This window comes from Marinoscillum pacificum, assembly GCF_024714495.1.
In the GTDB taxonomy this organism is placed as follows: domain Bacteria; phylum Bacteroidota; class Bacteroidia; order Cytophagales; family Cyclobacteriaceae; genus Marinoscillum; species Marinoscillum pacificum.
Genome location: NZ_JAMZMJ010000001.1, coordinates 749,729 through 1,211,101, shown reverse-complemented (window position 1 = coordinate 1,211,101; position 461,373 = coordinate 749,729). Strand labels below are relative to the sequence as shown.

The 461,373-nt window shown below is 38.9% G+C and carries 396 protein-coding genes, 6 tRNA genes, 1 other RNA gene and 1 pseudogene (2 of these 404 only partly in view); 204 read left to right on the top strand and 200 right to left on the bottom strand.

The annotated features are described in order from the left end of the window. The 11 genes from NXS00_RS05255 to NXS00_RS05205 all read left to right on the top strand — a co-directional run. A protein-coding gene (locus NXS00_RS05255) for a glycoside hydrolase family 97 protein (protein WP_258098067.1) crosses the window boundary here: on the top strand, positions 1 to 671 show its final stretch. It extends 1,180 nt beyond the left edge of the window; 671 of the gene's 1,851 nt are visible here — the last part of the coding sequence; its start codon lies off the left edge, out of view; the stop codon is at positions 669 to 671. Further along, positions 668 to 2,995 carry a glycoside hydrolase family 127 protein gene (locus NXS00_RS05250; RefSeq protein WP_258098066.1) on the top strand — a complete coding sequence of 776 codons (2,328 nt, stop codon included), beginning with the start codon at positions 668 to 670 and terminating at the stop codon, positions 2,993 to 2,995. Before NXS00_RS05255 ends, NXS00_RS05250 begins: the two co-directional genes overlap by 4 nt. A 45-nt stretch (positions 2,996 to 3,040) precedes the next feature. Next, positions 3,041 to 7,384, top strand: coding sequence for a hybrid sensor histidine kinase/response regulator transcription factor (locus NXS00_RS05245; RefSeq protein WP_258098065.1), 4,344 nt, complete (start codon positions 3,041 to 3,043; stop codon positions 7,382 to 7,384). Positions 7,385 to 7,783: 399 nt separating this feature from the next. Next, positions 7,784 to 9,481: a hypothetical protein gene (locus tag NXS00_RS05240; protein ID WP_258098064.1), complete on the top strand. Its 1,698-nt coding sequence runs from the start codon at positions 7,784 to 7,786 to the stop codon at positions 9,479 to 9,481. 24 nt (positions 9,482 to 9,505) lie between these two features. Then, the gene (locus tag NXS00_RS05235; RefSeq protein ID WP_258098063.1) at positions 9,506 to 12,718 is read left to right on the top strand and encodes a SusC/RagA family TonB-linked outer membrane protein; all 3,213 of its coding nucleotides are present in this window, start codon (positions 9,506 to 9,508) and stop codon (positions 12,716 to 12,718) included. Between the two features lie 13 nt (positions 12,719 to 12,731). Continuing rightward, the gene (locus NXS00_RS05230; protein WP_258098062.1) at positions 12,732 to 14,483 is read left to right on the top strand and encodes a RagB/SusD family nutrient uptake outer membrane protein; all 1,752 of its coding nucleotides are present in this window, start codon (positions 12,732 to 12,734) and stop codon (positions 14,481 to 14,483) included. Positions 14,484 to 14,627: 144 nt separating this feature from the next. Further along, positions 14,628 to 16,247 (top strand): arabinan endo-1,5-alpha-L-arabinosidase, encoded by a 1,620-nt coding sequence (locus NXS00_RS05225; protein WP_258098061.1) that lies wholly within the window; start codon positions 14,628 to 14,630, stop codon positions 16,245 to 16,247. Positions 16,248 to 16,298: 51 nt separating this feature from the next. Further along, entirely contained in the window at positions 16,299 to 18,332 is a 2,034-nt protein-coding gene (locus tag NXS00_RS05220) for an alpha-L-arabinofuranosidase family protein (protein WP_258098060.1), read from the top strand. A 101-nt stretch (positions 18,333 to 18,433) separates the two neighbouring features. Beyond that, entirely contained in the window at positions 18,434 to 19,963 is a 1,530-nt protein-coding gene (locus tag NXS00_RS05215) for an alpha-N-arabinofuranosidase (RefSeq protein WP_258098059.1), read from the top strand. Positions 19,964 to 20,093: 130 nt separating this feature from the next. Then, positions 20,094 to 21,086: an arabinan endo-1,5-alpha-L-arabinosidase gene (locus NXS00_RS05210; RefSeq protein WP_258098058.1), complete on the top strand. Its 993-nt coding sequence runs from the start codon at positions 20,094 to 20,096 to the stop codon at positions 21,084 to 21,086. Next, positions 21,083 to 22,087 (top strand): glycoside hydrolase family 43 protein, encoded by a 1,005-nt coding sequence (locus NXS00_RS05205; RefSeq protein ID WP_258098057.1) that lies wholly within the window; start codon positions 21,083 to 21,085, stop codon positions 22,085 to 22,087. The genes NXS00_RS05210 and NXS00_RS05205 overlap by 4 nt, the downstream gene beginning before the upstream one ends. A 4-nt stretch (positions 22,088 to 22,091) precedes the next feature. On the opposite strand, the gene NXS00_RS05200 is transcribed toward NXS00_RS05205, so the two are convergent. Continuing rightward, positions 22,092 to 24,284 (bottom strand): T9SS type A sorting domain-containing protein, encoded by a 2,193-nt coding sequence (locus NXS00_RS05200; protein WP_258098056.1) that lies wholly within the window; start codon positions 24,282 to 24,284, stop codon positions 22,092 to 22,094. 371 nt (positions 24,285 to 24,655) lie between these two features. Here NXS00_RS05200 and NXS00_RS05195 point away from each other — a divergent pair, with 371 nt between their 5' ends. Together NXS00_RS05195 and NXS00_RS05190 are read left to right on the top strand one after the other, a co-directional pair. Further along, positions 24,656 to 26,245, top strand: coding sequence for a family 43 glycosylhydrolase (locus NXS00_RS05195; protein WP_258098055.1), 1,590 nt, complete (start codon positions 24,656 to 24,658; stop codon positions 26,243 to 26,245). Positions 26,246 to 26,304: 59 nt separating this feature from the next. Continuing rightward, positions 26,305 to 27,984 carry a family 43 glycosylhydrolase gene (locus NXS00_RS05190; protein ID WP_258098054.1) on the top strand — a complete coding sequence of 560 codons (1,680 nt, stop codon included), beginning with the start codon at positions 26,305 to 26,307 and terminating at the stop codon, positions 27,982 to 27,984. A 74-nt stretch (positions 27,985 to 28,058) separates the two neighbouring features. Here the strand turns inward: NXS00_RS05190 and NXS00_RS05185 are convergent, their stop codons facing one another. Then, entirely contained in the window at positions 28,059 to 28,907 is an 849-nt protein-coding gene (locus NXS00_RS05185) for an ABC transporter substrate-binding protein (RefSeq protein ID WP_258098053.1), read from the bottom strand. Positions 28,908 to 29,118: 211 nt separating this feature from the next. Between NXS00_RS05185 and NXS00_RS05180 the strand changes: the two genes are divergently transcribed. The 7 genes from NXS00_RS05180 (at position 29,119) to NXS00_RS05150 (ending at position 38,869) form a co-directional block, all read left to right on the top strand. Further along, entirely contained in the window at positions 29,119 to 30,780 is a 1,662-nt protein-coding gene (locus NXS00_RS05180; RefSeq protein ID WP_258098052.1) for a ribulokinase, read from the top strand. Between the two features lie 3 nt (positions 30,781 to 30,783). Next, complete coding sequence (locus NXS00_RS05175) at positions 30,784 to 31,485, top strand: L-ribulose-5-phosphate 4-epimerase (protein WP_258098051.1); 702 nt, start codon at positions 30,784 to 30,786, stop codon at positions 31,483 to 31,485. Positions 31,486 to 31,492: 7 nt separating this feature from the next. Next, entirely contained in the window at positions 31,493 to 32,977 is a 1,485-nt protein-coding gene (araA, locus tag NXS00_RS05170) for an L-arabinose isomerase (protein WP_258098050.1), read from the top strand. 18 nt (positions 32,978 to 32,995) lie between these two features. Continuing rightward, on the top strand, positions 32,996 to 34,165 hold the full coding sequence (locus NXS00_RS05165; RefSeq protein ID WP_373418654.1) for an aldose epimerase family protein: 1,170 nt from the start codon (positions 32,996 to 32,998) through the stop codon (positions 34,163 to 34,165). Positions 34,166 to 34,226: 61 nt separating this feature from the next. Next, positions 34,227 to 36,251, top strand: coding sequence for a transketolase family protein (locus NXS00_RS05160; protein WP_258098048.1), 2,025 nt, complete (start codon positions 34,227 to 34,229; stop codon positions 36,249 to 36,251). Between the two features lie 15 nt (positions 36,252 to 36,266). After that, positions 36,267 to 36,923 carry a fructose-6-phosphate aldolase gene (gene fsa, locus NXS00_RS05155; RefSeq protein ID WP_258098047.1) on the top strand — a complete coding sequence of 219 codons (657 nt, stop codon included), beginning with the start codon at positions 36,267 to 36,269 and terminating at the stop codon, positions 36,921 to 36,923. Positions 36,924 to 36,988: 65 nt separating this feature from the next. Further along, positions 36,989 to 38,869 carry a sodium:solute symporter family transporter gene (locus NXS00_RS05150; RefSeq protein WP_258098046.1) on the top strand — a complete coding sequence of 627 codons (1,881 nt, stop codon included), beginning with the start codon at positions 36,989 to 36,991 and terminating at the stop codon, positions 38,867 to 38,869. A 72-nt stretch (positions 38,870 to 38,941) separates the two neighbouring features. Here NXS00_RS05150 and NXS00_RS05145 read toward each other — a convergent pair whose 3' ends face one another. After that, positions 38,942 to 41,782 (bottom strand): M16 family metallopeptidase, encoded by a 2,841-nt coding sequence (locus tag NXS00_RS05145; protein ID WP_258098045.1) that lies wholly within the window; start codon positions 41,780 to 41,782, stop codon positions 38,942 to 38,944. A 181-nt stretch (positions 41,783 to 41,963) separates the two neighbouring features. On the opposite strand from NXS00_RS05145, the pseudogene NXS00_RS27000 reads away from it, so the two are divergent. Together NXS00_RS27000 and NXS00_RS26995 are read left to right on the top strand one after the other, a co-directional pair. Then, positions 41,964 to 42,482 (top strand): annotated as a pseudogene (locus NXS00_RS27000) (4-hydroxybutyrate CoA-transferase); the annotation flags it as partial. After that, positions 42,456 to 43,244 (top strand): acetyl-CoA hydrolase/transferase family protein, encoded by a 789-nt coding sequence (locus NXS00_RS26995; protein ID WP_506530934.1) that lies wholly within the window; start codon positions 42,456 to 42,458, stop codon positions 43,242 to 43,244. The pseudogene NXS00_RS27000 and the gene NXS00_RS26995, both read left to right, overlap by 27 nt. Before the next feature lie 104 nt (positions 43,245 to 43,348). Here NXS00_RS26995 and NXS00_RS05135 read toward each other — a convergent pair whose 3' ends face one another. From NXS00_RS05135 to NXS00_RS05125, 3 genes are read right to left on the bottom strand one after another with little or no spacing between them, the layout of a single operon-like run. Next, the gene (locus tag NXS00_RS05135) at positions 43,349 to 43,801 is read right to left on the bottom strand and encodes a VOC family protein (RefSeq protein ID WP_258098043.1); all 453 of its coding nucleotides are present in this window, start codon (positions 43,799 to 43,801) and stop codon (positions 43,349 to 43,351) included. A 30-nt stretch (positions 43,802 to 43,831) separates the two neighbouring features. Continuing rightward, complete coding sequence (locus NXS00_RS05130) at positions 43,832 to 44,335, bottom strand: GyrI-like domain-containing protein (protein WP_258098042.1); 504 nt, start codon at positions 44,333 to 44,335, stop codon at positions 43,832 to 43,834. Position 44,336: 1 nt separating this feature from the next. After that, positions 44,337 to 44,729 carry a DUF3859 domain-containing protein gene (locus NXS00_RS05125; protein WP_258098041.1) on the bottom strand — a complete coding sequence of 131 codons (393 nt, stop codon included), beginning with the start codon at positions 44,727 to 44,729 and terminating at the stop codon, positions 44,337 to 44,339. A 33-nt stretch (positions 44,730 to 44,762) separates the two neighbouring features. Between NXS00_RS05125 and NXS00_RS05120 the strand changes: the two genes are divergently transcribed. Then, positions 44,763 to 46,655, top strand: coding sequence for an ATP-binding protein (locus NXS00_RS05120; protein WP_258098040.1), 1,893 nt, complete (start codon positions 44,763 to 44,765; stop codon positions 46,653 to 46,655). On the opposite strand, the gene NXS00_RS05115 is transcribed toward NXS00_RS05120, so the two are convergent. From NXS00_RS05115 to NXS00_RS05100, 4 genes are read right to left on the bottom strand one after another with little or no spacing between them, the layout of a single operon-like run. Then, on the bottom strand, positions 46,645 to 47,559 hold the full coding sequence (locus NXS00_RS05115; protein ID WP_258098039.1) for an EamA family transporter: 915 nt from the start codon (positions 47,557 to 47,559) through the stop codon (positions 46,645 to 46,647). The two genes, NXS00_RS05120 and NXS00_RS05115, sit on opposite strands and share 11 nt — an antisense overlap. Further along, positions 47,556 to 47,777, bottom strand: coding sequence for a YgjV family protein (locus tag NXS00_RS05110; protein WP_258098038.1), 222 nt, complete (start codon positions 47,775 to 47,777; stop codon positions 47,556 to 47,558). The genes NXS00_RS05115 and NXS00_RS05110 overlap by 4 nt, the downstream gene beginning before the upstream one ends. Beyond that, positions 47,774 to 48,256, bottom strand: coding sequence for a GNAT family N-acetyltransferase (locus tag NXS00_RS05105; protein WP_258098037.1), 483 nt, complete (start codon positions 48,254 to 48,256; stop codon positions 47,774 to 47,776). The genes NXS00_RS05110 and NXS00_RS05105 overlap by 4 nt, the downstream gene beginning before the upstream one ends. Further along, positions 48,253 to 48,735 carry a MarR family winged helix-turn-helix transcriptional regulator gene (locus tag NXS00_RS05100; protein WP_258098036.1) on the bottom strand — a complete coding sequence of 161 codons (483 nt, stop codon included), beginning with the start codon at positions 48,733 to 48,735 and terminating at the stop codon, positions 48,253 to 48,255. Before NXS00_RS05100 ends, NXS00_RS05105 begins: the two co-directional genes overlap by 4 nt. A gap of 137 nt (positions 48,736 to 48,872) precedes the next feature. Between NXS00_RS05100 and NXS00_RS05095 the strand changes: the two genes are divergently transcribed. Further along, a complete protein-coding gene (locus tag NXS00_RS05095) occupies positions 48,873 to 50,972 on the top strand; it encodes an OmpA family protein (protein ID WP_258098035.1) in 2,100 nt (699 codons plus the stop codon). 63 nt (positions 50,973 to 51,035) lie between these two features. Here NXS00_RS05095 and NXS00_RS05090 read toward each other — a convergent pair whose 3' ends face one another. Next, positions 51,036 to 51,815 carry a DUF1206 domain-containing protein gene (locus tag NXS00_RS05090; protein ID WP_258098034.1) on the bottom strand — a complete coding sequence of 260 codons (780 nt, stop codon included), beginning with the start codon at positions 51,813 to 51,815 and terminating at the stop codon, positions 51,036 to 51,038. Positions 51,816 to 51,818: 3 nt separating this feature from the next. Next, positions 51,819 to 51,977, bottom strand: a complete 159-nt coding sequence (locus NXS00_RS05085) for a YqaE/Pmp3 family membrane protein (protein ID WP_258098033.1) — start codon at positions 51,975 to 51,977, stop codon at positions 51,819 to 51,821. Between the two features lie 128 nt (positions 51,978 to 52,105). Here NXS00_RS05085 and NXS00_RS05080 point away from each other — a divergent pair, with 128 nt between their 5' ends. Further along, positions 52,106 to 52,300 (top strand): hypothetical protein, encoded by a 195-nt coding sequence (locus tag NXS00_RS05080; protein WP_258098032.1) that lies wholly within the window; start codon positions 52,106 to 52,108, stop codon positions 52,298 to 52,300. Between the two features lie 55 nt (positions 52,301 to 52,355). Here NXS00_RS05080 and NXS00_RS05075 read toward each other — a convergent pair whose 3' ends face one another. The 7 genes from NXS00_RS05075 to NXS00_RS05045 form a co-directional block, all read right to left on the bottom strand. After that, a complete protein-coding gene (locus tag NXS00_RS05075) occupies positions 52,356 to 53,174 on the bottom strand; it encodes a DUF2490 domain-containing protein (protein ID WP_258098031.1) in 819 nt (272 codons plus the stop codon). A gap of 166 nt (positions 53,175 to 53,340) precedes the next feature. Then, the gene (locus NXS00_RS05070; protein ID WP_258098030.1) at positions 53,341 to 53,784 is read right to left on the bottom strand and encodes a hypothetical protein; all 444 of its coding nucleotides are present in this window, start codon (positions 53,782 to 53,784) and stop codon (positions 53,341 to 53,343) included. Between the two features lie 48 nt (positions 53,785 to 53,832). Beyond that, positions 53,833 to 54,759, bottom strand: a complete 927-nt coding sequence (locus NXS00_RS05065; RefSeq protein WP_258098029.1) for an alpha/beta hydrolase — start codon at positions 54,757 to 54,759, stop codon at positions 53,833 to 53,835. A gap of 35 nt (positions 54,760 to 54,794) precedes the next feature. Next, a complete protein-coding gene (locus NXS00_RS05060) occupies positions 54,795 to 55,385 on the bottom strand; it encodes a TetR/AcrR family transcriptional regulator (protein WP_258098028.1) in 591 nt (196 codons plus the stop codon). A gap of 30 nt (positions 55,386 to 55,415) precedes the next feature. Next, positions 55,416 to 56,474 carry a DNA polymerase IV gene (gene dinB, locus NXS00_RS05055; RefSeq protein WP_308708708.1) on the bottom strand — a complete coding sequence of 353 codons (1,059 nt, stop codon included), beginning with the start codon at positions 56,472 to 56,474 and terminating at the stop codon, positions 55,416 to 55,418. A gap of 42 nt (positions 56,475 to 56,516) precedes the next feature. Further along, the gene (locus tag NXS00_RS05050) at positions 56,517 to 57,767 is read right to left on the bottom strand and encodes an MFS transporter (protein WP_258098027.1); all 1,251 of its coding nucleotides are present in this window, start codon (positions 57,765 to 57,767) and stop codon (positions 56,517 to 56,519) included. After that, a complete protein-coding gene (locus NXS00_RS05045; protein WP_258098026.1) occupies positions 57,767 to 58,357 on the bottom strand; it encodes a TetR/AcrR family transcriptional regulator in 591 nt (196 codons plus the stop codon). Before NXS00_RS05045 ends, NXS00_RS05050 begins: the two co-directional genes overlap by 1 nt. A gap of 115 nt (positions 58,358 to 58,472) precedes the next feature. Between NXS00_RS05045 and tpx the strand changes: the two genes are divergently transcribed. Continuing rightward, positions 58,473 to 58,970, top strand: coding sequence for a thiol peroxidase (gene tpx / locus NXS00_RS05040; protein WP_258098024.1), 498 nt, complete (start codon positions 58,473 to 58,475; stop codon positions 58,968 to 58,970). A 35-nt stretch (positions 58,971 to 59,005) separates the two neighbouring features. Here tpx and NXS00_RS05035 read toward each other — a convergent pair whose 3' ends face one another. From NXS00_RS05035 to NXS00_RS05020, 4 genes are read right to left on the bottom strand one after another with little or no spacing between them, the layout of a single operon-like run. Further along, positions 59,006 to 59,860 (bottom strand): HAD-IIA family hydrolase, encoded by an 855-nt coding sequence (locus tag NXS00_RS05035; protein WP_258098023.1) that lies wholly within the window; start codon positions 59,858 to 59,860, stop codon positions 59,006 to 59,008. A 2-nt stretch (positions 59,861 to 59,862) separates the two neighbouring features. Next, complete coding sequence (locus NXS00_RS05030; protein WP_258098022.1) at positions 59,863 to 60,909, bottom strand: aminoglycoside phosphotransferase/kinase family protein; 1,047 nt, start codon at positions 60,907 to 60,909, stop codon at positions 59,863 to 59,865. Positions 60,910 to 60,919: 10 nt separating this feature from the next. Further along, complete coding sequence (locus NXS00_RS05025) at positions 60,920 to 62,263, bottom strand: glutamine synthetase family protein (protein ID WP_258098021.1); 1,344 nt, start codon at positions 62,261 to 62,263, stop codon at positions 60,920 to 60,922. A 35-nt stretch (positions 62,264 to 62,298) separates the two neighbouring features. Next, positions 62,299 to 62,922, bottom strand: a complete 624-nt coding sequence (locus NXS00_RS05020) for a hypothetical protein (RefSeq protein WP_258098020.1) — start codon at positions 62,920 to 62,922, stop codon at positions 62,299 to 62,301. Positions 62,923 to 63,016: 94 nt separating this feature from the next. Here NXS00_RS05020 and NXS00_RS05015 point away from each other — a divergent pair, with 94 nt between their 5' ends. Together NXS00_RS05015 and NXS00_RS05010 are read left to right on the top strand one after the other, a co-directional pair. Next, positions 63,017 to 63,604 carry a methyltransferase domain-containing protein gene (locus NXS00_RS05015; RefSeq protein ID WP_258098019.1) on the top strand — a complete coding sequence of 196 codons (588 nt, stop codon included), beginning with the start codon at positions 63,017 to 63,019 and terminating at the stop codon, positions 63,602 to 63,604. Beyond that, positions 63,597 to 64,037, top strand: a complete 441-nt coding sequence (locus NXS00_RS05010) for a DUF2214 family protein (RefSeq protein ID WP_258098018.1) — start codon at positions 63,597 to 63,599, stop codon at positions 64,035 to 64,037. The genes NXS00_RS05015 and NXS00_RS05010 overlap by 8 nt, the downstream gene beginning before the upstream one ends. Here NXS00_RS05010 and NXS00_RS05005 read toward each other — a convergent pair. The 8 genes from NXS00_RS05005 to NXS00_RS04970 all read right to left on the bottom strand — a co-directional run bounded on the left by NXS00_RS05005 (position 64,015) and on the right by NXS00_RS04970 (position 71,331). Beyond that, entirely contained in the window at positions 64,015 to 64,554 is a 540-nt protein-coding gene (locus NXS00_RS05005; protein ID WP_258098017.1) for a 4'-phosphopantetheinyl transferase family protein, read from the bottom strand. The genes NXS00_RS05010 and NXS00_RS05005 overlap by 23 nt on opposite strands. A 3-nt stretch (positions 64,555 to 64,557) precedes the next feature. Beyond that, complete coding sequence (locus NXS00_RS05000) at positions 64,558 to 65,010, bottom strand: hypothetical protein (protein ID WP_258098016.1); 453 nt, start codon at positions 65,008 to 65,010, stop codon at positions 64,558 to 64,560. 43 nt (positions 65,011 to 65,053) lie between these two features. Then, entirely contained in the window at positions 65,054 to 65,305 is a 252-nt protein-coding gene (locus NXS00_RS04995) for an acyl carrier protein (protein ID WP_258098015.1), read from the bottom strand. Continuing rightward, entirely contained in the window at positions 65,306 to 66,586 is a 1,281-nt protein-coding gene (locus NXS00_RS04990; protein ID WP_258098014.1) for a beta-ketoacyl-[acyl-carrier-protein] synthase family protein, read from the bottom strand. Between the two features lie 139 nt (positions 66,587 to 66,725). Continuing rightward, positions 66,726 to 67,859: a GNAT family protein gene (locus NXS00_RS04985; protein WP_258098013.1), complete on the bottom strand. Its 1,134-nt coding sequence runs from the start codon at positions 67,857 to 67,859 to the stop codon at positions 66,726 to 66,728. A gap of 5 nt (positions 67,860 to 67,864) precedes the next feature. Then, positions 67,865 to 68,821 carry an NAD-dependent epimerase/dehydratase family protein gene (locus NXS00_RS04980; RefSeq protein ID WP_258098012.1) on the bottom strand — a complete coding sequence of 319 codons (957 nt, stop codon included), beginning with the start codon at positions 68,819 to 68,821 and terminating at the stop codon, positions 67,865 to 67,867. A gap of 3 nt (positions 68,822 to 68,824) precedes the next feature. Continuing rightward, positions 68,825 to 70,021, bottom strand: a complete 1,197-nt coding sequence (locus tag NXS00_RS04975; protein WP_258098011.1) for an aminotransferase class I/II-fold pyridoxal phosphate-dependent enzyme — start codon at positions 70,019 to 70,021, stop codon at positions 68,825 to 68,827. A gap of 182 nt (positions 70,022 to 70,203) precedes the next feature. Next, complete coding sequence (locus tag NXS00_RS04970; RefSeq protein WP_258098010.1) at positions 70,204 to 71,331, bottom strand: glycosyltransferase family 4 protein; 1,128 nt, start codon at positions 71,329 to 71,331, stop codon at positions 70,204 to 70,206. A gap of 129 nt (positions 71,332 to 71,460) precedes the next feature. Between NXS00_RS04970 and NXS00_RS04965 the strand changes: the two genes are divergently transcribed. Then, complete coding sequence (locus tag NXS00_RS04965) at positions 71,461 to 72,597, top strand: glycosyltransferase family 4 protein (protein ID WP_258098009.1); 1,137 nt, start codon at positions 71,461 to 71,463, stop codon at positions 72,595 to 72,597. Here the strand turns inward: NXS00_RS04965 and NXS00_RS04960 are convergent, their stop codons facing one another. Both NXS00_RS04960 and NXS00_RS04955 read right to left on the bottom strand, forming a co-directional pair. Beyond that, a complete protein-coding gene (locus NXS00_RS04960; RefSeq protein WP_258098008.1) occupies positions 72,598 to 74,208 on the bottom strand; it encodes a cyclic peptide export ABC transporter in 1,611 nt (536 codons plus the stop codon). Positions 74,209 to 74,213: 5 nt separating this feature from the next. After that, positions 74,214 to 74,921 (bottom strand): glycosyltransferase family protein, encoded by a 708-nt coding sequence (locus NXS00_RS04955; RefSeq protein WP_258098007.1) that lies wholly within the window; start codon positions 74,919 to 74,921, stop codon positions 74,214 to 74,216. A gap of 221 nt (positions 74,922 to 75,142) precedes the next feature. Here NXS00_RS04955 and NXS00_RS04950 point away from each other — a divergent pair, with 221 nt between their 5' ends. Then, positions 75,143 to 75,928 (top strand): glycosyltransferase family 25 protein, encoded by a 786-nt coding sequence (locus tag NXS00_RS04950; protein ID WP_258098006.1) that lies wholly within the window; start codon positions 75,143 to 75,145, stop codon positions 75,926 to 75,928. Positions 75,929 to 75,946: 18 nt separating this feature from the next. Further along, positions 75,947 to 76,954, top strand: coding sequence for a glycosyltransferase (locus tag NXS00_RS04945; RefSeq protein WP_258098005.1), 1,008 nt, complete (start codon positions 75,947 to 75,949; stop codon positions 76,952 to 76,954). On the opposite strand, the gene NXS00_RS04940 is transcribed toward NXS00_RS04945, so the two are convergent. Both NXS00_RS04940 and NXS00_RS04935 read right to left on the bottom strand, forming a co-directional pair. After that, positions 76,923 to 77,750, bottom strand: coding sequence for a glycosyltransferase family 32 protein (locus NXS00_RS04940; RefSeq protein ID WP_258098004.1), 828 nt, complete (start codon positions 77,748 to 77,750; stop codon positions 76,923 to 76,925). The genes NXS00_RS04945 and NXS00_RS04940 overlap by 32 nt on opposite strands. A gap of 197 nt (positions 77,751 to 77,947) precedes the next feature. Continuing rightward, positions 77,948 to 78,946: a glycosyl transferase family 90 gene (locus NXS00_RS04935; protein WP_258098003.1), complete on the bottom strand. Its 999-nt coding sequence runs from the start codon at positions 78,944 to 78,946 to the stop codon at positions 77,948 to 77,950. A gap of 122 nt (positions 78,947 to 79,068) precedes the next feature. Here NXS00_RS04935 and NXS00_RS04930 point away from each other — a divergent pair, with 122 nt between their 5' ends. Continuing rightward, positions 79,069 to 79,941 carry a glycosyltransferase family A protein gene (locus NXS00_RS04930; protein ID WP_258098001.1) on the top strand — a complete coding sequence of 291 codons (873 nt, stop codon included), beginning with the start codon at positions 79,069 to 79,071 and terminating at the stop codon, positions 79,939 to 79,941. A gap of 17 nt (positions 79,942 to 79,958) precedes the next feature. After that, positions 79,959 to 80,987, top strand: coding sequence for an NAD-dependent epimerase/dehydratase family protein (locus tag NXS00_RS04925; protein ID WP_258098000.1), 1,029 nt, complete (start codon positions 79,959 to 79,961; stop codon positions 80,985 to 80,987). 2 nt (positions 80,988 to 80,989) lie between these two features. Here the strand turns inward: NXS00_RS04925 and NXS00_RS04920 are convergent, their stop codons facing one another. The 3 genes from NXS00_RS04920 to NXS00_RS04910 all read right to left on the bottom strand — a co-directional run bounded on the left by NXS00_RS04920 (position 80,990) and on the right by NXS00_RS04910 (position 83,714). Next, positions 80,990 to 81,652, bottom strand: coding sequence for a hypothetical protein (locus NXS00_RS04920; protein ID WP_258097999.1), 663 nt, complete (start codon positions 81,650 to 81,652; stop codon positions 80,990 to 80,992). A gap of 421 nt (positions 81,653 to 82,073) precedes the next feature. Continuing rightward, positions 82,074 to 82,147, bottom strand: a tRNA-Pro gene (locus NXS00_RS04915). Positions 82,148 to 82,835: 688 nt separating this feature from the next. Next, on the bottom strand, positions 82,836 to 83,714 hold the full coding sequence (locus tag NXS00_RS04910) for a diacylglycerol/lipid kinase family protein (protein WP_258097998.1): 879 nt from the start codon (positions 83,712 to 83,714) through the stop codon (positions 82,836 to 82,838). A 17-nt stretch (positions 83,715 to 83,731) separates the two neighbouring features. Here NXS00_RS04910 and NXS00_RS04905 point away from each other — a divergent pair, with 17 nt between their 5' ends. From NXS00_RS04905 to NXS00_RS04895, 3 genes are read left to right on the top strand one after another with little or no spacing between them, the layout of a single operon-like run. After that, entirely contained in the window at positions 83,732 to 84,622 is an 891-nt protein-coding gene (locus NXS00_RS04905) for a phosphatase domain-containing protein (RefSeq protein WP_258097997.1), read from the top strand. Positions 84,623 to 84,625: 3 nt separating this feature from the next. Next, positions 84,626 to 84,904 carry a GNAT family N-acetyltransferase gene (locus tag NXS00_RS04900; protein ID WP_258097996.1) on the top strand — a complete coding sequence of 93 codons (279 nt, stop codon included), beginning with the start codon at positions 84,626 to 84,628 and terminating at the stop codon, positions 84,902 to 84,904. Next, positions 84,901 to 85,305, top strand: coding sequence for a (4Fe-4S)-binding protein (locus tag NXS00_RS04895; RefSeq protein ID WP_258097995.1), 405 nt, complete (start codon positions 84,901 to 84,903; stop codon positions 85,303 to 85,305). The genes NXS00_RS04900 and NXS00_RS04895 overlap by 4 nt, the downstream gene beginning before the upstream one ends. Before the next feature lie 26 nt (positions 85,306 to 85,331). Here the strand turns inward: NXS00_RS04895 and NXS00_RS04890 are convergent, their stop codons facing one another. Then, positions 85,332 to 86,183, bottom strand: a complete 852-nt coding sequence (locus NXS00_RS04890) for a TraB/GumN family protein (RefSeq protein ID WP_258097994.1) — start codon at positions 86,181 to 86,183, stop codon at positions 85,332 to 85,334. A 38-nt stretch (positions 86,184 to 86,221) separates the two neighbouring features. Further along, on the bottom strand, positions 86,222 to 90,277 hold the full coding sequence (locus NXS00_RS04885) for an AsmA family protein (protein WP_258097993.1): 4,056 nt from the start codon (positions 90,275 to 90,277) through the stop codon (positions 86,222 to 86,224). A 357-nt stretch (positions 90,278 to 90,634) separates the two neighbouring features. On the opposite strand from NXS00_RS04885, the gene NXS00_RS04880 reads away from it, so the two are divergent. Then, positions 90,635 to 91,090, top strand: a complete 456-nt coding sequence (locus NXS00_RS04880; protein ID WP_258097992.1) for a hypothetical protein — start codon at positions 90,635 to 90,637, stop codon at positions 91,088 to 91,090. A gap of 46 nt (positions 91,091 to 91,136) precedes the next feature. Here the strand turns inward: NXS00_RS04880 and NXS00_RS04875 are convergent, their stop codons facing one another. Both NXS00_RS04875 and NXS00_RS04870 read right to left on the bottom strand, forming a co-directional pair. Continuing rightward, a complete protein-coding gene (locus NXS00_RS04875; RefSeq protein ID WP_258097991.1) occupies positions 91,137 to 92,453 on the bottom strand; it encodes a tetratricopeptide repeat protein in 1,317 nt (438 codons plus the stop codon). Positions 92,454 to 92,495: 42 nt separating this feature from the next. Then, positions 92,496 to 92,696, bottom strand: coding sequence for a hypothetical protein (locus NXS00_RS04870; RefSeq protein ID WP_258097990.1), 201 nt, complete (start codon positions 92,694 to 92,696; stop codon positions 92,496 to 92,498). Positions 92,697 to 92,827: 131 nt separating this feature from the next. Between NXS00_RS04870 and NXS00_RS04865 the strand changes: the two genes are divergently transcribed. Beyond that, positions 92,828 to 93,313, top strand: a complete 486-nt coding sequence (locus NXS00_RS04865) for a DUF4920 domain-containing protein (RefSeq protein ID WP_258097988.1) — start codon at positions 92,828 to 92,830, stop codon at positions 93,311 to 93,313. Here the strand turns inward: NXS00_RS04865 and NXS00_RS04860 are convergent. Together NXS00_RS04860 and NXS00_RS04855 are read right to left on the bottom strand one after the other, a co-directional pair. Beyond that, positions 93,304 to 93,675 (bottom strand): hypothetical protein, encoded by a 372-nt coding sequence (locus tag NXS00_RS04860; protein WP_258097987.1) that lies wholly within the window; start codon positions 93,673 to 93,675, stop codon positions 93,304 to 93,306. The genes NXS00_RS04865 and NXS00_RS04860 overlap by 10 nt on opposite strands. A gap of 5 nt (positions 93,676 to 93,680) precedes the next feature. Then, complete coding sequence (locus NXS00_RS04855) at positions 93,681 to 96,101, bottom strand: penicillin acylase family protein (protein WP_258097986.1); 2,421 nt, start codon at positions 96,099 to 96,101, stop codon at positions 93,681 to 93,683. 130 nt (positions 96,102 to 96,231) lie between these two features. On the opposite strand from NXS00_RS04855, the gene NXS00_RS04850 reads away from it, so the two are divergent. Both NXS00_RS04850 and NXS00_RS04845 read left to right on the top strand, forming a co-directional pair. Beyond that, a complete protein-coding gene (locus NXS00_RS04850) occupies positions 96,232 to 96,798 on the top strand; it encodes a sugar transferase (protein WP_258097985.1) in 567 nt (188 codons plus the stop codon). Continuing rightward, complete coding sequence (locus NXS00_RS04845; RefSeq protein ID WP_258097984.1) at positions 96,798 to 97,895, top strand: aminotransferase class V-fold PLP-dependent enzyme; 1,098 nt, start codon at positions 96,798 to 96,800, stop codon at positions 97,893 to 97,895. Before NXS00_RS04850 ends, NXS00_RS04845 begins: the two co-directional genes overlap by 1 nt. On the opposite strand, the gene NXS00_RS04840 is transcribed toward NXS00_RS04845, so the two are convergent. Then, positions 97,881 to 98,732 (bottom strand): DUF6089 family protein, encoded by an 852-nt coding sequence (locus tag NXS00_RS04840; RefSeq protein WP_258097983.1) that lies wholly within the window; start codon positions 98,730 to 98,732, stop codon positions 97,881 to 97,883. The two genes, NXS00_RS04845 and NXS00_RS04840, sit on opposite strands and share 15 nt — an antisense overlap. Before the next feature lie 108 nt (positions 98,733 to 98,840). Here NXS00_RS04840 and NXS00_RS04835 point away from each other — a divergent pair, with 108 nt between their 5' ends. Then, positions 98,841 to 99,353, top strand: coding sequence for a hypothetical protein (locus NXS00_RS04835; protein WP_258097982.1), 513 nt, complete (start codon positions 98,841 to 98,843; stop codon positions 99,351 to 99,353). A 236-nt stretch (positions 99,354 to 99,589) separates the two neighbouring features. On the opposite strand, the gene NXS00_RS04830 is transcribed toward NXS00_RS04835, so the two are convergent. After that, positions 99,590 to 99,660: transfer RNA gene (locus NXS00_RS04830), tRNA-Cys, on the bottom strand. A gap of 121 nt (positions 99,661 to 99,781) precedes the next feature. Beyond that, the gene (gene rpsA, locus NXS00_RS04825) at positions 99,782 to 101,794 is read right to left on the bottom strand and encodes a 30S ribosomal protein S1 (RefSeq protein WP_258097981.1); all 2,013 of its coding nucleotides are present in this window, start codon (positions 101,792 to 101,794) and stop codon (positions 99,782 to 99,784) included. Between the two features lie 183 nt (positions 101,795 to 101,977). On the opposite strand from rpsA, the gene NXS00_RS04820 reads away from it, so the two are divergent. Beyond that, on the top strand, positions 101,978 to 103,672 hold the full coding sequence (locus NXS00_RS04820; protein WP_258097980.1) for an amidohydrolase: 1,695 nt from the start codon (positions 101,978 to 101,980) through the stop codon (positions 103,670 to 103,672). A gap of 50 nt (positions 103,673 to 103,722) precedes the next feature. Continuing rightward, entirely contained in the window at positions 103,723 to 104,742 is a 1,020-nt protein-coding gene (gene murB, locus NXS00_RS04815) for a UDP-N-acetylmuramate dehydrogenase (RefSeq protein ID WP_258097979.1), read from the top strand. Here the strand turns inward: murB and NXS00_RS04810 are convergent. Further along, positions 104,739 to 105,344 (bottom strand): hypothetical protein, encoded by a 606-nt coding sequence (locus NXS00_RS04810; RefSeq protein ID WP_258097978.1) that lies wholly within the window; start codon positions 105,342 to 105,344, stop codon positions 104,739 to 104,741. The two genes, murB and NXS00_RS04810, sit on opposite strands and share 4 nt — an antisense overlap. A gap of 260 nt (positions 105,345 to 105,604) precedes the next feature. Between NXS00_RS04810 and NXS00_RS04805 the strand changes: the two genes are divergently transcribed. The 8 genes from NXS00_RS04805 (at position 105,605) to NXS00_RS04770 (ending at position 112,882) form a co-directional block, all read left to right on the top strand. Next, positions 105,605 to 106,528, top strand: coding sequence for an ATP-binding cassette domain-containing protein (locus NXS00_RS04805; RefSeq protein WP_258097977.1), 924 nt, complete (start codon positions 105,605 to 105,607; stop codon positions 106,526 to 106,528). Positions 106,529 to 106,531: 3 nt separating this feature from the next. Next, positions 106,532 to 107,257 carry an ABC transporter permease gene (locus NXS00_RS04800; RefSeq protein ID WP_258097976.1) on the top strand — a complete coding sequence of 242 codons (726 nt, stop codon included), beginning with the start codon at positions 106,532 to 106,534 and terminating at the stop codon, positions 107,255 to 107,257. Positions 107,258 to 107,269: 12 nt separating this feature from the next. After that, positions 107,270 to 108,775, top strand: a complete 1,506-nt coding sequence (locus NXS00_RS04795) for a GldG family protein (RefSeq protein WP_258097975.1) — start codon at positions 107,270 to 107,272, stop codon at positions 108,773 to 108,775. A gap of 15 nt (positions 108,776 to 108,790) precedes the next feature. Continuing rightward, a complete protein-coding gene (locus tag NXS00_RS04790) occupies positions 108,791 to 109,672 on the top strand; it encodes a DUF4340 domain-containing protein (RefSeq protein ID WP_258097974.1) in 882 nt (293 codons plus the stop codon). 107 nt (positions 109,673 to 109,779) lie between these two features. After that, the gene (locus NXS00_RS04785) at positions 109,780 to 110,304 is read left to right on the top strand and encodes a thioredoxin family protein (protein ID WP_258097973.1); all 525 of its coding nucleotides are present in this window, start codon (positions 109,780 to 109,782) and stop codon (positions 110,302 to 110,304) included. Between the two features lie 51 nt (positions 110,305 to 110,355). After that, a complete protein-coding gene (locus NXS00_RS04780; protein WP_258097972.1) occupies positions 110,356 to 111,093 on the top strand; it encodes a head GIN domain-containing protein in 738 nt (245 codons plus the stop codon). Positions 111,094 to 111,253: 160 nt separating this feature from the next. Beyond that, complete coding sequence (locus NXS00_RS04775) at positions 111,254 to 111,817, top strand: C40 family peptidase (RefSeq protein WP_258097971.1); 564 nt, start codon at positions 111,254 to 111,256, stop codon at positions 111,815 to 111,817. Between the two features lie 51 nt (positions 111,818 to 111,868). Further along, positions 111,869 to 112,882 (top strand): tetratricopeptide repeat protein, encoded by a 1,014-nt coding sequence (locus tag NXS00_RS04770; protein WP_258097970.1) that lies wholly within the window; start codon positions 111,869 to 111,871, stop codon positions 112,880 to 112,882. Here NXS00_RS04770 and NXS00_RS04765 read toward each other — a convergent pair. After that, positions 112,876 to 113,601 carry a DUF8737 domain-containing protein gene (locus NXS00_RS04765; protein WP_258097969.1) on the bottom strand — a complete coding sequence of 242 codons (726 nt, stop codon included), beginning with the start codon at positions 113,599 to 113,601 and terminating at the stop codon, positions 112,876 to 112,878. The two genes, NXS00_RS04770 and NXS00_RS04765, sit on opposite strands and share 7 nt — an antisense overlap. Positions 113,602 to 113,704: 103 nt before the next feature. On the opposite strand from NXS00_RS04765, the gene NXS00_RS04760 reads away from it, so the two are divergent. From NXS00_RS04760 to NXS00_RS04735, 6 genes are all read left to right on the top strand, one after another. Further along, positions 113,705 to 114,331, top strand: coding sequence for an NUDIX hydrolase (locus tag NXS00_RS04760; RefSeq protein WP_258097968.1), 627 nt, complete (start codon positions 113,705 to 113,707; stop codon positions 114,329 to 114,331). Further along, positions 114,328 to 115,572, top strand: coding sequence for a DUF819 family protein (locus NXS00_RS04755; protein ID WP_258097967.1), 1,245 nt, complete (start codon positions 114,328 to 114,330; stop codon positions 115,570 to 115,572). The genes NXS00_RS04760 and NXS00_RS04755 overlap by 4 nt, the downstream gene beginning before the upstream one ends. Beyond that, a complete protein-coding gene (locus tag NXS00_RS04750) occupies positions 115,572 to 116,207 on the top strand; it encodes an alpha/beta hydrolase (RefSeq protein WP_258097966.1) in 636 nt (211 codons plus the stop codon). Before NXS00_RS04755 ends, NXS00_RS04750 begins: the two co-directional genes overlap by 1 nt. Positions 116,208 to 116,339: 132 nt before the next feature. Continuing rightward, the gene (locus NXS00_RS04745) at positions 116,340 to 117,005 is read left to right on the top strand and encodes an ABC transporter ATP-binding protein (protein WP_258097965.1); all 666 of its coding nucleotides are present in this window, start codon (positions 116,340 to 116,342) and stop codon (positions 117,003 to 117,005) included. Next, the gene (locus tag NXS00_RS04740; protein WP_258097964.1) at positions 116,983 to 117,519 is read left to right on the top strand and encodes a DinB family protein; all 537 of its coding nucleotides are present in this window, start codon (positions 116,983 to 116,985) and stop codon (positions 117,517 to 117,519) included. The genes NXS00_RS04745 and NXS00_RS04740 overlap by 23 nt, the downstream gene beginning before the upstream one ends. Before the next feature lie 40 nt (positions 117,520 to 117,559). Further along, positions 117,560 to 118,804: a carbohydrate porin gene (locus NXS00_RS04735; protein WP_258097963.1), complete on the top strand. Its 1,245-nt coding sequence runs from the start codon at positions 117,560 to 117,562 to the stop codon at positions 118,802 to 118,804. Between the two features lie 524 nt (positions 118,805 to 119,328). Here the strand turns inward: NXS00_RS04735 and NXS00_RS04730 are convergent. The 9 genes from NXS00_RS04730 to NXS00_RS04690 form a co-directional block, all read right to left on the bottom strand. Next, complete coding sequence (locus NXS00_RS04730) at positions 119,329 to 120,318, bottom strand: helix-turn-helix domain-containing protein (RefSeq protein WP_258097962.1); 990 nt, start codon at positions 120,316 to 120,318, stop codon at positions 119,329 to 119,331. 49 nt (positions 120,319 to 120,367) lie between these two features. Further along, on the bottom strand, positions 120,368 to 121,162 hold the full coding sequence (locus tag NXS00_RS04725; protein WP_258097961.1) for a queuosine precursor transporter: 795 nt from the start codon (positions 121,160 to 121,162) through the stop codon (positions 120,368 to 120,370). 3 nt (positions 121,163 to 121,165) lie between these two features. Next, a complete protein-coding gene (locus NXS00_RS04720; protein WP_258097960.1) occupies positions 121,166 to 122,083 on the bottom strand; it encodes a ribonuclease Z in 918 nt (305 codons plus the stop codon). Between the two features lie 9 nt (positions 122,084 to 122,092). Next, the gene (locus tag NXS00_RS04715) at positions 122,093 to 122,473 is read right to left on the bottom strand and encodes an STAS domain-containing protein (protein WP_258097959.1); all 381 of its coding nucleotides are present in this window, start codon (positions 122,471 to 122,473) and stop codon (positions 122,093 to 122,095) included. Next, entirely contained in the window at positions 122,470 to 123,414 is a 945-nt protein-coding gene (locus NXS00_RS04710; RefSeq protein WP_258097958.1) for a phosphoribosylaminoimidazolesuccinocarboxamide synthase, read from the bottom strand. Before NXS00_RS04710 ends, NXS00_RS04715 begins: the two co-directional genes overlap by 4 nt. 83 nt (positions 123,415 to 123,497) lie before the next feature. After that, positions 123,498 to 124,817, bottom strand: coding sequence for a toxin-antitoxin system YwqK family antitoxin (locus tag NXS00_RS04705; protein ID WP_258097957.1), 1,320 nt, complete (start codon positions 124,815 to 124,817; stop codon positions 123,498 to 123,500). A gap of 337 nt (positions 124,818 to 125,154) precedes the next feature. Further along, complete coding sequence (locus tag NXS00_RS04700; RefSeq protein ID WP_258097956.1) at positions 125,155 to 126,333, bottom strand: acetyl-CoA C-acyltransferase; 1,179 nt, start codon at positions 126,331 to 126,333, stop codon at positions 125,155 to 125,157. A 123-nt stretch (positions 126,334 to 126,456) separates the two neighbouring features. Beyond that, positions 126,457 to 127,329: a tetratricopeptide repeat protein gene (locus NXS00_RS04695; protein ID WP_258097955.1), complete on the bottom strand. Its 873-nt coding sequence runs from the start codon at positions 127,327 to 127,329 to the stop codon at positions 126,457 to 126,459. Further along, complete coding sequence (locus tag NXS00_RS04690; RefSeq protein ID WP_258097954.1) at positions 127,326 to 128,294, bottom strand: vWA domain-containing protein; 969 nt, start codon at positions 128,292 to 128,294, stop codon at positions 127,326 to 127,328. The genes NXS00_RS04695 and NXS00_RS04690 overlap by 4 nt, the downstream gene beginning before the upstream one ends. Positions 128,295 to 128,615: 321 nt before the next feature. On the opposite strand from NXS00_RS04690, the gene NXS00_RS04685 reads away from it, so the two are divergent. Together NXS00_RS04685 and NXS00_RS04680 are read left to right on the top strand one after the other, a co-directional pair. After that, positions 128,616 to 128,702 (top strand) — tRNA-Ser (locus NXS00_RS04685). Positions 128,703 to 128,742: 40 nt separating this feature from the next. Further along, a tRNA-Arg gene (locus NXS00_RS04680) sits at positions 128,743 to 128,816 on the top strand. Positions 128,817 to 128,904: 88 nt separating this feature from the next. Here NXS00_RS04680 and NXS00_RS04675 read toward each other — a convergent pair. Both NXS00_RS04675 and NXS00_RS04670 read right to left on the bottom strand, forming a co-directional pair. Further along, on the bottom strand, positions 128,905 to 129,675 hold the full coding sequence (locus tag NXS00_RS04675) for a DNA/RNA non-specific endonuclease (RefSeq protein ID WP_258097953.1): 771 nt from the start codon (positions 129,673 to 129,675) through the stop codon (positions 128,905 to 128,907). 85 nt (positions 129,676 to 129,760) lie between these two features. Continuing rightward, a complete protein-coding gene (locus tag NXS00_RS04670; RefSeq protein ID WP_258097952.1) occupies positions 129,761 to 131,542 on the bottom strand; it encodes a sodium:solute symporter family protein in 1,782 nt (593 codons plus the stop codon). A 342-nt stretch (positions 131,543 to 131,884) separates the two neighbouring features. Here NXS00_RS04670 and NXS00_RS04665 point away from each other — a divergent pair, with 342 nt between their 5' ends. Next, the gene (locus tag NXS00_RS04665; protein ID WP_258097951.1) at positions 131,885 to 132,361 is read left to right on the top strand and encodes a hypothetical protein; all 477 of its coding nucleotides are present in this window, start codon (positions 131,885 to 131,887) and stop codon (positions 132,359 to 132,361) included. Between the two features lie 30 nt (positions 132,362 to 132,391). Continuing rightward, positions 132,392 to 132,805, top strand: a complete 414-nt coding sequence (locus tag NXS00_RS04660) for a SiaC family regulatory phosphoprotein (protein WP_258097950.1) — start codon at positions 132,392 to 132,394, stop codon at positions 132,803 to 132,805. A 65-nt stretch (positions 132,806 to 132,870) separates the two neighbouring features. Here NXS00_RS04660 and NXS00_RS04655 read toward each other — a convergent pair whose 3' ends face one another. The 3 genes from NXS00_RS04655 to NXS00_RS04645 all read right to left on the bottom strand — a co-directional run bounded on the left by NXS00_RS04655 (position 132,871) and on the right by NXS00_RS04645 (position 135,423). Next, positions 132,871 to 134,352 carry a hypothetical protein gene (locus NXS00_RS04655; RefSeq protein ID WP_258097949.1) on the bottom strand — a complete coding sequence of 494 codons (1,482 nt, stop codon included), beginning with the start codon at positions 134,350 to 134,352 and terminating at the stop codon, positions 132,871 to 132,873. 229 nt (positions 134,353 to 134,581) lie between these two features. Beyond that, positions 134,582 to 134,818 (bottom strand): hypothetical protein, encoded by a 237-nt coding sequence (locus tag NXS00_RS04650; RefSeq protein WP_258097948.1) that lies wholly within the window; start codon positions 134,816 to 134,818, stop codon positions 134,582 to 134,584. A gap of 146 nt (positions 134,819 to 134,964) precedes the next feature. Continuing rightward, complete coding sequence (locus NXS00_RS04645) at positions 134,965 to 135,423, bottom strand: hypothetical protein (RefSeq protein ID WP_258097947.1); 459 nt, start codon at positions 135,421 to 135,423, stop codon at positions 134,965 to 134,967. A gap of 255 nt (positions 135,424 to 135,678) precedes the next feature. Here NXS00_RS04645 and NXS00_RS04640 point away from each other — a divergent pair, with 255 nt between their 5' ends. The 3 genes from NXS00_RS04640 (at position 135,679) to NXS00_RS04630 (ending at position 137,889) form a co-directional block, all read left to right on the top strand. Then, positions 135,679 to 136,731 (top strand): formylglycine-generating enzyme family protein, encoded by a 1,053-nt coding sequence (locus tag NXS00_RS04640; RefSeq protein ID WP_258097946.1) that lies wholly within the window; start codon positions 135,679 to 135,681, stop codon positions 136,729 to 136,731. 62 nt (positions 136,732 to 136,793) lie between these two features. Next, on the top strand, positions 136,794 to 137,606 hold the full coding sequence (locus NXS00_RS04635) for a hypothetical protein (RefSeq protein ID WP_258097945.1): 813 nt from the start codon (positions 136,794 to 136,796) through the stop codon (positions 137,604 to 137,606). 31 nt (positions 137,607 to 137,637) lie between these two features. Further along, positions 137,638 to 137,889, top strand: a complete 252-nt coding sequence (locus tag NXS00_RS04630; RefSeq protein ID WP_258097944.1) for a hypothetical protein — start codon at positions 137,638 to 137,640, stop codon at positions 137,887 to 137,889. On the opposite strand, the gene NXS00_RS04625 is transcribed toward NXS00_RS04630, so the two are convergent. After that, entirely contained in the window at positions 137,878 to 138,384 is a 507-nt protein-coding gene (locus NXS00_RS04625; protein ID WP_258097943.1) for a DUF4494 domain-containing protein, read from the bottom strand. The genes NXS00_RS04630 and NXS00_RS04625 overlap by 12 nt on opposite strands. Before the next feature lie 154 nt (positions 138,385 to 138,538). On the opposite strand from NXS00_RS04625, the gene NXS00_RS04620 reads away from it, so the two are divergent. Both NXS00_RS04620 and NXS00_RS04615 read left to right on the top strand, forming a co-directional pair. Then, positions 138,539 to 140,497, top strand: a complete 1,959-nt coding sequence (locus NXS00_RS04620) for an acetoacetate--CoA ligase (protein ID WP_258097942.1) — start codon at positions 138,539 to 138,541, stop codon at positions 140,495 to 140,497. A 101-nt stretch (positions 140,498 to 140,598) separates the two neighbouring features. Further along, positions 140,599 to 143,424, top strand: coding sequence for an ATP-binding protein (locus NXS00_RS04615; protein WP_258097941.1), 2,826 nt, complete (start codon positions 140,599 to 140,601; stop codon positions 143,422 to 143,424). Between the two features lie 2 nt (positions 143,425 to 143,426). On the opposite strand, the gene NXS00_RS04610 is transcribed toward NXS00_RS04615, so the two are convergent. The 7 genes from NXS00_RS04610 to NXS00_RS04580 form a co-directional block, all read right to left on the bottom strand. Then, positions 143,427 to 143,642, bottom strand: coding sequence for a hypothetical protein (locus NXS00_RS04610; protein WP_258097940.1), 216 nt, complete (start codon positions 143,640 to 143,642; stop codon positions 143,427 to 143,429). Positions 143,643 to 143,782: 140 nt separating this feature from the next. After that, the gene (locus NXS00_RS04605) at positions 143,783 to 144,601 is read right to left on the bottom strand and encodes a DUF4249 domain-containing protein (protein WP_258097939.1); all 819 of its coding nucleotides are present in this window, start codon (positions 144,599 to 144,601) and stop codon (positions 143,783 to 143,785) included. Positions 144,602 to 144,621: 20 nt separating this feature from the next. Further along, positions 144,622 to 147,207, bottom strand: coding sequence for a TonB-dependent receptor (locus NXS00_RS04600; protein WP_258097938.1), 2,586 nt, complete (start codon positions 147,205 to 147,207; stop codon positions 144,622 to 144,624). 60 nt (positions 147,208 to 147,267) lie between these two features. Then, a complete protein-coding gene (locus NXS00_RS04595) occupies positions 147,268 to 148,152 on the bottom strand; it encodes a FecR family protein (protein WP_258097937.1) in 885 nt (294 codons plus the stop codon). A 51-nt stretch (positions 148,153 to 148,203) separates the two neighbouring features. Continuing rightward, positions 148,204 to 148,764, bottom strand: coding sequence for an RNA polymerase sigma-70 factor (locus NXS00_RS04590; RefSeq protein WP_258097936.1), 561 nt, complete (start codon positions 148,762 to 148,764; stop codon positions 148,204 to 148,206). Beyond that, a complete protein-coding gene (locus tag NXS00_RS04585; protein WP_258097935.1) occupies positions 148,761 to 149,873 on the bottom strand; it encodes a serine hydrolase domain-containing protein in 1,113 nt (370 codons plus the stop codon). The genes NXS00_RS04590 and NXS00_RS04585 overlap by 4 nt, the downstream gene beginning before the upstream one ends. Beyond that, on the bottom strand, positions 149,852 to 150,481 hold the full coding sequence (locus NXS00_RS04580) for a hypothetical protein (RefSeq protein WP_258097934.1): 630 nt from the start codon (positions 150,479 to 150,481) through the stop codon (positions 149,852 to 149,854). Before NXS00_RS04580 ends, NXS00_RS04585 begins: the two co-directional genes overlap by 22 nt. Positions 150,482 to 150,572: 91 nt before the next feature. Between NXS00_RS04580 and NXS00_RS04575 the strand changes: the two genes are divergently transcribed. The 3 genes from NXS00_RS04575 to NXS00_RS04565 are packed head-to-tail and all read left to right on the top strand — an operon-like array spanning position 150,573 to position 152,662. Then, positions 150,573 to 151,127, top strand: a complete 555-nt coding sequence (locus NXS00_RS04575) for an RNA polymerase sigma factor (RefSeq protein WP_258097933.1) — start codon at positions 150,573 to 150,575, stop codon at positions 151,125 to 151,127. Further along, the gene (locus NXS00_RS04570) at positions 151,120 to 151,638 is read left to right on the top strand and encodes a hypothetical protein (protein ID WP_258097932.1); all 519 of its coding nucleotides are present in this window, start codon (positions 151,120 to 151,122) and stop codon (positions 151,636 to 151,638) included. The genes NXS00_RS04575 and NXS00_RS04570 overlap by 8 nt, the downstream gene beginning before the upstream one ends. Continuing rightward, positions 151,610 to 152,662, top strand: a complete 1,053-nt coding sequence (locus tag NXS00_RS04565; RefSeq protein WP_258097931.1) for a hypothetical protein — start codon at positions 151,610 to 151,612, stop codon at positions 152,660 to 152,662. The genes NXS00_RS04570 and NXS00_RS04565 overlap by 29 nt, the downstream gene beginning before the upstream one ends. Positions 152,663 to 152,689: 27 nt before the next feature. Here the strand turns inward: NXS00_RS04565 and NXS00_RS04560 are convergent, their stop codons facing one another. The 5 genes from NXS00_RS04560 to NXS00_RS04540 all read right to left on the bottom strand — a co-directional run bounded on the left by NXS00_RS04560 (position 152,690) and on the right by NXS00_RS04540 (position 154,648). Next, positions 152,690 to 153,400 carry a cell division ATP-binding protein FtsE gene (locus NXS00_RS04560; RefSeq protein ID WP_258097930.1) on the bottom strand — a complete coding sequence of 237 codons (711 nt, stop codon included), beginning with the start codon at positions 153,398 to 153,400 and terminating at the stop codon, positions 152,690 to 152,692. Between the two features lies 1 nt (position 153,401). Further along, positions 153,402 to 153,605, bottom strand: a complete 204-nt coding sequence (locus NXS00_RS04555; RefSeq protein ID WP_258097929.1) for a fructose-6-phosphate aldolase — start codon at positions 153,603 to 153,605, stop codon at positions 153,402 to 153,404. A 40-nt stretch (positions 153,606 to 153,645) separates the two neighbouring features. Beyond that, the gene (gene fsa / locus NXS00_RS04550; protein WP_258097928.1) at positions 153,646 to 154,302 is read right to left on the bottom strand and encodes a fructose-6-phosphate aldolase; all 657 of its coding nucleotides are present in this window, start codon (positions 154,300 to 154,302) and stop codon (positions 153,646 to 153,648) included. A gap of 49 nt (positions 154,303 to 154,351) precedes the next feature. Then, positions 154,352 to 154,445, bottom strand: an RNA gene (ffs, locus tag NXS00_RS04545) — signal recognition particle sRNA small type. A 38-nt stretch (positions 154,446 to 154,483) separates the two neighbouring features. Next, positions 154,484 to 154,648: a hypothetical protein gene (locus NXS00_RS04540; protein WP_258097927.1), complete on the bottom strand. Its 165-nt coding sequence runs from the start codon at positions 154,646 to 154,648 to the stop codon at positions 154,484 to 154,486. A gap of 250 nt (positions 154,649 to 154,898) precedes the next feature. Here NXS00_RS04540 and NXS00_RS04535 point away from each other — a divergent pair, with 250 nt between their 5' ends. The 4 genes from NXS00_RS04535 (at position 154,899) to NXS00_RS04520 (ending at position 157,148) form a co-directional block, all read left to right on the top strand. Beyond that, complete coding sequence (locus NXS00_RS04535) at positions 154,899 to 155,009, top strand: 30S ribosomal protein THX (protein WP_258097926.1); 111 nt, start codon at positions 154,899 to 154,901, stop codon at positions 155,007 to 155,009. A gap of 18 nt (positions 155,010 to 155,027) precedes the next feature. Next, positions 155,028 to 155,723, top strand: a complete 696-nt coding sequence (locus NXS00_RS04530) for an outer membrane beta-barrel protein (RefSeq protein WP_258097925.1) — start codon at positions 155,028 to 155,030, stop codon at positions 155,721 to 155,723. A 26-nt stretch (positions 155,724 to 155,749) separates the two neighbouring features. Beyond that, a complete protein-coding gene (locus NXS00_RS04525) occupies positions 155,750 to 156,802 on the top strand; it encodes an alkane 1-monooxygenase (RefSeq protein ID WP_258097924.1) in 1,053 nt (350 codons plus the stop codon). Between the two features lie 109 nt (positions 156,803 to 156,911). Continuing rightward, complete coding sequence (locus tag NXS00_RS04520; RefSeq protein WP_258097923.1) at positions 156,912 to 157,148, top strand: hypothetical protein; 237 nt, start codon at positions 156,912 to 156,914, stop codon at positions 157,146 to 157,148. 54 nt (positions 157,149 to 157,202) lie between these two features. Here the strand turns inward: NXS00_RS04520 and NXS00_RS04515 are convergent, their stop codons facing one another. Continuing rightward, positions 157,203 to 157,610 (bottom strand): tellurite resistance TerB family protein, encoded by a 408-nt coding sequence (locus NXS00_RS04515; protein WP_258097922.1) that lies wholly within the window; start codon positions 157,608 to 157,610, stop codon positions 157,203 to 157,205. 338 nt (positions 157,611 to 157,948) lie between these two features. Here NXS00_RS04515 and NXS00_RS04510 point away from each other — a divergent pair, with 338 nt between their 5' ends. The 9 genes from NXS00_RS04510 to aroF all read left to right on the top strand — a co-directional run bounded on the left by NXS00_RS04510 (position 157,949) and on the right by aroF (position 165,917). Next, the gene (locus tag NXS00_RS04510) at positions 157,949 to 159,364 is read left to right on the top strand and encodes an anthranilate synthase component I family protein (RefSeq protein ID WP_258097921.1); all 1,416 of its coding nucleotides are present in this window, start codon (positions 157,949 to 157,951) and stop codon (positions 159,362 to 159,364) included. Further along, positions 159,364 to 159,945 (top strand): anthranilate synthase component II, encoded by a 582-nt coding sequence (locus NXS00_RS04505; RefSeq protein WP_258097920.1) that lies wholly within the window; start codon positions 159,364 to 159,366, stop codon positions 159,943 to 159,945. Before NXS00_RS04510 ends, NXS00_RS04505 begins: the two co-directional genes overlap by 1 nt. Positions 159,946 to 159,958: 13 nt before the next feature. Next, entirely contained in the window at positions 159,959 to 160,951 is a 993-nt protein-coding gene (gene trpD / locus NXS00_RS04500) for an anthranilate phosphoribosyltransferase (RefSeq protein ID WP_258097919.1), read from the top strand. Next, complete coding sequence (gene trpC / locus NXS00_RS04495; RefSeq protein WP_258097918.1) at positions 160,951 to 161,754, top strand: indole-3-glycerol phosphate synthase TrpC; 804 nt, start codon at positions 160,951 to 160,953, stop codon at positions 161,752 to 161,754. The genes trpD and trpC overlap by 1 nt, the downstream gene beginning before the upstream one ends. A 56-nt stretch (positions 161,755 to 161,810) precedes the next feature. Next, entirely contained in the window at positions 161,811 to 162,200 is a 390-nt protein-coding gene (locus tag NXS00_RS04490; protein WP_258097917.1) for a GxxExxY protein, read from the top strand. Positions 162,201 to 162,261: 61 nt separating this feature from the next. After that, complete coding sequence (locus NXS00_RS04485) at positions 162,262 to 162,861, top strand: phosphoribosylanthranilate isomerase (protein WP_258097916.1); 600 nt, start codon at positions 162,262 to 162,264, stop codon at positions 162,859 to 162,861. After that, positions 162,858 to 164,054 (top strand): tryptophan synthase subunit beta, encoded by a 1,197-nt coding sequence (gene trpB / locus NXS00_RS04480; RefSeq protein WP_258097915.1) that lies wholly within the window; start codon positions 162,858 to 162,860, stop codon positions 164,052 to 164,054. Before NXS00_RS04485 ends, trpB begins: the two co-directional genes overlap by 4 nt. Before the next feature lie 85 nt (positions 164,055 to 164,139). Then, positions 164,140 to 164,919, top strand: coding sequence for a tryptophan synthase subunit alpha (trpA, locus tag NXS00_RS04475; protein WP_258097914.1), 780 nt, complete (start codon positions 164,140 to 164,142; stop codon positions 164,917 to 164,919). Further along, entirely contained in the window at positions 164,916 to 165,917 is a 1,002-nt protein-coding gene (gene aroF / locus NXS00_RS04470) for a 3-deoxy-7-phosphoheptulonate synthase (RefSeq protein WP_258097913.1), read from the top strand. The genes trpA and aroF overlap by 4 nt, the downstream gene beginning before the upstream one ends. Here the strand turns inward: aroF and NXS00_RS04465 are convergent. After that, complete coding sequence (locus tag NXS00_RS04465) at positions 165,914 to 168,280, bottom strand: PAS domain-containing protein (protein WP_258097912.1); 2,367 nt, start codon at positions 168,278 to 168,280, stop codon at positions 165,914 to 165,916. The genes aroF and NXS00_RS04465 overlap by 4 nt on opposite strands. Positions 168,281 to 168,596: 316 nt before the next feature. Between NXS00_RS04465 and NXS00_RS04460 the strand changes: the two genes are divergently transcribed. Genes NXS00_RS04460 through hisIE form a run of 5 tightly spaced genes read left to right on the top strand, consistent with a single transcriptional unit; the run spans position 168,597 to position 172,032 of the window. After that, positions 168,597 to 169,340, top strand: a complete 744-nt coding sequence (locus NXS00_RS04460; RefSeq protein ID WP_258097911.1) for a phenylalanine 4-monooxygenase — start codon at positions 168,597 to 168,599, stop codon at positions 169,338 to 169,340. Continuing rightward, positions 169,340 to 169,924, top strand: coding sequence for an imidazole glycerol phosphate synthase subunit HisH (gene hisH, locus NXS00_RS04455; RefSeq protein ID WP_258097910.1), 585 nt, complete (start codon positions 169,340 to 169,342; stop codon positions 169,922 to 169,924). The genes NXS00_RS04460 and hisH overlap by 1 nt, the downstream gene beginning before the upstream one ends. Position 169,925: 1 nt before the next feature. After that, a complete protein-coding gene (gene hisA / locus NXS00_RS04450; protein ID WP_258097909.1) occupies positions 169,926 to 170,639 on the top strand; it encodes a 1-(5-phosphoribosyl)-5-[(5-phosphoribosylamino)methylideneamino]imidazole-4-carboxamide isomerase in 714 nt (237 codons plus the stop codon). Positions 170,640 to 170,680: 41 nt separating this feature from the next. Beyond that, positions 170,681 to 171,436, top strand: coding sequence for an imidazole glycerol phosphate synthase subunit HisF (gene hisF, locus NXS00_RS04445; RefSeq protein WP_258097908.1), 756 nt, complete (start codon positions 170,681 to 170,683; stop codon positions 171,434 to 171,436). Further along, positions 171,436 to 172,032, top strand: coding sequence for a bifunctional phosphoribosyl-AMP cyclohydrolase/phosphoribosyl-ATP diphosphatase HisIE (gene hisIE / locus NXS00_RS04440; protein ID WP_258097907.1), 597 nt, complete (start codon positions 171,436 to 171,438; stop codon positions 172,030 to 172,032). Before hisF ends, hisIE begins: the two co-directional genes overlap by 1 nt. Before the next feature lie 90 nt (positions 172,033 to 172,122). On the opposite strand, the gene NXS00_RS04435 is transcribed toward hisIE, so the two are convergent. Further along, complete coding sequence (locus NXS00_RS04435; protein ID WP_258097906.1) at positions 172,123 to 173,010, bottom strand: META domain-containing protein; 888 nt, start codon at positions 173,008 to 173,010, stop codon at positions 172,123 to 172,125. A gap of 86 nt (positions 173,011 to 173,096) precedes the next feature. On the opposite strand from NXS00_RS04435, the gene NXS00_RS04430 reads away from it, so the two are divergent. Further along, a complete protein-coding gene (locus NXS00_RS04430) occupies positions 173,097 to 173,681 on the top strand; it encodes a BPTI/Kunitz domain-containing protein (RefSeq protein ID WP_258097905.1) in 585 nt (194 codons plus the stop codon). A gap of 13 nt (positions 173,682 to 173,694) precedes the next feature. Here NXS00_RS04430 and NXS00_RS04425 read toward each other — a convergent pair whose 3' ends face one another. Continuing rightward, complete coding sequence (locus NXS00_RS04425; protein ID WP_258097904.1) at positions 173,695 to 174,981, bottom strand: carboxypeptidase-like regulatory domain-containing protein; 1,287 nt, start codon at positions 174,979 to 174,981, stop codon at positions 173,695 to 173,697. 245 nt (positions 174,982 to 175,226) lie between these two features. Between NXS00_RS04425 and NXS00_RS04420 the strand changes: the two genes are divergently transcribed. The 3 genes from NXS00_RS04420 to NXS00_RS04410 all read left to right on the top strand — a co-directional run bounded on the left by NXS00_RS04420 (position 175,227) and on the right by NXS00_RS04410 (position 177,257). Further along, positions 175,227 to 176,009 (top strand): glucose 1-dehydrogenase, encoded by a 783-nt coding sequence (locus NXS00_RS04420; protein ID WP_258097903.1) that lies wholly within the window; start codon positions 175,227 to 175,229, stop codon positions 176,007 to 176,009. Between the two features lie 161 nt (positions 176,010 to 176,170). Then, positions 176,171 to 176,632, top strand: a complete 462-nt coding sequence (locus tag NXS00_RS04415) for a response regulator transcription factor (RefSeq protein ID WP_258097902.1) — start codon at positions 176,171 to 176,173, stop codon at positions 176,630 to 176,632. Between the two features lie 103 nt (positions 176,633 to 176,735). After that, positions 176,736 to 177,257: a DUF4199 domain-containing protein gene (locus NXS00_RS04410; protein WP_258097901.1), complete on the top strand. Its 522-nt coding sequence runs from the start codon at positions 176,736 to 176,738 to the stop codon at positions 177,255 to 177,257. A gap of 145 nt (positions 177,258 to 177,402) precedes the next feature. Here NXS00_RS04410 and NXS00_RS04405 read toward each other — a convergent pair whose 3' ends face one another. Further along, positions 177,403 to 179,322 (bottom strand): S9 family peptidase, encoded by a 1,920-nt coding sequence (locus tag NXS00_RS04405; protein WP_258097900.1) that lies wholly within the window; start codon positions 179,320 to 179,322, stop codon positions 177,403 to 177,405. Between the two features lie 145 nt (positions 179,323 to 179,467). Between NXS00_RS04405 and NXS00_RS04400 the strand changes: the two genes are divergently transcribed. The 10 genes from NXS00_RS04400 (at position 179,468) to NXS00_RS04355 (ending at position 187,563) form a co-directional block, all read left to right on the top strand. Continuing rightward, positions 179,468 to 180,655, top strand: a complete 1,188-nt coding sequence (locus NXS00_RS04400; protein ID WP_258097899.1) for a TlpA family protein disulfide reductase — start codon at positions 179,468 to 179,470, stop codon at positions 180,653 to 180,655. A gap of 60 nt (positions 180,656 to 180,715) precedes the next feature. Then, positions 180,716 to 181,537: an AraC family transcriptional regulator gene (locus NXS00_RS04395; protein WP_258097898.1), complete on the top strand. Its 822-nt coding sequence runs from the start codon at positions 180,716 to 180,718 to the stop codon at positions 181,535 to 181,537. A 70-nt stretch (positions 181,538 to 181,607) separates the two neighbouring features. Beyond that, the gene (locus tag NXS00_RS04390; protein WP_258097897.1) at positions 181,608 to 182,084 is read left to right on the top strand and encodes a VOC family protein; all 477 of its coding nucleotides are present in this window, start codon (positions 181,608 to 181,610) and stop codon (positions 182,082 to 182,084) included. Positions 182,085 to 182,220: 136 nt separating this feature from the next. Beyond that, the gene (locus tag NXS00_RS04385) at positions 182,221 to 182,691 is read left to right on the top strand and encodes a DUF3291 domain-containing protein (RefSeq protein WP_258097896.1); all 471 of its coding nucleotides are present in this window, start codon (positions 182,221 to 182,223) and stop codon (positions 182,689 to 182,691) included. 338 nt (positions 182,692 to 183,029) lie between these two features. Beyond that, positions 183,030 to 183,812: an arylamine N-acetyltransferase family protein gene (locus NXS00_RS04380; RefSeq protein ID WP_258097895.1), complete on the top strand. Its 783-nt coding sequence runs from the start codon at positions 183,030 to 183,032 to the stop codon at positions 183,810 to 183,812. Between the two features lie 177 nt (positions 183,813 to 183,989). Further along, positions 183,990 to 184,490 (top strand): DUF4348 domain-containing protein, encoded by a 501-nt coding sequence (locus tag NXS00_RS04375; protein WP_258097894.1) that lies wholly within the window; start codon positions 183,990 to 183,992, stop codon positions 184,488 to 184,490. A gap of 539 nt (positions 184,491 to 185,029) precedes the next feature. Beyond that, the gene (locus NXS00_RS04370; protein WP_258097893.1) at positions 185,030 to 185,428 is read left to right on the top strand and encodes a hypothetical protein; all 399 of its coding nucleotides are present in this window, start codon (positions 185,030 to 185,032) and stop codon (positions 185,426 to 185,428) included. Between the two features lie 267 nt (positions 185,429 to 185,695). Beyond that, positions 185,696 to 185,962 carry a hypothetical protein gene (locus tag NXS00_RS04365; RefSeq protein WP_258097892.1) on the top strand — a complete coding sequence of 89 codons (267 nt, stop codon included), beginning with the start codon at positions 185,696 to 185,698 and terminating at the stop codon, positions 185,960 to 185,962. A gap of 26 nt (positions 185,963 to 185,988) precedes the next feature. After that, a complete protein-coding gene (locus NXS00_RS04360) occupies positions 185,989 to 186,657 on the top strand; it encodes a hypothetical protein (protein ID WP_258097891.1) in 669 nt (222 codons plus the stop codon). Between the two features lie 147 nt (positions 186,658 to 186,804). After that, on the top strand, positions 186,805 to 187,563 hold the full coding sequence (locus NXS00_RS04355) for an NADase-type glycan-binding domain-containing protein (protein WP_258097890.1): 759 nt from the start codon (positions 186,805 to 186,807) through the stop codon (positions 187,561 to 187,563). 106 nt (positions 187,564 to 187,669) lie between these two features. On the opposite strand, the gene NXS00_RS04350 is transcribed toward NXS00_RS04355, so the two are convergent. Together NXS00_RS04350 and NXS00_RS04345 are read right to left on the bottom strand one after the other, a co-directional pair. After that, positions 187,670 to 188,707 carry a bestrophin family protein gene (locus NXS00_RS04350; RefSeq protein ID WP_258097889.1) on the bottom strand — a complete coding sequence of 346 codons (1,038 nt, stop codon included), beginning with the start codon at positions 188,705 to 188,707 and terminating at the stop codon, positions 187,670 to 187,672. Positions 188,708 to 188,798: 91 nt separating this feature from the next. Next, positions 188,799 to 192,245, bottom strand: a complete 3,447-nt coding sequence (locus NXS00_RS04345) for a pyruvate carboxylase (RefSeq protein ID WP_258097888.1) — start codon at positions 192,243 to 192,245, stop codon at positions 188,799 to 188,801. Between the two features lie 235 nt (positions 192,246 to 192,480). Between NXS00_RS04345 and NXS00_RS04340 the strand changes: the two genes are divergently transcribed. Next, complete coding sequence (locus NXS00_RS04340) at positions 192,481 to 193,965, top strand: dihydrolipoyl dehydrogenase family protein (RefSeq protein WP_258097887.1); 1,485 nt, start codon at positions 192,481 to 192,483, stop codon at positions 193,963 to 193,965. Here NXS00_RS04340 and NXS00_RS04335 read toward each other — a convergent pair. The 3 genes from NXS00_RS04335 to NXS00_RS04325 form a co-directional block, all read right to left on the bottom strand. After that, positions 193,962 to 194,582: a hypothetical protein gene (locus tag NXS00_RS04335; protein ID WP_258097886.1), complete on the bottom strand. Its 621-nt coding sequence runs from the start codon at positions 194,580 to 194,582 to the stop codon at positions 193,962 to 193,964. The two genes, NXS00_RS04340 and NXS00_RS04335, sit on opposite strands and share 4 nt — an antisense overlap. Positions 194,583 to 194,829: 247 nt before the next feature. After that, entirely contained in the window at positions 194,830 to 195,510 is a 681-nt protein-coding gene (locus NXS00_RS04330) for a nitroreductase family protein (RefSeq protein WP_258097885.1), read from the bottom strand. Then, positions 195,511 to 196,323: a purine-nucleoside phosphorylase gene (locus NXS00_RS04325; protein ID WP_258097884.1), complete on the bottom strand. Its 813-nt coding sequence runs from the start codon at positions 196,321 to 196,323 to the stop codon at positions 195,511 to 195,513. A 106-nt stretch (positions 196,324 to 196,429) separates the two neighbouring features. Between NXS00_RS04325 and NXS00_RS04320 the strand changes: the two genes are divergently transcribed. Next, positions 196,430 to 197,605 (top strand): aspartyl protease family protein, encoded by a 1,176-nt coding sequence (locus NXS00_RS04320; protein ID WP_258097883.1) that lies wholly within the window; start codon positions 196,430 to 196,432, stop codon positions 197,603 to 197,605. 8 nt (positions 197,606 to 197,613) lie between these two features. Here the strand turns inward: NXS00_RS04320 and NXS00_RS04315 are convergent, their stop codons facing one another. Then, positions 197,614 to 198,798, bottom strand: coding sequence for an aspartate aminotransferase family protein (locus tag NXS00_RS04315; RefSeq protein WP_258098447.1), 1,185 nt, complete (start codon positions 198,796 to 198,798; stop codon positions 197,614 to 197,616). Positions 198,799 to 198,950: 152 nt separating this feature from the next. Here NXS00_RS04315 and NXS00_RS04310 point away from each other — a divergent pair, with 152 nt between their 5' ends. The 3 genes from NXS00_RS04310 to NXS00_RS04300 all read left to right on the top strand — a co-directional run bounded on the left by NXS00_RS04310 (position 198,951) and on the right by NXS00_RS04300 (position 203,354). Further along, complete coding sequence (locus tag NXS00_RS04310) at positions 198,951 to 200,309, top strand: M28 family metallopeptidase (protein ID WP_258097882.1); 1,359 nt, start codon at positions 198,951 to 198,953, stop codon at positions 200,307 to 200,309. Between the two features lie 104 nt (positions 200,310 to 200,413). Then, a complete protein-coding gene (locus tag NXS00_RS04305) occupies positions 200,414 to 202,045 on the top strand; it encodes a hypothetical protein (RefSeq protein ID WP_258097881.1) in 1,632 nt (543 codons plus the stop codon). A gap of 1 nt (position 202,046) precedes the next feature. After that, complete coding sequence (locus NXS00_RS04300) at positions 202,047 to 203,354, top strand: DUF5723 family protein (RefSeq protein ID WP_258097880.1); 1,308 nt, start codon at positions 202,047 to 202,049, stop codon at positions 203,352 to 203,354. Between the two features lie 71 nt (positions 203,355 to 203,425). Here the strand turns inward: NXS00_RS04300 and bcp are convergent, their stop codons facing one another. From bcp to NXS00_RS04275, 5 genes are all read right to left on the bottom strand, one after another. Beyond that, positions 203,426 to 203,872, bottom strand: coding sequence for a thioredoxin-dependent thiol peroxidase (gene bcp / locus NXS00_RS04295; RefSeq protein WP_258097879.1), 447 nt, complete (start codon positions 203,870 to 203,872; stop codon positions 203,426 to 203,428). A gap of 1 nt (position 203,873) precedes the next feature. Continuing rightward, positions 203,874 to 205,739 carry a M23 family metallopeptidase gene (locus tag NXS00_RS04290; protein WP_258097878.1) on the bottom strand — a complete coding sequence of 622 codons (1,866 nt, stop codon included), beginning with the start codon at positions 205,737 to 205,739 and terminating at the stop codon, positions 203,874 to 203,876. Positions 205,740 to 205,802: 63 nt separating this feature from the next. Then, positions 205,803 to 206,411, bottom strand: coding sequence for a fumarylacetoacetate hydrolase family protein (locus tag NXS00_RS04285; protein ID WP_258097877.1), 609 nt, complete (start codon positions 206,409 to 206,411; stop codon positions 205,803 to 205,805). Between the two features lie 2 nt (positions 206,412 to 206,413). Further along, positions 206,414 to 207,730, bottom strand: a complete 1,317-nt coding sequence (gene mtaB, locus NXS00_RS04280) for a tRNA (N(6)-L-threonylcarbamoyladenosine(37)-C(2))-methylthiotransferase MtaB (RefSeq protein WP_258097876.1) — start codon at positions 207,728 to 207,730, stop codon at positions 206,414 to 206,416. A gap of 84 nt (positions 207,731 to 207,814) precedes the next feature. Continuing rightward, a complete protein-coding gene (locus tag NXS00_RS04275; RefSeq protein ID WP_258097875.1) occupies positions 207,815 to 209,251 on the bottom strand; it encodes a DUF1593 domain-containing protein in 1,437 nt (478 codons plus the stop codon). 249 nt (positions 209,252 to 209,500) lie between these two features. Between NXS00_RS04275 and NXS00_RS04270 the strand changes: the two genes are divergently transcribed. Continuing rightward, on the top strand, positions 209,501 to 210,187 hold the full coding sequence (locus NXS00_RS04270) for a helix-turn-helix domain-containing protein (RefSeq protein WP_258097874.1): 687 nt from the start codon (positions 209,501 to 209,503) through the stop codon (positions 210,185 to 210,187). Between the two features lie 59 nt (positions 210,188 to 210,246). Here NXS00_RS04270 and NXS00_RS04265 read toward each other — a convergent pair whose 3' ends face one another. Beyond that, entirely contained in the window at positions 210,247 to 212,916 is a 2,670-nt protein-coding gene (locus NXS00_RS04265; RefSeq protein ID WP_258097873.1) for a CHAT domain-containing protein, read from the bottom strand. A gap of 3 nt (positions 212,917 to 212,919) precedes the next feature. Further along, complete coding sequence (locus NXS00_RS04260) at positions 212,920 to 213,867, bottom strand: hypothetical protein (protein ID WP_258097872.1); 948 nt, start codon at positions 213,865 to 213,867, stop codon at positions 212,920 to 212,922. A 146-nt stretch (positions 213,868 to 214,013) separates the two neighbouring features. Here NXS00_RS04260 and NXS00_RS04255 point away from each other — a divergent pair, with 146 nt between their 5' ends. Beyond that, on the top strand, positions 214,014 to 214,889 hold the full coding sequence (locus NXS00_RS04255; protein ID WP_258097871.1) for a hypothetical protein: 876 nt from the start codon (positions 214,014 to 214,016) through the stop codon (positions 214,887 to 214,889). A gap of 60 nt (positions 214,890 to 214,949) precedes the next feature. On the opposite strand, the gene NXS00_RS04250 is transcribed toward NXS00_RS04255, so the two are convergent. From NXS00_RS04250 to NXS00_RS04230, 5 genes are all read right to left on the bottom strand, one after another. Next, complete coding sequence (locus tag NXS00_RS04250) at positions 214,950 to 215,399, bottom strand: hypothetical protein (protein ID WP_258097870.1); 450 nt, start codon at positions 215,397 to 215,399, stop codon at positions 214,950 to 214,952. A 1-nt stretch (position 215,400) separates the two neighbouring features. Beyond that, positions 215,401 to 216,057, bottom strand: a complete 657-nt coding sequence (locus NXS00_RS04245) for a DUF4159 domain-containing protein (RefSeq protein ID WP_258097869.1) — start codon at positions 216,055 to 216,057, stop codon at positions 215,401 to 215,403. Between the two features lie 5 nt (positions 216,058 to 216,062). Continuing rightward, positions 216,063 to 216,716 carry an HAD family hydrolase gene (locus tag NXS00_RS04240; RefSeq protein WP_258097868.1) on the bottom strand — a complete coding sequence of 218 codons (654 nt, stop codon included), beginning with the start codon at positions 216,714 to 216,716 and terminating at the stop codon, positions 216,063 to 216,065. 36 nt (positions 216,717 to 216,752) lie between these two features. Continuing rightward, the gene (pafA, locus tag NXS00_RS04235; protein WP_258097867.1) at positions 216,753 to 218,375 is read right to left on the bottom strand and encodes an alkaline phosphatase PafA; all 1,623 of its coding nucleotides are present in this window, start codon (positions 218,373 to 218,375) and stop codon (positions 216,753 to 216,755) included. 65 nt (positions 218,376 to 218,440) lie between these two features. Then, the gene (locus tag NXS00_RS04230) at positions 218,441 to 221,068 is read right to left on the bottom strand and encodes an MGH1-like glycoside hydrolase domain-containing protein (protein ID WP_258097866.1); all 2,628 of its coding nucleotides are present in this window, start codon (positions 221,066 to 221,068) and stop codon (positions 218,441 to 218,443) included. A gap of 100 nt (positions 221,069 to 221,168) precedes the next feature. Here NXS00_RS04230 and guaA point away from each other — a divergent pair, with 100 nt between their 5' ends. The 5 genes from guaA to NXS00_RS04205 all read left to right on the top strand — a co-directional run bounded on the left by guaA (position 221,169) and on the right by NXS00_RS04205 (position 230,764). After that, positions 221,169 to 222,695, top strand: a complete 1,527-nt coding sequence (gene guaA, locus NXS00_RS04225; protein ID WP_258097865.1) for a glutamine-hydrolyzing GMP synthase — start codon at positions 221,169 to 221,171, stop codon at positions 222,693 to 222,695. 31 nt (positions 222,696 to 222,726) lie between these two features. Further along, complete coding sequence (locus NXS00_RS04220) at positions 222,727 to 224,598, top strand: hypothetical protein (protein WP_258097864.1); 1,872 nt, start codon at positions 222,727 to 222,729, stop codon at positions 224,596 to 224,598. Beyond that, a complete protein-coding gene (gene hemL, locus NXS00_RS04215) occupies positions 224,579 to 225,874 on the top strand; it encodes a glutamate-1-semialdehyde 2,1-aminomutase (protein WP_258097863.1) in 1,296 nt (431 codons plus the stop codon). Before NXS00_RS04220 ends, hemL begins: the two co-directional genes overlap by 20 nt. Before the next feature lie 396 nt (positions 225,875 to 226,270). Next, positions 226,271 to 229,402: a SusC/RagA family TonB-linked outer membrane protein gene (locus NXS00_RS04210; protein ID WP_258097862.1), complete on the top strand. Its 3,132-nt coding sequence runs from the start codon at positions 226,271 to 226,273 to the stop codon at positions 229,400 to 229,402. Between the two features lie 18 nt (positions 229,403 to 229,420). Then, positions 229,421 to 230,764, top strand: coding sequence for a RagB/SusD family nutrient uptake outer membrane protein (locus tag NXS00_RS04205; RefSeq protein ID WP_258097861.1), 1,344 nt, complete (start codon positions 229,421 to 229,423; stop codon positions 230,762 to 230,764). 118 nt (positions 230,765 to 230,882) lie between these two features. Here the strand turns inward: NXS00_RS04205 and NXS00_RS04200 are convergent, their stop codons facing one another. Continuing rightward, positions 230,883 to 231,119, bottom strand: coding sequence for a hypothetical protein (locus NXS00_RS04200; RefSeq protein WP_258097860.1), 237 nt, complete (start codon positions 231,117 to 231,119; stop codon positions 230,883 to 230,885). 135 nt (positions 231,120 to 231,254) lie between these two features. On the opposite strand from NXS00_RS04200, the gene NXS00_RS04195 reads away from it, so the two are divergent. Then, positions 231,255 to 232,856 carry an LruC domain-containing protein gene (locus NXS00_RS04195; RefSeq protein ID WP_258097859.1) on the top strand — a complete coding sequence of 534 codons (1,602 nt, stop codon included), beginning with the start codon at positions 231,255 to 231,257 and terminating at the stop codon, positions 232,854 to 232,856. A 130-nt stretch (positions 232,857 to 232,986) separates the two neighbouring features. Next, a complete protein-coding gene (locus NXS00_RS04190; protein WP_258097858.1) occupies positions 232,987 to 233,793 on the top strand; it encodes an NIPSNAP family protein in 807 nt (268 codons plus the stop codon). On the opposite strand, the gene NXS00_RS04185 is transcribed toward NXS00_RS04190, so the two are convergent. The 6 genes from NXS00_RS04185 to NXS00_RS04160 are packed head-to-tail and all read right to left on the bottom strand — an operon-like array spanning position 233,794 to position 239,813. Next, positions 233,794 to 234,753 (bottom strand): glycosyltransferase family 2 protein, encoded by a 960-nt coding sequence (locus NXS00_RS04185; protein WP_258097857.1) that lies wholly within the window; start codon positions 234,751 to 234,753, stop codon positions 233,794 to 233,796. Positions 234,754 to 234,756: 3 nt separating this feature from the next. Next, positions 234,757 to 236,544, bottom strand: coding sequence for a MutS-related protein (locus tag NXS00_RS04180; protein ID WP_258097856.1), 1,788 nt, complete (start codon positions 236,542 to 236,544; stop codon positions 234,757 to 234,759). Between the two features lie 6 nt (positions 236,545 to 236,550). Then, positions 236,551 to 237,579: a DUF3667 domain-containing protein gene (locus NXS00_RS04175; protein WP_258097855.1), complete on the bottom strand. Its 1,029-nt coding sequence runs from the start codon at positions 237,577 to 237,579 to the stop codon at positions 236,551 to 236,553. Then, positions 237,557 to 237,739: a hypothetical protein gene (locus NXS00_RS04170; protein WP_258097854.1), complete on the bottom strand. Its 183-nt coding sequence runs from the start codon at positions 237,737 to 237,739 to the stop codon at positions 237,557 to 237,559. Before NXS00_RS04170 ends, NXS00_RS04175 begins: the two co-directional genes overlap by 23 nt. Then, a complete protein-coding gene (gene kdsB, locus NXS00_RS04165) occupies positions 237,736 to 238,473 on the bottom strand; it encodes a 3-deoxy-manno-octulosonate cytidylyltransferase (protein WP_258097853.1) in 738 nt (245 codons plus the stop codon). Before kdsB ends, NXS00_RS04170 begins: the two co-directional genes overlap by 4 nt. Continuing rightward, the gene (locus tag NXS00_RS04160; protein ID WP_258097852.1) at positions 238,470 to 239,813 is read right to left on the bottom strand and encodes an NfeD family protein; all 1,344 of its coding nucleotides are present in this window, start codon (positions 239,811 to 239,813) and stop codon (positions 238,470 to 238,472) included. Before NXS00_RS04160 ends, kdsB begins: the two co-directional genes overlap by 4 nt. A 57-nt stretch (positions 239,814 to 239,870) precedes the next feature. Between NXS00_RS04160 and NXS00_RS04155 the strand changes: the two genes are divergently transcribed. The 3 genes from NXS00_RS04155 to NXS00_RS04145 are packed head-to-tail and all read left to right on the top strand — an operon-like array spanning position 239,871 to position 242,443. Beyond that, positions 239,871 to 240,611 (top strand): hypothetical protein, encoded by a 741-nt coding sequence (locus tag NXS00_RS04155; protein WP_258097851.1) that lies wholly within the window; start codon positions 239,871 to 239,873, stop codon positions 240,609 to 240,611. Continuing rightward, positions 240,595 to 241,665, top strand: coding sequence for a LysM peptidoglycan-binding domain-containing protein (locus tag NXS00_RS04150; RefSeq protein WP_258097850.1), 1,071 nt, complete (start codon positions 240,595 to 240,597; stop codon positions 241,663 to 241,665). The genes NXS00_RS04155 and NXS00_RS04150 overlap by 17 nt, the downstream gene beginning before the upstream one ends. A gap of 1 nt (position 241,666) precedes the next feature. Then, positions 241,667 to 242,443 (top strand): TIGR02757 family protein, encoded by a 777-nt coding sequence (locus NXS00_RS04145; protein WP_258097849.1) that lies wholly within the window; start codon positions 241,667 to 241,669, stop codon positions 242,441 to 242,443. On the opposite strand, the gene pyrE is transcribed toward NXS00_RS04145, so the two are convergent. After that, positions 242,440 to 243,090 carry an orotate phosphoribosyltransferase gene (gene pyrE / locus NXS00_RS04140; protein ID WP_308708514.1) on the bottom strand — a complete coding sequence of 217 codons (651 nt, stop codon included), beginning with the start codon at positions 243,088 to 243,090 and terminating at the stop codon, positions 242,440 to 242,442. The two genes, NXS00_RS04145 and pyrE, sit on opposite strands and share 4 nt — an antisense overlap. An 85-nt stretch (positions 243,091 to 243,175) precedes the next feature. Between pyrE and NXS00_RS04135 the strand changes: the two genes are divergently transcribed. After that, complete coding sequence (locus tag NXS00_RS04135) at positions 243,176 to 243,865, top strand: NUDIX domain-containing protein (RefSeq protein WP_258097848.1); 690 nt, start codon at positions 243,176 to 243,178, stop codon at positions 243,863 to 243,865. Here the strand turns inward: NXS00_RS04135 and coaD are convergent. Genes coaD through NXS00_RS04115 form a run of 4 tightly spaced genes read right to left on the bottom strand, consistent with a single transcriptional unit; the run spans position 243,853 to position 246,347 of the window. Then, positions 243,853 to 244,305: a pantetheine-phosphate adenylyltransferase gene (gene coaD / locus NXS00_RS04130; RefSeq protein ID WP_258097847.1), complete on the bottom strand. Its 453-nt coding sequence runs from the start codon at positions 244,303 to 244,305 to the stop codon at positions 243,853 to 243,855. The two genes, NXS00_RS04135 and coaD, sit on opposite strands and share 13 nt — an antisense overlap. Continuing rightward, positions 244,305 to 245,198, bottom strand: a complete 894-nt coding sequence (locus tag NXS00_RS04125; protein WP_258097846.1) for a DUF3822 family protein — start codon at positions 245,196 to 245,198, stop codon at positions 244,305 to 244,307. The genes coaD and NXS00_RS04125 overlap by 1 nt, the downstream gene beginning before the upstream one ends. Positions 245,199 to 245,200: 2 nt before the next feature. Further along, positions 245,201 to 245,794, bottom strand: coding sequence for a hypothetical protein (locus NXS00_RS04120; protein WP_258097845.1), 594 nt, complete (start codon positions 245,792 to 245,794; stop codon positions 245,201 to 245,203). A 52-nt stretch (positions 245,795 to 245,846) separates the two neighbouring features. Next, on the bottom strand, positions 245,847 to 246,347 hold the full coding sequence (locus tag NXS00_RS04115) for an NUDIX domain-containing protein (protein WP_258097844.1): 501 nt from the start codon (positions 246,345 to 246,347) through the stop codon (positions 245,847 to 245,849). A 62-nt stretch (positions 246,348 to 246,409) separates the two neighbouring features. Here NXS00_RS04115 and NXS00_RS04110 point away from each other — a divergent pair, with 62 nt between their 5' ends. Then, entirely contained in the window at positions 246,410 to 246,832 is a 423-nt protein-coding gene (locus NXS00_RS04110) for a DUF1573 domain-containing protein (RefSeq protein WP_258097843.1), read from the top strand. 3 nt (positions 246,833 to 246,835) lie between these two features. On the opposite strand, the gene NXS00_RS04105 is transcribed toward NXS00_RS04110, so the two are convergent. Together NXS00_RS04105 and NXS00_RS04100 are read right to left on the bottom strand one after the other, a co-directional pair. Next, positions 246,836 to 247,207, bottom strand: coding sequence for a DUF423 domain-containing protein (locus NXS00_RS04105; protein WP_258097842.1), 372 nt, complete (start codon positions 247,205 to 247,207; stop codon positions 246,836 to 246,838). Continuing rightward, the gene (locus tag NXS00_RS04100) at positions 247,200 to 247,877 is read right to left on the bottom strand and encodes a YggS family pyridoxal phosphate-dependent enzyme (RefSeq protein WP_258097841.1); all 678 of its coding nucleotides are present in this window, start codon (positions 247,875 to 247,877) and stop codon (positions 247,200 to 247,202) included. The genes NXS00_RS04105 and NXS00_RS04100 overlap by 8 nt, the downstream gene beginning before the upstream one ends. A 100-nt stretch (positions 247,878 to 247,977) precedes the next feature. Between NXS00_RS04100 and NXS00_RS04095 the strand changes: the two genes are divergently transcribed. Both NXS00_RS04095 and NXS00_RS04090 read left to right on the top strand, forming a co-directional pair. Beyond that, on the top strand, positions 247,978 to 249,534 hold the full coding sequence (locus NXS00_RS04095; RefSeq protein ID WP_258097840.1) for a GH3 family acyl-acid amido synthetase: 1,557 nt from the start codon (positions 247,978 to 247,980) through the stop codon (positions 249,532 to 249,534). After that, positions 249,534 to 250,163, top strand: coding sequence for a LysE family translocator (locus NXS00_RS04090; RefSeq protein ID WP_258097839.1), 630 nt, complete (start codon positions 249,534 to 249,536; stop codon positions 250,161 to 250,163). The genes NXS00_RS04095 and NXS00_RS04090 overlap by 1 nt, the downstream gene beginning before the upstream one ends. A gap of 71 nt (positions 250,164 to 250,234) precedes the next feature. Here the strand turns inward: NXS00_RS04090 and NXS00_RS04085 are convergent, their stop codons facing one another. Both NXS00_RS04085 and NXS00_RS04080 read right to left on the bottom strand, forming a co-directional pair. Further along, on the bottom strand, positions 250,235 to 250,816 hold the full coding sequence (locus NXS00_RS04085; protein ID WP_258097838.1) for a T9SS type A sorting domain-containing protein: 582 nt from the start codon (positions 250,814 to 250,816) through the stop codon (positions 250,235 to 250,237). 131 nt (positions 250,817 to 250,947) lie between these two features. Further along, positions 250,948 to 251,520: a pentapeptide repeat-containing protein gene (locus NXS00_RS04080; protein ID WP_258097837.1), complete on the bottom strand. Its 573-nt coding sequence runs from the start codon at positions 251,518 to 251,520 to the stop codon at positions 250,948 to 250,950. Positions 251,521 to 251,582: 62 nt separating this feature from the next. Here NXS00_RS04080 and NXS00_RS04075 point away from each other — a divergent pair, with 62 nt between their 5' ends. Continuing rightward, positions 251,583 to 253,292: a DUF885 domain-containing protein gene (locus NXS00_RS04075; protein WP_258097836.1), complete on the top strand. Its 1,710-nt coding sequence runs from the start codon at positions 251,583 to 251,585 to the stop codon at positions 253,290 to 253,292. Positions 253,293 to 253,414: 122 nt separating this feature from the next. Continuing rightward, complete coding sequence (locus NXS00_RS04070) at positions 253,415 to 253,972, top strand: DUF4136 domain-containing protein (protein WP_258097835.1); 558 nt, start codon at positions 253,415 to 253,417, stop codon at positions 253,970 to 253,972. Here the strand turns inward: NXS00_RS04070 and NXS00_RS04065 are convergent. From NXS00_RS04065 to NXS00_RS04050, 4 genes are read right to left on the bottom strand one after another with little or no spacing between them, the layout of a single operon-like run. After that, the gene (locus NXS00_RS04065) at positions 253,969 to 254,868 is read right to left on the bottom strand and encodes an aldo/keto reductase (protein ID WP_258097834.1); all 900 of its coding nucleotides are present in this window, start codon (positions 254,866 to 254,868) and stop codon (positions 253,969 to 253,971) included. The two genes, NXS00_RS04070 and NXS00_RS04065, sit on opposite strands and share 4 nt — an antisense overlap. 42 nt (positions 254,869 to 254,910) lie before the next feature. Next, positions 254,911 to 255,951, bottom strand: coding sequence for a vWA domain-containing protein (locus NXS00_RS04060; RefSeq protein ID WP_258097833.1), 1,041 nt, complete (start codon positions 255,949 to 255,951; stop codon positions 254,911 to 254,913). 2 nt (positions 255,952 to 255,953) lie between these two features. Next, positions 255,954 to 256,856: a hypothetical protein gene (locus tag NXS00_RS04055; RefSeq protein ID WP_258097832.1), complete on the bottom strand. Its 903-nt coding sequence runs from the start codon at positions 256,854 to 256,856 to the stop codon at positions 255,954 to 255,956. After that, on the bottom strand, positions 256,837 to 257,721 hold the full coding sequence (locus NXS00_RS04050) for a DUF58 domain-containing protein (protein WP_258097831.1): 885 nt from the start codon (positions 257,719 to 257,721) through the stop codon (positions 256,837 to 256,839). Before NXS00_RS04050 ends, NXS00_RS04055 begins: the two co-directional genes overlap by 20 nt. A 71-nt stretch (positions 257,722 to 257,792) precedes the next feature. On the opposite strand from NXS00_RS04050, the gene NXS00_RS04045 reads away from it, so the two are divergent. The 9 genes from NXS00_RS04045 to NXS00_RS04005 all read left to right on the top strand — a co-directional run bounded on the left by NXS00_RS04045 (position 257,793) and on the right by NXS00_RS04005 (position 268,926). Then, positions 257,793 to 258,140 carry a DUF4296 domain-containing protein gene (locus NXS00_RS04045; RefSeq protein ID WP_258097830.1) on the top strand — a complete coding sequence of 116 codons (348 nt, stop codon included), beginning with the start codon at positions 257,793 to 257,795 and terminating at the stop codon, positions 258,138 to 258,140. Then, complete coding sequence (locus NXS00_RS04040; RefSeq protein WP_258097829.1) at positions 258,140 to 260,518, top strand: endonuclease MutS2; 2,379 nt, start codon at positions 258,140 to 258,142, stop codon at positions 260,516 to 260,518. Before NXS00_RS04045 ends, NXS00_RS04040 begins: the two co-directional genes overlap by 1 nt. Further along, positions 260,518 to 260,745 (top strand): cytochrome b5 domain-containing protein, encoded by a 228-nt coding sequence (locus tag NXS00_RS04035; RefSeq protein WP_258097828.1) that lies wholly within the window; start codon positions 260,518 to 260,520, stop codon positions 260,743 to 260,745. The genes NXS00_RS04040 and NXS00_RS04035 overlap by 1 nt, the downstream gene beginning before the upstream one ends. Then, positions 260,742 to 261,566, top strand: a complete 825-nt coding sequence (locus NXS00_RS04030) for a hypothetical protein (RefSeq protein WP_258097827.1) — start codon at positions 260,742 to 260,744, stop codon at positions 261,564 to 261,566. The genes NXS00_RS04035 and NXS00_RS04030 overlap by 4 nt, the downstream gene beginning before the upstream one ends. After that, positions 261,559 to 262,377 (top strand): N-acetylmuramic acid 6-phosphate etherase, encoded by an 819-nt coding sequence (murQ, locus tag NXS00_RS04025; RefSeq protein WP_258097826.1) that lies wholly within the window; start codon positions 261,559 to 261,561, stop codon positions 262,375 to 262,377. The genes NXS00_RS04030 and murQ overlap by 8 nt, the downstream gene beginning before the upstream one ends. A gap of 261 nt (positions 262,378 to 262,638) precedes the next feature. After that, complete coding sequence (locus tag NXS00_RS04020) at positions 262,639 to 265,197, top strand: TonB-dependent receptor (protein ID WP_258097825.1); 2,559 nt, start codon at positions 262,639 to 262,641, stop codon at positions 265,195 to 265,197. A 12-nt stretch (positions 265,198 to 265,209) separates the two neighbouring features. After that, positions 265,210 to 266,319: a hypothetical protein gene (locus tag NXS00_RS04015; RefSeq protein WP_258097824.1), complete on the top strand. Its 1,110-nt coding sequence runs from the start codon at positions 265,210 to 265,212 to the stop codon at positions 266,317 to 266,319. An 87-nt stretch (positions 266,320 to 266,406) separates the two neighbouring features. Beyond that, positions 266,407 to 268,356 carry an endonuclease gene (locus tag NXS00_RS04010; protein ID WP_258097823.1) on the top strand — a complete coding sequence of 650 codons (1,950 nt, stop codon included), beginning with the start codon at positions 266,407 to 266,409 and terminating at the stop codon, positions 268,354 to 268,356. Further along, positions 268,357 to 268,926 (top strand): hypothetical protein, encoded by a 570-nt coding sequence (locus NXS00_RS04005; RefSeq protein WP_258097822.1) that lies wholly within the window; start codon positions 268,357 to 268,359, stop codon positions 268,924 to 268,926. Here NXS00_RS04005 and NXS00_RS04000 read toward each other — a convergent pair. The 3 genes from NXS00_RS04000 to der form a co-directional block, all read right to left on the bottom strand. Then, positions 268,923 to 269,732: a ParA family protein gene (locus tag NXS00_RS04000; RefSeq protein ID WP_258097821.1), complete on the bottom strand. Its 810-nt coding sequence runs from the start codon at positions 269,730 to 269,732 to the stop codon at positions 268,923 to 268,925. The two genes, NXS00_RS04005 and NXS00_RS04000, sit on opposite strands and share 4 nt — an antisense overlap. Before the next feature lie 102 nt (positions 269,733 to 269,834). Beyond that, complete coding sequence (locus tag NXS00_RS03995; protein ID WP_258097820.1) at positions 269,835 to 270,452, bottom strand: SprT-like domain-containing protein; 618 nt, start codon at positions 270,450 to 270,452, stop codon at positions 269,835 to 269,837. After that, a complete protein-coding gene (gene der, locus NXS00_RS03990) occupies positions 270,453 to 271,766 on the bottom strand; it encodes a ribosome biogenesis GTPase Der (RefSeq protein ID WP_258097819.1) in 1,314 nt (437 codons plus the stop codon). A 430-nt stretch (positions 271,767 to 272,196) separates the two neighbouring features. Here der and NXS00_RS03985 point away from each other — a divergent pair, with 430 nt between their 5' ends. From NXS00_RS03985 to NXS00_RS03975, 3 genes are all read left to right on the top strand, one after another. Next, a complete protein-coding gene (locus tag NXS00_RS03985) occupies positions 272,197 to 272,934 on the top strand; it encodes a response regulator transcription factor (protein ID WP_258097818.1) in 738 nt (245 codons plus the stop codon). 63 nt (positions 272,935 to 272,997) lie between these two features. Next, entirely contained in the window at positions 272,998 to 276,327 is a 3,330-nt protein-coding gene (locus NXS00_RS03980) for a PAS domain-containing sensor histidine kinase (RefSeq protein WP_258097817.1), read from the top strand. Further along, positions 276,308 to 277,300, top strand: a complete 993-nt coding sequence (locus NXS00_RS03975; protein WP_258097816.1) for an ATP-binding response regulator — start codon at positions 276,308 to 276,310, stop codon at positions 277,298 to 277,300. The genes NXS00_RS03980 and NXS00_RS03975 overlap by 20 nt, the downstream gene beginning before the upstream one ends. A gap of 103 nt (positions 277,301 to 277,403) precedes the next feature. Here the strand turns inward: NXS00_RS03975 and NXS00_RS03970 are convergent, their stop codons facing one another. Beyond that, positions 277,404 to 277,808: a SiaC family regulatory phosphoprotein gene (locus tag NXS00_RS03970; protein WP_258097815.1), complete on the bottom strand. Its 405-nt coding sequence runs from the start codon at positions 277,806 to 277,808 to the stop codon at positions 277,404 to 277,406. A 285-nt stretch (positions 277,809 to 278,093) separates the two neighbouring features. Between NXS00_RS03970 and NXS00_RS03965 the strand changes: the two genes are divergently transcribed. The 5 genes from NXS00_RS03965 (at position 278,094) to NXS00_RS03945 (ending at position 286,980) form a co-directional block, all read left to right on the top strand. Next, a complete protein-coding gene (locus tag NXS00_RS03965) occupies positions 278,094 to 278,819 on the top strand; it encodes a response regulator transcription factor (RefSeq protein ID WP_258097814.1) in 726 nt (241 codons plus the stop codon). Positions 278,820 to 278,953: 134 nt separating this feature from the next. Continuing rightward, on the top strand, positions 278,954 to 279,325 hold the full coding sequence (locus NXS00_RS03960) for a response regulator (RefSeq protein ID WP_258097813.1): 372 nt from the start codon (positions 278,954 to 278,956) through the stop codon (positions 279,323 to 279,325). Between the two features lie 115 nt (positions 279,326 to 279,440). After that, the gene (locus NXS00_RS03955) at positions 279,441 to 283,127 is read left to right on the top strand and encodes a PAS domain-containing protein (RefSeq protein WP_258097812.1); all 3,687 of its coding nucleotides are present in this window, start codon (positions 279,441 to 279,443) and stop codon (positions 283,125 to 283,127) included. Between the two features lie 13 nt (positions 283,128 to 283,140). Beyond that, positions 283,141 to 284,151, top strand: a complete 1,011-nt coding sequence (locus NXS00_RS03950) for a response regulator (protein ID WP_258097811.1) — start codon at positions 283,141 to 283,143, stop codon at positions 284,149 to 284,151. 204 nt (positions 284,152 to 284,355) lie between these two features. After that, positions 284,356 to 286,980 (top strand): PAS domain-containing sensor histidine kinase, encoded by a 2,625-nt coding sequence (locus tag NXS00_RS03945; RefSeq protein WP_258097810.1) that lies wholly within the window; start codon positions 284,356 to 284,358, stop codon positions 286,978 to 286,980. Between the two features lie 8 nt (positions 286,981 to 286,988). On the opposite strand, the gene NXS00_RS03940 is transcribed toward NXS00_RS03945, so the two are convergent. From NXS00_RS03940 to NXS00_RS03920, 5 genes are all read right to left on the bottom strand, one after another. Beyond that, positions 286,989 to 287,669, bottom strand: a complete 681-nt coding sequence (locus tag NXS00_RS03940; RefSeq protein WP_258097809.1) for a response regulator transcription factor — start codon at positions 287,667 to 287,669, stop codon at positions 286,989 to 286,991. Between the two features lie 324 nt (positions 287,670 to 287,993). Continuing rightward, positions 287,994 to 288,875 (bottom strand): GTPase Era, encoded by an 882-nt coding sequence (gene era, locus NXS00_RS03935; RefSeq protein WP_258097808.1) that lies wholly within the window; start codon positions 288,873 to 288,875, stop codon positions 287,994 to 287,996. Positions 288,876 to 288,926: 51 nt separating this feature from the next. Next, the gene (locus NXS00_RS03930; protein WP_258097807.1) at positions 288,927 to 289,622 is read right to left on the bottom strand and encodes a class I SAM-dependent methyltransferase; all 696 of its coding nucleotides are present in this window, start codon (positions 289,620 to 289,622) and stop codon (positions 288,927 to 288,929) included. A gap of 162 nt (positions 289,623 to 289,784) precedes the next feature. Next, positions 289,785 to 290,819 carry a T9SS type A sorting domain-containing protein gene (locus NXS00_RS03925; protein ID WP_258097806.1) on the bottom strand — a complete coding sequence of 345 codons (1,035 nt, stop codon included), beginning with the start codon at positions 290,817 to 290,819 and terminating at the stop codon, positions 289,785 to 289,787. A 425-nt stretch (positions 290,820 to 291,244) separates the two neighbouring features. Further along, positions 291,245 to 291,317, bottom strand: a tRNA-Met gene (locus NXS00_RS03920). 203 nt (positions 291,318 to 291,520) lie between these two features. Between NXS00_RS03920 and NXS00_RS03915 the strand changes: the two genes are divergently transcribed. Next, positions 291,521 to 291,646, top strand: a complete 126-nt coding sequence (locus tag NXS00_RS03915; protein WP_258097805.1) for a hypothetical protein — start codon at positions 291,521 to 291,523, stop codon at positions 291,644 to 291,646. On the opposite strand, the gene NXS00_RS03910 is transcribed toward NXS00_RS03915, so the two are convergent. The 5 genes from NXS00_RS03910 to NXS00_RS03890 all read right to left on the bottom strand — a co-directional run bounded on the left by NXS00_RS03910 (position 291,647) and on the right by NXS00_RS03890 (position 298,757). After that, on the bottom strand, positions 291,647 to 292,951 hold the full coding sequence (locus NXS00_RS03910) for a TolC family protein (RefSeq protein WP_258097804.1): 1,305 nt from the start codon (positions 292,949 to 292,951) through the stop codon (positions 291,647 to 291,649). After that, a complete protein-coding gene (locus tag NXS00_RS03905; protein WP_258097803.1) occupies positions 292,948 to 296,007 on the bottom strand; it encodes an efflux RND transporter permease subunit in 3,060 nt (1,019 codons plus the stop codon). Before NXS00_RS03905 ends, NXS00_RS03910 begins: the two co-directional genes overlap by 4 nt. 2 nt (positions 296,008 to 296,009) lie before the next feature. Then, positions 296,010 to 297,071: an efflux RND transporter periplasmic adaptor subunit gene (locus tag NXS00_RS03900; RefSeq protein WP_258097802.1), complete on the bottom strand. Its 1,062-nt coding sequence runs from the start codon at positions 297,069 to 297,071 to the stop codon at positions 296,010 to 296,012. A gap of 260 nt (positions 297,072 to 297,331) precedes the next feature. Beyond that, a complete protein-coding gene (locus NXS00_RS03895; protein WP_258097801.1) occupies positions 297,332 to 297,742 on the bottom strand; it encodes a hypothetical protein in 411 nt (136 codons plus the stop codon). Positions 297,743 to 297,779: 37 nt separating this feature from the next. Then, on the bottom strand, positions 297,780 to 298,757 hold the full coding sequence (locus NXS00_RS03890) for a hypothetical protein (RefSeq protein WP_258097800.1): 978 nt from the start codon (positions 298,755 to 298,757) through the stop codon (positions 297,780 to 297,782). Positions 298,758 to 298,853: 96 nt separating this feature from the next. Between NXS00_RS03890 and NXS00_RS03885 the strand changes: the two genes are divergently transcribed. Next, entirely contained in the window at positions 298,854 to 299,435 is a 582-nt protein-coding gene (locus tag NXS00_RS03885) for a hypothetical protein (RefSeq protein WP_258097799.1), read from the top strand. A gap of 104 nt (positions 299,436 to 299,539) precedes the next feature. Beyond that, a complete protein-coding gene (locus tag NXS00_RS03880; RefSeq protein WP_258097798.1) occupies positions 299,540 to 300,046 on the top strand; it encodes a Panacea domain-containing protein in 507 nt (168 codons plus the stop codon). 2 nt (positions 300,047 to 300,048) lie between these two features. On the opposite strand, the gene NXS00_RS03875 is transcribed toward NXS00_RS03880, so the two are convergent. Continuing rightward, a complete protein-coding gene (locus tag NXS00_RS03875; protein WP_258097797.1) occupies positions 300,049 to 301,536 on the bottom strand; it encodes a carboxypeptidase-like regulatory domain-containing protein in 1,488 nt (495 codons plus the stop codon). 107 nt (positions 301,537 to 301,643) lie between these two features. Further along, positions 301,644 to 304,532, bottom strand: a complete 2,889-nt coding sequence (locus NXS00_RS03870; RefSeq protein ID WP_258097796.1) for a triple tyrosine motif-containing protein — start codon at positions 304,530 to 304,532, stop codon at positions 301,644 to 301,646. 301 nt (positions 304,533 to 304,833) lie between these two features. Between NXS00_RS03870 and NXS00_RS03865 the strand changes: the two genes are divergently transcribed. From NXS00_RS03865 to bglX (NXS00_RS03840), 6 genes are all read left to right on the top strand, one after another. Further along, positions 304,834 to 307,890, top strand: a complete 3,057-nt coding sequence (locus tag NXS00_RS03865) for a SusC/RagA family TonB-linked outer membrane protein (protein ID WP_258097795.1) — start codon at positions 304,834 to 304,836, stop codon at positions 307,888 to 307,890. Positions 307,891 to 307,923: 33 nt separating this feature from the next. After that, positions 307,924 to 309,531, top strand: a complete 1,608-nt coding sequence (locus NXS00_RS03860; RefSeq protein WP_258097794.1) for a RagB/SusD family nutrient uptake outer membrane protein — start codon at positions 307,924 to 307,926, stop codon at positions 309,529 to 309,531. A gap of 39 nt (positions 309,532 to 309,570) precedes the next feature. Continuing rightward, a complete protein-coding gene (locus NXS00_RS03855; RefSeq protein ID WP_308708482.1) occupies positions 309,571 to 311,091 on the top strand; it encodes a PKD domain-containing protein in 1,521 nt (506 codons plus the stop codon). A 95-nt stretch (positions 311,092 to 311,186) separates the two neighbouring features. Then, positions 311,187 to 312,380 carry a family 16 glycosylhydrolase gene (locus tag NXS00_RS03850; RefSeq protein ID WP_258097793.1) on the top strand — a complete coding sequence of 398 codons (1,194 nt, stop codon included), beginning with the start codon at positions 311,187 to 311,189 and terminating at the stop codon, positions 312,378 to 312,380. Positions 312,381 to 312,393: 13 nt separating this feature from the next. Continuing rightward, positions 312,394 to 313,218: a glycoside hydrolase family 16 protein gene (locus tag NXS00_RS03845; protein WP_258097792.1), complete on the top strand. Its 825-nt coding sequence runs from the start codon at positions 312,394 to 312,396 to the stop codon at positions 313,216 to 313,218. Next, the gene (bglX, locus tag NXS00_RS03840) at positions 313,215 to 315,485 is read left to right on the top strand and encodes a beta-glucosidase BglX (RefSeq protein WP_258097791.1); all 2,271 of its coding nucleotides are present in this window, start codon (positions 313,215 to 313,217) and stop codon (positions 315,483 to 315,485) included. The genes NXS00_RS03845 and bglX (NXS00_RS03840) overlap by 4 nt, the downstream gene beginning before the upstream one ends. A 6-nt stretch (positions 315,486 to 315,491) precedes the next feature. Here the strand turns inward: bglX (NXS00_RS03840) and NXS00_RS03835 are convergent, their stop codons facing one another. Beyond that, positions 315,492 to 316,130, bottom strand: coding sequence for an alpha/beta hydrolase family protein (locus NXS00_RS03835; protein ID WP_258097790.1), 639 nt, complete (start codon positions 316,128 to 316,130; stop codon positions 315,492 to 315,494). Positions 316,131 to 316,422: 292 nt separating this feature from the next. Here NXS00_RS03835 and NXS00_RS03830 point away from each other — a divergent pair, with 292 nt between their 5' ends. Together NXS00_RS03830 and NXS00_RS03825 are read left to right on the top strand one after the other, a co-directional pair. Further along, the gene (locus tag NXS00_RS03830) at positions 316,423 to 318,897 is read left to right on the top strand and encodes a tail fiber domain-containing protein (RefSeq protein ID WP_258097789.1); all 2,475 of its coding nucleotides are present in this window, start codon (positions 316,423 to 316,425) and stop codon (positions 318,895 to 318,897) included. Between the two features lie 17 nt (positions 318,898 to 318,914). Beyond that, positions 318,915 to 320,777: a T9SS type A sorting domain-containing protein gene (locus NXS00_RS03825; protein WP_258097788.1), complete on the top strand. Its 1,863-nt coding sequence runs from the start codon at positions 318,915 to 318,917 to the stop codon at positions 320,775 to 320,777. A 145-nt stretch (positions 320,778 to 320,922) separates the two neighbouring features. On the opposite strand, the gene NXS00_RS03820 is transcribed toward NXS00_RS03825, so the two are convergent. Beyond that, positions 320,923 to 321,567 (bottom strand): DUF6503 family protein, encoded by a 645-nt coding sequence (locus NXS00_RS03820; RefSeq protein ID WP_258097787.1) that lies wholly within the window; start codon positions 321,565 to 321,567, stop codon positions 320,923 to 320,925. A gap of 53 nt (positions 321,568 to 321,620) precedes the next feature. Between NXS00_RS03820 and NXS00_RS03815 the strand changes: the two genes are divergently transcribed. Beyond that, a complete protein-coding gene (locus tag NXS00_RS03815; RefSeq protein WP_258097786.1) occupies positions 321,621 to 322,280 on the top strand; it encodes a TetR/AcrR family transcriptional regulator in 660 nt (219 codons plus the stop codon). Here the strand turns inward: NXS00_RS03815 and NXS00_RS03810 are convergent. Further along, complete coding sequence (locus tag NXS00_RS03810) at positions 322,277 to 324,397, bottom strand: prolyl oligopeptidase family serine peptidase (protein ID WP_258097785.1); 2,121 nt, start codon at positions 324,395 to 324,397, stop codon at positions 322,277 to 322,279. The genes NXS00_RS03815 and NXS00_RS03810 overlap by 4 nt on opposite strands. A gap of 65 nt (positions 324,398 to 324,462) precedes the next feature. Here NXS00_RS03810 and NXS00_RS03805 point away from each other — a divergent pair, with 65 nt between their 5' ends. From NXS00_RS03805 to NXS00_RS03775, 7 genes are all read left to right on the top strand, one after another. Next, positions 324,463 to 325,770, top strand: a complete 1,308-nt coding sequence (locus tag NXS00_RS03805; protein WP_258097784.1) for an ABC1 kinase family protein — start codon at positions 324,463 to 324,465, stop codon at positions 325,768 to 325,770. Between the two features lie 571 nt (positions 325,771 to 326,341). After that, on the top strand, positions 326,342 to 327,574 hold the full coding sequence (locus tag NXS00_RS03800) for a parallel beta-helix domain-containing protein (protein WP_258097783.1): 1,233 nt from the start codon (positions 326,342 to 326,344) through the stop codon (positions 327,572 to 327,574). After that, positions 327,571 to 328,656, top strand: a complete 1,086-nt coding sequence (locus NXS00_RS03795) for an SO2930 family diheme c-type cytochrome (RefSeq protein WP_258097782.1) — start codon at positions 327,571 to 327,573, stop codon at positions 328,654 to 328,656. The genes NXS00_RS03800 and NXS00_RS03795 overlap by 4 nt, the downstream gene beginning before the upstream one ends. A 94-nt stretch (positions 328,657 to 328,750) precedes the next feature. Further along, positions 328,751 to 329,308: a YeeE/YedE family protein gene (locus tag NXS00_RS03790; protein WP_258097781.1), complete on the top strand. Its 558-nt coding sequence runs from the start codon at positions 328,751 to 328,753 to the stop codon at positions 329,306 to 329,308. After that, a complete protein-coding gene (locus NXS00_RS03785) occupies positions 329,305 to 329,721 on the top strand; it encodes a DUF6691 family protein (protein WP_258097780.1) in 417 nt (138 codons plus the stop codon). Before NXS00_RS03790 ends, NXS00_RS03785 begins: the two co-directional genes overlap by 4 nt. A 51-nt stretch (positions 329,722 to 329,772) precedes the next feature. After that, positions 329,773 to 330,702 (top strand): SDR family oxidoreductase, encoded by a 930-nt coding sequence (locus NXS00_RS03780; protein WP_258097779.1) that lies wholly within the window; start codon positions 329,773 to 329,775, stop codon positions 330,700 to 330,702. Positions 330,703 to 330,762: 60 nt separating this feature from the next. Next, the gene (locus NXS00_RS03775) at positions 330,763 to 331,518 is read left to right on the top strand and encodes a hypothetical protein (RefSeq protein ID WP_258097778.1); all 756 of its coding nucleotides are present in this window, start codon (positions 330,763 to 330,765) and stop codon (positions 331,516 to 331,518) included. A gap of 18 nt (positions 331,519 to 331,536) precedes the next feature. On the opposite strand, the gene NXS00_RS03770 is transcribed toward NXS00_RS03775, so the two are convergent. Further along, positions 331,537 to 335,196 (bottom strand): chemotaxis protein CheB, encoded by a 3,660-nt coding sequence (locus tag NXS00_RS03770; protein ID WP_258097777.1) that lies wholly within the window; start codon positions 335,194 to 335,196, stop codon positions 331,537 to 331,539. 425 nt (positions 335,197 to 335,621) lie between these two features. On the opposite strand from NXS00_RS03770, the gene NXS00_RS03765 reads away from it, so the two are divergent. Next, the gene (locus NXS00_RS03765; RefSeq protein WP_258097776.1) at positions 335,622 to 337,157 is read left to right on the top strand and encodes a sensor histidine kinase; all 1,536 of its coding nucleotides are present in this window, start codon (positions 335,622 to 335,624) and stop codon (positions 337,155 to 337,157) included. 33 nt (positions 337,158 to 337,190) lie between these two features. On the opposite strand, the gene NXS00_RS03760 is transcribed toward NXS00_RS03765, so the two are convergent. From NXS00_RS03760 to fbaA, 5 genes are all read right to left on the bottom strand, one after another. Beyond that, positions 337,191 to 338,081 (bottom strand): 3-hydroxybutyryl-CoA dehydrogenase, encoded by an 891-nt coding sequence (locus NXS00_RS03760; RefSeq protein WP_258097775.1) that lies wholly within the window; start codon positions 338,079 to 338,081, stop codon positions 337,191 to 337,193. Between the two features lie 106 nt (positions 338,082 to 338,187). Next, on the bottom strand, positions 338,188 to 338,907 hold the full coding sequence (locus tag NXS00_RS03755) for a class I SAM-dependent methyltransferase (protein WP_258097774.1): 720 nt from the start codon (positions 338,905 to 338,907) through the stop codon (positions 338,188 to 338,190). Then, positions 338,904 to 340,514: an alpha-amylase family glycosyl hydrolase gene (locus tag NXS00_RS03750; RefSeq protein ID WP_258097773.1), complete on the bottom strand. Its 1,611-nt coding sequence runs from the start codon at positions 340,512 to 340,514 to the stop codon at positions 338,904 to 338,906. Before NXS00_RS03750 ends, NXS00_RS03755 begins: the two co-directional genes overlap by 4 nt. 14 nt (positions 340,515 to 340,528) lie before the next feature. Further along, the gene (locus NXS00_RS03745; RefSeq protein WP_258097772.1) at positions 340,529 to 342,331 is read right to left on the bottom strand and encodes an alpha-amylase family glycosyl hydrolase; all 1,803 of its coding nucleotides are present in this window, start codon (positions 342,329 to 342,331) and stop codon (positions 340,529 to 340,531) included. Between the two features lie 132 nt (positions 342,332 to 342,463). Then, positions 342,464 to 343,528 carry a class II fructose-bisphosphate aldolase gene (fbaA, locus tag NXS00_RS03740; protein WP_258097771.1) on the bottom strand — a complete coding sequence of 355 codons (1,065 nt, stop codon included), beginning with the start codon at positions 343,526 to 343,528 and terminating at the stop codon, positions 342,464 to 342,466. Positions 343,529 to 343,837: 309 nt separating this feature from the next. Here fbaA and NXS00_RS03735 point away from each other — a divergent pair, with 309 nt between their 5' ends. From NXS00_RS03735 to NXS00_RS03725, 3 genes are all read left to right on the top strand, one after another. Then, positions 343,838 to 346,561 carry a 4-alpha-glucanotransferase gene (locus tag NXS00_RS03735; RefSeq protein WP_258097770.1) on the top strand — a complete coding sequence of 908 codons (2,724 nt, stop codon included), beginning with the start codon at positions 343,838 to 343,840 and terminating at the stop codon, positions 346,559 to 346,561. A 68-nt stretch (positions 346,562 to 346,629) separates the two neighbouring features. Then, positions 346,630 to 347,163: a hypothetical protein gene (locus tag NXS00_RS03730; RefSeq protein ID WP_258097769.1), complete on the top strand. Its 534-nt coding sequence runs from the start codon at positions 346,630 to 346,632 to the stop codon at positions 347,161 to 347,163. Further along, positions 347,160 to 347,906, top strand: coding sequence for an LVIVD repeat-containing protein (locus NXS00_RS03725; RefSeq protein ID WP_258097768.1), 747 nt, complete (start codon positions 347,160 to 347,162; stop codon positions 347,904 to 347,906). The genes NXS00_RS03730 and NXS00_RS03725 overlap by 4 nt, the downstream gene beginning before the upstream one ends. A 3-nt stretch (positions 347,907 to 347,909) precedes the next feature. On the opposite strand, the gene NXS00_RS03720 is transcribed toward NXS00_RS03725, so the two are convergent. After that, positions 347,910 to 348,671 carry a carboxypeptidase-like regulatory domain-containing protein gene (locus tag NXS00_RS03720; RefSeq protein ID WP_258097767.1) on the bottom strand — a complete coding sequence of 254 codons (762 nt, stop codon included), beginning with the start codon at positions 348,669 to 348,671 and terminating at the stop codon, positions 347,910 to 347,912. A gap of 129 nt (positions 348,672 to 348,800) precedes the next feature. On the opposite strand from NXS00_RS03720, the gene NXS00_RS03715 reads away from it, so the two are divergent. Together NXS00_RS03715 and NXS00_RS03710 are read left to right on the top strand one after the other, a co-directional pair. Next, entirely contained in the window at positions 348,801 to 351,116 is a 2,316-nt protein-coding gene (locus NXS00_RS03715; protein ID WP_258097766.1) for an acyl-CoA dehydrogenase family protein, read from the top strand. Positions 351,117 to 351,125: 9 nt separating this feature from the next. Further along, positions 351,126 to 352,265, top strand: coding sequence for a serine hydrolase domain-containing protein (locus NXS00_RS03710; protein WP_258097765.1), 1,140 nt, complete (start codon positions 351,126 to 351,128; stop codon positions 352,263 to 352,265). Here the strand turns inward: NXS00_RS03710 and NXS00_RS03705 are convergent. Further along, complete coding sequence (locus NXS00_RS03705; RefSeq protein WP_258097764.1) at positions 352,260 to 352,631, bottom strand: DUF7793 family protein; 372 nt, start codon at positions 352,629 to 352,631, stop codon at positions 352,260 to 352,262. The two genes, NXS00_RS03710 and NXS00_RS03705, sit on opposite strands and share 6 nt — an antisense overlap. 150 nt (positions 352,632 to 352,781) lie before the next feature. Here NXS00_RS03705 and NXS00_RS03700 point away from each other — a divergent pair, with 150 nt between their 5' ends. Continuing rightward, positions 352,782 to 355,202, top strand: a complete 2,421-nt coding sequence (locus tag NXS00_RS03700) for an aminotransferase class I/II-fold pyridoxal phosphate-dependent enzyme (RefSeq protein WP_258097763.1) — start codon at positions 352,782 to 352,784, stop codon at positions 355,200 to 355,202. Here the strand turns inward: NXS00_RS03700 and NXS00_RS03695 are convergent. The 3 genes from NXS00_RS03695 to NXS00_RS03685 form a co-directional block, all read right to left on the bottom strand. Next, a complete protein-coding gene (locus NXS00_RS03695; RefSeq protein WP_258097762.1) occupies positions 355,199 to 356,911 on the bottom strand; it encodes a PAS domain-containing hybrid sensor histidine kinase/response regulator in 1,713 nt (570 codons plus the stop codon). The genes NXS00_RS03700 and NXS00_RS03695 overlap by 4 nt on opposite strands. Before the next feature lie 454 nt (positions 356,912 to 357,365). Beyond that, a complete protein-coding gene (locus NXS00_RS03690; RefSeq protein ID WP_258097761.1) occupies positions 357,366 to 357,899 on the bottom strand; it encodes an inorganic diphosphatase in 534 nt (177 codons plus the stop codon). Between the two features lie 61 nt (positions 357,900 to 357,960). Further along, complete coding sequence (locus tag NXS00_RS03685) at positions 357,961 to 358,728, bottom strand: patatin-like phospholipase family protein (protein ID WP_258097760.1); 768 nt, start codon at positions 358,726 to 358,728, stop codon at positions 357,961 to 357,963. 23 nt (positions 358,729 to 358,751) lie between these two features. Here NXS00_RS03685 and NXS00_RS03680 point away from each other — a divergent pair, with 23 nt between their 5' ends. Then, complete coding sequence (locus NXS00_RS03680) at positions 358,752 to 360,812, top strand: penicillin acylase family protein (RefSeq protein WP_258097759.1); 2,061 nt, start codon at positions 358,752 to 358,754, stop codon at positions 360,810 to 360,812. On the opposite strand, the gene trxA is transcribed toward NXS00_RS03680, so the two are convergent. From trxA to NXS00_RS03650, 6 genes are read right to left on the bottom strand one after another with little or no spacing between them, the layout of a single operon-like run. Next, positions 360,813 to 361,109, bottom strand: a complete 297-nt coding sequence (gene trxA / locus NXS00_RS03675) for a thioredoxin (protein ID WP_258097758.1) — start codon at positions 361,107 to 361,109, stop codon at positions 360,813 to 360,815. Between the two features lie 40 nt (positions 361,110 to 361,149). After that, the gene (locus NXS00_RS03670; RefSeq protein ID WP_258097757.1) at positions 361,150 to 361,497 is read right to left on the bottom strand and encodes a C2 domain-containing protein; all 348 of its coding nucleotides are present in this window, start codon (positions 361,495 to 361,497) and stop codon (positions 361,150 to 361,152) included. Positions 361,498 to 361,554: 57 nt separating this feature from the next. After that, positions 361,555 to 361,983, bottom strand: coding sequence for a VOC family protein (locus NXS00_RS03665; protein WP_258097756.1), 429 nt, complete (start codon positions 361,981 to 361,983; stop codon positions 361,555 to 361,557). A gap of 12 nt (positions 361,984 to 361,995) precedes the next feature. Next, the gene (locus tag NXS00_RS03660; protein ID WP_258097755.1) at positions 361,996 to 362,394 is read right to left on the bottom strand and encodes a gamma-glutamylcyclotransferase family protein; all 399 of its coding nucleotides are present in this window, start codon (positions 362,392 to 362,394) and stop codon (positions 361,996 to 361,998) included. Continuing rightward, the gene (locus tag NXS00_RS03655) at positions 362,379 to 362,630 is read right to left on the bottom strand and encodes a hypothetical protein (protein WP_258097754.1); all 252 of its coding nucleotides are present in this window, start codon (positions 362,628 to 362,630) and stop codon (positions 362,379 to 362,381) included. The genes NXS00_RS03660 and NXS00_RS03655 overlap by 16 nt, the downstream gene beginning before the upstream one ends. Next, positions 362,627 to 362,878 (bottom strand): hypothetical protein, encoded by a 252-nt coding sequence (locus NXS00_RS03650; protein ID WP_258097753.1) that lies wholly within the window; start codon positions 362,876 to 362,878, stop codon positions 362,627 to 362,629. Before NXS00_RS03650 ends, NXS00_RS03655 begins: the two co-directional genes overlap by 4 nt. A 319-nt stretch (positions 362,879 to 363,197) precedes the next feature. On the opposite strand from NXS00_RS03650, the gene NXS00_RS03645 reads away from it, so the two are divergent. The 9 genes from NXS00_RS03645 to NXS00_RS03605 all read left to right on the top strand — a co-directional run bounded on the left by NXS00_RS03645 (position 363,198) and on the right by NXS00_RS03605 (position 372,736). Further along, a complete protein-coding gene (locus NXS00_RS03645; RefSeq protein WP_258097752.1) occupies positions 363,198 to 363,704 on the top strand; it encodes an RNA polymerase sigma factor in 507 nt (168 codons plus the stop codon). Then, positions 363,691 to 364,275, top strand: a complete 585-nt coding sequence (locus NXS00_RS03640) for a hypothetical protein (protein WP_258097751.1) — start codon at positions 363,691 to 363,693, stop codon at positions 364,273 to 364,275. Before NXS00_RS03645 ends, NXS00_RS03640 begins: the two co-directional genes overlap by 14 nt. Before the next feature lie 116 nt (positions 364,276 to 364,391). Next, entirely contained in the window at positions 364,392 to 365,354 is a 963-nt protein-coding gene (locus NXS00_RS03635; protein ID WP_258097750.1) for an ROK family protein, read from the top strand. 128 nt (positions 365,355 to 365,482) lie between these two features. Then, on the top strand, positions 365,483 to 367,564 hold the full coding sequence (locus NXS00_RS03630; protein WP_258097749.1) for a carboxy terminal-processing peptidase: 2,082 nt from the start codon (positions 365,483 to 365,485) through the stop codon (positions 367,562 to 367,564). Positions 367,565 to 367,613: 49 nt separating this feature from the next. Continuing rightward, positions 367,614 to 368,537: a DUF4097 family beta strand repeat-containing protein gene (locus NXS00_RS03625; RefSeq protein WP_258097748.1), complete on the top strand. Its 924-nt coding sequence runs from the start codon at positions 367,614 to 367,616 to the stop codon at positions 368,535 to 368,537. A 143-nt stretch (positions 368,538 to 368,680) separates the two neighbouring features. Beyond that, positions 368,681 to 370,654 carry an OPT family oligopeptide transporter gene (locus NXS00_RS03620; protein ID WP_258097747.1) on the top strand — a complete coding sequence of 658 codons (1,974 nt, stop codon included), beginning with the start codon at positions 368,681 to 368,683 and terminating at the stop codon, positions 370,652 to 370,654. 1 nt (position 370,655) lies between these two features. After that, on the top strand, positions 370,656 to 372,164 hold the full coding sequence (locus NXS00_RS03615) for a sodium-dependent transporter (protein WP_258097746.1): 1,509 nt from the start codon (positions 370,656 to 370,658) through the stop codon (positions 372,162 to 372,164). 1 nt (position 372,165) lies between these two features. Further along, entirely contained in the window at positions 372,166 to 372,276 is a 111-nt protein-coding gene (locus NXS00_RS03610; RefSeq protein WP_308708447.1) for a MetS family NSS transporter small subunit, read from the top strand. Beyond that, a complete protein-coding gene (locus NXS00_RS03605; protein WP_258097745.1) occupies positions 372,269 to 372,736 on the top strand; it encodes a pyrophosphohydrolase domain-containing protein in 468 nt (155 codons plus the stop codon). The genes NXS00_RS03610 and NXS00_RS03605 overlap by 8 nt, the downstream gene beginning before the upstream one ends. Before the next feature lie 256 nt (positions 372,737 to 372,992). Here the strand turns inward: NXS00_RS03605 and NXS00_RS03600 are convergent, their stop codons facing one another. Beyond that, positions 372,993 to 373,460, bottom strand: coding sequence for a hypothetical protein (locus tag NXS00_RS03600; protein WP_258097744.1), 468 nt, complete (start codon positions 373,458 to 373,460; stop codon positions 372,993 to 372,995). Positions 373,461 to 373,637: 177 nt separating this feature from the next. Here NXS00_RS03600 and ffh point away from each other — a divergent pair, with 177 nt between their 5' ends. Next, positions 373,638 to 374,957 carry a signal recognition particle protein gene (gene ffh, locus NXS00_RS03595; protein WP_258097743.1) on the top strand — a complete coding sequence of 440 codons (1,320 nt, stop codon included), beginning with the start codon at positions 373,638 to 373,640 and terminating at the stop codon, positions 374,955 to 374,957. Positions 374,958 to 374,989: 32 nt separating this feature from the next. Here ffh and NXS00_RS03590 read toward each other — a convergent pair whose 3' ends face one another. The 4 genes from NXS00_RS03590 to NXS00_RS03575 all read right to left on the bottom strand — a co-directional run bounded on the left by NXS00_RS03590 (position 374,990) and on the right by NXS00_RS03575 (position 379,131). Further along, positions 374,990 to 375,562, bottom strand: coding sequence for an NAD(P)H-dependent oxidoreductase (locus NXS00_RS03590; RefSeq protein WP_258097742.1), 573 nt, complete (start codon positions 375,560 to 375,562; stop codon positions 374,990 to 374,992). An 82-nt stretch (positions 375,563 to 375,644) separates the two neighbouring features. Beyond that, a complete protein-coding gene (locus NXS00_RS03585; protein WP_258097741.1) occupies positions 375,645 to 376,187 on the bottom strand; it encodes a Crp/Fnr family transcriptional regulator in 543 nt (180 codons plus the stop codon). A 66-nt stretch (positions 376,188 to 376,253) separates the two neighbouring features. Continuing rightward, entirely contained in the window at positions 376,254 to 377,231 is a 978-nt protein-coding gene (locus NXS00_RS03580) for a pyruvate dehydrogenase complex E1 component subunit beta (RefSeq protein ID WP_258097740.1), read from the bottom strand. A 109-nt stretch (positions 377,232 to 377,340) separates the two neighbouring features. Beyond that, positions 377,341 to 379,131 carry an OmpA family protein gene (locus NXS00_RS03575; protein WP_258097739.1) on the bottom strand — a complete coding sequence of 597 codons (1,791 nt, stop codon included), beginning with the start codon at positions 379,129 to 379,131 and terminating at the stop codon, positions 377,341 to 377,343. A 149-nt stretch (positions 379,132 to 379,280) separates the two neighbouring features. Between NXS00_RS03575 and NXS00_RS26915 the strand changes: the two genes are divergently transcribed. Then, positions 379,281 to 379,490 carry a PspC domain-containing protein gene (locus NXS00_RS26915; protein WP_258097738.1) on the top strand — a complete coding sequence of 70 codons (210 nt, stop codon included), beginning with the start codon at positions 379,281 to 379,283 and terminating at the stop codon, positions 379,488 to 379,490. On the opposite strand, the gene NXS00_RS03565 is transcribed toward NXS00_RS26915, so the two are convergent. The 4 genes from NXS00_RS03565 to hisS are packed head-to-tail and all read right to left on the bottom strand — an operon-like array spanning position 379,474 to position 383,825. Beyond that, a complete protein-coding gene (locus NXS00_RS03565) occupies positions 379,474 to 380,472 on the bottom strand; it encodes a glycosyltransferase family 2 protein (protein ID WP_258097737.1) in 999 nt (332 codons plus the stop codon). The genes NXS00_RS26915 and NXS00_RS03565 overlap by 17 nt on opposite strands. Continuing rightward, on the bottom strand, positions 380,472 to 380,804 hold the full coding sequence (locus tag NXS00_RS03560) for a YbaB/EbfC family nucleoid-associated protein (protein ID WP_258097736.1): 333 nt from the start codon (positions 380,802 to 380,804) through the stop codon (positions 380,472 to 380,474). Before NXS00_RS03560 ends, NXS00_RS03565 begins: the two co-directional genes overlap by 1 nt. An 11-nt stretch (positions 380,805 to 380,815) precedes the next feature. Continuing rightward, entirely contained in the window at positions 380,816 to 382,426 is a 1,611-nt protein-coding gene (locus NXS00_RS03555; protein WP_258097735.1) for a T9SS type B sorting domain-containing protein, read from the bottom strand. Between the two features lie 34 nt (positions 382,427 to 382,460). Beyond that, the gene (gene hisS / locus NXS00_RS03550; protein ID WP_258097734.1) at positions 382,461 to 383,825 is read right to left on the bottom strand and encodes a histidine--tRNA ligase; all 1,365 of its coding nucleotides are present in this window, start codon (positions 383,823 to 383,825) and stop codon (positions 382,461 to 382,463) included. A gap of 68 nt (positions 383,826 to 383,893) precedes the next feature. Here hisS and NXS00_RS03545 point away from each other — a divergent pair, with 68 nt between their 5' ends. Beyond that, positions 383,894 to 384,184 carry a hypothetical protein gene (locus tag NXS00_RS03545; RefSeq protein ID WP_258098454.1) on the top strand — a complete coding sequence of 97 codons (291 nt, stop codon included), beginning with the start codon at positions 383,894 to 383,896 and terminating at the stop codon, positions 384,182 to 384,184. A gap of 56 nt (positions 384,185 to 384,240) precedes the next feature. Here NXS00_RS03545 and NXS00_RS03540 read toward each other — a convergent pair whose 3' ends face one another. The 3 genes from NXS00_RS03540 to NXS00_RS03530 all read right to left on the bottom strand — a co-directional run bounded on the left by NXS00_RS03540 (position 384,241) and on the right by NXS00_RS03530 (position 388,996). Then, the gene (locus NXS00_RS03540; protein ID WP_258097733.1) at positions 384,241 to 384,828 is read right to left on the bottom strand and encodes a YdcF family protein; all 588 of its coding nucleotides are present in this window, start codon (positions 384,826 to 384,828) and stop codon (positions 384,241 to 384,243) included. A 173-nt stretch (positions 384,829 to 385,001) separates the two neighbouring features. Beyond that, positions 385,002 to 387,995 carry an ATP-binding cassette domain-containing protein gene (locus tag NXS00_RS03535; protein WP_258097732.1) on the bottom strand — a complete coding sequence of 998 codons (2,994 nt, stop codon included), beginning with the start codon at positions 387,993 to 387,995 and terminating at the stop codon, positions 385,002 to 385,004. A 92-nt stretch (positions 387,996 to 388,087) separates the two neighbouring features. After that, on the bottom strand, positions 388,088 to 388,996 hold the full coding sequence (locus NXS00_RS03530; protein ID WP_258097731.1) for a hypothetical protein: 909 nt from the start codon (positions 388,994 to 388,996) through the stop codon (positions 388,088 to 388,090). Between the two features lie 45 nt (positions 388,997 to 389,041). Between NXS00_RS03530 and NXS00_RS03525 the strand changes: the two genes are divergently transcribed. Continuing rightward, complete coding sequence (locus NXS00_RS03525) at positions 389,042 to 389,314, top strand: hypothetical protein (RefSeq protein ID WP_258097730.1); 273 nt, start codon at positions 389,042 to 389,044, stop codon at positions 389,312 to 389,314. Here the strand turns inward: NXS00_RS03525 and NXS00_RS03520 are convergent. Next, positions 389,306 to 390,778: a glutamate synthase subunit beta gene (locus NXS00_RS03520; RefSeq protein ID WP_258097729.1), complete on the bottom strand. Its 1,473-nt coding sequence runs from the start codon at positions 390,776 to 390,778 to the stop codon at positions 389,306 to 389,308. The two genes, NXS00_RS03525 and NXS00_RS03520, sit on opposite strands and share 9 nt — an antisense overlap. Beyond that, the gene (gltB, locus tag NXS00_RS03515; protein ID WP_258097728.1) at positions 390,778 to 395,256 is read right to left on the bottom strand and encodes a glutamate synthase large subunit; all 4,479 of its coding nucleotides are present in this window, start codon (positions 395,254 to 395,256) and stop codon (positions 390,778 to 390,780) included. Before gltB ends, NXS00_RS03520 begins: the two co-directional genes overlap by 1 nt. A 293-nt stretch (positions 395,257 to 395,549) precedes the next feature. Between gltB and NXS00_RS03510 the strand changes: the two genes are divergently transcribed. Together NXS00_RS03510 and NXS00_RS03505 are read left to right on the top strand one after the other, a co-directional pair. Beyond that, on the top strand, positions 395,550 to 396,941 hold the full coding sequence (locus tag NXS00_RS03510) for a DUF5106 domain-containing protein (protein WP_258097727.1): 1,392 nt from the start codon (positions 395,550 to 395,552) through the stop codon (positions 396,939 to 396,941). A 221-nt stretch (positions 396,942 to 397,162) separates the two neighbouring features. Continuing rightward, on the top strand, positions 397,163 to 397,417 hold the full coding sequence (locus NXS00_RS03505; RefSeq protein WP_258097726.1) for a hypothetical protein: 255 nt from the start codon (positions 397,163 to 397,165) through the stop codon (positions 397,415 to 397,417). Between the two features lie 156 nt (positions 397,418 to 397,573). On the opposite strand, the gene NXS00_RS03500 is transcribed toward NXS00_RS03505, so the two are convergent. The 3 genes from NXS00_RS03500 to NXS00_RS03495 all read right to left on the bottom strand — a co-directional run bounded on the left by NXS00_RS03500 (position 397,574) and on the right by NXS00_RS03495 (position 398,370). Next, positions 397,574 to 397,867 carry a GIY-YIG nuclease family protein gene (locus NXS00_RS03500; protein ID WP_258097725.1) on the bottom strand — a complete coding sequence of 98 codons (294 nt, stop codon included), beginning with the start codon at positions 397,865 to 397,867 and terminating at the stop codon, positions 397,574 to 397,576. An 84-nt stretch (positions 397,868 to 397,951) separates the two neighbouring features. Beyond that, a complete protein-coding gene (locus NXS00_RS26910; protein WP_373418657.1) occupies positions 397,952 to 398,203 on the bottom strand; it encodes a GIY-YIG nuclease family protein in 252 nt (83 codons plus the stop codon). Between the two features lie 93 nt (positions 398,204 to 398,296). Further along, positions 398,297 to 398,370: transfer RNA gene (locus NXS00_RS03495), tRNA-Ile, on the bottom strand. Positions 398,371 to 398,654: 284 nt separating this feature from the next. On the opposite strand from NXS00_RS03495, the gene NXS00_RS03490 reads away from it, so the two are divergent. Continuing rightward, positions 398,655 to 399,284, top strand: coding sequence for an HAD-IA family hydrolase (locus tag NXS00_RS03490; RefSeq protein WP_258097724.1), 630 nt, complete (start codon positions 398,655 to 398,657; stop codon positions 399,282 to 399,284). After that, complete coding sequence (locus tag NXS00_RS03485) at positions 399,277 to 400,560, top strand: site-2 protease family protein (protein ID WP_258097723.1); 1,284 nt, start codon at positions 399,277 to 399,279, stop codon at positions 400,558 to 400,560. Before NXS00_RS03490 ends, NXS00_RS03485 begins: the two co-directional genes overlap by 8 nt. A 2-nt stretch (positions 400,561 to 400,562) precedes the next feature. Here NXS00_RS03485 and NXS00_RS26860 read toward each other — a convergent pair whose 3' ends face one another. Genes NXS00_RS26860 through NXS00_RS03435 form a run of 8 tightly spaced genes read right to left on the bottom strand, consistent with a single transcriptional unit; the run spans position 400,563 to position 412,674 of the window. Next, positions 400,563 to 402,554, bottom strand: a complete 1,992-nt coding sequence (locus NXS00_RS26860; RefSeq protein ID WP_308708425.1) for a choice-of-anchor B family protein — start codon at positions 402,552 to 402,554, stop codon at positions 400,563 to 400,565. 29 nt (positions 402,555 to 402,583) lie between these two features. Then, positions 402,584 to 402,880, bottom strand: coding sequence for a rhodanese-like domain-containing protein (locus NXS00_RS03465; RefSeq protein WP_258097722.1), 297 nt, complete (start codon positions 402,878 to 402,880; stop codon positions 402,584 to 402,586). Beyond that, entirely contained in the window at positions 402,873 to 404,729 is a 1,857-nt protein-coding gene (locus tag NXS00_RS03460) for a T9SS type A sorting domain-containing protein (protein ID WP_258097721.1), read from the bottom strand. The genes NXS00_RS03465 and NXS00_RS03460 overlap by 8 nt, the downstream gene beginning before the upstream one ends. Next, positions 404,726 to 405,574 (bottom strand): PASTA domain-containing protein, encoded by an 849-nt coding sequence (locus NXS00_RS03455; protein WP_258097720.1) that lies wholly within the window; start codon positions 405,572 to 405,574, stop codon positions 404,726 to 404,728. Before NXS00_RS03455 ends, NXS00_RS03460 begins: the two co-directional genes overlap by 4 nt. Before the next feature lie 56 nt (positions 405,575 to 405,630). Beyond that, positions 405,631 to 408,285 (bottom strand): D-alanine--D-alanine ligase family protein, encoded by a 2,655-nt coding sequence (locus tag NXS00_RS03450; RefSeq protein WP_258097719.1) that lies wholly within the window; start codon positions 408,283 to 408,285, stop codon positions 405,631 to 405,633. A gap of 29 nt (positions 408,286 to 408,314) precedes the next feature. Further along, positions 408,315 to 411,296 carry a T9SS-dependent choice-of-anchor J family protein gene (locus NXS00_RS03445; protein ID WP_258097718.1) on the bottom strand — a complete coding sequence of 994 codons (2,982 nt, stop codon included), beginning with the start codon at positions 411,294 to 411,296 and terminating at the stop codon, positions 408,315 to 408,317. Between the two features lie 3 nt (positions 411,297 to 411,299). Then, complete coding sequence (locus tag NXS00_RS03440; protein WP_258097717.1) at positions 411,300 to 411,581, bottom strand: NifU family protein; 282 nt, start codon at positions 411,579 to 411,581, stop codon at positions 411,300 to 411,302. Position 411,582: 1 nt separating this feature from the next. After that, complete coding sequence (locus tag NXS00_RS03435; protein ID WP_258097716.1) at positions 411,583 to 412,674, bottom strand: Mrp/NBP35 family ATP-binding protein; 1,092 nt, start codon at positions 412,672 to 412,674, stop codon at positions 411,583 to 411,585. A gap of 161 nt (positions 412,675 to 412,835) precedes the next feature. Between NXS00_RS03435 and NXS00_RS03430 the strand changes: the two genes are divergently transcribed. From NXS00_RS03430 to surE, 17 genes are all read left to right on the top strand, one after another. Further along, complete coding sequence (locus NXS00_RS03430; protein ID WP_258097715.1) at positions 412,836 to 414,635, top strand: 7TM diverse intracellular signaling domain-containing protein; 1,800 nt, start codon at positions 412,836 to 412,838, stop codon at positions 414,633 to 414,635. A gap of 267 nt (positions 414,636 to 414,902) precedes the next feature. Next, on the top strand, positions 414,903 to 417,935 hold the full coding sequence (locus NXS00_RS03425) for a SusC/RagA family TonB-linked outer membrane protein (RefSeq protein WP_258097714.1): 3,033 nt from the start codon (positions 414,903 to 414,905) through the stop codon (positions 417,933 to 417,935). Positions 417,936 to 417,955: 20 nt separating this feature from the next. Beyond that, positions 417,956 to 419,485 carry a RagB/SusD family nutrient uptake outer membrane protein gene (locus tag NXS00_RS03420; protein WP_258097713.1) on the top strand — a complete coding sequence of 510 codons (1,530 nt, stop codon included), beginning with the start codon at positions 417,956 to 417,958 and terminating at the stop codon, positions 419,483 to 419,485. Between the two features lie 49 nt (positions 419,486 to 419,534). Beyond that, entirely contained in the window at positions 419,535 to 421,346 is a 1,812-nt protein-coding gene (locus NXS00_RS03415) for a LamG-like jellyroll fold domain-containing protein (RefSeq protein WP_258097712.1), read from the top strand. A 66-nt stretch (positions 421,347 to 421,412) separates the two neighbouring features. Then, positions 421,413 to 423,395 (top strand): glucoamylase family protein, encoded by a 1,983-nt coding sequence (locus NXS00_RS03410; RefSeq protein ID WP_258097711.1) that lies wholly within the window; start codon positions 421,413 to 421,415, stop codon positions 423,393 to 423,395. Continuing rightward, positions 423,388 to 424,740, top strand: a complete 1,353-nt coding sequence (locus tag NXS00_RS03405) for a glucoamylase family protein (RefSeq protein ID WP_258097710.1) — start codon at positions 423,388 to 423,390, stop codon at positions 424,738 to 424,740. The genes NXS00_RS03410 and NXS00_RS03405 overlap by 8 nt, the downstream gene beginning before the upstream one ends. Continuing rightward, positions 424,733 to 426,079: a glucoamylase family protein gene (locus NXS00_RS03400; protein ID WP_258097709.1), complete on the top strand. Its 1,347-nt coding sequence runs from the start codon at positions 424,733 to 424,735 to the stop codon at positions 426,077 to 426,079. The genes NXS00_RS03405 and NXS00_RS03400 overlap by 8 nt, the downstream gene beginning before the upstream one ends. Further along, positions 426,072 to 426,854 carry a carboxylesterase family protein gene (locus tag NXS00_RS03395; protein WP_258097708.1) on the top strand — a complete coding sequence of 261 codons (783 nt, stop codon included), beginning with the start codon at positions 426,072 to 426,074 and terminating at the stop codon, positions 426,852 to 426,854. Before NXS00_RS03400 ends, NXS00_RS03395 begins: the two co-directional genes overlap by 8 nt. Then, positions 426,851 to 428,635 (top strand): family 43 glycosylhydrolase, encoded by a 1,785-nt coding sequence (locus NXS00_RS03390; RefSeq protein WP_258097707.1) that lies wholly within the window; start codon positions 426,851 to 426,853, stop codon positions 428,633 to 428,635. Before NXS00_RS03395 ends, NXS00_RS03390 begins: the two co-directional genes overlap by 4 nt. A gap of 7 nt (positions 428,636 to 428,642) precedes the next feature. Further along, entirely contained in the window at positions 428,643 to 430,940 is a 2,298-nt protein-coding gene (bglX, locus tag NXS00_RS03385; RefSeq protein WP_258097706.1) for a beta-glucosidase BglX, read from the top strand. A 129-nt stretch (positions 430,941 to 431,069) separates the two neighbouring features. Continuing rightward, entirely contained in the window at positions 431,070 to 432,569 is a 1,500-nt protein-coding gene (locus NXS00_RS03380) for a sulfatase family protein (protein ID WP_258097705.1), read from the top strand. A gap of 90 nt (positions 432,570 to 432,659) precedes the next feature. Then, entirely contained in the window at positions 432,660 to 434,972 is a 2,313-nt protein-coding gene (locus tag NXS00_RS03375; protein WP_258097704.1) for a response regulator, read from the top strand. Further along, positions 434,969 to 435,907, top strand: coding sequence for an alpha/beta hydrolase (locus NXS00_RS03370; protein ID WP_258097703.1), 939 nt, complete (start codon positions 434,969 to 434,971; stop codon positions 435,905 to 435,907). Before NXS00_RS03375 ends, NXS00_RS03370 begins: the two co-directional genes overlap by 4 nt. An 80-nt stretch (positions 435,908 to 435,987) precedes the next feature. Further along, complete coding sequence (gene dnaG / locus NXS00_RS03365) at positions 435,988 to 437,928, top strand: DNA primase (RefSeq protein WP_258097702.1); 1,941 nt, start codon at positions 435,988 to 435,990, stop codon at positions 437,926 to 437,928. Positions 437,929 to 437,961: 33 nt separating this feature from the next. Beyond that, complete coding sequence (locus tag NXS00_RS03360) at positions 437,962 to 439,185, top strand: bifunctional 3,4-dihydroxy-2-butanone-4-phosphate synthase/GTP cyclohydrolase II (protein WP_308708406.1); 1,224 nt, start codon at positions 437,962 to 437,964, stop codon at positions 439,183 to 439,185. Next, positions 439,186 to 439,788 (top strand): hypothetical protein, encoded by a 603-nt coding sequence (locus NXS00_RS03355; RefSeq protein ID WP_258097701.1) that lies wholly within the window; start codon positions 439,186 to 439,188, stop codon positions 439,786 to 439,788. It abuts the gene before it with no gap. A gap of 12 nt (positions 439,789 to 439,800) precedes the next feature. Next, a complete protein-coding gene (gene surE / locus NXS00_RS03350) occupies positions 439,801 to 440,574 on the top strand; it encodes a 5'/3'-nucleotidase SurE (protein ID WP_258097700.1) in 774 nt (257 codons plus the stop codon). On the opposite strand, the gene NXS00_RS03345 is transcribed toward surE, so the two are convergent. The 12 genes from NXS00_RS03345 to apaG form a co-directional block, all read right to left on the bottom strand. Then, entirely contained in the window at positions 440,571 to 441,356 is a 786-nt protein-coding gene (locus NXS00_RS03345) for a DUF6048 family protein (RefSeq protein ID WP_258097699.1), read from the bottom strand. The two genes, surE and NXS00_RS03345, sit on opposite strands and share 4 nt — an antisense overlap. Next, a complete protein-coding gene (locus tag NXS00_RS03340; RefSeq protein WP_258097698.1) occupies positions 441,328 to 442,056 on the bottom strand; it encodes a hypothetical protein in 729 nt (242 codons plus the stop codon). Before NXS00_RS03340 ends, NXS00_RS03345 begins: the two co-directional genes overlap by 29 nt. Continuing rightward, a complete protein-coding gene (gene priA, locus NXS00_RS03335) occupies positions 442,056 to 444,521 on the bottom strand; it encodes a replication restart helicase PriA (protein WP_258097697.1) in 2,466 nt (821 codons plus the stop codon). Before priA ends, NXS00_RS03340 begins: the two co-directional genes overlap by 1 nt. 43 nt (positions 444,522 to 444,564) lie before the next feature. Beyond that, positions 444,565 to 444,789 carry a hypothetical protein gene (locus NXS00_RS03330; RefSeq protein WP_258097696.1) on the bottom strand — a complete coding sequence of 75 codons (225 nt, stop codon included), beginning with the start codon at positions 444,787 to 444,789 and terminating at the stop codon, positions 444,565 to 444,567. A gap of 103 nt (positions 444,790 to 444,892) precedes the next feature. Then, entirely contained in the window at positions 444,893 to 446,929 is a 2,037-nt protein-coding gene (locus NXS00_RS03325) for a thioredoxin domain-containing protein (protein WP_258097695.1), read from the bottom strand. Positions 446,930 to 446,982: 53 nt separating this feature from the next. Continuing rightward, positions 446,983 to 447,951, bottom strand: coding sequence for a GSCFA domain-containing protein (locus NXS00_RS03320; RefSeq protein ID WP_258097694.1), 969 nt, complete (start codon positions 447,949 to 447,951; stop codon positions 446,983 to 446,985). 84 nt (positions 447,952 to 448,035) lie between these two features. After that, complete coding sequence (gene rplI, locus NXS00_RS03315) at positions 448,036 to 448,479, bottom strand: 50S ribosomal protein L9 (protein ID WP_258097693.1); 444 nt, start codon at positions 448,477 to 448,479, stop codon at positions 448,036 to 448,038. A gap of 7 nt (positions 448,480 to 448,486) precedes the next feature. Then, positions 448,487 to 448,738: a 30S ribosomal protein S18 gene (gene rpsR, locus NXS00_RS03310; RefSeq protein ID WP_258097692.1), complete on the bottom strand. Its 252-nt coding sequence runs from the start codon at positions 448,736 to 448,738 to the stop codon at positions 448,487 to 448,489. Then, positions 448,735 to 449,091: a 30S ribosomal protein S6 gene (gene rpsF, locus NXS00_RS03305; protein ID WP_258097691.1), complete on the bottom strand. Its 357-nt coding sequence runs from the start codon at positions 449,089 to 449,091 to the stop codon at positions 448,735 to 448,737. Before rpsF ends, rpsR begins: the two co-directional genes overlap by 4 nt. Before the next feature lie 77 nt (positions 449,092 to 449,168). Beyond that, on the bottom strand, positions 449,169 to 450,098 hold the full coding sequence (locus NXS00_RS03300; RefSeq protein ID WP_258097690.1) for a DUF8428 domain-containing protein: 930 nt from the start codon (positions 450,096 to 450,098) through the stop codon (positions 449,169 to 449,171). 65 nt (positions 450,099 to 450,163) lie between these two features. Further along, a complete protein-coding gene (locus NXS00_RS03295) occupies positions 450,164 to 450,841 on the bottom strand; it encodes an O-methyltransferase (RefSeq protein WP_258097689.1) in 678 nt (225 codons plus the stop codon). 174 nt (positions 450,842 to 451,015) lie between these two features. Then, positions 451,016 to 451,402, bottom strand: coding sequence for a Co2+/Mg2+ efflux facilitator ApaG/CorD (apaG, locus tag NXS00_RS03290; RefSeq protein WP_258098441.1), 387 nt, complete (start codon positions 451,400 to 451,402; stop codon positions 451,016 to 451,018). Between the two features lie 78 nt (positions 451,403 to 451,480). Here apaG and ung point away from each other — a divergent pair, with 78 nt between their 5' ends. After that, positions 451,481 to 452,143: a uracil-DNA glycosylase gene (ung, locus tag NXS00_RS03285; RefSeq protein WP_258097688.1), complete on the top strand. Its 663-nt coding sequence runs from the start codon at positions 451,481 to 451,483 to the stop codon at positions 452,141 to 452,143. A 1-nt stretch (position 452,144) separates the two neighbouring features. Next, on the top strand, positions 452,145 to 452,291 hold the full coding sequence (locus NXS00_RS03280; protein WP_258097687.1) for a hypothetical protein: 147 nt from the start codon (positions 452,145 to 452,147) through the stop codon (positions 452,289 to 452,291). Between the two features lie 170 nt (positions 452,292 to 452,461). Here NXS00_RS03280 and NXS00_RS03275 read toward each other — a convergent pair whose 3' ends face one another. From NXS00_RS03275 to yidC, 8 genes are all read right to left on the bottom strand, one after another. Further along, entirely contained in the window at positions 452,462 to 454,315 is a 1,854-nt protein-coding gene (locus tag NXS00_RS03275; RefSeq protein ID WP_258097686.1) for a cation:proton antiporter, read from the bottom strand. Positions 454,316 to 454,402: 87 nt separating this feature from the next. Beyond that, positions 454,403 to 455,848: a signal peptidase I gene (gene lepB / locus NXS00_RS03270; protein ID WP_308708395.1), complete on the bottom strand. Its 1,446-nt coding sequence runs from the start codon at positions 455,846 to 455,848 to the stop codon at positions 454,403 to 454,405. Between the two features lie 3 nt (positions 455,849 to 455,851). Further along, positions 455,852 to 456,571 carry a 4-hydroxy-tetrahydrodipicolinate reductase gene (gene dapB, locus NXS00_RS03260; protein ID WP_258097685.1) on the bottom strand — a complete coding sequence of 240 codons (720 nt, stop codon included), beginning with the start codon at positions 456,569 to 456,571 and terminating at the stop codon, positions 455,852 to 455,854. Beyond that, entirely contained in the window at positions 456,571 to 457,134 is a 564-nt protein-coding gene (locus NXS00_RS03255; RefSeq protein WP_258097684.1) for a DUF5683 domain-containing protein, read from the bottom strand. Before NXS00_RS03255 ends, dapB begins: the two co-directional genes overlap by 1 nt. A gap of 16 nt (positions 457,135 to 457,150) precedes the next feature. Beyond that, positions 457,151 to 458,041 carry a ParB/RepB/Spo0J family partition protein gene (locus NXS00_RS03250; protein ID WP_258097683.1) on the bottom strand — a complete coding sequence of 297 codons (891 nt, stop codon included), beginning with the start codon at positions 458,039 to 458,041 and terminating at the stop codon, positions 457,151 to 457,153. A 16-nt stretch (positions 458,042 to 458,057) separates the two neighbouring features. Next, the gene (locus NXS00_RS03245) at positions 458,058 to 458,831 is read right to left on the bottom strand and encodes a ParA family protein (protein ID WP_258097682.1); all 774 of its coding nucleotides are present in this window, start codon (positions 458,829 to 458,831) and stop codon (positions 458,058 to 458,060) included. A gap of 198 nt (positions 458,832 to 459,029) precedes the next feature. Next, positions 459,030 to 460,070: a sensor histidine kinase gene (locus NXS00_RS03240; protein WP_258097681.1), complete on the bottom strand. Its 1,041-nt coding sequence runs from the start codon at positions 460,068 to 460,070 to the stop codon at positions 459,030 to 459,032. A 131-nt stretch (positions 460,071 to 460,201) separates the two neighbouring features. Beyond that, on the bottom strand, positions 460,202 to 461,373 hold the 3' portion of the coding sequence (gene yidC / locus NXS00_RS03235) for a membrane protein insertase YidC (protein ID WP_258097680.1). The gene runs 655 nt beyond the window's last position; only the last 1,172 of its 1,827 coding nucleotides appear in the window; its start codon lies off the right edge, out of view — the gene reads right to left on this strand; it ends in the stop codon at positions 460,202 to 460,204.

Genomic DNA, 461,373 nt, shown 5'->3' with positions numbered 1-461,373 from the left:
CTTATTATCATGACATGCTTTGTGATGCTGGTAAACATGAATTATTGGTGAATTTTCATGGAGCTACTTTGCCTCGAGGATGGCAAAGAACCTATCCTCACTTAATGACTGTAGAGGCAATTAAAGGATTTGAGTTCATCACTTTCTTTCAGGAAACAGCAGATGATGAACCAGCACATGCGGCTACCTTGCCTTATACGAGAAACGCTTTCGATCCAATGGATTTCACTCCAATGGCCTTTTCTAATATTCCTAATATCAAGCGTAAGACAACCAATGCTTTTGAATTGGCATTACCAACATTGTTCTTGTCGGGAATTCAGCATCTGGCAGAAGTTCCAGAAGGCATGAATGCGGTTCCTGACTATGTGAGAACGTATTTATCTGATATTCCAACGGCATGGGATGAAACTCAGTTTATTGATGGCTTTCCAGGAAAGTTGGCCGTTATTGCAAGAAGATCAGGAAAAACCTGGTTTATCACAGGTATCAACGGTGAGGGAATTGCAAAGGAAATAGAACTTGATTTAGCCTTTCTAAACGGCAAGTCAGGTTATTTAATTACAGATGGCAATGTTCATCCAGAGTTTAGAAAAGAAGAAATTAACATAGAAAATACGTATTCCATTGCTTTAAAAGCGAATGGTGGGTTTGTAATGAAGGTACAATGATGAAAAAGGTATTCTACACTCTGGCAACAATTGTACTTATTAGTGCATGTCAACCAAAACAAGATGTAAATGCTAAAATGGAAGCATTTCATTTGAATCAAGTGCGCTTGTTAGATGGTCCATTTAAAAGAGCTCAAGAGGCTGATCTCAAATACATACTTGAAATGGATGTAGATCGATTGATAGCCCCTTATCTAGTCGAGGCAGGTTTAACTCCTGTAAAAGAAGGATATGGAAACTGGGAAGGCAGTGGTTTGAATGGTCACATTGGTGGTCACTATTTGTCCGCTCTGAGTATGATGTATGCAGCAAATGGAAGTCCTGAGCTTAATAAGAAAATTGATTACATGCTAGCTGAGTTGAAAAAAGCTCAAGATGCAAACGGAAATGGTTATTTGTCTGGGGTACCTGATGGAAAAGTTATTTGGGAAGAGATCGCTGCAGGTAACATTCGTTCCGATTATTTTTCATTAAATGATCGCTGGGTTCCACTTTACAACATTCATAAAATCTTCGCAGGATTACGAGATGCATATTTGTATGCCAGTAAACCAGAAGCTTTAGAGATGTGGAAGTCTTTATCTGACTGGTGGTTGACAATGACCAACAATCTGTCCGACGATCAAATTCAGCTAATGCTCAAGAGCGAGCATGGAGGACTCAATGAAGTATTTGCTGACCTGTACAAGGAAACAGGAGAGGTTAAGTATCTTGAGATGGCAGAAAAGTTATCCCACAAAGTTTTATTGGATCCACTCTTGCTTGGAGAGGATCATTTAACAGGAATGCATGCGAATACTCAAATTCCAAAAGTAATTGGTTATGAGCGAGTTGCTGAGGAGTCTGGCAAACAGGATTGGCATCAGGCTTCTGTGTTTTTCTGGGATGAGGTGGTGAATAATCGCTCCATTGCTATTGGTGGTAATAGTGTAAGGGAGCACTTTCATAGCAAAGACAATTTCCGTCCTATGGTGACTTCAGAGCAGGGACCTGAGACATGTAATACTTACAACATGATGCGTTTGTCAAAGGAGTTATTCCTAGCTGATGAAGAGGTGAAATACCTGGATTACTACGAAAAAGCTCAGATCAATCACATTCTGTCTTCCCAGCATCCGGATGGAGGTTTTGTATACTTTACTCCGGCTAGACCAAGACATTACAGAGTGTATTCTCAACCGGATCAAGCCATGTGGTGTTGTGTCGGATCTGGTATCGAAAATCATACCAAATATGGCGAGTTGATTTACTCTCACAAGCGAGAAGATTTATTTGTGAATTTGTTCATCGCTTCTGAATTGGATTGGAATGACAAGGGAGTTCAACTCACACAAACAACTTCTTTTCCAGAAGCAGAATCAAGTGAATTGAAGCTTTCACTGGAGGAATCTAAATCGTTCAAGATCAATCTAAGAATCCCTTCATGGATCAACGGTGAAATGGATGTACAAGTGAATGGAAGCGAAGTTTCTACTCATAAATTGAATGGTTATTTGGTTTTGGATCGTGAATGGAATGATGGGGATGTGATTGAATTCTCTCTTCCAATGAGTCTTGATTTTGAACAACTTCCTGACGGTTCTAATTGGGTGGCATTTACTTCCGGTCCGGTGGTAATGGCGGCGGTAACTGATAGTACAGATTTGGATGGTCTTTGGGCAGATGATAGTCGCATGGGACATGTGGCCAATGGTCAGTTTTATCCAGTTGATAAAGCTCCATTGATTGTTTCCTCAAAAGAAAATCTTTTAGAAAAAGTAAATCGGGAGTCACCGGTTCAGCTAAAAATCAATCAACTATATGGTGATGATAAGGAATTGTCATTAGTACCCTTTTTTCAAATACACGAAGCACGTTACATGATGTACTGGCCATATGTAGACAGTGCGGGACTGGAGTCACTGGTAGCTGAAACAGCAGCAAAAGAAGCCGAAAGAATGGTGCTCAGAAAAATTACGGTAGATGTTGTTAGTCCTGGAGAACAGCAGCCAGAATCGGAGCATGGGTTCAAAGGTGAAAATACCTGGATGGGATATAGTAATGAGCGTTATTGGAGGTCTGGCTGGGGTTGGTTCTCATACACCATGACCAATAGGAATAAACAAGCGAAGTATTTGAGAGTCCAATTCGAATCTGACAATGAGAATGGTCTTGCTGTTTTGATAAATGGTACACAACTTTCTGAAATGGTTACTGAAGCTGGTTTGGGTGAAATCTATGTTGATCTGCCTTCCTCAGAATTATTAGAAGTTCGAATTCAAGGAATCCCAGATAAACACATGCCTCGTATATATGATGTGCGTTTGCTTTCTGAAAAGCTATAGTATGCGTATATTATTCTTGCTTGACTAGCTATTTTATTATCGTTCATGACGTTCAAATCTTCCATATTCACAGCAGTGATGCTTTTGCTGCAGGTAGCTGGTATCTGTCAGTCTTCTAATTCCAGGTTTAAGCACCTGACAATAGAAGATGGTTTGCCGCAGAATATGGTGGATTGTATGCTTCAAGATAGTCAAGGTTTTCTATGGATGGGTACCTGGAATGGGCTCTGTAGATACAACGGCTATGATTTTGAGGTTTTCGATTCTCCGAACAGCGGAATTGATGATACGTTCATTTATGCATTATCAGAAGATGCCTTTGGTAATGTGTGGATTGGTAATCGTGTCGGATTAAGTATCTACATCACAGAGCAGAGCAGGTTCAAAAACGTTGCTATTCCAACTTTAAATGGTCCGGTAGAAGTACGTGATTTCGCAAATTATGGAGATTCTACCATTATCATGGCGAGTGACAAAGGGCTTACTTTTTTGTCTCCTGATAGGAGCGGAAACGTTTCAACTACACGTCATTTGACAATGGGAAGCGAATTGCAAGGATCCATTGTTAATACAGTAACTGTTGATTCGTGGCAAAACGTTTGGATTGGGACAGATGAAGGATTGTATCTGCTTACCAGTAAAGGCGATCTTAAATATTTCAATGTAGGCGATGAGTCAGGACTTGCTTCTAACAAGGTTTTGGCTGTATACGAGTCGAAGAATAAAGATATCTGGATAGGGACTGAATTTGGGTTTTACCAGTATTTGAGTGATAGTCATACCTTTTTACCCTATTTCAACGATCCCAATGAAACTATGTCATTGGTACATAGTACGGTAATGGATATTCTCGAATTAGAGAATGGACATTTATTGCTCGCCACATTAGGTGGGTTGAGTGTGTTTGATCCAGAGAAACAGAACTTTACGAATCATTCACATGATCCAAACATCGATCATAGTTTGAGCAATGACTTTGTGAATTGTTTGTTGAAAGATCGATCTGGTAATATCTGGATAGGAACAGAGCGTGGTGGTGTTGATTATTACAATACAAGTCAAAATCAGATAGAGCATTTTGAACACTTACCAGATAATGCAAATAGCCTTTCGGTAAGTACCATTAATAGTATTTATGAAGATGATAAATACCTGTGGATTGGAACTGCGGGTGGAGGGTTGAATCGCTACAATGCGTCAACAGGCAAGTACAAGCAATATCGTTTTAACCCAGGGTCAGCACTGGGATTGTCAAGTGATTTTGTGACATCAATAGTTAGAGATAAGAAGGGTGAACTTTGGGTTGGTACCTGGGGTTCAGGGTTAAATAAGCTTAATGATCAAACTGGGACGTTTGAATTTTATCAGGCGCCCCCTGGGTTAGTTAGTAGCTATATATCATCGGTTATTGAAGACAAAAAAGGGGACTTATGGCTAGGTACCTTAGGTGGAATATCAAGGTATAACCTCATGTCTCAGCAATTTGAGACCATCTTTTCAGATCAGACTTCTTATAAAATTACCAACGTTGGCTGTTTGCTGTTTGATAATGAAAACAGTCTTTGGGTAGGGTCACGATTTGGGTTGTACCATTTACAATCTCCGGATGGTTTTCAATCGAATATAAGTGTGAAACACTATAGACATTCTGATGAAGATGTGGCCAGTCTGAGTGGAAATTATGTCATTTCTTTAAAACAAGCATCTGACGGCACTATTTGGGTTGGTACTTATGGTCAAGGCATCAACAAGTTAATTCAGCAAGGTGATTCTGTTTGGTTTGAGTCTTACGGGCTTTCAAGTGGACTGAGCAATACAGTCATTTACACGATAGAGGAGGATCGGCAGAAAAATCTTTGGTTATCTACAGATTACGGGCTTTCACGTTTCAACCCAGCAAATGGTACCATTCGGAATTACTTTCAAGCTGATGGATTCTTAAACAATCAATATTACTGGTCAGCAAGTTTTAAGAATAAGGAAGGGAAGTTGTACTTCGGAGGAATGAATGGTTTGGATGCTTTTTTTCCTGAGTGGATACAACAAGATGTGAATGGTTCTGAAGTAACCATAACGAGCATTCAATTATTAAATGAACCTGTAAAGCCAGGTGAAGAATATAACGGAGTAGAGGTACTTGATAAAAGCATCTATTCTGCAGAGTCGATCAATCTTTCTTATAAAGAGAAAGTGCTTGGTTTTGAATTTTCCGCATTGAATTACCAGGAACCTGGGATGGTTCGCTATGCTTACATTCTGGAGAATTTTGAGAAAGATTGGAATTATGTAGGATCTAATCGTCGCTATGCAACTTATACCAACTTAAAGCCAGGAGACTATATTTTCAAGGTGAAGACATCTGTTGGTAATGGTGATTTTAATGGTCCTGTTAGACAAATTGCAATTCATATAGATCCGCCTTTTTGGGATACAATTTGGTTTCGAGCCTTTAGCTTGATTGGACTCATTTTATTGTTCTTTGGATATGTAAGGTATCGTACCTATAACTTGAATAAGCAAAAGAGATTGCTTGAAAATCAAGTGAAGGAACGCACTGAACGCATCAATCAACAGAATGAGGCATTATCCTATCAAGCCGTCCAACTTCAGAGGAATAATGATGATTTAGAAACCAAGCAAAAGTTAATTGAAGGTCAAAATCAACAATTAGAAAATCAGAATAAGGAAATCCTCACTCAGCGAGATGAAGTGATCAAACTGAACGATAAACTCAAGTTAGTGAGTCAATTGAAGTTGAGCTTCTTCACCAATATCAGTCACGAATTTAGAACTCCATTGACGTTAATTATCGGTCCAATTGAAAAACTCTTGCGTGATAGAGGGTTGACGAATGAATCTCGTTCTACCCTGGAAATCATGAATCGAAATGCACAGCGCTTGTTGCATTTGATTAATCAGATCATGGATTTCCGTAAGATTGAAAAGGGTAGGATGGAGCTTAAAGTGGCTAAAGGAAATATCAAATCATTTTCTAAGAACGTATTTACAGCTTTTGAACCCTTAGCTCAAACTAAATCCATTGAATTTACTTTCGAAGAACATGAGGTACCATCTGAGGTTTGGTTTGACGCACAAAAGATTGAAAATGTGTTGTACAATTTGCTGTCTAATGCTTTCAAATACACGCCAAATAATGGGAAAGTCAAGCTAATGGTCAGTGGTCTTTCAGCAAAGGAGGCACGGTTGTCCATACCTTCTGATTCCGAAGGAGGTAAAGGCCCAATCTTGAGTATCAAAGTAATAGATACTGGAATGGGTATCAGTGAGGAGAATTTGCCTCTTGTCTTCAAACGATTTTATCGTATTGAGTCCGAAGAAGCTTTTAAAATTAGTGGATCAGGAATAGGCCTTGCACTGACAGAGGAATTAATTAAAACACATCATGGCGAAATTTATGTAGAAAGTGTGCTGAAGGAAGGTTCCACCTTCGAAGTACAATTCCCTTGTTTGGAAAATGCCTACAGTTCTTCTGAGTTAACCGAATTCCATGAAGAAGGAATCAATATCCATGAACAAGTTGCTCTATTGAATAACGAGTTTTTGGTTACTGATGATGGAGATTTTGAATTTGCTGAGGAGCAGGCAGCGATCGATGAAGCGGATAAATCAACGTTATTGGTGGTAGAGGACAATAAGGACCTGCGTAAGTTTATGGCGCATCGATTAAGGGAGAAGTTCAATGTGGTAGAGGCTGAAGATGGTGCTGTAGGAATAAAAGCAGCTGAACAATACAATCCAGATTTGATCATTAGTGATGTAATGATGCCGAATGTTGATGGGTTGGAATTGTGTGCCTCCCTCAAAAACAGTCTGAGCACAAGTCATATTCCCATCATTTTATTAACTGCGAAAAGCGCTATAGAAAATCAAATTGAAGGTTTACAGATTGGTGCAGATGATTATTTAGCCAAGCCATTCAACTTTGATTTATTGGAAGCAAGAGTGACTAATCTGATTGAGTCCAGGAAAAAGTTAAGAGAGAAATTTGCAGGTGAATATCCTATCCAACCAACAGAGGTGACTACTAATCCTAAGGATCAGAAGTTTATAGAACGTGCATTGGAAGTAGTGACCGATAACATGGCTGACTCTGGCTTCGGTGTTAAGGAATTTGTGGAAATGATGGGAATCAGCCGAAGCTTGCTTCATAAAAAACTGACTGGGCTTACAGAGCTGTCAGCAGCAGAGTTCATTAACAGTCAGCGAATGAATAAAGCTCGGGTTTTGCTAGCTAAGAATGAGTTGAATGTTTCGGAAGTGGCCTATTCAGTAGGATATAATGATCCTAAGTATTTTTCCCGCCTATTTAGTAAGACTTTTGGTCAGGCACCGAAAGAATATGCTAATAATCATATGATGGAGGGTTAATAATTTCACATCAATATCTTCATTTTAGTGTGACGATGACAAACGTTTGCATGAAACATTGCGAATGCTTCACCAAAGTAGAAGTGTGCACGTTTGTCCACCTTTTAAAGACATAAATCCACCCTCAAGATTAACCTTCACATCATATTTGAGTACGGATATGTTAAAAACTGCTATCCAAAATCATCAATTTGCTAACCCTGAATGATTTTATATGAGGAAAATTACAAATATTAAAAAGAAGAGCTTGAAGCCGAATCTTGTTTCAGTTCCGCTGGAATAAGTAACACTAAAATTCCCCGGATCATGCGATCAACGTCGCTGGAAATTCGGATCGAGATTTATAGGAATCTCAATACTTACCCCAATTTAAAAATGAACTCAATCAAATTTAATTACATGAAAACAACTAAACTGATATGGTACGCTCTGTACGCGACAGTTTTGATCGCATTTAGCTTAGTTGGGTGCGAAGAAGTTGATATATATAAGATAGACGCTCCTTCGGATCTACAAGCAAAGATTGACTCGATCGCTGCTGCTAAAGCGAGTGTTGATACTGGTGACACTACGTTTTTAAATATTGCCACTGCTATAGTAGGTGCAGAAGACAATAGTGCTGCATGGTGGACTGCTTTCTCTGATTATTTCGCAGTTCCTACCAACCAACTTTTACACCTTGAATTTATCAATAATGGAACAGGTGTTAATAACTGGAATAACTGGAACCTTGCAGTTGCCAATGAGGTGGCTGATAGAGACGGTGAAGGTTATGCCGAATATTTCGTTTTGAGAGCTGATGCATTCGGCTGGGGAAACGAAGACTTTGATTTAGGTCTTGTTTCTCAGAATTACCCAGACACGGATGGTGATGATGATATTTGGAATGACTTCCGTACCACCATGCAAGGTGCACATGTCACTTTAGAAATTGATCATTCTGCTACAGGTTTTGTTTTTGTTACAGCTACAGCTGTTGGTACGAATGGAACTGAGCTTGTGATGACTTACAATCACCCTGTTTCTGCTACAGATGACATCAATGCTTTCTTGATTTGTGATGGTAGCCATTTCTTAATGAAAGAAGCTTATTTACTACCATCAAAAGTAACTGCTATTGAGGATTATGATCCTGTGACATTGACTGTAACTGGAGCTCCTGAATCTGTTGAGATTGGAAACGAAAACTTCTGGGGCAGTGCGGTAGCATCTGTGACATTTGCTGATGGGGCAACTGTAGAGGTTGATTCTGCAGATTTATCATTCACAGTAGTGCCTGATATGACGACTGTCGGTGAGAAAACAGTATTGGTTGCATATAGCAAGACTAAACTAGGAGCCTATACTCAGGCAGTTTCCGCTTACTATACCTTGGATGTTAACAATGTTGCATCCAGTCTGGAAATTACTTCAATGCCTGATATCACGGAATATTTCTTCTTTACTAGTGATCCTATAGTGTTCAATACAAAAGGTATGGAAGTAACCGCAACCTATGTAGATGGTTCCACTGGTGTTCTTCCAATTGGTAATTTGGAAATTAGTACAATTAGCGCAACAGAAGGCACGCAGAATGTGGAGGTATCCTATGTTGGGGCAAGTGGTACGGTGACAACTACAGTTCCTATTACATTGACTAAAGGTACTGCTCAGGTTGGTGCAACAGATTTCTCCACAGCCTGGTGGACAGCATTCTCTGAAGATTTTAATGTGGCTTCTGGAGCTACCAGAACACTTACAATGTACACCTATTCCAATGGTTTGAATAACTGGCACAGTCCAAGTACGATTCTTCGTAAGGCTGACTTAACCGAATATGCAGTTGTTAGAATGGATAATTTTGGATGGGGTGATGGATATGGTACTGCCACTCTAGCTAATGATTGGAACTTTGACATTTTTGGAGCGAACATCAGCGGATCTAAAGTGGTGATAACTGTGACGAACCATGGTGATAACACTGCGGACATTCGATATGATGTGACATATGCTACTGGCGAAACTCACTTCCAGGAATATGCAGGAATAACAGTGGATAGTTCAGATCTAAACTGTGCACTTGTGATAGAAGGGGCTTACCTCGTACTTGTTGATTAATCACTCAGCTAAAAACATTAAAAAATGAAATATTCATATATCATACTGTTGGGATTGTTGGCGATAGCGCCAGCAACATTCGCAGAAAGCATGGGTGTTGAAAGCCTGATGACTTTTGAGCAACAACAAGAAATTACAGTAAAAGGTCAAATTGTTGACGATTCAGGTGAGCCTCTTCCAGGAGCCACTGTTCAGCAAAAAGATTCGAATAATGGTACCATTTCGGATATAGATGGGAACTTCACCATGTCTGTTCCAGAAGATGCCACATTAGTTGTTTCCTTCATTGGATTTCAAAGTACTGAAATTGCTGTTGGAGGGAGGACTAACCTGGGAAGCGTTACCATGTTGCTAGATATTTCGGAGCTTGGAGAGGTAGTAGTTATTGGATATGGAGCTCAGCGCAAAGTTGACCTTACAGGATCTGTTGCTATCGTTGATACGGATGAAATGAAAAAAGTATCGAACTCCAACATTTCATCAATGCTTCAAGGCCGAGTTGCGGGTGTTTCTATTACATCCGATGGACAACCGGGTGCCGATCCAGTAGTGCGTGTTCGTGGTATTGGCTCATTTGGAAATACAAATCCATTGTATATTGTTGATGGAGTGATCATGGGTACTACTATTCGTGATTTCTCGCCTAATGACATTGCTTCATTACAAGTACTAAAAGATGCGTCGGCTGCTGCTATTTACGGTTCTCGTGCAGCGAATGGTGTCGTGATTATCACGACTAAGTCTGGTAGAAAAAACCAGCCAATGAAAATCGATTACAGTGGTTATGTTGGTTTCGATAGAGTGCAGGATGGTATATATGAAGTAATGGATGCTTCTCAGTATGGCGAGTATTTAACCATGGCGTATAACAACAGTGGAATTGACGTTCCATCTGGTTATGACCCAACTAGTGAAAATTATCTGTACAATGAGGATGGATCTGCTAAAGTCGATACCGATTGGCAAGATGAGGTTTTCAAAACAGGAGTTCGCCAAAACCATAACATCAACTTGTCTGGTGGTGGAGAGAACAATACTTATAACATTGCACTTGATTACTTCACCCAACAAGGTACCATGGAAGGTGCAGGTCCTAATTTTGACCGATACACTGCGCGTTTCAAAAACACAATGGATGTTAAATTCATTAAGGTAAATACCAATGTAGTTTACAGCCATAGTGATCAGGATAATATGGCATTGAGTAATGCGAACGAATTTGTTCAGGGTTTGTATGGTGCTCAATACCCGGTAATGGCTTCAGCGCTGATTACACCTCCAACGATCAAAGCATATGACGAATCAACCTGGGTGTTGGACGGTTTACTTTCACCAGCTTCTGAGTACACCTATGACTCTTATGGATATGGAACCTATTATGATGATATTCATGGTGATTTGCGTGTTACTAACGTGTTGTTGACCAACAACTTGTTAGAGAGAAATTCAAAGGTTAATCGTTTGGTTGCTTCAGGTGGTGTAGACCTTGATTTCATGGATATGTTGGGGCTGGACAATAGCAACAACAAGTTGAATTACAAATTGAACTTGTCTTACAATACCACAAGTGTTAACAACTATACATTCGTTCCTGCTTTCATTCAGAGTACTACCAATTACCTGACTAAAAGCAACGAAGTGTTGACCAGACAAAATCAGCAGTATACCAATTCTTTAGTGGAAAACACGTTGACTTATGATACCAGACTTGGTAAGAGTCATTTAAATGTACTTATTGGGCAAACTTTCCAGCACGATACGTATCAAAACTTAAGAGGAACAGGAAATACCTTGTCTGAGCCTTATTATTTGCACTTAAACACTGCAGACGAGACAGCTTCCTTTAGCGACGAAAATGAGGGTTATATCCTTTCTTACTTAAGTCGAATTCTATATGACTTTGATGAAAAATACTTGTTCACAGCAACAGTAAGGCGTGATGCTTCTAGTAGACTTTCTCCAGACGATAACGTTGGGATTTACCCTTCAGCATCTGTTGGTTGGAGGTTAGATCAAGAAGATTTCTTCCCAGTATCAGATGCAACTATCAACCTTTTGAAATTACGTGGTAGCTACGGAGAGCTCGGTAATACATCTACCTTAGGTCCATATGATTATATGGCAACGATGCAGCGTAATGATTACTCTTACAGTTTTAATAATGAGAAAGTTACCGGTTCTGCGATATCAAACTTTGTCAATGAAAGCATTGGTTGGGAAAGAAAGAAAACCATTGACGTAGGACTTGATTTAGGTTTGTTCTCTAACATGATTGAGGTTACAGTTGACTGGTATCAATCAACCACCGAAGGACTTCACTATGGTGTACAAGTACCATCTCAGGCAGGTTTTACCAATGATGTGGTAAACATGAATGCAGCTACTATGGTCAATTCAGGACTAGAGTTTTTAGTAACCTACCACTACGAGCAGAATGATTTCAGATTTGACGTAACCGCGAATGCTGCTACTTTAAATAATGAAGTTCAAAAACTAGGAGTTTTGAACGCACAGCAAGTAGATGGAAATTCCGCTTCTGAAGTGGGACGTGAAATCGGATCTTTCTATGGTTATGTGTATGAAGGAATATTCCAGTCACAAGATGAGATAGACACTCGTGTGAATTCAGAAAATGAGCTGGTAGATCAGCCAGGTGCACAACCTGGGGATGTAGCTTATGCAGATATCAACAATGATGGTACGATCAATAATCTGGATCAAACATATCTGGGGAGTGGATTACCTGACGTGACTTTCGGTTTGAACTTCCGTGGAGAGTATAAAGGATTTGATTTAAGTATCATGACAGCCGGTGCCGCTGGTTTTAAAGCGGTAGATTTTGTAGATGTGACCTTAAGAAGTTCTTACGGAACATTAAATAAAAGTGTAGATCTTTTGGATGCCTGGACTCCAGAAAATATGGATACTGATGTGCCTAGAGTAGCTTACAGAACATCAGGATCTATTACCAATGACATGTTCAGTAGTCGATTTATCCAGAATGCCAACTATCTGAAAATTGCGAGTGTGCAATTAGGTTATAACCTGCCAGATAAGTGGTTCGGAGGAGTTGTGACGAATGCTCGTGTTTACGCTACAGCTCAGAATTTGGCCGTGTTCTCAAAATACAGAGGTTATAACGTAGACTTTGCTGGAGGGACATTCACTCCAGGATACAACTACGCTTCATACCCAACACCAAGAACCTTGATGCTTGGCGCTCAATTCTCATTCTAAAAAGGATACAGACATGAAAAAATTAAATAAAATTCTTACAATGTTGGCGCTTATCACTGGTTTTACAGCTTGTGATGATGTGCTGGAAGTTCAGAATCCTAATAGTCAGACAACCTTTGACTTTGGAGATACCGAAGCAGAGTTGCAAGAAGCGGTAATCGCTTGTTACAATCGAGTTCGTTTGGAAGGAACATTTGCTCGTGTAGGTTATACTTTAGATGCTGTTCGTGGTGATGAAGTTTGGAATTCGTCTCAGCAGTGGTACTTAGAGTATGATAACCTTAACTCTCCAGGAACAATAGGAATCGGAGATGAGTGGCCATGGAGAGACAACTATCATGTTGTCAACCGAACCAATTTCGTTCTATCCAAAGTAGATGAGATAGACTTGTCAGAAGAGGCCTACAATGAGATTAGAGGTCAGGCATTGTTCCTTAGATCATTGGCTTATTATCACTTGGCTACTTACTATCAAACAGTGCCTTTGATCACAGATTACGACTCTTATTCTGATATCAATTCATTGTATGCTGCTAATAATACACAGGATGAAGTATTTGATCAGATTGAAGCTGACTTTAGAACAGCAATGGAGATCTTACCGTCTCGCGATAAAGGCGGTGAATGGGCAGGAGGACGAGCTACAAGTGGTGCTGCAGCTGGTTACCTGGCAAGAGTATTGATGTTCCGTCAGAAATATGATGAAGCCTACCCTATTTTAAGAGCTATTATTAATGGTGAGCATGGTCAGTATCAGCTGATGGCTGATTACGGAGATAACTTTAGAGAGTCAACTGAAAACAATGCTGAGAGCCTTTTTGAGGTGCAATTTTTGGATTTCGGAACAGGTGGAACAGATGAAGAGTGGACTCCGGTAAACATCAGTAGAGATGCTACACAAGGACATGCTGTAGAAAGTAACTTCGCTTCACAAGAATTAGGTAGCTGGGGTGACTTGGCTGGTTCTCCATGGTTATACAACTTGTTCAAAGCAGAGAATTCTACTGATGGTCGTTTGGATCCAAGATTGTACTGGACACTGGTAACTTATGAAGATGAGTACAATAATTACACAGATATTCCAACCGCTGCTTATCCAAACGGAGACCCGCGTAGCAACATTGTGTATCAAGCAGAAATCACACAAACTCCATTGTCAAACAATGCTCAGGGAGGTATATCCATTGCAAAATTCACCAATGCAAGGAACAATATCTATGCGTCGATCACGAATGGATTGCAGTGTGGTGTAAACCTTAGATTGATGAGATATAGTGATGTACTATTGCGTGCTGCTGAATGCGAAAATGAAATCAACGGACCAACTCAAGTAGCTATTGATTACATCAATCAAGTACGTAGCAGAGTAGCACTTCCTGATCTTCAATTATCAGATTTTCCGTCGGCAGATCACTTGTTTGAGCAGATTGCTAACGTGGAAAGACCAAAAGAATTTGGTTGTGAAAATGGTAGAGGAATTGATTTGTTAAGATGGGGATTCTTCTACGATGCGGGGCGTTTGAATCAAATCACAGAGCATGCGTACTACAAGTTGGACGGTACTGCATCTACGGAAGCATTAACAGCAGCAACAGCCGCTGCATCTTCTTATGATTCGTACAATCCTGGACACGAGTATTTTCCAATCTTCCAATCAACGCTGAATGAAAACCCTAACCTGGTTGGAAATTCAGCCAATTTGAATGCGGATAATTCAGGTGATTTCTTCGCAAAAGGATATACAGTTCACCCAGTGGTGAATTAAGATCGTAAACTACTTACCGGCCAGTGTTCAGCTCGCCGGTAAGTTTGTTTTTTAAGTAGATGTGTTAATTCAAGGTATTGATTAACAGTTTTTTGTCTTTCAATAAAGTGATATCATAAAGTTGGATAATAAGTGATAAGGGAAATGAGAAGAGGGATTTTACTGGTTTTATCAATTGTAACTATTGGTTTGATGGTTGGCTGTAATGACGATCTGGGACCGACTGGTATTAAAACGAAAGAGCCTGAGGAGGATACAGTAACTAATACGGAATATACTATTCCGACATATGCGGATGATTATTCATCAATATCAGCATGGTCTGATCGTGAGGAATGGAATTTGGCCAATGTTCATGATCCTAGTGTGGTATTTGATGGTGATTATTACTACATGTATGCGACAAACGCATCATATGGGAACGCGCATGTAGGGCATGGCCACTTTCATGGAAGACGATCAAGAGATTTAGTTAATTGGTCATATATAGGTGCTTCCATGCCGGAAACACCTTCATGGGTGAAGGATTCCCTTAATAACATTAGAGCTGGTTTAGGTTTAGACCCAATAGCGAATCCACAGTATGGACATTGGGCTCCAGTAGTTCGAAAAGTCGGTAATGTTTACCGCATGTACTATTGCATCATTATTGATAATTTTATCGGAAATGGCCAGCCTAATAGTGAAGCGAATTTTGACAATACCTGGACCGAACGTGCTTTTATAGGAATGATGGAAACTTCAGACCTCTCTTCCAATGATTGGGAAGACAAAGGCATGGTAGTTTGTTCGGTTTCTGATCTTGGTAAAGATTGGAGTAGATCTTCATACTGCTGTGATTGGAGCGGGTATTTTAAATACAATGCCATCGATCCTTCCTATGTGGTTACTCCAGAAGGGGAGCATTGGATGTTCTATGGCTCCTGGCATAGTGGAATTGCAGCTATTCAGATCAACCCAGAAACAGGTTTACCTCTTAATGATTTTGACATTAACGATGAGGAATCATGGGGTACACCAATATACACTCGAACCGATGGCTCAAGATGGCAAGCATCTGAAGGACCTGAAATTATGTACAATGCAGAAACGGGTTACTATTACCTTTTCATGGCTTATGACGAACTATCTGTAGCCTACAACACCAGAGTTGCTAGATCTGAAAACGTAACTGGTCCTTATAAAAGCTTTAATGGCTCAACAGTGACTGACGGAGGGGATATTTACCCAATTGTAACACATCCATACAAGTTCAATAATCATTCTGGATGGGTTGGTTTTTCTCATAACGCCTTATTTCAGCAAGAAGAAACGGGAGATTGGTTTTATGCATCTCAAGCAAGATTACCAGCAAATACTGGCGCTAATGCCTTTAGTAATGCCATTATGATGGGGCATGTAAGGAAAATGCGCTGGACAGAAGATGGATGGCCTTTGGTCATGCCTGAGAGATATACTGGAGCACCAGAAGAGACACTTGAAGATGATGATTTTGTAGGAGAATGGGAGATGATCACCCTTCGCTATCAGTATCAGACACAGCAAATTTCCGTCGCTCTTACACTTGGAGGAGATAATCAAGCTTCTGGAGCACTTACCGGTGAATGGTCATTTGATTCTTCAAATAATGTACTGACCATCGGAGATACGAAATTATATGTAGAACGTGAGGTAGACTGGGAGGCAGAGCCCCGAGTGTTAACCCTCATTTTTGCTGGATTGAATTCGACAGGAGAATCCATCTGGGGTAAAAAATCGAACTAATCAAATGTACAATCAGGCCTTCATGGTCATATCTATAGAATAAAATAACTCATGAATAAATTAGTAAATCAACTTTTAGCAGTTGGAAGTCTAGCGATGGCATTTGGTTGTAGTGCACCAAAGGCGGAGACACCAAAAACGCCCACCAATCCTGTAGGTACTGTGAACTGGCAAATTGATGCTTCTAAAGTAATAGCGCCTATTCAGCCGACTATGTATGGGATCTTTTTTGAGGATATTAATTTTGCTATTGATGGAGGTCTTTATGCAGAATTGGTTAAAAACAGATCTTTTGAGTTTGATAAACCCTTGCGAGGATGGACTGTCCTGAAAGATGAAGGCGTAGGAGTTAGAACTCTCCCAATGAATACTGGAAATCCGAGAAACCCAAGATTTCTGAGAGTTCAAATTGACGAAACAGGCTCAGGTGCTGGCCTTAGTAATGAAGGTTTTAAAGGAATGGGTATTAAAGCCAATGTTCCTCATGACTTCAGTATTCAGGTGAAAGCAGTAGAAGGCAATGTGTCAGCCATTCGAATTGAGTTGATTGGTACACAAAACAAAGTAATTGGAGAAGGAAAAGTTGAAGGGATTTCCAATAAATGGCAAACGTTAGAAACTTCATTTACTCCAACTAAAACGGAATCAAATGCTTCCATGAACATTTGGTTTGAAGGAGAGGGTGTGGTTGATATAGATATGGTTTCTCTTTTCCCAACAGACACCTGGAAAGGTCGCAAGAAAGGTTTAAGAGCGGATCTTGTACAGTTATTGGCAGATATGGATCCAGGATTCCTACGTTTCCCTGGTGGGTGTATTGTTGAAGGATTTGATCTGTCTCAGCGCTACCAATGGAAAAATACAGTTGGAGATATCGATGAGCGTGTTACAACAATTAACAGATGGAATTTTGAATTTGACCACAGACCAGCTCCAGATTACTATCAGAGTTTCGGTGTTGGTTTTTATGAGTACTTCTTATTAGCGGAGGACCTTGGAGCAGAGCCAATGCCAATCATCAACTGTGGTATGGCGTGTCAGTTCAATACAGGAGAATTGGTGCCATTGGATGATTTAGAACCCTATATTCAGGATGCAATTGACTTAATTGAATTTGCAAATGGACCTGTGACCTCCAAGTGGGGTGGATTACGTGCAGAAATGGGACATCCTGAGCCTTTCAATATGAAAATGATAGGTGTAGGAAATGAGCAGTGGGGACCACAGTATGTAGAAAGATATGTGCCGATGGTTCAAGCTATAAAAAGTAAGTACCCAGACATGCAGATTATTGCTGCTACAGGATCGGACGGATCTATCTTCCCTAATGGTGAAAAAGAAATTGAATACCTATGGGAGCAATGGCGTAAGCTTCAACCAGAAATCGTAGATGAGCATTTTTATCGCAATCCAGACTGGTTTAGAGAGAATGCTAATTGGTACGATAAATACGATCGAAATGGTCCTAAGTTGTTCGTTGGTGAGTACGCTTCACAGAGTGTAGGTGTAGCTAGCCCTGACAATAAAAACAACTGGGAGACTGCACTTTCGGAGGCTGCATTTATTACTGGCCTGGAGCGAAATGCTAAAGTGGTTACGATGACTTCTTATGCTCCATTGTTTGCGCATGCAGAGGGCTGGCAGTGGACTCCAGATTTGATTTGGTTCAACAATCTGGAAGCTTATACTACTCCTAATTATCATGTTCAAAAACTATTCTCGACTAATACAGGCACACATTTGGTAAGCATGCAGGAGAATGGTCAGGAAATTAAAGGTCAGAAAGGACTTTATGCAACGGCTAGCAAAGACCAGAAAACCGGTGATTTGATTGTCAAATATGTCAATACAACTGCTGCGGATCAAGATGTGAGTTTCAGCGTAGATGGTGTGGATCAATTGGCTAAGAGCGGTACGCTGATCACGTTGAAGGGAGATAATTTCGATGTTGAAAACTCTTTCGAATCTCAGAATATTCAACCAAAAGAAACTAGTGTGGAGGTTTCTGGAAAAGAGTTTAGTTTAAGTGCTCCAGCTTATTCAATGTCCGTTTTGCGTATAAATGCAGGACAATTTGTTAATTGATAATTATTTAGTGTAGTAAATACACTTAATCATATTAAATTCATGGTTTCTTAGAAGTGACTTACTTCTAAGAAATACCTGAACCTTAAATGATGAATAAAATGAAGAAACTTGTAGCGGTAGCAGCCATAATTTTATCTGGTACCTCACTTTTTGCTCAGACCACTGTGAAGATCAGTGCTGATAAGGGGGAGCATATTATCAACAGAAACATCTATGGACATTTTGCAGAGCACTTAGGCAGATGTGTTTATGGCGGTTTTTATGTTGGTGAAGACAATCAGGCCATTCCCAATGTTGCTGGGGTTAGAACTGACGTAATTGAAGCTTTAAAAGATCTGAAAGTTCCTGTGCTTAGATGGCCTGGAGGTTGTTTTGCAGATACTTATCATTGGATGGATGGAATTGGTCCAAAAAGTGAACGACCTTCTATAGTAAACCAATGGTGGGGTGGATACATCGAAGATAACAGCTTTGGTACACACGATTTCTTGAACATGTGTGAGGCACTTGGAGCTGAACCATATCTGGCAGGTAATGTAGGTAGTGGTTTAGTAAAAGAGCTAGCTGACTGGGTACAGTACGTAAACCATGCTGAAGGTAGCCCAATGGCTGATCTTAGAATCAAGAACGGGAGAAAAGAACCTTGGAACGTGAAATACTGGGGTGTTGGTAATGAAATGTGGGGCTGTGGAGGTAATATGACTCCTGAGTTTTATGCTAACTTGTACAGACAGTACGCGACATTCCTAACTGACTGGAACAATAGTGGAGGAATGTTCAGAATTGCTTCTGGTGCAAACGAATGGGATTTCAATTGGACTGAAGTATTGATGAGAGACATTCCAAACAATATGATCGAAGGAGTGGCTTTGCATAACTACGCGGTGATTGAGTGGAATGATAAAGGGTCTGACATTGACTTCAATAGAAACCAATATTTCGAGACCATGAAAGATGCTATTGACATGGAAGAGTTAGTAACAAAGCATAGCGCTATCATGGACAAGTATGATCCTGAGAAAAAAATCGATTTGATTGTTGATGAGTGGGGTGGATGGTACGATACTCCAGAAGGACAAACGGCTCTTTATCAACAAAATACCATGCGTGATGCAATGATTGCCGGGATCACTTTAAACATCTTCCATAACCATGCGGACAGAGTAAGAATGGCCAATTTAGCACAGACCATCAATGTGTTGCAAGCGGTGATTCTTACTGATGAAGAGCAAATGATTTTGACTCCTACGTATCATGTGATGAAAATGTACAATGTACATCAGGATGCGACAATGTTACCTGTTGAGATTTCAGACATGCTCTATTTTGAAGAAGGCGAAAACAAATTACCGGCAATTTCTGCATCGGCCTCTACTACTAAAGCAGGTGAAACAAATATTTCGTTGGTGAATATTCACCCAGAGAAAGCTCATGAGATCACTTTGGAAATTGCAGCAGATGGCAAACTGACTGGTCAGATTTTAGCTTCTGACAAATTGCAAGATTACAATTCATTCGAAAATCCTGACAACATTGTTCCAACAGAGTTCAAAGGATTTAAGAAAAAAGGAAATACCATTACTGTGAAGCTTCCAGCGTTCTCAGTAGTTGTTTTGAATATCAAATAATACGCATTGCCTAAAAAATAGGTAACTGTAAATAACATAAGAGATGGTGCTGGTCACCATCTCTCAATTTTTAGCATGGCATCTTCCTGGATGTCAATCAATCATTTTGGGTGATTTGACCATTCGTACTATGAAAAATGTATTGTTGATTCTATTGATGTTTCTAGTTGGGACATCTTTCGCACAAGAAACAGATATTAGTGTTCATGATCCTGTAATGATAAAAGAGGGAGATACCTATTATCTTTTTTGTACCGGCTGGGGAATTTCAGTTTGGTCTTCCAAGGATATGAAATCCTGGAAAAAAGAAGAATCAATTTTCGGTCGAAAGCCACCTGAGTGGACTCAGGGAGTAGTGGCAGGATTCGCTGGGCACATGTGGGCTCCAGACATATCTTTCTATGACGGTCAATATTATCTGTACTATAGCGTTTCAGCATTTGCGAAGAATACTTCTGCAATTGGGTTGGTAACAAACAAAACTTTAGATTCTAAGAGTCCAGATTACAAATGGGTGGATCATGGCCAAGTCATTCAGTCTGTTCCTTATCGAGATTTTTGGAATGCGATTGATCCTAATTTGATTGTAGATGAGGATGGCTATCCATGGCTGAACTTTGGATCGTTCTGGGGAGGGATCAAAATGGTCAAACTAGTACCCGATAGAGATAAGGTTGCAGAGCCTCAAGAGTGGCTAACATTGGCTAAACGAAATAGATCGGATTCATTGCTGGATAATAATCCTGGAGATGGTGCGATTGAAGCTCCATTCATTTTCAAAAAGGATACCATGTACTATCTGTTTGTCTCGTGGGATTATTGTTGTCGTGGAGAGAACAGTACGTATAAAGTAGTCGTTGGTCGATCCGCAGATATCAAAGGTCCATACTATGATAAAGAAGGAGTGAGAATGGATCTGGGAGGAGGTTCTTTAGTGATAGAAGGAGATAAAAATTGGGCAGGAATAGGTCACAACAGTGCTTATACATTTGATGACAAGGACTATCTGGTAGTGCATGCCTATGATGTGAAAGATGGAGGTCATTCCAAACTAAAAATCCTGAATATGAATTGGGATGAAAATGGTTGGCCAGTTGTTGATAAAAATGAAATCAATCCATGATAAATTCAATTCTAAAAAGTAGTTCGGTGTTAGTGATTGCTTTGGTGATTTTCACCAATTGCCAACAGACTTCTAAATCAGAGGAAACTCAAAACGAGGTGATAGCGGATGTTTATGCTGGCAATCCAATAATTACTGATAAGTATACTGCGGATCCTGCTGCGTGGGTGCATAATGACACATTATTTGTCTTCATGGGACATGACGAGCAAGAGGCTGGTAAGGAAGGTTTTGTGATGAATGATTGGTTGGTCTATTCCACCACAGACATGCTGAATTGGAGTAGTCACGGTCCTCGATTAACTGTGGATGTCTTTAAATGGGCTAAATCTGATGCCTGGGCTGCTCATGTAGTGGAAAAGGGTGGAAAGTTTTACTGGTTTGTCACAGTAGAACATGCCACTATTCCGGGTAAAGCCATTGGAGTAGCTGTAGCTGATCATATTTTGGGTCCATATACTGATGCTATTGGCTCTGCTTTGATTACTAATGACATGACGAAGCAGTCTGATATTTTTTGGGATGACATTGATCCTGCAGTATTAATAGACGATGATGGTAGCGCGCATTTGTACTGGGGTAATACCGTGTTGAAATATGCAAAACTGAAGCCCAATATGATTGAGCTTGATGGTGATATCGAAGTAATTGACGTGCCATCTTTCACAGAAGGGCCTTATGTATATAAAAGAAATGATTCCTATTACCTTTCATTTTCAGCGAAATTCCCTGAAGTAATTGATTATGCAATGTCAGATAGCCCTGCTGGTCCATGGGAATACAAAGGAAGATTGTTTGATGAAGTCCCTAATTCACCAACAAATCACCAGGCTGTGGTAGAGTTTAAAGGTGACTGGTATTTTATCTATCACAATGCAGCTCTCGAAGGAGGAGGAGAATTCCGAAGATCAGTATGTGTAGATTATGCTTACTTCAATGAAGATGGAACGATGAAAGAAATCGTTCCAACCACAAAGGGAGTAAAGCAAATCAAAGACTAAAAACTCAATCTTGAACGATAATGCGTTGAGATTGAGCATTCTCATTAGATCTTAAAAGATAAACTCCAGGTTTTATGTCTAGTGACTTTAGGTCCAAAGACTTTATTGATTCATTAGATCTATAAATCAATTGACCAACTGAGTTATAAAGTTCTAAGCCGTGATGTTGATTGTCAGTTTCAATAGTAATTATTCCATCTTTTGAGACTGGATTTGGATAAGCTAACCAATCAGATGATTTGAATTTGGTAGTAGTCACTAGTGTATTTGCGAAATAGAGTTGAGCCAAATTAAACGATTGAGCGCCGAGTTTTCTTCCTAAAATTCGTCCTCTGATATCATCCATTGGAGGATGTATTCCTCCCCAAATTCGAGATAAACTACACTGATCAGCTGCATCGTAATAGGTTGCCCACTGAAGATGAACATCTACACTTGGTCCTTTCTCAAAAACTAGAAAATCGTTCTTTTTGGCTACAAATTCTCCCATTCCACCAGGAAAAAATGGATCACCAGTTAATTGGGTAAGAACAGTTGCTGCTGCACTTGAGAAGGTAGAATGACCAGAAATATAACCCGCGAATGGAGGTGTTACAAAGCTTGGTCTTTGATATGGCCACCAATTTTCTGCTAAAATCCATCCAACTCCAGCTTCGTCTGTAGTTGCATCAGAAATTAGATCATGTCCACGCCAAGCCTTTACCTTAATTTTCCCAGCATGTTCCCCATTTGCCCCAGCTAATGGATCTACTTCATTTACTTCTTCTATTAAACCTGGGATTAATTGAATGCCATGCGGATGGAAGTTGTTTTTATCCGAATCGGTTGACTGCCCTAATGTAGCCATGTAGCGGATAGCAGTGATTGGTCGTACATAATCATAAAAGCCTTTTATACTCCAAACGCTCACTGCTACGTCATGCATAGCTCCTCCGAGTAAGAAGTAGGATTTGATATCCCATTCCAGTTTGGATAATTCTTCACCTTCTCCTTCAAATTTCCTAATCAGATCTGGATGATCATTGACGGTATTTAATATGGTAAACCAGTGACCAGGTGGTGTTTCTGAATCTGGTCCATCAGCCCAAAATTCTGCTAACACTCTTGTGTAATCTCCTCTTGGTACAATTTGCTCGTCATAGGGTTGATTTGTTTTTGGGTTCAAATCATGACCATCAGCGATTCCTGGTAGTTCTCCACCATTGTTTACATCATAAAACGTTGCGTAATCTTCTGGTTTGGTGGGGTAGGATGTGATATTCCCAATTCCTCCTGGTGAAATATCCCAACTAACACCATCGTATGGATCCAAATGTGAAGACCAAACGCTTACCAATTGAAAGCACCATTTATAAAGAGCCGTTTCTTTTGAGTCGCTTCCTAAATAAGCAGGTTTTCCCGGATCATTGAATACAAGTACATTACCTCCATTCATACTGAAGGATTTACTATCCGAATCCTTCAAGGCAAATCCTTTCACATTTCCCCACTCAGCTCCAACAAAGGCAGGAGTTGCTCCAGGTATCGGGTTTCCTGACTGATCAATAAATGTTTCAAATGAAAGAGGTTGCCAATGATTTGGATCCTGAACACTTGATATATCGAAAGGTTGATCTAATGCTAAGGGATCATTAACTGAACTGTAAAAGAAATTGGTGTAATTGAAATTTTCATGAGAACCATCTTCTTTTCCAAAAGCTATAATTTGCTCGGCTATATAATTTCCTAGTGCTGCTGGATCTCCACTTGTATAATCGGTACTTGTGAATGCAGTATCATATTGATGTCTGTTCATGATATCTACAATCATTGGCATGATTTCTTGATATCCTGGAGCAAATCTAAATCGGTGTGCGATCAAACGAAAACAAGCATAACTGATCGTTTTGCTAAGATTTTCCTCTACATCTCCTTCAAACGTGGTTGGCTGATAAGCTATTGGAAATCCATGAACAGTTTGCCCTAAAAAGTAGGGGCTTCCTGTGTCGTAATGTATGGCCCATGCATCATACATCGCCGCTGAAACATGGAATAAATTGCGTGCGTGAACTACTGGTCTGGCAAAATCATTTCTGATTGATTCTAATAATGCTTCATTCCAAACCCTGGCAACTGAATTCTCTTGTGCGTAAGAATAACCTGATAGGCAAAAGGTGATAAAAAAGAGTAAGTTTTTAAGTCTGAATTTGATCTGCATTATAGGAGGTTAGGAAGTTGTATGTAATAAGACCTTTTTTTTCAGTTAAAGGTTGTCTGATGGATGAATAAAATATTAAATGTTATTGTTACACTTAATGCATATTTTCATTATATTAGCTATTAAATGAAAAGGCTCTAAAAAGCTCACTTATACTTCAATAGTAATTATTAAAATAGTAAAAATTGTTTCTTATTCAAAATGAGGAATAGTGAGGGGATTATGGCTGAATTTTTAATTTAAAGTTCATTAACGTATTCATTCCATCGTATATGTTCTACTCAAAACAAACTTAATGTATGTTGCACTTTTCCAAAGCTAATGCCTTAGTTTTTGGAATTCTTAAAACCCCACAAGCCCCCAATAAATTAATGAAATGGTCAGTAGTTCTGCTGCTGACATTAGCTGCTCATTTGGTTCAAGCCCAATATCCTCCGAGTCATGACCCCTCTACAATGATTCGAAACACGGATGGCAGGTATTGGATATTTACCACAGGTGATGGCGTTTGGGCCATGTCATCCAGTAATCGTGATTTTACCAATTGGCGAGTAGAACCTACGCCTTTTGCGCCGGGTACTTATCCTTCCTGGATCAACAATTATGTGGATGGGTTTAATGGCTTCTTCTGGGCGCCGGATGTAATCAAGGTTGGCAGTACATATTTTCTCTACTATTCCTGTGCCGGAAACGGAGCTCCGGCCGCTATTGGAGTAGCTACCGCCACTAATTTGGCAGGTCCTTGGACAGATCGTGGGAGAGTTGTATCTGGTAACAATGCTATTGATCCTGCGCTGCTCTATGACAATGGAAGGTTGTGGATGTCCTGGGGTAATTGGCAAACTGGTATTGATATCATCGAACTCAGTACGTCCACTGGAAAACCAATATCCGGAACCACTCATCTGGTTTCAGGAAATGTGGAAGGACCAGGTCTCTTCAAATCAGGAAGCTATTATTATTTGTTTTACCAAAGAGGACTTTGCTGTAATGGGGTGAATTCTTCCTATTACATGGTGGTAGCTCGTTCTGCCAATATCACGGGTCCTTATACAGGGGAACGGGTATTTTTGCCTAATCAGAATGGCAATATCATAGGTCCTGGACATTTTGGTTTTGGTGAAGGTCGATTGACTTATCATTTCTATGATGGTAATGATAATGGAAATGCTAAACTCATGGTTCGTTCTGATTTTGGAGTTGCTAACGGCTGGCCTTACGTCGGAAGTCCACCGTCTAGTGGGCCAGTTACTTCAGGCGGAACTTACCGGATTACCCCAAGGCATAGTGATAAGGCACTTGATGTAGTTAATTGTGGAACAGGTAATGGTACCAACGTCAATCAGTGGAGCTGGTTGAATAACAATTGTCAAAAGTGGATATTCACTGATGCAGGAGATGGTTATTACCGTTTATCTCCATCCAATGCGCCAAATATGGCATTAGATCTCAATGCGTGTAGTGGAAGTAATTTGGCCAATGTTCAACTATGGTCCTGGCTCAATAATGATTGCCAGAAGTGGCAATTGGTAGACCGTGGAGGAGGTTATTACTCCTTAAGGTCACGTGCAAGCGGAAAATGTGTGGATATTGAAGGTATTTCATCTTCTGATGGAGCCAATGTCGTCCAGTACGATTGCATCTCAGGTAACTACAATCAGCAGTTTAGTTTCCAGTCAGTTTCCTCAGGCCGACTGGCGGATGTGAGTGATCTCATAGATGATAGCAGATTAAGCGTATTCCCAAATCCGGTAGTAAATCATCTCAATATTCGGGTTGGAGACCAGTTCGAAGGCTCAACTATTGTTGAACTGTTCGATACTTCTGGTAAAAAAGTCCTGTCATCGGTATTTGAAGGGCCTGAAGGAATGGTGGATGTAGTCGGTTTACCAAAAGGGCTTTATGTCGTGAAGTACAATAATGTACAAGGAAGCCATACTGCCAGAGTTCGAAAACAATAACGCCAATTGATTTTACTGATACCCAGTGATTAGTATTTAGAACCTAACAAAACTTAAAAATGATGTTACAACAAGCGCAAACCAAAAGATTGGTTTTGACAACCCCTCGATTGTGCATGAGTGTGTTTACACTGCTGCTACTCATTGCCATGAATACTGCAACAGCACAGTATCCACCAAGCCATGACCCAACTAAAGTCATCAGAAATACCGATGGCCGGTATTGGATATTTACTACAGGAAATGGTATTTGGGCTATGTCCTCAAGCAATTCAAGTTTTAGTAATTGGCAGCCAGAGTCAACTCCTTTTACTCCGGGTACCTGGCCATCTTGGATCAATAGTTACGTTCCAGGATTTCAGGGAGACTTTTGGGCACCGGGTGTGATCCAGATGAATGGATATTATTATCTGTATTACTCGTGTTCCACATTTGGATCTTCCCGTTCTGCAATAGGTGTGACTAGAGCGTCTAACCTCAACGGACCCTGGACAGACCTGGGCTTAGTGGTTTCTTCCAATGGAAGTAGTAATGCAATTAATGCAATAGATCCAGCATTGTTTCAGGATACCAATGGTTCCGTTTGGATGACTTACGGTTCTTGGTTTGGTGGAATGGGTGTCGTTCAGATCAATCCATCTACAGGTAAAACTACTGGAGGGGTCACTCAAGTAGCCGGAGGGAATCATCAGGATCGGGAAGCACCATTTATTATGAAAAATGGAAGTTATTACTATTTATTTACCAATAGAGGTACATGCTGCAATGGGTTGAATAGTTCCTATATTATAGTGGTAGCAAGATCAACCAGTGTTACAGGACCATATACCGGAGAGCGTACGTTGATTAGTAATCAAAATGGTAATGTGGTAGGGCCTGGTCATTTTGGGTATAACGAAGGTCGGCTAACTTATCATTTCTATGATGCCAATGATAATGGCAATGCAAAACTGATGAACCGTAGTGATTTTGGGTTTGCTAATGGATGGCCATATGTAGGTAGTCCGCCATCCACAAGTGGTCCAGTTACATCAGGAGGAGCCTATAGAATTACTCCTCGTCATAGTGGTAAAGCGTTGGATGTAGTGATGTGTGGATCAGGAAACGGAACCAACGTCAATCAGTGGAGTTGGTTGAATAATAATTGTCAGAAATGGATTTTCACTGATGTTGGAGATGGTTATTACCGAATATCACCTGTCAATGCTCCGTCAATGGCCCTTGATCTGGATGGATGTAGCGGGAGCAATTCTGCCAATATTCAGCTATGGACGTGGCTAAACAATGATTGCCAGAAGTGGCGATTGGTAGATCGTGGAGGAGGATATTATTCCTTGCAGTCTAGAGCTAGTGGCAAATGTGTGGACATAAGTGGTGTTTCTACTGCCGATGGTGCTAATGTATTGCAATACACCTGCTATAGTTCCAGTTCCAATCAGCAGTTTAGTTTCCAATCGGTGTCTGGTAGTCGTGTGGCTGATGTGTCTGAGCTGGCGAATGAATCAAAACTTGGCGTGTATCCAAACCCTGTGGCAGATCAATTGAATATTCGTTTAGCTCATGGATTGCAGGGCATCACTTCAGTCAAATTATTTGATACTTCAGGTAAAATGGTTTTGTCAACACAATTTGAAGGTAGCCAGGGAAAAGTGAGCTTGATCGATCTTCCAAAAGGATTGTACATCATCAAGTATGACAATGAGGAAGGAAGCTATACTTCTAAAATCAGTAAAAAGTAATCAAGAATAAACTAAGGCAGGTTCACCAAGGTGTGAATCAAACTTGAGAGTGGCTCTGGGGGGAGCCACTTTTTTTATACTAATGCAATAAGGGATTTAGTGTCCTGTGTTGATTTAATCACTTTTAATTCCCTATAAGTGTCCATTACTTTCTGAATAGCCGTTTCATCCACTTCAGTTGCTGTAGACCACTTTACCTCCTGAGTAATCAGTTTGGAGTCATCGGAGGTAAGTCCATAATCTTTTGAAATTAGTTCGGAAAGTGATTTATCTGACATAAGAACTGACGCTTGATGATTGATCAATTGACAGATTTTCTTCACTTCTTTGGAGTAAGCAGCCATGGTGCGTGCATTTGCAGCAAGTACGAAACAAGGCCATGGAGTAGCTACTGTATCAATGCGATTCATCTGTCCGGCATCCACAAACGGTTTGGTGGTAAACTTTTCCCATAAGAAAATGTCAATTTCCTGCTTTGCGAAAGCATCTATAGCACCATCAAGGTTATTGATCACCACAAATTCCAGACTTTCTTTTGGCCAACCGTATTGCTCAGCCATTAAAAAAGCCATCATGTGAGATCCAGAGCCATAGCGGCTAATGCCTACTCTTCTGGCGTATAGCTCATCTACTGAATTCACGAAAGGAGAGGTGTGAACACCCCAGGTCAATGGAGAGGAAACGTAATCCTTGATGATTTTAATTCGTTGTCCGTCTAAAATGCTTTTAGTTGCACCTTCCAACAATATCATAGCGATATCCAGATCACCATCATGTAGCATTTTGGACATAGCACCAGTTCCTTCCTTTACAGTTTCCCATCTTAGCTTGATGTCAGCTTTCTCCAAATCACCAGTTGCAATGGCATTCAGTATGGGTAAATTAAAATATTCTGGTACGCCTCCAATGGTGAACTTGTGCATGGAACTATGATTTTGTTAAGAAGTGCAAAGTTTAATTAAGAATCTGTAAAGATTTTGTATCTCAAGGATTAAATCTTATAACATATCAAATTGTTTTTTGATGTCTAAAAAGTGCGAACGAATATTTTATAATTTTTATAAGTGTAAAATATACACTTGTTGAAATAATTTTAGTACTTTAGCTACAGACTAAAAATATTGCAGTTTCGATATGGAAAATAAGTACGTTATTGGATTGGACTTTGGATCGGACTCTGTCCGTTCTGTGTTGGTGGATGCCAGTAATGGAGCCACTTTAGGTAGTAAAGTACATTGGTACAAGCGTTGGAAAGAAGGTAAGTATTGCGATCCGGCAGCTAATCGATTTCGTCAACATCCACTCGATCATATCGAAGGGATGGAGTATACCATTAGTGAAGTAGTTAAAGAGGCGGGAGTACCTGCTGATGCTGTAAAAGGTATTTGTATCGATACGACTGGATCATCACCAATTCCAGTCAATGAAGCTGGAACTGCATTGAGTCTATTGCCTGAATTTGCAGAGAATCCTAATGGGATGATGGTTCTTTGGAAAGACCATACGGCAATTAAAGAAGCTGATGAAATCAACGAACTGGCTAGAAGTTGGGGAGGTGAGGACTTTACCAAGTTTGAAGGAGGAATCTACTCATCTGAATGGTTCTGGGCTAAAATCCTCCATATTGCTCGTGAAGATGAAGCAGTAAAGAATGCAGCTCACTCATGGGTGGAGCATTGTGATCTGATGACTTATATGTTGATTGGAGAACCAGAATTGAGCACTTTCAAAAGATCGAGATGTGCTGCTGGTCACAAAGCAATGTGGCATGAGAGCTGGGGAGGTCTTCCAGCAGATGAGTTCTTATCGAAATTAGATCCATATCTAACAGAGCTTAAATCAAACCTATATTCTGAGACTTACACTTCTGATGAGGTGGCAGGTAATTTGTCTCAGGAATGGGCAGATAAATTGGGGTTAACTACAGACTGTGTAGTTGCTGTAGGAACGTTTGATGCGCACTCGGGTGCTGTGGGAGCAGAAGTTGAGGAGAATACTCTGGTAAGAGTAATGGGTACTTCTACATGTGATATCATCGTTTCATCCAATGATGTAATCGGAACCAATTGTGTTGCTGGTATTTGTGGTCAGGTTGATGGTTCGGTTATTCCTGGAATGGTAGGATTAGAAGCTGGTCAGTCTGCATTTGGTGACGTGCTTGCCTGGTTCAAGAATTTGATTTCATGGCCATTGGATAATCTGTTGACGTTCAACTTGTCTGCAGAGCAAATAGAAGAAATTAAAAATGACATCATTGCTGAGCTTTCTAAGCAAGCAGAATCTACGCCTGTTTCAGAAAGTGCTCCAATAGCTTTGGATTGGGTAAATGGAAGAAGAACTCCAGATGCCAATCAAAACCTGAAAGCTGCGATTGTGAACCTAAGCTTAGGAACTACCGCTCCACATATTTTCAGAGCGCTTGTAGAGGCTATCTGTTTTGGATCTAAAAAGATTGTTGATCGATTCCAGTCAGAAGGAGTGACCATTAATTCTGTTGTCGGAATTGGTGGAGTGGCTAAGAAGTCTGGTTTTATCATGCAGACTTTGGCTAACGTCCTAAATATGCCAATCAAAGTTGCTGTATCGGAACAAGCTCCAGCACTAGGAGCGGCGATGTATGCGGCTGTAGCAGCAGGAATTCATCCAGATACTTTATCAGCTGTAAAAGCAATGGGTAATGGTTTTGAGAAAACCTATGAGCCTCAACCAGAATTGGTAGAGACTTATGCAGGAATCTATAAGAAATATGAACTGCTTGGTGAGTTTGTAGAAAACAACATCAATAACAAAGGATAAGAAATGTCTAGTTATAAATCATTGAAAGAAGAGTGTTATGAAGCTAACATGGAGCTGCCAAAGCTTGATTTAGTAATCTACACTTTTGGAAACGTAAGTGCCGTGGATCGTGAAAAAGGTGTTTTTGCGATCAAACCAAGCGGTGTTCCTTACGAAGTATTGAAACCTGAGGATATTGTGATCCTTGATTTTGATAACAAGGTAATAGAAGGAAATATGCGTCCTTCTTCTGATACTAAAACACACGCGTTCTTGTACAAAGAATGGACTGAGATAGGAGGGATTGCGCATACACACGCTACCTACTCAGTATCGTGGGCGCAAGCTCAGCGTGATATTCCAATTTTTGGAACGACACATGCTGATCACCTGACTGCTGATATTCCTTGTGCCCCACCAATGAGTGATGAGTTGATTCAAGGAGATTATGAGCACGTGACAGGTCAGCAGATCCTGGATTGCTTCAGCGATAAAGGAATCAATTACAAAGAAGTGGAAATGGTCCTTTTAGGAAATCACGGTCCTTTTACCTGGGGTAAGAATGCTGCGAAAGCGGTATACAACAGCAAGGTTTTGGAAGAGCTGGCTAGAATGGCTTATCTGACTTTGCAGATTAATCCAAATGCACCAAGACTAAAAGATGCTTTGATCAACAAGCATTACGAAAGAAAACATGGTAAAAACGCCTACTACGGGCAAAATTAATTCATAAATGACTGATTTAAAGAACTTTGAAATCTGGTTTGTAACCGGAAGTCAGCACCTTTATGGTGAAGAGACACTTAGAAATGTTGCCCGTCACTCAGAAGAAATTGCCAAAGCATTGGATGCTTCAGCGCATCTTCCAGTTCAGGTAAAATATAAAGGAGTGGTCACTACTCCAGACGAAATATTTAAGGTATGCGAGGAGGTAAACAATGCGCCACAGTGTATCGGTATGGTGGCTTGGATGCACACGTTTTCTCCAGCGAAAATGTGGATCTCAGGTCTTCAGATCTTGAGAAAACCGATGGCTCACTTCCATACTCAATACAATGACGAAATTCCATGGTCAGATATTGACATGGACTTCATGAACGAAAACCAGTCCGCACACGGTGGTAGAGAGTTTGGTTTCATGGTAAGTCGTTTGAGAAAAAATAGAAAGGTGATCGTGGGTCACTGGAAAACAGAGGCTGCTCAAAAGCAACTAGGTAACTGGAGTAGAGTAGCTGCAGGATGGCATGCTTTTCAAAACCTGAAGTTGGCTAGAATTGGTGACAACATGCGTCAGGTTGCTGTCACAGAAGGAGATAAAGTAGAAGCTCAAATGAAGTTTGGCTTCCAGGTGAATACTTACGGTATTGGTGATGTAGTAGCTTATGTAAACCAAATCACGGATGCTGAAGTTGAGGACTTGATCAAAGTTTATTCAGATCAATACCAAATCGCTAGCGAGGTATTGAGTGGATCTTCTTTAAGAGACTCTGCAAGAATCGAACTAGGTTTAAGAGCATTTTTAACTGAAGGTGGATTTGGAGCATACACGGATACATTCGAAGATCTTCATGGCATGAAGCAGCTTCCGGGTATTGCTACTCAGCGTTTGATGGCTGATGGTTACGGTTTTGGAGGTGAAGGTGACTGGAAGACCAGTGCATTGGTATACGCTTCTAAAGTAATGGCTCAAGGTTTGGAAGGTGGTACTTCTTTCATGGAGGATTACACCTACGACTTTAGAAGTAGCCGTTCAAGAGTTCTTGGTTCACACATGTTGGAGATATGTCCAACGATAGCAGAAGGACCAGTAAGATGTGAAGTTCATCCATTGGGAATTGGAGGTAAAGAAGATCCAGCAAGATTGGTATTTGATTCTGGTGCTGGCGCTGCAATCAACGTAGCAATGATGGATATGGGCAACCGCTTCAGATTGTTGCTTAACGAAGTAGATGCTGTGAAGCCTGAGCATGACCTGCCAAAACTTCCTGTAGCTAGAGTACTTTGGGATCCGAAACCAAACCTTGAAGTAGCTGCACAAACATGGATATTAGGAGGAGGAGCTCACCATACAGTGTACAGTAGAGCGCTGAATACACAGTTCTTCGAGGATTTTGCAGACATGGCAGATATCGAATTATTGGTAATCGATGGAGATACGAAAGTGAGAAGCTTCAAAGATAACCTACGATGGAATGAGGTATATTACCACCTGTTCTAAACCCTAAAAATGAAAGCAATGAAAAATTCGATTTTCAACTCTTTGCTCGTGGCTGGAATCGTCGCTATGACGGTAGGTTGTAGTGCTCCCAAGTCACAAGAAAAAGAAGAAACTACTGAAGAAATGGCGAAAGCAACGATTGCCAGCGAGCCTTTTGGTGAATTGCCAACAGGTGAGAAAGTAACATTGTTCACAATGACTAATGCTAATGGAGTAGAAGCCAAAGTAATGTCTTACGGTGGGATTATCACATCGTTCAAAACGCCAGATAAAAATGGTAATATGGACGATATCGTGCTTGGATATGACAACTTACAAGGTTATCTGGAGACTACTCCGTACTTTGGTGCGATAATCGGTAGATATGGAAATCGAATTGCTAAAGGTAAGTTCACCATTGATGGTGTGGAGTATGACTTAGCCGTAAATAACATCGGTAATCATCTTCATGGTGGACTTGCTGGATTTGATAAAGTAAACTGGAATGTGAAGGAAGTTCCTTCAGAAAAGGGAGTTGCATTGGAATTCAAGAGAACCAGTCCAGACATGGAAGAAGGCTATCCTGGCAATCTTGATGTAACAGTAGTGTACACTTTGGGTGATGACAATACGCTCGAGTTTGACTACACAGCGACTACCGACAAAAATACGGTGGTGAACCTAACTCAGCATTCCTACTTTAACCTGAATGGGTCAAAATCTGATATTTTGGATCATGAAATCATGCTGAATGCAGATCAATTCATTCCAGTAGATGAGACTTTAATCCCAACTGGCGAGTTGAGACCAGTTGCTGGAACACCATTCGATTTTACACAAAGCAAAAAGATAGGAGTAGAGATTTCAGCGGAAAATCAACAATTAGCGTACGGTGGTGGTTATGATCACTGTTGGGTGTTGAATGATGATCCAAAAGAGATGATGCTGGCAGCCACTGCTTACGAACCCAATAGTGGAAGAGCTATGGATGTATATACCACAGAGCCTGGCATTCAGTTTTACTCAGGTAACTTCCTGGATGGTACTATTACTGGAAAAAATGGTGTGGTTTACAACCATCGCTACGGTTTTTGCCTTGAAACTCAACATTTCCCGGATTCTCCTAACCAAGAGTCGTTTCCAACAACTAATTTGGCACCTGGGGAGACGTATCATACAACAACCCTCATGAAGTTTTACATAAAATAGAAATTGAAGTAAGCTTATAGTTAAAATGACTATAAGTATTATCTTAGAAAAAAAATTGATCATGAGTAATCAGAAAATTGACAATCAGGCAGCAGATAACATCCGTGCGTTATCTATCTCGATGGTAGAAAAGGCGAATTCCGGACATCCGGGAGGACCAATGGGAGGAGCGGATTTTATTCATGTGTTATACAGTGAATTCCTTCGTTTTGATCCAAATAATCCAGAATGGATGTGGAGAGACCGTTTCTTTTTGGATCCAGGTCACTTGTCTGCGATGCTTTATGCTCAATTGCATTTAGTAGGAAATTATTCAAAAGAAGATATTAGCAACTTCAGACAGTGGGGTTCTGTGACTCCAGGTCACCCGGAAGTTGATCACAAAAGAGGTGTTGAAAACACTTCAGGTCCACTAGGTCAGGGACATGCGATGGGAGCAGGTGCTGCTCTTGCAGGGAAGTTCCTTCAGGCGAAATTCGGTGACTGGACAGATCACACCATTTATGCGTTCATCTCTGATGGAGGTATTCAGGAAGAAATATCTCAAGGTATCGGTCGTATAGCTGGTTATCTTGGATTGAGCAATCTGGTGATGTTCTTTGATTCTAACGATGTACAGTTAAGTACTTACACCAAAGAAGTAACTGCTGAAGATACCGGTAAGAAATACGAAGCATGGGGTTGGAATGTGGTTGAGATCGACGGTCACGAACACGACGCCATCAGAAAAGCATTGACTGATGCAAAAGCACAAACCGAAAGACCTACATTGATCATTGGTAAAACGATCATGGGTAAAGGATGTGTGGATGCTGACGGTAATCCATATGAAGGTTATTCTGAGCTTCACGGTAAGCCAATTGGTGGAACTGGTGCAGACTATAACAAAACCTTGGAAGCACTTGGAGCAGACGTAAATGATCCATTTGCAGTTTATCCAGAAGTAGCTGATTTCTATAAGACTATCCTTGAGAAAAAATCAAAAGAAGCTGCTGAGCACAATGAATTGGAGAAAAGCTGGAGAGCATCTAATGCTGAGCTTGCTGCGAAGCTAGACTTGTTCTTGAGTGGAGATATTCCTGCAATTGACTTCTCTACTATTCCACAGAAATCGAATGTAGCGTCAAGAGATGCTTCTGCTTCTGTGTTGGCATACCTTGCTGAGAACGTTGAAAACATCATTGTTTCTTCAGCGGATTTGGCTAACTCTGATAAGACAGACGGTTTCTTGAAGAAATCTAAAGCTTTCGGTCCTCACTCATTTGATGCAAACTTCTTGCATGCAGGTGTGGCTGAATTCAGTATGGCTGCTATGGCTAATGGAATGGCGCTACATGGTGGTGTAATTCCAGTAGTAGGAACATTCTTTATCTTCTCGGATTACCAGAAGCCTGCATACAGATTGTCTGCTTTGATGGAACTTCCAGTAATCTACTTGTGGACGCATGATGCATTTAGAGTAGGAGAGGATGGACCAACTCACCAGCCAATCGAACAAGAAGCTCAATTGAGATTATTAGAAAAATTGAAGAACCACACAGGCGAGCGTTCATTGTTAGCTCTTCGTCCTGCTGATGCAGCTGAAACGACTGTAGCATGGGAGATGGCTCTTAAGAATAAGAAAACACCAACAGGTTTGATCTTCTCTCGTCAGGGAATCAAAGACTTGCCTAGTGCAGGTTCAAGATTTGATGATGCATTGCAAGCGAAAAAAGGAGCTTACCTGGTAAAATCAAGTGCTGATGCGAAAGTAACATTAGTAGCGAACGGTAGTGAAGTTGCTACGCTAGTTGAGGCAGCAGAATTGCTTGAGAAAGATGGTGTTTCAGTGAACATCGTATCTGTTATTTCAGAAGGTCTGTTCAGAGATCAGGATGCGGCTTACCAAGCAGAAATTCTGGGTGACTTGCCTAAGTTCGGTTTGACAGCTGGTCTTCCGGTGACTCTAGAAGGTCTTGTAGGAGCAGGAGGTAAAGTATTTGGTTTAGAGCACTTTGGTTATTCAGCACCTGCTGGGGTATTGGATGAGCAATTCGGTTACACAGGACCAAAAGTTTACGAACAAGTAAAAGCATTTATCAAATAAGAAAATACGAACACAATGAAATTTTTTATTGATACAGCCAATTTAGATGACATCCAGGAAGCTTATGATCTTGGAGTATTGGATGGTGTAACAACCAATCCGTCACTAATGGCAAAAGAAGGAATCACTGGAGAGGAAAACATCCTGAAGCATTACAAAGACATCTGCAACATTGTAGATGACAATGTAAGTGCTGAGGTGATCTCAACAACTTATGATGAAATGGTAGCTGAAGGTAGAAAACTAGCTGCTATCGACGATAAGATTGTGGTGAAAGTGCCAATGATCAAAGATGGTGTGAAAGCGATCAAAACCTTTACAGAAGAAGGTATCAGAACCAATTGTACATTGATCTTCAGTGCTGGACAAGCATTGTTGGCTGCTAAGGCTGGAGCTACATATGTGTCTCCATTCATCGGTAGATTGGATGATATCGGATCTGATGGTTTGGACTTGATTGAGCAAATCGTTTTGATCTTTTCTAACTACGGTTACGAAACGGAAGTATTGGCAGCATCGGTACGTCACAACATGCACTTGTTGAAATGTGCTGAAATTGGAGCAGATGTGGCTACATGTCCTCTATCGGTGATCACTGGATTGTTAAAACACCCACTTACAGACAGTGGATTAGAGAAATTCCTCGCTGATTACGCGAAGGGAAATAAGTAATTGAATATTAGTCAATAGCACCAGCGATTCTCGTTGGTGCTTTTTTTACACATAACTTAAAAACGATGGGATTTTTAACGCTTGATTACGTTGTATTCGGAGCCTACTGCGTTGTGATCATGGCCATTGGTCTCTACTTGTCTAGAGACGAAAAGGGACATGAAAAAACGGCTAACGACTACTTCCTGGCAGGTAACTCGCTATCATGGTGGGCCATTGGTGCATCTTTGATCGCTGCCAACATTTCAGCAGAACACTTTATCGGGATGTCCGGTTCTGGATTTGCTGTAGGGATCGGTATTGCGGCCTATGAGTGGCTTGCAGCTGTGACCTTGATTTTGGTTGCCAAGTTCTTACTACCGCAAATGATCAACAACAAAATCTATACAATTCCACAGTTTGCAAAGGAACGGTATGGAAAAGGCGTGAGTTTTTTTTTCTCATTCTTCTGGTTGTTGGTTTACATATTTGTGAATCTAACTTCAGTGGCCTGGCTTGGAGCTTTGGCAATGGAAGAAATTTTGGGGTGGCCAATGGTTTATGGCGTTCCAGGGTTGTTGATTTTCGCAGGTATTTACTCCATCTATGGTGGTTTGAAAGCGGTAGCATGGACCGATGTTATTCAAGTAGTATTCCTCGTTGGTGGTGGTTTGATCACCGCTTTCTTCGCACTTTCAGCAGTTGCTGGAGATGATGGTGGAGCTATTGAAGGCTTCATGATAGTCTTGAACAAAGTGAGAGAAGTGCCTTCAGACCTACACTTTAGTATGATTTTAGAAGAAGGTGTAGCCTCTATTCCTGATGGAAGTGGAGGAACTAAAGATCCTTACATTGATCTTCCTGGATTGGCTGTAATTTTTGGAGCGATGTGGTTGATCAATATCGGCTATTGGGGATTCAATCAGTACATCATTCAGAAAGGTTTAGCTGCTAAGAGTTTACAAGAGGCTAAACGAGGATTGATTTTCGCTGGGTTCTTAAAGATTTTGATTCCAATCATTGTGATTGTACCGGGTATTACTGCTTATGTAATGTTCAACCATCCAGATTTGAGCCACTCGATTGAAGGACTGTCTGGTACTATTGACAAGGCCGATCAGGCTTATCCTTGGTTGTTGAGAAACTTTGCTCCGACAGGTATAAGAGGTTTAGCGTTTGCAGCATTGATTGCAGCTGTAGTGTCTTCATTGGCATCTATGTTGAACTCTACATCAACCATCTTTACCTTAGATATTTACAAAGACATTATTAATCCTGAAGCGAGTCAAACTCAATTGGTAAAAATAGGACGTATCGCTGCATTTGTGGCCTTGGTTATTGCTGTCTTTGCTGCTAAGCCATTGCTTGGTGGTTTGGATCAGGCATTCCAATACATTCAGGAATATACAGGGTTTATATATCCAGGTGTGGTTGTTGTGTTTGGTATGGGTATCCTGTGGAAACGTGCTACAAATAGAGCTGCACTTTGGACAACTATCGCTACACTACCAGTAGGTATCGCATTTAAGTTGTTACTTCCTGATCTTCCTTTCATCATCCGTATGGGATATGTATGTATGGTGTTGATCTCTCTTGCGTTGATTTTAACATTGACTGATTCTAATCAAGTGGCAACAAAGGAAGCAAGCGAAGACAAAAAGAAGAAATTCCGTCAGGCTGGATTAATATTTGGTGCAGCAGGTGCTTTAACACTTGTTTTGGGACTTTTGTTTGGTACAGAATGGTTTGGTATGAGTATGAGAAATTTAGGATTCCATTCCATCTTCATGCTAACCTTTATGATGGCATTCTTGTCAATCATAATGTATACCAATGCCAATTCATCAAAACAGGACGCAAAAGCTTATACCATTGAGCCTGAGTTGTTCAAAACGGATAAAACGTTCTTCCTTGGTGCAATGGGAATTGTAGTAATAATCGTGGCATTGTACGCGGTATTCTGGTAATAAGAAACTTCTTTATACTTACATGAAAAAGCCCGGCTCTGTGTGGAGACGGGCTTCTTTTTTGGCTTCCTCTTATTGCTCTGGAGGAGTCATGTCATTGATAAGAACTGCCTTGCCAAATCCTAATTCTTCCATTCTATCTAATTGTGTTTTGGCATCTCCGACAACCAACCAAATCATTTGATCCTGATTAAGGTATTGTTTCGCTAGGCCTTGAATCTCTTCGACAGTTATGACTTCTACTGTTGCAATTCGGTCTTGAAGGTAGCTGGCTTTCCAGCCATATTTACTCATATCCTGAAGCATGCTAAGTTTGGCGCGTGATGTTTCAAAAGCTCTTGCATTGCTTTTAATCATGGAACTCTTAGTGGTTTCCAGATCAGATTCATTGAACTCTTGACCATAGTTTTCAAGAATTTGCTTAATCAGTAGGGTGGATTCAAGCGTTACATTGGTTCGAACACCACTACTAATCATAAATGGACCCGGTTCTGTGCTTCCCTGAAATCTAGAACGTACTCCATAAGTGTATCCTTTTCCTTCACGTAGTTCTTGCGTCAACTGAGAAGCAAATCCACCGCCACCTAATCTGTAATTCAGAATGGTAGCAGGGTAGAAGTCTGGATCCGTTTCTGCCAAAGCTAAGTAGCCAATATTGAGTACAGATTGCTTTGCATTTGGTACATCGTAGAAATAGACTTGTGAACTTTCAATCGGTTTTGGTTGGTCGAGTTCAGGAATGGTTACTTCTGTTGATTTCCAATTGTTTTTGAGTCCTTCTAAGCTTTCAACTACGGTTGATTGCTCAATATCACCAACAATGTGTAAAGTAGCCACAGATGGACTGACATTACTTTGATAGTATGTTTTTAGATCTTCCAGGTTAATAAGCTCAATTGAAGCAAGCGTTCCTAATGAATTCATCGTTCTGATATCTTCATTTCCATAAACCAATACATTGAAGGCATTTTGAGCAATTGCATTCGGGTTAGCTTCTTGTTGTTTGATTTGACTGGCTATACTTTGTTTTAACAAGTCAAACTCCTCGCTATCCCATCTTGGTTCCAAGATCATTTCTGACACCAAATCCATTGTCTGTTGATAGTTTCTAGAAAGTGTATTGCCAGAGATTTCAATAGCGTCATTTGTTGCACTAACCCTGATGTTGGCACCCAGTTTATCTATTGCGCTTTCTAATTCTGCTGTGGTCTTATTTTGGGTTCCTTTGGTCGTCATTTGGGCCACCAGATTAGCTACACCTGGTTTGTTAATTTTTTCCAACAATTGACCTCCCTTGATAACTAGGTTGAATTCTACCAATGGTACTTCATCAGACTGAATGCCAAATATTTTAAGACCATTGTCGATAGTAGCTTGCCAAACATCTGGAGTGGCTATAACTGGCGTTGTACCATAAGGAGGTTCAATTGACCGATCGAAAGATGAAGGTGTTTTTTCATATTCTGCTTGTTGTGATGCATCGAACGTTTCTTCTGCACCAGGCACGATTTCTTCTTCTACTATTTCAGCTTTAGATGAACCAGTAAGAATTAAGTTAGTACTTCCGGTTGGTACAAAACTCGTTGCTACGCAAGGTTTGTTCTTGATGTAAGTTTCATATACTCTCGAAACATCATCAGTTGTGACATCAAGTATGTTTTGAATGTCTTGTTGGATAAAACCAGGGTCCCCAGCAAAAATGTTGTATTGAGCTAATTGGAATCCCTTTCCTAAAACACTAGATAATCCATTGTAAAACATGGTTTCTTGTCCTGCTTTGATCCGATCGAGATCTTCCTGAGAAATGCCTTCTGACTCAAATTTTGCAAAGCCTTTTTCAACAGCACTCAATACTGAATCGAGATAAATACCATCATACGCTCTAATTCTTAGCTGAAGTTGGCCGGCCAATTCTGAACTCCTTTGAAACATACTGACATTGTTGGTCAATTGTTTGTCTTCAATAAGTATTTGATTCAGAGGTGCTTCTTTTCCCTGTGAAAAGTAGGAGGAAAGCACATCGAGTGCGTAAGAATCAGGATGGTATTGCTCCACTGAAGGCCAGGTAAGTGTCAGTTCAGGAAGTCTAGCAAAGTTGTCTTCATGAAACTTTTTAATTGTTTCTGTAAGAACTCCTGGTCTTACAGTCATTGGTTGCACTTCTTCTCCACTAGGAATTTCATCAAAGTATTTGTGGACCCATTCTTTAGCTTCATTCACGTCAAAATCTCCTGAAATTGTCAAAGTGACGTTATTTGGAGTATACCATCTATTGAAGAAATCTTTTACATCTTGCAGTGTTGCGTTCTGAAGGTCTTCCAGGGAACCAATCACTTGCCAGTTGTAAGGATGATCTTCTGGATAAAGATTTTTATCAATTACATAGCTAGTGTGTCCGTATGGGCGGTTGTCATAGCTCTGTCGTTTTTCGTTTTTTACTACTTGCTTTTCTTTGGCAAGTACTGGTTCGGTTACGGTGTTGATGAACCACCCTAACTTGTCCGATTCTGCCCAAATCATTTTTTCCAAGGCGTCATTGGGTACTGTTTGAAAGTAGTTAGTTCTATCTCTGGAAGTAGATCCATTAGCTCCCGACCCTCCAATTCGAGCACTCATTTTGTCCAATCCCCCTTTACCAAGGTTTTCAGATTCCAGGAACAATAAGTGTTCAAATAAATGAGCAAAACCTGTTCTGCCAGGTAATTCTCTAGCTGATCCTACATGAGCAGTAAGAGCAACTGCTACCACAGGGTCTGATCGATCTATGTGAAATACTACTTCAAGTCCATTGTCAAGCTTGATCTTTTCAAAAGGTACGTTAAAGATTGTTTCAACTTCTTTTTGGGGAGTTTTCTGACAACTAATGGTCAATATTCCAAGAAGGATGATAAGGGGGTAAAGAATGTTTCTCATAAGGTAATATTAGCTAAAGACCTATTTAGTTGTTCTTAGTTTTTTACCGTCGGATAAATGCTCATTGGGTCGGTATTAGATATCAATGAATGTTTAAGTGTCTTATTTTGAGTTTGTTTTGACATAAATCATTTATTGAAATGACGAGCGCGGTTTACCATTATACTCAAATCAAGAACTTTGTTACATGAAGAAAGCAACGACACCTACCAGTGCTGTACGACACATCAAATCAGGCGATCATGTGTACATTCATACAGCAGGAGCCACCCCAAACTCCCTGGTTCAAGCGATGACCGATCGCGCCGATGAACTCAAAGGAGTGGAGATTTATCACATGCACACTGAAGGTACTGCCCCATATACTGATCCTGCACTTAAGGATTCTTTTCATGTGAATTCCTTCTTTTTAGGAGCGAATTGTAGATCTGCTACAGCCAATGGATATGCGGATTTTATTCCAAGTTTCTTAAGTGAGATTCCAATCATGTTTCGAAATGGTGTAGTGCCAATTGATGTAGCGCTTATCATGGTATCACCTCCAGATAAGCACGGTTTCTGTTCTATGGGAATTTCAGTTGATGCTTCTAAAGCTGCTGTGGATGTGGCCAAAATTGTGATCGCTCAGATCAACCCTAGAATGCCTCGAACTCATGGAGATGGGATTATACATATGAATCGCTTCACAGACTATATAGAGTTAGAAGAAGAGATTCACGAATTAACTCCACATCCGTTAACTCCTGAGGAAGAGCAAATCGGGCAGCATATTGCTGGAATGATAGAAGATCGATCAACGCTACAATTGGGAATAGGAGCCATTCCAGATGCTGTTTTGAGTTGTTTGGGCAATCATAAAGATCTTGGCATTCATACAGAGATGTTGTCAGATGGCATAATTCCATTGGTTGAACAAGGTGTAGTGACCAATAAGTATAAAACAAGGCATAAAGATGTGATTGTTTCTGGTTTCTTATTAGGAACCAGGAAGTTGTATGACTTTGTGGATGACAATCCCATGGTGCGAATATTGGATATTCAGTATGTGAATGATACAGCAGTCATTAGAAAGCTTCCAAAAATGATAAGCATCAACAGTGCTATTGAAGTGGACATTACTGGGCAGGTCAATGCTGACTCCATTGGCACTAAAATGTATTCAGGCGTAGGAGGGCAAATGGACTTTATTCGAGGAGCATCACTTTCACCTGGAGGTAAACCAATCATTGCTTTAACATCCACGACGAAGAAGGGTGAGTCTAAAATAAGTTCAATACTGAAGCCAGGAGCGGGAGTCGTAACTACAAGGGCACACGTACATTATATCGTTACAGAATATGGTGTGGCTGACTTGTATGGCAAGAATCTTAGAGAAAGAGCTCATGCATTAATCAATATTGCCCACCCTGGTCATAGAGAGCAACTTGAACGTGATGCGTTTGATCGTTTCAAACAGTTTTAAAATATTAAATAGCTCAAAAGTTTTAATTGAGATTCTGAAGCAAGTTAAGGATGATCAATAAAACCTTTGAGATACACTAAAGGTGTATTAGCCCGCATTTTACTTTAAAACCTATTGGCGTCGTTGACTTCTATCCAGTAGCCATCAGGATCCTGAATATACACTTGATTAACTCCATCTGGACGAGAATTAGACTTGCCAGATTCTCCTTGCCAGCTTTCGAAAGGAACCTTTTTCTCTTCTAGCATTTTGATGAAATCAGGTAAACTATTCACCGCAACGGCCAAATGAAAGTCTTTCTTGGTTTCTATGCCTTCTTTACTGGTTTGGATTAAGTGTAATTCCACACCATCGGCGAAAGCAAACCATCGGATATTTGATTTTTTGGTTTGGTTGGTGATCTCTCCTAAGCCAAGAATTTCGGAGTAAAATTGTGCACTTGCCGAAAGATCGGTTACCACTACTGCAAAGTGATCTGTTTTAACTACTGGCTTAAAGTTTTGTGCTGATAATTGTATGCTTATTGCAAGAATGCAAGTGAATAGAAAGTGTCTCATTTTAAGGTGTTTATGTGAAAGTTGGGGGTGTTAATAATTTGCTTTTCTTTTAATTGGAATCCAGACCTCTTCCTGTGCATCTTCATGTTCAGGACCAAGGTAATCAGGTGCCATTACTTCAAACTGTGGTCTGTTGTCAAATTCATAAATGGAGTTAGGAAGCCACATCCCAAAAATGTACTGAGCTGTTTTAGGAAAGCTTCTTGCTGGACCATGGTGGATGAATATGGCATATTCTCCTTTGGGGATATTTAATGATTTCATTCCTTTCGGAACAGTATTAGAACTTTTTACTTCTACAGCAGTCCATTTTTGAAAGGGCGTCTGGGGGTTGAATTTACCAAAATCAATACCACTAGGGTAAATTTGAATGGAATAAAGATTGTGATCCAAAAGATCAACTATTTCCTTTTTACGAGGCATGAAAGAGCTCCATAATACCTGAGAGTGTTCAACTTGAGATTGGCTTGTTGTAATAGACATGCCAATCATGGTTTTAGCCTCAAGTTTGATGATTTTTGGATCGATTAGCATCTTAATACAAGTCTATTGTTTTGGTAATCAGAAGGTCACCATCCAAAAATATAGAAAGTTTCCAATAACCACGCTTATCTTCAATTGGATGCCAAACAGTGTCTCCTAAGAAGAACTTAAAAGGGTTGTGTTTGACTCTGAATGTACCAGTGAACGGTGGAGCAATTTCTCCGGATTCGTCTGGAAAAGGAGGGTGATCAATCTCAAAGTCTAAATACCTTCCTCTTGCTTTGCGTATTTCTACGATCATTCCAAACTCCACTCCAATTTTGGCTTCTACTTTGTCGGTCAATTCAATGAATTTAGGCAGGTTGCTGTTCTCGCCATCCCATTCACTGTATAGGCCATAATTGATTAGGTCTATTTCTATAGGTCGGTTGTTTTTCTTCTTCATCCGGCACAAAATTAATCTTCCCAAATTGAAAATGTGATAAAACCAGATGGCTCAGGGAATATTCATTATCAGTTTATCCCCATTCACTCCAATCCTGTTGCTTGTTTTGTAATTATTGAGCATTTTAACCACATGGTCCGCCTAGCCTTATTTCTACCATTAACTATGCTGTTTTCTGCCGTGGGCGCTCAATCCTGGGAAGAAGCACAAAAGACTCATGCCGCGAGTCTTGATCTTGCATGGTATACCTCAAGGCCTTTCATTGAAGAAGTTAATGGCGAAATGAAGGGAATCGAAGCTGACATGATGCTTGAATTTCAAGAATTTCTGAAGGAAAGGTACCAAGTTCAGTTAACAATAAATTGGATTGAAGATGTCAATTTTCCAGGCATCATGAATCGGGTTAAAACTTCAAATCAACCTAACGTCTTTGGTATTTCAGCATTCTCCATAACCGAAGAGAGAGCACGGGAAATGAAATTTACAAAACCCTATTTACCAGACATTACCGTGCTTGTTTCCAGTGAAGGAACACCCATAGTCAGCACATTGGAGGATATAGAGGATTTTATGATCGATAAGGTGGCTGTCACCATTAAGAGCACCACGTATGAGCACATGTTATTCGATTTGAAAAATCAACTTGGAGCTACTTTCAAGATGGAATACATACCAAGTGGTGATAATATTTTGGAAGCCATCGCAAAAGCTGATAATAGATTTGGGTTTATAGACTTGCCTATCTACTTGAAGCTAATTCAGAATGGAGGAAGTTTAACCAGGCAGAACTTTTTTACTATCAGAGGAGATGGATATGGAATCATCATGCCTCTGCATAGCGACTGGGATGTTCCATTTAATGAGTTTTTGAAAGATCTGAAATATGGGCCTCGAGTGGAGGAAAGTATCTCCAAGTATTTAGGAGAGGAATTGTATCGAGCAATTGATGAAATTTATAATTCGGAGAGTTTATCTACTTCAATTCTCACCAAGGAAAAAGAACTTCAAAACCAGCTTATTCGTAATGCCAACCAAGAATTAGAGCAAGAACAATCGGTTAAAAAATACCTGATCATAGGAATGATCATCATATTGTTCTTTCTTATTGTGGTAATAGTTTTATACCTAAAAAACCGTAAGTCCAAAAGGGAATTAAGTTATCAGAAAAGACAAATTGAGAAACAGCAGAAAGCCATTGCTATTAAAAATGAGCAATTAACAAATAGAAATAATCAGCTCATTTCCATCAATGAGGAAAAGAATAATTTGGTAAGCATTTTGGCGCATGATATGCGTTCGCCTTTGGGGCAAATTATAGGATTAGCTGGGGCGTTAAAATCTCAACTCGAGAATGTGGATGATGATCATATGGAGATGGTTGGTCAGATTGGTAAAAGTGCCTATCGCTTAAACCAGATGATTACCAAAATGCTGGATGAGAACTCTCTAGATAAGCACGAAATACTTCATGAGCCAGTTTATGTAAGTCAATTGCTTGAGGATATAGTCAAACGTTACGGGCTTGTTTCTAACAAAAAGAATATTGAAATAGAGCTTAATCCTTGCAGTCATCAATACATCATCTCCACAGACCACTTGTTATTGTTGCAAGTATTGGAAAACTTGATGTCCAATGCTGTCAAATTCTCGCCAGTCAATTCAAAAATTGTCATTTCAGCGGAATGTAAAGAGGAGGAAGTGGTCTTCCAAATACAAGATCAAGGTCCGGGATTTACGGAATCAGATAAACAAATGATGTTTGCCAGGTATCAAAAGTTAAGCGCTAAACCAACAGCAGGCGAATCTTCAACTGGCCTTGGGTTGTCAATTGTGAAGAAATATGTTGAACAATTGAAGGGTAACTTGAAGTTGGAGTCGGAGCCTAATCGAGGATCCTGCTTTTTTGTGACTATTCCTAAGTCTTAATTGTTCTATTTCTGTTCAAATTGATCAAAACGGCACTGATTAATACGATTACCATTCCTATGGTCTGTTGCTGGGTAATTTCCTCATTGGCCAATAACCAACCTAAAAAGACAGCAACCAACGGGTTAACATAGGCATAAGTTCCCACTATCGCTGACGGTAAGATGTTTAAAAGCCATGTGTAAGCGATATAAGCAATAATTGATCCGGCTATAGCAAGATAGAGTGTTGCATACAGTGAATCCGATGATGCATTTTCAAAAAGGCTTTCAATGGGTTCTCCAGATACTAATGAGATGATGCTACAACTTACAAATCCAAAGAATAATTGTAATCCAAGATTTCTATGCATACTTCCTTTTGCGGGGTGAGACCGATTATAGAGCGTTCCGGCAACCCAACAAATAGCTCCAATTATGACCAGGGTAGAGGCGATGATTTGCATGGAAGTGTCGTTGGTTGATGATTGCATTATTTTTTCTCCGAACAAAATGCCAATACCGATTAACCCCAAGGCGATGCCAGTTAAAATGTAAGCATTTCTGAAATAGAATGACCAGTTTGCTCTGTCAAGTATAACAAACCAGACAGGTAACGTAGCTACCAAAACGCTTGCATATCCAGAAGCAATATGTTGTTCACTCCAAATGAGCAATCCCTGACCTCCGGCTAAAACAGTGATACCTATCACAGCATTCTTAACTAAAGCCTTAAATGAAGGAAACGCCTCTTTCTGTATAAAGCTATATCCAAGTAATAGAATACTAGCCGTTATGAAACGCAGGGCGGCCATGGCAAAAGGAGGGATGGTCTCCAAACCTATCACTATGGCCAGATAGGTAGTGCCCCATATGAAATATATAGCGCCAAAAGCGAGTATGATGAGTATGGTTTGTCTGTTCATCCGTTATTTGAAAAAGTCAATTTATATAAATGCCAGATATGTATGATTAAAAAAGTGATTGCACCAAGTACAATAGGATACGCTGCCAGGTGCAGTCCATAAACGATGTACAGAATGGCTGAGAGCAAATGAAATACTCTCAGCTTAATCATATCCTTTTGCGCCATAGCCAGCAAACTGAAAGCGATAGCTACGTAGCCTGTTATCTCGATGATCATAAATCAAGTTCCATTCGGATATTGCAGCGAGCATATGGTGAGCATCCGGTCATTGGGATTTTTTTGAATCCCGTTTGATAATATAGGTTTATGGCCGGTTCAAGCTTGGTGTTGGATTCTAGTACCACCTGTCTTTTTCCATCTTTACGAGCAAATTCTATCGCATGTAAAATCAGTTTCTTGCCGATTTTCAATCCTCTGTATTTTGTGGATACACCCATTTTTGCCAATTCATAAGAGTCCGGTGTTTCTACTATAAGAGCTGCCGTCCCAACTATTTCATCGTTGAATTTAGCGAAGAATATCTGGCCTCCTTTATTGATAATATAGCCTTCGGGATCATCCAGCATTTCACGATCATGCTCCTCGATTGCGAAGTATTGATTTAACCATTCATAATTCAGCCTTGCAAAATCTTTGACATAATCTGAGTGATAGTCCAGAATGGTGACGTTTAAATCTTGGTTGGTAGTATTCATTGGTTATTCAGTTTTTCAATTGTTCTTTCTCTAAATCCTTTTTCGCCAAAACGCTCTTCTATTAAGCTAAGTGCTTTCATAATTTCAGTACCGCGAACAGCCTCAATAACACCAGCCTCGCCTGCAGCCCATACTCTTTCAAATTCCGGCATCATTTCTTGAGCCTTATCTGAGAGTGTGAGGAGCCTTTTTCGACTGTCTTGATCGCATTGATTCGAGATTAGATAGCCTGCCTTCACCATTTTATTAGTTAAAGTGATCACTGAGGGGTGAGCCAATCCAATTCGATCAGAAATCTCCGTTACAGAAAGTTCGTTTTGTTGCTTAAGCAATCTGAATACGACATACCAGTTAGGTTCTATATCTAATCCTAATTGTTTGTACATCTTCTTGCCATCGTGCATCAAGGCGTCTGCTATGCGCTTAAGTCGCATTGTAAATCCCAGACAACCAAGTTCTTGTGCAAAATCTTTCATCATTTATGTAGTTGACTACATAAATATAGGAAAATATGTAGTTAACTACATAATATTGGATGAAAAAAATAATATACCGTCCTTACGGTATGGTGAGATGTTTTTCAACATTCTAATTTTAGCACATAAACCCAACGCATATGAAGTATACTTTACTATTTACGTTTTTTATTATCACCGTCTCAGTCACTCAGGGTCAGAAAGTCTTATTCAGAGATGATTTTAGGGACAACCGCAATGATTGGACCATCGCTGCAAAAGAGGAGTACTCATCTTATATTCAAGGAGGTAACTATGTCATTTCTAAAAAGACTGAGAGTGGGTCCTGGTTCTTTTATAAGTCTATTTACACAGAATATGACAAGGATTATAGCATAGAAGTAGAGGCTACACAAACCAGTGGAGTCGAAAACAATGGTTATGGTTTGGTTTTCGCCGCGAAAGATGTTGATAACTCACATTATTTCATGGTCACGTCCAATGGATACTATAGAATTTCTGGCTATGAAAATGGTAAGTATACACCTACTACAGATTGGACAAAAACTGATAAAGTCAGTGGAATGGATGAGATCAACTCATTGAAGGTTGAGCGAAAAGGGGATAAGCTTTATTTCTCTATTAATAATAATGTTGTTCATACATTGACCTCAAAGGAGATAGAAATTTATGGCAATCGAATCGGTTTTGTTCTTAATGATGAGATGAGAGTTGAGTTTGATTTCCTTGAAGTAAAGCAAGATTATGAGGATATCAAAATGGTGCCAGGAATTGATACAATGAGTCTGGTTCGTGAGCCTTTATCATCTTTGGTTAATTCACCATATACTGAGAAGTCTCCAGTTATTTCTGCTGACGGACTAACCTTGTATTTTGCTAGAAATGATCATCCTGCCAATCTCGAGAATCGAGAATATTCTGATATATGGTATTCCCAATTTCAAAATGGGAAATGGCAAAAAGCAATTCAACTTCCTAAGCCAGTTAATAATGGTGGTCATAATTTTGTGATTAGTGTGACTCCAGATAACAACGCGTTGATGGTTGGTAATACCTATGAAGCGGATGGTTCCATAAAAGGAAGTGGTTTTTCTTATACCCGTAAGACAGATACTGGATGGGAAGTCCCTAAGGAAGTCGTTGTGCAGAATTACTACAATGACAATAAGTACACAGAAAGCTGTCTGTCTAGTTCACGTAAAGTCTTAATCTCATCTGTTGAGAGAAATGACACTCGAGGAGGAAAGGATGTCTATGTCAGCTTTCTCGAAGGAGATAGTACCTGGTCTGAACCAAAGAACATTGGAGATGTAATTAATACATCAGAAGATGAGGATTCACCATTTTTGGCAGCCGATGATATTACCATGTATTTTTCTACTGCTGGTCATAAGGGGTTTGGAAGTAATGATATTTTTATGACTAGAAGATTAGATGATACCTGGTTAAACTGGTCTGAGCCGTTGAATCTTGGGCCACAGATAAATTCACCAGGCTGGGATGCTTACTATACGATTCCTGCTTCTGGTGCTTACGCTTATGTGGTTTCTAATTCACCATATGAGGGTGACCTTGACATCTATAGAATCAAACTCCCTGAAGCGGCAAAGCCAAAAGCAGTAACACTTGTCTATGGTAAAGTAATCAATCAAAAGACAGGAGAGCCACTAAGTGCGGAAATTCGCTACAGTGATTTGGAAACAGATAAAGAAATTGGAAGAGCTACTTCTCTGGGTTCAGATGGCTCTTACAAATTGGTGTTGACTTCAGGTAAGTCTTATAGTTTCTTAGCAAGCAAAGAGAATTTCATTACAGTCAGTGATAACTTGACAATACCTGAAACAAGTGAATATGGTGAAATAGAAAGAAATCTCTATCTAGCACCAATAGAGGTAGGACAAACTGTTTTGATCAAAAACATTTTCTTTGATTTTGGTAAAGCAACATTAAGAGAAGCGTCTTTTGCCGATTTGAATCGATTAGTTGACTTGCTCGACAAATATCCAAAAATGACCATTGAAATTTCTGGACACACTGATAACGTAGGTTCTGATGCCGCAAATCAAGCTTTGTCTCAAAATAGAGCAAAATCTGTATTGGATTATTTGGCTTCTAAAGGAGTTGCTGGAGACCGGTTGGTAGCTAAAGGAATGGGAGAGGCAAAGCCAGTTGCCGCAAATGATACAGAAGAAGGTCGTCAAAAAAATCGTCGTGTTGAGTTTACCATTATCTCTATGTAAGTAAAATATAAAGTGAGGTAGTCTTAAAATGTTCTTGCTAACTTTTATGACTACCTCTTTTTTCTAAATAACCATTTTTCTGTATCTGGCTTTGATAAGCATAAAAATCCCATAGGAAAGTAATCCAGTTGCTATCAGAAATAGTATGATAGTTCCGAATTCATTCTGCACAAAATGGAAGGCTTCTTCGGTTCCCCCAGCTTTGTTAGAGTCATAATGCAAGGCAGCTGAGAAAGTTAAATAGGCAATTATTGAAATAACTATACCTCTAGCTGTATAGCCTATTCTTCCTGTATATAGGATGAATTTTCTGGTGGCTATTTTATGTCCGGTAGCTTTTACTTTGTCTTTGAATTTCCCGGAAAAAGCTCTCCAGAATTGATATATGGCTTTGCCTAAAAATATGAGTGAGACGGCAATGACCATGATTTGACCATAAGTTTCGTCTAGTAGTTTCGCAACGAGTGTTTCTTTAGAGTTGCCAGATCCAGAATTGGAGTTCAGTAATATTTCTACTCCACTTACTATCAAAAAGCAATAGAAGAAGCCGCTAGAGAAGTAACCTATTCTATTTGCGATTCCTTTAAAGTCATTTCCTTTGTCTTCAGGATCTTTAAATGCTTGATAAAATCGCCAGAAGACAAGTCCACAAAGTCCTAAAACAGTGATTCCGATTAATACAAGTCCAAGTGGCTGATTAGATAGAAATTCAAGTGCTCCTGAACTATCTGTTTTTTGGCCACGACCAAAAGCTGCAGCTGCAGTTAATCCTCCAATAAGGATGTAGACAAAGCCTTTCGTTCCAATGCCAAACCTGGCAAATCGTTCTTTATTGGTGCTCATGGCTTATTTTTTTGATAAAACGTAAAACGCATGAATGATGCCTGGTAGCATGCCAAGAATGGTCAATAACAGGTTAAGCCAAAACTTTCCGCTTAGGCCAAATTTTAATAGGACAGCTATCGGTGGAAGAAAAAGAGCTAAAAGGATTTCAATGATTCCCATTGTTAGTAAGTGTTTAAGTTTTCAAATAGAGAGTTATATTTAATAAAACAGGAATGAAAGGTGATTGTTCAGTCGGGCAATTTGACAAATCCATTTTTCCTACTGCATTGGAAGGTTATATTTGTTAGATGATGAAGAAAATTGGATTATCATTTGTTGCAGTATTAGCAATGTTTCTATCTATGGCTCAAGAAGCGACTGATAGTGTAGTTCAAACGCAACCGTCAGGTCAGCAAAAAATGATATTGTATGGAATGACTGCCTTAGGAGTAGTTTTAATCGGCTTGGGTCTTAAAAATTCTAAGTTATTCAAGAAGAAATAAGAAAGGCCAGCCCCTTGGGCTGACCTCTACTGACCTAACCTAATGATTCGAAAACTTATATTTTAACGGATCCTGTAACCTGAACACCATGATGCCTTTCATACCTCTCAGGGTTGTTTTGGGCATATTGATGTAAGTATGCTAGCTGTATCGAATAATTGCTTGACAAGTTGGCTCCTAGACCAACATATAACCAGTTGCGATCATATTGTAAAGATTGATTGCTGCCTCTAATCCAGAGTTCGTCAAAAACGTTTACGAAATAGGTATCAGATAATAGTTGAGTCATTGTCAATCTATATCTGAACCTGCCACTAAAGGATGTGCCATCTAACTCATATTGGTTTTGAGCATCATTGTAACTGATATCCCGTTGCCACCTTTGTTCTAACCGGTATCTATGCTGAATTTTTAATTGATTTACCTGATGTTTGAGAGTAATTTGCTCCCAAACGTTATTTTCTGGTTTGCCTATAGGTAAAGGATAATCTCCGTATGGGTAAGTTTTGACGTAAGTGTATCCAAATGTATAAACCACATTTGGGTTTGACTTGGTATTAAAGTCAATATATGGTCTAAATAAAAACTGTGCTTCGGAGTTCATCCAATCATCATATCGCATGTGAATCTCGGATCCAAGATTCCATTGATCATTCAGTTTGTGATTTATTAAGAGGAGGTACCAAACATTGGCTTTACCATGAACCTCCTGTCCAAAAGTTTGCTGATATGTGCCTAATAAACCCAATCCAATTAACACAATAGATAGTTTCGTTTTGGTGAACATAATGTTCGGTATTTTAAAATAGTATAAAGTGATAAGGTGTGTTTCAATCCACTGCATTGATACTCCAACGGCTTGAATTTGTTGCATCAATAGAATGAAAATCTATTAGAAGTTAAGTGCAGTATATTCTACCAATAGTCACTTGTATATTTTAAAAGTATGGAGCAAATATGGCGTGGCATTCTGGAGAGAATCTGTAAAAAATAAAAAAGCCGGAAAAAATCCGGCTTTCATGTGTTTTGGCTAAAATATCTTATAAGCGGTCCCATGGAATGCCCACAAGCATCGCTGCTAGTGAGATGCCATAAAAGATTAATTGGAACTTGAATTTCTTATTGCTATCAGTAGCTTTTTTAGATTTGGATCTACCAATATGTGCCACTGCTATTGCCACGATCATCACGAAAATGTGCTCTACAGCCCAAAAGCGAATCGCTGAATTGCTCATTGCTGCTCCAAAATCACTAAAAGCTGTTTTCGTTATAGGGCTTAGAAATACATACAAGATTAAACCAAGTAAGAACATTAGGTCCATCATGCCTACAAAGGAAGCAGATAGAATGTTGTCCAATTTGCCATAGTTTCCTTTGATGACAGATTTAATGATTAGCACCAGGGCTAAAATCAACACAATCCACCTGATCACTGAATGTAAGTGCAAAAACAAGGTGTACATGTCTATGTCTAATAGTAGCATCTTTTAATAGTATTTTTTTCAAAGATAGCACCGCCAATTCAAGTGATGCTATGATGTTACTAATTCTTTCCCCATTTGTTTTAGGATAATGTTGAAGACTCCATCAAATGCAATGATTTTGTAATGTCCTAATCCTTTTGTTTGGACGAAATGTGCTTCCGGATAGTGATTGTATAGTTCTTCGCCGCGTTCAAATGGAACAGTTTTGTCAATCTCATCATAGATCAGCGTCATATCAATGCCCTTGAGTTGTTCTTGCTTATCTCTTAAATCAAAGTAGTCAATGTCTTCATGATAATTCACTTTGACGAGTTTTGACATTTCTTCATAAACATTGTGATTAAAACCTAGATCATCAATAATGTCCTTAAAGAAGTATCGAACATATGGTGGCGACGAAATAATGAACAGGTGTTTAGGTTGCAAAGCTGGAGCAACTTCAGATAGTACCATGCTCGCTGCTAAGCCACCAATGGAATAGCCAATTACTGCATGATACGGACCTTCTTTCACGTAATGATCTTTGATGACATCACGCATTTCTGGAAGGGCAGTGTGTTTCCCTTCTGATCGTCCATGGGCTTTCATATCTAAGCCTTCTACCACGTATCCTGCATCTACCAATGCATAGATCATTCGTCTGAAATCAGAGATCTTAGATCTCCATCCATGAGCCAAAAGTATTTTTGGTCCAGTTGTTCCCCATCGATAGCCTTGGATGGCGTAACCATTATAGGAGTTGGTAAAAGTTTCAGCCTGTTCAAGAAGTTCTAAATGTGATTCTTTGAACCGAACTGCTCCTGGTTTGGTAAAATAATGCCAGACCACTTCAGCTGTTTTGGTAGGAGAGATGTGTTGAAGTGTTGCTAGTCCTTTCTGGATCATTTTTGTTCTCCAGTTAGATTTAGGAGGACGTTCAGAAGGTCGGCTGGTATCCTGAATTCCTGCGTCAATTGTGGTAATTTTTTTGCTCATAAATACCGATTGGTATATTGTTGATTAAAATTTTTTTAAATGGTTATCGCATCTATTTGATTAGATAAGCCCAGACTTATAGAATCAAATGTTCTGCTATTGCCTTCAACTCTGGAAATCAGAATTGCACCTTTGATTGTGGAGTAAAACATGTTTGCATATAAGTCCACATCCACTTCTTTTCGTATCTGTCCTTCCATAATGCCCCGATGAATAATTTGCTTCAGAGAGTCTTTGATCATGGTGATCATTGCCACTACTTTCATACGAAGTAGGGGATGCTCATCATCTGCTTCTACCGAGGTGTTGATTACAGGACATCCCCCTTCGATAGGTGGATTATCAATATATTGATCGTAATAGGAGAGGATTGCTTTAAGTTTTAATGGCGCTGTTGGAGCATTTTTAATTTGTTCTCTTAGCTCACCCAACACTTTCTCTGTGGCATATTGAAATGACGCGACAGCTACTGCATCTTTATTGTCAAAGTTTCCATATATCGCGCCTTTAGTCATCCCTGTGGCCTTGGTAATATCTGACAAGGATGTAGCACGATAACCCTTCTTGTTAAAGATGCTTATCGCTTTAGAGATAATGAGATTTCTAGTCTGTTCGGGATTTCTCATATTGCAAATATACCGATCGGTATATAAATATCAAAATGAGATGGTAAGTTGTTCGTTTTGAGTGGTTTGTTGATCTTCTTTGAAGTTGCTTATACCTACTCCAAGTAATCTGATTCCTTCGTCACGGATGATTTCTTTGGTAGCCAATTGAAGTGATTCATTAATTAAAGTAGCCACATCATCCACTACAGAGTTGAGTGAATGGCTTTTGGTGACTTGTTTGAAGTCACCATATTTGATTTTTATGGTTATTGTCTTTCCTCGTGCTTCGGTTTTCTCATATCGGCCAAACGTGATTTCAGCGATCCGCTTTATTTCTTCATGGATTTCATCCAGCTTCATGATATTGTGATCAAATGTCCTCTCTGCACTGATGGATTTTCGTTCACGATCTGGAATAACTGGTCGGTTATCTATGCCGCGACATATATTGTAGTAGTAGGCACCCGCTTTACCATATCGGATCGCGAGATCTTCCAGTGATTTTTTGCGAAGATCCCCACCAGTAAATATGCCTGCGCGCTTCATCTTCTCTGCGGTAGCTTTCCCTATGCCGTGAAAACGATGAATTGGCATCGTTCTAAGATATACATCTGCTTCATCAGGGAGAATCACAAAAAGGCCATCGGGCTTGTTGACGTCTGATGCAGTTTTTGCCAGGAATTTACAATAGGAGATGCCTGCTGAAGCGGTTAAGTTGGTGCGTTCCAGGATCTTCTTGCGTATTTCTTTCGCTATTAAAGTGGCTGAAGGCCTGCCTATTTTTGTTGTCGTTACATCCAGGTATGCTTCATCCAAACTCAGCGGTTCTACCAGATCTGTGTATTCATGAAACACTTCGTGGATTTGTTTTGATACTTCTCGGTATCTTTCAAACCTTGGTTTCACAAAGATGAGGTTGGGGCAACGCCTTGCTGCTATTGCAGAAGGCATCGCTGACTTCACACCATATTGTCGTGCTTCATAGCTGGCAGCAGCAACTACACCTCTTTCTTTGTTTCCTCCAACAGCTATAGGTTTCCCTTTCAGCTCCGGGTTGTCGCGCTGTTCTACAGATGCATAAAACGCATCCATATCGATGTGTATAATTTTACGGGTGCTGATAGATTACGTGCTTAGTTGCATGTAAATCTATCGAGCATTGGCCATTTGAGGTTGCGTAGTTTCGTTCTTTTGCATGACAATTTTGTTGATAATGGACATCATGATCATAGTGACGACAATTGATCCTGCAACTACAAATCCAAGTAATGGATAGTTTTCCAATTGGCCACCTTCAGATTGAACTACAATAAGTCCAGCTACTGATGATGCGATACCACCGGCTATTTGCATCACAGAAGAGTTAATACCCATAAACGTGCCTCTGTCAGCCGGTTCTGGAACAGCCGTCATCAATGCTTGTGAGGCTACCATTCTAGATGTAATTCCGATAAACATAATGACACTCAAAACAATGACCCAGGTAATTGGAGTAATTCCCAGATTACAATAAATAAGTATGGTAATTATAGCGAGTATGCAGCCAAAAAGGAAAACTTTGTATTTGCCTACTGAGTCACTGATTTTGCCAGCAATCGGGCCAGACATCATAGAAAAAGCACCTGTTACCATATAAACTAGTGGAAGATTATCCAGGCTAATTCCAAGATTGTTGACGCTATATGCAGCTCCGAAAGGCATCAACATAAATCCGCCTGTGGCTAATAGAGTAGTGGCCATGAAACCTTTCAAGTAAGTCTTATTCGTAATGGTTTTAGCCATTTTCTTAAATGCATTTTGTTTAACCTGTAAAGCTAGATGTTCATTGATTGGTTTGAGATAAACTATTAATGCAACAATCACTATGACACTCAATATCACAATCAGGATAAATGGTGAATGCCATCCATAGTGATTAGCTAAATAAATACCGAATGGCATTCCGAGAATTTGACTAGTCGCAAATGCCATTTGAACAAAACCCATTACTCTTCCTCGAGCTGAGAAATCAAACAAATCTGTAATGATGGCATAGATAATTGATCCGATAACTCCTCCGAATAAACCAGTTACAATGCGGGCCATCAATAGGAATTCATAGTTCGGCGCTATTCCGCAAAGGAGTGTACCAATGATAAATCCTGTGTAAAAGAATATAAGTAGTTTTTTACGGTCAAACTTGTCCGCAAAACCTGCTGCCAGGAGACCGGACGCTCCTGCACTAAAGGCATAGGCCGAAACCACTAAACCGAATTGGGAAGTGGTGAGACTTAGCTCATCTAGAAGGATGGCACTAAGTGGTGACAACACCATAAAGTCTAAAACTATGGTGAATTGAAGGATCGCCAGCACCGCAATAACAAATATTTGGTACTGACTGAATTTATTGGTGTTTTTCATTATTCTGGTTTTAATCCTTGCAGTACTGAACTTAATGCAGCCTCAAGGTCTTCATCTGTCAATTGATATTTTCTTCCATTCATGCCTTTTTTATTGACATGAAACTCTACGAGTTTGTATAGTGGTGCGAAAGCAAGTGACCAATACACTTCTAGAGGAAGGGGTTTCAACTCTCTATTAGCTATCGCTTTTTTTATGAACTCACTCATTATTTTGACAAATGAGGACTTCTCCAGTGATGGTTCTTTATGATAAGGAGAGTATCTTATTTGTTCCATAAACTTCATTTGCAATGGATGCTCCATGAAATACCTGGATCTGTTCTTCCATTGAATCTTCAAACCTTCCGAAAAACTTATTTGAGGATCGAAGTTTTTTAATGATGCTTCTAGTAAGTTGTCAATTTCCTTAGCTGCCATCTGCTTAATGAGATCTTCTCGGTCCTTATAGTAGATATAGATGGTAGCAGGAGATACGCCAGCAGCTTTAGCAAGCTTGTGCATGCTTAGCCCATCAAAGCCTTGCGTGACAATGAGTTTGAGTGCCTCATCATGTATTGCTTTTTCTTTGCTCTCGTCTCTAGTTCGCATTTCGTTACAAATATAAATGAACGTTCATTCATTTATAAGGTTTTATTTGTTAAGAAATACTTAAATTCATTCAACTTTAAATGATCAGTCTAGTTAATAGACCAAAACACTTATTATGGGACAAGTAACTTTAAAAGGCAATCCAGTGTCCACATCTGGTGAATTGCCAGGTTCAGGAGCAGCTGCTCCTGCATTTACATTGGTTAAAAATGATTTATCAGAAGTTTCACTAGCCGATTACAAAGGCAAAAAGGTGGTACTTAATATCTTCCCAAGTATCGATACAGGTACTTGTGCTGCATCAGTTCGACATTTTAATGAGGATGCATCCAAATTAGACAATACTGTGGTATTGTGCATTTCTAAAGATTTACCATTCGCTCAGGCAAGATTCTGCGGTGCAGAAGGTATTGATAAAGTAGAAACGTTATCGGCGTTCAGAAGCGATGCTTTCGCTAAAGATTATGGTATCGAAATGACTGACGGCCCTTTGAAAAGCTTAACCGCTCGATCAGTAGTCGTAATAGATGAAGAAGGTAAAGTGGCTTACACTCAGCTGGTCAATGAAATTGTGGATGAACCAGATTATGATTCAGCTCTAAAGGCATTGTAAAAAATTAAAGGCTTCCGTCCGGAAGCCTTTAATTTTTATTCAATTACTGCGTTTTCACACAGATAAGTTGGGACAATTCCAGAGGTCTCTATCATCATAGAGGCATGTTTAGGGAGTGTATTTCCAGTTAATACCAACATGGTGTCTAATCCGAATTTATTGCCTCCAATGATATCTGTCGTTAAGGTATCACCAACCATTAATACTTTATTTTTATCAGCTGTACCTCCTTTGGCAATAGAGTGTTCGTGAGCAAATATGAACATTTGTGCGTCAGGCTTTCCAAATCGTATGAATTTCTTGCCAACCACAGATTCCACCATATTGGCAATTCCTCCTACAGCAATATTCACTTCTTTTTTATCCAAAGGATAGGAGAGGTCTGTATTGGAAACGATGGCTGGAACATTGGTCAATCTAAGTAGATTAACAGCTTTGTTTAAATCTTTGGACCAATCAAAACCTTCATCATCTAAAAACACTAAGGCACTCACTTCATCTGCTTGGGTTGCCAAATCCATATGAGCGATCGATAGTGTTTCCAGACCGAGCGTTTCAATATAGTGGGCAGATCTAAATGTTCCTAAATAGGCAACAGTACCAGATTTTACTTTGTTTTTTAAATACTCCCTTGCCAGCATCCCAGAGGATACAATTTTGTCTATGGTTATGTGGTTTAAGCCTTTTTCCTGGTAGGATTGCGCCAGGTCTCTAGGTCCGCGAGAAGCATCGTTCGTTAAAATGTAATAGTTTATGCCTTTTTCATCCAAGTAATTGAATGTTTTTTCAATGCCAGGGATTAAACCTTTGTGATTTTTAAGGACACCAAAGGCGTCAAAGAATATGGTTTCGTACTGATCTACTATTGATTTAAATGAAGTAAGATCCATGTTTAAATGTCTAGAGCTTTCAAAATTTTATCCGCATCGAAGGACTTATCGATATTTGGAAAATAGGTTTCATAGGCTTCGTACTGAAGTTTGCCAGAGTAAAATTCATGGAAGAAGTATCTTCCATCTTTAATGACGTAGTTAAGTATGAAGAAGCGATAGGTTTCTTTAAGAATTCTAATCTCTTGTTCAGTGAGAGGATATACTTTATGGTATGCTTTAAGGAAAATTAAGAATCGATCTTCCATTAATGGATCAATCAAGTAACTAAATACCGTTTTGTCTCCAATTTCTGAGCAGACCCTACTGAAAAAGTAAAAGTCCATCATTCGGGTGCTCATTCTAAACCAGTCATAATCCCACCGACTAAAAAATGAGTAGTCATTCTTAACAGAGAAGTTTCCAATGTTCCAATCCACAAATACCGGGATGGAAGTCATGTTTTGCACTCCGATTTTATCACAATTTTCCATGAACAGATCACATTGTTGGCGTATGACATCTTCATGTCCTCTATGTTCAAACTTTCCTTGATCTGTTTCCAGAATATCAAGTAAATGCTTGATATCATCATTGGTTTGCTTGTAGTTTGGTGGTAAGGTATTGACCACTTTATGACAAGCTTTATGAAATTTTGCCAACTCCCTTCCGAGAATTGATATCTGTTCTTTAGATTGTTTTCTGTCAGGTTTTTGATCGATTTTTATTGGGTTGTAAAAGACCACCCAGGCATCCATCATACTGTCTGTATGTCTGTAGACAAAAAGTTTACCATGCTTGGTTAAAGACTTTGCAAGAAAGTTCTCAAAAGGCGCTGGTAAGTTGTTTGCTAAAGCATTGATGATGCTGTGATCTTCTACAAAGTGATCGTATTTTCCAAAATAAGAAAGCTTAGCAATGACTACATCATCATCTTCGCATCGAATACGATAAACGTGATTGGTAGAAACCTTAGCACTGATATCCTCAACAGCTTTTATTTTTCTTGAGCTGTCATAGTCGATCCATGCATTCTCAATTATTTTAATGAAATTAATATTCTGATACATATCTGGGTTATTAGATAATTTCGAAATACCGTTTGATTTCCCAATCGGTAACGCTTGCAGCGAATTGGCGGTGTTCCCATTCCCTGGTTCTGCAAAAGTGGTCAACAAAATCATCACCAAAAAGTGATTTGGCAAGGGATGATGATTTCATTTTATCAGTGGCTGATTTGAGGTCTGGAGGTAAGGTGCCATTAGACTTGTCTTCATAACCATTTCCAATGGTTGGCTTTATGGATAATTTCAGATTATTTTCTATTCCGTACAGTCCCGCTGCCAATGCGGCTGCCATGGCTAAGTAGGGGTTTACATCAGATCCAGGCACTCGGGTCTCTAGTCTTGTGGAGCCTCCACCACTGGCTAGTACACGTAATGCTGTTGTTCGATTATCAAGTCCCCATGTTAAGGTTGTTGGTGCCCAGGCGCCTTCTACTAGTCTTTTAAAGCTATTGATAGTCGGAGCAAACATTGGAAGAATCTCAGGTAAGGCATCTAACTGCCCTGCAATATAAGATTTGAATATTGGAGACATTTTATATTCATCCTTGTTATCCGCGAAAAGGTTTTGCCCATTTTTCCATAAGCTTTGATGAATATGTCCGCTACATCCCGGTAGTTCTGCATTCCATTTGGCCATAAAACTCGCCATAACACCATGTTTGGATGCAATTTCTTTAACAGCTGCTTTGAAGAGTACAGCTCTATCTGCCGCTTCTAAAATATCAGTGTATTGAATGGCTGCTTCATAAACTCCAGGTCCTGTTTCGGTATGTAGACCTTCCAGGGGGATTCTGTACTCTTCAAGTAAAGTGAACAAATCATTGAAGTAATCACTTTTTTGAGAAGACCTTAGTACCGAATAACCAAACATTCCTGGAGTCAGAGGCTTAGGATTGACGCCACCTTTATCATGTAATGAATCAGGAGTTTCATCAAAATTGAACCACTCAAACTCTTCAGAGAAAATTGGAGTGAGGTCCATTTTTTTGGCTTTGTTAATCACTTTTTTTAGAAGCGATCTCGGACAAGCTGGGTGGTTGGTTTGACTAAAATCTCCCAGGAAAAACGGAATGTTTTCATCCCATGGAATTTTCCGGAAAGTATTGATGTCGATCGTGTAATTAGTATCGGGATAACCCGTGTGCCAACCAGTCACTTTAGCATTGTCATAAGCTACGTCCACAACATCCCACCCGAAGATAACATCGCAGAATCCCGAAGAACTTTCCAGAACATTAAGGAACTTGTCCTTTCGAAGGATTTTTCCTCTTAACACTCCATCAATGTCTACTACTGCGATTTTTATTCGTTGATCGTCAGATTGCTTTAAGATGCTTAATAGCTCATTTCTATCCATGATAACTTCAAGTTACAACGAACATGGTAAATAGGTTAGTGTTCTGACTCGATTAATCGATCTTCATCAAGTTCTGTTATCATGTGCTCCAGCTTTTCAATCAATTCCTTATCAGAAAGGTGTTTGTTTTCGACTATTGAATCAATTTCAGCATAGAGTTTTACTTCATATTCTTTCTTGTATCCCTCCGCAAACAAAAGCGCATTCTTAATATGAAGCATTCCATACCCTAATGCAACACGAGCCTTATTGAGTTCATGAGACTCAGCATAATGTTCTGACACTTTAAGTTCTGCATAAGTCAAAGCGTTGAGAGCTTTGACACTTGCCTCGTTCAATTTGGTAATATTGAAGGTGTCATGACTCATTTCAGCATAAATTTTTTTCAATTCCACAACAGCTTTATCTACCTTAAGTTTACTGTCATCATCAATTTCCTGTTCTATTTTTTCGATTGCCTCAATGGCATGAATTAAATGGTTCATGCTTCGTTCGTGGGCATCATCCTCGAAATACCTCTTGGTATTGGATAGTAGAATGTCGGGCTCAACTACTTCTGAGGTTAGTGTGGTAGGAACAAGGTGATGTATCACAGATCCTGCAATGTATAATACGATAAAGCCTAGAAATAGTAATCCGATATACGAAAATAACTTCACGTTGAATTAATTTAGTTGAACTTAAACGGTTTATGAAAAGGCTCATCTACCGTTGCAATTGTTTATCTCAAATATACCATTTTGATATTTAGCGATGATTCTTTTGAATAAAGCTTATTGGAATAAAAGATATGCTAACAATAAAATAGGTTGGGATATAGGATCTATATCAACTCCCTTAAAAGAATATTTTGACCAACTAACTGACAGGTCATTAAAAATACTTATTCCTGGAGCTGGAAATGCCTATGAAGCTGAATATTTAATGAGTCTAGGTTTTTCTAATGTCCATTTACTGGATATTTCGGATGGAGCAATCACTTCCTTCAGTAATAGAGTAGTTGGTTTCCCAAAGAGTCAGTTGCATAATGAAGATTTTTTTGAGCATTCGAATACCTATGATCTCATCATTGAGCAGACATTCTTTTGTGCGATTAGTCGAGCATTGAGAAGGTCTTATGTAGATAAATGCTATGGTTTGCTCAAAGGAGATGGTAAATTGGTAGGACTGCTATGGAATCACGAATTTGATATGGAGGAACCTCCATATGGTGGTAGTAAATCAGAATATAGAAGTTTGTTTCAACCTCCTTTTAACATAGAGATAATGGAAGAAGCTTATAATTCAATTAAGCCACGGGCCGGAAGGGAGCTATTTGTAAAACTGACGAAGCATGATTGATTTTGTAATTGTAAAATATATTCACTTTCTGGGTGTATTCACTGTCGTTGGCGCTCTAACAGCTGAACTTGTACTTGTCAGGCATGAAATGACTAGAAAAGAAATCCAGCTTCTATCGCGAATAGATATGTTTTATGGGATTGGGACAGTTGTGGTGATGTCTGCAGGTTTCGCACTATGGTTTGCTATTGGTAAACCGGCTTCATTCTATACCAATAACTGGATATTTATCGCAAAGCTAATTTTATTCAGTATAGTCGGGATATTGTCGATCCTTCCAACTGTGTTTTTTCTTAAAAATAGAAAGGGCCAAGAAGAAGATGTTGTGGTTATCCCTTCTAAGATCCGAATTCTAATTGTATTGGAATGTATTTTACTGGTATTTATTCCGCTTTGTGCGGTTCTAATGGCTAATGGGATTGGGGCTTTTTAGATATGCTAGATTTATCAAACACAAAACCCATGTGATGGTAATGATGTGTGAAAGAAATAGCTTGTCCAGTGGCTTTGATTATCGGTAAACCATCACCATCAGAAACGACTTCTGTCTTTAAATCGTACTTTTCGGATAAATGTTCCTGAAGTTTTAGCCTGATTTTTTGTGATTGATGAAAGTCTTCACATTTCATCGTTTCAAACTCTATTTCTTCCTCAGGAGTATGACAAATAGCAACTATGACATCATCAGTTATTATATAAAATCCCTGTATGTCATTGCTTTCGAAGGTGATTTTATCATCCTTCTTGATGATTTTGATTGGGATTTCCTTTGGGTCGAAATTGGTTAATTCTCGGAATTGCTTGAAAACGGCCTCCTTTGCCGTCCATAAGTACCAGAAACCATGGTCATCGTCAAAGATGTCTTGCTCATTAGTTATGAGTCTCAAGGCATTATTTTCTCGCTTTCTTAGGAGTGGATCCTTCAAATCGATCAAGTCAATTCCTGGCATCGTCTATTCAATTTCCAATATATGTTCTCTCTCCCAGACTAATCCATTTCGCCCGGTTTTGTTTACTTCATAGCTAAAGTCAATTGGCTCATCGTAATTGAATATTTCATAATCGATTTCCCAATATTTGTCAAATCCGACAGAGTCATCATATGGAGGCCCATTAAGAAGGTCTATTTCAAGAGTGTTCTTTCCTTCTTTGATGAGTTTACTTAGACTCAGGGTATATGGCTTTGTAATTTCTTCAAATACACCAGAGTCGTGAATCTCTTCACCATTTAGGTGTACAATGACTCTACTGTTTATTTTATAGAATTTGATCCAGTAAGCTTCTATTTCACTATCAGCAATTGGTCTTGCTGTTGAACTTTCAGGGCCATTTTTGGTACTGCAAGATGAAATTAGAATTATAGCAAGTACTATAAATATTGGTAATTTGGGTTGTTTCCAAAGCATATTTTAACCGTAAAGGTTGTTTGTTGATCTAAGAGAAAAATGATTAACCATTCAATTTTTCCTCGATAATATCTAATGCATTACCAACCGTATCCATTTTTCCAATAAAGTCATCTTCGATCATGATATCGAACTTTTCTTCAATATCAAGCACTATGTCTACTAAATGTGCTGAGTTAATGTTCAAGTCATTGATTAAGTCAGATTGCTCCGAAATGCTTGTGGTAACTTCTTTTTCGTCTATGTAAGGATCTATGATCTTTAATAGCTCTACTTTTATTTCTTCTCTGTTCATTTATTTCTTGTATTTTCTTAAGACTACACAACAGTTCAAATCACCAAACCCAAAGTTTGATTTGATAATCGTGTTTATTTCTTTCTCTTCAGTATCTGTTGGGAATTTACCCTCATCTAAAATGCTCAGTATGTCTGGATGAATTTCTTCCAGATTGATATTTTTATGAACGAATCCATTGGAGATTTGTAGAGCACAAGCAACTAATTCGATGGAGCCAGCGCCAGCTACACAATGTCCAATCATTGATTTTGGAGTATTCACTAATGGAAACTCATCTTTTGGTAGGTCTAACGCGTCAAACCAGTTTTTGATTTCGTATGGATCTCCTTTAGTAGATGTGAGGTGACCGGAAATTAAATCAATCTCTGAGCTCTTGATGCCAGAGTTACTTATAGCTGTTTGAATACAATCTACTACGGCTTCAGGATTTTGTGCAGTCATAGATCCACCTCCTTGTTGACCTCCTGAGTTTACATCTCCACCTAGAATTTCAGCATAGATATGAGCGCCTCTGGCTTCTGCAGCTTCCAGTGTTTCTAAAACCATAGCTCCTGATCCCCCGCTTGGAACAAACCCACTACTTGTAGCACTCATTGGTCTGGAGCCTTTTTCTGGAGTGTCATTAGAGTCACTACAAAGAATTCTCATTGCATCAAATCCGCCCCAAATGTATCTGCCATCACCTTCAGTGCTTCCGCAGAGCATTCTTTCCATCTTGCCAGATTGGATCATTTCAAATGCTTGAAGAATAGCCTCTGATCCAGTGATACATGCTGAACTGTTCGAGAAAATTCGTCCTTTTAGACCCAGGATGCTGTTTAAATAGGCACCTGCTCCACTGCTCATGGATTCCGGCACAGAGCGAGATCCTAATTTTCTGTGATCACCGTTATCTATAGGGTAAATTTTATGCTCTATAAAACTATCCAGACCTAGTGCACCTGAACCGATCAATAATCCGGTTTTACGATCATATTGACCAGGAGCAATATCAAGACCTGCATTCTTCCATGCCTCAAGTCCTGATAGACAGGCGTAAATCACAGCATGATTTTGAAGTTTCTTAGCTATGAAACCTGGTAAGTGTTCTTCTTTATATTCTTGAGAAATGTCCGGTTTACCACCGATTTGTCCCTTGAAATTTATTTTTTCAAGATTATCCCATCTTTTAATGCCAGATTTTCCAGCTCTCAAAGCTGATTCGAATTCCTCAACATTGTTTCCATTAGGAGAAACAACTCCGAGGCCTGTAATGACAACTCTATGTTTATTAGACAATGTGCTATTCCTTAATTACAACTTTAGACTGCAAACGATCACTATGGCTAAAGTGTTCGCAAAATTAATCGATTAGTCATCAAGAAGGGCAACCGAAATCATTTAAACCCCTAATGAACAGTGTGATATTTAAAGAAATTTAAGAGATGGCTTTAGTGTAACATCTTCGTCTAATTTCTTCGTCTTTGGCTGATGGATATTTGGCCCAGAGATTGTTCACATTGTCATTAGTTTCGAGCATTTGTCCGGACCAAATTTCTTGGATATTGTGTTTGTTACAAGCCCAATACAGTCTTTTCCAGAGCAATGCATTGAATCCCTTTTTCTGATATTCTGGTTTTGCTGCAATTAAAAAGAAATCTAGGACATCATTTTTGTAGAAAGATTTCAGGACATGAATGAATCCAAAAGGGAACATTTTTCCTTTGGCTTTCTTAAAGGCCTTGGATAGTGAAGGGAAGGTGATTGCAGCTCCAATCAGTTGATCATTGTCGTCCACAATCATTAGAATGAAGTCTTTCTTGACAAAACCAAAATAGGAGTCAATGAAATATTTTACCTGATCATCTGTTAGCTTGTGAAATGCATATAGATGTCCATAGGTGTTATTTAAAAGTTCAAAGAATTCGTCAGCATATTTGAGAATCTCTTTACCAGACTTGAATTCTTTAATGTGCATTCCATACCTATCTCCGATGATCTTTGCTTTTCTGTCCAGATCAGCTTCTAATTCTGAATCATTCAATGGAACTATTATTCTTGCTTCTGTCCAATCTACAGCTTTGGAGAAACCAAGTTTTTCAAAATGTTCTGGATAATAAGGGTAATTGTAAATGGTGGCTTGAGTGGCCATTTGATTAAATCCACTTACCAGACATCCTTCAAAATCAAGGTCTGTAAAACCTAGAGGACCATGTATTTTGTCTAACCCTTCTGATTTACCCCAATCTTCAACTGTTTTTATTAGTGCAGAACTTACCTCTATGTCATCAATGAAATCTACCCATCCAAAACGGATATGTTTTGTTTCTTGAGCTTCCTCTCCATGAATGATCCCACAGATTCTCCCAACAGGCTTGTTGTCCTTAAACGCCATCCAGAATCTTCCCTGACTGGTTTTAAATGCCGGGTTTTTCTCCTTTGAAAAAGTGCTGGTTTCAAAATCCATCATAGGAGGTACAAATTGCTCTACACCTTTGTACAAATCCCATTGATAAGAAATGAATTTTTTAATATCTGCCTTGGTGGTGATTTCTCTAATTTCAACACTCATTTGGTTCAAATTAATTGGTTAGCTTGGTAATAGTTAATGGCTTCTTCGAATCCTTTCTTTAATGGGTAGTCAATTGTTAGTGGAATGGATTTACGTTCTTCAGAAAAGTCATAATCCCAATCCTGTGATATTTCTGAATAATGTTCTCTGGATAGTTTTGGAGTTCTATTTAAAGATCTATCAATAATATCGGAAAAATATAAAACAGTTTTTACTATAGGTCTCGAAACTCTTAGATTGAAAGACTTTTTGTTCAATATTCCTTCCAATATAGACTTCATATCTGAATGCTCATAAATCTGCCCATCTTCCAGATGTACGATTACGTTTGCATGGGCAATAGAACATTCAATAATGTTTTCAGCTACATCTTTCGCATTGATCAAAGTCATTTTATGATGCTTTGGAGTCATGGCTGGATATAGACCCAATTTTACTGCTTTTATTAATGGTACAAATTGTACATCACGTTCACCATAAATGCCTGTAGGTCGGAAGATTAAATAGGAGAGCCCTGAATCTTGAATGGCTTTTTCTGCTAATAACTTACTTCTTCCGTAGTTTGAAGCTGGGCCATTATGTCCTTTTGGTCCGATAGCAGCAAGTGACGATACATAGGCGAATTTTATTCCAGATTTAAAGTGTTTTGATCGTTTGAGAGCTTCTGTTAACTTTTTCGTCAGATCAACATTTACTTTTAAATACCTGTCAAATGTGTAACTCTTAGTTAAGCCAGCATTGTGGATGAAAATATCCTGATTTGGTAGCTCATCTAAACAGCCAACAATGGAATCAACACTTGAATAATCTATGAATTTTACTTCATAACCTGAGAGATGATCCAGATTGGAAGTATCAGACCCTTTTCGAACAAGTGCGGTAACCTGATGTCCTTTTTTTAGTGCTTTCTCTACTATATGACTTCCTAAAAAACCATTTGCACCAGTTACCAGAATGTTCATCGTTTATGCTGTTTCGAAAAGTCCTACTTCTTTAGCTGCTTTGTGCAATATTTCAGCTGCTCTATCGATCTGCTCGTGGGTATGTGAAGACATGATAGAGAATCTGATCAGAGAATCTTCAGGAGACACTCCAGGAGACACTACAGGGTTTACAAAGACACCTCTATCAAATAACATTTTTGTTAGTTTGAATGCCTTCAAATCATCTCTAACAAAAATAGGAATGATTGGAGTTTCTGAAGCTCCGGTATCAAACCCAAGTTCGTTCATTACTTTAAGCGTGTAGTGAGTATTGTCCCAAAGCTTCAGGCGATATGAGTCATCTGTTTCCATGATATCCAAGGCTGCCAAAGCAGATGCAATGGATGCAGGAGTGATACTCGCAGCAAAAATCATTGATTTGGAAGAGTGCTTCAAGTAATTAATCGTATCAGCATCAGATGCACAGAAACCACCCAAAGAAGCGAATGATTTACTTAGCGTTCCGCCAATAATATCTACATCATCAGTTAAGCCAAAGTGATTAGAAGTGCCTCGTCCATGATCTCCAATAACTCCAATGCCATGAGCACAGTCTGACATGACCGCCGCATTGTATTTCTTAGCTAATTTGACAATTTCTGGAAGTTTCACAATGTTACCTTCCATGCTGAAAACTCCATCCACAACAATGAATTTGAAAGCGTCAGCAGGTGTTTTACTTAGCTTTTGCTCAAGAGATTCCATGTTATTGTGTCTAAACACAACAGACTGAGCTGCAGAAAGCTTTGCACCTTCAAAAATAGATGCATGGTTGAGTCTATCTAAAAAGATATAGTCACCCTTTCCTGCTACCGTTGGTAATACGCCAATGTTTACTTGAAATCCAGTGCTATATAAAGCAACAGCTTCTTTGCCCAGAAATTTAGCTAATCTATCTTCTAGTTCTACGTGCTTATCACTTGTGCCATTCATATAGCGTGATCCACTTAAACTAGAACCGTATTTCTTAACTGCTTCGATTGCAGCTTCTTTAATTTTCGGGTGAGTTGTTAAACCTAAATAACTATTAGATCCAAACATCAGGACTTTATGACCTTCTACCATTACTTCGGCATCTTGTCCTGACTGAATATTTCTGAAAAAAGGGTAGAGGTTTAATTCTTTAACTTTTTGTGGCTCCCGGTAATTGCTGTATTTGTTCTGTAATATGGTGCTCATTAAAATCTTTCTTCAGAAATGATGATTTCAAAATAATCGGTAAAATTATCACGAATTCATTAAAAAGCTGTCATGCTATTGAATTAATGAATGTGTGAAGCAATGATCAAAGCAGTATGCGCTTTGATATTGTTAAGTCATTTAAGGTTAGATGACTATTTTAGATCGCAAAATTACAATATTTAATCTGACACTTTCTTAAAGACATCAAGATAGTTTGATGACATGCTTTCCCAACTGCGACCCTTTGTAAGGGTGTTTATTTTGAATTGGCCTGCTTTTTCTTTGAGTATCTGTGGGTTACTTATTAGAAATTGAATGGTATCTGCCCAATGTTTGGCATCTCCTGGATTTATTAATAATCCATTCTCTTCATTTTTAACTGCGGAGGGGATACCGTCTACGTTGGCAGCTAAGGTAAGTGTGCCTTGTGAGGCTGCTTCAAGAGCTACTAGTCCAAAACCTTCATAGTCACCAGGAATGGCAATGTTTGGCATGATGAAAAGGTCACTGTGCTTAATGATTTGAAAAATTTTTGATCTCGAATCTGAAAATTGACTCAGCAAATAAACTTTCCCTTGTAAATTCTGATCTATGATCGTTTGTTGAAGCGCTTTCCCGTCAATTTCAGCACCTACCAGCAATCGTATTTTTTCAAAGAGGGATTTTGAAGTAAGTTTTTCAATTAAGTTGAATAGTTTCTCTTGTGGATTTTTTCTCGCTAATACCAGATACACAACCTTATCTGGCAGTTTTGGTACAACATTTTTGGCGAACCAATTAAATCCTTTTCTTGGTATTCCTCTACCCAATGAAACCAGGATGAATTTATCACTTAAATCAACTTTAATTTCCTTACCCAACTTTTTGCGAAAGTCCGGATCTTCCGGTTCTTCGGTGAAATTGATATCTACAGCATTTTCTACTAATGTCACCTTTTCAGGAAGTATACCTTTTTTGATGCACAAGTTTCTTGTTGGTTCACTTACAGCGATAATCTGACTAAATCGATTTAGGTATTTTTTAGCCCAATTTTGATAGAATTTGGACGGGAAATTAATATCTAAACCATGTATAGTCGCAACGATTGGTACCTTGGTAAACCACAATAAAGGAGTGCAAACAAGCGACATTAGGCCATCATTAACATATATAACTTTAATGTCAGGATTCCGTCTAATTTTTAACAATGCCCTGAAAACAACTGTAAGGAAAAAGATAATTCTAGGGTAATTTGATTTCCAAATCAAATCATGAATTTTGTTGTGCTTTTCAAGCTCCTGAACAAGTTTATAGCAATGGGTTTGCATTCCACCTATTGAGGGTGGGTATTTATGAGAAATGATCAGTATTTCCATCAGATGGCAAAAAAAGGTTTTTTAATTCAGAAATGAGAGTAGAGTGAGGAAATACTACTTTTGTCAGTCAAATAAATTCGAATGAGTAAGATTAAAATCGCATTTTTTTTAGATGTAATGGAAGAGAACTTTGATGGTGTAGCTATCACTATGCATCAAGTTATAAACAGGATTCCTAAGGAAGAATTTGATGTGATTTTTATAACTCCGCACCCACCTAAAAACGATATCGGATTTCCTGTTTTCGAGGTGCCATATTTCAGAGTCCCAGAAAAGAATAAGGATTATCGATTTGGACTTCCGAAAAAAAGGAAAGACTTGAATGAAATTTTAGATGCTTTTAATCCGGATATTCTTCATTACAGCAGCCCAACAGCAATGGGGAAATTTGCAGTAAGATATGCGAAGGCAAAGGGTAAAATCGTAACTAGTATTTACCATACACACTATCCAAGCTTCCTAAAGTATTATTTTGGACCATTTTCTAGTTTGATTGAGCCAATTTTTCATTGGCTATATGCAATGTACCCTAAGACTGATAAGATATTGGCGCCTACAAAATCTATGTCGAATTACTTGAAATCGATAGGAATAAAACAAGAGTCATTAACAATTTGGGGTAGAGGTGTTGATACAGACAGGTTTAATCCTTCGAAGAAAGAGCAAGATCTTTGGGAAAAGGCCCCCAAAGGAAATGTTAAGCTTTTATTCGTTAGTCGATTAACACGAGAGAAAGAACCTCAGACACTCATTAGGCTCTACAAACTGATTCAGAAGAAAAACGCTCCGATCAGTATGATATTGGTAGGAGATGGGCCAATGCGGCAAATGCTTCAGGAAAAAATGCCTGAGGCTATTTTTATGGGACCACAATATGGCGAAGAACTTAGTAAAGCCTATGCTTCAGCTGATGTATTTGTATTCCCTTCAACAACGGAGACATTTGGCAATGTTGTATTAGAAGCCTTGGCATCAGGTCTTCCAGTAGTTGCAGCAAACGCAGGCGGGCCATCTGATATCGTTTCAGATGGGCAAAATGGATTCCTGGTTGAACCGGCCAATGAACAAGCCTTCTTTGATAAGATCATGAAATTGGTGCAGTCTGAGGAGCTGAGTCGTGAAATGAGTTCTGCAGCGAGAGAATATGCTAAATCTCAGAGCTGGGAAAAACTATCAGAACAGTTGTTTGATCAATATAGAAGTTTGGTAAAACGCTGATTATTCGGTCTTCATTCCTTCTTGTAATTCTATAATTTCATCAGCGACATCAAAATACTTTTCATCATGTGAAATCACGACAATTGTCTTTCCATGGGATTTCAAAAGTGGGAGGATTTCATGATAGAATATGTTTTTGAAGTACGGATCTTGATTAGCTGCCCATTCATCAAATAAGTAGATTTCTTTATCCTCTAAAATCTTGGTAATGAGCGAAAGTCTGCTGATTTGACCAAAAGATAAACTGGTTGTTGAGAAGTTGTATTTATCATCCAGTTTCACTTTTGACTCCATTTCCAGAAGTTTGATGATGGATGAAGAATGCTTCTCCAGGTGCTTATGATCAATATATCCCAATTGCTCAAAAGTGTAAGAGTCTGCAAAGTAAGCCGAAAACTTATTGCGGTAATCAATTAAATGTTGATCATCGATTGGATGACCATTATACAGGATTTTGCCCTCTCTTGGCTCGTAAAGACCAGTCAGAATTTTAGCAAATGTGGTTTTCCCACTACCATTTCCCCCAATGATAAAGGTGATATTTCCTTTTTTGAGGCTGAGATTTAGTGGGCCAAAGAATAACTGATTGTCATGACGTGATTCCAGGTATTGGTATTTAATGTTCTCAAGCGTAATGAGATTTTCATTTTGGTCATTCCACTCAATTGCCTGTTGATTAGTTATTGAGTATTGCTCAATCTCCTCTGAAATGGAATTGATTTGCTCGAACGCTACTTCAACTCCTTTGAAATCTTGAAAGAATCCACTGATTTTAGCAAAATAAGGTACGATGAAGAGGATAGTGGGAAGGAAGATTTTAAATCTCTCAAAATCTATATCCAGGAATGTCATGCTTGAATACATCAGCATACCTACAAATAAGAAGATTAGTAGGTCATTGATCCTTTGAGTCGTTCCATTTGTTACTCTTCCCTTTAAAAATGCTTTATTCATTTCACCCAAGTCCTGTGATATGACATCAGACAAATAGTAATCTCGTTTTTCTTTATTTAAGGTAAGTTCTTTCAATCCTTTGATCATGTTGCCAAGGTTTCGAAAGTGATAATTCCGATATTGGACGGCTATTCTTCCATATTTTTTTAAAAGCGGAATTAAGATCATAACCAATATGATCTGTAAGGCGAAAATGATGAAAAAGTATGCGGTAAGTTCTGTGTCTATGATGAATAACTCTACCAAATTGATGAGCACAGCGCTACATGCGATGATGAATGTGGGAATTCTGTCCACATAATTGGCTATATCTGAGATGTCCTTGGTAATAATAGGCAATACTTTGTCTGAGACTGTTTCGATGTACTCAAACTTGGTCATCAGTGTTTTATTGACCAGCTTTTTCGTTAAGTCTCTCACAATGATAATGTTCAGTCGTGAGATAAAGTATGAAGCAGCAACGCCAACAGAGGCGGCGATTAGGCTATATATGATGATTTTGGTGAACCATTCCGAAGTGATTTCTGATTCATATTCTAATCCATGCCTGATCATGGTGATCACTTTGGCTGAAAATGTTCCTGCGATTAAAGCCGCGATACATCCTGTTGCAAAAAGACCAGATCTATGTTTTACCTGCTGAAGAAGTTGCCACATGAAGCTTAAAAGGTTTTGTCGTATTCTTTTTTAATGGCAGCTGCAATTTGTGCCTTGCTCATAGCTGATAGGTGCTGTACAAATTTTGTATTGCGCTTACTCACGAGTTTGGAAGGTAGATAAGCTACCAAGTCGTCCATTTCAGGTTCTTGTAGTACTCCTCTAATAAGGACGTTTTGCGTGCGAGGATGAATATCTGCAAGGTGTTTTAATCTTCCGCGTCCTAGTTCAACCCACATCTCCAGAAACTTCTTAGTTTCAGCAGTGTTCGCCATGATGTTAAAGCCTGCATTTGGTAGAGTCCATCTGCGCAGCTCATAACTCAATTTGAAATTGTGTGAGAAGTATAGTCCAGCTCTATCAGATCCATCTTTTTGGAAGAGTATTTGTTTGCCATTTGGCATGTAATCCTCAATAATCTGCTCTACAGATAAATCATACATGTCATGATAGATTAGGGTATCTGCATCTACCATCATAATGTAATCGGCGTCTGATTGAGCTTGATGCTCTATCAACATTTGAATTCTACTCCATGTAAAGGCCATGTCAGGTAGAAATTCTCTTTCATAATGGAAGAATTTGTAATTGTGCTTCTCAGCATATTTCTCCCACATAGGTATGGAGTATTTGGTGTAAATTTCGATGTGGTTGGTTGCCAACATCAGAATGTCTACCTTTTTCTTATTTGCAGAGTTTATTTTCCTGATCACGTTGCTTCGCTGTTTTTTAAAATCAATGTTGTTGAGATTTTCACTTACTTCCAGATAGCTCGAAAATCTAACTTGCAATCTTAAATTCCTGCAAATCTATGCTTACTGATTTTAGTAGAAGTATAATATCTCTTCTTAATTGAATGAATGCAAATATAATTTATACGAATAAGCCATAAGTTTGCATCAGAATTACATTTCCAATTGACGAATTCATAAGGATGATTAAAGCTATTTTTTGTAATAACCTGGATCGATCGACCGACAGAAGAGAACATATGTCCAATTTGTTTGAATCTCTAGGAGTAAAAGATAATGTGTATCGGTTTCAGGCATTTCATGGAGCTACCATTGATAATCCAAATAACTTTCAGAAAGGAAAGATTGGAAATTTAACTTCTCAAATGGCTATCTGGAAATACATTTCGATGCAGGAGGATGGTTGGTACATGATCATGGAGGATGATATTAAACTAAGAGATGAATTTGATCCTTCAATATTTATGAATCAATTGGAAACAGCTATCAGCCAGTTTCCATCTGGAATACATGCCGTACATCTTACTCGAAACCAGAATAAGTTATTTGATAAGAAATTTGATGGTAAACCTGGGCCATATAAACTTCTAGGGCATTTAGGTCATCAGGAGATTCGTAAATGCTCATTGATATTTCCATGGTCTACACTCACAGGGGCTTATTTGTTTAGACCTAAGGCTGCTTACAGGGTGTTTAGATATGCTTATTATTCCATCAAGTATGCTAAAGTGTTGCCATTCAAGAAATTCAATACAGATGTGTTGATGGTGAGAGGCTTGTACACGACACGTCATGGAGCAATGGTTCAAGCGTTCATTCAAAACGATTTCCATGATGAAAGTACTAATAGTGTATCTGTATTGCATGATATAACTACCAATTCCAAAGATGTTAAAGTAGAGATTTATCCTACTCTGGATTACTTTAAAAATGATGCCCACAAGAGACTAAGTCCCTGGTTTGAGTAAGATGTGCTATTTGAAAAGATGAATCCTATCTCTAGCCCTCAGATATCGGTAATCGTTCCTGTGTATAAGGCTTCTCAGTTTCTTGAGCAATGCATAGAAAGTATTCTTAATCAATCCCAGGATGGTATTGAATTAATTCTAGTGAATGATATGTCTCCTGATTCAAGTGATGAGGAAATATGTCTTCAATATGCATCTAAGTATGCGTCGGTGAACTACATAAAGCATGATGAGAATAAGAAGGCAGGTGGAGCAAGAAATACAGGGATTTTAGCAGCTAAAGGTAAATATGTAGGTTTTGTAGATAGTGATGATTGGATAGATTCTGGCATGTATGCAGAGCTATTCACAGTAGCAGAGCGAACGAATGCTGATTTTGTGCAATGTTTCTTTTATCGCGAAGATGGAGAGCGTAAGAGGCTACAGAAGTTAAAGTCCTTCAGATTTCAAGCTGATAAAATGCATGCTGTTAATGCACTGATATGGAATAAGCTATTCAGAAGAGATCTATTTATTAAAAATGATATCTTTTTTCCAGAAGGTATTTCTTCGGAGGATATTGCATTAATGTCTAAGCTGAGCTACGTTATAGAAAAAGCTCCATTAGTAAGAAGGGCATTTTATCATTACAGGGTCAATAGGGAAGAGGCTACCACTTCCGATTTCTCAAAGTTGATGGAGGATTTACCTGTTGTATTTCAGGATATTTGTGATTTTTTGAAAAAACATAATAGGCTTGATGATGATCGTTTGTTTTACGAAAGGAGAGTCTTGAAAAGTATCAATCATCATTTAGACCGCTTTCTGAAAAGTAGTGATGCTTTTTCTGAAAGTAATGATGCTAAAATTCAACAGCAACTTTCTCGTTGTTTAGCTTTCTTGAGTGTAAAGAATATTCCAGCTAATATTAGCTTACGAGAAACCTTTAGTATGCTCAAATCATACAAGCGGACGATAGATCGGAAAGTGTTCTTTATTGAGTTGAAATATGCCTTTAGGTCAAAAAGAAATACAATAAAGCAATAACGAGTAGTCCAATTGCCAGGAAGAAGGCGATTTTCACATTGCTTTCATAGCCTCTGTTCCAGGGAACAATATTTTCAGAATCATACAAGTCCTTCTTGCTATCGAGATATTGCTCACTTTGATTGTCTTTTTCAGCAGAATAGATGATTGAATTATTTGGTAGCTCTTCATAGTAGGTCTGAAAGTCTTTTGATTGATCAAGAAGATTTCTGAATTCATCCATTTTCTCCTTTCCAGGCTTTCTTTCACTAGGATCACCAAACACAGTTTCTGTTACTGCGCGCATATAAATAGGTGGCCCTAACTGAAATACGCTTCTAGTGCTTATAAGATTTCTTTTTTTAAGATTTAATTCAATTGCTTTCAGGAAAATTGGGTTTTCCTTGCAGCTTATCATGATGTCTTGAGAGAAATCTGCATCCCTGTGTGTAGGTAAAATGCACTTTGTCCCCTCTTTGATGATTTCATCGAAACTAATGTTGCAAAACCTATCAATATCTACGTAGACTCCTCCTTCTTCATACATTTTAAGTAGTCTCCATAGATCTACTTTCTCCACGATCTTTTTGTTCCTAATTTTAAAGTAATCCCATTTAGAAAGTCTTTCTATTATGTACTCTTCTACGTCTTGATCATCACTAATTTCCAGTTTATAGCCTGGATTGATTTTTTGCATGTTAGCAATGCCTCTGGTAATTAATGGCGAAGGGTTAGAAAGGATATCCTTGTTTTTCCAGGAACAATGAATGACTTTGGGTATTTGATGGTGATTAGCTAAATCAAGAATAATTGGCATTGGCTAGTTTTTAATTAATAGAGGTATTTGTAATAAAAAAGTAAAGAAGGATTAATTATCGCTAGTGCAAGTTAAGAACTTACTGAAATCTACGCGCGATTAATTTATTAAGAGATGTTCAGACGTCTTAAATGCACTTCTTTAAATGAAGGTAATTGATAGCATTAAGTTGAATTTTAATAAGTGTAGAGACTCAATTAGTTGATGATTTTTAGTCTGTTGGCATACTGGTCAAGTAACCTGAATCTTATTTGGTCATCATATTCACTATCCAATACCTGTGAAATAAAGTTTTTTCCATTTTGTGCGATCTGTTGGCATAAGCTGTCATTGGATTGAGCCCATTCCAATAAATCCTCAAGGTTGGATAAATCGTCATTCAGTTCAAGGTAATGTTCCTGAGGGTTTAATTTTTCATCCATAGCCCAGGAAGTCCATTTGGGTTTAGGCATAATTAATACCGAATTGGAAAATAAAGTCCATCGAATATTGCTCGCTATGTCATTGCCTTGAAGGCTTACAATGAATTTAGATTTCAGTTGTTCAGCAATGGATATTGTGTTTTTCTTAAATGGCTCAAGGTGAGGTTTTTGTTTTACATTGGAGAAACCAATGTCATAGTTATCAAAATACTTCTTTACGAAGCTTTCTCGCGTTTTAGAACCAGTAGTAGCTCCACGCCAGATTACGTTGTTGTTCTTTTTATTCCATGGAATGTCCGAGCTAGATACTTCCACGCAAGGAGTGTTAAATCTTAATGATCTCAGATCATATAGAGTGCTTGTTTTATCGGTAGTTTGTCTGGCTTTCCTGATGATAGGAAGTGTTCCTGTTTCACCATGTTCCCCATAGAAAATAGGAAATTTAACATTTTCAATGTTTGTTTCGAACTGATCGAATGGTCTAAAGAAATCAATTAGTGAGTGTAGGTCTCGGTACTTGTTGTAAAATGGTAGAGTTCTGATGTCTCTGATCAGTGGTAAATGCATTAAATTCTTACAATACCAATGAAGAAAACTGTTTTTAAAATCTTTGTAAGAGATGTATTTGACTTCCTTTTTAGTCCAGGAGTTTAGATTTTGAACAGATTCTAGAAGGTTTAAGTCCAATTCAATTGTAGACTTATTATTTAGGTAGTATTCTATTCTTTCCTCTGGGTCAATCCATTGAGATTTGTCTATCTTCTTCTCTTGCATGCTGCATTAAAATAGCTCACAAATTTAGGTAAACTTTTGGTGCTCGAATCAAGTAATTGGTTGGAATAGCTATTGAATCCCAATAAGGTCTATTTTTGCATTCCAAAACAAAATTCATCGAAGTGCGAATACTTAAAGAATTGCTTAGACTTACCAGAGTCCGGCATACTCAGCCCCAAACATGGATAAACAAAATAGGGCAGAAACCTTCCTCGAAAGCAGTCATCTCGCTTTCCATACTTCCTGCTCGTTTTAAGCACTTTGAGCCTACGTTGAATTCAATTACTGATCAGTCAGTATTGCCGGAAGAAATCATTATTAATTTACCAAGGCATTTTAAACGGGATAAAACCAATTATGAAATTCCCGATTATGTGACGAATCATCCGTTAATTCGAATTAACTGGATTGAAGAGGATATGGGGCCAGCCACGAAAGTCTTGCCGACACTAGACTTGTTTAAAGATGATCCAGACAAGTTGATCATTGTATTGGATGATGATCAGATTTATTCGAAAGGTATGGTAGAGAATTATGTGAAAAATTCTGAATTACTTCCTGATGCAGCGCTTACATTGTCTGGTTGGACAGTGCCAAAATCATTTGATCATGGTGATAAGGTACAATTGTATGGAGCCATAGTTCGGGCCTATCGTCTAGACAATTCCGTTAAGGAGCCGGTTAGAGTTGATTGTTTGCAAGGTGCTGCAAGCTTTGCCGTGAAGCCAAAGTTGTTTGATCAAAGAGTTTTTGATTTTGAAACTGCTCCAAAGGAGGCATTTTTCGTAGATGATATTTGGTTGAGCGGAAATTTGGCTTGGTGTAAGAGTCCCGTTTATGTTGTTCCAGCGCCATTTAGATTTGGGAGGTTCGTGTCCTTAAGGCAATCAACAAAAGTTAGTCTCTCACGTACTGTAAATTCGGACAATTCGAATAATAACACCCTGTATCGCTATTTTGAAAAAGAGTGGTGGTCGTTGAATAAAGATAAGTAAACATTAACCTGTTTGTAATGAGTAAGAAAGTATTGGTAACTGGAGCTGCTGGATTTATTGGTTTTCATACTGTTAAAAAACTTTTATCAACTACAGATTATCAAATCATTGGTTTAGATAATATCAATGATTATTACCCTATGACTTTGAAGTTTGAACGTTTAAAGGCTTTAGGTATACATCCAGATTTTATTCGTTACCGGCAGAAAACTGCTAGTCGTCAGCATGATCGTTTTGAGTTTATCAGAATGGACTTAACGGACGAGAAGTCGCTTCAAGACCTATTTCATAGTTCCAACTTTGACTATGTCATTCATTTGGCAGCTCAAGCAGGTGTTAGATATAGTATAGATAACCCTAATGCCTACATTCAGTCCAATGTAGTTGGTTTTAATCATATTCTGGAAGCGTGTAGGACTTATCCAGTTGAGCATCTCGTGTATGCAAGTAGCTCAAGTGTGTATGGTTTGAATGAGGAACAACCTTTCTCTATCCATCATAAAGTGGATCAGCCAGCGAGTTTATATGCCGCTACAAAGAAAAGTAACGAGCTGATGGCTCATACCTATAGTCATTTGTTCAAGATTCCAACAACGGGCTTAAGGTTCTTTACGGTATATGGGCCATGGGGAAGGCCAGATATGGCTCCAATGCTATTTGCTAAAGCCATTATGAATAATGATCCGATCAATGTTTACAATAATGGTAAAATGGCTAGAGACTTTACCTATGTGGATGATATAGTGGATGGTGTTTGTAAGGTTGTGGAAGCGGTAGCACCCGTAAATGAGAAGGGTTTGCCATACCGTTTATTCAATATTGGAAATAGCAAACCTGTTCAACTTATGGATTTCATTGATGTACTTGGTTCAGAACTTGGGAGAGAAGTTAAGATGAACTTCATGCCTATGCAAGATGGTGACGTAGTTAGCACATTTGCAGATACTTCTGAGTTAAAAGAAGCTGTGGGCTATCAACCTAAAACTTCTATCCAAGAAGGGGTGAAGGAGTTTGTAAGTTGGTATAAGGAATTCTACAAAGGTTAGAGTTAATTAATTGACAAATTGGTTAATTGATTTCTTTCTAATTGAAGGAGGCTATCCATTTCGTCAATCATCAAATCTATTTTTTCGGTAATGAATACTGGTGCATCTTCAAAGTTAGCTAAGAGGGAGTCAATTTGTTCATAAACATGTTTTTCATAGTGCGAAGCACTGTCGTTGAAGGAATACTCAAGAGCATGTTTCAAATGCAATTTTGAGTATTTAAGAGCAATTCTTGATAGCTCTAGTTTATTCGATTCAGCATAGCGTTCGGAAACACGAAGTTCAGCTAATGACAAGCTGGTAAGTGCGAACTCAAATGCATGATTTAGGTCTTCATTTACAAGTGTGTCATTTTTTATTTCTTCATAGATATATTTTAACTTTTCAATTGCCTCATCTACTATTTGACTAGTATTTAGATCAACATCAGTTTCAAGGTATTTGATGCTTTGTATCGCTTGATCTAGGTGATACATGCTGCGATTGTGATCAGCTTCTTTAGTATAGTAGTGTCTGACATTATTAAGATGGATGTCAGGCTCTGTAGAGTATTCATTAAGGCTTGGATGTTCTGATTCGTAACTGAAATCAAATAGTCTTATTATGTGGAAAGTACTCATCAGGAAAATAAGCATTCCAAAGTTGGTGATAAACTTAAGTTTCATGGCTCACTGTGTTAAATGGATGAGCTAATCTAGGGGTACATTATGTAGTAATTCTGTATTTTAATTAGTACAGATAATGATTTTTGGCAGGCTCGAAATGTGGTGAGTCTAATCAATTAGAGGTAGTGGTGGATATTTGGTCTAGATCGTGTAATCAATGATATGCTTGTATGCAGAAACTACCTCGAAGTAATCCAGCATCCCTTCTGGTAGTAGTAATTCCCATGCTGTTAAATCCAAAGCTCTTTTTTAAAGGCTAAATTAGATTATTCTGACATTCCCCACAGATTCTCGGATTGATCCTTGATCCAATTGATCCCAGAAATACAGATTGATCCTTGATCCCAGAACTGTACTTAAATACTGTACTCCACTAACAAAAAAAAGCCCTGATTTCTCAGAGCTTTTTTGTTTTTGTTCGTCGGGGCAGCAGGATTCGAACCTACGACCCCCTGGTCCCAAACCAGGTACACTACCGGACTGTGCTATGCCCCGAACAATGCGTTTTTACAGCTTTTCTTCCCTTCTGGCTATCCCTTCGTTGTAAACGCGGATGCAAATATAGAACATTTTTGAAGTGAAAAAAGAGTTGGTGAAAAAAAATGCAAAATTCTTTTCAACCAATTTGAAAATATAATTTCAGATAAAACGTAATATTGGAATAAGTATAAAAAATATTTATATATTTACATTTACAACAACCAAGCAATGTTATGTTTCAGCTACAATTAAAGCCTGCCAGAGTGAAACTCTTGGCAGCTGTGCTATTTTTATTTCTTCTGAGTTTATTTAGTTCTTGCAGTGCTTCTCGCAATCCAAGAAATTACTCATGGAATGATCTTAAACACTCTAGAGAACTTGATGCTAAAAAAGGGAAACAGCTCAAGAAACTTCAGAAGCCATATGCCAAAAGGTATAATCACTAAATAGTAAATTCATATTCCGCATTGATTAATATAAGGTAGTTACGCTTTTATGGTGATTAGAGCTCCTTCTCTTCTCAAGTGTCTTCTTATCAGAGATAGATAAGAAAATGGATTTTCCTGGGTCTATTGTTCGTAAAATATAACCCAAACATTTAAAAGTCAGGAAGATCTTGTAAAGCCTTGTGCCTAAATCAAGTTTTAATTTCAGTCCGATTTTAACTACACACTGCAACCGGTTATAATGAAACTTACTTGGGTTATGGGTGAGGAATCGTATTTGGAAGGATAAGTCTTGCTGATTTAGGGTGCGGTTTAATTTTCAGATAATCAAAGGTGCCGATGTACTCCCCATCTACCTGAAAGTTAACCTTTTCTTTTAATTCAATTTCACATTGATCTGTGCTCAAAACTTCGAACATCATTTTATCTGAATTCTCCTGGGTGTCTTGAAACAGGTGTCCAAATATTGATTCTATCGAGAGTTCATTCATTAAGCACAATTCGAACTTTCCATCATTCACTTTTCCTTTTGGATTGATTTCAAAACCAGTTCCATAGCGTTGACTGTTGGCAATGACTAAAAAGCTGGTTTCAAACTCTTGAGCTGATCCATCAATGATTATTTTGGCCTTAAAAGGTTGATTGATTGCAGGTAGTTCTTTAATTGCGCTTATAGCATATCCAATGAATCCACGACGGTTCTCTTCTTCGTATCGTTTGACAAGCGTGGCATTCAAGCCCAAATCAGCCATATGTATCATAGGATTGTCATTGATCATAATAATGTCAAGCTCGGTCCTATGGCTGTTATCTAGAATATCTAAGCAATTTTCAATGCTTATTCCCAGGTCCGTAGCCAAGCCATTTGCAGAACCTGAAGGTATAATGGAGAATTCTATGTTTCGATCCACTATGGGCATCAGGAGTTGATTGATGGTGCCATCACCACCAGCAAGAAAGACCATGTCAGGTTGATATGCTTCTAATTCTGACTCGAGATTTTCTTTATCTTTCTTACCAGTGGTCTTCCAAATTTTGTAAGAAAGATTGCTGAATTTTTGGTGAATGTCATCGATTAATCCTTGCTTATCTGTACCTCCAGATACCGGGTTTATAACAAAAAGGTGTTTTTTCATCTTATCATTAAAGACTTATGCGTGAAATCAAACCAACACTTAAGGTATATAAACCTGTCGCTGGTACTAACATAACATACGTTATGGGGCATGTGTTACGATCACCAGTAAAGAAACGTGATAAAATCACTACCAACCCCTTCAAAAATGCTCTTGAAATGATACGTAGGTATCGGGTGAAGGGGATGAAGAATGAAGAAGTACAGATTGAATTGCCGGATAAAATTGAGGTGATTCAGACTGACAAGAATGGGTATTTTGAAACGGAGATTAGAGGGGTGACCAATCAACAAATAAGAATCTCAATTCCGCAATTTGCCATTTCAGAGCAACTTGACATTACTGTTGCTAATAAAATTGAAAAGATAATTGTATCGGATATTGATGATACGATTCTTGTTTCTCACTCTACCAGTTTATGGAGAAAACTGTATTTGTTGTTGACCAAAAATCATCAGCGAAGAAAAGCATTTAGAGGTACCGAAAAATTTTATCACCAGTTAATGGGTGAAGGCGGACAGCTGTTTTACGTGAGTAGCAGTGAATGGAATCTCTACGATTTTTTAAATGATTTTATGAATTACAATGAATTGCCAGAGGGGGTTCTGTTATTACAGGATATAAAGAGTGGTATTCGTGATTTGGTGAAAAGTGGAGGTGGAAGTCATTCTCATAAAAAGGATAAGATAGAACGTCTTTTAAGAGTATTTCCTGATGTTAAATTTGTTCTGATTGGTGATAGTGGACAAAAGGATCCATACATTTATCAATCGATCGTGCGGGAGTATCCAGGAAGAGTAGAAGAGGTATATATTCGGGATGTTCGAAAATCAAAAAGAGACGAATTAGAGATCTTATATCACAGCCTTAAAGATCATGGCGTTACCTTACAGGTACTAACCAAATAGCACATGAATATTGAACATCAAGAAGTCGATTCTAAAGGTAGCTTTTATGTAAAAGTTGATGGAATCAAAAAAGCTGAAATGACCTACACCTGGGCAGGGGAGGATCGAATAATTATTGATCATACGGAGGTTCATGACAATTTAAGAGGACAGGGGGTAGGGTTTCAAATGGTTGAAGCTGCAGTGGGCTTTGCTCGAGAGAAGCAGATTTCAATCGTGCCATTATGTCCATATGCCAGGTCGGTTTTTAAAAAGCATTCAGAACTTAATGATGTGTTGTGAAGATTAAAGAATATTCTAAAGGTGAAACCACAGTGGTTTGGAAGCCTGATATATGTATCCATTCAGAAAAGTGTTTTCATGGATTACCCAAAGTCTTTAACCCTAACCAACGACCCTGGGTAGATATGGATGGAGCAGAAGACGAGGCTATTCGTAATCAGGTAGCTAAGTGTCCTTCGGGAGCACTGAGCATTAATAATGCCGAAGAGGAACTTCGTACTACAACAACCATAGAGGTGGCTGAAAATGGTCCTTTGCTAGTAAATGGAATTGTGAAAATAAAAACAGCCTCAGGGGAAGAGCATAGGACATCAAAGTCAATAGCGCTTTGTCGCTGTGGTGCTTCATCCAACAAGCCATTTTGTGACGGTTCGCACAAGAAAATAGAGTTTAAGGGTTAGTGAAGGACTAACCCTTTTGAATTGTTTTAGAGTACTGGATTGACAGTATATCCCTCTTTTTTTAGTAGTGAGATTATTCCTTTCTGGCCTGTTAAATGCGCTGCTCCAACTCCATAAAAAGTGCTTTTGTTTTTAGATATCTCGCTAATCAAAGGAACCCAGTTCTGATTTCGCTGATAAAGAAGCATGTCCAGGTAATTAGCCATTCCAGGGCTTTCTGCCATCAATAGTTCTAATTTGTCAAGGTCTTCCTCTTGATAGGCTTCCATCATTTGACTGTATTCTTCTGGATAGTCATCTTCTAGTAAATCCATGATCCAAACCATTTGATCTTCAAGAGGCACATTGTCAAATAGTCCCATTTGGAATTCTACGGTTTCTAGCCCTTTTATTTCTTTTTTGGATCTTATTGCTTCAGTTTTTATTAACTCTTCTACGCCGTTTGGGGCATCGCACGATATGCGTTTAATCAGAATCATTCCCATCAATGCAAAAGGTTTTAAAATGCCTAACTGCTCTAGACCAGCATTGTAGTTTGCAACTAAGAATTCGTTAAGTTTCTTTTTGTCCTCATCTGTCAGTTCTGATGAGAAGTTCTTCATGTCTTTATTTACTGCGAGTTGTTGCATTTTGGTAGTCATGGCAGGATCATCCATGTCCAGCTCCAGATAAACCTGATCTGAGTTTGCAAGCGCTGACTGTACCTTGTCTTCCAGTTCATAATCTGAGCACATAATATGAATAGTGCCAAAAATGTAAGATGGTTTGTCTAATCCATTGCCAGAAATCTTCCAGAGCAATGATTGATCCTGAGCTTCTGCCGTAAAAGATACTGCGGCGATAAAGATGCCTATTAGTGTAGTTATTGACTTTTTCATAGAGTTTTAACTATTAGTTAGTCAAAGGAACCTAAATATTACAGTTTGCCTGATTTTTTTAGCTCTTCATATTCCTGACGGATTTCATCATTTTGGCTTTTGATCTCTTTCTTGTTGTTTTTAGCGCCAATACTGCTAACCACACCGCTGAGTAGCGCCTTTCCCCAGTAGTTGAAAATTGATTTTGTCTTATCCCGTTCATGGAATATGTTCCCGTCTCTCACAAATATGAAGTGTGGATTTTTGGTATTGACCACAAAGGTGTTGGCAAAGAAGGTTTTCAATGAAGCACCAAAGCCCTTCGTGTCATAGCTTTCCTGATTCAGAACGCTAATTTTTAGGTCATCATAGTAAAAGGTCATTTCACCCAGAGCATATTCTTCATTTGCATCGAAATAGAAATTTATACTTTTAGAGGCGCCACTTCGTACAGATACAAATGCGGTATTCTGTAGGAAATCATTAAGCTCTGTCAAATCCATGTCTCCAACAGAACCACGAAGCGTATATTGATCATCTGCAGAGGTTAAGTCAAAATCTACACTTAAGTCAAAATTTCCAGTTTCTAATAAAATGCCATTCGCGTCAAAATTCATATGGTGATTAACTAAAAGTTGAAGACTATCATTGGTGAAATTGGAGATTCGTGCATCAATCTTTTGGAAATAGAGAGTTCCTGGTAAAGTTCCAGTTTCGGAGAATTCAGAATGAGAGACAAATGCATTGTATACTTTAATTGAGTCGACAATTATTCGCATTGGAGCTTTAGCCATCAATGTTTGAGGAAGTGCCTTGTATTCTCCTTCTTTTCTGGGAATTCGTTTATCTCGATGTGTATCTAATGTGAAGTCGGTTACTGAAAGGGACTCCAATAATATTAGGTCATTAGAAATGAGTGAATCAATTTCGAATCCGGAAATGTTGATGTTTTGAATTGAGCCATCAAACCAATCTTGCTGATAATCTATTTTGCTCTGAAATTCACCTTTATTATATATCGGGATCAGTTTGATATTTGAAAGATCAATAGTTTTGTTCACATGATTGTATGAGTATTCAGACAGATGCAGCTTGTAAAGACTGTCAGGTAATGTATACTCAAATTCACTACCACTGATATCCAGTGATTTGAAGAGATGATGAGAAAACTCTACTCGGATCAATGAATCGTAAATAAACCCTTCTACTTGCAGGTTAAGTTTATTGAGGAATATCGAGTCTCCGAAGTTGAGATCACTTTTATGCAATCCAATATTTCCATCTAAAACAGATAGATTGTTGATTTTGATGTTCGGTGGATTGCTGGGCTTAGTTCTATCTGATTGATTCTTGATACCATATTTTACGATGGGTTCATGCAGTATCAACGAGTCCATATTGAACCATCCATTGTCTAGAAGATGCTCAGTAATCAGGCCTTTGACTTTCATGTTTGGAATATGCAAATCGAAAATATCAGAGTGCTTAAATGCTACATCATGTAAGCTAAAATTACCGGCATGCGTATCTATGATGGAATAACCAATTTTGATACTGTCATCCAATTTTTTTACTCCAATTACAGTTTGTTTTGCATCAAATAAATAGTTCTTCGCATAGAATAGGTTGGAATCATTCAGCATGTCAAAATCATGAATTAAGACATCAAAATCACGTGAGGTTAATGAGAAGCCTGTTAGGTTGTTTTGGAAATTTAGATTACCACCTCCGATATTGAATGATTCGAAGCTTATCAAATCTTTAGGCTTCTTGTTTTTTCCTTCTTTTTTAGGAGTTTCTATAGTGATCTTAATATCAGGTTTGGTTAGGAACCCAGAACTGAAAGAAATCTCCTGATCATTGATCAGTTTGTGGAAGTTTAGTTGTCGTAATTTGAGTTCACTCGAATGGATCTTATAATGATTAAATGCACTGTCCAGCGAATAAGGCATGAAGCTTAAGTCATGAATATCTAGTGTAGAATCATTCTGAGAGATGGAGATCCTACTGCCTGATAACCCATGATGCAATTCCGTGAATGATATATGGATGGTATCTGCTTGAAAGTCAATTCCGGTAAAATATTCGTCGATAATCGTGTCATAGTGGAAGGTGCTCAGTGTAGTACTGATACTGTCCATATGAGAAATGATGCGATTATTCTTGATTACATTCACCTTACCTCGATCCAGACGGACTTGTTTAAAGAAAGTCTTATGAATCAGGTTGTTTAGTTTATCCGTATTAAGGTCGCTTTTTTGGTCCAGGTTGATCGTGAAATGAGGGCCATGAACAACAAGTGAATCAAAAATAATGAAGCCAGAATGTAGTAGACTGTCAACCTTTAATCCGTTAATAACTAATGTATCTATATCAATAGGAGTAGAGGATCCCTTTATTTGACGTATTCGATAAAGCTTGTTGTGGTAGAAATTAGAGTCAATCTTTACAAGACCCACTTGAATGTTGTTTTCTAATGTCCCTAAAAATAAATCTGAAGATTCTATGTAGTTAGTTTTCCAGTATTTTGTGAAATCATCGTTTTGCAAACTGTCATTAGGTATGCTGATCTTGCTGAGTTCTGTACTGAAATCGTTTAATGAGACCTTCTGATTTTTGAGATTTAAATCAATCTGGCTCTTGTCAATGTTGAGTTGATCTATGGATATGGAGTTAAGAAATCCTCTTTTATTCGAATTTTGAGCTAAAGCTAAATATCCAGAAAGGTCCGGGGAGGAAAGTTGAATTTGATTGGCTCTAATTTCGTGTTGCAACCAAAGTGATCGAAAATCTAATCCGGCGACACGTATTTCAGGAGCTTTAATAGAAAGATGACTCTTGACTGTGTCGATATTTAGTAAATCCATTTTTAGATCTGAAAAAACTAAAATGGAATCTATTGAAGAAGCTTCAAAATGTGTTATGCTAAAAACTTTAATAGAATCTTTAGTGAACAAATTTGTGTGTTCGGCGACCATACGAAATTGTTCAAAGTATTGATAGTCAAATGGCTTTTGTAAAAAAGATGAATCTAGATGGAACTCATGAATTTCTACATTTAGCTTTTTTGAATTAAAGTATTTATCGTCCTCTAAATGGTGCTGATAATGAATGCTGCCTTGATCGATCATCATTTTCCCAACATCCACTCTATTAAATAGGGTGAATAAAAAGGGGAGTAGGTCTTTGTTGGAGTTTTTTCGTTTACTTCTGGCAATTTTGATTTTTGGATTTAAGATTCTAATGGAATCCAGTTTCAATTTATTTTCGCGATAAGCAGACTTAAAATCAATCCCTCTAAAATTCAGTTCTGGAATATCCAAAATATATGTGTTGTTCGCATCAAGTGCATTTGGTCTTGGATGAAGTTGAATATTCCTGAAAAGGATATTTTCCGATCGAGTGGATATGTCAAGAGAGCCTACATTTATTTCATGAATGCTATCAGCTAAAAGAAAATGTTGATTGGTAAGTCGTAAGGTGATATTGTCAGTAAATAAAAATTTGCTGCTGTTGCCCAGGCTGTCCAGGTGAAATTGACTCACACCAAGATCAATTTCTTTCAATAATATTTCAAATTCTTTGTCTCTTAGGCTCTTATACTTAACTGTCGCATTAGAGATGCCTAAGCTATCTATCTCCAGACTAAACAGGCTTTTCTCAATTAACTTAATCAAATCACCAGACTCAATTGAAAGTGATGTTTTCGTGGTGTCTGAGGCATTTCTGAGAATATTGATTTTGGGATCTGAGATTACGATGTGCTCAAACGAAATGGTTTTGTTCCAGTAGATGTCAAAGATCGATTTGAAAGCTACTTCCAATTTGGGAACCTCTATCTCATAAGATCTTTTTAAGGTGTCAGCATTAATCGGAAGAAACGCGAGATTTTCTAAAGCGATATTTTTTTTGAGAATGGAGATATCAATTTTTTCATAAGAAACCTCATACCGATTATTTGTTTGCTTACGTACAGCTTCTTGAACCAGCGTATCTGCGATTTCAGGTCCATAAACATAAACTAGGTAATAAACTGTGCTTGAGGCAATTGTAATAAACAGCAGAAGGCTGATGCGGAATATGATAATTCTAAGGCGTTTATTACTAGCGGACATCGGGGTGAAAATAGTTCAATTCTGGGGAATTTGAATATTTTCTGAAATGATATTTGTTTAATTATTGTTGGTAGGAATTGGTAATTACGTTATATTTCAGGTAATGATCATTCTGATCAGCGGTGGAAAATAGGGCTACACTTTCTCAGGTGTGGCCTTTTTTTATCAATTGATATAAAAAATCTTCTCAAATCCCGTTTATTTATTTGGAATACTATCAAATGATAGTATATTTGAGTCATATAGATAGTGAGTATCTATTTTCCATAGCTGGTTCTTAATGAGGGAGGGTTACAATTAGTAACCCTTCTTTTTTATAGGTAAATTTCTTATTTTTATATCCAGTTACATTTTTCAATGGCAATAAACGATCGTATATCAGATTTAATCAGTGATTTGCAAACGAATCCAAATTCCTTTGCAGATCAAATTGGTGTGAAAAGTCCTGTGATTTACAACATCATAAAAGGACGTAGAAGTAAGCCTAGTTACGATCTATTGCAAAAAATCCTCATTACATACAGTGCTATTAATGCTAATTGGCTCCTAAAAGGTGAAGGTCCTATCTGGAAAGAAAACAAGGATAGTATCGCTCTTGATCAGGGATATGAGAGCATTGAAAATAGAATTGTCAGTCTGGTAGAGAATCTTCGTGGAGATTTGGGACTTAACCCGTCATTGGAAGAACTTTCAGAATTAATCAAGACTCTTCTGAAAGAAAACATGCATCAGAGAAATAAAATCCAGGCGTTGTATACCAAGCAGGATAAAATTCTTGAGTTACTTAGAAACAAACTTTCTTTAGATCTATAAGAAAGATCTTTCTTTTCTATTCTTTAAAAATGTATTGATTATTGAATTATACCTCAGAGGTGAGGTGGAGTTCATTGATTTCTCTTGCAAGAAGTACTTTGGTTCTTCTCTGCCGATACACCATGATGGACAAGATGATCAGGAAGAATGAAGCAGTTCCACCAATTCCGAATTTGGCTAAACGCTCTGTTTCTTTTTGCTCCATGTCCGCAGCTAGAAGGTCGTAGTATCTATCGGTTAAGAGTTGGATGTTGTATTTTTTATCTAATTCTGTGATTTCTTTCTGTTGAGCAATGTATTCTTCAAGCTTTTCGCTGTACTTTTCTTTGTATTCTAATGCTAACGCAATGTTGCCTTGTTGTTCATAGGTAGTACTGATCCATTGATAAATACTATAGGTTTCTGCATTATTTGTATAAGATGTTTCAATTATTTCAGCAGCATTTAGAAATTGATATAGTGCTAGATTCAATTGATTATTGCTCAAATAAAGTTCTCCTAATTGTTGTCTCCCTCTGAAAACTCTGAAATTCAGTTTTTTTTCTAAGCTATAAGTGATAGCCTGATTCAAATAGTTGATTGCTAAATTAGTTTTTTCTTTTTTTAGTTCTATTAAAGCTAAATTGTGCAACGCGAATGCGTACATTTTACTATCAGAACTGGGGTCATTATCCAATATGAATTGATAGCAGGCTTCTGCATCTTTGAGGTTGTTAAGATTCATGTGAGCTATCCCTTCTTTATTCTTAAGTTGAATTTGAGTGTTATAATCAAGTTCAAAATTTGAACGTAATGAATCAATTGTAACTAAAACTTCGTCATATTTTTCTTCCTGGATCAATATATAAATAAGATTGCTTGTCAGGCTAATGACTTGTTCTTCACTTTTGTAGGTTATGCTTAATTCAATTCCGTCTTTTATAAATTGTTTCGCTAAATCAAAATGTTTGTAATCTGCAAGTATGGTCTCCAGGTTTTTATGCATAGATATGACAGAGGGCTTTATAGAAAGATCCTCACATAATAAGCCCATACGACATCCTTCAAGGTAATAGATAATTGCATTACCAAAATCATCAGTCATTTCTGAAACATACCCAAGAATGTAATACAATTTAGTTAAATGGTAATAGTCTTGCTGCTCCTTGGCTTTATCTAAAACCTCATTGCCAATTATTTTTGTTTGTTCATAGTCATTATTCTTATATGCATCAATAACCAAGGAATAGTCAGAGGCTAAATCTGAACCATACCCAGTTAATAATGAAAAGAAAAACAAAGCAATCGGTGTTAAATACCTCTTCAAATCTAAATTTATTTGTACTTTATGCCGAAGATAAAAAAAAGTCGTGATTAACATCACGACTTTTTCGATGAATTCCTTAAATCAAAACGTTTTATGGAATTATCCATTTGTTCCATCTACTGGTGGTGGATCCTTCTTTTGTCCAGCTTCACCATTTGGATCAGTTTCATTAGCATTTACTGGTGCACCTATTTCGGTATTTTCTAGTAGTTCATCCATTGTTTCATCCTGTGAGCAAGCGCCAAAGAAGATAGTAGCTGTAAATAATACTAGTGTTGAGAATCTTTTAAATCTGTTCATCGCGTTAAAATGTTTTGTTGATAATTGGTTTAAATTTACAATGTACGAAATTGTTGAATACCGTTAGTATTGAACAATTTAGCCACACTTAAAAACCTTAAAATCAGATTTTTATAAACACAATTAATGTCATGTTAAGACGCTTATCCACAAAATCCATTGTTAACGGGCTGATGCTTGTTGCATTTACTGTTTTAGTAGTATCCTGTTCATCCAAAACTGATAGTTGGGAGTCATTCGGTGCTGAAGTAGTAGTTGAAGAAGTGCCGGCTACAGCTGAAGTATTACCTACTATTTCTACAAGTGATACTGTAGATGTAAAATTCGTAGCAACTATAGATGAAGTTTGCCAGATGAAGGGCTGTTGGATGACTCTAAAGTCAGATAACGGAGAGCGAATCAGAGTTACCTTTAAAGATTATGGATTCTTTGTGCCTAAGGATGCTGCCGGTAGAGAGGTCATTATTGACGGTATCGCTTCTTTAAAGGAATTGGATGAAGAAACGGCAAAACACTTTGCTGACGACTCAGGAAGAGAATTCAATCCGGAAACAGACATGAAAGAAGTATCTATCGTTGCTTCCGGTGTTTTGATCAAAAAGCCAAATCAGCTGTAAAAGCTTTTTTGTTTCTTTTTCATAAATAATTGTCTAAAGCTATTTCCAGACAATGCACCCAAAGCACCAGCGATGGCACCTAAGAGGCCAGTCAACACAAGTAGGAAAATCGGGTCATCTAAAGGGAATAGCTTTACTATTTTTTCAGAAAGAATAGATTCTGTCTGTACATCAATCAACCATGCATAGGTCATCCATAGAAGACCGCCTCCGAGAAACCCAGCAATAAATTGATTGATCCCGTTCCCAGGTATCCCGAAACCTACTAAAAAGGCCACCACAATCAAACTCCACCATGGAAGGTAAAGTGCTGATAGATATGAAACGGATAAAATAAGAATGATTCTAGCGATTAATTTCATATCTATTAGTTGCCTTTGATAGTTTGAGTGAAGATGACTTTGTCACTGGAAGAAACATCGCTTCCAAACAGTAATTCATAATAATTGGCTGTTGCCCAATTTTCGATCATATGACCATATAAAGGACTTCCAGGGTTTCCTGTCTGACTTCCAGGATAGACACCCCAGGCTTTTGTGCCATTCGGATCCATTTCTACAACCATTCTCCAGGACGGGCCATGTCCTTTGCTTGCTGCATTTACAATACTGGAGTATCCTCCAACAGGAACTTCAGAGACTGAGAAAGGATCTAGTCTTGCAAGGTGTTTAACTGTAGTGTTCTTGAATTTATACCAGCTATTATCTTCACCATTTTGATCTACCCAGTGATCCATTGAGTCTAGAGCAGCATTAAATGTGAGTTTCATTAAATCACTGGTTGATTCTCTTTTCGAAGTGCTTAAAATGTCAGCAAATAGGAATGTTGAATCTTTTTTGAACTCATGAATGGTTACGTACTTATTCGGTCGATCCACTTGTATACTTACTGTATCAAATTCGTCCCAGGTATTTTCATACAAAATGTCCCACCACAATTGATATGCGCTCGGTGCTTTTAAATTCGGAGCATTGAAGTAGTCCCAATCACTCAATGTTTTGTAGTAATTCCACTCGCGAGTTGTAAATCGACTAGTATCCAAATGGGATAACATCATTGGTAAACTTTCAGAAGCCATATAATTAAAGTTGTCATTCTGAAGTTTCATCATGTCCTTAGGAAGTATGTTGTCCAGAATTCTCAGGCGGTCATTGATTCGTCTACCTCTATAGTATTCATAATTATGATCATATACATAGTATGGGTATAGTGAATCCACTGGATGCTGGTTGGCTGAAGTCAGATAGCCTTGCTCGGGATTTTTATCATATAGGTATTGATCAAAAGGGATATAGTTCTTCCATTCATGGTCAATACTTGATCCATCCATAAGGAATTTCCCTTGTTCTTTCCATTTAACTGGGAATTTTCCTGGTAGCCAAAGGGCAATATCTCCATTTGATGCGCCAAAAATGAAGTTTTGAGGTGGCCCCTGAAATTTCTTCATCGCTTTTACAAATTCATTGTAATTAGAAGCCTTGTTGATATCGTACATGGCATCAAAAGTGGTGCTCGGGAAATGAGCGATCCACTTCATGGCATAATTACGCTTCTGATTATCTCCTTTGAAGTTTCTGTCATAAACTACAGGGCCATGATGAGTATAGATGATTGTGTCATAGACAGTTTTTCCATTCGCTAGTTTGAACTCCTCAATTTTCTTTTCAGTCTTGAACCATTGATTATTATAGAGGTATTCATCTCTACTTTCATCACGGAATTCAATAGAATACCAATCTACCTGGTCTCTTGGTGAGTTGGTTACACCCCAACTTATGGAATCATTAAATCCGATTAACATAATAGGAGTTCCTGGAACGGTAACACCCATTACATTTTTGTTTCCATCATTCAGGTGGTAAGCGTACCAGATTGATGGTAAAGTCAACTCCAAATCGGGCTCATTGGCCAGTAATACATTGCCATTTTTTGTTTTAGATGGAGCAACAGCAAAATTGTTACTACCATTAAGTGGATGCGGTTTGTCAATTGTTGCATCTGTCGTAATCAATGGAAATTCAATATCTGGCTTTACTGCTGGGATAGGTTTGAAGTCCCATTTGCGGGATTTTCTGATCACTGGATCTAAATTTCCTAATTGTTCTGGATAAAGCACGTTAAACAAATCTTCACCGAAAAGTTTTAACGCATTAGTGTTTTCCAGGTCGGATTCGCCTTTTGATAAGGTGTTGCTGAGCATGGCATATGCTAAGCATGTTTTTAATGGTGTCCATTCTTCAGGTTCATAATCCATCAGTTTAAACTCTACTGGATAATCACCATATCCCATTTTGTTGATATAGGCATTCACTCCATCACTATAGGCATTGATCACTGCATGTAGTTCAGGGGAAGATTTGGTTTTTTCATAGAACTCAATGGTCATTCTCTTTAGACCAATGCGCCTGTTCATTTTATCAAAATCCAGAATAGCAGGGTTGTCAATTACTTCTGAAAGTCGTCCTAAAACCAATCTTGCGAAGAAGTCCATTTGCCACAGCCTGTCTCTTGCAGTTAGATATCCCTGAACCATGTGTAAATCATGTTCATTGGCTGCGTAGATGTGAGGAATTCTCATCTCATCATAATATACTTTAACAGTGCTCTGAAGACCTTTGATGGACAACTCTTCCAGATAGTTGATACCTGGCTCTTCAGCATTTTGCCAAAAACCTTCGAAAGGGCTCAGTAATTTTCCCAAGGGAGGAGTGGAGCCGAACTTGGTGTTCAAAGAAACTCCAAATGCTATGGTTAGCGAGACAAAAAATAAGAATCGAAAAGTCTTCATTCAGCAGGGTTAAATCTAAATCTATACAAAGGTAGTGTGGCGGTGGAGTTTGAACCTTTGCTCCCAAAAAGGAATTATATCGGAAAAATATTAAGAAAAGATCAGATTGCATACTTTTGAGACAATTGCCATGCAGGATAATTCAAAATATCTCAAAATTTGGAAACCTTTGATAGATCGGATGACAGCTATGATGCTTTTTGTAGTGCTGTTTCCAGTAATGATCTGCATTGCGGTGCTATTGAAAATCACTGGCTCGCCGGTAATCTTTAAGCATTCTCGCCCAGGTTATAACGAGCAAATTTTTGAGTTGTATAAGTTCACAAGCATGAAGAATGGAGAAATCACAAGAGTTGGTTCTATTCTTCGAAAGTCTTCGCTGGATGAAATACCTCAGTTGATCAATATCATTAAAGGAGAGATGAGTTTTGTTGGACCCAGGCCACTTTTGCAAGATTATTTGAGTGATTACAGTGATGAAGGGCGCAAAAGACACCTTGTGAAGCCCGGAGTAACTGGTCTTGCACAGGTTAATGGTAGAAATGCGCTTACTTTGGAAGAAAAGGTTGAATTAGATTTAGAGTATGTTCAAAATGTAAGTTTCCTATTTGATCTGAAAATTCTATTTAAAACTGCTGTAAGAATCTTTTATTTCCATCAGGCAGATTACCATTCATTTGAATTACACCAACATTAGTGAGTAAATCAAGAATCTATTTATCTCCACCGTACACTGATTTTTCGGATTTGGATGCGATATCGGATGCCATCAAAAGTGGTTGGATTGCACCAATAGGGCCACAGCTCAATCAATTTGAGGAGCAGCTTTCTTCACAGTTTGGTTTTTCCAATGTTTTAGGTGTTACATCAGGAACTTCAGCACTTCATTTATCCATTCGGCTAGCTGGAATTCAGCAGGGTGATAAGGTGTTGGTTGGGACTTTTACCTTCATCGCAGTAGCGAATGCGCTTTTGTATGAAAGAGCTGTGCCGGTTTTTATCGATAGTGATGAGGATAACTGGAATATGAGTCCTGAGTTATTTAGAGACTATTTATCAAAACATGAAAAGCCAAAAGCTGTTATTGCAACTCATATATTCGGAATACCCGCAAGAATAACTGAAATCAAGTCTATCTGTGACGAATACGATATTATTCTGATAGAGGACGCAGCTGAAGCATTGGGTAGTAAGTACCAGGATAGGTCAGTTGGTAGCTTCGGAAAATATGCAGCTCTTTCATTCAATGGTAATAAGATCATTACTACCAGTGGTGGTGGAGCTTTGCTGTGTCAGGAGTCGGGTTGTCGTGAGCGTGCCTTGTTTGTAGCTACTCAATCTAAGGATGATGCGGATCACTTCTCGCATTCTGAAATGGGCTTTAATTATCGCATGAGTAACCTCTTGGCAGGATTAGGACTTGGTCAGTTGTCTAAGTTTGATTGGATACTGCAGCGTAAATTCGATATTCACCATGCCTATCGTCAAAAGCTTGAAAAATCAGGAGTGAAGTTCTATGAGGAAACTCCAGACCAATACTTTAACCATTGGATTACTCCCGCCATCATTGATGGTGTTCATCCTTCGGATGTATTAAAGAAATTCCAAGAACAGAATATTGAAGTTAGAAGATTTTGGAAGCCGTTGCACTTACAACCTCTTTGCGCTAAATATGATTCGATAGGAGGAGAGGTAGCAAGTAATCTCTTTGAAACGGGAATCTGTTTGCCTGGAGGAGTTGGAATGACCGAAGAGGATGTTGAGCGCGTATGCTCGGTACTACTGTCTCTTTGATGGTTTGGGTTTTGGCTTGAACATGTCTTTAGAAAGGAAGATTTCTAGTTTCAAGTTCAAGAACAAGTAAGCATCTTTGTTGTTGGACTCCCCGCGTGCATTACCCGCGGTTAATTGTGCGTAAGCTTCTTCATTTATTACTCCTATTTCATCTTTTCGATTACTGAGAATTTCTGTGGTTGCATCAGGATAAGACTCCGGGAAATTTCCAGAAACATCGTCCAGATAGTCTGAGAAAGTATATCGGTAAGCTATTTCAGTGATGAAGTTTACATTACTGTTCAGTTTCCATTTAAGACCAGCGGCAGCAGGAATGATCAGTGTTAAGCGACTATATTCCTTGTCTTCAGTTTTGAGTTCATAGAGGTTGAAATACGTTTCTCCCAACTTTGCTTGAGGGCTGATAAAAGTTGTTCCAATACCTATAGCTAAATATGGATCCAATCCCCAGCGCTTGTGATATACGCCTCGATACTTTCTTAAATAAAACACACCTTGTACGGTAGCTTCATAATTGGTTGACTCAAAAGAAAGGTTACGCTGTTTCGCGAACGAGCTATCTGGAGCATGCTTGTCATGTCCTCGGATACTGTATCTACTCAGTTCTACTCTGGCTGATAGCTTACTAAGAAGTCTTACCTCAGTACCAACAGTATAATTGGAGACTTCATTTTGAAAACTACCATTGTGTTTGAGCTCTCCTCTATATGACGCAAATCCTACTCCAGCGTATGCAGAATAGTAACGATCATTTAAAGTAGCGGATAAGAAGTTTTGTGCCAGAACTGAAGTTGCTAGCATTAAAAAGCATACACCAAGAAGTACCTGTTTCATCATCCTTCTCCAAAATAAAGAAATTTTAGCCAATAGTACATGGTTTGTGATGTTTTGAATTGTTGATTTCCACTTCTGAATTCTGTATATTTAGGTAATTAAGCCAACGTAATGAAACTAATTTTATTTCTATTTGGGACATCCTTTGGATTGATGTTGCTCAAATTCAATCAATCCTTATCTATTATGTATCCGGGTGCTGGATACCTGGAATTCTTACAGCTTTTTGGAGTGATCCTGATGTGTGTCGCTTTGCTGTCGTGGGTATTATGGAGTAAGTATGGCCAGATAAAACTTGTAACACTTTTTAGTAGGGGAACACTCATTTTTGCCAGTATCACAGTCACTGTTGTTGGTTTGATCGTTTCTTTTGATGTAAAAACAGAAGAGTTCGTTTACTATTTTCTTCTTTCTTCCATAGCGGTGGGGGTGTATGCTGTGGAGCTTGTCAAACACTTACTTGTGCGTAAGACCTACATGTTGATTTTTTCAGTCGGGTTATTTGGCGGAGGAGTTGTTGGTTCATTTGTGCCATCAATAGCTGCATGGATTATTATTGATCTGTGTGCTTTAGCATATTGCTATTTGAATCATCGATATAATGTGCAATTGGCAAAAGGATAAAGCCAAATGAAGCATGAGTGCTGATAAAATATTGAGCTAGATTAGATGAATTAGGTTATTACTTAGCCATTTTCAATCTCATCAAATTAACGAACAAGAAAGACTTACAGAAGGCATTCTTTTCATTTTAATGTCCCGTCCATACGCTATCAAAAGAATCAAACCGCTGTGTTTCTTAATGGAATCAAAACCGTATAAAACAAGAAAAGCCACCTATTAAGGTAGCTTCTCTTCTGAGGTCCCGAGCGGATTCGAACCGCTGTACAAGGTTTTGCAGACCTTTGCCTAGCCACTCGGCCACAGGACCTGATATTGTCAGGTCTTTGCCTATCCGCTAGCTAGCGGACAAAGTACCTGTTGTTTTTGCGAGTGCAAATTAAAGAAATAATAAGGTAAACCGGAAGCATTTTGCTTCCGGTTTTTTGATATTATTCAGAATCTTTTGATTCTTCAGTTTCAGCTGAATCAGCTTCTTCTGCTTTTGGCTCTTCAGCTTTCTTTGCTGGAGCTTTTTTAGCAGGTTTAGCTGCTGCTTCTTCCATCTTCTCTTTAAGAGCAGATAGTGCATCCAAATCACCTAGAGTTGATTTCTCAGACTCATTGTTGATTTTGTTCAAAGTGTTTCCTTTGCCTTTACCACCAGTAGCTGCTTTCTTAGCTGGAGCCGGAGCCGGTTGCTCAGCGCCCTCTTTCCAAGTAGCTGTGTGAGAAAGAAGGATTCTCTTCTCATCTTTAGCGAATTCCATTACTTTGAAGTCTAAAGTTTCGCCTTCTGATGCGTTAGCACCGTCTTCTTTCTGAAGGTTTTTAGTAGAAACTTGTCCTTCAATACCGTAAGGAAGCTCAAGGATAGCACCTCTATCATTTGTAGAGATTACAGTACACTTATGAACAGATCCTCTTGTGAATACTGTTTCGAAAGTATCCCATGGGTTCTCTTCAAGGTGCTTATGGCTAAGAGCCAATCTTCTGTTATCTACATCAAGTTCCATTACCACAACTTCTAGGTTTTCACCTACTTTCACGAATTCAGATGGATGCTTGATTTTCTTAGTCCAGCTAAGATCAGATACGTGTACCAAACCGTCGATACCTTCTTCAAGCTCGATGAACAATCCGAAGTTTGTCAAGTTTCTTACGATACCTGAATGCTTGGTTCCAACAGCGTATTTAGTCAATACGTCTTGTTTAGTCCAAGGATCTTCAGTCAATTGCTTGATACCTAGAGACATTTTTCTTTCATCTCTATCAATAGTCAATACAACTGCCTCAAGCTCGTCTCCAACGCTGATGAAATCTTGTGGATTTCTCAAGTGCTGAGACCAAGACATTTCAGAAACGTGGATCAAACCTTCAACGCCAGGGATGATTTCAAGGAATGCACCGTAATCTGCTACGTTTACGATCTTACCTTTAACTTTCGATCCTACATCTAGGTCTTTATCCAACGAATCCCAAGGATGAGCAGTCAATTGCTTCATACCCAAAGAGATTCTTCTCTTATCATCATCAAAGTCAAGAACTACCACGTTAACTTTCTCGTCAAGTGAAAGAACTTCTTCCGGATGATTGATACGTCCCCAAGAAATATCTGTAATGTGTAGTAGACCATCCACACCACCAAGGTCGATGAATACACCGAAGTTGGTCATGTTCTTGATCACACCTTCTAGTACCTGACCTTTTTCAAGGTTCTCAAGGATTTGAGCTTTTTGTTTCTCGATATCCTTCTCGATCAATACTTTGTGTGATACTACTACGTTATCGTTAGTGTAGTTGATTTTTACAACTTTCACTTCCATTTTCTTACCAACAAACACATCAAAGTCTCTGATTGGCTTCACATCAATTTGTGAACCTGGAAGGAACGCCTCTACACCGTAAATATCTACGATAAGACCACCTTTTGTTCTTCTCTTAACCATACCGTCGATAACAAGGTCCTCATCCAATGCTTTTTGGATGTTTTCCCAAGCCTTAACGATTTTAGCTTTTCTTCTAGATAGAACTAGTTGGCCGTTAGCATTTTCTTGCTCTTCAACGTATACGTCAACTGTATCTCCAGTCTTAAGACCTTCGATATCTCTGAATTCAGAAAGAGAAACCAATCCGTCAGATTTGAAACCGATGTTAACGATAACATCTCTGTCAGTGATACCTACTACAGTACCAGACATTACTTCTTTCTCTGTGATTTGGTTCAATGTAGCCTCATATAGAGCCTCCATTTTCTTACGGTCTGCCTCAGAGTACTCTTCTCCAAAACCATCATCCTGTGCAGTATCCCAAACGTCAGTTACAGGTTGTGCGATAGGAGCAGCTACTTCTGGAGTTTTTGCTTCCTCAGTGAAAGGAACTTCTTTTTCAGCTTTCACTTCAGGAGCTTGAGCTTCAGCATTTTCAGCTTGGTTTTGAAGCTCTTCTTTGTTTTCTTCTGCCATAATAAAAATTGACTCTAATTACACTTTTATCACTCGAGTCGGGGTGATAAAGGTTTGGTTTAAAAATCATTTCAGCTCTGCAGCTAAAAAGCCATTCACTCGAATGGAGGCGCAAAGTTAAAGCATTTAACTAAAAAAGAGTAATTTCGATCTATTATCTTCGACCGAAACAAGTAAACAACTATGAATAGCAAACTTATCCTTCCATTACTACTTATCCTTCTGATTTTCAGCTGTCAACCAAAACAAGATCCTGTAGATACTATATTGGTTAATGCAAAGGTATACACCGCAAATGACGCTCAACCTACGGCAGAAGCAGTGGCAGTGAAAGATGGTAAAATTATTAAGGTTGGAAAATTGGATGACATATTAGCTTTTCGAGGTGATAGTACGCAAGTACTGAACTTGAATGGTCACTTTGTTTATCCCGGATTTATAGAGGGACATGCTCATATAATGGGAGTAGGAGCAAATCTGGTAAATGTGGATCTGATGGGTGCTCAGAGTTATTCAGAAGTAGTGGACATGGTGAAGAAAAGGGCGGAAGAGACACCAGAAGGAACTTGGATAATTGGTCGAGGATGGCATCAGGATAAATGGTCTGAGACTCCGGAAACTATTTTTAAGGGATTTCCCACACATCATGAGCTGAGTGAAGCAGTTCCTAATCATCCGGTTTATTTGAGTCATGCCAGTGGTCATGCCAGCCTGGTTAATGCCAAAGCATTAGAATTAGCAGGAATAAATAAAGATACTCCTGATCCTAATGGAGGAGAAGTGTTTAAAGATGTAACTGGTCAACCTACAGGCTTGCTTAATGAAACTGCGAGCAGGTTAGTAGCTGAAAAAATTCCTGAAGAGACTAAAGAATTGAAAGCTCGCAAATTACAGTTGGCAATTGATGAGTGTTTAAAAAATGGGATTGTTGGACTGCACCAGGCAGGATCAAGAGCAGATGATATAGAGGTGTTCGAAGAGTTTGCTGCTGAGGAAGAATTGAAGATCAGATTGCACGTAATGCTTTCTGGAATGGATACTTCGCTATTAAAAGCCTATTATGAAAAAGGACCGCAGATTGGTTTGTATGACAATCACTTGAACATCCGTTCCATAAAGTTATATGCCGATGGTGCTTTAGGTTCTAGGGGTGCATGGTTACTAGAAGAATACAGTGATGCTCACGGCGTGCATGGGCATAATGTCACTCCTATGGAAGATATAGAAGAGGTAGTTTTTGATGGTTTAGCGAACGGATTCCAAATGTGTACTCATGCCATTGGAGATCGAGCCAACAGAGAGGTACTGGATATTTATGAAAGAGCATTTGGGGAGTTTCCTGAGCAAGCAAATGATTCTAGATTCAGAATAGAGCATGCTCAGCATATCCATCCGGAAGATATTCCAAGATTTGCTGAATTAGGAGTTATTCCAGCTATGCAAGCTATTCATATGTCATCAGATCGACCGTGGGCAATAGATCGATTGGGTAAAGAGCGAATCGAAAACGGTGCTTATATGTGGAGTGAACTAATAGATAATGGTTCTAAAATTGTCAATGGAACAGATGCACCAGTGGAGCCTGTAAGCGCATTGGCAAGTTTCTATGCTTCTGTAAGTAGAAAAACACTGAAAGGAAATCCTGAAGGTGGTTACGAGCCTGGACAAAAGATGACTCGTGAAGAAGCTTTGAAATCATATACTATCTGGCCTGCATATGGCGCCTTTATGGAAGATATCACCGGTACAATTGAAGAAGGGAAAATTGCTGATTTTACGGTGTTAGATAAAGATATCATGACCGTTCCTGATGAGGAAATTTTAACTGCACAAGTGAAAATGACCATTATTGATGGTAAAGTGGTCTTTGAAAAGTAATTAACTGATAAATTGGTACGTTTGCAGCTCACCCATTTGACCAGAAGAAGTTGTTAGTAGAAGAGAACTTTTCACTTAAGCCACATAATACATTCGGACTTGATGTAATTGCTGATTTAAAGGCTTCCATCGAGCGGATTGATGATTTATCTGAATTATTTCAAGCAGATAAATATAGATCAATCAAGAAGATGATTCTTGGAGGTGGATCTAATGTGCTTTTTACGAGAAATTTCCTTGGGATGGTCTTGAAAATGGAAATCAAGGGAATAGAGATTCTGGAAGAAGGTGATGATTCGGTATTGATCAGCTTTGGAGCTGGTGAAAACTGGCATCAATGTGTGATGTGGGCTGTGGAGCAAGGATATGGTGGAGTTGAAAACTTATCTTTAATTCCAGGGACAATCGGAGCGGCACCAATGCAAAATATTGGAGCATATGGTGTTGAGCTCAAGGAGATATTTCATTCTTTAGAAGCCTACGAAATCAAAACTGGTCGAATTGTTCGCTTTTTTAATGAAGACTGTAAGTTTGGTTATCGCTACTCAGTTTTCAAAGGGCCACAACGAGATAAGTATATTATCACCAAGGTAAACCTAAGGCTGTCCAAGAAACCAAGTTTCAATATCTCATATGGAGCGATCAACGAAACATTGGAGGAAATGGGAGTTGAGAGGCTATCACTGAAATCCATCAGTCAGGCGGTGATCAATATTAGGCAATCCAAATTACCTGATCCTGCTCAGGTAGGTAATGCCGGATCCTTCTTCAAAAACCCTGTAGTAGAGAATACCTACTTTGATTCATTAAGAGCTGCTTTTGATGATATACCCGGATATCGACTGGATGAAGAGTTTACTAAAGTACCTGCAGCGTGGTTAATAGACCAATGCGGGTGGAAAGGAAAACGCTTTGGCAATGTAGGTGTCCATGACAAACAGGCACTTGTTTTAGTTAATCATGGCGGTGGTAAAGGCAAAGAAATCGTTACTTTATCTCAAGATATTCAAAAGTCCGTGCAGAATACATTCGGTATTCATCTCGAGACTGAGGTGAATATTATTGATTAATGGAGTTGATAAGTAAGACCCACCTTTAAACCTCCTTCTGTAATTCTCTCAGGGTAGTTTTCTTTGGTTAAGCTAATGGCAGAGTGCATGGCCATGAAAGGATTTACATATACACCTACTCCTGACTGAAAGTCATATTTAAGACCAAGTCCTAAGTTGAAACCTATTCCGTTTTGATCAGCAATTTCTTCTTGATGAGATAACGAAGTGGTGACAAGAGCTCCTGTGCTGATAAAGGCATATTTTAGAAAATTGACTCTCAAGCCAACCGGAATGACCAATAAACTAGTATTGAATTCTCTACCAGTGTCATCTACATGGGGGCCAGTGTTTGGGTGAACAGTGAATTCATGATTTCTAAGACCAACCCCCGTTTCAAGTGTCAATACCTTATTTAACGATCGGAAATAATCTATTTGAATGCCATAGTAACCTCTTCCAGAATAGGATGCAGCTCCATCTAATGAGGTAAGGTGTATGGCGTCGTTATCTCCTAAGCCCAAGTAAGAAACTCCAATTTGACTGGAAGGAAATGTGGAGTCTTGGCTAAATGAATTCAAAGAGGCGAAATTTGCTACTAGGATGAAGGCGAGTTTTTTCATTTGAGGTTTTTTGTTAGGTTGTGTTCATTCTTTTGACCCGAAGTAGACATGAAAAGTTGGAAAGGTGATGGTAGCCTTTCGTCAGTGGTTCATTTTTGAGTTTAGGCATATTGGTTGAGTTGTCTTCTTTCTAATTAACACTTTTTAACACAGCGGTTGTCTTGAAAAATATTCCCTTGAATACTATAATTGCGATCTATTTTTTCTAATAGAATTTCTCATTTAAATAGTTGATTGTCAGATTAATCTAATTTGAACCAATGTCAATAGTTGTAGAGAACCTCACTAAGAAATACGGTGAGCAAAAGGCAGTTAACGACATATCATTTGAGATTAAAACCGGTGAGGTAGTCGGTTTTCTAGGACCTAATGGTGCAGGGAAAAGTACTACAATGAAGATCATCACATGCTTCATGGCTCCCAGCTCAGGTGATGTACGTCTTGACAATGTCTCCATTCATTCAGACCCTGAAGCCATCAAAAAGAAAATTGGCTACTTACCAGAAAACAACCCACTCTATCTGGATATGCCTGTGGTAGAGTACTTACGTTTTTCTGCTGAAATTCAGGGAGTACCTAAGTCAAAAATTCCATCGCGCATTGCCGAAATGATAGACCGGTGTGGCCTGGATAGGGAAAAGCACAAGAACATCAATGAACTCTCCAAAGGGTATCGTCAGCGTGTTGGCTTAGCTCAGGCAATGATCCATGACCCTGAGATCTTGATTCTCGATGAGCCTACTACAGGTCTAGATCCTAACCAGATCGTGGAGATTCGTAAGTTGATTAAGGATTTGGGTAAAGAAAAGACCGTGATTCTGAGTAGTCATATTTTATCAGAAGTGGAGGCTACTTGTGATCGTATCCTGATAATCAATCGTGGTAGGATTGCCGCAGATGGTACTTCGGATACGCTGAGAAGTCAGTCGCAAGGGCAAGAGCTGCTCAAAGTAAGCATAGAAGCATCTCCTGAAGAGGTAGAGAAAGCTGTTCGTAGCTTGGCTAACGTGGAGAAGGTCACACCAATAGATGGTAAAGTTGGCTGGTTCAATGTACAGAGCAAGCCTGATGCTTCTTCTCGCAAAGAGATTTTTGATCTCTGCGTCAATAATAAATGGTATTTGATGGAAATGACTGGTCTGGAAACCAGACTGGAGGATGTATTCCAAAAATTAACGAAATAGATTATGAGCAAAGTTTGGATTATCACAAAACGCGAACTTGCATCATTCTTCGATTCCCTGATTGCCTACGTTATGATTGTATTGTTTCTGGGCCTCAGCGGAGCTTTTACCTGGTTGTTTGGAAGTGATGTGTTTTTCATCAATCAGGCCAATATGCAAGTTTTCTTTAGCATAGCTTTTTGGTCTTTGTTTTTCTTTATTCCAGCCATCACCATGCGGATGATCGCTGAGGAAAACAAGGCTGGTACTATAGAATTACTCATTACCAAAGCGGTAACGGACTCTCAGATAGTTTGGGGGAAGTTTTTGGCTTGTTTGCTGCTAGTGTTGATTGCGTTGGCTTGTACATTTCCGTATTATATTACTATTTCTCAGCTAGGTAATATCGATGATGGAGCAGTAATTGGTGGCTATTTAGGCCTGATTTTACTATCGGCATCTTACATCAGCATTGGACTGTTTGCCAGTAGTATTACTCAAAACCAGATCGTTGCGTTTCTTGCAGCTATATTCATTGGTGTGTTTTTTCATTTCGTGTTTGGGGTTGTCTCCAGTTCCGTTCGTGGTTTTTTCGGAGAGCTGTTCAACTACCTGAGCATGAGTACTCACTTTGAGTCTATGAGCAGGGGAGTAGTAGATAGTCGTGATTTGATTTACTTCTTTTCTATCATAGCCATCGGTGTTTTACTGTCGCAGGTGGCACTTTCAAAAAGAAATTGGCAATCCTAAAATAATCGCAAAATGAACAAGAAGAATATATTGATTCAGTTGGTCATTGTTATTGCCATTATTTTGGTGGCCAACCTATTGTCAAATGAATTGTATTTCCGACTGGACTTTACGGAAGATAATCGCTACACATTTAGTGAAGCTACTGAGGAGGTGATTGAAGAATTGAATGGAGTGGTGACTATCACGGCCTATTTCTCTGAAGATCTCCCTCCACAGCTGATGAAGACCCGTCAGGACTTTATGGATCAGTTGGTAGAGTATGAAAATTTGTCAGAAGGTAACATCGTTTTCGAGTTTGTGAATCCAAATGAAAGCGAGGAGACCGAACAGACAGCTCAGCAAAATGGTATCAGTCCTGTGATGATCAATGTACGGGAACGTGATCAGGTACAGCAAATGAGAGCTTATCTGGGAGCAGTATTAAAAATGGATGATCGTACGGAGATTATTCCAATCATCCAGCCTGGTGCCGCAATGGAGTATTCATTGACTACTGCTTTGAAGAAGGTTTCGATAGCGGACAAGCCAAAGCTTGGTTTCATTCAAGGATATGGAGAGCCAAGCTTGCAAGCCATGCCTCAACTGATGGAACAACTTTCTGTCCTGTACAGTGTGGAGCCATTTAGGCTAAGGGATTCAGCGAGTATACCGAGTTATTATAAAGCGCTGGTTTGGGTAGCACCTAAAGACACCATCCAGTTTGCTGAGTTTGCCAAGCTAGATCAATATTTGAATCAGGGAGGAGGTCTGTTCCTGGCACACGAACATGTACAGGGAGACTTGCAGCAAGGCTTGCTGTCTACTGTTGGTGATATTGGGATCAAAAACTGGTTAGCGCAAAAAGGAGTACAGTTTCAAGATCAGATGGTTGTCGATGCGCAATGTGCTACAGTGAACGTACAGCAGCGTAACGGATTTATGATCATGAACACGCAAAAGGAGTTTCCTTACTTCCCACAGCTCAATAACTTCCCTGAAAGTCCTATTACTGAGGGCATAGAGACGGTGATGTTGCCGTTCACAGCGCCACTTGCTTTTACTGATGCAGATTCGGCATGGTCTCAGGTACCACTGATGTACTCCTCTGAAAATTCAGGAACAGTTGGACTGCCAGGTTATGTGGATATACAGAAGCGCTGGACACAAGCAGACTTTCCTGCGGGACAGCAGATGCTAGCAGCAGGATTGGATAAAGGGTTGTCCAAAATCGTGGTAGTTTCCAATGCACAGTTTATTGTGAATGGTGAAGGTCAGCGACCACAGCAGCTCAATGCTGATAATGTCAACTTCGCCTCGAACTCTATCGACTGGATAGCAGATGATACTGGTTTGATCAATCTGAGAACCAAAGGAATCACAGCTCGTCCACTGGATGAGGTAGAGGACAGCACTAAGGCGATGATTAAGTATGGGAATGTGTTGGCGCCAATATTACTGTTGCTCGTCTATGCTTTCGTGAGAAAGCAACAACGCAATAGAAAGCGTCAGAAGTGGATGCAGGGTAATTACGAATAAGAAACTAAGATCAATATGATGAAAGGAAATAAACCAATGTTGCTTCTAGGAGTACTGGTGGTGCTCGTAGGTATCTATTTGGTAGTCAAATTTACAGACAGTAGTGGTCGTAGTAAGTCGTTTAGAAGTGAACTGGTTTCAGTCAATGATGAAGCCGTGACCAAACTTGAAATCATGTCACCAAGCGATACCACAGTGTTGGAAAAGAATGGTGAGAGCTGGAAGGTGAATGGCAAATATGTAGCTGATCCAGCCACCGTCTCTACCGCTTTGAAAACACTCCAGTTGATCAAACCTAGCAGGCTGGCATCCAGGTCTGAAGACTCCTGGAAGGATTTTCAGGTGGATAATACCGGTACTAGAGTAGTAGCTTATGAAGGAGGTGATAAGACACTAGATATTATTCTTGGGAGGTTTGATATGGAAGGCCAGCGTTCGTTCTATTCTTATGTTCGTTTGTCCAAAGAGTCTGATGTATATGTAGCTAAAGACTTTATGAAAATGTCCATTAGCACAGGCAGCAAGGCTTATCGCAATGATGATATTCTGAAAGTGAACAAAGATTCTCTAATGGCTATCCAGTTCAATTATCCTGATTCTGCATTTTCATTGACCAAAACCGAAAATCAATGGTTGGTGGATGACATGCCAGCCGACAGTGCAGCTGTTGCGGGGTATCTCAATGGTCTTCGGTTTGTGACCAGCCGAAACTTTGTGGATAATCCTGATGCACCGGCTGTCTATAATGTGGTTTATGAAACAGCGAGTGGAGAGCAGCAGCTCACAGCTCATAGTGGAGGAGGTTTGAGCTCATCTTCCAACAAGAATGAATACTGGGTAGATCCATCAACTGGTGAGAAAATTTTTAAAAGCAAAGCTCATTTCCTCGGTCAATAGCTAAACTTTGCTTTACATAAGGAGAGCCCGGCCCATAGTGTCGGGCTCTTTTCATTTAGAGAACTTTTGATGATCCCTTTCAGTTTAATTGAATAGATTTGAATGTTATGAAAGCAGTACTAAGACTTACTTTTTTAATTGGATTTATAGGATTGGCCTCTATTACACAAGCTCAAGAGGTGAAGTGGATGAGCTTTGAAGAGGCGGTGGAAGCGTCCAAAAAAGAGCCTAAAAAGCTTCTAATCGATGTATATACTGATTGGTGTGGTTGGTGTAAAAAGATGGATAAGGAAGCTTATGCAAATGAATCCATTGCTGCTTACATTAATGAAACTTTCTATCCTGTAAAGTTTGATGCAGAGCAAAAGGAAGATATTGAATTTGATGGACATACCTTCAAGTTTGTAGCTTCTGGTAGACGAGGAGTGCACCAATTGGCAGCTGCTCTTACCAATAACAAACTAAGCTACCCAACGACTGTATTTATGGATGAAGAATTCAGGATCATTCAACCTATCCCAGGTTATATGACAGCACAATCTATGGACCCAATTCTTCAATACATCGGTGGAGATAAGTTCAAGTCAGTGAAATGGGAAGAATTTCAGAAAAATTTCAAGTCTTCTCTCTAGAGTTTGCAACCCTTTGATTTGAGCTGCGTCTTTGGAGAAAAACTTATACATATGAAGACTATTCTCACTTTCGCCATAGCTGCTCTCGTTAGCTTTTCAGTATTCGCTCAGTCCGGAGCCAATAGATCTCTTTCCCCATTTACCGAAGTGTCCGTTCAGGAGGGAATTGACGCTATTCTGACTAAAGGATCTAAAGAGTCTGCTCGTATAGAAGCAGATGGTATTGATATAGAAGATGTAATCACTGAAGTATCTGGTGGAGTTTTGAAACTGGAACTAGAAGGTGATAATCATAGAAATGTTGATGTAACCATCTATGTAACCTATGTAGAGTTGGAAGCATTAAAAGCATCTTCAGCAGGTTCAATTAAAGTAAAAGATAAAGTAATCGCTAAAGGTGATTTTGATATCAGATGTAGCAGTGCTGGTGATATTGAGGCCAATATTGAGGCTGATGAAATGGATATAGATGTATCCAGTGCAGGAGATGTTGATTTGGTTATTTCAGTAAATCAACTAGATATCGAAGTGTCTAGTGCTGGAGATGTAGAAATAGAAGGTACGGCCAAATTTGTTGACGCCAATGCAAGTAGCTCAGGTGATATAGATGCTTATGATCTAAGTTGTGATGAGGCTGATTTAAGAGCTAGTAGTGGTGGGTCTATCAAACTGACCGTGAAGGAAAAATTAGACGGAAGAGCGAGTAGTGGTGGAAGTATCCGATACGAAGGGAATCCTAAATATGTAGATGCTGATAGCTCAAGCGGCGGTTCTGTCAAAAGATCATAATTTACGTTATTCATTGATTTAGCTCTGATAATCTGTTTCACGGTCGATTTCAGAGCTTTTTTTATGCACTTTGCTGAAAAGTTGATTTCTAGCACAATTTATGCATGATTGTTTGCGTTGGAGAAATCCTCAGGGGTAATAGGTTTAAAATCAAACTGTTGTGAAGTTGATAAGAGAAAAAGTGCAGGAGGTTATCATTCAGATACTCAAGAAAAAATCGTTCTATGCGGTATTGTTGGCGATCTACGCTGTGAGTAGTGCTAGAAGCATCAATAGGGATCATCATACAGAACTACTTTCGGAGTTTTATGGAGTTGACTACAATGATAGTTTGACTCGGATAGATTCTTTAATTGCTTATGCTAAAGAACAGTTAGAGAAACCTTATGCATATGGTGCTAAAGGTCCTGATCGATTTGATTGTAGTGGTTACACCGGATATGTGTTCAGAAATTTTGATATCAGACTTTCTGCATCTGCTCATTATCAGTCCAAGCAAGGCGTTGAAGTTGGTAAGGATGAACTGAAGCCAGGAGATTTGGTCTTTTTTAGAGGTCCAGGATCTACGACTGACCGGGTTGGTCATGTGGGAATTGTGTTGGAAGTGTCTGACGGTAGCGTTACATTCATACACAGTAGCACCAATAGAGGAGTGGTGATCAATGATCTGATCAAAAGCGACCATTATCGCAATAGATATTTGGTTGCTCGAAGAATACTTTAATTATCCATTTTATAGACCACATCCGTGATAAAACTTCATTTTATTTGCGGTATGAAAAGGATATGGATCATAGGATTGCTGTTTTTAGCAGCATGTGCGAGTGATGAAATTAAACGTGATCGTTTCTTTCTTCAGGGAAATGAAGCGTTGAATAATCGTGATTACCGATCAGCGATCAACTACTACACCAAAGCAATAAGTATTGATAAGGACTTTGCCAGAGCTTATAACAATAGAGGAGTAGCTCAAATTGAGACTGGTCACGCCTATGAAGCCATTCAGGACTACAATATTGCTTTAGGCATAGATCCAAATTACCAGGATGCCCTTTTCAACAGAGCTTATGCTTATGAAGAAGTCGGTAGACTCGATGATGCCTTAGATGATGTTGCTAAAGTAAAACTACAATATCCAGACTCAGCGTATGTTTATTTCTATGAAGGATTACTTCAATCTAAGCTACGCCTGTACGATGAGTCACAAGCTAGTTTTCTAAAAGCTGCAGCCCTTGATCCTGCCAACGAGGAAATAGATATTAACCTGGCTACCCTTTACTATTTCAAAGATCAGTTGGATAGCGCTAAGCAATTGCTGATGAAGGTTTTGAAAGTAAATCCACAACAATTAAATGCATTGAATACGCTCAGTCAAGTTTATTTGAAGGAAGGCGATATTCAGAATTCTTTAATTACTATCAATAGAGCGATCGATTTGCAGCCTGCAGATCCATATCTCTTGAATAATAGAGGACAGATTTACCTGGAGATGGGTGAATTAGATAAGGGGCTTGAGGATATCAATAAAAGTATTTTGCAGGATCCTGAGAATCTTTGGGCTTATCGAAATAAGGGAATTTACCATTTAATGAATGGCAATACCACTGATGCAATTCGTTTATTGGAAAAGGCTATTAGCAAGAGGGAATTGGTGGATGAAGTGCATTCGTATCTTGGGCAGGCGTATCAGCTTCAAGAGGATATGACCAAAGCATGTGAGCAATGGCTGATAGGAGTGGAAAAGAAAGAAAGTCGTTCTGTAAAGCTCTATGAGGAGCATTGTCAATAGTCTTCTTCAGGTTCTTTGATGAAGATGAGTTGGTAAAAGCTGGCTATGTGACAGAAGAATACTACTGGCACTACGAATAAAGGAAGCAATACGTAAGGAAAATAAAATACAGCTACATTTGGCTGGTCATAAATGGCAGGATCAAAGAAATATGGTGTTGCCTGAATTGCTCTTGCTACAATGTTAACTAGCAGTCCAAGTGTCATTAGATTCCAGATGATGGCAGCTAGTTTACTTTTACTTTTCATTCCGACTAGGAATAGCCCAGCAAAAGGTGCTGAAATTCCTGATAAGATATCAAAATTCACTCCTTGAAAGGTCATTGATTCAGCCACAGCCCCATTGATAAATAACCACCAGAGCACAATTTCAACAGGTACACGCACAATGTGTAGGTAAGTCAGTGTTGTGATGGGCATTTGTCCGATGAACTCTCGTGTTTTTGGATAGATAAAAAGTCCAGCAATACAGATGATCATGATGCCTAGAAACAAGAATAATTTCGGAGGCATGAAGTCATAGTCCTGATAAAATCCATTAAGGGAAAGTATCGTGACAATGAAAATCCAGAGTGCTATGAAAGTGGTCATAATCACCGCACCATTTCCTTTTTCACCGCCAGCTCTGGTGGCAGCATAATATAGAAAACCAAAGCATGTGATGACACAAGCTAGAAAGGTTAGGCTTACATAGGTTGGTATGTTATCTAGCGGTTCCAAGGGATATAGCAATATATGAATTCTTTCAAAAAAAAGGAATGGAATTTTACAAATGCCGATAGGGTTAATGGAGAAGTGTGCAAAATGAATATTTTTACATTTCATGGAAGACCTCATCGGTAGACTTAAACAACGACTCCAAAGCCCCTTGCCTGGGAACGTAGCTCATGTGAAAATGCTACCCAAAATCCCTGGTGGAAATAAGTTGAGGTTCAAATATTCTGACGAGCCTAGAAAAGGTGCGGTCCTGATCTTACTTTATGAGGCAGCAGACGAGATTTACTTTCCTTTGATACAGCGACCACAGTATGAAGGAGTTCATAGTGGTCAGATAGCCTTGCCAGGAGGTAGGTATGAGGAGGCGGATAAAGATCTCATTGCGACGGCAATTCGAGAGACGCAGGAGGAGGTAGGTGCTGATCCGAGTACCATTGAGGTGATTGGTCATCTCAGTGAGTTTATGGTGTCAGCGAGCAATCATTTGGTGCTGCCAGTCATCGGATACACTCGTACGAAGCCCAGTTTTGTTCCCGATCCTTATGAAGTAGATGAAGTGATTGAAGCTAGATTGGGGGAAATCATGGATGAAAGCTTGATCAGAGAAACGGAAATTGTTACAAGTGGAGGTTATCGTCTCAAGTCCCCTTATTTTGATGTGCAGGGAAAAGTGGTTTGGGGAGCAACCGCCATGATGCTAAGTGAATTTGTTCAAATAATCAAAGAATTATGAGTGATGTACTAATCACCAATGATGCCGTCATTTTTGGCATCATCATGTTGATTTTAGGATTTGTATTTTACACTTCTTCCAGTGAGAACCCTGGATGGAAGAAATTTTATGGTGTAGTGCCAGCACTTTTGATGTGCTACTTCTTACCATCTCTCTTAGGAACTTTCGGCATCATTGACCCATCACAATCCAAACTGTATTTTGTTGCCAGCAGGTATTTGCTTCCAGCCTCATTGGTATTGCTGACAATAAGTGTTGACTTGAAAGAAATAGTCAAACTAGGTCCCAAAGCCTTAATTATGTTCTTTACGGCGACAGTTGGTATTGTGTTTGGAGGGCCATTGGCAATTCTGGTATTTTCATATGTTGCTCCCGATTTGGTTTCTGCACCGCCTCCCAATGAAGTATGGCGAGGAATGACGACCATTGCTGGTTCGTGGATTGGAGGAGGAGCCAATCAAGCAGCTATGAAAGAGGTCTTTGAAGTGAATGGTGAGCTCTTTTCCAAAATGGTGGCAGTCGATATCATCATCGGTAATACCTGGCTTGGTTTGCTCCTGGCAGGTATTGGTTACACCAAATTGATCGATAAAAAATTGAAAGCAGATTCATCTGCGATAGAATCATTGAAGCAGAAAATGGATGCTTATCAATCGAGTATTGCTAAGATGCCAACACTGAACGATTACATGATCATCCTAATGGTGGCGTTTATCAGTACAGGTTTGGCGCATATGCTGAGTGATATGATTGCTCCGTTTATCGCTGAGAATTTCCCAGCATTAGAAAAGTACAGTTTGACTTCTGGATTTTTCTGGATTGTGGTACTTGCTACAACTTTCGGTGTAGGATTGTCATTTACAAAAGCAAAGGATTTAGAAGGTGCAGGAGCTTCTAAGATTGGAAGTGTTTTTATCTATATTCTTGTTGCTACGATTGGTATGCACATGGATATTATGGCTGTATTTGATGATCCTGGGCTATTTTTAGTGGGGATTACCTGGATGTTGTTTCATGTAGGATTACTGTTATTGGTGGCTAAGTTGATTAAGGCACCTTACTTCTTTGTAGCAGTAGGCAGTACGGCCAATGTAGGTGGAGCAGCTTCGGCACCCGTTGTAGCGGCTGGTTTTCATCCGGCACTTGCTCCAGTAGGAGTGCTATTAGCTGTTTTAGGTTATGTTTTGGGTACTTACGGTGCCTGGCTTTGTGGAATTTTAATGGGAATGGTCTCGCCATAATGGAAGAACAACATATTACATATCAACATTCGGCTCCTTATTACAAGCTCAACTCTTACACGAAGAAAACAAAACGTGTTTGGATAGTCTTTCATGGATATGGTCAATTAGCAAAGTTCTTTATTCGAAAATTTGAGCATTTGGATAAGGACGAGAACTACTTTATTGTGCCGCAAGGATTGCATAAGTATTATCTGGAAGGATTTTATGGCAGAGTAGGAGCCAGCTGGATGACCAAGGAAGATCGCCTTAATGATATTCAGAATCAATATGCATACATAGATGCTGTTCTTGAGAACGAACCCATTGATTGGGAGAATGTTGAACTTATTTATTTCGGGTTTTCACAAGGAGTAGCAACTATGACTCGCTATGCGGCCCATGCAAAACGAGTATTTAATCAAATGATCATTTGGGCTGGTACTTTTCCGCCTGAGTTGCAATTTGAAGATTTTAAGTATCTGACTGGAAGCGAAAAGGTTAAATATTTTACCGGAACTCAAGATCCGTTTTTGGAGGAAGGGATGGAAGAGAAGCAACGCATTCGAGTGATGGAAGCCATGGATATCGAGCCGGAAGTCATATGGTTTGAAGGGAAGCACGAAGTTATTCCAGACTTATTGCTAACTATTTAGTGTTCAAATTCGTACAATGGTTGTCTTGTTTTGGTGCATATTAAAACAACGATTATTTTTAACTAATACATTATCAGTACATTACAAAGTTGGTATCCGATTTGATACCAATTAGAAAACTAAAGCATTTTTATGATCCATCTTAAGGACGTTGATAAATTCATCGAGTCGAAGTATCAGCGTGTATTCATCTTAAAAGGCATAGACCTTACAATTGAACAGGGAGAGTTTGTGAGTATCATGGGACCAAGTGGTTCTGGCAAGTCCACACTCATGAACATCATTGGAATGTTAGATAAGCCTTCTCAGGGTGAGTATCATTTCATGGATGAGCCAGTTCATCTGTTTTCTGAGCGTAAGACTTCCAAAATTCACAAGGAACATATTGGTTTCATTTTCCAGGCATATCATTTGATTGATGAATTGAATGTTTATGAAAACATTGAAACTCCGTTGTTATATCGAGGTGTAGGGCGTAAAGAACGTGCTTCTATGGTTGCGGAGATGTTGGATCGATTCAATATGGTTGCCAAGAAAGATTTGTTCCCAGAGCAGCTATCAGGCGGTCAGCAGCAGCTTGTCGGAGTAGCAAGAGCTATAGTTGGTAAACCAAAATTATTGTTGGCTGATGAGCCTACAGGAAATTTGCACTCCTCTCAAGGTGAGGAGGTAATGGAGTTGCTTCAGCAGTTGAATAAAGAAGGAATGACCATTATACAGGTAACGCATAATGAGAAGTTTGCAGAGTATGGTTCAAGAGTGATTGAACTAGAAGATGGAGCTCTCAAAAAATCATAATATTGCTGTATTTGATTCTTTTTTAAAGACTAACAAACAGTGGCTCGATTGGCTGACCGAACTTAATCTAACCAAACTAACAGATGTGCCTTTATCTGGAGGTTGGTCAATTGGGCAACTTTATCTTCACCTCATCAACGAAACAAGTTGGTACCTAGAGCAGTCAGCACTGTGTCTCGGGAATGAAGAACATATCAATGATTCGATGACAGAATCGGCCAAGAGTATGTTCGAAAACAATTCATTTCCTCAGATCAAAATCAAAGGAGATCCTTTGATCAACGATTCTATCCCGCAACCTTCCTCTAAAGAATCATTGATTGAATCATTTAATTCTTTATCTGCTAAGGCTAAAGAAATCTGGTCAGAATACTTGTTGTCTGAGGTTTATGGTAAAACTCAGCATCCAGGTCTGAATTATTTCAATCCAGAGGAATGGATTCAATATGCTGACATGCACATGCGGCATCATATCAAACAAAAGGAGTTTATTTTAAAAGCGCTCAGATATTGACCGAGTTAAACAACTTGATCAGTCAAGTAGTTGCTCTTACATGCCTAAACCAAACTGGACAGTTGTCTTACTGACATTGCTATGCCTTTACGTGAATACAAACAACGTATTTGCTCAAGAAGACCCCTTTTTAGAATATGGAATAGTTTACTCCTCTTTACCCTGGTATAACCTTCGAGGAGGTTTGGATAAAGGTTTTGTATACATGGATAATGCGGATGTAACTGCAAAGCTTAACTTCAATGAGCTGTTTCATTGGGAACAGGATTTTTCGATTTTTTTATACGGGCTTGGGAATCATGGTGGTCGAGCTACTGATTTGATGGGTGATTTTCAGGTAGCTAGTAATATTCAAGCACCTAAAGCCTGGAGGCTGTTCGAAGCATGGGCACAGCAAAATTTTTTTGAAGATAAAGTGTCTGTGTTAGTTGGTTTGTATGACTTGAATTCAGAGTTTGATGTATTGCGACCAGGGACCATTTTTGTTAATAGTTCATTTGGTATCGGTGCAGAATATGCTCAATCTGGGCTCAATGGACCGTCTATTTTTCCAATATCTTCTGTAGGTACTCGATTATCAATTGCTTTAAATGATCAGATCAAGTTAAAAGTGGCAGTACTGGATGGTGTGCCTGGAAATGTCAATCATCCTAAATCCAATCGGATTAAAATTAGTGCCGATGAAGGGGCATTGATCGCTTTTGAATCCAGTTTTTATACAAGTACCGCCGGTAAATATAAAATGCAGCGTGGTTATGTGACCAGAAGGAAGAAAGTAGGGAGAGAACATAGCATTCCTACCAATGATAAAGTCAACCTTGGTGGATGGTACTATACATCACCTTTCGAATTTCAGGATGGTAGTGGCCGTTCTGGTCAAAACTTTGGTGTATATCTAGGAGGTCAGAAATATTGGTTTTATTCCAGTTATGATGACCGATATATTGCATTTTTTGCTCGATATGGGATTTCGGCACAGCATTATAATCAGTTGAGTTCAGCATTGTCTGCTGGGCTGGTTTTGGCAGGTTCTACCAGTGAAGCCACAGACTATTTTGGAGTTGCAATCAGTTCAGGATTTAATGGAGATTGCTATTTATCAGTTAATCCAGAGAGATTGAAAAGGGAGACTGCCATAGAAGTGACCTATTCTTTTCCTTTTAGAAAGTGGTTGACTTTGCAGCCTGATTTGCAATATGTGATAAATCCGTCCACAGCACCCGAAATCAATAACCCCTTGGCGGTGGGATTATTAATTCAGGTTTCTGTTGGTAGAGGAATCTAGGTTAGGATTTTGATTCCTTCCAGTTTATTAGAGTAGTCAGGGTACTTAATTTTTTAAATGATAGATGCAGTTGCTGTTCTGGCTAGACACAACAATTAGTTGAATTAAGTGCTTCTGATGGTACTCAGTGGTAGTAAGCAATTGGTCGGGAGTTCTAGTTAGGAACTGCTGCTTACCAATGATCATCCTGATCAGCTCCACAAAATTGTGGTTCTTAATCAAGTCGTTAATCATCACCTTGCTGATCGATAGTGATTGTTTTGATATCCATAAAAAAAGCCAGTGCATGGCACAATGCACTGGCTGAATAACATTTTGAAAGCAAAAAGCTTGCAGAACAGAAGGACTGTATACTTCTGAATTAGATGCAAACGCTGGATTTACAATGTTGCGATAATAGGTGTAATTCATCAAATCCATTGAGACAAAAAAAGCCAACTTTGATTGTACATCATAATTGACTTATCATACTAAGTGGATATGGAGTTGCAATATTTGCAACTTTTCATACTAAGGAATCAGAATTATCCTGTAACTCTCTCAAATTCATTGAGTTTGCTATGCATAGTGTTAAAGAAACGCATGCGCTCTTTCTCAGAAGAATTGCTGATTGGAATGGATTTTTGCAAAATGGTAGTGATGTAGCGCTCAATATTTTCGCAAAACTCATTGTCTGTTGTACTTAACAGGTTTAGCATATTGTAGGTTTTATGGACCATTCGCTGTTCGTCCATAGAGAAGAAAATGGTGTTATCACCGATTTCTATTTCGTTGTAGTACAGTTCATACCTACCATTAGGCACAGGCTTGTTGCATGGACTTTTTTTGACACCAGCCTCTGCTTCTTCTGCTAGAAGGTTTAGGAGCTGACGTAGTTCATTAATGAGAGTTTCAAGTTGTACTTTAGTAAGTGCTCCTACTTCATAGCTGTACTCCATCTGTCTTAGCGTGACATTGAATGTTTCATCACTCCAGATTTCCAGTGAAGGAACTTGCTGATAGGCATCCCAGATTTCTTCGCATAGCCTGGTCATTTCTGGGCTAATCACATTTCTATTAAAGACTTTGTTGGAAAGCGTTGGCTCTTTCAAGATGGATTTCATCCAGAAATACGATTTGAACGCACTGAGCTCAGGAAATCTAAAATAATGGAAAGGAGGGATGTCCTTCGCAATAAAAGTCATGTGATAAGACTCCTTTCGCTGAATCAATTGAATGGATTGAAGGACAGCATTCAAGAACTCATTGTATCCGAAGTTGACATTGAGCATGCGCTTGTGAAAAAGCACTGTGTCTTTCGAAAGGTTGAAAAACGTATCAAGTGAAGCATTGAAATGCTGACTTATTTTGCGTATTTCATTGAATGTCAGCAGGGTGTCGCCTCTCATTCGGCGGTAAGCACTGTCTTTGCTGATATCGAGTAGAGTGACTAGTTCGTCCGCAAATCGAAGTTGTGGGTTCTTGATTTTTACCCACTCAAGAAAGGAAATTTGAATGTCTCGGTCTGTATTCATAGATGGCTACAGACCAAATTAAGACATTTTGCTTAAGTATAGCCATGACTTAGAAAAAACCTTCGCTTCCCTCGGCTGCTTCTTTCTGAAGTTCTTCAGACAGTTCTTTGCCGAGGTATTTATCAATGGCATTGTGTGCTACATAGATCAAAGGAGTAAGCACTATGGCAATGACGAATTTATAGATGTAATTGATCGTGCCTACAGACATTAATTGAGCTAGAGGCCATGATTTGCCTTCTGGAGCTAAAATGTAAAAAGCAATGCCTAGAACAACGAAACTATCCACTAACTGAGAAACCAATGTTGAGCCTGTTGCGCGTAACCAGATCATCTTGCTGCCTGTCACTTTTCTTAGCTTTTGAAAGATAAATACATCTAACAGTTGCCCAATAAGGAACGCCACCAGAGATCCAACGATGATTCCCATTCCCTGTCTAAAGATCACGTTGAAAGCATAGTTTACATTAAAGTCACTGCCATTAGGGCCAGTAGCATTGACATCCAGCCAGAATTGCGCAGGCATTAGTAAAGTGATAATGTAGATGGCTAGAAATGAATAGGAGATACATCCAACAGCGATATAGCTGATTTTACGAACTCCTTTTTTACCAAAGTATTCATTGATAATGTCTGTAGTTATGAATACTACAGGCCAAATAACTACACCACCAGTCAGATTAAAATCCAATACCCAGTTTCCAAACAAAGGAATATTGGCGGGCTCTAATCCGAGAGAGTTCTCAAGGGAAAATATTTTAACACCAATAATCTCAGCCAATATGGCATTGGTCAGGAATATTGCTGAAAGTATAATGAAGAGGGTCTGACGTTTGTCTTTCATGGTCTAGTGATTGATAACAAACTTCTTGCCTTCTTCAGCTAAGTAAGATTCTTTGAACACGGTTCTTGCTTCTGCCAGAAGTGGATTTAAGTCTTTATAACGTGTGCTAAAGTGGCCTAGTAGTAAGCGCTTGACATTGGCATCTTTTGCTAGCTGAGCGGCTTGTTTGGCTGTAGTGTGATAAGTGCTCTCAGCACGCTCTTTCATGTCGTCCATAAATGTGGATTCGTGATACACCAGATCAACATCTTTCAGTCTGTCCACCAACGCTGGAATAAGCTTGGTGTCAGAGCAGTATGCATAGCTATAAGGTTCCTTAGGAGGAAAAGTAACCTCCGAATTTTTAATGTATAAATCACCAGATTCTGTATACAAGTCTTCTCCATTTCTAAGCATTGTCGCCTGGACAGGAGTTAACTTCTGCGGTAACTTGTTTTTATTAATCCCACGCTTTTTGGTTTTCTCCTGGAATAGGAAGCCTGAGCATGGAATGCGATGTTCCAACGGAATCGTTGTGATGGTCAGCTTACTGTCTTCATAAATTACCTCAGGTACTTCAGGAGTCCATTCTTTGAACTTAATGTCGTAACTCAGTCTGGTTTGAGAGTATTTAAGCTGCAGTGTGATGATTTCTCTCAGCCCTGGAGGTCCATAGATAAATAAATCACTTTGACGGCCATATAGATGCAAAGTGGAAATCAATCCCATCAGACCGTAATAGTGGTCGCCATGAAGGTGTGAAATTAGGATCTCATTGATCCTGGAGAGTTTGATTTTATATTTTTTGATCAATAACTGCGTACCTTCCCCACAATCGATTAGGAAGTATTTATCCTGTACTCTTAGTAACTGAGAGGTATGGTGGCGATTGTGGGCAAAGGCTGCAGAATTGGATCCGAGTATTTGTAGTTCTATTGCCAAAATAGCTATTTACTCTTCTCCGCCTTCTTCTCTTAATCCTTTTTCGATTTCGTTGAACATTACTGCGTCAACAGCTTCTTCAACAGTTGGTAGGATATCCAATACTTTATCAAGCATACTGATCTTCACCAACTTCATAACATGGTCATTTACATTACAAAGAATGAATGAGCCATTCTCTTTGAAAAGACGGTTTCCTACAAGAATTGCGCTCAATCCTGATGAGTCAGAATATTTTACTTCTTCCATGTTTAAAATCACGTTCTCTACACCTTCAGCCTGAAGGGTAACGAATTCTGATTTCACTTCTGGAGCTACCGTAGAGTCTAATTTCTCCTCGTCTATTTTTAGGATGGTATATTGATCCTGTCTGTCTATTGAAAATTTCATATCTTATCTATCGTCTTTTCTACGTTCTTCTTGATTCTTTCTAGAATGTTGTCTGCACTGTCTTTAATGAACATCATGCCTGTGATTTGCTCGAATAATTCAATGTATCGTTCAGACACTGAATCAACGAATTCTTCAGTCATTTCCGGAATTTGCTGTCCATCCTTGCCCTGGAACCCATTCGCAATCAACCACTGTCTAACAAACTCTTTGGAAAGTTGTTTTTGTTGCTCTCCTGAAGCCTGACGTTTTTCATATCCTTCTGCATAGAAGTATCTGGATGAATCAGGAGTGTGTACTTCATCAATCAAATTGATTACTCCGTTGTATTTTCCAAATTCATATTTGGTATCTACCAGAATAAGTCCTTGCTCAGCAGCTAGTTTTGTTCCTCGCTCAAATAATTTGAACGTGTATTCTTCTAATTTACTGTAGTCTTCTTCTGTGACTAACCCTTGTTTGATGATTTCTTCACGAGAGATGTCCTCATCATGACCTTCATGCGCCTTCGTGGTAGGAGTGATGATTGGGTTAGGAAGCTTGTCATGTTCCTTAAGCCCATCTGGTAAAGCCACACCGCAAAGTGTTCTCTTACCGTCTCGGTATTCTCTCCAGGCATGACCTGTTAAGTATCCTCTGATCACCATTTCTACTGGGAATGGCTCGCATTTCTTACCTAAAGTCACATTTGGATCTGGAACGGAAATTACCCAGTTTGGAACTATATCTTTGGTTTTTTCCAACATGATCGCAGCGATCTGATTAAGCACCTGACCTTTGAAAGGGATAGGCTCTGGAAGGACCACATCGAATGCAGAGATTCGGTCGGTAGCAACCATCAATAGTTTGTCTCCAAAAGAGTATACGTCTCTTACCTTACCAACATATCTGTCGGTCTGCTTTGGAAGATTGAAGTCTGTGTATTTGATGCCTTTTGACATGGTGGGCAAAGATAGTGATCTAGATTGAAAAATATAGATCACTAAATTACATCAAATGCCCAATGTGCAAACACTTCTTGTTATCAATTCAACTCCAGGTTTTCAGAATTGGTTAATTCTCCTGATTGATAAGTGTCTCTGCGAATTAAATTACCCTTTTTGTCGTAGTACAACCATTCTCCAGAGCGTTTATTTCTAGTGTAGCTGCCTTCGTATTCCTTTTCACCATTTTTATAGTATTTGGTGAAGGCTCCTTGCAGTCGATCTAACTTATAATTGGAGAAGGTCTCTAGTTGTCCATTGTTATAATATGTTTTGGCTTCACCGTTCTTGCTGCCAAATGCATAGTTGGTTTCACTGATCAAGTCACCTTTTTCATATTGCTTGCTGGTACCATGAAGTTTGCCATTTTGATAGGTAAGGTCTGAAAGTAGTTTTCCCTTATCATCGTAAGTGATCCATTGCCCATGAGGGAGTTCATTGAGTAATTCCTTGCGAGCAATTACGTGTTCTTTTTCATTATATTCTGTGATTTTGGCATTTAAGCCTTTGTTGGAAAATACACCTTCATACTTGAGTTTTCCGTTTGGATGGAATTCTATATTCTTTCCAACACGGTAGCCATCTGTATATTTCAGTTCTTTGTGAACATCTCCATTGTCATAATATGCCAGATAGGAACCTTGAAGGGCTCCATCTTCATACTTACCGGTGGACTTCAACTGTCCATTTTCATGATAGTATTTGACAGTTCCTGCTCTTTTTCCTCGATTGTTAAAGACTTCCATTTCCAACTGGCCGGAAGGGTAGAAGGTCTTGTAAAAGCCATTGAGTAAACCGTTGGTGTATTCTGCTTCTAATTCCACATTGCCATTAGCATAGAATTGACGGGTTAGGCCATTTGGTTTACCAGCAGTATATAATGTTTCTTCTTTTACCGATCCGGTTTCATAATACTCTTTGACCATGCCATCTGGCTTTCCCTTTTTGAAGGTTGTTACTGCTTTAAGGCTTCCTGAAGCATCATATAGTTTTAAATCACCTTCTAATGTATCATTGACGAAAGTCGCCTCTTGTGCTTTTTGACCATTAGAGTCAAATACAATTGTCAGTCCCTGGCGTAAGTCATTTTCATACAAAGTTTCGCGCTGTACTGAACCGTCTTCGTAGTAGTTGGTGAAGGTTCCTTGTTTTAATCCATTTTCGAAGGTTCCGGTGGTGATTACTTTACCATTCGGGCTGTACATTTTATAAGCTCCATCAACTAAGCTCGAGTCACCATTCAATACATGGTATTCTTCTTTTAAGATAGATGGAAACTCCTCATAGTACGTTCGAATGAGGGTTTGCCCGGAGGCAAACGTAGAGAGGCCAATTAGGCCAGTGAATAATAGTTTTTGCATAACATAAATTTTTACCTATCTAAAGATAATGAATTTGTTAATAACGTTTTGGGGAGGAGTTTATGATGTTTAGATTAGACGAATGAACCGTCTCTTGTTTTTTCTAACTTTTTCGATTGTATTGATTGGAGGCTATGTGATGTTGGAATATCGCGTCTCTGGCAATATCATATATTTCTTTATTAGTATTAGGTTATTAATTGCTGCAAGACGTCACTATTTAGGTTTGAGACCTACGTGGCATACACCATTGCCAGACACACCTAAATATTTTAAAAAGCCATAAAAAAGCCTTCACACAACGTGCGAAGGCTTTCAATTATTGATATTTTTTTCTTTACATTTTCTCAATCACGATTGCCGAAGCACCACCGCCACCATTACAGATACCCGCAACACCAATTTTTGCATTGTTTTGGTGAAGTACTGAATTCAGAGTTGTAATGATTCTTGCTCCGGAAGCTCCAAGCGGATGTCCCAATGCTACAGCACCTCCATTGACATTTACTTTACTAGCATCTAGTCCTAGTTTTTCAATGTTCGCCAGAGCTACCACAGAGAATGCTTCATTTACTTCATAATAGTCTACTTCTGATGCATCTACGCCTGCGTGTTTCAATGCTCTTGGAATTGCTTCTGAAGGAGCAGTAGTAAACCAAATTGGCTCTTGAGCCGCATCTCCAAAACCTCTGATCTTAGCCACAGGCTTTAATCCAAGCTCATCCATTTTCTTTTTACTAACCAGAATCAAAGCAGAGGCTCCGTCATTGATAGTAGAAGCGTTTGCAGCTGTCACTGATCCATCTTTGTTAAATACTGGTCTCAACCCAGGGATCTTGTCGAAATTCACATTTTTGAATTCTTCATCAGTATCCATAATGATTGGATCACCTTTTCTTTGAGGGATTTTAACTGGGATGATTTCATCTTTGAATTTGCCAGTCTCTGTAGAAGCAGCAGTTCTCTTGTAAGAGGTGATAGCGTATTCGTCTTGGGCTTCTCTGGAAATGTTCATTTCCTTAGCAGTGTTGTCTGCACAGCTACCCATCGGGAATTGATTATATACTTCCCATAAGCCGTCGTGCATTAGCCCATCAAGCATTTGTCCGTGACCATATTTGTAGCCAAAACGAGCTTTTGGGACATAGTAGGGGATATTAGACATGCTTTCCATGCCTCCAGCTACTACTACATCATTGATTCCTAGCATGATGGACTGAGCTCCAAGCATTACGGTCTTCATCCCTGAAGAACACACTTTATTTACTGTAGTGCAGGGTACATTGTGACCGATGCCAGCTGCAATAGCTGCTTGTCTGGCAGGGGCTTGTCCAAGACCAGCAGAAACTACATTGCCCATTAATACTTCATTGACTTCAGAGGCTGCTACTCCCGCCTTTTCTAACGCGCCTTTGATGGCCTTGCTTCCTAGCTCAACTGCAGTAAATCCTGATAAACTGCCGCCGAAACTTCCGATTGGGGTACGTACCGCTGAAACGATGTATACTTCTTCCATTTCTTATTTTTGGGTGTGTTAAGGTTAAATGTTTTGTGGTATTAGTTCAAAGTTAAAGAGATCAATTAAAGTTGGACTTATAAAACCCAAGAACAAAAATCTACAACCTTGAATTATATAGTATCACCAGTCCGGCTTGCCACTTTCAGGAGCTTTGGTAGGCTTGCGACGTTGCTGCTGGATGTACTGGATTTCATTGTTTTTCATGGCCTCAAGGATCATCTTCGCTTTCTCTTCGCTGATATTCATTTGCTCCAGCTTTTCTTTGGTGCTCATCTCCTGATTGTCATTCTTTTTCTCTTCATCAGACTGCTCGCCATCTTGCTGTTGCTCTTGTTGTTTTTCCTGATCGCCTTCTTTTTGCTCACCGTCTTTCTTTTCCTGATCCTGCTGATCCTGGTTTTCTTGTTCCTGATCTTGCTGGTCCTGGTTTTCTTTATTCTCTTCGTTTTGCTTATCCTGATCGCCCTTTTGTTGATCCTGCTGATCTTGATTCTTTTCTTGATCTTCGTTTTTCTTTTCCTGATCGTCTTTGTTTTGCTGGTTTTGATCTTGTTGTTGTTGCTTTTGTTTTTCCAGCTTTTTCTTCACCAATTCATAATTGAATCGAGCTTCCTCATTGGTTGGATCAGCTTTAAGTGAGGACTTTAAATAGTTTAACGACTCATTTAAGGTTTGAGGCTTGTCGGCCATAACACCTAATTGCTGATAAGCGATAGACTTAAGCTTTTGATTATTGGAGGATGCTGCCGCCTGGTATTTGAGTGTAGCGTTTGAGCTATCTCCTAGTGCATAATAGCTGTGAGCCATATTTAATGCAATAGCGGGATCATCCGCACCAAGGGTATCATAAAGCATGCTATAGTTTTGAATAGCCACATCGTATTGACCATGTTCAAAAGCTACTTCTGCGTTGTTTTTCAACTTGTTGTATCGTGAGATCTCAGAAGGATCTGTGGTATTGATTAGAAGTAATAGAAATAATAGCTGCTTCATAGCTTAATTACTTTTACAGTTATCAATGCATCAATCAACATCAATGCCAATGCCGCAATGAGGAAATAAAAATACTTGTTTGCCTTCGCATCGAGCTGTTTGGCGTCTCTCAATTCGCCTTCAATGTCATTAATCGAATTAATTAAACGCTCAACATCGTTTTGACGTTCGTTAATTTCGAAAAATTTACCACCAGTGTCTGCTGCGAGTTTTCGAAGTGACTTGGTGTTGATTTTACTAACCACTTCTTCGCCCTGGTTGTTGCGTTTATAGCCACGGTTGGTCATGATTTTACTACCTCGTTCGGTACCAATGCCCAGTGTAAAAAGTTTGATACCAGATGATTCAATTTCTTCTGCTATTTGATCAGTTTCTTCTCCAAAGTCTTCTCCATCACTAATCAAAATGATGATTTTCGATTTTTGTTGTGTGACCGAGGTTGCTTCATCTGTTAGTTTTTTCAAGGCCATCTTTAATGGAGGACCAAAATCAGTACCGCTACTAGGTACTAGAGAAGTATTTAAGGCCTGTATAAAAAGATTCAATGCATTGTTGTCGTAGGTGAGGGGACATTGCATGAATGCTTCATTAGAAAACATGATTAATCCTATACGATCAGAACTGAATGCCTCTACAACATTTTTAAGTTCAAATTTCAGCTTTTCCAATCGAGAAGGTTGCACATCAAATGCATTCATGGACTCACTGAGGTCTACGCACACGAAAATGTCCTTACCTACTGATTTGATTTCGCGAGTGGTATCTCCAAAAGATGGGCCCAACAATGCTCCAAGTATCATGAGGAAGTAGAGCGTGCGAATGGTGAATTTGATCAACCATTTGCTGATAGGAACATTAAGTCTTGATTTGATGCGCGTAAGACGCACAACATACAAGATGTACAGAGCGGCAAAAACCGCAATGATTACTAATTCGAATGTGTCTAAAGAATATGCCCAAGTCATAAGCGGCCCAAAAATACATATACCGTTAATACTACCCAATTAGAAGCTGCTCCTTTTAACGAATTTTAAGGATAAGTGGTATGTGGATAATTTTAATTGGCAAGAGTTATGATTTTTAAAAAGGCTGTTTATATTTGCACTCCTTTTCAGAGAGGCTCGCGCTTTTAGCGAAGGCGAGAAGGCCCAAAAGAGGGTCTTAAAGATTCAGAATATAACCCGAAGTGATGGGTGAGTTCCCGATAGTTATCGGGAGAAACCACATGATTCGGGTTCTAAATTGAAAAGCTTAGTTAATAAGTTTTTGAATTCAGAAAATTACCCGGAGAGATGGGTGAGTGGCTGAAACCACATGTTTGCTAAACATGCGTGCGGGAAACCGTACCGGGGGTTCGAATCCCCCTCTCTCCGCTGAGTACAGTCTCTGAAAATTGCTAGATTTCTAGTTGATGGTTCCATAGCTCAACTGGATAGAGCAACTGCCTTCTAAGCAGTAGGTTCCAGGTTCGAGTCCTGGTGGAATCACACAATAACCCTGACAAGTTCGCTTGGTCAGGGTTTTTTGTTTTTAGGTCTTTAATTGTTTTTTACTATACCTCAGATGAGAAATTAACTATCTCTCCTCAGCTCCAATCTGAGCTGCATTTTGCCAATAGGATAAATTATATTGGCTTTCTAAACTTTTTTCGTCTTTGTTGTCAAGTCTTCCGAAGAAGTTCATTCCAGTTAAAACCTCCAATTCATTAATGGTGACTACAGCCTCCCAAAGAGAGTTGTCATCGATATTGTCATGACGTAGTACAAAAGCAATTGCTTCTTTTTTGTCAGGGGAGAGGAAGGCTTTATAAAAATATCCAGGTACCACAATAGCAACTTCATCACCAATCACGTCCAGATTGTCTTTGAATATTGGGCCGGTAACGGAATAGAGTCCATCTAATCCATAAGCAATATCCATTTCTAATTCTTCTAGATTATACCAGTCTCCACCAGTTCGGTTAAAATTGGCTCCAATCTGCGGGCTTATATTGGACATATGGAAAGATTCTTCATAAGACTGTTCGGTTTGTTTATTGAATTCAGCACGAGATAAATGTCCTCTATCATACCCGGTGTTGGTATAGTCATCGTGGGTAGCCGAACCTGTGCTGATATTAGTGTCCGTAATAAATCTGGAGGCACGATCTCTGCCTGGCAACCCTAATTCGGTTTGAGTCAGGTAATAAGCTACCCAGAGTGGTTGTTCATGTGTCTCAGAGTAATTGAGTTTGAATTGGGCATAGGATTCAATTTCTCCTTCTAACCCAACAGGGCTATGATCAAAATCTTGAGCATATGTGATTATTGAAATACAAAAGCAGATTAGGAGGACTGATTTTTTCATTTTTATTTTAAAAATCTGAAAAATACCGTTTTATGTCAAGTGATTTATTAAATCAAAGTATCAATGTAAGTTATTGACTGATAGATTATTTGACTTTTTGCCATAGCTTCGTTAGTACGATTACAGAAACTATTGCTAATGCCATTAAAAGACAGGCGTTTAGAGTTTCTCCATAGATGAACAAGCCCGTACCCATAAGGAACGAGTAAATGCCCACAGTACCTGCTATCATGCAAAGAATACCAACTGGTACTTTCCATGACTCAGTTTTTGCAGTTAGTTCGTACCCTTCCGACTTAGCTTTGGCGACAATAGATTTCCAACCTGGTCCACCTGGATTTACTTGATTAATAAATTTGACCATGGTCTCCATGCTGGTCTGAGTAGTTACGAAACTTACTAGAACCCATGCTACAGTGGTGATTGCAACGCCAATTACTAATTGCTCCCAGTCAGCTAGTGGGGCAAAACCAAGTTTTTGATGAATCAGTCCAAAATAAATGGCAATTGCAAAGCTTACTATCATTGCGGTTAGTTCACTGGCAGCATTTACACGCCACCAGAACCATCTCAGTATGAAAATTAATCCTGTTCCAGCACCTATTTGCAATAAGATTTGGAAGGCACCTAGTGCATTGTCTAAAAGCAGCGCGAAGATCATGGTGAGAATCATCAGGATAACCGTAACGATTCTTCCTACATTAAGCATCTCTTTCTGAGTCGCATCTGGCTTGGCAAATCGCTTATAAAAGTCATTGACAATATATGATGCTCCCCAATTGAGGTGAGTTGAAATAGTAGACATATAGGCGGCTATAAGGGAAGTAACTACGATGCCTAATAAACCTGAAGGTATAAAAGTTAGCATGGCTGGATAGCCCAGGTCATGATTAATAATACTTTCTGAGTCTGGGAATGCTGTTCTAAAGCTGTCCAGATCTGGGAATACAACCAATGAGCACAAGGCTACAATGATCCATGGCCATGGTCTTAAGGCGTAATGTGCTGCATTAAAGAATAGAACCGATTTAATGGAATGATCTTCGTTTTTGGCGGCAAACATGCGTTGAGCAATGTATCCACCACCACCAGGTTCTGCTCCAGGATACCAAACAGACCACCATTGAACTAATAATGGGATCAAAAAGATCATGAGGAAGATTTCTGGATCAGATGGAGATGGGAATAGATCTAACTTGTCAACTACATTCTCATGTTTTAGCAAATTGCTCAATCCTCCAACTTTTGGGTGTTGCAAGGCCACGTATGCCGCAATGAATGCTCCTGTTATAGACAAGAAGAATTGGATGAAGTCTGTAATCAGAACGCCCTTCAGTCCTCCAAGTGAGCTGTAAACCACTGTTATTGTTCCCGCGATAAGAACAGTTTGAATTGGTGTGAGTCCTAAAAGTACACCTCCGATTTTAATGGCAGCCAAAGAAACGGTAGCCATTATCATCACATTGAATAGTAAGCCCAAATAGATCGCTCTAAAACCACGTAAGAATCGAGCGATTTTACCGCTATATCTTAGTTCGTAGAATTCTACATCGGTGACTACACCGGATTTCTTCCATAGTCTGGCATATACAAATACTGTCAACATGCCTGTTAATAGGAAAGCCCACCATGCCCAGTTTCCAGAAACACCATTTTGGCGAATGATATCGGTAACGAGATTGGGAGTATCGGTAGAGAAGGTAGTTGCTACCATGGACACACCTAGTAGCCACCAGGGCATTTTGCCACTTGCAGTGAAATAATCGTCAGCGTCCTTGTTGCCTGACTTGGCTGTCCAAATTCCGATACCTAATGAAATGATGAAAAATCCGATCACAAAGGACCAATCGAGGGCGTTCAATACCATGTTTTGCTGTTTTGCGAGAATAATGAAGCCTAAAATAATGTAAAGAATAACAGTGTTGACCTGTCTATTAAGAAAATTCTGTTGTTAATAGATAATTAATTCAGTCAGCTGTAAAACTAAATAAGCTTGTCAAAAAGTTGATTTGGAGGATGTTTGAAGGGGATATGCGCGTAAATCTCGTGTCTCTACGAGAAGTACTTAGTGTGATAGATGCGTAATGTCCCTGGCCGTATCCCTCATTTGTTTTGAGGCTGTCTCGCGTTTTTTGAATTCAGTGTTTCGCTCTCGTTTTCAGGTAGTTAAAGTGGCAGCTTTGATTTGTAATTAAAACACAAAGAGACCATGAAAACTATATTCACAACATTCGCACTAGTAGTAATAACAACAATCGCATTCGGACAGGGCTTATCTCTTAAAAGCTACATTGAGCAAACAGAAGTTGGTCCAAAAGTAGGATCAGCTCTAGGTTTCAATACCAAATCAGGAATTGAAATTGGAGGCTTTTTCCAAAAGGCAGTAGACGGTATGTTAACAGAAGAATCCACTCCCTGGAACTGCGAAAAAGAATTTTACGGAGCCTATTTTACCTATCCGGTCGTTTCAGGACAATTCTTTGATTTAGGCTTCAATGTAAGAACAGGAGTAAGCAACGGAGAGAACTTCACCATTACTCCAAGTTTGCTGACGAGCGTATCACCAATCAAACAGGTAAAAGTAGGTGCAGGACTTGGCGTACGTGCCATGAGACCTACAGTGCAAGGTGTGATTACCATCCGATTGAATGCTGGAAGCAAAGGCGGAGTGTTAGCTTCTAATTAATCAGTAGTAAAAATTAAAATTGATAAGACGATGATAAGCGCAATAAACTATTCCTTGAGTCCAGCGATTTTCGCAAGTACAATTGAAGCGATCATCGAGCTAACGTTGACTACTCCCTATGTGAAGTATGACCGAAGCAGCAACTACCTAATGATAAAAGGAACCTCAACAAGAGATATCATAGAGTTATTCTATGGCAAAGTGTTGAAGGATTTCAAACAAAAAATCAAACAAATGAATACGGGTGTATTGCACTTGAACTTCAAGACGTTCAATACCTCGACAGCCAAAGTATTGTTTGACCTGTTCAGAAGTTTGCTAGATGCACAGAATGCAGGTCACCTTGTAGCCATCCAATGGGATGTGTATAATTCGGAAGAAGATATGATAGACACAGCAAGGGACTTTGCTGAGCTATTTGATCTGAAGATCAAAATAAAGTAAGTGTTTTAGTATATAGTTTCATGGTGATATGGCCGGCCACGTAAGTGGTCGGCTGTTTTTTTATTTCAATATTTGATTTTTATAGAGCCTGTTTCTCCTTGAATGTCATGAGCTATAAGACGAATAATGATCCTGTCCTCTTCTTGAAACCAGCCTTTGATCTTAATGCCGGGATTGTTGGATTCTATTTCTATTGGTTCTTTAGTTGTTAACATGGTTAGTTGTTGATCGCCATACCAGCAGATATCAACCTTGGTTTCTTCCTCTTTATGAGTTACTTCTAAAATGTTAGAAGTCGTATCATGCCAAATGGTTTCTTTAATAAGTTGACTTCCAAGTTCAATTTTTAGAATATACTTCTTCTGTAGCAAAGGTGGTAAATATAGAAATCCATATCCTTGATCTTCAAAGTAGGCTGAAATGGGTTCTTCATTTAAAGAAGCTGAAGATATGTGTTGGTTGGAAGCTAGTTTGATTTTAAGAACAAGATTGACCAAAGCATATCCTTGATAAACACGATCAATCATCGCGGTATTGTCAATAATATAACCATCCTGAGCTTTGGTAACTTTTGTGTATTTATTGTACAGCCATTGAGAGTGTAATTGAGCGGTATTTTTGGCGCAGTATCTACTCTCGCTTGATTGAACGGTTCTGAAATAGTTAGTCCATTTTCTAGAGACCTCTTCCTGACCTTCTTTGTCGTTAAAAAGAAGATTTGGCCAGTGTGTCTCTATAAAGTCAGTAGTTTGCTCTTCTAGTGGGGTAGTAGGTAGCTCTCCAGCAGCATGCCAGGCATTTCCATAATTGAATCTATTCAAAACATGAACACCATGATCAAAGTCTCCTCCATTTGCATCTGACGGAGGATTCCATTCTGGAATTTTTGTAAAGTCAGTGTTTGCAAAACGAACTCCATATTCGCTAAGAACGGTTCCGAGGCTATAATCACCTTTTGGGTTCCAATAATAGCTATAGGCACATGGCACGAAACTTTCAGGAAAAGAGTGACTCATGTCTTCTGATATTCCATACTGAGCAAGTATTTGCTTAAAGCATGTTAGGTGAGTTCTAATAATTTCTTCAGGCCAAGGTTGTTTGTCTTCTCTGTTATACCATTCTGCTCGTTTTCGTTTGCCTTCATTGGTCCAATGTTCATGACCAATGCCATGCAGGCCCAGTTCGAGGTGACTGCTGTTGTTTTTAACAAAGTCCATAATTCTGAGTTGGAGATCTGAAATATTTTCAGAGTTGTCCCAATTTTTTTGGAGCTGAGTTGTGGAAGGGTGGTTTTTGAGGAAGTTATCTCTGTCTAATTCACCAAGAATGAACAACCCTTGTAAGCGTACACCAACTTGTTGAGCAATATCGACAACAGCCTTATAGTCATTTAGAGTCATATTCCTATTTAAACCAGTTCTGTATGGTCCAAATCCATCATGCCCTTCATTGTGTCCTTTCATCCAGCCAAGATCATCTATAGCAATTGCGAATGGATTAGGAATTATTAACTTATTCAGGTTCTCAGAAGTGATTTTGGATGACAAAGAGCTATTGTTTTATTGAAATGAATTTACCAGTCACAAATAAACAGGAAGTTGCTGTCAATCGAATTGACGAGACAGAAAACAATAAGATTGTAGTGGGGATTTTTTTAGAAAAATTGAGTAATGTATTGTAATAGATAGTGTCCGGGCCAGTACTGAGTTAGCAAATGAGATGAAAAAAAACGGAGCTATGAATCCACAGCTCCGTTTCATTCTGTTTGGTTAGAGTTTAATAAGCATAGGCCTTGTGAATGAGGTTTTTTACTCGATTATTCAAAATGTTATTGATTTCGTCCTGGGATTTACTTGCCTGGGTTAAACCCAATCGATCGGCACATGTTTCACAGTGGATGGTGACAGTTTCGAGATTGGCGATATAGGTCATCCCTGTGGTTATTTCTTCAGTACATGTGTCACAAGATACGTTAATTGGGGTGGTTTCTTTCAGGAGGTGTGTGCTGTTCATGATGTGGTAATATTATTTCTACCATGAATTTCATGAAAAATCATTGATAGACTACTGATATTTGTCAGCCTCTACATTGATAAAAATCATTGCAACAAAAAAGCCTCCACGATGGGAGGCTTCGGAATATCTTTTATATTCAGGTTTTAGCTTGCTTTGTTAAATACAAGTTTGAAATCACCTAGACCATCAATTCTTCCGTCTGCAAGTTTCGTTGAAAATTCAACTGTGATTACATCATTTGTAGAATTGATAGAAACATCTGCAGTACCGTCCAATGCTAAATCAGTTGGTTTCACAGTTACCTCTACAGAGCTGATTGCTCCAGCATCAGAGATAGTATAAGTTCCATTTTCTACATAAGAAGTGATAGCACCTGATAAAGTGAATCCAGTTTCAGTAAAAGTTGCACCAATTCCATCTGTGTTGATGTCAAGGTTGGCTAGTAATGAAGCACCTGCATCAAGAGACCATGATCCTTGTAAATCTTCCAATAAGATCTCTTTTGCGGTTTGTGGGTCATCTCCACCTTTATCTCCACATGATACTAGAACAACAGCAAATGATACAAGAAACGCTAGGGCTAAATTTTTTAAAATCTTCATTGTTAGTTAATAGTTTTAGTAGTCTTTCAGTTTTTATTAACCTGATCACTTATCTAACTACTAAGGCGAATGCTGAATAACAGCGTGAGAATAGATTAAGTATCCTGTTGAGTGCAAAGTAATACTATTCTGAGATATCTGAAAGAATAAATAATTGAATTCTATCTGAAAAAGTGAAAATACCTATTTTGATGTACGGAATCATCTGGTTTTATACCTTGAATTAAGTATGTCTGGAATATGTAAGTTTGAGGCATGCGAAATAATTGGATATTTTCAGCTTCTATTCTTACTAGCTTATTAATTGCTTCCTGTTCGTCAAAAAATGATAATTACCAGGAAAAAGTCAATTCTTCTTCAATTATAAAGGGGATGGTATTCATACCTTCAGGAGAGTTTGTGATGGGTGGTAAAACAGATCAAGCTTATCAGGATGAATTACCAAGACATACTGTAAAAGTTTCTTCGTTTTACATGGACGAAACGGAAGTTACCAATGCGCAATTCGCCGACTTTGTGAATGCTACTGGGTATATAACAGTTGCTGAACGAGATATTGACTGGGAGGAAATTAAGAAACAGGTTCCGCCAGAAACTCCAAAACCAAACGATTCTCTGTTAAAAGCTGGTTCGCTGGTATTTACTCAAACAAATGAGCCTGTGGACTTAAATAACTACAGTCAATGGTGGACTTGGACCATAGGTGCTGATTGGAAACATCCAGATGGGCCTGAATCTAGTATAGAGTCGAAAATGAGTCATCCGGTGGTACATGTAGCGTGGGAGGATGCTCAGGCATATGCTAAATGGGCCGGAAAGAGACTGCCTACAGAAGCTGAATGGGAATGGGCTTCTATGGGTGGAAGAGAAGATGTGAAGTATCCCTGGGGCAATGAAGCTATTGAAAGTGCTTCTGATAAAGCGAACTTCTGGCAAGGTAAGTTTCCATATCAGAACTATGCTTTGGACGGGTACGAATCTACTGCTCCTGTCAAGTCATATCCTAAAAATGGGTATGGACTGTATGATATGGCTGGAAATGTCTGGGAATGGTGTCAGGATAAGTATGATTTTAATGCTTATGAACAGTATGCTTCTTCTGGTGAGATAGCTGAGAATCCTACTGGTTCTGGGCAGTACTACGATCCTCGTGAACCTTACACGCCAAAGCACGTCATCCGTGGTGGTTCTTTTCTATGTAACGACAGCTATTGTAGTGGATATAGAGTAGCTCGCAGAATGAGTTCTTCTAAAGATTCAGGGTTTAATCACACGGGGTTTAGATGTGTTCGTGATGTTGAAAAATAGAATATTTTGAGTTGTTCGAAATAAAACTATTTTTGTGATTGCACTAGACTTTGCAGGCTTTCATGTTATTCCGCACCGCAATAATTTATGTCCTACTTCTTATAGGGTTGCATGTCCTTTGTGCCCAGCAGCGTTTTGGGACAACTCAGGATGTAATTGAAGTAGGAGAGTCTATGGAAGCCTATATCATCGAAAATCATCTTGAAGAGATTGAGAGTATCGTTCATAAATTTTCCGAGTCGAAGGTTTTCTTGAATTACTTATTAGAGAAAGGCCATGATATTCCTCACGATTCAATCCAGTTAAAAAGAAAGGATGTTAGTATAGGTCGTGATATTGATGTTTTTGTGAAGCATTTTACAGAACATCAAAATTATACGATGCTCCTGGTTCCTGTGGATATATATCCATTGATGATTTATGATACCTTATTGTTTTCAGTAGTTGAAGTGAGTGATGAGTTTCTCAATGAAAAGTACTACTATCACGATCTCAAAGACGATTCTGTTAAGTCAGCTGTTTTGTCTGACCTGAATCATAATATGATCACTAAACATATGTTTGATCAGGTGATGGCAGAGCAAAAGCAAAAAACCGCCGAGGTGGAAGTGAAGCTTCATGAAAGTTATATTTCTACCAATAGTATTTCGCTCAACACCCACTTGATGAGCAAGGAAGAAAAGAGAGAAATCATGAAGTCATGGGGGATGATGAAGAAGTTATTTACTCATGACCTGGAAATGAACGTAGAAATGAATATCTACATTTTTGGCTTTGATGACATGCGTATTGTTCATTACACAGAGCAAGGCGAGATAGATTACCGAATTACTCCTGGGAACATTTTTACAAGGCATCATTTTTTGCAAGAGTGAACATTCTGATAAATCAGCTGGTTTAAAAAACATGAAGTGCGTAACTGGTAAGAGATCTTATGATACTGAGTCCATGGCGGTAGATGCGCTGGTGGATATTCGAGGACGCAATAACTATAGATCAGAGTCAGGTCCAATCAATGTATATCAATGTGAAGACTGTGGTCAGTGGCATTTCACCTCCAAAGGAACGACTCATCCTTTACTTAAGGATGAAGACGTTCAACAAAGGATTTCTTCTCAGAATGAAGCAGAATATTGGGAGCGTAAATTAAGATTCTGATTCGTCGATATCAGAGTCATCGTGCTTTACTTCATTCAATGGCTTTAGATTTGAAGGGATCTGCCCTTCAGGGTCGTATGGGAATACTTCGAGGATGTTGGTTAACGAAATAGCAGGAATATCATACGGTACCAACATGCTGTTTAAATGCTCTTCTATTCGTTCATACGCTTGTTTTGCTGTTTCCGCACTCACAAGTATGTAAGTGTTGATTTTCACTTCCTTATCGCTATCACCGTCTACCGTAGCATAAACTACCTTGCTCTTAAACCACTTTTCAGAATCTTCGTGGTTGATTACCTCAGCGATATTCGTTTTTGTGATTTGAGTAACAGTGAATTCTCCGCGTATGTCTCGCTCACATATTTCGTAAACTCTAGACTCAGCATCAGTATAAGATACGGCATCAAGCAAAAATGTGTCTGTCACCTGCTTAACCATTCCATCTTCTAATTCCTTGTTGTGTTTTATTTTACAGGTATACCAGATTTTCATTTTTGTTCTTTTTTTATGATCCAAAAAAGTTGAAGGCTGCAAAGATAGATGTCCTGTTTTGATGTGAAAATTTATCGAGAAAATCTTGCTACAATTTTTTTATGGGAACAAATTGTAAGAGACTTGTTTCTAAATAAATTAACCCCATACCCCAATGACCCAAGCAATTCCCAGAGTATTGTGGCAGCCAGACCAACAATTCATAGACAACAGCAACCTGACGGCTTATAGCAACTGGTTGAAAACCAATTATGGCCTTTCTTTTGATGATTACGATGCGTTGTGGAAATGGTCATGCGATGATACGAAAGCATTTTGGAAAAGTATTTATGAATACTTCCAGGTAATTGATTATGGTGACCCAGAAATTATTCATGACGATTTACCAATGCCACATACCAATTGGTTTAGTGGAAGTAAGTTGAATTATGCTGAGCACTCGTTCAGGTTTGCAAATTCTGAAGATCCAGCGATCATTTTCCAACACGAAAGTGGAGGGGCCAAAGAAATTAGTTGGAAAGCGCTTCGTCAGCAGGTAGCTTCATTTCAAGCTTACTTGCTCAGCCAGGGAGTACAAAAAGGAGATCGTGTAGTTGCTTACATTCCTAACATCCCAGAAGCTGTAGTTGGTTTTTTGGCTACTTGTTCTATCGGGGCTGTTTGGTCAAGTTGCTCTCCAGATTTTGGGGCAAGCAGTGTCGTAGATCGCTTTAAACAAATTGCTCCAAAAGTTCTTATCACCGTAGATGGCTATCATTATCAGGGCAAAGCTCATGATAGAGTGGAGGAAGTGCATCAAATTCTGGCTGAATTGGATTCCGTTACTGCCGTGGTGCAAATTCCTGTATTGCATAGAGTCTCATTTGTCGATTATGCTTCTGTATGGGAGGAAATAATGCAGATTGAAGGGGATTTACATTTTACACCGGTAGATTTTTCTGATCCTATTTGGGTTTTGTATTCTTCTGGAACCACAGGTCAACCAAAAGCCATTACCCATTCACAAGGAGGGGTATTGTTGGAGCATTTGAAATATGTGACTTTTCACAATGATGTCAAGCAAGGTGAGCGCTACTTCTGGTATACCACTACAGGGTGGATGATGTGGAATTTTGTTCAGGCCACCTTATTGGCGGGAGCTACGATAGTTTTATATGACGGTAGTCCCTCATATCCAGATATCAATACCCTATGGCATTTGACCGAAACATTCAAAATCAACCATTTTGGCACAAGTGCTCCATTTATTGTGGCTTGTATGAATAAGGGGCTTACTCCTGGAAAGGATTTTGACTTGTCGAGTTTGCGTTCAATTAGTAGCACAGGATCACCCTTGCCTTCAGAAGGATATGACTGGGTGTATAAATTTGTAAAAGGCGATATTTGGTTGTGCTCCATGAGTGGAGGTACCGATGTGTGTTCTGCTTTTGTGGGCGGATGTCCAACAGAACCATTATATGAAGGAGAGATACAGCGACGAGCATTGGGCTGTGCGATGGCTTCTTATGACGATGAAGGAAATGAATTGATAGGTGACGTTGGCGAAATGGTGGTGACTATACCGATGCCTTCTATGCCGATATATTTTTGGGGAGATGTAAACAAAGAACGATATACGGAATCATATTTTGAGATGTTCCCAACTGTTTGGAGACATGGAGATTGGCTGGAGATTACCGAGCGAAATACGTTGATTATAAAAGGAAGGTCTGATGCCACATTGAATCGTCACGGAATTCGAATTGGTACTGCGGAAATTTATCAGTCTGTAGATAAAGTAAATGGAATCAAAGACAGTTTGATCGTTAACCTGGAACTGGATGGTGGACGGCACTATATGCCATTGTTTGTGGTGATGGAGGAGGGTTTTGAGTTGTCTGATGAAATTAAAAAGCGAATACAGGAGCAATTGACCAATGATTTTTCCAAAAGACATGTGCCAGATGAAGTGGTTGAAATTCAGGACATTCCTTACACAATAAGCGGTAAGAAAATGGAAGCGCCAGTCAAACGAATACTTCTTGGGAGGCCTAAAAATCTTGCTGCTAACCTTGGAGCAATGAGAAACCCTGAGTCACTTGATTTCTTTGAGTCCTTTCAAATAGCTACATAGAATAATCGACAGTGGTGACAGAAAAATTAGGAACCAAAGGTTCTAATCAAGGCTATTTCATTACTTTTAAAAAGTAAATTCCCAACCTTAGCACGCTATCTATGTACATACGCATTTTTGCACTTGTCTTTTCCATATTTGCCATAAGTTCAGCTTATGCAGAAGAAAATCAAGTAGTCGACAGTCTGCATCTGGAGCTGAGACGTTTGTCTGAAAGTGATTTAAAACAACGAGTAGCAATCAATAATGCTCTGGCATGGGAATATAGAGATGTGAGACCCGACTCTTCACTATTTTTTGCGAATAGAGCCTTGAGAATTTCCAGGGAAAATGGCTTTTTAGATGATGAAATTCAGTCTATCAATTACATCGGAGTAGCGTATAGAAATTTAAGCAATTTTTCGAAAGCCTTCGAGAAGTATCTGGAGGCATTGAAGTTAGCTGAAGAACGTGAAAACGGTGAACAGCGTGGATATTCATTAATTAATCTCGGTAACCTTTATTTATACCAAACGAATTTTCAAGGTGCAATTAAGTACTTTATACAGGCATTGGATCAAGCGCAATCTTTAGCTGATAATCGAATGGTAGGCTATTGTTTTCTGAATCTTGGACGATCATACAAAGGAATTTCAGAATACGGTCAGGCAGAACTCTACTACAAGCAGGCTATTGATATAAGAGGGGAGCTAGGGGATGAGTATGGCACCTTGGCTGCGGAAATTGATCTAGCAGAGACCTACATGTTGCAAGGTAACTTGAAACAATCAGAGCGATATCATTTAAGCCTGGCGGAGCGAATTAACCCAGATACAAATCCCAGAATGCTTTCAGTGGTTTACAAGAATATGTCGGAATTGTATCTAGCTAAAAATGAATTAAATAAGGCGAAACAATACGCATTCAAGGCAATTGATATTACAAGAAACGTAAATAGTCGATATGAAGAAAAGAATGTTCTTGAAAATCTGAGCAAAATATATGCTAATGGTAGCGAGTTCGAAGAGGCTTATAATACAAACGTTAGGTATGGTGAATTAAATCAGCAGCTCTTTAGTGAAGAGAATATTCGTCGAATTGAACGTATGAAGAGCCAGTATGAGATGGAGCAACAAGAAGCGGAAAATGAGTTTCTACGCAAACAGGCTGAGCTAAATCAAGAAATTATCAATCGACAAAAGATCATCATCACTTTGACAGTACTAGGAATTGTACTGTTCATCATCGGTATTGGGGTAACTGTTCGAGCGTATTTGTTAAAAAAGAATTTGTCCAATAAGATCTCCAGACAAAAAGATAAAATTCAACGTGACAAGGAAGTTATTGAGAAACAATCCAACAAGTTGAAGGAACTGGATGCTGCTAAATCACGATTTTTTGCCAATGTATCGCATGACCTTAGATCACCATTAAGTCTGATAATTGGCAACCTGGAAATGCTACGTGAGGATGAAGACGTGGTATTGACTCCTGGCGCGATGAAGAACCTCGATACCGGCTATAAGAACTGCAAGCACTTACTATACTTAACGGATGAAATCAACGACTTAACCAAGCTGGAAGAAGGAAAAATTAACCTTAAGCAAGAGGTCGTACGATTTGGGAAATATTTGGAAATGCTCACTGAGATGTTCGTAGGTACTGCCGAATATAAAGGCGTTAAGCTTAGTTGTAAGAACTATATTAAAGAGCATATTGCTGTATTTATTGACCCTAGACAGTTCGAAAAGATCTTCTATAACCTGGTATCAAATGCTATCAGGCATACATCTAAAGGTGATAAAATCACCATTGAAACCCATGATGATGGAGACTCTGTATTGCTCAATGTCATTGACTCTGGAGAAGGGATTCCTAAAGAGAGTTTGGAGTATGTGTTTGATCGTTTCTATCAATCAAAAGATAATCAGTACCGAACGAAGGAAGGTTTAGGAATTGGTTTGGCACTAGTTAAGGAATTGGTAGAACTTCATGGAGGAACCATCGCTGTAGAAAGCACACTTGGTTTAGGGACAAGTTTTAAGATGTCCTTCCCGAAGGTGAATGCCATGGGTGAAGATGCTAACATCGGTTCTACATTCAGTTATGTGTCTGAGCGAAAGCATTTGTATGACGAGATCGATCGTGAAGAAAGTGCGGGCATTAGTCTTCCAAAGCAAGAAGAGGACAAGGAGAGTATATTGATTGTGGACGATCATCCTGAAATTAGGTATCATATACGTCAGATCCTGGAAGATGACTATCATATAGTGGAAGCTGCCCATGGTATCGAAGCATTGGAATTATTGAAGCACAATGACATTTCCTTAATCATCTCAGATTTGATGATGCCATGGATGGACGGATTCGAGCTTATCGAGGCGCTAAAAGCTAATGATGACTATAATAAGATTCCAGTTTTGGTTGTTTCAGCTCGTATCTCAGAACAAGATCAAGAGAAAGTACTTTATCAAGGAATCAATGATTACTTACAGAAGCCATTCCAGAAGAAGGAGCTCAAGCTTAGGATTAATAATTTATTGGCTTCCAGAAGGAATTATAGTGGGTCAGAGTTAAATGAAACCTTCTCTAAATTGTTTGATAAATCGAGTCTGGATGCCGTAGAAAAGGATATTTTATCAAAATTAGATCAAGTCATCATGGACCGAATTGATGATGAAAATTTATCTGTATTTGATTTGGCGAGTGCTATGGCAGCAAGTGAGCGTCAGGTTTATCGATTAGTTAAGAAATTAACTGGAATGACGCCATTCGAGTATGTTGCGGAGATCAGAATGAAATACGCTGACTATCTCATCAGAAAGAATAAGGTGAAAAATGCTACAGAGGCCGCCAAGAGCATAGGATTGAAAAATGTGACAGCCTTTAGTAAGCAGTATGAGAAGAAGTTTGGCATGAAGCCAACGGATGTGCTTAAAGAGGCTTAGTTTTAGAACTTTGCCTCTGAATAAGCGATTTCGGTTAGCTGAGCCTGGTAGAAAGCATCAAAATAATTTGATCTAACTGCAGGGTCACCTACGAAAATGTCCTGACTATTCGGGAAATGGTTGCTTCTCTTGCTTTTGATTAGCTTGTCTAAACCTTTAGATATTTTGTTTTCTCTATTCACCATCATCTCAATTTCAGTAATAAATGAATTCTTCATTAGAGCCTGTTTTGGCTCTTTTTGCAGCTTTCATGCCTACCGTGGCAAAAAGCATTGTGATCATTAAAACGGCTAATTTTTTGAACATATCACCAGTAAGGCAACTAATCGCTGATGTACCCCCAAAAGAAATTGAAATTTTATTGAATAATTTTTATACCGTTAGTCTGGATGGAGCAGGTGCCCCAATAACCAAGGACCTTTTCATCTGAATTTAGATAAAACATATTGCCATTGATTGGCCCAGGTGTGATGAATGAGGTGGACCCTAAGGATGTGGTTTGATTTTTTAAATTCCGTAAGTAATTATAGCCAGTAGAGGTTATTTCCTGGAGTTCGAGTCCTATAGAATCGCTTTCAAAAAATTCAAAACTTGTGAATTCGTTTTCAATGAAAGGGGAGTTTCCATTGAAAAATTTGTCATTGATCAATAGGATATTTTCACTCTCTTTGAATAAAGTATCGTTTTTATACACTTTGAACCGGTAATAATTCTCTTCTTCACCATTGTCGTTTATCTGGGTGATTGGGTAGAATACTTGCTCTATGATGTTTTCATTGGTTGCAGATTCTCGCTCATAGTATTCGAAGTTAATCGTGTCCAGTGAGGGAGCACTAGCCATTTTCTGGGTGCTAGATTGAATGATTCTACCATCGGACAGTCTTACTTCAAGAAAGTAGTTTATTCCTTCCTGTCCAGAGTAAGTGGATTGAGTGCTATAAAGCCCATTAGAGGAATGAATTAGGTCAATTGTGACTCCATTACTACTTCGGATTTTTACCCCTGCATCTTCGATATAGGATTTTCCAGAGTTGTCAAGGAAATTTTGAGACAAACTAATTTTAATAAATTGAATGGTATCCAGATCAGATAACCAACCTTCAATAACCACTTGTTGTTCCTGGTCATCAAGTTCAAGGTTGTTGTCTTGACAAGACCATAACAGTAATACAAGCACGATATAGCAATAAAGATTCCTCAAAACTTGAAATGATAGCTTAATGATGGAATAATGGTATCTATTACAGTGTAAGGGGTTACTTGTGTTTCACCATCTTCATTTTCCTCAAATACATACGAATAGACATTCTTTTTACCGTAAACGTTGTAAATGTTTACAGTCCAATAGTCATTGAATCTTTTTGGGGTACCATCTGGTTTTATGTTTTTTGTGTGCCATTTGATGGATAAATCCATTCGATGGTAAGCGGGTAAACGGCCTTGATTTCGATTTTCAAATCTTGGTACCTGAATGTCTTCATAAGTATATTTTCCAACAGGCCGGGTATATGGTCGTCCTGAATTGTAATTGAAGGAAACGGAAGTAAAGAGCCTTTTAGTAAGTTCATAAACTCCAACAACTGAAATATCATGTTTACGGTCAAAATTGGATGGGAAAAACTGTCCATTATTGATGGATTCGAATGGGTCATCTACCCGCAACTCACTGCGAGAGAGTGTATAACTGGTCCAACCTGTCAGTTTTCCTTTATTCTTTTTTAAGAAAAATTCGATACCATAGTTTCTGCCGTCTCCACTGACCAATTCTGTTTCGGGGTTTTCATTAAACAGTAAGTCAGCTCCATTTTTATATTCTACAAGATTGCTGAGTGTTTTATAATAACCGTCTACAAAAGCTTCATAATTATTATCATCAAAATTGTAAAACAAGCCTAATGAGTAATGATTGGACTCTGTAGGCTTAATGTGTTGATCACTCAGTTTCCATATATCCGTAGGAGTAGGAGTTACCGTGTTGGATATCAGATGCAAATACTGATAAGTCCTGGTAAAACTCAATTTAGTGCTAACGTTTTTGGCCCACTGATAGACAAAGGATGCTCGTGGCTCAAAACCATAATAGGAGTGGGCCAACTTGTAGGGTTCGTAGGTTATCGTATCAACAATATTTTCATCTGCTCGCGGGTTTCCATCCTCATAGATGTATACATCTGCTGGTCCAACATTAAATAGAGAGGAGACTCTTAACCCATATTCAATCTTTACTTTATCATAATTAGCCTTATGAGATAGGTATATTGCTTGTTCTAAACCGTATTCTTTGTTTAAAATGACCGTATCAGCAGATGAGTTTTCATCATAGGGCACTCGCGATCCAGGGATTAGTCGGTGCAGAGAAGTGCTGCCTCCGAAGTTAAACTCATTATGATTATTGAGTACAAACCCCCAGTCTGTTTTGATGGTGTAGTCAATGATGTTGGATTGTCCGATGAAACTCGCCGCCTCTCTGGGTTGAGTGATTCGATAATCATACTGACTATAAATGGCAGAAAAATTGGCAAATACTCGTTGGCCAAATAGGTGATTCCATCTCATTGATAAATTTCGATTACCCCATATCCGGTCCGTCTCAAAAACATTGGTGCTACGGTCATTTCCAAGATATCCTGATAAATAGAAGGTGTTTTTCGGGTTGATCTTCCAATTGGTTTTAGCATTGAAATCCTGAAAATAATTCGTGGAATTAGCATCAAGTGTCAGGTCAAATAAGGATTGTCTGGAAGATATAATAAATGAGCTGACGTCTTTTTTGATTGGTCCTTCAGCAATTAATCTAGCCGAAACTATTCCAATACCACCAGTGATGTGATAGGAATCATAATCTCCTTCCTTTTGGTGGATGGTCATCACAGAAGAGGATCTACCTCCATAAGATGCTGGGATGAATCCCTTCATGATTTCGATTTTATTAACTGCCTCTGGATTGAAAATAGAAATCAAACCATATAAGTGGTTTGGGTTATAAATAGTGGATTCATCCAGAAGTATAAGGTTTTGATCTACATTGCCTCCACGCACGCTCAGACCATTTGCATCTTCTCCTAGTGTGTTGATTCCTGGTAGCAGAGTTGCTCCTTGTAATACATCGACTTCTCCTAGGAAATAAGGAATTTGACCTCTGGTATTCAGGTTAATCGTGTTGACACCAGGGATGGTGCTCTCTATATTTAAGTCCGGCTCATAAGCAGATACAATTACCTCATTTAATACTTCAGTCTTCGGTATTAAAGATATATTTCGTACCTGGTTTCTATCGGTGATATCAATCGTATCTATTCGGGTTTCATAACCAATGTAGTTTGTTCGCAGAACATGTTTTCCTTTTGGTAACTGAAGTGAGTAATATCCATAATTATTACTAGTGACACCCGATTCAAGGTTCATTGCATATACTGCAGCTCCAATAAGCACCTCCCCTGAGGTGGCATCTGATATGGCTCCTCTAATAGATAGGTTTTCGCCAGTTGGATAGGTAATTAAGTATTGACTCCCTCTGAAAGTAATACGTAGATCACTTTCTTTGCTCAATTGCTCAAATAGCTTGTGGACCTCATTGTATTCCTGACGCAGGGAAAATGTAAGGTCGGGGAGACGATCACTACTATAGGCTAGCTGAATGCCTTCTTTTTTTAATATTTTGAGTATTTGGTTCAGGGAATATGTGCCTGGTTCCACATGTATAGATGTGGATTGTGCATGTCCAATGGTGCTTGAGATAACCATTAGAATTACTAAAAGTATCCTTCTTAGTTTAGCCGGCATCAATCACTTCACGAATTTAGTGGAAATTCGTTTGGTTCTTGAAGTAAAAATATGGTGTTATTAGCAACCTTTCCCTGAAAGGGAAATCTTATTGCCTGATTTCTTAGACTTGATGTTAAGGACAGAAGTCAGTGTTTTGATAACTTCAGCTAGTGAGTCCCCATCAAACTCTGCAGTTACTCTACATTCTCTAATAGCTTTGGAAGTCTTAATATCTACATTGTAGAATTCTTCTAGTTGAGGAATGATTTCTTTTAGGGGTTGGTTGTCAAACTTAAAATCACCCGTCCTCCACGACTGACTGTTTACATTTGTATTATTCGAGACTGTTAATTCTGTGTTGTCAATAATGCCAATTTCACCTTTATGAAGTTTTGTGGAATTGTCACCTTTTGAGATTTGGACTATACCTGAATATACTTTAACGATTAATTGACCATCTCGAGCATCCACATCAAAACTTGTACCTAACACTTTTACATCACCATTTTTAGTGGAGATAGTAAATGGACTCCCTTTAGTTACATTAAAATAAGCCTTTCCTTCTAATTGTAGATTTCTTTCACCTAAAAAGTCCTCTTCTGTGAGAGCGACAGATGAATTTCTGCTTAGTGTCAATCTTGTTCCATCAGGAAGCTCATATTTGGAGATAGCATCCTTAGAAGCCAGCTCTCTTTGAGCAATATCTGTTGGTGAATATTTTAAATATCCAATGACACTTAATGAAGATATGAGAATTATTGCGGCAGCCACTTTCCAAAGACTCCAGAAGGAGTTTTTTGTTGGCTGTATTTTATTACAAACCTTGGCCCATGCAGCAATTGTGTCAACCGGAGCATCATACTCACTTAGCTCATAGAATAGCTCAAACTCCTCATCATCTGAGGTTTTTTTACTCTCTGAGTAGTGTTTTTGGCAATATTTGTCAAACCATTTTGAGGTCATGTCGTTTAAAAGGCAATCATTATTTTGGATACCCCTAATATCGTTATAAAATTATTTTATTCGATACTCTTTTAGTTCTTCACTCAGACTTTCTTTTAGTTTTTTCAGAGCAATACTTACCTGGTTTTCTACTGTTTTAACGGAGATTTCAAGCTCTTCGGCAATTTCATTGTAGGTCAATCCTCCGTATCGACTAAGGATGAAAATATTTTTGCATTTTTCTGGAAGTTGGTCAATTGCGAATTGGATTTTCTTCTTCATTAATTCGGTATCATCAATTGTCATCCCAGTAGATGAATAAGCTCTTACCTGATCCAGATCTGTTGTGGACTGGAGCTTGGGTAATTCAAGTTTGATGTAATTAATGCATTTGTTTTTGACAGATGAAAAAAGGTAAGATTTTAAGGACCCAGTCAAATTGATTTGAGCTCTTTTCTCCCAAATGTACATGAGTACTTCCTGAGCTATTTCTTCACCAATCGTCTGATCTCTGACAATGCTCATCGCATATCTGGACATAGCGCCATAATGCGTCTTGAATATTTTCTCATAGGAGGATAGGTCACCCTCACGCACCTTCAAGAAAAGAGCATTGTCATCATCTTGTTTCATGAATCTTGTTCACTGAAGTTAAGGGCGTCAATTATTTTTAAGTATACATTCATGGATTGATTGTACACGATATTGCTGTAGGGATTATTAGCCATTACCGTAATAACCAATTTTTCCTCTGGCACAACATAAATACTTTCTCCTCTATAACCCGTAATCCAGAATGCTTCATTGTTATTCGTATATATCGAGTTGAATTGATCAGAAAATACCCACCAGAAATACCCAAAATCCAAATCTTCAAGAAATGGAGTTTGTGCTATTGTGCAATCAAGAATCCAATCTCTATTAATAACTCTTCTCTTGTCGGTCCATCTGCCTTCGTTTAGCATCAAATATCCTAATCTGGTAAAATCAAGGGTTGAGATAGATAATCCTGTACAGAGGTCTAAAGTTCCAGATGGGTCATAGCTCCATTCATAATTAACGATATTTAGAGGCTTGAAAACTTCCTGATCTATAAATTCCTCTAATGTGATATCAATCAGAATGCTTTCGAAAATTTTAGAAAGCAGCATGCTGGATCCGCTGTTAAGAACGAGTCTTAATCCTGGAGGAGCTTCTTGGTTTTGTGATAATACATATGCTGCCCAGTCACTTTGTAACTTCATTTGATAAAAGTCACTTTCAGCGCGCTCCGTATTTACTGTATACTCGTTCCATGAAACCCCCATTTGGTTGCTAAGCAGGTGTCTAAAGGTGATATTTTTCTTAGACGGATTAGTGTCAAAAATATTTTGATATTCAGGTAAATAGTTTGAAATCGGGATGTCAAGGTTGGCAATAAGACCTTGTTCAATCATAAGTCCAAGCACCAAAGCAGCAACTCCTGTGGTCGCACGACCAACTGGGTGTAAGGAAGAGCGAGTATGGCCATTGTAATAGTTCTCAAAAACTAGTTTGTCATCTTTGATGATGATTAATCCATTAATCTCAGCGTAATTTCTGCTGTCGATTTGATTGTCCAAAGTGTATAATGCAGAATTGTTCAAACCTACATTTGATGGGAAGTCATATTCCCAGGCTCTTTGATCGGCTGGAAGTTCTTCACTTACATAGCATGAAGTGCAAAGTGTAATGAGTAAAATTACTGCTGATAAATACCGCATCTGATTCCAAATCCAAAGGTGATACCACTAAAATCTTTATTGCTGAGATGCACAATGTCTAAATTTTGCATGCTCTTATAGCCTAACGTTGTAAATAGCTTTACTTGTTCAATTGGGGTGTATAAAACCATTACTTGAGGTTCAATAATGTCAAATTTGCTGCGTATGAATTTTTCATCGTTTGATTCTCTGATCCAAACAGCGTCTCCTTTACCATATTGAATTTGAGCATTGATTTCAAAATACTTAGAATCGTAGGCTCTCAATCCTAGTCTAGCGGCACCATATTTATATGCCAGGTTGAAATTGTTGGGGAAAATGACTGTGGTTTGATAGTCACCCTGATAATTGTAAACTCCAAAGCCACCAAAAAGATTTTTGTATTGCAATCCAATAAACAACTGAGAGGTTGGGCCGTAATTGGTTTTGATAGGAATCATTTGAAATCCTGTCTCGAGAAAAACACCGGATTCAAATTTGATTAAAGGATCTTTCTCTACTAATAATGAATCATGTGGTTGGATTGTAACTGAGTCCAAAGCAACCTCCTGGCCATATGCAAGTGTAAAGGCAGTGCTCAAGAAAAGCCACAAAATGAGTTTTTTCATAAAGTAAACTTAGTGTATAAGAAATTTTTCATGGCACATGCAACCTTATTAATTTGCTTGAGTCATTGATGTGAATTTTGACTTTTAAGCCTTGAATAGCCAAACGATAAATATACATGCTGGGTTAATCGAAAGATGCCGAAATGGGGATCAGGTGGCACAGTATGAGATCTATCAATTGTACAGCAAAGCGATGTATAATACGGCTTTGAGAATATGTGCAGTGCAAGAGGAAGCTGAGGATGTCTTACAGGAGGCATTTCTGAGTGCGTTTCGAAACATTGCTTCCTATCGCGAAGACTCCACTTTTGGAGCCTGGCTTAAGCGAATAGTAATTAACAAGGCGATTACTAGTTTGAGGAGAAGTGAAAAGGAGGCGCTGATGATGGAGGAAGTAGAGGATGTGGAAAAGTATGATGACGGCTTTGAATCAGTATCAGGATTGACAGTTGAGCGCGTGAAAGCGGCCGTCTTAGAACTACCGAAAGGGTTTAGAAGTGTGGTTTCCCTTTATTTGTTTGAAGGATATGATCATAAAGAGATTTCAGACATTTTGGGAATTACGGAATCCACTTCTAAAAGTCAGTTTAAACGTGGTAAAGACAAGCTTCGACAATTATTAGAGAAGGAGGTTAAATATGGGTGATCAACTAGAAAAATTTATTCTCGACAACAGACAGGAGTTTGATAGTGAGGTGCCTTCTGAGAAGGTTTGGCAACATATTCAGCAACAGCAGACTAAGTCAGATAAATGGCTGGGTGTATGGAAAGTAGCCGCAGTAATACTATTAATCTCTACTGTTTATCTCATTGTGGATAAACAATTGGCTGAGCAAAAAGACTCAACAACAGCCATGGAGTCAGAATTTTATCAGGTAGAGCAGTATTATACGCAATTGATAGCTCAGAGAAAACAAGAAATAGCTACTTCCGGACAGTCAAGCTTAAGTCGTGAATTTTTGGTGGAAATAGAGCGGTTAGATCAAATGTATGCTCAACTTAAGCAGACCTATAAAAGTCAAAATTCAAGTGAATTGATCTCTGATATGATGATCAAAAACCTGCAGCTGAGAATTGAAATCCTCAATAAACAGGTGAAAATATTAAATGACTTAAAAAATCAAGAAAATGAAGCCAATAAGCATATTGAAATTTAATCTTGTTTTTGTGATGATTCTGGGGTTGCATGTAGCCCTGGCTGGAACACTTGAAGAGAAGAAAAAATTAATCAACAAGTCTTACCCAATTAATGCATCAACTGTGTTAAAAGTTTCCAATCAGTTTGGTGAGGTGCATTTGGAGAAGTGGGACAAACAAGAGCTCAAAGTGAAGATTGAGATCATTGTGAATGGAAAAACGGAAGACAGAGCTCGACAGATGCTGGATAAAATTAACGTAGCTATTAGTGAGGGAAGTACCATGTCCTTCATTACGGAGATGAACGGAAATATGAATTCGAAAAATGATGAGAGCTTCAAAATCAATTATTGGATCAATATGCCTTCAACTAACAAAATAGACATAGAAAACAAGTTTGGAGATACCTATATCGATGATTGGAAAGGTGATGCTGAGATTGAGGTAGGATATGGCAATTTGAAGACCATGAATTTTGAAGGTTTTTTGGATTTGGAATTGTCTTTTGGCAAAGGAACTGTGGGTGCACTCACGAATGCTGAAATGGAGGTGAAATACAGTGATTTGGATGTCCAAAAAGTAGTTAATCTGGAAATGGAGCAGCAATTTTCAAATGTGACCATTGGTTCTGTAGGTACAATTGAAGTTGAGAGTAAATATGGGGAATTGGTAATAGGAGAGGTAGATGTGGTGGAAGCTGATGCGCAGTTCTCAGGATTCTCCATTGAGAAACTCAACAAGCAGATGTATCTCGAAGCAAGTTATATCTCAGATTTTGAGATAGAGGAGCTGAATAAGGACTTCTCCAAAATTGAAATCTACGGTAAGTTTAGTAACTACACTCTTCGTTTGCAGGATGGTACCAATGCGGAGTTGGAAGGGGAGTTTTCATTTTCCAATATGAGTGTTAGCAATGATCAGGTGGATATTTACCGCAAAGTGAAAGATGCTAACAAGAGTGAGTACAAAGCTCGAATTGGGAAAGGTGATTCAGGTAAAAGAATCATTGTGAAATCGAGTTACGGTGATTTGAAAGTAAAATAGAAGAGGCCTCAATTGAGACCTCTTTATTTAATACATTCCAGTAAGTTCGAATTCTTCATTCTTCGAATCAAGAATCTTTCCTTTATCACATTTCAGTACTCTTGCAGGAAACTGCTTGATGAAATGATGATTGTGAGTAGCCATGATAACGGCCGTTCCACTTTTGTTGATTTCTAAGAATAGTTTCATGATTCCTTCAGAAACTTCCGGGTCGAGATTACCGGTAGGCTCATCTGCAAAGAGAATTTGTGGTTCGTTGAGCAAAGCACGCGCTATTACTACACGCTGTTGCTCACCACCACTTAGTTGATGTGGCATTTTGCTGCTCACAGCTCCTAATCCCACACGCATTAATACCTCAGCTAATCGACTCTTCATTTTCGCTTTGTCTTTCCAGCCAGTAGCTTTCATGACGAAGTGAAGGTTCTCAGATACATTGCGATCGTAAAACAGTTCAAAGTCCTGAAATACGATGCCAATTTTTCTTCGCAAGAAAGGAATATCTCCTGATTTAAGACCCCTTATATTATATCCAGCAACTTTAATGTCTCCAAGTCTCAATGGCAAATCACCATAAAGCGTTTTGAGGAGTGATGATTTTCCACTTCCAGTTCTACCAACCAGGTACACAAATTCACCTTTTTCAATATCGACATCCAACTCACTAAGTACAGTGGTGTTGTCTTGAAAAATAGTGGCATTGGTAATCTTAACTACTGGTTCCTCTGAAAATGACATCTTAAAGCTCTAGTTTTTGAAGTTTACCGAAAGGTAATGAATCGATCAGTTTTTTAAGCTCTGTCTCTTTACCTTCCAGTCCAAACTTTTCAAGTTTTTGTAAGGGTCTGTCTGCTCTAAAATAAGCGATCAGTACAAACTTCTCGTCTCGAAGCTGAATATAATCAGGAATTTTAGCCTTTCCTTTTACCTTGATGATATACATATCAGATATTGCCGTTTGTATCATCAACTGTTATGCAGGCTTATTGGTTACCTTTTTTATAATCTGCGAGGAATTTCTCCAATCCACTATCGGTTAATGGATGTTTCAAAAGTCCTGTAATTACGGATAGAGGACAAGTAACTACATCCGCACCAATTTCTGCACACTGAATCAAATGCATGTTGTGACGAACGGAAGCAGCTAAAATTTCAGTTTCGAAATCGTAGTTGTCAAATATCTGAACGATTTGCTCGATTAATGTAAGGCCATCAGATCCGATATCATCTAGTCTGCCAATGAAAGGAGAGATGTAAGTTGCTCCTGCTTTAGCGGCTAAAATCGCTTGACCGGCACTGAAAATCAGTGTACAGTTTGTTCTAATACCTTCGTCTGTCAAAGCCTTGATGGTTTTTACACCGTCTTTGATCATCGGTACCTTCACTACAATCTTGTCATCCAGAGCTGCTAATTTTCTACCTTCAGCAAGCATGGCTTCAAATTCGGTAGAGATTACTTCTGCACTCACATTGTCATCTACAATGTCACAGATTGCCTTGTAGTGTTTTAAAATATTTTCTTCACCAGTGATGCCTTCTTTAGCCATCAATGAAGGGTTGGTAGTAACACCGTCTAATACACCTAGGTCGTAAGCCTCTCTAATTTCGTCTAGATTAGCTGTATCTATAAAGAATTTCATATTAATAAGATTTTGAGAAGTAAAAGTGGAGTAAAAAAGGGATAATAAAAAAGGCAAACGAAATGTCGCACCGCTACAACCGCTTACCCTTGCTACCTTCCGGTCCTGGGGGATTCAGCAGGAGCTGGTCGCATCCGTTTGCCGAGGTGCAAAGGTAGTAAAGATTGCGACTTTCCTAATATTATAATTCAGAAATTAGTCGGAAATCGTCACTTTCAGTGTCGTAGTTGTCCTCATCTTCTTCAAGATCAACTAGTTCCTCAGAATTATTAAAAAATGATCGATCGAGAACATCGTCTAATTCAGAGAATTCATCACTTTGAAAATCACGTTCTATTTTTTCCATGATCTTAAATTTTTATAGGTGCTAAGATATTGGCAATCAATAAACTGAAGTTCATTACTGAGTTAAATTGATATTATGGAGGGATTAAATAATTCATCATGTTGTATGTAAGGTTAGACTGTGAGTAAATGTTTTGATTTATGAATTTCTATTTGCTGAATCATTTTTATTTTTGTGAAAAGGCAAGGTTGGATCTTGACTTTCGTTGGTAATTAGCCTTGCTATTGTTTCATTTTAATCAGATAAAACCATGGGAAAAGGAGACAAGAAGACTAAAAAGGGTAAAATTGCAAGTGGATCGTATGGGGTGAAAAGACCTAAAAAGGCGACCACAAAGAAAGCGACAGCTAAAAAGAAATAGCCCTTTGAGGGTGTTTGAATGAGAATAATTGTAGGGATAGTATTGTTGGTGATTTCAAGTGCCCTCAATGCACAAGTAAAAGGTTATATAGGTATTAGTGGTGGCGGACATTTTCAGTCGGCTTACATCGAGCATACGCTGTATAATACATTTATGTCAACAGGATTTGATCCTGGATATCATGGTGGAGTGATGTTCAAGCTTTTCACCAATCAATCTCATACATCTTTTCTGAATGCGGGTTTGCAGAGTGGATTGCAGTATGAGACCAAAGGTTGGAGGCAGACTTTCGATACTGATGAGCCTACCTACCATGTTAAAATGGATTACATTACGTTTCCCTTGGATGCTATTATTTATGGAGGAAAGCGCAAAACGAAAATTTTTGCTACTCTAGGGATATTTTTAGAGCAGTTGATCAGTGTAGATAAGGACACTACTCCCAATCTCGACAATCTAGGGGGGCAGGAGTTTTATACTTACGAAGAAGATCGAGATCGTAAATTGGGTTATGGAGTGAAAGTCTCAGTAGGAATACATCGTGATTTTCCATTTGGAGCATTGCATTTAGATGGCTTTTTATCATATAGTGCAAGTAGTTTTATCAAAACCGACGATTTCTCCGATCGACTTCCTGATCTTACCAATCATTATTTGGGAGGGTTTACGGTTGCTTACCTCATTCCATTCGGGAAAATGGAATTTTCAAGGTAATTTTATTGGGAACATAACCCAATAAAATGAAACGTTTAGGAATTCTTAAATACCTGAGTGTTTTCACTCTGCCCATTTTAGCCTACATTTCTTTTAACAGTACTGGTTTCTTGACCTTCCTTCCGGTTATTGAGGCATTCTTTTTTATTCCTTTATTAGAGTTGTTTTTCAAGCCGAATAACGCCAACCATAAGGAAGAGGAGGAAAGTGAATTACTCCAAAATCGGTTATTCGATTGGTTGGTCTACCTAGTCGTCCCGATTCAGTTTGTAAGTCTTTGGTTGTTTTTGAATTCCCTACAACATCCAGACTTGGATGCAGTATCCATTATTGGACGAACAGCCTCCATGGGATTGCTGTGCGGAGTAATGGGGATCAATGTTGCTCATGAGCTCGGACACCGAAAGCATAAATATGAGCAGCTGATGGCCAAAATGCTTTTGATGACCTCATTGTATATGCACTTTTTTATAGAGCATAATCGAGGACACCATAAAAACGTTTCTACAGATGAGGATCCGTCATCAGCACGCCTAGGCGAGTCTTTGTATGCTTTTTGGTTTAGGTCAATTATCAATGCATATCTGTCTGCATGGAGATTAGAATATGATCGACTAAAAAAGAAAGGTTATGGGAAACTTTCTTGGCGCAATGAAATGTTGCTATTTCAGATAACGCAATTGATGTTTGTTGCGTTAATATACTGGTACTTTGGTTGGGTGATCGCAATTTACTTTGTTTTAGCTGCGATCATCGGATTCGTGTTGCTTGAGACGGTTAATTATATCGAGCATTATGGATTATCCAGAGATAAGAAGGGAGATCGCTATGAGCGTGTCATGCCGGCACATTCGTGGAACTCCGATCATGTGATTGGGAGAATGATGTTGTTTGAGTTGTCCAGGCACTCAGATCATCATTATAAGGCAAGTAGGAAGTATCAAATATTGAGGCATATGGATGAGAGTCCTCAAATGCCTACCGGATATCCTGGTATGATGATATTAGCGACGATACCTCCAATATGGTTCAGAATTATGAATGAAAGGATTGCGAATTTTAAGAAATCGTTGTGTTAATTACGTATTTGTTAAAAAAGATAACAATCCTTTGAAAATCAGATGATTATTTACTTTACTTTGTATAAATATTCACAATCGTTACCGTTTAAAAATGTCTGCAGAAAAAATGGAAAAAGTATTAATCGAAGCTAAAGACAAGTTGACACAACTTGGTATTGAAGAACAACTGGTTTCAGAAATCGAGTGGTGTCTTGGAAGTTACGCGCATGACCACAATCCTGCTGGTCTATTTGAAAAAGGAGCGGAAGCTCAAACTGCTCTAGAGAGTTTTAAGAAGGATAATCCAAGAAAAGTGTCAAAGAAATTGTTGGATGATCTTAGTAAGGCCATTAGTGCTCAGTAAATAAGACATGATATTCAATAAAAAAGGCCCGAATTTCGGGCCTTTTTTCATTTCTTATTTTCTCGGAACCAGATGTTTATCTGCAATTGATCGTAAATAACTCCTTTTAGTCATAATAGCTGGATCAGAATAAATATAGGCCGATAGGTCACCTACCACACCAGGTTTGTATCCCAGGGCAATAGCGAGCCTTTCACAGAATTCAATTTCACTTTGGTAGATTTTTCCATCTACTTTCATTAGTTGAATCACATTGAATAAATAATCAAATTTTTCATCAGGCGGTAAATCTTTCAAATTTGGAATTGGCTTGGGATTATCCATTATCAATTCCACATCTTCCGTGCTGAGGCCATTTCCCTCACCTATTTTATGAATAAGCTTGCTTTCTTCTTCAGCAAGAAATTTATCAGCCATTGAAAGATGAACCAGTATACTTAATTGTTCTTCTACAGGTAACATGGTTGTGAAGATAGTTCAAAAATTGAAATTCAATTCCTACTTAGTCTCCAAAATAGAAACTGATTAAATCTACGAATAAAAATCATGGTAAGAAGTCTTTTGGATTGCTTTATTTGATCTAATAATCGGGCAATTCCATTTTTTTCAGAATAATTTATTGAAAGGCTTGGATTTACAACAGATACGATGCTACATTAGCGGCATGAAAACAATGAACACATACTACTGGTGGCACATAGATCTTAGCAGACTGTGAACAGTAGAGGTATGTGAATAATAATATTAACATCAAGAAACCCGCTGATCACAGCGGGTTTTTTTTTGATCTATACTTTACTATGGAAAACCAATTTAAGTTGAAAATACGGAAGAAAAAGCTGCTGGCGGATACCATTACGCCAGTTGGCCTATATCTGAAAATCCGTGACAAGTACGCGAAATCCTTCCTTTTGGAGAGTTCTGACTATCATGGAGGGGAAAATGCATTTAGTTATATCTGCTGTGATCCTCTGGCTAATTTTAAGTTGGAAAATCTTCAGTTGGAAATGTCATTTCCAGATGGAAGTACCGAAAAGAAAGAGCTTCAATCTGCTACAGTTCTACCTGCTTTGAGATCTTTTCTGGAGCATTTCAGTGTAGAAGATGAAGAGGTTAAGCACATACAGACAGGATTGTTTGGTTATATGGCGTATGATGCTGTTCAGTTCTATGAAGACATTACGTTCAGTAATGTAAAAACTGAATCAGCGCAAATACCTCAGATTCAGTACTGCGTATTCAAATACATTATTGCTTTAGATCACTTCAAAAATGAGTGTCATTTAATAGAGTGCTACACTGAGGAGCCAGATGATGCTTCATTTAATGATCTATTGAATGTTTTGTCTCAGCGAAATATTCCATCATTTAGCTTTAATAAATCAACCGAAACCTCATCAAACTTTACGGATGAAGAGTTTTTGGAAAGAGTAAAGCAAGGAATCAAGCATTGTGACATAGGAGACGTGTTCCAGGTAGTATTTTCCAGACAGTTTAGTACCGGATTTAAAGGCGATGAATTCCAGGTTTACAGAGCCTTGAGATCTATAAATCCATCACCATACTTATTTTATTTCGATTATGGTAGCTACAAGATCTTTGGTTCTTCACCAGAGGCACAGATTGTGGTAAAAGATCGAGAAGCAGTTATCTACCCCATTGCTGGAACCTTCAAACGAACTGGCGATGACGCAGCAGACGCGGAATTGGCTAAAAAGCTTCTTGAAGATCCGAAAGAAAACTCTGAACACATCATGTTAGTCGATCTGGCTAGAAATGATCTGAGCAAGAGTTCTGATCAGGTGAAAGTTGAGACTTATAAAGAAGTGCAATACTATTCCCATGTAATTCACTTGGTTTCAAAGGTGACTGGTAAACTACGTCCTGAGTCAGATCCATTAGAAATTGTTGCGAGCACCTTCCCTGCAGGAACATTGTCGGGCGCACCAAAATACCGAGCTATGGAGTTGATTGATGAAAATGAAAACATCGCTCGTGGATTTTATGGTGGAGCAATTGGTTTCATGGACTTCAAAGGTAATTTCAATCATGCCATTATGATCAGAACATTCTTGAGTAAGGCAAATAAATTGTTCTTCCAGGCAGGGGCAGGAATCGTGTCCAAGTCCGACCCAAAGAGTGAAGTGCAGGAAGTATATAATAAGTTGGCAGCCCTTGAGTCTGCTATGAAAATGGCTGAAAACATCAACGATTAATGAAGAAGGTATTAGTTATCGATAATTACGATTCGTTCACGTACAACCTCGTGCATATACTTCGAGAGTTAGGTCTGGAGAATGAATTGGAAGTACACCGCAACGATAAAATTACGGTGGATTATGTGGCTGACTTTGAAAGAATACTATTGTCTCCAGGCCCTGGATTGCCAAAAGATGCAGGCATCATGCCGGAGGTAATCAAGCGCTATAGCGATTCTAAGAGCATTTTGGGAGTATGCTTAGGACATCAAGGTATATCTGAGTCCTTTGGAGCAGAGTTATTCAACTTACCAACTGTATTTCATGGAGTAGCTACCAAAACGGTTTTGACGGATGAGTCTGATGTTCTTTTTGAAGGACTTCCTGGCGAATTCAATGTATGTCGATATCACAGCTGGGCAGTAACTCCTGCAGGATTACCAGATTGCCTGAAAGTAACGGCAACAGACGAGTCTGGAAATATTATGGCTATCAAACATGCTGAATATAAAGTGCGAGGTGTGCAGTTTCACCCTGAATCCATCATGACTGAGCACGGTATTCAAATGATTGATAACTGGTTAAAAGAACAACTCTAATCAACAGCTATAGATGAAAGAAGTACTCAATAAATTATTTAAGTATCAATCTCTGAGTAAGGACGAGGCATTTACCATTTTGTCAAATCTGGCTACAGGTCAATATAACAATAGTCAAATGGCTGCCTTTATGACGGTCTATTTGATGAGATCCATTACTGTGGAGGAGTTGGAAGGTTTCCGTGATGCGATGTTGGAGCTTTGCGTGAAGGTGCCAGGTGAAAATTATGATGCCATTGACCTTTGTGGTACTGGTGGGGATGGTAAAAACACCTTCAACATCTCTACGCTATCATCATTTGTGGTGGCAGGAGCTGGTCAAAACGTGGTAAAACATGGAAACTACGGTGTGTCTTCAGTTAGTGGATCATCCAACGTACTGGAAAGCATGGGAGCCAAGTTCTCCAATGATGTGGATCAGATAAAGAAGAGCATAGAGCAATCAGGAATTTGTTTCTTACATGCTCCTTTATTCCACCCTGCCATGAAAAATGTAGGGCCAGTTCGAAGAGAGCTTGGTATCAAGACCTTCTTTAATATGCTTGGGCCAATGGTAAATCCAGCATTCCCCAAGAATCAATTGGTAGGAGTATTTAGTCTGGAGTTGGCAAGACTTTATGGATATCTCTATCAAAATACGGATAAGAACTTCATGATTGTGCATTCTTTGGACGGATACGATGAAGTTTCATTAACTGGTGGATTTAAGATCATCTCTCGAAATGAAGAGGCGGTATATGAGCCAGAGGATATAGGTCTAAAGCGTCTGACTCAGGAGCAGCTTCACGGTGGAGATACTGTTGAGGATTCTGCGAAGATCTTCCGGCAGGTACTTAATAATGAAGGAACAGAAGCCCAAGAGCAGGCGATATTGGCTAACGCTGGTTTGGCAATAGCAACAGGAAAACAAATTTCAATTCAACAAGGAATTGAGCAGGCGAGAGAGTCTCTGAACTCAGGAAAAGCCTTAGAATCATTCAAAAACTTTTTAGCAGTGAATCAATAATGAGTATTCTAGATCAAATTATTGCAGATAAGAAAGTAGAAGTAGAGCAACGCAAAAGTCTCTACCCAGTGAAGTTATTGGAGCAAAGTACCTATTTCTCCAGTAAAGCAGTTTCACTGAAAAAATATATCAGAAGAGAAGATAAGGTTGGAATTATTGCGGAGTTCAAGCGTCAATCGCCTTCTAAAGGAATCATCAATTCAAGTGCAAAAGTTGAGAAGACGACTATTGGGTACATGCAGGCTGGAGCTTCAGGGTTGTCCGTTCTTACTGATTCGAAATACTTCGGTGGTAAAAATGAAGATTTGATTACAGCACGTAGTTTCAACTTCTGCCCAATTCTTAGAAAAGACTTCATTGTAGATGAGTATCAAATCATTGAAGCTAAATCAATAGGAGCAGATGTGATTTTATTAATTGCAGCAGCGCTAACACCAGAGCAAGTGAAGTCACTTGGTGCTTTTGCTCAGTCTTTAGGGCTGGAAGTGCTGTTGGAAGTACACAATAAAGAAGAGTTGGAAAGTACTCTTAATCCACACATTGATTTATTAGGAGTAAATAACAGAAATCTGTCCACGTTTGAAACAACTATTCAAACATCTAAGGATCTGGCAGAACTCATTCCGAATGACTTTGTGAAAGTTTCTGAAAGTGGAATTAATGATCCTGCGGTAGTTGTGGATCTGATGAGCCATGGATTCGAAGGTTTCTTAATAGGAGAGTACTTCATGCAAAAAGGTAGTCCTGAAAAAGCGTGTAGAGACTTTGTAAAACAGATCAAACTGCAAAGTTCTAAGGTTTAATTTAACCGCAGAGAAGCATAGAAATCGGAGTTCTGACTGGCCAAATTGAATAGTTTATGGAAATCAATGATATCACCAACATTATTATAGGATCTGCAATCAAGGTGCATTCAGAATTAGGTCCGGGTCTTCTTGAATCTGCATATAGTGAATGTCTTGCGTTCGAGTTAGGTGAGGTTGGATTGAAAGTAGAAAGAGAGAAAGCGATGCCAGTGGTATATAAAGGAATTCAGTTGGAATGTGGTTATCGAATTGATTTATTACTTGAGGACAAGGTTGTTGTGGAATTGAAGGCGGTTAAAGGTATTGAAGATGTTCATTTAGCTCAAATTCTCACTTATTTGAAACTAGCAAATTGTAAAATCGGTTTGCTGATAAATTTTAATGAATACAGAGTTAAAGATGGTATCAGAAGGTTGATCAATAAATACTATCAAGATAAATAGAATTTAAACATGTAGAACATTCCTCTCTGAGGACTCAGGGGCTCAGCGGTTAAGAAAAAAAATGAAACTGAAAGTTTGTGGCATGCGGGAGTCGGATAATATCCGGGAGTTGATGGAGGTGAAGCCAGATTTTATGGGAATGATCTTCTATCCAAAAAGTGCGAGATATGTGGAAGAGTCACCACAGACAGATCTGGATGTTGCGACAGTTGGGGTTTTTGTCAATGAATCGACTGAAGTCATTAAGGAGAAATCAAAAAAGTTTGGTTTTGAAATGGTTCAATTGCATGGTAGTGAGTCAGTTGAACAGGCAAAGGAATTGAAGCAATTAGGTTTTACAGTGATCAAAGTATTTGGGGTAATGGATCAGCTTCCACTCGAAGATATGAAACCTTATGAATCAACAGTGGATTACTTCTTGTTTGATACCAAAACACCACAGCATGGAGGTAGCGGACAAAAATTTGATTGGAGTATTCTGGAATCGTATGATTTGGAAAAGCCTTTCTTTCTAAGTGGAGGCATAGATTTAGAAGATCTGGAATCCATCAAAGCATTAAACATTCCTCAGCTTTATGCAGTGGATATCAACAGCCGATTTGAAATAGCACCGGCTGTGAAAGACATACAAAAGATTAAATCATTTAAGCATCAATTATGAGCGAAGTGAAATCAAAATATTTAGTAGACGAAAGGGGCTACTTTGGAAAATTTGGAGGAGCATACATTCCTGAAATGTTGTATCCAAACGTGGAGGAATTGAAGAATGCGTATTTGGAAATCATGAATTCTGATGCGTTTCAAAAGGACTTTCAAAAATTGCTTAAGGATTATGTTGGTAGACCTACACCACTATATTTCGCTGGCAGATTGTCTGAGCAATATGGGGCTAAAATCTATTTGAAGAGGGAAGACTTGTGCCACACTGGAGCGCATAAAGTGAACAATACCATTGGTCAGATACTTTTAGCACAAGCACTTGGTAAAAAACGAATAATTGCTGAGACTGGTGCTGGTCAGCATGGTGTGGCTACAGCTACTGTTTGTGCGCTGATGGGACTTGAGTGTACGGTATACATGGGTGAAATTGATATGGCTCGTCAGAAGCCAAACGTTGAGCGCATGAAGATTTTGGGTGCTGAGGTGAGACCAGCTACTAGTGGAAGTAAGACACTTAAGGATGCGACCAATGAGGCAATGCGGCATTGGATCAATCATCCTCAAGACACGCATTACATTATCGGTTCTGTGGTTGGACCACATCCATATCCCGATTTGGTAGCACGCTTTCAGTCGGTAATCAGCGAAGAGATTAAATGGCAATTGAAAGAGCATGAAGGACAAGAAAACCCAGATTATGTGATTGCTTGTGTTGGCGGTGGAAGTAATGCTGCGGGTGCTTTCTATCATTATTTAGATGATGAAGCGGTGAAGTTAGTGGCAGTGGAAGCAGCTGGTCTAGGAAACGAAACTGGTAAATCTGCAGCTACAACTGCTCTAGGTCGTGAGGGCGTATTGCATGGAAGTAGAAGTATTTTGATGCAAACGGATGATGGTCAGGTTGTTGAGCCATATAGTATTTCTGCAGGGTTGGATTACCCGGGGATAGGGCCTTTTCACGCGCACTTGTTTGATACCGGAAGAGCCAAATTCGTTGGGGCAACCGACGAGGAGGCAATGATCTCAGGAGTACAACTCAGCAAATTGGAAGGAATTATACCAGCAGTAGAAAGTGCACATGCTCTGGCTGCTTTGGATAAAGTGGAGTTGAAAGAAACTGACATTGTTGTTGTGAACTTGTCGGGTCGAGGTGATAAAGACTTGGAGACCTATATCAAATGGGGGAAATATTAATATAGACCATAGAAATTAGTTTATAGTCCAAAGTAAGTGAATCATGGGCTATCGACTATGGACTATTAACTAAAAGACTAAAATAATGAATCGAATAGATCAGGCATTTATAGATAAAAAAGATCGGTTACTCAATGTGTATTTCACAGCTGGTTACCCAAATCTGGAAGACACACTTTCTATTGCTAAAGCATTAGACGAGGGCGGGGCAGATTTGATTGAAATTGGCTTGCCTTTCTCTGATCCTGTAGCAGATGGGCCGACCATTCAAGCGAGCTCTACTGTAGCACTGGAAAATGGAATGACACTTAATAGGTTATTTGACCAGTTAGCAACTTTACGTGAGCATGTCAAAGTGCCTGTATTGCTAATGGGATACATCAACCCCGTCTTGCAATATGGTTTTGAGGCTTTCTGTGCCAAATGTGCAGAGGTAGGAATAGATGGGTTGATTCTTCCAGACTTACCCATGTATGAGTATGAAGTGATGTATCAATCGGTGTTGGAGAAGTATGGATTGTATAATGTTTTTCTAATTACTCCACAAACTTCAGAAGAACGTATCCAAAAGATTGACTCTTTGAGTAAAGGGTTTATTTACATGGTTTCTTCGGCAAGTACAACAGGAGCAAAATCAGGCATCTCTACCGAGCAAATCAGCTACTTCCAAAAAATAAAGTCAATGGGCTTGAAAAATAAGCGATTGATTGGTTTTGGTATCTCTGACAATGAGTCATTTAGCAAAGCCTGTGAGTATGCAGATGGAGCCATTATCGGAAGTGCATTTATTAAACTAATGGAGGAGAATTCCTCATCAGAAAATATTAAAAACTACATTCAACAAGTTAAATCACCTGTATCATGATTATTCAGCTTGAACCCACTATTACTGCTGAGCAGCGCGAAGCATTAAAAGCACAAGTCTCGGCACTTAAATACAAAACCAATGACGTAAAAACTCAAAAAGGAGAGTACATCATCGGTATTGGTAAGGAAAAATTTGATGTTCGAAACATCGGTCATCTGGAAGGAATCAAAGACATTCATATTGTGTCAGATGACTTCAAACTGGTTTCTAGAAAGTGGAAGGTTAACAGAACCGTAATCGACCTTGGTGATGGCGTATTGATCGGAGATGGAAATTTTGCGATGATGGCTGGGCCATGTAGCATCGAAGGTGAAGAGAATATTGAAAAGACTATTAATCACCTGAAAGAGAATGGGTTGAGGATTATGCGAGGAGGCGTTTATAAGCCTAGAAGTTCTCCTTACTCTTTCCGTGGAATGGGAATAGACGGCCTGAAGATGTGGTACAAAGCCGCAAAAGAAGCTGGGATCAAAATCGTAACAGAAGTGATGCAGGTTTCTCAGATAGAGGAGATGTACGACTATGTGGATGTATACCAGGTTGGTGCTCGAAATACGCAGAATTTCAATTTATTGGATGAGCTGGGAAGAGTTGATAAGCCAGTGATGATCAAACGTGGTATTTCTGGTACAATTGATGAATTGTTATATAGTGCAGAATACGTGTTTGCAGGAGGTAACGAGCGTTTGTTATTGTGTGAACGAGGTATCAGAACGTATGAAAAAGCATCAAGAAATACCTTCGACATCAATGCCATTCCTATCTTAAAAGAGAAGACGCATTTACCTGTAATCGCTGATCCTAGTCATGGAATTGGTATCAGGGATCATGTGGAGCCAGTAGCTTTGGCAGCAACAGTAGCAGGAGCAGATGGCGTAATTTTCGAGATACATGATAAACCTGAAAAGGCGTTTTCTGACGGTCAGCAAACGTTAGATTACGAAGAGTCAGCAAGACTCATACGAAAAATGAGAGCGCTGCAAGAGCTTTACTAAAAGTCCATACTTTCAAGCGGAATTTGAATAACGATTTCACATCCATTTTTGGGGGAGCTTTTGATTTCAATATCTCCCTCAAACATTTTTACTCTTCGCTCCATATTGCTAATCCCAATTCCTTTGAGACTGGAGTTGAGGTCAAACCCAATTCCATTGTCGCTTGTTTTAAGAAGTAAGGATAATCGCTTTACAGTCAGTTCAATATCGATTTTGGAGGCTTTAGAGTGTTTGTGAATATTGCTAAGCTGTTCCTGAACTATGCGGTACAGGTTCATTTTCACCTCATTGGGAATGAACGCTTCAGGATCAATTTCAATGTCAAGATTCGTTTCGAACTCATCATTATAGTTCATCTCCTTCAGTAAATCTTTTATTGATTCTTCGATAGCGAGATATCCCAAATCAGAAGGAGCGAGCTGATGTGACAATCTTCGAATTTCGTTTATGGCTCGTTTGGTCAGTTCGATGCTTGTTTCTGCTGCAGTAGGGTCAGATGATCTTTCTTTGACGTAATTCAGGTTCATTAATGCTGCAATTAACACCTGAATGGCATTGTCATGCAATTCTCGGCCAATTTCGAATCGCTCGGTTTCCTGGGTGCTTATGATTGCTCTATTAATAGATTGCTCAGCCAATACTTTTTCAGAAATATCTCTACAGACGCCAATGACGGAATACACATTCCGATCTTTGTCTGGCAAGATGATAGCATGAATCTCAATGTATCGGATTTCTTCCGAGAAAGGAACAACCCGAACATGCGTATGAAGAAGGCGCTTCTTGAGAAGATCCTGGTTATTGATGAAATCGAAATTGTGAACATCTCGTGGGTGTAAACAGTCCAGCCATGACTGAAATTTCTTGTCGAAATCGGAAGGGTCTACATCAAAAATTTCATACATGTATTCATTCCAATCAAGCTGATCAGACTCCAGGTTCCAGTCAAATATGCCCAGTTTAGCCGATGTAGTGGCCAGGGATAACCTATTGGTTATATCTTGAAGTTCATCCTCAGCATTTTTCTGAAGGGTAATGTCTTGCATGGCTCCAACCATTCTAATTGGCATTCTCTTTTCATCATAAATGATCTGAGACCTATCCAATATCACACGATACTCTTCTTCATGATTTAAAAAACGATATTCTTCTGTCACCGTGCTCTTATTGTCAAATAAAGCTTCAGCCATATTTGATCGTACACGTTCTCTATCTTCTGGATGAATTCTCGTAAAGAACATTTCGTCTGTTAATTCAACTTCATTGTTTTTGATGTTGAATAATTTGAGATAGTTTTTGTTTCCTGTGATCGTATTGCCACGTATATCCCAGTCCCAAACGGCATCATTGGTGGCTTTAGAAATCAATTCATATCGATCATTAGAATTACGAACATCTTCCTCGTGCTTCTTACGCTCAGTGATGTTTTGAATAGTACCTTCCAAACTGCAGAAGCGGCCGTTTTCATCAATTATTGGACTAGTGTGAACGGTGAAATACCGCATTTCATCATTAGGAGTAAAAAATCGAAATTCAGCCTCACCGGGTTCAAGTGTTTTGACAATACGCTTTCGCTCTTTTTCGAGTACTTCCAAATCTTTTCGATGTATCCTTGAGGCAAATTCAAGATGTGGCATTGGTCCATCATTCTTGTTTCTACCACATAGCTCATACATTTCGTCAGACCAATAGTATTTTTCATCATACCAGTTCCATTCCCAATAACCGATTTGAGCAATTTCTTGAGCTGTCTTTAAAAGCTTAGTTGATGATTTAAGTGTGTCTTGCATGTCCACTAAATCTGAAATATCAGTAGACAGTCCTACTATGCACGTTTGGCCTTTGTATTTAATTCTTTTACCGGAAACTTTTTGGGGAATCTTTTTGCCAGACTTTGTTAACAAATGTGCCTGTACTTGCGCCTCACCAAGTGCATAAACCTCCTGGATTTTTGATAGCACCAGTTCACGTTCTTCTTCTGGGAAAAATGATAATGCACCCATCGCTTTAATTTCATCATCAGTATACTCAGACATAGAGGACATTTGATGATTCCATAACAGCATTTCACCTTTTTCATTGAAGAGGTAAAATTGGCCAGGCATGCTGTTGATCACTGTAATTGCAAAATCTTCTTCTCTTAATTGATGTTCTGGTGTTTCAGTTACCAGAATGTAGCTTCTATAACTATGATGATCAGAACTGATTTGGGTATAATCAATGGAAATGAACTTTCCATTCAGGTTGGTGCCTTGATGTCTTCCTTCCGCTAATGCAGGATTCTTGGAATCACTTTTGATGTTGATAAGGTCTGCTAGTGGTAATTTTTGATTTTTGGAAAGGGCAAAAATTTCTTCTGCCATTGAGTTGAAATCTATGACTTCATCTTGCTGGCCGATGATTAAAACACCGAAGGAATTACTTTGAAAAATTGCAGGAAAACCCTCCACCAAATAACTCATACTAACCCAACTATATCAATCTTTAATTTACAGGATACATTTCAAAAATGCTTAGAGATAACCAATGACTTTGATGAATTTAGTTGGATAACGACAATTGCCAGTTAAATGAAGTTTAATAAACGTTTTGCTGAAGCAGAATAATTGATTTTTAGGCCATGCTAGAGTCGATAGTGGTTATCTTTGCGGCTTTCTAAATTTGATTAGATAACCCTTTATGAAACAGATTTACGGCAATTACACGAAGGAGGATTTTGAAGTATGGCAGATCCTCTACAAGCGTCAGATGGGGAACCTTCCAACTGCTGCCAGTACTGCCTATCTGGAGGGGTTGAATAAAGTGAATTTTGTAGAAGATGCTATTCCAAAATTCGATGAAACGAACGAAGTACTTCAGCAGTTGACAGGTTGGAAATTGGCTGTTGTTCCAGGTATTGTACCGGATTATACATTCTTCGAGTTGATGTCCAATAAACGTTTTCCAGCGACCACCTGGTTAAGGAAAATGAAAGAACTGGATTACCTGGAAGAGCCTGACATGTTTCATGATGTTTTTGCTCATGTACCATTATTGAGTAATCAGTCTTTCGTGGATTTTTTGGAAGCATTGAGCAATATCGGTTTGCAATATGTCGGCAATGATTATGCGATTGAAATACTTTCTCGAGTGTACTGGTTTACGGTGGAGTTTGGATTGATTCAGGAAGAAGCTGGTCTGAGAATCTACGGAGCTGGTATTTTATCAAGTGCCGGTGAAACCAAGTTTTCGCTGAGTGAAGAGCCTCCAAAATATTCGTTTGATGTGCAGGTAATTGCCAATACGCCATACAAAAAGAATGTTTTTCAGGATCGTTACTTTGTGATTGAATCCTATGAACAGCTGTATAACAGCATCCCGGAAGTAAAGAGAATTTTGGCTGAGATGGTAGCCGAGCACGAAGGAAAAGTGGTAACTGTCTAATGAAAGTAGCAATAGTTAAATACAATGCTGGGAATGTTCAGTCATTGACATTTGCATTGAATAGACTGGGTGTTGAACCCATTTTGTCAGATGATCCTGAATTTCTTCAGTCTGCAGATAAAGTGATATTTCCTGGACAAGGAGAGGCTAGCTCTGCAATGAAAAGCCTGAAAGAAAAAGGGTTGGATCAGGTATTGAAATCTCTAAATCAGCCTTTCTTAGGTGTATGCCTGGGCATGCAGCTGATGTGTGAGTCATCTGAAGAAAATGATACGGAATGTCTTGGAATCATACCTCAAAAAGTACTTCGATTTGATTCTTCTGAAGTAAAAGTTCCTCACATGGGTTGGAATGATATTCATCAATTGAAGTCTCCAATCATGAACGGAATCAGTGAAGGAGATTATTTGTATTTCGTTCATAGCTACTATGTGCCCGTTTGTGAAGAGACCGTCGCGGTAGCTGAATATCCAATGGCATTCAGTGCAGCATTGAACAAGAATAATTACTATGCCATACAGCCACACCCCGAAAAGAGTGCTGAGGCAGGAATGAAACTTTTAGACAATTTCTTAAAGCTTTAACATGCATATCATACCTGCAATAGACATCATAGGGGGTAAATGTGTTCGCCTAACCAAAGGCGATTACAACCAAAAGAAAGAGTATTCTGACAATCCGGCTGCAGTAGCTAAAGCATTTGAAGATGCAGGCATTCAACGATTGCATGTAGTTGATTTGGATGGAGCTAAAGCAAAGAATGTCGTTAATTTAGAAACCTTACAATCGATCACTTCTTCAACCAATTTGACTGTTGATTTTGGAGGAGGTGTGAAGACTAGAAAGGATCTGGAGAAGGTTTTAGAAGCAGGTGCTAAGCAAGTTACCGCTGGGAGCATTGCTGCGAACAACCGTGAAGAAGTCAAAAGCTGGATCGAAGAGTACGGAGCTGAAAAAATCATTTTAGGCGCAGATGTGCTGGATGAAAAAGTGATGGTTTCAGGATGGCAGGAGTCTTCAGATCTTGATTTGATGGAGTATCTGGAGTATTACCTTCAGCTTGGAATTGAATACGTGATTTGTACCGATATCAGCAAAGATGGAGTGCTTCAGGGGCCATCTTTTGAGCTGTATCAGAAAATATTGGGTGAGTTTCCTGAACTGAAATTGATAGCTAGTGGAGGAGTGTCTGGAAAATCGGATCTGATCCAATTGAAAGAACAGGGACTTTACGGAGCTATAGTCGGTAAAGCTTTTTATGAAGGACATATAACTTTGGAAGAGCTGGCATCAATATGATTGAATGTCGATAAACCAGAGCCTATTAAACGATAGAAAAAGTGTTAACAAAAAGAATCATACCTTGTCTGGATATCAAAGATGGTCGCACCGTGAAGGGCGTCAACTTTGTGGAGCTTCGTGATGCTGGAGATCCAGTGGAGCTTGCGGAACGTTATACACTAGAAGGAGCAGATGAATTAGTCTTTTTGGATATTTCAGCAACTCTTGAGAAGCGTAAAACTTTGATTGATCTGGTAAAAAAAGTGGCATCAGCTATTCATATACCTTTTACTGTTGGAGGAGGCATAAGTTCTGTAGAAGATGTTCGTGCTCTGCTTAGTGCAGGTACAGACAAAGTGTCTATTAATTCTTCTGCGGTGAAAAACCCTGGTTTGATCAACGAACTAGCGAAGGAGTTTGGATCTCAATGTATCGTAGTAGCCATAGATAGCCGAAATGTAGATGGAGTGGATTTCGTTCATACACATGGTGGTACCAAACCAACAGAGCTAGAAACGATTGCCTGGGCTAAGGAGGTGGCAGAAAGAGGTGCAGGAGAGATCTTGTTGACTTCTATGGATCATGATGGAACCAAATCCGGATTTGCACTGGACTTAACCAAGCGAGTTGGAGAGGCTGTGAGCATTCCTGTGATTGCTTCTGGTGGAGGAGGAAATGAAGCCCACTTCGCTGATATCTTCCACAATGGCAAGGCAGACGCGGCTTTAGCTGCCAGTATATTTCACTATAAGGAAGTAGAGATCAAACACTTGAAAAACGAATTAGCAAAACAAAATTTACCAATACGATTATAATGTCACCGGATTTCGAAAAAGGAGGAGGACTGCTGCCAGCAGTCATACAAGATAGCTTAACTGGAAAAGTATTGATGCTCGGCTACATGAATGCTGAGGCATTGAAACAAACGGAAGAAACAGGTAAAGTGACATTCTTTAGTCGCTCCAAGGATCGTCTTTGGGTGAAAGGTGAAACATCTGGTAACTTCTTGATGGTTAAAAGTATAGCTGAAGATTGTGATAAGGATACCATTTTAGTAAAAGCAGAACCTCAGGGCCCAACTTGTCATACTGGCGCAGACACCTGCTTTGATGAAGCGAATAGTAATCCGATCACTTTTCTGAATCACCTGAGAGACATTATAGAGGACCGTAAGAACAATCCATCAGATGAGTCTTACACGGCTAGTTTATTCAAAAAAGGAATCAATAAAGTAGCTCAGAAAGTAGGAGAGGAAGCTGTAGAGGTGGTGATCGAAGCAAAAGATGACAATGAAGACTTGTTCCTCAATGAATCAGCTGATTTGCTTTATCACCTGATGGTACTATTGGCTCACAAAGGCTACTCACTAGACGATGTGGTGAAGGTACTGGAGGGAAGACATAAGAAGTAAGTTCTCTATCAAAGTAGATATTTTAAGACCCGTCTAAGTATACACTGGACGGGTTTTTTCATTCTAATAATAAATGTGAAGGTTAGTGATTTACTCCACCGGCACAAACACCAATTCCATTTCGGAGTTCTCCTTAGATATTATAAGTTCTGTATCTGAGAATTGATAATGAACAGTCGCGTCATTCAAAATTTCCATGAATTTGCGGCTGTAATCAACATTCCAAATGTTGGCAAATGCGAGCGTACTGACTAATTCTCCAACTGTTATCGTTTGATTTTCTTCATCAATAGACGCTTTGCCGATGAACCCATTACTCGAGTCAGATCCTTGGAAGTTTTCAGAGTCCTCGTTTTTAGATTGTGGGGTAATAGTGATAAAAGGAGAACTGTCGCAGGGCGGGTAGTCCATGTTTCCATCTTCATCTCTTATACCGACAATTCCCCATTTATTGTATATGGAAGTGGAATCATGAGTAAAGACCGGCCAATTCGGTTGACAGAAGAGTTCAGCAAATGGAAGATCTTGAAGTTTGCCTTCTTTGATTTCGATCTTTCTGGTGTGTTCATCATTTTCAAGAGTCATTTCAAATTCACCTGAGACGGAATTGTTAATTGAGTCAAACTCTGTGATTATGAAGTGGCCATCTGTAGGTGTGAAGTTTGTAAAACGAACATTGGTGTAGTCTATTTCTATAAAAGTTAAGCTTAACTCATTAATTAGATTTACGTTGAGCGTGCCATCATACATGCCATTAAATTCAAACGAGTATTGTAAGAAGTTGTCTCTAAATCCGGTGATACCAAATGAATTGATGCTGAGGTATTGGTTGTAATAGATCACACTTGAGCCAGAGTCTTGAGCTGCATATTTTCCATCAAACTTCATGGAGATTTGTTCATTTCCCGAAAGTGGATTGGGGGTTTCTGTTTCTTCTTTGCAGCCGCTAAATGTCAGGATTAATAATCCAATTAGCATGATCAGGGGTGAATAATGAGACTTCATTTGTTTAAGTAACAAAAAACGGATTTAATTTCAAATGTTATAAACCTGGATTCTTCACTATGAAAAAAATAACTGGATTTCTTTTTTTAATTGTCTGTACACAATTGGTTACTGCTCAAAATGATAACTGGAGATTAGAGTATTTTCTTGCTAATGAGTCGACAGATACCTTATTCATTTCAGCTGATAAAGTATTTGAACTGGCTTTTTTTGATGAAAAATATTTAAACTTTTGGGATGAGACTGGAGAAGTAAGAACCTGGTATTCTACAGAAACTTTGGGAAGATCTGATTTAGAAAATGATCTTGTTGTGATAATGGGAAAGGATACGCCTCCAATGGATTTGACATCCTATAAGTCACAAATGTTGGATTACTTTTTATTAGACTCTAAGAGTGAAACTTCATTGGTGATAACTATAAGAAATGGTCGATTGAAGTTCACAAAGACAACTTCTGACAGATCTTTAGAACCAGTAGATCGTTGTATGTTAATCCCAAAAGGAGGTCCTTGCAGAGCGATGAATACTTATTTTTATTTCAATCAGGAAACAAGAAAATGTGAATCGTTCAATTGGGGTGGATGTGGAGGTAATATACCATTTGAAACGTTAGAAGAATGTCAGGCATGTTGCGTTAAGTAGGTTGCTTCAATGGTTATTCATTCACAGTTTTATTCTTCAATGTCAAGTCTCTAATAATTGATGTATTATCAATATTACTTTTAATACCTGTTGGTTGATTCCAATGTGATGAATCATAGCTTTCGGCATTATTCTTCAGATGCACCTGGAAATAATACATCTCTGTTGGTACTTCGGGAACATCAGGAGAGGAAGCGGATGGGGATATGTTCGTGACAACTTGCTCAAGGTGAAGGTGTAATGGCTTACTCTCAGCAATGGATTTGACGGGTAGCTTTACTTCAGCTATGAATTTAATATCATGAATAATGGAACTCAGAAACCATTTTTCACCAAATGGGCGGTATTTTAGGGTGCGCTTTTCATCTTTTATAAAGACTTTTTTAACTGCAGGAGCGGTAGATAGGTCATTGCCTTTCCAGTTTTTGTTAGTCTTTAGAAAGGTCTTCTGTCGATCCGCAATGTGGTAATTCATCTCCACTAGTGCGTTTGTGGCTATATCGATGTATAGGGTTCCAGTAACCAATGGTTTCTTGACTTGTTCAAATGGTTGAAATGATATTTGATGGGCATTTCCTATGGCTAGGTCGGTAGTTCCATCATATGACAATTGGTAATATTTCTCAATCTTTTTAATAGGTACTCCTAAGAAAGATTCTTCCTCAGGTAGATTGGATGCACCCAGCGAAGTAATACCCAAAGCGTAAAATCCTCCGCGTTTGTCGTTCCACAAATTGTCCTTGATTCTGTAGGGCTTGTTTTCAGCAAATCGTCCGTCTATTAGATAACTATTGGATCCACCATCATCAAGAATGGTTGAGTATTCTGCTTCTAGCAATTGTACATATTCATCAGTAATGGTTATGACTTCTCGTTGAAAACCATTGAGCGTATAACCATCTGTGGGATAGTTTTCCTTTATTGATTGGATGCATTGTTCCACTAGCTGGTAAGGGTCTTTGGGGGAGACCACTATTTCATTTAATAATTCGGTTTGAGGAATTAATGTCAGTTCCAAAAAATCAGAATTAGAATAGAGTAACATGTCTGTTGAAACATACCCAATGTGAGAAATTCTTAGGCTAATGCTCTCGAGAGATTCGGGGTAATCAAGTATAAACTCTCCAAGTAAATTGGTTGTAGTACCCAAGCCGTTCTCAGGATCATACATGTGAGCGAAAGGAATTGGCTCAGAGGTTTCCTTATCAATTATTCTGCCCTCTATTATTTTCTGAGAATTGGCGAAATGAAAGCTAACGACTGTCGCTATTAAGGTTAATCTTTTCAGTTTGAACATCATTATGGAGTTATGCTGAAAGTAATTTATTCGCTTCCTTTCAATGTGTAATACCGATGTATCTTAATAATTGTTAAAGCATTCTAAATCTAATATTGTAGGTCAATTGATTGGTAATCTGTAGGTTATGAGATTGGTCTTTAGTGCTAAAATTTTAGAGGTTAAAATAAATGTGTTAAAATGACGCATTAAAGGAACTTTGCATAATGGTTAAGGTTGTATGTATATACATACTAATAAAAAAGATCATGAAAGATAAAGTAGTAATAATCACAGGAGGAGCCATGGGACTTGGCTATGCTGCAGCACAGAGTTTGGCTGCAAAAGGTGCGAAATTAGTACTAGTTGATTACAATGAGGAGAAACTAAAAGAAGCAGAAGCTTCACTTACGAAGGATTTTGATGGATTGGAAACATTAACAGTGGTAGCTGATGTATCCAATGAAGAAGCTGTAAAGAATTATGTGAATAAGACCATCGAAAAATTTGGACGAATTGATGGGTTCTACAACAATGCAGGAATCGAAGGGCGCCAGGCTCCGATGACTGAATACGATTTGGATGTATTTAAAAAGGTAATAGACATCAACCTCATGGGAGTTTATTATGGCTTGCGATACGTAATTCCACATATGCAAAAGCAAGGATTCGGTAGAATTGTCAATGTAGCTTCAGTGGGTGGTATCAGAGGAGTCGTCAATCAAACTGCCTATGTAGCTAGTAAGCATGCTGTGTCAGGTATGACCAAAAATGCAGCGATTGAATATGGAAAAGATGGTATTTTGACCAATGCAATTGCTCCAGGCGCTATTCTAACACCAATGGTAGCGGAAGCATTTAAACAAGTGAATCCAGATGACCCTAAAGCCGCAGAAGCGGAATATGCACAGCACAACCCTACAAGACATTTGGGAGATCCAAAAGATGTTGGAAATTTCGTTTCTTACTTATTAAGTGAAGAGAATGGCTATGTAAGTGGACAAACTATCGCAATAGACGGAGGGGAATCTAACCTTTACGGAAACTCTTAATTTTTTTTAAATATACCGTTTTCGCGGTATGTTCTTGTGTTGATTTTATATCAACCTTTGTCTCGTGCATCGTGAGATGCTATAGCTGGTTGGGAGAAATGGCTGGGTGCGAACTCAGCCATTTCCATTTATAAGCGACTCCCATTATTTTAGCTGAAAATATGACTGCTCAGATCAAACAGCTAAAACATACCGCTCTCTATGCCTTACTCATGGCGCTTCTGATCTTTGCCTTAAAGTGGATTCAGTGGAAATACCTGATTGAAGATCACTCAACTGAAATCTATACTGGTCTCATTGCCTTACTTTTTACAGCGCTTGGTGTTTGGATTGCCATGCAATTGGCAAAAGGCAAGGTGAAGACAATTGTGGTAGAGAAAGAAGTTTTTACAACTGAATTTGTGCAGGATGAACAGGCCCTCGCTCAATTAGAGCTGACGAATAGAGAGTATGAGGTGCTTGAACTACTTGTTAAAGGTGCGAGTAATGCGGAGATAGCGGATCGCCTGTGTTTATCCATCAGCACCATCAAGACGCATGTGTCCAACTTGTTGGTAAAGATGCATGTGAAAAGCAGAACGCAGGCCATTGAGAAAGCCCGACGCTTGAAAATCCTTCCCTAAGCCGTAGTACTAAAGTAGGGTTTTAAGCTATTTTAGGCTTTTGGTACTTTAGTATGAACTCCAGAATTATGCTGTAGAATACGTTTGCCAAAAACAAAACGCTATGAAAAAGAACATCTTCATTTTTGGATCTATTCTCGCAGTACTGCTGTCAGGTAACATGATTTATATGATTTACCTGATGTATACCAAAGAGAATCTACAAACTAATGATCTTCTTGGCTATGCAGCAATGGTCATTGTCTTTTCACTTACTTTTTTTGGCATTCGTAACTATCGAAACAAAGAATTGGAGGGATACATTTCTTTTGGGAAAGCCTTCAAAACAGGAGCTCTCATTGCATTACTGGGCTCAACTTTCTATGTGATCGTTTGGCTGTTTGTCTACTACCTATTCGTACCGGATTTTATAGATCAATACAGTACTTGTGTGATGAATCAATGCGTGAGTAATGGATCTACTCCTGATGAAATAGAAGCTAAAAGAGAACAAATCACTCAGCTGGCTAAGATGTATCAAAACCCAGCTTTTGTGGTACTGATTACTTACAGTGAAGTGCTACCGGTTGGATTAGTAGTCGCGCTGATCGGCTCGTTGATTCTAAAGAAAAAAGTTAAGAGTTAAACTCATTAAATCCATAAAAGAGTCATTCTGAATTTATTTCAGAATCTTTAATCTGGCTAAAAAATGATTGGAGATCCTGAAACAAGTTCAGGATGACCAATCATTTTTCGAGTTTAACTCTTAACCAAAGAAATTAAAAGGGTACTTACTCGGTAGGCATTTCAGTTTCACCTTTTAAATACTGATCCAAAAACTCCTTGATCTGGCCATACCCTTTGATCTCGTTTTCTTTTTTGCGGAATCCATGGCCTTCATCATCAAAGACCACATATTCTACAGGAACTCCGTTGGATTTAACTCCTTCTACAATCTCATCAGATTCTACCTGAAGCACACGCACATCATTGGCACCTTGAAGTACCATGAGTGGCTTGGTGACGTTCTCCGTATGGAATAGAGGAGAGATCTCATATAGTCTTACAGAATCAGCTGTAGTTGGATCACCCATTTCGTCATACAATGCTTTTCGGAAGCTTTCCCAGTAAGGAGGAATAGATTTCAAGGTGCGTAGCCAGTTGGTCACACCAAATATGTTGACACCCACTTCAAAAGCCTCCGGCTCAAAAGTCAAAGCTGCCATGGTCATATATCCACCATAAGATCCACCAATGATCCCAACTTTCTCCATGTCAATAACTCCTGTAGACGCCAGGAAATCTTTTCCTGCCACACAATCCTTCAAATCTTTGTCTCCATGGTTTTGATCATCCAGGTGATTGAATTCTTTTCCATATCCACCACTTCCACGATTGTTCACGGCAAGGATCGCATAGCCATGATTAACCAGGTATTGTATTAATGCAAAGTAGTTGAGTCTGGACTGTCCGCCAGGTCCACCATGAACCCAAACCAAAGCAGGGACTTTGTTGGCAGCAGATGCTTGGTGTGGTTGATAGTAGACAGCTGGTATTTCCAAACCATCAAACGATTGGTAGCGAACTACCTGACCTTCCACTAGATCCTCTTTGCTGATGGCTTCATTGAGCGTGTTGGTTAATTGCTTCAGTTCCTTCGTTTCGAAGTTGTAGATATAAATATTGCTTGGAGAAGCAGAAGTACTCACAATCAATCGAGCTTTAGTTTCACTTTTAGAAATATTCACTGATGCAATACTTCCACCTTCTAACGCCGGTAATGCTACTTCATTTCCACTGGCCTGATCAAAGATTTTGACCACAGTTTGCGCATCCTGATTGATACCAATTACGCGATATTTTTCATTCCACGAGTCGTACGCATACCACACATCCCAATCTGTTTCGTATTCTTTAGTCACTTCTCCAGACTCAAGATCTCTTTTGGCCAGGTACACAAAGTCAGAACCTTCATCTGTCAGATAGTATAGAAATTGATTATCCAAACTAAAGAACTGTGGAGAATATGTAGCATCTCCTTCATGCTCGGAAATATCTGTTTTCTCACCTGTTTCACTGTTGTAGAGGTACATCTTGCCATCTGCACTAGTAAGCGCTTGAGTCAATGCATAGTACTGCTCATTAGATGAAATAGCGCCTACATCCATACCATCATTGTTCTGATAGATCATTTCCTTTATCGGCATTTCTTCATCCATCGATGAAATGGTCATCTTATACACATCCATGAAGCGAGGATCACGTTTGTTGGAAGCCATGTACATTGCCTCCTGATCTCTGGACCATCCGTAGAAACCATTGCGAACGCTATCTCCGGGTGTTAAATCCTTTGATTGTCCTTCAGTGGTCATCAATTCTACCTTATAGTTTTCATTGCCCCCATCGTCATAGGAGAAAATGAAACGCTCGTCATTCGGGAAATAGCCTTGGCCAAAATAAGAGTCCTTAGTGGAAAAGGTCAATTGTGTTTTCTCACCAGTAGCTATGTCAATTTCGAAGACATTGTAAATGCCTGTCTCATTACTGTTGACCAATAATTTCGATTCGTCAGGGGAGAAGCTGCCTCCACCAATATTGATGTTTTCATAAAACTGCTCAATACTGTATTGCTTGGAGGGGAGTGTTTTTTCTGGTTGCTGTTGGCAGCCGAGAATGCCAATCATTAAAAAAATGGGGATGATTTGTTTCATACTGTTAGGATTAGATTGAAATAGACTTAGAAACTACGAAGGATTCCGTTGCATTGCAAACGAATAGGTTTAAGGTTTCTAGTTATTGCGTTTGAAGTATGAAAATCGAATAATGTTTCGTTCGATTTCTACTAACTTTCACCTTATGAAGATTTCATCCATTCAGCAATTATTTCTAGTACTGATTCCCGTTTTTATCTTTTTCTCCTGTGAATCGCCATCAGGTATTTCAGGCCATTTGGACGGAGTGGATGGGAATGAATATATAGTTTACGTTATCAAGCCCCAATCGCTTCAGGAAGTAGGAGCATCCTATTTTGGAGAGGTGATTGATTCCGTTGTGGTGCAAACTGATGGATCTTTTCAGTTCAATAATATTCCTGAAACTGTATCTTCAGCATTACTTGAAATCGTACTGCAACCCAACGGTAAACCAGCAACCTTTTTAGAAATAGAAGACCCCTCAAAATCGAACTACATGCCAATTGTTTGGACAATAGGTGAACGTATCAAAATTTCAGCAACAATTAGTGGGTTCCAGAAGTCTTATGCTATTCAAGATCCTTCAGAGGTGAATGAGTCATTAATCAAACTAAGAGATATTCATCAAGAGGCTTTTCAAACGAATATTGCTGGGCAAGAATGGGATCTTGATGACGGAACGGAATTGCTGGACATGGAGCAAGCAAATCTGGAATTTCAACAAGAGTTAATACAATTCGCTCAGCAAACGGAGTACTTTCTCCCTGCGATGGTGGCATTGCGCTGGGTGAGTCCTGAGGGTGTTTATGAGCGCGTCCCTGAGTTTTTGGTTAATCAATGTAGCAAATGGAAAGAAGAGGATCATAATTGGGTAACATCGCTTTGTCAGATGGCATCTCCCGAATCCCTGCCGGTTTTAATAGGTGATCAGTTTCCAAAAGAGCGTTTACCCATGGTTGATCGGGATACCTTATCCATCTATGACATCATGGGAGAGCAATTGACCATTGTCGATTTATGGGCATCGTGGTGCGCTCCATGTCGAAAAGAAAATCGCAAGGTGTTGACTCCTTTGTGGGATCAGTATCATGAAAATGGATTCCAGATAGTAGGCTATGGATTGGAAAGCGATCGCAATGCCTGGATTGCAGCAATTGCAACTGATGGAGCTGACCGATGGTACCATGCCTCAGAGCTTCAAGGGGATGATTCGGAATTTTTAAGAAAGCTGCGCGTTCAAACCATCCCCGCAAACTTTATTCTCGATGCTCAAGGTACGGTCATTGCTAAAAATCTTCATGGTGAGGAGTTAATCGCTTTTGTGAAGGGACAGTTGGGTCAAGAATACTAGTTTGTGAATTGGATTTAATTAGTTGATAATCTGTATTTTAGACTCTCTTAATAACCAGCTATGCACTACGATACTTTTGAGCCGCACCCAAATCTGAATGCTGTAGTCAAATGTCATTGGATTTTGGAGGTGCCTGCTGATTTAGAAGCACCAAAGCAGCGAATTGTTCCGGACGGATGTATAGAGATGTGCTTTATTCTTGGTGATGATGTGCGGCGATATACTTCAGAGGAAGAATTCATCATCCAACCAAGAGCCATGGTGATTGGTCAGATCACCAAACCTTATTTTATTCAGCCGGTCGGGTATGTCAATACTTTTGCAGTTCGCTTTTATCCTTTTGGGTTTGCCAATTTCATTTCCAAACCCATCTCAGATCTGGCAGATAAAGAAACACCGCTGGAAGATTTGTTTGATCCAAAAGACGTCAAGCAGCTAGTGGATCAAATTATCAAAGCTGCTACCACTGAAGCCAGAATAGAGGCAGCGGAATCCTTTTTGCTGAACAAACTCCATGAAACCACGGTCATCGAAAACATTGTTTCACGAACCGTAGACGCTATTTCTAAAGCCGGAGGCAATGTGTCTATCAATGAGTTGCTTCAGGAAAACCCATCTCAACGACGCAGCCTGGAACGTAAGTTTGCCAAAGAAGTAGGGATTAGCCCCAAACATCTAGGTAGGATTATTCGTTTGCAGGCAGCGCTGCAACTAATGCTTCATAAAAAAGGAGAGAAGCTGACACAGATCGCCTACGAGAGCAATTATTACGATCAGGCACACTTTATCAAGGACTTCAAAGACTTTACAGGAATTAACCCGAAGGAGTACTTGACGAATGATCAAATGATGCTGTCTTCATTAATCAACTCCAAAGAGTAGGTTGTCGCACTTTTACAATTAATGGTATGCGAACTGTCGTAACTATGCAGAAGACTGAACTACCATTATCATGTACAAACTCACTTTTCTACTGTTGATCCTACTCATTTTAGGGACCTACTCATATGATGCAAGCGCACAATCCTCGAATTCTTCCAATGAAATAACCAATACCCCCATGAAAAGCTTTGTAGCCATCTTCGAAATACCTGCAACCGATCTTGATCGTGCAGTAACCTTCTATCAGGAATTGTTAAACATCGACATAGAACGAATGGAGTTTCCCGGCATGGCTATGGGGTTGTTCCCGTATGCAGATCAGCTGGTTACGGGAGTGATAATGCAGGGTGAGGGATATAAGCCTTCCGCCGATGGGATAACGATCTATTTCCATGCTGGCGACAATTTGCAACCTGTATTGGATCAGGTAGAAAGCAATGGTGGGAAGATTTTGGTTCCGAAAACATCTCATGCCGATGAGAGCGGTTTCTTTGCTTTGATTCTGGACTCAGAAGGAAATAAAATTGGTCTTCACTCATTGAATTGATCGACCAATTCACATGTAGAGTGATAAGACTTAGTTGACTTTTACTGGTCAGTTGATTTTTCATTCCGTCAAATGCAACCATCATTTCCTTAATTGCGTGTGAAGATTCATTGATCATCAACTCAAGCAATTATTCATGCCGACTAAACACCTTGCTCAGTTCAACATCATCAAACTCAAGGATGAACTTGACTCGCCTATCATTAAAGAATTTCGAGACTTCTTAGCTCCAGTCAATTTGCTGGCTGAAGAAAGTCCAGGCTTTGTCTGGAGACTAAAAGATGAAGGTGGTGCAAGCGCTACCGATATCGAAACGCCCTATGAGGATAAATTGGTCTTTGTGAACATGTCTGTTTGGGAGGATTTCGAATCCTTGAAGGAGTTTACCTACAAAACGGTGCATAGCTACTTTCTCAAAAGCCGAAAAAAGTGGTCGGATGAAATTGCTGGCCAAAAAGCAGTAATGTGGTATGTGGACCCGGGATATGTACCAACTGTGGAGGAGGCTAAGGCCAAACTGGATTTACTCAATGAAAAAGGTTCTACAGCGGAAGCTTTTAGCATGTCGGAGCTTTACGATGAGTCTGGAAATCGCTTAGGTAAGTGATTTTGAAATGAACTCTTCATCCCAACCGATTCTGGGTGAAGTGTGTCTGATAAAAAACTCAACACTATAAAACTCATTGAATTAATGCAACTCCTATCTTTAGGTACTACACGCGCTATTGGCTCATCAATAGAAAAAGATCCAAAATGTTAATCAAATTGGGAACAAGATGAGCAGAGTTCCAGTTTAAGTACTCATATGATCGAATGCTGGAGTACAGATTTTTTTAACTGCCTCATACCCACAGCACACCCATCGATCATCTGATAACACTGTAGCACGGCAGCGTTACTCCTCAATGATGATTTACTAAGAACCAGCAAAACCAAAAAGAACTATTGGATATAAACGTATACTTACAACGCATCAATTATGCAGGTCATGTATCTGTAACCTTAGAATCCCTTAAAGAACTCCACCGATGCCACGTGATGGCCATTCCGTTTGAAGCACTGGATGTGCAATGGAAGAGACCAATTAGAGTTGATTTGGAGGATATCTTCGATAAAGTCATTGTCAACAATAGAGGAGGCTTGTGTTATGAGCTTAATTACTTGTTTGCTCATTTTTTAAGAACCGTAGGATTTGATGTCACGATGGTCTCTGCCAGAATCTTCGAACGAGGTGAGTTTGGTCCTGAGTTTGATCATATGGCCCTGATTGTTCGACTAGAGGAGGAAGAGTGGTTGCTTGATGTCGGTTATGGTGACTTGTTTATAGAGCCTTTAAAGCTTCGAAGCACTGAGGTTCAGCTTGATCAATTCAAAGATTATCGAGTAGAACAGCAGCCAGATGGACGTTTTTTACTGGTAGAAGCACTCAAAAACTCAGAACGCTTTCGAAATAAATATTCCTTTGACCTGGTGCCCAGAGAAGTATCAGAATTTGTGGAGCAGTGTCTGATCAAGCAAACCTCTCCTGAGTCTCATTTTGTAAAGAACATCATTTGTACGATCCCAACTGAGACAGGGCGCAAGACCATTCTCAACAATACCCTCAAGGTCAAATCCAACAATCAAACGGAGCAACTGAAGATAGAAAGTGAAGAACAGATGCTGGAAATCTTACGAGACGAATTTGCCATTGATGTGATGCATACGAAAGAGCGAGTGATGGTGTAGAGTTTTCTTGACCTTGGTGAAGGCGCTGATCTTGTGAATTCTATGATATTCCGTTATTTTGGAGGAATGAATATCAGTAGACTGTTTTATCCGTTTTCAAATACGGATATAGTGTAGCTGATATAGGTTATGTGTATCAGGTTGCATAATGACAATTGTTAGGCTCTAAACCGCAAAATGAAGCAGATTCTCTTACTTTTTAGTGTGTTATTCCTTCTGAACTGTTCAACTCAGAATCGAGAAAACGAATCTTCCACTTTTTCTGGGCCAACTAATGAACATTCGAACGAACAAACGGAACTTTACCTGGATGCTATTCCAACATCTGAACCTCAACTAGCCGATAGTAATTTCAACTCATTTTTGGTGGAATTCAGTACGAACAAAGAATTCCAGCTAACGAGAGTAGATTTTCCTCTGAACGTTAAACTTCTTGATATAGAAGATAACGAAGAGAATATCACAATCGCCAAAGATGACTGGGATCATGAGTATTTGCTCGACACCGCAAACATTGAAACTCGTAACATTGACGCATACTCCCAACAAACAGAATTGTCTGACTCATCAGCAACAATCAAGTTAAGGGGTATTGATAACGGAATCCGAATTGACTACAACTTCGAGCTCCGAAACGGACGTTGGTATCTAACAGACATTTTTAACGCTTCAACTTGAAAAACGAGAGCCCAAAAAACGATACAGCGCAAGGCCTTACCTAGCCATCTGAAAAGTACCTGCTAAATATCCCGCTTATCTGCCACTTAGATTCTGTAGTGCTTTCTGCTTGTCGCATCTCGCAGTATTTTTTCATCTTTTGAACTTGCCTGCAAACAGGTAGTAATTTTCTCTTGTCGGAAACAACAAATTTCACTAGTTTGCTCCGGGAGAGTTAGATGCCATCAGGTTGATGATGCATTGGAGTAAAATTCGAAATCAACATTCTGGTTGAGTGACTTTCCTAAATTGGCTACTAGCCAACAATGATTAATTAATAACTTAAAATTACTAAAGTGATAGTTTTTGGAACAAGAGCGGCACATATTAAAAGCGTACATCTAGCCAATACGGAATGCCCACACTGTAAAACGAAAGGCAGTTTGACACTTTCAGCTTTTCGTAAGCATTTTCACATTTTTTGGATCCCCATGTTCCCAATTGGTAGGTTTGGGGTAACTGAGTGCAACCATTGCCAGAGAGTAGTCAAATCTGACGCCATGTTTGGTGAAGTAAAACAGGAATATATTCATTTAACGGAAGTTGCAAAAGGACCAATATGGCAGTTTGCAGGTTTAGTGTTGATTGCTATTCTAATTATTAAAAGTTACTTCAGCATCAGTCAGAACAATCAAGATAATTTGAATCGCATCAACTCTCCTTCGGTAGGAGACATCTATGAGTATAAAATAGATCGTGGGGAGTATAGCACATTAAAAGTAGCAAATACATCTAAAGACAGTGTTTTTGTAATACCTAATAACTACGTGGTTGATAAAATTACGGGGATTTACAAAATCAACAAACCTGAGAATTACGCTGAATATCAATATGCTATTTCTAAAACTAAATTGAAGGAAATGTTTGAATCAGGAGAGATTTTCGAAGTTTCTAGATAGTATTTAGAGCACTCACTAGTATGAATCTGCTTCATCGTTCTCTTTAGTGGTTATTTTAGAATGTATAAAAGAACGATTCTAATACTTTTAGCTATTGGTTGGACAATCATCGGATTTCTATTTCAACTTGATTTAACACAACGTTCGGGGTGTATAATATTTCCTGAAACATTTCTAACACCTTACAGAATATCATTTTTAGTTATTTCAATTACTTTTTTAGGAATATGTCTTTTATCTAGGAATGAAAATGTAAGACAAAAGCTTGTGGTATCTGAATTTGGGATTTGGTTAGCTATTCTAATTCTTTTAAAGGGAGGATATGCAGTAGGATACGGAGGAATTCCAGATGTGAAGGTAATGGGGTATGATTATGCTGCGCTATTTATTAGAGTATTGAACGCAGGATCATATTACAGACATCTATACTTCTTCAACACTACAAGAAAACAAATCATTGTAACATCCCTGCTGTCATTAGCTCTAATTGTCATTAAGGCCAATGTTTTCGCTTTGCCAATCGTTAACTTGTAATAAACAAAAACAAATTTCATTTCTTCATGAAACATTACCTTTCAGTATTTGTATCAGTCTTTCTCCTTTCTTGTAGTACTGGTACTAAGAACGAACAAATATCTGGTGCAGCAACTTCTAATAAGAAGTCTATCTATGTTGTTGATCCTGAACTGGTGGATGAATTATTCATTGTCGAAAGTCATAATCAACAAGAGTATCCATTTAAGGAAGTAGAAACCCAAATTGTAGATCTAAACGAGGATGGAAAAGATGATAAAATCACCTTATTCATCATTGAGAATTGGGGAGATCCGGGGAACTTTCAGAAAATTAGAGTTGAACTGTCTGGTGAAGAGCCATATGAGTTTTCCAATTACGGTGGGTGGGTGACATTCAATGATAATTATTCAATCTCTGAGGAAATTGTCGCTAAAAACCAATTGGAGTCTCAAAACATCCTTCTTCTTAATGCCACACCAAATTCTAAGTTAATCGTATTGTTTGGTTGGGTGTATGCGAGTGAACCAGGTCTAGTAACGATTATTGATCCGTTGGAAAGAAGGATCCTTTTCAATAAGCAATGGGATTTGCAACAAGTTACAGATATTGACTCTGATGGTTTTCTCGAGCTTCATGGAAAGTCTGTTTTTGGTGGAACTACAGAAGTCCTTGATTTCGGTAATTCGAATCTTAAACTTCAGAAAATCAATTAGATATATGTATAATTCTCGACGTATTATACTTAGCTCAAAAGTATCCTAAATTCAATCGGCCATTTGTATATTTTAAAGTGCCTATTTGTCCAACGAAACAGATTTATTTACTTTTCATTTCAAGAGCTGATTAAATGTTCTGCGCCTATGAAGATTCTAATATCAATTTGTGTTCTTTTCTGTCTGAGCCCAATTAGTGCTCAAGAAGTGCCAACCCTTAAACCAACACTTGGAAAAGTTATGGAATTTAATGCTAAAGTTCAGCAAGAATGGGTTTTAAGGGATAATTTGCTTAATGACCTTGGTCAGGGAAATAAAAATTGGGATGATCTAACTAAGGAAGAACAGTCCATCATTGAAGAGCATGGTGAAATTTACGAGAACATGTGGGATATTGTTGGTGGTGGGTGTAGTTGGTATTGTGGAGGTGGACAAGACACACAAACGGCTTCTTCTGAACTCACTTCTCAAGGTTCTAATACCTACGGTGCTGAAAATGCTCACGATTTGAGTTATGAAACTGCTTGGGTAGAAGGTGTTTCAGGATATGGAATAGGTGAATATATCGAGTACCATGTGAAACCAGAAAACCCACGAATCACGAAAATAATTATTGTGAATGGGTACGTAAAGAGTGATAATGCTTGGAAGAATAATTCTAGAGTCAAAAGACTGAAAATGTATCTCGACGATAAGCCATATGCTGATCTTGAGCTTGAGGACTCGAAGGCTGAACAACATTTTAAAGTGGAAGCGATCGGTTATTCAGATCGAGAAAACTTCACAATACTAAAACAGAAACCAGGCTTTACCTTGAAGTTTGAAATTACAGAAGTTTATCCAGGTTTAAAATGGGATGATACAGCAATAACTGAAATATATTTTGATGGAATGGACGTTCACTAACATAAAGTTGTTAATGAATTTGTGAAAGATTAATCATGGATGTTCTCTAAAATTGATTTAATCACGCCACTTATCTATCGCCAATAGTCAAATACCTCTTCTAACCCTACATCAATATTCCATTCTTGGACTGAATAGCAGGAGGGATGTTCTCTTCGCCAAGCATTTCCTTTAGGTCGATCTCAATGGTTCGGCAGATAGAGAGCATTGGAATGTCGTTCTGAAGGCCTTCAAAAGGATTTTCCGAATAATCCCCCACTATTTCCATCATCACGAAGATCCAGCCCACGATCACGTTGAAAGGAATAGACATCCAGATACCCCATTGACCAAGTTTGGAAAACTCTGAGACCATGCCAAATGGCAGTAAGAAGATAAATATCGCAATGAAGATAAAGCTCATGTTGGCATACTGACGGGGCATTGGAAACTTCTTGATTCGCTCACATTTGCCCTGATGATCATAAAACTCCATCAAGATGCGCTGCAGCTCCATGTGGCGAAAGTCTTCGATTAAGTCTTGTTCTCTTAGCTGTTTGAGATCCTGAGCTTGCTGATCAATGATTTGGGTAGCTGTGTTTTTATAGTTGATCAGTCTCTCGTATTCATCCGACGGAAGATACTCCTTGAGTTCATTTTTGGTGACATCATCATCTATTAGCCCAACGCCAAAGCGCTTACGATAGAATGCCGCATACGTACCAACCATGCCTTTTTGCGAAATGTGTTCCCATTCGGTTGGAACCAAAAGTTGGCTCCTCAGTGCATACAGCCAACCAATATGACGATAAATCAGCTTTTTTTGGATTTGTTTAAGATCATGATCGCTTAGCTTTTGATCCGTGAATTGATTGGTCACAAAAGACTTGATGTACATTCCCCAGGATCGACTGGTGTTGATGATGGCTCCCCAAATTTTTCGAGACTCCCACATACGATCATAGGAGCTGTTGTTTTTAAAACCCACATAAAAGGCTACTGCCGTACCAATCAGTGAAATGGGCAACCACGGAATATAAAACCACTGAAAATTAGCGTACTCATGAAGCAAAACAGGTACGAACATCCAGGGCACCAACCAACTAAAATGGTGTCCTGAGAACTGCATGACTCTGCGTATTGAGTAGCTTTTGGTAGTGATCATTAGTTTATAGTTTCTCTAAAACTACAAACTTTATATTCAAAACAACAAGTAATAAGCAATGCCCCATCTCTATAAGATGGGGCCATTAAGTTTATTCCAATTCCACCACTAAATCATCCTGCTCTACCATATCACCACCCTGTAGATAGACTCTTTTGACGATTCCATCATGGGTAGAAGTGACGGTAGATTCCATTTTCATAGCCTCAATAATAAAAAGTGGCTGTTTGGCTTTTACCTGATCTCCAGCTTTTACTTTCACTTCGGCTAATCGGCCTTGTAATGGCGAGCCTACATGATTTGGTTCGGTAGCTTTCTGGTGCTGTACCTTGGTTACCTGGACATTATTATCCTTGATTTCGATAACTCTAGCTTGTCCGTTCAACTCAAAATGGACCTTGCGAACTCCACTCTCATTCGGTTTGGAGATGTACTGTAGCTTGACAATGATGTGTTTCCCTTTACCAATTTCTACATACACCTCTTCATCAGGTTCTATGGCGTAGAAGAATGCTTTAGTTGGAAGAATAGACACATTTCCATACTTCTTCCAGTAGTTGTAGAAGTCTGTGAATACCTTCGGATAGAGCTTATACGACAAGAAGTCTAGTTCGTCACAGTATTCATCAAATTCAGTCTGGAAAGCTTTGAATTCTTTGTCAAAATCAACTTCTGGCAAATGAGCGTTTGGTCGATCGGTAAATGGTTTTTCACCTTTTAGAATGACTTTAGAAACATCTTGCGGGAATCCTCCAGGAGCTTGACCCAATTCACCTCTGAAAAGACTGATAACCGAATCAGGGAAAGAGAGGGACTCTCCACGGTCCAATACATCCTGAACAGTCAGTTTATTAGCTGTCATGAAGATCGCCATGTCCCCAACTACTTTACTGGATGGAGTTACTTTCACGATATCTCCAAACAAGTCATTGACGATCGCATAGTTTTTCTTTACTTCCTCAAACTGATCTTCCAGTCCTAGCGCAGCGGCTTGCGGTCTCAGGTTGGAATATTGCCCACCTGGAATCTCGTGATCATAAACTTCTGCCGTTCCGGCCTTCAGTCCACTTTCGAATGGGTAGTAATACTGACGAACATCTTCCCAATAGTTTGAGTACTCGTTCAGGGACTTGATATTCATTTTGGGATCACGCTCATGACCTTCCAATACATTTGCCAGAGCATTGAAATTCGGCTGAGAAGTCAGGCCTGACATGGAAGCAATGGCAACATCTACTATATCCACTCCAGCTTCAATGGCCTTCAAATAAGTAGTTGCCTGCATGGATGACGTGTCGTGCGTATGCAGGTGAATAGGAATGTTGATGTGGTCCTTTAGCGCTCCAATCAATTCAGTGGCTGCATAGGGTTTCAACAAGCCAGCCATGTCTTTAATGGCTAAAATGTGAGCACCTTCATCTTCCAAAGCTTTAGCCATGTCCAGATAGTACTGCAGGTTGTATTTGGAGTTTTTGTGCATCACATCCCCAGTGTAGCAAATACAAGCTTCTGCTACAGAGTTTGTGCGTTCTCTAACCGTTTTGATGCTGACTTTCATCGCTTCCACCCAGTTCAGTGAGTCAAAGATTCTGAAGATGTCCATGCCATTTTCAGCAGACTTCTCGATGAACTTCTGAATCAAGTTATCTGGATAGGCTTTGTAACCGACGCCATTAGAACCTCTGAAAAGCATCTGCAACAGGATGTTTGGTGCAGCTTCACGAATGCTGTTTAGTCGATCCCATGGGTTTTCATGTAAGAAGCGCATGCTTACGTCAAACGTCGCGCCACCCCACATTTCCAGAGAGAATACATTCGGGTTGTTTTTGGCAAAACCCTCTGCCACATTGAGCATATCCAGAGATCGCATCCTTGTTGCTAAAAGCGACTGATGGGCATCTCTCAAGGTAGTGTCTGTGAACAGAATCTGTTTCTGGTCTTTGATCCAGTTGGCTAGGCCTTCTGGGCCATTTTCTTCCAGTATTTGTTTGGTGCCGGATGGATAAGAGCCTCTGCGCTCAAAATCCGGGATTTTTGGTGTTCTGAATTTGACCGCAGGATCAATTCTTTTGACACTTGGATTGCCATTGACCGCTACTTCTCCCAGGTAATTGAGCAACTTGGTCGCTCGGTTCATGTAACGACGCATTTGGAACAGCTCTGGATGATCTTCTATGAACTTAACCGTTGCCTTGCCACGATAGAACACTTCGTGATTCAATACGTTTTCCAGGAAACCTTTATTGGTAACTACACCTCTGATTCGGAATTCAGACAGAGCCCGTTGCAATCTTTGAGATGCTCCGATCAACGTTCTACCAGATGCGGTAATTTTCACCAACATAGAGTCGAAGAAAGGGGAGATGGTCACCCCAGCATAGCAGTTTCCTGCATCCAGACGAATGCCAAATCCTCCTGGAGATCGGTAAGCGATTACACGACCATAATCAGGTTTAAAATTGTTCTCTGGATCTTCAGTAGTGATTCTACATTGGATCGCATAGCCATTGATTTGAATGTCCTCCTGACTCTTGATGAATATGCGCTTATCATCCAATGGATATCCACGTGCGATCTCTATTTGAGAACGTACGATATCGATACCTGTAATTTCTTCAGTAATCGTGTGCTCTACCTGCACACGAGGATTCACTTCGATGAAGTAAATGTTCTCATCAGCATCTACCAAAAACTCTACTGTTCCAACGTTGTTGTAGTTAACTTCTCTGGTAATTCGAAGCGCATATTCATAGAGTTTGTTACGGGTCTCTTCCTTCAATCCGATGGATGGAGCCACTTCTACTACTTTTTGATAACGTCTCTGTACGGAGCAATCTCGTTCATACAAGTGAACCAAATTGCCGTAGTTATCACCCATGATTTGCACCTCAATGTGCTTCGGGCTATCTATGAATTTCTCAATGAAAATAGTGTCGTCTCCGAATGCCTTTTTGGCTTCATTTTTAGCTTCATTAAAGGAGCTTTCCAGCTGATCTGCTTCTCTTACAACCCGCATTCCACGACCACCACCTCCTGCGGCAGCTTTTACCATAACTGGGAACCCAATTCGGTTAGCTTCTTCTTTGGCAATTTCAAATGAAGTCAGTTCGCGCTCGCTATCCTGAATCAGTGGCACATTGGCTTTTAAGGCCACTTGTTTGGCTTTCACTTTATCACCTAGCTGATCCATTACTTCAGGCTCTGGACCAACGAAAATGATTCCTTCTTCTTTACATCGTCTTACAAAATGTACGTTCTCCGAGAGGAAACCGTACCCGGGATGTATGGCATCAACATCTTCTTTTTTTGCCAACGCGATGATTTCCTCAATATCCAAATAGGGCTTGAGAGGATCGTCATCTTTCCCGATTTGATAGGCTTCATCGGCTTTGTAACGATGTAGCGAATAGCGGTCCTCATAGGTGTACATGGCCACTGTTCTGATTTTTAGTTCAGATGCAGCGCGTAGTACTCGAATCGCAATTTCGCCTCGGTTGGCAACAAGAAGTTTGTTAATTGTTTTAATTGTAGGAGTCATAAAGTGAGTTTCAAAAATTAGGTTGTGCTGTATCAATTAATGAGCAACACGTAAGTTATTGACTAAACAACAAAGCAAATTGTTCAACAGAATATTTATTTTGAATGTGATTTTTTCTTCATATTTCTATCGGTTTTTACTGAATTTCAGGTCGTTGTATTCCATTAAAGATTGTTAGAATTTGCATTGACTAGTACAATTGGCTAGATTAATGAATATTTCACCACCTATCAGCATGAAGAAATACGACGTTATCGTAATAGGTGCGGGTCCTGCTGGCTATGCTGCCGCTATGCGCGCCGTTGATTTCAAGAAGAAAGTAGCATTAATTGAAAAGAAACAATTAGGAGGAGCTGGAATCCATCATGGAGCTCTATGGAGTAAAACCTGGTGGGAGTTGAGCAGAGAAGCGTATATGTTGAGAAAACATGGTGACGCATTCAATACTGATGGGATTGTATTCAGCTATAACAAGATTCAATCTGAAGTTAGACGGGCAGTGCAGGAACGAGTGGAGCAATTGGAGCATCACATGCATAATATCAACGTATCCATAGAGGATGGATTGTTTGATTATATTCAGGGTAATGCGCGCGTAACTGGAAAACATGAGGTTGAAGTAAAAGGACTTAATGAGACATTAACTATAGAAGGGCAGTACATCATTCTGGCAACAGGTAGTACCCCTCGTAAATTGGCTGAGATTCCAATTGATGAAGAGCATATTTTCACAAGTGATGGCTTAGATAAGTTGGAGGCGTTTCCCAAAAGCATGGTGATCGTTGGAGCAGGGGTTATTGGTTGTGAGTTTGCTACTATCTTTTCCAATTTTGGACATACCAAAGTTCATTTAATTGATAAAGGAGATCGTATTCTTCCTTTCGAAGACGAGGATGTAGTCAAGGTCATAGAACGCAACCTTGAGGCCAAAAATGTCTTGATTCATCGCAACTCACGTCTTACCGAAATGAAGATTGAAGGCGGAATGGTGGTTTATACCTTGGAATATACTGATGGTTCTAAGGAAGTGTTTAGAGTAGAAAAGGCATTAGTCTCTGTAGGTCGGGTGCCTAATTATCAAAATCTCTGCGATGAGTCACTAAACTTGAAAGTGGATGGAAGAGGAATTATAGATGATCATACGCAGACCAGCATCGACAATATCTATGCAGTAGGTGATATCACAGCAGATATATCATTGGTAAATGTAGGAGAATTGGAAGGACGATTTGCGGTAGAGCGCATTTTTGGTAAGCCTGAACGACCATTGATTTATGAAAACATTTCCACCATCATGTTCTTGTCTCCAGAAGTGGCTGGAGTTGGAATGAATGAAATACAGGCCAGGGCTAAGGATCTTGAATATAAAGTTGTCAGCATCGATTATTCGTGCATTCCACGAGCTATTGCCATGCGAAATACTCAAGGGTTCATTAAGATTCTGGTAACCAATGATGATGAGCAAAAAATATTAGGAATGCGTGTAGTAGGAGAGCATGCTTCTAGTGCTATTCAGGCTGTAGCTTTATTGATTTCTATGGATAAAGGCATCAAGGAACTAGCTGAGCTCATTCACCCGCATCCTTCAATTATTGAAGGTATTCAGGAATGTGGTCGTATGCTTTTAGGTAAATCCATGCTGAAACCTGCTGTGCTGCGTAATGCGATGGTTTGTAAGACTTACGCTAAAGGCAAGTATGCCGATCTTATTGAAGTCTAATTAGACCAGACGATATCGTTTAACTTTAGCAGCTCATCATCTGGAAAGACGGTGTTTTCTTTAATTTCCGTTGCGGTGAGTTCATAGTGTATTCCTGGAATTTCCTTTTTGATTTTTAAAGGAATACCTTCCCATTCCCAGATTTCTTTAATGGGACCCTTCTCAAAAATCCATACATGACATATTTTATCTATAACCACTTCGGTTCCTTTTAATTGGCCTCCCTTAGTAGTCATGATAGCTTCAATGGTCTCATCTTTTGATTTATAGCTAAGTAAACCACTCCAGCTCTTGTCAAATCCCTTTTTGCCAGTTCCTGCATCTAAATTGGCCTTGTATTGATAATCTCCATCCACCAGTTCTATGACCTTTTCACTACTGGTGATTCCGTACCGTTTCATAATTAACTCTCTGTGCTCGATGGTACGCCAACCATTTCTATCAAAGTATAGAATGGAGCTACCACTACCATCGCCAGAGATAGCGTAAGTCACACTTCCAGATGTTATGGGGAACTTGGGGTTGGAATCAGAATTGATCTTTTCTGAGTTGCCTTCAATTTGACCAGATGGCCAAAGACTGATGAACATCATCATCAGAGGGGTGAATAATTTCATTTTAGTTTAGCGGTTTGATGTAGGTATGAAATTAGTTCGTTTTTGGGAATAAAAAAACCCTGAAAATTATCTTTTCAGGGTTCCAACCAGCTATAGACAAGAATCCCGATTACGGGATGTTGTTTCTCTTTAAAAACTTGAGGCTAATTTGAAAAAATAAAATGACTCCTGACTGCCAAATGACTTTACCTGACTGCCAAAATGAAAAAACCTTCATTTTTTAGCTTTAATGAAGGTTTTTGAAGAGCTATTTATAGAAGACTGCCATCTCTTTTAATGACTTTCTTTCCAGGTCTGGCACGTAAACTTCATCTATTGCATGTCCAACAGGTAGTAAAAGGAAGGGTCTTTCATTGCTCGGGCGATTCAAAACTTCAGTTAAAAAATTCATTGGACTTGGTGTGTGAGTTAATGTAACTAGTCCCGCATTATGAATGGCACTAATCAACATGCCACAAGCAATTCCTACAGATTCATTTACGTAATAATTGTTTGCCTTTTCGCCTTCATTCATTTCATAGACCTTTTTGAATACAATGATCAAATAAGGTGCATTTTCTAAGAACGGTTTATGCCAATCGGTACCAATAGGCTCAAGGTCTTTGAGCCATCGCTCACTCATTCTGCCATTGTAACTGTCATACTCTTCCTTTTCTGCGGCTTCTCTAATCTGCTTTTTCACTTCAGGATTAGAAACGACACAAAAAGTCCAGGGCTGTTTATGTGCACCAGAAGGAGCGGTAGAGGCAGTTTGAATGATATGATGAATGACCTGCTCATCAACAGGACGATCACTTATCTCACGAACAGATCTTCTCTTATTCAGAAGTTCATAATAAGACTTTGAACGTTCGAGCATTTCCTTTTCAGAGAATTGAAGAGGGGAGTATTTAACGTGGGTGTAGCCGTTTATTATTTTGGTTTCCATTTATAGTGCTTTGATTACTTCTTTAAATAGGGTGACAAGATGTTTCTCCGCAGCGCCGGCAGTGGCTATGATATCTGCAATATCTACGGCCTGTAGGTTATCTGGATCACATTCATCAGTCAATACTGATACAGCACTTACTGGAAGTCCCAATTGATTGGCAGCAATTACTTCCGGTACGGTAGACATGCCCACCACATCAGCACCAATTTGTCTTAAAAAACGGTATTCAGCTCTTGTCTCCAGGTTGGGTCCGGATACCGCTACATAGATACCTTTATTCAATGGAACTTGATGAGTAGAAGCTACTTTTTCCATAACCTCATTCATGTGTTTGTCATAAGGCTGACTCATATCAGTAAAGATTGGACCGAAAGCTCCGGCGTTCTTTCCTCTTAAAGGGTTGTCTGGCTGGAGGTTGATATGATCATCTATTAACATCAATTCACCTTTTTTCCAGTCCAGGTTCATTGCTCCTGCAGCATTACTTATTAATAGCTTCTGAATGCCTAAGAATTTCAATACCCTTACAGGAAATACCACCTCTTCCATTGAATAACCCTCGTAGTAATGAAACCGACCACTCATAGCAACTACTTTTTTGTTCTCGAGTAGGCCGTAGATCAATTTTCCTTTGTGAAATTCTACTGTAGCAATAGGGAAGTTGGGGATGTCTTCATACGGAATTACTTTGATCACTTCGATTTGGTTAGCTAGAGCGCCTAGACCTGTTCCAAGAATGATTCCAAATTCAGGAATGTCAAAACCTTCCGATTTTAAGAATTCTACTGTTTTTTCAACGTTTTTGATCATTTTGAGAGTTTTTGTGAATGTCTACAAGATGGGAAAATTAAAGACTTTTTATAGTAAAGAATAAAATCTGTTTTTAAATTGAAAACTTAAAATTCTGACCTTACACATGAAAAAAATCTTATCATTAGCCTCAATAGTGATGGTACTTCAAGTATCAGCACAGAAGTTAATTACTGAAACGGAGTTTGAATTGTTTGGAGATCACATCTTCATATCTGTTTCCGTTGATGATTCTGATCCCGTTGATTTCATTTTTGATACAGGAGATGGTTTGTCAGTATTGGATACTGACATAGCTAAAAAACTCAATTTAAAACCAGATCATCAATCCACTAAGACAAGTGCTCAGGGAAGTATCAGTGGTTCGTTAATAGCGCATAATAAAATAGAAATTAACGATGTGAAACTGGATGATATTGAGCTTTACACAACTGAGTTGAGCCATTTAGAGCAAACTATAGGAAGAAATATTGATGGCATAATCGGTTATGACCTACTGAAGAATTATGTAGTGAAAATCGATTATGAAGACATGAAGATCAAATTGTACAATCAGGATGGCTATCAAAATACTGGCAATGGTGAGAAATTTAGCTTTAAGTTGATTCATTACATTCCTACTATTCAGGCCTCTGTGACACTAAACAATGGAGAATCCTATACTGAAGATTTCTTTTTAAATACTGGAGCAGGGACTACTCTTGATTTTAACACTCCATTTGCTCAAAAGCATGATGTGATTGCAAAAACTGGAGATCATTATTCATATCCTGTTGCTGGACTAGAAGATAATGAGACCATGCATTATGAAGGTCGAATTCAAAACTTTAGCATCGGAACATTTAATATTGATCAACTACCGATAGGTATTAGCCAGGCTGAGCACGGTATTCAGCATAATAAGAAAGTTGCAGGAATTGTTGGAAACGGCGTATTGAAGCATTTTAATATCACATTCGATTATTCAAAAAACGAAGTTTATTTGGAGTCTAATAAGAATTTTGAGAAGCCATATTTGGTTAATGCAAGTGGTATCAATTTGCAATTCAACAAAGAGCGAACAAAACTTCTTATTCACAGAGTATTCGAAGGAAGTCCTGCAGAGATTGCTGGAATAAAAGTGGATGCTCAGTTGTTGGCTGTGGATGGTCAAGTTGTAGAGTCCATGAAACTTCCAGAAATACGTGCTGCTCTTAAGCAAGCTAACAAATCTGTGACGGTTAAGTATTTGCAAGATGGAATCGAGAAGGAGTCTACATTAGATTTGGATCCTTTGATTTAAAGTTCAGTCTATAAAACATCATCAATGGCCTGTAGGATAATCTTGCAGGCCATTTTTATTTCGTCTTCTGTGATGATTAAAGGAGGAGCTATTCGCATGGCATTGTCACAGAACAGGAACCAGTCTGTTACCACGCCGAGTTCAATAGCTCTGTCAATCACTGGTTTCAAAATATCAAACGAATCAAATGCCACCGCCATCATCAAGCCTTTATTTCTGATCTCTTTAATGGCTGGATGTTGTAGTTCTGATTTGAATAATGCTGCTTTAGATGCTACGCCAGCAATCAGGTTTTGATTCTTGATGATATTGATGGTCGCTAAAGAAGCTGCTGCACTTACCGGATGTCCTCCAAAGGTGGTAATATGACCCAGTATTGGGTTCTCCTTAAGCGAGTCCATTATTTCCTTGGAGCTAATGAATGCACCAATCGGCATTCCACCACCCATACCTTTGGCACTTACAAGAATGTCTGGAACGATTTCATAGTGCTCGAATGCCCAGAACTTTCCTGTTCTACCAAATCCAGCTTGAATTTCATCCAGGATGAGCAAGGCCCCAACAGATTCACAATGCTGTTTCAGCGACTTGAAATAGTTTTGATCTGCGACTTTCACACCAGCTTCACCTTGTACTGTTTCCACAATGACTGCAGCTGTTTTGTTGTTAATGTGAGCAAATGCTTTTTGGTCGTTGAATGAAATGTGAAAATGGCCCGGCAGGAGCGGTCTGTAATTCTGTTTGAAGATTTCATTACCTCCCGCAGACAACGCACCATGAGAGGATCCGTGATATGCATTGATACACGAAACTACGTGAGGTCTTCCAGTATATCTCTTTGCCAATTTAATCGCTCCTTCAACAGCCTCACTTCCGGAGTTGACCAAGTAAACAGAGCTCAATTCGTCTGGAAGCGTATCTGTTAGAGCTTTGGCTAGCTGAGATTGGGGAGACTGAACGTACTCACCATAGACCATCAAGTGCATGTATTTATCAAGTTGATCCTTACATGCAGTTACAACCTGAGGATGTCTGTGTCCGACGTTGCTGACGCCTATTCCTGAAATTAAATCGATGTATTTCTTTCCTCCGGGCTCATACATGTAAATTCCTTCTGCATGATCAATTTCAATCATCAGTGGGAAGTCTGTAGTTTGGGCAAGATGGTCTAGAAATAACTGTCGATTTGTAATCATGCCGCAAAGGTAATAAACAGCATTGCTACCTCTAAGTCTTGTTTCAAAGGATCTCAAAGTTTGACCTACTTAGAATTATATGAGCGGTTAGACAAAATCAGTCATTTTATGATTACTTAGACGAATCAAATAAAAAACCTTGACTTATTATGTTGAAATCAATTCTTACTACTTCTGTTTTAGCTGTTTTCTTCGTGATTTCCTTTAATTCCTATTCGCAAGAAATGCCCGATGATCTAAAAATGTATGAAATCATCGATGAGGTAAGTGCGGAGCGTTTAGAGACTGACATTAGAAAATTAGCAGGTTTTGGAACGAGACATACCATGTCAGATACAGTTTCCAAAACACGTGGGATCGGAGCTGCAAGAAGATGGATAAAGGCTGAATTCGAGAAGATTTCTAAAGAATGTGGTAACTGTTTGGAAGTTTATGAGCAACGTACACTGGTCAAGGCTGATCCAGAAACTCGAATTTATGAAGATACCTATGTTGTAAATATTTATGCTATTCAAAAAGGAACGGATTATCCCAATAGGTATGCAATAATGAGTGGTGACATTGATAGTAGAGCTTCTGATGTCAAAAATTACAAAATTGATGCTCCTGGAGCTAATGATAATGCGACTGGTATGGCCGGAGCAATTGAAGCTGCCCGAGTTTTATCTAAACACAAGTTTAAGAGTTCGATAATTTATGCTGGTTTGTCAGGAGAAGAACAAGGTTTGTATGGTGGTAAGTTTCTAGCTGAAAAAGCCAAAGAAGAGGGCTGGGAAATTATAGGTATTCTCAATAACGACATGATTGGTAATATTGAAGGTGTGGATGGGGTAATTGATAACCGTAGCTTCAGAATCTTCTCAGAGCCTTACTCCAGCACCTCTACAGAAAGAAGCTTATTGATGAAACGCTTCTATGGCGGTGAAAACGATGGTGATTCCCGTCAATTGGCTCGATTCGTTTATGAAACAACCAAAGCATATATGCCTGAGATGAATCCGATCATGATCTATAGATTGGATCGTTTTGGAAGAGGAGGTCATCATAGACCATTTAATGAGTTAGGATTTTCAGGTGTAAGAATTATGGAAGCACATGAAAATTACAATCGTCAGCACCAGGATATCCGGATAGAAGATGGAATAGCATACGGAGATGTAATAGAAGGAGTGAATTTTGCATACTGCGCCAAGATGACGGCTGTAAATGCTATTGTACTTGCAGCTATGGCAAGCGGACCTGCCAGCCCAACTGATGTAAAAGTAGGAGGTATCGTGCAGCCAAGCGCCAAACTATCCTGGGGAAAGGTGGATGGTGCAAAAGGGTATAAAGTTTATTGGAGAGAAACTACATCTGCGGTGTGGCAGTATAGTCGCTATGTGGGTGATGTCTCATCTTTTACCTTAGAAGGTATTGTATTGGATAATTTCTTATTTGGTGTTGGCTCGGTAGGTGAAAACGGGTATGAAAGTGTCATCGCCTACCCAACTGGTGTCCTTCGCAATTAACAAAGTGGTTTTATGTGATAATTTCAGAGATTGACCGAAAATAGTTTGATTGTTAAGGTCAAACAGACATTTTTGCCGAATGTTTTATATTTAATTCGGCTAATGTGCTCAGAAAAAATCTAACCAACCTGGTGTTAATTTTGATCGGATCAATCTGCACCATAGGTTTAGGATCTTGTAATCTGGATCAATTTCCAAACCTTGACAATACCTATTTCCCAAACTATGAAGGTAACGTAGCATTACTTCTGGTTAATGACACTATCTCATTCAGTGAGTTTTTGACAGATAATGTTACAGATACTACCAATTATGAAATTACAGATAATCAGCAAGTCATATTTACCTATGATTTAAATACCAATTTTCAATTGGGTGATGAATTTGTTGAGCTTCAAAATTTTAATAGTAGTAAGATCATCAATTCTCCTATAAATGTACCGTTTGTAGCTTTTACTGACACAACCTTAGTTATTGAAAGACAGTTTTCAATTGACTTTCCGGCCGTAGATGGAGAAGATCTTGATTCTATTTATTTTGATGGTGGTGATTTTAAAATAGAGATTCTATCAACATTTGGTAAACCAATAAACTACTCGGTCGTTGCCAATTCGTTTACCAGTCTTTCAGACAATAGCTCAATCGAAATTGTTTCCAATTTGGCGGCAGCAGATCGTTCTGAAATTCAGCGAGTTGGACTGGATGGGTACAAAGTCGTATTGTTCAATGAATCGGATTCCAACAAGTTTTATGTAAATCTTAGAGCTGAGATTTTGGTTCAGTCTGGTGAGCAGTTGACAGGTGAAGAATATTTGTATCTGGATATCGCTGTTGATGAACCTAATCATGATGCCATCTTCGGGACATTTGGAACTGATACATTCAATTTAAGTGCTACTAGAAAGAGAATTAAGTTTTTTGATGATTTAGGAGGTACTGGAATTCTATTTGAAGACCCTGTTATTCAATTTACTATTGACAATGGTTTCGGACTACCTGCAGGAATTGATTTGACTGATATGCGATTTGGCTATACAGAATCAAGTGAAAAGTATCTGACAGGTAGCATTGCGAATACACTGCAGTATATGGATGCGAGTCCTGTCGAAGATTTTGGTACGTCCATTAGAACTGTGTTTCAAATAGATGTCAATAATTCAAATATTAGAGATCTATTGGCAGATTCTCCTAATGAAATCATTATCCAACCAACAGGATATAGCAATTTGGATAATACATCGTCCAATTGGCTTACAGATAATTCTGAAATCGCAATTAATGCTAAGGTTTCGATACCATTTAGCGTGAATTTGTCAGGCTTTGAGTTTGAACAGGATACAGAGTTGGATGACTTGTCAGATCTAGAGGGAACTCAAGAGCTATCACTTGTGATAAATACGATCAATGAATTGCCTTTTGAAGGCCATTTATCTTTGTACATGCTCGATGAAAACGAGGTGGTTTTAGATTCTATTGTTGATCAAATTCTTTTCGCATCACCTACGAGTTTCGACTCTAATGGAAAGGTTTCTAGTCCAGAAGCTAATCGTGCAGAAGTGCTATTGGATCAGACAAAAGTGAACAACTTAATCCAATCAGATATATTGAGGACTGTCATTAAAGTTGATAGCTATGATGCGAGCGCTGATAACTATGTAGAGGTATTCGCAGACTATGACTTGCAAGTGAAAGTTGGAGTAAGAGGTAAGGTATCAGTAGACATAAACGGTAATTAATATGAAATCTATTTTAACAATACTTTTTGTAGGAATTGCCAGCATGTCGTTTGGGCAATTCAATTTGAATTTTTATCAAATGCAGGGTGCTACACCGCAAAATATGAACTACAATCCTGCGATTTTTCCTAAGGCACAAACTTTTGTGAGTTTACCTGTGATGTCAGGTATTGATCTTACTGTGAATAATAGCTTTGGAGTATCGGATGTATTAGTGACTACTGGTGATTCTACTTTGATTGATGTCAACCGTTTTCTTCTGAATGAAAAAGAAGGAGCTTATTTGAACACCACTGGCAATATTACGGATATGATGATTGGTGTTCGGTTGAATGAAAAATCCTATTTTACCCTGTTCATGAACGAGCGAATCGATGCTACTTTCTTTTATCCATTGAAGTTGGTTGATTTTATTTGGAAAGGTAATGCGGAGTATTTGGGAGAGGATTATTTGATAGATGATCTATCTTATGATTTTACTCACTATAGAGAAATAGGTGCTGGTTATGGCCGTACATTGAACTTGTTTGGTTATAAGTTTGATGTAGGAGGCCGATTAAAGCTACTCAATGGAACCATTCATGGAAGTCTGAAAGATAACCTGGCTATGTCGATTTATACGGATCCTGACGATTATTCTGTGACAGTAACCATGCAGGATGGCTTGTCAAGAAGTGCAGGTATGAATGCCGCAGAAGATGGGGATGCTGATTATTTCATTTTTAATGAAAATACAGGTTTCGGTATCGATTTGGGTGCGCAGATGGAGTTGACAGAAAAGATTACAGTGGGTATGTCAGTTGTTGATTTAGGATTCATCAATTGGAAGGAAGATTCAGAAACCGCATCATTTACTGGAACTAGTTTTGATATTAGTGGAAGCAGTTTCGATGACATAGATCAACTAGCGGATGCTATTTCGGATTCTATAGAGTCCTTATCGGTAGACACCGTGGCAGCTAGTTTTACCACTTCACTTAATTCCAGGTTGTTCTTAAACGGGAGCTATAGGGTGACAAGAAATGGATATGCGACCGCTATTATGTCCAATTACTTTACCCAGGGAAAAATGAAGAGCGCGTTTGGTATAGGTTATACCCAAGAACTGGGGAAATGGCTATGTGCATCAGGTACTATTTCTGCAGCTTCACAACATGGTGCAGATCTTGGTCTTGGCCTAATGCTAAGAGGAGGATTTTTCCAAACGTATGTATCCGTAGATCATATTTTCGGAACGATGAATTTGCCAGAAGCCTCTGGTTTGAATATGAAATTTGGAGTTAATTTCTTGTTTGGAAGTCCAGACTAAAGGAATTTAATTGATGTTAAAACAGGTAAATGAAGAAGCCCTGATCGTAAGTCAGGGCTTTTCTATTGTTCTTATTTTAATATCTGTGAAGTGTGATCTTTGGTTTTTACTTTTTCGATCACTTCTTCGATTACTCCATCTTCATCGATGATAAAAGTCGTGCGAAGTGTACCCATGTAGGTTTTTCCATACATTTTCTTTTCTCCCCAGGTGCCAAAGGCTTCATGTACAGATTTGTCTTCGTCAGCTATAAGTGGAAAAGGTAGCTCATGCTTGTCAATAAACTTTTTGTGAGACTTTGCACTATCACCACTTACTCCAAGCACTACATATCCCTGATTTTGTAATGCTTCATAATTGTCTCTTAAGTTACATGATTCCGCGGTGCAGCCCGGTGTATTATCTTTAGGGTAGAAGTACAAAACGATCTTTTTGCCCTTGAAATCAGATAATTTAATCGGGTTTCCATCCTGATCAATGCTCTCAATATCAGGAGCTTTATCTCCAGCTTTTAACATGTTATTTTAGGTTATTATGATATACTGATTTATTACCTGTGTTGTCAGTTACTTCCAGTATAAACTCACCAACTAATGAGTTGTTTTGATTTCTGGGAGTTGCCCAGATAAGATCGTCTTTATATTCATAACTCATCAGAAGAAACTCACCGTTTAACGTGGCTCTATAGTGTCTGATTCCCGATAAGTCATCTGTAATTTTAAAATAGAGCGACTTGCTGTTAACAATTCTTGGAGTAATGACCGGAGGTGTAAGATCTTCTGCTATGGTATAAGTTCCGAATGAGCTGCCATCAAAAGTGATCATTCCATCTTCCCATTCACCACCTACAAATGATAACCGCTTGCCATACTTTGCATAGACTCTGGCAGTGCTATCTGCATATGTTTTGGTAGGTTTCAAGGTAAGCGTGAAACTGCTTTTGAATGGAACATTTTGTAATGGAAAGTCGAACAGTTCCTGACCAGTTGATTCATCTATACTTTTGGAATACCTTAAGTATAGCGTGTCAAATAAGGTCTTTTTACGCAATGCTAATTCAAAGTCGTGATTGTAAAAAGTGATGTCGCTGCCAGGAGTAAGCATGGAGTATAGATCAGGGTAGATATGCCTTCCGTTTATTGCAATGGAGTCAGGAATGCCTTTTCGCAGATCATATAGGGCATAATTGGCTTTATGTGTTTCTCTGTAGGGTACAATGGTTTCAGTAGATCCACCATGGAATACCTTAATAGGTTCTGTGCCTTTGCTATTTATGTTTTTAAGATGAAGGTGATTGCGATAGATTTCATAGTCAGAGATAGCAGGATCTGGTTTGTTGACCACATTTCTTTTGTTGACAGACGCTTCAACTACTGAGATGTTTCCGTAACTGTCCTCTAGTAATATTTTGATGTCATGAGGTAATTCATCATTAAAAATGAATCCGTTGGAAGCTACATCATAGAAGTCATTGTCATTTCCATCATCGATGAATAGTTTGTTGAATTTCGGTCCGCCTTCCTTGTAGCGTTCGTAATCCATGTGAACCAGAATTGACTTTTGATGAGCAAAGCTCAAAGAGTTTTTAACTTCTCTGAATATGGTGTCACCATCAATTATAAGTGTTGTTTCGGGTATTCCATTTCTATTGTAAACTCCATTAAGCAGATCATAGGCATAGATTTCTATGCCAATGTTACCAGAGAGTTCAATAGGAATTCTTGGCTCATAGGAAGAACCTGTTTTCAGCACATCAAACTCGTACCTACCATACATGCCATTTACTCTGGATTGTCCATCGAGCGTTACGAATGCCAAACTTTTCACCTGTGGGGCGATTTGATCTTTAATTTCTGGAAAGTTGAAGCTTAAGGGATCTAATATTCGTTGATTTTTATCTCGAATTTCAAAGTGTAAATGTGGTCCTGTAGAGGAACCAGTATTTCCAGAATAAGCAATGATATCACCTTTTTTTACTTTGAATTGTTCTTTGTTAGGGAAGAGTTGCAATGTAAAAGATTGCTGTTCATATTGCTCATCTAGCACATATGCTGCAATGTCATCATTGAATTTGCTTAAATGGCCATAGACTGTTGATGTGCCGTTGGTATGAGCAATGTAGAGTGCATGTCCATACCCTCCATTACTGATTCTTATTCGATTGATATACCCATCTGCTGCTGCATATACGGGCCACCCACTTTGCCCTCCAGTTTTGATGTCTATACCTGCATGAAAGTGAGAAGATCTCAATTCACCCATCGTTCCTGCTAGATAGTTTTGCTCTCCGGGTCTAATCGGGAAAAGGTAATAGTTATCTGATGACTGTGCGTTTAAAAAGCTGGTGAATGAAAAAATATAAACTGTTAAAAAGAGATATCTCATGAATGATTCCAGTACTATTTGTTGTTACGGTTAATCACTAAATAGGTGGGGTGCATTCTTTGTTTATTTTATTTCGAAATTAAACATTTCTTTTCCTTCAAGTCTACCAACAAGTTTGTCTCCAATCTTTACAGGACCTACACCTTTTGGAGTGCCAGTGAATAAAATATCACCTGTTTTCAATGTGAAGTATTGAGATACATACGCAATCAGCTCATTGACAGGCCAAAGCATCAAGGAGCTATCTCCTTCCTGGGCGATTTCACCATTTAATTCCAACTCAAAAGTTGTCTTGTTGATATCGAAATCCTCTTTTGAAATGAAATTGGATATAGGAGCAGAGCCATTAAAAGCTTTCGCTCTTTCCCATGGAAGTCCTTTTTCCTTAGCATGAGATTGAATGTCACGTGCTGTGAAGTCTATTCCAAGTCCAATCTCGTCATAATATTTGTGAGCAAACTTAGGATCGATGGATTTGCCTTCTTTTTTGATTTTCACCAACAACTCACACTCGTAATGAATGTCTTTTGAAAACTCTGGATAATAGAACGGATCATTGTTTCTCAACAACGCAGTATCCGGTTTCATGAAAATTACTGGATTGTCCGGTCTTTCATTTCCTAGTTCAGTGATGTGGTCGACATAGTTACGACCAATGCAGATAATTTTCATAATTAATGAACGAGTACTTCTTCTAATTCTTCTACTTCCATGAGACAATTTTCATCTACACGAACCATTTGCACAGTTTTGGTTTCGTTGATGAGCACAGGATCATATTTAGCTTTGATTCTGATGTAGTTTTCTGTGAATCCATGCATCATCCCATCTTCAATATCATCTTCAAACAGTACCGTCTGAGAATTGCCTGTATGCTGTTCGTAAAAGTATCTTTTCTTTTTCTCTGAAAGCGTCCGAAGCATGTTTGATCGCCTCTGACGTTCTTTTATTGGGACAATGCCATCCATTTCTAAAGCTTGCGTATTAGCCCTTTCAGAGTAGGTGAACACATGCAGGTAGGATACATCCAATTCATTTAAGAATTGATAGGTGTCAAGGAAGTCTTCCTCTGTTTCTCCAGGGAATCCGGTGATTACATCTACCCCAATACAGCAGTGGGGCATCAATTGTTTGATGTTGCTAACTCTATCACGATACAAATCACTCAAATAGCGGCGATTCATACGCTTTAAGATTTTATCACTTCCAGACTGAAGCGGAACATGGAAGTGGGGAACAAATCGCTGTGATTGGCTTACAAACTCAATGACTTCATTGCTCAATAGGTTGGGTTCTATAGAAGAAATACGGAAACGGTCAATTCCTTCAATTTCGTCCAGAGCCTTAATCAAATCAATGAATTTCTCTTTTCTACGTCCGTCTTGAATCCCAAAGTCGCCAATATTCACTCCAGTCAAAACGACTTCCTTGACTTCAGAAGCTGCTATTTCTTTAGCTTGCTCTACGATTTCAGCAATGCTGGCACTTCTACTTTTACCTCTGGCTAAAGGGATAGTACAGAATGCACAGCCATAGTTACACCCGTCCTGAACTTTCAGGAAAGTTCTTGTTCTATCTCCATAAGAGTAGGATGAGTTGTATGCCTTAGCTTCCTGAATTTCAGATGCGAATACCTGTGGCTTATTGTTTGAGGTGAAGTCATCCAGAAATTCGAACATTCTGAACTTCTCAGCGGCTCCCAATACAGCGTCAACTCCTTTAATCTCAGAAATTTCTTTTGGTTTTAGCTGAGCATAGCACCCAACAATAGTTACGTAACTATTCGGTGATATCTTTTTTGCTTCCTTAACAATTTTCTTACACTTCTTATCTGCATTCTCCGTAACAGAACAAGTGTTAATGACAAAAATGTCCGGTTTATCAGTGAAATCAACCTTCTGATATCCCTTATCTTCAAACATTCTGGAGATGGTAGAAGTCTCCGAGAAGTTTAGCTTACATCCCAACGTATAAAAGGCCACTCGTTTCATAAGACTGCAAAGTTAAGGCCTTTTGTTTGAATGCCTTAAGGCACCAGATTAAAGTTTTGGTAGGTTATGAAAAAGGTATTGACGTCAATGTGGAGTTACCTCGATAATGACTCTTTTGTAGGCACTCAGTTTTGGTGTACCTCTATCGGTTACTTTTAGTATTATATGAATGATCTCGTTTTGTTTTACTTCAGGCGCCTTGAATGCGATCTTATGGGTGTTTTCAGCACCTAGATTAAGTAGGTTATTACCGCTACTTGCTTCCTGATAGTGAAACCATAAAAAACTGAAACTGTCTCCATCGGGATCATAAGAATTAACGGCATCTAAACTTATCCATTCTCCTGATTTGACTTTTAGAATTTCTGAATTAGATAATATTGGGACAGGAGCGTGATTGGCATTATCATAATCGTGAATGGTCCAATCCATTCTTGCTGCAAAGTCATTTTGAAAATCATTTCGCCATCGCCAAATGGTAGCTTTGTCACTTTTAAATATTTGGTTACTCTTAACGACAGTTCGGCCATACGGATTATCTATGTATGGTGTATATGTATCTATTGAATTGGTCCAAATCGATCTTGTTTCTGGTCCAATTTCAACGATTGAGGAACCTTCTTTAAGTGTTGAGAAGTCCGGTAGATACAACTCATATCTGCCTCCCCATCCGCCCCAGTTTGGTTTGTTTGGATTACTTAGGCCATTTTGAATAAGAGATAGAAAAGCCGGGGTGTCACCTTCCATGCCCCACGCTACATCTGGATAACTAGCTCCAAGTGGACCATGATTTTGTTGGATGTTATTAGCCAGCCAATCATTGCTAATGCTAGAATTATCGATTCCTTCTACCACCATATTAATACCCGTCCAGGTAGCCTGACCATAATTATCTCCGGGACTCACAATGTAAAACAGTTCTGGAAAGTTGTTGCGAATCCAAAGTCCACTATCATCTTGATCTGATATAGTGTATACGCGAAGTTTGGATAGGAGGTGTTTGAGTATTTGTTCATCCTTAGTTTTTTTTAGTTTAAAAAGTGCTTGAGCTAAAGTATTCGCTCCACCCCAAGTGGAAATCCATAAGGGTCTATCATCTTTTTCTTCCAGTGCTTTAATAATCCATTCAGACCCTTCGGAATCTTTACCATCTCCAACGCTATTCATTCCATATGAAGGCTGACCTTTTTTGATCATTTCGTAGAGTTTACTTGCTTTAGGGTAATCAGATTTATGTAGAGTCAAGTTAGGTTGTACTTTTTCATATGCTTCAATGACTTTCTTGATGGATTCAGGATGTAGTTCATGTTTCATCCAGCATGAGGTAGTGGCAATTAGCCCATGGATATCTATTTCATTGGAATAAAGGAGTAGCCTTACTAATGATTGCGTGTCATCTGGGTCTGCTTCAATGTCTGTTAATACAATGACACGGTGTTTGGTAGTTTGCTGAGCCTTTAACGTAAATACCGCAGATATGGCACAAAGTAGAATAATCGGGAGTTTAATTCTTAACATCATTTGTAATCGAAGTTGTTTTAGCTTTTGGTTATGAAAGCAAACTTAGTCTCGTATATTTATTAAAAACAGTTGAATAAACATCAAAACATATCGTTTTCCGAGATTTCTGGTTCATTTGATAACAGTAGAGAGCTTTTTCGGCCTTATGGACTAACATGTGAGTTATGGACACCCTCACTTATGAAAAGACCTGACAGACATAATGAAGTCGAACTTAATTATTGCCTGGAAGGAGGAATAACCTAATTATTGAGGAATAAACGAATAGATATTCCACCAAGGAAATTGACTGTTTTTTGGGGGTTAAGTCCGCATCAAATAGTCGGGTATGTCAATCAAAAACCATATTATGTTTGTACTGTTCCGTTTTCACAGTTTCTTAAATGGAATTTGCCAGGAGATTTTGTGGAAAGAATAATAAAAGGAGAGTTGATAATAGATTCAGGTCAGGTATCTGAATCTATAGATATTAATTCTTTTAATAATTGGGAAAAGGAAGTCAAGTTACCTGAATCTCACCAGTTATTGGAATTAGAAATACATGCTCGTCTCAGAAGAATGGCCTGTACATGTAGCGTTCCTAAAGAGTCTAACACTCATGTCTTTTATGATGACTTGATTAAGCCTGTTGAAGAAATTGCTCTATTCATTGCCCAAAATTATACCAGACCAATAAGAGTTTCAGATATTGGTGGTGCAGTGGGTTTACACCCGGATTACGCAAATTCAATTTTTAAAAAGTCTTTCGGAAAAACACTTAGTGATTATATAACTGAAGAGCGAATTGCTCATGCACAAAGGCTACTAGTTTCCAGTAATGAAAGAATTACAAAAATTGCATATGCATCCGGTTTTAATTCTATCAGTAGGTTCAATGCATCATTCTTCAAAATCAATGGCTGCACACCACGAGTATTCAGGCAACAAAATAAATGAAGTTTGATATATTTCCGTACTACTTCTGAAGGTTGCAAATAAAGCTGGACTAATCACTTTTACTTCCCAATCAATATGAATGGCGCCCAATAATAGGGTTCTGAATAGTCTTCAGAAGCAATTAGTTTGAGCTTTGCTTTTCTCAAGTCATCAGCAAAAATCATGTTGGTTGAATGATTCAAATGTTGCGTATAGAAATCAATCATCAGTTCTGATGTAGAGGCATCAGATACTTGCCAAAGTGATACAATAAGATTTTTAGCTCCGGCATACATCAATGATCTACTCAACCCGATAATTCCTTCTCCTTTGGCAATTTTACCAAGACCTGTTTCGCATGCAGAAAGTGTAACCAAATCAGCATTGATGTCTAAAGAATAGATTTCACTTGAGAAAAGGTTTCCGTCTTCGGAATTATCTGGTGTTAAGAAGATTCTGGATAAATCGGGCTTTGATTCATGTACCATGCCGTGTGTGGCAAAATGCAGGTATTTGAATGAAGCGAGATCTATTGATTTTACTTTTGACTCAGATGCATCTTCTTTAAACAAAACTTCAGGTTTGTCGGTGGAAGACATAAACAAATACTTGATCTCTTTTACTTCAGCTTCCGAGCCAGGAAGGGTAGACATTCTCGTATCATTTTTATCAAATGAAACTGGTGCAGTAAGTAAAATTCCCTTTGCTTCACTGGCTGTCATAGATAATCGATCATTGATCAAAGAGGCAGAATAGTCATATGATACACCAAACTTTTCTACTAGATAAACTGCGTCGGAATCATCTCCCCATTTCAAAGCTTCATAAGGAATAGTCCCTGTAATTCCATCTGGGATGATAACCAATTGCTGTATTCCAGATTCAATTTTAGGTATCAATAACTCTGATAATGTTTTACTAGAGCTTTCATACATGGATTGTATGCGATACTTAATGCTATTCCTAAGACCATTAACACTTTGAAGAAAATTTTCTGGTTTCGGTTTGCTATAGGTTTGAATTCCTGATTTGGTAATCTCAAAAATGTAGACCGATTGTTCTCCGATAAAATAGGAGAGTACCGCAGTAGTCGCTGGTAGATGAGATTGTAAGTCTTCTACAGAAAGAATGTCCTTCTGATATTTCAGGTTGTAATAATTAGGGTAAGTCTGCTCTAGTTTCTTGATGAAATCAATATATGATTGCTTTACATCAAAAACCATCGCACGTATATTGGCATCATTCGGATTGTCTTCAAGCTGCTGCTCCAAATAATTGAGATAGGTTTGATAACCAGATTCTTCTTCGATTAATTCATCAGGAATACCTGCGAATGTTTTTGCTTTGGTATCATTAATGGCTGCTTGCAATACTGCAGATTTTGAACGTTCACAGAAGTTGAAGGCAATTTTTTGGTAGTCTTTTTTATGGAATGTTTTATCTGCCAGGTATAGAGCTATTCTTATCCCATTATCATAAATCTGCGTGCTGATTTCACCTATTTTGATCTTGTCAGCTTCACTCAATCTTATTTGACGTATATCCGATATCAGATCATCACATAAACGATAAGTATCTAATGATGCCTTGATATCCCTTGGTTTCAAAGTCTTATTGAAGTGAAGCGTTTCCAGTATTTGAGCCTTACGCTGTAAAGATGATAGCAGAATATCCGCATTGAAGTAGTTCTCCAGTTTTGGAAGGGCGTACAGATCATAATAGGTTTGATCATACAAGTTTGCATAAATAGACTGCTGGATGCTTTCCATCGCTAAATTGTATTGACCTTTTTGAGCTTGTGATGAAGCCATTAGGGCATAGGTATTAGCAACCTCTGGATGTTTAGGACCGAATAGCTTCAAATACATCTGTAATGCTTCCTGTTCTGCTACAAGCGCTTCGTCATATTTGCCTTGCTCTTCCAAAATGTTGCCCTTATTCGTCAAGGTGAAAGCCTTGTTTGGATGGTCTCCCTTGTAGTTCTGATTCCAGATATCCATAGTAAGATCCAAATAGCGCAGAGCAGCTCCGTAGTTGTTTTGGGCACTATTGGCAAATGCCAAATTGCTGTAACATAAAGCTACTTGTGGATGCCTTTCACCCAGTTGGGACTTGTAGATTTCAAGGGCATCAGTAAAAGCTATAACGGCATCCAGATAGTCTTCTTTTAAATAAACCAAGCCAAGATTTAAATAGGAGTTGGCTACTTGAACGGCCGTATCACCCAGTGTCTCCCGGCGTATTTTTAATGCTTTTTCATGGTAGCCTAGTGCTAATTCTTTGTTTCCATTGTTCCAATATCCTACACCTAAATCATTGTAACATTCTGCAGCATCCAAAGGATCCTGACTAGGAGCTAAAGCCTCTGCCTGATTAAGAATCTCGAGAGATTCATCATTACGACCAATTTTCAGAAGCGCTTCACCTTCCAGTAATAAAGCGTCAAACAATAAGCTTTTTTGATCTGGTAATTCTGAGGAAATGAAGCCAACTGTATTTTTAGTTTGCTCTAGAGCAGCTTCAATGTTGCCTAGTTCGAGATAACATTGGCCAATATTCAAATGACATGTTGCGTATGAGTCAAGTTGATTGGATTTAAGTAATTGTTCCCCAGCTTCCCGATAAGATATAATCGCATCGTCATAGGCTCCTTTCAGGAAAAGCTGTTCGGATTTGTCTAGTAAATTTTCTTGCGCTATTACCGAAACTGAAAGTAACAACCCAATGAAAGTGACGGATAGTTGTTTCATATATTAGAATCGATAAACGTAGCTGGAACTGATTACATGTTTTCTGGTCAACCCATCTGGGTTCATTTCTCGGTGTGTTGTTTTGAGACCACCAATCAATTTGATACTGTGATTGACATTGAAGTTATAACCAAAATTCACCAATACATTGGAGGCCAGTCCTGTTGTGCCTTCAAGTTTGACTCTTTGGTCTGTATTGAAATCATAAATTTCATCTTTATTCAATCGATAGATTGCGAGGAACCCAATGCCGAAGTTGAAGTTGATATATCGAAAATTACGCTCTGCACGCAGCATTACATCTGTTCCTCTTCTTAAATCATTCGCAAGGTTATATTTTTCTAAATATTCTTGATTAGGATATCCTGCCCATTGCGCCCATCTAAAGTCATTTTCATTTTGGTAGATGACTGGAAGTTGAAGCCCAGTTGCGAAAAGCCATTTTTCATTAATGAGTGATCCACCAAGAACCAGATCGTGGCTTCCCAGGCTCAACTGATAATACATAGGGAGATCACCACCAACACCAAATTCTGTATCATTATTTTCAATGTTACTCTTTCCGGTGGCTATTTTGGCACCCAGAGTTATTCCTGCACTATATCCGTTGGATAAACTGAATGCTCTGGAGGTACTCAATGAGAGGTCACCTATACCAGATGTTTGTCCTAGGTTACCATTGACCGTTTGATAAGGAACCTTCACCTGCAGTGTATAATCACTGTTGATGCTAAAGTTCATATCTGCTGTATAAACTGTAATTACGGGAGTAAGCAAACTTTTACCATGATAGTAGTTAAACTCAAGAGACCTCAGTTTGAAATCTATTCGTTTGCTATACGGTTGGTCAGGTTTCATTGCACCCATGGTACAAAAACCTGCATCGCTGCAGCCTTGTCCGCTTCCCTTCAGACCGGCGAAGATTAGAGTTACTAATAAAAAGTATCGCATTGTTTAGTTAGACTTTAAAGCTGGTGAATCTGTTACGGTCGTTATTCAAAGGTAAGGTTTTTCATGATTTTTTTATGTCTCCATTAAACCTTCTGATTTTTTTACTGTCAAAGGGGCAAATCAATAAGAAACAAAAAATAATAGTCATGAAGAAGAAATCAATATTGGCTGCAGTAATAGTTGCATTCGGACTTTACAGCTGTGAACCTGGAGATGCTGGTTTGGAAAACTTGATTGAGAGTGAAATAGATGTGGCAGGTGAAGCTGCGGTAACTTCTAGTTTTGAAGAGGTTGATCAAATAGTGGAAGATGGAATTGAAAGTTGCATATCTGGTGTTAATTCTTCGGCTAGACATAAGTATGGAAAATATCGTTTTGGTCGGTTGTCTGATTGTGCGACGATAGATAGAGATACTTTAAATCAGGTAATTACCATAGATTTTGGTGAAGGATGCGAAGACCATCATGGTGTAGAAAGAAGTGGTATTGTTCGAATCGCTTACAATCAACTTAGAAGCGTTCCTGGAGCCTATAGAATAGTGACTTTTGAGGATTTTTATGTGGATAGTGTAGGTGTGGAAGGCACACGAACACTTACCAATACCTCAGACGAGGCTGATTCACTCAGCAGAACGTTCACGATTGAACTGGTGGGTGGTAAGTTGACTTTCCCTGATGAATCCTCAATTACCAGAGATTCAGAGTTTGAAAGAACTACCTACATCTCTGATGATTGGTCATCTGTTCACACGACACTTAATGGAGAAGCATCAGGTACTTTGATTGACGGAACTTCATACACAATGACTATAGTAGAAGAGATTGTTTTTGCTCGAGAATGTAGAGATGAACGTGTTGTGATTCCAGTGTCTGGGGTTAAAGAAATAATTGCGGGTGAAAATGTAGTGACGATAGATTATGGTGACGGCACTTGCGATAATCTAGTGAACATCACAATCAATGGCGAAACAACCACGAAGGAAATTGAGCCAAAGGGCAGACGTCATCATCGGGGAAAATAATTTAGGTAGTTTTTTAATCAGGTAGTAGGGTCATGCCATAGTGGTGTGGCCTTTTACTTTTTATGGAACTAAGACATACGTTTCAATGATGATTTGATCTACGTTGAGCTCTTCTATTCTTTCTATGCCTTTTTGAACAAGTGTGTCTCCAGCGAGGGATAATTCAAATTCAAAATCATGGCCTTCCCATGGTCGATAACTGCAGAATTCAAGATGCTCTTTATAGACGTTTCCTTCTAATTGATAAGATCCTGCTCCAGCCACAAAGACGCTCTTAGTAGAGTCTTCACCCTTAGTCAGATCATGCCTAATAAACGAAAAATGTGTGTCATTGATGATTTTTAAGACCTTCTGGTCTTTGGTGTAGTCGGTGAAAGTGGTGTCTGAGCCTTCAATTTTCTCGCCGGATACTAATAGCCAGGTATGTTGAATGTCAAGACTATTTTCTGTAGGTGAAGTAGTGGTAGTGCAGCCAATTAAGATTGCAGACAGCCATAAAAAATGCTTCATGTTAAAGGTTTGATGTAAAAGCGAAACTAATGATGTTGGCTCCCATTTTAAGAGCTTTCTGACGAACTTCTTCGGGATCATTGTAAATCACTTGATCTTCCCATCCATTACCCAGGTCTGACTCATATGAATAGAAGCAAACAAGTCGTCCTTCGTAAATTATACCATATCCCTGTGCTGGTTTGCTATCATGTTCATGAATCTTGGGTAGTCCATCAGCAAAATCATATTTCTGATGATAAATAGGATGGTCAAAAGGCAATTCCACAAACTCAAGGTTTGGGAATACCTTCTTCATTTCAAGTCTTATATACGTATCAAGTCCATAGTTGTCATCGATATGTAAGAAGCCTCCAGATGTCAGGTAATTTCTAAGGTTTTCTGCTTGTTGACTATTAAAAACAACGTTTCCATGACCGGTCATGTAAACATAAGGGTATAAAAACAAGTCAGGATTGCCAACTTCTACAATATCATCTTCACGAGCAATGTCTGTGTTTAGGTTTCTATTGCAGAACTCAATTAGGTTGGGAAGGGACGTTTTATTCGCATACCAGTCACCACCTCCATCATACTTTAATTTGGCAATACGTAGCGATTGTCCATGGGCGCTTATGGATAAAATGGAAATGGTGAGTAGTATGAATAGTCTATGCATATGTATTATTTACCTAGCAAGTCTGTGATTTGTTGCCATGATAGATCTGAAAAGTTATCAATTATCAAATCAGCATCCAATTCTTCACGAGAGTGGGAGGTAGCCAATCCGATTACTTTGGATCCCGCATCTTTACCTGCTTGAATTCCTGAAACAGCATCTTCAAACACTATACAGTCTTCAGGTTTTCTGTTAACCAGCTCAGCTCCTTTTAAATATACTTCTGGATCGGGCTTGCCATGAACTACCATGCTATCGTCCACCACACCAACGAAATACTTTCTCAGATCGAGATCATCCAGTGTAAACTCAACGTTCTCTTTTGGTGCTGATGTTCCAACAGCCATTGGAATTCCTTTTTCTTTAGCCTCTTCAAGAAACTTGATCAAGCCGGTTGTAGGCTTGCGATGATCTTTGTACAAGTCTCTGTAGATCGCCTCTTTTTCTAATCCAATGCTTTTTGCCTCTTCATCACTCATCTCACGCTCAAAAACCACTTTCATTAATTTCTTCAGCGTTCGGCCATTCATTTTTTCTCTGTAGAACACTTCATCAATGGTAATGCCATGTTTAGCTGCAATTTTTTGCCATGCTAAGTAGTGGTACTGATGGTTTTCTACGATGACACCATCCATGTCAAATATTAATCCTATTTGCATTGTTGATTTTTTTGGTTGCACTAATAATCGTGATGATTACTCAAATATTTCTTCTATCGGCTCACCAGTAATGGCACCATTTGGTAACGAAATATTCATGAGCATGGCTAATGTTGGCACAATATCCGTGATGTAGGTCTTTTCTACAGTTGATCCTTTCTTCACTCCAGCGCCAAAGAAAAGTAATGGAACATGAGTGTCATAGGTATATCCTGAGCCATGTGTTGTTCCTGTGCTGCCATATCCACCAGATAAGTATCCAGCTTTTTTGAGCAATATGACATCACCAGAAAGTTTGCGATTAAAACCATTTTGCAAGCTCTTTCTCATTGGATCTGAATAGTCAAATCTAGAAAGGTCAGTCGCCGTAAATGTTTCGGTGATAAACTCTAAATCCATCGCTTTCTCAGCAAATAGTTTCTGTATGTCTTCCAGGTTTTCTCCTTTTGATTGGATGAATTCTCTGTTTAAGAATATTTGATCATTAGAGATGTTTGAAACATAGTCTTCCGATCCCAATTCTTTTAAAAACTCTCCAAAAGATGCTTTGGCTTCGTCATTGCTATAATATCCGCCAGGTAAATTATGATCTACCAGGAACTGAGGATTAGCAACCACTCCATGATCAGCCGTTAGGAATACCATATACTCACCTTCACCTACTTCTTTATCCAAATATTTTAAGAATTCACCTAAATCTTTGTCCAGGCGGATATAAGTATCTTCTAACTCCACTGAGTTTGGTCCGAAATTGTGACCTACATAGTCAGTTGAAGAAAGGCTTACTGCTAGAAAATCCATGACATTATCTGTACCCAGATTTTCACCTTTTAAAGCTGCCTTCGCCATGTCTAGAACCAATGTATTTCCGAATGGTGTGGAACGGATTAATCCATATGGACCGTTTTCTTTTCTTAGTTTGGATAAATCGTATGGAAAGGTTGGAGAATCTTTTCCTTTGAATCCGCCCTCGTAGGGCACATTATCGGCAGTAGATTGTTTGTATGACTCAATTGGTTTAATTGTATTCCAAACTTGATCAGAGTATTTATTAGCAAGTCTTTTGTTGTTGAAATCCTGAACCCATTTTGGTAACTCTTTGAAATAGAAGTCTGATGTCATGAATTCGCCTGTTCGCGAATCATACCAATAAGCGCCATTTGGAGTATGACCTGCAGGCAAAACGGCACCTCTATCTTTAATAGATACTCCAACCACCTTAGATTGAAAATTGGTCGAAAGCTTTAACTCATCCGTAATGGTATTGACTTGAAGGTTTCTTGGTGAGATTTTACCATTCATCGCGCTACCGCCAGTAGCGTTATATAATGTGTCTCCAACACAATAAACCGATCTACCTAAAACTTTACTGTACCAGTCATTGGCAATGATGCCGTGATATCTAGGTGTGGTTCCTGTGTATATAGATGCGTGACCTGGAGCAGTATAGGTAGGGATATAATTGTAATGATTGTTTTTTGCTTCAAATCCCTGACTCATCATTCGTTTAAAACCATCTTCTCCAAATTGGTATTCGAAACGCTGAAGGTAGTCATGACGCATTTGGTCAATAACGATTCCTACTACGAGTTTGGGTTGTTTCTGGGCAAAAGAAAATAATGTACTAACGAATAGTAATAGTGCAAGCGTGGCTCTCATAAATGTATTTTTGCGCAAGGTAATTCAAGAATGTTAACCTTATTTTAAATTGAAATTACTTTGAGTTAATTGTGGTAACGATGAATAAGTTCCGCAACGAGTCCTGTCCAGCCAGTTTGGTGAGACGCACCAAGGCCTAAACCTGTGTCTCCGTTGAAGTACTCATAGAATAAAATGTAGTCTTTAAAGTGTGGATCAGTTTGCTGTTTTAAAGAATCTCCATAAACCGGTCGATAACCTTTTTCGTCTTTCTTAAAAATACCAATCAATCGATCACAAATTCCCTGTGTTACTTCTAGTAGTGTGTGTTCATCGCCACTACCTATTGGAAATTCTACTTTGTAGTCTTCTCCATAGTAATAGGAGAATTTCAGCAATGACTCTAAAATCAAGTAATTAACAGGGAACCATATTGGTCCTCTCCAGTTGGAGTTACCACCAAAGAATGAACTATCGGACTCACCAGGGATATAGGAAACTTCGAATTTCTGTCCTTCAATGTTCATCTTATATGGGTTCTTCTCATGGTCTTTCGACATTGCTCTAATTCCATAAGGAGACAAGAATTCATCTTCATCCAGCATTCTTTCGAGAATTTTTTTCATTCTAAATCCTCTTAGAATACTTAGCAATCTTCTTTCGCCTTGTCCAGGTTCTTCCCATCTCGACACTAGAGAGGCTAATTTTGGACGCTCTTTTAAAAAGAAATCCAAACGCTCACGGAATTCTGGGAGTTTGTCATAAACTTCTGCTCTTAAGATCTCTATGGCAAAAAGTGGAATCAAGCCAACCATTGATTTTACTTTCATACGCTGGTTAGGTTTGGTTGGCGTATGCATGACGTCATAGTAGAAGTTGTCTTCGTCATCCCAAAGATCTACATCCGTGTCACCGATGCTGTTCATGGCTCCAGAGATATATAGGAAGTGTTCAAAGAACTTAATCGCCATATCCTGATAAACAGGATTTTCCATGGATAGATCTAAAGAGATTCTAAGCATGTTCAAAGAGAACATGGCCATCCAGCTGGTACTGTCTGCCTGTTCTAATCGAGCATCCTCTACGATCTGGTGGTTTCTGTCAAAAACTCCGATATTGTCTAATCCTAAGAATCCACCTTCGAATACGTTATTTCCATTAGTATCTTTTCTGTTGACCCACCAGGTGAAATTGATGAGTAGTTTATGAAAGGCTTTTTGTAAGAATTCAAAGTCAGGTTTACCTGTTTTCTGCTGGTCAATTTGGAATACGCGTCGAACGGCCCATGCATGTACAGGAGGGTTTACATCCGTAAAGTTCCACTCATAAGCTGGAATTTGTCCATTGGGGTGCATGTAGCGCTCCTTAAGCAAAAGTAAAAGTTGACCTTTAGCAAAATCTGCATCTATTCTGGCTAATGGAATACAATGGAATGCCAAATCCCAGGCCGCATACCATGGATATTCCCATTTGTCAGGCATCGACAGGATGTCGTAATTGTAGAGGTGTTGCCAATCGGAGTTTCTACCTTTTGCTCGTGAGGCAGATGGTTTCATCCTTCCAGGGTCACCGTACAGCCAGTTTCTTACATTATAATAATAGAACTGTTTACTCCACATCATGCCGGCAAATGCTTGACGTTGGATGTTTTTTAAGTCCTTATCTGCGACTTTTCCATGTACATTTCTGTAGAAACTATCTGCTTCTGCAACTCTCAATTCAAAATTGGAATCAAAATCCTGCATTGGATTTTCTAAAGCTACAGGAGACATTCTTACTCGAACTGTTTTTGAACCTTGTGCAGGTACGTTGATCCGATATACAGCTGAAGCTTTGGTGCCTTCTTTGTTCGGATTAACCGTATTTTTACCATCCACGATGTAGTCGTTGATGGCATCTTTTGGATAGTCTGATTGTTTATTGGGTACACCGTACAAACGAACCCTGTTAGTGGCATTGTCACAATAAAGTTGCTCTGAGAGACCGTCGGAATCTAGATAAACATGAAAGTCCCCAAGTAAATGATGCTTGATGATCATTTCATTGGCCGATACTTCCTTGATTTCAGGAATACGTTTGTCACGTCCAGAAGACCAGGTGTTTCTAAACCACAATGTAGGTAAGACTGTAAGATCAGCTGCTTTGTTACTGCGATTATGGATTACCGCTTTAAACTGAAAGTCATCCTGTGAAACTTTCGCATATTCCAAAAAGATATCAAAATATTCATCCTTGTCGAATATGCCAGTATCCAACAATTCATACTCTCTTTCCTTTTTGCTAAGTTTTTGATTTTTAAGAACCAGGTCAGAATAAGGGAACTCATTGATCGGATACTTATAAAGCATCTTCATGTAAGAATGAGTGGGTGTACTGTCCAGGTAATAGTACAGTTCCTTTACATCTTCACCATGATTTCCTTCATGACCTGTAAGGCCAAACAGACGTTCTTTTAGGATTTTATCTTTTCCATTCCAGAATGCCCATGAGAAGCAAATTCGTTGATCAGAGTTGCTAAAACCACCGATTCCATCTTCTCCCCAACGATACGACTTGCTCCTTGCCTGATCATGCACAATGCTTTCCCAGGCGTTTCCCCCTTCAGAATAATCTTCCCTTACGGTTGCCCATTGACGTTCTGAAAGATAAGGGCCCCATTCTTTCCATGGAGAACCTTCTCTACATGCCTCTAAACGTTTTTCCTCCTGCGTCATATATGGTAGTTTCAGCGAGCTAAAGAAATAAAAAACAACATACTTTCAAATCCAATTCAAAAATCAATTCGGGTTTGATCGATTCTGCTAATTTTGCGGGATGACAGACAAGATACTTATTCTGGACTTTGGTTCTCAATACACTCAGTTAATCGCACGAAGAGTAAGAGAACTGGATGTATATTGTGAAATCCACCCGTTTAATCATTTTCCTGACCCGGATGAATATACCAAAGGTATAATACTTTCAGGAAGTCCGTGCAGTGTACTAGATGAAGGTGCACCAGATGTTGATATCAAATCTCTAGAGCATTTGCCAATTTTAGGGGTGTGTTATGGAGCGCAGCTTTTAGCTTCTAAACATGGCGGTAAAGTGTCTAAGTCTCAGCATAGAGAGTATGGTAGAGCAAAATTGGCTCATATCAATGCACACTATGATTTATTGAAAGAAATCGAAATTGGAAGTCAAGTATGGATGTCGCATGGAGATACCATTACAGAATTGCCTGAAGATTTTCAAATAATAGCCAATACTGAAAGTATCCCAGTTGCAGCTTTCAAAGTGGAAGAGAAGCCGATTTACGGAATTCAATTCCACCCAGAGGTAACTCACAGCACAGATGGTAAAGCATTGCTAAGAAACTTCGTGGTACATATTTGTGGAGCAGCTCAGGACTGGACAGCAGATATTTTTGTTGAGAATACCGTAAGAGAGCTCCAAGCAAAACTTGGAAATGACAAGGTAGTTATGGGATTATCAGGTGGAGTTGACTCGTCTGTCGCAGCTACACTTATTCACCAGGCTATTGGAAAGAACCTTTACTGTATTTTCGTTGACAATGGGTTATTGAGAAAAAATGAATTCGAGGAAGTGCTAGCGTCATACGAAGGCATGGGCTTGAATGTAAAAGGCGTTGATGCGAAAGCTGATTTTTACAGTGCCTTAGAAGGCTTAACCGACCCAGAAGATAAGCGTAAAGCAATTGGTAGAGTCTTTATTGAAGTGTTTGATAGAGAAGCTCATCAAATAAAAGACGTAAAGTGGTTAGGTCAAGGTACTATTTACCCTGATGTGATTGAGTCTGTATCTGTAAATGGTCCTTCAGTAACCATTAAATCTCACCACAACGTTGGTGGATTACCTGAGAAGATGAATTTGAAGGTTGTAGAGCCTTTGAACTTACTTTTTAAAGATGAAGTGAGAAACGTAGGTAAGGCGTTAGAAATTTCTAATAATATTCTAGGAAGACACCCATTCCCAGGTCCTGGTTTAGGAATTAGAATTCTTGGTGATATCACAGCAGAGAAAGTTAGAATCCTACAGGAGGTAGATCATATCTTCATCCAGGGATTGAAGGATGATGGCTTGTATGATGAAGTTTGGCAAGCAGGCGCAATGTTATTGCCTGTTCAGTCTGTAGGAGTGATGGGAGATGAGCGTACTTACGAACAAGTGGTTGCCCTGAGAGCAGTTGCAAGTTTGGATGGTATGACGGCTGATTGGGTGCACTTGCCTTATGAGTTCCTGGCGAACACTTCAAACAAAATAATTAATCAAGTAAAAGGCGTTAATAGAGTAGTTTACGATATTAGTAGTAAGCCTCCTGCAACAATTGAGTGGGAATAATCATTACGTATAAAGATAAACTCATACCAGTTTGAATAAATTATTCTTATCAATCGTAGTACTTCTATGTTCGTTTGCCGGTTTTAGTCAGTCTGAGCAAGCTGAATTCTTAGAAGCTAAAAGACTTTTTTCGGAAGGTAAGTACAGTAGTTCGAAGGCATCCTTTGCAGCCTTAAGTCAAAGTGAGACTTTTGGTAATTATGCTCAGTTCTATTTTGCAATTTCAGCCTACAAACAAGGTGATGAAAAAGCCGCAACGGATGCATGGAAGCAATTACTAGTTCAGGCTCCGAACTGGGATCAGAAGAAAGAAGTGCTTTATTGGTTGGCATTCTCAGGTTATGAGTCTGGGGATTATGCTCAAGGACTAACTTATGGAAAGCAATATGCCGACGCAATCAATAATAAAGAAGCCGAATCGCTATTTATAAAAGCCTACTTATCAGAGCTTCCTGCGATAGATTTGAATTTGCTGGTAGATTCTTATCCTGAGAATAAATTATTGGCTTCTTTGCTTTTGGAGAAGTTAAATGCTGTTCCTTATCAAGAAAGAAACTTTTTGAGAATCAATCAATTGGTGGAAAAATGGCAGTTTGATATTGCCAATTTTGAATCTGTTGATTTGCCTGTCATTCGTAAGGACGTATACAACATTGCTGTTGTGCTTCCTTTCTTGTTCGAATCACTTGATAATACAGGCCTGATCAGTCAAAATCGTTTGGTTATGGATATGTATCAGGGGATGTTATTAGCTGCTGAAGATTTAGCAGCTATTGATCGTCCGGTGAATATCTACCCATATGATACCAAAAGGAAGAAAGGTGCAACAGAAGCTATAACCAGACAGTCTGGTTTCAAAGACCAAGATTTGATCATTGGACCACTGTATCCAGAGCCAAGAGAGGTAATATCTGCTTTTTCAAAAGAAAATGCGATTAATACGATCAATCCAATTTCTAGCAATGCAGATGTGGTTGATGAAAACCCATATTCTTTTTTGCTGAAGCCAAGTTACAACACGATGGCCATCAAAGCTGCTGAATTAGCTATTGCTGAAAATGTCAATCCTTACGCGATGATTTTCTATGAAGAGAATGAACGTGATTCGTCATATGCGGCAGTATATAAGCAATTGATAGAAGCAGCTGGTATGGAAGTGGTGTTATATCAGTCAATAAATAAGGGAAATGCCAAAGCTCTACTAGACACCTTAGCAGCAACTTATTACAGCTATTTAACAAAGGAAGAGGCTGACTCAATCAGCATTTTGCCGGGTAGGTTTGTGCGTAGTAGAAGAATACGTAGCGATGAGCTTAGAAGAATGGCTAGGGACACCTCTTTTGTTTTGCCAGTGAGCATGGATGAGAAGGAAGAGTTCAAAATTGTCTATTACGAGGAGCCTTTCTATATGGCCCCAGATAGTGTAGGACACATTTTGGCAGCTACCCGCAGCAATCTGTATGCAAGTAATATGATTAGCGCCATCGAAAGTAGAAGGGATAGTACCAGGCTTTATGGTTATGGTGATTGGTTGGATTTTACCATGCTTTCCTTTGCTCAATTGGATAGACTAGGTGTGGGATTGACCAATCCAGAATACATGGATTTTGGAGGGTCTGATTATCAAAACCTGAAGGAGCGAATCATTACTAAATATAAAACCAACCCATCTATCAATCACTATCGAGGATATGAAGCTGTTTGGTTTGCTGGGCGCATGATGCATCGTCATGGAAAGTATTTCCAAAGAGGTCTTCGTGACGGTAGTTTTGTAGATGGAAAAGTATTTGAAGGTTACAGTTATGGAGTAGCCAATGACAATCAGGTAGTACCAGTTGTTAGATTTAAAAACTCTAAACTAGAAGTTGTTAATAGGGATTTGTATGAAGATCGAAAAGAGTAAATCACTTTTTAGTAGAGCTAAGAATTTTATACCTGGTGGAGTCAATTCACCAGTTCGAGCATTTAAAGCAGTAGGAGGAGATCCAATATTTTTCAAATCAGCCAAGGGATCTAAGATGGTTGATGAGGATGGTAATTCCTACATAGATATGATCAACTCGTGGGGCCCAATGATACTTGGTCATGCCAATGAGATGGTGGAAGAGGCAGTTATTCAAGCAATTCAGCACTCTCCATCTTTTGGTGCACCTGGAGAGCGAGAAGTTTTGATTGCTGAGTTGATTTGTGAAATGGTACCATCCATTGATCGTGTAAGAATGGTTAATTCGGGTACCGAAGCGACCATGTCAGCTATTCGTGTTGCTCGAGGATATACAGGTAGAGATAAGTTTATCAAGTTTGAAGGATGTTATCATGGACATGGTGATTCATTTTTAATCGCAGCAGGTAGTGGTGCGATGACCATGGGAACGCCTGACAGTCCAGGAGTCACATCTGGAACTGCACAAGATACTTTACTTGCTCCTTTCAATGATTTAGAAGCAGTTCAGAAAATTGTTGAAGAAAATAAAGGGGAAGTTGCAGCTATAATCATAGAGCCAGTTGCTGGGAATATGGGGTGTGTATTGCCAAAAGCTGGATTTTTGGAAGGCTTAAGAGCACTTTGTGATGCTGAGGGTATTGTACTCATATTTGATGAAGTGATGACTGGTTTCCGTCTTGCAAAAGGTGGAGCACAAGAACGTTTGGGAGTTATTCCTGACATGACAACATTAGGTAAGATCATTGGAGGTGGTTTGCCTGTAGGGGCTTATGGTGGTAAGAAGGAGATAATGGATTTTGTTTCTCCGGAAGGTCCTGTTTATCAGGCAGGTACGCTTTCAGGGAACCCAGTAGCAATGGCTGCTGGATATACCATGTTGAAGTATTTATTCGATCATCCAGAGACTTACGGCAAACTTGAATCTAACACTAAAAAGATCGTAGCGGGTTATAAGGAATCATGCGAAGTGTTGGGGTTGAACTATACTATCAATCAAATAGGAAGCATGTATAGCATGTTCTTTACAGATAAAGAGGTATTCGACTTGAACACAGCAAAACATGCGGATACGCAGTTATTTGGTAAATACTTCAATTTGATGTTGAATAGAGGTATTTACCTTGCTCCATCTCAGTTTGAAACGCTATTTGTGTCCTCTGTACTTTCTGATCAGGACATTGAAGATATCATCAGAGCAAATGATGATAGTCTTAGAGATATTATCGCATCTTAATTTTTTTAATATTTGGCTCGAAATAACATGTGCTTCGAGCCAAATATTTAAGCTGTGTAACATTAGAATTTTGCTATTTTGTTAATGAAATAGTGAAAAATCAATCTATTCTTTTGCTCATCCGTTTGCCGTTCCTAAGGCTATTAGTTCGTTCATATAATTCAGAATCTCACATTTGAAATTGCTTTGAATTAACAATTCTTCAGAAAAACTCATAGGGGGTTGTATTTTTTAATTGTTAAGGATGTATTAAGGGTGAGTAATTAGCATTTCGGTGGAAAAATCAAGAATTAGTATGATGCTTCATATTAAATGGGTATAAATCTACTGTTATCACTAATTTAAGCCTTTTATTATTGAGTAATTAATAATTCAGTTTAACTAAAAATGTAGACTATGAAGAAAGCTTTACTTATGAGTATGGCTGTACTCTTCACGAGCTTTGCTGCTCTGGCGCAGCGGGTCGTGACTGGTACTATTAGCGATGAGGCAGGCTCCACATTACCCGGAGTTAATGTCTTGGTAAAAGGTTCAACCAACGGTACTACTACGGATTTGGATGGTAATTTCCGTTTATCAGTACCGGAAAATGGAGGAACACTTGTATTCAGGTTTATTGGATTTGAATCACAAGAAGTGGAAATTGGAGCTCAGTCAGTAATTAATGTGACTTTGTCAGAGGATGTTACTGAGTTATCTGAGGTAGTCGTTGTAGGTTATGGAACTCAGATAAAGCAGGACTTAACCGGTAATGTAGCTCAGGTTTCAGGTGAAGACATTGAAAATATTCCAGTTCCATCGTTCGAACAAGCCATTCAAGGGAGAACAGCTGGTGTACAAATCACCTCTCAAAATGGTAAAGTTGGTGGAGGAATCAATATTCGCGTGCGAGGGGCATCGTCCATTTCAGCAAGTAACGAACCACTGTATGTGGTGGATGGTATACCGATTACTACAGATAATCAATCTTTGACATCAGCAGCGACTAATCCGCTTTCGGATATTAACTTCAATGATATCGCTTCTATAGAGATATTGAAGGATGCATCTTCTGCTGCTATTTATGGTTCTAGAGGATCCAATGGTGTAGTGTTAATCACAACCAAACAAGGAAAAGCTGGAAAGACTCAGTTTAACTTCAACGCACAATTCGGTTTTAGTAAACCAACCAGAAAACGTGATTTTATCAATGCAGGTCAATACATAGAGTTGTTTAGGGAAGCTGCCTATAATAACGATTTGGCGGATGGCTTTGATCCAATTAATAATCCTGATGATTATGCTGGTTCATGGTTGGAATATATGGAAGGTACATTTGATTATTTGTCAGGTCATGTAGATTGGAGAGAAGAGATTGCGAATAATCCTAATTGGGAAGGAACAGACTGGCAAGAAGAAGCATTTCAAGATGCGTCAGTCCAGAGTTATGACTTATCCGCTAGAGGTGGAAGTGATAATACTAGATTTTTCTTTAGTGGTTCAGTAACTGATCAAGATGGAATATTAATTGGTAACAGCTTTCAAAGAATCTCTGGTAGATTAAACCTTGATCATGATATCTCTGAAAAACTTACTGTAGGTGTGAATGTAGGTATTAGCAGGTCATTAAACAATCGAGTAACCGATGATAATGCATTCTCGACTCCTCTTCAGTTGATAGCTCAGGCACCTATTACACCGGTTAGAGATGAAGAAGGTAATCTTTATGACAATACAGTAAACCCAGCGATGTTCTATTATCCAGCTACAATGGAGGAAGAGAATTCAGATTTTACGACCACTGTCTTTAGAAATTTGGTCAATACTAGTGCTACATACGATGTAGTGGATGGTTTGAGTATTACTGGGGAGTATGGATTTGATTTATTGACTCAGTTAGAGCAGAGATATCAAAACAGTGTTACAGAAGCAGGACTGTCTGTTGGTGGTTATGGACAGGATAGATGGGTGAGAATATTCAATTATACCTCTAGACTTTATGCTAATTACAGTAAGGTATTCGATGTTCACTCTATTGACTTTACATTAGGTACAGAGTTTCAGAAATCAACGAGACATCAGACTCTGACTGCTGGTCAGGGTTACCCATTGGATGAGTTGAAAACATTGAGTTCTGCGGCTGAAGTTGCAGATTGGTCAGGTACTCTAAACGAATATTCGTTCTTATCCTACTTTGGAAGATTGAATTATAAGCTTCAAGACAAATACCTATTAGGTGTTAGTGGAAGAATGGATGCATCTTCAAGGTTTGGTGAGAACAATAGATATGGTTTCTTCCCTGCAGCTTCTGTTGGGTGGATCATAAGTAATGAAGGTTTTTTGGGTAGCTCAGATGTTTTGAGTTTCTTAAAGTTAAGGGCCAGTTATGGCTTGACTGGTAACGCCGGTATTGGTAATTATGACCATTTTGGAACTTACGTAGCTGCGGGTTACAACGGTCAGTCAGCACTTATCCCTTCTCAAATCCCTAATCCAGACTTGGAGTGGGAGAAAACAGCACAAGTAGATATAGGAGTTGACTTTGGACTATTTGGAGATAGATTGTCAGGAGAGTTGGACTACTACAAAAAGAATACAACAGACTTGTTATTGAATGTACCAGTTTTGGGAACATCTGGTTTTAGTACTCAAACACAAAACATTGGAGAGTTACAAAACTCTGGTGTTGAAGTAGTTTTAAATTATGACCTGATCAAAGGAAGTGCATTTTCCTGGAGTACCAGTTTGAACTATGCTGCTAACCAAAATAAGGTAACCAAACTTTACGGTGATACAGAGCAAATTGGTCCAACTAGTTCAAGATACATGAATGCCATAATCGTAGGTGAGGCAATAGGTGTTCATTATGGTGTTGAATTCGCTGGAGCTAATCCAGAAAATGGAGATGCAATATTCTATCTCAACAGAGATCCTTCAGAGGAAGAACTAAATGATGGTAGTGCTTTTACTGTAGACCATTTAGGAGATAGATATGTTACTGATAATTATAACCTTGCTGAATCAAAAGTACTTGGAAATCCAAACCCTGATTTTATTTATGGATGGACTAACAACTTCAAATTTAAAGGATTTGACTTGAGCATCTTGATTCAAGGTCAGGAAGGAAATAAAGTATTCCTGGGTGGAGGTACTTTCATGACTGCCAATGCGCGTTATGAGGATAACCAAACTGCTGATCAATTGGATAGATGGCAACAGCCAGGTGATATTACTGATGTGCCTCAGGCCAGACTTTATGCCAACAATGGAGCTCAGACTTCAAGCAGATACTTGTCGGACGCGTCATACGTAAGATTGAAGACTTTGACATTTGGTTACAATTTCCCAAGAAGCATTCTAGGTAATTCATTTATTTCTTCTGCAAGGGTTTATTTCAGTGGACAGAATTTAATCACCATTACTGACTATGACGGTTGGGACCCTGAAGTGAATACGGATTACCTAGCTAGTAACATTTTCCTTGGAAACGATTTCTATTCTGCTCCTCAGGCAAAGACGTTTACTTTCGGTGTTAAGCTAGGTTTTTAATCTAAAATGAACAGACATATGAAAAATATTAAAATATATTCTATTCTATTTCTGAGCCTGTTGATTTTGGGCTCATGTACAGATGAGTTGGATCTAAATCCACCTCAGGATATTGATAATTCAATTGCTCTGAACACCGATGCCAATGTAAAAACGGTATTGGTAGGAGCTTATGATGCATTGAGCGATACAGACCTTTTTGGAGGAAATACGCAAAGAAATTCCGAATTGCTGGGTGCGGATGACGAGCTTCAGTTTTCAGGTACTTTCGGTGATCCTTCTGATATATGGAGAAAGGAAATCACTGTTATCAATGGAGATGTAGCTGACTTATGGTTAGATGGTTACAGAACTATTAACATTACCAACAACATTCTAGCTGCTTTAGATGTGGTAAATGAAGAAGATAGATCAACAGTGGAAGCGGAAGCTAGGTTTATTCGCGGGATGATGTACTTTGAATTGGTGTTGTTCTTTGGTCCATCATACTCTGATGGCGATCCAGCTACAAACTTGGGTGTGCCATTGGTAACAGAGCCAAATGATGTAAATCCAGTTGATAGAGCAACAGTGTCGGCGGTTTATGATTTTGTTATTGACGACCTAAGTTTTGCAGCTGCTAATTTGCCGGCTGATAATGGTGTATATGCCAATAGTGTAGCTGCTGGAGCATTGTTGTCACGAGTATACCTGCAACAAGGTGATTATGCGTCAGCTCGTGATGCGTCAGATGCTGCTCTGACCGCTGCAGATGGAATATATGACTTAGAAGGTTCATTTGATGCAGCTTTCAATAATCAGTCTAATGGAATAGAAGATGTATTCTCAATCCAGGTTACAACTCAGGATGGTGCAAATAACATGCAGTTATTCTTCGCTTCTTCATCTTTAGGAGGAAGAGGAGATATTGAAATATTTGCGAAACACTTGAACTTATATGAAGCTGGTGATGATAGAGGATCGTTCTTCTACACAGATGCTGCAACTGGAGATACCAGAACATCTAAATGGACTGACCAGTTTGCAAATGTTACTTTTATCCGTCTAGCGGAGCTTTATTTGACTAGAGCCGAATCAAACTTCAGAGAAGGGACAGCTGTTGGAGCTACTCCTGCAAGTGACTTGAATATGATCAGAAACAGGGCAGGTTTAGGTGATATAACAACGCCTACTTTGGCTGATATTTTAAATGAAAGAAAGCTTGAATTAGCATTTGAAGGGCACAGTATCCATGAAATTAAAAGACTTCAAGGATCATCTGATGGCTTCTCTTATAGTGCTCCTGAATTGGTTTTCCCAATTCCAGATAGAGAGCGCAATATCAATCCAGGTCTTCAGCAGAACGACGGTTATGGTAATTAATCGATTTTAATCTTGTTCTAAAAAGAGGCCGTTCAAACATAATTTGAACGGCCTCTAGTTTTTTAATTCAAGAATTTTCTCAGTTTTTTAATTGATTTCGGTTTCCTTTTAGAGATGGTTATGATAACGAATCATAAATATGACGCCATTCTTCATCTAATGAGCCAGTAAATACAGATTGACCTGCTCTTTTATACCAATACTCGGCATTCCATTGATCTCCTTCTTTTCGGTGGAGGTATGCATGAATCCATGCCGCATTTTTATCAGGTAGATCTTGAATGAGTTCATGGGCAGCATCCCATTGTCCTCTTTTTTCCAAATCCAGTGCTTTTAAATAGATAGCATTTTCCATACTACGAATCTACGAATCAAGGTGGTATACATGAAGCATATTGCAGGTTAACTGTGAGATAAGTCCATTAATCGAATGAGTAGGGATTTCATAACTGAAGCTTTATATGCTTGCATTACCTAAATGTGAGGAGATATGAAGAAGATTGAAATGTTGTTGGTTATAGCGATTTATCTAACATATGGATGTGTACAAAGAACCAACGTGGAATTGTTAGATATTGATGGGGCAGATATGTCGAAATGGAAAGTGCCTGATGGATTTAATTATGAAATGTCTCCTGATCAAAGCGTTCATATTGACTTTACCAATGGTTCTTCCAGGATGTCTATGGTCGAAACTATTCAATTTGCAATAGTTGGAACCGATTATCGTGATAGTGTCTATGCTCTTCGAGTTGGTTATACGAGTTTGAACGATGGTATTGATGTTCAAATTGACCGACCTCTACATATTGAGAAATTATTCCTTTATACCAAGTACCAGGGTAATTCGAAATATTTTGATGTATCTGAAGGGAATTTAACTATTTCGATGACAGACTTGGAAGTTGCAGATTCATTCTTTGATGAGACAGGTGCTCGTACTGGAGGTACTCCAGCTTGTACTTCCTTTTTAGGCAACGCAACTCAAATTCGGTGTAGAGAAGATGGAGTTTTCATAAAGTCTAGCGCATCTATATCCTATATTGATGTTAACAAATTGGATGGAAGTGTTGAGAGAACAACACCGGATCAACAAAGTGTTAATTCCAATAATAATCAATGGTTCTTTTCTTATGAAGATTTTGATATGAGTTTGATTAGAGGTTTCTCTGTTGTTGCTGACTGTAAAACATCACCGCATACGATCAGTACAGAATTAGTAACATTTATTAATCCATGCATGACTTCATCATTAGATTCTGACAATGATGGAGTAGATGATCATGCAGATATTGTGCCTAATGATACTGATATTGCTTCCGTAACTTACATTCCTGCGCAGAATGCGTATTCTACCTTTGCATTCGAAGATATGTGGCCATATTTAGGTGATTTTGACTTCAATGATTTAGTAATTTCTCATAATGCAGAGCTTTACGCTAATGCTAATGATAAAGTGACTCAAATTATTTATGACATCAATGTTGAAGCAATAGGAGCAATATTCGAAAATGACCTGTGCATAAGTTTTTCAGATCCTGGAGCATCAATAGGTATATCCATTGAGCAAATTGTTGATGGAGGACTAAATTATGAACTGCATAAATTGGAAAATAAGACCGAAATAAGGTTTAAACATATCAAACAAGGGTTTAATACTGGTGGTTTTATAAATACTGATAGTGCAAGATCATACCAAGATCCTATTGAGATTTCATTGGTAGTGTTACTAAATGGGCAGGTTAGTGTGGATGATTTTGAAGTTGATGAATACATTCGAATCGATCAAGAGGAAGGACGTGAAGTGCATAAGCCAGGAAGAGCCTACACAAGTTTATTTGATGAATCCTGGATTGGACAAGCCGCTGATGATACCAGGCCAGGTGAAGGTAAATTTTTCTTGACAGAAAATAATTTACCATGGGTAATAGAGATTCCTGTTTCTTGGGAATACCCGAAGGAAAAAGTGCAAATTTCACAAGCTTATCCACGTTTTGTAGATTTTGTACAAGGGAAGTCCAAAAGTCCCTGGTATACCGATGAAAGCGGAAATAAAGTCCATAAGCACCTATATAAGAAATCAAACCGGTAGGCAGCTATTGGTTGGATAATGAAGAGGAGAAGAGGAGGCTTAAGCCTCCTTTTTTTGATTGATAGCAATTATCAATTTGAGTTGAAGACCAAGATTATTCGTAATTTGTTCGGTGTAACAATCCAACTTGATGATGAGAACTTTGATCTTTTTCTTTATTGCAGCTATAGGAACCTTCAGCTGTGAGTCACCCACTCAATCAGCCGATACCGATCAGGAACCATCAGATCAAAAAGAATACTATCAATTAAAGGTTTATACGTTTGATTCAGAACTGCAGCAAAGCCTAACAGATGAATACCTGGCGGAGGCGTTTCTTCCTGGCTTGAAGAAGTTAGGCATTCAAAACATTGGTGTTTTTAAAAAGAGATTGTCCGAATCAGATTCAGTTCCTCAAACCTACGTTCTCATTCCATTTAACAGATTAGAGACCTTTTTAAGCTTAGATACGGCATTGCTTGGTGATCACGATTATCTGTCTAAGGGTGCTGGTTATTTGAATGCGCCACACAATAATCCACCTTACAAGCGAATCGAATCTATTCTTTTAAGCGCCTTCAGAGATTTTCCTGTCATGAAACCAACTTCTGTAGAAGGATCAAGGAAAGATAGAATCTATGAGTTGAGAAGTTATGAATCACCTACAGAGTCTTACTATCTGAACAAAGTAGAAATGTTCAATGAAGGCGGTGAAGTAGCGCTGTTTGATCGACTAGGTTTCAATGCGGTTTTCTATGCGGATGTGATTTCAGGTCCTAAAATGCCAAATCTGATGTACATGACGACCTTTTCAAATCAAGAAAGCAGAGACGAACATTGGAAATCATTTGGTGATGCACCTGAGTGGAAAGAATTAATTGGTAATTCGTATTATGATAATAACGTTTCTCACGCGGACATTTTTCTACTTTATCCAACTGAGTACTCAGATTATTGATTACAACCACCACCAGTCAAAGCCTTGATGTAAGTTGCTTGACTTGAGGAAGTTTTCTATTTGATCGCGTTGCTTTTCATCTGGCCAGACAGCAATCAATAGCTGTGGAGATTGAAGGTGTTTTATTTCTTGATAATTGTTGAGGTTTTGAACTATTGGAGTTATTCCATGCTTCATTAAAATGGTTTCAGCTAGTTTGGACTTAACATTATCTCCCCAGATAACCAAAGGTTCACCTTTGTAGTCAAGTTCAATGAACCGTTTAAGTTTTAGCTCAAAGAATGCTTGCTGCTGGTAGTGATCAGAGTTTCTGGAAGTTCTATCAGGATGTTCTCTCCAAAACAAGGTAACTTCTTCGATGCATTCGACTTGAAATTGATGTTGGTACCATTTGAATACCAAATCATAGTCTTCTGGATAAACTAAATCAGCAAACCCTCCAATAGATAGGAGATCATTTCTGCGTAGCATCCAGTTGGGTGACGCTATGACACATTCACGATATACATTCTTCCACTGAGTTGATGAGGCATTAACCTCATTGATCCATTTTTCATAAGACTGATATCCTTCACTAACTTCTGAGTCACTAAAGTATGAGACCAAACCTGTTACCACCGTTTTAACAGGGCTTGTTTGAAGACGACTAACCATCTTTTCTATTCGCTGTGAAGGCATTAGGTCATCAGCATCCATTCTTGTGATAAACGAGCCTATTGAGCTTTGTAATCCTTTGTTTAGTGCAGCGATAATACCTTGATCAGGATTCTTGAAAACCTTGACTTTGTTATCTGATTTAGCAAGGCGTTTAAGAATATTATAAGAGCCATCCGTTGATGAGTCATCAATGACGATCCATTCCCAATTTGTATAGGACTGATTCTTAATGGACTCAAAACAAGCTTCCAACCAGCGCTCTGCATTTTTACAGGGAGTAATGATGGAAACCAGTTCGTTCATTGGTTAATCAATTATTCCCATATTTCGCATGAGCTGAGAGGCATTGAAGCTTTTACAAGGGCCAGGAGTTAGTGTGTAGTCGAAACTGATTTTACTTCCATCTATTTGGCTATTGAAACTGTAATTTCTAACATGTTTATTGGTCTTCTCCAATTCGCTTAAGGCTAAATCATGTGTGCTAATAAGTCCAAATGCTTCTTTTGTTGATAACTTTTCAGCTAAGGCAATTGCTCCGAGATGTCTGTCTTCTGAGTTCGTTCCTTTTAGGATTTCATCTAGTAGGAAGAAAGTGGGTTTGTCTTCAACAGTCTTCAAAAGTTGCGTAATTCGTTTTAACTCAGCATAAAATGAGCTGGTGTTTTCACTCAGATTGTCCTTGGTACGCATGCTAGTGAATACTTCCACATTGCTAAACTCAAACGTAGAGGCACATACTGGCGCGCCTATTCGAGCGAGAATTAGATTGATCCCTAGTGTTCTCTGGAAGGTTGATTTCCCAGACATGTTTGATCCTGTGATAATGTCTACGGAGCCTTTTCCGTCTACAAAATAATCATTGTTTACTCTGTCGCTTTTACCAATCAAAGGATGACCTATTTCCTTTCCGTCTAACTTGAAGATGCTTGATGCGAGTTTTGGATATTGATAGGTTGGGTGTTGCTCAGCAAAACTAGCAATACTCATCAACGCCTCAAATTCATGAATTGCCTGAAGCCATTCTTCAATGTGCTCGCTGTTGGTTTTCTTCCATTGATAGATACTCATTAGTAGAAAGAAGTCAATTAAAAACAAGAGGTCTACCACCAGATAAAGCATATTTGCTCGAGAACTAATTCTATGGCTGATTTTACTAAGTTGGCTTATTGCTTTCTCAGCATCATGCGGGTTAGTCAAGGCTTGCTTCAATCGCTTTGGGAGAGCACTTTGATAGTCTTTTGAGTTGATCACTTTTAGGACCTCCAGATAGGAGGTAACCAAGTATTGGGCTTTATCTGCTCCAACTATTTCAACACTTAGTTTTCTAGCAACTATTCCCAATGCGATGGCATTGACTAAAATATTACCATAGATGTACTGATATGGTATGGCATCTATAGCAATGAAGACGCCTGTAGTGATGATCCCAATTAACAGGACACCTATCAAAGTAAACCATACTGTACGATTTCCAGTATTCGTTTTTATTGTTGACCAATCGATCAAATTGGCGGCTCTTAATGTAGGCTCGTTTTTTTTCTTTTTTCGAACGCTAATTCTCGAATTGGCTTGCAGTTTCTGTAACCAATCTAAGTCCTTGCTTAGTTCTTTCACAGCCTCCTGCTTCTCGATCACCTCTTCACTTGTAGGTTGATTTGAAAGCCATTGACCGATTAGTTTTTGACCATCCTGAGTAGATGATCTATTGATAAGCTGATAGAGAGAATGAGATCCAAATACATCCAAATCATGCTGATTGGGATGATTTTCTTCCAGGAATTGATCGCCAGTTTCAAAATCATGAAGCACGAGATTGGTTCTTTTTAGCTCTTCCAGGTTGATATCAACTAGTGTTTGATAATAGAGCTTTTGATCTTCATGAAACCGATGCCTTCCTACAAGAGAGCTAAACAATCCAATGCTTACAAATCCCGAAATCAACCAGATCACTTGATCATTGTTGAAATACAGTATCATGAAAATGATAAACGCAATGAATGAAGCTCCTCTTAAAAGTGAGAAGGTAAAGGCTTGTTTTGAATGTGAATTAGATGTTTTGTTGAACTGTTCTGCTCTGGCAGTATAATTAGTCATACAGAATTAAAAGAATGAAAGGCTTACTAATATTTCTAGGAACATTCCTAATATCAATAACATCCAGTAAATGAACCCAGTGCCCAATGTTTTGAAAATAGCTTTACGAGTGCTAATGTGATAGGTGTTTCTAAATGACAACACGATATATACACATACGAGCAGGAATAAATAGAAGTCAATAAATTCTGCACTTCCTTCCGAAAACATCCTCACTATCCAATAAAGAGTCAGTAAAATGAATACCAATGAATGGATGTGCAGGCTGTGTACAACGTGATTAATATACAATTTCTTACTAAAGAAGACCTTGAGTATAAGCGCATAGAGAGGTAATAAAAAGAATATCAGAATAGGTATATTCTTAGCAATAAACATCTTGATCTCATGAGAGTCTGAGGTCATGATTTTAATGATCTGTCGATTCAGTTTTTGTCTTATGTAAGGGTTCTGTTCATTGTGGATGGAATCTTCTATTTCCTGAACAGTGAATCGATTATTAGACATTTTAAATGCTGTTGACATATCATCAGAAAAGGAAGATGATGTGTCTGTTTTAGATGTAAACTCCAATGAATCGAGATTGCCAAAAGGCAAGAAGTTCTTGATCGGTTTGATATCTTTCTGAAAAGAACTGTCGGCTTGTATAGCTGCTTGTAAAGAATCCAATTGAACAGGCTTGGCATTTTCAGGGATAATTTTTCCATGTGTTGCGCTCATATCCAGGTAAGTGTTCATCACAAAGAAGTGAATCAAACTTACTACCAGATACAGTCGGATTGGATTGGCATACTTCACACGCTTACCATCCATGAACTCTGACGTAAGCGTACCTGGTTTGAAAAAGAATGGAGCTATACTTCTGCCAAATCGAGAATCTAAGGAGAAATAATTGGAGAAAAACTCCACAATCAATCTGCCAAAAGAGATCTGGTTATCACTATTTTCCTGACCACACTTTGGGCAATAGTCAAAGGATGGATCTAATTCATAGCCACAATTGAGGCACTTGTCAGTCTTCCTTCTCTTTTTCATACTTTTTCAAAAAATAATTGGAAATCCAGCCAAGTGTGACTGCTCCAAGTGCATACAAAGTGTATTCGAAATTACCTTCGGTAGATCTTAGTGACAACCAAAATAATACTAGCGCAACGACCATCAGTACCCAGGTGAGTATTTTTAGCGCTTTTCTCATGAATGTATTTCGTTTAAAAGTTTAGCCAGATCGGCTGGGGTGTCAATCATTCTGCTCTCTAAATTAGTGAAACCTAACTGGATCTTATAACCATTCTCAATCCATCGTAATTGCTCCAGCGATTCCGCCATTTCTAAAGTGCTCTGTGGAAGTTTGACGATCTGCTGTAAGATATCATCCCGGTAAGCATAAATCCCGATGTGCTTGTAGTAATTGTGAGCCTTTAAACGATCAACCTTTTGAATGTCACGTAAATAGGGTATACATGTCCTGCTGAAATAAATCGCCTCATTCTGCTGATTAAAGATGACTTTCATTTCTCCTGGATCATCCAATTCTTCATAGTCTGTAATGGGCTTCACTAGAGTTGCAAGCTCGACATCTCCATTTAGCATATTAGCTAATATGGTGATCTGATCCGGATGTATTTGAGGTTCGTCTCCTTGGATATTGATGATATAATCAAAACCGTCTTTTATTCTAGCAACTTCCGCACTTCGTTCGGTTCCATTGTTGTGATCTGGACTGGTCATCATTGCTTTCCCTCCAAAGCGCATTACTTCATCAAATATTCGCTGATCATCAGTAGCAACAACTAATTCATCTAGTGAGGAGCTTTGAAGCGCTTGTTCATAGACCCGCTGAATCATCGTTTTTCCATGGATATCCACCAAAGGTTTTCCTGGAAATCTAGATGATGCATATCGTGAAGGAATTACACCTAAAATCTTCATTCAGCTTCTTTCACCTTTAATGAAGTGCCTTCATCCGATATTACTACAATCTCGGTACCAGCTTCGATGTAGTTACCACGAGTAAATGCATCATAGATTTCACCTTCTATCTCTACTCGTCCACTTGGTCTTAGAATGGTATAGGCTTTCCCAGATTTACCAACCATCGATTTGCCTTTATAGAAGCTTGAAGTAAATCCTTGTTCATGATCTTGTACGTCTTGTAGCGAGATTCTTTTGAATGCTTTGCTATTGGCTAGCCGGACGCCACCTAGGAACATAATAATTATGGCTCCCAACATACCTAAAAGAGTAGTGGCTACTGCTATGAATAGATCGTCACCTTTTACGAATGAAAAGTCAAAGCTGTCATTATTCAGCATGACTAAAACCAGAGAACCTACGGTTAGAATTAAGCCAGATATTCCAGCCACCCCAAATCCAGGAATGACGAATATCTCCAAAGCTATCAGTACAATTCCGATAAAGAAAGCGATGATTTCCCAGTTCTCAGCAAGCCCATTCAAGTAATAAGGAGTGAAATATAATATGGTGGCAACTATAGACGCAACGATCGGGAAACCTACTCCTGGAGTCTGCAGCTCAAAATATATTCCACCGATGATAATTAGTATTAATATTCCACTAATGAACGGATTCAAGAATAACTCAATAATCTTATCTGAAGTATCCAATTCGAATGAAACCAACTCGTAATTGGTGATTTCAGAACGCTCGAGTATTTCTTCAATAGAATTAACCTTGGCTTCACAAAAGCCATATTTCATCGCCTCAGTAACTGAAAAAGTAATTACCTTTCCTTCCTGAGCGATGCTGTCCAAATCAATGTCTTCGTCCACCATTCCTTCAGCTATTATTGGGTTTCTACCAGTAGCTTCGGCTGTTGATCGCATGATCGACCGCATGTAAGACTGGTATTTATCAGGAGCAGCCTCACCGTCTTGAGTAACTACGGTTGCTGCTCCTATACTGGAGCCTGGAGCCATGTAAATGCTGTCACAAGCTATAGAAATCAATGCACCTGCTGATGCTGCATCTTTATTGATATAAGCATAAATAGGCTTTTCGAAATTTAAGACCCTCGTTCTGATTTCATCGGCATCGTTAAGTGCGCCACCGTACGTATCTAGCTCCAGAATGATCAAGTCAGCTCCAATTTCTTCTGCTTGCTCCAAACCTAGTTCCGTATATCGATTCGTTCGTGGGTCTATATTAGCCTGAACTTTTAAGTGCATTACTTTGGTTGTAGTGCTGTCCTGAGCCATTACGAGATGGCTAAAAAAGATCAGGAAGAATATGGGTAGATGTTTTTTTAGCATAGCAGCTGGTCTAACTTTGCAACCATTAATTTTTCATAAAAATACTTGATTCTACGCGTGACAGAAGCAACTTTTCGGTTTTCTTTAGACTTAGCAAATAAAATCTGGCAGGTAGTGCTTTGTCAACGAACTGGTAACATGATTTTGGAGGTGCGTGATGAAGCTAATCAGTCCATTCACTATCATTTAGTTAACCTGGATGGATCGGTTGAAGAGGATGGATTTGATATACAAAAGAGTGATTTGTGGACCAATTCACTGATTTACAGACATCCTTATTTTCTATTAGAGAAATACGAGGATCCCAATGACCCATCTGCTAAATCAATTTTAATATATCATGTTGTAAATAGGTCTTTGGAGGCTGAAATTCCACAATTTCAATATGACAGCATCACTGGAAAGGAATTGGTCGGTGTTGATCCGAAAGATACATCTGTTCGAAAAAGTTATTTATTGGAACAGCTCGACTCAAGTGAAAACATAATTCTTAGAAGTCCGGTATATTACAAGGCGGGGTCCGAGAGTTGTGAATTAGTGGAACAGTTTTTGGAAACGGAACCTAGCGGATTAGGATGTGAATATTATGAGGAAGAGGATTTCATCATAATTTGCCATTATGTTCGTTTAGGTACAAAGTTTGATAGATGGATAACTGTGATTAAAGAAGGAGAGATCTACTATGCTTCTAAAATAGATGAGCAGTTGGAAGGGTTTGCTTCTGGAGGTTTCTTCATTCTTAACAATGTATTGGTGTTTATTGAAAACAGTAAAAAGATAAATGGGATTGAATTATAGAGTTGTGTGTTTCGTGTGTTTTGCTTTAGCGTCATTAGGTCTTCAAGCAACTTCGTTGGATTCACTGAGAACCGAAAACCAAGATGGAAAATACTTCATTATTCATAAAGTAGAACAAGGGGAAACATTATATAGTCTAGCTAGACGATATGGTTGTGAATTGCCTGTGGTGAAGTCTGTGAATGGTCTTGCGGACAACAACATTTCACTGGGTCAGGAGCTTCGTTTTCCTACTACAAACAAACCATCCACAGAGCCAGAAAAGACCATTTTAGCTAGTTCTGTTTCTAGTCAGTTGCATACAGTAGAGCCTGGTCAAACGCTTTATGCTATCAGCAAGCTTTATAATGTAAAGGTTGATCAGATTAAAGAATGGAATGGCTTGTCCACCAATGAGATTTCTGTTGGTCAGGTATTGAACATTGCTTCTTCAGGAAATGCAACTTTTGCAGATTCGAATAAATCTTCATCAAAAGAAAAGTCAAAAGACAAGGATAAAAGTCGTAATGACCGTAAATCGGAGAGTAGAGAACCAGAAGCTCCAGCAGGTTTCAATATCTACTATGTACAAACTGGTGATTTGCTCGAAACTATTGCAGCTAAATATAAGGTGAGACCAGATAGCTTGGTTATTTGGAATAAACTGCCAAATACTTATCTGACAATTGGTCAAAAGCTACTTGTTAAGGGAGAACCTGATCAGGACGAATTGAATAAAAGAAAGAACGTAGAGAAGCTTTCTTATGGAACCAGAAGAAAGGTGACTGATGGAGGTGGATTTACGAAGATTATCGAAGAAGGAACAGCTAGAAAGATTGAAGATGTGGTGGATACCAAGAAGTATTTGGCACTACATAGGTCATTACCTATAGGAGCGATGATAGAGGTTCGTAACTTGATGAATAATCAAAAGATCTTTGTGAAAGTGGTAGGTAAATTGCCAGAGACAGGCATAAATAAGAATGTACTGGTACGATTGACTCCAATTTGCTTTGATCGATTGGGCGTAATAGATCCAATGACAAGGGTGGAAGTTTCCTATTTCGAAGATTGATTTGGAAGATTTCGAAAGACTCAGGGATTTCTTAGATCTTAAGGTAAAGGAATACAACCAGCCAGGTTTTATTCCTAACGACCCTATTTCCATTCCGCATTTATTTAATAAAAAGCAGGATATTGAAATTGCTGGGTTCGTGGCAGCGGTTTTGGCCTGGGGTCAACGTAAAACGATCATCAATAAGTGCAAGGAGTTTTTCCAAATGATGGATAATGCTCCATATGACTTTATCTTAAATCATGAGGAAGATGATTTGAAACCATTCCTCAACTTCAAGCATAGGACTTTCAACTCGACCGATGCACTGTATTTCATTGAGTTTTTTAAGTTTCATTATGAGCAGCATGAGTCTCTTGAATCAGCGTTTACAATAAAGGCTGATTCCAGTGCGACTACTGTAGAAACTCATTTGAAGGGCTTCTTTGAATACTTTTTTGCATTACCTGATCACCCAAGAAGGACGTATAAACACATTCCCAGTCCAGCTAGAAAATCAGCGTGTAAGCGATTGAATATGTACTTAAGGTGGATGGTACGCAATGATGACAAAGGTGTCGATTTTGGACTCTGGAACAATATCCAAATGAGTCAATTAGTATGTCCATGTGATCTGCACGTGGATCGGGTAGGAAGGAAGCTTGGTTTAATTCAGCGAAAGCAAACAGATTGGACCACCGCTATTCAGCTGACCGAAAATTTAAAGAGACTGGACCCAAAGGATCCAGTCAAGTATGATTTTGCTTTATTTGGCTTAGGAGTAGAGGAGAAATTTTAATTCTCCCATTGAGCTGGATTGTCTCTCCATGCCTTTAAAGTTTCCAATTGCTCTTCTTTCAAACGACCATCCTTTACCATCAGATCGATCAGTGTTTCATAATCACTTAGGTATGCGAGATCCACATTGTGTTGTTTGAAATTATCTTCAGATATTGGGAATCCATACGTGAAGATGGCAGCCATTCCTAATACATCCATTCCTGCTGCACGTACAGCTTCTGCTGCTTGAAGTGAGCTTCCTCCTGTAGAGATCAAATCTTCTATTAAAACGACTTTAGCTCCTTTTTTAGCTTCCCCTTCAATCATGTTTTCCATTCCGTGACTTTTCGACTTAGAGCGAATGTAGATGAAAGGAATATCCAAGGCATCTGCAACGAGCGCTCCTTGTGGGATACCTGCAGTAGCCACACCTGCGATACATTCTACCTCAGGATATTGTTTCTTGATAAGCGCTACTAACGCATCTTTTACCTTGGTTCTTATCGCTGGATAAGATAGACTCAGTCGATTATCACAATAAATAGGAGACTTCCATCCAGAAGCCCAGGTGAAAGGCTTATCTGGTTGAATTTTAATCGCTTGGATACTAGCCAGAGCATTTGCAATTTCTACGGCCAGGTTATCTTCAAATTTTTGAATGGACATGAAGTATTATTTTTTGAAAATTCTTACGGTGTGATTTTTACACCCCAGTAATTTTATGTTTTATTTGTGCAAAGCTAACCCTCTCGTGAAAATATTTATAAACGATATTCCTGTTAGTATTATCAGTAACGAAGAATTGGACTCTTCCAAAGAGTTCGACCTGGTGATAGACGGTGCTTCAAGCAAAATAAAGCCTAAAAAGTTGATTGATGATGTGCTCATCAATGATGCTTCTCCTGAAAAGGTTGATGAGTTGCTTCATGTAATGACCGATAATAAGCTGAAAGGGGTTGATTCTATAACGTTTACAAGTGGTGACAAGGAAACAATCATTCAATATATAAAGAGGAAGTTTAAAGTGATTGAGGCTGCGGGTGGAGTAGTTGATAAAGAAGGCAAAATTTTACTCATCTTCAGAAAGGGCCGATGGGATATTCCTAAAGGTAAAATGGAAAAAGGGGAGAAGAAGCGCGAGTGTGCTGAGCGAGAGGTAGAGGAAGAAACTGGAGTAAAGGTTAGGATTGAGAAAAAGATCAATGCCACCTGGCATACCTATGTCAATAAGAAGAAGTACGTTCTTAAAAAGACTCACTGGTATGTAATGAAATGCGTGGATGATACCAATATGGGGCCTCAAGTAGAGGAGGATATTGATGAAGTGAGGTGGATGAACTTGAGTGAATTGCGTGCGGCTTTGTACAATTCTTACCGCTCAATCAGGGTAGTTGTTCAGGAGTATCATAAACTCCTAAAAATACATGATCAGAGTTTATAAGGGATAAACGGTTCTACGTCCCCTCCATATTTGTGCACTTCACGGATAATACTGCTGCTAATCGGAGCTAATTCAGGTGAAGTGATCAAAAATACCGTCTCCAAAGTGGTGTTCAGATACTTGTTAATTTGAGAAATGCTATTCTCATATTCAAAGTCGGTCGTATTTCTAAGACCTCTGATAAGGAATTGAGCATTGTATTTTTCAGCGATCATGGCTGTCAGTTCATCATAAACCGTCACCTTGACATTGTCATAATCCTTGAAGGCTTCTTCAATCTTATTAACCATATAATCTAGATCGAAGTATCTGGTTTTCTTGCTGTTATGACCTATGCCGATGATCACTTCATCAAACAGGTTTAAACTGCGAAGTACTATATCTTCATGACCTTTAGTAAAAGGGTCAAATGATCCAGGAAAGATGGCTACTTTTTTCATTATTCGCAGAGGAATATGCTGTAGATGTCGAAGTATCTGTGATCTTCAACTTCTTCAAACTCAGGCCCGAATTTTAGGAAATTCGGTTTACTTCCGAGTGAGATGTTTCGGATGTATTTTTTCAATAATTCGATGTGAGGTGCGTCTGTTTTAATGGCACCCCAAATAATAAGGTTGCTTGTTTTTGGCGACATGCGCAGCTCTTTGAAAACAAGCATGATGTATTTTAGAAAGTCTTCACTCTTTCTAACCGCAAATTGGTTGTAGAATTGAAGCTTTTGATTTTGGCTTACTGCCACGTGTAAAAGGCCTTTGTCTACAAAGCAGAACATGGCTTTTTCATGTGAGTGATCATCGTATTTAAGGATACCTTCTATTAAGGCACTACCTTGATGAATCACCTGAATACTTTTGATCTTGTACTGATCCTTAGCCCATGAAATCACTTTTTTATCACTAGCGAAGATGTTTACAGCACTACTTGCAATATGCTTGTAGTAGTATACTTCTTCGATTTTGGTTTTGATTTCAGCGTTAAGAGCTAGATAGTCGCTAGATGCTTCTGGAAGGAAATAAGAAGCAGGTACTAGTGAAAATTTGTGAGTCTTGAAGCTTAGCTTGATGCTATCCCAAAGATCAGAACCAAGAAATGGATGTTTAGCCACAATTTCCTGAATGGCTTCAAGTCTGGTGTTGATCGTCTTGATGTTATCTAGACGATAATCTTCAATGTATAAACAGCTATTAGTCTGTTTGTTAACCACACTAAATGAAAAATCTCTGGTACCTATCTGAAGACACAGAGAGTAAGATGGGAGCTTCTCTTTGTCGAAGCCCCCAGCTTTAATTCTTTTGACTAATTTATAAGTCTTTAATGTGGTTGATGCACTCAAAATTATTCCCAGTTACCTGATGTTGTTACACTTGTTCTAGAACCGAATCTAAGTGGTTTTCTTGTTTGATACTCACTTTCTTCATCTCTAGCAGGATTTACAGGAGAAGGGTTAAATACTTCAATAGCGTTTACTTTAACACCACTCTTGTCAATTTTATCTGCCCAGATGTTGAACTTAGTAGCAGGCTCAACTCCAGGTACATAAGGTAACTGTTTTAAGTTAAATCTTGGCCATTTGTCTTTAGTAAATAGTGAATCAATTACAGGAACAGTACCTAATGTGTCAGTTACCGTCCAAATACTATCAGCACCATAAGCCAAAGTTTTAATGAATTCTTTGCTTTCAGTAATGTAGAAACTTCCAGTATCAACAAAATTTATAAGCTTATCCCAATCACTTGTGTATTGTCCATTAACACTTAGGTAGGCGATTTCGGCTTCTCTGATCATTTTCAACTGCTCGATAATTCGTGCTTCCATTTTAGCGATACGCTCAGACTCAACAATACTAGAATTGATTGAGTTGTATAAGTACCATGCTAAGAACAATGCTAAAAGTCCGAAAACTATACTGAAGATTTTTGTCTTGCTCATTTACTGTTAGGTTTTTTGCAATAATAAGGATAATTAGGTTGTTAGTAAAACCCTATTTTTTTGAAATACTTCCAAATTTATAAAAGCCTGACGATTCCACAATCATGCTGGGATGATCTAATTCACTAAAAATGTTGTGTAAGTTGGCTTTTGGCATCTTTTTTAGCTCCTCAAAGTCAATCCATCGCATTTCTGTGAGTATTTGCTCGTTTTTTGGAACTTCCGGATCAAAACCAAGTTTTTCGTCACCTTCAATTTTTTTCACTAAAAAAAACAATTCTATTGCATGAAAACGGTCATCCTTATATTCATTGACAAACAAGAAGTCGCCAACTTCTATGGTCAGATCGGTTTCTTCTTTGAATTCTTTAACCAGAGTGGAATGCGCATTTTGGTCAAACTCAAGTCCTCCACCTGGGGGTGACCAAATAAATCCTGCAGATCCTACACCTTCATGTTTAAGCAATAGCATTTTCGAACCCTCAACTAAAATGCCACATACCCTCACACGTACTTTGTGCTCGTATAACTCTTTACTTACTGTTTCCATCATATTTATCAACAAATTCACATAGTCTTCGTTACCTTTACTGGAAATTTTTAAGAATAGAAACTATGAGAGTATTAGCAAGTTTATTCATTTTATTCGTAGGGTTTGGTGTGGTTGCACAAAGTGCTGATGAGCAAACAGACTTAAACGGACCTAAAATTGCATTCGTGGAATCTTCTTACAACTTCGGAGAAATCAAGCAAGGAGAGGTGGTGACCCACGTATTCAAATATGAAAATACTGGAAACGAAGCATTGGTAATTTCTAATGTTAGAACATCATGTGGATGTACAGCTCCGGATTGGAATAGAGAACCATTAGCTCCAGGTGAGACTACCGAGATGACTATTAGATTCAATAGTAGAGGTAAAATGGGTGTACAAAACAAAATCATCACTATCAGCTCAAATGCTGTGAATGCAACTGAACGAATTTCAATTAAAGGAAATGTAGTTCCTGCAACAACTGAACCTGAAGATGGTGAATAAGTCTTATGACTTATACAAGTAGATAATTAACAAAATCCATCCACCAATAAATGCAACACCTCCTAATGGAGTAATCGCCCCAAGAATGGTAATGTTGGTAATGGAAAGCACATAAAGTGATCCTGAGAAGATCAGGATTCCAAAAAAGAATAGATAACCCACCCACTGTAAAAGTTGGTGGGTTTTTTCTTTTGACAGGATTCCGACAAGCAGGAGTGCCAGTGTGTGGAACATGTGATACTGTACGGCAGTTTCAAATGTAGCTACTCTTCCATTTTCTGTTAAAATAGGGTTGAGCGCATGAGCGCCAAACGCACCTATTGCCACAACCAATCCACCCAAAATGGCTCCTGTAATTAGAATGTTTTTAGACATAGTTTCTTTCTCCGAATATTGTGCTACCTATTCGTACCATGTTACTGCCACAATCCAGAGCAATCTGGTAGTCACCACTCATTCCCATGGATAGGTATTTTAAATTGAAGTTGTCAAGTTGGTAGGCTTCCTGCAGTTCGTCAAAAAGCATTTTCAATCCTGTGAATTCACGAATGATCTGGGCTTCATTTTCGGTGTTGGTGGCCATTCCCATCAGGCCTACCACTCTCACATTGGGCGTTTCTTTTAAGATATTGTTATCTAAAAGTTGCTTCAGCTCCTTTTCATCAAATCCAAATTTGGACTCTTCTTCAGCAATATGAACTTGCAACAAACAGTTGATAATTCGATCACTCTTGACAGCTTCCTTGTCCACTGCTTTTAACAGTCTTTCGCTATCTATAGAATGAATGAGGTAGACATATGGAGCAATATATTTTACCTTATTTCGCTGTAAATGACCAATCATATGCCATCTAATGTCAGATGGCAGCTGCTCATGTTTTTCGGTCATTTCCTGAACTTTGTTCTCACCAAAATCCCTGTGGCCATGATCATAAGCTTCTTGGATAGCATCACCAGGTTTGGTTTTACTAACTGCGATTAAGCGAGCTTCATAAGGTTCTATCTCAATGTTAATTTTTGAAATGTTATCGGCTATTTTACTCATTGCGGATATAGATTGACGACTACTTGGTTAACTTTAGCGTATAGATAATAGACGAGTTACCAAATTAAGGTAAAATTACGCTCTTGAAAAGCAACTAGCTATGGCAATTTTAGGTACACTGCTCAAAAAAGGCATCACTTTGAGAGAAAGTTTGGAGCAACAATTTTCTTCTCCGAGCGAATTACAAAAGCAAGAACTGAGAAAACTCCTAATTCATTCAAAGCAAACTCAATTTGGAGAACATTACGATTTCGACGGAGTTTTAAAGTCTTTCAAAAGTGATGATTCGGATGAATTCTATGATGCATATAGAAGTTCAGTGCCAACTTTTGACTACAATGCCATATATGATCAATGGTGGCATCTGGCTAAAGATGGAAAGAAAAATGTTTGCTATCCTGGTAAAATAAAGTACTTCGCTTTGAGTAGCGGAACTTCAGGTGCTGCCTCTAAATATATTCCGATTACTCGTGATATGGTCAAATCTATTCGCAAAACGAGTATTCGTCAAATACTTTCATTATCGAGATATGACCTGCCTACTGACCTGTTTACCAAAGGCATCTTAATGCTTGGAGGAAGTACCAATTTGAGAAAAAGTGGGACTTATTTTGAGGGGGATTTGAGTGGAATTACGGCCGCACAAATACCGTTCTGGTTTCAGCATTTTTATAAGCCTGGTAAGCGTATCGCAAAAACATCAGAGTGGGGCGCTAAGCTTGATGATATCACTAAGAATGCTAAGAACTGGGATATCGGCATTATTGTTGGCGTGCCGGCTTGGTTGCAAATCTTAATGGAAAAAATCATCAAATACTATGAGGTGGAGACCATCCATGATATTTGGCCCAACCTAAAAATATTTGTCCATGGAGGAGTATCCTTTGAACCTTATAAAAAAGGGTTTGAAAAGCTGCTGAAATCTCCGTTGCTCTATTTAGAGACCTACCTGGCAAGTGAAGGATTTATTGCCTTTCAGGCTTTTCCAGATCGCAAATCCATGCGTTTGGTGATGAATAATGGAATTTTTTACGAGTTTGTTCCGTTCAATGATCAAAACTTTACAGAAGACGGAGAGTTAAAAGAGGGAGCTGAAACCCTACACATAGGTCAGGTTGAGGAGAATAAGGAGTATGCTTTGTTATTGACTACAAACGCTGGCACCTGGAGGTATCTTATCGGAGATGTTGTTAAATTTGCCTCTGTAAAAGAAGCGGAGATTTATATCATAGGTCGTACCAAGCATTTCTTAAGCTTGTGCGGTGAACACCTTTCTCTTGATAATATGAACAAGGCGATTGAGCTGGTAAGCGAAGAGCTCAATTTTGATGTTAGGGAGTTTACCGTAATTGGGGAGCCCAGTGATAGTTTATTTGGGCATCGATGGTACATTGGTACTGATGATCAAGTAGATGAGGCTTTGTTGGCTCAAAAACTTGATGAGCGACTAAAAGACCTCAACGACGACTATAAAGTGGAACGTGGACATGCATTGAAGAATTTTTCAGTACATGTGATGCCAACTTCTATTTTCTATGAATGGTTAAAGCTTCAAGGTAAGGAAGGGGGACAAAATAAATTCCCTAGAGTGCTTAAAAACGAAAAAGCTGTAGATTGGAAGAGTTTCCTGTCTGGGCTAAACGAAAACGTTCATTAATGCATCCATATTTAACCGGATTAATATCAGGATTAGTATTCATCTTTTCTATTGGGCCAGGGTTCTTTGCCTTGATCCAAACAAGCGTGCAGAAAGGATTCAAGAAAGCTATATTGTTAGCTATAGGTATTAGTTTGAGCGATATTATATACGTGGTATTATCCATTATGGGAGTGGCTTCTTTGCTTGATAACCCTCGGATTCGTTTATGGCTAGGAGTTATCGGGACTATTGTTCTGATCTTATATGGAGTTTACTCCTGGTTCAAAAAACCAAAGCTTTACAAAAACGAAATAGAAAATAAAAAAGACCTCTCGTATCTCAAATATCTTGTTAAAGGGTTTGTATTGAATGGGTTTAATCCATTGATTTTAATCGGATGGATTAGCATCATTGGTGTAATGGCTACCAAGTATGAGTTCACTTTTAATGCTCAGCTATCGTTTTTTGCAGGAATGCTTACCACCATATTTACTACAGATATCATCAAAGCGTTTATAGCTCATCGCTTGCGATCTTCAGTGACTCCTAAGAAGATATTGATCCTAAACAGATCTGTTGGAGTGATTTTAATTCTCTTTGGATTTCAAATGATCTATTTCCTGGTTGACAATTACATGATCAATTAAAAAATAAAGGTGCAGATGAGCACAGCCCAAAAGCACCTTGATATGAAGAGGATTTTCTTTATTTAGTCCGATTAGATTGATTTATAAATAGTTGATTTTTTACCAGAAATGATCATTTCTAAATCTACAGATTCGCTAATCTGAGATAGGTCAAAATTCTGAATAAAATTGATTTCACTCGTAATGGTTTTATCATAATAGACATGGCCTGCGGCGTCTATAATTTTGATTGAAACTGGGATATTTTCGTGATATACCTTTAAGCGAAAATTTCTATTACCTTCATTTCTTAAAAAGGCTGCTACATCTTCTTCATGAAGCGTGCTTACAAACACACTTTGTTCCAACGAAGAAATACTTGATTCTGCTTTTACCGTGTAATTGCCTTCACTCATGTTAGACATGTCTATTGGGAGGCTAAAGGATTTGTTAAAAGAAACCTTCTCAGCCACTAATAATTTTCCTTTTTCGTCGATGATTTTGAGTCTCACCACGCCCTTTTCATTAGTGACCATATCCAGCGAAAATTTGCTGTTGTCTGTCTTTGTAAGACTGATTTTGTTACTAGACGCTTTGTCGGAAGGATCCGTTTTTGACATGGCGGTTGAGCATACCAATGCCACTACAGCCATTGTTAGAATTGCCTTTTTCATTATTGTTTGAGTTTAGTTTTGATCTGCTTAAATGAACGGCAATCGATGATTTGAGGTCAATTCATGATATGAATGGTAGACCTAAAGTGATCTGCGGATGGAATGTTACATGTGTGGTAATATTGAAACGCTTATTTCAGATTAATGTTTAAGTGATTTATTAATCCAATTATATTATATCTTGAGAAATACGCCTTTTTTAAAATATTATTTTCCGGATTGATGCTGAAGTTGTTGGCGGTGGAGAAATTTGCGAGCGTAAGGTTGGAATTATTAAATATGGCTCCTTGTAAATCGGTCTCTTCAAAAACGGATTTCATCAGGTTGCAGTTTTCAAAATCAACCTCTTTGCATTCACAATGATCAAAAACAGTTTGCGAGATATTCAATCCATGAAAGGTAGAATAGCTAAGGCTACAACTCTTAAAGGACATCTGTAATAAAAATTCACGACAGTCATTAAAGTGAAGCCCGAGCATTTTGCAGTCTTTGAATTTGACATTTCTGAATGATGTGTCAGATAACTTCGCATTGCTCAAATCACATTCAATGAATACGCAATCAGCAAATACTTGGCTGGATAAGTTGACATGTTCAAAAGAGCACTGAACGAATTGGCAATCTGTGTATTCACCATTCTCTAACTCGTTTAATCGATAGTCAATGTTTTTAAAAATCTGGTCGTCGATGTATTCTTTGCTCATAGTTGATTGCCTCTTGATCGGTCAAAGATGCTTAGATTTAGAAAGACTAATTAATGGATTTCATGAAAAAGGTTATACTAATTTCTTTATTGTTGATAGCCAATAGTTTATCGGCTCAGGAAAATTTAGCGTTGCAACAAGTCATCTATCAAGTTGAAGAAATTAATCGAAAGTACTATTCTTTTGAGGACTACAAGGCGGGTTATCACTTTTTGACCGAAGATATGCTTCTTGCAAGATCAAAGGAGCTTCAAAAGCAATTTGATAAGCTCAATCAAATTCCAAAAGAACAACTTGGTCGTCAGGATCAGATTACTCATTCCACTTTACTGCTAAAATTGACTGACGAGATAAGCGAGGTAAAGTATAAGTCTTATTTAATGCCATTCAATGCAGAAGGAGGATTTTACAACGCAACCTCTTTTGCCATTGCCAGTTGGAAATTCAATTCTCCAGAGGATTTTTCTAACTACCAAAAGTGGGTGCTGTCTTATTTGGACTTTTTGGATTACAACAAAACACTTCTTATTAAAGGAATGAAAAAGGGGATTATGCGTCCTAAAGTCATTGTTGGGAACGCATTAAAGCTGATAAAGCCTTATCTAGTGAATGATTATCAATTAAATCCGTTTTTCGCCCCGTACCTGAAATTGAATTCGGAAAATTCTGAAGAGCTAAAGGAAGCAGGTAGACAGTTGATTGAGCAACACGTACGTCCAAAATATGAAGAGCTAGAGGTGTTTTTGAGGGATCAATACTTAGTTGCAGCTCCTCTAGAAGTCGGAATCTCCAAAATTCACAATGGAAAAGCTTACTATGAAGACAGGATAGCTTTCTATACCACACAGTCTATGTCACCTGATTTTGTGTATCAATTGGGTCTGCAAGAAGTTGCAAGAATCAGACAGTCAATGGATGCTATTATCTCTGACTTGGAGTTTGAAGGGAGTTTTAAAGAGTTTATAGGTTTTTTGCGAATAGATGCTCAATTCTATGCAAAGACACCTCAGGAATTGTTGAGTAGAGCCGCCTGGTTAAGTAAAAAGGCTGAAGGTCAACTTCCAAAGCTGTTTAAGCAGCTTTATCAATTGCCATTTACCGTGGAGCCTGTTCCTGCTTCAATAGCGCCTACATATACAGGAGGTCGTTATGTCCCTGGAAGTCGAAGTGATGATAGAGCAGGAATCTACTGGGTCAATACTTACGACTTGCCAAGCAGGCCTTTTTATACACTACCTGCATTAACCCTTCACGAGGCAGTTCCTGGTCATCATTTGGGTATGATGGTAGCTGCGGAACTGGCAGCCGATATTCCAGAGTTCCGAAAGAACTATTACATCAGTGCCTATGGAGAAGGTTGGGGATTGTATGCTGAATATCTTGGTGAAGAAATGGGGATGTATGAGACTCCTTATGAGTTATTTGGAAGGTACACTTATGAGATGTGGAGAGCGTGCCGTTTAGTCGTTGATGTAGGTATCCATTATAAAGGGTGGAGCAGGCAGCAAGCGTTAGACTATCTGGCAAATAATACAGCGCTCTCTCTGCATGAAGTAACCACTGAAATAGATCGGTACATTGGATGGCCAGGGCAGGCTGTAAGTTATAAAGTGGGAGAGCTAACCATTAAAAAGTTAAGAGAAACAGCATCTCTGGAATTGGGAGATAAATTCGATATTCAAGACTTTCATCAAATTATTCTCTCTAACGGGTCCGTTCCTTTATTTGAATTACAGAAGGAAGTGAGGTATTACATTGAGAAAAATCGATGAAATCAACGCGGAATAAGGGAATTGTAAAATGTTGTCATTTTCATTGAAAAAGCTATTAAGTTGTTAAATATATAATGAAATGATATTTAACTTATGGATATGTTAATATTAAAGACATATCTATGAAAATTAAGAAATTTACTTTTTCGCTTTTATTCACTACAACGGCGATGTTGTTGGTGGGCTGTTCTTCAAGTCAGTATGTCATGGACTCAGACTATGATGTTCACGGTAAATTCAAGGAATATAGATCATTTGCTTTCATGTCCAATAGCTATTCTGGGAATGGAGATTATGAAGAGCAGATAGTCAAAAACACATTGTTCAAGCGGCTGGTAAGTATGGGGTATAGGTACGATGAAGTCAGCCCTGACTTATTGGTTTCATGCAAATTCTTTTACCAGGAAACGAGAATGGTGGGATTTGAACAAAGCAATTTAAGTCATTGGTTGAAATATGAAGCTGGCGGCCAGGAACAGCAAAACCCAAAACATAAGAACTATTACAAACAGAAAGTGAACTTACCAGCAGACTCATATACCATATTCTTAGTAGACGCTAAAACCAATAGAATGATTTGGAAAGGATATTCTGGACAGCCTGAGCCATGGTCTCATGAACAGCAGTTAGTGGCTAGTATCACACGAGTAATGGATGATTATGCAGTAGTTGCGTATTAAATTCTATGCTGCTCGTAGATAGCTGGTTGTAGACAGTTTTGAAGTTCTTGGTATTCCTGTGTTGATAAACTTGGATTGAGGTTATCATTGACCAGGTTATCGAGTTGCTCCAATGTCCTAAAGCCAATTACTGCGGTTGTTACTGCTTGATGGTGTAAAACATACTGGATAGCACTTTGACCTTTGTTTCTTTGAGCTGAGCTAAGTTTCTCAAGGGTAGAGTTGATTTTCCTCACATCATCTGTAGAATGGTTAAGGAAGCCTGTTGCTGGTTTTCCAGCCAGTAATCCTTTGGCGAGTGCGCCTCTTACCATGAGCCCAATTTGATGCTCTTTTGCTAATTCCAGTACGTTTTCTTCTGGTCTTCTATCCAAAAGACTGTATTGCAGCATGTCACTGACGATGTCTGTTTCTGTTGCATAGGCATTGATTACATTCGGTCGGATGGATGATATACCATAATAGCGAATCTTGCCTTGTTCTTTTAGTAATTCAAAAGCTTCAATGATTTCATCTCTGTTATCATCAATAGTGCCTCCATGGAGCTGATAGATGTCGATGTAATCTGTTTGAAGGCGTTTTAAGCTTTTGTCAGCAGCATTGAGAATGTAATCTTTGCTAGTATTCCACCTCCAGGAAGAACCATCTGGAAGCCATTCATTGCCAACTTTTGTTGCTAGAATTACGTCAGTACGTATGGGTTTCAGACTATCACCAACAAGTAATTCATTAGCACCTTTATTATACAGGTCTGCTGTGTCGAAATAGTTGATTCCTCTCTCGTGTGCTGTCCGAAGAATGGATTCATTATTTACGGAATTAAGATCCAGAGACATGCATCCAAAACTAATCTCAGAAATGTTGAGGTCTGTTTTTGGAAGTTTACGGTAATTCATAATTGATGGCTTTCAGAATTAACCCATACAAAATGGAAAGGTTTAATCTGTCATTGCATTCGTAATGAAAGTAGACTTGGTAAGCATCCACAAAGCAAGAAATACTAATGCCCATCTTAAATAAATGGCATAGTAGTCTGTGGTGTCTTTGTATCGAGTCTCTTTGATCTCTGCTTTTTCCAACGCATCAATTTCGTCAAATACCTGCACCAACGCTTCTTTATCAGAAACGCGGTAGAAATTTCCATTTCCAATTTTGGCTATTTCTCTTAAGTTGGTTTCATCCAGGGTGTTTTCGACATATCTAGGTCTACCGAAAAAGTCTGTTCCAAAAGGCACTTTTCCTTCTTTCCCAATAGCAATGGTGTAAATCTTGATATCGTATGCTTGCGCTAACTGAGCAGCGGTAATTGGGTCAATATTTCCTGCAGTATTATCTCCATCACTTAAGAGAATCATTACTTTAGATTTACTGTCAGACTCTCTCAGACGATTAGTGGATACGGCTAAAGCACTACCAATAGCTGTTCCTCTGTTTTCAATCAAGTCGAAGGAAATATCATCGATGTAGCTATTAAGAAGCTCGTAATCCGTGGTTAATGGAGAGCGAGAGAAGGCATCTCCTGAAAATACTACCAATCCAATTCTATCCTGAAAACGACCCGCCACGAAGTTTCTAGCTACATCTTTTGCCGCTTCTAGTCGGTTAGGTTTAAAATCCTCGATTTGCATCGACTCAGAGATATCTATGGTCAGCATAATGTCGATTCCTTCACTCCATTGCTCTACTTGCTCATTGGTGGACTGAGGTCTTGCTAAGGCTACAATAACTAAAGCCAATACCAAATAGAAAAGAATGGGAGGTATGAACCTCAATATGCTAATTGGATCATTCTTAATGTCATTTTTAGTAAGAGCTATAGGTAGTCGATCTCTAAATTTGACCAGAATAACCCATCTCAAAATCAAAATAAGAGGAATGACAGCCAGTGCGTAAAACCACATAGGTTGCTCCCAATCAAATGATTTTAGTTTCGTCCATGAAAACCAGCTTAGCGAAAACCAATTGTCTAAAAACTCCATCCTTAGCTGTTTTTTATTTGATCGGTAATGACTGAGTAACGATGTTGAGTAAAGTCCTCAATGGCTTGGAAATCCTTATATAGGTTATCGTCAAGTTTGCCACCATACACACATCGGTCAATATTTTTCAAAGTGCCGTTCAGCTCATTGGTATACTCTAGAGCCATAATCTCCTTAGTTGTCAATTTGGTAAACGGACGTTGCTCCATTGTTTCAAGGAATGCTTTCCATTGGGTAATGGAAGCTTCAGCAATCTTTTGATTTGGACTTGATTTGAGTGACTTAATGTTATGAGAAAGCAATTCAGAGAATTTAAGGTATTCTTTTTTGAGCCTTCTAAGTTTGAATTCTTTTCTGATGCGTTTTCCGAAGACTAAGAATCCGATAATAATCAGAATTAAGAGCACACCTAAGACAATCCATATCAATGGATAATTGACCATGGTATCTACATCCTGATAATCCAGATTTGTTTTGAGGCTTAGAGTGTCCGCAGCTACAGGTAACATGGTGCTGAAGAAGATGGAGTCAAGATTTCCATCAATTACCACTGTATCTTCTTCACCTTCCACGATGAAAGCCGGAAGACTCAAATATTGAACTGCGTCTATTTCATAGCTTTCTAAAGAATAAACTGCAGAATCATAGACTATCCCATTATTTAACTGACTTGGGAAATATTTCTTGCCGTAAAACTCCCATGGAGTGAATGAATACAAGGTGTCCGGAAGAAGCAGGTCTATTGATTCTGGATATTGTGCTGTTAACCAGTAATCAATTTTTTCCCCGATTCTGACACTATCCTGAATAAAACCACCACGTACAGTGATTTGCTGTGAGAAGCCACTCAGAGATAATGTAATAGCTAATATGTAGAGTAAGAGTTTATCTTGGACGTTGCGCATTTGACTTGTTCCTGTGTCTAAACAATCGAACCAATTTAGGGACATAATCATCCCCAGTTTCAATAGATAGGTAGTTTACATCATTTCTTCTGCAGAAAGTCTCCAAATCTGAAGTATTCTTTCCATATGTTTTATTTAACACATTTCTGAAATGACTAGAAGAAGAATTGACCCATAACGTACGGCCACTTTCTTTTTCATACAATGGCACTATACCCAGGTTTGGCATTTGTGATTCTCGTTTGTCAAACAATTGAACCACCACGAGATCATGTTTTCTCGCCATGCCTTTTAGGCTGTGCATGTAATTTTCATCTATAAAGTCGGAGATTAAAAAGATGACCGCTCTTCGCTTCAATATGCCGAGAGTGGTTTTAATCGCCTGATCTAGATTCGTTTTTTTGGAAGCGGGCTTTAATTTGAAAATGCTTGAAAGCAATTCATAGGAATGCTTCATTCCCTTTCCTGGTTTAATATATTTCTCCTTTTGGTCAGAAAAACATAGTAAACCCACGGCACTACTTTCTTTCACTGCTGATAGTGCCAATAGTGCTGCAATTTCTTTTCCTGTATCTATTTTTTGACGTTTTGCAGACCCAATTTCTTGAGATGCAGAAACATCCAATAGGAACATTACCGTTTGTTCTTTTTCTTCAATAAAGGTTTTAACAAACGTTCCGTGCCCTTTTGCCGTTACATTCCAGTCGATGGTTCTTACATCATCGCCGTATTGGTAGGCTCTGACGTCATCAAACTCAAGACCGGAGCCTTTGAAGATGCTGTGAAAATCACCTTGCATCTGAGAGTTGATGGCTTTACGCACGCGTATTTCATATTTTCTCAGCTTTTTAAGGATTTCCTTCATGCAAAGTATTTTTGGCTTCTTACGATCCGATACATTTGTACAAAATTATACGAACACATAGACTTAAACTTGTGAGAAATTCTTTTTTTATAGTATTGGCTCTGTTAATATTCGTTAATTGCTCCAAAAAGCAAGCTCAGAGACCGCCAAATGTACTTACACGTGATCAAATGGTTCGGGTTCTGATTGATGTGCATATTTTGGAAGCTAAAATTAAGAAACTCTATTTACCTAGAGATAGCAGCCAGTTAATCTATAACCATTATGAGGGAATGCTGTTTGACGATTTGGGCATAACCAAGGAACAGTATGCCGAATCAACCGCTTATTACATAGACGAAATTGATGAGATGAAAGATATCTACAATCAGGTAGTAGATAGTTTGCTCGCTCGTCAGAAATTGAATAACGCTTATTAATGTTAGAATACCCTAAAGATATCCAGGAAAAGTTGGGAATGGATCAGGTGATAGATTTGGTGAGAGCCAAATGTAAATCTGATCATGGAGTTGAATTTCTGGAAAAAGTAAAGCCATCATCCAGAGTGGATGATATCTCCAAATGGCTAGATCAAACCAATGAGATGGTTCGAATTCTTTCATCAGGAGATAATTTGCCATCAAGAGACTTTCAGGATCTTAGAGTCTTTTTGAAGAAAATTAAAGTAAAAGGTACATTCCTGCAAGGTGAAGATTTTAGTCAGTTAAAATCGCTTTTAACCTTATTGTATCAGTGGACGCAGTATGTCAAGAAGCATCAGGACGATTATCCTCAGTTATGTTCCTTGACATATGGATTTATTGCGGATCAGGATCTAATTAAGGAAATTGAGCAAATAGTGGATGAGCGTGGTATTGTGCGCGATACAGCGAGTCCAGAATTAGCAGCAATCAGATCTTTACTCATTCAGAAAGAAAAAGCTGTAAGAACTGCTATTAACAAGGTACTTCGCAAAGCTATTCAGGATAAGTTGACTGATGAAGATAGTTCTGTAACCGTTCGCGATGGTCGATTAGTAATTCCACTAAAAGCTGAACACAAACGTAGAATTCAAGGCTTTGTTCATGATGAATCAGCTACCGGTCAAACGGTCTATTTAGAGCCAACCGAAGCACTTCAATTGAATAATGAAGTAAGAGAACTTCAGTATCAAGAGAAGCGTGAAATTGCTCGAATTCTAACTAGACTTACAGATTTGGTTCGTGAGTCGATGGAGGATTTGGAGAAAGGATCTTTCTTCATTGGGTTAATGGATTTCATCCATGCAAAAGCTGTTTTTGCTTTGGAGATAGAAGGTGTGAAGCCTGAGGTCACTAAAAATCCGGAAGTTAAGTGGTATCAAGCCAAGCATCCGCTGTTGTGGTTATCACATAAAGGTTCCGGTAAGCCAACTATTCCGCTTTCTTTGGAGCTCAACAGACAGTCAAATCGTATTTTGGTTATTTCTGGACCCAATGCTGGAGGTAAATCGGTTGCGTTGAAATCCGTTGGTTTACTCCAATACATGTTTCAATGTGGTTTTCTAGTGCCAGTTAGTGAAGCGTCTACTTTTGGAGTGTTCCGAAGTATTTTTCTAGACATTGGAGATACTCAGTCTTTGGAGAATGATTTGAGTACATATAGTTCTCACTTGACGGCCATGAAGTATTTCCAGGAGATGTCCGATCGAAATACGATGTTTCTGATAGATGAATTTGGTACTGGTACAGAACCTCAATTTGGTGGAGCCATTGCTGAGTCTATCTTGGGGCAGTTGAATGAGCGCAAGTCATTTGGGGTAGTAACCACACACTATCAAAATCTGAAAAAGTTTGCTGAAAACAAACCTGGTGTAGTGAATGGTGCAATGAAATACGATGTAGGGGCTTTAGAGCCACTTTTTGAACTGGAAGTAGGTAAGCCAGGAAGTTCCTTTGCATTTGAGATTGCTAAAAAGATAGGATTGCCAAAGCATATTATTGAAGATGCAAAAGGTATGGTCGGAACCAGTCAGGTGGATTATGAGCATCTATTGAACGCTCTAGAAAAGGAACGTGGTAAATATGAAAAGCTGACCAAAAAACTCGAAAGGGAAGAGAAGGAAGTTGCTTCTATTAAGACAGACTATGAAAGTCTGAAAGAGATGCTTCAGGATGAACAAAAGCGTCTGATTAAGGAGGCTAAGCACGAGGCTAAACGAATCGTAGAGGATGCCAATAAGCGCATTGAAAATACGATTAGAACTATTCAAGAAACGAAGGCTGATAAAGCCAAGACCAAGGCTCTTAGGGAGGACTTGGATAAATACAAGCAGGCTCAAGATAAGGCCATTGAAAAGGCTGCCACTAAGAAGAAAGATCTAGAGTTCAAAGTTGGCGATAGCGTCACTATCGATGGTCAGGATACCTCTGGAGAGGTGATGAATGTGAAGGGGAAGCAAGCTCAGGTGCGGTTTGGAAACATTATTTCGTTTATAGATGTGAAGAAATTGGCCAAAGCGAATGTTTCTCATCAGCAACAAGAGAAAAGGTCACGTCGCATTGGTGGGATGAACATGGTGGAGAAAATGACCCAGTTCAATGGTGAAGTTGATGTTCGTGGTATGCGAGCAGATGAAGCTTTATCGAAGGTAGATGAATACATTGATTCTGCTTTGTTACTCGGGACGGATCAGGTTCGGATTATACATGGAAAAGGACATGGTATACTTCGGGATGTGATCAGAACTCACCTCAAAGGGCATAGCAGTGTGGAGAGAGCAGTTGACGAGCATATTGAAATGGGTGGTAGTGGAATAACACTGGTTACATTCAGGTAATGACAGAATATACCAGGTCACAACTAGCACTTCGTAACGGTCAGGATCGGGACGAAATTTGGGTGGCTTATCAGGGAAAGATCTTTGATGTGACTCAATCCCGTCTATGGCGAAATGGCAAGCACTATGAGCATTGGGCAGGTCAGGATCTCACTGACGAATTAGTGGATGCGCCACATACAGAAAAAGTTTTTGAGAGAATGACTCAAATCGGGATTTTAGTATGATGGTAGCAATAGCTGATGCAGGCGGGACAAAGACTGATTGGAGAATCATCAACAATGGTGTGATCAGGCAGTTTGTAAGTGCAGGTTTCAATGCCTCTACAGATGCGTTGGAAGTACTCAAACAGTCTATTCCACAACAAATTCAGGAATTGGAATTCGATGAAGTTCATTTTTATGTTGCTGGAGGTAATGAGCAGAATAAAGAACGTTTAGTTAATCAAATTTCGAATATAATTACCTCCAAATTGGTGAATGTATATCCGGATACTTTAGCCGTAGCAAGATCGCTTCTTAATCATTCTCCAGGTTGGGTTGGAATATTGGGAACAGGCAGTGCTGCTATTCACTATAATGGAGCTACTTTGGATGATCGTAAAGCTTCTTTAGGTTATATATTGGGAGACGAGGGCAGTGGGATTGATATTGGTAGAAGGTTTGTTTCAGCTTATTTAAGAGGTCAATTTGATGTTTATTTAACAAAGCAGATAAGCGAAAATTTCCCTGAGTTTACCGAGGCGCAAGTACTTACTGAGGTATATCAGAATGGAGTTGCTAAGTCTTATTTAGGGCAGTTCGCTGAATTTATCGGCCAAAATCAAAGTCAGCCAGCCCTTTATCAATTAGTGGAGAATGCGTTTCATAATTATTTTGAAGGCTATTTTGGAAACAATTTGCCTGAAGAAATAAGTTTCTCAGGTTCTATTGCATTCAACTTCGGAAATATTTTGAATGCAGTAGCTAAAGCAAAATCAATTAGAATAAAAAGAATCATACAAAGTCCAATTGCAGGCTTAACTCTTTATCATCAAAATCATGTCTAGACTTCCAGATACCGAGAAGACCTCTCGATACGATCAAATAGAAGAAATGTCCACACTAGATGTGGTCACCAATATTAATCAGGAAGACCAAACTGTAGCTAAAGCTGTAGAAGTCGTATTGCCTAATGTTGCAGCTTTAATTGATCAAATAGCTGAGCGAATGAAAAGAGGTGGTAGGCTGTTTTACATCGGTTCTGGTACAAGTGGTCGTTTAGGAATTGTAGATGCATCGGAGTGTCCCCCGACTTTTGGCGTACCGCATGATTTGGTCATTGGAATCATTGCTGGAGGTGATGGTGCGATCCGAAAAGCTGTAGAATTTGCTGAAGATGATGAAAAACAAGCCTGGAAAGATATTTTACCATTTGAACCTGATGAAAATGATAGTGTGGTGGGTATTGCTGCTTCCGGGACTACACCTTATGTGATAGGTGGGGTAGAAGAAGCTAAAAAGCGAGGCTTATTAACCGGCGGTGTTGCATGTAGTAGTGGTTCTCCTTTGGGTGAGGCTGTAGACTTTCCAGTGGAAGTGGTTGTTGGTCCAGAGTTTATTACTGGTAGTACGAGAATGAAATCTGGTACCGCACAGAAGATGATTCTGAATATGATAACTACCGGTGTTATGATTCGTCTTGGTAGGATTAAAGGGAACAAGATGGTCGATATGCAGTTGACTAATAAGAAATTAGAGCAGAGAGGTGTGCGGATGTTGATGCATGAGCTTAGTATAGAGGAAGATACAGCTACAGAATTGTTGGAAAAACATGGAAGTGTTCGTGCTGCAATCGAAGCTTATGCTAATTTAATGTGAACAAAACAACATCAATGTTACGTAATTGTTAAGTATAAAATTTTGATTTTGAATCATTTTTCCTCTATTGATTTTGTTCATATTTCACTGAGACCGATAACTTTCTGAATATTTCAAAAATCTCGTTTGACTCTACTGTTTCATCCAACGAATGTTAAGTTAAGTTTATAAATTCGTATCAAAACTTAACTATTCTGAAAACTTCTTAGCAATCAATAATCATACTTTTGCGGGAGTTAATTAAAACAAACAGTAAACGCAATGAGGAAAACTTTACGCAATTACGCACTGATCGCTGCGATGCTTTTAGCATCAGTAGTGACTTTCGCTCAGAGCAAGGTTACAGGTACTGTAATCGACTCAGAGACAGGCGAAGGATTACCAGGTGCTAGTGTTGTTGAAAAAGGAACAACAAATGGTACTATCACAGACTACAACGGAGAATTTAGTCTTGATGTTAGTGCTAAAGGAACAACAACAATTACTATTTCATTTGTTGGGTTCCAGTCAGTGGACAAAACCATCAACTTAAGCGAAACACAATCTTTAGGCGAGATTACATTATCTCCAGGAGCTAACGAATTGACTCCATTGGAAGTAATCGCATCTGTTGCTGTAGATCGTGAAACTCCTGTTGCGGTTTCCACTATCAAGAGAACTTACATCGAAGAGAATGCATCAAACCAGGAATTTCCTGAGCTTTTGAAAACAACTCCAGGTGTATACGCTACCAAGCAAGGTGGTGGATACGGTGATTCAAGAATCAACGTTAGAGGTTTTAACTCTGTAAACGTTGCGGTTTTGATCAACGGTGTTCCTGTTAACGACATGGAGAATGGTCGAGTTTACTGGTCTAACTGGGCAGGTTTGACTGATGTTACTACTACAATGCAGGTACAAAGAGGTCTAGGTGCTTCTAAAGTAGCTGTTCCTTCTATTGGTGGTACAATTAACATCATTACTCAAACTACAGACACTGAAAAAGGTGGATCTGTATACTCAGGTATTGGTAACAATGGTTACAAGAAAACAGCAGTTTCTCTTTCTACAGGTTTAACTGAAAAAGGATGGGCTGTTTCTGTTCAAGGTGCTAAAATCGAAGGAGATGGTTGGGTAGATGGTACTCAATTCCTTGGTTATAACTACTTCTTCAACGTTTCTAAAATGCTTGGAGATGCTCATACACTTTCATTGACTGGTTTCGGTGCTCCTCAGAGACACGGACAAAGACAAAACATGCAGTCAATTGCTACATTCAGAAATGCTCCACAAGGATTGAAATACAACTCTGACTGGGGTTATTTGAATGGAGAGGTTGTAAATGTAGAAGATAACTTCTACCACAAACCACAAATTTCTTTGAACCACTACTGGACAATCAATGATAAATCTGAGCTTTCTACAGCGGTTTACATGGGTATCGGTACTGGTGGAGGTGGCGGATACGCTACTGAAGAAGATGTAGATGGTTTCGAGCCTTCATTCAGAGACTACAGAACTGCGGGTGCTTACAGCCCATATGATTTGGATGCAATTGTAGAATTGAACCAAACATCATCAGATGGAAGAGCATTAGGTTACTTGAGAGCATCAAGAAACGATCACCAGTGGTACGGAATGTTGAGTACATTCACTACAGAATTCTCTAAGAAATTTAACTTCTTAGGTGGTCTTGACTTAAGATATTACAAAGGTATCCACTTCTCAGAAGTGACAGATCTATTAGGTGCGGAGTACGTACTTGATAACAATGATATCAATAATCCTAACAGAGCAATCGGTGTTGGAGATAAGAGAGATTACTACAACGACGGTATCGTTCTTTGGGAAGGTGCTTTCATGCAAGGTGAGTACTCTGATGGACCACTTTCTGCATTCGTTTCATTGTCTGGATCAAACACTTCTTATCAAAGAATTGATTATTTCCAGTATGTTCCTGGCGAGCAAGAAACAGATTTCCAAAACTTCTTAGGATATCAAGTTAAAGGTGGTGCAAACTACAACTTAACTAGAAATCACAATGTGTTCGCGAACATTGGTTACTTCGAGAAAGCTCCTGACTTTGATGCAGTATTCCAAAACTTTGGAAACAATATCAATGAAGATGCTGAGAACCAAAAGATTCTTTCATATGAGTTAGGTTACGGATACAGAAGCTCTAAATTCAGCGCTAATGTAAACTTGTATAGAACTGCATGGAAAGATAGAACGTTCACTAGATCATATTCTAACCAAAATGGTGACCTACTTTACGCTAACATCTTAGGTGTAAACGCTATTCACCAGGGTATTGAATTTGATGCATCCTACCAGCCAACTCAGGCTCTTAGATTTGCAGGTATGTTATCACTTGGTGATTGGACATGGCAAAACAACGTGGATGGTGTAACTGTCTTCGATGAAGCTCAAAACCCACTTACTACAATTCCTACATTGTATATTTCAGGTCTTAAAGTAGGTGATGCTGCTCAAACAACTGCTTCACTTTCTATGGACTATGATATCGTTGAAGACTTTGCTGTAGGATTTGTTTATAACTATTATGCAAACCTTTATGCTAACTACGATCCACTTTCTAGAACTACTGAAAGTGTTCAAGGTGTAGATGCATATGAAGTACCTTCTTATAACCTTGTTGATGTGAAAGCTAACTATAGCTTCAAAATCGGAGATCTTGACGCAACAGTTTACGGTAACGTACAAAACTTGTTTGATGTAGAGTACATCTCTGATGCTCAGGACGGTGATCCTGCAACTTCTCTTGCTGTATACTACGGTGTAGGAAGAACTTGGACTTCAGGTATTAAGGTTAAATTCTAAACTGAACAAGAAATGAAATTCACTAAATATTTAACAATTGTATCTCTTGCTGCTACTACCTTGTTTGGTTGTGAGCCATTAGGAGATCTTTATGACGAGATCGACGCAGACGAAACGGGTGTTTCTGCTGATGTTCAGTACACGCTTACTGAAGATGATTATGACGATCTAGGAAAGTCATTCGCAAACTTTGATGACGAAGATGAAGCAAAGGAATTAATTCCTGAGTTGCTTTCTGATATCTACTCTCACTTAGGAGCTGGAAGTATCGCTACAATAGGTTACGCAATCTACGATCCAATCAGAGTTGATGATGATGTAGAATATACATTGACTGATGATGATTATGATGCAATAGGAGAGAGCTATCCTAACTTGAATTCAAGAGGTGATATCTTCAAAGCTGCTAGATACGTAAATGATGATCCTTCTGAAGGAGATATAGTTACGATTAACTATGACTACTATGAGGGTGGTGTTTCTTCTAGAACTTCTGTATTGGCATACTATGCAGGTCAGTGGTACATTGCTTATGTGCCTTCTAACGAAGATTACTATGCAATGGGACAGAGCTATACCAACTTTGAAAGTAGATCAACTGCGAGAGCTAGAATTGAAAAATTACTTAATACATCTGCATATGCATATGGTGAAGAAGGTGATTATAGAACTGCAGTATTCGAATATACTTATGTAAATAGCGATGATGAGCGTCAATATGAAAACTTCCTTGTAGTTTATCAGCATGACGGTACTGAGTGGGTTTCTATTGAAGATACTCAGTATTTCTCATTGAACTTCGGTAACGATGGTTCTACTTGGGTTCCTGACAACACTATTAAGTATACTTTAGCTGCTGGGGATTACTCTGCAATTGCTGCAAATGAATCACTTGGAAATGCTGATGCTAGAGCTAACTTGGCTAGCTATGGTAACTTCAATACAAACGGTGGTTACTGGACTACTGAGTTGATCATTGAAGCTATCGATTTCGTTCTTCAAGGTATGCACCCAGATGCAGAGGAAGGTCAAAAGTATGTTGTAACTTATGATTCTTACCCTGGTGGGTTGCAAGAAGTATCTCTAATCCTTGAAGGTGGAGTATACGTTGTAAATGAATAATCTATCCTTCATAGGATTATTATAAAAACTTATCAGAAAGCTACCTTTGCGGGTAGCTTTCTTTATTTAAAACCAATTAGCTCATTAATGAAAGTATTTTCTACTTTATTCCTATCTACAGTTCTTTTGAACCTTTGTGTCGCTCAGTCTATACCAGATGGATATTATGATGGCACGGAAAGTTTGACAGGGGAAGAACTGAAAACGAAACTTCATGTGATTAACAGCAATCATAAGGTGTATGAATATGGAGATTTCAGAGATTTTATACTTCCTGAATTAGATGAGGATCCTGAAAACTCTGATAACATTATCCTCTTTTATAAAAATAACTCTATTCCTAAAGCCAATTTTGCCGGCAGCAATCAGGCGGATTATTGGAATAGGGAGCACACCTGGCCAAAGTCACATGGATTCGCGAGCGAAGGAGATACTGCCTATACTGATGTTCATAATTTACGCCCATCTGACGCTACGGTTAACACCTCTAAGAGTAATAAAGATTTTGGTGATGTGGAGGATACTGAAGAAAATGCAGAAGGAGAGGCTCCTGATACATATACTACAGCAGATTTTTTCGAACCAAGAGATGAAATCAAAGGTGATGTTGCCAGAATCCTGTTCTACATGGATATGCGATATGAAAGCAGTGATTTAGATCTTGAGTTGATGGATCGAGTTACCTACTCAGGTGATCCTGAACTGGGTGTGTTGAGTACACTCATTCAATGGCATGAAGAGGATCCTGTTGATCAATATGAAATAGACAGACATGAGAAAGCTTACGGTTATCAAGGAAATAGAAACCCATTTATCGATCATCCAGAATGGGTAGGTGAAATTTGGGGTAGTACTACCTCTCCTTACATGCATGTAGATCCGTTAAATTTCTCCAAGGACTTTGGAACAGTATCCGCAGGATCTCAATTAACTCAACAATACACGATTACTGGATATAATTTAACTGCGGATTTGACGGTATCAGTGAATGCTCCTTTTAAGGTTTCATCAGATGGAGAAACATTTGAAGAAAGTGCTGTTTTTAGTCATGTAGCAGGTGAAACAACAGAGATTTATACCGTTTACCTTCAATTTGCGCCGACGGTTGAAGACGAAGCTTCATACACTAATGTCGTGACACATAGTACAGAGGATGCAAATGACATAACATTAGAGGTTTTCGGAACAGAAGGAGGGGTTGAATTGATCAGCATTGCCACTGCAAGAGAATTAGGTGTTGGAGCTGCAGTTTATGTAACCGGAGTGGTAATTGATGCAGGAAACAATAGCAGTGCAAGCAGAGTGATCTATGATGGTACTGCAGGTGTAGTGGTGAGAAGTTTTGATGCAGGTAATGAATCAGGTGATTTGGTTCAAGGAGATAGTGTTTTAGTAAGTGGAACATTATCATCGTATAACAATCTACTACAGATCGAGGAGTCACCAATAGTGATTACACTTATAGCTCAAGGAGTAGATCTACCAGAATCTAAGGTGCTTACTATTGATGAAGTTGATGAGAGCTATGAATCTCAGTTGGTTACAATTAATGAAGTGGAATTTGCTGATGCTGGATCTAGTTTTCAAGGTGGTGGATCTGCAGGAAACTTTACCATTACAGATGCTACAGGGGCACTAACTTTTAGAATTGGTTCGTCTAGTCATCCACTCGTAGGCACAGAGGTGCCAGCTGGTATTTATAACGTAACAGGTTTTGTAGGTCAGTTTGGAGCTGATTATCAATTATCACCACGAACTGTAGATGATTTAGTCTTTGTTAGAGACGTGGAGACAACTGTTCTTTCTGTGGAAAACGAGGAATTGAAGGTTTATCCAAATCCTGTATATGACCATCTCAACTTTAAGTTCGATGAACCAATAAAAGTGATTGTTTTTAATATGACCGGATCTAAAATTGTAGAAAAAGTGTTAGACACCAATCTTACTTTGTCAACATCAAAGTGGGATGAGGGGATATACCTTATCAATGTGTTGACATCTACTTCAGAGTTTACCTATAAGATTATTAAAGAATAAGTGCATCAAATAGAACCTTATTATGGATGGCATGCTCATTATGATTCAAGTCATGATGAGCAGTCTCCTTTTTATGGGAAGGAGTATAACTACGACCTCTACTCAGAAAATATCTATGGTTACTACATTGATCCAGGATGGGATTATTTTGGATCTGAGACACTTTATTTAAAAATCCTCTATGCCGACTATGATGAAGGTTTTATTGTCTTAGAGTTCATAGGAGAGTGGAATGATGCAATCAATAATGATATCATGCATTTGAAGCGTAATGTCATTGAGCATATCACTGATCAAGGAATCAATAAGTTCATCTTAATAGGAGAGAATATTCTGAATTTTCATGGTAGTGATGATAGCTATTATGAAGAATGGTTCGAAGAAGTTGAGGAGGGTTGGGTTGCGGCACTTTGCTTTAGAGATTTTGTAGAGCAAGAAATGGCTGTATATGAAATTGATAATTACATCAATTTTGGTGGTAAACTGCAGATAATCAATTGGAGAACAATGACTCCTAAAACCTTATATGCGGTTGTGTCTGGATTGATGCAGCGCCGTTTAGGTGTTTAGCCTTTCATCCGTTCGAGAAGATCGGGAAGAATGAATTCAGGATTTAGGGATTGGCTATTGAATTTAGCCAGTAGCTCATCACTTAGCTTCATGAAATCCTGAGCAGCATGATTGTCAGGTGAATAATCAGCAATTGATTCACCAGCATCATTGGCCTCACCTACTTTTATCGATCGGCTTACCGTATTTTCTAAAATAAGGGAACCGAACAAATCCTTCGCTTCTTCAAATTTCTTGGCTGTGAGATTCATGTTATTATTAAACATGTTAAAATACACCCCGAGAATATTAAGGGAGTGGTTTTCTACTGCTGCCAAATAGGTCATCAATGTTTTTACGCCAGTCATTGAGAAATTGTCCGCAATAGCAGGAATTAAGATGTTTCTTGATGCGCCTATAATGGACTTGACTAATACGCCGAAATTGGTTGGACAATCCATGATCACAAAGTCGTATTCGCGGTGAAAGTGCATCAGAAGCTTGCTAACCATTTCTCTTCCAAAGGAAATAAACTGATTATTACTTTCAATTTGAGTCATTTGTAAGTCCCCTGGAACTACGTGTAAGTATGGGGTTATCTCTTCAGGCCTTGGGTTAATTTCATGATCGTGCATGACCTTTTTCAAATACTCATAAATGGTAGGAGACTCATGATCGGGTGCGATAGAGTTTGAAAGATTGCACTGTGGGTCGAAATCAATTAAAAGAACCTTAAAAGATTTTGCCCAACTGATTCCCAAATTAATCGCGGTAGTTGTTTTACCTACTCCTCCTTTAAAGTTGTAAATGGAAATTGTATTGGCCATACTGGTTCTTTTGCTTCTAATTTAGTAAAACAACAGGAGAGTTGTACTAGATAGATGAAGTATTGAAATAATTATAATATTAATAATTATAATCCCATAAGCTTAGTCGCTTACAATTTTAACTCGCGCAATTTCTGAAATCAGGTATCTTCTGTTAGTCTTTACTTCCAAGCAAACACTTCTGGTGCGTTTCTTTTCCAGTTTTTGGAATTCTTTTCCTTGAAAATCAAATATGTCACCTACTTTGATCTTACTTAATGGGATAAGATCTGTAGGTCCATCAAATTGTCTTAAGATATTGTAAAGAACGGGATCTGAGCAGCTGGCAGCTTTTGGGTTTTTAAAGTAGTTCTGTAAAGCAATAAATACGGTTTCTGGAAAAACTTGCTGGTTAAGTACTGGTTGTGCTACACGTTTGAAATTATTCTTCCATTCGGTGCCATGAGGAGCTGCTTTTCTCCCATGTTCATCAAACGTCACCAAATGTGCTACTTCATGGAGATATGTTACTAGAAAAGCATAAGGGTTCAAATCATTGTTGATGGTGATGGTGTGCTTTTTAGTCTGTGGAGAATACCGATAATCACCAAGTTTGGTTTGCCTGCTTTTTTTGATTTTGAATTCGAATCCGAAATACTCGTAAAGTTTCAGACAATAAGCAGCTGCTGGTTCTGGAACAAACCGTTCAAAAACGTTGAGATACCTATTGCCTGAATTCAATTATTTCTGTCTAAATACTGCTTTAAGTGGCACTCCCTCAAAATCGAAATGAAGTCTCAATTTATTGACCAGGAATCTCTCGTACGATTCTTTAATATCCTTAGGATGGTTGCAGAAAAATGCGAACGTTGGAGAGTTGGTAGGAAGTTGTGTTATGTATTTGATTTTGATGTGCTTTCCTCTCACAGCAGGAGGTGGGTAATTTTCAATTTCCTTCAGCATTTTCTCATTTAGCAGAGAAGTACTAATTTTCTTATGTTTATTACCAGCTACTTCTAGAGCCAATTCTACTACTTTGAATATCCTTTGCTTCGTTAATACAGAAGTGAAGACAACAGGAATATAGGACAGAGGCCCAAGTTTCTCAGCGATATGCTTTTTGTAGTCATCTGCAGACTTGTGATCTTTCTCATACAAGTCCCACTTGTTAACCATGATCACACAGCCTTTTTTGTACTTATGTGCCAGGTTAATAATGTTGAGATCTTGAGCTTCAATTCCATTAGTGGCATCTAAAACTACCACACACACATCAGAATCCTGCAATGCTTGAATAGCCCTCAAAACAGAGTAGAATTCAATATCTTCTTTTACTCTGGCTTTTTTACGTATCCCAGCAGTGTCGGTAAGTATAAAGTCTTTTCCGAAAAGATTGTATCGACTATCTATTGCATCTCTAGTGGTTCCGGCTATGTTCGTTACAATAGATCGATCCTTGCCTAACAGAGCATTTAGGAAAGAGGATTTTCCAACATTTGGTCTGCCGACAATTGCGATTCGAGGAACCGCGTTTTCCTCTGTGTCAACCTCCGGATCTGGCTCAAAGTATTCTACTACTTCATCCAATAAATCTCCCGTTCCAGCACCACTAATCGATGCTATTGGAAGTATTTGTTCGCTGATACCCAATTGATAAAACTCACTTGCCATATAGGATTTCTCAGCATTATCAGCTTTATTGGCAACAATAATTACTGGTTTCTTAATCTCACGAACCACATTGGCAAAGTCCTGGTCTAAACCATGCAACCCAGTATGACAGTCAACCATGAACAGAATAACGTTGGCTTCTTCTAAAGCTTCTTTTACTTGTTCACGGATTGCTCCCTCAAAAATGTCTTCCGATCCTTCTACATATCCTCCAGTATCAATTACTGTAAAGGACTTTCCATTCCACTCAGAGTACCCGTAATGACGGTCTCTGGTTACCCCACTTTCATTGTCCATTATGGCTTGCTTTTTTTCCACCAACCGGTTGAAAAAAGTTGACTTACCAACATTGGGTCTTCCTACTATTGCTACGATGTTTGCCATTGTGGCGCAAAGTTAGACCTTTTCATCTAAAGACTTTTTAATTCAGGAATCCAAATGCATTGATTAGATCGTAATTAGATAGAATTATTTACTGAAATGGAAGAAAATATTCTCTTTTTTGATGGTGTTCAGTTTGGGGTAGATGGTAATCGTGTGAACTTTCAAGAAGTTGCTGATCATTATTTTATCATTAACGGCTTTGATCATTTCACATTAAAACAGTTATTAATGATAATACATGTTTTGAATAGTTCGAATGTTCGAAAGCTGCTCGTTGAAACAGTTACGTGATAGGTATTTTACCTATAAGTTTTGGTCAAGATGGAACCATTATCAGTTATCAGATAAGTTGATCTTGGAATTCTGTAAATTCCTTTTTGAGACATGCGCCACTAGCTATTTTTTGCGCAATCACCGTAATGCTCCGATTATGAACTATCACGTATTAGTTGTTGAGGATGATCTCGGTATACGAGAAACCCTCATAGATTTACTGTATTCGTGTGGGTACCAGGTTAGCTCAGCCATTAATGGTAAAGATGGATGGGAAAAAATTCAAGAGATTAACCCACATTTAGTAGTGAGCGACATCATGATGCCTGTAATGGATGGATTGCGTTTATTGGAGTTAGTAAAATCAAGTACCATTTATCATCATCTTCCTGTATTAATTCTCACGGCAAAAGTGGATCAGTTCACTAGGTGGAATTCCTTCACAATAGGAGCGGATGCTTATGTGCAGAAGCCATTTGATGCAGTAGAGTTACTCTTTCAAATCAATAATTTACTTGCACTGCAAGAGTCAATACTTTTACGAGGAGATATGGACTTTGATCCTGAAATAGCGATCAAGAAACATTCATTTCTATCACAACTCAATGAGGCCATTAGGGATAATATGAATGAGTCGACTCTTGATAAAATTGCTGAATCAATGAACCTGTCTGGTTCAGGGTTGCAAAAAAAAATAAAGCACTATACTTCACATACTTTCAGCGATTATTTAAAAAGATACAAGCTAAGCAAGGCTAAAGCACTTTTACAGTCAGGTAAGTGCAACGTTAGTCAATCATCTCAGATGAGTGGATTTAAGAACCTTGCTCATTTTTCCGATTCATTCAAAGAGCATTTTGGATTGCCCCCTTCCAAAGTTGTTGTACAGACGTAATTATTTGTCTGGGGACGTACTTCCACAATAGGAAGGGTTTTTGCATTCTATTTTTATTGTCTCATGAAACAAGCTTCTGCCATAAAGCAAAGTAACCTTACGAAGGATAACTTACGAAGAGCCTTCATTTTTAATGTACCAGAAAAAAATATCTGCTACTGGTCTAGAGGTATGTTTGAGATACTTGGAGTAAATCCTAAACCTAATCCAGATCTTAATTTACTGTATGACATGATCCATGACAATGACCGTGTTAAGGTTATGGATATATACTATCTCTCTACGGAGGAGACTTCAAGTGAATATGTTGTAGAATTTAGGTTGAAAAATGATGAGAATGATAGGAAATTAAACCTGTATGTCCAGCAGGAAGAATTTGATGGAGAATTAGCTATTCTATTGCAGTTTAAGCCTAACCTGGAAACTCAGATGGATGTAATGCCTGGCGGGGATATTGCCAAGGAGTTAAAGAAGGACCACTTAATGGAGTTTTTCAATGATATAGGTTATTGGGAATACCATTCAGAGCTGGATTTATTTCTCTGGTCAAGTCAAATTTTTTCATTGTTGGGCGTAGAAAATAAGGGTAGGATAGGCTATAAAAACTTTGCTGGTACTGTTTTTCCTGAGGATCTTCAGATTTTTAAGCAGGTGATGCGTAACCTGACTCCTGATTCACCTGATTTCGAATTTCGAACTCGACACATTGTCAATGGCGAGCTTTTGTATGGTTTAAGTAGAGGGACATCTATTTGGATTGAGTCTCGATTGGTACGAATGATGGGTAGTTTCGAAAACACCACTAAATATCACTTAACACAGGGTAGGCTGGAGCATGTGGAGGAGATTGCTAAGGTAGGGTGGTACGAAATCAATCTTAAAAACAAAGAAAAATCATCAGTTTCACCAGAGTACTTGCGAATGCATGGTTTGAATCTGAACCGGATGCCTTCATTGAATGAATTACTCGCTTGTATACATCCTGAGGATCATGAACGAGTGATTGAATCACGAAAGAAGTTATATGAAGTCTTTGAAGGTTGGCCAACATTTCATTATCGAGTAGTACTGAGCGATGGTACATTAAGGTATTTGGAAAGTACTGGTCAAGTGTTATCTTCTCCAATAGATAATCGGCCATTCAAAATTGTTGCCGTAACAAAAGATATTACAGACCTAAAGCAAAAGGAGTTACAACTCACGCACGCTAATGAATTAGCAAGGCTTGGGTGGTACGAGGTAGATGTGAAGACGCAGGATATAGACGTTTCAGCCGAGTTTTTACAAATTTTGGAGATGGACGCTTATGATCGTAAGGAATTTCTAAAAAAAGTTCATCCGGATGATTTGCCTGTGGTTGATCGAATAGGAAGAGAATATCTGAGTTATGAATTTGGTTATTCTTTTCAGTTTCGTATTGTTCTGACTAATGGAAATTATCGATTCATTCAAAACAATGGGCAATATGAGTTTGATCCTGTTTCTGGTGAGATGGTCAAGGTATTGGGTACCGTACAGGATATTACGGAGTTCAAATCACTCGAAGAGAGACTCCAACGTGCCCAAAAGATCAGTCAGACCGGATGGTTTGAATACGATATTATAACGCCGGCCGCCAGTAGTTTTTCTAAGGAATGGTTGGATATGCATGATTTTGATAATCAACCCATGCGTCTAAATGCCTTTTTAGAAAAAATACACCCAGTGGATAGGCAATTAATCCCCAATCTGCCCGAGTTTCTGAAGCGAATGCCGGATGAATGGAATAATTTGGATTATCGAATTATTACAAGATACGGTCATAAGCGCTATATCAGTAATAGTTCTAGAATTGTTTATACAGATGGGGTTCCATCTAAGATATTCGGTACTACTATTGATGTGACTAAATCCAGAGTGACTGAGCGGGCGTTGAAGGAAAGTGAGCGCAAGTATCGTTTGATGTCTGAAAATAGTCGGGATGCAATTTTGCTACTGGAAGGCAGAGACAAAGGAATGGTCATAACATTCGCTTCAGATTATGTAGAGGAATTGACAGGATATTCCAAGTATAAATTACTTGGGATGGAGGCCACTCAGCTAATGCACAAGGAAGATCGAGTACGATTTACTAAAGATATACTTCCTAAACTTTTGTTTGCTAAAGAATCTACAACCGTCTCCTTTCGTCTGTTTAGGGAAGATGGGCAGTTTTTATGGGTTGAAGCGAATATCGGAGTTCTTATAGAAGAAACCCCTGTCAAAATTCAATTATCCGTTCGCGATATTAGTGATAGAAAAGCGTTTGAGGAACAATTGGTCAAAACCAATACGGATCTTCAGGCCATGATTAAAGCAACAGAAGATATCGTTTTTATCATCAAGTCTGATTTGACGTTCGAAAAAGTAATAGTCAATGATGAGAGTAAACTTCATATCCCTGCTGCTAGTTTTATCAATCAACCTTTGCAAGAACTGTGGTCTGATAATAATGGTCAGAGGTTGTGTCAGATGGTAATAGAAGCTTTTAATTCTGGAAATTCTGGAAAATTTGATTACCAGTATACACTTAGAGGTGTTTTTGATTGGTATCGCGCCCATGTTCATATTTTTCAAGGTTATGATAACGAAGAGCGAGTGAGTGTCATGATCGAGAAAATAACAACCCAGAAGAGAGCCGAAGAAGAACTTAGAAAAACCATGGAAATGGAGCGTGAGCTTAGTCGGATGAGAGCGAGTTTCGTATCTATGGCTTCACATCAATTCAGAACACCACTTACCGTCATCAAATCCAATATGCAGTTGCTTGAATTGTCTGGTAAAAATGACCCTTTAACTGAAAAAGTATCCGCTAGATTGACTCGTGAAGTAGATCGGATGGTGGGTTTAATGGAGGATATATTAATGCTTGGAAGGGCGCAATCTGGGGCTATCAAGCCGAGGTTCTCGGATATTAATCTGTTTGATTTACTCAAGAGTATCAAGGCTGATATTGATGTGACGCAAAAGGATGGAAGGGTGTTAATTGTTAAGGTAAAAGGGCAGGAACGCAATGTTGTATTGGACGAAGGCTTAATAAGACAGGCGATACTTAACCTGGTGACCAATGCATTCAAATACTCGGAAGCACAACCAAACCCCTTATTGACTATTGATTACACGGATGAGCAACGGGTTGTTTTGAGTGTTCGAGATTTTGGGTTAGGAATCAGCAAAGAGAATATCTCTAGGATATTTAACGATTTTTATCGTTCTGATAAAGTAAGTCATATTCCAGGTACAGGACTTGGTTTATCAGTGACTTCAGAATTTCTTAAAATTAATAATTGTACCATTTCAGTAGAAAGTGAAGAAGGTAATGGATCATGCTTTACAGTTTTAATTCCAAATAATAATGATCGAGAAGAAAAATAGAATATTGGTAGTCGAGGATGAATTGAACATTCGTGAAACCATTCAGGATCTACTAGAATGCAGTGGGTATGAAGTGGTAACTGCTGAAGACGGTGAATCTGGATTCTTTAAAGTAGTCAAGCACCAACCAGACCTCATTATCTCTGATTTGATGATGCCTAAAATGACAGGTTATGAGTTATTGGAAGCAGTTCGGTCATTTGGTAAAAGTAAGTTCATACCATTCATTATTTTGAGTGCCAAGTCACACTCACAGAATATTCGAGAAGGGTTGAAAATGGGTGCTGATGATTATTTAATGAAGCCATTTGATCATCGAGAGCTACTTGAGAGTATCCAATATCGGTTAAGTCATCAAGATGAGTTGGTTCAGGAAATTAAAAAGCTAGAAACCGACAGGATGAAAATGGACATCCATGACAATGTTCAGCAAACGGTGGTTAGCCTGAAAATGAATATAGAGCGAATACTTGATGGCAAGATTCCGGAAGGTGGTAGTCTAAAAAAGGATCTTGTGAATATAAAAAGTGGTTTGGATGTGGCTTTCTTGCAGATTAGAAACCTTATTGATGGGAATGCTGCACATGATTTGATGGTCAATGGTTTCCAAAAAACACTGGACAAGATGATCAAGAACTTTGATCAGTATACCAATATCTCCATTTCGTATTCTTACAGTTTTGAAGAAGAGCCAATTCTTGCAAAGAGTGTAGAAATTATTCCTGTTATATCTGAAATTATGACGAATGTGGTAAAACATTCAAAAGCCACTGAAGTCAACGCTGTTTTGACCCAGGTTGATAACCAATACTATGTGAAGATCAATGATGATGGTATTGGTTTTAATGTCAATCAAGTGATAAGTAATGGAGGACTTAAAAACCTGTATTACAGAATGGAAAAGATCAATGGAGAGATTGAGATCAGTAGTGAGGCAGGTCGTGGATCAGAATACCTTCTAACATTCAGTTGAACAGAAAAAAACCCATCCGAGGATGGGCTAAAATTACTTTCCGATATTAGCTGGATTTAATTTGGAAGGTTAGTCACAAGTTACACTTTTTGGATCAGTTTTGTTAGCTAATTTGGAATATTCTTAGGTTTAATTGATACAATTCCTGAAAATCATGAGCTAATCGCTTCATATTCATATCTTCATCAGAGATATACCAGGCGATATCAATTCTTTTATCCCATTCTTCCAGGCCTTTACAGAACTTGAACAGATTGAATAATAAAGGCAGGTTTAATTTGCTGATTTCTCGGATCTGTAGAACAATATCGATGGTTTTTCTGCTGTTGAGATGATCAGAAATGATCGTTTTGATTGCTTCTATATGAACTGAGTTTAGTTTGTTTGCTGCCTCTCTGATTATTAATAATCCCTTTTGTTTACTGTAGCTAACTAAGGGTCGATTGCTTGTAGAAGGTTGTAAGGACTGATTGTTTTTTATCTTTCGAGTAACCTGATGAACCATCATAATCTTAATTTTTGTTTGTGACTATCATTGTTTAATTTGATTAGATAAAGTTGGTCAAAATCGTAACAGAATATAAGAGGGTTTTACTGAATCAATAAAATACGTGTACGGTACGTTTTGAATGCGCTGAAGGCTTATGTTAAATACGTAATGACCTTCTAGGTGATTTACTAAATTAAAGCCTAAACTGTAGGTGGATTACCTAATTGTGAATCAATATGAACTTTGTCATAGTTAAATGTAAGAGGACTATATATGTTCACACAGCGATCTTACTATCACCCCATGAAAGAAGTAATTTTAATTGTAGAAGATGATTTTGGGATCAGAGAGACGGTAACTGATTTGATTCATACGCTGGGATATTTAACCATGGAAGCTCAGAACGGTGAGGAAGCTTTACAGTTAATCAATCTGAAGAAACCACACTTGATTATTAGTGATATAATGATGCCACGGATGGATGGCATTGAACTGCTTTCACGTCTTAAGTCAGATAAGTCATTTTGTACTATTCCTATAATTATGCTGACTGCCAAAGCAGATTTTGAGACGCAATTAAATACTTTCAGAATAGGTGCTGATGGCTATGTGAAGAAGCCATTCGATTTGAGGGAACTGGCATACAAGATCAGGAACCTTATCAACTTGCGAAATAATTTGCTCAGAAGTCAGGTGGATGTAGAGCAGTCACATGACCCTGAGTGGGAGTTTATTTTGAAGTTAAACCAATTTTTGGAAGTACATATTCATGACATAAGTTTAGAAGGAATCGCACTTTTGATGAAAATGTCTACTTCAGGCCTTCAAAAGAAACTAAAAAAATACAGCAGTCAGTCTTTTCAGGACTATGTACGCATTTTTAAGCTGTCTAAGGCTAAGTCACACCTCGAGTCCGGTGATTGCAACGTGAGTGAGGCTGCTGAAAAGGCGGGATTTAAGAGCCTGTCTTCATTTTCAAAGTCATTTAAGGAGCAATTTGGGTATTCGCCAAAAGAAATGATTATCTAGTCAAATGACATTTTAAAGTCTCTGGTTATCGGTCATTTTCTGCATTTGAGCTTAGGAAAAAGGTTGAACAACTAATTGGAAGAAAATGGATAGATCCTCCAATCTACTTTTGTGTTAAACTATCGTCAACTAGAATGAGCAAAAAGGTTTTTATTGTCGATGACAATGAAGGGATTCGAGAGTCATTACAGGAGTTAATCTGTTTTTTGGGCTATGATACAGCTGTTTTTAACAATGGGGTTGAGTTAATACAAAGTCTTTCTAATCAAAAGCCAGACTTAATTATCTCAGATTTGATCATGCCTCTTATGGATGGGCGAGAAATCACCAGAACAGTTAAATCGAATGCTGAATATCAGAAAATTCCTATTCTCTTGTTAACGGCATATCCTGTTGACGGAGAAGAACTCTGTAGCATGGGATACTGTCCAGATTCACATCTTCAAAAACCGTATGATATCCATGAATTAAGCACACAAATTGACAAGCTGATTCAAGCATTCTAGTAAGAAGTTATCATAGATGCCGCTTTTGGTTCAGACGTAATTTTTTGTCCAGTAAGGTACTTTTCTATTGTGTCTACAACTGTTCTTTTAATTTGAACTAGATCAATAATGAGCTATGATGACATCAATCAGTAGGACAAAATCTGTAAGCAGGATAGGCGAAAACACTATTTTTTGTTTATCAAAAAAGTTCAAATCCTTCATATCTGAAGGAAAGGAAGCTCACAATGTTTCGTTCAAGACAGTCATCAGTGCTATTTATCCAGAGGATCGAAGAATCGTGTATAATTCGCTTTGCGAAGCACTAAAGACTAATGATTTTGAGGAACCATTAACTTTTCGTTTAAATAAACCTACAGCGAAAAAGGTAGTTGTTTACCTAAGCTGTAGTGAATTCAATGCTCAACGATTTGTTTTGATTGAGGATTTTTTCACTGATAATACTTTTGATGAAAGCATCAGTCGTTTAGAGTTTGCGGAGAAGTTTTTCAATTCAAGAAAATCAACAGAGGAAAAAGTCTATGATAAAATAGCGAATCATGCAGCGATAGGTTGGTATGTGCATGATAAAATTGACAATGCAATAACCTTGCAGAGCAACTTAAACAAGCTGCTTCATTTACAGGAAGATGAGGTTTTCTCCATTGACTGGCTTAAATCACATGCATTAAGTGCTCATTCATCGCGCTTGGAAAATAAGATTAGTAAAGCCACACCCGAGAAACCACACATATCCCAGCATGTCCAATTTTTGATTAATGGAACTACTTATTGGTATGACCTACAAATAGAGTGTGTTTTCCGAGGAGGTGTTTTAATTAAAACCATTGGACTCTTTCATGATATTACTTTTCTGAAAGAATCTGAGCTTTTATTAAAGAAAACTAAGGAAATCAGCGGTTTAGGCTGGCACGAGATTGATTATACCACTGGGCAAGTGTGGGGTGATACACGCTTTTACGAGATCATGGGCTACAGCCCAAAGGAATTAAATACACTAGATCAGATTAGAGCAATTGTCGCACCTGGAGAAAGAGAGAAAATAACAAAAGTTCTGAATAGTGATGATAGTTCCTTTAACGTCAGTTTTAAAATTTATGATAAAAAAGGTGAGTCAAGATACATTCAGGTGGTAGGGGAAGTCGATCGAGACTCTAATGGGGTTCCGTGTTATTTTTTAGGTTGTGTACTTGATTTTACTAAGGTAAGGCAGCTCGAAGATAAACTTAACAGAATACAAGTATACTCGAAGGTTGGTTGGGTTGATTTGGATATGAGCACTGGTGAATATTATGGTTCAGATCAGTTTTGGGAGATATTTGATTTGGAAGATTCAAGTACTGTCAATGCTCTGTCAGATTTAAATGAATATGTAATAGCAGAAGACAAAGTGGTACTTGATCACTTAGAGCAGCTCTACGCCAATCCAGAGGTTACAGAATGGAAAGACATACAATACCGTATTATGACTTCTACTGGCCGGTTGAAATACCTTACTAGTCATGGAGAGATAATAAGAGATGTTTCAGGAATACCCACAAAAACACTTGTTACCGTACAGGACGTTACTGAGTATCGTGTAATGGAGGATAACTTACTTCGTGCTCAGAAGATATCCAATACAGGATGGTTTGAATATGATGTGCTGCATCCTGAAGCGAGTAAGTTTTCAGAGCAGTGGTTAAAAATGCATGACTATGAAACTGATGAAATTCCCACTTTCGAAAATTACATTTCCAGGCTATTTCCAGAAGATAGTGAACTATTTGAAGATGGATTAGTCAATTTTTTAATTTCAATGCCGCAATCCTGGGATAGAATAGATTATCGAATAAGAACTCGAAGAGAAAAGAAAAAATATATCAGCAATAGTTCAAGAGTGATTTACAACGGCGGGTGTCCTGTTAAAGTGTTTGGAGTCACAGCTGATGTAACCAGTATGCGTACAGCGCAAATTGAATTATATAAAAGCGAAGAACTCCACCGGTTGATATCAGAAACGAGTAGGGATGTGATAGTGCTTTTAAGTGGTAATCACAGAGAGCGCACCATAAACTATATTTCAGAATCAAATGCTTCGCTATTAGGTTACACGGCTCAAGAATTAAAAGGTGTGTTGGCTATTAATCTCATTCATCCCGAGGATCGTTTGCGGTATGAAAAGGTTTACATGGACTACCTGCAAAAAGAAGATGAATCCTTAAAAATTGAAATAAGGTTAAAAAAGCATGATGAAACCTATATATGGACAGAAATCATTGCTAACGAAATCGAAATTCGTCAAGAAAATTATCTGCGGTTGTCCATCAGAGATATCACAGAGCGACGTAATAACATGGAGGCGCTGATCAGAGCAAACAATGAATTGAATGCCATGATCACGATCAAAAGCAATCTTGTTTTTGCCTTTGATGAGTTAGGTAGGTTTGAACGCGTACTTGGGAAGGATGAATTGTTACACATACCAAAGGATAAGTTTATTGGTCATCCTGTAGAGCAAATTTGGACAGATCATAATGGTCAACATATGTCCAAAATGGTTCGTGAATCTTTAAAAAATGGATCGAGTCAGGTTTTTGATTGTCGCCATGGAAAGAATGGTGTCGTAGGGCGTTGGTTCAGGGTTTCTACACATCCTTATGTGTCGATGGGTTCGAAAAACAAGGTGTGTGTGGTGATAGAAGACATTACGGAGCGCAATAAATTTGAGCAAGCCATTATGAGTGCTAATAGCGAATTAAAGGCTCTAATTAAGGCTACAGATAACTTAATTTTTGCATTTGATAAGTGGGGGGCATTCGAACGAGTAATTGGTGATCCTGATCAGCTTCATATACCGGCAGAGGAATTTATTGGACAACAAGTAGAGGATGTATGGAATGATCCTAATGGGGTGGAAATGGCTCAGATGGTTCGCAGGTCTCTTGTAAATGGTGACGAAGAAGAGTTCGAATGTGTCGTAGAGAATGAGTTAGGAGAAAAAGAATATCATAAAGTAACCACACATCCATATCGTGGTTTGGATTATCAATTAAAGGTGTGTGTTATTAAGGAAGATGTCACACTACAGCGAAAGTATGAGGAGGAATTGAAAGGTATGTTGGACAAGGAGCGTGAACTCTCCAAAATGCGAGCAAGTTTTGTGGCCATGGCTTCTCACCAATTTAGAACTCCGCTTACTGTCATCAAGTCCAATATGCAATTAATCAAAGCTTATGGAGTTGAAAATAAGTTGGTCAATCGTGTCTCTGAACGTTTAACCCGAGAGGTGGATCGTCTAGTTGGTCTAATGGAAGATGTGCTAACATTAGGTAAGGTGCAATCTGATCAATTTACATCAAATCCAACTTCGTTTTGTTTATTGGACTTAATACAAGATGTTGTAGGAGATGTAGTATACTGTGATGTGGACGGACGAATTTTGTCAGTTAATCATATAGGGGCTCCAAAAAAAGTTGAAGCAGATTATGATATGCTAAGACATGCTTTAATCAATTTGGTTGACAATGCCTTTAAATACTCACAAGGGGCCAGAGCACCAGAAGTTCATGTTGATTATTCATTAGAAAATGAAGTGGAGTTAGCTATACAGGATTATGGTATAGGGATTCCAAAAGAGGATATTGGACGAATTTTTCAGGATTTTTATAGGTCACCAAATGTGAAAGAAATACAAGGTACCGGTCTAGGTATGTCTATCACAAAAGAATTTTTGACGATTAATAAGTGCAAGTTAAAGGTTGAAAGTGTAGTTGGAGAAGGAAGTGTTTTCACTATTCGTATTCCAATGGCAATGAGTTAATTAGTAGCGTAGAATGGATGTATTATTAATAGAAGATGATCGAGGAATTTCTGAAGCAGTAGTTGAAATGCTTCGATTGAATCAAATGTCAGTGACTTGCGCATATTGCTGCAATGACGCACTGGAGGTATTAACAGACTTTAAGCCAGATATCATCATAAGTGACATCATGTTGCCTGATGGGACAGGTTTTGATATTTTACGATTTCTTAGAAACGACACCACGATTATTGATTATATACCATTTATTTTCCTAAGTGGTCGTGCTGCTCATCAGGATATCAGGCAAGGGATGAACCTGGGAGCTGATGATTATTTAACCAAGCCATTCGAATATGAAGATCTCATTCAAACCATACGTACCGTTTATGAAAAAAATCAAGTAAAGCATCAGCACCTCACCAAGCTCGAGGGTGAATTGGCCTCCAAAATGCATCAAATAGATCAGGTCAAAAGTATTACCTCACATGATTTGCGCTCTAGAGTTGTTAAGATCTTCAATATGATAGAGTTGTTAAGAGAGGAAAAATTACCAAAGGAGAAATTCATAGACTGGATGATGCAATCAGGTGAGTACTTTGATGAGGTCATGTATAAGATTCATGAAATTCTAAATGAAAGTATGAATCAGCCAGCTTCTTACAGCGGTTCACTCCACCTTCCAAAAAGTATGTGGCATGTAGAAGATGATGTGATTCAGCGTATGTTCGTGAAATCAATCGTTGATAAATCTTTTGCTCATTTAGATTATCAGTCCTTTGATAATGCTAATGAAGCATTGGGTCTCATGTTGCAAGGTGAGTTTCCTGATTACATTCTATTGGATATTAACATGCCAGGAATGAGTGGTTTTGAATTATTAGATGCTATGAGAGAAAAACAGCTAAATACTCAGGTTATTATGTTGTCTTCGTCCATTTCGGATACTGATATAGTAGAAAGTTATACCTATCAAAACGTGGTTGGATATGAGGTGAAACCTCTAAAAAAGGAAGTCTTTAATCACCTGTTTGGATTGGGTTGAGGAGATATAACTTAAATTCTCTAATGGCCGGATGCTGTTGATTGCCAGAACTTAACGAAATTAAATCATGAAATTTCGACCGATTTTGCGCTTATTTTTGTCTTGAGCGGTAAAAACTTGTTGTCAGATTTACTTTGAGCCATAAAACAGGTTAAATTTCTTAGAATTAAACAATCATCAACTAACCAAAAAAAGAAGTATGTCATGGTTTCCGCCGATCTGCTTGATTTGCCTTATGCACTCTACATAACTAAAAATGAGGAACATATTTGGTCCGGGAGTTTTTACAATGTTTTAAGTCTTGATTCTTCCTTGTTGCCCAGTTTCTCTTCTTTTTACAATCAGATACATCCAGAAGATTTGGATTGGGTTAAGCCTGCTTTAATCTCTACTTTATCTGAAACTGCTGGATTTAAAGCACAACAATTGACCTTTAGAATTAAATCTAGTGATATTGGCTATAAATGGGTTGTGTGCACAGTAGAGTTACAAAATTCATCACTTCATGGTTTAGCTTATGTTATCAAGCTGTTTGATGGACCACTGCTGAAAAAGAAATTAGCATCACTTCATGAAGCTCATCAGCAACTGTCCAGCATTAATCCCAAGGACTCCATTGTAGACATTCAATACGATCCATTTTTGGTGGATAAAGTTTCTAAGATAACTCAGATTGGTTGGTTTGAATATTATCCTGATGAACCCAGAACAGAATACTCTTCGAGTATTAAGCCTATGATGGGCCTGGAGGTAGAAGACAAGTTTACTATTGATTATTTTAAGTCTTTGGTGGATGAAGAGTACAAGGAGCAAGTGTCTCGACTTGCTCAACAGGCGACAAAGGAAAACCCAGTTATCAAGTTAGACATCAAAGCACGGGTTCGTGACGTGGAACAATGGTTTAGTTTGAATATGGAATTGATTTTCCATGGAGAAAACGTTACGAAAGTTTTTGGTGTGGTACAGAATGTAACTGAATTAAGAGAAACTCAGGATAAATTAGAAAGAGCACAGGAGATATCAAATACAGGTTGGTTTGAATATGATGTAGTACACCCTGAGTCCAGTAAATATTCCAGAAAATGGTTAATGATGCATGGATTTGATCCAGATGAACGTCCCACTTGGAATGAGTATTTAAATCAGATTTTGCCAGTAGATCGGAAAAAGGTAGATGCCGACATAAAAGTCTTTTTGCACAAAACTCATAATCAATGGGATAAATTGGAATATCGACTAGTAGACCATAACGAAAAGATGCGTTATATCAGTAATAGTTCAAGAGTCCTATTTGAAAACGGCCAACCGATCAAAGTATTCGGGGTATGCAGAGATGTTACGGACACGAAAGAAGCTCAAACAGCATTATACAAGAGTGAAAGACTCCATCGATTATTATCAGAAAGTAGCCGAGATGTGATAATGTTGGTTACTGGAGATGATATAGAATCATCGGAACTTTCATATATATCAGATTCTATTCGGAATCTTTTAGGTCATGAACCAGATGATTTGGTTGGAACTAAGTTGAGACATTTGATTCACCCTGATGATTTAAGTATTGGTCAGCGAGAATTACAGCGTAATTTATTAGTCCCAGGAACTTCCTCTGACTTCAGTATTCGGATGAAACATGATAAAGGACATTATGTATGGATGGAAATCATCGGAAATTCATTTGAATATAAAAACGAAAACATGATTCGTTTTTCTGCCAGGGATATTTCAGAGAGAAGGAATTTTGAAGAACAGCTTATCCAGAGTAATAGTGATTTAGATGCATTAATCAGGGCTACTGATAATCTCATATTTGTAATTGATAATGACTTACGCTTTGAACGTGTCATTGGTTCGGAAGAGCGATTTCATATGCCATCTGAGAGTTTTATTGGAAAATCTGCTCGCGACGTTTGGATTGATTCCAACGGACTAGAAATGACACAAATGGTACAGCGTGCCTTGAGTACGCATGAAGGGGAGAGCCAGGACTGTATGCATATCAATAAAAAAGGGGGGGTTGACTGGTTAATGGTATCCACTCATCCCTATAAAGGATATGATGAGAAGTATAGAGTAAGTGTAGTTGTAGAAGAAATTACCCAACAGAAAAAGTTTGAACAAGAGCTTCAAAAAACGCTAGATATGGAGCGAGAGCTTTCCAAAATGCGCTCCAATTTTGTGGCTATGGCGTCCCATCAATTTAGGACACCGCTTACCGTGATTAAGTCCAATATGCAGCTGCTGGATGCTCTGGATATTCAGCATCCCATGTTGGATAAGATCAATGGCCGTCTAGTTCGGGAAGTAGATCGATTGGTTGACTTGATGGAAGATATTTTGTTAATCGGGAAGGCGCAAACAAGTAACCTGAAGGTAAAACCTGAAGAGGTTTGTTTGACTTCATTGATTGATGATATTGTTACCGATGTGGATCAGGTAACCAATGATCAAAGAGTACTTCAAGTTTCAAAAATAGGTGATCCTGTCAAGTTTTCAGGAGACTATGATTTACTCAGACACGCACTTATAAATGTAGTCACAAATGCTTTCAAATATTCTCCTGGAAAGCCAAATCCAGAGTTGAAATTAGATTTTAGTAATGATGGCTATACTTGTATAACCATTCGTGATTTTGGAATTGGTATAGCCGCACAGGAACATGAGCATATTTTTAATGATTTCTACCGTGGTAACAATGTCAGGGATATTCCGGGAACTGGACTGGGTATGTCAATAACCCGGGAATTTTTAAAATTAAACAACTGTACAATTGAGGTAGAGAGTGAGCTAGGTCTTGGGAGCACCTTCTCTGTGAAATTACCCAAATGAGTAATTCGTTATAGCTCTACCAGATTGTGCTCTATGGCATACATCGTAAGGCCTACCAGGTTTTTACAGCCTGTTTTGGTCAGCATGCTTCGCTTGTGACCTTCCACAGTTCTTACACTGATAAAGAGTAGATCAGCTATTTCCTGATTAGTTTTCTCGTCCAAAATCAGTTTTAGGACTTCTTTCTCTCTGCTGCTCAGCTCTATTTCTATGGTGAGACGTTGTTTAGGCGTAATGCCTGATCCACCCATACTTTCCATCACCCGTTGAGTTACTTCCGGAGCAAAGTAATGCTCACCTTGTTCGATCGTTTTAAGTGCTGTTTTTACAACTTCCTTTCCTGCGTCTTTGAGTATGTATCCCTGGATGCCCATATTGAGCATTTTTTTGATATTCTTGATGTCATCAAGCATAGAGACCACCAAAATGTTGATATCTATATTTTCATCTCTGATGGTTTGCACTAAATCCAAACCATTCATTACCGGCATGTTGATGTCAGTAATTAGTAAATCAAATGGTTCCGTTTTGAGACGTTTCAAGGCGTCTTCGCCATTTACAGCTTGTGCTTTGATGAAGTAATGATCATCATCTTTAAAATAAAAACTAAAGGCATCTCGAACCATCTTGTGGTCGTCTACGAGTAGGATATTCATCATTTTAGCTTCGGTAATTGGTGAATCAATCATTTTACTGATATTTAGTATTTAATAAAAAGAAAATGGTTTTTTCATTCTTAAACAAAGTTGAGTTGGAGCGTTTTACAGGTACTAATTTCAAGGATTTTGCGCTCCCAAACAATGGTGATTTACCTAGACAGAATGGCTTGATAATCGTAATGAATTTTCGATGCTTTGCGCACGAAAAATACGTACCTAAAATAGGTGAGATGCTTAGTTTTTATCGATGAGATTCGGCTAATCAAAGCTATTTATGACATTCGTCAGGAATAGTCTGTCAGACGGAGCGTATAAGCTGATAATTATCATAATTAATTTTATCCCTAAATTTGCCTAATAGCCGAAGCGTTTTAGCTTTTGGTCATCTTTTCTCCAGTCCTTTTCTACTTTTACAAAAGTTTCTAGATGAACCTGTTTGCCGAAGAAGTCTTCCATTTCTTTGCGACTGTCGATGCCAAGTTTTTTGATTCCATCACCCTTTTTCCCGATGATGATACCTTTTTGAGTAGTTCGCTCCACATATATCTCTGCTGCAATTCTTATGATGGATTCATCTTCTTTGAAAGAGGTTACTACCACTTCACTGCTATAGGGGATTTCTTGTTTGTAGTTTAGGAAAATCTTTTCTCTGATGATCTCTGCAGCAATAAACCGCTCTGATTTATCAGTGAGCTCATCTTCTGGGAAATAGGGGGGATGGTGAGGTAATAATTCTAAAATTCGCTTTTCTAATTCTTCGACACCTTCGCCTGTCGCAGCAGAAAAGGTAATTGGATCCAACCAATCATATTGTTCTTTCCAGTAATTGATTTTATCAATAACCTGAGAACCCTTAGCCAGATCTGTCTTGTTGATTGCGAAAATCAACGGAATTTCTGTATGTCTGGCCATTTCCAGCCAGGTTTCATGATCATTTTTTTCTCCGAGCTCCACCATGAAAAGGATGATGTCTGCATCTTCCAGAGACTTCTTGACGAAGCCCATCATTCGCTCTTGCAGCTTGTAACTAGGGTCTAAGGTTCCTGGAGTGTCGGAATAGACAATTTGATGATCCTCAGTCGTAATTATCCCAAATATTCTGTGCCTGGTGGTTTGTGCTCGATTAGTTACAATAGAGATGCGTTCACCTGTTAGTTGGTTCATTAATGTGGACTTACCTACATTGGGTTTGCCCATAATCGTTACAAATCCGGCTTTGAAATCAGGGTTATTCATTAGACAAATTTCGGTAAAATATTTTTGTTCTTCTGCTAGATGTTGAATGGCTTATTTATTGGTGATTCTGGCAAGATATTGATCATTTTCATCGGTATACAATACCTCTAGTTCCATTCCAGCTTCATTGACTTCATTTTGTAAGGTTTCCTGATCTACGTAGACCCAGTCAAACCAGTCGCCTTTCTCTTTTCGGTATTCATACTGGTATCGAATGTTTCCAAAGTACTCTTCGTCTGGCGTCAATTCATCATCTTCGTACAAATAGCTTATGTCTGACGAGTCTACCAGTATTTGTCCTCCTGGATTGAGCATTTTTGATAAGGATTTAAGTACACTTTGTACATTGGAAAGCCTTCCAGCTATTCCTAGTCCATTCATCAATAGGAGGAGGGTATCATACGTTTTATTGTGCTGTCTATAATCTTGCTCGATAACGTGTTTGACACCTGACTGACGCATCACCTCTACACAAGCCGGAGAATTTTCAAGAGCATACACCTTAAAGTCTCTAGCTTGAAGCATCAAGGCATGTGCACCAGCACCAGCACCGATATCCAATACTGTTCCCTGACATTCTATCAAAGCCAGGTTTTCTAAAACGGAAAGATCTTCCTCTTCTCTAAAGAAAACCTCTACAGGCATTTCTTCTGTGTCTCCATAGGAGGTATGCAGGAATAATTTGGCGACCGGTTTATTCTGATAAAAGTCCCTAATTGCGCGTCCGTGAATGTCTTTTAATGCCATGCTTGATATAATACTGTCGCGAAGATAGCTGCTTCTTCGTTATTGAGTTTTTACTTTTAGTAAAGACTAAAAAGAGTTAGCTATATCTCTAACAGAGAAAAGAATACCTGGAAAAGCTTTGAAATGGCTCTTAAAAGAAAGTTTTATAGATGCTTGTAAGGATTACTTTTTGGCAAGTCTTGTTTTCAGTAATTGATCGTTTTTAGTACTCACAAGTAAATAGGTTCCTTTCTGTAAATTGTTGAATATGCTGGTTAAATCCTTTTCTATCCAGTAGGTGGTTGTTTGTTCTCTTTTGGAAATGATCTGCCCATTTAGATCGTAGAGGATATAGTTCGTTAGTTCGTTATCTATATGTACTTCATTCCCTATTGGATTGGGATATATTTTTAATGATTCAGGTGCTGCTAAGGACTTTTTCAAGACTTCATGTTCAATTAGAATGATTTTAGAGTACTCTGATTGACCATCGTAATCTTGTTGTTTCAATCTGTAATAAGTACCTGTTTGCGTGGCTTTATCTTCGAATTTGTAATGTAAAAGCTCATTGGAGTCACCATTTCCGATTACAAAACCTATTGAGTCGAATCTATACCCTTCAATGCTTCTTTCGATTATAAAACCATAGTTATTTTGCTCAGACGCTGTTGACCACTGAAGGATGTTGTTATTATCGTCGGAATACCCCTCAAAATTTACCAATTCTACAGGAAGAGGGTTGCTGGCAGTTGCAGGCCAGGCAGTTTCGCTGCTAGAGGTGAATGAACCTATTTGTTCGCCACAGTTTGAGCTACACCAATCTCCTGACCAAAAAGTGTCGCCATTTACGGAAATAAAATGAGTATCTCCTCCGAATGCTGTTCCGTCATTAACACTACCACCTGGAGTAATAAAAACTGCCGAATTGGCCCCTGTAAATGTTAGGCTTCCATAATTGGGGCAGTAACCACATGTGGATTCCATTACAAGTGTGCCTTGAACTATTAAAATAGAATTATCTAAGGTGTGGTCTGAGCCAGGTACAGTGACGGTTACTCCTTCAGGTATTAATATTATCTGATCGTTTCCAGGTACTCCAGCTGGAGTCCAGGTATCGGAGTTGTTCCAATTTCCGTTGCTGGCTGTTTTGTCGGCTTGACTGAGCGCAATACTGGACATATACAGTAATGCACAGGTTAAAAAAATGTATTTAAGCATGAAAGTTAGGTTGTTATGAAACAATGTCATATTAGCAACCAACCTTCTGCAATTTTAGACTATAGCGTTGTGGGAGAATAATTATTTTGGATGAAAGGGATGATTAATTAGATGAAGTTGGAATTTTAAATCAGGAGGTTGAATTGAGATGATAAAAATGAATAAGCCGGAGTTTAATTTTTGGAAAATAGTCAGATTAGAAACTTACCTCAAAGTACTCTAATATCCCTTCATGTAGTAGTAATTTCCATGCTGTTAAATCCAAAGCACTTTTTGAAAGCTAAATCAGATTATTCTGATATTCTATACAGATTCTCGGATTGATCCCATAGCTATCGGGACTAACCTGTGATCTTCTAATTTTTCTCTTTTTTAAAAAAAAAGACATAAAAAAAGCCTCAGAAACTAATCTGAGGCTTATCTAGTAGCGGGAACAGGACTCGAACCTGTGACCTTCGGGTTATGAGCCCGACGAGCTACCAACTGCTCCATCCCGCGATATAATTTTCTCTAACTTTTACTAAGTTTTTCTTGCTAATTCATAACTTCAACAAGCTTTTCTGATCGTTTTCAGAACCCTTAGCTCCGTTAGGGGATTGCAAAAGTAGTAAGACTTTTTACAATAGCAAACTGTTGTCTAAAAATATTTGAAATAGTTTTTAGTGAATAACATTAGACAACCTTAATCCGTTTAATAACTTATGAAAATTCAATTGACAACTGATCAGTTGAAACTGCTTACTGCAGCAGCTGATCGTGTTGGTCTTACGGTAAATGAATACATTTCCAAGGCCATCATCGACCATTTAGAGAGACGTGTGAAGTAATTACTTCACAATCTCTCCTGTTAATCTCATCAATTCTATTTCTGCGATTTTTGCTGTGTTCAATGCTTCCAGATGTCTGATTTGTGCATCTACGGCATTATTCTGTGCCTCACGAATTTCCAACGGATTGGATTTACCTACTCGGTAACGCTCCAGCGCAATGTTGACGTTTTCTTCTGCCACTTCCAGATTTTGTGTTTCTAACTCCGCTAGCTCCACCGCATTCTGATAAGTTAGGAAAGCCGACCGAACAGAAGTTAACAGTATGCTCTTGGATCGCTCGTAATTCGTTTGAGCATACTCAGATGATATTTTGGCATTCTGGATCTGTCTGGATTGATTCATTCCATCAAACAGTGTCACAGATGCTGAAAGTCCGTAGTTCCATCCGTTGGTTTGATTACTGAGAAGGAAACCTGCTTCAGACTGTGATTGTGCATAGTTGTAGCCTAAGTTGAAATCCAATGAGGGCATACGGCCTCTTTCTAACTCTTTTGTGGAAAGAATAGACGTTTCTCGCATCATTTGTATGGATTGAAGATCAGGATTTTGCCCTAAGGCCAACTCTTCAGCTTGCTCTTTGGTGAGCATCATTTGAAGGTCATAACTAAATGATAGGTTCACTTCATCAAGTGACTGTTCTGTTCCAATAATTTGCTGTAATTCGTACAATCGAACTGCAATTACTTCTTTTTGCTTTACATAGGCTGATTGATCAGAGTTAAAATCAACTTGAGCTTGTAAATATTCTAGTTTACTAGCTTTACCGACTTCATACTTGTCTTTACTGATCTTTACCCGCTCTTCAGATAGCTCCAGATTGCTTTTGAGTAGCTTCAGGCGCTCTTGTTCTAACGCCGCGTTGTAAAAGGCTTTCATCACATTGGAAAGCGTTAGCTGTATTTGTGACTTGTAGATAGATTCGTTGGTTCGTGAGATCTGTTCAAGTCGACCTTTCGTTGCAAACATTTTCAAACCATCAAACAATGTCCAGTTCAAGCTTACACCCGCATTCGTGGAGGTTGATTCAGCTCCTTTTCGAGATTGTCCATCTCCTGAAGCGAATTCAAGTTCTGCGTTTTGAATGGTTTTACTGGTGCTAGCAGAAGCTATAACAGTGGGTAAAAAACCTGCATTTCCGATGGTATTGTTATTCTCTGCAATTTCCAGGTTGTAGCTTTCTAACTTGATCTCAAAGCTTTCTTCCAAAGCCATAGCCACCGCCTCTTGTTGGGTCAGCGTGGTGTCAGCCTGCTGAGGTGAAGGTGCAACTAATGAAATAAGTAGTAGTATTGATTTAATCATGCTCGGGCAACTCGTTTAGACTTGCTAGTTAAAAAGGTATATATCGCTGGAATTACGAATAAGGTTAGGAACGTAGCAATGATCATTCCACCAACTACGGCAATACCCATTGATACTCTACTTTCAGCACCTGCTCCAAGCGCCAGTGCTATTGGAAGAATACCCAAAATGGTAGATAAACTGGTCATCAAAATAGGTCTGAATCGCATTTTGGCAGCACCTTTAATGGATTCCATTATGGACATGTCTTGCGCTTTGCGCTGATTAGCAAATTCCACTATCAGGATTCCATTTTTGGTAACCAAACCGATCAACATGATCATCCCAATTTGTGAGAATATGTTGAGTGTCTCGTTGAAATACCAAAGCGTGAGTAGCGCACCAGACAATGCCAGAGGTACCGTAAACATAATGATCAATGGATCCCTGAAACTCTCAAATTGTGCGGCTAGTACCAAATAAATCAATAGAAGTGCTAGAGCAAACGCAAAGTATAAGTTTCCGGAACTTTCCTGGTATTCCAAAGATGATCCGGAAAGAGCAGTTTGGAATCGATCATCAAGAACCTCATCCGCTATCGCATACATTTCATCTAGTCCCTGACCTAGGGTAAATCCGTTGGCTAAACTAGCGGATACTGTTGCTGATGTGAATCGGTTGTAGTGATATAGCTGAGGAGGAGTGGAGCGTTCTTCTAGTGATATGAGATTGTCCATTTGGACTAATTCTCCACTTCCTGACTTTATGTAAATGGATTTTAGATCCAAAGGCTCATTACGGTCGGCACGCTCTAATTGTCCAATCACATAGTACTGCTTGCCGTTCATGATAAAGTAACCAAAACGGTTACCACTCAAGCTGAGTTGAAGCGTTTGAGCAATGTCTCGCACGGATACGCCCATGCTTCTTGCTTTTTCTCTATCTATTCTTACCCCTAGTTCAGGTTTGTTGAACTTAAGGTTCAAATCCACAAAGTCAAAAGCTGGACTTGCATTGGCTTTTTCAAGGAACTCAGGAAGTACCTCTTTCAAGTCTTCTAATTGTCGAGCCTGGAGAACGAAACTCACCGGCAAACCACCTCTTCGGTTACCAATGGACTCTGGCTCTACCACGAATGCCCTCGCTTTCGTATTGGCCGCAACCTGTGGTTTAATAATTTCTACAATCTGATGCTGAGTTCGAGCTCTGTCCTGTGCGTCAGTTAGTTTAGCGATAATGAATGCTGAGTTAACAGCTCCAGCACCAGAGAAACCTGGGGAGGTAATGGTGATTATAGAATTGGCTTCAGGAACTTCATCTTCCACGAGTTGGTTGATTTCCTTCACATAGTTGTCCATATATTCGAAGGTGGCTCCTTCAGGGCCTGTAGCGATGACTCTAAATACTCCTCTATCTTCTAAAGGAGACAGTTCTGAGGGGACCAGTTGAACAAACAGATAGATCAATCCAACAGCTGCTACTATGATCACGCCCGAGATCCAACGGTTGCCCATGAATCCATCTAAGGCATCATTATAAATTTGATTAAGCCAAACGAAGAAGGGTTCAGTCTTTTCGTAAAACCATTGTTTCTTCTCACGCTTCTTCAACATTTTGCTAGAGAGCATTGGTGTTAAAGTCAATGCCACAAAAGATGAAATGATAACCGCCACTGCCACGGTAATCCCAAACTCTCGGAATAGACGCCCTGTTAGTCCTTGTAGGAATACAATAGGAAAGAATACGGATGTCAAAGCTACTGTGGTAGAGATAACTGCAAAGAAGATCTCATTCGTACCTTTTTTACCTGCTTCTTCAGGGTCCATTCCATCTTCTATCTTGGTATAGATGTTTTCCAAAACCACAATGGCATCATCTACCACCAATCCAATGGCGAGAACAATTCCTAACAATGTCAAAACATTGATAGAGAAGTCCAGGAAGTACATCACAAAGAAGGAGCCAATCAAAGAAATAGGTACAGTAATGACAGGAATGAAAGTGGTTCTCCAGTCTCTTAAGAAAAAGAAAATGATCAACACGACCAATCCGAATGCTACGAAGATGGTTTGTTGCACTTCGTTGATGGATTCACTGATGTATTCCGTATTGTCAAAAGCGATTTCGGTATTGATATCTTCAGGGATATTGCGCTGTAAGGATTCCAGGCGCTTGTAGAACTCTTCAGCAATTTCCAGGTTATTAGATCCAGGCTGTGGTACAATCGCGTTCAGTACCATGGGAATGCTGTTGTTCCTGAGCATGGTTCGATCATTCTCTGGATACAATTCTGCTCTTCCAATATCACGGAATCTCACTATGTCGTCATTGCTTTCTCTGATAATCAGACTGTTGAATTCTTCTGGCGAAGACAAACGACCAAACGTACGTACAGTTAACTCTGTAGAGGAGCCTTCTACACGTCCAGACGGTAATTCTATGTTTTGTGATTGAACGGCGTTTAGAACGTCCAAAGGAGTCAAACTGTAAGCAGCTAACCTATCCGGATCCATCCAGAGACGCATACTGTATTTCTTTTCGCCCCAAATCCGTACTTCACTGACACCAGGGATTGTTTGGAAAGTCTCTTTGAAGATGTTATCCGCAATCTCTGTCATTTCTAACAGGTTTCGCTTTTCTGAGTAAATCCTCAAAGCGATGATCGGTTGAGAATCAGCATCTGCTTTCGTCACAATAGGAGGGTCTGCATCTGGAGGTAGGTTTCCGAGCGCTCTAGAAACTTTGTCTCTTACGTCATTGGCGGCAGTTTCCAAATTGGTTTCCAACCCGAACTCCACGGTAATATTGCTTCTACCATCTGCACTGATAGATGAGAGTGTTTTAATCCCATCAATACCATTGATTGACTCTTCCAGAGGTTCAGTAATTTGTGTCTCAATGACATCCGCACTGGCACCAGTATAGGAGGTAGAAACCGTAATTACTGGAGGGTCAACACTTGGGTATTCACGAACTCCTAAGAAGTTAAAGCCAATTACACCGAATAGCATAATGATGATCGACATCACTATGGCTAATACGGGTCTTTCAATACTTATATTCGATAGACTAGCCATGATTAATCGATGTTAACGTTGACAGCTGATCCTTGATTGATTTGTAAAATACCAGAGGTAATTACCGTATCTCCAGGAGCGATACCTGTTAATACTTGCAATTCTTCTTCTGTACGAATACCAGTGGTTACTGATTGAGAGTTGACGGTGCCATTTTTATATAGGTAGAGCTTTTTACCGTTCAGTTCAGGTATTACAGCGATAGTAGGTACCATCATAGCATCTGAGATTGTCTCTAATATAAGGTTGATTCTTGCGAATTGTCCAGGATACAGTTTTGCGTACTTATTGGATGCCTTTGCTCTCACTTTTAGACTTCTCGTTTGCGGGTCTATTTGTGGTTCAATGGCGTATATGGTTCCTTTGAATGTTTCGTCATACGCATCTACGGTAAATGTTAGCGAATCTCCAGCATTCACCATAGAGATGTATTTACTAGGGATAGAAAATTCGATCTTCACGGGATCGATTTTATAGAGGTCAGCGATTCTTGCTCCAGGATTCAAATAACTTCCTTCAGAAACGTCTCTAAGACCAATAACGCCATCAAATGGGGCTCGAATGCGGTGTTTGTCCAAACGAGCCTGCATCACTTTGATTTCAGCAACAGTGGTATTGAGTGTGGTTAATGAAGTTTCATATTCTTCACGTGAGATCGCTTCTTTATCTAGAAGCTGCTTTTGGCGGAACTCACTATCTTCGTTGAGTTTTCTGGTATACTGCAGTTTTTCTATTTCCGCGACTACCTCTTCATCATTCAATTTGATCAAGAGATCTCCTTTTTTTACTTTCTCTCCTTCATTGAAGTAGATTTTTTCCACTTTTCCAGCGACTTCACTATTCAGAACTACTGATTCATCTGCAAGGATGCTACCCGTAATGCTAACTTGATTTTTAAGCTCTACTCGTGATACAATCTTCGCATCTACTGTTAGTGTTTTTGATTGTGGAGAAGCGGTAACTGCCGCCGCAGGATCATCAGTTGGAAGTTTTGGATAGATGATAATCCCAAGAATTACTAATACGATGACGGTGTATAGAATTCTCTTGGCTGTTTTGTTCATAATTGGTTATTTGGTTCACTGAAGAAATGCCACAGATATTGAATAGGGGTGATTCTCCACAATCAAATCTAAGGGTCTTCACCATAAATTCTTGGTGAATGTTGAGCAGTCTTAGATATTTTGTGATGAAAGGTGTTTATCTCGTATGGTCATTGTGTCTTTTGGACAATTATGACATTCTATAAGAGCTCAATGGAAATGAACGATGCATGTTTGCTACTAGGCCTGAAGGGAATGTAAGTTGTTTGTGAATGTTCCGATTACTCCTTTGTTAATCTAAATCCTTCAATGCCACCATCTTGTAAGTCTCTGCTCATGTTAATGGTTTCATCGATTAGTTCATATCGGTAGGTGCCAGTCATGATCCTCTTCCATTGACTTTTTTCAACCGCATTAAATCCATTTGTCAAACTCACCTGATTGCCATCAACAGTGAATTGACCCATAAAAACGGAGTGATGTACAGAGTCTTCAGAATGACCAGTGTAATTTCCTAAATCAAACTCCACGGTAAGCGCAATTGGGAGTTGTCGTGTGGTAGGTGTGGATATGTAGTAATAACCAGTGTAAGTGCCTCCAAAAGATGGCTCATAGTCTTCATCTTCACTACAGGAGATTAAACCAAGCAAGAGTACGATGTAAAAGAGTTTTTTGGATAGGAATTTGGTCATTGTACTAATAGACGTAAAATACAAGGTAATGGTTGGATCAATCGATGGGATTAATTTTACCTTGGAGCCAGCTTCCATATCCTAGATTCAAATCAATGCCCGTTTTAGCTTCAATATCGATTAGTGCATTTCTTAATTCGATTGAGCGAATGTGGATGTTGGCTCTCAATTGGTCAGCATGCTCAAGGTTTGCTTTTTTTAAGGGATGAATGATTCCATAGCTGTGCTCTTTTCTGTCTGATTTAACAGTAATGTACCAATCTTCAATAATGGCAAAGTGATAGGGGTTTAGTTGTCCATTATCAATTGCCGCAAGTAACTTTGGTCTAATTGCAGGGTATAATTGATCTTGTTGTTGATACTCAGGGGACAAAGAGTTGTGATGACTGAGAATAGTGGAAGACCAGACGCTGTTGCCAATGAGCTTCTCGCCTGGATAACCATGTAAATCTATGATTTCATTGAGTTGATTTAGATGCTTCTCAGAGATGTTAACGGCTTTTTCTTCTATGAATTTGTTTTTGGCTTTTTCTGACGGTTTGAAGAGATAGGAGAAAGCCATTTTTTGATCTTCCTTGAATAGCTCCTTTACAACACTTCTTAAGGAATCATTAATCCTATACAAATAGTCCAATCTCAAAGATTCATAATTGAACTCAAGATCTATCCATCTTGGGTTTTTCTTTAACCGTTTCAGAAGCTCATGATCTTTTATTTCATCCAATGTCCATCCATTGGCTACACCAAGTCCCAGGTAGTCAAAGGCTCTGTATTCATCTCCTAAATGTGCGGCAATTTGTGCGGCAATTTTGTATTCTTTTAAAAAGACAAAGTCATAGTGCTCAAAGAGTTGGTCATAGCTGTCGAGAGCACTTTCATATTGATCTTGCGAAATCAGCTGTTCTATTGCTAATACTTGTTGGTGGTATTGTGTGTAATTTTTTGATTGGGCGGAAACAGATAGTACCCATACTATGATCAAGTAAAAGTGTGCTGATCTGATAAAAAGTTTCATAAGAACATACTAAGCTGAATCTAAATTTAGCAAATATTGAAGCTAAGTGTAACTTTTAGCGGGTATTCGTGTCATTCTATCACTAAATAATGATTTATGGCCAAGTTATTTGCAAGGCTTATTAAGCCAACAAGTATCTTTCTTGGGTTGACATTTTTCGGAGCAGGAATGGCTAAACTTTACTTTCAGCATAGGTATTTTGGGTGGATAGGACCTGTTTGGCTGGAGGAGAGGCTTGAGCCTTATCAACTAGGTCTGTATGCTCGATTTATTGCCTATTCTCAGGTAATTATCGGATACCTGATGTTGACACTGAGGTTTCGATTGTTAGGAGCAATAATGGCAATGCCTCTAATTGTGAACATTTTGATGGTCACCATCTCACAACACTGGTCCGGAACACCATATGTTCTTTCGATCTTATTGGCGATGAACCTTTATTTGCTCATTATGGAAGGAGGGTGGTTACTTCCATTGCTTGGTATAGCTCCAAAGGCCATCTGGCCAGTGACACTAAGGAATTGGAAGGGTCATCTAATTTGGATGGTTGGATTGATGCTAAATCTTGCTAGCATATCCGTTTCATTTTATCAGGTCTATGCGGCGTGGGGGATCAGTCTATTAGGAATCACCTTAAGTTTTATCTCATTTAGATTAGATAAAATTCAGAACACTTAAAATGATATTATTTTTATAAAAAATGTAATTTTAGTAATAACATTATTTGCAAATAATTTGCTCTTGCTGTATATTTATTTTCCATTTCCAGCTTAAGACAAAATATGAATAGTGCCCTATCAATCGCTCATTATTTAGTCCGTGAATCAATCCGGAATAATATTCAATTAACTGCTTTTAAAGTCGAATTTATGGTATGTTTCGCTCATGGATGGCATTTGGCCATTGATGGCAGACCATTGATCGATGAACCACTTAAGGCATATCGGCATGGACCAGTGATCGAATCTGTCCATAAGTTTTATGGAAAGGTAAAGCGGATTGAAACGACAGTTAATGAGGACATGATTGATTGCTTAAAAGAACAAGATCGAGAATTTTTGGATGGTATATTAGTGTATTATGGACATTTGAATGAACTTGAAATGCAATCATTATGCATCGAGGAGGGGACTCCGTGGTTTGCTACCTACAAAAAAAGTTCTGGTGCCTTGGTCATTGAAGATCAACGAATAAAAGTGCACTACAAGCTCCTTCACGTTTCTCATCCTGAATTTTGTGACTTAGATGACCCTATAAGTATCATGGCGACAGAAACAAATAACCACTAAGGTTATTTGCTGTTTTCTGCTCGTTGATATTTCGAAAGTTCTGTAGAAGGAGCTAGGACTGTCTGGTTTTTCCAAATGTCTGGTGAGTTGCTAATCTCTTTTCTAACCGTGAATTTTTCTGGTTGCTGGATGGCGTTGAAATCTTCTGAAGATAACTCTGTACGATCCATGACTAATAGCTCCACTTGTGAGCTAATGTTGAAGTTCATTTCCAAGTCCATATTGAGGCGGTTCAGTGTTTTGTCCCACATGAAACGCTTTTCTTTTCTTTTGAAGGTAAGCGAGCGTTCAATAGAGGCTGATTCCTGTTCGTGTGCATTGATGTATTTTAACATGTATCCATCTTTAGTGTGCTCATAGATTACACGAGCCCCGATATTTTCTATTGAATGACCAATTCCAAGCAACTGGAAGTTTTCATCACTCTTGCCGGAGGCAAAATGATAGTCCACTTGTAACACTCCATAAGTGGAAGTTGAGCAGTAAATGGTACCTTCAAATAAACCACCGGATTTAGGTTTAAAATCTATTTGGTAGACTAGCTCATCGTTTATGATGGTGACTTCCCCCTTGGTGTATCGGTATTTGCCTGGTTTGGTGATGAATTCCCAATAATCACTATTCACATGTGCAAATCGACGTTGATAACCTTTAATAGATGATTTCCAGAAGTCAGATTTGTTCTGAAACTGAACGGAATCTGGTTGATCTTCATTCGTGGTATCTATATCAGCTTTAAAAGACAGGATACCGGTCTGGAATTTGAAATATTGGTCTTCATTTTTGACACTTTCTTTAATGTTTTCACCAAAATCTTTGAATTGCTCTTCCATTTCAGAGGCCAGGTCCATCATGGATTGTTCTTCCAGTGAAATGGCATCTATAGGAATTAGTTTTGACTCTTTGTCGTGGAAATAGAGTTCAACAAGCGCATCCTTATACTCTACAAATTGATTTGGGAGTTTATCAATTAACTCCTGGATAACTTCCGGGTCTAGTCCTTCAAAATCGGATTCGTTGATTGTAATTCGATCTTTTCCAGGCATTTTGGCTCTTTCGAACTCGTGCAAGAATATGCGCTGTTTTTCATTGACTGTAGGATGGTTTGCTTCGAAGTTTTCTTCAATCTTCTCAATGATATCCTTGGCTGTCAAATCTTTGGAATAAATAGAAATCTCATTGAGTGAAATGGAGACTTGTTGTAGGTAAATCTCGCTATTCGTCTCAGGTGCTGGTTTCTTATATATTTCGTAACCGATATGATTGATAACCAAAATGTCACCAGAACTGAGACTTTCCGATCCAAGAATGAATTTACCTTCAGCATTGGCTACTGTGCCGGTGCTTTTACCTTCTATACCTACAGTACAGAAGGGTAGTGGTTCTTTGGTCTCAGCATCATAGATTGTTGCTGTTATCGACTGTGAGAAAGCCTGAGTAATAGCTGTTAATCCCACAAATAAGAATGCGAGTTTGAGTTTTTGGTTCATAATTAGGAGATGACAGCAACCAACAAAAGGTTGCATGAGTATTTTGTTAATCTCCCTATAAACGTCGACTTATTTCACTTGTTGTGCAATTAAGGTTTATTAACAACTTAATACTCCATCATGTATTCCACCAGATTCACATCTCTACTGATGTTGAGTTTCTTTCGTAGACGATAGCGGCTGATTTCTACTCCTCTTACGGATATGTTAAGCAAATTGGCTATTTCTTTAGACGTCATATTCATTCTTAGATACGCACATAGCTTAATTTCCTGTGGAGTAAGCGTTGGGTGATCCTTTTTGACATTGGATAAGAAGTCTCCGTGCACCTGGTCAAAGTGTTTGGTAAACTGTTCCCAACCTTCATCTTCAGATAAGTTCCTATCTATATCTCTTATAATCTTCTTATAACTGTCTTTGGTGCCGTTTTTGGCGGAATCTTTAATGGCATCACGTATGCCTAGCATGAACTCATTTTTGTTGATCAAGTGCATGGTAGTAGTGGCCAATTCTCTGTTTTTATGATCTATTTCAGCTCTTAACTTGTCGTTTTTCAATCGACTGATCTGCTCTTCCGATTTTTTGGAGACCTCAACAAGTTCATTGTCCTTTTTCATTAACTCACGCTTCTGATTGAGTGTGAGTGCCTTTTTGTCTTTTTTGTGTTTGATATCGAGTATTAGCATGGATAATCCGAAAATAGTCACCAGGGTAATGGCATAAAGAATATAGGCTAGTCTTGATCGATACCATGGTGGATATACTCTAAAGGTGAAACTGGCTTCTTCGCTAATGTCTCCAAATACATTCTTGGCACGAACTCTAAAGGTATAATCTCCCTGTGATAAGTTGGTGTATTCTTTTTCATTACTTGAAGTCCATTCCGACCAATCGGTTTCGAAATTCTCTAATAAATACTGAAACTGTAGTTCATCCTGACCATCAAAGAATGGTGCTGCATAATTGAACCTTAGGGATGAGAAATAAGCGGGAAGTGAGGGCATATTCTCATCAATGATTTTTTCAAGTCCCGAACCACCATATAAAACTTCATCCTGATCCGTTTTAGCGGCTACATTTCTTATAAAGGTCTTGAATGGTTGATTTCTAGCTTTTTTAATGCTTGGGTTATAATGAATGAAGCCCTCTTTGGCTCCAAAAAAGACATTTTCATTGTCAATGATGCTCACATTCTCTAAGTCATCCGATAAGTACTTACCAATTCTTGAAAATTCAGCCATGTGTTTTTCATATCCTCCGAATGGTGTTTTTTCAAGATAGCCCATCCCAATATTGCTGAGGAAATAGATGTTACCAGCCAGATCCTGTGACATTTCACTGACATGAGAGCTTGTGCCTAAGTATGACTCCAGTTCTTCTACATGTCGCATCTGATCTGATACATTATCGTACTGGTATATGCCTGTTTCTGCTGCAAATATGAGTTCATCACTAAGTTTGAAAACGTTGATAAGAATATTGGATGGAAACCCATTTTCGGCACCATAAAACTTAGTGTCAGCTATTTGTTTTTTACTTGGATCAATGGTGATTTTATAGGCACCCTTATATCCATGAGTCATGAAAAGCGTGCTGTCATTCAGGAATTCAAAAACTCTACTTGATTCCTTAAAATCGCCCATCCTTGCGAGTTTGGGTTGTTTAGATTCGTCTCCATGATAGAATCCTTCATATGATCCCATTATTAATTCGTCTGAACTTGGAGCTTTCATGAATTTCCAAACACCAGAAGCTTGAAATATTCTATTCGCTTTGTCTTTTTCTACAGTAAATGCTCCATCATGATGGGAAAGGTAGAGTCGGTTGTCTAAGTTCTGAAGGTTATAAACCTGACCACTAGAATTTTCTACCAATTGATATTGGTTTGATTCTTCTGATAACGGGTCAGGTTTGATACTTTGGTGAAATAGCCCGTTACTAGTGCCTAAATAGATTTGATTGTCATGAAGAAGTGCTGTATATCCTGTCCCAGGCAAGCCAGACTGCTCATCTATGATAGAAAACGGTGATCCTAACTCCACCATAGTGATTCCATTGTTCAACCCAAGCCAGATATTATTGAAACGATCTTCATGTAAGGATAATACCGTTCGATTATTGAGTCCCTTGCCTTTCGTAAGATGCTTGAGGATTTCACCTTCTGTCGACAGGATCAGGAGACCGTTATTTTGTGTTCCAATGGCGATAGTATTGTTAGAAAGTAATTTTGCCGAGTTGATTTGGGATTCATTTAGAAAATCATTGGCATCATTCTTCCATTTACTGATGCTACTTCCCTGAAAATGATAGATGTCACCATTTTCTAGAAATATCAACAAGCTATTGCTTTTATGAGGTAGGATAGAGGCTACAGATTTTTGTTTTAGTTCCCTACCTCCAGGCAGTAGTTCAAAGTCCTGGCCGTTCCATTTCGTTAATCCTTTATCTGGGAACTGACTATACAGCGTATTGCCAACTACATGAGCAGTAGCAGAGCCAAAGGACTCCTTCATCCATTCCAGCTTCTTACCATCATATTTCAATATTCCCTGGTAGGACGAGAATAAAATGTTGTTGTCATGTTTGATGATTCTCCAGATATCTTCTAAAGGTCGGGATTCACTGGTGAGTTGATCACGAATACTAACGAAGTGAAGAAATCCTGTTGAGTCAGGTTCAAAATATCCTAACTGATTTTGACCTCCACTATAAATTCTGCCGTCGGCATCTACAAATATTGAGCGTAATCTGGTGTTGTTCTGAACGACATACCTTCTCCAGTTGATTCCATCATATTCTAGTAGTCCAAAATTGTTAGCTACATAGATAAATCCACGTTTGTCCTCTTTCACATCCCAGTTTTGAATTCCACCATCATAGTCGATTGTATTGAAAGTCTTTGTGAGAGGTATTTTGGAAAATCCATAACGATCTCCTTGAGATTTTGCTAAAAATGCAAGTAACAGAAGATATAGATAAAATACTGGTCGCATCATTTGAGGTTTAGGGTTGTTGGTCGCAATTAACCACCTGGTGATGAGTTCATTGCGAAATGGAAGATAAAGAAGAAAAAGTTAAAAACTTCAATAGAACGCAAATTAAGGGGTTTAACGGTCTCATTGTTGTGGTATTGTTGTAGCTATAAAAGAGGTTTGATGTATTAATGATGTAGTGTATTCTCATTTCAGATGTATTAGAGATCCATAGATTGTGCAAACGTTTCGGAAAAGAATTATTCAATGAAGAGGCGTGGTAATTATTAAAAACATAAAAAACAATTATTGTTAGATGGGTCTTTTGAAAATAGTTCAATTCAAGCATTTCCTGTTCATGGGGCTTTTGTTGAGTTCGGTTTTTGCCTACTCACAGGGTCGTATGATCACAGGTGTCATTACAGATGCTGGTGACGGTTCCACATTGCCTGGAGCTACCGTATTAGAAAAAGGAACTTCTAATGGTACCATCACCGACATTGACGGTAAGTATCAGCTGACAGTATCAGGTGATGATGCCGTTCTGACTGTTTCTTTTGTAGGTTTTGAAACGAAAGAAGTTACAGTTGGAAGTCAATCAGTTATTAATGTAGGACTTGGCTTGTCTCTTTCAGAGTTGAGCGAAGTTGTTGTAATTGGTTATGGTGTCCAGCAGAAGAAAGTAGCAACCGGATCGATTTCCAAGGTTGATGCGAAGAGCCTGGAAGGCTATAAAGTAGCTAGCGTACAGTCAGCTCTAGATGGTCAGGTTTCCGGAGTAATTGCAGGTGAGTCTTCTGGACAGCCTGGTTCAAGCAAGCAAATCCTTATTAGAGGTATCAGTACAAATGGTGATAACAGTCCTCTTTATATCGTTGATGGATTGACTGTTGGTAGTATCAATAACCTTAACCCTTCTGATATCGAGTCAATCGATGTATTAAAGGATGCGGCATCTACTGCTATTTATGGAGCTAGAGCTGCTAATGGTGTGATCATTGTAACGACTAAAAAAGGATCAGATGGAAAAGGAGAAGTGACTTATGAAGGTTTTACTTCTGTTTCCAATCCTTGGAAAGTACCTGAAATGATGAACTCTGAAGAATACGTTGAGATCACACGGGAAAAATTTGCTAATGCAAATCAAACTAGTAATCTCAATACGTTAGGCTTCCCAAATGTTGGAGATGACGTTGAGAACACTGATTGGATGAATGTTTTATTCGATCAAGCAACAACGGTGAATCACCGTTTGACGGCTTCAATGAATAATGCTTATCTGTCTCTTGAATATTGGGATCAAAATGGTGTTATAGGAGGTGAAAAATCAAACTATAAACGTTACGCTATACGATTAAATTCTACGAAAAAGATCAATGACTTCTTTACTGTTGGTGAGAACCTTTATTTGAACAGAACAGAAAACCAAAACATTGGTACCAACAATGCTTTCGGTACCGTAATTGCAGATGCGTTCGCTTATGATCCATTGACACCTGTATATGATGCGGATAAAGAATACGGTTTCGGTCAATCTCAATGGGTCCAAAAGGAATATGTAAACCCATTAAGTAGATTGTTCCTAGCGAATAACTATGGACATGGAGATCAATTGCAAGGTAACTTTTTCATCAAAATCAAACCGATTGAAGGCTTGACATTGAGTAGTGACTTGGGTATGGATCTAGGATGGTGGGACTACCGCTCATTCAGCCCTGATTATAACTATCACTCAGCATTCTTCAATATAAACAATAGTGTGTCGCAAGGATACGGCTATGGCCAAACTATTCAGTTTGAAAATTATGCGAATTACCAAAAAGACTTTGGGGATCACTCTATAAACGTAGTAGTAGGTACTACTTACCTTGGTTCTGAATCAAGAAATGCCGGTGGGTCTACTTTAAATATTCCAGATGATGTGAAGTTCGATGAAAACTGGCAATACGTGAATGGAGGACAGGATACCAGTGACTTGTCATATGGTGGAGCAGGCGTCGATTATCGATTGCTGTCTTACTACGGTCGTGTGATTTATGACTTCCAGGATAAATACTTGTTTAGTGCTACACTAAGAAGAGATGGATCTAGCCGATTCGGATCTAACAATAGATTTGGTGTATTCCCTTCTGTTTCTTTAGGATGGGTAATTTCTGATGAAGCTTTTTTCCCAACAGGCTTCGTAAGTTTTGCTAAAGTAAGATCTAGCTGGGGAGTAAATGGTAATGATAGAATAGCTGATTTGAGATATTCATCTCGAATCTCCAGGGCATATACCTATGCTTTAGGTAATCCTCAGGCACTAAATACAGGAGCTGCTTTACCAAACTTGCCAAACCCTAATTTGAAATGGGAGCAAAGTGTTCAGTTTGATCTTGGTGTTGAAGTGAAGTTCATGGATGATCGTTTATCTACTGAGGTTGACTATTTTGTGAAAACTACCGACGGATTATTAGGTCAGGAGCAAATTCCAGGTTATTTCGGTACGGGTGACCCAACATCAAACCTTGGAGAGATACAGAATAAAGGTATTGAGGCTGCAGTTTCTTACAGACAATCTATTGGTAAAGTAAATTTCACAGCTCGTTTAAACTACACTACTTTCCAGAATTCAGTTACTGAGGTTCCTGGTACTGCAACTTATTTGAATGGCTGGAATTGGCCGGTAAGAAATCAAGCTATCACCAGAATGTCTGAAGGTCAGCCAGTGGGTCACTTCGTAGGGTATAAAACCCTTGGAATTTTCCAAAGCGACAGAGAAGTATTTACACACATCAACAACAGTGGAGATCCATTGCAGCCGAGAGCTAAACAAGGTGATTTGATTTTCGAAGATGTAAATGGAGATGGTGTTATCAACACTGATGATATTACAGATATTGGTTCACCATGGCCAGATCATATCATTGGTTTGAGCTTATCTGCAAACTGGAATGGATTCGACTTCAGTGCTTTATTAAGTACTCAGCTTGGACATGAAATCTACAGAACTTATGAGCGTTCAGATGTTCCTTACAGCAACTATCAGACTTTCTGGTTGGATAGATGGACAGAAAGCAATCCAAGTTCTGAGCTTCCACGACTTGTAGCAAACGATCCTAATGGTAACCAAAGACCATCTGATTTCTATGTAGAGGATGGTTCTTTCTTGAGACTCAGAAACATTCAGTTAGGATACAATCTTCCATCAGCGCTATTGGAAAAAGTGAAGCTGAGTGGGGTAAGAATCTACCTAACAGCTAACAATATCTTCACTCTGACAGGCTACAGAGGATTTGATCCTGAAATCGGAACTAACGATTGGATTTTGGATACAGGTATTGACAAAGGTTATTACCCATCCAATAAGACAGTAGGTGGTGGTATCAGAATCACTATGTAATTCAAGCAATAGCGACTTTAAAATTAATTACTCATGAAATTATCAAAAGTAATCATAGTAGCGCTACTGCTAAGTAGCGCCTGCAAAGAAGAAATACTTGAGGTAGATCCAGTTACTGAATATCTATCTGACAACTTTTATCAAACTGAAGAGCAAGTTTTCTCAGCCCTCATAGCTGCGTATGATCCTGTAGCATGGTCAATGGCATATGGTCAGTGGATTTCTCCTGTAATGTTTGGTGAAATAAGATCTGACAACTCGAATGCAGGTGGTGATCCATCCGATAGTGATCAGCCTGCTTGGCAAGAATTGGATGACTTCAGAGAAACGAACACAAATACCATTTTACAGCCTATTTACGAGCGTAATTATACGGGTATTTTTAGAGCCAATCTGGTTATTCTAAAAACTGATCTGACAACTGCAAATGTTCAGAGGTTTCAGGCAGAGGCTAAGTTTTTGAGAGCGTATTATCATTTCGAGCTATTCAGACATTTTGGACCAAGCCCAATCATTGATAGAATTCTTACTCCTGATGATATCAACGAGTCTAGAAATACCATGACGGAGATGATGGACTTCATTACAACTGATTTGAAAGAGGCCATTGATGTATTACCATCAACACTTTCGGACTCAGAAACCGGAAGAGCTTCTAGAGCAACAGCACAAGCACTATTAGGTAAGGTATATCTATACTGGGCAGATCTTGATAATGATGACGCTGCCAAATTCGATTTAGCAGCTCAGTATCTGGGTGAGGTTGTTAATTCTGGACAGTTCCAGTTGGTAGATGACTACAATGAGTTATTTGCTTATGGCTCTAAAAATACTGTTGAATCAGTATTTGAAGCTCAGCATAGCAATCTTTGGTCAAGTGATTGGGGATGGTTTGAAGGAATCGAAGGAAATGGAATCGTGCAGCTTTGTGGAATTAGAGGATTGTGTGAATCACATCCTGATTATGCACCAGGATGGGGCTTCATGATGCCGACAGCAGGACTTTATGATCACTTCCTATCAGATGATACTTATAGAAGAGATGCTGCCGTACTTTCTGTTGCTTCTTTAGAGTCAGATGTAGCAGGCATGGGTTGTGCTACTGCAGTAGATGTAACACAGCTTAATCCGAATGATTTCGAAGGTTACTTCCAGGGTAAATACGCAAACTACTTAGCATATAATGGAAACAATGTGAATGGCGGGGATCCCAACCTGACAAAGGATCCAAACACTCACATCATCAGATATGCTGATGTACTGTTAATGTTAGCAGAATCTTTACACCGTGGATCTGGAAGTGATACCGAGGCTCTGACTCACATTGATATGGTAAGAGAAAGAGCTGCCGGTCCTGGTGATAATACCGGTTCATTCACAACTGGGCAGCAGTTGATGACTCAGCAAGGGTGGAATCTGCAGGATTTAATCTGGTACGAACGTCGTGCAGAATTAGCTGGTGAAGGTGACAGATGGTATGATCTTGTAAGATCAGGAAGAGCTACTTCTAGCTTGTTCACCGATGCTTTGAGATCAGGAAACTTTGTGGATGGACAGTCTACCTGGATTCCAGTGTCATTGGATGAAACGACTGTGGCGCCAAGCATCACTACTTATCCTGAGAGCAATCTATTTCAATAAAAACAGACTATCAATTTAATATCTTAAACAACTATCAAAATGAAGAAGCAATTTTTGAGTGCCTTCCGTATGGGTTGGCTAATGGTCGCAGCATTTTCTGTGGCAGTGCTATCATCATGTACTGAAGATGAAGCGCCAGAACCTGAAGAAGTAATCGCTAGTTTCCAATATGAGATCAGTGAAGAAAATTATTTACAAGTTACATTCACTGACTTCTCACAAGGTGCAGATACTTATGCATGGGATTTTGGTGATGGAAACACATCAACTGATGCTAACCCAGTTCACGAATACGCTGAAGCTGGTACTTATACCGTAAAATTAACTGCAACTGGTGAAGGTGGATCTGCAGAACGTTCTGAGGATGTAACAATCACTGATCCATTTGCAGCATTGAGAGTACTTGCTGGCGATGACTCTAAAACATGGAAACTTTACAGAGATGGTACAAGTATGTTTTTGGCATCAGGTTCAGATCCAGCTGCAGAAGGGTATCAAGTATACTGGGAAGGCTTGACAAACAATGGGGCTAGACCATGTTTGTATGAGCAAACAATCACTTTTGGACTTGATGGTACATATACTTTCGATGATCAAGGTATGTTCTGGGCAGAATATGGTGTATTCAACAACTTAGAGGGATGTGATTCAGATGTAACTGCAGAGTCTTGTATGGATGTTTCATCAGGATCGTTGGTAAACGCATGTGGTGATGATGTAAGCGCATGGTTGAGCGGTACACATACCTATACTTACAACACCTCTTCTAATGAAATTGCTCTTGAAGGTGATGGTGCTTGGATTGGAGTTCCTAAATTAGGTACTGACGGTTTGACAACAGTACCTGTTTCATCTGTTTCATTCACAGCCACTATAGAGCAAATGGACGGATATGATTTACTTCATGTAGCGTTCGATTATGGTGACAACTACTGGTCAATTACTTATGCTAGTTATTCTGACGCGTCATTAGAGCCAGAATTAGTTACAGATCAAGCTGCCTTCGGTACAGATCTTGATAACGTTGCTTTTGAGGAGCTTTCTCACACATTTGAGTCTGCAACAAGCTTCGTTGAACTTGGAACAATCGCAGGGGCTTCTCTTATTGAGGTTGGAGTAGAAGATCCAGCAGATGCGGCAGCTACTAAAGTTGGTAAATTCACTAGAATTGCGTCAGACTATCAAGAAGCACAGCTACAAGTAAATCCTGATGCTAAAGACATTTTGTTTGATAACATCACTACTATTTCTGTTGATGTGTTTGTGCCAAGTACTAATGACTTCACAGGAGATTTGACTCAAAGTTTTGTTTTTGGTTTTGCTGATGTAAGCCAAACTGAACAGTGGTGGACGGATCTTTATCAGTGGGAACAAGAGGTGACGGATTTGGATACTTGGGTGACTTTAACTTTTGATGTCACTGCTCCAAACACTGTGTCTCTTGGTGATGGTTCTAACCCAACTACTAGAACAGATTTAGATATGTTCTACATCGGATTTGGTGGTGGAGGTCACTCTACTGAGGCAACAGTATATATTAGAAACTTAGTAATTGAATAATTAGTAGGAAGCTTTGCTTCCACATTTCTTCATACTTCTAATTATTCTCATTGGGTGGCTTGGCCACCCAATGTTTAAACCATCTTAATTAACATATGCCTGCTAAAGTAATTATTTCTTTATCTCTCATTTTACTGTTTTTTGCGTGTAATGACGAAGGTACTACCGAGGTAGATCCGTCTGTTTTGACTTCCAATGATGTTTCAATTTCTGAAACGGAAACAACACGCTCTGTTATTCTTGATTTGTTTCTTTCTTCTCCCCAAAATGAGCAAGTCATAATCAACTATACCACAGAAGATGGAACGGCACTTAAAGATGAAGATTACGAAGCTGCTACCGGCACTATTTTATTTGAAGTAGGAGATATGAGGGAATCTTTATCGATCAGTCTGATCGGAGATGAAGAGTTTGAAGAGACAGAATCGTTTTTTGTGTCCTTGTCAGCTCAATCGACTAATGTGGTAGTTGACACAGATTTAATAGAGATCACCATTCAGGATAATGATGAGCCTCCAGGGAATGAATTAATAATACCATCATCAGGATATCAGTCTCCAACAGCGTATGACGGTTACCAGATGGTCTGGCAGGATGAGTTTGATCAGGAGGCATTGAATTTGAATGATTGGACTTATGAGATTGGTAATGGCTATAGTGGCTGGGGCAATAATGAATTAGAATACTATACCGATGAAAACACCTCTATGGTGGATGGTAATCTGGTAATCACCGCCAAAAAAGAATCAAGAGGTGGCTATAACTACACCTCATCAAGAATTATAACAAAGGGCAAGCAGGAATTTAAATACGGAAGAGTTGATATCCGAGCTGTCTTGCCGTATGGACAAGGAATTTGGCCCGCTTTATGGATGTTAGGTGCTAACATTGATCAGGTTAGCTGGCCAAAATGTGGCGAAATAGATATCATGGAATTAATAGGTGGAGGAGATGGCAGAGATAATGTAGTGCATGGTACGGTGCATTGGGACAACAATGGTAGTTATGCAAACTATGGAGGAAGTACCAAACTCTCTTCTGGTATATTCAATGATGAATATCATGTGTTCTCCATTTTATGGGATGAATCCAAAATCAAGTGGTTATTAGATGGAGAGCAATATCACGAAATTGATATAACACCCGCAGCACTTTCTGAATTGAGATCAGACCAGTTCGTTATTTTCAATGTAGCAGTGGGTGGTAATTGGCCAGGGAGTCCAAACAGCTCTACGACATTCCCTCAATTTATGATTGTTGATTACATTAGAGTGTTTGAAAAACAGTAACAATCCCCTAAAGATGATTAAAATACTAATATCTGGATTAGCATTCTCTATGCTATTGGCTGCATGTACAACTGATAAAAAGCAGCCTGAAAGTCAACAATCAACTCAAGAAGTTCTGATTTGGCAGGATGATTTCAATGGTGAATCGCTAGATCAAAATAAATGGAGCCCTGTCATCGGAGATGGCTGTCCATCCAATTGCGGATTTGGAAACAATGAATTGCAGTATTACTCTGATGATTCAAAAAACCTAGAAGTCAGTAACGGAACTTTAAAAATTAGAGCACTTATTGACTCAACTAAAGAAAAAGGATATTCAAGCGCCAAATTAATTACCAAATCAAAAGGTGATTGGACTTATGGCAGAATTGAAGTAAATGCTAAGCTTCCTGAAGGTAGAGGTACCTGGCCGGCTATTTGGATGCTACCAACATTAGACAGACGCATGGAGTGGCCATTGGATGGAGAAATTGACATTATGGAGCATGTGGGCTATAACCAGGGAATGGTATATGGTACTATTCATTCCAAAAAGTACAATCATATTATTGGTACCCAAAAGTCGGATAGCTTATTTATAGAAGATATCAGTCAGCAGTTTCATCTTTATGGATTTAATTGGAATGATTCCAGCATGACCTGGTCCATAGATGGTAAGGACTATTTGACTCTTAACAAGGAAAAGGAAAACTACGAAGGTTGGCCGTTTGATCAGAATTTTCACTTAATACTTAACCTGGCCGTAGGTGGAAACTGGGGAGGAAAGTTTGGTGTGGATGAAAGTATATGGCCACAGACATTTGAAATTGATTACGTTAAAGTATACCAACAAAAATGAACTATAAATTAACACTGCTTCTTGCATTCATAGTTTTTGGCGCTCAAGCTCAGAAACTGTCAGAAGCTCAAATAGCCAGTAAAGTAGATAGTCTGGTCGCCATTATGACCATTGCAGAAAAAGTTGGTCAAACGAATATGTACAATGGTACCTGGGAGTTTACGGGTCCGGTTCCTGCTGATGACAACAACCAGCTGAAGGCTGACAATATTAAAAAAGGATATGTAGGAGGGATGCTCAACGTACTTACAGCTAAAGGTACACGCGAGGCTCAAAAAATGGCTGTAGAAAATAGTCGTTTAGGTATTCCATTGATATTTGGATACGATGTGATTCATGGCTATAAAACCATGCTGCCTGTTCCAATTGCACAATCAGCTTCCTGGGATTTTGAAGGTGCAAAAAGAGGAGCTGCATTAGCTGCACAAGAAACTGGTGCTAGCGGAGTACACTGGACATTTTCTCCTATGATTGATGTGAGTTGGGATGCTCGATGGGGTAGAATCATGGAGGGTGCTGGAGAAGACTCCTACCTTACCTCTGTAATGGCTAAGGCATGGATTGAAGGATATCAGGGTGATGATTTGTCTGATCCTTTAACTATTGCGGCATGTGCTAAACACTTTGCTGGTTACGCATTTGCGGAAGCTGGAAGAGATTATAATACAGCAGATGTTTCTCCGCAAACTTTATACAATGTGATATTGCCACCTTTCGAAGCTGCTGTGAATGCAGGAGCTGCTACTTTCATGAATTCGTTCAATGAAATCAGTGGTGTGCCGGCAACGGGAGATAAGTATTTGCAAAGAGAAATTCTTAAAGGAAGATGGGGCTTTGATGGATTTATGGTTTCTGATTGGGGATCTATTGGTGAGTTGTTGACCCATGGGTTTGCAGAAGACTCTGCACATGCCGGAGAACTTGCTTTCAACGCTGGATCGGATATGGACATGGAAGCTCGAATTTATGAGTTTGAATTAGAGCAGCTCGTAGCATCTGGAAAAGTAGATATGTCTACTTTAGACGATGCCGTTAAACGTATTTTGAGTGTCAAATATCGTTTAGGTCTATTCGAAGATCCGTACAAATATTGTGACGATAAGCGTGAGAAAGAGTTAGTTTATACTGCTGAAACCAAGAAAATAGCTCGTGATGTAGCAAAATCAACATTGGTTCTTCTTAAAAATGAAAACAACCTATTACCACTTTCGAAAAACATTAAATCTATAGCTGTAATTGGTCAGTTGGCTGGAAGTAAGGATATTCCTTTAGGTAACTGGAGAGCTCAAGCGATAGCCAATAGTGCGGTATCTGTTGAGGAAGGTATCAAAAATGCAGTTTCTAAAAAGACTAAAGTCCAATTCGCTCAGGGATATACACTAACGACAGGTAATAGAGATTTCGTACATGAATTGACTTTTGAAGATGACCAAGGTGAGGGATTTGAAGAAGCTATCAACCTTGCGCGTACATCTGAAGTTGTTGTTTTGACTGTTGGTGAAGACTGTTACCAAACTGGAGAGGGTAGAAGTCAGGCAGACATTAGCTTAAAAGGCAAGCAATTGGAATTGTTCAATGAGCTGATCAAGGTGAATAAGAATGTTGTGGTGGTGCTAATGAATGGTCGTCCTTTGGCTATTCCTGAATTAGCAGAGAAAGCATCTGCAATATTAGAAACATGGTTTTCAGGTTCTGAAGCCGGAAATGCTATTGCAGATGTGCTTTTTGGTGATTACAATCCTTCAGGAAAACTTCCTGTGACATTCCCGGATAATGTTGGTCAGGAACCATTGCATTACGACCGTAAAAGTACTGGAAGACCGGTTACCAATGCATTTGACAATGGATTGGTGTTCTGGTCACATTATACAGACTCTCCGAATGAAGGGACTTATCCATTTGGATTTGGATTGAGTTATTCTGAATTCAACTATTCGGATTTAAATGTTCAAAGTGTTGAAAATGGCAAGGTAAAGGTGGAAGTCTTGATATCGAATACGTCAAAAACTCCAGGTAAAGAAACGGTTCAGGTTTACATAAGAGATCGAGTGGCTAGTTTAACTCAGCCAATTAAAAGACTTGTTGATTTTAAACAAGTGGAAGTTGCAGCTGGAGGGCAGCAGAAAGTAACCTTTGAGCTAACTAAAGAAGATTTAGGATTCTATAATAACCAATATGAATTCGTTGTGGAAGATGGAGCATTCGACATTATGGTTGGTACCAATTCCATGGACTTAATGAAAGAAACTATCAACCTAACCTTTTAATTAGTTTCATAACAGCTGGCTGAGAACCCATTGATCAATGGTTTCAGCCAGTTGTTTGTACATCTCATTCATGTTTCCTCCCATTTTTTTCGGTACCTGAAAGCTATGATCTGCGTTTTCAAAAATTGAGAGTGAAGATACTTTCAATGTAGGTACCAACTCCTCAATGAGCCCAATATCGGCTAGTTTATCTCTTGTGCCCTGTAAAAAGAGTTGAGGAATTTGAATTAGATGGAGATGTTCAGCTTTCTTTAATGATGGCTTCCCAATAGAGTGTAACGGGTATCCTAGATAAAATACTCCTTTGACGAACTCTTGATATTTAGGTTCTTCTATTATATAATGCGAAGCCATTCTTCCGCCATAGGATTTACCGCCTATAAATATTGGAATGTTTGGGTTCAAGTTCTTAGTTATTTGAATAATCTCCTTCCAATTGGCAACTGATTTAGCTTGTGAGCCAGGTAATTTTTTTCCTTCTTCTATATAACTGAAGTTAAACCGAATAATGTTTATATCCAGTTTTACAAGTTCTGTTGCTAATGACTCAAAAAACTCATGGTACATACCTGCTCCGGCACCATGTGCTAGTATTACCTGACATTTAGGGCTGGTGGATTTGTTTATCTGATAGTGGATCTCCATGATTTCATGATTAGATAGTCCTGATTCGTCGAAAATAATTCTACGAATATATGCTAAAGCAAGGTGTACAAGTGATTACAGCTAGATGTTGGTGCTAACACCATTTAATTCAACGAAATCACTTATTACTCATTTGCAAAGTATTACTGTATGGAGGTATTTTTTGTAAAGAAAAATGTGCTGTTGATTGTGAAATGGAATGCTCATTTTAAGCAAAATACCTATTTCGAGCGATGGCACCTGAAAAATTAACCTTGTAATTTTCGGCATTAAATATTTTAACACTGTAGACATGATCATTAAACGCTTACTAACCTTTGCCCTGGTTCTTGGGGCCTTTTACGTATCAGCTCAGAAAATCCCGTTTCAAGGGAAATTAACTGAGAATGACGAGCCTGTGACAGGTACTAAATCCTTTGTATTTGGGTTTCCTTCTATTGAATGGGAAGAAACTCACGAAGATGTTTCAATATTGGATGGCTATTATAGTGTGATATTGGGAAGTGTAACTCCTATTCCGGACTCTTTATTTGATGCAAGTGGAGAGGTGGAATTAAGCATTTCGGTTGATGGAACAGCTTTATCTTCAGTAATGATTTATGCCCCAATCGGGTCTAAAACAGGAAGGTTTGTTATTACCGAATCTACCGATACAACTACAACTGCTTTGACAGTATTAAACAATAGTACAGGTACCTCTTTTGGCACAGGATCTAGAATAGGTGCCTATATAGAGGCAAAAGGTGAGGGTTTGAATACAGGTCTTTTTTCGTATGCTGAAAATGGAAGAAGTATTAACAATCAATCAGAGCTAACAGATCCGGAAGCTTATGTGACTTCTCAGTTGTCCTCCTTATATGGTAATTCAAATGTTGGAGGTAGAGCTATGCAGGCTCAATACACCGCAACTGGAGGAGGTCATGGAATAGGTGTTTCAGCTTACGCCGGAGGCGGCGGTATGAACTGGGCGTTATGGGGAAGAGCAAACTCAGTACAATCTGATTCTAGTCAATTTGGTGCTTACATTGAAGCATATGGACCTGGAACTGGTGAGCATATTGGAGTAAGAGGTATTGCTTCTGGTACTGAAACACAAAAGAATATTGGTATTCATGGAATGGCTTATAACAGCCCAGGAGAAAACTGGGCCGGATGGTTTGATGGATCTGTTAATGTAAACGGAGAGCTAATTGTAAATGGTTCGGCGATAGGTGGTGAGGTTTCAAATCTAGACTCTATTCAATCTAAGGATGTCCAACTTATTGGTGAAGATGGCTTAATGAAAGCTAATTTAAATATTTACAATGGTTCGGGGAGTTTGGTTTTGAATAGCCCGAATGATTCCACTAAGGTTATTCTGGGGTCAGCCTACGGTAATTATGGTAGTGGACTTTATTTATATGATTCACTTAGAAACCAAGGTGCAAGGTTACGAACCTCTCCGAATGGAGTTGGTAACTTAAATTTATTCGATGAATTTCATAACGTAGCTGCATGGATTGGTAATGCGAGCAGTACAGGAGGATTTACTCAGTTGGTAGGGCACAACCCTGATGGAACATTCTCAGGAGCAACTTTAACAGGATTCGCTTCTTGGAACAATAATTTGCCTTATTTCTTTATGGAAGGCTCTTCAGAAGATCCTTATGTTCAGCTTATCCAATTCGGATTAAATACTAATTCTCTAGGAGAGGGAGCATATTTTAATATGAATACTAGTACAAGATCAATTGCGGGATTGCCTAATTTGGTTAATATATCCACATCAAACGATGATGGTGGAAGTGATCCTGACGGTGAGTCCGGTCTTCTTGAACTTTGGGGTGATCAGTCAATCAATTTTGTGTTACAAGGAAAGGGTTGGCAAGACAATGATCTGGCTTCATTGACCATGTTTAGTTCAAAAGATGATGGTTCTGGTTGGTATTTTGATGCCGGAAAAATGGAAGTGAATCAAACTTTGTCTGGTGAAGATTATGGAGATTTTAATCTTTACAGTACAAATAGTGGGGTCAATAGACATACAGTTTACCTTACTGGTAGTTTATTTGAATCAGGCGGTGGAGGACTTGAGTTGCGTGATGCTTCAGAAGTCACAAGAGTTTCCTTAAATGGAAATGATGGAAATATTTCTGCTAACAGAACGGATGGTGGTTCAGCAGCTAACTTCTTTGTTGCTGGTGACAATGGAGGAATTGCTATTCAAAATTCAGCTGATGAAAATCGTTTCCTTTATGAAGCAGGATCTAACCAGTTAACCCTAAGAAATGATACACTTGCTACATCCTTTTTGGCGGATGGTACGAGTGGGGACTTAATGGTTCTTGGTACCGTGACTTCTCAGGGCAACGTATTGTCTTCAGACCGTCGTTACAAAAGAGATATTCAGACTCTGGAAGGTGCATTGGATAAAACGAAGCAATTAAGAGGTACTTCGTATTACTGGAAAGACAAAAATAGAGGTTCGGACAAACAGATTGGGGTTATTGCCCAAGAGGTAGAAGAAGTATATCCTGAGTTTGTTCATACCAATGCTGATGGTTACAAAGCTGTGAATTATGCTCAAATGGTTGCTGTATTGATTGAAGCAGTAAAAGAGCTAGATGCGAAGGTAGCTTCTTTGGAGAAAGAAAATGGAGAGCTCAAAGCTGAATTGGCAGCTAAGGATAATTCGGAAATCGAATCCCTAAAATCAGAAATTGAGTCCATTAAACAAATACTGTCTTTGAAAATAGATAAGACGGAGTCTGTAGGAACCAATAAATAATGATCTTAAATCAGAAAATGATGAAAAGATTATTAATCATATTGTTTAGCATAGGTATTATTCATTTGACTTCAGGTCAGCTGAGTAATACAGCGTATGTGGGTAGTGCTGGAGGAGGAGTTTCTTCTGGTGGCAACTTCACCTCAATAAGCGTGGCAGGAGATCCTGTGGGTACAACCGACCTGGGAAACGGAGTTGATCTGGCAACTTACCCAGGATTCATTCCTGGTAAAATGATCATCCTCTCTTTCGGTCTTGAAAAGGATTCCGCCGTTTTAGCGGTTTTGTATCAAGCTTTGGGAGGTGATGATTGGGTTGATAACACTGGATGGCTGCAAAATTCGGATATTGAAGAGTGGGCAGGTATTACTTTGGATAACCAACGAGTTGTAGGTATTAGCCTTCCGGGTAATAATCTCCAAAACAATGTTCCAGACATTATTTTGAATTTGAATAAGCTGGATAGTGTCAATTTCTCAGACAATCAACTTAGAAAATTGCCCAAGATGTCTAGTATGCCGGCATTGAAAAAGTTGAATGTGGCTGAAAATCGTTTAGGTTTTGAAAGTTTGATTAATAATAAGTCCGTGGAAGAATTCGATTATTCTCCTCAAAAGAGGATCGGATTTACAAGAAATGATACAGTCAGAGCGGATAGTGCTTTCGTATTAACGGCGGCTATTTCAGGTGCCGGGAATAAATATCAATGGGTTTTTGATGATCTGGCGGAGCCGGAAGTTGCTGTTGCCATAGAAGGAGCAACAACAAATGAATTGGCCATTGATAGCTTGAATTATGAGAATATGGGTTCTTATCGACTAACGGCGACCAATGATTCATTGCCAGGTTTGGTGCTTGAGTCCAGAAATCAGAATATTTGGGCATCTACTGATGTGCAGGGAACCGTATTTGCTGATGCATCTGGTACACTACTCACGGATGGTCAGGTTGAGATCTATAGGATATTTGACGGGCCTTTTGAGAAATCAGATAGTGCACAATTGGACTCAAATGGGTTTTACAAGATTGAAGATGTGGTGCTTGGAGACTTCATTCTTTTAGTTAAGCAAGATCAGACTGATTTTCCTGATGTCATTCAGACGTATTATGTGAGTACTGATGATTGGGAAGTAGCTGATACATTATTCCTGAGGCAAGCTGCAAGTGATATTGATATCGAAATGATATTCAAACCTGATGAGCTTCCTCCCCTTACCAATGGAGCTACATTTAATGGAAATGTGGGTGTAGATATTGAGAACAACACTGATGAAGAAAGTGGTAGCAGAATTGAAGCACGGCGTAAAGTGAAGCGAGCAGCTTGTTCTGTACGAAGATTCGTTCCAAAGGGTAGAACTGGTCAAGATGAAGAAGGGGAATTCGAACTTTATGCTTATGTGGAATCAGATGATGATGGAAACTTTAGATTTACAGATATCGAAGACGGTAGATACCGTCTAAATATCCAGTATCCCGGAGTGCCAATGGATGAGGATTCAGATATTGAGATAGTTGTAGGTGGTGATGAAGAAAGTCAGGTTTTTGAGATCACAGCTACCATTACTGAAGATGGAATAGTGGTGGAAACTCGAAAAGTGTTGTGGACCGCTAAGCCTTTCTTGAAGAATGTGAGATTGTATCCAAACCCTACTGATGGTGTGATGCTAGCAGAATTTGAAGTATATAGAAAAATAGATGATCTTTTTGCGATTGTACGTGACATGAAAGGAAGTGTGTTGATTAGGCAGGAGGTTGATCCTTCACTTGGCTATCAAGATGTTGAAATCGACTTAACTTCTTATGAGTCAGGGATGTATTTTCTGGAATTCAGTGACAGTTCTGGTGCATTCAGACAACAAACGAAGATTAGTAAGAAATAATCAAAAAGTGGTGAGTAGAAAAATACCATTTTTAGGGTATTGATGTCTAAAACTCGATACTCTATCTTAGTATCATAATTCACAGAATACTTCTGTATCTGTTCACCGCTGGTTAAGAGCCTTCACTTTAAAGGGAAGGCTTTTTTTATTTTATCCATTCTAGTTTATCTGTGGCAAGGTATTGCCTGTCAGGTAAAGTGTACCAGGTTCTTGTTTTAGGGATTTTTATTCCTTCAAATTCGACTAAATCCTTTAAGGTGATCACCTCTCCACCTTCCTTGTAGTTAAAGTAAAACTGATAACCTACTAGCTCATATGTGGATTGTTCAAAGAAGAATGTCCAGTTTTCACGCTCATAGTTGACGCGTACTCCATAGACATGATGACCATTCCAATCGCTTAGTTCCTGAATATCTTCTAGTACTGGAGTATTTGGGTCTGTTAGCTTCATAGGTAGCCCCCATAGATATAAATAATAGTTTCTGATGGTTTGTATTCTATCACAACCTGCCTCTCCAGCAAGGTTAAAACAAGAGTCTAACAACATGCCGTGTGATATGCTATCACGCTCAAAAATGAATTTCCCCAATGTATTGTCAATACTGAATTGAGTATTTCTATCACCGGACTCTCTTTCTTCTACGAGGCTTAAGGTTGCTTTGAAGGTTTGCCAATGCTTATGAGGATCATGAAAAGCAATTGATCGGTTAATTATATCTTTTGATGATGCAATTTGTGAGTGAACACTGTTAAAAACAAGTGTAGTAAGGAGCCAGATTAAATATTTCATTTTTTTTAGTTAGTTGTGCCAACCTTTTTGTGAATCAATAGGTTACCAGAAATATGGTAAAAGCTACGACTAATAAACGGAAAAAAACAATCAGCGCTGACCAATTTAAACAGGCCTATATAGAGGAAGTGCTGACTACAGGTACTAACCCTGCTTCAGTATTCGCTTTTGCGAAGGCATTAAAAAGTAACGAACAGGAGTTTTATCAATACTTCAATTCTTTCAGGGCTATTGAAAGAAGTATATGGGCGGATTGGTTATCCAACACCGTAGAAGGGATCGAATCAGATGAAGCATATGCTGAATACTCGGTACGAGAGAAGTTGTTGGCGTTTTACTACACGTGGTTAGAGACGCTTAAGTCTAACCGTAGCTTTGTTTTGAAAAGGTTTGAAGAAACTCCTAAGACTGATGCCACACCTTATTTTCTGGAACAACTTAAAGGTGTTTTTGAAGAGTACATTCATGAACTCATTCTAGAGGGTAAAGATACGACTGAGATCCAAGAGCGACCGTTTACGAATCAATACACCAAGGCGTTCTGGTTGCATTTTCTGTTTATTACGCGTTTTTGGGCTAATGATGATAGTCATGAATTCGAGAAAACTGATGCGGCAATAGAAAAGTCTGTGAATCTGGCTTTTGACCTAGTGGGTAAAGGGCCATTGGATTCTATCATTGACTTTGCAAAATTTATGTTCCAACAGCGCTAATCGTTCAAAAGAAATTCATCGAGAAAAGACACTTTCATTGCTTCAAATTCCAGTCGTTCTACCATGGATTGACTTCCGTAGCTGCCAACATCTGAATTGGTGAAGAGAATAACTGGATTTTGCTGTGATGGGTTGTTTTGCAATGATGCAGCAAATTTGTAGGAATGCATTGGTGAAATTCTATGATCGAAAAATGTGGCAGTAAATAGCACAGGAGGGTAGTTAACTCTTGGGTCTAATCGATGATATGGGGAGTAATCAGCTAAATTGTAGAATTCTTCCTCATTAGTCACACTCCCGAATTCATTGACAATAGATGAGCCCAGTATGTTGTTTTCGTATCTCAGCATATCTGACAGTCCATCATTTAACATTACAGCTCCAAATAACTCAGGTTTTTGAATCATAGCTGAAGCAGCAAGTAATCCTCCATGAGAATAGCCTACAATTCCTAGTTTTTTGGGTTTAGTATAACCTTCTTTGATCAAAAATTCACCTGCACTGATGTAGTCATCAATAGCATTTTGTTTATTGAGTTTCTTCCCTGCATACCACCAGTCATGACCAAGCTCTCCTCCTCCACGTGTATAAGCGTAAGCGTAAGCACCACCATTTTCTATAAAGTAGATCACATTTGGATCGTAATTGGAGGTGTTGATGGCTCCAAAGCCACCATAGGCTTCTAAGAGCATAGGAGTGCTCCCGTCTTGTTTCAATTCATTTTTATAAACGATAAATATCGGAATGGTGGTGCCATCCTTGGAGGTAAAGCTCGATTCAGTGAATTTATAACTCTTAAAATCGAAATTGACGCCTGTTTTTTCAATGACGGAATAAGTGAAATCATTCATGTTTAGCTCACACAATACCGGAGGAATGGTGAATGATTTTAGCAAGAAATACAATTTGTCAGATCCTCTTTGATAGCTTAATCTTGAAATTGATACACCTTGAGGAAGAGCTACTTCTCCAATTAGATTTCCCGAGGGATCAACAACAATTAACAACGGCATACTAAGGGACTGATAGGAAATGGCAATATGATTATTACCCAGTGTTTCAGTTCCCGTAATTACTGCATCCTTAAAGCTTTTACTGATAATTTTAAGGTCTTTTGGGTTGTTGGGATCAATACTTATTAATTTGATTTGATCACTTATTACCGCTTTTAATATTAGTCTGTTCTCAAGATAATCTACAAAGCCAAAGGAGTAATTGACCTTGTATACTATTGGTTTATATCCAGAATATTCTGAATTTGGCTTCCAGAAGAGGTAGCTATACTGATCATTGACTTTGTTTTTTATTTCTAGTAGGAATATGTCCTCTTTTATCGTGCTGAACAGGCGTATTTCATCATCAATATTGTTGGTTTTGAATACTAGAGAGTCTTCTTTTTGACTGGTGTTAATTCGGTGGTAGTAAATAGCTGGGGAGCTTTTGGCATTGGTTGCACTATCAATTTTTGATTTTTGATAAAAGAATCCGTTTTTATACCAATTTATCTGGTTGAATTGGGTTTGATAGAGTGTCTCATTTGGGCTTTGAATACCAGAGGTGTTTTTCAGTCTTATTTCACCCCATGGTTTGCCATTAACAGCATATTGATAGGCTAATATTTCATCATTTTGTGAAGGTTCAAAGCTGATGATTTCTGCTTGTTTGTTTTCGCTTTTCTTGAACAAATACCTGCTGTCTACAAGCATTTTGAAATCGTTATAAGATTTGGATCGGAAAAATATCGAAGGTCCACTGAAATAATCGGTGTAGAACAATTTGAAATTGGACTCTCTTTCACGATCAATATTGAACTTTCCAATATTTGCCCGACTTCTATCTCGAGCCATGTACTTGTTCATTTCGTTGACAGAGTTATGCTTGTTAGAAAGTTTCTTCAGGTATTTTTCAGCTACATGATTTTGACTCTCCACCCAAACCCGTACTTCAGGAGAGTAAATGTTTTCAAGCCATTGGTAGTTGTCATAGACATTCACGCCGTGGTAAGTGTTCAGCACTTCTCGTTCTATCGTTGGGGGATAGGATAGCTCTTGTGATATGGCCTGTGTAGTATTGATAATCAGTATGAAGAGAAAAATGGCTGGAAGTGTGTTTTTCATGATCTTGATAAAAAAATTCAACCTTTTTGGTGTACGGAATGTTGCAGAGACAAGATTAAGGATTTATGAAAGAGCAAGGAAAAATTCCAGTAGGTAAAGTGTCTCGTGCGGCAAAATTTGTAAAAACCGGTGCGAAGGTTGGTGGAAATTATTTAAAACACTACGGTCGAAAGCTGACAGATCCCAAAGCAGGAAGGGAACAGCTGGATAAAGAAAACGCGGAAGATATTTATGATTCGTTAAGTGAGTTGAAGGGTAGTGCTCTTAAGGTTGCACAGATGCTTGCGATGGATAAGAACTTACTGCCTACAGCATATCAGGACAAGTTTGCAATGAGTCAATATAGTGCTCCGCCATTGTCTTATCCTTTGGTGGTAAAGACCTTTCAAAATTACTTCGGAGCACCTCCAAATGCGCTGTTCGAAACCTTCACAAAAAGTGCGGTAAACGCCGCGTCAATAGGGCAGGTACATCGTGCTGAAAAGGATGGAAAAACGTTAGCTGTAAAAGTGCAATATCCTGGAGTGGCAGAGAGTGTGAAATCAGACTTGAAATTGGTGAAGCCATTTGCACTACGACTCTTTGGGTTAAACGAAAAAGAGCTAGATCAATACATGGATGAGGTGCAAAGTAAACTACTCGAAGAGACTGACTATGTGTTGGAAGTTGCCAGGTCAAAAAGGATCGGTGAGGCTTGTAAAGATATTCCTAATTTGTGCTTTCCTAACTACTATGAAGAGCTGTCTGCGGCAAGGGTAATTACGATGGATTGGGTGGATGGTAGTCACATCAGGGAGTTTCTTGAAACCAATCCTTCTCAAGAGATCAAAGATCAAATTGGGCAGGCGATGTGGGACTTTTATCACCATCAGATTCATAACTTAAAAGAGGTGCATGCAGACCCACATCCAGGTAACTTTTTAATGCGTCCTGATGGTACATTGGGGATCATAGATTTTGGATGTGTAAAGGAAATTCCAGAAGATTTTTATGAAGCATATTTCAGACTGATGAGCAGAGATCTTATTGCGGATGATGAGGCCTTGATTCCTATATTGTATCACTTAAATTTTATATATGAAGACGATTCTGAGCAAGAGAAGAAATTGTACATTTCCATTTTTAAGGAAATGACCATGTTGCTGGGGGATCCGTTTCATGGAGAGGAATTTGATTTTGCTGATGATAAGTATTTTAAGAAGATCTATGACCTTAGTGAGCGTTTGGGGAATATGAAAGAGCTTAGGAATTCGAAGCATCCAAGAGGGTCGCGCCATGGTCTTTATATTAATAGAACCTACTTTGGCTTATACCAGCTGCTGAATATGTTGGGAGCAAAAGTGATTACTACCAAACCTGATTGGCTTCGTTAAACAAGAGCTAATTCTTGCTAAAGAAGGTTCTTAAGGGTTTGTCTATATATAGGACTAGTTGAAGATGTTGTCTTTGATTAGTCCTATTTTATTTTAAGGTGACTTGTTTTGTTTAGAGGGGAATATTCTAGACTCTACCTAGTAGGTGGCGTTGATGAGAGGTGATGGGACGATGATTGCCAACCGGCCGATGTTTGCAATGAGTTATTAAATGATAAATAACGTAATAAAGTTTATGTTGCGGAGCTTCGAAAGCTCATGTTGAAAAGTTTTCCTCTGTAGTTGCACACAGTTATTGGAGGGCAGAAGTGATTGTTATGGGTTGATGGATTTTCTAGAAGTTCATCATTTTTCCAATGTAAAAAGTTGCGCTCATTTAGGTACTTTCAACAAGTGATAGAATTAATTCAAGTCTATGCTAGGGGGACTGAGAAGTAGCATAAGAGATTGTATTTTATGAGTGTTTTTCATGCATGGATTTTGGGAGTTGAAGTTTCTGTTATTTGGCTTGATGAATGGTGTGTTTTGGCTATGAAATAGGCTATTCCAAAAGTTTGATTAACTTATACGAATGAAAACTACATACCCATTTTTTATAGCTGTAATATTCGTAATGTCATGCTCATCTCCACAAGTAGAGGAGTTGGGGGTGGAATGGAAGTCTATAGAGCGAGATTTGCAATCTCAGCTCATTACAGCAGGAGATAGCGCAGTTATTGAACTGCCTGCAGGCCATTATATGTTTACACGATCACTTTCAGTGGATGGTAATAAGCATCTGATTATTAGAGGGCAAGGTGTTGATAAAACAATCCTTTCTTTTCAGAACCAGGAAGAGGGTGCTGAAGGGTTAAAAATTGCTAATGGCGTTAGCATTCTTATTGAAAATTTCACAATAGAGAATGCTAAGGGTGATAACATCAAGGTGACTGATACGGATGGAATTACGTTCAGAAATATAAAATCGCAGTGGACGGGAACACCAAAGGAAACCAATGGAGCTTATGCGTTTTACCCTGTACTATGTAAGAATGTGTTAGTGGAAAATTGCATTGCTATTGGTTCATCAGATGCAGGTATTTATGTTGGGCAATCTGATAGCGTGATTGTAAGGAATAATGAAGCGTACTACAACGTAGCCGGGATAGAAAGTGAGAACTCCAGATGGGTAGAGATCTACAATAATTATGCACATGATAATACAGGAGGAATACTGGTTTTTGATATGCCTGGATTAACTCAGACTGGCCACACCACTCGAGTGTTCAATAATAAAATGGTTAGTAACAATTACAGGAATTTTGCTCCAGAAGGCAACGTTGTAGCAACGGTTCCTCCTGGTACCGGACTTATGTTATTAGCGACTAGAAATATCGAAATTTTTGGAAATGAAATGATCAATAACAAAACGGTTGGAGTTGCAATCGCTAGTTATAAAATAGTAGAAGCTATGTCTTCAGGTGAAGAGACTCAATTGGATCAAAACATAGAAATGTCCAAAGTAGATGAGTCTTATGATCCTTATCCGACCGACATATTTGTTCACAATAATACCTATCAAAACAAACATTGGTTTCCTACACTTAAGAATGATTTTGGGTTGTTGTTCCTGGTCAAGTTTCCATTCTCAACACCAGATATTGTTTGGGACGGAATCAAGAACGAGCAAGGTGAGTTTTCTCTATGTGTGAAGGAAAGTATAGCCAGTTTTGCTAATCTAGATGCAGCTAATGATTTTGAAAACTTGAATCAAGAAGTTGATCCATTCATATGTGAGGGTAACCAGATTGAACCGATTTTATGAAGTGTAATTTAATTGTATTATTTGTAGTTTTTGGTTTGATGCTTAGTTCATGTTCCAAACAACAAAAGCCTTTAGAAATTGAAGAGGTGTCACTCGTGGGATCAGCCAAACTCGATGTTCCAGAACGTTTGTCTGAGTGGGGTTTATTTGATGAGCCTTTAGCAAAATTGATTCCTAAAAAGGGTGTAATTCCGTATGAATTAAACACACCTCTATTTACTGATTATTCACTAAAGAAAAGGTTTATAAAATTACCAGAAAACACCTCGGCTACATATGTTGCAAATGAGGTATTTGATTTTCCTGAAGGCACCATTTTGATAAAGAATTTTTACTATCAAAAAGACCTGAGTAAGGATGAAAGTGAAAGTCAAATTATTGAAACCAGATTGCTCATAAATGAAGGAAAAAGTTGGAACGCCTGGACCTATGTTTGGAACGAAGATCAGTCAGACGCTGACCTTGAAATAGCCGGAAGAAACGTCCCGGTATCATGGACGAATGAGGAAGGAGTAATCAAGAATGTCAACTACTCCGTGCCTAATTTAGTGCAGTGTAAAAGTTGTCATGAGCTGTCTGGAACGATGACTCCAATTGGTCCATCAGCTCGTCAATTGAATGGTGATTTACATTATGAAAATGGCATTAAAAATCAACTCACTTTTTGGTCTGAAAACGGTATGTTGGATTCACTTCCTTCACTACCTACTGTTCAGAAACTGGCAAGATGGGATGATCCGAATTCCGGGACCTTAGATGATCGTGCTCGTGCCTGGTTGGAGATCAATTGTGCACATTGTCACAGGCCGGAAGGGCCTGCAAAAAATACAGGTCTTCATCTTCAAGCAAGTGTTACCGACTATTACAGATTAGGTGTTAATAAACCGCCGATTGCTGCTGGTCGAGGCTCCGGAGGAATGAAGTATAGTATAGTTGCAGGTAAGCCTGATGAGTCAATTTTGCTGTATCGTATCTCCTCTCTTGATCCAGGGGTGATGATGCCAGAGTTGGGTCGTAAAATGATCCACGAGGAAGGTGTTGAGTTGATTCGTAAATGGATAGCTGAAATGTCAGATAAGTAGCTGTAGTGACATATATTTTATTATTTCTGCTAAATATTGATCCTTTCTTCTGGTATCAGTGTTATAATCGCCAAATAACTGATAAAAGATAAGAATGGATTTTATTACTCAGCCATGGCCCTGGTATGTGGGTGGGCCATTGATTACACTGGTGATGATCACCATGTTTTTCTTCGGCAAGACTTTTGGAATTTCTTCCACACTAAAAACCATTTGCACTATTGGAGGAGCAGGCAAAGTCAGTGACTTTTTCCGATTTGACTGGCAAAGTGCGGTTTGGAACTTGTTCTTTGTAGTAGGCTGTATTATTGGCGGGTTTATAGCGGCTAATTATTTGTCTCCAGATCACGCAGTGGCATTAAATCCTAAAACGGTGGAGTCTCTTCAATCGCTGGGAATTCAAAATCCAGGTGCCGAGTATTTACCAGAAGCTATTTTTAACTGGGATAATCTACTAACATCTCAAGGAATCATATTTATGATTTTGGGAGGTGTGTTGGTTGGCTTTGGAACAAGATACGCTGATGGTTGTACATCAGGCCATGCAATAACGGGATTGAGTAACCTTCAGTGGCCTTCACTAATTGCTGTCATTGGCTTTTTTATTGGTGGTTTGGTAATGACCCATTTAATCCTCCCTCACATTCTATGAATAAGATAAAATTTCTATTTACAGGCATTGTGTTTGGTGTGGTTCTTACGAAAGCTGAAGTGGTATCGTGGTATAGAATATATGAAATGTTTCGATTTGAATCTTTTCATATGTATGGTGTGATAGGCTCTGCAGTAGTCCTGGGCATCTTTTGCATCCAAGCTATCAAAAGGTTCAAACTAAAGGATTTTAGTGGTCGTCCGATCGTCATACCTCCTAAACAAAGAAAGTTCTGGCCACCTTTATTGGGAGGAACGATTTTCGGGCTTGGATGGGCATTGATAGGTGCATGTCCTGGACCTATATACATCATTATGGGTAATGGTTTTTTGGTCTTCATTGTTGTTTTTCTATCTGCATTGTTGGGAACGTTCTTATATGGACTCGTGATGAATAAGCTTCCTCAGAAGTAGCTTCCATGTCATTCTTTTTTGGTTAACTTTCAGTATTAATCCAAAATAGATATGACATATACACAAGGCATGCTGAGGGAAGATGCTCTCAAGGGAAAAACGATCATAGTTACAGGTGGTGGTACAGGATTGGGAAAATCCATGGGTACGTACTTTTCAGAGCTGGGAGCTAATCTGGTTATTACCAGTAGAAAATTGGATGTGCTGGAGGGTACGGCAAAAGAGATTTCAGATCAAACTGGAAATCCCGTTTTGGCTCTTGCTTGCGATGTGAGAGAATATGATCAGGTAGAGCAAGTAATCAAGGATACCAAAGCCAACTTTGGAAAGATTGATGTTTTGCTCAATAATGCGGCAGGTAACTTCATTAGCCCCACTGAGAGGTTATCACATAGAGCATTTGATACAGTTGTGGATATTGTGCTCAAAGGCTCTTACAACTTCACATTAGCGGTTGGTAAGGACTGGATAGCAGAGAAGCACCCTGGCAATATTTTGAGTATCGTTACCACATATGCCTGGACAGGTTCCGGCTATGTAGTTCCATCAGCTTGCGCTAAGGCTGGCGTTTTGGCTATGACAAGATCTCTTGCTGTTGAATGGGCTAAATATGGAATTCGATCGAATGCTATTGCTCCTGGACCATTCCCAACAAAAGGTGCATGGGATAGATTGCTGCCGGGTGATTTACAAAAGAAGTTTGATCCCGCTATTAAAGTGCCAGTTGGAAGGGTAGGAGATCATCAGGAATTGGCCAATTTGGCAGCTTATCTGGTTTCAGATTTTTCCGCTTATGTCAATGGCGAAGTGATTACTATAGATGGTGGAGAATGGCTGAAAGGTGCTGGAGAAATGAATCAGCTAGATCAGGTTCCTGAGGAGCTTTGGGATGCTATGGAGATGTCACGTAAGGGAGGATCCAAACTCAAAATGATGATGGCTTATTTCAATGGAATGCGTAAGTTGAAGTTTAGAAAATAGCTACTTCATAATTGTTTATGCCAACTTCACATTGAGCAATAATTTGATTATTTTATCAAAATGAAAAAGTGGGGTTGGCTTATTTTGATTGTTTTTTCACTACCAGCTTGTCGGGATGAGGATTTAAGTCCAGACCAATGTATTCTAGAGTCCATCCATTTGGATGATTACAATCGCCTGGAGTTTTTAACCCTTTCAGGGGGAAGGATTTATCAAATCAAGCAACAATTAGAAGTTGATGGAGATATAGATCTGGTTTCCTCTTTTCAGTTTACTTATTTCAATGATTCCGTAGTGGTATTGGATCAGTTGAATCCGGGTAAGTTTCCTTACATGCGTGTCCAAATGGAAAATGAACAACCTATTAAAATCATTAGGCATTTTCCTACAGAAGATGTGCTCCTTTTTCACGATCTCATGTATTATGATGACCGGGTTGAGGTGAAGATGTCTAGATTGGCAAGTACAGGGGATTTAGCTGATTTGGCGTTTGGCGTTTATTATTTTAATGAAAACAATAACATAGGAAGAGTAGAAAAGTTTAGATCAGATTTTGAAGGGTCGTTTTATAAATATGAAGAGCGCTTCTTTCAATATGATCAAGGGATTAGTCCACTCAAGAACATGTTGATTCCTTTCTTTATTCAGGTAGCCTTGCCAGATGCTGAGTTTTTCTCGTGCAATAATATCACCGTAGACCAACGAATTGATGCTAGAGATAATTACAGCTATCGATACAGTGAATCAGGTCATACAGTGGCTCAAATAGCTTCTGATGGGAGCCAGGTATCGTTCTCCTATTTGAATTGTGATTGAAAGCTTAAACAGGATGTTTTATTCTAAGTTTTTCAAATCAATAAACGATCCGATAAACGATTTAACAGTCCCATCTTCATTAAACTCCAAAGGTGAATCCACACTAAAACATTTGACCCAGTTGCCATCTTTATGTTTGAACTGATAACTTATGGAATCTTCCTTTTTTTCAGAAATGATGATATCCATGTGTTTTTTTACCGCCTCCTGATCATCGGGATGAAATAGATTGAAGAAGGTAACAGCATCCATCTTATTGATTTCATCCATAGTCCAGCCAAGGATTTCAGAATACCTGTTGTTCATGTACGTATTTGCTCCTTCTTTCAAATCGTAAATGTAAATTCCTGAAGTTGCATTTTCCGTGATACTTACACTGAAATCTTTTTCCTCTTCCAGTTTAAGATATGCTTCTCGTTCGGAAGTAATATCTCTACTGACTCCCAGCACGGTGGATATATTTCCAGAGTTATCTCGCTTAAATGTTTGGCCAACATTTTCTATCCACTTTAATCTTTGCGTTTTTGGGTCTTCGTACCTGAATATTTGATGATACTTACTGACTTTACCATCAATTAATGCATTGATTTCATCCCAGACTTTTTTGCGGTCATCAGCAAATATGTATTGATCAAAGCTTTCTGTAACATCTTCTGTATTCAGGTTATAAATGGTTCTCCAATGATCGTTGCTATCTGTTACCTTATTGCTTTTTACATCCCACTCCCATATAGCTGTATCCGTTAAATCAATCGCAAGGTTTAATCTTTCAATGGTTTTACGTAATATTTCTTTGCCGTGCAGTAGCTCGGTAATGTCTTCAAAAGTGGCTGCACATTCACCTTTTTTAGGTCGGAAAGATCTAACAATGTAATGTTTGTTGATTGATGGAGAGTAGTATCTCATGTTGTAAGGAATACCACTTTTACTGGACTTATCCAGAATTTTAATAATGGTTTTAACTTCTGGATCTCGAAGAGTTGTTGATAATTTATTACCAATCACTTCTATAGATGTTTTTCCTATTTGCGTTTCAAACTCTGGATTGATGGAAATGAGTTTAAGGTCAGCTGGTTTGCCATCGGTGTCCGAAATGATTTCGCCATGAATCACTCCAACACTAATGTTTTTAAAGAGGTTAGCATATTTATCTTCCATCAGACGTAGTTCTTCACGAGTGCTCATGAGTTCGGTTACATCTACCAGTGTAATTACCACCCCGTCAATGGTATCGTAATGATTGAAAAAAGGATTAATTCTTAATAGGAAACTGGACTCATCTTTATCAGTAATTTGCTTTTCAAACGGACGTTTTGTTTCTAAACATCTTTCGGATTCTCCAATGATAATCTGTGAAATGGTATGGCTAAAGTTGAAACTAAAACTTGAAATGGATCGACCGATATCCGATGGTTCCAGTGCAAGATTTCTTTTCAAAGAATTAGTGAACTTCTTGATTTTTAATTCTTTATCAAGGAAAAGCGTGGCAATATCAGTAGCATTGATGAGGTTGTTGATTACATCATTGACATCTGCCAGTTCCTTGTTTTTCTCTTGTAGTTCAGTATTAACAGTGAACAGTTCTTCATTTACCGATTGTAATTCTTCATTGGTACTTTGAAGTTCTTCATTGGACGCCATAAGTTCTTCATTGGCAGATTGGAGTTCTTCATTGGCTGTTTCTAGTTCCTCGATAACATTTCGTAATTCTTCATTTTTTATCCGTAACTCATACTCCAGGTCTTCAATTCTCTGTGCTGCTGTGTCACTCAAATTGATGTTTTGAATTTCAATAGCTTCCTCGGTGATTTCACGGTCTTCCCCATACGCGATGATATAAATATCCCGATCTACGCCAAATTGATTGGTTAATTCGAAAGTAAGATTAGTTACAATTTCTGATCCCCGAGTCTGGATCAAAACATCCTTAATCAGTATAGGCTTTTGTTCCGTTTTTGCCCTGCGAACCCCATTTCGGATAACTGAGGCTAAGGAAGGTTCTACCAATTGAATGATGTTTTGCTGAAAAAGCCCTTCTCTTGGACTTAATTTTTCACCTACATTCCCTTTAAGGAATAGAATATTAAAATCTTTGTCTATGAATATGAGTGAAGGGCTGTATTTATCACTAATGTATTTATAGTACTGTATCTCTGATTCCCTCTTTGGTACTATTGGATATTCTTTGATGCCTTTGTATTTGAATATGGTGTCTGGTTTTATTTCAGTACTAAGGTCTGCTGGTCTGTTATGAGTATTTGAAATATTTTTAAAAATCTTCCATTTACTACTTAGTACTTCTAAATCATTTTCATACTTCCCTACAGATTCACTATTACCTAAGAATAAGAAACCATCTTTATTTAGAGAGAACAAGATATGGCCAATTACTTTACGTTGTGCTTCATTTTCCAAGTAGATCAACAAATTTCGACAACAGATTAGGTCCATTCGTATGAAAGGAGGGTCCTTTAAAATGTTGTGAGATGAGAAGACTATTTTGTCTCTGATATGTTTAACTATCTGTATTTGATCACCTGTTTTGATAAAATATTTCTTAAGCGATTGTTCATCAATTTCTTCGGAAGAATTGATATGAAATAGACCTTGATTCGCCCTTTGCAGATTGGCTTCATTGATGTCAGTTGCGAAAATTTTGAATTGTAAATCAATGTTATGTGAGGTGATATATTCATCAATAATTATCGCAATCGAATAAGCTTCTTCTCCTGTACTGCATCCAGGGATCCACACTCTGATAGGGTTTATATGACTTTCAGGGTTGCATAGAAAAGGCAGAACATCACTTTTTAAGAAATCAAAAGCTTCTTTGTCTCTGAAAAAACTGGTAACCCCAATTAAAAAATCTTGATAAAGGAATTTTTTCTCATTTTCACTAGTCTCAAGTATAGATAAGTATTCATTTAATGTGTCTACATTATTAACATTTAGCCGTTTCTCTAATCGTCGATGAAGCGTGTTGTCCTTATACTGTTTTAGGTCCAGACCACTATATTTCTGAATTTCCATAAGGATTTTTGAGAATATTTCATCGTAGGAAATTGAAGCATCTGGAGAGGAGAGTAAAGAATTTAGCTCTGTAGAAGAATACTTACTCACGGCTTCACCAATTTTTGAAGCTGGCAAAATAAAATCGATCAGTCTTGTTGCAATGGAGGCATTTGGCATTCCATCAAACTGGGCGGTATCTGGTGATTGCACAAAAAGCAACCCTCCAGCTTCTTTGATGGATTTGATGCCACGGGAGCCATCTGATCCTGTTCCGGATAAAATGATTCCGATGGAATTTTCCTTAAATTCTTCACCTAACGTGTGGAAAAATATATCAATGGGAAGATTGACATTACTTTTAGGCCCTTTGTCAAGTAAATATAATGTGTCTCCTTTAATGTGAAGGTTTCGAGTGCTTTGATTAAGGTAAATGCAGTTTGGAAGTATTTTTTGTTTGTCCTCTGTTGTGAAAATTGGCATTTCAGTATGCTTCGCCAATAATTCGGGCATCAAACTTTTGAAATCAGGGGAGAGGTGCTGAATGATGACAAAGGCATTATCTGTATTTGGAGGAATATTGTCAAAGAGATGCTGTATGGCATCTAATCCTCCAGCGGAAGCTCCTATTCCTATAACCTTGCGAATTTTTGATTGCGGCTTTTTCATTCAATCTTCGGTCAACTCTGTTTGCACATTCTTTCGATTCATTGAAATTACTAAAGATCAGCCTTAATACTCTTATTTAAGGTTATTGATTCTCAAATATTCAATGAGATGAGTAAGAGTACTTTGAAATTTTCAATTCACTAAGTTATCATGCTTGCACTCTATAACTTCTAAGTAAAATGCTTAATTATCTCATTATTTCGAGAATAATGCCGGTAACAAGATCAGTAGCCAAGTAGGTATTATTCTGATATGAAATTGAGTAAAATGCGTATGTTATGAATCAGATATGATGTGCATATTTACTAAATGAACAATCTGATAAATGAATCTGGTGGTATTTTTTTCTTTTGCTTTCTTATTATTTGATCAAGGATGCCTAACACCTAAATTCAACAGGTATTTGGAATAATGGAACTTATCTTATGATGGTAGATCATGAAATAGATACTGAAACCATAATTCGGGCTTTTGGGAGCATCCAGAAAACAGCACTTTCTCATGCAATTCTTACAGATAATGACGCTAATGTAATTCTGATTGGAAAGGCTATACTTGAATCTGTAGGGGACATAAGTGAAAAGAATTTCTTCGATTTTTTCGAAACCATATGGTTGACAAAGGAAGAGATTACTGACCCTTCTTGGAGTGAACCTTTTATTGTAAAAGACATCACATTAGATCAGTATTATCAGGTGACCAAAGAGTGTGTCAACAAGACTGGTTTGGTGATATTTTGCCTAATAGCCATATTGAATCCTCAATCTTTGATCAAATTGAAGCGAGACTATGGTAAAGTATCTCGAGAGTCGATTATAAGGGAGAATATATTCTTAACTGATCGTTTGAGAACTATCATGAATAAAACTCACTCCATGATCAATCAGATGAGTTCTGTGAACCGTCAACTAAACGAGATTAATACCCAGGTTACTACTCAGAACCATTATTACAAAAATACTCAGATTAAATTAGCTGAATCTTCAGATTATCTTCAATACAATAATCGAAGGCTGAACATGCTTATTAAAACCTCAGCAATGATTGGTTTTGAATTGGATTTATCTGAAAACAATCTGCTGTTTTATCCGGCAGAAGCAACCCAAGGAGATTTTAAGCTATTAGCGGATGTTCATTCATTACTAGATTTTCAAAAAGTTATACATAATGATGATATTTCATTGATAGATCAAACATTGTCATCAAGTAAAGAGGTGATTGATGGCTTGTTTAGACTCAAGGTGCGCGATGGTTGGTATAAGTGGATGAAGCTAACAGGAGAACGAAGTTCCTACAGTAATCGTGAATTTATTTATGGAATAGTGAAAGATGTACATGAAGATGTGGTAAGGGAGTTTTCTATTTATGAATCGGAAGGTGTACAGAGGGATCGTATATCCAAAACCATTCATGACCAAATTGCACAGTGGCTTGTGGGGGTGAAGTTTATGGTTGAAAGTGTCGGAAATGCATCTGATTTGGAGGACAAAATAAAAATGGAAATTGGTGGAGTGCTAGATCAGGTGATCCATAGAAGTAGAGGGATCATTGATGCACTTCAGGTTGACCTCTTGGATTACGAGTCAGATTGCCACGCTTATCGAGATTTAATCGAACACTTGAAAAATGTTTATCCTAACAAGATTGAGTTTGAATGGGTTGGATCAGAGAAAATCTCCAACTTTAGAATATCCTATCAATTCTTTGTGATTTTTCAGGAGGCAATAATTTATGTTTTGCAAAAAACAGAAGTATATGACTTGAAATTAAAAATGACAGTTTTTGTTGATAAAATATCTCTAACCCTAACCAGCCTTGCCTTTAATGATTTTGATGATTTGCGACACGAAGATGAAGGATTACGAGTAATTCTACACAAGTGTAAAATTACCAACGCAACAATTGAGACCAAGTTTTCTTTGGATGATCAAACAAGTTTAGTGATCACAAATCACCTGTAACACTAAAAAAGCCTCCGAAAGGAGGCTTTTGGACTATTTCTTAAACATTGGGCTAACTACCAAATCTTTAGAACCGGGTGTGTACTTATAAAAACCTTCTCCAGTCTTGGCTCCTTTGTAGCCAGCAGTTACCATGTTCACTAACAACGGACAAGGTGCATATTTAGGATTGCCAAATCCTTCATATAACACATTGAGAATGCTCAGACATACATCCAGGCCGATAAAATCAGCTAGTTGCAGTGGTCCCATTGGGTGAGCCATACCTAGTTTCATTACTGTATCGATCTCTTCAACTCCTGCAACGCCTTCAAATAAAGTATAAATTGCTTCATTGATCATTGGCATTAAGATTCTATTGGCAACAAATCCAGGATAATCATTTACCTCTACGGGTATTTTCTGAAGCTTTTTCGATGCCTCCATCACTTTAGAAGTGGTTTCATCACTAGTCGCATAGCCTCTGATCACCTCAACCAATTTCATCATGGGCACAGGGTTCATAAAGTGCATACCTATCACCTGGGTAGGGCGACTTGTTTCAGCTGCAATTTTAGTAATAGAGATGGATGAAGTATTGGTGGCAAGAATGGCAGCAGCAGGTGCATTCTCATCCATGGTTTTAAAGATCTGCTTCTTGATCTCAAAGTTTTCTGTAGCTGCTTCCACAACTAAATCTGCAGTTTTTACTCCGGTTGCTACATCCGTGCTTGTGCTGATGTTACTCAGAGCAGCCTGTTTGTCAGCTTCGCTTATCTTTTCTTTAGCTACTTGTCGGTCCAGGTTTTTGCCAATTGTAGCAATTGCTTTGTCCAATGCATCCTGGTTGATATCAATTAGGGTTACTTGATAACCAAATTGCGCAAACACGTGTGCAATTCCGTTACCCATAGTTCCTGATCCGATTACTGAAATGTTGTTCATTCTACTTTATTATCGATTTGTTTTGAGTTGTAGGTGGGGAAGACCACTCTATTGATACCGGCAAAACTAATCGATATCCATTAGAATGAGGAGTCAGGATCTATCATTATCTCTTGACCGCACGGATGCAAAGAAAGGATGGGAATTTGCTGAGCTCTTCATAATGTCTTGGATCCAGTTCTTTCATTTCTTGCGTAGGCCGTGGTTCCAAAAGTTGATCAATTACAAACCCATTTTGAACGAATGGCGTGATGCAATCAGTCAATGATCTTCTAATACTGTTCATTTCAATTGGCTCCCTAAATCCAGTCCAAGTGCATTTTACGTGTTCTGTCTGGAAGTAATCCTTGCTTTTGAAAAAGTTAAAGTCAAAAAACGGATGAGTGATTGAAATCACCAGGGTTCCGTTTTGCTTAAGCACCCGGTGAAATTCTTGCATCGTTAAAGACCAGTCCTCTACATATTCCAAAGCCAAAGCACAAACAATATGATCAAAGGTTGCATTTTCGAGCATTGTGAAAGGTTCTGTGAGGCTGTGAACAAAGAACGAACCAGCCTTTGGGTTTCTAACCTTTGCAAAATCGATCATTTTAGGACTTAGGTCAAAGCCTGTAATGATTGCTCCTTTTTTGATCAACTCTTCATCGTATTTACCAGGTCCACATGCTGCATCTAAGACTTGTTTTCCTTCCAGGTTTTCGGGAAGTAGACTAAGTGTGTTCGGTCGATCATAATACGCGTTATGAGGTTTATGATCAATTAATTCATTGTAACTATCCGCTAATCGTTCATAGGTTTTACGAACCTCGTTTTCCTCCAAACTCATGGTTTTAGGATGATGCTTTGGTAAGGTGGAAGTACTATTCCTTTAGCTGGAGAAGTGTTCACTTTGAAAGTCGCAAAATCAACAGAGTTATATCCTTCTACTGGTTGAATCGATTTTGCTTCACCTGATAAATTATGAATAATCAGTAGTTGTTTTCCGTCATAGGATCTGGTGAGCCCCATCAATGATAGGTCTCCCATATCTTTGGGTTCTGCACTTCCCAAACTCAAAATGTCAGAGGCTCTTCTATGTCTGATGAGGTTTCTGTAGTGATGATACATAGATGCACTGTCTTTCATTTGCACATCTAATGGAGTCACTTTTTCAAGTGTTGAATATTCTGCTTCTATCCAGGTTGCTTGGCCAGGGTCATTTTTAGACCATAAAAATGGTTCTCTGATTAGTTCATCAGGCTTCATTCCTTGCATACCTATTTCCTCTCCATAATAGATGTAAGGTGCACCAGGCAAAGTCATAAGAATAGATGCTGCAAGTCGAGCTTTGTCTACATCATTTTCCAGGAATGACATGACTCTATTTTGATCATGATTGGTTAAGAAAGTGGTATTCACGAAGTTTGGGTTCACTGCTTTGAAGGCCTCGTCGCTTTCGTAAAACATTCCCACAGGGCTTCCCTGGTCTACTTTCCATGCATTTTCATGAATGCTTGCAGAAACAACTTGTTCGTTTTTCACAGTTTCCATGATGGTAAAGGCCAGGTCGAAATTGAAGAGACCCGAAAACCCAACAGCAAATGGTTGCTGTGTTTCTAAATCAGCCCAAACTTCACCAACGAGATATACATTGGGCTTGTAGGATTCCATTTTCAGTTTGAACTCCGCCCAAAAGTCGTGATTGTCTTTAGCTCGATAATCGGGATAAATATGCTTAGCTGCATCCAGACGAAAACCATCTACTCCTATATCCTGAAGCCAAAACTTACCGACATTATACACTTCTTCTCTTACAGCTGGATTGTCATAGTTTAAGTCTGGCATGCCGCCCCAAAAGAAGGCATAGTAAAGCTCTTCCTGATCTTCAACCTCGTTCCATTGATGGGTATTGTCACTATCTCCTGTAGCGGCTTTTTCCAATTTACCTTCAGCTTCAATTTCATCCATGTCCGCCCAGACGAAATACTCTCGGTAAGGACTATTTATATTCTGTGCTTCAATGAACCATGGATGTTCGCTGGAGCAATGATTGATCACCATATCCATAACCACTTTGATGTCTCGTTTGTGGGCTTCAGACACGAATTCTTTAAACTCCTCCATGGTGCCATAGTCTGGATGAACACCATAATAGTCAGTGACATCATACTTGTGATAGGATGGAGATGGATTGATAGGCATTAACCATACAGCTTCTACACCAAGGTCTTGCAGATAGTCCAATTTACTTGTCATTCCTTTGAAATCACCGATGCTATCTGCATTGCTGTCATAAAAAGATTGAACGAAAATTTCGTAGGTTACCGCATTTGGCCATCGTACAGGAAGCTTTTCGTTGCTTTCATTCATGGTTTCAGAATTGGCTTTTTGTTCACAGCTGCTCCACACCAAAGCACTGATGAGAAGAATTAAGGTTAGGGGACGTACAATCATTTTTGGTAAGGGTATTATTCTAATTTAATGATTTGATAAGAAATAGGAGCTAAATCAATAACTAATTCAGATTCAGAGCTATAATCGATAGTAGATAGTCTATCAAAAGGCTTTCCATTTGCAGATAATCTGTCTGAGGAGAGACCAAAAGTTTCCCATGCAGGTTGCGGGATTTTGATTTTTGCACTTTGAGGATTCGTATCGAAGTTGGTGATAATTAATAATACCTCATCTTCATGATGACGAACAAATGCATAGATTTTATCAGAATAACCGGTATAGTCTTGATTCCTATTGTAATAATGAAGGTCATAGAATGCTCCTTCTCGGATGGCGCTATATTCGTTGCAAGCCTTGATAATTTCAGCGTATTGTTTTCTGAGTGCTTTCTGATCATCACTTAGTAATCCACCATCAAAAGCACCATTATTCACCCACTTCACATGTTCTGGGACACCCCAATAATCAAATATGGTTGTGCGTCCGTCATCTCCTCCAAAACCTGATTCACCTTTGCCAGGTTCACCTACTTCCTGACCAAAATAGAGCATTACTGGTCCTGTGTGCATGAATGAGGTGACAGCCATCATCGGTATCCCTTTGTTCATTTCTCCTGCAAAATCGGGAGAAGCAATTCTCTGTTCGTCATGATTTTCTAAGAAGCGGAGCATGTTGGGGCCAATTCCGTCCTGACGTTGCCAGATTCCTGTGATGGCATCTGTTGTCATATGTCCCTGTATGATACCTTTTAATGTGTCATAGAGTTCCACTTTGTCATACAAGTAGTCAAACCCTCCTTGATGGATGTAATTTCTGTAAGCGTGTGGATTGTAAATTTCAGCGGTGAAAGAAATTTCTGGATATTGTGCTTTCACTTCTTTAGTCACCCATTCCCAAAACTCTACTGGTACCATTTCTGCCATATCACAACGGAAACCATCGACATTTTTACCTGCCCAAAATAGCAGTATGTCCTTCATTTTGATCCAGGTGTCCGGGATACTGTCAAAATGTGTTTGTCTGTTGTTTAAATAATCTACTCCATAGTTGAGTTTGACTGTTTCAAACCAATCGTAGATAGATGGGGAAGCACTGAATACGTCGTTTCCAGTAGCTTTTGCTGGCGATTCATCAAACTTGCCATCCTTAGTAGGGAAGGTGTTGTCACCAAGAGAGTTGTAGCCTTCTGGAACCACGAAACTACTATTTGGTATGTAGTAGAAATTATTATTTGGGTCAAAGGAAGCTTCCATATTGTCATCTTCGCCAAAATCAATGACTCCCTCAGGCTTTACATCAGAGTGGTATGCTCGAGCTACGTGATTAGGCACAAAGTCAACGATCACTTTTAGTCCGGCATCGTGCGTCCTCTTTACCAAAGCTTCAAATTCACGCATTCGATTGGGCACAGACTTTGCTAGGTCAGGATTCACATCATAGTAATCCTTGATGGCATAGGGAGATCCTGCTCTTCCTTTTACCACATCAGCATCATCAAGAGGAATGCCGAATTGAGTATAATCCGTTAGTAAGGCATGTTCTATGACTCCTGTATACCAAACATGAGTGATTCCCATCAGCTTAAGCTCTTCTAGCGATTTAGCCGTAATATCGTTGAACTTACCAACGCCATTTTCTTCGATGGTTCCCCATGGTTTGTTAGTGAGGTTGGTGTTGGTAAACAGACGTGTAAACATCTGATACAACATCATTCTTTCTTGAGATTCTGCCATGGGTTTATCGGTGGTTTCTTTTGTTGTAGTACAAGCTATGAGTAAGCATAATGGAAATAATAGACTAACAGTGAGTGATCTCATTTCTTGAGTGTTTTAATGCTGTTGGTTCCCCTAAAGTAGCACATGAAAACCCCTTTGACAATAGTCTAAAACCAAAGAAGCCATCGTGACAATTTAGTCACGATGGCTTCTTAAAAATTCAAACGATTGAAATTACGCGTTTGTACCTACGTTGTTTAGATCTTCAAAAGAAACTTTTAATCTCTCAACGAAAGATTTTTCAGCTTCTCTTAACCAAACACGTGGGTCATAGAATTTTTTGTTAGGAACATCGTCTCCATCAGGATTACCAATTTGTGCTTGAAGATATCCTTCTTTTGCTTGGTAGAAATTTCTAATTCCATCCCAGAATGCCCATTGCATGTCTGTATCGATGTTCATCTTTATAGCACCGTAAGAAATTGCTTCTCTGATTTCTTCTCTTGTAGATCCTGATCCACCGTGGAATACGAAGTTTACTGGATTTTTACCAGTACCAAACTTCTCCTGGATGTAATCCTGAGAGTTTTGAAGGATTTTTGGAGTCAATTTCACGTTACCTGGCTTGTATACACCGTGTACGTTACCAAATGCAGCTGCAATAGTAAAGTTTGGAGATACTTTCATAAGCTCTTCATAAGCATATGATACTTCCTCTGGTTGTGTATATAATTTACTGTTATCGATATCGGTATTATCTACACCATCTTCTTCACCACCAGTTACACCTAGTTCTATTTCCAAAGTCATGCCCATTTTGGCCATTCTTTCAAAATACTTTTTACATGTAGCGATGTTCTCTTCCAATGGCTCTTCTGATAAATCAATCATGTGAGAGCTGAATAGAGGGGAACCAGTTTGCTCGAAATGCTTCTCATTTGCATCCAACAGTCCGTCAATCCAAGGAAGAAGTTTTCTAGCAGCGTGATCCGTATGAAGAATTACAGGTACACCATATTTTTCAGCCATTTGATGTACGTGCTGAGCACCAGATACTGCACCCGCAATTGCTGCTTGCTGTCCATCGTTGCTCATTCCTTTACCCGCAATAAAAGCAGCCCCACCATTTGAGAATTGAATAATCACCGGCGAGTTTAAATCTCTCGCAGTTTCCAATACTCCATTGATGGTGTTGGTACCAATTGTATTTACAGCTGGTAATGCAAATCCATTTTCATTAGCATAGTTCAGAAGATCAGTCGCTTCTTTTCCAGTAAGTACACCCGGTCTGAATTTCATTATTAAAAATGTTTATAGGTTTTAGATTTCACACAAATATAACCCGTTCATTGGATAAGGTTTCCTACGTTTTAAAATCTTCTATTTACAAGTAGAATTATTTAGGAATTTCCTATTTTAACAGCGTCTAAATGTGTGTTTTTTGCTTGATTTTCAAGAAAATAGAGTTTCAGACTGGTTTCAAACGTTTGTTATTTCTTTAAGTCTTGAAACTCCTAAAATGTCATTTGACATATCTGATGTAAAAATGTCGATAATCTTCGTTAATCGTACGTTTTACGCTAAAAAGTTATAAAAAACTATATCGGAATGAAGCTAAAGTTTGTAGTAGGGTATCGCACGAATTGGGGACAGCAATTATGTGTAGAGGGATCATGTAAAGAACTTGGAGAATGGGATAACAATAAGGCTGTGGCTATGACGCCAACATCTGGTGAATTGTGGGAGTTGGAGATAGAAATTTCTTCTGAATCATGTGAGTATAACTACATCGTAAAAACTGAAGGTCAGGATCATGTAATCAAAGAATTTGGAGGAGCCCGATCCTTGGAAGTTCCAAAACATTTTGAGATAGCGCATTTGAAGGATAATTGGAGATCGCAACACGCTTTTGAGAATAATCTATTGACAGCTCCTTTTATGAAGGCATTTTTCAAAAGAGAAAATAGGTCATATCAAAAGATCTCCTATCGCAAGAAAGAAAGTTATATTAGGTTACAACTAAGAGCTCCCAGAATAAGTGAAAGCTATCAAATGGGGGTTTTGGGGAGTATCGATTCCCTTGGAAATTGGGATGAGAAGAATGTAATTTTAATGAGCGATCAGGATTTCCCAATTTGGACTGTTGATCTTCCAATAGATGAAGTAGATACTCCATTCGAATACAAGTTTGTGATCTACTCTCACAAAGAAGAAAAAGTAGTCACGTGGGAGAGTGGAACAAATCGTTATTTTCCTCTCTACGATCTTTCGAATCATAAGAAATTAGTCATCCACTCCGAAGAGGAGTTTAGATATCCTGTTGGTCATTGGAAAACTGCCGGAGTTGCAATTCCTGTATTTTCATTGCGTACTGAATCTAGTGCTGGTGTAGGTGAGTTTCCAGATATCAAACTAATGGTGGACTGGGCGGTAAAAACAGGGATGAAAGTCGTTCAGGTATTGCCTGTTAATGATACAGTAGCTACTCACACCTGGGTAGACTCCTATCCATATGCGGCTGTTTCAGTAGATGCTTTACATCCTATTTATGCCAATCTGGGAGCCATTGGTAAGCTGAAGGATATAAAAGCCCAAAAGGAAGTTGAAACTAGGGCAAAAGAATTGAATGCTCTTGCCGAAGTAGACTATGAACAGGTAATGGCTTTGAAAATGTCCTTCTTCAAACAGAGCTTTGAAGATAATAAGGCATCATTCCTGAAAAGTAAGGAATTCAAAAGCTTCTTCTCTGCCAATGAACATTGGTTGCCAGATTACGCAGCATTTTGTTGTTTGAGAGATCGAAACAAAACACCTGACTTTACTCAATGGGGCAAGTATGAGCAAATGACAGATAAAGAATTGGCTGCTTTTGTTGCTCCAAAATCTAAGTTTTACGATGAGGTGGCGATTCATTATTACATCCAGTTTCATTTAGATCAACAATTGAAAGATGCTACAGCGTATGCAAGAGCAAATGGAGTTGTGTTGAAAGGAGATATCCCAATTGGTATTTATAGAAATTCTGTTGATGCCTGGAGGTTGCCACATCTTTTCAATATGGCTACTCAAGCAGGAGCTCCACCAGATGACTTTTCTATTACAGGACAAAACTGGGGCTTTCCTACATACAATTGGGAAGAAATGTCAAAGGACGACTACAGCTGGTGGCGTGAGCGCATGGTGAAGATGTCTGACTACTTTGATGTATTTAGAATCGACCATATTCTAGGCTTTTTTAGAATTTGGGAAATTCCATGGGAGCAAGTGGAAGGCTTGATGGGGAGGTTTAATCCCTCACTTCCATTTCATTTAGATGAATTAGCTGAGAGAGGGCTTCATTTTGATTACGACCGATTCTGTAAACCATACATTCGAGAGCATATGATCTTTGATTTGTTTGGTAATCATGCCGAATCCATTATTAGTACCTATTTGGATGAGTATTCGCCAGGCTGTTATCAAATGAAGGAGTTCTATGATACACAACGAAAGGTTAAGGAATATTTTGATTCTAAAATTCAGGAGGAGCCTGAAAGTGCCGATTTCAATAATTGGATACGAAACAATCTGTATCGCCTCATAGGAGAGGTGCTGTTTCTGGAAGCTCCTTTGAGTAATGGAAGAGCATTTAATCCTCGTATGAGTTTGCACAGTACCTATTCATTTAATGAATTGGATCATGGTACCCGAGAGAAGATCGATCAGCTGTATATAGACTATTACTACAGACGTCACAATGAGTTTTGGAGAGAAAGTGCCATGCGCAAGCTACCAATGCTAAAGGATGCTACGGATATGTTAATCTGTGGAGAGGATTTGGGGATGGTACCTGCGAGTGTTCCTGGTGTGATGAATGAGCTACAGATTTTGAGTTTAGCAATTCAAAGAATGCCTAATGATGATCGTGAGTTCTGGAATCCTGCAGATACACCATACTTGAGTGTAACCAGTACCGGAAGTCATGACATGTCTACATTGAGAGAATGGTGGCAAGAGGATGAAGGACAAACCCAGCGTTTCTTCAATCATATTCTAGGTCATTGGGGCAAAGCGCCGGATCAATGTGAGCCTTGGGTGGCAAAAGATGTTATAAGTCAGCATTTAGCATCGCCAAGTATGTTGGCCATATTTCCAATTCAGGATTTGGTGGCGATGGATGGTAGGTTAAGAAGGGAAGATCCAGAAGTAGAACGAATAAATGTGCCAGCGATTTCTCAGCATTATTGGAAATATAGATTCCATTTGACCATGGAAGACTTATTGAAAGAAGAAGGTTTTAATGGATTTCTACGTCAGATGATAGATCAAGGTGGAAGGCAAGCGGATTATTAAATAAGCGTTAGTTGCCAACCCTTTTCGTCGTTTAGGGGTCAGAGTATATATCACTACCTATATACCACATGAAACAATTTATTTTACTGATTGCGGTAGCAGTTATTCTTGCTAGTTGTAATCTTGATTCCTATGATTCCAATGCCCGAGATATTGGGGTTGTTACGGGTTACAGGCCTGTATATGGTGATTCTAGTGACATAGTCATCCGTATCGGAGATCCCATTCCGATCGAGAAAGCAGGTAAAATCTATAGCTATCAGAATCTGTTATTGGTTAATGAAGTGGGTCGAGGAATCCATATTTATGACAATTCTGATCCGACCAATCCTATCAATATGAAGTATGTAACCATTCCAGGTAATCAGGATGTGGCCATTAAAAATGGAGTGTTGTATGCAGATAGTTATTCGGATTTGGTAGCCATGAAGGTTACTGAAGATACACTTCAAATTTTGAAAACTATACCCGGGGTTATGCCATTTTCTTCGGAGTTTCCACCAGCTACACAAACGTATTTTGAATGTGTTGACATGTCTAAAGGAATTGTCATAGGCTGGGAGATGACAGATATTGATAATCCTAAATGCTTTGTGAGATGAGAAAGTTACTATGGATAATGTTCGGAATGCTCATAGCAACATCTTGTGAAATGAGTAAAGATGGAGATACGGATTTTGTTACTGATATAGTGGGAACGGGAGGTTCCACAGCTCGCTTTGCTATATATGGTGATTTCTTATATGTAGTTGATAATACCTCTATCAATGTATTTGATATATCAGATGTAGAAGACCCATTTTATCAAACATCTGTAGATGTAGGTTGGGGGATAGAAACCATTTACGGGTATAAGGACAATCTTTTTATAGGCAGCCAGACCGGAATGTTTATCTATTCCATTCAAAACAATGGCGCTCCAGTTTATCTGTCTGATTATGTTCATCAGACCTCATGTGATCCGGTAATAGCCAATGATGAATATGCATATGTAACTACTCGGTCTGGAGAAAACTGTGGAACAAGACTATTTGAAGCCAATCAACTGATAACGCTTGATGTGACAGATTTGACGAATCCTTTTGCGACCAGTGAACAGCAGATGGTCAATCCAAGAGGGCTTTGTTTCTTTAAAGGTGATTTATTCGTTGCAGAGGGTAACAATGGTTTGAAGCAGTTTAGTTTGGAAGATCCTTCCAATCCTACTCTGATTCAATTCTTTGAAGATATTGCCGCTAATGATATGATTGCTCTGGATAACACCATGATAATCACTAGAGACGAAGGTATCTATCAGTTTGGGTTTGAAAATAACGACTTATTCCTACTGAGTCCAATAGAATAACAACTATTCATTAGAAGATCTCATCATCATGTTTCTTTTGATGATGGGGGAGTTTTGCTCGAAATAAGAGAGCAGCCAATGCCAAATCTCGTTTTTCATATAGGCTTTTTGAATTCCCGGGAAGTTTTCATGAAGCCTATAAATTACTTGGGTATACTGAGCACTGTCTAAATTGAACCGTCTGGACAAATGAATCCGTACCGTGTCATTAGCCATGAATTTTTGATAACTTATCGTCTCACGAGTTTCTTCATACGCATCAGCAGCTTTACGTTTTTCTCGCTCATCTCTACTGAAGTAGGTGATTGGGCCATATATGACCGCTCCTGGTACTGGTACTCCACCTACTCCTGAGGCGCCAAACCCAATATCACCAGCTTTGACAGGTTCTGGAGGATCTACAACAGATACACCTGGAATAATCAATGGATCCATTTGTGGTTTGAGAGGTACTTTGAAGTATTTATCAGCGTATATGGTAATGGATGGCAGTAATACAGAATCTCTCGGTAAGGTGATTTTAATGTAATGAACCACATGTGAGTTGTTTACCGCAATGGTTGCAGGTTTGTATCCTACATACGAGAATCTTATAGAGTCTCCCTGATTTGCAAGAACTACAAATTTTCCCTGCATGTCACTCACTTTGCCCAATTCTAAAGTCAGGTTGTGCACATGACAGAAACCAATGGGTTCTTCATTTTCATCCACAACCATCCCTTGGATCTGATTTTGCGCTACCAGCCAGTGGGCTCCAAGAACCAAACAAATAAATAATTGAAATTTCACCACACCAAAGAAAACGCTTTACAGTTACATTGGTTAGGTTAAGGAGTATTTTTAACAATAATTAATAGGATATTAGTTTATTAGATACAACATCCAATTTCGACAATGATAGAATCAAAATATTTTCATGATAATCCCCATCTGTTTTCGTTCCTTCCTATTTTATATATGGTTTGGGCAGATGCCGTTCTCACTCCGAGTGAAGTGCTGAAAATCCGAGATCTTGTGGATCAACAAGTTTGGATCACCCAAGAAGATAAGAAGTTTATTATGACTTATCTCGATCCCAAAAATCCTCCTGCTCCAGAAAGGCTTAAAAGATGGCTGGAAGAAATAACCAAGGTTTCTGGTAATCTCTCAAAAGAGATGAAACGTAGTTTGGTGGATATTGGCATAGAGCTCGCCCGATTGAATGCTCGAAATCAAAACGATGAGTCTCTTGATGCCGCCAGAGCACCATTGACTGATTTGGAAGAAGCTCTTGGTATTTTATCACGTGAAGCAGCATTTCATTTGAGATTTCATCATCAAGAGAGCAATGCGAATGTGGAAGGAGCTGAAGAGTCCGCCTCACTGACTGCAGAACTCAAACAATTGCTAGAAGGAGATAATGCTGACTTAATCAGAAGGGTAAAGATTATCTTGTCCGATTCTGAGTTTTCTTATTACCAGGGAGAGTCTAAGGAAGAATACCGACAACTCGTTTTAAAATGGTGTCAATATCTGGCTCAGCAGGGATTTGGTAGTTTGGCTTATCCTACATATGCTGGAGGCCAAGATGATATGAAAGGATATTTCACAGTGATGGAAACGCTTTCATACCATGACCTGAGTATGGTGATTAAGTTTGGTGTGCAATTCGGGCTGTGGGGTATGAGTGTTTATTTTTTGGGCACGGAAAAGCACCATAAGAAGTATTTGAAGGATATTGGGTCATTGGAATTGCCGGGCTGTTTCGCGATGACAGAAACTGGGCATGGATCTAATGTGAAAGGACTGGAAACTACAGCATCATACAATCATGATTCCAAAACTATCACTATACACACTCCTAATCATGATGCAGGTAAGGAATACATTGGTAATGCGGCCCTTCACGGGCAAAAGGCGACTGTATTTGCTAAATTGATAATTGATGGAACAGACTATGGAGTGAATGCGTTTGTAGTGCCTTTACGAAATAAAAAAGGTGAATTGCATCCAGGAGTTACTATTAAGGACTGTGGCCCGAAAATGGGTCTAAATGGAGTGGATAACGGACGAATTTGGTTTGATCAGGTTGAAATTCCATTAGATGATATGTTGGATAGATTTGCTTCTATTGACGTAGATGGTAAATTTCGAAGTGATATTTCCAGTGACAACAGACGATTTTTTACTATGTTGGGCACGCTGGTTGGTGGAAGAATAGGAATTCCTAGGTCTGGGCTCAGTGCGCTGAAGAGTGGCTTAACCATTGCCATTCGTTATGGAAATGAGCGCAAACAATTTGGCCCTGAAAATGGGAAGGAAGTTTCCATATTGAACTACCGTACTCATCAAAGAAGATTAATGCCATTATTGGCCCAATCCTATGCACTTCATTTTGCTCTGCAATATTTAACCAATCGGTTTTTGAATAGAACGGATGAGGATATGCAGGAAATTGAAGCATTGGCTGCTGGCTTGAAGGCATATACTACATGGAAAGTTACTGCAGGCTTACAGGAGTGCCGAGAAGCGTGCGGTGGAAAGGGATATCTGTCGGAGAATAGAATCGATCGATTGAAAAATGACACGGATATCTACACCACATTTGAAGGAGATAATACGGTGCTGATGCAGTTGGTGGCTAAAAGTAGATTGTCCGAGTTTAAGAAGGAATTTTCCGACATCAACTTGTTTGGTGCTTTAAGCTATATCGCCAATCAGGCCAAAACGTCATTTACTGAAAAGAATCCTGTTGCTATTAGAAGTACAGATGAGGAACATTTATTGGATCCTGATTTTCACCTTAGTGCTTTCAAGTACCGTGAAACAGATATTTTAACCTCTGCGGCCAAGCGAATTAAAAAGCATATTGACAATGGGATGGATTCTTTTGATGCATTCAACCAGACTCAGTATCATATGCTCAATGTTGGTTTTGCCTATATTGAACGCGTTATTTTGGAGCAATTTACAATTGCGGTAGATGAACTTCCTTCCGGGTCAATGAAGAACAGTTTGAGCAAATTGTGTCAACTGTATGCCCTTCACACCATAGAAGCGAACAAGGGATGGTATTTGGAACATAATTATATGGAGGGAGTCAAAACAAAAGCTATTCGCAAAATGGTCAATCAGCTTTGCCTTGAAGTGAGAAAAGAATCGCTTATTCTGGTAGATGCATTTGATATTCCAGATACCTGTTTAGCAGCTCCAATAGTGGTGCCATCATAATATATCCAGATGTTTAAAAGAGTTATTCCAACAATACTTATTCATTTTTTCGTTCTTCAGTTTGCTCTGGGGCAATATTTTCCTGAGAAGGACTGGGAGAGAAAAGACCCTCAATCCCAAAAAGTCAACGTAGAGAAGCTGAAACGAGCTGTTGAATTTGCAGAAACTCATGAATATTCAGGAGATCGAGATTTACGATTAGCTATTTTAAAGTCGTTTAGTCGAGAACCAGATCATAAGCTCTTAGGTCCAACTAAAGAACGTGGTGGTCCTGCTGGTATGATCATCAAAAATGGATACATAATTGCTGAATGGGGCGATTTGAGTCGAGTAGATATGACTTTTAGTGTGACCAAGAGCTACTTGTCGACTACCTTGGGTTTAGCCCTCGATCAAGGACTTATTGAAAGTGTTCAGGATAATGTAGGTGATTATGTTTGGGATGGAACTTTCGATGGTGATCACAATAGTCAAATTACGTGGGAACACTTGTTGCAACAGACATCAGATTGGTCTGGAGCACTATTTGGGCTGTACGATTGGGCAGATAGGCCAAGTAAAGAAGGTAGTTTGGATGATTGGCGATATCGAAAGCTGAATACTCCAGGTAGCTTTTTTAAGTACAATGATGTTAGAGTTAATATCCTTTCATATTCATTGTTACAGGTTTGGAGAAAGCCTTTACCTATGCTATTGAAAGAGTCTATTATGGATCCGATAGGAGCTTCTACTACATGGCGCTGGTATGGTTATGATAATTCCTGGACGGTCATTGATGGAGTAGAAATGTCATCAGTTAGCGGAGGCGGACATCATGGAGGTGGTATGTTTATCAATACCTATGATCAAGCACGTTTTGGTTTACTGTTTTGTAGGGGAGGAGTTTGGAATGATAAACAGCTAATATCTGAGAGTTGGGTGAAAAAGGTGAGAACACCTGCCTCAGCTTTCGAAAGCTACGGATATATGTGGTGGCTCAACCGTGGAGAACGTCAATGGGAAGGTGCTCCTGATCACCTGTATTACGCTGCAGGGTTTGGAGGTAATTACATCGTGATTGATGATAGGGAAGACCTGATCATTGTAACCCGCTGGCTGGAGCCAACTGAAATTGGAGAGCTGGTGAAGAAAGTTTACTCAGCCTTATAGGTTCTGAAGAAATTCCATAGCCTCCTGGTGTGAAATGAACAGTTTAGTAGGAACATCAGGTTTGTTAACAGCTAAATAGAAGTTAGACATCACCTTGCGTGCTGGCGAGCCTACTATCAATGCAACAGCGTCTACTTGTTGTGAGCCTTGTTTTGCTAGATAATCCCTAGCCTCTTTGTTGACACTTTTTAACCCTCGGATGTCGCAAATAACCCTGAATGATTCGTTGCCTTGGGCTTTGATTCGGTCAGAAACAACTTCCATCGCCGCAGTTAGATCAAGTTCCACTCCATTTTTGTAAGTGAAGTGCATAATCCCTTGTTCTACTTTGAATATAGCATAGTCGTTTTGTACTTCCTGACTCATAATGAATAATAGTAGTTAGCTGATTGGTTTAATCTGCAAAGGTATTCATTGGAGCTTTTGGTTCATATATAGAACAAATGTTTTCGTTCGTCGATATCAGGGGTTTCGTCGAATCTTTTAGTCAACAAGCCGTTACTTTTGGTTTGACCTATGGCCAAAATCAGACACAATAACTTTATTGACACCCTTGTTGATTTGTCAGCTCACGCATCCAAACAGGGAGTGATTCTTCTGGATATAGAAGATGAAAAATTTTCAGGTCGTCAAATCAAAGTAGCAAACAAACACCTTTATTACTTCGGAACAACTGGTTATTTAGGACTAGAATTAGACCATAGAATCAAGCAAGCGGCAATTGAAGCTATTCTTGCTTATGGAACACAATTCCCTTTATCAAAGACCTACATTGCTCATCCCTTGTACAAGACTTTGAAAGAGCGCCTGTTTCAAATGTATGGTTATGAAGTGCTGGTGACAAAAAACAGTACACTTGGACACATAGGGGTTATACCTTCTTTGATTCGAGATGAGGATGGAGTGGTTTTGGATCATCAAGTGCACTGGAGTGTTCAAAATGCAATTCAAAACCTTAAAGTCAGAGATATTCCAGTAGAAATGATCAGGCATAGCGACATGAATATGTTGGAAGATAAGCTCAAGCGATTGTCTCAAAACTGTGATAAAGTCTGGTATTTCGCAGATGGAGTCTATTCCATGTTTGGAGATGTGGCTCCAATCGATGACTTAAAAGAATTATGCTCAAGGTACCCGCAACTGCATTTGTATTTTGATGATGTGCATGGAATGAGTTGGTCGGGAAAAAATGGTACCGGATATGTTTTATCACAATATGAAGAGCTTCCATCCAATGTGGTGGTGTTTACAACATTAAGTAAATCGTTCGGTGCCAGTGGGTCCACCATGGTTACATCCAATAGCGAGTTTCTTCAACGTGTTCAGTCTTTCGGCGGGCCGTTAACTTTTTCTGCACAATTGGAACCGGCAAGCGTTGGAGCAGCCATTGCCTCCGCTGACATTCATTTGAGTGATGAGATCAATACGATGCAGGCAGAGTTAAAAAGCCGAATTGCCCTGTGTAATGAATTGATACAGAACTCTAACCTGCCATTAGTAGAGAAGAATGAAACTCCTGTATTCTATATCGGAACGGGAGCTCCCGCTGTTGGATATAATTTCACAAACAAGCTATATAATCAGGGGTACTATGCGAATATGGGCTTATTTCCTGCAGTTCCTGTGAAGAAAACGGGGATAAGGCTTACAGTCTCTTTACATAATCAACCTGAAGATATAAAAGGCCTTGTTAAGGCAATGGAGTCTACCTACTATAACTCGCTAAGTGAGGAAGGTTACACCATGAATACCGTTAGACGACTTTTTAACCTTCCAATTTTAACAGAATTTGATGATTCGAAAGAACTGATTTCTGATTCCGGGCTAGTTGTAAATACGCATAATTCAATAAGTGACCTGGAACAATCAGAATGGGATGAGCTATTCGGTAATTCTGGTTGTTTTGATTATTCCGGATTGGAGTTTTTGGAGCAACTGTTTCATGGTAATGAGGAGAAACAGCATAATTGGGAATTTAGGTACCTCATCGTAAAAGATACCGATGGTGGGATTGTATTAGCTACCTTTTTCACGAATGCTTTGTGGAAAGAGGATATGTTAGCATCAGAGTCGGTTTCATCCAATATAGAACAAACTCGAATTACAGACCCGTATTTCCATACCAGTTATGTACTGACCATGGGGTGTTTATTCACTGAGGGTGAGCATTTGTATCTTGATGGAAGTCATGAAAATAAAGAAGGAGCCTTATCAGAACTTTTTAAATATGTGCAACATTTAGACGATGAATTGAAACCTAATACCATTGCATTAAGAGATTTTGATACTGATAATGATTTATTATCCAATGCAATGGATAAGCAGGGTTTTGTCAAGTTTATGATGCCAGAGGCTAATGTGATAGATCTCACCACATTTGATGATGAGGATTCCTATATAAAATCCCTGACCAATCGTTCTCAGAAACATTTCAAAAAAGATATACAACCGTTTATTGGTCAACTAGAAATCTCTGTAAGGTCAAGTTTGAGTAGTCAGGAGATTCAGAAGGTATACGATCTATATACCAATGTTTGGAAGAATAATTTAGCAATGAATACCTTCCAATACCCTGTGAAGATGATTGAACTGATGTCTTCAAATGCTAACTGGGAGTTTATATGTGCACATGATCCAGAAACGATGGAGCTTGTAGGGGTAATGTTGTGTTATAAAAGTTCGAATGGTACCTATTGTCCTTCGCTGGTTGGCTTGGATTATCAATATTCAGTTGAATTTTCAGTTTATAGGCAGTTGCTTTATCAAACAGTGCTTAGAGCAAAATCTCTGAGAAATAGTAAAGTTGATTTTGGGTTCTCAGCTTCTTTTGAAAAACATAAGCTTGGTGCTGTTGCTATTCCTAAGTTTGCTTATTTGCAAGCAAAAGACAATTATGCATTGGAAATGTTTGAGATTATTAACTCGTCAAAAAACTAGGCTACCACTGCAGAAACTTTTTGGTAAATCTCATCTTTGGTAAATGGTTTCTTAAGGTGCCCATTCATACCACTCTGATAGCACTTCTTAATGTCATCTTTGTAAACATTTGCAGACAAAGCAATGATGGGCCCAAAATAGTTTGCCTTACGAAGATGCTGCGTCGCTAAATACCCATCCATTACAGGCATTTGAATATCCATAAAGATCACGTCATATGGTTTTTTTAGTGCTTCATCTACCGCCTCCTGGCCATTTTTGCACGTAGTTACGTGTAAGTTCATAGACTCGAGAATTTTCTGTGCTAGAAGGAGGTTTATGTCATTGTCATCTACTACCAGTATTTCGTACTTGGTATTGAAATGCTTTTTATTGGCAGCTGCTTTTTCAAAGTCTCCAAGCGAAATGGTGTCATCTATTGCTAACGGGATTTCAAAAGAGAAACATGATCCTTTCTCCAAATTACAGCTGATAGGAGGGCTTTGGAAGTTGATCGTTCCACCCATCAGAGAAACCAAGTGCTTGGAGATAGTTAAGCCAAGTCCAGAACCTCCATATCGTCTCGTTGTAGAATTATCAGCCTGTGTGAAGCTTTCAAAAATGTTGGATCGTTTTTCTTCGGGAATGCCAATACCACTGTCAATGACTGACGTTTTCAAAAGGAACTGCTCATTGTTCTTAATTGCTTCAAAAACAATTTTAATAAACCCATCTTCAGTGAATTTTAGGCTGTTGCCAACCAGGTTTCGAATGACCTGATTGATTCGAGAAGGATCACCAACCACTAATTCAGGAAGATTCTCATCTAATTCTAGTTGAAATTTTAAGCCTTTTTCGTTCGCCAAATATTTAAAAGGGTGAAGACTTGCTTTTAGAGTTTCATGAAGCACAAAAGGAATGGACTCTAAACTCAACTTTCCTTGTTCCACACGGTTTAAATCCAAAATGTCATTGAGCAATTTGGATAGTGATTCCCCAGATACTTTGACCATTCGCAAGTATTGACGTTGCAGTTCGGTGGTGGAGGTGTCTGCCAGTAAATCAATGAACCCAAGCATCCCATTCAAAGGGGTCCTGATTTCATGACTCATATTCGCAAGGAAACTCGATTTGGCTTCATTAGCTGATTCCGCTTTTTCTTTCGCATGCATCAGCTCACGTTCGGTTTTCTTTATCTGAGTGATGTCTTTGGCTATTAATATGCTGCCAAGAGGATTCTTTTGGTTATCGAAAAGAGCGGAAAACGAAGCTGAAGTTTCTAAAATAGAGCCATCTTTTTTCTTCAAGATGAAATCAGGTTCCTTGTGAGAAGCGTTGTTTTCTAATGTCTTTATTACAGAATCGTATGGATGTTTGTTGTCTTCATGGATGATGGAGGTGAAGTTTTTTCCTATCAGTTCTGATGGCACGAAACCCAAGTAGTTAGAAACAGCATCGTTAGCACGTTCTATTTTATGGTCGGGGTTAATAATGATAAGTATATCATCCACACCACGATATAAACTTTCCATTAAGTCCCTTGAAACGGTGGAGGACTTAAGCTCTTCACCCAGCATGGTGATTCCACCTATCAGTCCTTCAAGTTCATCTTCCTCATCACCAAGATCTATTTTGTGATCAAAATTTCCCGATGCGACCTCATGAAGCAGAGTCATGATGTCATCTAGGCGGTTTTTGACGTATTTTTTTGCGGTCTCTTCCGAAGACATTAATAGTTGGTTGTTAGCTTATAAGGTCTTGTCTGGTGTTAAATATACTACCTATGCTTCGATTTTTTTAAATAATTCAAGACAGTCATGCAGTATTTTGTGGAGTTATTCGAATTCTAAATAATTTTAATCAGAATCCTTTTCACTGACTAGTCTTGTAAGACTTATGCAATCCTATTATTTGATATTGGTAATGATCGTTGTGATACCGTTTTTCTTTTGGTTTCGAGTCAGAAGCTACAATAAGAGAAAAAACAGTGTGGCTGTAAGGTGTCCTTATTGTAGTAAGGATCAAAGAATATCGGAATTAGAGGATTACACCTGCTCTGGGTGCAATAAAGACGTGAAACTGGGAGGTGAGACTTATTTGTGTAAGGCATGCGGTGCATCGAACTACAAGGGTGTAATTACATGCACCGAATGCGGCTTAGCTAATCCAATAGCAGGTAGCTAATTACTTACCAAATTTTTTAGTGTAATCAGACATTGCCTTTTCAACGATTTCCACAGCAGTCTGTCTATTTTGGAAATCCTCGATAACAACAGTCTTATTTTCAAGCTTCTTGTAATCTTCGAAGAAGTTCTGGAGCTCTTTAACAAAGTGAGGTCCAAGGTCAGAGATGTCATTGATGTGATTTACACTCATATCACCTGTAGCTACAGCGATTATCTTGTCATCTTTCTCACCACCATCCAACATTTGCATAGCACCAATTACTTTCGCTGGAACGATACATAATGGGTCTACTACAATCTGAGTTAGCACAAGTATATCTAGTGGATCGTTATCATCACAGTAGGTTTTAGGTATAAAACCATAGTTAGCAGGGTAGTGCATAGAAGAGAAAATCACTCTGTCCAGGATCAACATCCCTGATTCTTTATCAAGTTCGTATTTGGCACGAGTATTCTTTGGGATTTCAATTATCCCATTCACCACTTCTGGTGCGTCCTCTCCAATTCTCACGTCATGCCACGGATTCATCATAGTTTGTCTGTTTTTTGCCGCAAAGATATACCAACTTAGCTTGTAGGGTATTATATAACTGTTATAAATCTAATTCCTCCAGTTTTTCTATGGTAGCGTCGTAGCCTATTTCATAAAGTTGGTCAGCCACACTACTATCCAAAATACTAAAAGTGCTTAGTTTTTTTGGTTCTATCATGATGTCACAATCACTAAGACTACTCTGAATAGTGGAGTTAACACTTAGCTGAAAGACTCTTGCAGCGATTTGAAGCATTCCGTCTAACTCCTGGGTCACATGAATAGGACTAATATTGATACCGATAACCGTCTCACATAGAGATCGGATAGGTTTGATTGGGAAATTGTCATAGGTGCCCCCGTCAATGTACAAACATCCATCCATTTCAATCGGTTTGAATAGAATAGGGATGCATGAAGAAGCTGCTACGACTTGAGGCAATGGACCACTATTCTTGTACTCCACAATTCCTTTATTGAGGTTAGTAGTAGCAAAAAATGCGGGTTTGGTGAGTTCTGAAGCATCTTTGCATTCTATATGAGATTGAAGTTCTTGAATCAGTCCTTCCAGTCCTAGTAAACCTTTCAATGGTAGTGCAAGAGATGAATAGTTGAAGATACCTTTTGACTTTAATAAATCAAAAATATCTTCAGGAGCCATACCGTTTGCATAGAATGCTCCAACGATTGCACCTGCGCTTACACCTGAAATGATTTGAGGATAAATTTTATGCTCATGAAGTGCTTGTAATGCACCCAGGTGAGCAAACCCTCTGGCACCGCCGCCACTTAGTACAATTCCAATTTTATATTGTTTATCTTTTGTCAAGTCTTAATCACATTTACACCCCAATGAAACCTGTAATCTTAGCTATTGTTCTGATCATATTTGGCCTGCAGAGCACTGGCCAGATCGATCCCAATAATATTGAAATTATCAGAGATGCTTATGGTGTTCCTCATATTTATGCGCCGACAGATCCTGAGGTAGCCTATGGTTTAGCGTGGGCTCATGCAGAGGATGACTTTCAAACTATCCAGCTAACAATGCTGTCGGGTAAAGGTATGTTGGGTCTTCATCTCGGTAAGAAAGGAGCAGTAGTAGACTATGTGGTTCAACTGCTGGATTGCAAAGGTGTAGTCGAGCGGGAATGGTCAACTTTGTCTGATGATTATAAACAACTGATTAGTGCTTACACAGAAGGCTTAAACTCCTACGCTTTCAAACATCCTGAAAAGGTGCTGTTAGAAGGCTCATTTCCGGTAACGGTTGAGGAAGTTTTATCCGCCTATGTTTTATCTCTTGCTGTTATCTCAGGAGCTGATCAGGTGATCTCAAATTTGGTCAATGGAAAAGTGGATTATTATCCTCTAAAGGAGGGTGGAGGATCCAATGCTTTTGCGTTCTCAAGGAGCATGACTACAGATGGAAATGTCTACTTAAATGTAAACTCTCATCAACCTTTGGAAGGTCCTTCTTCCTGGTACGAAGCGCACCTAATCAGTGATGAAGGCTGGAACGCTTTAGGCGGATTATTCCCTGGAGCAGCAACCATTTTTCATGGCACAAATGAACATCTAGGGTGGGCACATACAGTAAATTACCCTGATAAAATTGATGTCTTTCAATTGGAGATGCATTCTGAAAAAGCATTAAAGTATAAGTTTGATGGGGAATGGAAAGATCTTGAACAAAAAGAAGTTATACTTCCAGTCCAAATTTTATTTGGTCTTAAAATCAAGGTAAAAAAGACAATTTACAGGAGTGTTTATGGCCCTGTTGTGAAGAATAAGAACGGTTATTTTGCATTTGACCTTGGAGCACTACATGATCTCAAAGCACCAGAGCAATGGTACCGCATGAACAAGGCTACTTCATGGGTGGAATATCGAGAGGCATTGTCGATGGTATCCATACCAGGATTCAACATTGTGTATGCAGATCAAGAAGATAATATTTACTACCTGGGCAATGGGAAGATTCCAATGAGGAACGCTGCTTTTGATTGGTCAAAAACGTTGCCTGGAAACACTTCTGAAACCCTGGTTAAATCGTATCATCCCTTAGAGGATTTACCTCAAGTTTTGAACCCAAAATCAGGGTATGTTTTCAATACCAATAACTCGGCATTTTCTTGTACTTTTTCGGCAGACAATCCAGATCCAAATGACTATGATTTTACGATGGGTTATCGTCAGTTTGAAAACAATCGGAGTGTCCGTTTTATGCAGTTGATGGAGAAAAGAAAATCACTCAGTTGGGATGATTTTTTAGCTATTAAATACGATGGTCAATTACCAAATGAGTTGCATTATCCAGTGGATATAAAAGTGCTTTTTGAATTGGATGCATCGAAGTATAAAAAGTATGAAGAGCTTCTTGATATCTTACAGACATGGGATGGTCAATCGAGTTTTGACAACCTGGGAGTAGCACAGTTTGTGATTCTTTATGACTATCTGAAACGGAAATATCCAACATCTTATTTAGACTCCACAAAGGTTCTCACTGAGTTTCAATTAATAGATGGAATTGCCCATACCAACAAATACCTCAAGCGTCATTTTAAGCGTGTGAACATACGATTAGGAGACTATCAATTGCTGGTTCGTGGAGATAAGGAAATTCCGGTGAATGGTATACCTGATGTGATTACAGCCATGTATAGTGAACCCTATCGAAACGGTAGAGTAAAGGCAGTTCAGGGAGAGTCTTATATCATGCTGGTTCGTTATCCTGAGGTGGGGCTGCCAATTATTGAAACAGTGAACGTATATGGAGCATCTAATCAAAAGGATAGTCCTCATTATGATGATCAAATGCTCCTGTTTCTTAATCAAAAAAGGAAGTCTATGACGTTGGATATTGACGCAGTTCGTAAAAATGCTGAGTCAATTTATCACCCAAAGTGATTAAGAGCGCTTCTTAACAGCATTAGAGATTTCTCTAGCTCCAGTAACCCCACTTTTCCTCCAGATCACTTTACCATTTTTGAATAGTAATAAGGTCGGAATGTTGGTGATTTCATACTTGTGAGCTGCTTTCTTGTCTTTTTGCACATCTACCTTGATGATGTTTACAGAATCTCCTAATTCTGCTTTTACTTCATTAAGGATTGGAGGCATCTTACGACATGGTTCGCACCAGTTAGCCGAGAAGTCTACAAGTGTAGGTGTATTTCTATTGATTAGTTCGTGAAATTTTGACATAATGCGTTTAAACAGCAAAGATTACTAAAAAGTTGCAGGCTTATACAATTTCCCAAAAAAGAATATAGGATGCTGTAGAGCCAGTTTCTTTAATTTTCATACTTGTTGAAAATGATCCACTAGTATCATTTCCAATGAGCATTTCAAAAGTGCCTAAAAAGTCGTTGGCACTCAGGTAATCAAAGTCCCATAGTTCTATAACGAGCGGCTTAAAAGGATCCTGGTGTTCTAGTTCTACCGATATTTCAAATTCCTCAGAGTTATCTATGCTTTTATATAACCCTGATTCTGGCCAAATTTTATCTCCGTTGTACTTGAGGAATACTTCATCTTCATCAATTTCATCGTTGACGATGCATTGAAGTTTGGTCAGTCTGATTTTAGCCATTGGTTCGATTCGTTATTGAGGAAACTAAATTAGTCAAATCAGCTAGGGGATGATAATTTACTTGGTAGTATTTCCTTCACTTGATTCAGTGAACACCTCATCTACAGGCTCCCAAAGCTCAAGTTTATTTCCATCGGCATCCATGATATGGACAAACTTTCCATAATCATATGTTGCTATTTCATCACATATGGTTACACCTTCGCTTTTGAGTTTCTCGACAAGCTCTTCCATGTTCTGAACTCGATAATTGATCATAAATGGTTGCGTTGATGGCTCAAAATAGGTAGTGTCATCTTTAAATGGACTCCATTGCAAGTAATTGATCTCATCAGGGTTCAATGCATTTCGGAATTCAAATAAAGTACCATATTGATCCGTTTTCAAACCCAAGTGATTTTTATACCAATCTTTAGTGCTGTTTGGGTCTTTGCATTTGAAGAAAACTCCTCCAATTCCTACGACTTTAGGTTCTTTGTTACTCATGATTTGATTACTTTAAAATTCTCCTGATTCAATGATTGTTGCTGGATTTACAGGTTTTAGGTATTCATAAACCCAGCAATTCAATATGCCTTGATCTGTCTTTATCGGTCTTAATCTCCGTTCATAATCAGGGTCTAAATGTACTAGTGGTTTGGCATTTTCATAGCGATCCAGAATCCTTAGAGCATGTTCTGGATCCATTAGTTCGAAAACCTCACCGTGTACCAGATTCTCTATTTGATCATCATAAATGACACCTGGAAATACATCCACTCTGTAAATATCTCCAGTAAGAGTTCCTTCCGATACAAATCGATGCTCAAAATCGGGAGTTTGAGTTTTTTCGTTTCCATGAAACTTGCGTTTCAAAAAACCATAAGCAAATAAGTAGGAACTCAGTTCTCTTGGCATTCGGCGAGTAATTTTTTGACTTTTTTAGCCTCTTGTAATGCTTCCATGGCTTTTTCGGTTGCCAGAGTTGCTCTGGCAGCCTCCTGTTGTGCTAGTTTTTCTTGTAGATTAGCTTTTTCAATAGCCTTTTCAGTAAGAATAACTTGATTATCAGCTTTTTTGGATTGCATTAACAAAGACACCGATAGAACAAGAATAATTGAAACAAAAATGAAATGTGCTAAATACTTCTTCATTTCCCCTCACACTCTTTTAATAGTCTATTTGCTTCATTTGCCATCAACATGGCTTTCTCAGCTTCATCCTGAGCTTTTACCGCTTCTGCGGCACATTTTAGTACTTCGTCCGATAATCTTAAAAATTTCTCAGCCTCAGCTTCAGCCATTTCCTTATTTTTTTGAGCATCAGCAGCTTTTATTTGGGCCAAGACGAGAAAGAAGACAATTACTAATAAATATAGAATGTGATACCACGCTTTTTTCATAGTTAATCTCGGTTAGTTACTATCTAAAAATAGGAAATAGTCAGTTGCTTTTAAATTATTTTGATCAAAACTGTAATAAATGTCCAGATCGCGCAACTAAGTTATCGAAACCGACATCTAACTGATATGAAAAGGAATTCGAAAGTTTATGTTATTATACTTGGGCTGATCATCGCGTTTTTCTTACTATATACAAGTAGCTTTTCAAGTGTTCCTGCACCTAAGTTCAGCTATAGTATCAAATCGGCTACTCACACTGTAACAAATGAGTTTACCACACAAGTAGGAGCTGGTATCATTCAAACGTTATCGAAATAGTTTGGCAGTTAGTAGAGATGAATTTAACCAGGTGGTTCAAGAGCATGGCCCAAAAATCTATCGCTTATGCAAGGCGTACTTTGGTGCTCACGAAGAACTGGATGATGTCTATCAGGAAACGCTTATTAATATTTGGAAGTCCATGTCCTCCTTTCGAGGTGATTCCAAACTGAGCACCTGGATCTATCGAATTACCGTCAACACCGCAATTACTTTTCGAAGGAAAAAGTCCAAACAACCATATAACAATAATGTGATTCTTGAAGATCTTGAATATGACGCCAGTGAAAGTATCATCAAAAAAGAGCGAGAACAACAATATCAACTGCTTCTAACAACCATAGAGCAATTAAAGCCTGATCACAGACTAATTATAGGTCTCTATCTGGAAGATTTGAGTTACAAAGAAATAGCCGAAGTAATAGGTAAGGATACCAATTATGTAGGGGTGAATATTACACGAATTAAGGATAAGCTTTCTAAACTAATGCAACATGGAAGAGCTTGATGAATTAAAAGAAATATGGCAAACTAGTGCTGTTGCTCCTAACAGTAAGAAAAGTGTTGCTGTTGAAACAGAGGACGCCATTACTAAATATCAGCGAAAAGTTAAGCGTACTAATGTCTTAGCATCGGTCTATATGACTGGTACGGTTCTGTTCCTAATAAGCTTAATGTTTATTTACAATGAAGAAAGTTGGTTGTTTTATCTTTCTGTAAGTTCTGTTGTGATCCTTTCTATCACTATAGTGCTGATTCTCTGGACGAGACGAATGGATGCGAGTAAAAAGCTAGTTCTTTCAGCTACAGAATACACAGATTATCAATTGAAGAAGCTCAAAAGATCAAAAAGAATCATTCAATTTTCTCCATTGTACGGTTTACTTCTTGGTATTTGTGTGAATGCTTATGCGTATTCTCTACTCGAACACGCCTCCGGTGAGTTTGTGTTTTGGATGACCAATATCAACTGGTTGTATATCATGGTGGTGAGCTATGCGTCCTATGCGGTGAAAATGAGACGCTATTTGAAGGATGTTCAACCAATTGTGGATGAGTTAGAAGCCTTCAAAAGGTAATGCATACGTTTGCATTTTTTTTGCTCGAAATACAGCGCATTTTTATGTCAAAACCTTGCACTATAGTTCATATATTTGATTGAATCTTTTTGAAAATAGCAATCAAATTTTGATAAATGTCTAAAAAAGTAGCCATTGGCGTTGATATTGGAGGGACTCTTACGAAAGTAGGAATTGTAGATCGTGAAGGTGATCTTTTTGCACACACTGATTTTTCCACTACCAAACACAAGGAGTTTGGAGCCTATCTGGATGAGCTGAAATCTCATATTGAGAATTTAAAATCTCAAATTGACTTTGAATATGAAATTGTTGGTATTGGGGTAGGAGCTCCTAATGCTAATTATTATAGAGGAACCATTGAGTATGCTGCGAACCTTTTATGGAAGGGTATTGTGCCGTTTACAGAAGAGTTAAAAAAGCGATATGATTTGCCAATCCATATTACCAATGATGCTAGCGCAGCGGCGATAGGCGAGATGATCTATGGAAATGCTGTAGATATGAAAGATTTTATGGTCATTACCCTTGGTACCGGATTAGGTAGTGGTATTGTGGCCAATGGACAACTAATCTACGGTTATGACTCTCAAGCTGGTGAATTAGGTCATGTAATGATCGAAAAGGGAGGGCGCTTAACAGGTCTTGGCAGACGTGGTGGATTAGAAGCATATGTCTCAAGTACTGGTCTCAAAAGAACCGTGTTTTTCTTGCTGTGTGATAGCCTGGAAGATAGTGTTTTAAGAGATTATTCATTCAATGATCTTCACGGTGAAATTATCACGAAAGCAGCCGAAGATGGCGACCCGATTGCACAAGCAGCTTTTGAAATGACTGGCCGTATTTTAGGCGAGCAACTAGCTAATTTTACTACCTTCTCTCACCCTGAGGCATACTTCTTGCTTGGAGGATTAGCTAAAGCGGGTAAGTGGATTTTTGAACCAACACAAAAACACCTGGAAGAGAATTTACTTCCTTTCTATAAGGGTAAGGTTAAGCTGCTTCCATCAGGTATGATGAATAAAAATGCTGCTATTCTAGGTGCGGCAGCGTTGGTTTGGAATCATCAGGAGGGGTGATTGGTTGTTAATTGAAGACCATTCGTCGTATTTAACACCATGCCGTTAGTAAAATTTAACTAACTTAATTCCTTCCTTATTCGTTGGTTTGGTAAGATTGCCGAGAGGTACGAACAAAATTGATTGTTATGAACAAGTTGCTTTTAATAATAGGGTCAGTAATAATGACCTATGGTGTTGGAGAGATAGCCCTGAAAGATGAAGGTGTTCAAAATGCCGAGAATATTCAGATTTTGGAGGGAGATACCCTCAAAACGCTTGAGCCAAAACCTGAGCACGCGAGCGAAACGTTCGTTATCGTTAACTTATTAAACAGATATCATTATAATAAAGTCACGCTAAATGACTCCATGTCATCAGTAGTTTATGACAATTACTTTGAATCTCTAGATCCTAATAAGTCTTACTTTCTACAGTCAGATCTTGACTACTTTGAGAAGTACAGATATACTATAGATGATCATTTACCTGAGGGTAATCTTGATTTTGCCTATCAGGTTTTCAGTATTTATCGCGAGCGATCTTTGGATAGAATGGATTATATCACAGAGATTCTTAAAACAGAGCCGGATTTCAGTAAAGAGGAGTTCTTTGAAACTGACAGAGAAAAAATGCCTTGGCCTAAGAACAAGGAAGAGTTGAATGCGGTTTGGGCTAAAATCATTAAAAATCAGGCGCTTAGTTACAAGATTTCTGGTAAAGACTGGGATTACATTGCTGATGCCTTAGCAAAAAGATATCAGCGTGTAGAGAAAGCACTGTATCAATATAATAGTGAAGATGTCTATCAAGCTTACATGAATGCTTTCACTAGCGCTTACGACCCTCATACTGACTATTTTTCTCCAGTAGCGAAAGAAAACTTCCAGATCGATATGAGTTTGTCGTTGGAAGGTATTGGAGCACAATTAACTCAGCAATTAGATTATACCAAGGTTGCAGACATTATTCCTGGTGGACCAGCTTATAAGAGTAAGTATTTGCAGAAAGATGATCGTATCATAGGTGTAGCACAGGGAGATGATGGTGATTTTGTGGATGTAATTGGATGGAGACTGGATGAAGTAGTTCAGAAAATTAGAGGTCCAAAAGGATCAGTAGTTCGTCTTCAAGTAATAAAGAATGATAAAGACATCAATGGTTTACCGGATACGTTGCGCCTTGTAAGAGACAAAATCAAACTTGAAAGATCAGCAGCAAAAGGAGAAATAATTCCTTTAATCGAGAATAACCAAACATATAGCTTAGGAGTAGTTACTGTTCCAAGTTTCTATCTCAATTTTGATGAAATGAACAAGGGTGTGAAGGATTACCGTAGCACTACAAGAGATGTTCGTAAAATAGTAGATAGCTTGAAATTGAAAGGAATTGATGGCTTGATGATCGATCTTCGATTTAATGGAGGAGGATCATTACAGGAAGCTATTGAATTGACTGGACTATTTATTCCTCAGGGACCAGTTGTGCAGGTTAGAAATACAGATAATTCTGTTGACGTAATGAAAGACGAGGATCATGGAGAAGTATTCTATGATGGGCCTTTAGCTGTATTGACCAACAGATACAGTGCTTCGGCATCTGAAATTTTCTCTGGTGCTATTCAGGATTACAAAAGAGGTATCATAGTAGGAGAGAATACTTTTGGTAAAGGAACCGTACAGAACTTAATAGATATCGGAAGATACATGCGTCAGGAAGATGTGGAGCTTGGGCAGTTAAAAATGACCTTGGCTAAATTCTACAGAGTGACTGGAAGCAGCACTCAAAGAATAGGTGTGGCACCAGACATTGAATTCCCTTCCCCTTATGAAGATGAAATCTTTGGTGAAAGTGGCAGACCAACTGCACTGCCTTGGGATGAAATTACATCAGCCAAGTTCAAGCCTACTAATCAGATTGATCAGAAGATGATTGACAAACTTCAAAAGCTTTATGGTAAGCATTTGGACTCAGATCAAGGTTTGCAAGATCTGGTAGCTGATATAGAAAAAGCAAAAGAGTTAAGAAGTCAGACAAAAGTTTCTTTGAACCTTGACGAACGCAAAGCTCTTGATGCAAAAGAAAACAGTGTGAAGGATAATTTGTCCACTACAATTAAATCAGGCGAAGTATTTACAGATGACGAAAATCTGGAGAAGTTATCTGAAGACGCATACTTAAAAGAAGGATTGAGGCTTCTTGCCGAGCTAGCAAAAACAAAAGTTGGATAGCATGCAACTAAAGTCGAAGAATTGACATCTATATGAAAAACAAACTATTATGAAATCAACTCTTCGACTTTTTCTTACCTTATTTTTTATAGGATTATTGACCATTTCTTACGGTCAAAGCGTTTTAGCTGAAAAACATTTTGAAACAGATAATGCCAAGTCCGTTAAGGTTATTGGCATTTTTTGTGACGTAAATGTTGTACAAAGAGACCAACTTGTTTTCGACGGATTAATCAAAGGTGATGGAAATGAAGGTGATTATGTGATCGCTGTAATCCAGTCAGGATCTGAAATTGTGTTCAAAGTAGAACGTAAGAAAGATCGTAATTGGGGTTGGAATGATATCGATGTTGCCAAATTGGATTTACAGCTTCCGGCTGGTGTTGAATTAAGCATTGAAAATACATCAGGTGATATCTCAATAGATGAATATTCTTCTTCATATTTAGATGTGTCTGCAACAAGTGGTGATATTACATTAAAACAAATTGATGCAAACATTCAGGTTCGAACTACAAGTGGCGATGTATTGTTCAGGGACATCACTGGAAATATTGCCATGAGATCAACCAGTGGAGATCAGGAATTTTTTGGGATTACTGGTGATATAAAAACAGTTGCTACCTCAGGGGATATCGAAATTGACAGAATGGTGGGAGATTTGGATATGTCAACAACAAGTGGAGATATGGATGTTGATAGTGTGGAAGGCATGATTCAGGCATCTGCTACGTCTGGTAATATTGAAGGTAATTATGTGTTGCTGACAGGTGATTCGAGATTCAAATCAACATCTGGCAATATTTATATTGAATTAGAGAATGACCTGGAAAAGGTTGGGTTTGATTTAAGAGCAACTTCTGGTGATTTGGAGGTTGGCAGAATTGATGGGGATGACCACCTGATTATTCGAAGAGGCGATATTTCAGTTACTGGTATCAGTACAAGTGGAGATCAACGATATACCAATTAAGAAATTTGGAATAATTCAATTGGTTTATTAGCCTTTTAAATAAAGGAGCTGTCATCTAACATGATAGCTCCTTTTTTTTTAGCCTTTAAATCGACATTTTTGTCAGATTCCAAAAATTCGAATATTTCAACTTTAACTAACCTATGGATAAACCATATATCAGCCCAGAGACCAGGCTAAACGAATTAACCTTCAGGTCCATCATACTTGGGGCCGTATTATCAGTGGTATTGGGAGCAGCCAATGCTTACTTCGGACTTTTTTCAGGACTTACCGTATCTGCTTCCATCCCCGCAGCGGTAATCTCAATGGCGATCCTAAAAGCATTCAAAAATTCGAATGTACTCGAGAATAACATGGTTCAAACAGCTGCTTCAGCTGGAGAATCCCTTGCAGCTGGTGTAATTTTCACTATTCCTGCATTGGTTATAATGGGATATTGGCAGCACTTTAACTATTTCGAAACGACGCTAATTTCTATTAGCGGTGGTGTTCTAGGTATCTTATTTACTATCCCATTGCGTCAAGCGCTGATTGTGAAGGAGAAATTAATGTTCCCAGAAGGTGTCGCAACTGCTGAGGTGCTAAAGACAGGTCAGACTGGTGGTAAATCTGTTAAATATCTTGTTTACGGTGGTTTAATTGGTGGTGTTTTCAAGCTTGGAAATGAAGCGTTAAAATTATGGGATGGCCTGTTTGAAAAAGCTGCTATCCTGAATCAAAAGGTATACTTGTATTTCAGTTTGAACTTGTCTCCGGCACTTGTTGCTGTGGGATACATTGTTGGATTGAATGTTTCTACGTTGGTATTTATGGGTGGAGTAATCACCTGGTGGATTGCTATTCCAGCGTACGTGGGAATGGAGGGTTTTGATGGTGTAGTAGCTGAACTGGTAGCTGCTGGAAAGTTCGCAAGTCCAGATGGAGTATCACCAGAAGCTCTTGGAGGTGCTTTGTGGAGCCATAAAATGAGATACTTAGGTGTAGGGGCAATGGTGATTGGTGGTCTGTGGGCACTTATAAGCTTAAGATCAGCTTTATCAACGGCATTTACTTCAGGTGTTAAAGCATTTAAGGCTGGTGCGCAAAAAGCATCAGACACTTTAAGAACAGAATTAGATACCCCAATGTCATGGGTGTTGATGGGTATTGGTATTTTGATCGTTCCGATCTTCTTTATATACCTGACCATCATTCAAGATGTGTCTGTGACGCTTTTCATGGCGATTATGATGGTAATTGCTGGATTCTTGTTTTCAGCGGTTGCAGGGTACATGGCAGGCTTGGTTGGTAGTTCGAATAATCCAATTTCGGGAGTTACAATCGCAACTATTTTAAGTACAGCGTTACTATTGTTATTGTTAATGGGTAGCTCAGATCCAGGAAGAGGAGCAGCTGGAGCCATTCTGGTTGGAGCTGTTGTGGCCTGTGCTGCAGCAATTGCTGGAGATAACATGCAGGACTTAAAAGCCGGTCACGTGCTTGGAGCGACTCCAAGAAATCAGCAAATTATGCAGGTTGTCGGTGTTGTTGCTGGAGCGTTGTTGATTGCGCCAGTATTGGATATCCTGTTAGAATCAAGAGGTATTGGTAATCCAACAGCTGAACATCCTAATCCATTGGCTGCACCTCAAGCGTCGTTAATGATGAGTGTTGCCACTGGGATTTTTGGTGGAGAATTGCCATGGGGAATAATTGGTATTGGTGCTGCGATAGGAGCAGTGATTATCGGTACAGATATTTACTTAAAGAAAATTAATAGCAACTTTAGAATGCCGGTTTTGGCAGTTGCGGTAGGACTATACTTGCCATTTGAACTAGATTCATCAATTTTCATAGGAGGTGTAATTGCCTATCTATTGGAGAGAAGTTTCAAAAAGAATAATGTGTCCAAGGAAAGTAAGGATACAGCATCGAATGCTGGTCTTTTGATTGCGTCAGGCTTAATTACTGGAGAGGCATTGATGGGGATTTTCATCGCTATAATGGTTGCTGGATTCCAAACCAATTTGTCCTTGTTTGACGAGCCAATCGGTGGAAGCTATTTAGGTGTATTGCTACTTATATTCATTCTTATCTTCCTTTATCGATCTGTTGTAAAGGTTTCTAAGAAATAATATGTCCAAACAAGAAGAGTTTAGCAGTCGCTGGGGTATTATTCTGGCATCTCTAGGTATGGCAATCGGAGCGGGAAACCTTTGGAGGTTTCCTCGATTAGCCGGTCAGTATGGAGGAAGTTTCATCGCACTTTGGATATTATTCCTATTTGTATGGTCCATTCCTCTTCTCCTGGCAGAGTTCTCCATTGGTAAAAAGTTCAAAAAAGGTGTTATTGGTTCTTTTGGGCAGCTTGCAGGGCCAAAAATGAGCTGGATGGGCTTCTTCATTACGCTTTGTACTTTGGGGATTGCCTTTTATTATTCAGTTGTAACTGCTTGGTCCATTGAGTACCTGGGAGCTTCCATTGCAAACCTATATGATTCATTAGTTACTAATGTGACTTTGTTGGATCGACTTGCTGAAAATCCGTCTTATTTGGATGCACAATGGGATGGTTTTGCCAATGAAAGCTGGCTAACGGTGTCTATTTACATCGTTGTAGTAGTTATAGGAGTTTTAGTGATTAGTAGAGGAGTACGAAAAGGACTGGAAGCTGCTAATAGAATTCTTATACCTAGCTTATTCGTTCTTTTGGTAATTGTAGCCATTGCGGCGTTATCAATGGATAATGGAATTAAAGGGCTGGATTATATGTTTGCTATCCGTTGGTCAGATTTTCAAAATCCAACCATATGGATTGAAGCGTTATCACAATCTGCCTGGTCGACTGGTGCTGGTTGGGGATTGATGATCACCATTTCATCTTACAGTAGATCTAAAGAGGATGTTACGCTCAATACCTTCATCGGCGCATTCGGCAATAACACGGCATCCATTTTGGCTGGAGTGGCCATATTGCCAGCTGTTTTTGCATTAGCAGCATCAGAACAAGAGGCAATCAGTCACTTGCAATCTGGTAGTCAGGCATTAACCTTTACCATTATTCCAAAGTTATTTGCGACAATTCCTGGTGGAGCATTTATGTCAGTGTTGTTCTTTTTGGCTTTAACCTTGGCGGCATTCAGTTCCTTTTTGCCAATGCTGGAATTGTTTAAAACCAATATCGTCAACCTTGATCTGAGTAAAGGAGTAGTACTGGGACTTATGGTGGTTGTGTTTGTTGTTTTTGGCTACCCGAGTGCGTATAGTTTGGATTTCTTCACCAATCAAGATTGGGTGTGGGGACTTGGTCTGATTGTTAGTGGTCTATTTATTGCAATAGCCACAGCGATTTATGGGCCTATCAAGTTTAAAGCAGAACTAATTGATCAGGATTCTGATTTCAAATTGAGCGATAAGTATTTCCAGTTTGCACTGTATATCAATATTGCAATGGCCATTTTTCTGATTTACTGGTGGATGAGTCAGGGCTATAGTAGTGATCCATGGATTACGAAAGAGGGTACATGGAATTGGATAGATGTATATAGCAATGCCACAATTGTTACTCAGTGGGGTGCGGTTATCTTGTTGGGATTGTTGTTAAATAAATGGTTGTTTAATAAGTTTTGTGCTAACACAGATTGATATGAGTATTAGTTCAATTATAAGTATGATTTGTACAGTCTCTATAATACTTGGAGGCTTTGTTTACTTTCTAGTGTTGGCCATGAGAAATGAAAAATCAAAAAATGGATAAAATAGATTCTTTAAATCAGGTAGCCGAATTTCATAAAACATTTAAGCACCCAGTTGTTTCCGAGCCTAAAATTCCATCTATGGATAGATGTGATTTAAGGGTTTCGTTGATAGCAGAGGAGTTGAAAGAGTTGGAGCAAGCTATTAAAGATAATGACCTTGTTGAGGTTGCTGATGCCCTTTGTGATATACAATATGTATTGTCTGGTGCGGTATTAGAGTTTGGGCTTGGTAATAAGTTTGTTGAGTTGTTCAACGAAGTTCAACGTTCCAACATGAGTAAAGCATGTGAGACAGAAGAGGAAGCTCAAGCTACTGTTGATCATTACCAAAACAATAAGGATACAGAAGCTTATTATAAGGAAGAGGATGGTAAGTTTCTGGTTTACAGAAAAGGAGATAATAAGACGTTGAAGTCTATTAATTATTCTCCTGCCAACCTAAAATCTATTATAGAATAGGTAGTACGAAAGAGATCGTAGAAATCAAATTGTTCTGAAGATCGAACAATCCGTTGAAAATATTTTGATCACATCCAAGGCCAAACATCAAGATGAAGTAAGCGGCGAGGGAAGAAAGCAATTTGACTACTTTTTTGTTAATCATATCAAATCCTGATTTCGTTGTAAAATTATAATTATTTCACTTAAAAATTCATTGATTTTACAAATAAAATCAGGATTTGTTGATTTTTATATACCCAGAATAGGGTATTTATTATTCGATCTTCACTAAATATACGTTTTCATTCAACTCTCCATCGTCTTCAAAAGACACTAAAACACCATCTTCTAGCATCCAGTAATCTTCATCATCTGTTTGAAATCTGTCCGTATCAGAGATTCTCAAGCGACCTCTATTGTCAATTGACCACTCTGAATATTCAATTTCACGCTCGCCAAATGCCTCGACAGTTACCTTAACTTCTCCATTGGCTCTGAATTCCATATAAATTTCCAACTCGTCTAATAACCCAGAAACGAGACCAGATACGGAATTGACAATTACTTCACCTAAGAATGAATCTTCTTCTTCTGCCTCTTTTTTTGCTTCTTCTAACTCTTCATCGACATTGATGACCAGTTTCCAGGTTTTATCTGTGATATCCCTTTCTTTGACTTTGTTCTGGGCATTGGATGTAAATGCCATTACTCCAACAATTAGTACTAATAGTGCCTTTTTCATTTTGATTTAGTTTGATGTCCATTGTTACTAGTTATCAGTTCCTATTCAAAACATATTCCACATTAGGTGGTTATTATGTATTGCAAGGTACTGCATAATGTATAATACTGAATTCGTTTAAATAGGTTACAGTAATACAATGTTTATTAGTTTTGCAGCTGTTAAAAATCAGAGTTCATGTTTGATAATCTTAGTGTAAAATTAGATCGCGCGTTTAAGACCCTAAAAGGGCAGGGAAGTATTACCGAAATAAATGTGGCCTCCACTGTAAAGGAGATCCGCAGAGCTCTTATTGATGCCGATGTTAACTATAAGGTAGCAAAAGAGGTTACAGATTCTATTAAGCAAAAAGCGCTTGGTAGAGATGTACTTATTGCGGTTTCACCGGGTCAATTATTAACTAAGATCGTGGCTGAGGAGCTTACTCTATTGATGGGTGAGACCAATGTGCCAATCGATTTGACAGGAAATCCAAATACGATATTAATATCAGGTCTTCAAGGTTCTGGTAAAACTACCTTCAGTGGTAAGCTTGCCAATCAGTTGAAGAAGCAAGGAAGAACAGTTTTGCTTGCTGCCTGTGATGTTTACAGACCTGCTGCGATTGATCAGTTGAAAGTGTTGGGTGAGCAGATAGGCGTAGAAGTATATACTGAGCCGGATGAGAAAGATCCTGTGAAGATTGCAAAAAACGCAGTTAAATATGCTAAGGATCAAGGCAAAAAATCATTGATTATAGATACAGCCGGACGTCTTGCTGTTGATGAAAAGATGATGGAAGAGATTGCTGCAATCAAGAAAGCAATCGACCCTTCTGAGACGTTGTTTGTGGTGGATTCCATGACAGGTCAGGATGCTGTAAATACTGCAGCGGCCTTCAATGAGCGTCTAGATTTTGATGGAGTTGTTCTAACCAAATTGGATGGTGATACACGTGGTGGTGCTGCTTTATCTATTAGAAAAGAAGTAACTAAGCCTATTAAGTACATCAGTACTGGTGAGAAGATGGATGCGATCGATCTTTTCCACCCAGACAGGATGGCCAATAGAATTCTTGGTATGGGTGACGTGGTTTCCTTAGTTGAGAAAGCACAGCAGACATTCGACCAGGAAGAAGCTCGAAGAATCAATAAGAAGATTAAAAAGAACCAATTTGGGTTTGATGATTTCTTGTCTCAGATGGAGCAAATTAAGAAAATGGGTAACCTGAAGGACTTGATGGGGATGATTCCTGGGGTTGGTAAGGCTATCAAGGATATAGACATTGATGATGATTCTCTAAAGCCTATTGAAGCGATCATTAAATCGATGACACCTAAGGAAAGAGAAAACCCAGATATCATCAATGGATCTCGAAGACAAAGAATAGCAAAAGGTAGTGGTACTAGTGTCAATCAGGTGAATCAGTTGCTTAAGCAATTTGAGCAAATGAGAAAGATGATGAAAACCATGAATAAAATGGGTGGCGCTAAAGCGCTTTCTAACTTGATGCGATAAACCAAGATCGTGCATTTTTAATATACGATAGGTCATGCAGCTGCATGACCTATTTTTTTGATCCTATCTATCCATTGTTCTACTGGCGCCTTTTGATTATGTGTAGCGGCAAGTATGGTTGTTTTCACAGACGATACACCACAAAACTCCATGGTTAACTTTTTTAAGGCATTAATGGATGGATTGCGATATACAAGTCGGTAATACCAATAGGGAGTGTGCATGGTAGATACAATTCTAGCAGTTTTCTTGTTTAAGAACTTGTCCCACCAAACGGAGTTTTCCCGGTATTTAAAAGCAAATCCAGGAAGAAATACACGATCAATAAAGGCTTTCATCACTGCAGGATAGCTTCCCCACCAGGTTGGGAAGAACCACACAAGATGATCAGCCCATTGAATGTCTTTTTGTGCTTGAATAAGGTCCGGCTCCAGCTCAGTTCTTTTATTGTAGCCATGCTCCAGGTTATAATTAAACTCAAGTGATCGAAGATGAATGGTCTTTACTTCATGATTTTTAGCTGCCTGTTCTGCATAATTGGACGCCATGTAGGCATTGAGGCTTTCTTGATCTGGATGTCCACAGATGACAAGTATTTTCTTCATAATGTATAATATGGTTATACATGTGAAGGTAGGAGTGTGGTATTTCGTTTCTTTTGATCTAGATCAAAAACGACAATCAAGGCTAATTTTGTTTGCTTCTAATTCTACTTAGTGTCTCTTGTTTCATACCTAAATAGGAAGAAATATAGCCAAGGGGTACTCGATTAAGCAAGTCCGAATGTTTATTCATAAAGTCTTCATATCGCTCTTCTGCAGACATAGAGACTATAGAGTTGTAACGCTCTACTAATTCTGAATAAGCTTCAATCATAAAGATTCTGCCATATCTATCCATTCCTTCTACATGGTCGAAGACCCAATCCAGGTTGTTTTTAGTTAATGAATAGCACTCTGTAGTCTCAAGTGCTTGAGATGTGTATATAGTAGGTTTTCCAGTAAAGAAGCTGTCGATACCAGTCAAAATTTCATTTTCCTTAGCGAAGTGGCAGCAAATCTCTCTACCTGCTGTTCGATAAAATACTCTGATAATTCCTTTTTTGATAAAGAATAGTCGTTTTGATACATCTCCAGCATTTTCTATGATATCTCCCTTTGCATATTGCTCTAGCTGCATATGCTCTTTGAGTGTCTCTAGTAGTTCTGGGCTTCCGAAGATTGAGTTCATTCCATTAAAATAAAAAAGAGGTGCTAAAAGGCACCTCTTTTTATCAATTAATACGTTTAGTATTTCTTATCTATACATAACCGCCTTCACAGCTTCGATTGTTCTCTTCACGTTTGGAAGAATTTCTTCAATCAAAGTAGGAGCGTATGGCAAAGGAAGATCTTTACTATTTACTCTATGAACTGGTGCATCAAGATAATCAAAAGCATTCTTTTGGATATGGTGACTCAATTCAGCAGAGATAGAGGCTAGTGGCCATGCTTCTTCAACAATCACTAATCTGTTCGTTTTCTTTACAGATTCAATTACAGAAGCATAGTCGATTGGTCTAACAGTTCTAAGGTCAATAACCTCAGCGTTGATTCCTTCTTTTGCAAGTTCTGCAGCAGCTTCGTCAACCACTTTCATCATTTTACCAAATGATACGAGTGTTACATCAGAGCCTTGTTTTACAGTTACAGCCTGTCCGATTGGGATCAAGTATTCTTCTTCAGGAACTTCACCTTTATCACCATACATCAATTCTGATTCCATGAAAATAACAGGGTCGTTATCACGAATAGAAGACTTTAGAAGTCCTTTTGCATCGTATGGATTAGAAGGTACAACTACTTTCAAACCTGGAGTATTGGCATACCAGTTCTCAAAGTTTTGAGAGTGTTGTGATGATAATTGTCCAGCGTTACCAGTAGGTCCTCTGAATACGATAGGACAGTCAAACTGACCACCAGACATTGATTTTATTTTTGCGGCACTGTTAATTACCTGATCAATTGCTACAAGAGAGAAGTTGAAAGTCATGAATTCTACGATCGGTCTAAGGCCGTTCATAGCTGCTCCAACGCCCATTCCTGCGAAACCTAATTCTGCGATAGGGGTATCGATAACTCTTTTGGCGCCGAATTCATCTAGCATTCCCTGGCTTACTTTGTAAGCTCCATTGTATTCAGCTACTTCTTCACCCATTAAAAACACCTTGTCGTCGCGTCTCATCTCTTCGGTCATCGCTTCACCAAGTGCTTGTCTAAACTGTATTTCGCGCATGTTCTAGTCTTTGTTTTAAAGCCCTGCTAAATTAATTCATTAGGCTGATAATCATAAAAAAAGCTCTCCAAAATGGAGAGCTTTCTTGTAATTTATTTCGTTTTGTTAATTACTTAACAGCTTCAGCAACTGCATCAGTGTAATTTACAAACTCAAGATCGTTGATCGCTTTGTCTTTCAATGCTGGATCTTTCTTAATAGCTGCTTTCAAGCTGCTGATTACGTCAGATGCATTGTTTTGTCTTGCAGATGCAATAGCGATTAGGTAGTTGGCTTCAGCTCCTACAGTTTCGCTGTTTGCTACATCACCTAATGTGTTTTTAGCAGTAGCATAGTCACCTGACAACAATTGAGACAAACCAGTATCGAAAGTTACTACATCACTTTTCGCAGAGTTAGCGAAAGAAGCGTTAGCAGCATCGTACTGACCGTTCATTACCTGGATAGAACCTTTCATACCTGATAGGTTACTAGCAGTTTTGTTTGAAGGAGAAGCGCTTGAAGCAGTTCCGATAGCGTCCAAACCTTTAGCATAATCTGCTTGCATGATGTATGCAGCAGCCATGTTGGCAGAAACGATAGCAGACTTTTGCTTGTTAGCAGCAATTTCCAATTGAGTTACAGCATCCTGTACCAATTTAGTTTTAGCAGATCCTTCAGCTTTAGCTGCTTGATCTAGGTAAACAGCAGCAAGGTTGTTGTGTGCTTGCCAGTTGCCAGACTTAGAAGCTGCTTTGTAGATAGCTGCTTTCTCATCTAGAGAAGGAGTAAGTGTTGCAGAGAACATGAACTCTTCGAATGAAAGAGTGTCAGCCTCAGCTTCACCATTTACTACTTGCTTAGAAAGTACTGCGATTTGTGCGTTTGATTTTTTAGCTTTTACAGTTAAGATCTCTGTTTTAGCAGTTCTCAAACCTGGATAAACTTCTTTCAAAAGTTTGTCATAGAAAGCAAGTTTTTGCAAGCTCTCTTCTTTTTCTTCGAATGAACCTGTTCCGTTTACAATGTTTGTAACAGAAGATTTATCAGAAGCAGAAATTCCATCATAAGACGAAAGAGCAGCTTTAAGACCACTCCAATCTTCTACGATTGGCTTCAAAATGAATTTAATAGAGTCAGACATACCTTTGTAGTCATATCTTTTCATTTGCTTTCTGTAGAAGTCTTCGATAGCTTTTGCTCTATCTTCTGCCAAGTCGCTGTTTACTCTTTCAGTACCCTCTGGAGAGTGAGTACCAGTGATAGTAACAGTTCTGGTAACGTTTTTCTCTGCGATGAATGCAGCTAAGTCGTTACTTTTAGCTCTGTTTGAAGTTCCGTCAGTGTTTACTGAAGGATTCAATCTAGCAGCACCTTGCTCGAAGAAGAAGTTTACGTTTGTTGGAATAAGCTCTTCCTTGTCGTTGTAGCCGTGATCAGCGTATGTGCTGAAAGTTACAGGCTTCGCAAATGTGCTAGTCATAACTAGACCTTGAGCTACTGCCAATCTTGGAGAAGTTTTAGACTTACCAGATTTTGGATCGCTAGCAACACCTTCTACATAAAGGGTACCAGGATTCATGCCTGCCTGATATGGGAATGTGAAGCTTTCGCTTTTTCTAGAAGTAGAAGAACTACTGTTAGGGAAATCTTCAGCTTTAAATTCAATTGAACCTACAGCTACCTCTTGGTCTCCATATTGATAGATAGTGTTGATTGTATACACTTTACCAGTTGGAAGCATTTTTGGAGGAAGGACAGCAGATACATCGAATGGTACAGCACCACCGTGTACCTCTAAAGGGTTAGGTGTTACCTGCAAATCTTGGTCAGCCGCAAGCTTAATCATTTTACTAAGCGAACAGCCGGAAAAAAAGATTGCTCCGGCAACTAAAGCCATAGCAAAGTTAATTTTTCGCATGTGGATCATTTTTTTGATTTTCAAATACAATAATGGTCGAATCCTATAATAAGATGCAATAATACGGAAATAATAACTTACTTCGTAATGCATACACAACAAATCTAAGCCAGATTTGTTATCTTTGAAGCATTAATTTCCAGTCAGATATGCAAAAGTTTTTTGAAAAATATGCTTTTGGGGTATGTACCCGTTTGGGCGAAAAGCTTAGAATACCGACTTCTGGCATTCGGTTATTTTTCATTTATACCTCTTTTTTGACCTTTGGGTCGCCAATTATTGTCTATCTCGCACTTGCTTTTGTGATGAATTTTCGCAAAATGTTGAGACGAAGGGATAACTCTATTTGGTATTATTAAGCTCCTTAAACGTTTTTTTTCCGAATAGATAATATTGCAAGACTATCCAGCTTGATGTCATTATTCTAGGTTTGGATCTGTCTTTTTGGCTTAAATCATGGTTCATCGATCTGAAAGCATCTTTGTGTGCTTTAAATACTGCAGTGAAGTGTTCAAAGGATTGTTGCTTCCAAAATAAGAGCGCAGCTGCCCAGTCCAATACTATTCTTATTGGTAAAGTAAGTAGGAGGTGACTCTTCGGTAAATTTCTGACTAAAAGCCTAATGTTGTTCCGGAAATTGAGGTATGTTTTCCTGGGGCTGTTTTTGTTCAATGTTCCGCCTCCAACATGATAAACCTCGGATTGAGGAATAGCTGCTAGTTTAAAACCATTGCTTAGTAATCTCCAGCATAAGTCTACTTCTTCCATGTGTGCAAAGAAATCAGCAGGAAAGCCACCGATTTTGTGAAAGATGGAACTTCGGATCATGAAACACGCTCCTGTAGTCCAGAAAACATCTGTTGGGTTATCGTATTGATGGATGTCTTTTTCTAGCGTGTCGAAGATTCGTCCTCGGCAATAGGCATATCCAAGTGAATCCATGAATCCACCTGAGGCTCCTGCATATTCAAAGTGTTGTCTGTTCTTGAAATCGAGGATTTTGGGCTGTACCGCAGCGTAATCTGAATTGTTCTCTAAGAAAGAAATCAAAGGATTTAACCAACCTTGGGTGACTTCAATGTCTGAGTTGACTAAAGCGTAATAATAGGCAGAAACTTGCTGTAAGGCTTCATTATAGCCTCCAGCGTATCCGTAATTCTCTGCAAGAGTTAAGGCTGTGACTTTAGGAAATTGCTTGAGAACTTCTAATGAATCATCCGTTGATTTGTTGTCTGCAACTACGATTTGAGCTTTGCCTGAATACTTAATTAATGTAGGTAGAAACTGTTGTAAAAACTCGCTTCCGTTATAATTGAGTATAACAACTGCTGTAGTGCTCATTACATCATGTTGTTCAGGTCAAAACCTGGAATGTTTGGAATCACTCCATCAGTGGCCTTCTTCATATGTTCACGAGCCTCTACCTCTACATTGCTTATTGCTTTATTTACAGCAGCTATTATCAGGTCTTTCATCATATCCTGATCGTCCTTAGAAACAAGTGATTCGTCAATTTTTAAGTCAACTAGTTCTTTGTTTCCATTAACTGTGGCTGTTACCATACCGGCACCGGCATCACCAGTAGCTTTGATGTCTTTTAAACCTTCCTGGGCTTTTTTCATGTTTTCCTGAACTTCCTTCAGTTTGCCCATCATTTTCATCATATCTAACATATCCTACAGGTTTAATTCTTTAATACAGCAAAAGTACCAACTTGAGTTTTAAGTTCCCCAGATTCTAACTCAAAGGTTAACCGATAAAGGTAGCTGCCAGTTATCACCTGTTTTTTGCCTACTCTCCCGTTCCATACGGGGTTTTCTGTCGCTTGATGAATTACTTTTCCCCATCTGTCAAAGATCTGAATCGTGAAGTTGCTGGTAGGAAGTCCAAAAATCTCCAATTCGTCATTTAATCCATCATTGTTAGGTGTGAATGCATCTGGTACATAAACTTTAACGATTACTTCGGTTTCTACTGCGTTAGAGTAGAGGTTCAGGTTATTGTCATAAGTGTATTTCAAGCGTAGCCTTACAAAATCCCCAATAGTTGCAGGAATTCTAATTTCTGGACTGTAAAGAGTGGAAGTAACAATAGTGCTGTCCAAATTATAGATCAAAACCGAATCGGCTATTCTATTGTAGTTATTCAAAGGTTCTTGAGCGTCAATAGTTAGCAGGTTGTCACTGTAGCTTTTATCTATTAATTCTAAAAAAGGAGGACTTATGAAAATGGAATCAAGGACTATCCCGCAGCTATCAGTGGCAACAATCTTGTAGTTGGTTGGTCTGAACTTACTAGAAGGATTATCTAATGTAGATGAGGTGAATTCTGTTGCAAAGGCAAAATTTTGACCGGTGGTTTTATAAAGATTTAAAGTGCCGTTAATGGTGTCAGAATTGATTAGAACCTGTTCTCCCAAATAAGTAGCATAGGCATTTTCCAGTGAGTAAAAACTTTCAATGTTTTGGCAATAGTCTGTGCTGAAAAGGATGGTGGAGTCACATGGATTTAATGTATTGAACCTCAGGCAGACTTCCTGAGGATTATTTAATCCAGGAAGTGTGATAGGATAGAGTGTTTGTCCATTCAAAACTTGACCAGTATAGGCGTCTTGAAAACCGGAATTATCCACTGAATATTGCAATTGATAAAGCTGAAATGGGCTTAATCTGGTGGCATCCAGTTGAAGGTAATAATCGTCAGAACAACCATATTGGAGTTGGAGATTGTCAGGATGGGTTTCTTCTAATGTTGTCAAACTAAATGATCGATTAACTACTCCGCAGTTAGCAAAAGATCCCTCAAAATAACCCTCTATGGTTAATGTGCCATTTCCGGATGGGAAATCAAGTGTTGTCGAAGAGTTTGGACTCACCAATACTGAATCATTTGAGTTTGTTTTCGCATAAAAGAAGTCATAATAATCATCTTTCATGTGTAGCACAAATTGAGTTTCACTACAATAGTAAATTTCGAAAACAGGCTCTAATGGTTCGCGAATGGTTAAATAAACGGTGTCTGTTTGTGGTGAGAAACTCTCTCCAAGAAACTGGATGATTCTGTAATTACCAGCTGTGGTATAGTCATAGGAGGTTTCGGTAGTTTCTACTTCATCTTCTTCGTAGCTGTACTGGATTCCCTGAACTGATGCTGCTTCACCAGTGGGTGTAACTGTAATTGTCAATGGGGAACAACCTTTATTATAGTCAACCGTAAATCTCCCCAGCGGGCTAACATACTGTGCCGTAGCAGGCAGTAAGATTGCCAGGAAGAATATGGTTGTCAGTTGCTTCATTCAATAGTATGATCTTAACGATCCCTTTCGAATATTATTTTTGATCAGTAATGCTCTCAATTATGCGTTCTATTGACAACATTTCCTGTGAGCCGTCCTTCATGTTTTTTAGAGAGTATTCACCTCTTTTTATTTCTTCAGAGCCAATTACCAATACATAAGGTATTTCTTTTTTATCAGCATAATTGAATTGTTTTTTCATTTTCACTGACTCTGGAAACATTTCTGCTCTGATGCCTGCAGCGCGTAATTGCTTTAAAAGACCAAGGCCATGCTTCATGCACTCCTCATCAAAGTGAGTAATTAGCACATCGGATGATTGAGTCAATGAAGGAGGGAAAAGACCTTTTTCTTCCAATACATCGTAGATTCTATCCAGTCCAAAAGAAATTCCTACACCCGATGTGCCCTGAAGTCCAAAAACGCCTGTAAGGTTGTCGTATCGTCCACCTCCTGTAATGCTCCCGATTTGAACATCTGTGGCTTTCACTTCAAAGATGATTCCAGTGTAATAGGAGAGACCTCTGGCTAAACTAAAATCTAATTCTATTTGCAGGTTTTCTGTACCGTATGATTGAAGGAAATCAAAATATTCAGTTAGCTCCTTTGTGCCTCTGTTGCTACCAATCACTTTTTCGATCATTTCAACTTTCAAGGTGTTTTCACCTTCGGTAGAAAATGAGTTGATAACATCCGCTAATTTTTCCTGATTAGCTCCTATAGCCAAAAGTTCTTCAATGACTTTCTCTTGACCCACTTTATCCAGTTTGTCTATAATGACACAGAAAGGCATTTCTTTACCAGCAAGTCCGGCATATCTTGCCAATTCCATTAAAATTTCTCTGTGATTGATCTTTAAAACAAAGCCTTTGTATCCAAGATCATTGTACACATCATGGATTAATTGAGTTAGTTCGGCTTCATTGACCAAGGAGTCAGTGCCTACAATGTCAGCATCACACTGATAAAACTCTCTATATCTGCCTTTTTGCGGACGGTCTGCTCGCCACACGGGTTGTATCTGAAATCTTTTGAAAGGGAAGGTGATGTCGTTTTGGTTCATCACTACGAATCGTGCAAATGGAACCGTAAGATCGTATTTCAGTCCTTTTTCGGAGATTTTTGGCAACAAGTGAGCACTTCCTTTCTCAAAATCAGTCGAATCTGATTTTTTTAAGTAATCACCAGAGTTCATTATTTTAAATAATAATTGATCTCCTTCGTCTCCATACTTGCCTGTCAAAACAGACAATTGCTCCATTGCAGGGGTCTCAATTTGGCTGAAACCGTACTTTATGAAGTTATTTTTAATGGTTTCAATGATGTATGATCTTTTCGCAGATTGCTCTGGTCCGAAATCTCTAGTTCCTTTTGGTAAAGAAGGTTTTGAAGTTGCCATAGAATAATTTTGGACAAAACTAACTAATACTCTAAATTTGCACCTCGTTAAAACGAAATGTTCAGAAAATGGCTGTTACAAGATTAGAAAGAAAAGGCAAAAGAAATAAGTCAAGAGCTAAAAACCGTGTAAACGCAATCAAAAGATTGAATACGGTTCCGACTATTAAAAACGTTGATGTAGAAGAGATTAAGAAGAGCTTCGAGAAAGCTCCTGCTAAAAAAGCATCAGCAAAGAAGGAAGAAGCTCCTGCTAAAGAAGAGAAAGCTGAAGCAAAAGCTAAAAAAGCTGCTCCTAAAGCAAAGAAAGAAGAAGCTAAAGCTGAAAAAGAAGCTAAAGCTCCAAAAGGAGAGGAGTAACAGACCTTATTTCTTAAAGATATATCCAGCCCTGACTTAATCGGTCAGGGCTTTTTTTATATATACCCCGTAATACTGTAAGCTAACATCCCCACATATTCTTTTAGCATTAACTGCCACGTGGTAATGGCTTCCGCGCTTGGGATGATCCATTCCACGGACCAGTCTAATTGGTCACTTTTGAAATCTACAGGGAATGGGACATTGTCAACTCCTTGTTTATTAAAACACCGAACAGCACGTTTCATATGAAAGGCTGAGGTGATTAGTAAAATAGGCTGATCAGCTATACCCAGGGAGTCCAGTATTTTCTTAGATTCTACTGCGTTTTCATACGTATTGCGTGATTTTGGATCTATTATAAGATCTCTTTTTTTAACTCCTCTTGTTAAAATGAAATCTTTAAGTGCCACACTTTCTAATTTATCCGGTTCCAATAAACTTCCTGACCCGCCAGAAAGAATGATTTGACCAATCAAACCTTCGTGATATAGGTTTATTGCTTCTTCTATTCGTTCAACACTTGCGTTCAGGTTAATTAAGTCGGTCTGATCCTTCCATTCTACTATTCCACCTAACACCACGCCTGTGCTAACCAATGGAATTTCATCCTTTGACTTGGGTGTCCACTCTAATTTACTCATCGCCATATTGCAAATGAGTGGGTTGCTGCTTAGTAGCAACACAATTAAAGCGGTGACCAAAGCCCCTTTTTTCATTTTGGCTTTGGACGTGAATAACCCGTAAATAAACAATGTGCAAACCCATACCAAAGGGTTCAATACAAAGACTAAGAGCTTTGAAAGTATGAAAAACATTAACCGAAAATAGAAATGATTCGTCTGAATCCGTCAAAGTAAAGTATCACCAAAAGAATAAATGACATTAACCAAATAATTGTCATGTTGAACTTCAAGGTGTCAAACCAAATACCAGCAAAATGTTTCGTAGGTTGATAAAATTGAGCTCTGAAATCCAATGGTCCGGATGGGTGTTCTGGATCATTGTAGATTGGATAGAGCTTTTGAACAAATTCGTTGTTGTGCTCCAAAAGACGATGCTTGGTTCCCATGTTTTTAACGAGCATTCCAAGTGTTTCGTTCGTGTAGGTCAGTTTTTTTAATTCATAAGCTTCTTGACCTTCTTCAGTTCCGATATAGCTAGACATTAGTGCCCTTTTTTCTTCATTGGCTTTTTTGTAGCGAAGGTTGTAGTATGTCTGAAGTTTTTGAATGAATAAGTCTGTTTCTTGATATACTTCCTCACTCCAATCATCCGTATTTAGCTGAGATATTTGGGGGAATTTATCTGCCCCGATTTTACTAAGTTCCTTGTTCAGCTCATTGCTTAGAGTCGTTAAGTCATAGGAGATTTTAGCAAGTTCTTCTTCATTTGCTCCGTTTATATTGTGGTGAGTATCTTCAAGGATTTCGAGAAGTTTTGGGAACAAATAGCCTGTTTTAAACTCTGATTGAGCCATCACCTTATCGAAAGGATAAAACTCTTTTTCAAATTCATTGTCTTTGAACTGGGTAACGGCCATGGCTTCAAAAGCCCATCTAGATGCCATTATTTCTCCAATCATTGGGACTTTGTCCTCTGTAGTAATTGAAGGATTTAATTTGTCAAAATTCACCACTACACCACTTAATATCAATTGAGGAATTACTAAAAGAGGAATCAAGATATAAACCGTGACTGCCGATTTGAATGCAGAACTAACATTTAGACCCAAAGAGTTTGCAAAACATGAAACAGTGAATAAAACCATCCAGAATGGTAACAACATGCCTTGAATCTCAAGAATCCAATGGCCAATCAAAACAAATGAAAGAGTCTGGAAAGCGGATAGTCCAAACAAAATCAACACTTTTGAAATGATGTAACTTGATTTGCTCAGATTTAAGAATGCCTCTCTTTTGAGTATTTTTCTATCTTTTATGATCTCTTCGGCACTAACGGTTAATCCCATAAACAGTGCAACAATCACACTCATGAAAAAGAAGACTGGAATGTTCAGGTTTTCACTAAAGTGATATGTCAGGGTATCCTCAGGCATATATCGTACGATAAAGGCAAGTAGAAATGCCAAAATAGGAGCCTCTAACAGATTGATTGCTAAATATTGCTTGTTGCTCAACTTGCTCTTAAGATCGCGAATCGTGAATACACTTAATTGTTTGATCTTGTTAGGGATATGTAGTGTTTTTGGTGGGACGGAGTCCGTCTCCTTTATTTTTTTAATTTCTATGCGCTCTTTAAAGAACTGGTACCATTCATATGGAGAGGTTTTGCGCTCTTTAGTAAAGTTTCCATATTCATTGACCACTTTGGTTTCTATGATGTTAAAAATCTGTTCCGGGTTTGCACCTGAACTTTGATCCACCATTTTTACAATTTCCTTGAAGTAATTAACGGCTTCAACAGGATTGCCATAATAGATTTGATAACCACCTACATCTAGAATGAGTAAGCGGTCAAACATCTTGAAAATATCCTCTGAAGGTTGATGAATTACTACAAAGATCATTTTTCCTTTTAGGGAAAGTTCTTTGAGTAAGTCCATGATATTCTCTGAATCTCGTGAGGAGAGGCCACTGGTAGGTTCATCAACAAACATCACTGAAGGTTCTCTCAGTAATTCCAGTCCAATATTAAGGCGCTTTCTTTGACCTCCAGAGATTGTTTTTTCAAGAGGTGATCCTACTTTAAGGTTTCTGGTTTCATACAGTCCAAGGGATTCTAAGGTTCTTGTTACCAGGTTTTGAAGCTCGCCATCGTTTAAATCCTTGAAACACAGTTTGGCAGCATAGAAAAGGTTGTCAAAAACTGTTAACTCTTCGATTAAAAGATCATCCTGTGGTACATAGCCAATAACGCCTTCAATTTGTTTTTTACTTATATGTATGTCCACTCCATTGATTCTAACTGAACCTTCCGAAGGGGTTTCATTTCCATTCAGCACGTTTAGAAGAGTGGATTTACCAGCACCACTTCCACCCATTAAGGCGATGAGGTTGCCTGATTCTTCTTCAATGTTGATGTTGCGAAGACCGATTTTCCCGTTTTTAAACTTGAATGATACATTTCGAGCTACGAAGGTGAGTTCATCCTCTGTTTCGGTTTTTCTGAAGTTGTTGACTATCTCACTATGGTAGATTGCCGTTGCTCTTTTGAATTTGAAGGAACTACCAGTAGGAATAGTGTAAATCTGATTGGTGCGCATAGGCACGTCATTCATCGTTACTACTTCTTCACCAATGTGTTTGGCAAGGTAAACTTCTACTTCAGGTATCCGAAGGACTAAAATAAAATCACTGAAAGAGTCTCTTATTATTCGTTGACATTTATCAGGGATGGCATAATTACCATCATCAATGACCAATAAGTTTTTCGAACTGATTTTGCTTCGTTCCTGAAAAATGACGAATGCTTTGATCAAATCAGTGATTGTCGTAGCAATATTTATTTCTTCAGAGATTAGATAGAGTAATTCCTTCTCTCTCGACGAAATCTTGCCATCCGCAGCAATTAATACTAACAAGTTGAGGATAATCACAACCTTTTGTTGTGCCGTTTGCTCTAAATTAATCTTGCCACATATCTCCTTTATTTTTTCTTTTTCGCTTTTGATATTGGATTTATTCGAAGCGATTTCATCAAATAATTTTAAATAGGAGAGAGCTGTTTGCTCGTTCAGGTTGTTACGCAAGAAGTTCTCGATAGATGCTCTTTCATCTGTTGTAACATCGTCTTCTCGTGCAACAATTGCCAGTAGATTAATGATGGCATTGAGTATCTCTTCACTCATCAGCGGTAATTAGTTAGGTTAGGAAAGGCTAAAAATACGAAAAGCATTGGAATTGCTCCAATGCTTTCATATGTTAGGTTAGGTAAGTTCTATTATTCGAATTCAACGATATCAGTTCTTATCCTTTTCACTTCTGTTCTGATGCCAGAAAGATCTGATTCAGTTAGCATAAAATCACCAGTATTTTCTGCGATTTTCTTATCTACTTCTGCTAAGTCAGTCTCATAAAGAACTCTTAATACTTCTAGTTCGCTGATCATGTGATCAATGATGTCATCTTCCGGAAGATCTTTCAATAATCCAATAACATCAAGAAGCGGCTTCTCTTGATCCAATACAACCTTCACCAAAGGCTCAAGAATCAAGTTTCTAGTTTCTTCGTCTAAAACGTCAGTAGGGTAAGTTTCAATAACCTCTACTGCCAAATAAAGACCTTCCACAAAAGATCCAGCTAGGATTAACGCAGCAACAGAAACTCTATCTGCACTTTCCAATCTATCTTCAACATCCGCAATTGACTTGGTAAGGATTTTGTTTAATGAGTCAGGATTGTCAAGATTGCTTTGGAATTTCTCAATTGTAGCTACACTGAATACAGAAGCAACACCTAAACTCTCAGCAAGTTTCTGTGATGACTCTAAATAGTCTGTAGCTTCCTCTAGTTGCTTGTATGAAATCAAGTAACCCATATCTGTAGCGTAGATACCTAGGTTAAGTGCAGATTCATCTTCGTTAGTTAAATATTTTGGTAGTCTTTCAAGACCATTAATGATGTCTTTGTTAAAATCAGCACCTGTAGCTTGAAGCATGTAAGGTACTTCTGTTGGTGAAGGAAGATCATGGATTACTTGGTCCATGTCTGTTACGATTTTCTTTTCAGCATCTTCAAATGCTACATCCTCGGCAGTAGACTTAGAAGATCCTCCGCCACAACTTACCATAGTAGATAAGAACGAGGCTGAAACAAGAAGCGTAAGGGTAAATCGTAATGACTTATTCATTTTTACAATGGTTAGGTTTTTATTTCCTCTCAATTTTAGTGTTTTTTGAGTCGGATTGATATTGATGATAAATATAAACTCAATAATACCAAAAAACTAGCAAAGATTTCAATGGCAGGGATTAGTTATAGCAGCTTAAGGGCGGGACAGAAATATTGGATGACAAATTATGGGGATCGCTATGAATTTGAAATCCTCGAAGTGCTGCCACCTGAGGATTTCAAATTAAAGGATTTAAATACCCTGGAAAGTTATCTTATGTCTGACCTGACCCGATATGGGAAAGGGGAAGACTTTGAAATCAGGGAACTATACTAATTCATAGAATGATTTAGACTTTGAAGGAAGAGTAGAAGACCCCATTAGGAATTCATCAACCGCTTTTGCCGCTTCACGTCCTTCTGAAATGGCCCAAACAACTAAAGATTGGCCTCTTCTCATATCACCAGCACTGAATACCGCTTTTTGATTAGTCGCATAGTTGTTAGTAACTACGTTTCCTCTACCATCTAGCTCAAGCTCTAATTGCTCGATCATGCCTTCTTTTTGTGGATGAACGAAACCTGCTGCCAGCAACGCCAGGTCACATGGAATAATTCTATCAGTACCACGAATTTCTTCCATACCGTTTTCACCCCACTTGATATCTACAATCTTAAGTCCGGTCAACTTTCCGTTTTTACCCACAAACTCTTTGGTAAGAACAGCCCAGTCTCTTTCACATCCTTCTTCATGTGAAGATGATGTCTTAAGCGTCATTGGCCATTCTGGCCATGGATTGGTCTTAGTTCTTGATTGTGATGGTTTGGATAGTAATTCTATTTGAGTGATTGATTTAGCTTTGTGTCTGTTAGATGTTCCGACACAGTCAGATCCAGTATCCCCACCTCCAATTACTACTACATTTTTATCTGTCGCAAACAGGTCTAAACCTAGAGGCTCACCTTTGTGATTGAACATTACATCAGAGTTGCCTGATACTCTTTTATTTTGCTGAGATAAGAAATCCATTGCAAAGTAAATGCCATCCAAATCTCTTCCTGGAATTGGAAGATCTCTCGGAACTGTTGATCCACCACAAAGAAGAATCGCATCGAAATTAGATTTCAATTCATCTACAGAGATATTGCCACCAACATTGGCATTAGTTTTAAAAACTACGCCTTCAGCTTCTAGTACTTCAAGGCGTCTGTCAATGGTCCATTTCTCTAGTTTGAAATCTGGAATACCATATCTCAAAAGTCCACCCACTTTATCAGCTCTTTCAAATACAGTCACATTGTGACCTGCTTTGTTAAGCTGTGAAGCTGCTGCTAATCCTGCAGGGCCTGAACCTACCACAGCTACAGATTTACCTGTGCGATGCTTTGGAGGCTCTGGCTTTACCAGACCAAGTTCGAAAGCTTTCTCAATGATTGATTTTTCAATCAACTCAATAGCAACAGGGTCTTTGTTAATGCCTAAAACACAAGAACCTTCGCAAGGGGCAGGGCAGATTCTACCCGTAAACTCTGGAAAGTTATTGGTAGAGTTCAGAATGCTGTAAGCAGATTCCCAGTCTTTGTTATAAACTGCATCGTTGAAATCTGGGATCTGATTGCCAAGCGGACATCCACTATGACAAAAAGGAATCCCACAGTCCATGCATCTAGCTGCCTGCTCATTTTTCTTATCTTCTGAGAACGGCTCGTAGATTTCCTGATAATCCTCAACGCGAGTTTTAGGATCTCTGCTCTTTGGTAACTCTCTTTTGTAATTTAAAAATCCGTCTACTGCTCCCATTATGCTACTTTTTCTTTAAGTTTTCTTTCTTCTAATACACGCTTCAAGTCATTTGGCATCACTTTTACGAAGTACTGAGACATGTGATCCCAGTCATTTAGGATGTTAGCAGCAAGTGTGCTGCCTGTAAATTCGTGATGTGCTTTGATTTGAGCTTTCAAGTAATCGATATCTGACTGGTCTAGCGGGTCTAAGCCTACCATTTCAGTATTTACTCGATCTTTAAATGTATCTGCTGTATCGAAAATATATGCGATACCGCCACTCATACCTGCTGCGAAGTTGTTTCCTGTTTCACCAAGGATAATCACTTTTCCGCCTGTCATGTATTCACAACCGTGATCACCAACACCTTCTACCACTGCCTCTACTCCTGAGTTTCTTACACAGAATCGCTCACCAGCGGTTCCATGGATATACGCTTTTCCAAGTGTAGCTCCATAGAATGCCACGTTTCCAATGATGATGTTTTGATCAGGTTGGAAAGTTGCTTCTTCTGGCACTCTTACGACAATTTGTCCTCCAGAAAGCCCTTTACCACAGTAGTCATTGGCTTCTCCAGTCAATTCGAAGTTGATACCAGGTGCAAGGAATGCCCCAAAGCTTTGTCCTGCTGATCCTGTGAATTTGATATTGAACTCATTCAGTTGTACTCCTTTGCTACCATAAAGCTTAGATACTTCATGACTTAGCATGGTTCCAACTGAGCGATCAACGTTTACTATCTTATATTCTTTGTTGTTGTATCCTTTCTTGATGTAGTCTTCAATCAACTTACGATCCAGTACTTTTTCTAGTCCATGGATCTGATCAATTTGCTTGTATTGACCAAACGAAGTTGGAACGCTTACCTGATGAAGAATAGGAGAGAAGTCGATGTTTTTCAGTTTCCAGTGATTCAATTCTGACTTCACTTTCAAAACTTGAGATTGACCCACCATCTCATTGATAGTTCTAAATCCAAGCTCTGCCATGATTTCTCTTAACTCTTCAGCCAAGAACTTGAAGAAGTTAACTACGTGATCAGGATTACCAGTGAATAATTTTCTCAATTCTGGTTTTTGAGTAGCAATACCAACTGGACAAGTGTTTAAGTGGCATTTTCTCATCATGATGCAGCCTTCTACAATTAGAGCAGTAGTACTGAATCCAAATTCTTCGGCTCCTAGAAGACATGCTACGGCAATATCTCTACCGGTCATTAATTTACCATCAGTCTGTAGTGTAACTCTACTTCTTAGGTTGTTTTTCAATAACGTCTGATGAGCTTCAGATAGACCGATTTCCCATGGCAGACCTGCGTGTCTGATAGAACTTAATGGAGATGCTCCAGTTCCACCATCAGCACCTGATACAAGTATTACGTCAGCTTTTGCTTTAGCAACACCAGATGCAATCGTGCCTACACCTGCCTCAGAAACGAGCTTCACGTTGATTCGTGCGTGTCTGTTGGCATTTTTAAGGTCATAAATCAATTGCTTCAAGTCCTCAATAGAGTAGATGTCGTGGTGTGGTGGAGGAGATATCAAGCCTACACCTGGAGTGGAGTGTCTTACTTTAGCAATCCACTCATCTACTTTATGTCCTGGAAGCTGTCCACCTTCTCCCGGTTTTGCTCCTTGAGCAATTTTAATTTGAAGTTCTTCTGCTTCTTTAAGGTAGTTACTTGTTACACCGAATCGACCAGAAGCTACCTGCTTGATAGCTGACCTTTCCCAGTCGCCATTTGGCTTGCGAGCGAAACGAACTTCGTCTTCACCACCTTCGCCACTGTTACTTTTACCACCAATTCTGTTCATGGCGATAGCAAGTGTGGAGTGTGCCTCGTGAGAAATAGATCCGAATGACATAGCACCAGTTGCGAAACGCTTCATAATGCTACTTGCAGGTTCTACCTCGTCTAAAGTGATGGAAGTACGCTTTCTAAAGTCGAATAGGCTTCTAAGTGTAATAGCATTTTCCTGATGAACGTTTACGGCCTCAGAGTATTTTTTCCATAAATCATAATCTCCAAGAGAAGTGGATTTTTGCAATAAATGGATGGTTTCAGGATTTAACAAGTGGGATTCACCATTGCGTTTCCATTGGAAGTATCCGCCAATTTCCAGAAGCTTGTTGTCCGAGTCATAAGCAGTATGATGCTTAATCAAACATTCCTTCTCCAGATCTTCAAAAGTTAGGCCTTCGATTCTGCTTACAGTACCTTTGAAACATTTATTAACTACCTCAGAACTGAGACCTACACATTCGAAAATCTGTGCAGATTGATAAGATTGAAGAGTTGAAATACCCATCTTAGAAAGAATCTTCAACAATCCTCCACCAATACCTTTTGCGAAGTTTTCGAAGTATTTCTGAGCTGGATAAGCTGTGTCAAGTTTTTCTTCAGAAAGAAGATCTTCTATAATTTCATAAACTTTGAAAGGATAAACAGCACTTGCTCCATAACCAACTACAGTGGCGAAGTGATGTGTTTCCCATACATCTCCAGATTCAGAGATTAATCCGGCTTTCGTTCTGATGTTGTGCTTCACCAGGTGATGGTGTACTCCGCCAATAGACATCAAAGTTGGAAGAGGTACTCTAGTGTCGCTGATATTTCTATTAGAGATAATGATGATTTTCTTACCCTCTTCAACAGCAACTTTTGCTTCTTCACATACTTGATCTAAAGCGGTTTTGATGTCCATCTCACTTGGATTGTAAGTAGCGTCAACTATTGCATAGTCAAACCCAAGTTCTTTTTGGTTCGTCAACTTGTAGAAGTCTTCACGAGACAATACCGGTTGAGAAATGTGAATCTGTTTGGTGTGCTCTGGGCTTTCGTCCAAAATATTCAACGAATCACCGACACGAGTAAATAAAGACATTACCAATCGCTCTCTAATTGGATCGATAGGAGGATTACTTACCTGTGCGAAATATTGTTTGAAGTAGTTAGAGATGTGCTGACTCTGTCTTGATAATACAGCAAGCGGAGCATCAGCACCCATTGAGCCAAGTGGCTCTTTACCCAATTCTGCCAATGGTGCAACCGTTAACTTAAGATCTTCCTGGGTGTAACCGTAAGCCTTAAGTTGTTTTTGGTGAACTTCTTTAGGTAGTTTTTCTTCCTTGATCTCAGGATCTGGAAGAAGTCTAAGTTTAATTCTTTCTTGTTTGATCCAGTCGAAGTATGGCTTGTTTTCCACCATCTTCTTCTTGATCTCTTCGTCTTTGTAAAGTTTGTTGTTTGGAAGGTCTAACCAAAGCATTTTACCTGGTTGAAGACGTCCATTTTCAACTACATTTTCTGGTTTAACAGGCAAAGCTCCTGTTTCGGATGCCATGATGAGGCGATTGTCTTTGGTGATACAGTAACGAACCGGACGAAGACCGTTTCTATCTAAAGTAGCACCTAGTTGCTTGCCATTTGTGAAGAAAAGCGCTGCTGGACCATCCCAAGGCTCCATCATTGCCGCGTGGTATTTATAGAATGCCTTTTTCAAAGGATCCATGTGTGAGTTGTCTTGCCAAGCTTCCGGCACCAACATCATCATCACATGTGGTAAAGGACGTCCTCCCAATACAAGTAGCTCAATTAATGCATCCAAGTTTGCAGAATCCGAATTGGATGGATCAGTTACAGGCATTAACCATTGAAGTTCTTTGTCTGAGAAAAGAGGAGAGGACATGTTGGCCTCTTTGGACTTCATTTTGGTTACGTTACCTCTAATAGTGTTGATCTCTCCATTATGAGCTAGATACCTGAATGGCTGTGCAAGCTTCCAGTTAGGGAATGTGTTGGTAGAGAATCTCGAGTGAACAATCGCGAAAACAGATTTGAATTCTTTGCTCTGTAGATCATGAAAATATTGCTGTACTTGCTCTGTTTTCAACTGACCTTTGTAAATGATTGTTCTTGCAGATAAACTGCAGATATAGAAGTCGCCATTTTGACTGGCTACTTTGTTTTTGATTTCATGAGTAGCATAATTGCTTAGTACGAACAATTTACGCTCGAGCTCTTCTTCAGTAAGGTCTTCTATTACCTTAATGAATACTTGCTCAATATATGGTTCAGCGGCCTTGGATTCATGACCCGGTACTTGCTCATTTACGGGTACTAAACGATAGCCAATCAATTCAAGTCCAAGATCTCTAATGCAGTTGTTAAGAACCTTCCTGCATTCTTCTCTTATTTGATAATGCTTTGGAAAGAAGATCATTCCCACACCATAAGAACCTTTTTCTGGGAGTTCAATTCCAAAATTGCCTAGCTCTGTTTTGTAGAATTGATGTGGAATCTGTACCAAAATACCAGCTCCATCTCCTGTATTCTCATCACTTCCGGTAGCACCTCTGTGCTCCATATTCTCCAACATCGTCAGCGCATCCTTCACGGTTTTGTGTGATGGCTTGTTAGTTATATCAGCCACACAGCCCACTCCACAGGAGTCATGCTCTAACTCTTTGGTATACAGTCCTTTACTTGACATGAATAATTATGCTTTAATCGTTAAACCAACCCTAAAAATACTGAAAATTACGGCAGAGATAAAATAAAAAGTATTAAAATCAATGATACGCCAAACAATATTTTAATATTGTTAAAACTGTGCTGGGAAAATTGAATTTTATCAAATTCTAAAAAAAATAGCTATGGTAAATTGCGAATCATTTAATAAATGTGATATTTGGTTGAGAAAACAATAAAATGTACTGAAAATTATGTCATTGTTGAAAATCTTTCAATAATGAGTTCGATTTACCAATTTATCTTTGGCTTTATATGAGACATACCATAAGTATATTCTTTTCAATATTGGGGTTGATTGCAGGCCTAAAAGCCCAAAATGATCAATCTATTGTGGATTTTAAGATTCTGAACTATCCAGATACTTCTGTATATGTAGGTTATCATTTTGGAAGCCAGAAGTATCTATTGGATACTTTGGATGTGGTGAATGATGCATTTACACTACGAACTGATGCTGTTAATGGAGTGTATTTTTTGTATTCTCCCAAATTTTATTTTGAATTCATTCTGGAGAAGGGTCAGTATTCTATTGAGACAGATGCTAACACGATGTATGAGAGTTTGGTGATTTCAGGAAGTAAGGAGAATGAGCTGTTTAAGGAGTTTCAACTCACAATGATCGATTTGCAGCGAAAACAACGTACACTTGGTGAGCAGTTAAAAACCACATCAGGTCAGGATTCAATTAATGTGAGAAGCGAAATGCAGGAGCTTGTTGATCAAATGACCAATTTTCGTAAGGATTTGATCAACGAAAACCCAGAAACCTTTATCGCAGAGTTTTTAAGTCTGATGGGTTCATTGGAAATTCCCACTTTTGATGGTGAGCCGGATTCTGTTCGAAAGTTCAAATCGTACCAATACCTCAAAGACCATTACTTTGATGATATTGATCTTTCTAACTCCGAATTGCTGCGAACTCCTCTGTTGCATAGTAAAGTCATGGAATATTTTGATCGTGTGCTGATCCAGCAGCCAGACTCTATTAATAAAGGACTGGATAAGTTAATGCAAAGGATTGGGTCAAACGATGAGATGTTCAGATATTGGTTGGTTACTTTGTTTAAAAAATATGCTGAGTCCAATCTGATGGGTATGGATGCTGTAATGGTTCACTTGGCAAGGAATTATTATTTGTCTGGTAAGGTCGATTGGATTTCACAAGAATATCGTAAACAACTAAGGGAAGAGGTGGCTTACTTAGAGCACAGCTTAATTGGAATGCAAGCACCACCGATTGGGGAGGTAGTGGATACATTGATGCAGCCTGTTTATATGGAGCAAATTGCTTCGCCTTATACCTTATTGTTTATTTATGATCCAGATTGTGGGCATTGTAAGAAGACTATAAAAACGCTTGAATCGTATGAGCAAGAGCTTTATCAATTAGGAGTTCAGGTGTTTGCTCTGTGTACCACCACTGATGTAAACCGATGGAAGAAATTTGTGGATGGCTCTAATCCAGAATGGATCCATGCGATTGATCCAACAGGAAAGAATTACTTCAGAGTATATTATAATGTTAGGAGTACGCCTCAGGTTTACTTATTAGATGAGGATAAGACCATTATAGCTAAAAAATTAGAAATTGAGCAGTTCATTGATTTGGTGAAAAATAGGGAGGGAGCTGCAGATCCTCATTAATTAATCTTTATTTAAACGTTACTAAGATTGATTTTTTAATAAAAACAACATTGTGTAAATGATTGTAAATCAGGTGTATAAAGTTTAATTCTGATAAATGTCATAAAAAAGCCTTGAGAAAAAAGTTTTCAGGGCTTTTTTGGTTTAAATGAAATGACTACCTTTTCTAAACTTTACCGCCAATAAAGGAAAAATATAATTGCCACTAACCAGCTATTAGTATGAAGCAACGCTACAATTATTTGGAGTATCTGGCGGAGGTGAATAACCTATCCACAACCGAACACAGAGAATATCTAAAGTGTATAACAGTCATTAAAAAACATGTGCTTAAGCAGATAAGCGGTGTTGAATCTGATATGGATATTCTAAAAGGAAGATTAAATAAACTGGAGAGCATGGGAAGTATTCATCAGATGATGATCCAGAGACTTCAGTCAGGCATATCCGGCAAAGAGCTGGTTCAACTGAATTAAGATTTTTACATGTATGAAGAGGATAGAAGAACCCGACTTTTGGTCGGGTTTTTCTTTTTTGTAGATGTTAGTAACGAAAAAAGCCGATCGTTTCTCAACAATCGGCTTTATCAGACTTTAAGGGGTGCCCCGATAGCTATCGGGGACCTGGGCTCGTTATTTGTATGTATCTAAAAGCTTGGCGATCATTTCGGGGTATTGCTTTAGGTTAGTGATGTATTTCGAGCTTTTCATTTTCTTGATATGTTTTTCAATTGCTAGAGCCTGGGATTTATTGGAGCAGTCTATTGCCAGAAAAAGTTTCCAGTCATCGGCTTTAGCACTGAATTTGTTGTTGCTGTAATACTTGTTGAGATGAAGTTCTAGTCTCTCAGAGGCTGCTAATTCTGATGATCCTGTGTAAAACTTATTCAGTTTGCTGCTGTGTAATATGTAGACGATGTATGTCATAACGAAAAAAGCCGATCGTTTCTCAACAATCGGCTTTATCAGACTTTAAGGGGTGCCCCGATAGCTATCGGGGACCTGGGCTCGCTATTTGTATTTTTCTAAAAGCTTATCGATCATTTCGGGGTATTGCTTAAGGTTATTGATGTACTTCGAGCTTTTCATCTTCTTGATATGTTTTTCAATTGCTAGAGCCTGGGATTTATTCGAGCAGTCTATTGCCAGAAATAGTTTCCAGTCATCCGCTTTAGCACTGAATTTGTTGTTGCCGTAATACTTGTTGAGATGTAATTCTAGTCTTTCAGCAGCTTCTAGTTCTGATGATCCTGTAAAACCTATTCAGTTTGCTGCTATGTAGTATGTAGACGATGTGTGCCATGACGAAAAAAGCCGATCGTTTCTCAACAATCGGCTTTATCAGACTTTAAGGGGTGGGCCCACCTGGGCTCGAACCAGGGACCCCTTGATTATGAGTCAAGTGCTCTAACCAGCTGAGCTATAGGCCCGTAGGAGTCAATTAAGACTCCTAATGTTTCTTAAGATAAACAGCAGTTATTTACTAATGTCAACAACTTTGGTGTGTTCACCTTTTGCGGAAAATCTCGTTCCTTGCTGAAATACATCTAGTCAAGTATTAGAGGTCCTTACAGTTTTTGTACATCAGAGGTGTCAGCTCTAACCATCATTTTCTCGCTTTCGGCTTGATATGATGTAAACATCCGCACCATTTGACTAGTGCTTTTGTTTTGGGTGTGCAATATTAGATATTTGCCGCAAATAATACAACGAAGTGGAGCATAGACTATCGGAATTATCTACAATTATTTTTGATCTGGGAGAAGTGATCGTTGATTTGGACACTGAAGCAGTGCTGGCAGAATTTCATCAATTGACTGGTTTAGATGCAGTTATACTTAAAGATCGATTGATCAATACCCCATATTTGTTTCAGTATGAAACTGGACAAATTGATGATGAAACTTTTGTGAAAGAAATGAATTCCTTGCTTGGAGCTAACATTAGCTATGAGGAATTTAAGCATGCCTGGAACCTAATGATCAAAGATATTCCTGTTAAAAGACTGGAATTCATAAAAAAATTGAAAAAAACTCATCAGGTATTTATCCTAAGTAATACTAATTACATGCATGAGGATAAGTTTGAGAAAATCATGATTGAACGAATAGGTCAATCTATGATGAATCTGGCCGATATCGCCTATTATTCGCATCGTATTGGCTATAGAAAGCCAAATCATGATATCTACCAGTTTGTTATTGAGGAGAATTCACTGGATCCTTCCAAGGCTATCTTTTTGGATGATCGTGAAGACAACATTTTAGCGGCAAGAGAGGTTGGACTAAGAGCAGAACAAGTATTATTTCCTGATCAGATTTTTGACATATTAAAGTATGACTGATAAACAAAAGCAACTCCTCATTCAAATTGGATTGTTTCTTGTAACGATTGTAACGACTACTATAGCAGGAGCCGAGTGGATCTACTCTAAGTTTGTTCTTTGGGTTCCAGAGAGCTTATTGATGACCTGGGATGATTTTCTTTCTGGTTTTCAGTTTTCAATTCCATTTCTGCTGATACTTACATGCCACGAGTTCGGTCACTATTTTACAGCACGCTATCATAAGATCAATGTTACTTTGCCTTATTACATACCAATGTGGCTAGGTTTCATACTTGCTCCTTCATTTGGTACAATGGGCGCATTTATCAAGATCAAAGATCAGATCTATTCACTTAAGCATTACTTTGATGTAGGAATCAGTGGACCTTTGGCAGGATTCGTGATTGCACTCGGAGTGATAGGATATGGCTATTCGACTCTACCCGCTCCAGAACAGATCTTTGAAATACATCCGGAGTATGAACAATATGGTCTTGATTATCCAGAGCATGTGTACACATATGAATTTTCTAAACATATGGATTCATTGGCCTATTCGCGAATGCGTGCTGCAGATTCTGTTGCTCATATTGATGAAAATAGAAAAGGAGATTGGTACTATCGAGACTTCAAACCTCAGCCGAGTTATACCAACATGTATTTTGGCAAACCTTTGCTTTATCGATTGATTGAAAAATACCTCATGCCTGAAGGTGCAAACGTTCCCCGAAAGGAAGAGATCATGCATAATCCATTCTTGCTGGCAGGATTACTGGCCATGTTCTTTACGGCATTGAACTTATTACCAATTGGTCAATTGGATGGAGGACACATTACATTTGGCTTGTTTGGAGCTAAGAATCATCGAGTTATTTCCAGGGTGCTATTCACCGCATTTATTTTTTATGCCGGTTTAGGGTTGATTACCATCAATGATTTGGCTGATGTGGGACTTGAAAGCTCGTTGGAGTTTATTGTCATCATATTAGCCTATGTGTATTTCTTATTTGTGAGTACACGTTCAATGTTCTCGGAGAAGCGTAATAGATGGCTTTTTGCCACGGTGATATTTACGTTGCAGTTCTTACTTAGCTCATTCTTAAGCATAGAAGGATACTCAGGATGGCTTCTGTTTGCTTTATTGCTTGGGAGGGTGCTTGGCCTAGATCATCCGCCAGTATTGGATCATAGACCCCTTAATACGCCTCGTAAGGTGCTTGGCTGGTTTGCTATCATTGTGTTCATACTATGTTTTAGTCCTGAACCATTGGTGATAGAAACCATATTGCCTTAAGTCTACTGCTTCATTAGGATCTTACTTACAGTTCCTGATGAAGTAGAGATTTTTATTATATAAGATCCGGCAGCTAAATGATTGATTGAGAAATAGTCAATTCCAGAAGTTTTGTCAAACGATTCAATCAATTCTCCGGCTAAAGTGTATACTGATAGTTTACCGGCTTCCTTGGAGTAAATATTTACATAATCATCTGCGGGATTCGGATATAATCTGAGGTCTCGGGATTCTTCATCTACACCTGTTACTATGTGTGTTTTCTGTGTGATAATGTTATAGCCACAGTCATTGTATGCAGTAAGTGTAACATCAAATACTCCATATTCAAATAGATGCTCAGGATTGGTGTCTGTAGAAGTGGTTCCATCACCAAACTCCCAAAGATAGGAAGTAGCATCGCTTGATTTATTCGTAAAAGTCGCAACTCCAGATTCATCTACGGAGACCTCAAATTCCGCAATTGGCGGATATGTTTCTCCCTCGTAATGAACCAGGTAAGTGTAATAGGTATTACCAACCTCGTCTGTGACTACACATCGGTATTGTAAGTCGTCAAGTGTTTCATTTGGAGAAACTACAAGCGAATTTGCATTCGATCCTGTGTAGAAGTCATTGTCGTTAATCTCTTGATAGGTAAATCCATCAAATGATTGCCATTGAAAGTTCACATCTCCGGTAGTTTCTACTGAAAACTCATAACCTGATCCTGAGCAGGTAGTTTGTGATGTAGGCATTTGAGTAATTGGATTTACTTCAGGACTTAATTTTAGTATGAACAAGCCATTGTTCATGTCAGAAACTACAATAATTCCACTTTTGAAATAAGGGTAATTACTCCATGTTCCCCCGAAGTGAATGCCATCTCCTTGAGGATAGGTGTCAAAAGAAGCAATTTCTACCAACTCTCCAGAACCAATACTGTCGGATGACAATACTCTCAGTCCACTCCAATAGTTGGATTCAAAAACCAGCGTATCGTTGGTGTAGAGGTTATGATCTATCGATGAAATATTATTGACATACGAACCTATTAGTTTAGGATTGTCTAGATCTTCTATGTCCCAGATTAAGGTTTTGGCGTTGTGACCAAATGCGTTCTCATCCAATTCATCATTCATTAAAAAGAATTTGTGATCTGGAGTGAGCCATCCTTGATGCGAGTACACGGCATTTTCATATCCATTTCTACTGATCATTACTGGATTGTTCGGATCCTCCAGGTTCACTATGGTAAAAGTGTCTTCATTGGAGTTGAAACAGATTGGCTTATTAATATAATCCTCGTCTAAACCCTGATAAGTAACACATTGTGCGTCGTGTGTATAACCATCCTCATCAAAACAGCCGACGAATGTTGGTGCTAAAGGGTTTTTGATGTCTATGATATGTAAGCCTCCAGAGCAACCTGTTCCTCCGGAGGATATTCCCACCGCGAAAGCATAACCTGTTGATTCATTGATCACTATATTATGTGCTGAGCCGAATTCCTCATAGTGATAGTCATGATCAAACTCCTGAGGATTCTGACCATCAAGTCCTCTCAATTTCGTAAGATCAAAAACCTGCATTCCATGAGCTGAGTTGAGGTCACTAACTATTAAAGCATAGTTGTTATACGTTTTTATATCTCTCCAGGTAGATTTTCCGTGTTGTACTTCGTCTTCTCTGGAGTTTCGGTTATTTGCAGTTTTTGGTTCTGATAGTTTTCCTAAAAATACTGGAGCAGTGGGAGTGGTCACATCAACAAATGCTACTCCATCTTTCAAGCCTACTAGTGCATACTCCTTGTTGGTTGCTGGGTCTGTCCACCCCCAAATGTCATTTAACCAAAAAGTGTTATGCTCAACCGCCTCAATCTCATCAGGCGTCATATGAGCCAAAAGAGTCACTTGGTTACATGGATATATTCCTGCATATCCGTCTACACATGGGGTTTGTGCAGTTGATAAGAAGGTAATAATTGAAAATGCGAGCAACATTATATTTTTCATACAATGCTCTATTCTCAAGAATAATGCCATTAGTTATCTATGAAGGCGTTTAAGCCTCCGGAAAGCGAACGAACTTTAATAAATCCATTTTTTTGCAGGTATTTTCGAGCTTGATTGCTTCTTTTACCTGATTGGCAATGAACTATTATTTCTTCGTTTTTAAGCTTTTCTAGTTGTGGTAAGTTTTTTGGTAATTCGTAGAGGGGGAAGAGTTTTGCGCCAATGTTATATTCTTCAAATTCCCATTTTTCCCTTACATCTATAATGGTCAGCTGTTCGCCTTGATCCATTCGATGCTTTAGTTCGTTAGGAAGAATGTCATTCATATTGTATCCTTAATTTTTGCGTACTGATGTTGTTGTCATTGGCGATTCGCAACAAATATATTCCATCTTTTACAATTGGAAGTTGATGATACTCAGACTTTTGCTCTTCAAAGATTAATTCTCCTGCAAGATTATAAAGTTGCACATAATTGTATTTGCCAGAAATGCTAATTATTCCATTTGATGGGTTGGGGTATACAATTGGGGATTCTAATTTTGGTTTGGCAGACAATTGATAGGCAGAATCATAGGCAAAAACCGGCCGTATCATCAATGCACCTTCAAATTGTGTGTTTTGTTCCCAATCACCACTGACGTTAGAATAGATGTACTGACCTGCATTCGTATTGCTTCTATCAAACCCAATACCGAGGTAATCTTCGACTATTTGTTCGTAACCAACGTAAATGGTGTCGTTGACAGCAACAGGAGCAGAGAGCTGTACTCTGGTAAATTCATTAATACCTGATGGTTCAGATACGATGATTGATTTTCGTGCTAAAATCCCATCATCGGTTAAATCTCTCCAAACTAAAATATCAAGAGACTTTCCAACATTGTCAGGAGCTATACTTGGAATAAAGATATCCACGTGGGTTAGAATATCAGCTTCACCTAATCCATATTTCACAGCAACCATTCCTTCTTTAGCATTAATTGCTAGGGCAAATTCCGCTGAGCCATCATCATATGCGTAGTAGTTATGAAGGTTGTATCTGGATCTGATGGTATCATTGACATATTTGCTAATATCTGTTAATACAATGTTGCCATTTCTATCCGTTTCGTAAAGTACATCTATTTGATCTGGTTCACGATAGGTATAAATAAAAGTACTTTCTATCACTGTAGAGTCTTCTGGCTCTTCAATCGGTGAAATAACTAAAGATGTGAATTCAGGGATGTTAATATCTGTGATTTCCTCAAACTCCAGTACCCCTGTTTCAGCTGATCCAGAATATGTTCCATAATCTATATTGGCAGTGAGATCTTGGAGTAAATATGAGTAGGAAGAATTGGTAGTTCTGTCCGTTGCCAAATTTTTCAATTGTACCATTTGATTGCTTAGGTACTGTGATGGGTTCGCATAAAATACGCTAGATGGCAATTCATAATATGGGGCAAATAACAGGGATGGTGACCCTGTTAAAGCTCCATCTCTTTCACCAAAATCATTCTCATCTCTATTTTCATTTAAGTAGATGTAATCCACATTCCAGGTGTCAAATGGACCTCTCTGACTACTGTAGGAGACAAATTTGAACTGGAAGGCATCATGAAAGTAATCACTACTGTCCAATGGAATAAGCACTTGTTCAAAGGTTTCATTTGAAGTGCCGCCAGATTGAGAAAACACCAAATCCCAATCATAGGCCAGGTCTGGGTTGTCTGACACCGCTCTGAAAAATACGGTCAATGAATCATTTTCATCAGGAAGTTCACCAAATCCACCTGCCTGCCAATAGAAACTGAAGTAGACGGTATTCCATTTGTCAGATACGATTTGGCTAAGGTCTATTAGTTGACTGACCAAACTGTCACCTGCTGTGTTAAATTCACTGTCTTTGTTGTAGGCATTGCCTATACTGTTTAGTCCATCAAAGGTAGCCGTCTTGTAAGTTGGTGCATTTTGCCCAATGGTAGCATTGACATAAATGTTTTCTCCGTGTAGCCATAGCAAGGTGTCTGGTGAATCCCCTGATTGACTGAAATCATCCCAAAAGGGAAGTTGTAAAGTTCTTTCTGTGTTCGTAAGAAGGTGCTTTTTCTGCTTTACAGGCTTCAACTCGAATTGAGCAAACAACTGCGCATAAAAGAGCAATGCTATGATAGAAAAGGTTAATCTCACTGTTCGTCGAGCAAAGTTGGCTTCGTATTAATCGAATCAGGTTGATAAATCCAGATGTCCACCATTTGGCCAAGTCTCATGGCATCTCCTACATCTGGAGATTGTTTGAAAACGGACCCTGGAGCAACGGATTCTTTGCGATATGCTACATCATCTCCCTGAACAACTTTGATAACGGCTTTTCCTTCTTTCTCGTATTTGATTTCACCAATTTTTAATCCTGAACCTACAATAGCGAACTGAGCACTTTCACTATCAAGACCTAACAAGTTAGGAGAGTTTAGTGCTTGATTGCCTAAGCCATTGCCGGCAATCAACTCTACTTTAGATCCTTTTGGGATTTTTTCTCCTTCTAGAATCTGTCTACCATCTATTCGTTGCTCCAGTACGTAGTTAAACGCCAAATCTTCTACATACTTTGTTCCTGCATGTTCCAAGTCATAGGTTTTGAGCACAAGGAGAGCATTTTTCACTGAACCTCCCACTAGTTTTGGCATTCTTACCAACGGAGGGTTTTGTGCATTTAGCGTCACATAGATTTTTCTATTCTCCTTTACCTTGCTATTAGGTAATGGGAACTGTCTCAAGACGGTAAGCGGTGCTTGACTATTAGAAAAACCAGAATCAGTAGTTACTTCAAACTGTAAATCTCTAGACTCTAAAAAGTCATCTAAATCTGCTAATGCCACTCCCTGGACATCCGGAACAGTGATTGTTTCACCATGATTGGTACTCATTGGTAGATACCAGTAGAAAAACCCTAAAAGTAACAGGCATCCAATCACTAGAATTATTCCTAGATGGATGAGAAGGTCTTTCCACGAGTTCACTTGTAATATTGACATATGCAGTCTACTGGTTTTCTTATAGCTTCGAAGATAAGCAAAAGACTTTGCTTGGTCTAAGCCGGTTTTATCATCTTTTTCTTTTCAAAACCATATTCGATGATTTTATCGATAAACTCATATGGCTTCATGTTATTGAGTGCTGACTGATGAAAAATGGCTGTAGCCGGTGTCATCCCTGGTAAACTGTTGATTTCAATTACCACAGTCTCTACTTTTTCAGCAAATATTCTAACGAACGCATCTATTCTACAGTATCCTTCCACGTTGATCGTTCGAGCTGTTTTCTCTAGTGTAGCCTTTACTTCTTTGGCTACACGATCATAATCTTCAGATGTCTCTCCAAAGCGAGCAGGAGTGATGTTTTGACCTTCACCTGCAAGGAATTTCTCTTCCAACGATAACACTTCACCAGATGCTAAAGCTTCTGAAGGCTCAAACACTTCAAACTCAATCTCACCAGACTCAGAAATGTGTGTGAGCATACCGCCTGTTATCTCTAAAAACTTATCAGCTCCATTGGGGCCAATGAGAGACTCTACCAGAAAGTAATTCTTTTGAGGGAATTCTTCATTTGGTTTTAATTTGAGTGTTTCCATGGGTGCAGCCAGAAATTCAGGTTCTGGTCTGAACATCATTTCACAGAAGGCAATTAATTCTTCTCTGGTCTTAATTTTCTTCACGGCAGAAGAGCATCCATCATCTGCTGGTTTAGCGATCAGTGGTAGTTCGAATCTATCTAGAAGATTCGAAATGCAGCCTTCTGGAGACTTTCTATATTCGTCTTCATAGACCAATTGATGGTCTGCAACTAGAATTTCTTCCTTTTGAAGTAGTTCGTTCGTTTCAAACTTGTTGATAGATATTTGAGAACTTTCAACTCCAGAGCCATTGTAAGGAATATTGATTTTTTCGAGTTCTGCCTGGACCGCACCATCTTCACCTGGTCTGCCGTGCAATGCTATGAAGGCAAATTCCACTCGATCTGCTAGTGATTTATAAGTTAGCTCCTCAAGTGTAGTGGCTTCGGACGAACTGAAGGCGTTGATGATCTCCTTAGCTTCTTCGCGTACTTTCTGAGTGTATTCATGAACAAGTCCAGCATGAGATACCTTTTCTTTGATGTCATCTGCATTGTCTTTCAGCATGATGTTAATCGGCAGCTGATAGAGCAAGTGTTGCGACTCATCGCCCGTTAAGAAAACAGGGATTGGATGATATTTGCTGGATGAAGCTAGTTTTTCAAAAATGTTACGACCACTTTCTACGCTGATATGTCTCTCAGATGAGAATCCTCCCATAATTACCGCAACATTGATTTTGTCTGCGGAATGTTGAGACTCTTGAATCAACGAGTTCTTTAAGCTGCTGTAAAGACTATTGAGTTTGAAGAGCTGCTTTCCAGATTGAATCCTAGCTTTGATGCTCTCAGAGATGATATATGTCAAAAACTGAGAAGGATTTAATCCAATTTCTGCCGCCTGGTGGAAGAAGAAAGAAGAAGGGAGCATCCCTGAAGTTGTGTTAGGATCATTGAGGAATATTTCTCCACTTGCAGTATAAAACCCATCCAAACGAGCATAAACCTGGCTATTTAGTGATGAGAATAGCTTCTTGCACTGCTCGGTAATTTTCAAAATGTCTGCTTGAGGCAAATCAATCGGTGTAACCTTACGACTAATGCCTGGAAGGTATTTAGAACGGTAGTCAAACAGGTCTGACGATTTCTTTATTTCAGTTGGAGGCAGAGCGATTGGAGTACCATTTGGTGCTTGAATGACAATACAAGAGAATTCTTTTCCTTTGATAAAGTCTTCTACCAAAACGATATTTTCACCATCTGGTGACTGTAATTCAACTATTTCAGAAGCGTTATCGAGTAGGGTCCAAAGATCTTCTGGATGATGAATAGTTCCTGAATCAGTTAAAACTGGAAATCCAAGTCCTTCTCTAATGTCAGTAAATGAGATTAGAAAGTTTCTTTTTTCCGTATCAGACTTAGCTTGCCATTCTTTTGGGTCGATCTTTTGAATGAAGAATGACCTGTTCAACCCTGCTGATAGTTCCTGTGAGTTTTGAGCAATACTTACACCAATTGAGGAGCCTTGATGAGGAGCTTTGATGACAATAGGATAAGAAAAAGCGCTTTCTAAATCCTTAATGACACTTTCAGGTGAATTTTGCCATTTCTCACGAAGTACCGTTTCATAATTAGGTGTGGCAAATCCTGCGGTACCCAATACCTTCTTTTGAATTTCTTTATCTATCCCTATACTGCTAGGAAGTATTCCTGCCCCAGAAAAGGGAATGCCATACCACTCCAAAATGCCTTGAATGTTTCCATCTTCACCAAAAGGACCATGAAGCGTAAGAAACGCAAAATCAATTAATTCTTTAAGGTCTTCTGGTTGAAGTTTTTTACCAACAGATGCGATGCTTTGATTGATTGCTTCTGAGTTGGTTAGAGACTCGGCGTATACCTGGAAAAAATGAGGACTAGGTGGTAAGGTTTCTGCAGAGGGATAGAAATCTCTAATCGTGCCTTTATATAAGTATTTCCAATCCAGTAAAATGAAATTACCTAGACTATCAACAAATATCGGAACAGGAGTGAAGAGCGTTTTATTTAAGTTATCGTAGACTGTTCTTCCTCCAGCAAATGAGATCTCTCGCTCACGCGATTGGCCTCCGAAAATTATTCCTATCCTCATGCGGTAAAATTAAATGGATCTGGGAAACTCTAATGCTTAATGTAGATTCTTTTGGACTGTTCAATACCAGCGCCTTTCACATGCAACACATAGAATCCACTTTGAGATGGTGCTTGAAATACAAACTTGTCATTTAAGACATTATTATATCGCTCTTTGTAAACTACTTTCCCACTCATATCAGCAAGTTGGATGTACACATCTTGTCTCCGAGGGAAATTGAATGCTACAGAGAAATTGTCAACAGCCGGATTGGGATATACAGCTAGCATGGTTTTCAAAGCATCCAGATCTGGAATATCTGGATCTTTAGTTCTATAGAAATTGATATCATCGAGGAAGAGACGATTTCCATTTCCATTAGCAAAGACAAAGGCCACTCTTAGGTTGTCCCAATTGACATAGTCACTCAAATCGATATATTGAAGTTTCCAGTCTTCTTCCACCTGAGGGGTCCATTCTACACTACTGGTAGTGGTAGCCAACTGGGCAGAGTTAAGACTTAAAAGTTCTATGTCGTAGCTTACTCCACAATCCAAAGAAAGCAATACTTTTAGATTATCATTAAACCCTTGACGTTCAGCATAAGAATATTTGAATTGTAAAGAAGCTTCATAAAGGCCATCTGTTGAAAGGGAAGGTGTCACTAGCCAGCTTTCAACCAAGTCCTCGCTTCCATAATTGTCAGTGTACAATGCCGGATCTCCATTTATGGTAATGTTGTCATATTGGTTCATCCCATCTGGAGAAAAGGTGAGCCATTTTTGATTTAAGAAATCTTCTTTGATTGGTATTAAATCTTTACTTGAGTCAACGAGTGTGTAGAAATCGATGCTATTGTTGGCGCTACGCTCATCATTAATGTCATTTAGTTTGGTAACATTGAACCTGAAATAGTTCTCCCCACTTTGTAAGTAATTATTAAGGTTAATGGTAAGTGTTTCAGAGTCACCTGATTTAAGGTTTAGATCTTCATATATTACCTCATAAACCATGTCATTAGCTGTGAGTTCCAGATTTAATTTATCAACTTCCTGATAGCCATAATTTCTTACCTCTAGTATTGGGTAGGCAGTTTCTTTGCAAGTAATGACAGGTTCATTACTCAAACTTCTTATGCCCATGTCATAGGCCAATAGATTGGCATTGTTTACGGAAAGTTCATCTACGAATAAATTGTTTCCACCGCCATTTACGCCAATTATCGCAACTTGAACCTCAGATTGTCCTGCAAAACGAGTAATGTTTAAGGTTACTTCATCCCAATGGGCGTGGTTGAGTGGATAATAGGCTGAGTTGGATGAACCGTATGTCTCTAATGAGCTGCCATACCGCTCAAAAATGACATTTTGACGAGTAAAATCGGCACCACAATTAGTTGATATCGCCACAATTAATCCATCCAAATAATAGTCGCTTGTTCCTTCCTGCAATCTAGATGCGTAGGCATATTGAAAGGACAGCTGGGCAGAAGCTAGTCCGGATAAATCAAGAGTTTGAGTAAGAAGCATGTCCTTCACTCCAAAATTGGTCGATTGATTGTAGAATGGCGCCATGACTGCTTGATTGTCCGGGCTTTCGAAAGGTGCATTGACGAAAGTCCAATTACTCGTTTCTCCCGTTTCAGTAACTCTAAAGTAGTTTTGGTTGGATTCAAAGTCTTCGAAATACGGCGGTTCAATGCTCGTAAAAGGAGCTATTGTCAGACTTTTTGAGTCGTTTAAATCATTCCCGTCTGTAGATTCATTCACTGAAACTACTTCAAACTGCACCTCATTAGAGATATCTGAATCTAATATTATAGGGCTAAAACTTGCGATAGAAGTAGAGCCAGCACTTAGGCTACTGTTGAATTCTTTTGTCTCTAGAAGCGAGCCATTTAGGGAAAAGGCTATTGAATAGGAGTTGATAGTATTGCTACCATAGTTTCTTATCTCTACTCGTGGAGTAGCATTGGAGTTGCAGTCCGACTGAATAGGTGAGGCAACTGACTTAATGCCCAAATCTAAATCAGCGATTACCGGCTCGTTTAGAGCATGAGAAGTCAAAAGCTTCACTCTTCGCGGACTAAATTCCAGAACTGTTCGCATCCGTTCTTTCTGACATACCGTGAACAAGTTCATGCACACATCATCGGTATAGTCCATGAAGTTTTGGATCATGTCTTGAGTGTCACATGTAACCTTTTCGTCTGGACATCCTGATGTTGAGGAACCTGCAAGAGGTGTGTCATCACAAAAATCATCGAACCCACAGCCTCCATCGCCCCAAATGTGTCTTAACCCGAGCCAATGACCGATTTCATGAGTCGCAGTTCGGCCATAACTATCAAAACTTCCAGCCCCAGGGTTATTACCTACCCATTTGTAGTCCAGAACGACACCATCCGTTAAATCATAGTTTTCGAATTCTGTAGCAATTCCTGAAAGGTTGGAAAAAGGGAATTGAGCAAACCCTAGAAAACCTCCGGTTATATCAGTAATGTAAATATTAAGATATTCATCCCTGGGCCAGTAACTCTGTGCCATCAGAATACCCGCTTCTGACTGACTGTAGCTACTTTTAATTCCTTCCACTCGAACAATCCCTGAGGTAGGTAAACCTTCAGGGTCTTGTTTGGCTAATACAAATTCAATTTCTGCATCAGCAGCAACATCCAGATATTCGGCAGGTGTTAGTGATGCATCTGCATTCAACCTACGAAAGTCATTGTTGAGAATGTCAATCTGTTGTAATATTCGATCTTCGGAAATGTTCGTACCGAACCCTACATTGTTGCCATCATGAATGACATGGAAAACTATTGGTATTTGATACGTTGAAGACTGAAACGCATCTGAGGTTCTTGAAAGTGTTTTTTCGTGCTTAACTTTTATCAACCACTCTTCGAACCCGGTTTCTGATTCAAGTCGATTGATATTTTGAGGTAGGTGCATAGTAGCACATCGCTCTTGCGCGAAGGCATGCAGCTGCCAAAAGGATAGTATAATCAGAATGAGGCTTTTTCTCATTCCTTACATCATGGTTGTTGGAAGTTTAGCATTAGGGTCATCTGGTGATGTTAGGTTTATTGCTTCTACTCCTTGGATTTCAGGGACAACTCTTTTGATAGCTTCTTCTACACCTGCTTTTAAGGTCATAGCAGACATAGGGCAGCTACCGCAACTACCTAATAACTCTAGCTTGACAACATTATTGTCGTCCACCTCAAGAAATTTCACGTTGCCACCGTCAGCTTTCAAGTATGGTCTTATACTTTCTAAGGCTGTTTCTATACGACTATGTAGGTCTTCCATATTAGGTGTTTATTTCAACTTTTCGGGTTTTGGCTTGATTAGCATTTCTGATTGCAACTTGTTGCGCTACGGACTCAGCTAGATTCTTAAACGCTTCTGCGGTTACATCATCTTTCAGTACAGCTGGGTAACCACTGTCACCGCTTTCTCTAATGCTTTGAACAATAGGTACTTGCCCTAGCAAAGGTACATCATGTTTGTCAGCTAGCGATTTACCGCCGTTTTCTCCAAAAATATAATATTTATTGTTTGGAAGCTCTTCAGGAGTGAAATAAGCCATGTTTTCAATGATACCCATAATTGGAACATTGATTTGAGGCTGCTTGAACATTCCTATTCCTTTTTGAGCATCGGCCAAAGCTACTTTTTGAGGAGTAGTGACAATAACAGCACCGGTAACAGGTACACTTTGCACCAGGGTAAGGTGTATATCACTGGTTCCTGGAGGTAAATCGATTAATAAATAGTCAAGTTCTCCCCATACTGCATCGCTTAAGAATTGTTTCAAAGCTGAGCTCGCCATAGGTCCTCGCCATACCACAGCATTGTCTGGTGGAGCTAAGAATCCAATAGACATCAATTTCACACCATATTGCTGGATTGGAAGAATTTTATTCTGACCGTTTACATTGGTTACGTTGGGTTGCTCATGCTCACAATTGAACATCGTAGGAACTGATGGACCAAATATGTCAGCGTCAATCAAACCAACTTCTGCACCTGTCTTTGCTAATGCTACAGCAAGATTCGCTGCTACAGTAGACTTTCCAACACCACCCTTACCAGAAGCTACAGCGATAATGTTTTTAACACCAGGTAACAATGGTGTGCTGATTCTTGTCGTTGTAACATTACTAGACATTTCAATCTCTGTTGTTACTTCACCAAAGTGCTTTGTAATTGCCTTTTCACAATCTTTACGAATGATTTCCTTTAATGGGCAAGCAGGAGTAGTCAGCATCACTGTGAATTTGATGACGTCACCTGTTGTCTGAATATTCTGTATCATGTTCAGTGAAACAAGGTCCTTTTTAAGGTCTGGATCTTGTACTTCACTTAAAGCAACTAATATATTTTCTCTGGTAATCTCCATTATTTATCAATTCTTGCTGCAATGTTAATCAAGCTGAAGTCCATGTCAAAGGTTTTGTCAGCTACACTGTGATATAATGCACATTGACCCAAAATGGTTTACGTGTGCATACATAATTTAACGTTTTGGATTTTTCTATCTTTGAAACACGTTTTAGCAGCATGTTGACCTACATATATTATATACTCCTTTATTCTACTCCTGTATTGATCTCTCCCCAAACTTCTGAGATTGAGTTGAAAATCACCGAAATGGAGTTTATGGAGGATAAAAGTAGGATGTTAACACTGCAGGATGTTTCAGATCCTGATTTTCAGGCAAGATTTAATAAGGATTTGAATTTTGTGCCGCAGGACTACAATACCAATTCGGCTTATTGGGTGAAGCTCAAGCTCATTGTTCAGGAATCCAATCCGGGCTATTTATTAGAATTTTTTGATCAGACTATTGATTCCCTATCTGTTCATATACGTCATCAAAGTGATAGTGTATTTACCAGTTATCAGGTAGGGGATATGCTGCCTTTTAAGGAGAAGCCAATTGCTCATAAGAACTTTCAAATCAGACTATCACAGACCGGGAATTACCTGGTTTATTTCAGGGTAGTTAGTCATGAATATGCTGATATTCGAGTAGCAATTCGTAGTTATAGCTGGTTTGTGGAGTATGCCTTAGCTGAATATTACCTCTATGGTATTCTCTATGGAATGATCTTGATTATCTCACTGTACAATTTGCTGATATACTCAGCAATGCGTGAGATCAAATACCTGTATTATACCTTTTATATATTGAGTGTTGGGCTTTTTGGGTTGGCGGTAGATGGTATAGGCTATCAATATATCTGGACTTACAGCCCGAAGTGGAATCAGATTGCGCATGGTGTTGCTCTATTCTTGATCATTTTCTGGGCAATTCTCTTCTCTAAGAAATTCTTAAATCTTTCTGTTAGATCACCTAAGATTAATAAGGTGTTGAATTGGGTTCTAGGTTTGAGAGTTGCTTTGTTTTTGTATGCCTTGTTTTTTGCTAATCATCTCTTTCAATTTAGGAATATTGAATTGATTCCTTTGACGATCATCTTCGTGGGAAGTATTTCAGTTTATAAAAGAGGCTATCAGCCAGCTCGATTCTTTATTGTAGCTTTTGGTTTTCTGTTCCTGGGTTTCATATTGAAGGCTTTGCTGATGTGGTCGGTGATTCCTTTCTATATTTTGAGTTATTACAGTTTGCACATCTGCTTTGTTTTTGAGATGCTATTTCTGTCGTTCGCATTGAGTGATCGAGTAAGGATTTTGAAAGCAAATAGAGATAGAGCTCTTAAGCGAATCATTTCTCAACATGAAGAGAATGCCAAGCTGAAAGACCGAATGAATGCGCAATTGGAATCATTAGTTGAGCAGCGAACTGTCGAGCTCAAAGAAAAAAATGAGTTGCTGTCCGTTCAAAAGAAGGAGATATCTGAAATCAATTCGTTGCTCGATTTGGACAATTATCGACTTAGAAATAACATTAAAACAATACAGCGCGAGCGACTACAGAATAAGGAGTTGAGTTATCCTGAGTTTAAGGATGTTTTTCCTGATAAGGATTCGTGTTTAAAAGCACTAAGTAAGCGCAAGTGGTCTGCAGGATATGAGTGTAATCGGTGTGAAAATTATCACTACAGTGAGGGAAGTGTTCCATATAGTAGAAGGTGTAGTAAATGTGGGTATCAAGAGTCTCCAACCACCAATACATTGTTTCATGGGTTACGTTTTCCACTGGAAAAAGCATTTTATATCCTTTACGAAACTCTCAACAAAAACAGTCATACGTTAACAGAATTATCAGAAATTCTTGATTTAAGAATGAATACCATATCTGACTTTAGAAAGCGTGTTCATTCAAGAACTGATAATGAAAAGGAGAATCTTAACGAAATTTTCAAAAACCTTGAGGATATCCCTCATTTGGGGTAAAATACAATTGTATTTTTAAAAGAATTTTTTTGATATTAAATTATTGAGATTAAAGCGATACTAACAACTTCAAAAAGGCTTAATTAAAATTTAAGTAAAAATAAATTTTGAGATTAAAGCGTTAAATGGAGAGTTTATTTAAAAACATAAATTGCTTTAATAATTGCATTATTCTAAGATATAAAATTTGTAATTTTTTTGAATTGATTTGATAATCTTCTAAAGTTGCATCGTGCAATCGTTATCAATTATCAATTAATTCAAAATATGAGAATACTCTTCTTATCTGTTTTTATGCTGACAGCAATTTTGGGTTTTTCCCAAAGTGTTGGTGTCTCTGGTACACTGACTGATGCTGAAACAGGCGAAGCTCTTATTGGAGCTACAGTAGTAGAAAAGGGTACCACAAATGGAACAATAACTGATATTGACGGAAACTATCAGTTAAGTGTATCTAACCCTGATGCTGCGTTGATTTTCTCCTTCGTAGGTTATGCCTCGCAGGAACAAGCTGTAAATAATCGAACTACAATTAATGTCGCTTTGTCCATTGACATAGAAGCACTGGAAGAAGTTGTAGTGGTAGGTTATGGTACTCAGCGTCAAAAAGATCTTACTTCGGCAATTACCACCGTAAAGGCCGATGAGATCACCAAAACACCAACAAGTACGGCTATGCAATCACTTCAGGGTAAAGTACCAGGAGTACAGATTGTGAGTTCAGGTGCCCCGGGCTCTGGACCTACAGTACGTGTAAGAGGTGTTGGGACTTTGGAAGGTGATTCTAAGCCCTTGTATGTTCTGGATGGAATGTTTGTTGACAATATTGACTTTTTAAATCCTGCGGATATTGAGTCAATTTCTGTTTTAAAAGATGCTTCCGCAGCAGCCATTTATGGTGTGAAGGCGGCAAATGGAGTTGTTCTTATTGAAACCAAAAAAGGGAGTTATAATCAGGAAGCAACAGTAACATATGATGGTTATTGGGGTTTGCAAGTTGCTCAGAATGTATTGGAGATGGCTAATACTCAGCAGTTTGTTGATTATGCTTTAGCTACTGGAGCCAACGCCGATGCCTCTTTTGTAAATAATGCTTTTCAACGATATGGTCGTAGTAGATCAAACACAAACTATCCAGCTGTAGACACAGACTGGTATGATGAAGTACTAAAATCATATGCCCCAATTCAAAGTCATACATTGACGGCAAGTGGTGGTTCAGATAACTCTCGATACTCTGTGAGTGCGGGTTATTTTAATCAAGAGGGCTTGGTTGAGGAAGTTAAGAACTCTTATGAGCGATACAATTTCCGAACTAAAATTGACTTGAACGTCAAAGAATGGTTAAACCTTGAAGGGAATGTTAACATTACACAATCTGAACAGCATGTTGCTCCAGGTGGTGTATGGTTCAATACGTATTTTGCTGTTCCTCTGATTCCAGTTTATGATGAAACGAATACGAACGCAACTCCATACAAACTGGCCAATGCTCAGAATCTTGGTTACAGAGGTCGTCAGAACCCATATTTCAATATGTTATATAATGACGATCAAAACAAAGCGGCAAGAATATTAGGTAACTTCTTTGCAGATATCGAGTTGATTCCAAATACATTATCATTCAAGACTAGCTACAACTACACATACAATGCTTTGAATATTCGAAACATTAATTTCGAATACAATGATGGTGTTTCATTTAACCAATCAAGTCTTTACAAATCAAATGAGACTTCATTTGATCAGATTTGGGATAACATACTAACCTATAATCAGACATTTGGAAGTCATAGTATATCTGCTATGGCTGGTTACTCTTATCGTTCGGAATCTTTCAACAAAATATTCTTGCAAGGGGATAGCTTATATGTGAACCCAAGCTTCGACAATGAAGAGCTTTGGTACTATACTAACCCAGGAGAGGAGATTACTAGAACTGCTTCAGGGGATCAAGGATCAACATTTTATGGTACTTCATATTTCGGACGACTTTCCTATAACTATCAGGACAAATACCTGGTGTATGGAACGTTGAGAAGAGATGGTACTAACAAGTTTCAGAAGAAGTGGGGAACATTCCCGACTGTTGGTGCTGGATGGGTTGTATCAGAAGAGTCATTCTTTGACCTCAATTTCGTTGATTTCTTAAAGTTGAGAGGTAGCTGGGGTAAACTTGGTAATGCAGGAGTTGCTGCAGCAGTGGGACAACCTACTTACCAGGCAAATACTTTAGCAGTTGATGACAACTTGGAAACAGGTGTTGTGGCTATTAAGCAATATAGTTACCTGGATAGATGGGAAACCACTGTTGAAACAAATGTTGGGGTTACTACCACTTTGTTCAAAGGACGTTTGTCTCTTGATGCTGATTATTATATCCGAGACACTGAAGATGCGGTTTTGACAGTGATTCTTCCATTGGTTAGAGCCTCAGTAAAGAGAAACGCCGCGAGTTTTAGAAATAAAGGATTTGAGTTTGCTGCGAACTGGAATAACAGTATAAGAAATGTGATCAACTACAATGTGGGGATCAATTTCGCGACACTTAATAATGAAGTTACTTCTTTAGCTGGTCAGCAATACCTTGATGGTGGTTCTGCGGAGTTCAGACAACGTTCTATCATTGGATCTCCTTTGGAGGCATTCTACGGGTATGAAGTTGAAGGTGTTTTCCAAACTACCGAAGAAATAGCTACTAGTGGTTTATTAGATGAGTTTGTTACTGATTCTAATATTCAACCTGGAGATTTCAAATACAAAGATCAGAATGGGGATGGAGTTATTGACGATTTGGACAGAGTTGTATTGGGTTCTTACCTGCCTAAATTCACTTATGGTTTTAATCTTGGAATGAACTACAAGAAATTTGAATTCAGCGCAAACTTCCAAGGTCAGGCAGGACACAAAATCTTAAATAGAAAAAGAGGAGAAATCATCTTTACCACTGATGCTAACCTGGATGCCGAATTAGTGGATAACCTTTGGGACGGTGCTGGTTCTTCCAATAAATATCCATCTGCCGCTGGATTAAGAAAAGGTTATAACCAGGCGATGAGTGACTACTTTGTGGAAGATGGATCGTATTTCAGAATTCAAAACATAAGAGTGTCTTACAACTTTGGTGGAGGAACTTTATTCGGCAAAAACATGCCTGATGCTAAGTTCACCATCACTGCTGAGCGTCCAGTTACTGTTTTCAACTACAATGGCTTTAATCCAGAAGTTGCAAGTGGAATTGATCGTCAGACCTATCCTATACCTGCTGTTTATACAGCTGGCTTAAATCTTAAGTTTTAATCAGGAAAATGACCAAAGACATGAAATCTTATAAATTTTTCACGACCGTATTTTTGATGGCAGCTGTCATTTTCTTAGCTCCATCATGTGATTCAGCTTTAGATAATCCTCAAGAGGATACTGTTGTAGAATCTGGCATTGATTACACAAATATTAGTTTGCGTAAGGAACTGATAGAAGGAGCATATTATACCCTGTACAATTTACAATGGGAAACATATCCATTGCTCTCAGTAAGAGGTGATGATGTGAATGCGAAGGGAGATCAAGAACCACTTTTGGAAACCGAGGCATTTCGATATAGTCGCTCTTTCTGGATGTACAACTCTACATGGTTGAATTTGTATTCTGATATTATCAATTGGCATGCAGCCATTGAAGAGATTGAAAAGTTCAACGCAAATTCCAATGATCCTGGTGTTGGACAGCAGTACATCGCGGAAATAAACGTGATGCAAGGATATGAATTGTTGCTTCTTGCGAGACTTTGGGGTGGTATTTTGATTCCTACTAGTTCACAAGCCGAAGATTTGTACAATTCTGAAGTGACTTCATTTGAGGAAACGATGGCATACATTTCAAACTTAATGGATGAGGCGATGCCTTCACTGTTGGATGTTGCACCAAATCAGCATCCTGTTGTAAAGGGTGGAATAACCAGATCAACTGCGTTGGCTATAAAAGCAATGGCCAATTTAGAAATGAAAAATTGGCAAGGAGTTGCTGATGCCACCTCGCAGATTATTCAATCTGGTCAGTTTAGCCTATTTGCAGATTACTATGAACTTTTTAAAACACCAGGTAAGCTTGCCAATGAAAACATTCTAGAGCTACAATACTCTGACTTTGGACAGGGTTCCGGTGATGCTGTTCGTTATTTACATGCATTTTTCGGTCCGAATAACTGGACTCCGGAAGTATCCGGGGCAAGTGGTGGATGGGGCTTCTGGGAGCCATCGATGAAATATATCAAGTTCATGATCGATCGTGGTGAGACCGTTCGTTTAGAAACCAGTGTCAATTTCACTAATGAAGGTATCGATAGTCTTCAGGCACAACCAGGATACAGCACTCTGCCTACTTTCATCAGTAATACTACTAGAGATAATGACGTATGGGGAACTACAGATGGCAGTGCCAACCCTAGAGCGATATTCTCAAGTGGTAAGCATTATTTACCATCAAATCAGCTGATTCCAGGAAGAACTGATTACGGTTCGAACAAAAACTTCATTTGTATTCGATACGCTGAAGTATTGTTAATGCATGCTGAGGCTTTGATCAATGGTGCAAGCAGTTCTGTAATGTCTGCAGATGCTGCTGTGAATGCGGTGAGATCAAGAGCTGGTCTGGGCAATTTGTCAGGTGTAACATTGGATAATGTACTTGATGAAAAGTTTGCAGAATTTGGTATGGAATGGGGAATCAGGTTTTATGATTTGGTTCGTCATGGTAAGACTAGTGAACTAACTGGATACTCTGATGAGGATCGATTCATTCCTTATCCATTGCAGCAAATAGACCTTTTGCCTCAGCTAGAAGGCAATTAATCAATCGAATATATTACTTCAATAAATACTATCAATTAATCTAAATCATATGAAAATTCTGAGAAGTTTATCACTGCTCGCATCCCTTGCAGTGTTAGTTGCCGTAATCTCATGCGGTGAAGAAGATGATCCAATTCAGGAAGAAGAAGATCTTGAAGCCCCAGTAGTCTCTATTTCAAAGCCGGCTGATGCGTCTGTGATGACTACATTGGAAGAGACTGCTGATGTAACTGTAGAATATACAGTAACTGATGATGTGGAGCTAGCTTCTGTTACAGTTGAGTTCGAAAGTGAGCAAATTGAGGAAGTAACATCATTCACAGATTTCAAAAGTTATTCAGGCTCTGTAGTGAAGGAAGCAGTTGTGGATGGCGAGTACACTATTACAGTTACTGCTATCGACTTGTCAGGAAAAACGACTTCAGCTACTTCAACATTCACTAAAGCAACTGCTAATCCATATACAGCTTTGGATGGTGAAGTTCTTTACATGTCATTTGAAGAAAACTATGCCAACCTGGTAACAGAAGAGGAAGCTACTGTTGTAGGTTCTCCGGAATATTCTGAAGAAGGTTATGATGGAACGATGGCTTACAAAGGTGCTGCTGATTCTTACCTTACATTCCCTACAGAAGATATCGCTTCTTCAACTATGACTGTTTCTTTCTGGATCAATGTAAACGCTGAGCCAAACAGAGCAGGTATTGTAACAATGGGGCCAGAAGATACAGAAAACCCCGATGCGCAAAATTTAAGAACAAGCGGGTTTAGAATTTTACGTGAAGCAAGAGGAGACCTTCAAATCTTTAAAGGAAACTTTGGTACAGGGGAGGATGAGCATTGGTTAGATGGTGGTGATTTAGCTACGGTAGACCCTACTGCTGCTGAGTGGGCACACGTGGCTATGGTTATCGATGAGACTACTGCTTCATTCTACTTGAACGGTGGTTTAGTAGCTAGTACAGATGAGCATGCTGGTCTAAGTATAACTGGTTGTGACTTATTGTCTATCATGTCTGGTGCACCAAGATTTACTGGTTGGGAACACTTTGCTGATCTGAGCCTGTTGGACGAGTTAAAAGTGTTCAACAAAGCCTTGACAGAATCTGAACTTGAAACTTTAACAGGTCTGGAATTTGGGTTGCCAACGATTGAAGATCCTGAAGATCCAGGATTAACACCTATAGATGGTGAAGATGCTGTAGAAGTTCTTCATATGTCGTTCGATACTGATTTCAGTGTGACTTCTGATATTGAATTATCGGCAACTGCAGTTGGTACTCCAACAGTTGTTGATGGTGGTGTATCAGGAAAAGCATACTCTGGCGATGTAGATTCTTATTTGACTATTCCTACTGACGGTTTGTTAACAGAGCAATTCTCAGTGTCTATGTGGGTGAAATTAGATCCTACAGCAACAAGAGCTGGTTTGATTTCTATCAGTGCTGTTAATACCGAGAATGCTGAGGATAATAACCTGACGAAAGGGTTGAGATTCTTCCGTGAAGGTGACGACTTAAAACAAACTTTCAAAGGGCACATTGGAACAGGCGATGATGGTGCATGGGTAGATGGCACAACATATGCAACTTTCGCTGCTGATAGAGAAGATTGGCTACACGTTGCGATCACTGTAGGTGGTGGTAAGAGCCAGGTTTACCTTAATGGAATTCTTGCAGCTGTAAGTTCTGAAGAAATTGCAGTTGACTGGACCGATTGTGACATCATGTCTATCGGATCTGGTGCGCCAAACTTCAAAGCTTGGGGTCATTTAGGTGAAACAAGCTTACTTGATGAAGTGAAAATCTTCAATGGTGTGCTTACTCCAGCTCAAATCGCTGATTTGAAAGCAGGAAACTAATTACAATTTTATAATTTCTAAACTTCACCACCCCGGATTTTTCTGGGGTGGTTAATTACCAAAACCTTGTCAATTACCAGCAGAAATATTGTCCTTGTATTCAGTTTGCTTTGCGTAGCTCTTTTCAATGGCTGTGAAGATAAAACGGAGCCTGTTCCGGAACTCTCGCTGACCTCATTGCAAGTGGCAAATGCAAGTTTATTGGATGCAGTAATTACCAATGTAGGGCTTAGTGGTCCAATTATCGCTGGTTTTACTGAGTCCATTGATACTACAGATTTGACCAACACAATTCAGGTTGTGGATGAAGAAGGTATTGCTGTTGATTTACGATACAACGTTTTTAATACCAATAAGAACATTTCTATCTATCCTCAAACTTCATTTGATACCTATACAACTTACACGGTAGTATTCAATGAAGTGACAAGTGAAAGTGGCTCTGTTTATACTCGCTCAGGATTTCAATTTCAGACTTTGAAGGGTAAACTCACTTTGATTTCCTTAGAGTCTGGAGGTATTGCATTACCCTCGAACCGAAAAACTTCTAATATTCCTCTTGATTTACAAATCAAGGCTACTTTTTCAGATGATATTGATCCGTCATCACTTCAGGATGGTGCCATCAAGGTTACCAAAGGATCTAAGACATTCTATACCAAACAGGAGGTATCAGGAAATACCGTTACAATTACCACAGATGATCCATTGGACTACTGGACCGAATATGATATTGAACTTACTGCTGGTGTAGTTAGTACTGGTTCAACTGATTTCGAAGGATATGAAGCAACCTTCATTACAGCACTGGATTCTACTTTGAAATACCCTGAAATATCTGATGATAACCTGCTTTCATTGGTTCAGGAGCAAACGTTTAAATATTTCTGGGACTATGCCCACCCAACAAGTGGATTGGCAAGAGAGCGATTAAACTCTGGAGAGACTGTGACTATTGGTGGTTCTGGTTTTGGAGTAATGGCAATAATAGTAGCCATCGAACGGGGTTTTATCACTCGTCAGGAAGGTGTACAAAGACTGCTCAAAATTGTTAATTTCTTACTTTCTACTGCAGACAGACACCATGGTGTTTGGCCGCATTGGTTAAATGGAAGTACTGGTGCTACTCGTCCTTTTAGTACCAAAGATGATGGTGGTGATTTGGTTGAAAGTGCTTTCATGTTAGAAGGTCTCATCACGGTTCGTCAGTATCTAGATGCACAGGATCCTACGGAAAGTGAAATCATCAATAAGATTAACATTTTATGGGATGATGTGGAGTGGGACTGGTACACTCAAGGAGGACAGGATGTGCTGTATTGGCATTGGTCTCCAAACTATTCCTGGGATATGAATCATAAAATCACGGGATGGAATGAGGCGATGATCGTTTATGTTTTGGCGGCTTCTTCAACTTCTCATTCAGTTTCAAGTGATGTGTATACCAACGGGTGGAGTCGAAATGGAGCTATGAAAAATAGTGGCAATTCCTATTATGGCTATCAATTGGATTTGCGTAATGATAGAGGAGGACCGTTATTCTTCGCTCACTACTCTTTCCTTGGTTTAGATCCTAGAAATCTCTCTGATCAATATGCTAATTACTGGGATCAGAATGTGAATCATTCACTTATCAACTGGGCGTATTGTCAAGCTAATCCAAAGAATTATTTAGGATACAGCGAATATAGCTGGGGATTAACGGCGAGTGATAATCAGGATGGATACAATGCTCATTCTCCAGATAATGATCTTGGTGTAATTACACCTACTGCAGCTATTTCATCTATACCATATACGCCGGAGCAATCAATGGAAGCTATCAGGCAGTTTTATTACATCTATGGTGACCGATTATGGGGTAATTATGGATTTAAAGATGCAATCAATTTTAGTGAAGAATGGGTGGCATCTTCTTATTTGGCCATAGATCAAGGGCCAATAATTTTAATGATTGAAAATTACAGAACAGGCTTGCTTTGGGACTTATTTATGTCAGCTCCAGAAGTACAGGCCGGATTAGACAAGCTAGCTATAACCTATGAGTAAGTATTTAATTATCGGATTGATTTCTATCCTCGTTTTTCGATGTAACAGTCCTAAAACGGAAAGTTCCAATACCACTACTGCCGACAAGGTGATCAGTGATGATTCATTACTAAACCTCGTTCAGTATCAAACATTTCAATATTTCTGGGAAGGTGCTGAGCCTGTTTCTGGGTTGGCTCCTGAGCGAATTCACATGGATGGCGATTATCCGGACAATGATAAGAATGTGGTGACATCCGGGGGTTCTGGTTTTGGAGTAATGGCGATCCTTGTGGGGATTGATCGTGGTTTCATTACCAGAGAAGAGGGAGTAGAACGTTTTGAAAAGATTCTAAATTTCCTGGAAACAGCTGATCGTTTTCATGGAGCATATCCTCACTGGTGGTATGGTGATACTGGAAAGGTAAAGCCATTCGGTGCCAATGATAATGGAGGCGATTTGGTAGAAACAGCCTTTTTAATGCAAGGGTTGATCACAGTTCGTGAATACTTCAAAGATGGCGATGAGCGTGAACAAGCTGTTGCTTCTAGAATAGATGCGATCTGGAAAGGTGTTGAGTGGGATTGGTATACCAAAGGAGGAGAGGAAGTTCTTTATTGGCATTGGTCTCCAGACAAAGAATGGGTTATGAATTTCGCTGTTACAGGCTATAATGAATGCATGATCATGTACGTTTTGGCTGCAGCTTCTCCAACACATACTATTGATCCAGCTGTTTATCACAAAGGTTGGGCTAAGTCAGGAGAAATTGTCAATGACTCATTACATAGCCAGTATGGATATCATCTGGATTTAAAACACAATGGTTCACAGCAATATGGTGGACCGATGTTTTGGGCTCACTATTCCTATTTAGGATTAGATCCGAGCAACCTTAAAGATCAATATGCTGATTATTGGCAGCACAACGTCAATCACACCTTAATTAATAGACAATGGTGTGTAGAGAATCCGAATGGGTATGAAGGTTATGGTGAGAATTGCTGGGGTTTAACTGCCAGTTATTCGAAAAGGTTTTATGCTGCACACCGTCCAAAAGACGAGGATTTTGGGGTGATTACACCAACTGCGGCTCTTTCGTCTTTTCCTTATACGCCAGAGAATAGCATGGACTTCTTAAGGTTCATGTATCAGCCAGACAATGACTCCTTGATTGGTAAATATGGACCATACGATGCCTTTAGTTATGAGCATGATTGGTACAAGCCCTGGTATTTGGCCATTGATCAGGGACCAATTCCTGTAATGATAGAAAACTACCGATCTGGTCTGCTATGGGATCTGTTTATGGGTGCTACTGAAGTGCAGGAAGGATTGGATAAACTGGGATTTACCTATGAATAAATCCTGGATACATATCTTATGTATAGTGACTTTACTTTTTGCTAGTGCATGTGGATTTAAGCAAAAAGCTAAGTTGATTAATCGAACTACTGAGTCGCAGGATTCTTTATTGACCAGGGTTCAGTATCAGACATTCCAATACTTCTGGGATGGTGCAGAACCTAATTCTGGATTGGCGCGCGAGAGGGTTCATATGGATGATATTTATCCGAGCAATGATCGTAATGTGGTAACATCGGGAGGCTCTGGATTTGGCGTAATGGCGATTCTTGTTGGAATAGAACGTGGATTTATTACACGAAAAGAAGGAGTGGAGCGATTTGAAACTATACTTGACTTTTTGGATAGTGCAGATCGTTTTCACGGAGTGTATCCACATTGGTGGTTTGGTGATACAGGTAAAGTAAAACCATTCAGTAAAAAGGATGATGGAGGTGATCTGGTGGAGACAGCATTTTTAATGCAAGGCCTATTGGCAGCCAGACAATATTTCAAAGACGGAGATGCTCAGGAAAAGTCTGTTGCTCAGCGAATAGATACGATTTGGAAGGAAGTAGAATGGGACTGGCATACCAAAGGAGGAGAAGATGTTCTTTATTGGCATTGGTCTCCAAATTTTGGATGGGAAATGAATTTCCCCGTGGGCGGTTACAACGAATGTTTGATTATGTATGTGCTTGCAGCTTCTTCTCCTACACATGGAGTAGAGCCATCGGTTTATCACAAAGGATGGGCTAGAGATGGTCAGATTAAGTCAAATGATACTTATTACGGGTACAATCTTGTTTTGGATCATTATGAGCATGATGAAAGTAAGGTAGGGCCACTTTTTTGGGCGCATTATTCCTACCTGGGATTAAACCCAAATAATCTTAAAGACCAATACGGTAACTATTGGACACTCAACCAAAGCCATGCAAAAACACACTATGCATATTGCGTTGAAAACCCACAAGGTTTTGAAGGCTATGGAGAAGACTGCTGGGGACTTACTTCCAGTTATAGCATGAAAGGATATGCTGGTCATCGACCAGATCGTGATTTAGGGGTGATTTCTCCAACTGCTGCACTCTCTTCTTTTCCGTACACGCCTGCAGAGAGCATGCAAATGTTGGAGTGGCTATATGACCCAACCAGGGATTCACTGGTTGGGAAATATGGCCCTTATGATGCCTTCAGTTTACAAAATGATTGGTATTTGCCGAGATACCTGGCGATAGATCAAGGACCAATTCCAGTGATGATAGAAAATTATAGAAGTGGACTTCTTTGGGACTTGTTTATGTCCGCTCCAGAGGTTCAAAATGGATTGAAAAAACTAGGATTTACCCATGAATAAGCTATTTACAGCTGTAGTATTATTAATATCCTTCTCATCACAAGCGCAACTTACTAAAGATGCTTACGAGAAGCAGGTATACAATCATAACGGTCAATCATTAAATTATCGAATTCTTTATCCAGAAGGATTCAATAAAAACATGTCGTATCCTGTAGTGCTCTTTTTGCATGGAGCTGGTGAACGCGGAAGTGATAATGAGAAACAGTTGATCCATGGTAGTTCTCTATTTCTGGATGAAGGTTTTAGAAAAGATCATCCATCTATAGTTATTTTTCCACAATGTCCACAAGAGAGTTACTGGGCCAATGTAGATGTGGATCGGACATCTTTTCCGTTGAAATTCAATTTTAAAGAAGGTGATGACCCAACTTATCCTTTGGATTTGGTGATGTCATTGATGGATTCTATCAAAGCTTCTTCTATTTCCAAAGATGATCAGATCTATGTTGGTGGATTGTCCATGGGAGGCATGGGAACCTTTGAAATAGTATCCAGAAGACCAGATTTGTTTGCTGCTGCAATCGCCATTTGTGGTGGTGCACATCCAGCAAGGGCAAAAACTATTGCCGGTAATGTGCCCATGTGGATTTTCCATGGTGCTCAGGACAATGTGGTTTTGCCATCTTATTCTACAGATATGGTAATTGCGATTCGAAAACTTAGTGGTACGGCTAAATATACCTTGTACAAAGATGCTAATCACGGCAGCTGGAACAATGCATTTGCTGAGCCAGAATTGATTTCCTGGCTTTATTCCAATAAGAAGAAATGAAGGCAGTATTAATCATATTGCTTCTTTCTGGTTCCTGGCTCGGTTTCAGTCAAACTCAAACAACTTATTGCAATCCTATTGACATTGACTACACATACATGTCGCATTACAGAGCGGAGAGAGATGTTTCTTATCGTTCTGGTGCCGATCCGGCAGTTATCAATTTCAACGGCAAGTATTTCATGTTCGTCACCAGATCTCATGGGTATTGGATGTCAGAGGATATGGGCACATGGAAGTTCATCAAGCCACAATCATGGTATTTCAATGGATGCAATGCGCCAGCAGCTGCAGTAAGAAATGGTAAAGTGATCGTTTTGGGCGATCCGTCTGGAAGAGGAGCGGTTATAGAAACATATAATCCGGAATTAGGGAATTGGCAAACGAATTATGCTGTGCTCAATTTGCCTGTAGGTGTACAGGATCCAGACCTGTTTGTAGACGATGACAATCAGGTTTATCTATATGAAGAGTCTTCTAATAAATGGCCAATTCATGGAATTGCATTAGATACGGCTAATTTTTACATTCCTGTAGGTGAGCAGAAAGACTTATTCAATTTGCATCCTGAGCAACATGGTTGGGAACGTTTTGGACAAAATCACACTTCGGATATGGATCCTTATATTGAAGGTCCCTGGATGACCAAGCATGGTGATACCTATTATTTAGAATATAGTGCTCCTGGTACCCAATGGAATGTTTATGCGGATGGTGTGTACACGTCTAAGAGTCCATTAGGACCGTTTGAATATGCTGATTACAATCCAGTTTCCTATAAACCCGGAGGATTTTTGACAGGTGCTGGTCATGGAAGTACGGTAAAGGATAATCAGGGACATTATTGGCATTTTGCTAGTATGCCGATTTCTGTAAACTTCAAATTTGAGCGCAGAATTGGAATGTTCCCAACAGGTTTTGAAGAAGATGGTCAAATGTATGTGAATACTGCTTATGGCGATTATCCCCATTATTTGCCGGAAGTAGGGGTGCTAGATCATAAGAATCGATTCACTGGATGGATGCTTTTGTCCAAAGGAAAGTCAATCAAAACTAACGCTGTAGTAAAAGATGTGGTGCAAAAGGTGGCTGACGAAAATGCATCTGGCTATCAGCTGGAACAAGAAGCTCCAAATTACGAAGCTGCTAGAGCCAATGATGAGAATCTTCGGACATTTTGGGTAGCACCAAGTAATTCAGATTCGCTGTATCTGGAGATGGATCTTGGTGCTGTCATGGATATCAGAGCCGTTCAAATCAATTTCCAGGATTTCAATGCCAATATTTTCGGTAAACCTGATACGCTGAGACAGCAGTTTTACATTTTAACCTCTCTCAATGGAAAAGATTGGGAGGTAGCTATCGACTACTCTAAGAATCAACGCGATCAACCACATGCATATATCGAATTGGGTAAACCTATAGCAGCTCGATATATCAAATATCAAAACGTCTATTTCCCGAATAAGTACCTGGCAATAGGAGAATTAAGAATATTCGGTAAAGGAAGAGGCAAGGCACCTGCAATGCCAAAGTCCTTTGAAGCCAAACGACAAGCAGATCAAAGAAACTGCAACTTAACCTGGAAGACAGACAAGGACGCCACAGGTTATGTGCTTTATTGGGGGATTGCTGAAGATCGTTTGAACAATTCGGTCATGATTTATGATCAGAATAGCTATGAACTAAGAGCCTTGAATACTGGTGTGGATTATTACTACCAGGTGGAGGCATTTAACGAAAATGGAATTTCTAAGAAATCACTAATTATTAAGAACTAACAGGACAATGAGGAAGATAGATAGTATTTACGTAATAATACTGGCTGTTTTGGTGGGATGTAGTTCACCTAAAGAAAGCAGTAATCGGAGTGGTTCATCATATGATTCAAGAATCGATTCTTTGATGGCATTGATGACGTTGGAGGAGAAGGTTGGCCAATTAAATTTACCTGCAGCAGGTGATATCAATACCGGTCTTGCCAAGAGTACAGGTATTGTTTCAAGAATCAAAGAAGGTAAAGTAGGGGGATTATTCAATATTCGAACAGCTGAAAAAATACGTCAGGCACAAAAAGTTGCAGTAGAAGAAACTCGATTAGGAATACCGTTAATCTTCGGGATGGATGTCATTCATGGATATAAGACTTTATTCCCAATACCACTTGGTATGTCTTGTGTTTGGGACATGGACTTAGTAGAGAAATCCGCTCGATTGGCAGCTTCTGAAGCTACGGCAGATGGTATCGCCTGGACATTTTCTCCTATGGTGGATGTGTCAAGAGACCCGAGATGGGGAAGAATCTCTGAAGGTTCTGGTGAAGACACGTATTTAGGTTCACAAATAGCTGCGGCGATGGTTAGAGGTTATCAGGGAGATGATCTTACGGCTAACAATACCATGATGGCCTGTGTGAAGCATTATGCATTGTATGGTGCTGCAGAGGCCGGAAGAGATTACAATACTGTGGACATGAGTCATATCCGAATGTACAATGAGTATTTTCCTCCTTATAAGGCTGCTGTAGATGCTGGTGTTGGGAGTGTGATGGCTTCCTTCAATGAAGTAGATGGTGTGCCTGCTACAGGAAGTAAATGGTTAATGACCGAAGTATTGAGAAACCAATGGGGTTTTGATGGGTTTGTGGTAACAGATTATACAGGCATCAATGAAATGATTGACCATGGTATCGGTGATACATTGGCTGTAGCTGCTCGCGCATTGGATGCTGGAATTGACATGGACATGGTGAGTGATGCGTTGCTTAATCAAACTAAAAAAGCCATTGAAAAAGGGTTAGTGACTGAAGCTCAGGTGGATGCAGCATGTAGACGAATTTTGGAAGCTAAATTCAAGCTTGGCTTGTTCGATGATCCATATAAATACTGTGATTTGGAGCGAGCAAAAACAGAAATTTTCACTGAGTCTAATCGTCAGGTAGCCAGAGATATAGCTGCTGAATCCATCGTGTTGTTGAAAAATGAAAAAGGTGTATTACCACTTAAAAAGTCTGGTAAAATCGCTTTGATTGGCCCAATGGCTAACAACATCGAAAACATGGCCGGAACATGGTCTGTAGCTGGTGATTTTGAAAAATCAATATCCATTATTGAAGGATTGAAAAATGCTGTAGGCGAGAACGCTTCTATTCAATATGCCAGAGGTTGTAATGTGGTTCCAGATGCGGATTTGGAATCTCGAATCAGCATTTTCGGTAAGCCTACGAATAGAGATGAGCGTTCAGAAGAAGCCTTGCTAGCTGAAGCGCTGAAAGTAGCCAAATCATCTGATGTAGTGGTGGCAATAATCGGTGAAGCTTCTGAGTCTACTGGTGAGAGCTCTAGTATGTCCAATATTGAGATTCCTGAAAATCAACGCAAAATGATGGAGGATTTGATGAAGACAGGAAAGCCTGTAGTAGCAGTTATTCTTTCTGGCCGTCCTTTGGCGATCAGATGGGAAGCTGAAAACCTACCAACACTTGTGAATGTATTCTTTGCGGGTAGTGAGGCTGGAGATGCAATAGCCGATGTGTTGTTCGGTGATGTGAACCCATCTGGAAAGTTGAGCGCTACATTCCCACAAAATGTTGGTCAGGTACCGATTTACTACAATCATAAAAACACTGGAAGACCATTGCCTGAAGGTAAGTGGTTCCAAAAGTTTAGGTCTAATTATCTAGACATTCCAAATGAGCCAGTTTATCCATTTGGTTATGGTTTGAGTTACTCGTCATTTGATTACAGCAACTTGACCATCTCTAGTCCGAAATTGACTGGTGACCAAACGTTGAAGGTTTCCGTGGATGTAACGAACTCTGGTGATGTGGCTGGTAAGGAAGTGGTGCAGCTTTATATCAGAGATGTCGTAGGTTCTGTTACCAGACCGGTAAAAGAGCTAAAAGGCTTTGAAAAAGTGTTGATAAATGGGGGTGAGACGAAAACGGTATCGTTTGAGATCACGCCTGAGGATTTGAAGTTCTATAATTCTGACCTTGAATTTGTCTGGGAACCAGGTGAATTTGAAATCATGGTTGGGACTAATTCAAGAGATGTACTTTCTACATCTATGCACTGGAATAAGTAATAAAAATATGCTTCCATACTTCTGCATACCATCAACAGTTTAGCGATTCATCACTGGAGTGATCAAGATTCTGGAAGTAGATTTTGTTCTGCAAAACTCCAGTGACGAATCCTTTTTAAATTATCTGCTATGAAAAACCTGTTTTACCTATCTATTGCTCTATTATGTTGGTCTTTTTATCCTCACTCAAATCAAGAAGAGACCGCTAAAATTGATAAGGGTAATCAAAAGAATGTCATATTCATCCTAAGTGATGATCACCGATATGACTTTATGGGGTTTACAGGTAAGGTTCCATTTTTGGAAACTCCCAATATGGACCGAATGGCTAGAGAGGGAGTGCATGTTGAGAATGCCTTTGTGAGTACGTCTTTATGTTCACCTAGTAGAGCGAGTATACTCACTGGACAATACGCACACAATCACAAAGTAGTTGATAATCAGTCTTTAATACCAGAAGGAACGGTATTCTTCCCTGAGTACTTACAAGATGAAGCGGGCTATCAAACTGGATTCATTGGTAAATGGCATATGGGTGAGCATCATAGCGGCAAACGTCCAGGGTTCGATTTTTGGGCAAGTTTCAGAGGTCAGGGACAGTATTATAATCCAGTCATCAATTTCAACGGTAAGGATTCTGTGTTTACCGATTCTGCCTATGTTACCGATGTGTTGACAGACTATGCCCTTGACTTCTTGGATACTAGAGATAAGACCAAACCCTTCTTTTTATACCTGTCTCACAAGGGAGTCCATGCAGATTTTCAACCAGCAAAAAGGCATTTAGGTAAGTACGAGAATGAAGAGGTTGCTTATCCACCAACCATGTTTCCTCCTGGCCATAAGCGAAGTACGGTAACAGAGGAGGAATACAATTATGAGGATTTACCAAATTGGGCGAAAGCTCAAAGAGATAGCTGGCATGGTGTGGATTACATGTATCATGGTCAAATCAACTTTGATGATTTCTACAAACGTTATTGTGAAACGCTACTTTCCGTGGATGAGAGTATCGGGACAGTGGTAGCATATCTGGAAAAAGAAGGTTTATTAGAAAACACCATTGTGATCTACATGGGTGATAATGGCTTTTCGTTTGGAGAGCACGGTTTAATTGACAAGCGTCAAGCCTATGAAGAGTCTATGCGAGTGCCGATGTTGGCCATGGGAGCAGATCTTCCTGCAGGAACCAAACTTACGGAAGTTGTGCAGAATGTTGATGTTGGTCCAACAGTGATGGATTTCGCTGGATTAGCAACCAAAGGAAATATGAATGGCACCTCGTTCAAGCCATTACTGTATGATCAGGAAGTAGCATGGAGAGATACGGTTTATTACGAGTATTTCTGGGAGAGACCATTCCCACAAACCCCAACTGTTCATGCCGTGAGGACTTCAAAGTATAAATTCATCCGATACCACGGTATCTGGGATATCAATGAACTGTATGATATCGAAAACGATCCAAATGAAATGCGAAACTTGATTCGCGATACGACTTATGCTGAAGTAGCCAAAGGGTTGAGAGAAGCATTGTTCACCTGGTTGGATGAAACTGGAGGAGAGAGCATGCCATTAAAGCCTGATCATGGCAAACGTTTCGATCATATTTATCGAGACACCTACTAGTTTCGGGTTAAAGTATATTTGAGAAAACATAAAAAAAGTAACTTAGAGGTGTGTTAACAGTTAAGAGTTAATTAACCAACCTCTTGTTCAATGAATAGCAAAAAGATACTCTATGTATTGTTTGCCGTAGCCTTATTTCATTGGTCTGCACTTTCTACTCCTCTTCAAGATGGTGCAGGCTTTCTAGATTTCACCGATCAATATGAAGAGGTCAAGCTCGATGGGGAATGGGCATTTTATTGGAAGTCACTACCAAATCCGCAAGAAGATTTGATTCATCAGAATTTGGTGAGTTTTCCGAAATACTGGTCAGATTCCACTGGTTTTGCGACTTATGCAATCGACATTATACTGGATAAAAGGAAGGACTGGGCATTATATGTTCCTCCTGCTTACAGTTCACAGCAGGTTTATTGGAACGGTCATCTGATTGCTCAAAGTGGTATAGTTTCATCTCAGAAAGAAACCTATGAACCTAAGTGGATTCATGAGACTGTTCGAGTTGATTCAGATATCCTACAGGATACCAATCGACTGGTAGTTCAGATTGCCAACTTTGATCATGATAAAGGAGGCCCTACCAATAGTTTTATTTTAGGCCCCGAAAAGTGGATGCTTCAGAAGCAGATGTATCTAGAGTCTTTGGACATTTTTCTGTCAGGTGCATTGATAATGGGCGGTTTGTTTTTTCTTGGCTTATTTCTTTATGGTCGGCATCAGAAAAGCTTCCTGTACTTTTCCTTGCTATGTATTTCGTTTTCTTATTACGCTATTGGGAGTGGTAATCATGCGTTGCATTCACTGTTTCCTGAGCTATCGTGGTACTTGTCCATTCGCCTTGAATATGGCTCATTGTATTTGGCGATATTCTTTCTAACGAAGTTTATCGAACATACTTATCCACGAGAGGTCAATCGTCTCTTTGTCAGACTGTTGGCAGGAAGTAATCTCTTATTTCTTGTTTTTGCGATTTTTACACCTGTTTCATTTTTTACCTGGGTACACAAGTATTACTTGATTATTACAGTACTCATGACGATTTCAGCATTTTATGTAATCATCACTGCAACGATTAGAAAAAGAACTGGGGCTAGATACTCGTTATTTGCCATCCTTTTACTTTTGGGAGCATTGGCTCTTCGTGCACTTAATATACTGGGTATGGTTGATTATTATATTTATGTTGTGCCAGTAGGATATCTTTCGTTTTTCTTTTTGCATTCTCTTACCTTATCACAGCAGTTTGCAAAAGTTTGGCAAAAGGCCAAAGAAGATGCCGAAGCTTCTCTGAAGGCGAAATCTGAGTTTTTATCCATCATGTCCCATGAGATTAGAACACCTTTAAACGCTGTGACGGGTATGGTGCATCATCTGCTCATTGGAAAACCGAGAGAAGATCAGATGGAAACAATTGATGGTTTACAATTCTCCGCTGAAAATCTACTTACACTAATAAATAACATTCTTGATTTTAATAAAATTGAAGCTGGGAAAATAGAATTTTCTAATTCCAAATTTGATCTTCAAAAGTTAGGAAAGCAGTTAGTTAATGGCTTTAAACCACATGCAGAAAGCAAGGGAATAGCGATTGTATTTGAATCGAATTTCAATGAGAGTTTCATCTATTCAGATAAGGGTAAACTCACGCAAGTATTATTTAATCTCCTAGGTAATGCTGTAAAATTCACAGGACAGGGTAGTGTTACTTTAAAGATGGAGATACTTAAAACAACCACAGATAGTGTAGTTGTAGAGTTCCATGTGATTGATACAGGTATTGGCATTGATGAACACAAGGTTGAACAAATATTCGAAAGTTTTAGTCAGGCAGATTCTAAAATTCATGAGCAATATGGCGGGTCTGGATTAGGGCTTTCTATTTGTAAAAAGCTACTGCAAATTCAAGGTGTTGATTTGAGAGTCCTTAGTAGACCTGGAGAAGGGTCTACATTTAGTTTCACTCAAGAGTTTATCCTTCCACCCAATGCAATGGTCTCTGCAGAAAATAAAAATACTGATTTGGACGACAGTATGCTCAGGGGCAAACACATACTTCTTGTCGAAGACAATCCGATGAATGTATTGGTGGTGAAAAGGTTTATGAATAATTGGGGTATGGAAATGACCCACGCCATTGATGGAGAGAAAGCGGTGGAAATCGCTTCTGATTCTTATGATTTAATTTTGATGGATATTCAGATGCCAGGAATTTCAGGAATAGAAGCGTCTACTAAAATTCGTTCAGCTGGTATAAAGGTGCCAATAATTGCACTAACAGCCGCTGCTTCAGGTGATATTCTGGATCGAGTAAGAGAAGCTGGTATGAACGATTTTGTGATCAAACCCTTTCATCCAGACGAGTTGCAACAAAAAATGATTAATCAACTTAAAGCAGAAATATGAACAAGCAAATACTTTACTCTTCCCGTCTTTTAATCCTGGTTATTGCATTGTTTTTGACAATGTCTGCTGCAAAAGGTCAGAAAATCAAATCCGAAACGGTTGTTTATGAGGATACCCTCGGGATGGATATTTTCACACCGCTCACAAAGAATGCGAATAAACCAGTGTTGATTTATGTGCATGGAGGAGGTTTTTCTGGAGGTAAACGTGATGATGCACAGCATTTAGATTTCTGTAAAAGATATGCTGCTGAAGGTTGGGTAACTGCCACTATTTCCTATCATTTAACAATGAAAGATCAGTCCTTCAGTTGTGATCAACCAGTTCAGAATAAGATCAATACCATGTTCGTCGCAGCACAGAACATTCATCAATCTGTTGCCTATTTATTAAAGAGAAAAAATGAGTTAGGAATAGATCCTTCCAAAATTGTCCTTGCAGGGAGTAGTGCAGGTGCAGAAGCAGTACTTCATGCGGTTTATTGGGATAAAACCTATGAAGGAATACTTCCAGAAGGATTTAAATATGGAGGAATGATCAGTATGGCTGGCGCATTATTGGATGAACGTTGGGTCACTTCAGAGTCAGCAGTTCCTTCTCTGTTTTACCATGGTACTTGCGATAATCTAGTCCCTTATGACAATGCCGCTCATCATTATTGTTCTGCCGATCAAACTGGTTTTATGATGCTGTACGGTTCTTATTCACTTGCCATGAAGCTCAAAGAACTCGATAAAGTTTATTATCTGGTTACTGATTGTGGAGGAGGTCACGAATGGGCTTCCAAACCGATAGAAGAGAAATACCGAAAGCATATGGATTTATTTCTGGAATGGATTGTCAGAAGAGAAGGGTCTATACAGGGGCATACCATTCTCAGTGAAGGAACGAATCAATGTGATTACAATGATTTTGGATTTTGTAAAGTTGAATAGACTTCCTCATAAATTGTGAGGTAACCTTCTTCTCTTTGGCTTAGATTTGCCCTCCCAAAATCAGTAACAAAAAGAGTGTAATGATTAGTCCTGCTACCATAGAAGAAATAAAAAACCGCATGGATATTGTGGAGGTGGTAGGCGACTTTGTGACGCTGAAACGTTCTGGTTCTAGTTATAAAGCCCTAAGTCCATTTTCCAATGAAAAGACTCCATCGTTTTATGTAGTCCCTTCCAAGGGAATTTTCAAAGACTTTAGTAGTGGAAAAGGCGGCGATGCTATCACCTTCATCATGGAGGTAGATGGTTTGTCTTATGTGGAAGCTCTCCGATATCTGGCTCAGCGCTATGGCGTGGAGATTATTGAAGAAGAGCAGACAGATCAACAGCAAGAGGCACAAAACAAGCGGGAGAGTTTATTCATCCTTCTGAATTTTGCCAAAGAGCACTTCAAAGAGTTGCTTTGGAATCATGATGAAGGAAAAGCTATAGGTTTAAGCTATTTCAAAGAACGCGGTTTCACTGAAGAGACCATTAAGGACTTTGAATTAGGTTATACCATCGATTCGTGGGATGATCTCATGAAAACTGCTGAGGCAAAAGGGTATAACAAAGACCTTCTGGAGGAAGCAGGTCTGGTGATTTCCAAAGAGGGAGGAAAAACCTATGACCGTTTCCGTAATCGGGTCATTTTTCCAATTCATAATATTTCTGGAAAGGTAGTAGCCTTCGGCGCCAGAACACTTTCTAAAGATAAAAAGCAACCAAAATACCTTAACTCCCCTGAAACAGAACTCTACAATAAGAGTAGGATTCTGTATGGTTTATTTCAAGCCAAACAGGATGTAAGAAAAGAAGATAACATATTCCTGGTGGAAGGTTACACAGATGTGATCTCCATGCACCAGACGGGCATTAAGAATGTTGTTTCTTCCTCGGGAACGGCATTGACCGAGGATCAGATTAAATTGATTCGAAGATTTACCGAAAATGTGACGGTGATCTTTGATGGTGATGCAGCGGGTATAAAGGCATCTATCCGTGGTATTGATATGCTTCTGGAAGGCGGCTTGAACGTACGAGCTGTTGCTTTGCCAGATGGAGAAGATCCTGATAGTTACTCTCGCCAATTAGGAGCTACAGCTTTTAACCATTTTATTGAAACGGAATCTCAGGACATCATCCGTTTCAAGACGAAACTGTTCCTTGAAGATGCCAAAGACGATCCAGTTAAGAAAGCTGGATTAATTAAAGACATTGTTCGCACGATCACCAAAATTGAAGATCCGGTTAAGCGAACGGTTTATCTGAAGGAGTGTAGTGACTTACTAGGAATTCAGGAGTCTGTTCTCATTGCGGAGCAGAACAAAATTCTCATCCAGCTTAACAAGGAGCGTGGTAGTGGAGGGCCTGCTCCGGATCAACCACCAATCATGCCTGAAGATGTGCTGTCCATGCAGCCAGAACAGGTGGAAACTGTTGATATTCTCAAGCTAATTGAGCTTCAAGAGCAAGAGAGTATTCGTGTGTTGGTCAATTATGGTACACACAGTATTCTTAATCAGGAATCCATAGATCAGGATTTGATTTCGTACTTTATCACAGAAGTTGAAGAGATTCAGTTTACGAATCCGGTTTACCGAGAGATTATAGAGTTGTTCAAATCAAAATTGAATGAAGGATTCATTATTGATGGGGATTACTTATTGAGCCATGGAAGTGAGCCAGTGAAGCAGGTAGTTGTAGATATGATGACTCCACGTCACGAGGTGAGTGAAAACTGGGAGAATAAGTTTCAAATTCATATTCCAAAGGAAACAGATAAGTTACGTGATATAACTTATTCCAATATATTGAGGTTAAAGTTTAGAATTGTCCAGCATTTAGTAGAAGAAGAGACTAAAAAGTTAAAGGGAATAGGAATGGACGATGATATTGATATCATTTTGGATGAAATCAATGAGCTTAAGAAAATAGAAATGAGTATTGCTAAGATGCTCGGGAACGTGATTACCAAGTAATTTGTATATACATAGAGTAATAAATAAACAACAATGGATAAAGACCAAATGTTAGACCCGATCGAAGACGCGATTGAAGCCATCAGAAATGGTGAAATCATCATTGTAGTAGATGATGAAGATCGTGAAAACGAGGGTGATTTTATTTGTGCAGCAGAAAAAGTAACACCAGATATTATCAACTTTATGGCCAAAGAAGGTCGTGGTTTGATCTGTGCATCACTTCTTGAAGATCGTTGTGAGGAATTAGGCCTTGATTTGATGGTAGGAAAAAATACTGCCACACACGAGACACCATTTACTGTTTCAGTGGATCTTTTAGGTCATGGCACTACAACAGGAATTAGTACTGCTGATCGTGCAAAAACTATTCAAGCTTTGGTTAACCCCGACACAAAGCCTGAAGACCTAGGTCGACCAGGTCACATTTTTCCATTGAAAGCTAAGTCTGGAGGAGTTCTGAGACGCACCGGCCATACGGAAGCTGCGGTTGATTTTGCACGTTTAGCAGGATTGCAGCCGGCTGGAGTATTGGTAGAGGTGTTGAAAGATGATGGCACCATGGCCAGACTCCCTGATTTACGAGTCATTGCAGATAAATTCAACCTGAAGCTTGTTTCCATCAAGGATCTCATCACTTATAGACTTGAGAAGGAATCTTTAGTAACAGAGGAGATAACTGTAGATATGCCAACAGAACATGGCATGTTCAAGCTTAAAGCATTTAAGCAAACAACGACAGGTGAGACTCACCTAGCCTTATTTAAAGGAGAGTGGAAGGAAGATGAACCCGTATTGGTCAGAGTTCACTCTAGCTGCGTAACTGGAGATATTTTCGGTTCTTACCGATGCGATTGTGGGAATCAGTTGCATAGTGCAATGCAGATGGTTGAGAAAGAAGGAAAAGGTGTGGTTCTATACATGAACCAGGAAGGTAGGGGCATTGGTTTGGTGAATAAACTAAGAGCTTACAAACTTCAGGAGGAAGGTTTTGATACAGTAGAGGCTAATTTGAAGCTTGGCTTTAAAATGGATCAGCGCGATTATGGTGTTGGGGCACAGATTATTCGTAAACTAGGTATCACCAAGTTGAAATTAATTACAAATAATCCTAAAAAACGTGTTGGATTGATGGGGTATGGCCTGGAAATTGTAGAAAACGTACCTATTGAAGTAACACCAAATGTCCATAACAAGAAGTATCTTGAAACCAAGCGTGACAAGATGGGACATGAAATTTTAAAGATTAAACATTAAATGAGAAAATCATTTTTCGTCATTTTCTTATGCTTATTTACCCTTCAGGGATTTAGTCAAGATTTCTCAAGTGAAGTATGGCATGATGGTTACCTGGTAACATCAGATCAAGATACACTCAGTGGCCTCCTAAAGTATGATATGGAGGCCAATGTGGTGCAAGTGATTCAGAATCAGGTAGTAAAGACCTATAGTAGTCATAAGATTTTTTATGTTGAGATCTACGATAAGATTTTATCGAGTTATCGGCAATTCTATTCCATTCCTTATGATGTGAACTACAATTACAAGATTCCCATTCTTTTTGAAGTGCTTTATGAAGGTCCACTATCTTTACTTTCTCGTGAGCAAATAGTCCAGGAATCAACAAATACCAGCTCAGCATACTGGGGTGGATCATTTGTGAGAGATGTAGTAGCTTATACTTTCTATTTTTTGGACAAAGAAGGCAATATTGACTTATTTACCGGTAAGCGTGCGGACTTGCTGGAGATTATGTACAAGCACAGCCGTGAAGTCCGGGAATATGTCAAAGACAATCATTTAAAAACCGATGAGGTACGTGATTTAATTCGTATTACGGCCTTTTACAATTCACTCTAAAAAAAAATTACTATGTCTAAGCCACTGATTTTGGTTTCAAATGACGATGGAATCACTTCTAATGGTATCAGAAAACTAGTTGAACTCATGTCCACTCTCGGTGAGGTAGTGGTAGTAGCTCCGGACAGCCCACAGTCTGGCATGGGGCACGCGATTACTGTAGGAGATACCTTGAGGCTAAAAGAGAATAGAATTTTTGGTCCAAACATTATGGCTTATGAATGCAGTGGAACTCCTGCAGACTGTGTGAAGCTAGCTAAACATCATTTGTTGACCGATAGAAAGCCCGACCTTGTAGTGAGTGGTATAAACCACGGCAGCAATACGTCTATTAGCGTGTTGTATTCTGGTACCATGAGTGCAGCTATTGAAGCGGCTATCGAAGGGACTCCTGCCATTGGATTCTCCCTTTGTGACTATGATGTCGACACTGAATTGGCTCACTTTGATGAGTACATTTTGAAGATTACCAAGGAGACCTTAGAGAAAGGCATACCGAAAGGAATTGCTTTGAATGTAAATATTCCTGCAAAGCAGAATGAGCCAATCAAAGGAGTGAAGGTATGTCGTCAGGCCAATGCGAGATGGGAAGAAGACTTTGATCAACGTGTTGATCCTCACGGAAGAAAGTACTTCTGGATGGTTGGTAACTTTGTGAATCACGACAAAGGAGAGGATAACGATGAGTGGGCTATTGCCAATAATTACGTATCATTAGTTCCTTGTCAGTTTGATTTAACAGGGCATCACGCTATTCGCATTCTCAATGATGAATGGGATATCTAGAAAGGAGTAAATCTTAAGAATAGATTAACGGCGGGATTGGGATTATTAACCGTTCTTCCATAGCCAGGGATTGCATAGGTATCGTAAATAGGATATCTATCATAAGATGAGAGGAATCTCAACCTGGCATGAAAGCCCAGAGAAAACAAGTGATTGATTTTGGCCTCTGGGTTTTCTTTATTGAACACAATCCTGCTTTCGGAAGTTATCACCAGTTCTACCCAGCGACCTTCTGATTTACGTGGCCCAAAAGTAGTTTCATAACCTTCTTGTATACCTGACGCACTTTCTACGTAGACCTCACCATTATCGGTAAAGCTGCTTTGGCCGTATCGAACACTAAATCCCAATTTACTTTTGGCATCAAGGTTATTCATGTATCCGCCACCTATGCGGAAATAGTTTCCTTCGGAGTAATAATTCCCATTCTGTAAGGCATTCCTTGGATGAAGACTGCCATAGCCATACTCTGCTATAATAGAATAGTGATCAAAGAATAATAAGTTGACGCCTGCTTCATATTTTATTTCATCACTAACGATAGAAATAGCCGGTTTGCCGTAATCAATCAAAAATGAAATACTAAACGGTTGAGCTGGTTCTTTAGGTATCTCCACCGCTACATCGGTAGAATCTTGTATCAACGTGTCTGCCACCTGAACGGTATCACTCATCACTGGAGGAGGTCCCTTCGGAGGCATTTTAGCCGGTGGGTTTCGATCCTGAGCCGAAAGCCATCCAATTGACAATAGACTAAAAATAAACAGTAACTGTAGTTTCATCGCTGATGCATTCAGTGGTTGCGCAATTTACATGAACAGTGTCACTATTCAGAATATCCAGATCTCGAGCTCTCACACTAGCAACTCGAGCCTCATTTACGGTTTCGTAGGTTATATAACTGAAATCCAGATTAAAGACGGTATCAATTATTGTGATTTCATAATTAGACTGAGCATATTCTCCAACGGTTCCCAAAAGTAACGGTAGCGAGAAAGTAGCCATAGTGTCTTCATAGATCAACTCTGTCCCATTATTTAACAGCACTACACTGGTCAATTGAACCTTGCCACTGTTCATTAATGTGATTAAGCTCTTTAATTCTGTATTCTCTGCTTTGACGTAGCTAGTATAATTTGTTACACTGTCTCTTACAACGTCAAGCGAATCATTGAATAAAGTAATTCGGTCAAATGCTTCTTGATATTCGGTTGCACCATCGTCAATAAGGATCTGTAAGGCATCTAATGAGTCGTCCAGGAAATTAATAGAGTCGGTGAGGTCCGACTTCCATTCAGTCAGCTTCGTAATCGAATCATCATTAAATGCAACCAGTACGTTGACCTTATTGATGCTATCTTGATTAATGAAAACGACCTTTACTGATGGGTCATAAACCAAAGGCTCCCCACAGTCTTCACACGGATCACATCCCCATGCAGATAACATCCAAACTCCTAAAATGACTAAGTATCTATTCATTAAATGGCATCAACATCAAAAATGACACGAACACTCTTATAAGAACGCTGACTCAATAATATATTACGCGAATTAAGCAGGAATTCTTTTAATGCAGCCAGATTTATTCCCTGTTTTTCAATTTTAATAAAGATTTCAAACAAGTATTGGTTCCGTATTTTACCAATTAATGGCTCAATTGGCCCATTGACTCGGGCATCACCGAGATGTTTGCGTATTTCCATGCTGTAAAAACGTGCCGCGTCTCCTGCAACTTGCTTATCTACATCTTTAAAGGTGATGTTGATGATGCGGTAGAAGGGAGGGTATTGGAATTGTTGACGCTCTAAAAGTTCGTTTTGATAGAAACCAAGATAGTCCTGATATCTCAAACGTTGCAGTATGGGTTGGTCTGGATCATTGGTTTGAATGATTACTTTGCCTTGATCTGCTCTTCGGCCGGCCCTTCCACTTACCTGATGAATTAATTGATAAGCTCTTTCGTGAGATCGAAAGTCCGGAAAATGGATGATTCTGTCCGCATCAAATACTCCTACCAGTTCCACTCCTTCAAAATCTAGCCCTTTACTGACCATTTGGGTACCTACCAGTATATCGATTTCTCCATTTTCAAACTCATCGATGATTTTCTGATAGCTGTACTTACTTCTGGTAGAGTCCAGGTCCATACGGCGAATTCGTGCTTCTGGAATCAACAGTTCTAATTCCTCTTCAATTTTCTCTGTACCAAAACTCATGGTCTTTATTTCGGTGCTTTGACATTGAAAGCATTCCAGCAACATGTCGGTTTTATAGCCGCAATAATGACAAACTAATAGGTTTTGGTAGCTGTGATAGGTCAAACTTACATCACAGTGAGGGCATTTGGGAATATACCCACAGTTGTGACAAGTGACATACGGCGCATAACCACGTCTGTTTTGGAAGAGGATTACTTGTTTGTTTCTTTCTAAAGTTTCTTGAATGGCTTTGAGCAAAGTAAGACTGAAGTTGCCTTTCATCTTGTTCTGCTTACGCTCAAGTACAAGATTTGCAAAAGTTACTTTTGGCAAGGTGACCGATCCAAATCTTTCGGTCAGTTCTACCAATCCATATTTGCCTTCCAGGGCGTTGGTATAGGTTTCCAAAGCTGGAGTTGCTGTGCCAAGAAGTGTTTTACCATGAAAAATTGATGACAAGTAAATGGAGGAATCACGAGCATGATACCTCGGTGCCGGTTCGTGCTGTTTGAAGCTAGGCTCATGCTCTTCATCTACGATGATCAGAGACAAGTCTGTAAAAGGAAGAAAAACGGCGCTACGCACCCCCACTACAAAGTTGTATTCACCTTTCTGAACCTTTTGCCATACCTCCACACGCTCATTGTCAGAGTAGCGCGAATGAAATACGCCAAATTCCTCACCGAAAACTTTGGAGAGTCGTTTGATGATTTGGGTTGTTAGTGCAATTTCAGGTAGAAGGTAGAGCACCTGCCCACCGTTTGTTAATACATTTTGGATCAGCGAAATATAGATTTCCGTTTTGCCACTACCGGTCACTCCGTGAAGTAAAGCAGTAGACTTTTGTTCGAAAGCTGCAAGTATCTCATGAAGCGCTTTACTTTGGCCTTCAGATAAATCAATAGCTATTTCTTCAGATGCACCCAGTATTCCATCGAGCCTTGAGATTGTCTTTTCCCATTCTTCGAAGAATCCGTTTTTGGTAAGTGTTTTAAGAGATGAGGCGCTTATGTCTTCAGCTAGTAACGCTTTTTTAGAGATTCCGTCTTTATTCTTACTAGGATATTCAAAAAGAGGAACCAGTCGCAAATAGGCGAGAAGTACCTCTAGTTGCTTCTGTTTGCCCTCCAGGGATTCACACAATTGATCAAGCGTGTCCTCATTGTTATAGACTTCTTTAAGCCTAATCCAGGTTTCTTTCTTAGGTATGTATTTGTCTTTGACCTGTTCAAATACCTGGATGATATTCTTCTCTTTGAGCTTTTTGACGTAATTGTAAGGAGATTTGATGTCGAGAATTGGTCCAACATCATTGAGTTTAACATCTCCACTCATCAAGTGCCGAATGACTATTTCTTCCTTTTCGCTTAAGTCCAGGTCCTCCAGATCTATATCTGGATTTAATGAAAGATAGGATTCACTTGAGATTTTTAAGCCTGCAGGTAATGCAGCATTCATCACTTCTCCAATGGTACACATATAGTACCTGCTGATCCAGTCAAAAAATTGTAGTTGTGTGTGGGTGACAATCGGAACTTCATCCACCAGATCCATGATTTCTTTCGGCTCATAGCTGTTTGGAGCCTCATCATGTATGGCTGCTATGATTCCTGTGTAGATTTTGCGTTTGCCAAATTGCACGATGACCCTCGATCCAATTTCAGGATTTGGAAAAGCTGATTCAGAAAAACTGTAGGTGAAAGTTCCCGGGAGTGGGACTGGTAATATGACTTCTAAGAATCTCAAGGACACAAATCTAATTCAGTTTGTGCAGAGAGGGTAGTGTTAGTTAATCCTTCTTTAGAGAGGCGATTTCTTTTTGACTATCTAGTTTTAATTTGTCAATGTTATTCATCAATCTATCGATGATTTTTACGGTGACACTAGTCATTTCAACTACGTCTTCAAATTTAGAAATCATTTCCATGAGGTCGTCCTTACTAATCTCTGCGTCACTCAGTACCTTGCTCTTAAATTCAGCAAGATATGCTTTCTCCTCGTGATATAACTTCATGTTTGGGCCTAGTTAGTGATTTGATTCGAATATGAAATTAGGGATATTCATTGAATAATAATATGCAATTTGGTCGAAAGTGAATAGATGATGGATGAACTTGTCAATTTGTCTCATGAACCTTTTGGATAACTTGATCAATTTCATGGACTGGTCGTTCACAAACTTTGTTGTAACAAACGAAGAAAGTAGTCTGTTGATTAACAGGGGTTTTGTATTCAAATAGCGATAATTCACTGTTACCGGCATTGGCCATCAGAATACTGTTTCCAAAGTAGGTTTTATACAACTCTTCCATTTGTATCTGAAAGTCATTGCCTACACATAGTATTTCTGCGGTAGATCGGTGCATTTGTAAGGAGACCTTCGCCCAATTTGCCAAATACTCCGGTTCTTGTTTGATGAGTTTATTGACCATCAATACCATCTGAAGGCTTATTTGCTTGAATGAATCATTGTCATACATCAAACCAAGCTTGTACAGGTTTTCTGCCATCATAGAATTGGAAGCAGGAATAACATTGTCAAAAAGCTCTTTTTTGCGTGCAATAAGCTCTTCAGACTCGCTGCTAGTATAGAAGAACAGTTTTTCTTCTTTGTCAAAATAATCCGAAATAGACAGTTCGGTCAATCGCTTCGCTTCGGTGAGATAAGCTTCATCAAAGAAGGTCTCATAATACAATATATATGCCTGTATTACTGCTGCATAATCTTCCAAATAAGCATTGATCGATTCCCCTTTTACTCGAAGAAGTTTTCCATTGATGGTCAACTCATTCTTTAAAAATTGGGCATTGTTCTGAGCTAATTTTTTGATTTTCTCGTCACCAGTAGCTTGATAAACTTTGCAAAGTCCTGTAAGCATAAGCCCATTCCATCCAGCGAGAATTTTAGAGTCAAGGCCTGGTCTAGGTCGTTTATTTCTTACTTCTAGAGCCTTAGATTTAAATGAATTGACGATTTTATTTATTTCGGCCAAAGGCAATTCCATGTCCTCAGCAAATGCTTCTTTAGAATCTAGTAATCTCAGTACATTTTTGCCATCTTCCCAGTTGCCCTGCTTGGTCACATCGTAATACTCCGCTAGAAGAGAGAAGTCCTGTCCGGCTATTTCACGGAACTCATCAAAAGTCCAAACATAAAACTTGCCTTCTTCTCCTTCACTGTCAGCGTCCAAAGCACTGTAGAAACCTCCAGAGGTATCCGTCATTTCATTGAATAACCAGTCTACGATTCCTGTGATGACCTCCAGATAGAGGTTGTTTTTTGTTATTTTATAGGCGTCAGCATAGAGGCTTAAGAGCTGGCCATTGTCGTAAAGCATTTTTTCAAAATGAGGAACATGCCATTGGCCATCCACGGAGTATCTGCTAAAACCCCCGCCAATTTGATCATAAATGCCTCCATGAGCCATTTTGTCTAGTGTGAACCATAGATGATTCTGAACAGAATCGTTCTCATTCAGGTCTGTATAAGTCAATAAATAGTTCCATACAGCAGGCATGGGAAATTTTGGTGCTCTCTCAAAACCACCCCATTGGTCATCGAACCTGGAAGCTAATGATTCAATGGTTTTGTCAAAATCCACGTCTTTAAGTTCTTCTTCAGCGTAGAGAAGTCCATACTTCTGAGCTTCGCTTTGGTTGAGGTTCTGTGCAAATTGCTCCGCTGATTGCGATAGCTGATCAAACTTGTTAGTGTAAGCATCGGAAACAGATTCTAAAAGTCGTTTCCATTGCTCAGGGGGGAAGTAGGTGCCACCATAAAATGGTTTCTGATCTGCAGTCAAAAATACATTGAGCGGCCATCCACCTCTAAGACCCATCACTTGAATAGCGTCCATATAGATATTGTCAATGTCAGGGCGCTCTTCACGATCAAGTTTGATATTGATGAAATGCTTATTCATCAGCTGAGCTATGGTGTCGTTCTCGAATGATTCGTGTGCCATCACATGACACCAGTGGCAGGAAGAGTAACCGATACTTAGTAAAATAGGCTTGTTTTCTTCTTTTGCTCTGGCTAATGCTTCTTCACCCCATGGGTACCAGTTGACAGGGTTGTCAGCGTGCTGAAGTAAGTAAGGACTCGTGGAGTTGGCTAGTTTGTTTTGATTATCGCTGGTGCGTTCAGATGACATTTGCTGGCAATTTGTGAGAATTAGAATAGATGTAAAAACTAAACAACACCTCATTAGATGAGTTGGTTTTTGACATAGCTGATTTCTTCCGTTACATCAACTTTGCTTTCGAGTTGTTCGAGTTTTTTTATGGTACTCAATAAGAACTTTTGATGTTCTGGAGAGTGTGGATGGAACGGTCTATGAGAAAGTGACTTAAGTATTTTGTTCCAGTTATCGATGAATTTCAACGTTTCTTGATTGAAAAAAACTTGTCCAAACTTTGCCCAGATATAATCAACGGCTTGACTCGATGGATGAATCATATCGCTTTTGTAAAAACGATAGTCTCTGAGTTCATCAATCATAATTTCGTAGGATGGGAAGTAGTAACAGTTAGCATCCTGTTTTACGATCTCGTGAACAGCGCTAATTAGTGTTGCTTTGCTGATATTGTTTTCTATAAGCCCGTCTCTTACATGTCGAACGGGACTTACCGTGAGAATTACTTTCAGATTCGGGTTGATCGTTCTAATCAGTTCCAACGTTTCCTGGTAATCTTCAATAATTTCTTCCTGGGTAAGAGTGATTCTTTCGAACTCTTTTTGCGGAATCTTATGACAATTTGCTACAATCTTGTCATTCCCTTTGTATTTGTAGGCATAGATTGTTCCGAAGGTGATAATCAGCCATTCGGCTGCTATCAAACTCTGTCTGGAGAGTCTGGATCGATCTTCTAGTAATGTCTTGAAGTTGTTTAAATCAGTACCGGAGATGGCACTGTGAGTATCCCAATGGAAATAGATATTGCCACTTTTGATAAAATTATCAGGGTCAATGCCTTCACTTAAGATCAATTTTAAGTTCTTGAAAGTGGAGTAGGGGTTATAGATAATGCCAAGAGGGTTCGTCACTATATCAAACTTATATTCCCTAAGTTTAGAACCCATATTGTCTGAGAAGCACGAACCAATACTAAAAATTGGGTCTTTCAGTCGGATTTTAACGGGGTTTGGAGGTATATGGAAGGGAAGTGTGAACACTTTTGAAATATAGTCAAGAACTGATACAAACAAAAAACCCTGACTTCTTACGAAATCAGGGTTTGATTAAGTTATTGTTGATAATTACTCAGGAACTACGTTCAAAGTAATTTCATGATGTACTGACTTGTGTAGATCAAGTACTGCTTTGTGCTCACCAAGTTCTTTAATTGAACCAACGAAAGAGATTTTCTTTCTGTCAATTTCAAAACCTTTAGCAGCAAGAGCGTCAGCAACTTGAAGTGCTGTTACAGCACCGAAGATCTTACCAGTTTCACCAGCTTTTGTTTTGATCTCGATAACTGTTTCGCCGATTTTAGCAGCCAATTCTTCAGCATCAGCTTTGATTTTCTCAGCTTTGTGAGATGCTTGTCTTACGTTTTCAGCGATCATTTTCTTGTTGCTATCGCTAGCAATGATTGCCATTCCTTGGGGAATAAGATAGTTTCTGCCGTATCCTGGCTTTACGCTCACGATATCGTTCTTGTATCCTAGACCTTTGATATCTTCTCTTAATATAATATCCATCCTTATCTTACTTTAGAGAGTCTGTAACATATGGTAAGAAAGCAAGGTGTCTTGCTCTTTTTACAGCCTGAGCTACTTTTCTTTGGTATTTTAAGCTTGTACCAGTAATTCTTCTTGGAAGAAGTTTACCTTGCTCGTTTACAAATGCCAACAAGAAATCTGGATTCTTGTAGTCAATGTATTTAATACCAGTCTTTTTGAATCGGCAGTATTTTTCTTTTTTCTGCTCTCTGTTGATAGGTTCGTTCTGTAATGTCATGACGCTACCTCCTCTTTTTTCTTGTTGAATTCTCCTTTTCTTCTTCTTTCGTTGTAAACAATAGCATGCTTACTAAGTGCTGTAGTTAGGAATCTCATAACTTTTTCATCCCTTCTGTACTCAGTCTCAAGCTTGTTGATTACAGGTGCTTCTGCTTCGAATTCAAAGAGTTGGTAAAAACCAGTTGATTTTGATTGAATAGGATAAGCAAGCTTTTTCAAGCCCCAGTTTTCTTCATTAACTAGTTTTGCTCCAGCATCAACCAATACACCTTTGAACTTTTCAACAGCATCCTTCATCTGAGCCTCAGACAAAACGGGAGTTAAAATGAATACTGTTTCGTAATTTTTCATAATTGTGTATAAAATGAACTATTAAAAATTGAAGTGCAAAAGTAGGTATTTTTTGGATAAAAACACCATTTGCTTATTTATTTAACCGTGAAAGTACCAGTGCCCATCAGGTATTCGTCGGTGTACACATCAACAATGTGTCTTCCTTCAGCGTATTCGCTGCCTTTGTCGTAAAACATAGTTACTTCCTGGCTGTTCTTATCGTAAAGGATTTCTTGTTTAGCCGTATAGAAAAGCTCCCTGTTTTCAAACATGAATGAACCAGAACCTCTCGTTACATCAAACAATACATTACCATCAGGAGCTACTATGCGGATCAAGATCTCTTTTCCTTCAATAGGGGCTACTTTGTTTTCAGCTACAGTGAATTTCACTTTTAACTGATTAATGTGACGATTTCTGAATTCAGTTTCTCGTTCTTTACCACTTTCATTAACGGCATAAACAGTCATTCCTTCCACTTTTAAGCGAGAAGCGAAAGCAACCTTTTCCTGAAGTTCGGTAGTTGTTTTGTTCGCTTTACTCAACGAATCATTCAATTGCTGCTTTTCAGTCTTCAATTCTGTATTCTCAGTCATCAACTGATCGTTGATCTCTTTTAACTGCTCTATTTCCACATCTTTAGCAAGTAGCAATTGCTTATAGCCATCCACACGGTCTCTCAATTCTGAAATCATGTTTTTACGATTGCTGATTTCTGTAAGCAATAGCTTGCGCTCTGCCTGTAGCTTTTCCTTAACCTTCATCAAAGTGTCCACTTCACCACCTAGCTCACGAATGGTCATGATTTTGGCGTCTAGCTCAGTTGAAATACTGTCCAAATTAAGAAGTGTATTGTTCAACTCAATTGCCTGAGCCTCTTTGTCAGCTTTCAGGTTGTCATAAGTGTAGTATAAGAATATGACAGCAGCCAATAGCACTACCACAATTCCTATAAATAGAGGAGTTCGGTCCTTCTTTGGTTTTGGTTGTGTGTAATTTTCTTGTTGTTGCTGATTGTCTTCCATTGTATAAAATCAAAATTTCGAGCAAAAATAGGTGTTTGAGCGTGAATATAATAATTCCTGCGTTTTTAGAACTTAACGACGAAATGTTGCTTTTCCATAGGGTGATCTGGAAAAATAATTCCGGCTTGAAAAATGTCGATCGTTAAGCTGTATTGCTCATCTTTCACGATCTGCTTCCAGGCCTTATTCATGTCTCTGGACCAGTAGATATCGTGAATGATGATACACTTGGGTTGGATGTTCATTTCTTTGATGATGCGTAGATACCAGAAGATTGCTTCTGAGCGATGATCTGCGTCAATGAAAATCATATCAGGGTTTAACCCCAAAGAATCTCTAAAGGTATGTTCTACAAGACCCTTAACCACTCTAACATGATCATATTCTAGTTTCTGAAAGCGTTCTATGGCAAGATCTGCTATTTCTTCAATTCCTTCCATTGTCCAGACTCTGGACGCTTTGGTACTTCCAAGATAAGTAGCGTTTATTCCCAATGATGTGCCTGCTTCTAAAATGCGATCATACTGCATGTGATTGATTAGTTTGTACAAGAAGTATGAAAACTTATGGGTACTTGCTACACGACTAGCCAATCTGCCTACAGAAGTTGTGATATCTTCCAGATATCTAGGATCAGTGTACTTAATGATCTGATTGGGATTATCTACTTGGCGATGCTGCAGCAATCTGTTACTTTCCTGATCATCCCATTTCTTGATCACCTTGTTGTAAAGTTCAAACATGAAAGGGGAGTGTAAGCCATGAGCGTTGACTGCTCGCCATCTGTAGGTCAAATAGGAGGAAAATGTGTAAAGGGGAGATGCCAATTACCAGAGTTTGATCGTAAAGTTAATGGGTACTTTTATATGTCCAAAAGAGAATAGGAGAACAATTCTTTAGGGCAAATAAAATGGAGATTAGTTTAGTTTGAAAGGAACAACCATTTCAAACTTAGGAATATTGACTTTGAACTGCTTGCCATCCACCAATCTTTCCATGGTGTAATAGCCAAACATTTTTCCAAATCCAGATTTTAGATTGCATCCAGATACATATTGGTGCATTTGGCCAGGCTCAAGAATGGGTTGCTTACCAACAACACCTTCACCATCTACTTCGCGCTTAGGGAATGTCAAATCAATGATGTCCCAATGTCTGGAAAGCAATTGAATTGTTTTATCACTCAGGTTCTCAATAGTGATCTGGTAAGTGAAAACATAATGCTTCTGCACAGGGTTGGAATACTCCTGCTGATATTCAGTATCAACGGTTACTTTGATTCCTTTTGTTATGTCTGTAGTCATTGCCATGTTTCCAAGGGAAATTTATATGATTTCTCTGTTAAATTGCCAACAAAATTGACGAAAGTTTTGAATTGATCTATGGAAGTACGAATTGAACCTACGTGGAAGATTTTATTGGACGAAGAATTTGAAAAAGAGTACTTTAAAAATTTAGTGAGTTTTGTAAAGTCTGAGTATCAACAACATAGGATATACCCACCAGGTAGTCAGATTTTCAATGCCTTTCAGTATTGCCCATTGGATCAAACGAAAGTGGTCATCATTGGTCAAGATCCTTACCATGGGCCTGGGCAGGCAAATGGGCTTTGCTTTTCGGTGGCAGAAGGGGTGCGAATGCCTCCTTCATTGGTCAATATTTTCAAAGAGTTAAAAGACGATCTGGGAGTGGACATGCCACCTCATGGAAGTTTGGAATGTTGGTCCAAGCAAGGTGTACTTCTATTGAATGCTACGCTTACGGTTAGAGCAAGTACTCCGGGCTCACATCAAAACAAAGGTTGGGAAGAATTTACGGATGCAGTCATTCAAAAACTGTCTTCTGAACGAGAGGGACTGGTTTTCATCCTTTGGGGAGCGTATGCCCAGAAAAAGGGAAGTGTCATTGACACCTCGAAGCATTATGTGATCCAATCAGCGCATCCTTCTCCTTTTGCTGCTCACAAAGGCTTTTTTGGTAGTAAACCTTTCTCAAAAACCAATGAGTATTTGAGGAAAAACGGCAAAGATGTTATAAATTGGTAGTATGAGTAATAACCCTTATCAGTCGAAAAGGGAAGCTCGAAATACACTGCCAGGATTTTTTATGCTCGTTGCGTTCATACTTGCAAGCATTTTTGTAATTAGAGAAGTCGCGATTTACATCAACAGTCTTGGAGCCATTACTGATTAACTGATAACTAAGTGTATAGCCAAGATAGCCATCACAACAGGCAATATATGCCTGTGTCTGAAGAAGGGGCAAGGTTAAAAGGATGTTTCGCAATGATCCTATTCATTATTTTAGGAATTGCGGTCTTTTGGGGAATAATATTATTGATAGGGTTTTTCAAATCTATTTAATCAATCTTCATTTTCTGAAACATCATCTTCTGTTTCCTCTTCAGTTTCTAGCACCGCACCTGGTTTCGTTAAGTAAATGAGTGATTCGTGCTTCTCACTTTTTACCGTCATCCCAGTGATGAGTTCAATACTGTCTGCAGTTTTGAAGAACATTGGTATGATCTTCGACTCATGCTTGGATATGAAATCGTCATATTCTGAATTATTCTCAAAGTGTATTTCATGATAAGCATCTGCATTCCGCAAGATTTGCACCAGCATTACAAAGTCTACACGACTGTGGAACAACACGCTATCTGGTAGGGGAAGATTCGCATTGTCTGATTCTTCTTTACTGGCCAGACGATAGACATTTTCATCACCAAGTTCCTTTTCAAACCATTTACAAGCCAGATCATTTAGACCACTATTAGAAGTGATAGCAGCAAGCTTTCCAATTTTAGATAGGTCAATATCATCAAAGATAGATTCTGCTAATACGTTTGCCTGAACTGCTCTTAACCCACTTTTCTTAGCTTCTTTGATGTTAGGAGCAGAGGTGTCCACCAATAACACATAAAGTCCACCTTCTTTTAATCGCTGAGCTATTTTACGTGCCAGTTCATTTGCTCCAACAATGATATACCCTGTTGGTTCTTTACGCACCACACCAAGCAGTTTGGCAATAAACTTAGCAGAAGATCCCTGTATCACAACAGTTCCTACAATCACTGAAAATACCAGAGGTAACAGCAGTTCAGCTTCTTTTGGATCCACATAAGATCCTTCATTTAGCAGATCAAGTGAAAAGAGAGAAGCTACTGCAGCTGCAACAATTCCTTTTGGGCCAATCCAGGATATAAAGGCGATTTCTTTCCAGTTAAGGTTAGACTTCCAAGAGCTAAGAATTACTCCTACAGGTCGAATAACGAAGATTACTATCAAGAATAAAATGATACTCGATAGCCCTAATTTCTCAATCTGAATAAAATCAATTCGAGAGGAGAGAAGTATGAACAATACAGAGATCAAGATCACGGAAATGTCTTCTTTGAAAGAAAGAATCTTTTTCAATTCCTCCAATTTGACATTAGCTAAAACGATTCCCATGACCGTAGCGGCCATCAGCCCAGCTTCTGCATGAATCAATTCAGAGAATGCGAAGGTGAAGATTACTAAAGCCAAGGTAAATACGTTTCTTAAGTATTCCGGTAGTGCTTTATTACGAATCAAAGAATACAAGAAAAACGCTCCAAGACCACCAGCAACTACACCGGCAGATATCGTGATGAAGAAGTCCTGAAAGACCTCCATCGGGTATTCCTTGCCATGCTTGGATGATAAGATGAATTCATACATCAATACAGCGACCAACGCACCGAAAGGATCAATAAGAATGCCTTCCCATTTTAAAACGGTGTTGACATTGGAGTTTGGTCGAACGTTTCTAAGGATTGGAATGACCACAGTAGGGCCAGATACGATGATCAGTGCCCCAAATAGGAAGGACATCTGCCAACTCAAGTTCATGATATAGTGCGCAGAAAGTCCACCACCAACAAAAGTGACAAGTGAGCCAATTATTAATAGGTTGCGAACTGTTCCTGCAAGACTTCTGATTTCTTTGATATTCAGGGTAAGACCGCCCTCAAAAAGAATAACTCCAACAGCAATGGATACGAACGAGAATAACAAGTCTCCGGTGAAAATGGCATCACCATCTATCAGTTTGGAACCATCTTCCGTAAAAAAAGTAGAAAGAGGACCGATTGCCAAACCAATAAGAATCAATGGGAGAATGGCCGGTTGTTTGATTTTCCATGCCAACCATTGAGCAAAAATCCCTAATACAAAAATGCTTGCCAGTTCTAACATGTTAATTCGCTATTAATAACTAATCCCGAATATCGATATAAAACATGATACCGATACCCGGGATTGGGTTAAAATTTTCTAATGGAATCAGTGTATAGGATTAAAAAGTCTATTCCATCTGATTTTGTTTAAGAAAGATCCCTTATCGTCCATAGACATCCATATGAATGATGCTTCACCTACAACGTTATCTTCAGGTACGAATCCCCAATATCTGGAATCGTCTGAGTTATGACGGTTATCACCCATCATAAAGTAGTAGTTCTTTGAGAAGGTGTATTCACCAACTTCTTGACCATCAATAAATAGTTTGTTTCCTTCTATTTTTACATCATCCAGATCTTCATAATTCTGAATGGTTGAACCATATTTCGCTAAATTGTTTTCGTCAATTTTGATTGTAACCCCTCTTCCTGGGATTTCTAATGGGCCAAAATTGTCTCCATTCCAAGGAAAATAATCTGAATTAGGGAAAATGTTTGATTCTACGACTCCAACTGGTCTATTGAATATCTGAACCGAATCAATAAAATCGAAATTTTCAATGGATGATATGGATTCGTATGTAGCATGAACCGAATAACCTCGAGATTCAGTAGAGTTATAAGTTAGATTGTGTTCATTAAAGAATCTTTCAGGAAGATTTTGTTTGGTAAAAATGAAATACAAATGCTGCATTAATTCAGGATCTTTCCCTTTTTCACCATTGATGAACACTTTAGTGTCTTTTACTTCCAAAACATCGCCCGGAACTGCCACACATCTTTTGATGTAATGTGTTTTAAGGTCCAATGGGTGGTAATCACCATCAGGACGTTGGTTGTATTTATCGTTTACAGGATAATTGAATACTACCACGTCATTGCGTTCTACTTTTCCTAGAGAAGGAAGTCTGAACTGTGGAAGCTGTACCCAGTCTACATATGATGGAGATTCTGTTCCCCAGATTTTTGCGTGAGTAAGAGGAATTTGAATGGGTGTTTTTGGTGTTCTAGGCCCGTAATTGATTTTACTAACGAACAAGAAGTCACCAACCAATAAAGAGCGCTCCATAGATGGAGTAGGGATCACATAAGCTTCCATGAAGATCCATCTAATGAAAGTTGCAGCGAATACTGCGAATACGATCGCTTCAAACCACTCTTGAGAGAATGTTCTTTTTCTTTTAGGAAGTTCAGTGGCTTTACCTAGGTATTTGGTGTCGCTCCAAGCTACATATGTCATGTAGAATGGTGCTAAAATCACCCCAACACTTTGATCAAAGTACGAATATTTACCAAATGACTTGAGAAGATCTAAGTGAATAGTTAGTGCTATGAAAAAGTTGACTACAGGCACGAACAATAAAAAGATCCACCATTTTGGTCTTCCTACAATCTCTAAATGCACGTAATAATTGTAGAAAGGAACGAAGCCAATCCAACTTGGCTTTCCAGCTTTCTCGAAAAACTTGTAATAAGAGATGGATTGCAATGCATACCATCCTAGTACAAATACAAGTGTGAACGTAAGGCTAAAATCGTTTAAGTACATTTATTAGTCTTGATTTAAAAAGTCTTTAATTGATAAAACACCGGTCTCGTTAGTAGCCCACTCAGCTACTTTTATTACACCTTCTGCAAAAACTTTTCTGTCATGCGCAATGTGCTTGATCTCGATGGATTCTAAAGGAGAGTCGTAATGCACTGAATGAGTACCCGGAACTTCTCCTTCACGGATAGAGGCGATGCCTATTTTAGATGTGTCTTCAGTTAGTTCATTTACCCAACTCTTTTTAGCTGAGTTGTTGTCCATGATTCCTTCAGCAAGTGTGATGGCAGTACCAGACGGTGCATCTTTTTTATGAATGTGATGGATTTCTTCCATTTTCACTTCAAACCCTTCTAGCTGAGCCATTTTCTTGGCTAACCATTCGTTCAGCTCAAAGAATAGATTCACTCCAATGCTAAAGTTGGAAGCATACAAGAATGTTCCGTTTTTGTCATTACATAACTTTACTACTTCATCATACTTGTCTAACCAGCCGGTTGTTCCAGCAAGTGTCTTTACTCTATTGTTGAGAAGAGTGATGATGTTATTGTATGCCGAATCAGGTTGAGAAAACTCAATGGCTATATCAGTGTTATCAGGAGAAATAGAATTGATGTCATGCTGATTGTTCTGATCAATCACATAGCTAATCTCGTGACCTCTTGATTTTCCTATTGCTTCGATGGATTTACCCATCTTGCCATATCCTATAAGTGCTATTCGCATTATTTCAGTCTTAATGAAACAGAAAGTCCAACTGCTTGCGAAAATAATGGACTTGACTGAATAGAAGGGGATACTTTCATGGAAAGGTTCTCGTTGATGTCAAATTCATGCAAATGGGCAGATACGTGCGCATCAACAATATTCAACAAATAAAATGCTCCGGCTATGATGATTAGCATATCACGGTTACGTCTAAAAGCGTCCCTTTGTCTTTGTAATGCTTCTGTAGAAAAGCGACCCTCGTAAGGATTTATAGTGTTAGGATTTCCATCAGCTTCTGCGATTAGAGCATTCCTAAACTCATGATATATCCGATGATTGTAGTTGATGTAGTGACCAATTAATAGCCCGCCACCGTAAATAATAGGGATTTTCCAGTATTGATTATTGTACCCTTGTCCCAAACCAGGAAGAACAGCCGAAAAAATCGCTGCTTTGTTCGGGTCTAGTTGAGAATAGGTTTCTATCGTTTCGATATCCTCCCGGTTGAGAAAAATGGAATCAGATTGATTGATTTGTCCGGAAGATAGTAGGGGAAGGGTCATGACGAACAGTATCGCCATGACTCTGAGTGTTTTATTAAAGCTGGAGAAGCTCAAGAATTCGCTCAAGTTCTTCGGCTGATACGAAAGGAATCTTGATTTCACCTTTGTTGTTTTTATCTGCTTTGATCTTAATACTTGTCCCAAAGTGCGACGTTAATTTTTTCTGCAAGTTAGTAATCTCCGGGTTAACTTCTTCCTTTGGTTGCGGAGCTTCTTTCTTCTTGCCAAGGTCTCTTACCAATTCCTCAACTTTTCGAACAGAAAGACCTTCTGCAATGATTTTTTTGAAGATGTCCAGCTGCTGATCAATATTTTCGATATTGATGATAGCTCTTGCATGTCCCATTGATAACTGGCCGTCTCTAAGAGCAATCTGAATATCAGGTGGCAATTTCAACAATCGTAGGTAATTGTTTACGGTTGTTCTGTTTTTACCAACTCGATCTCCCAATTGCTCTTGCTTGAGGTCACATTCTGAAAGTAAACGTTGATAACTCAATGCTATTTCAATCGCATTAAGATTTTCTCTCTGAATGTTCTCAATCAACGCCATTTCCAGCATTTGCTGGTCATCGGCGGTTCTAATATACGCAGGGATCATCTCCAGGCCTGCACGCTTACTTGCTTGAAGTCTACGTTCCCCGGAGATTAACTGAAATTCTTTGTCATTAAGAGCTCTAACCGTGATTGGCTGAATGATGCCTTGTACACGAATAGATTCTGCTAGTTCTTCTAGAGCTTGCTCATTGAAATCCGTTCTGGGTTGGAAAGGGTTAACCTCTATCGCAGAAACAGGAATTTCATTGATGGCACCTTTGATGGTGGCGCCAGAACCACTAATTTCCTTTTTTTCATCTGAATCTTCGAGTAGAGCTCCAAGCCCTCTTCCCAATCCAGTCTTCTTTTTCCACTTCTTATCCGCCATCTCTGCCATTCAGTATTTACGCTGTTACTTCGTTGCGTTGCATAATCTCACGTGCCAGGTTTAGGTACGCAAGAGAACCTTTACTCTCCGCATCATGTGCAATAGCAGGTGCACCAAAACTTGGAGCCTCACTTAGCTTGATGTTTCTTGGAATCAATGTGTCAAATACCATTGACTTGAAGTGCGTTCTTACTTCATCTACTACCTGATTGGATAAGTTTAGACGTAAGTCATACATCGTCAATAGAATTCCCTCAATTTCCAACTCAGGATTCAGTCTGTTTTGGATGATCTTGATGGTGTTAAGAAGTTTGCCTAGTCCTTCAAGTGCGAAATACTCACATTGTACTGGTACAATTACTGAATCTGCAGCAGTTAGTGCATTTACAGTGATCAGACCAAGTGAAGGAGAGCAATCGATAATTATGAAGTCGTAGTTATCCTGAACCTTGGCAAGGGATTGCTTCATTTTTTCTTCTCTTTCAGCAATGCTTACCATTTCCACTTCCGCACCAACTAAGTCAATATGAGAAGGTAATAAGTCTAGATATTTGATATCTGTTGTGACAATGCTTTCTTCAACATCAGCACCGTCTACCATACATTCATACACACTGACTTCTACTTCTTTAGGGTTCTTTCCAACACCTGAAGTTGCGTTAGCCTGCGGATCAGCATCCACAATAAGCGTTCTCAACTCCAAAGCAGCAAGACTTGCTGCCAGATTAATAGCTGTAGTTGTTTTACCAACTCCACCTTTTTGGTTTGCTATAGCAATGATTTTACCCATAGTTTCGAAGAGTTTTGGATCTTTTCTAAAATGAAAAGGACACAAATATATTTAACCTGCACACAAGATAAAGACACACGCCAAAAGATTTGATATGACTTATATTATGCTTTTATCTAGTTGCTTAATAATCAAGTAATTAACATTTTGAATGTGTATAAGTCGTTGATTACTTTGATGATAATTCTTTATTTCAGTTTATGCTGGAATTTTTACTTTGAAGGTAGTGCCTTTATCCCTGCCTTCGCTGCTGGCTTCAATCTTTCCATTGTGAAGTTCTACAATACGTTTCGTGAGATATAGGCCCAATCCAGTGCTTTTTTCGTTCTTGGTTCCTTCTCGTCCATGTTTTGTGAAACGTTGGAAGATCAGGTGCTCAGTTCCAGATTCTAATCCAATACCACGGTCTTTTACAATCAATGTCACTTCACCATGATTCGAGACAGACGAAATGGTAATAATATTGCCCTCATGTGAAAATTTGATAGCATTGTTGATCAAGTTGCTAACCACATGTTCGAAGAAGGTCTCATTTACTTCAATATCAGCTTCTGGATTAACTTCATTGCTTATTTGCAATCGCTTTGCTTTCAAACGGCTGGAAGATTGTTCTATCACATGATTCACCATGCTGTGAAGTGATGTTTTGGCTTTGTCTTCAGGTGCAAGCTCCAAAGTATCTAGTTTCATCATTGTCAGAATTGACTGGAGCATTTCCAAAAGGTTCTCACCAGACTTAACAATCTGTTTCACCATCAGCTCATGATCTTCTTTGTCATCTGGATCCATTACCTGGGCCACACCGATCATTTCAGCAATAGGCGTTCTCAAATCATGTGAAAGGAGCGAAGTAAGGTCCCTTTGTGTAGAGAGCATGTTCTCTATTTTCACAATAGTGTTTTGAACGTTTTTCATCACAATACCAGCTTCGTCATTATAGCCTGTAGGAATGTTGGGAATTAATCCATGATCAGCATATTCCTCCAATGAAGTTTTTGTCTTTAATAATGGGGCCAATAAGCTATTCAGTGTAAACAAAGTAATTACCGTGGCAATCAATGTAAACACCAAAACAAGAAGGAAAACATTCATTGCTGAGAAGCCACCTCCCTGATTGTACAGGATAAATCCAATTACTGCCAGTAATGGAATGTGGATGCCAAGAAATGCAACAAAAAGGAATTTAAAAGAATACCTCTTGAGAAAAGGTACCTTAGAAAGGATTCCGTAGATTTTCATAGTGACATGGAAGGTTGATAGTATAAAGTTTCGCTAGTATAAAAATAGTTGATTTGCTTATACCTCAAAAACAAAAAACGCCCAGACTCAGGTCTGGGCGTGTGAACTTAGAAAATCTTGTAGTGACTAGTCTATTTCTTTTTAGTCTGCTTCTTTTTTTGTTCTTGAGCCTTCATAGCCTCTTCCAATCTTTGAGCGAAAGAAGACTTCTTTTTGTTGGCATTTTTCTTTTTGTTCTCTTCTAGTTTCTTCAAGATCTTGTCCTCGTCAATCACCTTTCTGAATAAAGAGATCTGTGCGAAAGAAACGATGTTGGATACGAAATAATAGAACGTAAGACCTGCAGAGTAGCTGTTCAGGAAGAACAAGAACATGATAGGCATTACGTACTGAAGAGACTTCATCGGGCCTTGTACAGTTGTTACCTGACTGTTAGACCAGGTGTAAAGAATAGTAGAAGCCGTCATCAATAACGTGAACAAACTCACGTGATCACCATAGAATGGGATTGTAAATGGCAGATTTAAAATACTATCATAAGTAGATAAATCGTGCGCCCACAAGAAGCTTTCTTGTCTTAGTTCTATCGAGTTCGGGAAGAAGTAGAACATCGAGAAAAGGATTGGCATTTGTAAAAGCATCGGGATACAACCACTCAATGGGTTGATACCTACCTTTTGGTACAAAGCCATCTGCTCTTGTTGAGCTTTCTGCATGTCGCCATCATTTCTTTCCTTGATTTCATCAAGTTCTGGCTTCAATACACGCATTTTAGCCATTCCCATGTGTGACTTATAAGTCAATGGAGCAAGTACAATACGAATGATGATTACCATAATCATGATAATGATACCGTAATTGCTGATGTATCTTTCCAGGAAGTGGAAGATCGGAATGATCGCAAACTTGTTGATCCACCTCAATACACTCCAACCTAACTCTACGTTTTCTGAGAAATCAGGAGCTACGTCTTTAAGAATGCTGTAGTTGTTAGGACCATAGTAGAATTTGAAGTCTGTTGTGTTGCCAATGAAATCTCCATAAGGCATGTTCATGGCCATTTGAACGTTCTTAATAGCACTTGAATCCTGGAAGTTGATATAACTAGATACATTACCATTAGTAAATGGTTTGCTAGCTATAATTGCAGAAGTAAAGAACTTCTGACGGAAAGACACCCAAGATGTAGCAAGTTCCAACGTTTCTTCTTCACGCTCCTCTGATTGAGCTTTTAGCTCATCTACATCACCATCGGTGAATCGGTAGATAACAGTTGATCTGTTTCTAGCATCTTTGAAGTCTT

What these genes read in the sequence shown, in the direction of transcription:
- NXS00_RS04645 (WP_258097947.1), bottom strand. Translation starts at nt 135,423, where the DNA reads ATGAAGATTTTAAAAAATTTAGCCCTAGCGTTTCTTGTATCATTTGCT.
- ffh (WP_258097743.1), top strand. Translation starts at nt 373,638, where the DNA reads ATGTTTGATAATCTTAGTGTAAAATTAGATCGCGCGTTTAAGACCCTA.
- NXS00_RS05135 (WP_258098043.1), bottom strand. Translation starts at nt 43,801, where the DNA reads ATGAGACACTTTCTATTCACTTGCATTCTTGCAATAAGCATACAATTA.
- NXS00_RS04335 (WP_258097886.1), bottom strand. Translation starts at nt 194,582, where the DNA reads ATGAAATTATTCACCCCTCTGATGATGATGTTCATCAGTCTTTGGCCA.
- NXS00_RS04355 (WP_258097890.1), top strand. Translation starts at nt 186,805, where the DNA reads ATGAAGATTCTAATATCAATTTGTGTTCTTTTCTGTCTGAGCCCAATT.
- NXS00_RS03835 (WP_258097790.1), bottom strand. Translation starts at nt 316,130, where the DNA reads ATGGAGATCCACTATCAGATAAACAAATCCACCAGCCCTAAATGTCAG.
- NXS00_RS04995 (WP_258098015.1), bottom strand. Translation starts at nt 65,305, where the DNA reads ATGAACAGAGAAGAAATAAAAGTAGAGCTATTAAAGATCATAGATCCT.
- NXS00_RS04640 (WP_258097946.1), top strand. Translation starts at nt 135,679, where the DNA reads ATGCGAAATAATTGGATATTTTCAGCTTCTATTCTTACTAGCTTATTA.
- NXS00_RS05245 (WP_258098065.1), top strand. Translation starts at nt 3,041, where the DNA reads ATGACGTTCAAATCTTCCATATTCACAGCAGTGATGCTTTTGCTGCAG.
- NXS00_RS26915 (WP_258097738.1), top strand. Translation starts at nt 379,281, where the DNA reads ATGCAAAAGTTTTTTGAAAAATATGCTTTTGGGGTATGTACCCGTTTG.
- NXS00_RS03435 (WP_258097716.1), bottom strand. Translation starts at nt 412,674, where the DNA reads ATGGAGATTACCAGAGAAAATATATTAGTTGCTTTAAGTGAAGTACAA.
- tpx (WP_258098024.1), top strand. Translation starts at nt 58,473, where the DNA reads ATGGGACAAGTAACTTTAAAAGGCAATCCAGTGTCCACATCTGGTGAA.
- NXS00_RS03655 (WP_258097754.1), bottom strand. Translation starts at nt 362,630, where the DNA reads ATGAAGAAGTATTTAGCACATTTCATTTTTGTTTCAATTATTCTTGTT.
- NXS00_RS03820 (WP_258097787.1), bottom strand. Translation starts at nt 321,567, where the DNA reads ATGAAATATTTAATCTGGCTCCTTACTACACTTGTTTTTAACAGTGTT.
- NXS00_RS05165 (WP_373418654.1), top strand. Translation starts at nt 32,996, where the DNA reads ATGAAAAATTCGATTTTCAACTCTTTGCTCGTGGCTGGAATCGTCGCT.
- NXS00_RS04065 (WP_258097834.1), bottom strand. Translation starts at nt 254,868, where the DNA reads ATGAATTACCGTAAACTTCCAAAAACAGACCTCAACATTTCTGAGATT.
- NXS00_RS04100 (WP_258097841.1), bottom strand. Translation starts at nt 247,877, where the DNA reads ATGAGTAAAATAGCCGATAACATTTCAAAAATTAACATTGAGATAGAA.
- NXS00_RS04850 (WP_258097985.1), top strand. Translation starts at nt 96,232, where the DNA reads ATGCAGGATAATTCAAAATATCTCAAAATTTGGAAACCTTTGATAGAT.
- NXS00_RS03445 (WP_258097718.1), bottom strand. Translation starts at nt 411,296, where the DNA reads ATGAGAAAAAGCCTCATTCTGATTATACTATCCTTTTGGCAGCTGCAT.
- NXS00_RS04385 (WP_258097896.1), top strand. Translation starts at nt 182,221, where the DNA reads ATGCCGACTAAACACCTTGCTCAGTTCAACATCATCAAACTCAAGGAT.
- rpsF (WP_258097691.1), bottom strand. Translation starts at nt 449,091, where the DNA reads ATGAAAAATTACGAAACAGTATTCATTTTAACTCCCGTTTTGTCTGAG.
- NXS00_RS03800 (WP_258097783.1), top strand. Translation starts at nt 326,342, where the DNA reads ATGAAAACTACATACCCATTTTTTATAGCTGTAATATTCGTAATGTCA.
- NXS00_RS03370 (WP_258097703.1), top strand. Translation starts at nt 434,969, where the DNA reads ATGAACAAGCAAATACTTTACTCTTCCCGTCTTTTAATCCTGGTTATT.
- NXS00_RS05235 (WP_258098063.1), top strand. Translation starts at nt 9,506, where the DNA reads ATGAAATATTCATATATCATACTGTTGGGATTGTTGGCGATAGCGCCA.
- NXS00_RS05115 (WP_258098039.1), bottom strand. Translation starts at nt 47,559, where the DNA reads ATGAACAGACAAACCATACTCATCATACTCGCTTTTGGCGCTATATAT.
- NXS00_RS04745 (WP_258097965.1), top strand. Translation starts at nt 116,340, where the DNA reads ATGATCCATCTTAAGGACGTTGATAAATTCATCGAGTCGAAGTATCAG.
- NXS00_RS04985 (WP_258098013.1), bottom strand. Translation starts at nt 67,859, where the DNA reads ATGAGTGTTGAAATTAGAGAAATCACCACCAAGGCAGATATTAAAAAA.
- NXS00_RS03505 (WP_258097726.1), top strand. Translation starts at nt 397,163, where the DNA reads ATGAAGCAACGCTACAATTATTTGGAGTATCTGGCGGAGGTGAATAAC.
- NXS00_RS04670 (WP_258097952.1), bottom strand. Translation starts at nt 131,542, where the DNA reads ATGGTATTGAACGCCCTCGATTGGTCCTTTGTGATCGGATTTTTCATC.
- dapB (WP_258097685.1), bottom strand. Translation starts at nt 456,571, where the DNA reads ATGCGAATAGCACTTATAGGATATGGCAAGATGGGTAAATCCATCGAA.
- NXS00_RS04970 (WP_258098010.1), bottom strand. Translation starts at nt 71,331, where the DNA reads ATGCAAACCCATTGCTATAAACTTGTTCAGGAGCTTGAAAAGCACAAC.
- NXS00_RS05215 (WP_258098059.1), top strand. Translation starts at nt 18,434, where the DNA reads ATGAAGAAACTTGTAGCGGTAGCAGCCATAATTTTATCTGGTACCTCA.
- NXS00_RS05175 (WP_258098051.1), top strand. Translation starts at nt 30,784, where the DNA reads ATGTCTAGTTATAAATCATTGAAAGAAGAGTGTTATGAAGCTAACATG.
- NXS00_RS04755 (WP_258097967.1), top strand. Translation starts at nt 114,328, where the DNA reads ATGAGTGATGTACTAATCACCAATGATGCCGTCATTTTTGGCATCATC.
- bglX (WP_258097791.1), top strand. Translation starts at nt 313,215, where the DNA reads ATGAACTATAAATTAACACTGCTTCTTGCATTCATAGTTTTTGGCGCT.
- NXS00_RS03910 (WP_258097804.1), bottom strand. Translation starts at nt 292,951, where the DNA reads ATGATTAAATCAATACTACTACTTATTTCATTAGTTGCACCTTCACCT.
- NXS00_RS04785 (WP_258097973.1), top strand. Translation starts at nt 109,780, where the DNA reads ATGAAAGCAGTACTAAGACTTACTTTTTTAATTGGATTTATAGGATTG.
- NXS00_RS04725 (WP_258097961.1), bottom strand. Translation starts at nt 121,162, where the DNA reads ATGAAAGACAAACGTCAGACCCTCTTCATTATACTTTCAGCAATATTC.
- NXS00_RS03605 (WP_258097745.1), top strand. Translation starts at nt 372,269, where the DNA reads ATGGATAAAATAGATTCTTTAAATCAGGTAGCCGAATTTCATAAAACA.
- NXS00_RS03425 (WP_258097714.1), top strand. Translation starts at nt 414,903, where the DNA reads ATGAGAATACTCTTCTTATCTGTTTTTATGCTGACAGCAATTTTGGGT.
- NXS00_RS04325 (WP_258097884.1), bottom strand. Translation starts at nt 196,323, where the DNA reads ATGATCAAAAACGTTGAAAAAACAGTAGAATTCTTAAAATCGGAAGGT.
- NXS00_RS03560 (WP_258097736.1), bottom strand. Translation starts at nt 380,804, where the DNA reads ATGTTAGATATGATGAAAATGATGGGCAAACTGAAGGAAGTTCAGGAA.
- NXS00_RS04810 (WP_258097978.1), bottom strand. Translation starts at nt 105,344, where the DNA reads ATGAAAAAACTCGCCTTCATCCTAGTAGCAAATTTCGCCTCTTTGAAT.
- NXS00_RS04885 (WP_258097993.1), bottom strand. Translation starts at nt 90,277, where the DNA reads ATGTCCGCTAGTAATAAACGCCTTAGAATTATCATATTCCGCATCAGC.
- NXS00_RS03875 (WP_258097797.1), bottom strand. Translation starts at nt 301,536, where the DNA reads ATGAACCAAAAACTCAAACTCGCATTCTTATTTGTGGGATTAACAGCT.
- pyrE (WP_308708514.1), bottom strand. Translation starts at nt 243,090, where the DNA reads ATGTCCATTCAAAAATTTGAAGATAACCTGGCCGTAGAAATTGCAAAT.
- NXS00_RS03765 (WP_258097776.1), top strand. Translation starts at nt 335,622, where the DNA reads ATGATGGTAGATCATGAAATAGATACTGAAACCATAATTCGGGCTTTT.
- NXS00_RS03775 (WP_258097778.1), top strand. Translation starts at nt 330,763, where the DNA reads ATGAAAAAGTGGGGTTGGCTTATTTTGATTGTTTTTTCACTACCAGCT.
- NXS00_RS03405 (WP_258097710.1), top strand. Translation starts at nt 423,388, where the DNA reads ATGAGTAAGTATTTAATTATCGGATTGATTTCTATCCTCGTTTTTCGA.
- NXS00_RS04060 (WP_258097833.1), bottom strand. Translation starts at nt 255,951, where the DNA reads ATGGAGTTTTTAGACAATTGGTTTTCGCTAAGCTGGTTTTCATGGACG.
- NXS00_RS04035 (WP_258097828.1), top strand. Translation starts at nt 260,518, where the DNA reads ATGACAGAATATACCAGGTCACAACTAGCACTTCGTAACGGTCAGGAT.
- NXS00_RS03710 (WP_258097765.1), top strand. Translation starts at nt 351,126, where the DNA reads ATGTTTAAAAGAGTTATTCCAACAATACTTATTCATTTTTTCGTTCTT.
- NXS00_RS03850 (WP_258097793.1), top strand. Translation starts at nt 311,187, where the DNA reads ATGCCTGCTAAAGTAATTATTTCTTTATCTCTCATTTTACTGTTTTTT.
- NXS00_RS03395 (WP_258097708.1), top strand. Translation starts at nt 426,072, where the DNA reads ATGAATAAGCTATTTACAGCTGTAGTATTATTAATATCCTTCTCATCA.
- NXS00_RS03695 (WP_258097762.1), bottom strand. Translation starts at nt 356,911, where the DNA reads ATGTCTTCGGAAGAGACCGCAAAAAAATACGTCAAAAACCGCCTAGAT.
- trpC (WP_258097918.1), top strand. Translation starts at nt 160,951, where the DNA reads ATGAGTATTCTAGATCAAATTATTGCAGATAAGAAAGTAGAAGTAGAG.
- NXS00_RS03735 (WP_258097770.1), top strand. Translation starts at nt 343,838, where the DNA reads ATGAAGCTAAAGTTTGTAGTAGGGTATCGCACGAATTGGGGACAGCAA.
- NXS00_RS04020 (WP_258097825.1), top strand. Translation starts at nt 262,639, where the DNA reads ATGAGGAAAACTTTACGCAATTACGCACTGATCGCTGCGATGCTTTTA.
- NXS00_RS03790 (WP_258097781.1), top strand. Translation starts at nt 328,751, where the DNA reads ATGGATTTTATTACTCAGCCATGGCCCTGGTATGTGGGTGGGCCATTG.
- NXS00_RS04980 (WP_258098012.1), bottom strand. Translation starts at nt 68,821, where the DNA reads ATGAACATTCTGGTAACTGGTGCAAATGGTTTTTTAGGAAGTCATATA.
- NXS00_RS05225 (WP_258098061.1), top strand. Translation starts at nt 14,628, where the DNA reads ATGAGAAGAGGGATTTTACTGGTTTTATCAATTGTAACTATTGGTTTG.
- NXS00_RS03325 (WP_258097695.1), bottom strand. Translation starts at nt 446,929, where the DNA reads ATGTCATCTGAACGCACCAGCGATAATCAAAACAAACTAGCCAACTCC.
- NXS00_RS04960 (WP_258098008.1), bottom strand. Translation starts at nt 74,208, where the DNA reads ATGTGGCAACTTCTTCAGCAGGTAAAACATAGATCTGGTCTTTTTGCA.
- NXS00_RS03985 (WP_258097818.1), top strand. Translation starts at nt 272,197, where the DNA reads ATGAACTATCACGTATTAGTTGTTGAGGATGATCTCGGTATACGAGAA.
- NXS00_RS03430 (WP_258097715.1), top strand. Translation starts at nt 412,836, where the DNA reads ATGTTGACCTACATATATTATATACTCCTTTATTCTACTCCTGTATTG.
- NXS00_RS04245 (WP_258097869.1), bottom strand. Translation starts at nt 216,057, where the DNA reads ATGCATAGACTATTCATACTACTCACCATTTCCATTTTATCCATAAGC.
- NXS00_RS04485 (WP_258097916.1), top strand. Translation starts at nt 162,262, where the DNA reads ATGAAACTGAAAGTTTGTGGCATGCGGGAGTCGGATAATATCCGGGAG.
- NXS00_RS03660 (WP_258097755.1), bottom strand. Translation starts at nt 362,394, where the DNA reads ATGCCAAGAGAACTGAGTTCCTACTTATTTGCTTATGGTTTTTTGAAA.
- NXS00_RS03600 (WP_258097744.1), bottom strand. Translation starts at nt 373,460, where the DNA reads ATGAAAAAGGCACTATTAGTACTAATTGTTGGAGTAATGGCATTTACA.
- NXS00_RS04835 (WP_258097982.1), top strand. Translation starts at nt 98,841, where the DNA reads ATGAAACTAATTTTATTTCTATTTGGGACATCCTTTGGATTGATGTTG.
- NXS00_RS04265 (WP_258097873.1), bottom strand. Translation starts at nt 212,916, where the DNA reads ATGAAACAACTATCCGTCACTTTCATTGGGTTGTTACTTTCAGTTTCG.
- NXS00_RS04250 (WP_258097870.1), bottom strand. Translation starts at nt 215,399, where the DNA reads ATGAAGCATTTTTTATGGCTGTCTGCAATCTTAATTGGCTGCACTACC.
- coaD (WP_258097847.1), bottom strand. Translation starts at nt 244,305, where the DNA reads ATGAAAAAAGTAGCCATCTTTCCTGGATCATTTGACCCTTTTACTAAA.
- NXS00_RS05190 (WP_258098054.1), top strand. Translation starts at nt 26,305, where the DNA reads ATGATGTTACAACAAGCGCAAACCAAAAGATTGGTTTTGACAACCCCT.
- NXS00_RS03795 (WP_258097782.1), top strand. Translation starts at nt 327,571, where the DNA reads ATGAAGTGTAATTTAATTGTATTATTTGTAGTTTTTGGTTTGATGCTT.
- NXS00_RS03450 (WP_258097719.1), bottom strand. Translation starts at nt 408,285, where the DNA reads ATGAGGATAGGAATAATTTTCGGAGGCCAATCGCGTGAGCGAGAGATC.
- NXS00_RS03745 (WP_258097772.1), bottom strand. Translation starts at nt 342,331, where the DNA reads ATGAGATCACTCACTGTTAGTCTATTATTTCCATTATGCTTACTCATA.
- NXS00_RS03635 (WP_258097750.1), top strand. Translation starts at nt 364,392, where the DNA reads ATGTCTAAAAAAGTAGCCATTGGCGTTGATATTGGAGGGACTCTTACG.
- NXS00_RS03870 (WP_258097796.1), bottom strand. Translation starts at nt 304,532, where the DNA reads ATGATGCGACCAGTATTTTATCTATATCTTCTGTTACTTGCATTTTTA.
- NXS00_RS05130 (WP_258098042.1), bottom strand. Translation starts at nt 44,335, where the DNA reads ATGCTAATCGATCCAAAAATCATCAAACTTGAGGCTAAAACCATGATT.
- NXS00_RS03905 (WP_258097803.1), bottom strand. Translation starts at nt 296,007, where the DNA reads ATGGCTAGTCTATCGAATATAAGTATTGAAAGACCCGTATTAGCCATA.
- NXS00_RS03485 (WP_258097723.1), top strand. Translation starts at nt 399,277, where the DNA reads ATGACTGATAAACAAAAGCAACTCCTCATTCAAATTGGATTGTTTCTT.
- NXS00_RS04695 (WP_258097955.1), bottom strand. Translation starts at nt 127,329, where the DNA reads ATGAAGCAGCTATTATTTCTATTACTTCTAATCAATACCACAGATCCT.
- NXS00_RS03590 (WP_258097742.1), bottom strand. Translation starts at nt 375,562, where the DNA reads ATGAAGAAAATACTTGTCATCTGTGGACATCCAGATCAAGAAAGCCTC.
- apaG (WP_258098441.1), bottom strand. Translation starts at nt 451,402, where the DNA reads ATGACTACAGACATAACAAAAGGAATCAAAGTAACCGTTGATACTGAA.
- NXS00_RS03535 (WP_258097732.1), bottom strand. Translation starts at nt 387,995, where the DNA reads ATGAGTGAAGAGATACTCAATGCCATCATTAATCTACTGGCAATTGTT.
- NXS00_RS03760 (WP_258097775.1), bottom strand. Translation starts at nt 338,081, where the DNA reads ATGAACAACATTTCAGTAATCGGATCAGGAACTATGGGTAACGGAATT.
- NXS00_RS03300 (WP_258097690.1), bottom strand. Translation starts at nt 450,098, where the DNA reads ATGGAAGACAATCAGCAACAACAAGAAAATTACACACAACCAAAACCA.
- NXS00_RS04170 (WP_258097854.1), bottom strand. Translation starts at nt 237,739, where the DNA reads ATGAGAAAAGCGCTAAAAATACTCACCTGGGTACTGATGGTCGTTGCG.
- rpsR (WP_258097692.1), bottom strand. Translation starts at nt 448,738, where the DNA reads ATGACATTACAGAACGAACCTATCAACAGAGAGCAGAAAAAAGAAAAA.
- NXS00_RS03885 (WP_258097799.1), top strand. Translation starts at nt 298,854, where the DNA reads ATGGCCAAGTTATTTGCAAGGCTTATTAAGCCAACAAGTATCTTTCTT.
- NXS00_RS05015 (WP_258098019.1), top strand. Translation starts at nt 63,017, where the DNA reads ATGATTCTTTTGAATAAAGCTTATTGGAATAAAAGATATGCTAACAAT.
- NXS00_RS04900 (WP_258097996.1), top strand. Translation starts at nt 84,626, where the DNA reads ATGAATATTGAACATCAAGAAGTCGATTCTAAAGGTAGCTTTTATGTA.
- NXS00_RS04110 (WP_258097843.1), top strand. Translation starts at nt 246,410, where the DNA reads ATGAGAGTATTAGCAAGTTTATTCATTTTATTCGTAGGGTTTGGTGTG.
- hisIE (WP_258097907.1), top strand. Translation starts at nt 171,436, where the DNA reads ATGTCACCGGATTTCGAAAAAGGAGGAGGACTGCTGCCAGCAGTCATA.
- NXS00_RS04660 (WP_258097950.1), top strand. Translation starts at nt 132,392, where the DNA reads ATGATAAGCGCAATAAACTATTCCTTGAGTCCAGCGATTTTCGCAAGT.
- NXS00_RS04665 (WP_258097951.1), top strand. Translation starts at nt 131,885, where the DNA reads ATGAAAACTATATTCACAACATTCGCACTAGTAGTAATAACAACAATC.
- NXS00_RS04890 (WP_258097994.1), bottom strand. Translation starts at nt 86,183, where the DNA reads ATGAAAAAGTCAATAACTACACTAATAGGCATCTTTATCGCCGCAGTA.
- NXS00_RS05240 (WP_258098064.1), top strand. Translation starts at nt 7,784, where the DNA reads ATGAAAACAACTAAACTGATATGGTACGCTCTGTACGCGACAGTTTTG.
- trxA (WP_258097758.1), bottom strand. Translation starts at nt 361,109, where the DNA reads ATGTCAAAATTTCACGAACTAATCAATAGAAATACACCTACACTTGTA.
- NXS00_RS05030 (WP_258098022.1), bottom strand. Translation starts at nt 60,909, where the DNA reads ATGTATCAGAATATTAATTTCATTAAAATAATTGAGAATGCATGGATC.
- NXS00_RS03580 (WP_258097740.1), bottom strand. Translation starts at nt 377,231, where the DNA reads ATGCGCGAAATACAGTTTAGACAAGCACTTGGTGAAGCGATGACCGAA.
- NXS00_RS03255 (WP_258097684.1), bottom strand. Translation starts at nt 457,134, where the DNA reads ATGGCGATACTGTTCGTCATGACCCTTCCCCTACTATCTTCCGGACAA.
- NXS00_RS04185 (WP_258097857.1), bottom strand. Translation starts at nt 234,753, where the DNA reads ATGAACGAACTGGTTTCCATCATTACTCCCTGTAAAAATGCAGAGCGC.
- NXS00_RS04600 (WP_258097938.1), bottom strand. Translation starts at nt 147,207, where the DNA reads ATGCCGGCTAAACTAAGAAGGATACTTTTAGTAATTCTAATGGTTATC.
- NXS00_RS05035 (WP_258098023.1), bottom strand. Translation starts at nt 59,860, where the DNA reads ATGGATCTTACTTCATTTAAATCAATAGTAGATCAGTACGAAACCATA.
- NXS00_RS04205 (WP_258097861.1), top strand. Translation starts at nt 229,421, where the DNA reads ATGAAAAATATTAAAATATATTCTATTCTATTTCTGAGCCTGTTGATT.
- NXS00_RS04820 (WP_258097980.1), top strand. Translation starts at nt 101,978, where the DNA reads ATGAATAGCAAACTTATCCTTCCATTACTACTTATCCTTCTGATTTTC.
- NXS00_RS05145 (WP_258098045.1), bottom strand. Translation starts at nt 41,782, where the DNA reads ATGAGAAACATTCTTTACCCCCTTATCATCCTTCTTGGAATATTGACC.
- NXS00_RS05150 (WP_258098046.1), top strand. Translation starts at nt 36,989, where the DNA reads ATGGGATTTTTAACGCTTGATTACGTTGTATTCGGAGCCTACTGCGTT.
- NXS00_RS03945 (WP_258097810.1), top strand. Translation starts at nt 284,356, where the DNA reads ATGGTTTCCGCCGATCTGCTTGATTTGCCTTATGCACTCTACATAACT.
- NXS00_RS05090 (WP_258098034.1), bottom strand. Translation starts at nt 51,815, where the DNA reads ATGAGCACCAATAAAGAACGATTTGCCAGGTTTGGCATTGGAACGAAA.
- NXS00_RS03615 (WP_258097746.1), top strand. Translation starts at nt 370,656, where the DNA reads ATGTCCAAACAAGAAGAGTTTAGCAGTCGCTGGGGTATTATTCTGGCA.
- NXS00_RS04370 (WP_258097893.1), top strand. Translation starts at nt 185,030, where the DNA reads ATGTTTGGTGAAGTAAAACAGGAATATATTCATTTAACGGAAGTTGCA.
- der (WP_258097819.1), bottom strand. Translation starts at nt 271,766, where the DNA reads ATGGCAAACATCGTAGCAATAGTAGGAAGACCCAATGTTGGTAAGTCA.
- NXS00_RS05230 (WP_258098062.1), top strand. Translation starts at nt 12,732, where the DNA reads ATGAAAAAATTAAATAAAATTCTTACAATGTTGGCGCTTATCACTGGT.
- NXS00_RS05085 (WP_258098033.1), bottom strand. Translation starts at nt 51,977, where the DNA reads ATGGGAATCATTGAAATCCTTTTAGCTCTTTTTCTTCCACCGATAGCT.
- NXS00_RS03940 (WP_258097809.1), bottom strand. Translation starts at nt 287,669, where the DNA reads ATGATTGATTCACCAATTACCGAAGCTAAAATGATGAATATCCTACTC.
- NXS00_RS03930 (WP_258097807.1), bottom strand. Translation starts at nt 289,622, where the DNA reads ATGGCATTAAAAGACATTCACGGACGCGCAATTAGGGACTTTTATCAG.
- NXS00_RS04780 (WP_258097972.1), top strand. Translation starts at nt 110,356, where the DNA reads ATGAAGACTATTCTCACTTTCGCCATAGCTGCTCTCGTTAGCTTTTCA.
- NXS00_RS03975 (WP_258097816.1), top strand. Translation starts at nt 276,308, where the DNA reads ATGATCGAGAAGAAAAATAGAATATTGGTAGTCGAGGATGAATTGAAC.
- NXS00_RS03815 (WP_258097786.1), top strand. Translation starts at nt 321,621, where the DNA reads ATGGTAAAAGCTACGACTAATAAACGGAAAAAAACAATCAGCGCTGAC.
- NXS00_RS04400 (WP_258097899.1), top strand. Translation starts at nt 179,468, where the DNA reads ATGAAGATTTCATCCATTCAGCAATTATTTCTAGTACTGATTCCCGTT.
- NXS00_RS03670 (WP_258097757.1), bottom strand. Translation starts at nt 361,497, where the DNA reads ATGGCTAAAATCAGACTGACCAAACTTCAATGCATCGTCAACGATGAA.
- NXS00_RS04310 (WP_258097882.1), top strand. Translation starts at nt 198,951, where the DNA reads ATGTTGAAATCAATTCTTACTACTTCTGTTTTAGCTGTTTTCTTCGTG.
- NXS00_RS04010 (WP_258097823.1), top strand. Translation starts at nt 266,407, where the DNA reads ATGAAAGTATTTTCTACTTTATTCCTATCTACAGTTCTTTTGAACCTT.
- NXS00_RS04345 (WP_258097888.1), bottom strand. Translation starts at nt 192,245, where the DNA reads ATGACTCCTACAATTAAAACAATTAACAAACTTCTTGTTGCCAACCGA.
- NXS00_RS05220 (WP_258098060.1), top strand. Translation starts at nt 16,299, where the DNA reads ATGAATAAATTAGTAAATCAACTTTTAGCAGTTGGAAGTCTAGCGATG.
- NXS00_RS04690 (WP_258097954.1), bottom strand. Translation starts at nt 128,294, where the DNA reads ATGACTTGGGCATATTCTTTAGACACATTCGAATTAGTAATCATTGCG.
- NXS00_RS03845 (WP_258097792.1), top strand. Translation starts at nt 312,394, where the DNA reads ATGATTAAAATACTAATATCTGGATTAGCATTCTCTATGCTATTGGCT.
- NXS00_RS03780 (WP_258097779.1), top strand. Translation starts at nt 329,773, where the DNA reads ATGACATATACACAAGGCATGCTGAGGGAAGATGCTCTCAAGGGAAAA.
- NXS00_RS04175 (WP_258097855.1), bottom strand. Translation starts at nt 237,579, where the DNA reads ATGAAAAAGAGAAGGAAGACTGACAAGTGCCTCAATTGTGGCTATGAA.
- NXS00_RS03420 (WP_258097713.1), top strand. Translation starts at nt 417,956, where the DNA reads ATGAAATCTTATAAATTTTTCACGACCGTATTTTTGATGGCAGCTGTC.
- NXS00_RS04095 (WP_258097840.1), top strand. Translation starts at nt 247,978, where the DNA reads ATGGCAATTTTAGGTACACTGCTCAAAAAAGGCATCACTTTGAGAGAA.
- NXS00_RS04940 (WP_258098004.1), bottom strand. Translation starts at nt 77,750, where the DNA reads ATGCCAATTATTCTTGATTTAGCTAATCACCATCAAATACCCAAAGTC.
- NXS00_RS04055 (WP_258097832.1), bottom strand. Translation starts at nt 256,856, where the DNA reads ATGCGCAACGTCCAAGATAAACTCTTACTCTACATATTAGCTATTACA.
- NXS00_RS03520 (WP_258097729.1), bottom strand. Translation starts at nt 390,778, where the DNA reads ATGGGAGCAGTAGACGGATTTTTAAATTACAAAAGAGAGTTACCAAAG.
- NXS00_RS03805 (WP_258097784.1), top strand. Translation starts at nt 324,463, where the DNA reads ATGAAAGAGCAAGGAAAAATTCCAGTAGGTAAAGTGTCTCGTGCGGCA.
- NXS00_RS04650 (WP_258097948.1), bottom strand. Translation starts at nt 134,818, where the DNA reads ATGAACAGCACACACCTCCTGAAAGAAACCACCCCAATTAACGTATCT.
- NXS00_RS04865 (WP_258097988.1), top strand. Translation starts at nt 92,828, where the DNA reads ATGTTAAGACGCTTATCCACAAAATCCATTGTTAACGGGCTGATGCTT.
- NXS00_RS05025 (WP_258098021.1), bottom strand. Translation starts at nt 62,263, where the DNA reads ATGGATAGAAATGAGCTATTAAGCATCTTAAAGCAATCTGACGATCAA.
- NXS00_RS03770 (WP_258097777.1), bottom strand. Translation starts at nt 335,196, where the DNA reads ATGAAAAAGCCGCAATCAAAAATTCGCAAGGTTATAGGAATAGGAGCT.
- NXS00_RS05185 (WP_258098053.1), bottom strand. Translation starts at nt 28,907, where the DNA reads ATGCACAAGTTCACCATTGGAGGCGTACCAGAATATTTTAATTTACCC.
- NXS00_RS04510 (WP_258097921.1), top strand. Translation starts at nt 157,949, where the DNA reads ATGGAAAACCAATTTAAGTTGAAAATACGGAAGAAAAAGCTGCTGGCG.
- NXS00_RS04350 (WP_258097889.1), bottom strand. Translation starts at nt 188,707, where the DNA reads ATGATCACTACCAAAAGCTACTCAATACGCAGAGTCATGCAGTTCTCA.
- NXS00_RS03690 (WP_258097761.1), bottom strand. Translation starts at nt 357,899, where the DNA reads ATGATGAATCCGTGGCATGACGTGAGAATTGGAGAGGACGCACCAGAA.
- mtaB (WP_258097876.1), bottom strand. Translation starts at nt 207,730, where the DNA reads ATGAAACGAGTGGCCTTTTATACGTTGGGATGTAAGCTAAACTTCTCG.
- NXS00_RS04395 (WP_258097898.1), top strand. Translation starts at nt 180,716, where the DNA reads ATGCACTACGATACTTTTGAGCCGCACCCAAATCTGAATGCTGTAGTC.
- NXS00_RS04760 (WP_258097968.1), top strand. Translation starts at nt 113,705, where the DNA reads ATGGAAGACCTCATCGGTAGACTTAAACAACGACTCCAAAGCCCCTTG.
- NXS00_RS05060 (WP_258098028.1), bottom strand. Translation starts at nt 55,385, where the DNA reads ATGAGAAATCCCGAACAGACTAGAAATCTCATTATCTCTAAAGCGATA.
- NXS00_RS05000 (WP_258098016.1), bottom strand. Translation starts at nt 65,010, where the DNA reads ATGCTTTGGAAACAACCCAAATTACCAATATTTATAGTACTTGCTATA.
- NXS00_RS04625 (WP_258097943.1), bottom strand. Translation starts at nt 138,384, where the DNA reads ATGAAAATCTGGTATACCTGTAAAATAAAACACAACAAGGAATTAGAA.
- NXS00_RS05180 (WP_258098052.1), top strand. Translation starts at nt 29,119, where the DNA reads ATGGAAAATAAGTACGTTATTGGATTGGACTTTGGATCGGACTCTGTC.
- NXS00_RS04975 (WP_258098011.1), bottom strand. Translation starts at nt 70,021, where the DNA reads ATGAGCACCATATTACAGAACAAATACAGCAATTACCGGGAGCCACAA.
- dnaG (WP_258097702.1), top strand. Translation starts at nt 435,988, where the DNA reads ATGATTAGTCCTGCTACCATAGAAGAAATAAAAAACCGCATGGATATT.
- NXS00_RS04330 (WP_258097885.1), bottom strand. Translation starts at nt 195,510, where the DNA reads ATGGAAACCAAAATAATAAACGGCTACACCCACGTTAAATACTCCCCT.
- NXS00_RS03390 (WP_258097707.1), top strand. Translation starts at nt 426,851, where the DNA reads ATGAAGGCAGTATTAATCATATTGCTTCTTTCTGGTTCCTGGCTCGGT.
- NXS00_RS04840 (WP_258097983.1), bottom strand. Translation starts at nt 98,732, where the DNA reads ATGATGAAACAGGTACTTCTTGGTGTATGCTTTTTAATGCTAGCAACT.
- NXS00_RS04735 (WP_258097963.1), top strand. Translation starts at nt 117,560, where the DNA reads ATGCCTAAACCAAACTGGACAGTTGTCTTACTGACATTGCTATGCCTT.
- NXS00_RS04290 (WP_258097878.1), bottom strand. Translation starts at nt 205,739, where the DNA reads ATGAGATATCTCTTTTTAACAGTTTATATTTTTTCATTCACCAGCTTT.
- trpD (WP_258097919.1), top strand. Translation starts at nt 159,959, where the DNA reads ATGAAAGAAGTACTCAATAAATTATTTAAGTATCAATCTCTGAGTAAG.
- NXS00_RS03530 (WP_258097731.1), bottom strand. Translation starts at nt 388,996, where the DNA reads ATGAATAAGTCATTACGATTTACCCTTACGCTTCTTGTTTCAGCCTCG.
- NXS00_RS04105 (WP_258097842.1), bottom strand. Translation starts at nt 247,207, where the DNA reads ATGTCTAAAAACATTCTAATTACAGGAGCCATTTTGGGTGGATTGGTT.
- NXS00_RS04535 (WP_258097926.1), top strand. Translation starts at nt 154,899, where the DNA reads ATGGGAAAAGGAGACAAGAAGACTAAAAAGGGTAAAATTGCAAGTGGA.
- NXS00_RS03755 (WP_258097774.1), bottom strand. Translation starts at nt 338,907, where the DNA reads ATGAGTTTGGAGGAAAACGAGGTTCGTAAAACCTATGAACGATTAGCG.
- NXS00_RS03620 (WP_258097747.1), top strand. Translation starts at nt 368,681, where the DNA reads ATGGATAAACCATATATCAGCCCAGAGACCAGGCTAAACGAATTAACC.
- NXS00_RS04800 (WP_258097976.1), top strand. Translation starts at nt 106,532, where the DNA reads ATGAGCAAAGTTTGGATTATCACAAAACGCGAACTTGCATCATTCTTC.
- guaA (WP_258097865.1), top strand. Translation starts at nt 221,169, where the DNA reads ATGACAGACAAGATACTTATTCTGGACTTTGGTTCTCAATACACTCAG.
- NXS00_RS03295 (WP_258097689.1), bottom strand. Translation starts at nt 450,841, where the DNA reads ATGTTTGAACTTTACAACAAGGTGATCAAGAAATGGGATGATCAGGAA.
- NXS00_RS03900 (WP_258097802.1), bottom strand. Translation starts at nt 297,071, where the DNA reads ATGAACAAAACAGCCAAGAGAATTCTATACACCGTCATCGTATTAGTA.
- NXS00_RS03355 (WP_258097701.1), top strand. Translation starts at nt 439,186, where the DNA reads ATGAGAAAATCATTTTTCGTCATTTTCTTATGCTTATTTACCCTTCAG.
- NXS00_RS04415 (WP_258097902.1), top strand. Translation starts at nt 176,171, where the DNA reads ATGACTGCTCAGATCAAACAGCTAAAACATACCGCTCTCTATGCCTTA.
- NXS00_RS04795 (WP_258097975.1), top strand. Translation starts at nt 107,270, where the DNA reads ATGAACAAGAAGAATATATTGATTCAGTTGGTCATTGTTATTGCCATT.
- NXS00_RS05250 (WP_258098066.1), top strand. Translation starts at nt 668, where the DNA reads ATGATGAAAAAGGTATTCTACACTCTGGCAACAATTGTACTTATTAGT.
- NXS00_RS04710 (WP_258097958.1), bottom strand. Translation starts at nt 123,414, where the DNA reads ATGTCAAAAGGCATCAAATACACAGACTTCAATCTTCCAAAGCAGACC.
- NXS00_RS03455 (WP_258097720.1), bottom strand. Translation starts at nt 405,574, where the DNA reads ATGTCAATATTACAAGTGAACTCGTGGAAAGACCTTCTCATCCATCTA.
- NXS00_RS04080 (WP_258097837.1), bottom strand. Translation starts at nt 251,520, where the DNA reads ATGAGCAAAGAATACATCGACGACCAGATTTTTAAAAACATTGACTAT.
- NXS00_RS05105 (WP_258098037.1), bottom strand. Translation starts at nt 48,256, where the DNA reads ATGAATACTACCAACCAAGATTTAAACGTCACCATTCTGGACTATCAC.
- NXS00_RS03680 (WP_258097759.1), top strand. Translation starts at nt 358,752, where the DNA reads ATGAAACCTGTAATCTTAGCTATTGTTCTGATCATATTTGGCCTGCAG.
- NXS00_RS04855 (WP_258097986.1), bottom strand. Translation starts at nt 96,101, where the DNA reads ATGAAGACTTTTCGATTCTTATTTTTTGTCTCGCTAACCATAGCATTT.
- NXS00_RS03730 (WP_258097769.1), top strand. Translation starts at nt 346,630, where the DNA reads ATGAAACAATTTATTTTACTGATTGCGGTAGCAGTTATTCTTGCTAGT.
- NXS00_RS04565 (WP_258097931.1), top strand. Translation starts at nt 151,610, where the DNA reads ATGAAGCCAATAAGCATATTGAAATTTAATCTTGTTTTTGTGATGATT.
- NXS00_RS04090 (WP_258097839.1), top strand. Translation starts at nt 249,534, where the DNA reads ATGCATCCATATTTAACCGGATTAATATCAGGATTAGTATTCATCTTT.
- NXS00_RS04195 (WP_258097859.1), top strand. Translation starts at nt 231,255, where the DNA reads ATGAAGAAGATTGAAATGTTGTTGGTTATAGCGATTTATCTAACATAT.
- bglX (WP_258097706.1), top strand. Translation starts at nt 428,643, where the DNA reads ATGAGGAAGATAGATAGTATTTACGTAATAATACTGGCTGTTTTGGTG.
- NXS00_RS04115 (WP_258097844.1), bottom strand. Translation starts at nt 246,347, where the DNA reads ATGATGGAAACAGTAAGTAAAGAGTTATACGAGCACAAAGTACGTGTG.
- NXS00_RS04770 (WP_258097970.1), top strand. Translation starts at nt 111,869, where the DNA reads ATGAAAAGGATATGGATCATAGGATTGCTGTTTTTAGCAGCATGTGCG.
- hisH (WP_258097910.1), top strand. Translation starts at nt 169,340, where the DNA reads ATGAAAGTAGCAATAGTTAAATACAATGCTGGGAATGTTCAGTCATTG.
- hisS (WP_258097734.1), bottom strand. Translation starts at nt 383,825, where the DNA reads ATGGCAACTTCAAAACCTTCTTTACCAAAAGGAACTAGAGATTTCGGA.
- NXS00_RS05100 (WP_258098036.1), bottom strand. Translation starts at nt 48,735, where the DNA reads ATGATGAAAGATTTTGCACAAGAACTTGGTTGTCTGGGATTTACAATG.
- NXS00_RS03630 (WP_258097749.1), top strand. Translation starts at nt 365,483, where the DNA reads ATGAACAAGTTGCTTTTAATAATAGGGTCAGTAATAATGACCTATGGT.
- NXS00_RS05205 (WP_258098057.1), top strand. Translation starts at nt 21,083, where the DNA reads ATGATAAATTCAATTCTAAAAAGTAGTTCGGTGTTAGTGATTGCTTTG.
- lepB (WP_308708395.1), bottom strand. Translation starts at nt 455,848, where the DNA reads ATGTACTTAAACGATTTTAGCCTTACGTTCACACTTGTATTTGTACTA.
- NXS00_RS04560 (WP_258097930.1), bottom strand. Translation starts at nt 153,400, where the DNA reads ATGTCATTTTCAGAGGAACCAGTAGTTAAGATTACCAATGCCACTATT.
- NXS00_RS04015 (WP_258097824.1), top strand. Translation starts at nt 265,210, where the DNA reads ATGAAATTCACTAAATATTTAACAATTGTATCTCTTGCTGCTACTACC.
- NXS00_RS04570 (WP_258097932.1), top strand. Translation starts at nt 151,120, where the DNA reads ATGGGTGATCAACTAGAAAAATTTATTCTCGACAACAGACAGGAGTTT.
- NXS00_RS04530 (WP_258097925.1), top strand. Translation starts at nt 155,028, where the DNA reads ATGAGAATAATTGTAGGGATAGTATTGTTGGTGATTTCAAGTGCCCTC.
- NXS00_RS03960 (WP_258097813.1), top strand. Translation starts at nt 278,954, where the DNA reads ATGAGCAAAAAGGTTTTTATTGTCGATGACAATGAAGGGATTCGAGAG.
- NXS00_RS04075 (WP_258097836.1), top strand. Translation starts at nt 251,583, where the DNA reads ATGAAAAAGGTTATACTAATTTCTTTATTGTTGATAGCCAATAGTTTA.
- NXS00_RS04210 (WP_258097862.1), top strand. Translation starts at nt 226,271, where the DNA reads ATGAAGAAAGCTTTACTTATGAGTATGGCTGTACTCTTCACGAGCTTT.
- NXS00_RS05080 (WP_258098032.1), top strand. Translation starts at nt 52,106, where the DNA reads ATGATGAAGAAAATTGGATTATCATTTGTTGCAGTATTAGCAATGTTT.
- NXS00_RS03415 (WP_258097712.1), top strand. Translation starts at nt 419,535, where the DNA reads ATGAAAATTCTGAGAAGTTTATCACTGCTCGCATCCCTTGCAGTGTTA.
- NXS00_RS03610 (WP_308708447.1), top strand. Translation starts at nt 372,166, where the DNA reads ATGAGTATTAGTTCAATTATAAGTATGATTTGTACAGTCTCTATAATA.
- NXS00_RS05010 (WP_258098018.1), top strand. Translation starts at nt 63,597, where the DNA reads ATGATTGATTTTGTAATTGTAAAATATATTCACTTTCTGGGTGTATTC.
- NXS00_RS03465 (WP_258097722.1), bottom strand. Translation starts at nt 402,880, where the DNA reads ATGAATGACATTCTTCCTAACGAACTAAAGCATCGAATGGATCAAGGC.
- NXS00_RS03340 (WP_258097698.1), bottom strand. Translation starts at nt 442,056, where the DNA reads ATGAATAGATACTTAGTCATTTTAGGAGTTTGGATGTTATCTGCATGG.
- NXS00_RS04000 (WP_258097821.1), bottom strand. Translation starts at nt 269,732, where the DNA reads ATGGCCAATACAATTTCCATTTACAACTTTAAAGGAGGAGTAGGTAAA.
- NXS00_RS03640 (WP_258097751.1), top strand. Translation starts at nt 363,691, where the DNA reads ATGGAAGAGCTTGATGAATTAAAAGAAATATGGCAAACTAGTGCTGTT.
- NXS00_RS04525 (WP_258097924.1), top strand. Translation starts at nt 155,750, where the DNA reads ATGAAACGTTTAGGAATTCTTAAATACCTGAGTGTTTTCACTCTGCCC.
- surE (WP_258097700.1), top strand. Translation starts at nt 439,801, where the DNA reads ATGTCTAAGCCACTGATTTTGGTTTCAAATGACGATGGAATCACTTCT.
- NXS00_RS03540 (WP_258097733.1), bottom strand. Translation starts at nt 384,828, where the DNA reads ATGAGTAAATTAGAGTGGACACCCAAGTCAAAGGATGAAATTCCATTG.
- NXS00_RS05005 (WP_258098017.1), bottom strand. Translation starts at nt 64,554, where the DNA reads ATGCCAGGAATTGACTTGATCGATTTGAAGGATCCACTCCTAAGAAAG.
- NXS00_RS03345 (WP_258097699.1), bottom strand. Translation starts at nt 441,356, where the DNA reads ATGAAACTACAGTTACTGTTTATTTTTAGTCTATTGTCAATTGGATGG.
- NXS00_RS04935 (WP_258098003.1), bottom strand. Translation starts at nt 78,946, where the DNA reads ATGCAAGAGAAGAAGATAGACAAATCTCAATGGATTGACCCAGAGGAA.
- NXS00_RS05110 (WP_258098038.1), bottom strand. Translation starts at nt 47,777, where the DNA reads ATGATCATCGAGATAACAGGCTACGTAGCTATCGCTTTCAGTTTGCTG.
- NXS00_RS04085 (WP_258097838.1), bottom strand. Translation starts at nt 250,816, where the DNA reads ATGAAAAAGGCAATTCTAACAATGGCTGTAGTGGCATTGGTATGCTCA.
- NXS00_RS04635 (WP_258097945.1), top strand. Translation starts at nt 136,794, where the DNA reads ATGTTATTCCGCACCGCAATAATTTATGTCCTACTTCTTATAGGGTTG.
- NXS00_RS04705 (WP_258097957.1), bottom strand. Translation starts at nt 124,817, where the DNA reads ATGCAAAAACTATTATTCACTGGCCTAATTGGCCTCTCTACGTTTGCC.
- bcp (WP_258097879.1), bottom strand. Translation starts at nt 203,872, where the DNA reads ATGTTAAAAGCTGGAGATAAAGCTCCTGATATTGAGAGCATTGATCAG.
- NXS00_RS04285 (WP_258097877.1), bottom strand. Translation starts at nt 206,411, where the DNA reads ATGAAAATTATCTGCATTGGTCGTAACTATGTCGACCACATCACTGAA.
- NXS00_RS04715 (WP_258097959.1), bottom strand. Translation starts at nt 122,473, where the DNA reads ATGAAATTTTCAATAGACAGACAGGATCAATATACCATCCTAAAAATA.
- hisA (WP_258097909.1), top strand. Translation starts at nt 169,926, where the DNA reads ATGCATATCATACCTGCAATAGACATCATAGGGGGTAAATGTGTTCGC.
- NXS00_RS05045 (WP_258098026.1), bottom strand. Translation starts at nt 58,357, where the DNA reads ATGCGAACTAGAGACGAGAGCAAAGAAAAAGCAATACATGATGAGGCA.
- NXS00_RS04585 (WP_258097935.1), bottom strand. Translation starts at nt 149,873, where the DNA reads ATGCGGTATTTATCAGCAGTAATTTTACTCATTACACTTTGCACTTCA.
- rpsA (WP_258097981.1), bottom strand. Translation starts at nt 101,794, where the DNA reads ATGGCAGAAGAAAACAAAGAAGAGCTTCAAAACCAAGCTGAAAATGCT.
- NXS00_RS04070 (WP_258097835.1), top strand. Translation starts at nt 253,415, where the DNA reads ATGAAAATTAAGAAATTTACTTTTTCGCTTTTATTCACTACAACGGCG.
- trpA (WP_258097914.1), top strand. Translation starts at nt 164,140, where the DNA reads ATGAATCGAATAGATCAGGCATTTATAGATAAAAAAGATCGGTTACTC.
- NXS00_RS04700 (WP_258097956.1), bottom strand. Translation starts at nt 126,333, where the DNA reads ATGGAAGAAGTATACATCGTTTCAGCGGTACGTACCCCAATCGGAAGT.
- NXS00_RS04740 (WP_258097964.1), top strand. Translation starts at nt 116,983, where the DNA reads ATGGAGCTCTCAAAAAATCATAATATTGCTGTATTTGATTCTTTTTTA.
- NXS00_RS03970 (WP_258097815.1), bottom strand. Translation starts at nt 277,808, where the DNA reads ATGATGGTTCATCAGGTTACTCGAAAGATAAAAAACAATCAGTCCTTA.
- NXS00_RS03650 (WP_258097753.1), bottom strand. Translation starts at nt 362,878, where the DNA reads ATGAAAAAAGCGTGGTATCACATTCTATATTTATTAGTAATTGTCTTC.
- era (WP_258097808.1), bottom strand. Translation starts at nt 288,875, where the DNA reads ATGAATAACCCTGATTTCAAAGCCGGATTTGTAACGATTATGGGCAAA.
- NXS00_RS04160 (WP_258097852.1), bottom strand. Translation starts at nt 239,813, where the DNA reads ATGCTAAAAAAACATCTACCCATATTCTTCCTGATCTTTTTTAGCCAT.
- NXS00_RS05050 (WP_258098027.1), bottom strand. Translation starts at nt 57,767, where the DNA reads ATGAAAAACACCAATAAATTCAGTCAGTACCAAATATTTGTTATTGCG.
- NXS00_RS03245 (WP_258097682.1), bottom strand. Translation starts at nt 458,831, where the DNA reads ATGGGTAAAATCATTGCTATAGCAAACCAAAAAGGTGGAGTTGGTAAA.
- NXS00_RS04420 (WP_258097903.1), top strand. Translation starts at nt 175,227, where the DNA reads ATGAAAGATAAAGTAGTAATAATCACAGGAGGAGCCATGGGACTTGGC.
- araA (WP_258098050.1), top strand. Translation starts at nt 31,493, where the DNA reads ATGACTGATTTAAAGAACTTTGAAATCTGGTTTGTAACCGGAAGTCAG.
- NXS00_RS04275 (WP_258097875.1), bottom strand. Translation starts at nt 209,251, where the DNA reads ATGATGTTAAGAATTAAACTCCCGATTATTCTACTTTGTGCCATATCT.
- NXS00_RS03825 (WP_258097788.1), top strand. Translation starts at nt 318,915, where the DNA reads ATGATGAAAAGATTATTAATCATATTGTTTAGCATAGGTATTATTCAT.
- NXS00_RS05210 (WP_258098058.1), top strand. Translation starts at nt 20,094, where the DNA reads ATGAAAAATGTATTGTTGATTCTATTGATGTTTCTAGTTGGGACATCT.
- NXS00_RS04505 (WP_258097920.1), top strand. Translation starts at nt 159,364, where the DNA reads ATGAAGAAGGTATTAGTTATCGATAATTACGATTCGTTCACGTACAAC.
- NXS00_RS04920 (WP_258097999.1), bottom strand. Translation starts at nt 81,652, where the DNA reads ATGAAACTTAAGTTTATCACCAACTTTGGAATGCTTATTTTCCTGATG.
- NXS00_RS03700 (WP_258097763.1), top strand. Translation starts at nt 352,782, where the DNA reads ATGGCCAAAATCAGACACAATAACTTTATTGACACCCTTGTTGATTTG.
- NXS00_RS04910 (WP_258097998.1), bottom strand. Translation starts at nt 83,714, where the DNA reads ATGAAAAAACACCTTTTTGTTATAAACCCGGTATCTGGAGGTACAGAT.
- hemL (WP_258097863.1), top strand. Translation starts at nt 224,579, where the DNA reads ATGAAGATCGAAAAGAGTAAATCACTTTTTAGTAGAGCTAAGAATTTT.
- NXS00_RS03665 (WP_258097756.1), bottom strand. Translation starts at nt 361,983, where the DNA reads ATGAGTAACAAAGAACCTAAAGTCGTAGGAATTGGAGGAGTTTTCTTC.
- NXS00_RS05070 (WP_258098030.1), bottom strand. Translation starts at nt 53,784, where the DNA reads ATGCTACTATTAGACATAGACATGTACACCTTGTTTTTGCACTTACAT.
- NXS00_RS03400 (WP_258097709.1), top strand. Translation starts at nt 424,733, where the DNA reads ATGAATAAATCCTGGATACATATCTTATGTATAGTGACTTTACTTTTT.
- NXS00_RS26995 (WP_506530934.1), top strand. Translation starts at nt 42,456, where the DNA reads ATGAATCGCTTCACAGACTATATAGAGTTAGAAGAAGAGATTCACGAA.
- ung (WP_258097688.1), top strand. Translation starts at nt 451,481, where the DNA reads ATGGAAGTACGAATTGAACCTACGTGGAAGATTTTATTGGACGAAGAA.
- NXS00_RS03750 (WP_258097773.1), bottom strand. Translation starts at nt 340,514, where the DNA reads ATGATTGTACGTCCCCTAACCTTAATTCTTCTCATCAGTGCTTTGGTG.
- NXS00_RS04520 (WP_258097923.1), top strand. Translation starts at nt 156,912, where the DNA reads ATGGAAAAAGTATTAATCGAAGCTAAAGACAAGTTGACACAACTTGGT.
- NXS00_RS04435 (WP_258097906.1), bottom strand. Translation starts at nt 173,010, where the DNA reads ATGCTAATTGGATTATTAATCCTGACATTTAGCGGCTGCAAAGAAGAA.
- NXS00_RS04880 (WP_258097992.1), top strand. Translation starts at nt 90,635, where the DNA reads ATGGCAATAAACGATCGTATATCAGATTTAATCAGTGATTTGCAAACG.
- NXS00_RS04240 (WP_258097868.1), bottom strand. Translation starts at nt 216,716, where the DNA reads ATGCAAATAGGATTAATATTTGACATGGATGGTGTCATCGTAGAAAAC.
- NXS00_RS04595 (WP_258097937.1), bottom strand. Translation starts at nt 148,152, where the DNA reads ATGACCTCAAAATGGTTTGACAAATATTGCCAAAAACACTACTCAGAG.
- gltB (WP_258097728.1), bottom strand. Translation starts at nt 395,256, where the DNA reads ATGTCAAGTAAAGGACTGTATACCAAAGAGTTAGAGCATGACTCCTGT.
- NXS00_RS04255 (WP_258097871.1), top strand. Translation starts at nt 214,014, where the DNA reads ATGAAGAAGAAATCAATATTGGCTGCAGTAATAGTTGCATTCGGACTT.
- NXS00_RS05125 (WP_258098041.1), bottom strand. Translation starts at nt 44,729, where the DNA reads ATGAAGAAGAAAAACAACCGACCTATAGAAATAGACCTAATCAATTAT.
- NXS00_RS03895 (WP_258097801.1), bottom strand. Translation starts at nt 297,742, where the DNA reads ATGACCAAATTCCTATCCAAAAAACTCTTTTACATCGTACTCTTGCTT.
- NXS00_RS03440 (WP_258097717.1), bottom strand. Translation starts at nt 411,581, where the DNA reads ATGGAAGACCTACATAGTCGTATAGAAACAGCCTTAGAAAGTATAAGA.
- NXS00_RS03925 (WP_258097806.1), bottom strand. Translation starts at nt 290,819, where the DNA reads ATGCTTAAATACATTTTTTTAACCTGTGCATTACTGTATATGTCCAGT.
- NXS00_RS03715 (WP_258097766.1), top strand. Translation starts at nt 348,801, where the DNA reads ATGATAGAATCAAAATATTTTCATGATAATCCCCATCTGTTTTCGTTC.
- NXS00_RS03545 (WP_258098454.1), top strand. Translation starts at nt 383,894, where the DNA reads ATGGCTGTTACAAGATTAGAAAGAAAAGGCAAAAGAAATAAGTCAAGA.
- NXS00_RS04870 (WP_258097990.1), bottom strand. Translation starts at nt 92,696, where the DNA reads ATGAACAGATTTAAAAGATTCTCAACACTAGTATTATTTACAGCTACT.
- NXS00_RS04230 (WP_258097866.1), bottom strand. Translation starts at nt 221,068, where the DNA reads ATGACGCAGGAGGAAAAACGTTTAGAGGCATGTAGAGAAGGTTCTCCA.
- NXS00_RS04675 (WP_258097953.1), bottom strand. Translation starts at nt 129,675, where the DNA reads ATGAAAAAATCAGTCCTCCTAATCTGCTTTTGTATTTCAATAATCACA.
- NXS00_RS04460 (WP_258097911.1), top strand. Translation starts at nt 168,597, where the DNA reads ATGAAACAGATTTACGGCAATTACACGAAGGAGGATTTTGAAGTATGG.
- NXS00_RS04260 (WP_258097872.1), bottom strand. Translation starts at nt 213,867, where the DNA reads ATGCGATACTTTTTATTAGTAACTCTAATCTTCGCCGGTCTGAAGGGA.
- NXS00_RS03810 (WP_258097785.1), bottom strand. Translation starts at nt 324,397, where the DNA reads ATGAAAAACACACTTCCAGCCATTTTTCTCTTCATACTGATTATCAAT.
- NXS00_RS03240 (WP_258097681.1), bottom strand. Translation starts at nt 460,070, where the DNA reads ATGAAAATCTACGGAATCCTTTCTAAGGTACCTTTTCTCAAGAGGTAT.
- NXS00_RS04360 (WP_258097891.1), top strand. Translation starts at nt 185,989, where the DNA reads ATGAAACATTACCTTTCAGTATTTGTATCAGTCTTTCTCCTTTCTTGT.
- murQ (WP_258097826.1), top strand. Translation starts at nt 261,559, where the DNA reads ATGTCTAGACTTCCAGATACCGAGAAGACCTCTCGATACGATCAAATA.
- NXS00_RS03275 (WP_258097686.1), bottom strand. Translation starts at nt 454,315, where the DNA reads ATGTTAGAACTGGCAAGCATTTTTGTATTAGGGATTTTTGCTCAATGG.
- NXS00_RS03955 (WP_258097812.1), top strand. Translation starts at nt 279,441, where the DNA reads ATGATGACATCAATCAGTAGGACAAAATCTGTAAGCAGGATAGGCGAA.
- NXS00_RS04405 (WP_258097900.1), bottom strand. Translation starts at nt 179,322, where the DNA reads ATGAAACAAATCATCCCCATTTTTTTAATGATTGGCATTCTCGGCTGC.
- NXS00_RS03250 (WP_258097683.1), bottom strand. Translation starts at nt 458,041, where the DNA reads ATGGCGGATAAGAAGTGGAAAAAGAAGACTGGATTGGGAAGAGGGCTT.
- NXS00_RS04950 (WP_258098006.1), top strand. Translation starts at nt 75,143, where the DNA reads ATGATTAAAGCTATTTTTTGTAATAACCTGGATCGATCGACCGACAGA.
- fsa (WP_258097928.1), bottom strand. Translation starts at nt 154,302, where the DNA reads ATGAAATTCTTTATAGATACAGCTAATCTAGACGAAATTAGAGAGGCT.
- NXS00_RS05195 (WP_258098055.1), top strand. Translation starts at nt 24,656, where the DNA reads ATGAAATGGTCAGTAGTTCTGCTGCTGACATTAGCTGCTCATTTGGTT.
- NXS00_RS03565 (WP_258097737.1), bottom strand. Translation starts at nt 380,472, where the DNA reads ATGAGCACTACAGCAGTTGTTATACTCAATTATAACGGAAGCGAGTTT.
- NXS00_RS04410 (WP_258097901.1), top strand. Translation starts at nt 176,736, where the DNA reads ATGAAAAAGAACATCTTCATTTTTGGATCTATTCTCGCAGTACTGCTG.
- NXS00_RS04375 (WP_258097894.1), top strand. Translation starts at nt 183,990, where the DNA reads ATGAAGCAGATTCTCTTACTTTTTAGTGTGTTATTCCTTCTGAACTGT.
- NXS00_RS03360 (WP_308708406.1), top strand. Translation starts at nt 437,962, where the DNA reads ATGGATAAAGACCAAATGTTAGACCCGATCGAAGACGCGATTGAAGCC.
- NXS00_RS03510 (WP_258097727.1), top strand. Translation starts at nt 395,550, where the DNA reads ATGAGACATACCATAAGTATATTCTTTTCAATATTGGGGTTGATTGCA.
- kdsB (WP_258097853.1), bottom strand. Translation starts at nt 238,473, where the DNA reads ATGAAGATTTTAGGTGTAATTCCTTCACGATATGCATCATCTAGATTT.
- NXS00_RS05200 (WP_258098056.1), bottom strand. Translation starts at nt 24,284, where the DNA reads ATGCAGATCAAATTCAGACTTAAAAACTTACTCTTTTTTATCACCTTT.
- fsa (WP_258098047.1), top strand. Translation starts at nt 36,267, where the DNA reads ATGAAATTTTTTATTGATACAGCCAATTTAGATGACATCCAGGAAGCT.
- NXS00_RS03965 (WP_258097814.1), top strand. Translation starts at nt 278,094, where the DNA reads ATGAAAGAAGTAATTTTAATTGTAGAAGATGATTTTGGGATCAGAGAG.
- fbaA (WP_258097771.1), bottom strand. Translation starts at nt 343,528, where the DNA reads ATGAAATTCAGACCGGGTGTACTTACTGGAAAAGAAGCGACTGATCTT.
- NXS00_RS04425 (WP_258097904.1), bottom strand. Translation starts at nt 174,981, where the DNA reads ATGATGTTCAAACTGAAAAGATTAACCTTAATAGCGACAGTCGTTAGC.
- NXS00_RS03725 (WP_258097768.1), top strand. Translation starts at nt 347,160, where the DNA reads ATGAGAAAGTTACTATGGATAATGTTCGGAATGCTCATAGCAACATCT.
- NXS00_RS04300 (WP_258097880.1), top strand. Translation starts at nt 202,047, where the DNA reads ATGAAATCTATTTTAACAATACTTTTTGTAGGAATTGCCAGCATGTCG.
- NXS00_RS04925 (WP_258098000.1), top strand. Translation starts at nt 79,959, where the DNA reads ATGAGTAAGAAAGTATTGGTAACTGGAGCTGCTGGATTTATTGGTTTT.
- NXS00_RS04320 (WP_258097883.1), top strand. Translation starts at nt 196,430, where the DNA reads ATGAAAAAAATCTTATCATTAGCCTCAATAGTGATGGTACTTCAAGTA.
- NXS00_RS04805 (WP_258097977.1), top strand. Translation starts at nt 105,605, where the DNA reads ATGTCAATAGTTGTAGAGAACCTCACTAAGAAATACGGTGAGCAAAAG.
- NXS00_RS03380 (WP_258097705.1), top strand. Translation starts at nt 431,070, where the DNA reads ATGAAAAACCTGTTTTACCTATCTATTGCTCTATTATGTTGGTCTTTT.
- NXS00_RS04620 (WP_258097942.1), top strand. Translation starts at nt 138,539, where the DNA reads ATGACCCAAGCAATTCCCAGAGTATTGTGGCAGCCAGACCAACAATTC.
- NXS00_RS03915 (WP_258097805.1), top strand. Translation starts at nt 291,521, where the DNA reads ATGAAAATTCAATTGACAACTGATCAGTTGAAACTGCTTACTGCAGCA.
- NXS00_RS04465 (WP_258097912.1), bottom strand. Translation starts at nt 168,280, where the DNA reads ATGGCAGAAGAAATTTTTGCCCTTTCCAAAAATCAAAAATTACCACTA.
- NXS00_RS04555 (WP_258097929.1), bottom strand. Translation starts at nt 153,605, where the DNA reads ATGTATATCATCAAGGTAAAAGGAAAGGCTAAAATTCCTGATTATATT.
- NXS00_RS05160 (WP_258098048.1), top strand. Translation starts at nt 34,227, where the DNA reads ATGAGTAATCAGAAAATTGACAATCAGGCAGCAGATAACATCCGTGCG.
- NXS00_RS05075 (WP_258098031.1), bottom strand. Translation starts at nt 53,174, where the DNA reads ATGCAACAAATTCAAGCCGTTGGAGTATCAATGCAGTGGATTGAAACA.
- NXS00_RS04750 (WP_258097966.1), top strand. Translation starts at nt 115,572, where the DNA reads ATGGAAGAACAACATATTACATATCAACATTCGGCTCCTTATTACAAG.
- NXS00_RS03785 (WP_258097780.1), top strand. Translation starts at nt 329,305, where the DNA reads ATGAATAAGATAAAATTTCTATTTACAGGCATTGTGTTTGGTGTGGTT.
- NXS00_RS04860 (WP_258097987.1), bottom strand. Translation starts at nt 93,675, where the DNA reads ATGAAATTAATCGCTAGAATCATTCTTATTTTATCCGTTTCATATCTA.
- NXS00_RS03890 (WP_258097800.1), bottom strand. Translation starts at nt 298,757, where the DNA reads ATGAAACTTTTTATCAGATCAGCACACTTTTACTTGATCATAGTATGG.
- NXS00_RS04790 (WP_258097974.1), top strand. Translation starts at nt 108,791, where the DNA reads ATGATGAAAGGAAATAAACCAATGTTGCTTCTAGGAGTACTGGTGGTG.
- rplI (WP_258097693.1), bottom strand. Translation starts at nt 448,479, where the DNA reads ATGGATATTATATTAAGAGAAGATATCAAAGGTCTAGGATACAAGAAC.
- NXS00_RS04630 (WP_258097944.1), top strand. Translation starts at nt 137,638, where the DNA reads ATGAAGTGCGTAACTGGTAAGAGATCTTATGATACTGAGTCCATGGCG.
- NXS00_RS03950 (WP_258097811.1), top strand. Translation starts at nt 283,141, where the DNA reads ATGGATGTATTATTAATAGAAGATGATCGAGGAATTTCTGAAGCAGTA.
- NXS00_RS03575 (WP_258097739.1), bottom strand. Translation starts at nt 379,131, where the DNA reads ATGCGAAAAATTAACTTTGCTATGGCTTTAGTTGCCGGAGCAATCTTT.
- NXS00_RS03500 (WP_258097725.1), bottom strand. Translation starts at nt 397,867, where the DNA reads ATGACATACATCGTCTACATATTACACAGCAGCAAACTGAATAAGTTT.
- NXS00_RS04340 (WP_258097887.1), top strand. Translation starts at nt 192,481, where the DNA reads ATGAAGAAATACGACGTTATCGTAATAGGTGCGGGTCCTGCTGGCTAT.
- NXS00_RS04150 (WP_258097850.1), top strand. Translation starts at nt 240,595, where the DNA reads ATGGGATTGAATTATAGAGTTGTGTGTTTCGTGTGTTTTGCTTTAGCG.
- NXS00_RS04580 (WP_258097934.1), bottom strand. Translation starts at nt 150,481, where the DNA reads ATGAAAAAACTCATTTTGTGGCTTTTCTTGAGCACTGCCTTTACACTT.
- NXS00_RS05095 (WP_258098035.1), top strand. Translation starts at nt 48,873, where the DNA reads ATGAAGTATACTTTACTATTTACGTTTTTTATTATCACCGTCTCAGTC.
- NXS00_RS03625 (WP_258097748.1), top strand. Translation starts at nt 367,614, where the DNA reads ATGAAATCAACTCTTCGACTTTTTCTTACCTTATTTTTTATAGGATTA.
- NXS00_RS03330 (WP_258097696.1), bottom strand. Translation starts at nt 444,789, where the DNA reads ATGAAGTTATATCACGAGGAGAAAGCATATCTTGCTGAATTTAAGAGC.
- NXS00_RS04030 (WP_258097827.1), top strand. Translation starts at nt 260,742, where the DNA reads ATGATGGTAGCAATAGCTGATGCAGGCGGGACAAAGACTGATTGGAGA.
- NXS00_RS03855 (WP_308708482.1), top strand. Translation starts at nt 309,571, where the DNA reads ATGAAGAAGCAATTTTTGAGTGCCTTCCGTATGGGTTGGCTAATGGTC.
- NXS00_RS03880 (WP_258097798.1), top strand. Translation starts at nt 299,540, where the DNA reads ATGAATAGTGCCCTATCAATCGCTCATTATTTAGTCCGTGAATCAATC.
- NXS00_RS04430 (WP_258097905.1), top strand. Translation starts at nt 173,097, where the DNA reads ATGAAAAAAATAACTGGATTTCTTTTTTTAATTGTCTGTACACAATTG.
- NXS00_RS03585 (WP_258097741.1), bottom strand. Translation starts at nt 376,187, where the DNA reads ATGAACTCAATCTTCGGAAGCCCAGAACTACTAGAGACACTCAAAGAG.
- NXS00_RS04905 (WP_258097997.1), top strand. Translation starts at nt 83,732, where the DNA reads ATGCGTGAAATCAAACCAACACTTAAGGTATATAAACCTGTCGCTGGT.
- NXS00_RS03555 (WP_258097735.1), bottom strand. Translation starts at nt 382,426, where the DNA reads ATGAAGCAACTGACAACCATATTCTTCCTGGCAATCTTACTGCCTGCT.
- trpB (WP_258097915.1), top strand. Translation starts at nt 162,858, where the DNA reads ATGAGCGAAGTGAAATCAAAATATTTAGTAGACGAAAGGGGCTACTTT.
- NXS00_RS04050 (WP_258097831.1), bottom strand. Translation starts at nt 257,721, where the DNA reads ATGAAGGAAATCCTTAAAAAGCTGAGAAAATATGAAATACGCGTGCGT.
- NXS00_RS04945 (WP_258098005.1), top strand. Translation starts at nt 75,947, where the DNA reads ATGAATCCTATCTCTAGCCCTCAGATATCGGTAATCGTTCCTGTGTAT.
- NXS00_RS03980 (WP_258097817.1), top strand. Translation starts at nt 272,998, where the DNA reads ATGAAACAAGCTTCTGCCATAAAGCAAAGTAACCTTACGAAGGATAAC.
- NXS00_RS04540 (WP_258097927.1), bottom strand. Translation starts at nt 154,648, where the DNA reads ATGGAAAAAATAGAACGTGATTTTCAAAGTGATGAATTCTCTGAATTA.
- NXS00_RS04965 (WP_258098009.1), top strand. Translation starts at nt 71,461, where the DNA reads ATGAGTAAGATTAAAATCGCATTTTTTTTAGATGTAATGGAAGAGAAC.
- NXS00_RS03705 (WP_258097764.1), bottom strand. Translation starts at nt 352,631, where the DNA reads ATGAGTCAGGAAGTACAAAACGACTATGCTATATTCAAAGTAGAACAA.
- pafA (WP_258097867.1), bottom strand. Translation starts at nt 218,375, where the DNA reads ATGAGAGCCACGCTTGCACTATTACTATTCGTTAGTACATTATTTTCT.
- NXS00_RS04200 (WP_258097860.1), bottom strand. Translation starts at nt 231,119, where the DNA reads ATGGAAAATGCTATCTATTTAAAAGCACTGGATTTGGAAAAAAGAGGA.
- NXS00_RS04515 (WP_258097922.1), bottom strand. Translation starts at nt 157,610, where the DNA reads ATGTTACCTGTAGAAGAACAATTAAGTATACTGGTTCATCTTTCAATG.
- NXS00_RS04180 (WP_258097856.1), bottom strand. Translation starts at nt 236,544, where the DNA reads ATGACTAATTATACTGCCAGAGCAGAACAGTTCAACAAAACATCTAAT.
- NXS00_RS04610 (WP_258097940.1), bottom strand. Translation starts at nt 143,642, where the DNA reads ATGAAGAATTCATTTATTACTGAAATTGAGATGATGGTGAATAGAGAA.
- NXS00_RS04615 (WP_258097941.1), top strand. Translation starts at nt 140,599, where the DNA reads ATGTACATACGCATTTTTGCACTTGTCTTTTCCATATTTGCCATAAGT.
- NXS00_RS03280 (WP_258097687.1), top strand. Translation starts at nt 452,145, where the DNA reads ATGAGTAATAACCCTTATCAGTCGAAAAGGGAAGCTCGAAATACACTG.
- NXS00_RS26860 (WP_308708425.1), bottom strand. Translation starts at nt 402,554, where the DNA reads ATGAAAAATATAATGTTGCTCGCATTTTCAATTATTACCTTCTTATCA.
- NXS00_RS04590 (WP_258097936.1), bottom strand. Translation starts at nt 148,764, where the DNA reads ATGAAACAAGATGATGACAATGCTCTTTTCTTGAAGGTGCGTGAGGGT.
- NXS00_RS04120 (WP_258097845.1), bottom strand. Translation starts at nt 245,794, where the DNA reads ATGAGCAAGACAAAAATCTTCAGTATAGTTTTCGGACTTTTAGCATTG.
- NXS00_RS04190 (WP_258097858.1), top strand. Translation starts at nt 232,987, where the DNA reads ATGATGAGAACTTTGATCTTTTTCTTTATTGCAGCTATAGGAACCTTC.
- NXS00_RS04040 (WP_258097829.1), top strand. Translation starts at nt 258,140, where the DNA reads ATGTTAGAATACCCTAAAGATATCCAGGAAAAGTTGGGAATGGATCAG.
- NXS00_RS04390 (WP_258097897.1), top strand. Translation starts at nt 181,608, where the DNA reads ATGTACAAACTCACTTTTCTACTGTTGATCCTACTCATTTTAGGGACC.
- NXS00_RS03830 (WP_258097789.1), top strand. Translation starts at nt 316,423, where the DNA reads ATGATCATTAAACGCTTACTAACCTTTGCCCTGGTTCTTGGGGCCTTT.
- NXS00_RS03375 (WP_258097704.1), top strand. Translation starts at nt 432,660, where the DNA reads ATGAATAGCAAAAAGATACTCTATGTATTGTTTGCCGTAGCCTTATTT.
- aroF (WP_258097913.1), top strand. Translation starts at nt 164,916, where the DNA reads ATGATTATTCAGCTTGAACCCACTATTACTGCTGAGCAGCGCGAAGCA.
- NXS00_RS04730 (WP_258097962.1), bottom strand. Translation starts at nt 120,318, where the DNA reads ATGAATACAGACCGAGACATTCAAATTTCCTTTCTTGAGTGGGTAAAA.
- NXS00_RS05065 (WP_258098029.1), bottom strand. Translation starts at nt 54,759, where the DNA reads ATGAGCAAAAAAATTACCACAATTGACGCAGGAATTCAGGATACCAGC.
- NXS00_RS03860 (WP_258097794.1), top strand. Translation starts at nt 307,924, where the DNA reads ATGAAATTATCAAAAGTAATCATAGTAGCGCTACTGCTAAGTAGCGCC.
- NXS00_RS04490 (WP_258097917.1), top strand. Translation starts at nt 161,811, where the DNA reads ATGGAAATCAATGATATCACCAACATTATTATAGGATCTGCAATCAAG.